A 461,373-nucleotide genomic window follows, 5' to 3' on the forward strand; every position below is an offset into this window, starting at 1 on the left:
CTTCATCTAGGCCTTCAATTAGGTGCTCGCGGTAGTGCATTTTTCCTTGAGACAGCCATTCGGTCATTTGAGTTGCAAACTCATTGTAACGGTGTGCGTAGTCATCAAAGATGATGAAGCCTTGCATCTTAATGCGCTTAACTAGAAGAGTACCCATTAGGCTAGACATGCGATCTGGGCCTTCAGGAAGTGATGTTGCGTTGTATTGCGAGATAAGACCGCAAACAGGGATACGAGCGCCTGTGTTTAGAAGCGGCATTACTGCATCGAATACTTTGCCGCCAACGTTTTCAAAGTAAACGTCGATTCCGTTGTCACACGCTTTCGCCAATTGTTCTGCGAAGTCGTCGGCCTTGTGGTCGATACATTCATCAAAACCAAGAACCTCTTTTGCATACTGGCATTTCTCTTGACCACCAGCCACGCCAATGACGCGGCAGCCTTTCAGTTTACCGATTTGTCCAACAGTTGCGCCTACAGGACCTGTCGCCGCCGCCACAACTAACGTGTCGCCTTCTTTCGGTTGACCGATATCCAATAAACCCATGTAAGCGGTAAAGCCTGGCATACCCATGATGCCAAGTGCGTAAGAAGGGTGGCTTGGCTCTTTACCTAATTTGATAAGACCTTCACCGTTAGAAACACCATAATCTTGCCAACCTGTGTACGCTAATACCCACTCGCCAACTTCGAAATCAGCGTTGTTTGACGCTTCAACCTGACACACGGTTGCACCAACCATTACTTCATCAATAGCAACTGGCTCTGCGTAAGATTTCGCATCGCTCATTCGGCCACGCATGTAAGGATCAAGAGATAGGTAAACCGAGCGAAGTAACATCTCGCCGTCATTAATTGTTGGTGTAGCCACTGTCTCTAAGCGGAAGTTATCTTGAGTCGGTGCGCCAACTGGGCGAGAAGCCAATACGATGCGGCGATTGTCTTGTTGAGTCATTGGATGTCCTTAATTTTATAGTGTGTTCATTTAGAATTAGACCAGTCGTCTAGTCTTGTTGTCTAAAAATCCCGCCGTCATCAAATTGATAAGAGGGCGGGTGATTTCTTTTAAGTTAAAGCAATTCAAAGCAAGGTGAAGCAAGCAAAAGCGAAGAAGGCGCGGTGCGAGTTAGTGGCTTTCACCTTTTAAAAGTTGTTCGGTAAGGCTTAATGCCGATTCCAAGCTCTGTGGGTTCTGGCTTAACTTACTCAATAAGCTGGCGCCTAACCACATTGAGTATAGATTCTGAGCGACTTCTTGGCTGTTTTCTACTTTGATAGAGCCATCATCGACACCACCAGCAACACAGTGCTGTATCGTTTGAGTGACTTTTTCGGCTCCTTTGAGCAGAGCTTGGCGCATAGGATCAGAAAGATCAGAGACTTCAGCGCTGAGCTTAACCACTAAACATTTATGTGCGTTACAGGTGCCATTTTCAGTCTTTGCCCACAGTGAAAAGTAACCCAGAATTCGTTGATAATGGTTGCCTTCGCCGTGTACCAAAATGGATTCAATCTTAGTGATGTAGTTTTCAAAATAGTGCTGAATTAACGCCTCACCAAATTGTTCTTTTGATTTAAAGTAGTGGTAAAACGAACCTTTCGGTACGTCCGCTTCTTTAAGCAACTGTGATAAGCCAACGCCATTGAAGCCGTTGTTCACTATTAATTGATAGCCGACATTTAAAATATGCAGGCGTGTGTCGTTCGTTTTTTCGTTCATGGTCGGTACTATAGTTTAAATTAGACCAGTCGTCTAGTGGCTCTTTTTTCGTTTGATTGGTCTTGGATGTTGACTGTGTTCTTGAGCGATGGCATAGAAAGATCTCAATTAAAACCAATTTAAAACATATAGCTACATAAAAAAGCCCCAACATGGTGTACATGTTGGGGCTTAAGCCAGAAGCTTGTTTATAGCAATTCGATTATTGGATAGAGATCAACTCAACATCAAAAATCAGTGTTGCTGATGGTGGGATAGGACCTGAACCGCCTTTACCGTAAGCCAATGGGCTTGGGATAAACAGGCGAACTTTTTGGCCTTCAACCATATAAGTCAAACCTTCTTGCCAGCCTTTGATTACTTGCTTAAGAGCAAATGAAATTGGCTCGCCGCGCTCAACAGAGCTATCGAAAACCGTGCCATCAATCAAAGTACCGTGGTAGTGAACTGTTACTTTGCTGTTCTTTGTTGGGTGCTCTGTACCAGTACCTTCTTCAAGAACTAGGTACTGTAGGCCGCTCTCAGTCGTGACAACACCTTCTTTAGCGCTGTTCTCGATAAGGAACTGTTGACCTTGTTCGAAGTTTTCTGCACCAGACTTATGATTCGTCCAAGTACGGTAAATCATGAAACCCGCCAAAAGAAAGACAATGACCGGGATGACAAATTTAGACATAGTAAAACCTATTTATATTGAGTGCTGAATTTCGTAGTTAATACAAAATGTGTTAATCAGTTGGCTAATGCCGCGATTATGGTTGAGTCAAAAGGTAGTTGATCGTTTTCGCGATACCAGCAACATCTTGGTGGCCGGCTGTCAGCACTTGGTATTTACCGTTGATGATAAATGTTGGTACTGAGTTGATCTGACCTTTTACTGAAACTTCTTCCGCTTTCTTAACGTAGTCAAAAAGCGCAACTTGTTGTTCTTTGTTCAGTTGGTATGGGCTAACCAAACCGCGAGAAGTGAATGCTGTTTCTAGTGCTTGCTGACGTTGCTCAGGAGTCGCGTCTGCACCCATTTGAACCGCACCGAATAGGTCGTCCATGAAGGCATGGTCAGGCGTCGCATCAAGCTGCATCACTGCTGTGTAGTAGATCATTGCGCTAATTTGAGCACTTTCATTGAATGTTACGTGCATCTTGCCAATAGTTTGGTCTGTAAGCGACTCAATCTCTGGAATTGCACTTTCCATTTGACGACAGTGACCACAGTTAAGAGAGAAGATTTCAGTGATCGGAGACAGGTTAAATTCTGTTAGAGCAGTAGGAAGCGCTTCGTATTGAACGCCTTTTTGTGGCTCGTCTGTTTCACTACAACCGGCGATAATCAGTACGGCAGCGATTGCTGTGATGAATTTAGTAAATGGTTTAAACATAATGTTTACTCTAGCGTTGAGAAGTCGTGAGATTCTAACTATTTAGTAGGAATTGGAAAACAATTATAAGGTAAATAAATGCAAACAGTTCGAACTAGCGGCTGAAGACAGGCTAGTAGACGGTTAACTGTGATCAACAGCACTTTTTTGGGTTCTGCTTTCTTTTCGTCTAAAGTTTTTCCCTCGGTGCCGATATAGACATTAGTGAATGGTTTATCTGCATGAGTGGTTGGTGAAGTAATGAGATATTTAGCGATAATGTTAAGCATAGCTTTGGCGGGGTGTGAAGCCACGTCACCAACTGATTTACTTGGCGGTGACATGCTAGAAACTGCACCACAAACCGATTACGACTTGATGCATCCTGAATGGGGTGTGGTTCAAACGACTCATGTAGCAAGCAATCGTGGGTACTCGATTCAGAGCAGTACTCATCAACAAAGAACCATCACGACCAACTACGGACGTGGCGTGTCGACTAACGATCCACTGGAAGTCTTTTTAAGACAAAACCGCATCGATTTTGAAGTGTTGCCGGGTAACCATGTGATGGTAAAGCTTGAGCAGCACGTGAACTTTAAAACAGGTTCAGCATTCCCTGAGCCAGCTTATAATCAATGGTTAGATACGCTAGGTAGCTACCTTGCTCAACGCCAAGATATTGATGTGGTGATTGAAGGGCACACAGATAACACGGGCACAGACCGAATCAATGATCCGCTTTCAGAGCAGCGTGCAAAAGAAGTGAAGGCTCGATTAGAGAGTAACTATGTTTCTAGTCGTTCTATTTATACTCGTGGCTTCGGTGAGTATGTTCCAGCTTGTACGAACGCTTCTGCGCAAGGCAAGGCGTGTAACCGCCGTGTTGAATTGATGCTGATTGTTGCGAAGTAGTGGTTTGAACTTTCGCGCCTAATTTGAAGCGATTAACGCCAAATAACAGACATAAAAAATCCCTCACATTCGAGGGATTTTTTGTATCTGACTTTTGTCGCTTTATTACTTATGCAAACTGCTTTTCTAAGTAAGTTACGATATCTGAAGATTCGTACATCCACTCAGTTTTGCCATCTTTTTCGATACGTAGACAAGGCACTTTCACACGACCGCCGCCAGCTTCAAGCTCAGCACGGTGTTGCTCGTTGTTTTTTGCATCACGAAGTTCAAATTGAACCGACTGACGTTTCATCGCGCGGCGCACTTTCACACAAAATGGGCACGCTTCGAATTGGTATAACGTGTGCGTTTTTGCTTGCTCATTTACTTTGCTTTGTTCTTCTTGAGAACGCTTCACACCACGTGGGCTGAAAACAAAATTCAATAACAAGATGACACGACCTAAGAACCAACGGATAAACTTCATAACTCTCTCTACATATTTAAAATTAGCGTTACAATTTGCAGCATTATATACACAAGTTTTGTCAGATGCTCGCAACAAACCGCTAATATCTATTTTGTCCGTTCGATCGTGTGAGACTTAGCCACATTTAGCCCTAAACGCTTCGACAGTCGAGTCAGGTTTGCTCGGTCTGTTTTCAGAACTCGTCCTGCCTGTGCCCAGTTAAAGTTGGCATCTTCCAACACCTCAGTAATGATACTGCGTTGAAAATCGTCCGTTGCACCACGTAGCCCTGCAGAAAGGTCTATCGTTGGTGTCGATAACGGTGTGTTTTTGACCTGTGTCGTCGCAATAGGCTGATCTTGGTCGAGTGGACCACAATCTTCCTTGGTGATTGTCACCAGGTTTTTATTGGTGCTGCGCGCTAACGCTTTTAATGCTGAGCGGCTGATCACGTGCTCAAGTTCACGTACGTTACCAGGCCAACCATAACGGTTTAGGAACGAAAGAACGTCAGAGCGGAACTTAACTTGGTTGATACCAAGCTTACGACGCGCTTGTTCTAAGAAGAAACCCGCTAATAGGCTGATGTCGTCACCACGATCTTTCAGTGCTGGCACCGCGATAGGGTATACACTCAATCGGTGATACAAATCGGCTCTGAATCGACCGTCTTCAACCTCTTGTTTTAGATCTCGGTTTGTCGCTGCCAATACACGAACATCAATGGTTTGAATGTTGTCTTGGCCAACAGGTTGGATTTCGTTGTTTTGTAGAGCACGTAGGAGCTTACTTTGAGCAGCCAAAGGCAACTCACCAATCTCATCAAGGAACAGTGTGCCACCATCGGCTAAAGCAAACTTACCTAAGCGGTTTTTGTCTGCGCCAGTGAACGCGCCACGAACGTGACCAAACAGTTCACTCTCTACTAAGTTTTCAGGAATTGCAGCACAGTTTACGTAGACGAGTGGGTTACGTTTACGTTGAGATTGGTGGTGCAGGGTGCGAGCCACAAGCTCTTTACCAACCCCGGTGTCACCATGAATCAAGATATTAAACTCAGACGGCGCGACAACCGCGATGTCGTTCTTAAGCGCGACCATGGTGTCACTGTTACCAATCAACTCGCCGCCGTCACGTTCCCACGCTTCGACGTTCAACTCTTCCAGTAATTGCTTTGACTGTTTTGCTTGATGTTCAAGTTGCGAAAAGGTCAGTGCCATCTGCATGGTTGAGGCTGCAATAGCCGCCAGCACTTCAAGGTTACGCGCCGGAATATTCGCGAAGACATCAGGTTTCAAGCTGTCTAGAGTCAGAATGCCTAAGAGCTTATCGCCAAATAGCAAAGGCAAGCCCATACAAGCATGCATTGGTAAATCGCCATCATGGTCAATAAGCAAACCATCGAAAGGATCGGGAAGGGAGCTGTCAGCATCGAAACGAACAGGAGAGCGAGACGCGCAGATCTCTTCAAACCGTGGGTGTTCTGAAATGATAAAGCGACGACCGAACGTATCTCGGCTGAGCCCTTGCATTGCGATAGGTACTAGCGTGTCGCCTTGAAGGCTTAAAAGCGCGACACAATCACACGTTATGGTTTTGCGAATGGCATCGATCAGGCGATTGAAACGATCTTGATCGTTGACACCACTTGCGAGGCCAATGGTCATTTCCATGAGGGTAGATGCGGAGATATCTTGCATAAAAAACTCTAACTGTGTGTGTTTATCTACATAATAGAGTCTTATTGACTTAAAAAAAAGGTCTTTTCGACATTTTTATAAGATGAGTTTTGAGAAGAAAACCAGTAATAACGGGGGATTGATAAAGTTGGCACTGATTGTGCAAAAGACACAGCGAAGCCCAATTATAGCGCTGATTAAACAGACTATTCTTGATCTCAATCAATCAGGTGGCATTAATCAGGCTTCGCGATTTTTTGAAATGAAAACGAGTCAAAATAACTCAGTTTCTAAAAATAACTAAGATTTCAGAAAATCGATAAGTCATTCTTATTTTTAAGTAGTCAAAATGACATATAGGTCATAAGGCTCAGTGTTCGGAGTAAATTCATGCTTAACAATGCACATATCGAAATCATCAAATCTACTATCCCTCTACTTGAGAGCGCAGGCCCAGCTTTAACTCAGCACTTTTATCAACGTATGTTCACGCATAACCCTGAGTTGAAAGATATCTTCAATATGACTCACCAAAGAACAGGTCGCCAAGGCGTAGCACTGTTTGAAGCTATCGCGGCATATGCAAAGAACATTGAAAATCTAGCAGCGTTAACAACAGCCGTTGAACGTATTGCTCAGAAACACACGAGCTTTAACATTCAACCAGAGCACTACCAAATTGTTGGTTTGCACCTGATCGAAACACTGCGTGAATTGGCAACAGAAGCGTTCACTCCAGAAGTAGAAGAGGCGTGGACAGCGGCTTACTTATTCTTAGCTCAAGTATTCATCGACCGTGAAGCAGAGCTTTACCTACAGCGTAAGCAAGCGGTAGGTGGCTGGGAAGCAGCACGTACATTCATAATTGCAGACAAGATTGAAGAATCAGCTCTAGTAACTAGCTTTATCCTTCAGCCAAAAGATGGCGGTGACGTTCTGGATTACACTCCAGGTCAATACATCGGTATCGAAGTGAAACCTGAAGGTGCGCAATACAGCGAAATTCGTCAATACTCGCTATCAGACAAGCCGAACGGTAAGCAATACCGCATCTCTGTTAAACGTGAAGGGCAAGGCCAAGATACACAAGGTGTTGTATCTAACCACCTACACGATACAGTTGCTGTTGGTGATGAGGTTAGCCTATACGCACCAGCGGGTGACTTCATGTACCAAGAGCGCAGCAAGCCAGTAACACTGATCTCTGCAGGTGTTGGTGTAACGCCAATGCAGTCTATGCTTGAGTTCCTAAACACTGAAGAGAAAAGCGAGCCAGTACTTTACCTTCACGCTTGCGAAAACGTAGGCCAACACTCTTTCACAACTCGTGTGAAAGACATTGTTGCTGACAAAGGTTGGGAAGCAAAAACGTGGTACATGGATAAAGGCGAATCGGCATGTGAAAACACGCACCAAGGTCAAATGAATCTAGCGTCTATCTCGGATACGAAAGGCTTTGAAGAGAGCGACTTCTACATTTGTGGCCCTGTTGGCTTCATGAAGAATATCGTAGAGCAGCTAGATGCATTGAAAGTTGACCGTTCACGCGTTCACTACGAAGTATTCGGCCCTCACGCTAACTTCTAAGATCTCCCGGCAGTTCTATTAACACTCGCCTGATCTACTAAAACCTTGCCCATTCAGAAGGTCTCACACTGTGAGGCCTTTTTTTATCTTTTAAATGATGCTCTTTATCACTGTACGAAATACGACTCAGATAGAGTCAATGCAGCCTCAAATGTTTCGTTTCGTGTCAACTTAGGTTGATTTTACCGATTTACCTCTCTTGCGAATAACTTTTTTCTTTTCAAACCAATCATTGAAAAATCCGCGTAATTCAATGAAACAAATTTGTTTCATGAAATAAAATGGCGGCATTTGTTTTGAATATGATCTTAACGTTCGACAAAAGTGTAGATATCGCCTGGTTTCATTAATAAAACTGTCACACCAGTCATCTAGTCTTGCCTTCATCAATTAACGGGATGGGTAGGGATAACGAGTGAATATCAAGGATGTGGCAGTTCTAGCGGGAGTTTCCCCGGCGACAGTCTCTCGATTCGTTAACACACCAGAATCTGTGGCTTCCGCTACAGCTCAAAAAATCGAGCGTGTCATCGATACGACAGGCTATCGAATTGATAGAAAGTCACAAGCCATTGAACTCAATAAAAATCCAACGATTGGCGTGCTGATTCCGAGCCTGCTTAACCCCGTATTCTCAGAAGTTGTTGCAGGTATTCAACAGCGAGCAAGGCATTTTGGTTACTCGACTTTAGTGGTGGATACCCAATATGACAGTGAACAAGAACAACAAGCTGCCATTGATCTTATTCGTCAAAGAGTAGAAGGCGTGATCCTAACGATAGCCGACGCGTCTGATAATGCTGCGCTCGAATTACTGCGAAGTTTTAAGTTCCCTTACTGTTTGCTTCATAACCAATCTGTTGAAAATGAACCTTGTGTGTTCGTTGATAATTACCAGGCAGGTAAGGATGTTGCGCAGAAAATTTTGGAGTATGGCCATACAAAAATAGGAATGGTTACAGGGCATTTTGCCTCATCTGACCGGGCTAAAAAACGTTATCAAGGATTTAAACAAGGTCTCAAAGATAGTGGGATGGAGTTAAGCCAGCTGCTTGAGGTCGACCAAAACAAGCTTATCCCGTTCACTACTTCTGAGATGAGGTTATTAAGTGCTGAGTGTAGCCCGACGGTTTGGTTTTGTAGCAATGACTTATTGGCACTGAAAACAATGAATGCGCTGAAAAGTATAGGTAGACGGATACCACAAGATGTTTCGGTCGTGGGGTTTGATGGCATGGGCCTTGGGCAATTAGTGAGCCCTAATTTGTCTACCGTTGCTGTTCCTCATTTTGACATGGGGAAAATGGCCGTCGATATCTTGTTTAACGCAAAAACAGGCTCAATCAAAAGGCGTGAATTTGCACTGAAGTATGAATTACAAATGAAGGGATCGCTTGGTGCGGTTCCCGTTATCACCCAATTTAATTAACGGAAGATTCTTTGGAGAACATAATGGCATCACATCAACTATTACGAGTTAAAAAGTCGTCAAAAACGAGAAAGTTAGCGGGCTTAATTCTTGGTTTTGCTGGCGTGGCGTTTCAAGCACAGGCATCTGATGCCATCTGTTACAACTGTCCACCGGAGTGGGCTAACTGGGGAGGGCAACTTCAGTTAATTAATAAAGAGTTGGGTATACGAGTTCCTATGGACAATAAGAATTCGGGTCAGTCTTTATCTCAGTTGGTTGCAGAGAAAAATAGCCCGGTAGCTGATGTCGTTTATTACGGTGTTTCTTTCGGTATAAACGCAACAGAACAAGGCGTTGTTGATGCGTATAAGCCTAAAAACTGGGACCAGATACCAGAAGGCATGAAAGATCCTGACGGGAATTGGTTTGCTATTCACTCTGGTACGATCGGTTTCTTTGTAAATGTTGATGCTCTTGATGGGGCAGAGGTACCGACGAGCTGGGAAGATCTGCTAAAGCCTGAATATCGAGGCATGGTTGGATATTTAGACCCAACGAGTGCTTTCGTTGGCTACGCTAGCGCTGTGGCGGTAAATGAAGCTATGGGGGGCGATATTGATAATTTCAAACCAGCCATTAAGTATTTTCAACAGTTAGCAAAGAATCGCCCAATTGTTCCTCGACAAACTTCTTATGCTCGCGTGATCTCTGGTGAAATCCCTATTTTAATTGATTACGACTTTAATGCTTATCGTGCGAAGTACAACGATTTCACTAATGCTGCATTTGTTATTCCAAAAGAGGGTTCCATCGCCGTGCCATATGTAATGAGCAAAGTGAAGAGTTCACCAAACCCTGAAAATGCAAAACAGATACTGGATTTCGTATTGTCGGAGCTGGGCCAGCAATTATGGGCAGATGCTTACTTGCGTCCGGTTATTGATGGTGTGATGAGTGAAGAAGCGGAAAGTAAGTTCTTGCCTGCTTCTGAATACCAACGCGTTGGTTCTGTCGATTTCGCAAAGATGTCTGAAAACCAGTCTGAGTTTGCTGATATGTACATTCGTGAAGTGAACTGATCGCTTTTTAACTCATTGGATGGCGAGGATCCCTCGCCAGTATTTCTATGAAAAATAACCGTATTTCTTTTTTGTTAATTTTGCCAGCCATCGTAATTAGTTGTGCATTTTTCCTGTTGCCAGTCGTACAGCTAATTACCGTATCCTTGGTTGATGGGGGAGCTGCTAGCTACTGGCAAATTTTAACTCGACCAATTTATCTCAAGAGTTTGATTTCAACCGTTGGGCTTTCTGTTTTAGTCACTTTGGTGAGCTTAGCTATCGCGACCATTAGTGGGCTGTTTTTAACCCGCTATGAGTTTCGCGGCAAGCAGCTGTTAGTAGCCATGTTGAGCTTTCCTCTAGCTTTCCCTGGTGTGGTGATTGGTTTTTTCGTCATCATGCTCGCAGGGCGACAAGGGTTGTTTGCCCAACTAAGTTTACAGTTGACTGGTGAACGTTGGATGTTTGCTTACACGATGGCCGGGTTATTCTTAGGTTACCTGTACTTCTCAATTCCGCGTGTTGTATTAACTGTTATGGGGACAGCGGAAAAGCTCGACCTTAACTTGATTGAGGCGGGACGCTCTCTAGGAGCCAACCGATGGCAAATATTCAAAGATGTCACTTTGCCCGCTTTAACTCCGGGGCTCATTTCTTCCGGGTCTATATGCTTTGCCACGTCTATGGGAGCTTTTGGTACTGCTTTCACGCTGGCGACCAACATCAATGTTCTACCTATGACGATATATACCGAATTTACCTTAAACGCCAACTTCGCGATGGCTGCTGCCTTGAGCTTAATCTTAGGCTTGGTCACATGGATCTGTTTAGCGCTTGCTAAGCGTCACAGTAATGCATCAGTTGCAATGGGAGGTTAGCATGAAGAAAGATAAATACTTCTATATCCAATTGATATTCACTTTGTTGGTTTGTGCATTCCTTATCGTGCCTGTGATCATGTCTGTAATGGCGGGATTGACCAATAACTATTTTGTTGGCGTTAAAAGTGGCTTTACCTTTCGATGGGTTGAACAAGTGTGGTCGCTATACTCTGATACGATTTGGCTAACACTTCAGATAGCGATTGCAACGACGCTAATCAATGTCGTGATTGGTGTACCTTGTGCTTATGTGCTTGCGAAGAGTAAAAGCCGTTGGGCATCAATTTTCGATGAAATTCTAACCTTACCAATTGCGATACCGGGTATGGCTATTTCTCTGGGCTTGATATTGGCCTATGGGGGTTTTAATGATTTTCGTTCTAGTTGGATGTTCATTTTTGTTGGGCATGTAATCTTTACGCTGCCGTTCATGGTCAAATCTGTTCTTTCTATTTTGCAGAGCATTAACTTCCGTGTCTTAGAGGAGGGCGCAGCGAGTTTAGGTGCTAGCTTTTGGCAGAGGTTTTTTGACGTGATAGTACCTAACTGTAAAGCGGGCATAGTTGCTGGCATGTTGATGACACTTACGCTTTCTATTGGCGAGTTTAATCTAACTTGGATGCTACATACGCCATTAACCAAGACCTTACCCGTCGGTTTAGCGGACTCTTACGCATCCATGAGACTTGAAATCAGTTCAGCTTACACCTTGATCTTCTTATGTTTAATACTTCCACTTTTGGTTTTGGCTCAAGCCTTAAATAAAAAACCAGTGACCAATAATTAAGGCAGCACCAACATGTTAAAGCTAGAAAATGGCGTTGAGATATCGCTAAACAATATTACAAAGACTTTCCCTGATGGCACTGTGGCTCTGAAGCCAACCAACCTGAAAATCGAGGCTGGAGAAATCTTAGTTCTATTAGGACCATCTGGATGTGGGAAGACGACAACGCTGAGAATGATTGCGGGTCTAGAGTTCGCAGATGAAAACGGTGGCAGCATAGTGTTTGGCGATCACGACGTAACAGGGTTACCTATTGAACAGCGTAAAGTGGGCATGGTTTTTCAATCTTATGCGTTATTTCCAAACATGAATGTAAGTGAAAACATCACTTATGGTTTAAAAGTTCGTAGTGTCAGTGAGTCTGAACGAGCGCAAAAGCTCAAAGAGATGCTTGAGATGTTCGATTTGGAGAAATACGCCAACCGTAACATTCATCAACTTTCTGGCGGTCAGCGTCAACGTGTGGCGTTAGCAAGGGCAATTATAACGGAGCCGGATGTTCTACTGCTTGATGAACCCTTGTCTGCATTAGATGCGCTATTGAAACAGCGACTTCGTGGCGATATTCGAAGTCTACTTAAAAAACTTGGTATTACAGCGGTATACGTGACGCACGATCAAGAGGAAGCTATGGCTATGGGCGATCGTATTGCCGTTCTTGATCATGGTGAAATTGCACAAATAGGGTCTGCGAAAGACATTTACCTAAAACCAGTAAACAACTTTGTTGCTGATTTTATTGGTCAGATGAACCGACTCGAAGGGCTGGTTAACGATGGAAAGCTGCTCCTTGATACTGAAAAGTACATTACGTTGTCCAAAGAGGCACAATCGCAAGTGACTTCGGGCAAAGAAATCAGTGTGATGCTGAGACCAGAAGATATTTCATTACAAGATATCAGTGGTGATGATGTCCTAACCGCAACAGTCAATAGCACCGTATTTCTCGGCGATCGCACAAGAGTACTCCTGTCGGGCGTGCAGAAAAGCAAAACATTGATAGTTGACTGTTTTGAACGCGTGGAATATCACGTTGGCCAAGTTGTTGCTGTTACGTTTGCCCCTGAACGACTAATACCTTTAAAGAAGTAAGAATCATGCTAATTGCACAACTGACAGACCTGCATATTAAGCAGGGGGGCAAGCACGCCTACAGAAAAGTGGATACGTTAAAATGTTTGCACGATGCCGTCGATCACATTAACCGTTTAAGTCCAAGGCCTGATTGCGTGGTGGTAACAGGTGATTTGGGTGACTTTGGAGTGTCGGAAGAGTACCTGTTGATTAACGAAGCTTTGTCTAAGTTCGAGATACCTCTGTATGTTATTCCGGGTAATCATGATGATAGGAATAACCTCCGTGATGGTTTGTCAGATCTCGTTTCGTTTGATCATCAGGAGTATTGTAACTTCGTTGCTGAAGAACATGGGGTCGTATTAGTTGGTTTGGATTCATCCGTCATTGGTAAGTCCTACGGCTATCTAAGCAATGAAACGCTAGACTGGCTAAGTTCAGTACTTATTGAGTATTCCGCTAAACCGAAAATGTTGTTTATACATCACCCTCCAATGAAGGTTGGGCTAAATCATATGGACGTTCAAAACCTTCAAAACAATGATGAATTTTATGATGTTCTTAAAGATCATGAGAACATCGTCGGCATATGCGCAGGGCATTTACATAGACCCATTACCGCTGTTTGGAATTCGATCCCAGTTTGGGTTGGCCCCTCACATAGTCACTCAGTGACCTTAGATTTAGACCCTAACGCGTGCTCGTCATTTTCATTAGAGCCTAAAGCGATACAATTACTCACAGTGGAGGGTAACTCAGTTGTCTCTCATATTAGCTATATTGAAGACAGTGATGGTCCTTATCCTTTCTTTGACGAATCTGGTGCGTTGATTGATTAATTACTAGCTATTATTTTGAGGGGTCGAGTAATTTGATATCGCCATTTTTTATAGAAAATGGCGATATTTTTGTATTAGATGAGTAGGAGATTACAGCACTTTTGAGTTAGCAAGATGTCATTAAGAGCGCTTTGTCTTTTTCGACATGTAGTGAGTATCAAAAAACTCAGGCCAGTACATTTTCACGTAACCGCCCGCGACCCAAATCACCAATATCGTAGCGATGGTCAGCTCAAAGAAGCCAAACTTGTGTAGCCAATACCATTGCGGGAATTCGGCCCCGAAAAAGGTGGTTAAGCGATGCATCGCAATGGCGCTGATCACCGATGGGAAGGTAACCGCAGCAATGGATGGTTGGAACTTCAAACGCATCAAGCGGATATAACATAAGTAAATCAGCAGTGTCATGGTGATGGCGATGCCCGCCAATGCGCCCGTAAGAATAGGGTCTGGATTATCAAAGTTGACCAAGTAAGCTGCTAGTGACAAGTTTACTGGTGCGGCCATGATTGCCAGTGTTGGTCTTGCTCTGCGTGGTAGGTTACCTTCAAACACTAAGCGGTACAGCACCACTGGCAGCATGAAGAAGTAGATGCCAATACATGTCGCGGCCAGCGTTTCTGAGAATACTGTGTGTCCGAACTGCGTGCCCGCTAACGAACTACTGATTAAGCCTACTGGGTACAGAAACCAACTCGGGACGATGTTCGACATTTTGAAATTGATGATCTGGAAACCGAAGAACAATACCATCATTGTAAAGTGCAGCAATAACGCACAGAACCAAATTGGGTAGGCGATTATTGGCGATATTTCGGCTAAGTAGTCACATAGAATCAACAGTGCCATGCTCATTGGTGCCATTAAGCTTCCGCTAAGTGGATGACGGATGTCATTGATGAAGGTATTAAAACTGGTGAGATAACGAAGTAAAACGGGCAGTAATAACAGCGCGCCGAATGCAGCAAGGTAAGGGCGTATGAGCTCTCCAACCCCTGGGAGGTACAATGCCCAAGCTTGTCCTAGTCCAATTACACCAAGTGCTAAAGACGCCTGAGAGGGCGGCACATTTTTTACTTGGGTTAATCTTCTCCAGTTCAACAGCTTGCTCCAACTTATTTATAGAATGTGGGTTTGTTTTCAGAATGTCAGTGAGTAATAGATTTTTTGCTCTAGTTAGAGCGTGCAGTTGTGCCATCAATAGATGTTGAGGGCATTCAACTAATTTTGAGTGGATGATACCAAGTTTAACGTTTGCTTTTTTGATTTTGATGCGGAATCGGGACATTAAGCACGTTGAATGTGTGCTTTTGTTTCATGAGTCTTTTGTAATTAACGCACTTCCTCTTGCTGAGGCAGGTCTTGTTGTCTTAACTTCTCATTTTTCAGCGTACGGTTCAGTAGTTGGCTGTAAATCGGCTGACCACCTAACATCTGAGCAATGATTACCGCGCCTAGACAGGTGATGATCAACGGCAGGATAAGGTAATAGTTATTAGTCATTTCGATAACCAACAATATGCCTGTAATTGGCGCACGCACGGTTGCAGCAAATAAAGCGCCCATACCTGCAATCGCAAACATGCCCGGTTCGATATTCAATTCAGGAAAGAATGTCGCGGCGATAAGCCCAAATGCGTAGCCAAAGAGTGTACCGAGTGCGAGCATCGGCGCAAAGATGCCGCCCGGAGCACCAGATCCAAAACAAAGTAGTGTGGTGATAACACGGCCTAGGAAGATCAGTAGCAATATGTTGGTGCTGTAACTACCGTTAGTGATGTTTGGGATGATACCAATACCACCGCCAGTCAATTCAGGGATATAAAGCAGCAACAAGCCAAAACAGCCACCAAGCAGGGTTCCGGTTATCAAGTAGCGTTTGCGGTCATTCTTGTGTATTGCCACGAACATATCTTGCGAAAGCGTTATTAGCTTATTGAAAATTACGCCAAATAAGCCGAACAACACGCCCAGTAATAGGAATAACCAAAGTGCACTCAGTTCAGGTTGTTGGTACTGAGGCATAGTGATAACAGCAGATTGACCATTGATCGAACGAAACACAATGTTGGCTGAGATCGCAGAGATAATAACGGCTTTGATTGAAATGAGTGAGTAACGAAATTGTGGTCTCATCTCTTCAACAACGAACATAATCCCAGCTAGTGGTGCATTGAACGCCGCAGCCAAGCCACCAGCCGCACCTGAAGCAAGTAATGAATGTCGAGTATCGTCATCTTTTACTCGGAATATGTCAGTGACCATACGACCGATGCTTCCGCCCATTTGCACGGTTGGCCCTTCACGACCTAATACCATGCCTGAACCTAACGCGCCCATACCACCAAAGAATTTTACTGGAAGTACTCGCCACCAACGAACAGGTCGCATACCGTCCATCGCGCCTTCTATTTCAGGGATGCCAGAACCAGCAGCTTCTGGAGCAAAGCGGTGAACGAGGAAATAGCCAATGAAGGCAAATGCAGCACTGATAAGGAAAGCAGCAAGCCAAAGTGGTAAATAGCTACCAATTTCATCTTTCAGCCAATCGGTACGAGTTTCTGTGATGAAATGAACGGCAACTTCGAAATAGGTGCCCACCACGCCAGCAAGGATACCGACAATGCAAGAAAGGAAAAGAACGGAAGCGGGTGTTTTGTCTCTAGAGAGAAATTGGTTGATAGCATCCCTTGGTATTTTTGCTAAAAGGGATTGCTTAATTCTCTCTCTATTGGTCATTTAAGTTTGGTTCCTGAGTTTATGCGGGGAGGGTCTTAGTAAATTATACGCCTCCTCTGCATATCCTATAGCAGCAAAGATGCAAAGTTGAATTTCATTTATGAAAGAAGTGTATTACATAAATGGAATGTATGGACAATATAGTGGAATCGCCGTCACAGTTTTGATCGATTCTCTGGCAGCAACTTGTATTACGCCGAAAATGAACCATAGTTAAATCGTAAAGCAACATAACGAACCGCAAGGAGAAGTGAGGTTTTACACACAATTTGGATGGATTCAGAAACAAAGTTTTTAGTTCCTCGTTAAATGTTCAGGTCGATATTTAAGGCTTCCTGATTCGCGAACTCACGATTGAGTAACGAGGGTGAGGCGTACTGACAAGTACGCCTTTAGTCCGTCTGGAGCATCCAAAATTCTGCTTTTCACTTCTATTCTCTATTTATCTGCTCAACTCTTCATACTTCGCTAAGCGCTATATCTGTGTAAATCAGCCTATCTCTCGATTTAGTTAACCCATTCTTCTGCTCGCCAATCTGAGTATAAACAAGCGATTGGGGTCAACTTTTTGGTAATTGAGTATATACTCCCTAAAAAAGGAGAACTGATATGACCAAAAAAGTTCCTACAAACATAATTACGGGTTTCTTAGGTGTTGGTAAGACGACAGCTATTTTGAACCTGCTAAAAAACAAACCTGAGAATGAAAACTGGGCTGTTCTGGTTAATGAGTTCGGGGAAATCGGCATCGATGGCGCATTGATGACAGACCAAGGTGCTTTGATTAAAGAAGTTCCGGGCGGTTGCATGTGTTGTACAGCGGGCGTGCCTATGTCTGTAGGTATTAATGCTTTACTTCGCCAAAAGCCAGGCCGCTTGTTGATTGAGCCAACAGGCCTTGGTCACCCTAAACAAGTAATCGCGACACTAACTTCTGACCAGTACACGCCGTATGTTGATCTAAAAGCGACATTAGGTTTGGTTGACCCACGCAATCTATCCAATGAAAAATACACGTCTAATCAGAACTTTAATGATCAATTAGACAGCGCAGACGTGATTCTAGGCACCAAGGTCGATCTTGTGCATTCTGAAGACATCGATGTGTTTAACGATTGGGTGACGGATCAAACGCCAGCAAAAGTCTTCCATAAGCTAATTCACGATGGTGAAGTGCCATTAGAAGTGTTGGACATTGAAAGAGTACATGGCAGTGCTTCAACTCATATTGAATCGCACCATCATGATCACGCAGAACAAGAACCTCAATTCGAACTTCCTCCGGGCGAAGCTTTTATCCGTAAAGAGAACAAAGGGCAGGGCTACTACAGTTGTGGTTGGCTGTTTGGCGCAGAGCATAAGTTTGATTTCGATGCGCTGTTTTCAATGCTGTCAGATCTTACGGCTGAGCGTGTAAAAGCGGTGGTTAATACTGACCAAGGCTGCTACGCGTTTAACGTGGCGAATCAAGTCGTGTCAGTGAATGAAATTTCCCTCGATGGCTTTGAGTCCCGACTGGAAGTGATCGACTCGCAGCTGATGCCGTGGGGCGATCTCGAACAGATTCTGCTCAAGCTGTGTGGCATCAAATAGGGTTTAATCTCTGTTTGAACTGAATAATTGGGTGTTTGCTTCGTCGATGGCGTGGTAAACACCGGATTAAATGAGAAAGTTTGCGTTATATCACGATAAATGTGAGATAAATCACTCTAATTACTTTATAGTGCTCGGCTGAAATAAGAATGTAGGCTGTCTGCTTAAGGAACCCGTAACAATGTCATTTTCCTCTCAAGGTTTTGCTCCTGAATTAGTCAAAGCGTTGACTGAGTGTGGTTATGAAAAACTCACTCCAATTCAACAAAAAGCGATTCCAATGGCTCGTAAAGGCCATGATATTTTTGCTACTGCTCAAACCGGTACGGGTAAAACAGCGGCATTCTCATTGCCTGTTATTCAACACCTACTGAACAGTGGTAAAAAAGCATCTCGAGGAACGGCTCGCGGCCTTATTCTTGCTCCAACTCGTGAGCTTGCTGCGCAGATCGCTCAGAACATCAAAGACTACGTTAAATACACTGAACTAAGCGTTTCAGCAGTTTACGGTGGTAACAAGATGTCTTCACAGGTTCGTCAATTAGAGCTGGGTGTGGATATTCTGGTTGCGACTCCGGGCCGTTTAGAAGAGCACTTAGAAGCGGGTAACGTGTCTATTGCTAACCTAGAATTCCTAGTATTTGATGAAGCTGACCGTATTCTAGATATGGGTTTCATCAATGCTGTTCGTAAGATCATGCTGGATGTAGAAACCTCTCCACAGATCATGATGTTCTCTGCGACAACATCGACTCAGTTGAACCAACTGTCCGTTGATATTCTACGTAAGCCAAAACGTATCAGTGTTGAGCGCGAAAACTCAACGGCTGCTACTGTCGGCCACGTGGTTTACCCAGTCGATCAAGAACGTAAAACAGAACTGCTTTCTGAACTGATTGGTCGTAAAAACTGGCGCCAAGTGCTTGTTTTTGTGAACTACAAAGAAACAGCGAACGATGTGGTTAAAGAGCTTAAGTTAGATGGCATTAAAGCAGTACTGTGTCACGGTGATAAAGCGCAAAGTGCTCGTCGTCGTGCTCTAGATGATTTTAAAGAGGGTAAAGCTCGTGTAATGGTAGCAACAGACGTTGCGGCTCGTGGTCTTGATATCGAAGACTTACCACACGTAATCAACTACGACATGCCTTTCCTAGCAGAAGACTATGTTCACCGTATTGGCCGAACAGGTCGTGCTGGTAAGCAAGGTCACGCTGTCTCTTTCGTTAACCGCGAAGAAGAGCTGACTGTGGTTCAAGTTGAAAAACTGATTCAACAGCGCATTCGTCGTGTTGAGCAGCCGGGTTATGAACCGAAGAAGCGTGACGCTTACATTGAAAAGCTGAACACTAAGTCGGCTTACAAAAACCGCCAAGGTCGTAAGAACAACGCGAACGAAGAGCCTCAAGATCAAGCAAGCGCAGAACGACGTTTGACTATGATGAAGCGAATTAAAAACCGTCGTAAGTAAAATTACGGTTGGTAATGAAAAAGAGCCACTGTATTGTGGCTCTTTTTCGTTGTGTCGCAAAATACAAGGTCGCTCCTTACAAAGACAACTCAACAAGCTGAACACTCAAATAAAAATAAGTCGATAAGGTAATAATATGGATAGCGCGCTACTTTGGGCTTTTATTCCCACGTTTTTCTTTGTATCAATCACGCCCGGCATGTGTATGACCTTGGCGTTAACATTGGGCATGAGCATCGGTTACAAGCGAACATTATGGATGATGGTCGGTGAACTGGCTGGCGTCGCGGTGGTTTCAGTTGCCGCAGTATTAGGTATTGCGTCTATTATGTTGAATTACCCTTGGCTATTTACAGGCTTCAAGTTTGTGGGTGCAGGGTACTTGTTTTATTTAGGCGTTCAGATGTGGCGTTCAAGAGGCAAGTTGGCGATCAGCACTGATAATCAAGAGACGCAAACAAACAATGATTGGGACTTGGTAGTTCAAGGCTTTGTTACTGCGATTGCTAACCCAAAAGGTTGGGCGTTTATGATTTCTCTTCTTCCTCCTTTTATTAACAGCAGTAAAGACTTAGCCCCACAGTTGTTGATTCTCGTGTCGATTATTCTTGTCTCTGAATTTGTTTGTATGACTCTTTACGCGACAGGCGGTAAGAGCCTTAAACACATGCTTGGTAAGGCTGACAACGTGAAGTTGATGAATCGTATTGCGGGCACGCTGATGATGGGCGTGGGTGTGTGGTTGTTCGTGAGTTAATACTAGTTAGCTGCTAACGAGTAGATTACGAAGCCGCAAGCTATTCGTTGAATCAAAGAGTTTACCGAATATAAAAAGAGCGATAGGGCAATTAGCCTTATCGCTCTTTTTGATTTTACTTTGCTAGCGAACAGAAACTAGATAGCAGCAAGATTGCTGACCTTAGCTAGATTTGCTTATTAAACCGCAATTTCACCACCGTCTTCACGGCGAATGACAACCGTTGATGCTCTTGGGCGAACATTACCTTGAGTTTGAGCTGTTGCATCTTCAGACGATGGCCAGTTTGCTGGGTGTTGAATGTTCACGAACAGTGATTTGAAGTCTGGGCTGATAGTAAACCCAGTTACTTCACATCCGTTTGGACCAACAAAGAAGCGTTTAAGCTGTGCTTGGTTGTTTGCATCAATCACCGCGCTGTTGCCTTTGTCATCCGTTAACTGAGATGGAACCACAGCCAGCATTTGATCGTTGGTGTAGCCAGTAACTTCGTCTGCGCCGTTATCCGTTTGAATCCACAAGATGCCACGAGCATCGAATGCTAAGCCATCTGGGCTCGCGAACTGGTTCATATCTGTAAGGCCAGAACGGTTGATAGACTTGTCTTCCACTGCAGGTGAACCGAATACAAAGATATCCCAATCGAATTCGTCCGCCGTTTTGCCTTCATCCCAACGGATAACATGACCAAACTTGTTGTTTACGCGAGGGTTCGCTGAGTTCGCTTCTTTGCGCTTGTTGTTATTAGTCAATGTTAGGTAAGCCGTACCTGTCATTGGGTCTACAGAGCACCATTCAGGGCGATCCATAGGCGTTGCGCCTACAAGGTCGGCTGCGCCTGCTGTATTAACGATAAGTGCGGCTTGAGAGTCAAACGTATCACCTAGCTTGCCACCGTTAGTGGTTTTGCTGCTTAGTGTTAGCGGTAACCATGTGCCCGAACCATCGTCGTTGAACTTAGCTACGTAAAGCGTGCCTTTGTCCATGTACTTGTCGCCCGCACTTAGTCGGTTGCTTGGCTCAGCGTCACGTGGGTCCCATTTCGCTTCAGAAACAAATTTGTAGAGGTATTCGAAACGAGAATCGTGGCCTGAGTAGAATACGATAGGCTCGCCTTCAGTTAACTTACCAAAGGTACAACCTTCATGACGGAAACAGCCCAGAGCAGAGCGTTTCTTCGCACGAGAGTTTGCTGTGTACGGGTCGATCTCAACAATGTAGCCGTGACCGTGTGCTTCGTTGCGGTAATCGTCCATTGGTGAATCTGCGGTTGGTGTTACATCAAAGCGTGCGAACTCATCTAAGCGTTCTTGTTTGTCACCAGAAAGCGTGTCCCAACCGTAGCGAGTTTTGTCCGTCGCGATTCCGATACGTTCTTGAGCTTGTGTCGTTGTACCTTTATTGACGAAGTAACCTGGCCAGTTCTCTTCACAAGTTAGGTAAGTGCCCCAAGGTGTGTAGCCGTTGCCACAGTTATTTAATGTGCCGCGAGCTTGGCTGCCGTCTTGTGAAAATTTCGTTTTGGTAAACTCACTGTGAGCGACAGGGCCAGACAGGTCCATCACAGTTGCGCCAGTGTAGCGGCGGTTAAGTGGATCGTTATCGACCATTACCCATTGATTACCTTCAAGCTTAACGCGAACCACACTCACGCCGTGTGCGTTGATCTCTTTGCGTACTTCATCAATGTTAGGGCGAACGCCTTCATTGTATGTAGGACCATTAGCGTGCAGGGCTTTTTGGTCAATGTATTCGTGGTTGATCACCAACAAACCATCATTGCTGTTCCCATCAAGCGGGAAGAAATGCATGCCATCGTGGTGCATTCCCAGTGCGTTGGCTTGGTCTTGTGCGTTGTTGGTTCCGTCTTTTAACCAAGCATTACCTTGCTTGTTAAGTGGCGTGCCCCAAGGAACGAGCACTTGTGCTGTGTAGCCTTTCGGTACGACAACACTGTCAGTCAATGAGCCTTTAACCGATTCAAATGCTAGAGTTGCGGTGCTTTTTTGCGCGCCTGTTGCTTGCATTGTTGCGGCGTTAGCTGTGCTATGACCTGCTAAACCAAACGCGCCAAATGCGGTCATTGCACTGATGCCTAATCCGCCTTTTAATACGTTTCTTCTTGAAAGGTTTGCATCTAGAACTTCTTCGAAGGGTTTGTTTTTACTCTTGTTAAAACGAGTGCTATCAAATGTTTCCTTGCTCATCGCGACTGCTTCCTATTGGCTGACTTTATTATTCGTTATTTATGACTTACCCGTGTACTAACGAATTGGTTAATAACTTGGGTAAATGTGTGACCAATCGTGAAGCAGTTAAGTGACAGATTTTTATAGTTTTTATTAAGCTTTTGTTTCTGTAGCACGATTTTTGCCATAACACTTCTCATGCAAGACAAAACACTTGGGGATTGGGTTATAACTGTGTATAAATGCTTAATCAAATGAAAAGAGAGACAGTTATGAAATTAGATAAAATCGAAAACAAAAATCGTCGCCTACGCAAAAAGCTATACCTAGGTGAATTCGCGATTCTGGGTTTTGAAGTAAGCTGCAAGACATCGATTGCTGATTTTGACCAATACGATGTGTTCATTGACGAGTTCATCGATTTCATCGACAGCATCGGCTTATGCTTTGGTGGCGGTGGCCTAGAGCTGTTTGAAGGTTTCTTATGTTCTATCGAGCGTTACCGCTCAGTAACTGAAGCAGAGCAGCTGCAAGTTGCACAATGGCTTGAAGCGCGTGCTGAAGTGACGAAAGTTGAAGTAAGCGAGCTTATTGACGCAAACTACGCGTTCTAAATTGATGTTGTACTGTTAGCGTTTCTTAGAGGCTTATACGGCTTTTAGAACGAGCAACAATACACAAAAACAGAGGCTGAATCGTTAAATCGATTCGGCCTTTTTGCGCTTTCTCCCTTCCTTATTTTCTTTTTTATGTTTCCCTCCCTCTTTGTGATTTAACTAATTTCAATTAAATATCAGTGATTTATGGCTACTTGTCTGGGTTGTAATAAGTTTGGATAAACTTGTGAGACTTTTATGATAATTCAATGAAGTTGCTGATAGATTTGATCGCCATTCTTAGAGTCAACAACACCACAGTTCGTGGCTGACTAGATAACACGTATTTCGATGTTATTGACTCGCTGGTCACGAAAGGACTCAATAAAGGATGGAATCAAAATGAATAAACGTACTCAAATCAGCTTAGTGATTGGCTCGGCGATGTTCGCTTTTGGGGCTGTTCAAGCTCAGGCAGCCCAGCTTGAGGTGACAGTGACTAATGCGACTAAAGGAATCTACTTTACGCCAATCTTGGCAGCGGCTCATGATTCAAGCTTGTTCATGTTTAGAACGGGGGAGGCAGCTTCTGCTGAGTTGGAATCCATGGCGGAAGGTGGTGACATCTCGGGCTTATCTGGTGTCATCGCCAATGCCGGTGGTGTCGTCGTTGAAAACCCTGCTAGCGGTATTCTTGACCCAGGTGTCGCGACCACATTCGATATTGATACTGGAGATCTGGCTTACTTGTCGCTCGGCGCAATGTTATTGCCAACCAATGATGGTTTTGTTGGATTAGACAGTTGGAAGATCCCAACTCAAGCAGGTACCTATAAAGCCACACTGAATGGCTACGATGCAGGTACTGAAGCCAATGATGAGTTGGCTAGTAGTATGCCAAATCCACCCTTTATTACCTTTGGTGCTGGTGGTACAGGTGTAGAGACTGCCGTGTCTAACGCTAAGGTTCATATTCATCCGGGCAACATTGGTGATAGTGATGCTGTGGGTGGAATTAGTGACCTTGACAGCAGTAGCCATCGCTGGTTAAACCCTGTGGCAACCATCACGATCGTTGTGAAGTAAGGGGGATGTATGAAAGCTAGAATTTTATTTATCGCTGCTTCTGTCGCCGTGTTAGCCGGTTGTCCTGATGATGACGATGATTACTACCGTTACGATGTGAGTGTTGCCAACCTCACGCCCAACCAACCTATGTCGCCACTTGCGATACTGACGCACAACACCAGTTTTGATCTGTTTGAAATCGGCCAAAGTGCTTCCGTTGACCTTGAATACTTAGCTGAAGGTGGCAGTAATGCAGAACTCATCGCACTCAGCAACAGCGACGCTAATGTTTATCAAGGCATCTCAGGCAATGGGCTGATTCTTTCCGGAGAACAAGACACGGTCTCTATTCGTGTCGACCCAAATCAAGAAGGGTATATCTCTGTTGCTTCAATGTTAGTGAACACCAATGATGCGTTTGTTGGTGAATCTGGTTTATCGCTGAAATCGTTAGCGGTGGGTGATACGTTCACGATGAATATGAACGTGTGGGATTCAGGAACGGAGCTCAATGACGAACTTGCTGCAACGATTCCTGGGCCTGCTGGTGGTGGCGAAGGTTTTAACAGTGATAGAAACGATACCGATGTCGTCAGCTTCCACTCTGGAGTCATCAGTCAAGATGATGGTCTTGCGACCTCCGCATTAAGTGGCAATCATCGATTCCTTAATCCCGGTGCGCGAATCACGATTACTCGCACAGAGTAACTGGTTGAACACACGATGAAAGAATTCCTGCTCTGTTCCGGTCAATTGAAAGGTAGGCAGACTCCGAATAGAGCAGGGATAATGAACAGTGCTGCGGTAAATTTGATGGCAAACATATTGTTGGTTGAAGACGATGATGACTTGGCTGAGCTGGTGCAGATGCATCTTAAGTTCCAAGGGCATGATGTTGTAAGAACTAACTCAATTGAAAAGGCTCAAGCGCTATATCAGGGAAGCCAGTTTGATTTGGTTGTGCTTGACCGAGGCTTACCTGACGGCGATGGTCTCGATTTCTGTCGATTGTTACGCCAGCAAGAAGACTGGACGCCTGTGCTAATGCTTACAGCAAGAGACACTGAGCTAGATAAGGTGTCTGGCTTAGAAGCTGGGGTTGATGACTACATCACCAAGCCTTTCAGTGTGCTCGAGTTTCAAGCTCGCGTGAGGAACGTGCTGCGTCGCTTAAGTCACTCTGAATCTGCAGTGAAAGATGCGCAATCAACCGAACCCGTAATGAGTTTTGGCGGGCTTACCATCCAACCTGAGCGTCATCAGGTTTCATTGAATAATCAAGATGTCCTACTGACAGCAACCGAGTTTACGTTACTTCACTTTTTAGCCACCCGACCGGGGCGCGTCTATAGCAAAGATGAGCTACTCAATCACGTTTGGAATACCGATCATTCTGGGTATCACCACACGGTGTGTAGCACGGTTAACCGATTGAGAACCAAACTGGCGATGCCGAATAGCGACGATGATTTCATCAAAACCGTTTGGGGTGTGGGCTATAAGTTCGAATCGAAAGTTTAGGCCTATGTGTCGCGTCCTAAGCTTAAGAGCCATCGAGGAGAGAACATGAGTTTCAAATCGCGTTTAGTGTTGTTTACCAGTTTGTGGTTTCTGCTCGTGAGTGTGGTGATTGCCTACACGTATCATTGGCAAAAAGAGACCATAGAACAAAGAACTAAACAGAGCTTACACAAAGAGCTCGCGGTTCACATGCGCGATGATAACCCGCTGATGATTGGGACTGACTACAACCCCAAAGCCCTTAAATCCATCTTTCATACCTTGATGTTGATTGGTCCCGATTTCGACATCTACTTTCTCGATAGTCAGGGCAATATCACGACACACGCTGCGCCAGAAGGGACTGTGTTGGCAAGCCAGATAGACTTAGCGCCCATTAAACAATTCTTAAATGACGAGCCTTATCCGATTCTGGGTGAAGACCCGATCAATCCTGATTCTCGTAAGGTATTTTCCGTTGCTGCGATAGAAGAGTTGGGTTCAACGGTGGGGTATCTGTATGTGTTGATTGGTAGTAACCGCCACACTGTGATTGCCAACTCACAAGTCGATACACCTTATATGGCGCTAGCCGGTCTTATGTTGATCTCTATCTTAGGTTTTGCGATTGGCGCTTACCTGTTGGTAAAACGTAGCCTGTTGAACCCTATTGAAGAGGTCACCAATAAGCTACAACAGCAAGCAGAGCAAGATTTCCGCCTTGACCCCAACTTTATTCACCAAGTGCCAGAGTTGGTGCCGATTGCTCGTTCTTATCAGTTGATGGCGAAACACATTCAACAACAATTCTTACAGCTTGAGTATCAGTCTTCGCATCGTAGACAAAGCTTATTGCAGTTAAGCCATGATTTGAAAACACCGTTATCAAGTGTGTTGGGTTACTTAGAAACGTGGAAGATCCAAAATCCACACTCGGATCCACTGATTGATGTGGCTTACCGCAATGGTAATAAACTGTCTGAACAATTGCATTCACTTCTCGATAGTGCAAAACATGACAATCCTGTTCCTACCTATCAATACGTTTCGATAGATTTGTATGGGTTACTGAGTGAGTGCTTAGAAACGATTCAAAGTCAGTACCGCCATAAAGATGTCGAACTTAAGGTGGACATGCCTGATGGAGTAAAAGCGGCTGGTGATAGTGACTTGCTTGAAAGGTTGATTTTGAACTTGTTAGATAATGCGTTGAGGCATAGCCCAAGTGGAACAGCAGTTTCACTGAGTGTTGATTTAGAGCCGGATTCGAAGCGGGTGAGAGTCGTGATTCACAATGAGGTGGAGCAGGAAGCGCCGAATGGTTCATTAGGAATAGGAACCAAGATCGCCCAATCGATACTGATGTTGCACCACAGTGTGTTAGAAACAACAAAGGCAGAGAACTCATTTCAGCAAAGCTTTTACTTGCCTTCGATATAGTTCTTTCTGCCCTTGATATTTACTAAGCTGTGTTTGAATTACAGCGTGTTACGAAGTGACGTTACGCGTCTTTCTTCTCTTCGTTGCCTTCATTTACTTTTGCGTAGAAGTGAAGCAACTCAGTTAACTCTTTAACCCAACCGAATGCATCTTTTGGTGCGTTCTTTAAGATCTTCCCTACTTTCTCGCAGTGTACTTCAATCGCAATAGCTTCTTCTAAGTTGAAGGAGATTGAGTAGAAGTGCCAAAGCAGTAGGCGAGTCATACGCTCGATGTTTTGTTGTGAGTTGTCTGACTCAGAAAACGCTAGGTTTACTTCGCCAAGTGCAATAGCCGTCATTCGCAGCATTGCATCGAATTTTGCCGACTGCATGCGTTCTTCGCTGGTCACTTCTTCTTGTTCGAACGTGAACAATTCTGTCATTGCATCTTCAGGAACAAGGCGATGGATCATCCTTAAACTAAATTCTTCTAGTTCATGGCGAGGCATTGTGATTAAACAATTTAAGGTGTAGTCGCGTTGCATGGTGTTCTCTTGAATCTGCAAAAAGGTCGGACAGTTTAATGGAGAAGCGAGCTTAGAAAAAGCAGATTTTGGATAAGCCTACCTTTGTAGGCTTATCTGGATGTCGCATACCTGAAAAGTCGCCATCGAACTGCTTGAAATGGTGAACATTAAAAGCATTACGCTTTGCTATGACTTGGTGGCTGATATTGCATGGATTGGTCGTTTCTCATGAAGATATTGCTCGCGACCAAACTACCAATGCAAATAGAACCAAGGGCAAGCCAAGTCATTGCATCTGGAACTTCGTTAAACAGTGGAATCGCCAATAGTGTTGCAACTGCAGGTGTCGCGCTTCCAAACGCAGCAGAACGCTCTGCCCCTAAGGTATTAACCGCATATAGGTAAGTGAATGCAGCAATTAAGCCCGCTCCAACACCTTGTACCATTGAATGAATGGCTAGCTCTGTAAAAGGCCAGTGAGCGATAGGGGTATCCATTAAATGGCTAGGGAGCTTTCCGGTGAGGATAAGCAGCACTAACAACAAAGTAGAGCAGAGAGAAATAAACCCTGCACTGACCAAAGCATCTAGGTTGGCGACACGGGCAGAGATAGTGAAGATTGCCCACATCAAGCTACCGCACAGAAACAGTAAGTGACCTTTGGTGTATTCAAAATTAAAGCTACTCAAACTGCTCCCCAAGAACAACACAATACCTAGTAACACCAAAGTTAGACCAACGATTCGGTGGCGGCTAAGTGGTTGCTTGAAAAAGAGCACCGCAATCCCGGTAACAAAGAGAGGTAGTGTTCCGGGCACTAAAGCACTGCCGTGTGAAACAGGAACAAACTGCATGGCTGTACCTGCAACAAGCAGATAAGGCAGACCACTACCGACAAACATACCTGCTAAGTAACGGTTAGGTACTGCTGTAATGGAACTACGCGCTTTCCACACCAAAGGTAATAGTACCAAGGCGGGAATAAGGAAGCGTGTGAGTGCGATGTCTGCAGGCGTTAAATTTGAATTCGCGCCGCCTTTAAGAGAAAGGAAAAAGCTCGCCCAGATCAGCAGAGTGACGGTAATTGATAGGTAGCCAAGATTCATAATAAACAATGAAAGTGAATGATGCTTCATTATGAGGGAGATTTCGTGCCTCAAGTTGGCAAGTTTCGTTCTAAATTGACCTGTCATTGATGATTTCTGCTAATATCCTTTCAATTGTTAACGAATTTAACTAATGAATGACTTTGACTATGGATAGAATTGATAGACACCTTCTCGAGTTGTTGCAAAAGGACGGTAGATTGACCACGGCAGAGTTAGCCGATGAAGTCGGCTTATCCCCGTCACCTTGCGCGAGACGTATCAAAAGGCTTGAAGAAAAAGGCATTATTGATGGTTACCGCGTGAGCTTATCTCGAGAAAAGGTGGGTGTGGCGATGAGTGTGTTTGTCGAAGTAAGCCTAAACAACCACCAAGAAGTGTCGATCGATAAGTTCGAGGGCGCGATTGTCGAGATGGAGGAGGTGATCAGCTGCCATGTAGTGTCTGGCGCTTATGATTATCTGTTAGAAGTCGTCAGTCCGAATCTAATGGCCTATGAAACGTTTACCAGAAAGCTTCAACGTCTCTCTAATGTTAAAGATATCCATACTCATCTCGCGATAAGACAAGTGAAAGGGAACGCGCCGCTTCCTGTTTATACCGAGTAAGCAGAAGGAAAGGATGAGTGTTATCGAGTAGAGTGAGCTGAAAACGAAATGGTTTGATCTTTGAATAACAATGCGAAGATGACCAAAGATCTTTCACAAGATGCCAAACTCACGGCAATAAAAAACGGAGCACCTCGTGAAAGGTACTCCGTATATGATAGGTGCAAAACTTAGTGATACTTAAAGTGAGAGATGACCCTGTAAATAATTCTGTGTAACTGTCGGGGTTACATATATTCAGTTAATCGGTCTTCGAACATAATCATAAAGCGGTTCAGGGCTTGTCGCCAGTTTCTAATTGGCATCGTCCATCTTTTGAGGCATCCTGGATCGCTAAGAAGATCACCTTCCTTGCCGATTCATCTGTCGGGAACAGCTTACGCTTTTAATCGCTTTTCTAATAACACTATTAAGTGATTCTATGGCATTAGTCGTATAAATTGCTCGCCTAATATCTTCTGGGTAGTTGAAGAGCGTGTTCAGGTTATTCCAATGTGCTGTCCAAGAGCGGCTGATCTGAGGGTATTTGCCATCCCATTTATCTGAGAACTGCTCTAGCGCTAGCAAGGCTTCATCTTCTGTCTTCGACTGATAGATCTTCTTAAGATCGGCAGCCACAGCTTTATAATCTTTCCAAGGTACATACCTAACTGAGTTTCTCACCATATGGACGATACAGAGCTGGATCTGAGTATTTGGGAATGCGGCATTAATGGCATCAGGAAAGCCCTTCAGACCATCGACACAAGCAATGAGAATGTCTTTTACTCCGCGGTTTTGTAGCTCTGTTAGCACAGCAAGCCAGAACTTAGCACCTTCCGTCTCTGACAACCACATGCCAAGCAGCTCTTTTGACCCTCCATGTTCACGCCTAGCGCAAGATAAACAGCTTTGTTGATGACTTGTTTATCTTGCCTGATTTTTAACGACAATGCAGTCGAGATAAACGATTGGGTAGACTTCATCTAATGGGCGAGATTGCCATTCAACAACCTGCTCTAGAACAGAGTCCGTCACCTTAGATATAAGGGTTGGTGAGACATCCGCATCGTACATTTCCTTGAATGTGGCTACGATTTCTCGGGTCGTCATGCCTTTAGCATAGAGGCTTAAGATTTTGTCATCCATCGACTGGAAACGAGTTTGGTGCTTGCGAACCAGCTTTGGTTCAAAGCTTGACTCACGGTCACGAGGAACGTCTATCGGCACTTCACCATCATCAGTGATAATAGACTTGCTGGTATACCCATTACGTGAGTTGGAGCTGGGTTTTGGGAGTGTTTTTCGTAGCCAAGGTGCTCATCAAGCTCAACATTCAATGCTGTCTCAACAGTCACCTTGGTTAACATTTTTCGGAAGTCATCAAGATCAGATTCTGTCTTAATTGATTTAGCTGCTTCACGAGCAAAAGCTTCAAGTGCTTTCTTATCCATACTATCCATCCTTAGCCTTTAAGGCTTAAGTCTAGACAGTTACACAGAATTTAGGACAGTCTCTGAGAGATTGAACAATCCCCAGTTTGTGCATTAATTCTGAATGAAAAAGCATGTGAATGGTAATCCACACCATCATTCCAAATTGTTTCTCCAAATATCTTACATAGCTCTAGCTCACTTACTGAACCGAACTCTTCCATGTGTTTAGCTACAGATAAAAGTTTACCTCTTATCTCTGCAGTCCATTCCGTGTTACTCAAGCAGTTGAAAGCCATAGTTTTTTGCATATTACCTAGCCAAAATGTTTCTTGTTATTAAGTTATATGAAGATTCATGATAACAATTTTCTGGCGTTTGTAAATCAATTTTGTGATGAATATCTCACATACTCGCTTGCATTGATTGGAAATTGAACTTTATTGTTGATAGTTAGCACATTAGTTTCACGACTTATTGATAAAGCTTTGATTAACGCATTATTAAAATATTATGAATGGGGTTGAGCATAATTATCTGAAAAGTCCAGTCGTTCAAGTGAGGAAACCCAAAGGTGATTTCAGTTTGGTGCGTCTTCTATTTGCAGGTTAGTTTGGCGTGCTTCATCAATCATCGTCGCTTCTTTGCGATATCTTAATGATAGCTGACGGAATTTTTCAGTGAGTGTATGGAGATCTCTCAATAGTGATTGTGAGCTTTTTACGTGCACTTGAGCGCTTTCAGCCTGACGCGGGAGTTTGTCTTTGGTGCAATGGTTGGCGATGTCTTTCCATGAATACTCTAGCGACTGAGCGCCTTCAAGTTCAGAAGACACTACGTACGCCTGTTGTAACAAAACCTCAGAGACATCATACGCGGTATTCATATGACTATTGAGCTGAATATTAAACTTTTGTTCGTACTTTGCCCAAAGCTCAATGACCTGCTTTTCATTAAAGTGTTTAGATAACAGTGTTTGTGATTCATAGGTAGAGAGAACTTGGTTGAACTCTTTGGTGTACTGATTATAACGACTTTCAAACGAGAGTTGACGATCTAACAGCGTTTGCCAGTTTTCACGGTCACAATGATTCGCTAGAGCGACATTGCAACTCAAAGGTACGCATAAAATGATCACTTTCTCCCAAAAACTCATGACTTTCCTCAACTTACTGTGCTCTCTATTGAGAGTATAGATGAGCAGGCGAATGAGTTGATGTACACTTGAGCCATACCTAAAACGGAAGAGCTGGTGGATTTGATGAAAAAAGCGCTGATCGCTTTACTTGTGTTGTTAGTACTGGGCGGAGGAGGAGCTGCGTATTACTTCTTCGTTATGAACAAAGACCCAATTCCACCAGAACAAACGGAAGAGCCTGAACAAGCAGTTACTAAGCAATCAGAATCTGATCTCGCACCCATCATGGATCTTCAACCTGAACCAGAACAGACGGAATTTTACGTTTTGGAGAGAAAGCTTGAAGTGGTTGAACAACCTGAAGTCGATGGTTTAATCACAGATTACCTCTACAAAGGAGAAAAGGTCGAGGTACTTGAGAAGCAAGGTGAATGGGCTCGCATCTCAGATTACATCGTCCTAAAGGAAGGTGGTCCACAAACTGCAGAGTGGGTTGCTATGTCAGGTTTATCGAATGATGAAGTGATTATTTCAGAGAAAGAAAGTAAAGAGATATTGGATTCTTATTTGGTAAAATCTGACGATCTTAAGATCCACCAAGAGAGATTCCGTAATGCTGTCGTAAAGCTGATTTCTGAGGGCGAATGTGCCCCAAGTGATTTCGAAGAATTAGGCGGTTGGGTGAAATCGGTGAAGTACAGTGAGCGAGATGTCTATTTTATTTATTGCGGTGGTCTGTCCCTTGAAAACAAAATTTATCTTGATGTAAATACAAATGAAATATTTACTAAGTAGAATCCAATTCGCTATTAATGTCTGATATGTTTATAGCGATTAGCCTTTCTATTTATTGATTTATATCGTAAGCCCACTCTCTTGAGAGTGGGCTTTTTTATGGTTCATCGCGGATTAGCGGGAACTAAAAACAAAAAAACGGTAGTAAGTGATATGGTTTAGTCGCCAAACAAAAATCATACACAAACTACCGTTTTCATGCCGAATCATACTTTCCTATCTTCATTCTGGGAAGGCTTTAAAATAGTAAAGTCTCACCAGACAGCATCACTTGTTACACTAACTCTTAAACCTAATTCTGAGGCTAAATGCCTTTGCGGTCTTGAAGCTGAGGCTATCCATGAGTATCAATGGCGTCATGTGAAAGAGGCCATGTTGTTCAATGTTCCTGTTGAGCTTTCCGTTCAAACTCGAAGGATCAAGTGTCGTGACTGCGGCATAAAAACAGAGTTTCTATCTTGGTTAGAGCCTTATGCTCGTATAACGACGCGTCTAAAAAGCTATATAGAACAACTACTGCCTCTTCTTCCCATTAAGCATATCTCCCAGTTAACGAGCGTTCATTGGCACACCATTAAAGAGATAGATAAACGTCGACTTCGCCAAGTGGTACCGTCAGTGAAATGGGAAGGGCTAAGGCAGCTCGTCATGGACGAGTTCGCCATCTTTAAAGGGCACTGATATGCCACAGTCATCGCTGATGCTAAGACTCACCAAGTCATTTGGATAGGGTTGGGTCGTAGCCGCAAGGACATACGACCGTTTTTCGAGCAGTTAGGCAAGCATGGTAACAATATCGAAGCGGTCGCAATGGACATGAATACGGCTTTTGACCTTGAAGTTCAAGCGCACTGCCCGAATGCAAAAATCGTTTACGACTTATTCCATGTTGTTGCTAAGTTCGGTCGTGAGGTGATGGATAGAGTCAGAGTCGACCAAGCTAACAAACTCAAGCAGGATAAAAAAGCGAGGCAATGTGTGAAGCGCTCACGCTGGGTACTGCTGAAAAACAGAGATAATTTAAATGCACGACAAGATAGCTATCTTACTGAAATATTGAATATCAATAAGGACTTGATGGCCACTTATATACTGGCTCACAACTCAAAGAGCTTTGGTACTGTAAATCAGAAGCACATGCTAAGGGGCTCTGGGAGGTATGGTGGGCACAAGTGCAAGAGAGTGGAATTAAGCCATTGAAAGAGTTTGCACGAAAACTGAGGCCTTATCTTCACGGTATTATTGCATCGGCAACTTATCCGCTCAACACCTGCACATTGGAAGGGATAAACAACAAAATAAAGTTAATCAAGCGAATGGGGTATGGATATCGAGATACAGACTACTTCTTCTTGAAGATAAAAGCGGCTTTCCCCGGAAAGCCGCGATGAACCTTTTTTATTGCCTATTCATTTTCACTCATCGAGTTAGATTGTTAGTTGGTGTGATTTTAATATTTATTTATATTGAATTTGATATAGAAATACCTCGATAGATTTATTAATAGTAAATAGCAAGCTCGATATTATTCCTACGATCAATTGTTTACTTTTTCAATATTGCATTCTTATTGAAACAAGTTGAGGGTGTGATTTTATTTATAGTAAACAAAGACTTATCGACTTGGCGATAAAAGTAAAATCAAATAAACCTTAATAATATCAAAGTCTTGCGCTGGTTTACATCTGCGTAACATTTCATCGGTTTTGGGATGCAAGTCTAGTTTTTAATCATAATACGAAAATATTTTATATCTGTAATAATACTTTTTGTTTTTGAACTGTAGGGTTTAATTAAAGCAAAACGTAAGTTTTAATTATCGACTAAGACATTATCTTATTAACATCATTGTTATTTAATTGCTTGTAAGGGATGGAACCATTAATGAAAAAGCTTGCTTTAATTACAGGGTCAAAAGGCGGTATCGGCTCAGCAATTTCCTCTAAATTAGTTGCAGACGGTTATCGTGTAATCGCGACTTATTTTACTGGAAATTACCAATGTGCATTGGATTGGTTTAACGAAAAGCAATTCACCGAAGATCAAGTGAGATTGTTTGAATTAGATGTGACCAATACTGAGGAGTGTGCGTTGAGCTTGAGCAAGTTGTTAGAAGAAGAAGGCACCGTGGATGTATTGGTTAATAACGCGGGAATTACACGTGATAGCGTCTTTAAAAAGATGGATGCGGAAGCGTGGAAAGACGTGATTGAGACGAATCTCAACAGCCTATTCAATGTGACTCAGCCTCTATTTGCACCAATGTGTGAAAAAGGTAACTGCCGAGTCATCAACATCTCTTCCGTCAATGGTCTTAAAGGTCAGTTTGGGCAAACGAACTACTCGGCAGCTAAAGCTGGAATGATTGGTTTTTCTAAAGCTCTGGCAGCGGAAGGTGCGCGCAGCGGCGTAACAGTGAACGTGATTGCCCCTGGCTATACAGCGACCCCTATGGTTGAGCAAATGAAGCCTGAAGTACTTGATTCAATCAAGAACCAAATCCCGATGAAACGCTTGGCATCGCCTGTTGAAATTGCAGACGCAGTAGGCTTTTTAGCGAGTGAATCTGGCGCGTACATTACAGGCGAGACATTGTCTGTGAATGGCGGCTTGTACATGCACTAATTGGCGAAACTGAAGGGATTGGAATGATGGAAAAAGTATTTATTGTTGCGGCTAAGCGCACTCCTATTGGTGCATTTACCGGGTCGCTAAAAAACGTATCTGCGGGCGAGCTGGCTGGCGTTGCGATCAAAGGTGCGCTTGAGTCTGTCGATATTTCGTTAGATGCGATTGATGAAGTGATCGTCGGCAACGTGATTTCGGCAGGTCAAGGCATGGGGGTTGCTCGTCAGGCTTCCATCTATGCGGGGCTTCCTGAGGAAACACCAGCATACGGCGTGAACATGATTTGCGGCAGTGGCATGAAATCAGTGATGGACGCAGCGGCGCACATTAAAGCACAAGATGCTGAAGTGGTTATTGCTGCCGGTGTTGAAGTGATGTCCCAAATTCCTTTTGTGGTACCAGCGAGCGTTCGTAATGGTCAGAAAATGGGTGACATCTCAATGAAAGACTTACTGGTTGGTGATGGCTTAACCGATGCGTTTAATCACTACCACATGGGCATGACCGCTGAGAATATCGCGAACACGTTGAATATTTCGCGCCTAGCTCAAGATAACTATGCCTTAGAAAGCCAACAGAAAGCCGTTGCTGCGATTGAAGCGGGTAAGTTTAACGAGCAAATCGTGCCTGTAGAAGTTAAGCAGCGCAGACAAACCATCACGTTTGATACAGATGAGTATCCGAAGTCAGACGCGACATTTGAAGGTCTACAAAAGCTTCGCCCAGCCTTTGACCGTGAAGGGTCTGTCACGGCGGGTAACGCTTCGGGTATCAATGATGGTGCGAGTGCGATTATCTTAGCGTCTGAGTCGGCGGTAGCGAAATATGGTCTAACACCTTTAGTGGAACTGACCAGCTACGCACAATCAGGTTTGGATCCAAAGATTATGGGTTTAGGACCAGTAGAAGCGGTTTCTAAAGCGCTTGATAAAGCGAATCTCACTCTCGAAGAAATAGATTTATTTGAATTGAATGAAGCGTTTGCAGCACAAGCTCTTGGCGTAATGTACCAATTATCAGAGCAGCATGACTTACCGCTTGATGCGTTCAAGCCAAAGGTGAATGTGAATGGTGGTGCAATCGCGCTTGGCCATCCTTTAGGTGCGTCAGGCAATCGAATTATTGTTTCACTCATCCATGAAATGCTTGAACAGAAAATGACTTATGGCGTTGCTTCACTCTGTGTGGGTGGAGGAATGGGAACCGCTGTTTTGCTAAAAGGTATTGAAGGTTAGAGCCTGATATATCGGTAGCAAGCTTAAAATATCGGATCAGCTTTTCAAAGCATCGTGAGTTAATCGATGAGCGTTGGCTGAAACGGTAGTGACACAAATTTATTAAACTATGTATTCATCAGGAGTTACTTATGTACACGGATATTTTCAAAACAATTACTGACCAAACTGAAAAGCAATTTGAACCGTACTTAAAGTTCAACAAGTTGGTTGCAAAGAACGTCCAAACGATGACTGAACTGCAAATGAATGCAATGCAGACTTACACGGACATGGGTCTTGCGCAAATGAAAGCAGTGACTGAAATCAAAGACGTGACTAGCCTAACGGCTTTCAACAGCCAGCAACTAGCAGCGCTAACTCAATTGTCTCAACAGATGATGACCGATAGCTCAAAAATGCAAGCTGCTGCAAAAGAGTTCAAAGAAGATGTTGAAACACTAACAACTGAAAACTTGAAAACAGTTACACCTGCATAAATTTAATCGCCATCGAGTTAGCGCAGTGTTTGCTGTGAGGCTCGGTGGCGATTTTCCGATTATTGGAGTCATGTTATGTTTCAACACTTCTTTTCGGACTACCTTGTTAAACTTCAACAAACGAACCAGCAATGGTGGGAAAGCTTTGAACAAAACAAGGAAGCCGCGCAATCTCCCCTAAACCAAGCGATGCAAGAATTGAACTTTGAGGATGCATCAAAAATCTTCGAGCAAGCCGCTAACCAACCTGCCGTTCTTCTTCAGTTACAATCCCAATGGTGGGAACAACAACTCAAGATCTGGCAAAATGCCGCGTTGATGGGCAACACCGAGAGTGTGATAGCCGAAGATCGTAGCGACAAGCGCTTTATTGACGAGGCGTGGAAAAACGACCCGTTCTACAGCTTTATCAAGCAATCCTATTTGTTATTCAGCAAAAGCTATATCGATACCATCAACTCTATCGAAGGCATCGACGAAAAAACCAAAGAGCGTGTGGCGTTCTTTTCACGTCAGGCTATTAATGCTCTTTCTCCAAGCAATTTCATTGCGACTAACCCAGAGCTGATGAAACTGACGCTTGAGCGAAATGGCGAAAACCTGCTTGATGGGTTAGAGCAACTACAAGCAGACGTTGAAGCGAGTGCTGATATTCTCAAGATTCGTATGACCAACAATAATGCCTTCCGATTAGGTGTTGATGTTGCGAACACGGAAGGTGATGTTGTTTTTCAAAACGACCTGTTCGAGCTTATTCAATACTATCCAAAGACACCTCAGGTGAATGCAACGCCTTTGTTGATCGTTCCGCCGTTCATCAATAAGTACTACATTCTTGACCTTCGTGAAAAGAACTCGATGGTACGTTGGTTGCTTGAGCAAGGGCACAGTGTGTTCATGATGTCTTGGCGTAATCCGGGTGAGGCGCAGAAAGACCAAGAATTCGGTGACTATGTCACGGAAGGTGTAGTGAAAGCGGTCGCGGCGATTGAAGACATTACCGGTAAAGAGCAGATCAATGCTGCGGGTTACTGTATCGGTGGCACGGTATTGGCTTCTACGGTTGCTTACTACGCAGCGAAGCGCATGAAGAAACGCATCAAAACCGCGACCTTCTTTACCACCTTGTTGGATTTTTCACAGCCGGGAGAGGTTGGCGCGTATATCAACGAAACGATCATTAACGCGATTGAGAAACAGAACGACGCCAAAGGTTATATGGATGGTCGCTCACTGAGCGTGACGTTCAGTTTGCTTCGCGAAAACAGTCTGTACTGGAACTACTACATTGATAACTACCTAAAAGGCAGCAGCCCAATGGAGTTTGACCTGTTGTACTGGAACAGTGACAGCACCAACGTGGCTGCGAAATGCCATAACTTCTTGTTGCGTGAGCTTTACCTTGAGAACAAACTCGTGCAAGACAAAGGCGTGAAAGTAGGTGGTGTTTGGATCGATTTGAATAAGATCAAAATACCGAGCTACTTCATCTCAGCCAAAGAAGACCATATTGCCTTATGGCAGGGGACTTACCGTGGTGCATTGAACACAGGTGGCAACAAAACTTTTGTGTTGGGTGAATCAGGACATATTGCAGGTATTGTTAATCATCCAGACAAGAAGAAATATGGGTTCTGGTTGAATGACAATCTTGATGATTCTGCTGATGAATGGCTATCAAATGCGAGCCACAACGAAGGTTCATGGTGGACACACTGGGATCAGTGGTTACAGGGCTTTGAGACTGACGAGAAGATCGAACCTTTCAATCAAGGTTCTGAGCTTAACCCTGTGATTGGCAAGGCACCAGGCAACTATGTAAAACAGGTGCTGCCGATTATTGATCAAGAAACGGTAGATAAAGAGCCTGCTGACACAGAAGCTCCGAAAAACGAATCTTAGGTTTTGTTATATAAGGCTTTCTTTCTATAAGCTGCGATGTCTCTTTACTAAGGTTTCATCATCCCCCTAGCTGTAAACAGAAACGCCGGATAATAAAAAAGGTTCATCGCGGATTAGCGGGAACTAAAAACAAAAAAACGGTAGTAAGTGATATGGTTTAGTCGCCAAACAAAAATCATACACAAACTACCGTTTTCATGCCGAATCATACTTTCCTATCTTCATTCTGGGAAGGCTTTAAAATAGTAAAGTCTCACCAGACAGCATCACTTGTTACACTAACTCTTAAACCTAATTCTGAGGCTAAATGCCTTTGCGGTCTTGAAGCTGAGGCTATCCATGAGTATCAATGGCGTCATGTGAAAGAGGCCATGTTGTTCAATGTTCCTGTTGAGCTTTCCGTTCAAACTCGAAGGATCAAGTGTCGTGACTGCGGCATAAAAACAGAGTTTCTATCTTGGTTAGAGCTTATGCTCGTATAACGACGCGTCTAAAAAAGCTATATAGAACAACTACTGCCTCTTCTTCCCATTAAGCATATCTCCCAGTTAACGAGCGTTCATTGGCACACCATTAAAGAGATAGATAAACGTCGACTTCGCCAAGTGGTACCGTCAGTGAAATGGGAAGGGCTAAGGCAACTCGTCATGGACGAGTTCGCCATCTTTAAAGGGCACCGATATGCCACAGTCATCGCTGATGCTAAGACTCACCAAGTCATTTGATAGGTTAGGTCGTAGCCGCAGGACATACGACCGTTTTTCGAGCAGTTAGGCAAGCATGGTAACAATATCGAAGCGGTCGCAATGGACATGAATACGGCTTTTGACCTTGAAGTTCAAGCGCACTGCCCGAATGCAAAAATCGTTTACGACTTATTCCATGTTGTTGCTAAGTTCGGTCGTGAGGTGATGGATAGAGTCAGAGTCGACCAAGCTAACAAACTCAAGCAGGATAAAAAAGCGAGGCAATGTGTGAAGCGCTCACGCTGGGTACTGCTGAAAAACAGAGGTAATTTAAATGCACGACAAGATAGCTATCTTACTGAAATATTGAATATCAATAAGGACTTGATGGCCACTTATATACTCGGCTCACAACTCAAAGAGCTTTGGTACTGTAAATCAGAAGCACATGCTAAGGGGCTCTGGGAGGTATGGTGGGCACAAGTGCAAGAGAGTGGAATTAAGCCATTGAAAGAGTTTGCACGAAAACTGAGGCCTTATCTTCACGGTATTATTGCATCGGCAACTTATCCGCTCAACACCTGCACATTGGAAGGGATAAACAACAAAATAAAGTTAATCAAGCGAATGGGGTATGGATATCGAGATACAGACTACTTCTTCTTGAAGATAAAAGCGGCTTTCCCCGGAAAGCCGCGATGAACCATAAAAAAGCCACTGAATTCAGTGGCTTTTTAGTGTCAACTTATCTCAAGCATAACTGGAAAAAGTTAACGCAATCTCGATTCTTAATCGATTTCTTTGTCTTTACCCATAGATAAAATCCAAAGAGATACGGCTGCAACACCTGCGAAGCCGCCCAGGATGATAACTGGCATAGCGCTGTAACCTAGGATGTGCCAAATTACGCTTTCTAAAGTACTCATTCAATCGCTCCTTATTGCCAGCCTTCAACGCCGTGCATGTCTGGTAGTTTGTGTGCAATACCTTTGTGACAGTCTACACACGTTTTCTCACCAGAAGCTAGCGCTGTCGAGTGCTGTTTCGCACTACGAGGGCTCTGCTCTGAGAAGTCCATGTAATCGAACTGGTGACAGTTACGACACTCAAGTGAATCGTTCTTTTTCAATCGAGCCCATTCACGCTCTGCTAAGTGATGACGACGCTCTTTGAATTTCTCAGGAGTATCAATCGTCTTAGAAATAAAGTGCGCATATAGCTCTTTTGATGCTTGAACTTTACGAACGATTTTATCAGTCCACTCATGCGGTACGTGACAGTCTGAACAGATTGCACGAACGCCTGAACGGTTAGAGTAGTGAATCGTTTCTTGGATCTCTTCAACAATAGGTGCGTGACAGCCAGAACAGAATTCTTCTGTGTTGGTTGCTTCCATACCCGTGTTAAATGCACCCCAGAACAAAAGACCGCCCGAGAAACCCAAGAATAAAACAACGCCTACCGCTGCTTTACTTGGTGTCGCGAGTCTTTTCCAAAACGCTTTAAGTAATTTTATCATGTATAGCCTCTCTTACAGTCCGGCTACGATTAACGCAGTGAATCTACAGGTTTGAACTCGTTCTCAACTAGTGGTTTTGCATTAGCTTGAGGAACGTGACACTGCAGACAGAAGTAACGACGAGGTGACACATCAGCAAGAACGGCGTCTTCACGGTTCATGTAGTGAGTTACACTCACCTTAGTTGCACCCATTTCTTTTGCATTTTTCCAGCTGTGGCAAGACAGACATTTGTTTGCGTTTAAAGAAACTTCGTAGCTACGAATTGTGTGAGGTACCAATGGTGGTTGGTATACGTAATCGCTCTCTAGCACTTGGTCGCGTGGGAACTTTTTAAAGTCGTCCGCTGCGCGAGTTGCTTCTAGTTCACTTGCACCACGTAGAGATTCTACGCCACCAATGCCGCCTGGGTTATCCAGCTCAGCTTCAGCTTGAACTGCACCAGCTAGTAAAAGACCAGCTGATAGTAGGGCAGTAATCAGTTTTTTCATGTTAATTTCTCCGCCTAAAGGCTAATTCTTTGAGAGGACTACTTTTTTCAAAACAGTGAAAAAAGTAGTCGCAATATTAGATACTTAAGATCGTCTCTCTAAGCCTAGGCTTAAGCGACTTTAGTGATCTTAACTGGACACTTCTTGTAGTCCGTCTGTTTAGACAGAGGATCCGTTGCATCCAAGATCAACTTGTTGATCAGAATTCTTGCATCAAAGAATGGTACGAATACCAAGCCTTGTGGTGGACGGTTACGGCCGCGAGTTTCAACACGCACACGAACTTCACCACGTTTATTTTCGATAAGAACTTCATCACCACGGCGAAGACCACGAGCTTTAGCGTCAGCAGGGTGGATGTAGCAAAGTGCATCCGGTACTGCTTTGTAAAGTTCTGGTACACGACGAGTCATAGTACCTGTGTGCCAGTGCTCAAGAACACGACCTGTACATAGCCACATATCGTATTCATCGTTTGGTACTTCAGGTGGCGCTTCGTATGGAGCATTGATGATCAGTGCTTTACCATCTGGCTTACCGTAGAAGTCCCAATCAGAACCTTTCTTAGCGTATGGATCTGAACCTTCTTTAAAGCGCCATAGTGTCTCTTTACCGTCAACAACAGGCCAACGTAGACCACGAACTTTGTGGTAGCGATCGTATGGTGCTAAATCGTGACCGTGGCCGCGACCAAAGGCTGCGTATTCTTCGAATAGACCTTTTTGAACGTAGAAACCTTGTGCTTGTGCATCGTCGTTAAGCTCTTGAGCTTCAGACAGAGGGAAAGCATCAACATTGCCGTTTTTGTAAAGCACGTCGTACATGGTTTTGCCACGGTACTCAGGCATTTTCGCAACCAGTTCTTCACCCCAAACTTCTTCAATAGTGAAGCGCTTAGAGAACTCCATGATTTGCCATAGATCAGACTTTGCTTCACCTACCGTTTTCACTTGTTGGTACCATGCTTGTGTACGACGCTCTGCGTTACCGTAAGCACCTTCTTTCTCAATCCACATTGCTGTAGGAAGGATAAGGTCAGCTGCTTGAGCTGTTGCTGTTGGGTACGGGTCTGAACAAACAATGAAGTTATCTGGGTTACGGTAACCAGGCAGACGCTCAGTGTTGATGTTTGGACCTGCTTGCATGTTGTTGTTACACATTACCCAGTAAGCGTTGATCGTACCGTCTTTTAATGCACGGTCTTGAGCAACAGCGTGTTTACCAGGTTTTGCTGGGATAGTGCCTTCTGGAAGTTTCCAGATGTCTTCTGCAATTTTACGGTGTTTAGGGTTAGCAACCACCATATCTGCAGGTAGACGGTGAGAGAACGTGCCTACTTCACGAGCTGTACCACACGCAGATGGTTGACCAGTTAGTGAGAATGGGCTGTTACCTGGAGTAGAAATCTTACCTGTTAGAAGGTGGATGTTGTACACAAGGCTGTTCATCCATACGCCACGAGTATGTTGGTTCATACCCATAGTCCAAAGTGACATTACTTTGATGTTTGGATCGGCGTATTGCTTAGCCAGCTTGATAAGGTCATCTTGAGATACACCTGACATTTCAGACGCTTTCTCAACTGTGTACTCAGCAACAGACGCTTTGTAGTCTTCGAAAGAGATAGCAGTCATTGCGCCTGAGTTAGGGTTTGCTGCTGCTTTCTGTAGAGGATCGTCGTCACGAAGGCCGTAACCGATGTCTGTTGTTGCTTGCTTGAAGTTCGTGTGTTTGTTCACGAAGTCCCAGTTAACTGCATCGTTTTGGATGATGTAGTTTGCGATGAAGTTTGCAATCGCAAGGTCAGACTGAGGGTTGAAGATGTAACCAGTGTCTGCAAGCTCAAAAGAACGGTGGTAGTAAGTAGACAGTACGTTTACTTGAACGTGTGGGTGGCTTAGACGACGATCTGTAATACGAGTCCATAGTACTGGGTGCATTTCTGCCATGTTTGAACCCCACAGTACAAATGCGTCTGCGTGTTCAAAGTCATCGTAACAACCCATTGGCTCATCGATACCGAAGGTACGCATGAATGCACCTACCGCAGAAGCCATACAGTGACGAGCGTTTGGATCGATGTTGTTTGAACGGAAACCCGCTTTCATCATCTTAACGGCTGCGTAGCCTTCCATTACTGTCCACTGACCAGAACCGAACATACCAACACCTGTTGGGCCGTTCTTCTTAAGAGATGCTTTCCATTTCTCAGCCATCACGTCGAACGCTTTGTCCCAAGATACTGGTGCAAAATCACCATCTTTATGGAACTCGCCATCTTTCATACGAAGAAGAGGCTGTTCTAGACGGTCTTTGCCGTACATGATTTTTGAAAGGAAGTAGCCTTTGATACAGTTAAGGCCTTTGTTTACCGGTGCTTCTGGGTCGCCTTGAGTTGCAACCACTTTGCCGTTTTGAGTACCTACTAGTACCGAACAGCCCGTACCACAAAAACGACAAGGCGCTTTATCCCACGTGATTTTTGTTTGATCAGAGCTAGCAATCAGGTTGGTTGCTGTTGCTGGTAGTGTTACACCTGCAACGGCTGCCGCTGATGCAGCTGCGTTTGCTTTCACAAACGCACGTCTTGTCATTTTCATACTTCACCCTCAAGTTGAGAATTGTTGCTTCCAGTTTCTAAATCCGTTTCTTCTAGTCCAGTTTCGATTTGGTGATAAACCAAAGCTGTCCCTAAAACGTTCTTAATGTTGTTTATTGCTTCGATGGTGTCCGTTACAAAACCTTGGTTTTCGGTTTCTAGGACCACGATGATTTTGCCTTCAGGGCTATCTCCGTAGATCTCAGCGTTATCGAATTGCTCGATCTCTGCTTTGATCTCATTGAGATGCTCTGGGCTCACATGCACGACTAAACTTGATATATGCACTTCATTTAGTGCCATAAATTGCTCTCGTTATTTTTATTTATGCATTACTCACAAGAATAGCTGAAGTAGGGCAAACTGCTACGCAGGCTCCACAACCGTTACACTCATTTAACTCGATTTTTGGTAGAGCAACACTGCCTGCTCTAAGTTGAAATTGAATGGCCATAGGTTCACACATGTCACCACAGCTTCGGCATTCAACATTTTGTTGCGCTAAACACTTATCAGAAATACGTGCTTTTGCTTGCCAAGGCTCTCCTTGCTTTGGCTTAAAAATGGGTTCAGGACAAACGTCTGCACACTGATAGCAGAACGTACATTCCTCAATTGAGAAATCGACAGTAGGAAACCCACCATCGCCTACAATGATTATCTCAGTCTCACAACTCTCGATGCATTTACCGCAGCGAGTGCAGTCATCTGCAAAGCTTTCTAGGTTTTTAATCCAAGGCAAACGAATCTGGCTTGAATCAACTTTTCGTCTAGAAAATAGACGGCGTTTTGATAGATCTACCACTAGATACCCATAGATGTTGCTAAGATGTTGTAATTGTAGGTCATTATTCCATTAATATCTTGTAATTTGTCCTCACAAGTAGTGTAGTTTTAGAAACAATTGTATAAATACCCCCTTAGGGCTAATTGGGGGCATATATTGTCTCAGATCAATAAATTACGAAGCGAGTGATCACATATTGAATGGAGCTATGATTTTTGATGTGTGACAATACGATCTTGCTGGCAAGTCATTTATCAATAGGAAGGCTCTTTTGCTTATAAAACCGGTTTCATCTGTAACGAGTACGATAGCTAAGTCACTGCTGTCTATACTGCTGTTGTCGGTTGCTACGACAGGCTTTGCTATCTTTACATTGGCTTCAAGTTTGAATGATGCAGAAGCGGTGAACATCGCAGGTTCAATGCGCATGCAGAGCTACCGTCTAGCCCATGATATTCAAATAGAATCAGTTGATTATGATTCTCATATCCGTGAATTCGAAAGCTCTCTTTACTCACCGTCGATGACCAACTTGGTAAGTTGGGAAGTTCCGGCAGACATCACAGAAGACTACTATCTCATCATTGGCCGTTGGCATGAACTGAAACGTGTATTGAACAGTGAAGATCGCAAACACTATCTTGTGTTGGTTGAAAACTTCGTGACTGAAATCGATGGCTTTGTTTTTAAGCTGCAAGAGTTCTCAGAAGATAAGCTGATAAAACTTGCGTGGGCTGGTGGTATTGGTTTGGGCGGAATTCTCGTCATATCTCTTTTTGTTGTTCACTTTGTACGTAAACAGGTTGTTAAACCGTTGCATGCCTTAGTTGGAGCCAGCCAGCGAATCAAGAACAGTGATTTTGAGGTAGAACTCAAAGTGACCAGTAGCAATGAAATGGGCATTTTGACGAAAACCTTTAACTCAATGGCGAAAGATCTGGGTGTGCTTTATCGCAATCTTGAAGATGCGGTGGATGCTAAGACGGTAGAGCTACAAAATGCCAACCAGTCACTGCAGGCACTTTATAACTCGTCACAAGAGCTCACGGTTACGCGTATCGCGCCTGAAAATTTCCGAGCTATCTTGCAGCACCTCGTGAGCTTGGAAGGAATAGAATCATTGAGACTTGAGATCGTAGATAACTCAGGCCGTTCATTGATTATGGATGAAGGTTACGATTCCAATTTAGATTACGAAAAGTTCGAGATGAAGCTGGATGATAACGAACTTATTCTCGGCTATTTATACTGCTCTTATCATCACGGACATTCTACCAAGGCGCTGATCGAGAGTTTTATTCAACTGTTATCTCGAGCTATTTATTATAATCGGGCCCAAAAGAAAGCCGAACAGCTTATTATTATGGAAGAACGTGCGACGATCGCACGTGAGTTGCACGATTCATTGGCTCAATCACTGTCCTATTTGAAAATCCAAGTTACATTATTAAAGCGTGTGATTGGTAAATTGCCAGAGCAGCAACACAGAGAACAGTCAGAGCAAATAGCGTCGGAAATCGGTAATGGATTAGCAGACGCCTATACTCAGCTAAGAGAGCTACTCACCACATTTAGGTTGACCATAAAAGAGGGCAACTTTGGAGATGCCTTGAGCACCATGCTTGAGGAACTCAGTGAAAGGACCGATGCGAAGATTAACCTCACCAATAATCTTTCATCGATTGAACTTGATGCACACAGTCAGGTTCACTTGCTTCAATTGATTCGTGAAGCAACAATAAACGCAATAAAACACGCCAATGCCGACTTGATAGATGTATGCTGTATCGATGAGGACGGTGAAGTGTTAGTCGTGATTAAAGATAATGGAGACGGCTTTGACTCAAGTAGTTCTAAAATGAACCACTATGGGATGAGCATTATGCAGGAGCGTGCGGCAAGACTGAATGGCGACTTAACGATTGAAGCGGCTCAAGGTGAAGGCTGTACAGTCATATTGAAATATAAAAGTTTGAAGGAAGTTAAAGTTGACGATTTGTAAAGTAATGCTGGTTGATGATCATCCATTGATGCGCAGAGGTATAAGCCAATTACTGAGCTTTGAAGACGAATTCGAAGTGATTGCAGAAGCAAGTAACGGCACGGAAGCAGTTGCTCTCGCTCATGAAGAAGAACCTGATTTGATCCTTTTGGATCTCAATATGAAAGGCATGTCTGGGTTAGATACCTTGAAAGCACTTCGTACTGACGGTTCAAGCGCAAACATTGTAATCCTAACTGTCTCTGACAGCCCGGCAGACATTGAAGCGATTGTAAAAGCGGGTGCTGATGGTTACTTGCTGAAAGACACTGAGCCTGATGAACTGATCGAACTGCTTAAGCAAGCACACAGTGGAGACAAAGCCTACAGCAGTGTGGTTGCTCGTTACCTAAACGATGCAGGTAGCCGCAACGACATCTTCGACCAACTGACTGAACGTGAAATGCAGATCCTTCAAGAAGTCGCAAAAGGTTACCGTAATAAGCAGATCGCTGACCACCTGTTCATTTCTGAATCGACAGTTAAGGTACATATGAAAAGCCTGCTGAAAAAGCTACAAGTACCTTCACGTACTGCAGCAACCGTTCTTTACCTAGAGCGTTACGGAGAAATGAAGTAGGGCTTGTTCCTTTGAAATTAAACTATTTCAAGCCGTGCTGCTTATTTGTATCTCCACAGCTTTAGCGATGTTGAGAAAGTGATATTAAAAAGGCGCTGAACTTATTAAGTTTAACGCCTTTTCTGTTTAAGCATTTTATATCTGTATTGGTGTTCTTGGTTAGCGGAACACAGGAACTTGAGGCTTAAGCCGTCATTGGAACCAATACTAGTGTGCCGAAGATAACCGTGATAAGACCACAGATTACTGGTACTGATGTACGTTTAACAACTTCGAATGGACTGATTTTACCCATACCTGATGTTGCTACTACTACGCCAGATACTGGAGAGATAGTACGACCTAGGTTTGATGCTTGAAGCATTGGAATTATTAGGAACGCAGGGTTTAGTCCCATTTTCGCTGCTAATGATGGCGCAAGCTCTACGAAAGCGTAGAAAGGTGCGTTACCAGAACCTGTCGCGATAGCTGCAGCAACCGTAAGACCTGTCAGGATAAGCATCAGTGCGATACCGCCAGCACCTGCTGCTTCAGCAAGGCCGATTAGGTTATCAATCGCGCCGATAGACATTAGGCCTTGAGCAAATACACCCGCCGCAACCAACAGCATTACCACGCCTTTGAATGCTTCTGCCATGCCTTGGTAACAAGAGTCCAGGTCTTCTAGCGTTTTCTCACCGTCGAACTTCTTCACGACGTAATCGATGATTGCGCCTACGAAGATAGAGCCAACAACGATAGTGTAGATATCAAGCTTAAGGCCTGGGATCGTACGCCCGTTGAATAGGAAAACACCGATGATTGGTAGGAATGGTAGAGCAGCGTAGAAAGCTGGCGCCGTTGTTTCAATTTCAGAAACGTCTACTTTTTCCATTGGTGTGTTTTCTTTCTTATCTAGGTACTTGTTCCAGAAGAAAGCCGCTGCAGCCATTACGATGATTGCACAGATAGACACTGGCAATACCGTTTGAACCGCAAACACATCTAGGTCTAAGCCTGATTTTTCTGCAGCAATAACAACATCACCTGATGTAGGAGAAAGAATGATTGCTGCTGGTGAAGCACATACCGCAACCGCAGCAGGGCGAGAGATACCCATTGCCGTCATCATTGGGAATAGTGTTGCCATCAATAGTACTCCAAGGCCTGTTGCAGAACTTACTGCAAGAGACATTAGACACGCTACGATGTACGCAGAAACAAGCAGTGCGTATGGAGATTTGATTACAGACAGTGGCTTAGAGAACTGTTTCACTACCACGTTGTTTGCGCCGATGTGAGTCATGTAAGAAGCGAAACCACAAAGAAGCATGATTTGCATACCTAGGCCGCCGCCACGGTACTGAAGCATGTACTTAACGAATTCTAGTGAATCGGTAACCATGTTACCTGTTGAAGCTACCTTAGCTGGTAAAACTGTGTGACCAATAAGGCCAGTAATAAGAAGTAGGGCAAGGCCAGCAGTTAATAATACACCCGCTGCTTTATAGCCTTTTACAATAAAGTAACCAACAGCGATGGTAATCACTAATCCGATCAAGAGCTCTAACATAGAAATCTCCACAAAGTTTAAAAAATATAAGAAAGTGTTTCAGAATATGACAATGAATGTACAGAAAACTGCACTGTGGCACGAGGCATAGTTGAGGTTGATATGATCTAAGACAAACATTTTTTGTGATGTTAATTGTGGTTGTAAATCATGCATAACTACTGTTGTTTAGATGTTAATAAACAAATTATATCGTTCATTAGAATATAGCTTGGATCACTTTTGTTGTGCGAGGTTGCATATTAAGGTTTTGATTTATAAAATTATGGTTTTTCTAGCTTAGTGGTAGAAATCAAAAGGAAAGAGTCATTTCTTACATTCAGGAAGGTATTTTTTGAATCTGAGGATTAGAAGATTAGAATCTGACGCCTACTTTATTTGGGAAATAGCAGACGCCAGAGTTAAGTCACACAAAAGTTACAGAGTTCGACCTGTTGGTGAGGAAGGGTTAGTTGATATTTACGTCCGGTTCCGAAATTGAATAAGCGGGTAAGTCAGCACATGCCACCTTTTTACAGAAGTGAATCATTCCGCGTTGGGTCACCAATAACAGTTCTTTGTCGTTCAGTGGAATGTAGGTCATTGCATCGGAAGAGAGCACTGCACCTTCACTGATCATGACTTTCTCATAAAACGAGAGCTCTCTATCTGGGATGATCTGTTCGTGTTGAGTCTCGTCTAATGAAATATCGTGTTGAGTGACAACGTAAGTTCCAGATGAAGTGAAACCAGCCTCTTTAGTTGAAACATATAACAGCTCGTAACTGTTATTCTTCTTAAACTCAATATTCACAGAAGCTTGATTATAAATTATTTTCTCAGGCGGATTGACCACCGATGCTGTGTTGGCTAAATAATGACCTTTAAGGTGTTCTTTCGGAATAAAGGTTGTTAACCAGCCGACTAAAATACCCAATAGAGCTACAACAACGAATATCTTCTTTTCTTTATTCACAAGTAACTCCTTCAAATTCGCTAGGGAAGCTCAAAGACTTTCCTGAATTATCTATGATGATTTTTCGACCCTTATATTCATAAAGAGTGACGTTGTAGAGTTCTTTAAAGGTGAACTCGTCGGTTTCGATTGTACAAGAGATAAAATGTTGGCCTGTAAGATCTTCACCTAAGCTATTTCTGTCTAAATAAGCAAACAAATAATGGGACAAACCCGCGGTTACCATAAATAAAGCAATTAGCGCTAACACATGATTTGTCTTTTTTGTTGGAGCTGTTTTTTCTGCTGTCGCGCTTTCTTCTATAGAGCTCTCTGTCGGTTGTTCGGTTTGTTGCGTAGGTTGGGCTTGAATTTTACGTAGTGCGCGTTCTTTATCTTGTGTTACTTGCCCTGCAAATCGGTAGCCTTTGCCGCGTTCAGTGACAATGATCATTCCACTCTTGTCTTCAAGCGCTTTTCGGCAGATAGAGATGGTTTGCATTAAGCTGCCATCTTCAACATAGATACCTTTCGACACCCACACTTGCTCAATCAGAACTTGGCGAGTAATCACCTCATTGGGTCTAGAGATAAAAAACTTAAGGAGCTCTGATTCGTTAGAACCTATTGGGTACGTACGGCCTGTCTTAAAGTGATGGATTTCACTCTCTTCTAAATTGACCTGTATATCATCATTGATAATAAATTCAGCAGACATCTGGGTTCTCATTGTAATAAGCGTTCTAACCTAAATATAACAAATGTCGCTACAAATATAAACTTACTGATTTCGTTGTCTTTGATATCTAAGCTTATGATTTAAATTGAATTATCAACCTGCTTAGATTTCCTTATATACCTTTTTGAGGTTGTTTAATGTGGTTTCAGGTGCTTGGTGTTAGTAGCTATTAGATCATTAACTGGTGACGCTGATTTAGTGGGTGTGGGTTAAGTGCTCAAATTTCTTACGTAGTTCTATCAACGTGTCATTCCAACTTCGTGTTGCCTTGCTCTCTGCGAATAAAAGTCGAACTTATCTCCGACTCAACCGGCAACTCAAATAACGATAAATCGCATGACCACACCAGTTAAATGCGAAAGCTACGAAGGAGCTGTTTTGAAAGAATTCAATAAGCCATATTTATGTGGACTAATCACGCTTGCCTTACTCGGCTGTCAGTCTGAAGACTCGACTCAAGAAGCCGTTTCAGTATTAGTTCCTTACAACATTAATGAATTACCAAAACCGAACGATGGATACGGGTATGACGACGACGGAACCATTACCGGAGTCGGTGAACACGCTGCCGCAATGTCATCGACCAATGATGCCTATTATCAGGACTACAACAACTCATACGCCGCTTTAGATGGCTGGGGACTTTGTGCAGAGCCTATTTTAATTCCGCTACAAAGCGTTAATTCTGATAAACGTTTTCCACTGAATAATGAAACCTTAGCAGAGAATGTAGTGCTAATTGATGAAGAATCAGGTGAGGAAGTTGGCACTCAAATATCCGCTGATGGTTCCAATATTATTATTCAGTGTGAATCAGGATTAAAAGAAGATACGACTTATTCGATCGTTGTGACTGATGGAGTTAAAACTGAATTTGACGAACCTTTAAAAGCAGACGCCAGTTTTGAGCAATTAATATACTCCGAGGCACAATTTAATAACGACAAAGAACAAGATCTCCATACTCAAGTTATCAGCGCTATAAACTCATATGAAGAATTATATCCGGGTAAAGGAATTCCGGTATATGCCGCGCAGTTTAAAACTCAGAGTTCTTATGCTCCATTGGATGCAATGAAAAGAAACCATCTGCAATATGGTAGTCCATTCACCCAAGCAGAGCCTGTAATTGTAGAGGAAAAGCGAGGATATAACCTATATACAAGAGTACTCAAAATTCCGTCGTACTTACCTTTTACAAAAGAGAGGGAGTCGGAATGTATCGTCGATGAGTTTGATCCGAAAGAAAATTGTCCGCCACTTTATGAATGGATTACCAACACTTCTGGCACTTTTCCAACGGCAGAAAATGCGATGCCTCAAATAACAGAAAATCTTGAGATTACGGCAGATATATACGTACCGAAAGAGTTCAAGTGGAATAGTTTTGTAGAGTTACCTGTTGCGATCTTTATTCATGGTGTCACAGCAGAGCGCGGTACTGCTTCTTTGATGGCTGCTGAATATACAAAAAGAGGCTATACCGTTGTTGCGATTGACATGCCATATCACGGGGAACGCATGCGTTATGACGCAAGTCCTGAACATGTGGAAATAAGCGCTAGAGCAAACAAAGCGTTTTTTATAAATATAGATTCACCTTTGGCGCTGCGTTCTAATCTTCAGCAGTCCGTGTCTGATTTCTTAGGGCTTCGTTATGCGCTGAGCCAAGAGGGTTGGGTTGATAACAATAAGGTTCACTTAATCGGGCAGTCGTTGGGGGGAATTATGTCGGTGATGGTCAGTGAATTCAGCCAACCTACTCGTGATTTAGGTGATAACTCAGACTTTGCATTTAACACGGTGAATTATGTTGTTCCGGGGCAGGGGCTGACTAACTTGGTTTTGTCTTCGCAAACGTTGGGTCCTGAGATGTCTGAAGGTGTAAAGAAGTCTCCAGACGTTCAGCGTGGCATTGCTGAGACTGTCATTCCTGATATCTGTACCACGGAGGAGACGAACCAAGAGTGTATTGAATCGTTACGAGAGTTTGTAGCACTTTCAACAGATAACGCGCTGCTTGTGAGTCAGTTGGAGAATGACATCTTTGATCTTGTGGTAACTGACCTTAAACAAGGGGTTCAAGCAACGATTGATAGTGCCGATCCTGCTAGCTTCATCTCTCGTCAAGTTGAGGCTGAGCAACCAACGCTTTTGTTAGCAGCGGTCGGAGATTGTGGTGAAACCTGTGATGTAGGTGTCGATTACGTGCCAGACAGCGTAATTCCAAACACTGCACCAGATAACATTCGCACTGGTACCGAGCCACTTATTACTGCACTTGGGTTAGATCCAATAACAGGCACATCAGACAATAAAAATGAAAAGCGTGGCGCTGTTAGAACTACCACGGGTGGGCACGGTACATATTTGTTCCCGTATGAAGGTCCTGTTGATGAAGACGGGCTACCGGGTATGCCGGGAGAAAACATGTCTGACGTACTTGAAGCTGTGGACACTCAACAAATTGCCGTTGCTTCAATGGTAATGAGTGACGGTGCAGTAGTTGTCATAAATAACGAAGATCACATCGAAACAGAGGTGCCTCAAGATGAAGAATAAACTTTTATTGGGCACCGCAGTTGCTCTTGTCCCTTGTCTAACCAACGCAGCTGGTTTTCAACTGAACGCACAATCTGCAACTGGCTTAGGTCGTGCATTCGCGGGTGATGCTGTAATGGCAGATAGCGCAGCGATTGTAGCGAAGAACAGTGCTGCAATGGCTTACATCGAGCAACCTATGTTGTCGGTAGGTGCTGTCTATATCGATAGCGGAATTGATGTATCGAACGTCAGTTACACACCTTTAATGGGTGATACCACATCATTAGATGATCAAGAACTTAGCGCGGGTACGTTAGTACCGAACATCCACTACGTCCATCCAATTCAAGACTCAAAGTTCACTTTGGGTGCTACCGTGCATTCCAATTTCGGCACTGATGTTGAGTTTGATGACTCATTTTCAGCAGATGAGTTTGGAGGAAAAACGGCACTCTCAAGCATCAACGTTGGCTTTGCTGTCGCTTATGAATTATCTGAAAAGATCAACTTGGGCGCAGGTATTGATGTTATCTACGGTGAAGGTGAAATTCACCGTAATAACCTACTTGATGTTGATGCCGACGGTTTTGGTTTAGGTGCCAATGTTGGTGCAACGTATCAGGTAAATGAGCGCAATAAATTTGGTATTACTTACCGCTATAGCCCGGATATTGAAGTGGAAGGTGACATCACAAAAGGCGGAGTTGCTGCCGACAAAATGAATGTTCCCTTACCAGACACACTCGAGTTTTCTGGGTGGCACCAACTCAACGAACAATGGGCTTTCCACTACAGCTTGCAGTGGGTGAATTGGTCTGAATTTGACTCGTTAACGTCTGATTCATATGACGATTCCATTAAAGAATACCAATGGAAAGATGCGGGACACGTTTCGGTTGGCGGCACTTACACCATGTCAAAAGACATCATTCTAAGAGCGGGTTATATGTATGACGTCTCTCCAACCGATGAACTTACGTCTTTATCTATTCCGGATGTCAATCGTCACTGGGTAACCGTGGGTGGTACCTACCACTTAACTCCCGCGAGTTCTGTCGATCTTGGTGTCGGGTTCATCATTGGTGAATCGCAACACGTTGATGAGAGCTTAACGACGATCCCAGGAAGCCAATCTAATATCTCTGCTGATGTGACCGCCGATGCTTTGCTCGTTGGTGTTCAGTACCAGCATCGCTTTTAGTGGGTTGTCATAAACCTTAATTATTCATTCTTATTCTTGGTTCAGCCAAGTAAACAACATCGTAAGGCTCTTTAGCGATATCGAGCCTTAATCCGAACTTATGGCTGTTGTTGGCATTGATATAAATAGCTGGATGCTTATTTAGCTCACAACGGCTGCACAGAAAAACGCTTCAAGTCAGACGATTGTAGCGACTTATGGTTATTGAACATGAAATTTAAAAAGCTTAGTAAAACCATTGCTTTGGCACTATTCGCCTTTAATACAACACCGACGCTAGCACAAGACTCACCATTGGTGCCCGTCACGGTCGAAAAAGCGCATACACAGGCTTTTACTTCATCTATTCGAGAAGTGGGCAAGATTAGAGCGACAGATTCTGCCGCGCTTACTTTCAGTGCTTCCGACAAAATTCTTACTATTCATTTCAAAGATGGCGACTCCGTCAAAAAAGGCGAATTGATCGCGCAACTCGACAATACTAAGGCCAAGGCCGATCTTGATAAGGCACGAAGCTCACTCGCGCTTGCAAAATCAAAGCTAAAACGAGTACGTGAGTTACTCAAGAAGCAACCGGATTCCATGTCTCAGCAAGATGTTGAAGAGCTTAAAGAGCAAGCGAATCTCGCGGCGGCTGATTTTCGTCAGAAAGAAGCACTGATGAACGACTATTTATTAGTAGCGCCTTTTGATGGACAACTCACTAACTTCAGTCATTCAGTAGGCAGTAAAATTGATAGTTCAACGGCATTGGTCAGCTTGATCAAGCTTGATCCTGTTGAGGTGCAATACGCGATTGGCCAGTCTGACTTGGGTAATGCAAAGCTAGGTCAAACAGTGTCTATCCAAGTGGATGCTTTTCCGGGCGAATCGTTCGAAGGTGTGGTTGATTATATTGCGCCCGCTGTTGATGAAAGCTCTGGCCGTGTTGAGGTTCACGCACACGTCACCAACCCTGAACACCGTTTAGTTCCAGGTATGTTTGCCAAATTAAGTCAAATGACCAGTGAAGATTCAATGCAAATAGTGGTTTCGCAAAACTCGGTTCAAGCCAAGGACGCTAAACGTTTTGTATGGGTGGTGAATGGCAACAACATCGAACAACGAATTGTAGAGTTGGGAGTTAACACCAATGACGGCTATGTGGTGGTTGAGAAGGGACTTGAGCTAGGCGAAAGCGTCGTAGCTACCGGACAACAGAATCTCAAAGTTGAATCTTTGGTTAAAGTGATGAACCCAAATGCTGAGGTGAAATCCACTGAGCCAACTCAAGAGCAACATCCAATTGAGCCTTCTGTCGATTGGACAAAACAATCACCAAAAGTAAAAGCTGAACTGCTTGAGGAAGCGAGTACAGAAGTTCCAAAAACGAACGACGTGATGGCAAAACCCGTCGAAATCGAACCATCGAAGGATTCAAAAAATACCGTAAATTCAGGCAAGGAAGCAACGACCGAGGAGAACGTGAATGAAGCTTCCTGAGATTTGTATTAAACACCCTGTATTTGCATCAGTGCTGAGTATCGCCATTGTGTTACTTGGCCTGTTGTCATTTCAGAAATTATCGATTCAGTATTTCCCTGACCACAAAACGCCTTCTGCGACGGTAACTGCTGCGATAAATGGTGCGAGTGCGGAGTTTATGTCGCGTAACGTGGCAGACAAAGTGATCACTGCAGCAACGGGTCTTGATAGCGTTAAGACCATGACTACGGATTGTCAGGAAGGAACCTGTAATCTCAAAATCATCTTTGAAGACGACATCGATGAAGTTGAATACACAAGCCTGATGAACAACCTGCGCAGCAGTGTCGAAGCGATTGGTGATTTTCCGCCGAGTATGACGGACAAGCCAACGGTAACGGATGACTCTTCTGACACCAGCATGCCGAGTAACATCATCACTTTTGTGAACACTGGCAAGATGTCTAAACAAGAGATGTACGACTACATCAGCCAACAAGTAGTGCCGCAATTTAAGCATATTCAAGGTGTCGGTGGTATTTGGGGGCCGTACGGCGGCAGTGAGAAAGCGGTGCGTGTTTGGTTACAGCCAGATCGCATGATGGCGCTTAATATGAGTGCTTCTGACGTAGTAGGTACATTGAGCTCATACAACGCGACGTTTACTGCGGGTACGATTAAAGGTCAGGTGCGAGATTTCTCAATCAACCCAGTCAATCAAGTGACCAGTGTTGATGATGTAAGAGACTTGGTGGTGCGTGTCGATAACGGCAAGATCATTCGAATCGGTGACATTGCTGAAGTCAAAATGGGTGAAGAGAGCTTAACGCCAAGTATTCTCCGTGTAGACGACAACCTAGCGATGTCGATTCAGGTACTGCCACTGAAAAGTGAAAACCCAGTCACCGTCGCCAATAAAGTGAAGAAGCAAATCGACCTGATTCAACCTCAGTTGCCAGAAGGTATTGAGATGAAAATGGTCTACAACCAAGCAGACTTCATTAAAACGGCGATTGATGAAGGCTTCATGACTTTGGTTGAAGCTATTGTCCTTGTTTCTGTTGTCGTCGTTCTGTTCTTAGGCTCTGTTCGTGTGGCTTCGATTCCGATCATCACCATTCCCGTGTGTGTGATTGGGGTGTTTGCAGTTATGCATGTACTTGGTTTTAGCATCAATGTACTGACGATTTTGGCGATCATCCTTGCGATTGGTTTAGTGGTCGACGATGCGATTGTTGTTGCTGAGAACTGCTACCGTCATATCGAAGAGGGTGAGACACCGTTTAATGCGGCAATTAAAGGGTGTCGAGAGATCGTCTTCCCTGTGATTGCGATGACGCTTACCTTAGCTGTTGTGTATTTGCCTATTGGTCTAATGGCGGGCTTAACCGCTGATCTGTTTAGACAATTTGCTTTCACGCTAGCAGCAGCGGTGATTATTTCTGGTTTTGTGGCATTAACGCTCTCGCCAATGATGAGTGCATATTTGATGAAGCCAGTTTCAACGCCAGCGAAGTGGTATCAAAAGGTTGATGCAAAGCTTAACGTTCTGTCTGACGTGTACACCAAGGAACTAGGTAAGTGGTTCGAGCGTAAAGCCCTGATGAGCGGCATTGCCTTGGTTCTAATTGCGTTATCTGCGTTAGCGGTTTGGAAGATGCCTCAAGTGCTGCTCCCAACGGAAGACACGGGTTTTGTTGAGGTGACGTCAACGCCTCCAACAGGAGTAGGTCGCCAGTATCACCTAGATAACAACGAACAATTAAACAGCGTGTTCAAAGGCGATGAATCGGTTGAAGCTAATCTGTCTTACATCGAAGGCACACCGACCAATCACGTGTTGCTAAAACCATGGGGAGAGCGTGACCAATCTGCAGATGAGTTGGTGAACGAGTTTATTGCCAAAGCGCAAAGTTCAGTCTCTGCGTATGGCATGTCTTTCAAGTTTCGCTCTGCGGATAACTTGAACATTGCGACTAACATGATTCTCGAACTCACGACCGTGAACCGTGATACGACAGTGTTGTCTGAAACGGCGAGCAAAGTGGTAGAGGCACTTGAGAATTACGAGGGCGTGACCAACATTAAAAACTCGATGTTGCGTGACCAGCTACGTTATGACTTGTCGATTGATCGCAATGCAATTGTGCTATCTGGCGTGGATTATGGCAATGTCACCAATGCGTTATCGACATTTCTGGGTTCAGTGAAAGCGGCGGATCTACAAGCGGATGATGGCTATACTTACCCAATCCAAGTTCAAGTAAACCTGAGTGATCTTGGTGATTTCAAGGTATTGGATAAGCTGTATGTGGATTCACAGTCGGGTCAAAGGCTTCCTTTGTCTCAGTTTGTATCGATTAAACAAGTCACATCGGAATCGAACTTCAAGACATTCATGGGTAAAGACAGTGCTGAAATTACGGCTGACTTAATGCCCGGATACACGGCAAGTGACGTGAAAGCGTATATTGATGACACAGTACCAAGCTTATTGAAACCTGCTCAAAGCTACGAATTCAACGGCATTGTAAAAGACCTCGTTGATTCAACCGCTGGTGCACAGGTGCTGTTCGTATTGGCGCTGATTTTTATCTTCCTGATTCTGGCAGCGCAATTTGAAAGCTTTGTCGATCCTATGATCATCTTGCTAACGGTTCCATTGTGTATCGTCGGTGCGATTTTAACGCTGTCGGTATTTGGTCAAAGCCTTAATATTTACTCTAAGATCGGCTTGCTGACTTTGGTTGGGCTTGTCACTAAACATGGTATCTTGCTGGTGGAGTTTGCAAACGAGAAACGTAAATCGGGTGCGAGTGCGCAAGAAGCGGCGATCAGCAGTGCACGTTCAAGATTGCGTCCTATCTTGATGACGTCACTCACAATGATCCTCGGTTCACTGCCGCTAGCGCTGGCTGATGGACCGGGTTCATTGGGTCGTATTAATATTGGTTTGGTACTGGTAGGTGGCTTGTCTGTTGGAACTTTCTTCTCATTGTTCTTAGTGCCAGTCGCGTATGTCGGTATGGCGAACCTAAAGCAAATGGATGTGTTGACTCGATTGAGAACTAAGCCAGCCTAATCTAGCTAATCGATTACGATTAACGTAATTGAAGATACAAAAAAGCGCCCACAAATACTATGGTGGGCGCTTTGTTATTTACTGTGTTAGCCATCTGAACAGGCTAATCCCATCCTAATCGAACCGATTAAAACGGAGCGTAGCTATTTAGAATGGTGAAACCTATCTAAAATGGTGCGAAGCTGTCAGGTACAACCGTTGGTACCGTCCAACGCTGATGAGCGTCTACTGGTTCCAATCCTGAGTTGTGCTGTGGGATCTGCCCACGGTCACCATATAACCACAATACGAAGTTAGAGCGCTCACCACTGGTAATTGGCAGTGCGGCGTGTGCTACGTTTCCTCGGTGGATCATTGCCATGCCGGGTGTAAACGTCGCCTCATTCATTTTGCCCGTAGCAGGATCATAAAAGTTGAGTGCAGAGCCTGAAAACGCTTCATCGGGTAAATTCAGATTGATATTGAGCGTGACAGAAGATGCATCAGTATGAAGGCGCAAAGATGTGTTTTTGTTCGCTTGATACTGAATAGAGAATCCAAATGTTTGCGTATCGTAACCCATGATTTCTGGGAACAACAAACGCGCAATTGGACGCATGTAACTGTCGAGCAAGTCACGATAAAACGCTTGGAAACTCGGCGCTGCTAAGTAGCCTTCAGATCGGCTGTCCAGCATCGCACCACCTCGGTTGAGGACTATGCCATAAGGCGGGCGCAACGGGATTTGAGCCTTAGATACTTCTTCTAAGTAATCGCGCAGTCCGGCTAAACGCTCCGGATCAAAAAACTGGAATTTAAACACACCTGGTGAGACTTCTTCGAGTAAGTCTTGGACTGCAATTTCTTTCGTTGGATCTTGCCAAGCTTGTCTAACGGCGTCACGTAGACGAGCGTCCAGTAATGAATCATCGAAATTTAGTTGGCTGCCTTCTGCACTCACTTCCCACTCTTTCCAAGCTTCACTGAACAGACTTTTATTGTTGTCCCAAAACTGTTGCACAGAAGGAGCTCGTTGAAGCATCGCTTCGCGTGTTGGTAAATCGATGGCGCGTGCGCGCTCTAGTTGATTAGATAACATAATGTATTCGCTCCTTTTGTTTGCTTGAGTCCAATCTATTACACCAAGGTTTGTAGATAAACGGGGCGTTACGCAAAACAGAATTAACGTTTTCTATATAATCAACAGTAAATCGAGAAGAAAGGGAAGGCGAACAAGAACAAGAAGGCTCTATATTGGTAGCTAAAAACAAAAACAGCGCATGACCGAAGGAATCAATGCGCTGCTTGAAATTGAGCGGGTTAGAGCCTGCTGTTCATTGTATCTAAGACTTAGTTAAGCGTGATTAGTTATGATCAATATTGATCTTCGAGAAACTGACCGAGAACACTTGCCCTGCAAACTCTCTTGAAGGTTTTATTTGAGCGTAAAGGCCGGCTTTAAAGTAATACTCTTCCTCTAACCATGCCTTTGAAAGGGTAACCTTGTTGCCATCGCGGTCTTCTGTTTCGACACCCCAAGGTAAAAACTGCTCTGTTAATTCATCATTAATGAGTGTTGAAAGGTAAATACCCTGGTCATCGAGACGAATTGTATAATCCCAATCAAGGTTCGCAGGTGCATAGCCTAGGTTGACACTAAAAGGCTTACAGTCGCTACAGACTTTGTTTCCTGAAAGAAAGGAATCATTTAGAACGACACGTACTGGTTTGTTTTCACCATCCCACTGCAATTTCACGAGCGCTTGTTTAATGTCTTTACCATGAATTTGGCCAAGAACCACTTTTGGGTCACTGCCAGTTACTTCTTTATCCGGAAATTGATCAACGCTTAGTGTTGCTTTGAGTTCATGTGTTCCTGTCACTGCCCAGTTTTGCTCTTTAGTGCTGCAACGATTTTCGGAATCATAGTTGTAGAGCTCACGAAGCTCAGAACGAACGTATTTTGTGTTTGGCGTAGTAGAAACTTGGCCGCCAAGATCTACTGTAAATTTGAGACGCTCTTCACCGTTAACTGATTCACGAGAGAACCAAGGTAGATTGGTGCCGTTGGTTAAGTACTCTTTACCATTACATTCCTGGGGGATGAGCTCGGCTGCGCTGCTACGACCATTGTTGTAGTAATCGTCGCCACTGACAGGAAGGGTGATTTTCCATTGCTCTATGTTCCAGTTACAGTCGGTACAGGTTGTAAGGGCTGATTGATGGCTTTTAGCGTTAGCTTCACAGCCCGCGAGTAATAAACCGCTAGAAATAAACACAGCAATTTTGAGGTATTTTAAAGGTTGTTGATAGTTGAACATAACAAAGTGATTTGTAATACAAAAAGGTAGGCGAACTTTACCGATAAACCATGAGGTTTTCATTGGCTGAAGAGCGGTTTTACACTTTGTTGACAGAGCTTTAAGCGATCGATTCCAAAAACACATCTCAATACAATTTTTTCAAGCAATGAAAGTAGCCGTTAGGTCAATGAAGCGATTTTTTGTATAGATCTTAGTAATAATTAACTGGACGATCACGCAAATCCTTTTGCATGTTCGATGGGGGGAAACCTTTCTTAGAAATCGTAGTTTAGATTCATTGAGCTATAGATTTCGGCGTTACTTTGGTCTGATGCGACAGTTGTGTTGTAGATGTATTCGGTATCAAAAGTTAGCGCCAAATTGCCCATCAAGATGTTCTTTAGATAGCCTTTGAGGTTGTAATTGGTGTTCTCTTCACCGTAAGCCATGTTAGCCGTTGCCCCCATAGAAAACGTTTCTGTAAGTGTTAGCGATCCATCAATACTGGCATTAACGATCAGCTCGTAGTTCTCTTTGTTTGGGAACTCTTCATCGGAGGATTGTCGTTTACTGATTCGGTAACCAGGACCCGCAGAGCCTTGAAGCTTGATTCTTTCTGTATCATAAAAGTGGCGACCCAATCCTGTAGCCGTTATGAATTGCTTACGATAAGTACCAAAGTGGTCGTGTTCAAAACGTATTGTCGCGACTAAATAGGTGACTTCGTTCAAGTCATAGCTGATGCCATAGTTGGTGGTATAGCGATTGGTGCCGTCTTCGTCGTTTTCAGCATCGGTATAGTAGGTATCAAACTGAACTCGTTGGCCCCAGTTCTCTTTTTTGTATCCAACAGAGATTCCGGAGTTGATCGACAAAGATGAGCTGGTGTTTTGTGAATAGATAAACCCGAGCTTGGTCAGGGTCGTAAAAGGGGATTCTTCAGCTTCTTCTTTTAACTCAGAACCTTCGCTTAATACGACGTCGTCCTCGAGTGCCACTTCTTCAACCTCTTCGGCAAAGACAGACATAGAGAAAGCGATGAGAACTAGAGGTAGCTTTGTTAGATAACGTGTGTATGAAGCTAGGCTGGTTAATGGGCGCGTTGTTTGTGAGGTAGCGTAGGTCGACATAATGGTTAGGTATATAAGTGATTGAACACGACGAACGCAAGGCTAGTCGTGAAGAGTCGTCAATGATTGAATCGAAAATGCGAGTGAGTTATGACGCCATAGGCAAAGGCGAAAAAATCGTTTTTATCGCAGAGAATCCGTTACCTCGATGAGGATTGAAATCTTCAATATGCACAAAGAATTCAAGGATCTCAGAAGGTTTGTCGTCTTCAATCAATAAGAACTCCAGCAAGCCTTTCTCGATATGGCAAGAAAGAATCGTCTCATTGGAATGATCAGCCGAAACCTGCTCAACATTGATCACCACGCTTGTCTCAGGTAATACATTGAAAGAATCCTGAGCACATTTAAGAACACAGCTACACACATACTCTCGATACAGCGCATTACTTTCAGATAGGGAGAGGGTCTCTAGCGTTACCTCCCCTTGGCACAATACCTTTTTCTCTTTAGGGATGACGTTGTGCTTATTCACCTGAATATTGATTTCTAACAGGTGGCCGTTCTTATAGGTATTAAAGTTATGATTGATCAGCTTAGTGTCGACCACTGCGGCGTTCATCGTGTTTTGTTGAGCTTCAGAAAGGGCAGACAGCTTTGCTTGGCTATCGTTATTCAAAACACCTTTCGACAATTGATTGCCTTTGGCCCAGTAGTTGTAATTCTGTACCCAATGTACAAATTCAGATTTGTATTGTTCGATGTCTTTCTCTGCCGCTCGCTCAATATTGGCAGTGAGGGAATACAATTTAGATTTGTTACCTAGCAGCATGTCGAGCCAGTTGGGTTTGTACTCGTCGAGCGCTTCCATGGCTTTGACTTTATGGTCGAAGCGAACCGTTGGCATTACAGGCGCCGGTTCCATGGCAATCGACTCCCAATTCACTTTTGGTGTAGGAATGGTATGGACGGATTGGATTAAGTGCAGGTGTTGATTGAACAAGGTCACTTCATTGACCGCGTCCTCAAGTTGTTTGGTATTCATCTACATTCCTGTCGACGGTTGCTCTTGTCATTGGGCGTTCATTTTATGGTCAAAGCACGCGAACAGTATTTAAATGAAGGTGAATGATCTTTCGTGAGGTTGTTTGATATCGGTTTAGGAATATTTGGGGTAGTTGAAAGCCGTATGATGAGTAGGGAATGTGCACCAATACAGAGAACAGGCGCCCTCTGTGTTGGTTTATGCGGTACTACATTCGTTTATCTTTGGCGTCTTGCGACCAAAGTGAATCGGTAATCGTTAGATGTGAAGTAGTTGCGACTGTATTCAAATACGGTGTTATTGGCGAGATAACCACGAGTGCGTTTTTCAATGATAGGCTGAGCTGGGTCAATACCTAACTGTTTCGCCACGTCTTCAGGTGGAAGGATCGGCACCAGTTCTTGCTCACTTCGATCAATCACCATGCCTTTGGTGTTTTCAATAAAGTCGTATTTTGATGTTTGCATCACTTGATAAGTGAGGTCTGGGAACAAAGCAACAGGCAACCAGGTTTCTTCAACCGTGATTGGGTTGTTGTCGATGAAACGAACACGCTTTACGTAGAACACCAATTCGCCTTCTTTGATATCTAGATGTTCAGACATTGCCAAAGAGCAAGGTTTCATTTCAAAGGCCAAAACTTCACTGTGCGTGACCACATCCAAATGCGCCCACTTTTCCTGAAAGCTAGACTGCTTATAAATGTCGTAATTGATTTTGTTCTCTTTGACGTAAGTGCCGCTGCCTTGCACGCTTTCCAGTTCATCATTTTCTATCAGTAGCTTCAGCGCTTGTCTAACCGTTACACGGCTGACAGAAAATACTTCGCGTAACTGCGCTTCTGTTGGAAGTGCTTCTCCAACCTTATATTCACCAGAACTGATCTTTTCTCGTATTGCATCTGCGATTTGGCGATACATCGGGAGTCTTGCCATTTTTGCCTCATTTGTGCGCTAGAACAACTAGACTTTGTTTAACAACCTGTACCTTAAATACGTAAATTTGCTCTATAAAAGCCTTGCTCTCAAGGTTAGTGTGAGCATCGTATCGGTGTTTTGTAGTACATATAATACAAATTAAACGATACATAACAAGCTTTCTTAAAGGATTTACCAATACGATTTAAATACAAATTAAATACAAGTGTGTATTGGTGAGATCGTGATCACGGATAAATGTCTTGAAGTTGTATTATTCTCATCGTCGACAGGGACGACTGTCGTACTAATCCGTGACTATGGGACAAAGGTTATGAAACTTACTACTCTAACGAATAAGTCGCTCGTAAATCTGCAAACTACGTTTAGCAGTCGAGAAGAAGCGATTTACGCACTTGCTGACCAACTGGATCAGCAAGGCAAACTGCATAACAAGCAAGAGTATCTTGATGCAGTATTTGCTCGTGAAGATCAAGGCCCGACAGCGCTTGGAGAAGGCCTAGCAGTACCGCATGGCAAGACTGACGCGGTTAAAGAAGCTGGCTTCGCTGTGGCAACATTAAAAGAAGACATGAAATGGAAAGGCCTAGATGAAGACGAAGATGTGAATCTTATCTTCTTAATTGCTATTCCAAATGCAGAAGCGGGCTCTACCCACATGCATCTGCTGACTGAACTGACAACTACATTGGTTGATGACGATGTTCGTGAAGCAGTATTAAAAGCGACAACCGCTGATGAAATCTTCGCACTTCTTGATGGCGATAATCAGCAAGAAGAAAAACAAGACAACTTAGATACAAATGCACCGACAATTGTATGTGTTACTGCTTGCCCAGCAGGCATTGCTCACACCTATATGGCGGCTGAGTACCTAGAAAAAGCGGGCAAAAAGCTTGGCTACAAGGTTCATGTTGAAAAGCAGGGCGCAAACGGTATTGAAGATCGTTTAACAGCTGAACAACTTAATAATGCTGTGGCGTGTGTTTTTGCTGCTGAAGTCGCGATTAAAGAATCTGAGCGTTTTAATGGCATTCCTCGGGTTGAAACCCCAGTTGCAGAACCGATTAAGCACGGTGAACGCATTCTTAATGAAGCGATTGAAGAGTCGAAAAAAGGTAACGGTGCAGAACGTAAAGTGGCTACCGATGACAAACCTAAGAAATTGCCACTGAAAACTGAGCTTAAACAAGCGCTGCTTTCTGGTATTTCTTATGCAGTTCCTCTTATCGTTGCTGGTGGTACTGTTCTTGCAGTTGCTGTTCTTATCGCGCAAATTTTTGACTTGCAAGAGCTTTACGCAACAAAAGATTCTTGGCTATGGATGTATCGTAAACTAGGTGGCGGCCTATTAGGTACATTAATGGTGCCAGTATTGGCAGCTTACACAGCTTACTCATTAGCCGACAAACCGGCACTTGGTCCTGGTTTTGCTGCGGGTATTGCTGCAAACATCATTGGTTCTGGTTTCCTAGGCGGTGTTGTTGGTGGTTTGATTGCTGGTTACGTAATGCGTTGGGTAAAAGAGCATGTTCGCTTGGGTCCTGCGTTTAACGGCTTCCTTACTTTCTACCTTTACCCAGTAATTGGTACATTGGTCGCAGGTAGCTTGATGCTGTTTGTTATCGGTAAACCTGTTGCCTTCCTAAACCAAGGTCTAACGGACTGGTTGAACGGTATGTCAGGCACCAATGCATTGTTATTGGGTGCGATTCTAGGTCTGTTTGTATCATTCGACTTAGGTGGCCCGGTAAACAAAGCTGCTTACGCATTCTGTTTAGGTGCAATGGCGAACGGTGTTTATGGTCCTTACGCAATCTTTGGCTCAGTAAAAATGGTATCAGCGTTCACTGTAACGGCTTCAACCATGATTGCTCCACGTCTATTCAAAGACTTTGAGATTGAAACTGGTAAATCTACATGGCTACTTGGCCTTGCGGGTATTACCGAAGGTGCAATCCCAATGGCGATTGAAGATCCAATCCGTGTAATCGGTTCTTTCTTACTAGGCTCTGTGGTTACAGGTGCAATGGTTGGTGCGGCAGGTATTGGTCTATCAACTCCGGGCGCAGGTATCTTCTCTATCTTCTTGTTACACGATTCTGGTTTGGGCGCATTCTCTGCTGCTGCAATCTGGTTCGGTGCTGCGATTGTCGGCACAGTGATTTCAACCATTACTCTTCTGATGTGGCGTGGTCACGCTGTAAAAAAGGGTAAGTTTGAAGCAAGTACTGCAACACAGAACTAACTGAATTTTGAGCTCACTTATAGCTCGTCATTAAAAACACCATATAAAAAATAACGAACAACTTGGCTGTCCTAAATTCCTGTGCTCCTAACGGTTTTATTCACACAGATTCTGGGCGTGGTTTTTTGCACCCTAAATTTAGTGGCAGCCAATTTTAACCCCTTGAAAAAAAATTAATTTAGTCGTATTTGAGTTCGAATTTAAGATTTACTCGAAGCGACACATTTAGGTAAATGATTATGACTACATCACGCGTACATATTACTCCACACATGCACTGGGATCGTGAATGGTATTTCACAACAGAAGAGTCTCGTATTCTTCTAGTGAACAACATGGAAGAAATCATGAACCGTCTGGAGAGCGATCCAGAATACAAATACTACGTTCTAGATGGTCAAACCGCCGTTTTAGAAGATTACTTCGCGATCAAACCAGAGAACACAGAACGCGTAAAAGCATTGGTTGAAGCGGACAAGCTAATTATTGGCCCTTGGTATTCTCAAACCGACACAATGCAAGTTTCTGGTGAGTCGATTGTACGTAACATGATGTATGGCATTCGTGACTGTATGAAATTTGGCGATGCAATGAAGATCGGTTACCTACCAGATTCATTCAGCATGAGCTCTCAGTTGCCGATGATCTACAACGGCTTCGATATCACGCGAGCAATGTTCTGGCGTGGTTGTTCAGAGCGTCACGGCACCAATAAAACAGAATTCTTATGGCAGTCAAACGACGGCAGTGAAGTTACGGCACAAGTGCTTCCGCTGGGTTACGCGATTGGTAAGTACCTTCCGCAAGACGAAGAAGGCCTGCGTGCTCGTCTAGATAAGTACTTCCCAGTGCTAGAGAAACCATCGGTAACCAAAGACATCCTGTTGCCGAACGGTCATGACCAAATGCCAATTCAAAAAGATATCTTCGAAGTAATGGACAAGCTTCGCGAAATCTACCCAGATCGTGAATTCTCAATGAGCCGTTACGAAGAAGTGTTTGAGAAAGTAGAAGCAGCACGCGACCAACTCGACACAATCAAAGGCGAATTTAACGACGGTAAATACATGCGTGTTCACCGCACGATTTCGTCAACACGTATGGACATCAAACTGATCCACGCGGAAATCGAAAACAAGATTGTAAACATCTTAGAACCTCTAGCGTCTATCGCTTGGACATTAGGCTTTGAATACCACCACGGTTTGATTGAGAAAATGTGGAAAGAGAGCATGAAGAACCACGCTCATGACTCTATTGGTTGCTGCTGTTCAGACAAGGTACACGCTGAAATCCTAAACCGTTACATCCTTGCGGACGATATGGCGACAAACCTAATCCACTTCTACAAACGTAAAATCGTTGACCATATGCCGGGTCGTGAAGGTTGCGACAAACTGGCGATGTTTAACCTTTCTCCGTACGAGCGTGAAGAAGTGGTGAACACGACCATCACTATCCGTGCTCAAGAATTTTCTATCTTTGATGAAAACGAAAACCCAGTAGAGTACTTCATCCAAGGCAAGCGCCAAATCGACCCAGGTAAAGTAGACCGTCAAATCGTTCACTACGGCAATTACGACCCGTTCATGGAGTTTGATATTCAAATCAAACGCACTGTGCCAGCGATGGGCTTCACCACGTTACACATCCAAGGTAACGAGAAGGGCGCAGTTAAAGTCGCTGAGCAGAAGGACTACCTATTAGAGAACGAATACTACCGAATCAATGTAAACGACAACGGTACTCTGACTATTTTCGATAAAGAGACAGAGCAAGTATTCGACCAAGTACTTCGTTTAGAAGACGGTTCTGATGACGGCGATGAGTACGATTACTCTCCATCTCGCCAAGAGTGGCTGTTGTACTCTGATGAATTCCCGGTAGAAACATCGATTGACCACCAAGGCTTCCAATCGGTAGCGAACATCGCTTTCCGTATGAACGTGCCTGGAAACCTAGCAGAGCGTGAAGAACGAACGGGTCAAAACGGTTTTGTAGAAGCGCAATGCCAAGTGGTATTGAAACAAGGCTCTCGCCGTATCGAAGTTCGTATGGAACTAGACAACCAAGCCGACGATCACCGTGTACGTGTGCTAGTACCAACGCCATTCGTTTCTGAAACTGTCGTTGCAGATAACCAGTTCGGTTGCATTACTCGCCCGACCAACGACCCTGCAATGGCGGTTTGGGAAGAAGAGAAGTGGAAAGAAGCGCCAGTTCCTGTGTATCAGTTAATGAACTTTGCAGCGCTAGAAAACGGCAAAGCGGGTATGGCGATCATGTCGAATGGCCTGCGTGAGTTTGAAGTGATTGCATCTCAAGGCGATGAGAATAGAGATACCTTCGCACTGACGCTATTCCGTGGTATCGGCGTGTTGGGTAAAGAAGAGCTATTGCTTCGTCCAGGTCGTCCTTCTGGTATTAAGATCCCGACCCCAGATTCACAGGTGCGCGGCAAGTTGGTTTGTGAATTCACACTGTGTGGCTTCTCTGGTAACCACATTGACGCGAACATCATGGCGCAAGCACGTGACAATGTCACTCAAATCGAATGTTACAACAAGATTCCTTACAACGCGATGAAGCTGAATGTAGGCGAACAAAACCTACCAATGAGCTTCAGCTTGCTATCGAAGCAACAAGCAGGTGCGGTATTAAGTGTGCTTAAGAAAGCTGAAGACGAAGATGCGTTGATCATGCGTGTCTACAACCCAGCAGAATCGGGTTCAATATCGGATTCAATCTCTTTCACTCAAGCGGTTTCAAGCTGGAAAGAGACGAGCATGGACGAACGCGTTCGTGAGGGTGATGTAGCAACTGAAACTTTCGGTGAACTAGCTTCATGCCAAGCAAAAACATTCCAAATCAAATTCTAATTTCGATAACCCGCTCACCTTGGTGGGCGGGAATGGTGAACGACAATGAAAATTGTAATTGCCCCCGATTCATTTAAAGAATCACTCGACGCGCATCAAGTTGCGTCTTGTATTGAGCGTGGATTTGCCGACGTTTTCCCTCATGCAGAGTTTGTGAAAATGCCACTCGCTGATGGTGGTGAAGGCACGGTAGGCGTGTTGCTAGAGGCGCTCAATGGTAAGAAACAAGGGTTGCAAACGATGGACCCAATCGGACGTGAATGCACAGCTTACTGGGCGTCGTTAGAGCAGACTTTTGATGGAATTAAGGTGAAAACTGCCTTGTTGGAATTTGCTCAAGCATCGGGCTTAGACCGATTAACGGTAGAAGAAAGATCACCTTTAATTGCATCTTCGTTTGGCACAGGGCTATTGATTAAAGATGCTTTAGATCAAGGCGTTGAACAAATCATTATCGGCTTGGGCGGTAGCGCAACCAATGACGCAGGTGCTGGCATCTTACAAGCGTTGGGAGGCAAGTTATTAGACAAGCAAGGCAACGAGCTATCTGGTGGCGGAGCCGAGTTAAGCCGGTTGGTAAGCATCGATCTTGATGGACTGCACCCGAGATGCAAAGAAGTGACGTTCGTGGTCGCGTGTGATGTGAGCAATCCGCTGTGTGGCGAAAGCGGAGCCAGTGCCGTGTTTGGCCCGCAGAAGGGAGCATCACAATCTCAAGTTAAACAACTTGATACTGCGATCGGTCACTTTGCCGATATCGCTCAAGCACATACGGGTACTAATCATCGCGACACAGCTGGTTTTGGTGCTGCTGGTGGCGCGCCGTTAGGACTAAGCCTAGCGTTCAATATCCAAATTAAAGCGGGTATCGAGATGGTACTCGACGCTTTAGATGCGGATAAGGTACTTGAAGGCGCTTCACTGGTCGTGACCGGAGAAGGACAGATGGATAACCAAACCCTGCAAGGTAAGACTCCTTTTGGTATCGCTCAGCGTGCTCAAAAACTGAATATTCCGACCATTGGTATTGCAGGTTCTTTGGGCAAAAACGTTGAAAGGCTTTATGGCTCAATGTCTAGCCTGTTTGGAACTGTACGTTCTCCTCAGTCCTTAGACCAAGTTTTATCAGAAGCGAGCCAAAATCTGACTCGCACTGCCCGTAATATCGCCGCCACGCTCAAGCTTGGTAGCCAGATTTTTAATGAGAAGTAATTATGTCTCTATTTAAACTCGACAACGTTATTCAAAACTACGCATGGGGAAGCAAAGACTCCATTAACCAATTGTTTGGTATTGTGAACCCAAACCAAGAACCTCAAGCAGAGATTTGGATGGGTGCTCATCCAAATGGTTGTTCAAAGGTTGGCGATACCGGTGAATCGCTTTCTTACATGATTGATGAAAACAAAATCGATGTCTTAGGCGGATACACGGCGGCACGTTTCGGTGAATTGCCTTTCCTGTTTAAGGTGTTGGCCGCTGAAACACCGTTATCGATTCAGGTTCACCCGAACAAGCGAAAATCAGAATTAGGTTTTGAGCGAGAGAATGCACTTGGTATCCCTTTGAATGCGTCTAATCGCAACTACAAAGATCCAAACCATAAACCTGAGTTAGTTTATGCTTTGACCTTCTACAAGGCGATGAATGGCTTTCGTCCAATCGACGATATCATTGCCTTGTTCGAAGAAGCGGATATTCCTTCGTTAGCGATTGAACTTAATGTACTAAAAGCCAATGCCGACAGTGATTCTCTGAAGTCGTTCTTTAGCGCCATTATGTCTCTTGAAGGTGACCGCAAAGCGTCTGCGCTTAATGAGCTTTATGCTGCACATGCGCGACCAGCAAAAACGGTCATGGGACGTGAAGCTCTGCAATACAGCATTGAATTCAAACAGCACTATCCGGGTGATATTGGTTTGTTTGCCCCATTGATGCTCAATACGGTTGAACTGGCGCCGGGTGAAGCGATGTTCCTATTCGCAGAAACCCCACATGCTTATGTTCAAGGCACAGGCTTGGAGATCATGGCAAACTCAGACAATGTGCTGCGTGCCGGTCTTACACCCAAATATATCGATGTCCCTGAGCTCATCGACAACACGATCTTTGAGCCGATTAAGCCAGAAGATATTCGCCTTAAGCCTGTATTGAAAGAGGGCAAGATGAGCTATCCGATTCCGGTGGATGACTTTGGCTTTGATATCTTGTCTGCGACTGATGAGAGCAAGTCACAGTATTTACGTAGCGCGGAGATATTGTTCTGTGTGGAAGGAGAGGCGACCGTCACCTCAGAAGGTCGTACAGTTTCTCTTAAGCCCGGAGAATCGGTCTTTGTAAGCAGTAATTCAAGTGTTTACCAATATCAAGGGAATGGCATTTTGGCTCGTGCTTTTAACTAGTGCCCCCGTGCTAGCGATCAGCAAAAGAAATGTCAGAGTGCCACTGTAAAGTGGTACTCAATATTGATGGTTGTTACCTATCTGTCTTTGACAGCATTAATTATTGACCATACCCGCTACTCTGGCGGGTTTTTTCATGATTAGAATGAGCAAATATAAGCCTGTAGAAAAGACAAACCCTGCGATCAGAGCAGGGTTTTTATTGAATCATTAATGAGTGACGGGTTAGGCAATGTGCGTCATTTTATTAAGCACAAAGGTTTCAATACAACCTTCAGTCGCAGCCATGTAGTCAGCGATATGTTGGCTCGCTAAGTGTTTCTCTAGATGAGCTTCAGACTCCCAGTTCTCATGAAAAACAAAGTGAGCAGGGTTACTGTTATCTTGGTGCAAATCGTAGTTAATACAGCCGTCTTCAACACGGGTTTTATCGATCAATTTAATCATCTCTGATTTAACTAGCTCAGTTTTGTCTTCTTTAGAGATGATCGTTGCAATAATAGTCAGTTTGCTCATTTTCAATTCCTCGGCTTTAAACTCGATAAGTTCAAGTAATATAAGTATAAATTCTGATTGAAGAAAGAGTTCTGAAATCCAATAACTATGGTTATTGGCATCCACAATTCAAAATTGAGAGCATAGATCTAGAGCCGAGTAGGTTATGCTAATAAAAAGCCCTCACAGCAATAGGAGGGCTTCTTAGATCTCAATTGAATGGGTTAGTTACTGAAGTCCGCTTTTACCCAGATCATGCGGTGGTCAGATGATACATCTTTGCCGTTACCATAATCCCCAATTCGTGAGTCATTGAATAGCTTGCGTCCTTCTTCGTACGAAGCTGACCAATAAACACCAGATTCAACAATGTTTAAGGTAGCTGACGGCAGTACGTAGTCGACAGCAAGTCCAAACGTCGAAGTGATACGGTTTGGCTGTGGGTGAGGCAATGAATTATCTACCGCATGTTCTTCGGCGCCAGAACTAGTAGGGTATAGATTACCGTTGGTGACTTTTTGATTAACTAATGAGTCGTTATGCAAGTCTTGCATCACAGAGCTAATGCCGTCTCCATCAACAGGGTCTAGGTTTTGATCGCCCATCATGACAAAGTGTTTGCCTGGTTCTAGGCCGCCCGTTTTTCCAGTGTCATCATAGATGAACGATTTGTTTTGGATGTATTGGTGCCAGAAGTCGACTTCTGCTGCATTCTGCTCAATGTTCTTACCCACATCAAAAGCAGGAGGTGTAGGGTGTGACATTAACAAGTGAACGGTTTCTGTCCCGTTTTTAGTTGGAATTAGGATCGGTGCATCAACGTGGTTTTTTGACGATAGACGAACTTCTTCCCATTCAGCAGCTGTGTACCACTCGTCGCCACAACTCATCCCTGCAGGGATCGGGTTTGAACCATCACACACAGTGATCGTTGGAATCGTCGCGCCTTCAAGATCTTTCCATTTAAATTCTTGGAATGTGCGAGTGTTGGCCGTGTCGATTTCGTATTTAGACATCAAAGCAAACGCGTACTGGCCATGGTAGAAACCGAAGCCCCAAGCGTCACCGGGAAGCTTGCCAAAATTACCGTCATTGTCTAAATCAAAACCAAACTCGTTCAGCAAACCTGTATTGGTCGAATAGCTTTCAAAATATGGGTATGAAATTGGTTCAAGGTTTGCGTCGCCACCTGCACCTTCAATACTTTGAGCGACAGAAAGGTAGTTCTTCTGGAAGCCTTCGAGCGCTGATTTATCGGTGCCAGTACCATCATTGTTAAATTCAGCCATCATAAGCACATCAGGACGATTCTTTTGAATCACGGCTGCAACGTTGCGGATCTGGATAACCTTTGCAGCTGTTACTTTGTCAGCGGCACTAATTGTGTTATCCAGATAATCGGACACCAATGTCGCTTGAACGCTTGGTTCAATCTGCATTTCCGTTACAAGGTCTTGGAAGGTGGCACGATCAAAAGATAAGTTATAAGTCGCGATCTTTACTTCTTCAGGCTGAACGTAATCTGTGTCACTGCTGCAACCAATCAAAAGTGCAGAAGAGATGGCGAAAGCGATAGATGTTTTTAACAATTTCATAAAGTGGGTCCGCTAATTGCTGAAAGAAATTTGGGACGCGCATGTTATGGGATGGATATCATTCTGTAAGTGATATTTGTCACAGGTAAGGCTCTGATATGACATCATGTTGCATTGAAAATGTGACATTTGGAACTAATGTCTGCAATCAGAATAAAGACTTAAAATTCATGGATTTAATTAGAACTGTGAATTAAAAAAGCCCTCATAGCAATATGAGGGCTTTCGAATAATAAGCAAACAGCTTTGTTATTGGTGTGTTAAACGTATTGTTTTGCCTTAAGCATATTGCTCAACCGTCATCGCCCAATTTTTCTTCTGCTGTTCGAAGTTCATTTTGATTTGCTGATAACGAACTTTAAGTACTGAGTGTTCGTATTTTTTCACCACGTCCTCACGCTTGCTTTCAAGTAGCTGCTTTTTGACTTCGTAGTACTCGTTCATGTTTGACACTAGAGCATCAAACTCTTGTTGAAGCTTGTCTGCAATTTGTTGCTTGTCGGCACGGTGCATGATCTTTTGTTGTGTGCGCTTAAGCAGCATGGTCGCTTCAGCTTTTTCAATGCGGGCTTGAGGCGTTTTCTTTAGTTTGCTTGCTAAGCCCATCAATGAAGCACTCTTAATCAACCATTTCGTTGGATCGTATTGCCACCAGTAAATGCCATTACGGTAGTCGTTCTCAAAGATGTGGTGGAAGTTGTGGTAGCCTTCGCCGAAAGTGAGTACTGCTAACACACCGTTATCACGCGCTGTGTTTTTGTCAGTAAAAGGTTGGCTACCCCAGATGTGAGCAAGAGAATTAATGAAGAATGTTGTGTGGTGGTTAAGCACCAAACGAACCGCACCTACGATTAACAACATGCCAATCACGTCACCGTAAATCACGCCTAATGCGATAGGAACACCGAAGTTCATGATCAACGCTAGAAGAACGTAGTGCTTGTGCTGCCACATTACGATCTTGTCTTTCTTCAGGTCACGACAGTTTTCATAGTTTTCATACATTGAAGTGCTGTAGTTACGAATCATCCAACCAATGTGCGAGTACCAAAAACCGCGTTTTGCAGAGTACGGGTCTTTGTCATTGTTATCGACATGCTTGTGATGAACACGGTGATCAGACGACCAGTGTAGAGCGCTGTTTTGCAGGGCAAATGCGCCACCTAATGCAAACAGGAATCTTAGGCTTGAATGTGCTTCAAACGCTTTGTGTGACCATAAACGGTGATAACCCGTCGTGATCGACAGATTACAAAACGTAAAACAGATCGCTAGCCATATCCAGTGCTCCATTCCATAGCCAAAAAAGTAGCCATAAACGGGAGCCGCAACAACAGCAAGCAGCATACTAAAAGAGAATACAAAAATATTAAGCCAGATTAACGGCGGCTTTTTTGTTGATGGTTTGTCAGCACTATTCATTAGCAAATTTCCATTGGGCTTACATCTGTGCGCTAGAATATCAGCGTACACGTGTAAGTCAATATTGAAAGTGTAAACGTGTATTAGTATGTTTTACTTAAATATTGTATAAAGGTAGTGTGAAATGTAGTAGCAAGTCATAAATGGAAGTACTAAGGGCTAATAAATGGAAATTAAGGTAGCTGAATATAAAGATTATGAGCGGATTGCCCAATTACACGCGGATAGCTGGAAGCTATATTACCGTGGCATTCTTGCTGATGATTACCTAGAACATGATGTTTTGGAGGACAGATCTGTTATTTGGCAGACTCGTTTGATAAATCCTCCTTTCAACCAACATGTTTTATTGCTTGAGGAAGGCGGTTTACTGGTTGGTTTTGTCTGCGCGTTTGGTAATCACAACTTTGAGCGTGGCACGTTCATTGATGCGTTACATGTAGATAATAATTATCGTGGACGAGGCGTAGGTAAGCGCTTATTGTCTGAACTGTCGAAGTGGTTGCAACAATATTACTCGGATTCTGGGCTCTACCTAGAGGTGATGTCTGAAAACCATCAAGCCATTGCATTCTATGAAGCGATTGGTGGTAAAGAAGAACTAGAACAAGTTTGGAACGCACCGTGTGGTAGCCAAGTGAACGAAAAAGTCATCTCTTGGGGCTCTCCGGTCGAACTTGAACAGAAGACAGCCAGCGCAGCGTATTCTTAATAGCTTCTTATTGGCTAGGAGTTGGCTGACTCAGAGCTTGCTGAATAAGAGTTTTTTGAATATAGGTTTGTTGCTTTAACGTAGGTTTTTTCTGAAGACACGGTAAAGCTGAAACAAAAAATCAAAGCCCCGAGCATTTAATTGCTCGGGGCTTTTTAATAGTTGTAATCATTATGAGAGGTAATAGTAGAGCTTGATAAAAACGGCTAATCACACCAAGTAACTTGGTTCCTACCGTTTTTCTTCGATATATAGAGCGCTTGGTCAGCATCGTCGATGAGCTGCTCGACTGAGCCAATAGCGAGCGGCGCATGCTTTACTCCTATCGAAATGGTGACTTCTAACCTCAGCCGAGAGGGGGACTCTAAAAGTGAGTCTACCAATGATTTTATTGATGCTTCCGTTTCGCCTTGCACCATCACGAGAAACTCTTCACCGCCATACCGAAAACAGTTACTACTGCTTGGCAATCTCTTTTGAATTTCTGCCGCCAATTCTTTGATTACCATATCGCCCATTTGATGGCCGTAGGTATCGTTAATCGATTTGAAATGGTCGATATCGATCATGATTGAAGTGATCGATAGCTGACGATTGATACTCGGTTCTATCACTTGATGAAGGTACAGGCGGTTGTAGCAACCCGTAAGTGCATCTTGATAGGAAAGGGCTTCGAACATATTAGATTGTTTACGAAGCTGTATAGCTTGTTTGCGTAGTTGTTCTGATTGCGCGAAACGCTTATGCACTTCTAAGTCACGTCTAATACAAGCAGCCGAGATTAGGATATAGGCAGAAAGGTAGACTGAAATAGTCTCTATCTCATGTTTAGGCTCTGCTTCATAGAGCAAGGGAGCAAGGCCAATAAGATAGGACGAAAAGATAAAAGAAAGCGTTGTGATGCTGTACTTGGCAGATAACCTCGAAAAGGTACCGATGTAGATCATGACGAGAATGATGCCGCCTTGGTAATCGAAATTGTTCAGCTCAACAGCGAGTCGACCAACATAGATCAAAAACAGTGAGCTAATAACAAGGAATATGCTCTCGACGAGTTCTAAAACGTTGGGTTTGTTTTTTATGCAATATCTGGCGACAACCATCATCAATATAAAGAGTATGAATCGTGAAATGATGGGGCCAAGGCACTCTGTACCAAAATGGATGTAGTCGGTGACAATAAAAGCACAGAATATTGAGATCGGGATGTAGATGAAATTTATGTACGGCAAATAGATTTCATTATCGAAATAGGTTTTAAATCTCTGATTTTTGAACCCAGAATAGGAGCGCATTGAAAAGCTAGCCGTAATTGATACACAATAATTTGCGTAGTATGTCACAGTGTTTGTGATTGTAAACGGCAGTTTCTATAGATTTGTCAGTATGTTAGCTAGATCAACAAACCGTGGGGACAATATTCACGTTCTAAAGTATATCGAACGCGAATATCTTAGTAGTAGGTGCGAGAGTGGTTAATAAGAACGCTTAGAAAGCTAATCGCGATTAACGCTTGTTCTTCAAGTAACGCTTACGACGCTCTTCTTTCTTCTTCGCTTGCTGCTCAGCTTTCAGTGCCGCAGCTTCTTCCACTTCAACCAATTCTTTAGTGATCATTTCCGGTAGCTCTAGAGTGACTTTACCTAGAGTACCGTTACGCAGTTCGTGAAGTAGAATCTCAGAACATTTGTGAAGGTCGATATGACCACCGGCACGAAGTGCACCACGCTTACGGCCAATCGCTTCCATCAACTCGATGTCTGATTCTGGTAGTTCTTCGATTTGGTAACGTTCTTGCAATAGGTGAGGGTATTGCTTTGCTAGGTACTCAACTGTGTAGAATGCCACTTCATCATATTCCATTGCAGTATCTTTAACAGCGCCCGTTGCTGCTAGGCGGAAGCCACTGTGTGGGTTTTCTACTTTAGGCCAAAGGATTCCAGGAGTATCTGAAAGGATCACGCCGTTTTGCAGGTTGATGCGTTGTTGGCGACGAGTTACCGCAGGTTGGTTACCTGTTACCGCGATTGTACGTCCAGCCAAGCAATTGATGATGGTTGATTTACCTACGTTAGGAATACCCATGATCATCGTACGAATGTTTTTACCCATCTGTTCACGGTGCGGTGCGAGTTTGCGAACCAACTCCATGACATGGTTAACTTCTTCTTTCACGCTGGTGGTGATTGCAATCGCTTTAACGCCTTGCTCTTTCTCGAAGTGCTCAATCCAACGTTGGGTCAGTTCAGGATCGGCAAGGTCACGTTTGTTCAACACTTTTACACAAGGCTTATCGCCGCGCAGTGAAGAGATCATTGGGTTTTCACTACTGAACGGAATACGAGCGTCCAGTACTTCGATGATCACATCAACCTGTGGGATAACTTCTTCGATTTCTTTGCGGGCTTTATGCATGTGACCCGGAAACCATTGAATACTACTGTTAACCATTTGAAACTATTACCTTTAAATTTTAGTTGTTTAATGTGGGGTACAAAGTGGGGTACATAAGATTTGATAAGGAAATCACAATACATGTACTGTTTCGTCGCCACAATAAACTTTGATAAAGAGATCTTAACACTTTATAAGGGTAGCGTGAATCGAATAACAGGTGTGAAGGCGTAGAGAGTATTTAAAATAAATTTCTAGGGATGATTGCGATGGATAAAGCAGATAGAAAGCGATGGAGCTCCTGTTCTTAGCTATATCTTAATTTGGTTCTAGTGATTGAGAGAGGTGCGTATATCAAGGAGGTAGTTTTTAAAATGAAGAGGTTCTGAAGTAACACAACGCTACTGTGTATGGGTGAGTCAAATTCTACGTAAAGAAATGCGCTTAACTCATCATGTTGCGGGATAACAGTGCTCTATAGAAATTAATTGTAAAGTGGAATTTTGCGTTTACATATCGAAGTGAAAATCCCACTTATCATGGTAAGCCTAAAGTAAGAGTTATGCGGCTAATGCTAAATAGCTATCATCAAGAAAGTACTGACGTTTTTCGACTAGCTCTGATACCACAACCTTGAGGTCTTTGCCCAAGACCATTGCAGCAATTATGCTATCAATCTCATGAGAAAGAAATCCAACCGAGTTCGCGCCAAGAGATATTGAAGGTGGGAAAGTTCCATCATTAATTTTGCGATGAAGTGTTGCCATCGAAAATGGGATGCGTGCTAAAACGTCTTTTTTACGTTCGATCTTGAATTTAATGCTCATAAAAAACCTATATGTCACTGTTCAAATCAGTGAAATGAGTGGATGGTTTTCAAATGTTTATGAGAACTAAGTGGCATAATGTGCCAAGGGAAAAATCGTTTGCATAATTTATCGCCAGCAAACAAGGCTCTATATTGTTAGTAACTCCTTCAAGTTGAATACAAAGTAAACTGTGAGGACAGTTTTACGAGGTGAATATGTTAACTGCTACTTATTTGCTTGGTAAAGGTGAAACATTTGCACATGCAATTATTTGTGATTAACCTCACGCTTAGTGGTGCTTTTTGTTTAATGTGTAAGCGATTCAAGTTGTTGGTTTATATAGTTAAATGATTAATACGATAAAGTTAAATCATATAACCTCCTAAATGCCGCGTGTGTAGTGGCATTTAGGGGGCTTCGATCTGAATCCTAGCTGATGGTGTTTCTAAAAGCTAAAGCTCTATCATCAAGTTTAATTCTCACTAAGTTTTTGTTGCCATTGTATCCATGCTTTGGCCATATATACCCCAATGAGGTTAATAGGGATTTTAAGAGTTTGGTTGCTCGGGCCTGTGTACATTCCTCATAAAACTTTACTCTTGGAAGTACCTCATGAAAATATTCATGGTTGTCATAAATTTTTCGCGAAATTTCAAGAACCTGTGGACGTGAAAGTCTAAGTTTTTCATCACGATTACTATATTCAGAACTCTCAAAGGTCATTGAATTCAGAATCTTGGCAGGTTCAATGAGGTGTTTTGTCGTTTTGTCCTTGTTTGGTTGACTAGTCCAGATATGTTTGAAAAGCTGTTTATTCGTAAAAGACATATCAAAAAGAACATCTTCTTCTTTTACTGAACTAATCTGATAATCACGCATGATCTCGAATTTCTTTATCATCGCTTGCTCTTGGAAACCTACTTGGTTTGTTGCCATGAGCCTGTCTACTTCTGTTTGCGTGGTTAGAGGCGCATCCAAAATTGCTTGTATTCGACTCTCTTTCTCCAATCCATTCAATACATTGAGCTGATTTTGTCCTTTCTTCAATAATTCATGGGTAGTGGTTAATATTTGAACATTGAATCCAAGTTGTTTAAGCGCCCATCTCATACTTAATGGTTGATTGCTATTGAACAGCTTGCGCTTGTTAACAAATTCTAGATTCAATAGGTCACAATCTGAATCAAGAAAATTGTTTTGTATTGGTTGATAGTCGTAAATAAAATTTGATGTTAGATAGAACGTTATTTTCGTGCTAGTTCTGAACCTTTTTGAAAAATTAATCAGTTCTTTCACACCCAGCGTTAGATCACTCATCACGTTCACATTGTCTGTATAGTCACTTTCTATCGAATACCCTGAAGCAAGACATGGAGATGCGAAAATCTTGTCGTATTTCAAACATTCCTCAGAAGGATTTTTTAGAAATTTAGCTTGTTCTGATGAGCCTTTGTTAGCTCCTGTAATAACAAGTATTTTCTTACGAAAAGCTGCTTTTTCGCATGGTTGTCCAGATCTATCTTTTAATCCCAAATCTATCATTACAAGTCTGAGTGATTTGAGTGTGTCAAATAAAATGACCTTTTCATTTTTAAACTGGTTTCTTGTATTTGTGAAAACATGAAGCTTGTCTGCAATAGTGACGTTCACATTTTTATATGGGTTATGTGTTGCTTTTATAACCTGGATGTTTTTGCCTAGTTTTTTCAACCAACATAATGTTGTGTCTGTAATATCGGCGTCAGCCACAACAATCTTTGGAGCCCTGATAATTGCTTTACTCAAGATTTCAAAAACTTCTTCTCGTGGCATTGTATTGTTGCTCTTTGAGCAAACAGTCGAAGTGACTTTTTCAAATTCATCGATAATAAGTACGTCGCAACTGAGTAAGAAAGAGGCTTTGTTGCGTAATTCAATGGAACTAAATCCAGAACCTACGATCTGATCAGCTACCTCCACTCTCTCTCGTAGTCCTATGCCTAAGCCTCGTTACAAAACAACCAACTGGAAGCAATACAACCAATCACTCATTAACCGTGTTCTCTGACCTTTTGATTGATGAAGAAGCAATAAGCGGGTGGGCACAAAGCAAACAGAATAAGCGCGGGAGGCCGCGTCGGTTCAGTGATTTAGCTATCACGACAGCACTCATGGTCAAACGAGTTTTTTCTATGCCATTGAGAGCGCTTCAAGGATTTATCGACTCGATATTTAGGCTAGCCCATGTACCGTTAAGTTGTCCGCATTACACCTGCATCAGTCGTAGAGCCAAGCAAGTTGAGGTTTCATTTAAGACTAAAACGAGAGGAGCGATACAGCATCTAGCCATTGATGCTACTGGCCTTAAGGTTTATGGCGAAGGTGAATGGAAAGTCAAAAAACACGGTACGGATGGCAAGCGTAGAGTCTGGCGAAAGCTTCATATTGCCGTCGATACCAACACTCATGAGATCGTTGCCGCCGAGCTAAGTTTATCGACGGTTACAGATGGAGAGGTACTCCCGAACTTACTGAAACAAACACGCCGAAGTATCCTTGAGGTGTCTGGTGATGGCGCTTACGACACGAGAGCGTGTCACGCTGCTATTAAGATTAAGGGAGCTATTGCGCTTATTCCTCCAAGAGAAGGGGCAGCCTTCTGGGAGCGTGGTCACCCTCGAAATCTCGCCGTGGGTTGCCAGAAATTATACGGCTCAAATAAGTATTGGAAAGAGCGGTATGGATACCACAAACGTTCACTCTCAGAAACAGCGATGTATCGAGTTAAACAGTTGCTAGGAGGGAAACTGAGCTTAAGAAATTACAATGCCCAGGTGGGTGAAACTTACGCGATGATAAAAGCGTTGAACAAGCTTACTAGGTTAGGTATGCCTAAAACTTGTCGTATTGACTAAGAAACACGCGAAACGGGTTGGCTCTATATCTAAATTTAATTACGCAACAAAGCCGTGTCGAGTACTAATTGATATTTCCCCGGCTTTAATCCAGAGATTGCGAATATGCCGTTACGATTGGTGAAGAAGTCAATCGGCAACTGTTTTGCTTCACCAAGGTAATGCGCTACACCAGCGACAAGTGAAATAGGGTTGTTACTTTGACGATTGAATAGCTTGCCAATAACAGTTAATACAGCATCAGATCCTATCTGTAGCTGGAATCCCCGTTTATAACCAGGCTTAATCCAAAAAGCACCATCACCTAAGTCATACCCTGGTGGCAAGTTATCGACCTCGTAACCGACTACTTGGCTGTTGTAAGCAACAAGGTCAGGAACCATGGCACTTGCATCTCCTTTAAGATAAACGCGTGCGTATTCAGCATCTTTTGTTGAGTCGACAGCCACGTCATTTTTTGCGAGGCTTTCGTGCTTGCTAACAATAGCAAAGGCTTCGCGCACCGGTCTGCCGATCGTCACAGATGAACCTGCAAAAGCAAGGGCACTACTTATAGTCACGTCAGTATTGTGATTTCGTGTTTCACCACTAATGTCTTCAAGCCGCGAAGCGTGGGTCGCGTTTAATTCATAACGGTTGGCCGTGTAGTTAATACCAGCATCTATATCGGCATCCGTTTCTTCGTTAGTAATGACACTCGCAAACGCTGATATCCCCCCTGTGTTACCAATATTATTCTGATAGCTGTAATCTAAGGCGGATTCATTAAGCTCTGTGGTGTAACGACCGACAACACGAGTTTGTCGACTAAGAGGCCAACTTATGGTGACAGTAGTGCTGATATCATCGTCTTCGGTTGCGTTATGCCGATAGTTAACGCGTGCACTCCAAGTTGCGGGAGTATCAAGCAGTCCATCCGATAAACTCGGGCTAATCAGCCAATAATCGTTCTCTTTGTCTACTCCTAAGCGATAATTGAGGGTCATGGCGGCACGTAAAGACTGACCAAGGTAAATGGAGCTGAATGCAGACACATAATGAGTGGTTAAGTTGATATCGATATCGGAAGCATCAAACCCTGAGACCCCAGTAAAATTGTTGGCCAGATATTCATAACTCACACTCAGTTGTGGGGACAGCGTGTTCGTATTGGAAAACTCCGCATCGAACGCAAATTTGTAAGCGTCGCCAGTTCCAAAGGTAGGGTGTTCGCTACGAGAGGCAGTGAGTTCAGTGACGCCCCATGGAGAAGCGAATAACGCGGTGGCACCATATTGATAAAGATCTTCACGGGTTTGAAGGTTCGTGCCCAACGTTAACCAAGGGCTAATACCCACATCGATATAACCATGGAGAATACGCTCGTCGGTTAGGTACTCTAGTTGTCCATTTTGTAATTCAGAAGGCGCTCCATACATGATGCTATATTCAAACTCACCGCTATTGAGCAAATCGTTACCGGTTGCAATAGAAAACTCGATGCGTTCTTCATTACCTGAGCGGTCGGTGATGACGAGTACAATATCATTGCTGCCTTGCGCCAGGGGTATATCACTAAGGTTATAGCTACCAGCGCCTAGGGTTAATCTTTGGACAGCAATCCCATCTATATAGACATCGACATTTGAGGCCCTTTGAAGTGTGAATGATTGATTGGCTCGTGGTCGCGCATTTCTGGTTGGAATTAGCGTGAAATCTCGAGTTAAGCCAATACCAAGTATGTCGGTGCTGTCCTGAAAAGATTGACCACTGTTGTACATATCGCCGAACACAAATCGTGTGCCTTGTTCTGCAAAATCAATATTAAGACGAGATCCTTCTCTTACGTATCGTGAATCTTGTGATGAGCTGTTTTCTAAATAAGATTCATACTCAAAGTTTAGAAAACCAATGTTAAGTGCTGAGTCAAACTGACTGCGATAGAGGTCCTGCCTTGACGAATTTTGATCGACATATTGGCTCTCATTGGCCGAAAGGGCAAAGTTAACGTATCCGCTAAACAAACTTGGCTCAGCATAGTTATAAAAATCATCTGCGCCGTTCATAGACAGTTGCTGGGTTAAGCTAAATTCAGGCGGTACCGTCACGATGCATTCTAATGAAGAGAAATCGAAACTCAGACCTAATCCTACGCTCTCAAAATGGTACTGAGACAGCATCTCATCGTCTGTCGTGTCATTGAGTTTCCCAATACCTTCTTGAGTTACGACGGACGAAAGGAGAGAAAGCGTACTTTCCTTCGGTAACAAGATTTCATTGTTTGCGGTAATGATAATGTCCGCTTCGCCAAGTATGGTGTCACTTATCCTTAACAAAGAGGTAAGTTGAATATCGCGTCCAGTGGGGTTCAAGACCATTTCTTGACCCCAAGCAGCAGGGCTTAAGGCAGCACAATAAAAAAGTACTAATACCAAGACATACAAAACTTGCCATATGTTGTGATAGGTTTCAGTCTTCATGCCCATTGTAAGTGCCCACTGGTAAATAATTTAAAGAAGAAGGCAAAGTAATAATGGAGCGTGGTGGAATAAACTGCTCACCTAAAGCCTCATGTACTTTTTGGCTCAGAGATTCGAGCCCCGAAAAATGAAGTAACGATGTATAGGTAAATCGTGACCCAGAATTAGTGAGTGTTAGTTTGCCTTGTTCATCTATGTGTAATTTCACGTCAGGCTCTAAAGAGGATGAGTGAATGTGCAGCAACGCATTGTAGTGAACTTGTAAATTGATACCGGTTGTTAAACCGATGGGTTTGTCTATTCTCGCGTTGTTTTGGCCAATATTCACGGTACTGAAGCGAACGAAGTAACTCTGGGAGGTTTCGAGCGATCGGTTTCCCAACCACTGTATACGGAATACCTGGCGTGCTCCGGGTTCCAACATTGCGGCTGGTGGAAACACAAACATCTCTTCACTCGATAGATCAGATGTCTCGAACGTACCATCAGATGAGAAGTTCAATCGACGAACGTTAGCTTCAAGCGGGAGAGCTTGTGTTGAGTTGTTAGTTACAACTAGTTGCGACGTCGCCCTGTGATCGGTGTTGAGCTCGATGACGGTTGGAAACAGTGTTATGCCAAACGTTTGTGCACACAGAAGCCAATAAATGAGCCCACCCAAGATATAGTGTCTCATTGCTATTGATCCTGCTCTATTTCAATCGCTAGCGTGTCTACATTGTAATTCTCAAGTGGCTGCATTTCGAAAAAACGAGTGGAGTAGGGAAGCACTAAAGTCCCCGGAATACGTTTAGCGATTTCTACGCCTTTTAAATAGGTTGAATTTTTACCATCAGATATCTTCCATGTTGTATTGGTTAATCGACCATAACTATTACCACTGTTAAGTACTTCAAGAACCCATTTGTTCTTTTTGTCATTTTGTTCGATGCTTTTAATTTCTAGCTGAGAAGCCGTGTTCTGAGGTCGCACGTTGATAAGCGTATTAAACTGAAGCAAAAGACTTACTTGCCCTTGGTTGCTGCTCGCTCTTTGAACTTTTACTTGTTTAACAGCAATGCGATACGCTTTAGATTCTCTGATGGAAGGATCGCCCAAATAGCGCACCATAATGGATTGCGATCGTCCAGGTTCTATTATTGCGGTCACCGGTATCACTAATAGCTCGTCATCTGCAGGCGTCGTGGTCTCTTTCCCATATTCGTTCATGGTCATAAATACTGGAGACAATTCAACCGTGAGTGGTTCGGTTGAAGAGTTTTCAACCCTCATGGTCATTTGAGCTCTTTTTCCAAGCGGTGTCATTTCCATAGACATCGGTTCGACTTTGAACGCATGAGCGGACAGACAAGTGAATGACAATAGGAAAAGAACGACCCATTTATGCATGATCCATTTATACATAGCGAAGAGCTCCAAATTAAACTTATGTCGTTGAGATTGAGATTGAGATTGAGATTAAGTCGGAGGCCAAATAATAGCCCCCGACTTATTAACCTCTAATTTGAGGTGATATTTACGGTTAATGTATCTGAGTAGCCACCTGCCCATGGGGAGGTTTCAGTAGTCACAATATCAATAGATGCGGCAACACCTGTCGCTAATGCTCCAGAACCGCCATAAGAATTACTGACTGAAACATCATTTAGACCTGGGCCCCCTGGCGCATTAAGCGTGAAAGGAGCTAAGCCTGAAGGATTAAATGTTGCATCGTATGTAAGAGCGTAGTCTTCGCTATCATCTGACTCTAGACCACCTTCAGCACTTGTCAGTGTCACAGTTGCACCATCGACGTCATTACACTTCATGTTAAGACCACTAACAGAAAGGTTTTGAATTTGAGATACGTTACCAAAGTCCATCAGTTGCGTTGAAAGACCAGTAACCTCACATACAGGTGAAACAAATCCAACTAACTGGACATCACCTGGAGCGGCTTGGACTTGAGCACCAAAAATAGCTGTGACTGTTGCTGCGTAGAGTGTTAGCTTTTTCATTAGAAATTCCTTTATCTTAAATGATTGGCTCGAATACTGCTGAGCGTATGTTGTTCTGCAGATACATTGCAGAGTTTTTACTTTGTCACGCTATGAATCGAAGGGTAAACTTCGATCTCAATAACGTCTTGATAATAACCTGCGAAACGCAAGCGATTTTCGAGTGCTACCTTTAGGCTCCCATGTTGAGAGAAAGGAATAACACCAGAACTGTTGATCATTACCGGTGAAGTAAGTTGGCTGCTGTGTCTACTTTCATAAAGACGAATTTCGTCTATTTGTAATGACAAATTGTAACTCTCAATAATATCAACCCCTTGATGTTGATATTTTAATCCGCCATGTTTTGAGTTGATCGTTATACCCAATGGACGGTTACAATAAAGATTAAAAGGCAACGATTGCACATCACGGTGTTCCGTAAAATTCATAACGTTGCCAGAAAAGAAATTTATTTCGCATCGATCTTTGATCTGACCACTAATTCCTAACGTTAAGTTGTTAGCGCTGACATGGAATGAAAGTGACAGGCTAAAAATAAACGTGGATACGATGAAGTTATGAAGAATCAAAAATACTCTAATCATAATTTCACCTCTCACTGATTGAATGTAACTTGTTGCTTAACTGTGAAAACTATAAGAGCTTCAAAAAAAAGTGAAGTAGTAAAAAAAGTTGATTATTAATGAGAAGTATGAAAATTAGTATGATTTTATCTCTAGAAGATAAGGCCTAAAATTTAGATAGTAATTTATATTCAATTAGATACATAGATTTCATCCAGGTGACAGGTCGGCGAAGAATTTTGATTGGATTGATAAACCGAGTGTTATGGTCTACGCGTAGGGTCTTATATAGATTGAGGGAGCGTTAGTCTCGTTACTAATGCCTTAAAAAATATAAGTGGGTCGAATCTGAGATGATAAAAATCGAATCTAGACAGTATGAAATGTGGTCAAAAAACACATGACAATTAGCAAAAAAATAATGTTTTTTTGCAATGAAATGAGTTAATTAAACTTGATCAAGCGTAACGTGCATTACTACTAATTATAATTTCTAGTGCGGGTAATATTAGCGAAAAACTGTTGTTAAACTTTGATTATTTTATTCTTTATTTATGAATTAATTTTTGCTAATTGATGTGGCCTGAATTTAAAGAAATTACTAAACTTAAATATTAAACTAATTCTACAAGCTCTCTTCATCGGGCCAAAACAAGAGAGTGTTACGTTACATCAATCGATGTGTTTTCTTGAATATTAATCTTAGTTACGACAGTTTTACCATGGTGTGTTGGTGAGTGATTTTCCAGATTTGTTGTGTAAACCAATTAAGCGACAAGAAGAAGCTTCGATATAGTCACCACAAGTCTTAAACTCATGCTTAAGCCTCATTACATAACAAAGTCGTTTGGATGTAAGAACCAATTGCTACCTATGTAGACAAGCGCCGTTTTATCGCTAAGCCTTCCATTACTGCGAAGTTACGAAAATAGTAGAAAGTAACGCGAACATAGTTGGGTTGATTGATGAGTTAGGCCAATAGGGTAGAGAGCTATTACTCTCGACGCTTAAGAATAACCCCCATTTTCTCTCCGAACGCGAGGGTCAAATACATGAAGGTTTCATCATCATCGATTGCCCATGACTTACCTGAGACTAGGCTACCTGTTTGTGGTAACTGGCGGTTCAAATAGGCTTCAAGTGCTTCTTTGTTAGTGTAATTTAATTCGGTTAACGAGAAGGTGATCTTTGAGTCGACCCGCCCTTGAACTTGTATGTTACTGGTGACGCTGGTTTGAAAAGGCGCAGCAGTGCTAGATTTTGGTTCGAACGTGGTAATTAACCGCGCACTCTCAGATTCGGGGCCATCTATGATGAGTTGAGTGCTGATGTTTAGTGAGCGCTCGCCATAGTTAACAGTTGTGTGACCGCTCCAAAAACCAGTAAATGGTTTAGTTGGTGTGTAGTTCAGCTGGAATAGCAGATAGCCCAGCACAACACATATCGCCCAGATGGAGAGCACTTTATAATGCTTGGATTCTAATTGCATAACGTAACTTGCTCTTGATAAGCACAATGAACGGTTTCTTCATCGTCTTTTAAATAGATCGCCACAACTTGTTGATTGTTGTCGATAACCACTGTTGGTGTTTGGGATAATGTGTCTATGTGTTGGGCTTCTGCTTCGACCACTGAAACATGTTCTAGATAACGTGCCGATGGAGCGAACCAAGAACCCACTCCATAACCAATGACTACCGCTAATAAACAGCCTATCACGGTCGCAGCGCCAAAACGTTGTAGGCGACTCTCATCTTGAGGTCGAATATTGATGTCACTTAATCGATTGAGTTCTTCAACGTTAACGTCAACAGGGTCAAAATCGCCGTGCTCAAATGCTAAGTATTTTGCTGGAATCTCTGGGGAAGAATGTGGGTTTTCCTCTACTAACTTTGGTGCTATCGCAAGTAAGTAACCCTGCTTTGGAATAGTGCGAATAAGTGAGCGTTGATCGTCACCCATAGCTTTTCTCAATCGTTTAGCCAATTGATTTATTGTCGCATCCGTCGCATAGGTGTTTTCATACAGCTCTTGCACGATGTTTTCACGAGATAGAACGTCAGGAACCCGTTTGATCAAGGCATTTAGCAAAGCCGATTCTTTTGCTCTTAATCGAGTGAGGGTATTGTCTTTAGACAATACCCCTGATGTTGATGAATATAAGTATTCGCCAATCAGGTAAACAGGCGGTTCTAAAGTGAGTTTGGTCATAGGTAAATAGCTGAATTGAAACTGATTTTATTATTACATTTTAGTCATAATATCGTCATCAAATTTGGGTGTTTTGAGGGTGAAACTGTGTCCGTGGCCGAGGTTCTGAAAACCTGATGAGATTGTAGGTGAAAATGAGATGAGAAGTAAGCCACGAACCTTATGGAACGTGGCCTAGAGTTACTCTATAGCAAGCCGACTACAGGCTTCAATACCGATCAATCCGACAGAAAAAAGAAGCAAAATGGAAGAATGAAAGTTAATCAAGCGTGACTCTGCATTGAGTTTCAATAGCTTGGTATGTTCAACTTTTGGAATCTTAGTGTCGAATAAATATTGACTAAGCTGACCGTCAGTAATGTAAGGAATTACCGGACTGTTTCCTACGGCTTGTTGTATCGCATAGGAGTATTGTGTTTGTGCTGATTTGGTCACGTATTTTGTGCTCCATGGTGGCTTGCCCAATTCCTGCAATCACCGATACCCCAATGGCGATTCCAATGTTTCTTAATGTAGCTTGAACGCCACCAACACGCTCTGCTTCTTTTTCTCCAACCGCTTTGGTTATGATCACGATGGATTGAGATGACAACATGCCAATCCCGGCACCGAAAATAACCATTGCTAGGTAAATCAGTCGGTTGACCTCATAAGCAGATGAACACAGCCAAGCTAGGCCAGCGGCTCCGCAGCACAGGACAAAGGCACACAAAGATATGTACTTTTCATTGAACTGTTTTAATGCGATAGGGGTGATGATCGAAAACAAGATTAAACTAATCGCAAAAACTAGAATGATGATGCCCGTTTGTAAAGCCGACAGGTCGATGGCAACTTGCAAAAATGCGACTAGCGTAAAATTGAGTCCACCGAAGATCACGTACATCGATACCAGAATAACAACCCCGAGACGGAACTGCCTGTTGTGAAACCACGAACTCGGAATTAGTGAACTGTCGTGCTTGGACTCAAATTTTTTTTCATGCCTAACAAACACAGCGAATAGAGCGAGACCAATAAAAAGTAGCCAAATCGCAGGGCTCATAAAAGAAAGGTAAGTCGGTAAGTCATAAGGTGAGTTGTTTTGTAGAACTCCCCATTCCGGTGATTTCAGCAATCCAAATATAATCAACTACATGCTCCCAGCATTTAGTGCACTGCCGAACACATCGAATTTTTTAGGCTTCTGATTATTGAGTGGAGTGATCCAACAAATAGCATAAGCCAATGCGACGCTGTAGAAAATCCCGGTAGCGATAAAACCACTAAACCACGCTAAGTTATCAAACATCCAACCACTGACAATGGGGACAATTGCGGCCGCTAAGCCTGTTGCTGCGGCAAGCAGTCCAAATATATTAGCGCGTTTATTAGCGGGAAAGTGGCCGACCACTAAGGCGATGGAGGAAGGCAGGATCGCAACTCCGGCTAGTCCGGACAACGTGCGTGAAACAAGGGTTATCCACTCTATTGATGGCGCATACAATTTCGAAGCAGAAGAGATTATCCCAAAAATAAGCCCGCATATTAGCAGGCGTCTCCAGCCTATATATAAACCAAGGATTCCACTTGTCAGCATCAATGAAGCACCAACCAACGGATAGATGGTGCCAGCGACTTTAAGCGCCTCGACATTCGAATTGAACTCAGCAATCAAGGCGCTGGTAGCTATCGCCATGGTTGCTATATCCGCAGAGATACAAAATTGCGCAAGGCAAAGCGAAATGATTAAACGAGTAATGTGGGATTTAGATGGATCAGATGTTGTGTCCATAATGCACTCCAAACAAAACTAAAATTGAGTTATTAAATAGATGAAATTCATAGTGCCTGGCACCTTTTAGTCGGCAGAGGCTCCCGTTGGAGCCTCATTTGAAGTGTTAGAACTGGTAATTAAACTCTACGCGGTGCGCGCCATTTGAAATGTCGACATTTTCGCTCCAATTCGCGAAGTAACGTACGTTGAATCGAGGGTTGAACTGGTAAGAAGCGGTAAACTCGTGGACCAAAACACTGTCACTGTTTTCGAAGAAGTAGTCTTTAAAGGTGTCGGTTCCCGACAAAGTCATCATGTACATTGGGTTGTAGTTAAGCCAAATCTTGTCGGTAAATGTGATTTTGCTGTAGGTACCAATAACAGCCAAGGTGCCAGGAACCGTGTATCCATTACTTGAGGTCAGCCCTGCTTTATCAAGGTTATTACCAAATGCAAAACCGGCTCCCGCTAATGGGAAAAGGGTGATGGGGCCGAATGATGGAAACGCTTGGATCATGGAGTAAGACATGGTGCCAATCTCTTGAGCACCGGCGTTAGTTGCGGTGGCGTAATTTACGTCAACTTGGCTGCCACGACCATTGGTTAGGTCAACTTCAAAGTTACGGTATCGTATTGAATCTATCGAATTATTGCGCTCACTTGAACCGCTCCATCCAACAGAATCGCCAGCGAACCCTTTTACTTCAAAGATGTTCATTCCTACCTCGGTACTTACTCCAGTATTGTAAGTTGCCCCTATTTTTAAGTTAATGCCGTGGTTAGAAAAGCCGATTCCTGCTTGTGTGTAGATGGAGAGTGGGTCCGACATGTCTTGTACTGACTCTTCTGCTACAACAAATGGTGAACTAAGAATCAAAGGTAATGTAATTAACTGCATTTTTTTCATGGGTGGACCTTTTGGTTTACGTCGTGCTTTTGTGGCGAACGTTTAAGTGAGCCGTGTAGCACTGTTGTTTGTAGGAAACGGAATCTGAAATCGTTATTTATGGAAACGAGATTATGTTAAGAGGGAGAATTGATGGGGGGAACCAACGTAAACCAACAAATTGTGTGTCATTTTTTATTTTAAATTAATTCAACTTAAACAATAGGTTAATAAGCTTATGTCATATTTTTAGTTAGCTTTATGTTGTAGTTGAGCGTGTCTGATTATGTAAGAAGGGTTGAATACAGGTGATGAAATCCGAATCACGGAAGCTAGGCTTTGGACGATGAGTACACAGTGTAAAAAGCCAGCGTGTTAGGCTGGCTTTGAAGGAGGAGAGAGCGCTAATGTTTAAAAGTTGCCGTAATAAAGTTTGAACAATTCAGAGGAGTAAATCGAGTGTTCAGGAAGTTCAGAACCGTTTTTGAGTAAGTCGTCTTTGGTTAGTTCTTTTAGGTTATCGACAATAAATATATGTGCTTTTGCATACTTCTCTAATAATTTGAAGCTGATCAATCCTAAGTCGTAATCGGCTGTTGAGTGGTAGGCATAGCTAGAGATAGCCCAACCGGTGGAAATCGCATTTAGGTCATCAAACTTGGCGAACGGTGGATGGAAGTGTGTTTCATCGGCCGCAGGATCTTGATAATAAAAATCAGCAGTGGGTAGGGCGAAAGTATCAACGGCTTTTTTGAAGATATTGAGAAGCAAGGGGCTTCGGTTAGTAATGAGCTGCATTGCGGGAATAGCTTGGTTGCTCTTGGCTTGAATCGGACCTTCTTTCGTTAGAGCGATTAAGCCGAGCTTCTCTGGGCGCAACACCATCAGCATATCGTCGCGAACGAATAGGTGGTTCTGTTCAATAAATAGATCAGTTGCACCAACACCAGGATGCTCGTGATCGCCTACAGAGAGGATAAGCAAGCCATGGCCTCGTTCTTCTATTGGGCGAGCTGCATAATGCTTGGCAGCGGCCATGACCATAGCAGCGGTTCCCGCGTTGTCGTGTAAGCCATAGAAGTAGGTGTCCGAGTGGAACGTCATCACAACGTATTTACCTGAGGTGCCCGGAATGAAACCATAAACATTGGATGAAGAACGTACAGTGCCATCTTCCATCTCACCTTGCACACACATTTTTATCTTCAATGGTTGCTCTTGTTCAGCGCGATCCAGCAACTTTCTCAGATATAAACCATCATCGTAGCCTAGAGAAATCCAAGGCAATGCCGTACCTACTGAATCGCCGCCACCCATAGCTCCGACTCTTGTTGCGATCTGTTTAGCACCCGGTAAAGTCCACCAAGCAATAACACCCGCAGGCATGCCATATTTACCTGTAGCAATACGAGAGTAGGCAGTTCGAGCACTTGAATACATTGGACCGCCACCCGAAAAGTCTGCTTGTAGAAGAACGATTTTTCCCGCTAGGTCTCTTCCTGAAAGTTCAGCCGATGACCCTTGTCCCACATAAATAACTTCAGCCTCAATGCCCTCTGATGGCGTTTGTCCGGAAGGAAAAGGGGTGATGGCGTCAGTAAAGGTGTGCGGTTCAGTTAGTTCATTAGAAGTCGTAATCGTCAGTTCATTGAGAGTAGGAAGCCACTGCGGAGTACGGATTGGAAACTCGTCTTGGCGCACATCTTCGATCCCAAAAGAGCGTAGTGTGTCAGCGACTAAATCTTGAGCTTGTTGCTCGTATTTCGTTCCTTGAATTCGGCCCCATAGGATGTTGCCATCCGCTCGAGATTGCTTAGAAATCTCCACGAGCTTCATCGCGAAATTTTCAATATCAGCGGCATTGATATCATTGAAAGTATCGTCTTCAGAATACGGTCGAGGAGTTTCTTCCATTTCAAGCGTATGGAAGTGGGTTTCATGAAGCGTTTGCATGGTTTGACTAAGCTCTTCTGGCTTTTGAAATGAGATATCTGCCAAGATTTTAATCATCTCTTCAGGAGAGCTTGCCATATTTTGAGTTGGTTTCGTTGTAGGGTTAGTCATCGATGACCTCTGTGTTTAGTTATTAATTTGATTTAATACTATCGAGCAGAGTGCACCTCGGAAACGAAACTAAAATAACAAAACCTATGTCATTTTTTGTTATCGGTAGCTTTATGATTTTTAGAGTTTATCTTAGCTTTTGAGTGTGAAAGAAATCATCGATTTCAAATATGTTTAGCTCTATTTTTAGGCTGCTTTCTTTGGAATTTTCAATGTGCGTGATTATTTTTTTGCCGACGTTATAAGAAAAATAAATGGTAACAAAAGCCAATAAGAATAAAGGAAATAATCGTTTTAACATGTGTCGATCCTTCTAATATTTACTCTCGGCAGAGTAATAAAAGTATGCGATTAGCGGTATTGACCCATGCTGAAAGTGTAGGGACATCAGGTTAGACGAATACCGATTAACTTAGCGTATAAGCAGAGTTCTTTATGGTTGGCGCTGTTATGTTGTCTTATTTGGTTCAGCGGTGACTCGAGTTGGTATAATTTATTGAGTTCCGCCACTAGTTACGTTAAGCCATAAAGAAAGCCCCTTTGGGGCTTTAAAATGAGTGAATACGACGAGGCTAGGCTTGGTAGGTCACGCTGCCAGCCATAATCGTGGTTCTGACTTGTACTTTGTCGAGTTGGCTCGGTGAGATGTTAAGCGGGTTTCTGTCGATGATCATCATATCTGCGACTTTTCCTGCCTCTAAAGTGCCATGCGTCTCTTCAATTTTGAACTGCTCAGCAGCCCATAAGGTGTAGCCTTTTATTGCTTGCTCCACCGTGATCGCTTCTTCGGCGTTTAACACATCACCTGTATATGTTTCGCGGGTCACCGCTGCTTTAATTGACTGCCATGGTGCCGTCGGGGTTACTGGCGCGTCATTGTGCAATGTTGGGTGTAAGCCATGATCTACTGCAGTCTTGACTTTGAAAGTGTGGTGTAGATCTTCATCTTTAAAATAGTCGTGAATAATCTGACCGCCAGTCCAGTGCAGGTGGCCCATAATGAAACTAGGGCGCGTATTGAGCGCTTTCATGCGTTCAAACTGTGGAGTTTCGGTTAGCGAAAGGTGGTGAGCCAAAGACATGAAGTTACTCACGTCATGACCATTTGCTTCCGCGGTATTACGTGCATGCTCAACTGCATCCAATGCAGCACCGAGTGCTTGTTCGCCGTTCGCATGAAAAACAAAGTCAACACCCAGTTGCGCCGCGGCGCTCGCGGTTTGGTTAAAGATATCTTGTGTCCCCCATAGTGGACGAGGTAGGTGTTTGAATTCTTCGTTTTGATATTCTAACTTGGTTGCTGCATTACCACCTTGTACAGAACCATCTGTAAAGGCTTTTAAAAATCCGATGTGAAACTTATCGGTTTTGTATTCATCACGTTGTGCGATCACTTGAGCGAAATTTGGGTAGTTATTAACTATGCCGCCAACGACACGTACATTAAATTTATCTTCGCGAGATGCCTCTACAAGTGTCCCCAGTGTTTTTGGAGACATGATCATTAAGTCGGACGTCACTGTTATACCTTGACGGGCGTATTCTTGAGATGCAGCTACGACATCTTGTACCTCAGGTGTCGGGAAGGTCCCTTTGTATGCATGCATAACCGCAGCTTGGCCCAAAATCATGCCTGTGAGTTCACCGTTTTCATCTTTGATGTACTCGGAATTTGGTGGTACTTCACTGTCTTTAGTGATATTCAGCTCTTCCATTGCTTTACTGTTCAACCAACCACCATGGCCTTGCATGGTAATAAACATGGGTAGGTCTGGATGAGCAGCATCAATTTCGGCCAAAGAAGGGATTTCTTGCTTTTTAACGTCCCAACCTATACCCATTAACCAGCCATCTTTATTAGGGGTCATTGTACGAAATGCAGCCATCATTTCGTCCTGTTTCTGATATTTAAAAAAGCTCAAGTCGTGCATGGCTTCCATGTTGCCACATAGCAATATATGGCTGTGGTTTTCAATGAAGCTTGGCATTAAAGTTTGGCCGGCGAAGTCATGTAGAGTGGCATTAGGGAATTGTGCTTTTAGGCTTTGCTCTCCACCTACGGCAATAATATGACCGTTTTCTGTGACGACAGATTCGACCGTTGGGTTGTTGTCATTCATTGTAAGGATAGAGCCGCCAAAATAGAGAGTTTGATTGTGATTCATAGTCGATACCTGTGCATTTGATGAAGAGTGTGAAGACGTATTGGTTTCGCTGCTAAACAGCTTTCTAAATAATTTTGAGAACATGATTTTTGTCTCGCTATGTGTTGCCGATGGAAGGCCACTTCTGACAAGCGTGACCTTCAATATAGGCTTAGTTTGTAATAGGTTTATGGGGTTATTTACTAATAGCTTTATGAGGTGCTCTTGTTTTGCATCAAAGAGCGACGTGGCAATCCTCGACAGATAACCAATCCCGAAGCGACAATCAGCATCAGAGCGAGCATGGTTTTTATCGCTGAGCTGTGACGTGCTTCTGCGTTGATTGCAAGAATGATATTTTGCTCTTCAACGTTTGAAGTGATGTCGGTGATCAGTAATTGGAAGTCTTCATTGCTCGTGAAAGGAAGCGCTGGGATATTGAGAACCGCTTCTTTGGTTTGAACTGATAACGCTTCATGAGAATTGACGTCACTCTTTAGGTTGCCAGTTAATGAGAACATTAATACCGAACCAAGAACTGCGACACCAAAGGCTTGGCCAACATTACGTGACGTTGCTTGGATACCACCGGATTGCTCTGCATCGCGTTGTTCCAGTGCAGACGTTACCGTGATTGATGCTTGAGTCATGAGTACACCCACACCGAAACCAAAGATCGCCAAACCGACATGTTGAAGTGCATTCACACCTTCTTCTGTAATGCCACATGTAGCGATGATCAACCCGATAAATGAGATAGAGAAACCAGTTAGACAAACGGTTCTGACTGTTAGATTAGCCATTTTAGCTGGAGCGATAGCCGTACCTAAGATCATACCGACGGCAAACATTGTCATGAGCAAACCAGCGGCCATTGCACTTGCGCCGCCAACAACTTGTACATAAGCGATGTTGATGAACAAAGATCCGAACATTAGGAACACGATGGCACATAGGTACAAGCCAATAAGTACTTGTTTGTTTTTGATAAATGCAGATGGAATCAAAGCGGTGCCATGTTTCGCTTCGAAACTCGCTTCCCATTTTAGAAGAATGAACAGTGTTGCTAAGCCGAAAAATACAAGCGGTAGTGCAGGGGAAACACCCATGAAAGAGACATCAGATATTGGCGCAACAAGCCCCCAATCTGAAATCTTCAGTAGGCCGACAATCGTTGCAAGCAAACCCACAGAAGATAGCAATACACCGACAATATCGAACTTTCCTTCGAACTTAGCTTTTGGCATCGCTTCAAGCTTAAATGTCGCAAGGAACACTAAAATGAAGTACGCCGTTACGCCGAAGAAAGAAATGGTAAAGCCAAACTTATCCTAAGCTGCGCCCATTGCTAGTGGAACGACAGCAGTCGCGACACCAACAGCGCCCGCGATACCCGCAAAGGCGATGGCTTGGTCTTTACCTTGATAAAGCCCTGCAACATGCGCCAATATAGCCGGAACAAGAAATACAGCACCTAGGCCAGCTGCCACTCGTCCACCAAATATGAGAACGTCCATATTTGGTGATAAGGCCGCAATAGTGCCTGAAGCCGCAAGTAATAGAGCGCCCAATCGAAGTTGGCGACCCCACCCTAAGAACAAGCCAGTCAAACCACCGACAATCATGCCTGCACCTGCAATTAAGGGGTACATAGCGTTGGCGAATTGGATTTCAGGCATGGTCGCGCTTAGTTGGGTAATTAATGCTTCGGTTGCAACAACAAAGCCGCTATTGTCGAGCATGGTGCCTAGCTGGGCGAGTATAAGGATGCCTAAGCTCAGCCATTTGGCTTTGCCAGCAGTTCCTTTGATTTCAGCGTCAAGAGTTGTACTCATCAGATACCTCGATAATTTATTATTTGAATAGTGTGTCGAACTGATGACTAGTATTGAGGTGGGCGCGGCGAGAACACTAACAACAAAAAATAAAGTGTAATGATTTTCTAAGTTACTGTTTGTATTGAACTATATTGAGTGTGTCATTTTTTGTATTATAGCGTTATTGAGATGATTTTCTGTTTATGAAGGCGTAGATCACAGTTATATCTTGTGTAAAAAACGCATTGTAGGTTGGAGCGATTAAGAAGTGATGAAGGACGAACTTGAGGTACTCAGTAGAATCGATAAATGAGTGAAATGTCATAGTCTCAGGAGCGCTTGTATCACGAGGTAGTGGTGTCGAAGTACAACTGCCATAAGTAAAACAAGCCGTTAACTTTGAAAGCTAACGGCTTGTTTAAAGTGAGTGTGATGTTGCTTAGGCTTGAAGTAGCTAAACTAGGTTAGAAAGCGTAGTTCAGTGACGCTGACAGTAACCATTCACGGTGTGTAAAGAAATCGATATTAGACTCGTTTTTTCGTGTGCCGATAAAGGTCGCGACGCTCCAGTCTTCCCAACTGCCCAGGTCTTTGTACTCGTAGGCGATAAACAACTTGTAGCTGTTATCTGCTCGGCTGCGGTCAAATACTGGATTGTCTGCACGGTAATCGCTGTGCGCATAATTGCCTGTCACTGCTAACGCATAAGTAGAAGAAACAAAAAAGTATGAGGTTTCAACGGCATATCGATTGTGTTGGTTTGCTTTACCTTCAGCATCATGAAAGGTGTAGCTTACTCCGTAGTTGATGCCAGATTGAGGGCTTAACATCGAGAGATATTGGGCTTTGATGAAATAAGCTTTGCTATCACGTTCTAGAAGCTCGTCAGGAACATGATCTTCTTCGACATCCGCGAAGGCATAGGCCATATCCAAAGAAATGTTGGTTTGTGCAAGATTACTCAATTTCATTCGTATCGCCCCTCCATCAACATCGGTCTTTTGCCTAGCTTCGTCCATGTCGTAAGGGTTTGACCAAACTTCACCTGGAATAACGGTTGGTAGGTAGGCCAGATCAAAGGTGGTACCGGAATCCAGTTGTTTTTGATAACCGAACTCGAATGCTAATGTACCGACGGATAAGTCATCACGAGAGGTACCCATATATAAGCGGTGAGCTCGATCTTCGCCAAAATCAAAGTTAACGATACCAAGGGGAAACAACAGGGTTTTATCGCCGTTATCACCGCGGTTAGAATCTTCGCCTAGATTTGGGTTGCCCTCTGTGTAGAGGTTGGAATCAGAATGAGTATAGAGGGTAGCAAAAAGAATCTCGCCACTGAATTGGTCCCACTCTACAGCGTACGCGTTGTTTACTGTCGCTACAGAAATCAGGGAAATTAAAGACAATTTTATCGCGTTCATAACAATCTCAATAGTAGGCTTACTTTAATCGTCCTTGTTGGTGCTTGAGAGCATGCAGTCCTTGAAATCAATGCTTTATACACGTCACCCGGTGTTCTCGAAATCTCACGTTGATATTCATGCGCGTGACGAAACTCAAGGGTATTGGTGTGAATTCATGTGTTGGATGTGCATTATTCATAGATGACGAAGGTAAAGCTAACAACAAAAAGTGACCTTATGATTCAACGTTAATTGTATGAATTTATGAGGTTATTATTTTTTGTCACTTTTGTTTATTGGTAGAGCAGGTGCATAATTTGAGGTGATTTAGCTATTTTTAGATGCTTGAGAAAGAGAAAAAGTGCTAGTAGAGAAGTGAATTATGACGACTAAACGAATCATCAAATTAATGCCAAAATTTAAAGTGGCGACGATCTCACTGACATTTTCTTCAATGTCATTTCTCTTGTTTGTCATCAGTTTTGGCACGGTAGCGATCAACAATGACATCAAAGAGTTTGATTTAAGCACGTTGCAGTTAGATAGACATAAAGACAACTTAGTTCTGCTGGGCTTGTTTACGGAATCTCAGATTAATCAAACGTCAGATGTGGGTAGCCACGACTTCAACAGTGTTGATGAGATTAACTTTGTTGATAGCATTTATCCTCTTGGTGATCCTGAACTGAACAAGGCCGAAATCGCTGTTAGGCATTTAATGCATCAAATTTCGTTATACAAAAATCTCGGTGGTATCGACGATAATTTTGTTTATTTTTATCGTTCTTATTCGGGTTCAAAATACATATTCCCAAACAAGTTTGAGAATTTTACGCCCTCGGAAGCGCATCTTTCACGAGACACTTGTCTTGGAAGTGAGGTGTGTTCGATTACCGCGAAAGAATACCAACTAACGGATAGGGTGATCATATCGCCGCCTCACATTGGGTTGATAAGCCAAAAGGAAATCATTTCGATTGTGACTCCAGTGTATGACGAGGGGAACATCATTGGTGATTACGTGTTGAACGTGAATATAGACCTTTATATAAGCAGTGGTTTAGATGTGGGTTACGAGACGAAGAATAACACCAACAACTTAATAGTAACGTATCCAGGTTACCCGTACTCATACCTCAATTACAGTAAGACGACGGTTGCAGATAACCAGACCACTTATACGTATCGCTATCCATACTCCAAGTTGGTCATTGATTACTTTTGGGTGTTTGTTGTTTTGCTGCTCGCTAGCCTTAACTATCTCTTTTATGTCAATAAGGCCAGGATCGCCAAAGACGAATTAGTGGATGCAAAACACTCGGCGTTAAAAGACGAGCTGACAGGGTTGTACAATCGACGAATTTATAACGAGACATCGTTCAATCAAGCTGTGCAAGGAAAAGCGTGTTCGGTTATCGCCATTGATGGTGACCGAATTAAAAAGATCAACGATAACTTTGGTCACAGTTGGGGGGATGAAGTGATTCAACACATCGCTCACTCAATGAAAGACGTTTTCCGCCGTGATGACTTCTTGATAAGAGTTGGTGGCGATGAATTTATCGTGATTATGCCGAATTGCAGTTTTGAAAATGCTAAGAAAGCTTCAGAGATCCTACAAAGGCAAGTGACAGAGTCTAAAGTCGCTTCATTGGGCTTTGATGTTTCCGTGAGTGTTGGGGTCGCATTCAAAGGTGCGAGTGAGTCACTGGAAAGTGTGCTTCACAAAGCCGATGAAAAGCTATATGAGCAAAAAGCACAGCGCTAATTGGGTGCTTACTTCATCTAACTTATCAATTTGATGCTTCGTTATGTTAGATGAACGTCAGATCTAGCGGCTGGTGGAAAGGATAGCGTCAGCAATGGCTCGCTCCCTTGTATTGACTAAACTTAGATACTAACGTGTACATGTTAGCTAAGTTTATGAATTTACGATGAAGGGTTATTGCTGTGAATAAAGATTTAGATCTCAATCTTCTACGTATCTTGGTGTTGTTGGATAAACACCAACAACTTAAGCCAGTGGCTAAGATTCTGGGCAAGAGCGAGGCATCTATCAGTAAGTACCTTGCTCGCTTAAGAGAACAGCTTGGTGACGAGTTGTTTATTCGACATGCACACCATTTTGAAAGTACCGATTTTCTTAAGAAACAGCTTCCCGTTATTCAGGCTGGATTAGACAGCCTTGAATCTTGTATGGGGACGAGTACTTTTGATCCGCTAACTTATGACAAGCCCATCACTATCTCGATGCCTCAAGTTGCGCAGTATTTTTTGGGCGAACTGATATTGAATGACCTGTTTGAACTGTTTCCTAACGCGCCCATTAGTATCGTTAGCCCAAGTGATCGCCCAATCGAAAGCATCTTAGATGGTAATGTGGACGTGTACATGCACAATTTTAATGAAGAATGTCCTAAGAGTATCTATCAACTACCTGTTGGTTCATTACCAGTCGGCATTGTACTTCCTGATGATATTGAAGCAGACTCGTTAGAAACGGCGTTGTCATTGCCCTTTATTTTCCTCGAGCTAAAAGGTTGGAAGGGCTCTAAGCAAGTGGTACGAATGATTTTAGAGAAGAAAGGATTTGAAATTGAATCTAAGGTCACCGTCGGGGATGTTGGTCTATTACTTGGACTGTTAAAGCGTCGAAGATGCGCCACCATAATGATGAATTTTGGTCGTTCGATTGAAGGCTTTAAATCGATTGAAATACCAGAATCTTACTATGCGACAGGTCGCCCCAAGATCGCAGCTTATATCAAGCAAACCCATCGTAACAACGCGCTACATCGATTGCTCATTGATGTGATGGGGAAGTACTTAAACTAGGCTCACCGACTAGCTAGTTAAGTAATTAAAGTGCATCGTTCAGTTGAACCAGCTCGACGGTTGAATTGGCTCTGTACTTGTTTAGGATACGTGTTTTATAGGTGCTGATAGTCTTAGCACTTAAAGACAGTTTTTCTGAAATAAGCTTGTTCGAGTGTCCTTGAATCAGGTACTGATACACGATCGCTTCTTTATTAGAGAGCTTTGTGTTCTTGCCACTGTTCTTTTGATCTGACTTGAACAACGAATAACCTTTCATAATACTGGATAGGGCGAAGTGAATGGATTCATGGCTTTCGCTCTTACTCAGGAATCCGTTGGCGCCTAATGACTGAGCCGCCTCTGACAAGCTTGAGCTATCTGACGAAGAAACAAACAGCAACTTGCCTTCATAACCGTGTGCTTTGATTATTTTAGCGAGGTTCATACCATCGTTGTTTGCCAAGGTCACATCGAGAACAATCAAATCAATGCTCTGGCTTTTCACTAGCTTTAGAATTCTATCGGTATCTGTGGTTTTATGCAGATCGTCAACCTCTAACGAGTCCATCACCAACTCTGCAAGGGCTTCACGATAAAGCGGTTGTTCATCTATGATTAGAACGTTCTGATTTTTCATAAGTCACCTAAAATATTGCTGTGTGACATCCTGTCTCTTTGAGTTCTAAGATTGTGATAAGCAATAATTCTATGTAAAAACAAAGTAGTTAGGGTGAAAATGACATTTTAATATTTTGAAAATCAGATGCTTTAAGAGGGTTCTAGCTTATTACTCTCCTAAAACTAGCGTCGCTAATAGGTGGCTCGACCTCGGGCTTTATACAAGATTTGATTGTAATTGATACTGTTTAGCTCTTCTTTTGTGTGTAAGTTAACCAATACGTCATTGCACTTGTTAATTTTGATACGAATATCGTGCTTGCCTTCATAGGGCGTGCTCAGCAAAGCTGAAAGCTTGATTATTGCCAAACAGGTCTTTTTTGAGTGTGGCAAAAGGTCGTGAATGTCTAAATAATAATCAAGGTGCTTGTCTTTCGTTAAACGATCTGACGATTTCATTAACACCATCTCTTTGCGGATATTACTCAAGTGCTGCTGTGAGGTCTGTAGACGCTCCTTAAAACCATTAAGCATATGAATTTGGCTACGAATAATACTTGGGTGTTGGTCTTGATTAATGCTGTCTTCCAACCTTTTCACGAACGTCGGCGTTTCGCTCAAGAAAGAGCACTGTTCCAATAAGAAGCACAGGTGGTAGAAGTCATAAAAATGAAAATCGGAAGTATAATTCAACGCTTGTTTTATACTGAGTGTTGCCGTCTTTAGGTCGCCTTTGATCAATGCAATGTGGGCAGAAATCAGTTTGTCCTGAAGAATAAGTTCTGGCGTTTTACCAATATCGCTGAGAGTTGAGTTGTACGAAGCAAGTTGCCTTTCAAAGAGGTTTATTGAGCCACCAAGCGGTTGCTTGTAAAGAAAAGTACGCATGTAGTTAATCTTGGTATAAAACCCACCACGGAACGTATTAATGTTTTTTTCGTAATACCTTTTCATATAGGTGAAGGCGTCTTGATACGCTTCTGCAGCGATAGATAAATTCGCGATCACCAATTCACGGTGCGCCCCTGCATCCAGTAACATCGCTGACTGTTTCAAGTGGTCGATCGCGTTGGGTAGGTCGTCTTCAATCGAATAGATGTTCGACATTTCGTCGTGAAAGTAGGGGTTGTTTTTCTTTGATTTAACTAGGCTGAGTATCTCTTTTGCTTCATCCACTTGGTCTGTTTCAATCAGTGTGCTTGCAAGACCTGTTTTGATCCAATCTAAGTCATCTTCTTCGAGAAGGCTTTCATACTCCTCCTGAGCCTTATTAAATTGTTTACTTTTCAATAAGGCAGAGGCTTTGTATTTTCGGATAAGCTTTGAGTATTCAGGATGAAATGGTTGAAGCTCATCGCACTCGCGTACAACGCCCGAAAAATCGAATTCAGTTAACTTTTCAAAGATTGGTGCAAGGACCAATTTTCGATTGAGGGCTGAAAATATTCGTTTGATAAAGAACTGCTTGTTAAACGGTTTAAGTAGGTAATCGTCAGGGTCAGAGTCCACGATTGAGCGCCCGACGTTGTAATCATTTTCGCCTGTGAGGAACATAAAAACCGTGGTCGACTTTAAGATTCGAGCGTGCTTGAGCTCTTCCAAAAGCTGATAACCAGTCAATTGGGTTTGGAAGTTATAGTCACAGATAATAATATCAAACGCGTTCTGACGGCATTGATGAATCACGTCGAAAGGTTTGTATGCATAAGATATGGACTCAAAGCCGATCTGGCGCAAGATGGTGGTTACACTGCTTGTAACCAGACGAGAGTCGTCTGCAACCAATACCGTATATTTTTTAATATCTTTATTCATTATTTTAACTGTTGACCAAATTTAGCTAATTGTAACAAAACGGAAATAGCGAAAATCGATACTGAGTTAAAATAAGAAAAGTCCTACATTGATTCGATTAATTTCCTACGTTATGAATCTCTAGCCATTCTTCAACTAAATTAACGCTATGTGAAATTAATTTAATAATGTTGAGGTTGGTTTCTTCAATACTATTATTTCTTAATTTCAATGCTGTCTCTTCCGCTTTAATTTGTTGCTCTAGCGAAAAGTGTCCGATTGATGAAAGGCCACCTTTCATTCGGTGTATGACTTGTAAGGTGGTTGTGCCCTCAGGCCTTGCGCTCTTTAGTTGCTCTAGGTCTTCGTTCATTACGCTCACGTAAACCTCCGCAAGGTAAGATCTTTGATCGTCAGGGTAGTTACTTAGCCAATTAATTTCATGACCAATGTTAAGTTTGTTTTCCATGAAAAGGGTTGTTGGTGGGTGATTTATTCATAGTAACGACAGGGTGGTATGAATAAAAATATCACTCACCTATTGGAGTTGGTTAATTCATATACCTAGCAAACGTAGAGAGCTAATTAATTAACATAAAGATGATGGGTTTTATTTGTTCGCTCTCGATATAGAATAGTCCGCTATTTGGACAATGAAGCGTAATAGGCCGCAATATCTTTTATATCTTGTTCAGAAAGTCGGCTTAATTGAGCTTTCATCATGTCAGCGTAGGAGCCTTCACGTTGGTCGTTCTTATACATTTTCATAGCATTGAACAAATAGAGCGGATCTTGCCCTTTAAGGTCTGGGTAGTTTTGATTCGTGTTGTCGCCAGTGACTGAATGGCAAAAAACGCAGCTCGGGGATTTCAGTTTACCAAGTTCTGGATCACCAAAGTCTTCTGCGTGAAGTGTGAAAGAGAGAGCAGCAATGAGTAAAGCTAGGGACTTGTTGTACACGTATATACTCCTGTGAAAACAAAAGTATAAAGCTTCCCCTAAGGGGAAGCTCAAGTATTAATAGCGAGAGATGGGCACTTTATTGAGAGTTACAGCGCTTTTTCCAATTCAGTTAGGAATCGAGAAATGTCTTCTGCGCTAATGTCACGGTGAGTAACAAAGCGCACTGGGTTGCCTGGCGACATAGTAATGCCTTTTTCACCTAATTCTCGTGCGATGCGGTTGATATCAACAGACTCATCTAACTTAGCGAACACGATGTTCGTTTGAATGAAATCAGGGTTAACCGAGAAGCCCTCAAGCTTGCTTAGGCCAATCGCTAGGTTTTTTGCGTTCTCGTGGTCAGCTTTAAGCTGAGTAACGTTCTCAGTCAGCGCCATTTTACCTGCAGCAGCAAGGATGCCAGCTTGACGCATACCGCCACCGACCATTTTGCGTAGTCGACGTGCTTTAGCGATGTACTCTTTACTACCAAGTAGCAAAGAGCCAACTGGAGCACCCAAACCTTTTGATAAACAAATCGTCATCGAGTCGAAGTGTCGTGCGATCTCTTTAACGTGAACGTCTAACGCTACTGCCGCATTGTATACGCGTGCGCCGTCTAAGTGCATTTGCAAACCGTGTTGGTTTACGAACTCACGAGCTTCCGCTAGGTAAGACATTGGCAGTACTTTGCCGTTAATCGTGTTTTCTAGGCTTAAAAGCTTAGTGCGGGCGAAGTGGCTGTCGTCTGGCTTAATAGCAGCAGCAAGCTTTTTGAAATCAAGAGTGCCGTCTGGGTTGTTTTCGATTGGTTGAGGTTGAATCGAACCCAGTACCGCAGCGCCGCCAGCTTCGTATTTGTAGTTGTGCGCTTGTTGGCCACAAAGGTATTCATCACCACGTTCACAGTGTGCCATTAAGCCGAGAAGGTTGGCTTGCGTACCTGAAGAGGTGAACATAGCGGCTTCAAAGCCTGTTTCGTTGGCGGCCCAATGCTCAAGTTCGTTTACTGTTGGGTCGTCACCATATACATCATCACCGACTTCTGCGTTTGCCATTACATCGCGCATAGCTTGTGAGGGTTTAGTTACGGTATCAGAACGAAAGTCCATGTTTCTCTCCTAGAGTGTTATAGGTAGCCGCAGAGTTGGGCTTTACTTAAACAAGCGATAGTTTTTGTATCGGTGATTTGATCGTGTCGTATTTTGTCGTGCAGTTCTTCTAAGCTCAGCTCGATCACTTCTATGACTTCATCTTCGTCACATTCAAAGCGGGTAGTGAGGCTAAGGTCTTTTGCGACGAATAGATGCTGTATCTCATCGCAAAAGCCAGCTAAAGGCGTAACCTGCCCTAAGCTTTGAAAAGAAGTTGCACTGTAACCTGTTTCTTCTTCCAGTTCGCGCTGTGCGCATTCAAGAGGTGTCTCATCAATTTCCATAGTGCCCGCAGGTAACTCTAGAAGCCACTTTTTGAGAGAAGGGCGAAATTGGTTAATGAGAATAATCTTTCCAGACGAAGTGATAGGAAGAATAACGGCCGCGCCAGGGTGGTTGATTGTTGTATGTTTTACCACGACGTTCGTAGGGAGCGTCACGTTCTCTTCTATAAGAGAAATACTTTTCCATTGATGGATAACTTTACTCATGCAGTCTGGCCACATTCCTTGCCAATTTGTCGATAACTGAAGACGTGCACCACCATAACGTCTATGGTGTCGAAAATAAAAGAAAAATTGGGTTTAGTTATCGATTTCGTTTTACGCCATTCGTGATGTTACTCTCATATTTGGAATCTATGATTACATGAAAATTACGACCCTAACCATCTGATATAAATGCAACTCAATAATAAAATACACTTGTAACAAAGTGCTAACAAATGTATAAAAACATATCTACACTCTCAACAGTTAAAAGATTTTCGGAGTAACGCATGAACCCTTCTATTTCCTCACATGCTGACAAAGCGCTACTCTCTGAAAGAATCAATAAATTAGCGCATGCTCTATCCGATGGTGTCTACGAAAGAGAAGACACGATTAAGCTCTGTTTACTGGCGGCTCTCGCCGGCGAAAGTGTATTCCTATTGGGCCCTCCGGGCATCGCAAAAAGTCTTATCGCTAAGCGCCTAATCCAAGCTTTTGACAACAGCAGCTATTTCGAATATTTGATGACACGTTTCTCTACACCAGAGGAAGTGTTTGGCCCGCTAAGTATCCAAGAATTAAAAGACAACGGTCGCTATGTAAGACTGACCGAAGGCTATCTACCAACAGCACAAGTTGTGTTCCTTGATGAGATCTGGAAAGCAGGCCCTGCAATCCTAAACACACTTCTAACTGTGGTTAACGAAAAAACATTCAAGAACGGCAGCGATATCGAACGTGTGCCAATGCGTTTGTTGGTTTCTGCATCTAATGAACTCCCAGACGAAGACAGCGGTCTAGAAGCCCTTTATGACCGTATGCTGGTTCGCGTGTTTGTAAACCGCATTCAAAACAAACAAAACTTCAAATCGATGCTGACCACTGGCACATCTCAAGAAGCTGTGATTCCAAAAGGTTTAGCGATCACGGACATTGAATACCATCAATGGCAGAAAGAGCTCGACAAGTTAGAACTGACCGATAACTCGTTTAACAAGCTGTATGAACTGAAAACCATGCTTGAGGAAACAGTTAAGAAGCAAGGTTCAGCATCAGAGTCTGACTTGTACGTATCGGATAGACGTTGGAAGAAAGCCGTTAAGCTATTGAAGGCGAGTGCTTTCTTTAGCGGTCGAGACAGCGTGAACCCGCTAGATATCATGCTTCTACAAGACTGTTTATGGCACAGCCCAGAATCACGTGATGTGGTTCGTAGCGTGGTTAAAGACTTTGCATTGAACCGTGCGTTCGATCAGCAAGAGTCAAAAGCGCAAATCGAAATGTCTCGTGAAGAGCTTGAAGAAATTCAGGACGACGTTGAATCGACCCTGTCTGTGTCTTTATCGATGGAGTCTACCAGTGGCTTGCTACGTAAAGACGTTTACCAGAACGATATCAAGAACGCGAAGATGTACAGCGTGGGTAGCGCGTACAACTTAGTGAAATTGGTTCTACTGCAAAGCAACATGTCAGTTTCTGAATCTGAGAAAGGCGATAGCCGCTGGGTATACGTAGCCAAAGACGATTTTGATCGTGTTCTGAAAGAAGGGCATGGTGATATTTACGGTTACGTGAACGAAAACAAAAACCTATGTCGTTTGAAGCTGGATCTTGATGCATCGAACCAGTTGGTTATCAAAGATATCGCGAATCGCTCGGTGTTAGTCAGTGTCGTGACAACTGACGGTTTGGACCAAGAGCTTTACAACAAGTGGCTAACTGGCGCAGAGAGAGCGTTAGAGCAACTCACAGAGGCCGAGTTCAAGTTGAAACGAGTGCGTACTGAATTCCATGATGCGTTGCCACATAACTACATTGACCCAGAGCTCCCTAAAGCGATGGAGTCAAGCTTACAAGCGGTTACACAAGACTTGGAAACCACAAAGGTGAAGAGCAGCAAGATCGCGCAGCGCATTAAGTTTATGAGTCAGTACTTCGAGTAAGGGGAGACAAGTATGTTAGGAGCAGACGGCTTAAACCTTGCTTTAATGGTTGCTGACTCAGGCATCATAGATACAGCGATGAATGATCTCATCGCTCGTTCTCAGGTCATGATGGCGGCTGAGAACAAAGGCGTGAAAACGTCGGTAAAAAACCACTTGGTGAAATGGCGCGGCAAAGTGAAAAAACGCGTCACTAAAGTGTGTGAAACTGACCGATTCCAAGAAGAAATCGCACTTTACCAAGAAGTCATTCACTGGGATGAACCCCAGTTTTTTGATGAGATTGACAGTGTCATCAAAAAATTGGAGTGGCACTCAGCGTTTTACCTTCAAGCCAGACGCCTGATGGAGCACAACAAGGGCGTTTATAATGCGATGTTCCCGCACTATTTCTGCGATCAGTGGTATCAATCACTGTCTGACGCAATCAAGCAAGCGCAAGTTACCGAACTTGAAACCAGCAAAGAGAAAGTCTTAGCCGATCTATACCAACGCATGGAAACCATGAAAAACATGGATAAAGTGACCGAATCTGGTGATGAAGGCAGCGTAGGGCGCTTGTGGGATATGGCATCGGCTAAGTTAAGTAAAACTGACTTAACCGTAATGAAACGTCATGCTGAATTCTTGAATAAGCATAAAGGCCTACAAGAGATCGCTGAAAAACTTGGCCGTATGGCTGGTGAGGAAGATGATCCTTCGCTACATAAAGCTCCTGTAGAAGAACTGCAGATGGTGGAAGAGAAAAGCGATGAAGCGGTTGATGACATTGTAGGGATTCACGAGAGTGATGACCTCAATAAGATGCTTCCAAACGAGACCATGTTTTTAGCTTATCCAGAGCTTGAGGTTATTTTCTATAAGCATTTGGCTGACAAGCGCTTACTCAGCTATCGTTCGCAAGGTAAATCCCGTACGTTACGCAAAGTGAAGGCGCAGAAGCCGGATAGCAAGAACGTTGATATTGAGAAAGGCCCGTTCATCGTTTGTGTGGACGCGTCAGGCTCGATGAGCGGCTTCCCTGAGCAATCTGCCAAAGCAATGGCTTATGCTTTGATGCAAATCGCTCTCGCGGAAGAACGAGACTGCTACGTAATTCTGTTCTCTTCTGAGCAGATCACCTATGAGCTAACACGACAAGATGGCCTACGTGAGGCGAGTGATTTCTTAAGTTACTCATTCCACGGCGGTACGGATTTAGAACCTGTGCTGATGAAGTCGATTGATTTAATGACGGGTGATAAGTACAAAAATGCAGACTTGATTGTGCTTTCTGATTTTATTGCGCCTAAGCAGTCAGACGAGATGATCGCTCAAGTCGAAAAACTGAAAGAACACAAAAACCGTTTCCATGCGGTTAGCTTATCTAAATACGGTAACCCTCAACTCATGACCATGTTTGACCATTGTTGGGCATATCACCCAAGCTTGGTTGGTCGTTTTATGAAAAAGTGGTAACGTCCAAAACCTAAATTGAATTCATTTTGCTGTGTGTTTTTTGATAGAAGAGATCGAACATGCAGCAATTTGATTTAAATGTCAGCAAACGGAATTTAAATTCACTTTTTTGTTTGACTATCTCCTCTCAATCCGTAAAGTAGGCACCCGAACACGGCGGAGCGGCTTACTTAAGTCCCTAAAGTGTTGAATTAAAAAGGCGCCTTGGCAGAGTGGCTATGCAGCGGATTGCAAATCCGTGGACCTCGGTTCGACTCCGGGAGGCGCCTCCATTATCTCTCTAGTTTCTAGAGTTGAATAATGAAAATGCGATACTAGCTCAGTTGGTAGAGCGCAACCTTGCCAAGGTTGAGGTCATCGGTTCGAACCCGATGTATCGCTCCAAATTTTGTAGTGTTGATTAACTTCGACATTAAGATGGTGTTTTACTTTTCAGTAATCGGCATCGCAATAAAGAATTGCGTGCCCTGGTGGTGGAATTGGTAGACACAAGGGATTTAAAATCCCTCGACGTTCGCGTTGTGCCGGTTCAAGTCCGGCCCGGGGCACCATCTATTTGGTTGTTACCTCTCTAGGTAGCATTCAAAAGAGTTGTTCTCTTAAAACGCTATTGAAGGCGCCTTGGCAGAGTGGCTATGCAGCGGATTGCAAATCCGTGGACCTCGGTTCGACTCCGGGAGGCGCCTCCATCATTCAGAAAAACCAGTCCTAGTGGCTGGTTTTTTCGTTTCTGGCTTCCCTGTCTTTGAGTCACTATTTCTTTTTTGAACAACTTGCTTCACCACTTCATTATCTTTTCTATCCTGAGTTATCTTCGATTAAATCTACAATTCATGTGTCGTTGATAAACCGGTAAATAAATAGAAGTCACAATTAAACATAATGCTCAATTTGTTTCATGGTTTTTGGGGATAACCCTAATTAAAACATGACTATGAGTGATAATGTTCCTCTTTATATTTCCTTAATTGTTCTATAAGAGGTTCTTAATATGCAATTTAGTCTAAAGAGAAAGATGGTTTTCTCTGTAGTTTTGGCGATTGCAGTGACATCTGCCATTCTTCTTTTCATGGGTTATAAAACCTTTCAAAACAACAGCTGGCAAGCAATAGAAAGTGAGAGTCGTAACACACTGCATGCACACGCGAAAGGGATCAGTGATTGGTTTCACGATAAGAAACAAGCAGTGCATGGCTTAAAGCAACAAGTGCAGCTAAACCCTTCCTTAGATATCGTACCTCATTTGCGTCAAACTCTTGTATCTGGTGGCTTTGGGTTAAGTTATTACGGTAATAAAGAGGGGGAAATGTTCCGTCATGACCCTTCGCTTAATAAAGCGGGCTATGACCCAAGAGTCCGAGGTTGGTACAAAGAGACTTTAGCTCAGAATAAAGCCGTCACTACAAAGCCGTATGTTAGCGTCACAATGCAAGCGTTAGTGGTAACACTTACTGATCCTGTCACGGAGAATGGCTCGATCATCGGTGTTGTTGCATCTAATTTAGCATTAGACAAACTGATCGAGGACGTATTGGCGATTCAGGTTCCGGGTAATGGACGTGCGATTCTCATTGATAAAGAAGGTACGGTCGTTGCTCACCAAAATAAAGAGTTCATTCTCAAACAAGTGACTGAGATTGCGCCTGAACTTAGTGTTTCTGGTTTGAACAGTGCCGCACAAAATCTAACGACGATCTTTACTCAAGTTGATGGTAGTGAACGAGTGCTAATGGCCGAACCTATTAAAGGCACGGACTGGCTACTTGTGATTGAAATGGACAAAGAGGTTTTAGAACAGCCGTTGTTCGACATGTTGATCAGCCAAATTACTACCGGTTTGATTGTCTTGATCGTGATGGCAGCTGCAACGTCTTGGTTTGTTGCTCGACAGCTGGTGGAGTTAGGACGAGTGAGCGAAGCGCTGGCGGATATTGCTGAAGGCGAAGGTGATTTAACGCAGCGCCTTCAAGTCTCAAGCAAAGACGAAGTAGGGCAACTCGCTGATAAGTTTAATGTGTTCGTAGACCGACTTCATGGAATGATGACGAACGTGACACAAGTTTCAACTGCAATGAACAATGGTGCAGAGCACGCTAATAGCAGCGCGTTGAAGCGAAGTGATAGCGTTAGCAGGCAGCAAGACGAAATAACCATGGTAGCAACCGCTGTGACAGAAATGGCGACAGCGACCTCTGAAATTGCCGCTAACGCTGATAACACAGCCAAAAGCGCGACTCACTCGGTTGAATTGAGCGAGCAAGGCTTCCAGCAGATGGCAAAAAGCCAATCATCAATTAATGAACTAGCAACCGAGCTTACAAGTGCTGTGTCTATCATTAGTGAGTTGGAAGAACACGGTCAGCAAATTGCCTCTATCTTAGCGACAATACGTGAAATAGCTGAGCAAACTAACTTGTTAGCGCTTAATGCAGCGATTGAAGCCGCTAGGGCTGGCGAACAAGGTCGTGGCTTTGCTGTGGTCGCTGATGAGGTTCGAGTGCTGTCTCAACGAACTCATGCTTCAACAGAAGAGATCGAAGACAAAATCAAGCGATTGCAACAAGCGACCAATGGTGCGGTGAAAGTAATGACACAAAGCCATGATATGGCTAAGACAAGCGTGCACGATGTAGACATGGCGGGAGAGAGTTTGGCTCAAATCCGTGAGGCAATTCAGATGATAAGCGATATGGCGACTCAGATCGCTTCTGCTGCTGAAGAGCAATCACTGGTTACTGCGGAAATTAATGCCAATACTGAGTCTGTACGTGAAGTGAGTGATGTTATGGCACTTGATGCCACTGACGCTGTTTCGCAAGCGGATCAGCTCAGCCACTTAGCCAGCGATTTGAAGCAAGAGTTGTCACGATTCAAGCTTTAATAGATAAACAAACACCAACATAAGTTAGAGACTAAAAAGAGCACAGGCCGTAATAAGTCTGTGCTCTTTCTTTATTAGATTGAAAATATGTTCAGTGTTTATCAAAGAAATCCTTGTTGCGGATATATTTGCTCATCAAGTGATAAGAAAAAGGTCTTATCAACCAACTAAAAATAGAACGTCCAAGGCGAATAACAGTTGGAGTGTTTTCATAGATTCTGCCGTTGTATAGCCAAAGCACCTTTCCTACATGCCAATACAATAAAGGTACGGGCGGCATGAAGGTTACGATGTCGATGTCACAACAAATACGGTAGGTTTTCTTACTCAAGCGATAGTGCTTTCGAAAACTCCAATCACCAATCGCAGGTTGCCCAAAGGTGACGATTCGCTTAATGCAGCCTGGATATTTTTGCTCAAAGTAGTCAGCAAACACACAACCAATAGCACCACCGGATGAGTGACCAGTAATAGAGATTCTTTTTCCTTGTTCTAAAAGCGGGATGAGAGTCGCTTCCAAGCGTTCAATTACCGTCAAGCCAAGCTTATCTTCATTACGGTTTGGTTGGCTTTCCTGAAACATCAGATGATAGAAGCCAGCATGCACGCGGTAATTGAGTCCAATCCTTTTGCAGCTTCTTGTCCATAGGGCGAAGTTAAGCAGCCAGTCTGACACGCTGTGTGACCCTTTAATAACCACAACCACTTCGTCTTTGTCGCTGCTCCACAACACGCGAATCATGGTTTTGCCGAACTGATTCTTGATGATGCGCTGTCCATTAGGATCAAAACCATAGCGAGTTTGCTTAAAAACTCTAGGGTAGGCGAGGTTACAAAGAACGGCGTAGCGTTCATATTGGTATCGTTTTAATGGTTTCACTGGTACCCATCGTTTTGACAGTATTTGAAATATTATAGTCTTAGATTGTGAAACAGAGATGAAAGGAGAAATAAACGATGGAATGACATTCAGTTTGTATTAAAACCGTTCTAAATAAACTATATAATATTAACTTGTAATATTGGTTAATATCTTTTAATAACAAGTCGAGTGTTGTATAATAAGTAAGCTTATTTATACAATACAGTTTGTAACTAAGATTAATACAATGCCTTACTTAACCTTACATTATTAAAAATTTAATATGGTAGCATCTTTAAAATTTCGAAGTTATAAAGATAATGTAAAAGGCTCTATTCATGCTATCAAAAAGTCAATCGTATAAGTTAACGTTTTACTGGGTATTAAAAAGCTTATATAGATTACTTCCTATACTACCTTCAAAAATCAAGATGTCTAAAAACCTTAGACTTGCTGAGTTATATGTACAAAAAAAAGACTACAAAAAAGCAACTAGTCATATAGAAGAGTTAGTCTACAAATTCAAAAAAAATGAATTTTGTTTCATGTTATTGAACTTATATTTAATGAATGATGACTCAGAAAAATCAAAAGAGCTTGAAGTTTCATTAGATTCCACAAGTGAAAGTACTAATCTTGTAAAGAGTTTGGATATCCTAAATTCAAGTGTAAACGATTCTGATAAAGTGGCCTTTATCAAATCGTACATTGAGACCAAAGGAGCATCTTCAGTTCTCATCGATGTTAAAAGTGGAGGAGAATATTTAACTAAGTTGTCTAAAGAGGAACTGGACCTTATTAACAACACAAAGCTCTATCTTAAGCAGCGAAGAGATTGGAGTCGCAGAAATAGTCCACCAACTTACATCAAATCACTCTATAGCAAAGATGAGCAGAACAAAATTGATGAGTTGTTTAGTGATGTGCTGCCTATTGTAAGAGCGACCAAAGTATCTTTATCTGATCATGACAGCTCAGTTATATCAGTAAAAAATGGGTTTAGAGCAACCACAGGTCAACCAGAAACATCAGATCGCCGAGTGCTTTTCTTAGGGGCATCAACAACTTTTTCGTATGGTATGAGTGACAAAAATACGATTGTCAGTCAGGTTCAGAAAAACATTAATAAAGTAACCGATAATGTTAGAGTTGAAAATCATGGCGTACTAGGGATGAATTTGCTTCTAGCAATGAATAATTTGGTACAAACTGAGATCAAGCAGGGTGATGTAATTGTTTTTTTCAACTTTGATGAATTCAAAAATGTTGAAGATTCGGATGTATTTTCGATTGATCTTAATGATGTTGACCGAGGTAGCGACTTTTTCATTGATCTAAACGCGCGTCATTGTCATTACTCTCCTAGGGGAAATAAGGTAATGGGAGAGCTCATAACAAATAAGTTAATACCTGTTTTGAAAAGTAAAAGTGAGCCTGTACCGCCTCAATTCGACTTAGATCATAGAATGTTGTGTGTCCTAGAAAAGTTCAAGTACTTTTTATTTAGGCATACTGCACAGGCGCTTGAATCATGTGAAATGCAGTCTTACTTAGAATTATTAGAGCAACATGCTATAGATAATGAAGGTGTCATCGGCAGTGTAGCTGTCAACTGTAACCCAATCACTAAAGGTCATTTACACTTAATAGAGCACGCAGCAAGAAGTGTCGATAAGTTGTTCATTTTTGTTATTGAAGAAGACAAATCGTTCTTTAAGTTCGAAGATCGTCTTCATTTAGTCGCAGAGAGCACGAAGCACCTAGAGAATGTCACGGTGCTCCGAGGAGGTAAGTTTATCTGTACAGAGCTAACTTACCCTGATTACTTCGATAAAGACACCACAGAAGCCAAAGCAGACGCTTCAATGGAAGCATGGTTCTTCTGTGAGTACATAGCCAAAACGCTTAACATTACTAAGATTTTCTTGGGTGATGAGCCTAAGTGTATGATCACCAAACAGTACAATGAAAAAATGCAAGAGTTACTTCCTGAGTACGGTATTGAGGTTGATATTATTGACCGAATTGCAACGAATGGTGATGTGATTAGTGCTTCTAAAGTTAGGGAGTTTTTAGCTAGTAGAGATTTCAGTAGTATAGAAGCAATTGTTCCCAAGCCTACATACCAATTCTTAAAAGAAAATTATTAAGTTTGGATTAGCTTTCAAACTACTTTTCTGTACAAAAGCCAGTCTGTTGACTGGCTTTTGTATTCGAATTCGCTAGCTATAGTTAAGTCCAATAGATAATCCGAGGTCGAATTAGGTAGTGTATATAGGGTCTTGTGTGTGCAGTTTGTGCGATCTGTAGTAATTTCAATCGTTAAAGTTCGATAATTAATCACTTGAATTAAAAGATAAAATTTATTGTTGACGAATTTTTTCCATCCGTTAAAGTACACCTCGTTATCACGGCTTAGGTCGCTGAGAGATGGTGTTTTTACTTTTCAGTAATCAGCATCGCAAGATTGCGTTGCCCTGGTGGTGGAATTGGTAGACACAAGGGATTTAAAATCCCTCGGCGTTCGCGCTGTGCCGGTTCAAGTCCGGCCCGGGGCACCATCTATCTTGCTTCTACTTTTGAGTAGAGTGATGAACAAAGAGTTGTTCTCTTAAATCACTATTAAAGGCGCCTTGGCAGAGTGGCTATGCAGCGGATTGCAAATCCGTGGACCTCGGTTCGACTCCGGGAGGCGCCTCCATTCTCTCTTTCATTTTAGAAAGCTGATGAATGAAAATGCGATACTAGCTCAGTTGGTAGAGCGCAACCTTGCCAAGGTTGAGGTCATCGGTTCGAACCCGATGTATCGCTCCAAATTTTGTCATGTTGATTTATTTCGACATTAAGATGGTGTTTTACTTTTCAGTAATCGGCATCGCAATAAAGAATTGCGTGCCCTGGTGGTGGAATTGGTAGACACAAGGGATTTAAAATCCCTCGACGTTCGCGTTGTGCCGGTTCAAGTCCGGCCCGGGGCACCATCTATTTGGTTGTTACCTCTCTGGGTAGCATTCAAAAGAGTTGTTCTCTTAAAACACTATTGAAGGCGCCTTGGCAGAGTGGCTATGCAGCGGATTGCAAATCCGTGGACCTCGGTTCGACTCCGGGAGGCGCCTCCACTATTCAAAGTTGAAAGGCCAGCAGAAATGCTGGCCTTTTTACTATCTGAAATTCCATTTCTTCCCGCTTTCCTAATTTCTAACGCCGTCCATTCATTTGATCGCACTTCTGGTTAGATGACTCAATCTGATTGCTCTGCTTTACGGAGTTTTACGTTATCAAGGCGCTTTATTACACAAGTTGTATAAGTTGGCCAAACGTATTTCTGAGAAAGTTGTTTGAAGAAAACTGCTAGTAGCTCAGCAAGACAGCCCAAGTTAATCGAGTGTGCGATTTGTAAATGGAATCGATAGGGAGGGGAGCAGCACGACTGTGTTTTTGGTTATCCAGTTCTTCACATTTATACACAGTTGCTCATGAACCTGTAACGCTTTCATGAGTTATTACACTTCTTATCACTACAAATGAAAATGATTGTCATTTACTTACGTTGTTGCTAGTCTATTGTGAAATATTACAACAATCATGCTTGTGTGTGAAATTGCCTATAAAACGCCTCTAAACCTTATCAATCCTATGGTTATTCGTTTGCTATGGCGTAAAATTAGCCACTTCTACCTCTTTTGTTCTACCCCTTTTGGGTAGTTCGATTTCGTAATTGATTTACATCATATTTTCATTTTCTTTCATAATTCATTATTCGCTCAGTTAAGAAATATATAACCTTCAGGAATTCTTATGAGCAAGATGAAGCTAGTCGTAATCGGTAACGGGATGGTCGGTCATCGCTATATCGAAGATTTAGTCGAGAAGACAGATGTTGCTAACATGGACATTACGGTGTTCTGTGAAGAGCCTCGCGTAGCCTATGATCGTGTACACCTTTCTTCTTATTTTTCACACCATACTGCGGACGAACTTTCTTTAGTTAAAGAAGGCTTCTACGAGAAACACGGCATCAACATGCTGATCGGCGAACGTGCTATTAACGTTAACCGTGAAAAGAAAACAGTTTACTCAAGCACTGGTCGTGAAATTCAATACGACAAACTTATTCTTGCTACAGGTTCATTCCCATTCGTTCCGCCAATCAAAGGCAACGAAGGTAAAGACTGTTTTGTTTACCGCACAATTGAAGATCTAAAAGCTATCGAAGCGACGGCTAAGAATTCTAAGTCTGGTGTGGTTGTTGGTGGTGGCCTACTTGGCCTTGAAGCGGCAGGTGCACTTAAAGCACTTGGCGTAACCACACACGTTGTTGAGTTTGCTCCTAAGCTAATGGCTGAGCAGCTTGACCAAGCGGGTGGTAACCAACTTCGTCAAAAAATCGAACGTATGGGCGTTAACGTACATACAAGCAAGAACACGCTTGAGATTGCTCCTGAAGGCACTGAAGCTCGTAACGTAATGCGCTTTGCAGACGGTACTGAGCTAGAAACTGATTTCATCGTATTCTCTGCTGGTATTCGCCCTCAAGACAAACTTGCTCGTCAAATGGGTCTAGGTATTGCGCCTCGTGGCGGTATCGAGATTAACGATCACTGTCAAACGACAGACAAAGATATCTACGCAATCGGTGAGTGTGCGTCTTGGAACCAAACGTTCTACGGCCTTGTTGCTCCTGGTTACAAAATGGCTACAGTTGCTGTTGACCATGTTGTTGGCAACGAAAGCACATTTGAAGGTGCTGACATGTCTGCGAAGCTTAAGCTTCTAGGCGTGAAAGTGGGCTCTATCGGTGATGCGAACGGTCGTACTCCCGGTTGTAAGAGCTACGTTTACCAAAACGAAGAACAAGAAGTTTACAAGCGCCTAATCGTTTCTGAAGACAACAAGAAGCTTCTTGGTGCGGTAATGGTTGGTGATACGTCTGACTACGGCGATCTTCTACAGCTTATGCTGAACGAAATTGACCTACCAGAACACCCAGATGCTCTAATTCTTCCTGCTCATGCGGGTGCTGAAAAGCCAACACTTGGCGCAGACTCACTTCCTGAATCTGCAGTTATCTGTTCTTGTTTTGATGTGACTAAAGGCAAGATCGCTCAAGCGGTTGCTGAAGGTCATCACACAATCGGTGATATCAAAGCAGTAACTGGCGCAGGTACTGGTTGTGGTGGTTGTATTCCACTAGTGACTTCAGTATTAAATGCTGAACTAGCTAAAGCTGGTGTTGAAGTGAAGAACGACGTTTGTGAGCACTTTGCTTACTCTCGCCAAGAGCTTTTCCACTTAATTCGCATCGAAGAAATCAAAACGTTCGATGAGCTACTAGAGAAATACGGTAAAGGCTACGGCTGTGAAGTATGTAAGCCTCTAGCGGGTTCTATCCTTGCTTCTTGCTGGGGTGAACACATCCTTAAGCCTGAGCTAGTGAAGCTGCACGATACCAACGATAACTTCCTAGGTAACATGCAAAAAGATGGTACTTACTCTGTTATCCCTCGTATGGCGGGGGGTGAAGTGACACCTCAAGCACTTAGCGTTCTTGCTGATGTTGCTGCAGAATACAACCTGTACACCAAGATTACGGGTGCACAACGTATCGGTCTATTCGGCGCTCAGAAAGATGACTTACCAGCTATCTGGAAGAAGTTAATCGCTGCGGGTTACGAAACGGGTCAAGCTTACGCAAAAGCACTTCGTATGGCTAAGACATGTGTTGGTTCTACTTGGTGCCGTTACGGCGTTCAAGATTCAGTTGGCCTAGGCGTGATGATCGAGAACCGTTACAAAGGCATCCGTACTCCTCATAAGATGAAGTTTGGTGTGTCTGGTTGTACTCGTGAGTGTGCTGAAGCTCAAGGTAAAGACTTAGGTATCATCGCAACTGACGCGGGTTGGAACATGTATGTGTGTGGTAACGGTGGTATGAAACCTCGTCACGCAGACTTACTGGCAAGCGACCTAGACCAAGAAACGCTGATCAAATACATCGACCGTTTCATGATGTTCTACATTCGCACGGCTGCTCCACTACAACGTACTTCGGTATGGATGGACAACCTAGAAGGTGGTGTTGATTACCTACGTGAAGTGATTGTAGACAACAAGCTTGGCATCAATGACCAACTTGAAACTGACATTGCTGGCCTAGTAGATAACTTTGCTTGTGAATGGACAGATACAATCAACGACGAAGCTCAACTTAAACGCTTTGCACACTTCATCAATGCTGATGACCGTGATGAAAACGTTGTGTTTGTTGATGATGGCCGTGAACAGCACCGTCCAGCGACATTCACAGAGAAACACCCTGAAGCGAAGGGCGATATCCTTCACGTTGAACTGGTTTAATTGGGAGACGACATCATGGCATTTACCAAAGTTTGTAAGATCGAAGACATTATCCCAGGTACAGGTGTTTGTGCATTGGTTGGTGGTGAGCAAGTAGCAGTCTTCCGCCCAACTAAGACTGAAGAAGTATTCGCGATTAGCAACACAGACCCTTACTTCCAGTCTAACGTGTTATCACGTGGTCTGATTGTAGAGCACAAAGAAGAGCTTTGGGTGGCAAGCCCGCTTAAGAAGCAACGCTTTAACCTGACAACAGGTGCGTGCATGGAAGACGAGAACTTCAACGTGAAAGCGTACAAAGCTCGTGTTACCAAAGGTGCTGTAGAAATCTCTGCTTAATCTTTGGATGAATAAGATTTGATAGTTCAAGGGTTCTAGTTCTCGATATTGCCTTAACTCGGCAACTAGAGCCTTTTCCTATCCAATTTTAACTTTTAATTTTACTTTTTTAAGGACAACATTATGTCTCCTGATTACAAACCAGCTGAATTCGTTCAAACGATGATTGATGTGGGTGAAGCGAAAACTAAAACAAGTACTCGCGATCTTCTGATTCGAAGCACTATGGCTGGTATCATCCTTTCTTTAGCGGTTGTTGTTGCTATTACAGCAATGGTACAAACAGGCATTGGTCTTGTTGGCGCATTAGTGTTCCCAGTTGGTTTCGTTATTCTAAGTGTTATGGGTTACGACCTAGTAACTGGCGTTTTCGGCCTTGCTCCTTTAGCTAAATTCGACAATCGCCCAGGCATTACTTGGGGGCGTATCCTACGTTGTTGGGGTATTGTTGGTCTTGGTAACCTTATCGGTTCTTTGATTGTTGCTTTCCTAGTGGCTGTTTCATTAACAGGTAACTTCTCTCTAGAGCCAAACGCTGTTGCTCAAAAATTCATTGCTGTTTCTACAGGTCGTAGCTTAGGTTTTGAAAACATGGGCATGGACGGATGGATCACGTGTTTCGTACGCGGTATCTTCTGTAATCTAATGGTATGTCTAGGTGTGATTGGTAACATGACAGCGCGTACTGTGTCTGGCCGTGTAGCAATGATGTGGTTCCCAATCTTCATCTTCTTCGCATTAGTATTTGAGCACACAGTAGTAAACATGTTCCTATTCCCACTGGGTATGATTCTTGGCGCTGATTTCGGTATCGCGACATGGTTGAACTTCAACCTTATCCCAACAATCCTAGGTAACATCGTTGGTGGTCTACTAATGACATGCGTTCCTCTATACCTAACTCACGCTAAGACAGCTCCTTCTCTAGGCGCTAAGTAATTCTGAATACGGTGAAACGTAATTTAGTATGAGATTGAAAGCCCCAACGAAGTGTTTGGGGCTTTTTTAGTTCAAACGCCTTAAGTATCACCAAGGTGTTGATTCTAATTGAGTAAAATACCTGCAATAGATCGTTTTGTTATAATTACTTCTATCTTCGTTAGTATTTAAACTGAATATTTATATCAACACCTGATAGTCTAAGGGTTAAGGATTTGGATAAGTCATCATGAATACAGTGACTTATCACATAGATTGAAGCTTGAGATAAAACAAGCAAACCTTCGGAGCACAGCATGTCAGAAGTATCGTCATCGAATGTTAAAGAAGTAAACAAAGGATTTGTTTCATTGGTGGGTGCAGGTCCGGGTGACCCAGACCTACTTACGCTAAAAGCAGCACGAGTGATTCAACAAGCAGACGTCTTGGTATATGACCGCTTGGTATCAAAAGATATTTTGGCGATGGCTAACCCAGACGCAGAAATGCTTTATGTGGGTAAAAAGCTTGATCATCACTGTGTACCGCAAGATCAGATCAACCAATTGTTGGTCACGAAAGCACAAGAGAATAAGCATGTAGTACGCCTGAAAGGTGGTGACTCGTTTATCTTTGGACGTGGCGGGGAAGAGTGTGAAACTCTGGCTGAGAATGACGTGAAATTTGAAGTCATTCCTGGTATCACTGCAGCGGCTGGTGCTACGGCTTATGCGGGTATCCCGTTGACTCACCGTGACCACGCGCAAAGCGTCCAGTTTATTACCGGCCACTTAAAGAAAGATGGCGAAGATATCGACTGGCAATCTCTTGCTCAGCACAATCACACGATCGTGTTCTACATGGGTTTAAAAGAGAGTCCGAATATTCAGAAAAACTTGCTTGATAATGGTATGCGAGCAGACATGCCTGTAGCGATTATCGAAAACGGAACTCGCCAAGAACAGAAGGTGTATCGAGGTGGATTGAGTGACTTAGCTAGCCTTGCGAGCGTCGCTAAAAGCCCGGCTTTGATCGTTGTTGGCAGCGTGGCTCAGCTTCATGAAAAACTCGATTGGTTTAACAAGTAACCGAGTCACACTTAATCGATTTGTTTTGAGTTAAATACTGCAGCGGCTACTTTGTCGCTGCATTTCTTGTTGGCGCATTGGCATTTCGTCGATGATATTGGTGATTTTCTGCCAGTCTGTTTTACCGTTCCATCTGTGCTTCTCTTTTCCGTCTTTACCAATCAATACCGCAGTGTGTGACCCTTTGGGGATCTCATAAACGCTGGTTACTGCCTCTAGGTTAAACTCTTCTTCTAACCAAGTGGGTACGGTGTAGCCACTCTCTGCAATCACCATGATAACCACATCACGTTCGTCCAATTGACAGTTGTTGATCAACACTTCGTTTAGAAACTCTTTGACGACAGAGTCTTCTGTTGGCGCGAAATAGATGACGCTTCGGTGTGGCAGCTGACTGGAATGAGAATAAGCTGGGTAGGCAAGCACTGAGTTGATGGTTAAGCTCATGATTAACACCGTACTGATAGTTAGAACCTTTAAAACATTAGACCAAATGTTCGAGTGATTGGCTGCTTGTGCCGCTTTGGTTGTTCCCATGCTTGTGCACGATTTGTGTGTTTGTCGGTGTAGCATAGCCAACCTCCTTTTAATACGCTAAGCCTGAGTACGATTCAGTTGTGACGTGAATAAAGCTCACGAAACAAGGCGCCATCTAACAGCAGAACAAATCGACTGACTTTAAGTATAGTTAGGTTTACGCCAAAGGTGCTTAGGTCACCACTAAATATAATCAGATTTACGTTAACGATAGCCGCCAGGTTCATTTTTATTGAGTAAAGCGACTCGCATTTTACAATTGAATAGAATAGGGTATACGGAAAATCTAAAGGTATGAATTTATGGAAAACATAGCAATTTTGGTCGACGTTCAGAACGTTTACTACACGACACGCGATAAATACCGTTCTAACTTCGACTATAACCAGTTTTGGTATGTTGCCACGGAAGGGCGTAATGTGGTTGCCGCTAATGCTTACGCAATCTCTAGCCAAGATCCTAAACAACGTCAATTTCACCATATCCTTCGCGGTGTGGGCTTTAACGTAAAGTTAAAACCATTTATCCAGCGCCGAGACGGTAGTGCCAAAGGTGACTGGGATGTGGGTATTGCTTTAGATGCTATAGAACTCGCAGAAACGGTTGATACGATCGTTCTGGTATCTGGAGACGGTGATTTTGAAATCCTCGTAGAGCGAATCAAGGAACGTTTTGGTAAGCCTGTAGAAGTGTACGGTGTTCCGGGATTAACTGCTCAAAATCTTATCGATTCTGCCTCAAAATTTGTACCGATAGAAAAAGATTTCCTTCTTTAGGGTTAATCTCTCATTTTATAATTGAAATCAATAATAACGATAATTAAAATGCAAACTATTATTATTTATCGGTTTGTATGATGTCGCGCGTTTTAGTTGTTGATGATGATATTCAGTTGTGTGAATTATTGGGCGAAGTATTAGAAAATGAGGGGTATCACGTTGATACTGTTCATTGCGGTGAGTCCGCGCTTGAGTTTATTCAATCGAACCCTGTCGATTTGGTTTTACTCGATGTAATGCTTCCAAACCTAAGCGGTATTCAAGTGGCAAGACGCATTTGTCAGCGTTTTGCTACTCCCATTCTTATGTTGACCGCGCTTAATGATGACGCTTCAATGCTTGATGGCTACCAAGCGGGCGCCGACCAGTACATCGCCAAACCTTTCAATGTTCCTGAACTCTTGACTCGTATTAAGGTGATCTTACGCCGAGTGGGCTTTGAGCGTCAGAGACAATCTTTAGCATCTTCTAATCATGGTTTGTGTGAACAACTCTCTCGTTTACCGCTAACGGGTACAGAAAAAGATCTGCTTGATTATCTAATCAAAAATGATGGTATCGTTGTTTCTAAATCCGATCTTCAGATTCATGTTTTGAAGAAAGAGCTTTGTCCCTTCGACCGTAATTTAGATATGCATATCAGCAACATACGTCGAAAGCTTGTGCAGGCAGGCTTGTCAAAACAACATATTAAAACTGTTCGTGGTAAAGGCTACAGTTACCTAGAGTCGGTAGGAGCATGAGTGCCAAGCTAATACGCTGCCCGGACTTCATCGCTAAGCGAAAAGATGGTTTAACCTTTCAATTGTTTAGTTACCTGACAGTGATTCTAGTGAGCATCTTGATCCTGCAAGGTGTGGCGGAAAGAGCCTTAATGAAGACCTTACTGAAGGTGCCTGAATCCGTCAAAGCTGAAATGCTCGACCTTGCTTATCAAGCTAACGTGTTGATCGAAGAAGGGGATATGGATGAGCTTGCCGATTGGGGTAATGCTCAGCGCTATTATCTCTTTGTAATTGATAAAGATAACCGTCCAATCACACATCGACACATGCACCCGCACTTCGAATTTAAACTCAAGTACCTGCGTACCTTAGATCATCAGCTCAGTGACCGTGTGAGTAAGCCTATTTTTGGTTTGCCACTGGATAACGGCAAAACACTGGTGATTCAACTACCTCATCAATTTCACCCAGCTAAATCCTTTGCACCGTATTCCTACATGTTAAAAGCCGTGATTGCTCTTATCGTGTTGTCGCTGTTCTCTATTATTATGGCGAAAAGCCTGCAACAGCCACTCGATCGTTTAAGAGAGGCCAGTCGAAGGCTCGCGCAAGGGGACTTCTCGGTGAGTGTGGTCTCTGAACTCGATTCAACTACGAGAGAATTTAATGAACTCGCTCATGACTTTGACCACATGACGTTTGAAATCAAATCATTGGCCGAAAAGCAGCGTCGTTTGATTCGTGATGTCTCTCATGAGCTCAGGACTCCCTTAGCAAGGCAAAACCTCGCTTTACACTTATTGCGAAGTAAGGTCGATGACAAGAGCATTGGTTTGCTCGATCGTATGGAAAGTGAAACAGAAGAGATGAACAAGCTGGTGGGTGAGATCCTGGAATTCAGCCGACTAGAAACGTCTCGTTATGATTCCAAATTAACTTTAATGCACCTTGAACACTATTGTTCGATGCTGATTGCTCAGATGCAAAACGATTTGAAGCCAAACCAAACACTGGTCGGTGATTTACTAACGTCAACATCGATGGTGAATGTTGATGAGAGGCTGCTTCTAAGAGTGATTGGTAATCTGGTCGGTAACGCCATTAAATACGCAGGCGAACATGCTCATGTAGTCGTTACTACTTACGAACAAATGACAGATAAACGTTACAGTGTCATATCTGTAGAAGATGACGGTGATGGCATTCCTGATAACAAGATTGCAGGTATATTCGACCCGTTTACGCGCATTGAGTCAGCTCGAGACAAACAGTCTGGTGGCTACGGCCTAGGGCTTGCGATTGTTAAAGAAGCGATGGGTGTGATGAATGGGCACGTTACTGCTGAGAATAGAGAAGGTGGGGGACTCAGGGTCAATCTTATGTTCCCAATCGACGATTAACTTAAGTACTTTTTCTAGAGATAGTTAATATCGAATACGAATTCAAAAAACGATACTCAATAAAAAACGCCACTGCATCTGCAGTGGCGTTTCTGTTTTAGTTAAGGTGTAGCCATTAATTACACCTTAGCTCGAAGGCAAAAGCGTCAGAGAAACTAGATTATGCCTGTTGGCGTGCTAGCTTAACTTCTTCTTCTTTCTCGCCGGCTGCTGGGTCATTGAAGCGAGACTCATCAAGAGCACCTTCAGACTTCGCCACGATGATAGATACGGCACTATCACCTGTGATGTTTACAGCGGTACGAATCATATCAAGAAGACGGTCAACACCCATGATTAGAGCGATACCTTCTAGCGGTAGGCCAACTTGGTTCAATACCATCGCTAGCATAACAAGACCCACACCAGGAACACCTGCAGTACCTACAGACGCCAGTGTCGCCGTTAGGATAACCATTAGGTAATCACCCATTGATAGGTCAATGTTGTACGCTTGCGCGATAAACGCTGTCGCAACACCTTGCATGATAGCAGTACCGTCCATGTTCACAGTCGCACCTAGTGGTACTGTGAAAGACGCCACTTTGTTGTCTACGCCCATGCGGTTTTTCGCCGTTTCCATTGTTACTGGAATCGTTGCGTTTGAAGATGCTGTTGAGAATGCAAACATGATTGCATCTTCCATCTTACGTAGGAACGTAATCGGGCTAAGGCCTGTGAATCCTTTAAGCATTGCGCTGTAAGTAACCAAACCGTGTAACAGTAGGGTACCTGCAAGTACTAAGAAGTATTCTGCTAGGTTCCAAATCGCACCCAAGCCAAGGCCAGAGAACAGTTTTGCCATTAAGAAGAACACGCCGTAAGGAGCAAGGTTCATTAGTAGCGCAACTAGCTTCATGATCACTTCGTTTAGATCAGAGAAAACTGCAGCGATACGTTCACCGGGTTTGCCCGCCGCACTGATTGCGATACCAAACAACACTGCAAATACGATAACTTGTAACGTTTTGCCCTCAGCCATCGCCTGAATAGGGTTGGTTGGGAACATGTCGATGATTACTTGGCCCAGAGAAGGGGCATCAGCTGATTTGAAAGAGCTCGCAGCAGTAAGATCCGCACCAGCTCCAGGTTGGAACAGGTTACCGATAGTAAGTGCTAGAGTGATAGCAACGGCTGTAGTACCGATATAAAGTGCAAGCGTTTTGCCACCCATACGGCCAAGAGTTGATAAGTCTTTAAGAGAACTTGTACCACACACTAGTGAAACGAAAACTAGTGGGACAACAAGCATTTTTAAACTGGCGACAAAAATTTGTCCGCCTACTTCAAAGAGTCCGTTAACGATGTAGTTGTTAACAAATCCACTTTCTGCAAAAAGGGATTGAATGGCAAATCCCGTGAATATACCTACGACCATACCGAGGATTACTCGACCAGTCAGAGACATAGGTTTCTTGGTATTCATTTAGAACACTCCTTATTATTTATAACTTTGATACCTTTTCAAAGTGAGCAGGAGATTAGCAGTCGGATAATCAATTCGAAAAACAAAAAATGAGTTTGGAATTATAGATGTGATCAAAATCACTGATAACTGTGTAAATTAAACAAATAAAAACAAAATGATTCACCATTAATTTACATCTATCGAGATTTTTATACATAAATTTGTCGTTTCAAAGGTAGTAAATAAGAAGAGATGATTTTCTTATCAATCTTCACGTCTTCAATTGACTGAACAAATACCGTTGTTTCAAAAAATTAGGTGAAGATAACCACTCGATTTACGTCCACGAGCCTTAACTATTTGTATTGAATTGGTTTTGTTGAACTCCTCAAATATGGCTCGCCGATAGGCCTTTACAAAACTTTACGAATGCAAAGAATGTAAATTTAATGCAAATGGTAATAGTTATCACTTATATTCACTCCCGGAATAATTCAGTGGTACCGGCAACGGTTCAGCGAACACATCGAATAAATAACAAAGTGTTCGTCTAAAAGAATAAAAGCGGAGTAAAGGACATGTTTTCAAAGAGCCCATTGGCTTTAGTGATCGGCGCAGTATTAGCTTCACCAGCAGTATTGGCAGAAACAGTAAAAACAGACGAGCACATGGTTGTTGAAGGTCGTGACTACGGTTACAAAGCCGACACGAACACAACAGCAATGCGCATGGAGGCGACTCAATTAGAGACTCCGGGACAAGTTTCAGTAATCGATGAGCAAATCATCGATGAACAGCGTGCTAGCACGTTAGGTGAAGTTCTAAAGAACGACGCGTCTATCTCTGCCGGTTCTAAATCTACAAACCGTGAGCGTTTTAACCTACGTGGTTTTGAACTAGACAGTGGCTCTAGTTACTTACGTGATGGCGTTCAACACTGGTCTCATTACCGCCAACCTGTTGAACTACTAGAGCGTGTTGAAGTGTTGAAGGGGCCTGCTGGTCTTCTTTACGGCGAATCAACACCTGGTGGTCTAGTTAACATGGTGTCGAAAAAACCAACATATGAAACGCAAGTATCTGTTAGCCAAGATATCGGTTCTGACAATTATATGCGTACTATTGCTGATGTGAGTGGCTCGCTAAATGAAGCTCAAACATTACGAGCACGAGCTATCATATCGCAAGAGAATCAAGAATCTTATCGCACACGTTTCGATGGTACGGATGTTCAAACAGAACGTTTCGTTGGTGGTCTGTTTGTTGATTACGACATTAACGATGATGTGATGCTTTCTTTACACTACGACAGAACACAAGAACTAGGCGATCTAGATAATGGTTCTGAAATAGATACCACGACAGGTAAAGTTGTCGATCCTAATACCGTGACTGATCAACGTTTTGCTCAAACAGATAATGATGTAGCAAACTATGGTGTTGCAGTAACTGCAAACCTAAATGACACATGGTCTGTTAAATCAGGTGTTAGTCGTCAGTTTTATGAGCGTCAACGTACAGAATCTGACAATGAAGTCGACTTCAACTCATCAAATAGTGAATACGGCTACAAAGTATCGGATCGTCATGATGAATGGACTTTCGATACTGCTTATGTTGATTTTACTGGTGACTTTGATGCTCTGGGCGTGAATCATAGAGTACTCGTTGGCGTTAACGGCCTCCACTACGACTATAAACAGCTTTACTCACAAGATTACGCATGTTCAAGCGCAACGGAAGCGGAAGCGGTAACGGCTTGTGGTAATGGCTTCGATATGCCTTCAGATATTAGCTACCATAACGATGACTCGCTATCTCATTCAGAAAGCAAGCACTATGGTTTCTACCTACAAGATCTAGTAACGCTTAATGAGCAATGGCAAGTACTTGCTGGCGCACGCTTTGCCTACGACAAAACAATCAGTAGTTCAGGTAAAGAAGAAAGCTTCAATAATGTTTTACCTAAACTTGGTGTGATTTATTCACCTGCTGAAAATGGTTCTATCTATACTGTTTATTCTGAAAGTTTTGAACCTGTTGGTGAAATCACTGACCAAGATGATGCTAACTTCGGCCAGTCTCAAGATGCTAAGAAAGGTACTTTGTATGAAGTAGGTACAAAATGGGAATTATTTGATGAACGTTTATTCGTATCTGGTGCAGTTTTCCAGATCACTCAATCAAATATCCAAGTAACAGAAGATATCGACCCTGCTAACAACAACGGTGCAGATACTCGTACAACGCAGGTTGGTGAACAGGTTCACACAGGTGTTGAATTAGCTGCGACCGGTTACCTGACTAACGCATTGTCTTTAAGTGCATCGACTATGTTCCTTGATGCGGAATACAAAAACGACCCTGAATTAGAAGGTAAAACACCGGCAGACGTACCTGAATTTACAGCAAGCATTTGGTCTACTTATGCGTTTAACAATGGCACTGATGTAAATCTAGGTGTTTACCATGTAGGTGAGCGTTACACAGAAAGCGCTAATACTTTTAAGAAAGATGCTTACACTCGCGTAGATATGGGTGTTTCACATACGATTAAGTACGATGACAAACTAGATTTCGTTGCTCGCTTCAACGTAGAAAACTTGTTTGATACAGATTACCTAGAAGGTGGCAGTACAAGCAGCGTAGTTGTTGGCGAAGGCCGTAACTACATGGCGACTTTACAGGTAAAATACTAATTTGTTAGTAGGGTACTATTGTTAGCCTAAATACTAAGGGGGAAGTTTCGACTTTCCCCTTTCGTGATTCCGCTATTCAGTAAAAATATCCCTAGTAATGCGAGTGACTTTTAATGATAATGAGAGTGCTTATCAATAAAATTCATTTGACCTTCTTCTATAGTAAATGACTACAATTATGAATCTTTTAAAATCTAGCCTAGCGCTTGCCATCAGTTTGGTTGCAACGTCTTCTATGGCAAACAGCTTGGATCAAGCTCAATCAATTCAAAACAAGACCAATAACGCGTCGGCTTCGAGCCAAAAGGTTATTGATAAAAGCTCACAAGCGACTTTAATGCTGCAAGCTGAGATTGAGCGTCTGCAAGAAGAAGTTAAAAACCTAGAAATCTATCACGATCACCTTGCTGCATTAGTTGAGAGCCAAAACCAAGAAGCTCAAAGCATTGAAGAGCAGATCGAAGAAATCAAATACACACGTCAAGGTGTTGTTCCTTTGATGTATCAAATGATTGATGGTCTTCAACAGTTGGTAGAGAAAGACGTGCCAATTAAGAAAGAACAGCGTCTAGAAAGAGTTGAAAAGCTACAAGCAATGATGACTCGTGCTGACGTGAGTGATGCAGAGAAATACCGTCGCATCCTAGAGGCATACCAAATCGAGATGGACTACGGCATCAAGCTAGGTGTGTACCAAGGTCGTGTCGCATTGGCGAGTGATAAAACGATCGAGGCAGATGTTCTGCACTTAGGTCGTATCTCTTTGGTTGCTCGTAATCTAAATGGCAGCCAATACTGGGCATGGAATCAAACAGAAGCTCAATGGCAAGAACTTGATTCTTCTATGAAGTCAGAGCTAGATAAAGCGTACGATATTGCTGGCCAACAAGCAGCCCCAAGCTTGATTACTTTACCTGTTTCTTTAACTGTTGCGGAGGTTAAGTAATGAACTTAAAACCATTAGCAGCATTGCTTTGTATTACATCACTTTCATTTTCTGCTTTCTCAGCTTCCGATTCAACGGCTCAGCTCGTTAACAAAGCAAAATCAGAGAACCGTACTCAAGCTTCTCATAACGTAGTTCGTGAAGCTGACTTTAAAAAGACTGAACAAGAGCTTAAAGCGATCAAAGCAGAGCTTGAAGCGAAACGTACATCGGTTCAAAACGCGACAGACGTTCTTACTCAAACCTTCAGCGACAACGAAAACAAGCTTGCTCGTTTAGAAGAAAAACTGCGTTTAGAAACGGGTAGCCTTGGTGAGTTGTTCGGTGTCGTTCGTCAAAACGCGAAAGAACTAGGCGCAGAGCTTAGTTCAACAGTAAATAGCGTTGATCGCGCTGAGCACACAGCGACCGTTTACCAAATTATCGATGCTAAATCCCTGCCATCAATGCCACAACTTTCTGGTTTGTGGATGAGCATGGTGGAACAGATCCAAGCAAGCTCAGAGCTTAGCAAATCTCAAATTGCATTCATCAATGGCGAAGGCAACACACAGTCTGTCGACGCTTATCGTTTAGGTTCAATTGGCCTAGTAACAGACCAAGGCTATGTTAGCTGGAACACTCAGCGTGAAGATGCAATTGCGTATCTGAAACAGCCATCAAATGGTCCAACGTTAGCGTCACTTTCTTCACTTGCGAATGGTGACGTATCTAATGTCGTTGTCGATCCTTCTCGCGGGTTCATGCTAGAGCAATTAGCACTGACGCCAAGCCTAACTGACCGTCTACAAGCGGGTGGTGTGGTTGGTAAAGTGATTCTTGGCTTATTGGCTATTGGTCTAATCATCGCATTGGTTCGTGGTGTTTCACTAGCTATCGCACGCCAGAAAATCCGTGCGCAACTTAAGAACCCTGAGCAAGCGGGTGATAACCCACTAGGCCGTGTTCTTGCGGTTTACAACAAAGAACAAAACCAAACGGTTGAAGCTCTAGAGCTGCGACTTTTAGAAGCGGTAGTTGATGAACAGACTCACTTAGAGAAAGGCTTATCGATGCTCAAGCTATTGGCGGCACTAGCACCAATGTTGGGTCTTTTAGGTACAGTAACTGGCATGATCGAAACATTCCAAGTGATCACACAGTTTGGTAATGGCGACCCTAAAGTAATGGCGGGTGGTATTTCGATGGCACTTGTAACTACGGTACTTGGTCTGGTTGCGGCAATGCCTCTTCTATTGGCGCACAACATTCTTAGCACTCAAGCAGAAAACATTCGCAACATTCTTGAGAAACAAGGTATTGGTCTTGTTGCTGAGCAGGCTGAAAAGACCGTTGAATCAAACGTTGTTGTTTCACCAGTTGGGACTGCTGCGTAATGGATATTTTGTCGGGTTCTCTATTACCAGCGAGTTGGTTAACGAGTGACTGGCTGCTGTCTTTATCAAGCTTTATGGAGCAGGGCGGTTTCGTCCTGTGGTGGCTAGCGGCTGTCGTCCTAGTGTATTGGGTGCTTGTGGTAGAACGTGTGCTTTATCTTGCGTTCTACTTTCCTAAGCAACGCCAAGCTTGGATAGCGAAATGGCATGAAAGAGAAGATCACTCTTCTTGGCATGCCAAAGCCATTCGTGAAGGTTGGTTAGGGCAAGCGAGTATCTTGCTTAACCAAAACTTGAATTTTATTAAGCTGTTAGTCGCTATTTGTCCGATGCTGGGTTTGTTAGGTACTGTAACCGGTATGATCTCTGTTTTTGATGTCATGGCTACTCAAGGCAGCAGTGACCCTAAATTGATGGCTTCAGGTATCTCGTTAGCAACACTGCCAACCATGGCAGGCATGGTTGCTGCTTTAGCGGGCATGTTCGTTCATGCTCGTTTAGCAAAAGTGTGTAACCGCTTAGAATTGAAATTAGAAAAATCTTTAAGGAGTCAACGATGAGACTCGGTCGACGTCATTCTAAAAACGAAGAGGCTCAAATAGACCTTACTTCGATGCTTGATATTGTCTTTATCATGCTTATTTTCTTTATTGTGACCAGTTCATTTGTTCGTGAATCAGGGGTAGAAGTCAATCGCCCACAAGCCTCTAACGTAGTAAGCCAAAAGGATGCAGGCATCTTTGTTGCGATTACTTCTGCAAACGACATTTTCATTGATAAACGTGTTGTTGATGTTGAACGTGTGCAAGCAACGTTAGAGCATTTGTTGTTAGAACAACCTGATGCTTCTTTAGTTATTCAAGCGGATGAACACGCTTACAACGGTACCGTTGTTAAAGTGATGGATGCTGCGAAAGGTGCAGGTGTTAAAAACATTGCGCTTGCTGCTGATAAGCGATGATCTTGGAGGATCTTCATAAATGATTCGCCTATTTCTTGCTTTACCGCTAGCGGGTGCATTGGGCTTAGCGCTGTTTTCTTTCATGGCTTGGATGGTCGATAATGGCCACCAACGTTCACCAGATGATAACGAGACGTTGAGTTTCAACATGGTGATGGTGGAACAAGAACAAGAAGTTCAAAGAAGACAACGTGCAGTTCCGGAAAAACCAGAAATGCCAGAGCCGCCACCGGAAGCGCAGACATCTCAGTCCCAAGCTGAAGTTACGCCTCTAAATTCGATGTCTTCTCTGCCTTCATTGGATTTGAATACATCCATTGATGGCCTAGCGATTAACGCACCGACATTCTCTGATTTTGGGTCAAACCAACAAGCAATGCCTTTGTATCGAGTAGAACCTCGTTACCCTGCGAAAGCGCTTAAGCGTGGAGCTGAAGGCCATGTGATTATGTCTTTTACTATCGATGAAACGGGACGCCCAATTGACATTCAAGTCACTGACGCAAACCCACGTCGTATGTTTGAACGTGAAGCGATGAGAGCACTTAAAAAATGGAAATATCAACCGAAAGTCGTCGATGGAAAAGCGATAGCTCAGGTTGGTCAAACCGTGAAACTAGAGTTTAAGTTGGCAAAATGATGAAACAGATATGGATATTAGTGGGCTTGCTGTTAATGCCCCTTACAACACAAGCGCAAGAGCTGACTCAATATACTGCTATTCGTGTTCAAAAGGCGCATAAGCTTGCTCAAGATGAACAGGTTAAACAGGCCATCGACGTACTTGCAGGTTTGGAGCTTTCTAAAGGCTACGACAAAGCGTATGTAGCTCGTATGTTGGGTGTGTTTTACTGGCAAGATGGCAAAACCGATAAGGCGATTAAGCAGCTTACATACGCCGTCGATACCAATTTGCTGGTGGATGAACAAGCTTGGATAACCAAGCGTATGCTTGCTGATCTGTTATTAAATGATCAGCAGTTCAAAAACGCGCTTCCACATTACTATGAGCTAGTAAAAACAGCACCAGAGACAGAAAAGAAAGACGTGCTTTGGATGCGAATTGCACAAGCGGAATACCAAATCGAGAACTGGTCAAAAGTACTAGTAGCGATTGGTAATCGTGACAAGTTCAATGCGAAATCAGAACTGTCGCCTCTGTCTCTAAAACTGGGTGCGCAACTACAGTTAAAGCAGTGGAAGCAATCTATTCCAACACTGGAAAGCCTGATTGAACTTCAGCCAGAAAAAGACAACTGGTGGCGTCAACTTGTGGGCATTCAGTTAAGACTAGAGCGCAACCGCGATGCATTGAACACACTAGCGCTGGCTGATCTACAAGGTGTAGAGCTGAAAAACTCAGACCGCCGACTATTGGCTCAGCTATATGCTAAACGTGGTATTCCAGAGCGTGCAGCACAAGAAATCGCTAAGTTAGATGATGCGAACAGCGATGTTCAACTTCTGGCTGAGCAAGCAACCTACTGGCAGTTAGCGAAAGAGTGGGACAGTGCTATTGAAGTGTGGACGTTAGCGTCTAAAAAAGACACGCAATATCATTGGAACGTGGCTCAATTACTGGTTCAGCAAGGTTACTACGATCGTGCTCTGGTTGTTTTGGATAAAGTGAAAGACAAAAATAAACAAGCCGACGTCGCATTGGCGAAAGTACGTTCTTGGTATAAGTTAAAGAACCTTGATAACGCACTGGCACAAGCGAAACGTGCGAACAACATTGAGCCTTCTTCTGAAGCAAAAGGTTGGATTAAATATCTAACTCAGCTAAGAACAGTGAGTGATAACGGCAACGTTTAACTGCTAAAAGCACAACAGAAGACAAGAGAAAGTAATATAGAGAAAAGGGTGTCGTTTGATGGTTCAAATGACACCCTTTTTAATTTTTGGCGGTTATAGCTTTTTAATCTTTGTCTTTCCAGTGTGTCGACTAAGGCTCGCACATCGTGCCGCTGGACGTAGCACTTTGAATCACGCCGCTGGTATCAGCAACCCAATTAATAGTGCAGTCACGATAAGGGTTTTTGAATGCGTGTACTGTATAACCATTGTCTAACGGCTTCTTGGTTTCAATCCAAGCATAGTTTCGAGACGCCCAAAAACTGATAGGGCGTGACCGTTCGGTGAGATAACGTTCTTGTACATCGGTTATGTCTGAACCGATGTATTCTTGAATATGTTCTTCCGTGCTGATTATTTGGCTGCTACACGCCGTCGCTAGCGCAGCAAAAACCAAAACAATAATACGCATTTCAAATCCTTTTAAGCTTAATTAGCTATCATCAAACCAGTGATCAAATAGTCCCAACTTTCTATCCTTAAAGCTACGACTGTTACCTTAAACCCATCTCAATCAAGCATGTTGAGATTGAGCTTTTTTGAGTTTTGACCCTGTTATCGATAACCTCTAATAGAACGAATCAAATCCCTTTAGTACACGTTAGCAAGAATATGCATACAGTTCGATTACTTCCCATGTAATGTTATGTAAATTTCCTTACGCCACTCGGCAAACGTAAACAATGTAAATTGAATGCCAATACGAATGATTATCAACTAAATTGTCGCCATAAAATTTATAGGTATTGGTTTGTATGTCGTTAAAAAGTAGGGCGGTTCAGTCATGGGCTCGTCGACTTCATGTTTATATTTCTATGGCGCTTCTGTTCGTGGTTCTTTTTTTCTCAGTGACAGGTATAACCCTGAACCGACCTGAGTTATTTGAATCAAGCCAACCCAATATCCAACGCTCTACGCTAACGCTTCCTGCAAGTTTATTTACGATCCAAGACGGTCGATTAAAAGCTAACGAGACAGCCTTTGAAACGTTTTTGTTCGAAGAAGCCAACCTATCTGGTGTTCCTTCTGGTTTGGACATCTATGCAGAGATCGAAAACGGTGAGTTGCTCATCGGTGAGGTATCTATGGACTTCAAAGGACCAGGCTACAACGCTTCTGTTTTTGTTGACGTTACGTCTGAGTTTGTAGAAGTCGAAACCACGAATTACGGCGTTATCGCATTGTTGAACGATCTACATAAAGGTCGTAACAGCGGTGAAGTATGGAAATGGTTTATCGATATCACTGCGCTATTGATGATCTTCTTTGTACTGACTGGCGTGTGCTTACTGTTACCTAAGAAAAAGACGCTTAATACATCCATCAAATGGACGGTGTTTGGGTCTGCAATCTCACTTGTTATCTATTTTGTCACCGTGCCTTAACGCTTGATTCGATTGATGAATCGGGTGAAGAACGAACTTAGGGTTAAACGGATTTAAAAGGTTGTTAAAAATGAAAAAAATGAACTGGAGCAAGGCGCTTCTTGCTTTATCTCTTTTGCCAAGCCTAGGTATGGCACAAGCGATTCCTGATACGGCAAAACTGGATGTCAGCTTTGAGCTTCCAAAGATTGATACCTCTATGTATGCACGTCCTTATGTGGCGGTGTGGGTAGAGAATAGCGAACGAAAGTCAGTGAAAACCATCGAGCTTTGGGTCGGTAAAGACGAATGGCTTAAGGATCTGCGTAGCTGGTGGAGAAAGGTTGGCCGTTACGATCGTGAACTGGTGGATGCTGTGACGTCTGCAACACGTCCTGCTGGTCAGTACCGTTTCGTTTGGGATGGCAAGAGCGACAGCGGTGAAACGTTAGAACAAGGCGAGTACACGGTTCATATCGAAGTGGTTCGCGAACACGGTGGCCGTAACTACCTTCGCCAAAAAGTATCACTCACAGATTCAAACGCATCTTACGAATTAAAAGCAACGGAAGAGACGGGTGACATCACCCTGAACTACATCGCTAAGTAAGTGCGAACAGTAACTAGTAAGTACGAACTAAAACCAAGCTGAACAGAATAGACAGTGGTCATCGTAGGCTCAGATAGAGCGACACGGCTAACAATTATAAATAATGGAATTGAACATGATGAAACAGACAAAAATCAAAGCACTTGCTCTAGCGGGTGTGATGGCATTCGGCCTAGCAGCAACGACAACGGCACAAGCTCACCCACGTTGGATTTTGCCATCTCACTTCACTGTATCTAAAGAAGGAGGTGATTGGCTAACGTTCGACGTTACTGCGTCTCACGGTACGTTTGTTTTTGATAAGCCTGCTGGCAGCGAAAATGCGAATGTCATCATGCCTGATGGTCGCAGCGAGCGTCCTAACTTTGTTATTCGTGGCAAGCGTCGTTCAATCTTCGACTTCTATTTTGAAGAAGAAGGTACACACAAAGTGGCGATCAACAACCAGCCGTCTTACTACACGCAATACAAAGCGGGTCGCCGTGACACTGTGAAATGGATTAAAGCAAACAAAGCCGAGCGTGATTCTGTTCTGCCTGAAAAGTCCCGTGACGTGGTAACGCAAATCAGTTTCACTCGCGCAGAAAGCTACATCACAGTAGGTAAGCCAACGGATTCAGTGTTCAAAATTGAAGGCAAGCTTCTTGAAATGAAGCCTGTGACACACCCTTCAGATATCGTTGAAGGCGAACCAGTGACATTCCAGTTCTTCTACAACGGTGAAATCCAGAAAGACGTGAAAGCGGAGATCACTCGTGAAGGTACGCTTTACCGCAACCACCAAGAGCAGATTGATGTGGTGAGTGATGAGAATGGTGAAATCACATTTACTCCTGACGTAGCGGGTCGTTACGTGATGAAAGCGAACTATAAAGGTGAGTTGATTAACAACCCACTGGCAGACAAAGCAAGCGCGAACGTTCACCTAACGTTCGAAGCACTGCTTCAATAGTCTGTGATATCGGGGCTAGATCCCTGATTAAGAACCAAAAAACTTTAAGGGCTCATTTGAGCCCTTTATCGCTCAGTTTACTTCTGAGAATTTGCACTGTGGCTAGGGTATGAACCATGACAATAAAAACAAAACTTAACGCTTTAATGACTCCTTGCTTAGCACTGGGACTTGGTTTCGCTGCATTACCTGCGCAAGCACACTTTCCACTGATGAGCTGCTGGTTTGAAGGCAAAACTGTTGCTTGTGAAGCAGGCTATTCGGATGGCAGCAAAGCGATTGATTACGCAGTTGAGATGTACGATTACGAAGACAACTTGATTGCAAAAGAGATGACGGATAAACGTTCTATCGTTGAATTCCCACACCCTGACACTGAGTTCTACCTTGTGTTCGATTCAGGCCATGAGTTTCCCGTTGAAGTTGATGTTGTTGAGATCAGCGACAAATGATGATTCAAAGCGTACGTGCTGATACGGGCGGTAGAGAGGGCAAATGGGTAGGGCTGATCATTGTATTCATCCTTTGCTTTGCAACCGTTGCGATCCCATTTCATCAGGCAGAATCTCACGTTAAAGCAGTGCTTGATCATCAAATTCTAGTGACTGATGTTGAACAAGAAAACTTGGCGATGCTATCAGAGCTGCGTTTAGCGCATGAAGAAATCCGTGATCTGCGTATGGACTCCGAAGGAGAATGGCCGAGTGTTGCGTCACTTAAAGATGAATGGGTTGCCCCATTTGTAGAAGATCAGAGTTGGAAGCGCAAAGGTTCTCATGCTTGGGTATTGGACGAGCGTGGCTACTATTTCTCTGCTCCAAGTGAATCTGCGACACCAAGTGTACAAACTAAACCAACCGATCATGGTTCTGCGGATTCCTTTATTTTAAACGCGAACAGCGTTTCTCCTGAAATCTGGATCTTCTTGGGTGGTGTAGCGAAACAGCCAGCTACTTTTGACCAACACACGCTTGAGTCTACTGGTTGGAAAATGGTTGTGAACGAATCAGAAATTGAACAACATCATGAAAGCGATGCTCACTAATAATAAGAGAATTACTATGCGAATTATGACTCTGTTCATGTCGTTATTAGCGGTGTTTATGGCACCCAATGCATTGGCAAAAGAATATAATATCGACAGCAACAAGCTGACGATTGGTATCACGCTTCAGCCTTACTACAGCTACGTGAAAGCCGTGGTAGGTGACAAAGTGAACATTCTTCCTTTGGTTGACGCAGGTTTCAACCCACATAACTACTTGCCACAGCCCAATGATTTAAAGCGATTGAGCCAAATGGATGCAATCGTAGTAAACGGTATTGGTCACGACGACTTCGCGCTTAAAGTGATTTCAGCCGCGCAACGTGATGACTTAGTCGTGATCGAAGCAAATAAAGAAGTGCCTCTACTTCCTGCTCTTGGTCAGTCTGTTGGTCAAGGTGCTGTTAATCCACATACCTTTGTGGGGCTTTCGACAACGATTCAAAAGGTTTACACCATCGCCAGTGAAGTGTCTAAGCTCGACCCAGACAACGCTGCGTTTTATCGTAAGAACGCACGTAAGTACGCTAAGCAATTCCGCTTTATGAAGCGTGATGCGATGTTGTCCTTAGGTGAGTTAGATACCTCAGGCATGAAGGTTGCGACTACACACAACGCTTATGGTTACATTCTTCAAGAGTTTGGTGTGGATGTCGCTGCAGTAATCGAGCCGGCACACGGTGTTGAACCAAGTGCTAGCCAGCTGCAAGAGACGATCGAGAAGATCCGCGCATCAGGCATTGATGTTCTGTTCTACGAGCTAAACATGCCAAACCGTTTTGTTGACACTATTGAAGCGGAAACAGGCGTTCAGCTTTACCGTTTCTCTCACATGACGCACGGCGAATACGAAGACGATAAAGTCGAAGTTGAGATGAAGAAGAACCTAGAAACATTAATTGAAGCCATGAAGTTTGCGGCGGCGAACCAAGCTAAAAGCGGGAACGCATAATGTTAGGTCCATCAATCTCAATTAATAAACTCGGCCTGCAATACGATAATAACGTGATTCTGGATGATATATCGCTCGAACTTAAAGCGGGCGAATGTCACGTGATCATGGGGCCAAACGGCGGTGGTAAAACTTCTTTGCTGCGCTCTGTACTTGGTCTTACGCCTTTCTCTGGTCAAATCAATATCCACTGGCCAGAAAAGCCGAGTATTGGTTACGTACCGCAAAAAGCGACCTTCGAGTCGAGCTTGCCTTTGACGGTAATGGACTTCGTACTGCTTAACCAAACACGAATCCCATTGTTTTGGCGTCGTAAATCTAGACAACTGGATCTTGCACTCGCACAGTTAGATCGTGTTGGTATGGCGACACGTAGCGACCGCCGTATGGGGCAGTTATCGGGTGGTGAGCAGCAACGCGTGCTATTTGCTCAAGCGCTATTAGATAACCCAAGTCTACTGGTGTTGGATGAACCAACCACGGGTATGGACGAGCAGGGTGTTCGTTACCTTGAATCTCTGATTCGTGAATGTGTTCATGAAGGCCGTACGATTCTTGCGGTACACCACGATGTCACGGCAGTGCGTCGACTTGAAGCGAACGTACATGTTGTGAATCGATTCTTGGTTGATAGTGGCCCACACGAAGAAGTCTTACACCCAAGTAAAATCGAGAGCCTATTCCAGCACTACAGCAGTGGCTCAGCCATGACCAAATCGAAGGAGGTTGCGTAATGGATTGGTTACGACAACTTGCCATTAGTGGTGTGGAAGCGGGCTGGTTATCAGACAGTTTCATGTATGCCTTCATGGTCAATGCTTTGGTTGCAGCGTTACTACTTGGCCCTCTGTTAGGTGGGCTTGGTACCTTGGTGATTGCCAAGCGTTTAGCTTTCTTCTCTGAGGCAGTTGGTCATGCAGCGTTAACCGGTATCGCTATTGGCGTTTTGCTTGGTGAGCCGCCAGAAAACCCAATCATTGGCCTGTTTAGTTTCTGTATGATCTTCGCTCTGCTTCTTCATTTTGTAAGAAATAGAACTAACGTACCATACGATACCTTAGTCGGTGTGTTTCTAGCATTAGCTCTAGCGGCCGGAGCGGCGTTGCTGATGTACGTTGCTCGTAAGATCAATATCCACATGCTTGAAAACGTACTGTTTGGCTCGATTCTTACGGTAACAGACCAAGACTTAGCGATTCTCGCAGGTAGCTGCGCGATCATCATCTTGCTATTGATACCGACGTTCAACCGCATTCTTCTGACTTGTATCAGCCCTGATATAGCGAAGGTACGTGGTTACAACACCAGCTTTTACGATTACTTGTTTGTCATGATGATCACCTTAGTGACAATTGCAGCCGTAAAGATCGTAGGTGCGGTTTTAGTTGGCGCGTTATTGCTGATTCCAGGTGCGACAGCTCGATTGCTGACTAAACGTATGGGAAGCTTTGTACTGCTTTCGGCATTACTCGCAACCATTGCGTGCTTGGTAGGCACAGTGCTCCCTATGGAGCTCAAACTGCCAGTGCCATCGGGCGCGTCAATCATCATCGTTTCTGCAACGTTTTTCCTAGCAGCAACGCTATACCGAATTGTAAGAAAGGCGTAATCATGACTTATTTAATGAATCGTATCGCTAGCTCAGTAAAAGCAACGGCTCAATTGAGTGTGCTTGGTAGTGTGTTAATGGCTGGTTCTGTGATGTCACTGAACGTGAATGCTGAAGACATTCTAACCAGTACACCAGTGACTTATGCATTGGCGACAGAGCTAACCAAAGGCACAGACATTACAACCGAATACTTGCCACCCAAGCGTTACGGTATTGACCGTTTGCCGAATTGGTTCGGTACCAAGGGCGCAAGTAAAGTGCTTCAATCGGGCGAAAAGGCGACCGTTGCGGTAACACTGTCATCGATCTGGCAAGCGGATCCTACCTTTGTATACGCAAGACAAGGCAATATCCGTTTGGTTGAGGTTGATGCCGCTCAAGCGATTACACCGCGAGCGCAGGGTGTTGCAGCACTTACATTGTCGAATGGTGATGTGTCTAAATACGCGTGGTTAAACCCTACCAACTTAACGCGTATGGCGGCGATTGTGGCTGACGACTTTAAGTTGTTGTGGCCTGCGCAAGCTGAAACGATTGATAGCAACTTACAACGTGTGATGTTGGATGTTCGTGAACTGATTAACAAGCAGCAGGCGGTATTGCTAGATAATGACGTAGATTCAGTATTGTTGCTTTCAGAAAGCTTGGAAGATTTCGCCTCTGGCAGCCAACTGTTTGTCGAAGAGCGTATGTTCAAAGCCGAACTGGAATGGACAGACGAAGACAAAGCCAAGCTAAAAGCGATGTTTTCGGAAGACGATGCTCTATGGTTAGTTACAGCGAAAAAGCCAAGCAACTTGATTAAATCATTGGTACCGAATGAGCGTATCTTGGTTGTGGATTCTGTTGATCGCTGGGGTAGAGCAGGAATCAACACCAAAGCGCCGTTTGCCCGTTGGGAAGTACAGCCCTTCAAAGGCTAATCAGCGCGATTAAAATGGTAGGATCAAAAAAGCAGCCAAATAGAGGCTGCTTTTTTTGTTCTTGTCCGTTGACTCAATTCGGAGAGTTGGACAAGAGGACTGCGAGATTAAGCTTATTCTACAGTTTTTGTCTTTTCAGCTTCGACAGCTGCTTCTACTGAACTTTCAGCTTGCTCTTGAGCTGCTTTCGCTTGTTCTTCAGCTTCCATTTTTGCGCGGTCAGCTTTAGAAATGTAGCGAGGCTTGTTGCTACTATGCAGTTTAGAATTCGCCTGTTTCTGCTTCTTTTTTAGAATTTGATTGATTTTTTTCTTACGGTTCATTGCTGCATAGCCTTGTATTTAGTTTAGGCGGTGGAGGATAATCATTTTAGCTCTAGAACTCAATATTTACATGGTATTCAGCAAGGAAAATATCACTATGCAGGCAGTCGAGACCGAACGTTTACGATTAAGAATGATCACACCTGAAGATGCGGCGTTTATTCAACGATTATACAGCTCAGAAGATTTCCTGCGTTACATTGGTGATAAGGAAATCAGCGACACTGAAAAGGCTGTCGAGTACATCGAAAACAACATTCTTAAGATGCACGAAGAGAAAGGTGTCTGCTTGTTGATGGTTGAAATCAAGGATGCTTCAACGCCAATTGGTATCTGCGGACTAATAAAAAGAGACACCTTGGAGTCGCATGATATTGGTTACGGGTTTATTCCTGAGTTTTATGGTCAAGGCTTTGCCCAAGAAGCAGCAGAGGCGATAATTGAACAAGCTAAACAGAATGCTGACATCGATCATTTAGTTGCCATCACAACCTCTGATAACATTCGAAGTATCGCACTACTGACTAAGTTAGGCTTTGTGTTCGAGCGAGTTGAAGATGTGATAAGCGAAAGCGTTAATCTCAACTTGTACGGTTTCTCATTAGGTAATTAAAATATGTTCCAACATAACAATATTCTACAAGGCGAGCTGGCAACGGAGTACAAAACCGTTATTGCGATGGTGCACATCTATTGCAAAGACCACCACGGTGAAGTTTGTCAGAATAACGCGTTATGTGAGGAGTGTGATCAACTGCTGCGTTATGCCGAAACACGGCTGGATCGATGCCCTTATGGCGCAGCAAAACCGACCTGTAATAAGTGTCCGACTCATTGCTATAAACCAGACCCGAAAGAGCAAATGCGTTTAGTAATGCGCTATGCCGGGCCAAGAATGCTACTTAAGCATCCGATATTAGCGATCAGGCATTTGATTCATGAGAAGCGAAAAGTGCCTGAAAAGCCGCTGCCGAACGTATCTAATCGTCATATCCGAATGAACAAGAAGTAAGTGGCGCTTTAAAGTTGTTGCTGAAGAAACGAAAAAGGTCTGATTTCTCAGACCTTTTTTGATGTAGATACGTTTTATCTAAGCTTGAATTATAGTCAGGTAAATGTAACTTACGCCGCTTGTGGTTCTTCGTAGGTCACCGTTAGGTTGTTGATCCAGCGTCGGCTCAAGTAACGGTGTGAACAGATGGCCAGTTTCACCACTTCTTCGACTAACATCAGACCATAGATGTATTTGAAGTCCCACCCAGCGACAAACGCGCCGTAAACACATACTGGAATGCCCACCATCCACATCGCGATGAAATCCATACGAAGGCAGAAAGCGTTATCACCACCAGCACGAATGATACCGTTAATGATCACCATGTTGAGCATACGAATCACAACCGCAAAGCACATGATCATCATCGCTGGAGAAGCAAGCGGGTATAAAGCGTCTGTGGTCAGGTTTAGCCATGATAGAACATGCTCTTTACCCATAAACAATAGCAAGCCTACAACCGCACCAAAACCAACCACGGCTTTAATGAACGTCAGACCCATACTCATAGCGTCATCAAACTCATCTCGACCTAATGAATGGCCAAGCAACACTGAACACGCAACCGAGATACCAAAGAATATCGAGTAACACAGCGACTCAAAAGGCGCGAGCATTGAGAATACCGCGAGCTCCGTTGTGCCCATATGACCAAAGATCATTTGGTATGCCATGGTACCCATTGCCCATAAAACGGCATTCATGGTTAATGGCAGCGCAATACGACGGTAAGATAACCAAAGCGACGGACGATGCGGTGAACTCGGTGTCGTTAACAGCCAGTGGTTACGCATACGCATGTAGCCATACATCAAACCCACTTGAATCAAGCGAGCTAAAGTTGTCGCCAATGCCGCACCCGCAACGCCCATCGCTGGAATACCGAAGGCACCTTTGATGAGCACGAAGTTAAGTGCGATGTTGAGGGCAATCGTCACCGCACCAAGCAATAGTGGTGTTACGGTGTCACCTGATGAGCGCATGCTTGCTTCTACCACGACCACGATGTGAGTCAGCAGCAGTACAGGGAATCCATACCAAAGGTAAGTCGCGCCAAGTTCAATCACGGTTTGATCGCTGGTTTGCAACATCATCAAAAACTGAGAACCAAGAGTGATGATTGCAGTCACAGGTAGCAGAACTTTTAAGCCAAATACCATCGCGATGGATGACACTGTACGTGCGCTTTTACGGTCGTTCTTTCCCCAATATTGAGCGACTAATGTTCCGTTTGCTGAGGCCAACCCTGCCATAATCATAATAGCAACGAAGTGCCATTTTGATGCAATTCCCACAGCGGCAGCTGCTTCCATGCCGAAGTCACTGACCATTAACACGTCAGCAAGGGCGAGAATAGCAACCAGCGCGCTTTGCAAAGCAACAGGCAAACCAAGTTTAACGATACGAGGTAAGATGCTCTCTGGCTTGTTATTCATAGATGAGTTAGGGTTGATGTTAGTTGTCATAAGCTCTCCGATTTATGGCAGAACTATAGTGATTTGAGCGAAGTAACAACATGTTTAAAAAACAACAAAACCTGTGCGAATCCGTCATTGATACCATGAAGCCTAAATCAACGTGGCAAGATGATGTTTTTCTCGCGGAACAATGTAAAGAACGTTTTTTGACCGTTGAAGATATCCCGGAAATGAAAAGCTGTGGTGTCTACATGGGGGGTATGGCAAAGCTGCATGACGCGTATTGGGTTGAGCGTGAATCAGTGGATGTTCATACGTTGATTTTTACACAAGAAGGGGGCGGAATCCTTACCACCGCAACTTCAGTGCAAGCGATTACACCATACACGCTGGTGGTTCTTCCTGCTGGAAGCCCATTTCGCTTTGAACTCGATTCTCAATACAACTATTGGAAAATGGCGTGGATGCTGACGCCAGATACCCCGCAGTGGCAACATATCGCGAGCTTAGGTCAGAGCATTGTCCCTTTCGGCGAGTGCGAACAAATCTGGTCACTAATGAACTTGGTTCACTTTGAAATTGGGGGCAGGGCCAGTTATCGAAAGCTACTGATGAGTGAAATCATTCGCACGTTAACAGGGTTTGAGCCTAAATCGACCAGCACCACGGCACGTGTTCAGGCGTTATACAACGAAATCGAGAGCAGTCTGCATTTAGCGTGGACAGTGGCAGGGATGGCCGAGCGTGTATTTATCAGTGAAGAGCAGTTAAATCGAGTCACGAAGTCGCTGTTTAATGTTTCTCCGCGCAGCAAATTGATTCAGCTGAGAATGGATAAAGCGACCAGTTTATTAAAGCAGCAAGATTGGTCGGTGTCGATGATAGCCAATCGTCTGGGCTATAAAGACCCATATAACTTCTCACATCGGTTTAAGAAGCATTTTGGTTTATCACCGAGTCAATATCGTAAAAGTCACCGCCTGACACGCTAACTTATTGATCTGAAAATCAAAGTAAAAGGTCGGTAGAAATGTGTCTGATATTCGGACGAAATCTAACTCAAAAGCTAATATAAAACAGTGTTCATTTACGATGTCCGATAACTGAAGAATGCAGTAGATTTACTGTATTGTTAACGATCGGGGTTATGTACTTTTCTCTTACTTTTATGGTCATGCCTAGGCAAATCGGTATGACTGATTCATAAAATAAGAGGTAAGTGATGCCACAAGACATAACGGACATGCCGGACTTTAGTTCTGAACGGATAATCGTTCTTAACAGCAGAGAAGTGAATACTAAAACGAAATTGGTCCGAAAGGAAGACAACGGGTCAATCGTCGGGACATTATCTGAACCACACCGTAAGGTACTTTTCTATCTTTACCAGAACAAAGGCGTGGTCATCAGCAAGAATATTCTCAAGCGTGTAGGGTGGCCTGGTAAGTCTGTAACATCCGCTTCCGTGCTTGTTGCCATCTATGAAATTCGCAGAATGATGGACTGTAAATGCATCTATACCATACCGAATGAAGGCTATTTATTAGAGCCCAGACCCTGCTGTTGATATTCTGTTCATATTCTTATAATAAAAATTTAATCTCTTTACCGTATACGCTGCTTTCATTATCTTCGATTTTAAGCGTCCATTTATAAGTGACGTTATTAAACACATCTCTTAATAAAGTTGTGTCGTTGGTTGCTCTATTAGGGAATATTATATGAATACGGACTCTTCCCCTGTAATTGAAGGTAAACGTGTAGAACAAAACGAGGTATTGGAGGTAAACGGAAAGGTTATTGAGCTGAACACAAAGCTCATACGCAATCTAGAAAATGGTTATATCGTTGGAACGATGCCATTAGCTTACAGAAAAATGATTCTCTCTATGAATCGTCATCGTGGACAACTATTCAGTGTCCGCCAGCTAAAAAATATCGGTTGGGAAGGTGAGAAGGTCACCAACTCTTCGGTGATTGTCGCTATTTCAGAGATACGCTCAATTCTTGGTGATGGATTGATCTTAACGATCACGGGCGAAGGCTATGTGTTTCAACCATAGTGTGAACCACTAAGTATCGCGTATAAAAAAGGGCGCTTCCTTCAGACTTATCGTCTTTGGTGAAGAGCCCCTCAGTGTATCGTTCAATCTTACGAGATTAGAATCGATTACTCGCCAGCGATTTGCAGTGGAGAGCGTTTTAGGCTTGCGATCAGCATGTAGATCGTTGTCGCTAGCAGAGACGCGAACAGGTAAGTGAATAATCCTGCTTGAGAATCCATGAAACTGTCTGCCACAATTGGCCCCGCAACTGAACCGATGCTGTAGCAAAGCAGCATGATTTGAGTCACTGACACCAAGTAGCTTGGATCTAAGTTACGGCAGCCCAAGTTAATTGCAATTGGGTAAAGTGCGAACGTCGCCATGCCTAGCACGAACAGGCTCATGCCTAGTACGTAGAAGTCATGATTGATCGTTAGTACGCCAATGCTTGCAACACCGAGTAGGCAGAACAAAGCCATCAACAACACTTGTCCTACATGGTGAGATAACCAAGTCACCATCGGCTGCACAGCCATGCCACCCATGATCACTAAAGCCATCAAACCACCAATGTCTTCATGCGCAATGTTACGTTGAGCAAGCTCTACAGGCATTAAACCGTAAATCGCACCCAGTGTAAGTCCAGACACGATGCAGCCAATTAAAGCGCTGTGGCTCAATTTGCTGACCTGTTTTAGAGACAAAGACTGAGCATCGTGAATCTGTGGTGGTGTCGCTTGTCCGTACATCAACACAATGATCGCACCAAATAGCAGAGTGAACATCGCAATAAAAGGTACGCCACCAGTGATACCTAGATAACCAATACCTAGCTGACCAACCGCAGAACCGCCGTACAAAGAACACATGTAAATCGCTAGGCGTTTAGCACGTTGTGATTCGTCACCGCTCATAAGCCATGACTCAACGATTACAAATATGCCTGCTACCGCAACACCAGCAACAAAACGAGCCAATAGCCATACTGCTTGATGTGGGATCAATGGCAACACAAGGATCGTTGCAATGAATACGCTCAGTGCCACTACGAATGCGTCTTTATGACCAATACGAGCAATAGCGCGCTCGATCAATAACGTACCCGCTAGAAGACCTGCATAAAAGGCACTCGCCAACCAACTCGATAGATTACTGTCTAGGCCATATTCAGACAGCATTAATGGCAAAGAGCTCATTAAGTAGCCTGAAGCGATCGCGTAGAAAGACAGTGCAATAACTGGAACGGTTATGCGAGTTGTTGGTTGGATGTTGTCCAATGCAGGAGCCTCCGATAGTGAAAGAAACGATGAATTTTCCGCGACTATGGGGGAGAAACTGAATTGGGTAAAACGAATAAAAATGGTCGTTAAGATAAAAGAAATTTATCGACTAACGAAACTAAAATACCGTTGCGATATTTGGTGATATAACGAGATTTTATCTGGTCAAAAAGCCGTTAAACCTTTGTTCATCGGCCATTTAATAGAGGAGGAGATCGCATATTAATTACTGTGACTAGAATTTAATTAAATGCGTTATTTTCTGTTAGACAGCTTCTTTACGGTATTGACGTGGCGAGCTTCCGCTCCATTTGCGAAAGGCATGACGAAAGTTCGCGCTATCAGAAAATCCCACACGTTCAGAGATCTCCTCAATGCTCATTTTGGTGGATGATAGATAGTGTCGGGAAAGATGAAAGCGAACGTGGTCGAGTATCTTCTGATAGCTGGTATCGGCAGCTTTAAGGTGTCTGCGCAGTGTGCGAGAAGACATCCCCAATTCTGAAGAGATAGATTCTATCGATGGGTAACTTCCTGGCCTCTCAAGCAGCATTTGAGAGACTTTCTCTTTAAGGCTGGTGGCCGCACTGACTTTTGCCAACATGTCATCACATGATTTAAGACACATCTGCAGCGTGATGGTATTGGCTGTAGGAAGAGGCGAGTACAAGCTGGTTGCATCAAACTGCCATTCGAGGCGATCACTATTAAATTCAACTGGGCAAAGGAAAATCTCTGTATAGAGGTCACCGTATTCTGGTTTCGGATAAGGGAAACGGATCACTTGGGATGGAAAGGGCTGTTGAAGGACTTCTTCACACAGGCTTTGAATCGCCGCGAACCAATACTCGCAACAAAATGGCAGCAGAGAGTCCAAGTCGATCAGCTGTTCCGCTCTAAAGTATCCAACGTTATCTTCTACCGACATGGTTTTTCTCAACACCGGGCCGGCAAGTTGGAGATATTTAAATCCAATCAGCAAAGCATCTAACAGCGTTTCGCTACTGAATACCGCATAACCCAAAACACCAAAGTCGCTAAACCGAGCTTGTTGGCCAACTCTTAACCCTAAACCGTCTTCATCAGTATTCGCCAGTGCATTACTAAACACCGCCAACTTTTGCGCCAAGGTAATGTGCGTGTCTGGCGTGTTGAGCTGAAGATCATCAATGTTACTGCCTTCCAACAACGCTTCGATATTAAGCGCGGGTGACATATAGCGATGCAGTAGTTGAAGATCAAGAATACCGAATGCTTGCATATCGGGTTCGTAGACTGCGGTGTATTCCATAGAGTGCCTCTTATTGAATATCGTCATCTTAACCGAATTTTTAACATTTACGCCTGTTGCTTGTTCTCACTTTCCTAAGCTTGTTCAAACTTTTGCTTGATGTGTGCAAGGTTTTACAAGGTCTGATTGAGCTGTGTCCGAATATCACCGGTTTTTGTCTTTTTGAAACCTGTTCGATATGTTATCAAAATGTTGTAATTTGATGGATTGCACATTGGAGCGTCGCAAACATTTTGCTCAATACCTACTGTTTTGCTTAATAAACACTTTTACCTACATGACACACCAATGTGCAGGCTCTGATAGCAACAAAGACAACACTTATTACAACGATTAAAACGTCTAAGGCTAATGTGACCGCTAGGTCTAGCCAAATAAGGAGATCATGGATGCACAATCTTGCTGTTAACTTGGAACGTAGCGCTTCACTGTTTCCAACTAAAGCCGCTCTGCGTATGGGCTCGGATGAAGTCAGTTTCGCTCAGTTGGAACAACTTGTTGGGAAGGTAGCCGCCAATCTAGAACGACTTGGGTTAAAGAAGGGCGATAAGGTCGCGCTGTCGTGTCCCAATGTGACTTATTTCCCCATTGCTTATTACGGCATTCTAAAAGCTGGCTGTGTCGTAGTGCCTTTAAACGTGTTGTTTAAGGCCAGAGAGATCGCGTATCACCTCAATGACTCTGACGCGAAAGCTTATTTATGCTTTGAGGGCAGTGAAGAGTTACCTATTGGGCGCTATGGATTGCAAGGTTTTGCACAGGCCGATAACTGCGAACATTTCGTGTCTATGCCAATACCAAACGGCGCAACATCCACACTCTCAGAAGCACATAAGCAGCTTGAATCGATTACCGACTGGATGGCACAACCTTTGGTTTCTTTTGAGTCCGTGGCTTGCCATGGTGATGATACGGCGGTGATCCTATATACCTCGGGTACCACAGGTCAGCCAAAAGGCGCTGAGCTTTCTCACACCAACATGCAGACCAATGCGATGTCGTCACAGTATTTAATGAGATTGGAGTACAGCGACACGACAATGGCCACGCTTCCTCTGTTCCACAGTTTCGGCCAAACCGTCATGATGAACGCGAGTGTCTTAACGGGTTCGACCATGGTGTTGATTCCGCGTTTTGAACCGTCGCTGGTGATCGAGCAGATCATTAGCCACAAAGTCAGCGTGTTTGCGGGTGTTCCCACTATGTATATCGCGTTACTAAAGGCGGGAGAAGAGTCTCCTGACACTTCAGAAAAAACAAGCAAACGGTCTGAACAGGTTAAACATAGCCTAAGGCTTGGGGTGTCTGGTGGTGCTTCCATGCCACTTGAGGTCATTCGTCAGTTTGAATCGCGCTTTGAATTACCGGTATTGGAAGGATACGGGCTATCTGAAACGGCGCCCGTTGCGACCTTTAATCATATTGATGGTGATCGACTGTCGGGCAGTGTTGGTCAGCCGCTGTGTGGTCACCTTATTAAGATTGCTGATGTACAAGGCAACTCCGTCGCAATGGGAGAATTGGGCGAAGTGTGCATTAAGAGCCCAAGTGTTATGAAAGGTTACTATCAACGACCTGAAGCCACGGCAGAAGCGATCAGAGATGGCTGGTTTTTAACAGGCGATATCGGACGCGTTGATGAACACGGTAACTTGTTCATTGTTGATCGTGTGAAAGACATGATCATCCGCGGTGGTTACAACGTTTATCCGCGAGAAATAGAAGAAGTATTGATGTGTCACCCTGATGTAGAAATGGTTGCGGTGGTAGGTGAGCATCATGATCACTTAGGCGAGGAGATTCACGCTCATGTGGTGCTTCACGAGCATACTCAATGTGATAGCAAAGCCTTGATGGCTTGGTGTCGTGAGCAACTCGCAGATTATAAATACCCTCGTAAGGTGTTCATTCGTAGTGCGTTACCCATGACGGCAACAGGTAAAATCTTGAAGCGAGAGTTGCACCCTCTAGAAGTCGCGGAGGCAATCAATGGATAACTATGACTTTATTATCGTTGGTGGTGGCTCCGCTGGTTGTGTGATGGCTTCTCGGCTGTCGGAAGATCCAAATACCACTGTATGTCTGTTGGAGGCTGGTGGCAAAGACACGAGCCCATTTATTCATACGCCAGTTGGTGTAGTGGCTATGATGCCGACCAAACTCAATAACTGGGCGTTCGAGACCGTTGAACAGCCAGGTTTAAATGGCCGTAAGGGCTATCAACCGAGAGGTAAGACACTCGGTGGCTCAAGCTCTATCAATGCCATGATGTACGCCCGTGGGCATCGTTATGACTACGACACATGGGAAAGCTTAGGCAATGCTGGCTGGAACTATGAGTCATGCCTACCTTACTTTAAGAAAGCTGAAAACAACGAGGTACACCAAGATGAGTACCATGGCCAAGGTGGTCCATTGAATGTGGCAAACCTTAGGTCGCCAAGCCCAATGTTGGAACGCTACTTAACTGCGTGTGAGTCGATAGGTGTTCCTCGCAATGAAGACATCAACGGTGCCGCTCAGTTTGGTGCCATGCCGACGCAGGTGACTCAGCTGAATGGTGAACGATGCAGTGCAGCCAAGGCATATTTAACACCGAATCTATCGCGTCCAAATCTCACCGTCGTGACCAAAGCAACCACACATAAGGTTTTGTTTGAAGGTCAAAAAGCGGTCGGGGTTGAATATGGCTCTAATGGCAAACGTTACCAGATTCGATGTAACAAGGAAGTCATTTTGTCTGCAGGGGCTTTTGGCTCTCCTCAGTTGCTGTTGCTATCAGGCGTCGGTTCTAAAGATGAATTGAAGGCTCATGGCATCGAACAAGTTCATGAGTTACCGGGAGTGGGTAAGAACCTACAAGATCATATCGACTTGGTTCACTCATACAAGTGCAGTGAAAAGCGCGAAACTTTTGGTATCTCGCTACAAATGGCCTCTGAAATGACCAAAGCCTTACCGCTGTGGCATAAAGAACGCCGTGGCAAGATGAGCAGTAACTTTGCAGAGGGGATCGGTTTTCTTTGCTCCGATGATCATATCGCTGTGCCGGATTTAGAGTTTGTATTTGTGGTCGCAGTAGTCGATGATCATGCAAGAAAAATTCATACCAGTCATGGATTTACCTCACATGTCACCTTATTGAGACCTAAAAGCCATGGCACCGTGACACTGAATAGCGCCGATCCCTACGATCCTCCCAAGATCGACCCTGCGTTTTTTAGCCACCCTGAAGACATGGAGATCATGATTAAAGGGTGGAAAAAGCAATATCAAATGCTAGAGAGTGAAGCGTTCGATGATATTCGTGGTAATGCTTTTTATCCTGTCGATGCTAGTGATGACAAAGCTATCGAGCAAGACATCCGTAACCGGGCGGATACTCAGTATCACCCGGTCGGGACCTGTAAAATGGGCCCTAGTAGTGATTTATTAGCCGTGGTGGATAACGATCTTAAAGTCCATGGGGTACACAACTTAAGAGTCATTGATGCGTCGGTTATGCCGACATTAGTCGGGGCCAATACCAATGCGCCAACCATAATGATTGCTGAGAAAATAGCTGATCAGATGAAAGAGCAATATAGTTTGGATAAGCAAGACAGTGTAAATAAGCAAGGCGCAAATGAGAACGCAGAACATGAAATGACGGGTTAGAAGCACAGATTAGAGATAACAGGCGGATTTACAATAGGTTAGGGAGCCTTATCCATTAAGGTTCCTTAACCTATTTTGTTTGTTGATTACTGAAAAATCGAAACAAACTTACTTAGTCAGAGCTTGATTAAGCCATTGATCAAATTGACCTTTTGGTAACGAACCGTTGATCGTGTCGACACGTTTGCCATCTTTAAACACCATCACCGTGGGGATACTTCTGATTTGGTACAATGCGGAAAGCTGTTGCTGAGCTTCAGTATCAATCTTAACGAATCGAACACCTCCCGAACGCTCTTTTGCGACGTCGCTAAACACAGGTGCAAAGCCCACACATGGGTTACACCATGTTGCCCAGAAGTCGACAACTACAGGTTGTGAACTGTTCAAGATAGATTGGAAATTCAATGACGTTCCCTCGATAGGAGCGCCATCGAGCAGTGCTGTTTTGCACTTACCACAAGTTGGGCTTTCTGAAACTTTTTCTGAAGGAACTCGGTTTACGCCATTACAAGAAGGGCATCGTGTGTTGAATGTAGACATAACTTTCTCTTTTTATTGTAACTCCGCTGCTAACGCGATTTACGAATCACGCATGGAGCGCTTATACTGTTTAAAACTAGAATACGATACTTAAATAAAAACAAACAATAAACAGGTAAATGATGACAAAATTTTACGCCGAAATTACTGGCTGGGGAAAGTGTCTGCCACCAGCCGTGCTGTCCAATGATGATCTAAGCACTTTCATTGATACGTCTGACGAGTGGATTCGAACTCGAACTGGTATCGAAAACCGTCGTATCAGTCATGTAAATACCTCTGAGCTAGCGACTGTTGCAGCAAAACATGCCATAGCGTGTGCTGGCCTAACAGCCGAAGATATCGACCTCGTGATCATCGCGACGTGCAGCCCAGACTCCCTTATTCCAAATACCGCATCTAAGGTTCAACAGAACTTAGGCATTAAGAGTGCAGCGGCTTTCGACCTTAACGCAGCGTGTACTGGCTTCATTTACGGTGTCGAAACCGCGACTCGACTGATTCAGGCGGGTAACTACCGTAATGCGATCGTTGTAGGTGCAGAACGCCTGTCATTTTTCATTGATTGGACCAAGCGTGATACCGCGGTTCTTTTCGGTGATGGCGCTGGCGCTGTGGTTCTATCTCGCACTGAAGAGCAAGTTGGCCTGCAAGAAGCCCAAATCGGTTGTGACGCGGAAGGCCGCGATATTTTAGCAGTACCAAAGTTCGGTACTTCTATGGATCGCTTTGCTGCTGACAACGGTTACTGGGACTTTGATTTCGTAGGCAAAGAGATCTTCAAACGTGCGGTTAAAGGCATGGGTGCAGCAGCACACACTGTATTGAGCCGTACTGGCATCTCAACAGATAACATCGATGTAGTGATTCCACACCAAGCAAATATCCGCATCATTCAAACTCTGTGTGATATGGCGGGCATTGAACGTGAGAAAGCGTTCGTGAACATTCAAAACTACGGCAACACGTCGGCTGCGACTGTGCCAATTGCTTTATGTGAATCGTTAGAGCAAGGCTTTGTTAAACCGAACTCAAACATCCTTGTGGCGGCATTCGGTGCCGGTTTAACTTGGGGTGCTGGTCATATTAAATGGGGTAGCCGTGTTGAACCGCTAGGTCAATCAGATGCTAAGCTTCCAGAAGCCGACAAATCTGCGTTAGAGCTTCTAGAAAGAGCCATTTTACACTGTAAAACACACCCGAATTCAGCGAGCGAATAACGCTGATGGGTACAGTAACCAAAGTACGTCTTATGACAAAAGCCGACCTTGATGGGGCTGCTTTAGTTCACCAAGCTACTTTTGTTCGACAGCAAAACTCAAAAGCTTGGTTACAATGTAACTTAAATGCCGCACCACGCTTTCTTAACTTCGTTGCTGAAAGCGAAGGTGAGGTTGTTGGCTACATTATCTGGGTTCAAAAGAGTGGGTTTAGACCTGAAGCTGTTTTGGAACTCGAGCAACTTGCCGTGTTACCGATCGCGCAGGGGCAAGGATTAGGTAAAAAGCTGATTCTAGACTCCTTTCCGCAAGTGAAGCTGAAGTTAGCAGAGCAAGGCTCGACGCTAAAACATGTATTAGTGACCACCAGAGCAGACAACTTCGCACAAAAGCTTTACCAGTCGACGTTGGGTGCAGAGGTCGAAACCACGATTTCAAATCTGTACTCTGCGGATGAAGTGCTTATGATAGCTCGCAATGTGGGTGAACGAATCTGATCGCTGAGTTCTTAGAACCCATTATAATCAGCGATGTAAATTGATTTACGTTTAATTAGGGACTTCTACAGTCCCTTTTGTTATTTCTTAGGAAGTGTTTTGAAGAAAGTTTTAGCAATTGGCTACGTTTGGCCAGAACCGAATTCATCGGCGGCTGGCAGCCATATGATGTCTCTATTACGTCTATTTAAGAGACAAGGTTGGTCTGTTGAGTTCGCAACTCCAGCTCAAGAAACCGAGCACATGATTGATCTCTCTGAAGAGGGCATCACAAGCCAATCTATTCAGCTAAATTGCGATAGCTTTGACCAGTACATCGAAGAGCTGCAACCTGATGTCGTGATGTTTGACCGTTTCATGATGGAAGAACAATTTGGCTGGCGCGTTGAGAAGGTATGCCCGAACGCGTTTAAGCTGTTGGATACTGAAGACTTGCAGTTTCTGCGTAATGCGCGCCATGAAGCCGTTAAGAAAGAGACAGAACTGACTAAAGCGCATTTGTACAGTGACCTAGCTAAACGTGAAATTGCAGCGATCCTACGCTGTGATCTTTCGTTGATCATTTCTAGCTACGAAATGGAATTGCTTCAATCTGAGTTTAATATCGATCCAAAACTGCTTCATCACTTGCCGTTCATGGTTGATCTTAATACTCTACCTGAAAGCACGAAAAGCTTTGAAGAACGTAAGCATTTCATGACGATAGGTAATTTTAGACACGCACCGAACTGGGATGCAGTGCTTCAGTTACAGAAGATTTGGCCGAAGGTTCGCAAGCAGTTACCTGACACTGAACTTCATATTTACGGATCTTACCCGCCGCCGAAAGCAACGGCTTTGCACAACCCTAAAACCGGTTTCCATATAAAAGGTTGGGCTAAAGACGCTCAAGAAGTGATGGAACAGGCGCGTGTGTGTGTCGCGCCACTGCGTTTTGGTGCGGGTATTAAAGGTAAGTTGCTCGATGCGATGAAGCTTCAAACTCCAAACGTGACCAGTGAAATTGGTAGTGAAGGCATGTTGCCGCAAGGTGATTTGCAATGGCCGGGCGCGGTTGCAGACGATATTGACGAGTTTGTTGAACAAGCTGTTGCTCTATACAAAGATGAAGAGAAGTGGCTTAAAGCACAAAGCCAATGTCATTCAATCCTAGAAGCGCACTATGAGCAGAATCAACTCGGCGACACATTGATTGAGCGATTAACTGCGTTAGAGTCAGATCTTGAATCTCATCGACTGGATAACTTCTTTGGTTCGATGCTTAAGCACCACAGCATGGCGAGCACCAAGTACATGTCGCAGTGGATAGCTGAAAAGAACAAGACTAAGTAACAGACACAATAAACTGAATCAAATCATAAGCCCTTAGGTTAACGCCTAGGGGCTTTTTCATGCAGGACGCTTATTAATTCCAGACTTACAAACCGAAACATACTAGCAGTACATTAGCATTGACTAATTTATATTTATTAGTAAAATCTAATATGAGTTTATTAATAAAGCCTAATTTAAAGTTGCGACGAGTTAAATTTAAGCAGTAACGAGTTAGATTCGAGTTGTTAGATGGGAGAGGTCGGTGATGAGTTTAATACCTTGGGATGCATTGTTCGGTGGCGTGTTGTTAGGCGCGTCGGCAATTATTCTTATGTTAGGTATAGGGCGAGTAGCAGGAATCAGCGGTATTGTTAGCCGACTCTTGCCATTAGGCTTGGACAATAATGCAAGTAAGGCTTCTCAAGCAGGTTCGGACAGCAACATTGAGAGGACCGAAAAGCACTGGCGCATTGCCTTTGTTGTGGGAATGGTCGCAAGTGGTTGGCTATTGATTCCGACGGGTTACCAACTTCCACAGTTGGAAGAGATGGATCTCGCTTTGGTGATTATTGCTGGCCTCTTGGTGGGCTTCGGTACCAAAACAGCGAACGGTTGTACTAGCGGCCACGGTATTGTCGGAATGGCTCGTTTATCTAAACGTTCTATTGTTGCGACCTGTGTATTTATGGGTGTGGCAATCGTAACCGCGTTTATCAAGAACCTGATTGGCTTGGGGGTATAATGAAAAACGCTTCATTTACTATCGTTATCGGTTTGGTCGCAGGTATTCTGTTTGGGTCAGGAATGATCATTTCAGGCATGGTTGATCCTGAGAAGGTACTCGGCTTCTTAGACATTACCGGTAACTGGGACATTAGTTTGGCATTCGTCATGGGCGGCGCGCTGTTAGTCTTCGCTCCGTTTTATCATCTGGTCATTAAAAAGCGTGCTAAAGCGATCAATGGCGAGCCGTTAGATAGCCGTAACAATCCACTAATCGATAGAAAGCTGATTCTTGGCTCTACAGCGTTTGGCTTAGGCTGGGGGATTGCTGGCTTTTGCCCGGGTCCTGCAGTAACCAGCCTTAGTGGAGGTAACCCAATGGTATGGGTGTTTATGGTCAGTATGCTGGTGGGAATGTGGCTAGCGGGTCGGACGAACAAAACCTGTTAGTAGCAATCTTATCGCTGACTATATTGGCTTTGACGTTATTCGTTCTGAACTGACCAAGCATAGAGGTTGACTCGCTTTAATTAGAAAGCCAGTCAGCCTCTTTTTACATCTCTATCTACTATTTAATAGTCGTTGAAACTGGGCAGTGGTCACTGAGTTTGTAGTCCAGCACATCTTGCATTTCAAATACCTTTTGTTTCGCAGGAGTAGCATCTAAGGACTTGCTCACGACAATATGGTCTATTACAGAACGGAACTGGTGCGTGCGGTGGTTATTACGATTTGAGCGAACCTTACAATCTGCTCGAGTTTTTCTTGTTGCCAATTGAGCATCGGTGTTTTGCGTCATATCTTTCCACATCCAATCTCTTGTATAGGAGAGGTTGTGGTTAAAGTCGCCCAGAATCGCGTAGTCTTCGCCTTTACGTTCTCTTTGCTGTATCCACTTATTCAGTTGTTGAGCTTGGTCTTTGAGCCTTGAACAGTCGCGGTTAGACTTATACGCGCCGCTGCAACCCGCCTTTAAATGCACTGACAACATGTGAATTGGCTTTGTATCTGTTTCTACAACCATATAGCTAGCAAACCTAAGCTTGCTGTTGGCACTCGTTTCCAGAGGAAAGTCAGCGTAGTCAGTGAGAGCGATTCCCTTACGCACCGTGAAGCCCGTATATTGGTTCACTTCTTTGAATTGTCGGTTACTGTTTTTTGGCAATGAACGATCAGACATCAATATTTCATATTGATCACCCGCGATGCGCTGAATGGCATTTACGTCATCGACTTCTTGAAAAGCAACCACATCCGCATCTAAGGATTGGAAATACTGTTCGAGTTTATCGAAATCCGCTTGATCACGTTGGGCAGAAAACTTATTCACAGCCACATTGGTTGATAACCATTCGATATTCCAACTGGATATGGTCAAAGGTTCAGCAAATGCGTGGCTACTGAGTAAGCAACCTAGCATTACCCACTTTTGAAGTCGTTTCATTCCAAATATCCCTAATTTTGTCGTCCAATATAGTTGAGCCGTTATCCTACAACACTTACCAAAAATTCAACTCTTTTTAGCAGTTTTTTTATTGTTACATTGTTTCTTTTCGACTTGAGAACTCACGTAATAATATTGGATTTATCTTGTTCAGCGTGCGCGTTTTATTGATCCAAATCAATACTCAAAGTTGGTGGTTCTCGTTAAATACGCCACAATATCTAGTGTTAGTTAAACGATAAATCGCTCTATATAGTGTGTTTGTGGATAAGTCTGTGAATACCTCAAGAGTAAGGAGAAGTGGTGAAATCAATCGTAATCAAGCGTGATGGCTCAAGAGCTCCATTCAGTAGAGATCGCATCCAAGCTGCAGTGGAAGCAGCATCAGACAAAGCCGATAAGGAAATTGCTATTTATGCTCTGAATGTGGCATTAGCAGTTGAGTTGAAGCTCGAAGACTACGATGAAGTTCATATCTCTGAAATTCAAACCATGGTCGAGAACGAGCTAATGCAGGGACCTTATAAGTCTTTGGCTCGTGCTTACATTGAATATCGTCATGACCGCGACATCGCACGTGAAAAGCAAAGCGCTTTAACGCGTGAAATTGAAGGTTTGATCGAAGAAAGCAATGTTGATCTGATCAATGAGAATGCCAACAAAGACGGTAAAGTTATCCCAACTCAGCGTGATTTGCTGGCGGGTATCGTGGCTAAACACTATGCGAAAACTCACATTTTGCCGCGTGACATCGTACAAGCTCACGAGTGTGGTGACATTCACTACCACGATCTAGACTACGCACCGTTCTTCCCAATGTTTAACTGTATGCTTATCGACTTGAAAGGCATGTTAACGCATGGCTTCAAGATGGGTAACGCCGAAATCGACACACCTAAGTCTATTTCTACGGCGACAGCGGTAACCGCGCAGATCATCGCACAAGTGGCAAGCCACATTTACGGCGGCACAACGATTAACCGTATCGATGAGGTTCTAGAACCTTACGTTATGGCGAGCTACGAGAAGCACTTATCGCTAGCAAAAGAGTGGGACATTCATAGCCCAGAAGCTTTCGCTATCTCTCGTACCGAGAAAGAGTGTTACGACGCGTTCCAATCTCTGGAATACGAAGTAAACACACTTCACACCGCTAATGGTCAAACACCATTCGTCACGTTTGGTTTTGGTCTTGGCGAAAGCTGGGGTTCGAAACTTATCCAGCAATCTATCTTGAAGAACCGTATTGCAGGTTTGGGTAAGAACCGCAAAACAGCGGTATTCCCTAAACTGGTATTTGCAATCAAAGATGGCTTGAACCACCAGAAGCAAGATCCAAACTACGACATCAAGCAATTAGCGCTTGAGTGTGCGTCTAAGCGTATGTACCCAGATATTCTTAACTACGACAAGGTCGTAGAAGTGACAGGGTCATTTAAAACGCCGATGGGTTGCCGTAGCTTCTTGAATACTTACGAAGAAAACGGTGAGTTGATTCATGAAGGCCGTAACAACTTAGGTGTAGTTAGCTTGAACTTGCCACGTATCGCGATTAACGCAAAACAAGATATGACTAAGTTCTACGAGCTGCTTGATGAAAAACTGAAGCTGGCTCGTCGTGCTCTAGAAACTCGTATTTCTCGTCTAGAAAACGTGAAAGCGCGTGTTGCGCCAATCCTATACATGGAAGGTGCGTGTGGCGTTCGCTTGAAAGCAGACGACTCTATCGCCGATATCTTCAAGAATGGCCGTGCGTCTGTTTCTCTTGGTTACATTGGTATCCATGAAGCGATGACAGCACTTTACGGCACTGACGTTCACCTGTACGACGATGGCGAAATGCGTGCTAAAGCGCTTGAGCTGGTGGAGTACATGAAACGTGAAGTGGAATTTTGGACAAAAGAAACGGGTTACGCGTTCAGCCTATACGGCACACCGAGTGAAAACCTATGTAGCCGTTTCTGCAGCATCGATACCAAAGAGTTTGGTGTGATTGATGGCGTAACAGACCGTGGTTACTACACCAACAGCTTCCACTTAGACGTACAGAAGAAAGTGAACCCATACGACAAGATCGATTTCGAGATGCCTTATCCAGAAATCTCTAGCGGTGGTTTCATCTGTTACGGCGAATTCCCGAACATGCAGAAGAACATCGAAGCGCTAGAAAACGTATGGGACTACAGCTACACACGTGTTCCTTACTACGGCACCAACACGCCAATTGATGAGTGCTACGAATGTGGCTACAACGGTGAGTTTGACTGTACTAGTAAAGGCTTTACGTGTCCTAAGTGTGGCAACCATGACTCAACTAAAGTTTCAGTAACGCGCCGCGTTTGTGGTTACCTTGGTAGTCCTGATGCACGACCGTTTAATTTCGGTAAACAAGAAGAAGTTAAACGCCGCGTGAAGCATCTTTAGTCAGGCCTAAGAGCATTAGAAATAAGATTGGTATCGGCTCAATGTCGATACCAATTCATTTGTTTCACTTCTCGCTACTTTCAAGTTAAACCATTAAGCAATCACGAGTTTTCAATACTGCCTTATGAATTATCATCAATATCACCCAATCGACGTTGTAAACGGCCCAGGAACACGATGCACTTTGTTTGTGTCGGGTTGTGTGCACCAGTGTCGCGGGTGTTATAACCAGTCGACGCAAAGGTTGGACTCTGGGCATCTGTTTACTCAAGAACTCCAAGACCAAATTATTGCTGATCTGAACGATCCGCGGATCAAACGTCGTGGCTTATCGCTTTCTGGTGGCGATCCAATGCATCCGGCGAACGTGTCTGAAGTGCTTAAGCTCGTTCAGCGTGTAAAAGCGGAGTGCGAAGGCAAAGACATTTGGATGTGGACTGGCTATGAACTCGACGAACTCGATGATAAACAGAAGCAAGTGCTTGAATACGTAGATACTTTGATTGATGGTCGCTTCGAGCAAGATAAAGCGGATCCAATGTTAGATTGGCGTGGTAGTTCAAACCAAATCATCCATCGATTTACTGACTTATAGCTTTACTGACTTATAAGATTTGTTCTGATTCAGGACTCTCGTAACAACAATACACTCGCAAATAGAAAAAAGGGCTTCATCATTAGCGTAATGCTACAAATCAGCCCTTGGGTGTGAGTTCTTTTTAATCTATCGTCTGCACGTCAGTGTCGGTTTGGCGCCTGTTTAAATAGGAATGTGCTCAGGCTCGTCGATTAGGTTGTTTATCCATTTCTTGGATTGAATCCTCTTACTGGTTAGAACGATTTTGGCTAGCTCTTCGAGTAACACAATCATCAACACCCATTCTAGCGGCCAACCCAACACCAACGCAGTAAAGTAGGCAAGGGGAATACCGATTGCCCATTGGCCAAACAGGTCGATGAAGATGCTGTAGTTGATGTCGCCACCGCTTTTTAAAACGCCTCCAATCCCAACCATGTTGAAAACTCTGAGTATCATGCCGAGTGCCATTACTAAGGTAACGTTAACGGCCGTATCTTTGAGCTCTAAGTGAGTAAGACCGATCATGTATACGATTGCGGGCTTAGCAAACCAGCACAACAAGGCTAACAGAGCCGCAAGCCCACAGCTGACTAATACATACCCCCAAGCGGTATTCTCAACACGCTGATAGTTCTTCGCGCCGATCTCGTTACCTAGAATGATTGAAGCCGCGACGGCAAACCCCATGAACGCCGAGATTAAGATGCTTTCAACAGGCGATAACAGTGAAATGATCGCAAGCTCGCCAACGCCCATCTGACCAACAATAACGTTATAAATCAGTATTCCACCAGCCCATGCTGTGTCATGAACCAACATAGGTATAGCTATCGTGAAGTACTTCTTTCTGTGCTTCGGTAATATCGCATCTCGCCAATTGCTTAATGTAGGAAATAGATGGGCGTAGTGTCTGTTTGCCATAGCAAGCAGGGCAACCGTTTGAAAGAATCTAGACACCGTGGTACCAATTGCCGCGCCAACCACCCCCAGTTCTGGAAATCCAAACAAGCCAAAGATCAATAAGGCATTGAGGATCGCATTGACGATGATCGCCCAGATGCTGATCTTGGTGGGCAGCCTAGCTTCGCCAACCGATCGCAGTGCGCTTTCTAGTGGCACTACTATCGCGGTACCAATAAGGCTGGCTCCTGTTATCCAAAGGTAATCCGTTGCCAATCGGACGTAATCAGGGTCTGAGGCCACCACAGACACTACTGATTCAGGAACCAATGTATAGATGAACACAAAGGGGATGATGGCAAAGATCGACAGTGCCCATGATTGCGCTAGTGTACGTCGAATTCCGTTGAAATCACCGGCGCCAAAATATTGCGAAGCTAGCACGCTCACAGCTCCGCTAATCCCCGATACCATGATCAAGTTGAAGAAGAAGATACGATTGCCAACACCGACAGCGGCGGTTGCAGAATCACCAAGCTGATTGACCATAAAAATATCGACCACGCCTAGCAATGAAAACAACATGGTTTGCAGTGAGACAGGTAAACCAATGTGTAATAGTTTTTGCCAAAACTCTTTGTCTAAATGACGATATGTCGAGAGCATCGCATTTCCCCCTCTAGTGAATATGCGAGAAGTTTATCGGCATTTGTTTTGCCTGTATTGTTCCTGTTCATCACAAACTTTTGCCAAACTATCTAGTTTAGTGGTTTAGCAATTTATACGAGCTAGCAATTGAATGAATGAGAAACAAGAACGGTATGAGATTTCAGACAAGACGCATCAAGAGTTTGTCGATCAAAGCCATGTATTGGCATTTGAAGAGCTCGGTATCGTTCAGTGTGGGACAGCATCGTGTCGTGATTTCTTTTCGGTGTATCGGAAAAACCAACAAAAACACATGTTGCTGTATACCGTGAGAGGCAAGGGTTGGTTAGAAAGTGGGGCGTGTCGTTACATTCTAGAAGCGGGTTCGTGCATTACTGTTCCTGCAGGCATAGAGAATGGCTTTGGTATTGAAGAAGAAACATGGCAGATAGCGTGGATCTTTCTATCGCCTGATAAGCAATGGGAAAATGTCGTCAATGATGAGGTGAGTTATACGCTGTCTCCTGCAGCCGAAGTCGTCTCGTCTTGTATTCATACCTTGCTGAGAAGTATTGCCTTGCCCATTGATTTAGGCGGAGCGATTGCCATTCACAGCTAGCGCAAATAGAGTTCATGATTAATGCGCCCGTCCCGCAGCAACAGTCTCGAAATTTGATTCGCTTGAGGCGAGTGTTCGACAGTGTTCAAAAGCAGCTTCATAAAGAGTGGAATGTGCATGAGCTAGCAAACCTATTTCCGTGTTCAGAGCCGCACTTGCACCGCTTGTGCCAACGTTATTACTCTCATAGCCCGATGACTCATATTATGCGTATGAGAATGGAATATGCTGCAAGGCTGCTCAGATCGAGTGATTGGTCGATTCAGCACATTGGCGAGATAGTTGGATATCCCAATGCCGCTAACTTTAGCACTCGGTTTAAGGCATGGTCAGGAATGACACCAAGACAATTCAAACAGAGTGCTCAATCTTAATAGGGCATATGGCAACATAAGACGTATCGACACATAGAAATAAAGCGCTTTGAATTGTGCAATGGGTCATTAGGTGATTGAAATTTGCACTATTTATCCGTTTGAAACGACCAATCTCTGATTACTTATGGTAACTAAGCGCTTCTATTAAAAAATGTTTCTGATTTTAGTACGAAAATGTTAACGTGAAATCCATTACTTGAATTTCAAAGGGTTGTGACTTTCATGTTTTCACATCTACCAAAACCAACTTTAGATCCAATTCTATCTCTTTCTGTTGCTTACCGCGGCGATACTCGTACTGACAAAGTCGATTTAGGCATTGGCGTTTACAAAAACGACCAAGGCGAAACTCCGATCATGAAAGCCGTGTCTAAGGCTCAAGATATCGTTGTTGAGACTCAGAAAACCAAAGCTTACGTTGGCCTAGCAGGCTGTGAAGAGTTTAACCAGAGCATGGTTGATCTGCTGCTTAAAGGGACTTCTGCAATGGATCGCGTAGCAGCGATTCAAACACCGGGTGCAAGTGGTGCACTTCGTATGTTGGGTGACTTAATGAAAGTTTCTCAGCCAGACACCACAGTTTGGATTTCAAACCCGAGCTACGTTAACCACAAACCGGTGATGGAAGCGGCAGGCTTAAAAGTTCGCTACTACAATTACTTCAGTCCTGAAACGAAGCAAGTTGATACTGCAAAAATGTTGGATGACCTTTCAAAAGCGGGTCCATCAGACGTGGTACTACTGCACGGTTGCTGTCATAACCCAACGGGTGCGGATATCGACTTTGAAGCGTGGCAGGAAATCACCAAACTATCACAAAAGAATGGCTTCTTACCGTTCGTTGATATTGCTTATCAAGGCTTTGGTGACGGCCTAGAAGAAGACGCGAAAGGTCTTCAACACATGGCGAACAACGTGGAAGAGATGTTAATTACAACGTCTTGTTCAAAGAACTTCGGTTTGTACCGTGAAAGAACGGGTGCAGCAATCGTGATTGGTAAGAACAGCGAACACGTTGGCAATGCTAAAGGTAAGCTGCTGACGCTTGCGCGTTCAACTTACACTATGCCGCCAGATCACGGTGCGGCTTTGGTGAAAACAATTCTTCAGAATCAAGAGTTAACAACGATTTGGAAGCAAGAATTGAGTGAAATGCAGCAACGTCTGTTAAATCTGCGCCAAAGTTTATGTGATGAATTGCGAAATACTTATAACACGTCACAATTTGATTTCATTGAAAGCCATAAAGGTATGTTTACTGTACTAGGCTTTAAAGAAACTCAAATGAATCAATTACGTGAAGAATATGGCATCTACGGTGTTGGTGATGGACGCATCAATATTGCAGGTCTTTCTGAATCCCATATTCCTTATGTAGCAAAAGCGATAGCCAACGTATCAAAATAGAAGGTGACTGAATGTATAATTGGAAAGCGATTATTACCCTAATGTTAAGTGGCGGCTTGTTTGCTTGTTCGACGACGACTCAAGTTCCTGTCGAGCCAGAGCAAAAGCCTCAAATCGAACAACCTGTTGTAGATGATTCTTCAAAAACTGATGCAACAGAAGGCGAGAAAGTAACGGAACCTACTGAGAAGCCTGAAGAAGTGAAACCTGCACCTGTTGAAAAACCAGTAGAGAAGGTTAGAAAAACAAGTGACGGCAAACTGATTCTTGGTGAAGAAGAGTGGGTGTTTGTTCCTGGTTTAAAAGAAGCGTTTAAAGCACGTGTCGATACTGGTGCAACAACCTCTTCAATCAGTGCGGTTGATATTGTTGATTTTGAACGTGACGGCAAAGACTGGGTTAAGTTCAAGATTGAACACGACGGCATCACAACTGAAGAGATCAGCTTACCAGTAGAGCGCTGGGTTAAGATCAAGCAATCAAGCGCAGAAGGTACACAACGACGCGCAGTGGTTGTGGCTTCAATTCAAATTGGTGACCTAAAAGACAAAACTGAATTTACGCTAGCCGACCGAACGCATCTTTCTTTCCCACTTCTGTTGGGTAGAAGCTTCTTTAGAGATGTTGCGGTTGTCGACGTAAGCAAAAAATACGTTCAGAAGAAAATCACTAAATAGATTTAAGTCTATGAGTCCTGACTCAATCTGACGTTTCTGTTTTGATAAATCGAATCCCTGCTAATGGAATTAGCGGGGATTTTTTCTATTTATGGCGTAATAACCGACGAAATGCATTTAATTGTGCATTGTTCGCTATCCGTTCACTGTTTAACCTCGACAATGTGATCCTGATCTCTATATAATCCGCGCTTCGTTTTATGTTTAATCCATACTTTCGTACTTCTTATTTAGGCTAGTTTTTCTGCCTAATAATTATCTGTCAGTACACGCTTAGGAATTAGTTCTTTGATATCTACCGCGAACATCACAATGCAATTTGGCGCAGAGCCGCTGTTTGAAAACATCTCTGCTAAATTTGGTAACGGCAACCGCTATGGTTTGATCGGCGCTAATGGTTGCGGCAAATCAACGTTCATGAAAATCCTAAGTGGTGCATTAACGCCAAGTTCGGGCAACGTTTCTATCACTCCTGGAGAAAAACTGGGTGTTTTGAGCCAAGATCAGTTCGCATTCGAGCAGTACAGCGTTATCGACGTTGTAATCATGGGCGACAGAAAGCTGTGGGAAGTAAAACAAGAACGTGACCGTATTTACTCTTTGCCAGAAATGAGCGAAGACGATGGTATGAAAGTCGCTGAACTTGAAAGCGAATTCGCAGAAATGGACGGTTACACAGCAGAAAGCCGTGCGGGTGACATCCTGATTCAAGCGGGTATCGAAGAAGAGTTTCACTTCGGTCTGATGCAGCAAGTTGCTCCAGGCTGGAAACTGCGTGTGTTATTGGCACAAGCGCTGTTTGCAAACCCAGATATCCTGCTACTTGATGAACCAACCAACAACTTGGACATTCACACGATCAACTGGCTGGCTGAAGAGCTAAACCAACGTAAATGTACAATGATCATCATCTCGCACGATAGACACTTTCTGAACTCTGTATGTACGCACATGGCGGACATCGACTACGGTGAGCTACGTATTTACCCAGGTAACTACGAGTACTTCCTAGAAGCATCTGGCTTGATTCGCGAACAACTTCTAGCAAGCAATGCTAAGAAAGCGGCTGAGATCAGCGAGCTTCAAGACTTCGTAAACCGTTTTGGTGCTAACGCATCTAAAGCGAAGCAAGCAAGTTCACGTGCTAAGAAAATGGACAAAATCACGCTTGATGAAGTGAAATCATCGAGCCGTATGAGTCCATCAATTGATTTCGGTGAAGGCAAGAAACTGCACCGTCAAGCGCTTGAACTTCAAGAACTTGGTCACGGCTTCGATGGCGAAACACTGTTTGCTGGTGGTAATTTGCTGCTTGAAGCAGGTACGCGTCTTGCGGTTATCGGTGAGAACGGTGTGGGTAAAACCACGCTGCTACGCTGTCTAGTTCAAGAGTTAGAGCAGAACGAAGGTATCGTTAAATGGTCTGAAAATGCTTCTGTAGGTTACTGCCCACAAGACAGCACTAAGGATTTTGATAATGACCTGAGCATCTTCGATTGGATCTCACAATGGCGTACAGCGAAGCACGACGATCTGATGGTACGCGGTATTCTTGGTCGTCTACTGTTTACGGCTGACGATGCGAACAAGAAAGCTCGTAACTGTTCTGGTGGTGAGAAAAACCGTCTGTTATTCGGCAAGCTAATGATGCAAGACATCAACGTACTTGTAATGGACGAACCTACCAACCACATGGACATGGAAGCAATCCAAGCCCTAAACGATGCACTTAAGGTTTACACTGGCACGCTTATTTTCGTGAGCCATGACCGTGAGTTTGTCTCTTCATTGGCAACACACATCATTGATGTGAAAGACCAACAGCTAGTGAGCTTCCAAGGTACTTACGAAGAGTACCTAGATCACCAGAAAAAGATGTTGATGGTTAACCTATAAAAGTTAACGCTTCATCGACATGAGAATATAAAAAGCCCCCGAACTGAACTGACCCCCAATAGTTGGACACCAATTATTGGGGGTCTTTTTATGTCCAAATATAGCCGAGAGCTAAAATGTATCATTGCTAAGCAATACTTAGATGGCACGTCATCTCTCTACTTAGCCAAACAATATTCAATTTCGTCAAGACAGGTTCGGTATTGGGCTCAAGTGTTTGCCATCCACGGCACTGCTTCATTTTTACCAACTAAGCATGCTGCTACTGCTCAGACAAAACGAAAAGCATTGAATTTAATGTGGACGAATGAATGGTCTCTCACGCACACTAGCGCAGTATTAAACCTCTCATCCCCTGGGATACTCTCTGTCTGGCTCAAACGATTTAATGAGCTCGGTATCAAGGGGCTCAAAATGCGCCAGAAAGGAAGACCCTCAATGAAACAGCAACCTCAACGTACCACTAAGCCTGATAATGAAATGACACTTGAGGAGCTAAAAGAGGAGTTGGTCTACTTACGAACCGAGAATGCCGTTCTAAAAAAGTTGGAAGAGTTGGAGCAGGAAAAAACCGTCGAACAAAGAAAAAGCGGTCATAGCTCTAACTCTTAAAGGCCAGTACCCGTTGAAGCACTTACTGCACACTCTACAGCTGGCAAAAGTGTCTTTTATTATCAGGCTCAAACAAGCAAGCGCCCAAATAGCTACGAACGTGAGCTGCAGTTGATAAAGTCAATTTATCATGAACATAAGGGCCGATACGGCTACCGCCGTATTCACTTGGAATTAAAAAATCAGGGTTTCGTGCTCAATCATAAAACGGTTCAAAGGCTTATGGCTCAGCTCAACCTTAAATCGACAGTCAGGATTAAAAGTATCGTTCATACCGAGGTGAGTCTGGAACAACTGCTCCTAACGTGCTTGAAAGAGATTTTAGTGCGACTCAACCCGATGAAAAATGGGTAACTGATGTCACGGAGTTCAAAGTCAAAGAGCAGAAAGTATACTTGTCTCCCGTTGTCGACTTGTTTACTCAGGAAGTGGTTGCTTATAGAGTGGCCAAAAATGCTTGTTTGCCGCTTGTCACGGATATGCTGACGGAGGCTATATCTACGCTTAAACCCAACTCAAAGCCAATTATACATAGCGATCAAGGTTGGCAATATCGTCATCGACACTATCAGAAAAAGGTAGCGGAGAGTGGGTTAACGCAAAGCATGTCGAGAAAAGGTAACTGCTTGGATAATGCTGTTGCTGAAAACTTTTTTGCTTTACTCAAAACAGAGATGTATCACAACCAAAGCTTTGAAGATGCAGATGCTCTGATAGAGCAAATTAAAGAATACATCGAGTACTACAATACCAAACGTATAAAAGTGAAACTAAAAGGCCTGACTCCGATGGAATATCGAACTCAGGCCTTGAAAGCCGCTTAACAGAAATGTCCAACTTTACGGGGTCACTTCAAACACGTAAGTGGTCGGGGGCTTTTTGTTTGGGCTAGATCTAAATACCTAACTAGTATTTGAACAACTGTACTTGGGTGTTCAACTGTTGGGCGATACCACGCAGTTCTTCAGAAAGTTGACGAGAGTTATCTGCCTCAGTCGACATATTGTCTGACACATCATTAACTAACTGAATGTTCTTGCTCACTTCGCCAGTTACGGTTCTTTGCTCAGACGCCGCGTTTGAGATATGTGAGGCCATATCCGAGATCTGTTGGATCGACGTCGCGATCTCTTCTAATGCTGTCGTCGCATTGTTTGCATCATCGACACTAGACTGTGCCAAATCTTGGCTGCGCTGCATTGATTCCACGGCACTTACGCTGTTTTTCTGCAGAGTCTCAATCATTTCACGAATCTCATCAGTAGAACTGTGAGTACGCTGAGAGAGAACACGAACTTCGTCTGCCACTACCGCAAAGCCACGACCTTGTTCACCGGCACGCGCTGCTTCAATAGCCGCGTTCAAAGCGAGCAGGTTGGTTTGTTCTGCAATGTCTGAAATTGTTGCCAATATCGCATTGATATCCAGTGCATTTTTCTCAACTTCTTGAATGATCCCGGATGCGTTTTCAACTTGTTGGGCTAGGTTGGTGATCGAATCTTAGTTACGAATGATCACTTGCTTGCCTTGTTCACAGTTTTCCGTAGAACCGATCGCGGAATCAGCCGTCATTTGAGCGTTGTTTGCCACTTCTTCTGCCGTTGCCGACATCTCGTGTACCGCTGTGGCAATTTGTGAAATCTCATGAAGCTGTACCGACAAGCCTTCACTGGTTTGGCGCGCAACATTGGTACTGACTTCAGATTGTTGATTAAGCTGATGAGAAGAGTCAGCAATATCACGCACGATCTCTTGAAGCTTAGCGATGAAAGCGTTGACGTGATGCGCTAACGTGCCGATTTCGTCTTTGCTGTTTACTGTAATACGCTGTGTTAAGTCACCATCACCTTTAGACAGTGCTTCCATCGCCGAGCTTAGCGTCGTTAATGGCGCAAGCGCCTTCTTGATGATAAACATTGCCACAAAGGCGATAACGGCAAGTTGAACAAGGCCAAAGATCGCCGATTGACGAAGTAGTGAACGGTAAGAGGCAAAAGATTTGGTTTTGTCGATAACAACCGTGAAATACCAATCGGTGTGTGGGACTTTCTGTGCCGAGAGTAGAGATTCCGCACCGTCGATTGTCAGTTCTTCAAATTCGGGGTCTCGAGCGAGTGATTGAATCTTTTGAGCTGATAGGTTGCTTGAAATGTTTGAAATCGATTTAAGCGTAAGATTGCGTTCCCTATGGGCAACGATATTACCTTTTCCATCGACAAGGAATGCGTAAACGCCAGGCTGCTCGATACTCACGACATCTTTGATCAATGTATTGAGATTAAGGTCTGCGCCAATAACACCAGAATAACCGTTAGTACTAAATGGGCTAGCGATGGTGACCACAAGGTCATTGGTTGCCACATCAATGTAGGGGTCGGTGACTACGGTTTGCCCCGTTGCCATTGGTTTTTTGTACCAATCACGGGTACGAGGGTCATAACCTTGAGGGACCGGCAAGTCTACACCTTGTAGAAAACGGCCATCAGAAAGGCCTGCGTAAGCGATTTGGAATTGACCTGCGTTGGTGCTCTGCGTGAAGTAACTGGTTGGGTCATCGGTGTATTTGAACGCATCTTTGGCTGCGTTAACCACGTTGATGCGTCCTGCAACCCATTTTTCGATACCCGATACATTGGCATTGGTTAGGGTTGTCGAATACTGCTGAATAGAGCGGTAGGTTTCGTTAAGAAGTTGCTTCCCTGTTATATACGTCTGAATCATTGTCATCGCGAAAATAACGATGACAAACATCAATGTTAATTTGTTCTTGATTGAAATGTTGCCAAAATCCATTTACGGTACTTCACTCTGTTTGAATTTCGGAAGAGAGTATCAGTACGTCGTACTACCGTAAAGTGGTTTTATCAATTACCTTTTATTAATAAATTTGTTATACAAAAATAACTTTAAAACAAAGATTTAGTGCGGAGAAGGATCGAAAGGATTTTAGGTTTTTGCACCAAAAAGATCGAAACAAAGCAGGAGATAATAAGAGGGCAATTAAGGCTAATCAGTATGAAAATCGATTAGCCTTGAAGCTTGGCACAGTAATTTAATCTTAGTAAATTACCACCTTCTAAAGAAGGTGGCTTTATGTGAGCCCCCTAAAAGGGGGCCTTTGTTTAGTCCAACGCCAATTGCTGCTGCTCACGCGCTCTTTTTTTCTCTTGATGTCTTACATAGCGTCGAATGATTTCTTCATTAACCCCTACGCTATCGACAAAATAGCCCCTTTGCCAAAAGTGGTTACCCCAGAGTTTGTTTCTCCTTAAATATGGAAATTTACTAAAGAGTTTTAAAGCTATTTTGCCTTTCAATACGCCCATCAACTTGGATATCGATAACTTAGGCGGAACTTTTACTACCAAGTGCACGTGGTCAACTTGAACGTTTAATTCAACGACTTCACATCCAAGTTGATTACAGTAAACGTTTATACATCGATAAACTTCTTTACCTACATTGTTTTTCAAAATCCTAAATCGATACTTTGGTGTCCACACTATGTGATATTGACATCTCCAAAATACGTGGGAAGCTTGATTATATCTGCTCATGTTATTTGTCCTCTTTGACTTCGCTAAAAATCAAGGGAGCATTTAACATGGGTAGAACTACAGGCAAAGCCAAACTGAATGATAACCACCTACTGAAGTAGGTGGTTTAGGGCTGAAAACAAAATTAGTTACTTACCATGTTTTAGCTGTGTATTGGTTCTAGAAACCGAATCGAGCTGACATTAGGATTTGGTGACCGTAAGTACCATTGTTTCGCATATCTAGGCCAACAGAAAGTTGATCAGTAGAGTGGAAACGCGCACCAACACCAACAATTGAACGCGTATCGTCGTTGTCGATCAGCTGACCTAGACGTGCGTTAACTTCTACGTTCGCCATTAACCAAGCTCTTAAACCGATGTTGATTTCAGTTTTAATGTGGTTGTCGTCATTACGCTCAATGTTGTGTAACAGCATTTGGCCTGTAACGTCAGCAAATTGACTAATTGGACCGTTAAATCCCATACCTACAGCCGCATCCCAATCGCTCTCAAACTCAGAATCGATACGTGCAACGAAGTGAGAGTTCTGGGTGAACATTGTCGTCATTTCACCACCGAAAGTACTCGGGCTTGTACCCATGCGTAGCTCGAATGTGTTGTAGTTAAAGTTGTTTGCAGACGCAGAGAATGAACACAGTGCAGCTAACCCCAGAAGGACAGTCTTGTTTGTGCGACCTAGCATGGTGACTCCATATAAATTGTATTTTCGGCAGTATATACAAAAAAGCCTGCAATATGCAGGCCAATTTATTGGAGCTCGTTATTTAAAGCGAGATCTTTGAGTTTTGAAGCTTACAACACTTGAATGTGGTCAACTTCGATCTCTGGTGTTTTACCACCTTCGTACTCACCGAAGATACGAACTTTAGTATCTGCCGTTAGCGGTTGTGCTAAGTGGATATCGTCATCCAGCTCAATTTGAATTTCGCTCTGGCCGTCAGAGAAGATAAACGTGTCATTCTTAAGCTGACGAACAATCTTGCCGTCTACAATCGCGTCCTGCTCTGAGAACATGCTTGTGTTTTCAAGTAGTGTAGCAACAGATACGGTTTCAATTGGTCCAGTGTAAGCAATAGGGCTCTCGTGTTTGTTATCTTTGTGGTCACCAGCCATTGCGAAAGTAGGAGCAAGAATAATAGTGGTTGCGATAGCTAATACAGTTTTTTTCATGATGAATCCCTTAGTGTTGTTTTTGTTAGAAATGTTGTTCTGAATTTGAAACATTTCATTTTGTTAGTAAGTTTTTTGTTGATGCGCTTATTTTCGTTTGTAAGCTGCGTTTCGATGGAGCTATTAAACAACACTAGGGTTGAATCCAGAGTGAGTAAGGTATTCATTTTCCATTCATTTTATTGAGCATCTACTCGGCAATGGCGTTAAGATGGTGGAAGTGAAAGATTGCTTATAGCTATAAATTGAATAAAACATTAAGGATTGAAGTACGAATGCGAGCACCATTAAGCGCCCTTATGGTTCAAGGGACAACGTCAGATGCCGGAAAAAGTGTTTTGGTGGCAGGTTTATGCCGTGTATTGGCCAGAAAAGGCATTAAAGTGGCACCGTTTAAGCCACAAAACATGGCTTTAAACAGCGCAGTGACAAAAGATGGTGGTGAAATTGGTCGCGCTCAAGCGGTTCAGGCGCAAGCTTGTAATATCGAACCGTCGGTTCACATGAATCCTGTATTGCTGAAACCAAACTCAGATACGGGCGCACAAGTAATTCTGCAAGGCCGCGCGCTGAGTAATATGGAAGCGACGGGTTATCACGATTACAAGAAAGTCGCGATGAATACGGTGATCGATTCATTTGACCGACTTTCTGCTGAATACGAAAGCGTGATGATTGAAGGTGCGGGCAGCCCAGCTGAAATCAATCTACGTGAAAATGATATCGCCAACATGGGATTTGCTGAGAAAGCGGATATCCCAGTCATCATCGTGGCTGATATCGATCGTGGCGGCGTGTTCGCGCATCTCTACGGCACATTAGCTTTGTTATCTGAATCTGAACAAGCTCGCGTAAAGGGCTTTGTGATTAACCGCTTTAGAGGCGATATCGCGCTGCTTCAATCGGGTCTAGATTGGTTAGAAGAGAAAACCGGTAAGCCAGTAATTGGCGTATTACCATACCTGCATGGTTTTAACCTTGAAGCGGAAGATGCCATTACGTCTGCTCAAGAGTCTGACGGAGAAGCTAAGCTTAAGGTCGTGGTTCCGGTGTTAACCCGAATCAGCAATCACACAGACTTTGATGCGCTAAGGCTCAATCCTTCGATTGATTTACGTTATGTGGGCAAAGGCGAGCGTGTTAATAACGCGGATTTGATCATCCTACCGGGTACAAAGTCAGTAAGAGCCGATTTGGATTACTTAAAAGAGCAAGGTTGGGACAAAGACATTCAACGTCACTTACGTTTAGGTGGCAAAGTGATGGGCATTTGTGGTGGTTACCAAATGCTAGGAAACATCATTCACGATCCCGATGGTGTCGAGGGTGAACCTGGCAGTAGTGAAGGGTTAGGGTATCTTGATACTGAAACGACCTTAACGCAGCAGAAAACCTTAACTAACGTGCGTGGCACCATGACGCTAGATGGAAAAACAGCGCAAGTAAAAGGTTACGAAATTCACGTAGGTAGGACTGATGTCAATGAAACGGTTTTACCGGTTCAGTTAGAATCAGGCAGCCTTGATGGCGCGGTAAATCAAGATAACTCGATTTTTGGTACTTACCTGCATGGCGTATTTGATAACAGCGATGCGTTATCGCTTATCTGCGAATGGGCAGGAGCCAGTGATGTAACAGCGATTGACCATGAACAACTTAAAGAGTTGGGTATTAATCGAATCGCTGATGCTATCGAAGAGCACTTAAATCTTGATTTGTTTTGGCCTGAGCTTAAAGCCTAGGTTTGAACTGGAAATATCGGTTAAGAAATCAAACGAACAATAGATAAGTGAGAACAATGAAAAAGCTAGTCACCCTTGTCACCTTAGCATTAACGACTTCGTTGAGTTCGACTCACCTTCTAGCGGCAGAAAAGCTACGAGTTTACGCTGCATCGTCTATGACCAACGCGGTGAACCTATTGGTTGAAGAGTTTGAAAAGAACCATACGGTTGATGTTATTCCTGTGTATGCCAGCACATCATCTTTGGTGAGACAGATTGAAAGAGGGGCACCAGCAGATATTTTTATCTCAGCCCATGAAAAATGGATGACGCATTTAGTCGACCGAAAATACGTTTCTAGTGACAATGTCACTAATTTGTGTGAGAACGAGCTTGTGCTGATTGCCCCTAAAGATTCTTCGGTATCGTTGGACCTCTCACAGGGTGAGCAATGGACTAAACTACTGACGAATGAAAGACTTGCAGTAGGCAACACAATGTCTGTTCCTGCGGGTATCTATGCGAAAGAAGCATTAGAAACGTTAGGTGTATGGGACGATGTGAGCACTCGATTGGCACCAAGTAACAATGTTCGTATGGCACTGGCTTTAGTCGAACGCAGTGAAGCCAAACTCGGTATTGTCTACAAAACCGATGCGTTGCTTTCTAAAGAAGTGAATCTAGTAGAGACGTTTCCGTCTGATTTGCACACCCCAATACGTTACCCTGTAGCGAAAATGAGCGAAAAAGTGATTGCAGAAGAGTTCTATACTTTCCTAGACACAGAAAAAGCGAAGGACATCTTGAACAGTTTTGGATTTGAAGTGCGTTAAATGAGTTACTTATCGGAATACGAATACCAAGCCTTAATACTGAGCTTGAAAGTCGCTGGGTTTGCCATCTTATGGTTGATTCCTATCGGCATTGGCTTAGCTTGGCTACTTGCTAAGAAACAATTTGTTGGCAAAAGCATTGTAGAGAGCATCGTGCATCTGCCTTTGGTTCTCCCGCCAGTGGTCATTGGCTATTTGTTGTTAGTGATGATGGGGAGACAAGGCGTTATTGGTTCTTGGTTAAATGAGGTGTTTGGTATTGTATTTAGTTTTAGCTGGAAGGGAGCGGCATTGGCGTGTGTTGTTGTCGCGTTGCCATTAATGGTTCGCTCTATCCGACTTAGCTTAGAAACAGTCGACAGCAAACTGGAAGAAGCGGCAGCCACATTGGGCGCGTCACCTATTCACGTGTTCTTCACCATTACATTGCCTCTTATGATTCCAGGGATCATTACTGGCACCATGCTTTCTTTCGCACGAAGCTTGGGTGAGTTTGGCGCGACGATCAGCTTCGTTTCAAATATCCCCGGCGAAACTCAGACCATTCCTCTCGCTATGTACACCTTCATTGAAACCCCTGGTGCAGAGATGGAAGCAGCACGTTTGTGTGTGATTTCTATTGTGATAGCGCTGGGCTCATTGATGCTCTCTGAATGGCTCAATAAGAAGTCGGCACAACGACTAGGAGGCAATGCATGAGTGCTTTGATCCTCCAATACCAACAACAGCTTGGCGAAACTTTCTTCGATATTGACCTAGAACTACCAAGTAGTGGCATCACGGCTATTTTTGGTCGTTCTGGTGCGGGTAAAACATCACTTATTAATGCGATTAGTGGCCTTAAACAGCCAGACAAAGGATTGATCAGCGTATCAGGGATCACCTTGTTTGATAGTGACAAGGGCATTAACTTGCCGACTCACAAACGTAATGTGGGTTATGTGTTCCAAGAGTCGCGATTGTTTCCACACATGAAGGTGTCAGCGAACCTCAAATATGGAATGAAAGGCGGTGATAAGGCGCATTTTGAGCAAATCGTGTCATTGTTGTCTTTGGGCTCATTACTTGATCGTTATCCTGCACGTTTGTCAGGTGGAGAGAAGCAACGTGTGGCGATTGGCCGTTCTTTGTTGTCTAAGCCGAGCATTCTATTGATGGATGAGCCTTTAGCCTCTCTTGACTTACCTCGTAAGCGTGAAGTGATGCCGTTTTTGGAGAACTTATCCGAAACGGTGCAAATCCCAATTATCTATGTCACGCACAGTCTCAACGAGATCTTACGCTTGGCGAATCACTTGGTCATTATCGATCAGGGCAAAGTGATATCTTCGGGTGTCACGGAAGAAGTATGGGCATCAAGAGCCATGCAGCCTTGGCAATCTTTCTCTGAACAAAGCTCGTTGTTTGAAGCGACTCTCGCGGAGCACAATGATGATTATGCGCTATCTCGTTTAACACTTGGAAAATCGACGTCGTTATGGGTTCAGAAGGTATCGAGTGAGATTGGTGCGACAGTTAGGCTGCAAGTTAGGGCAAATGATGTCTCAATCGCGCTAGAACAGCCGCAAGGCACATCTATACGTAACATCCTCCCTGTGACCATTAAAAGCGTAGAGACTCACCAGCAGGGCACAAACAAGCAGAGTGTTGCCGTTGAGTTAGAGTTGGAGCCTGGATGCTACTTATGGGCAACCATCACCTTGTGGGCATTGGACGAACTTAATCTAGAAATTGGCCAACGCGTTTATGCGCAGATCAAAGGTGTGAGTGTTGCTCAACGAGATATTGCGGTGACACATTAAATCTGACTAGATCAGCATTTCGATATTGTCGCGATATTGCCGGTTCTATGCACTGAAAATAGGACCTTGATTCCATGAATGGAGACATGCGTCATTTTTATACGGTATAACTGCCAGTTTTGAGCCACACTGTATGAGTGCAAAGGCATATTATTTATGCAATGGCTTAACGAGGTGACATATCGATGAGTAAACAGATAATTGACTAAGAGAAAAAGCAGCAGGTACAAAAAAGCCGCTTGCTGAAGCAACATGCGGCTTAGTCATCAGTATTACTGTTGGCGCTAGCCTAAAGTTAGGCGCTTGGCGACTTACTTAGTAAAAACTTCTTTAAAATCACGCTTCAAGATAGCATCACGACGAGCTTTCTTGATTTGCTTAGCCATGTCTTTTACGCAGTTATGTAAAATTTGGTCAAGCAGTTGAGCTCGGTACTCTTCTTTTTCTTCGTCAGTCATGCCTTCTGGAAGTTTAAGAGTAGGGAACTCTTCCATCATGTTTACGCCAGCAAAAGCTTGGCTAACAGAGATTAGAGCGTGGAATTGCTCGAAGTTGTCCAAAACATTTTGTGCGCTTGCTGGAAGGCTGCTCCAAGTTTCACGCACTGCTTCTTCAGACACCTCATGAATAGAAGTAACCATGTTGTGCATCTCTTTAGGCACTTCATCAAATTCGATAACTTGGCGAAGCTCTGGCGAGATAGTGGTTAAATCGATTTCTTGTACTTCGTTGTTTGTAGCGTCTGACATAGTATTTCTCTTTAAAAAGAAACAATGCTAAAAAGATCTGTAAAAAAGTCAATATAATATAGAGATTAGGGCATGATTTAAGCCCAAATTTGAGCTACTTTGAATATTCAACACTAGATAAAGGTGATGTGATGATAGAAAAGGGATCTTCGATGCGCATATTGCTGGTTGATGATGTTCAACTAGACAGGATGCAACTTGCTATTCGACTCAAGCAACTGGGTCATATCGTGGAAGCTGTCGGTAGCGGAAAAGAAGCCCTGAACGTCTATTCTGATTTTGATCCTGAACTTGTTTTACTTGATATCAGCATGCCAGACATGGATGGTTTTGAGGTCGCTAATGAGGTTCGTCGACAATTCCCAGAGTGGGTACCTATCATCTTCTTGAGTGGTCATGAAGAGCCAGAAATGATCGCCAAAGCGATTGATGCTGGTGGTGATGATTACCTTATCAAGCCGGTAAACAAAGTAGTCCTCAATTCTAAATTGATTGCGATGCAACGTATCGCGCACATGAGGCGTGAGTTAAAACAAAGTACCGCGAAACTCGAAGAACTCAATATACTCCTGCAACAACAAGCCAACGAAGACGGCTTAACCAAATTATACAACCGTCGATATATGGATACTAAGCTTGAAGAGAGCATTGCGTGGCACGGAAGACGTAATATATCCATGACTGTCATACTTCTAGATGTAGACTTCTTTAAACCTTACAACGATAATTACGGCCACATTCAAGGGGATAAGTGCTTACAAGGGCTTGCCAATACCTTGAAACAACTGTTCGTTCGTGCGGGAGAGTTTGTTGGCCGCTACGGTGGTGAAGAGTTTGTTTTGATCTTAAGCGACACGGACAGCGAAGCCGCTAAATTACACGCGACTCGAGTAAAAGAAGCATTGCATGAGATGAACTACGCCCATGATCACTCCACCGTATCGGATAGAGTGACAGCGTCACAAGGCGTGCTCTCATTCGTCCCTGAAGGTGACGAGTCCATCGCTTCTATATACGAAAAGGTCGACCAAGCGCTTTACCAAGCAAAGCAAAGTGGCAGAAACACCTTCATACAACGCAACATTTTGGAGCTTGCTCGTTAGTTAGCAAGCTCTTTTAGAAATTTGAATTTATACTTCTATTAGCGTTTGAGCTAGGAAGTACTTTAGTGATAAGAGAAATGCCACATTCAAAGCCATTTTCTTTGGCTCATTCATGTTGGACACTGGTTGTCCCTGTACTCTGTTTATCTGTTCCCAGTATTGCTTCTGCAGATGAGATATCTGATCTCATTCGCAAGGAGATTGAGCGAAATTTTGCAACCAGCGTGCTTCTTAACGACACCGATGTATTTACCTTTGGTATCAATAACTTTGACCCAAACGAAGTATTTCGCTTAGACAATGAAGACATTGGTTCGAGTGATTCGGTAAGCAGAAGACAAAATATGGCCTCTCTCAGCCTACCTTATACTTTCAAATTACCCGCCACTATTGAAGATAACCACCAAGAGGTGACACTGCGTCTGTCTGCATTGCGCACAGAGAATGAAGTCAACTATTCATCAGCGTCCGTGTCTGATTTTCAAAAAGAAACAGTGATTTCGGGGTATGTTGAGTTTTCGAATGTCGCCCAATTAGATGAATACTGGAGCTTTCATTCTGGTATTGGCAATCACATCTCATATTATCGCAATGAATACGATTATCGCGGTAATGTACCCCAGCCTTTGGTAGATGCGATTGATGGGGTTTATCTCAATACTGACGCTTGGGCCTACATAGTAGAACCTAAGATTAAATTGATCTATGAAGACAAGAATAACTGGGGCAAATACAAACTCAGTACTAGTTGGCATTATTTCAACGGTGTCGGTTGGGGAGACGCCAATAACGGTAATGTAGGCCACCCGGAAGGTTGGTACATCGCTAATGAAGCAAAGATATTCTATGACCTAGTGCGTTGGGACAAAAACATCACATCGATGTATTCGAGTATAAAAAGGATTGATATTGGTGGCGACACCGTAGCGTCGATGGGCACGACCTCCTATTATGAAGGTAGTGTAGGCTGGCTGCTTAACCCAAACCTATTTAACGAATGGGTCGATAATGTGGGCATTGGCTTTACGATCAATTACGGAAGTAGTTTGAAAGGCGGTAGCTTGGTGATCTTCTTTAACCAAGATTAAACGCTTACCAAGTGCCACCAACTTCCACCAAGCGTAAACTGCCTTACAATGAATAGTTTGGCGTTATAGTGACTCGATCTTTTAGCTATAACGTTAACTATTAACGCACAGTTTGTTTCGTCCGGTTTCTTTCGCTTTGTAGAGCGCGTTATCGGCAAGCTTCAACACTTCTTCAGGATGTCTGGTGGTTGTACTATCAGACAGTCCAATACTGATAGTCACATTCACCACTTCATTTGGCTTGCCATTCTTGCCACGTTTTTTCATTCCTACTTCATGGTCATCAGGGCGGTCGTTCGTATTGCGAATGATCATGTCGTAATTATGAATCTCAGAAATCAAAACTTGCAGGTGCTCTTTTACTTGCTCTGTGTGCTTACCCTTGAAAATAATCGTGAACTCTTCACCACCATAGCGATAAGCTTTCGCACCGCCAGTTGTTTCTCTCAATATACGAGCGACTAGTTTCAATACATCGTCGCCAATGTCATGCCCGTAGGTATCGTTAAATTTCTTGAAGTGATCGATATCGACCATCGCCATTGAGTACTTACGGCCTAAATGCTTCATATCCACTTCTAAAGCATGACGGCCGGGGATGTTAGTTAGTCGGTCATTAAAGGCCATGTCGTGGCTTGCAGACATCACGTAGATGATAATCAAGGTCCCTGATAGGGAAAACATAGTGCTTGAGATGTACTGGACGTCAAAAAAGATGAATGTGCATGACGCGAGTAAAATTGCGCTGTAGACCACCACATCAATTGCTCGGTTGTAAACCAGAACCAAAATCGAAGTTAAACCGAGTAAGCAAAGGCTATAGAGAACTAATACGAAGGGCATCTTAGAGAAATCTCTGACAATGAACAGAATCCCTTCGCTCCATGATTCAAAACCTCCGGCATGGAAGTGAGACACGATCAGTTGCGCCCAAACCATAATTAGAACAAGAACCAAGGCATATAGAAACATCGACTTTGAATTAACGCCGTTATCAGGGAAGGCGTACACCAGTAAACAAGTGACAGGTACTAGAGCAGCAAGTAGCGATAGTTCTAATAATGTCGTTCCTGTATTAAGAGGCGTTTGTAAGCGAACTTGGATGATCAGGTAAGCGAGAAGCATGGTGACAGACACCATAGCCATTCGACCTTGTTTAAATGTGTGGCACAGTAAAACCGCAACGCTCAATAAAATATATGGGAGGTTGCTAGCAAACCCTAAGTTTGAATCCGTCACGAGAATGACGTTGTTCATACCTGCAAGTAAAATTGCTAGAAGGAGTAAAGGGAAGCAAAATCGAAACATGCTCGACGTTACAAAAGATGATGCCATTTATGTGGTGAGCCTAACTATAATGATGATCTTATTAATTAATACTATACGTAGGATACGGTTAAACAAGCGGTTGCCAAGCATTTTGCTGAAATGAGAGCAAAAACATAGCCATAGGTCGCTATTGGTGCAACCATTTTTATATGTATTCGAGTTGCTATTAACCATAGAACGAACTACACAGTATATATGAGAAATTAATTAGTCGTTATAGATACTTAACAAAAGCTAGGTGGTTTGTACTTAATGGTTACATGATGACCAACAAGCGAGAAATGTAAATCTGTAATCAAATTTAAGTAAGGTTTATAACTAAGTTACAGTGAGTTTTGCGATTAGGTTGTTCAATGGCTGAAACTCGGTCATAAACAACCGCTACAAATGGAGGTGTAGTATGCAAATAAGTGTGGATGTACATAACTATATGGAAACTCTGGTAGGTCATGTCTTGGCTACCGAGGAATACGTGTCTAATTATACCAACGAACAATTGGCCGATCTCGCGTGTTTGGCTTTAGGTCAGCTAAAACCTATCTATATTCGTTTTGATATCGATTTCCTGTCAGCATTACCTGAAGATAAATTGGTGCTCTATAAACGCAATAGTGAGATCGCGGTCAAAAATGCTGAAAGTATGATTATTGACGATCGAAGACGCGAACGTGACGACAATGTGCCCGTTATATTTAGTCAACACAATTTTGATGATGACGTAGAATTGCAATGGTATGAAAAGCCGTTGTTGAACCATAAACAGTCATGATAGTTTAGAGTGAATACGGTCATTTAAGGAGTAAAAAACGTGGGATTCTTTTCTAGATTATTTGGTGGCAAAGAAAAAACCGAACAAAAAGTAGAGATTGAGCCGGTCGAATATAAGGGTTTCAATATCTATCAAGATGCCATTGCAGAATCTGGTCAATACCGTGTTGCTGGGCGAATCGAGAAAGAATTCGATGGTGAGATCAAAACTCACCGTTTTATTCGTTCAGATGTTGTTTCAAACAAAAAAGATGCCGATGAATTGATGCTTAAAAAATCACAGATGTTCATTGACCAAATGGGTGACAATATATTTAGCTAACCAATTAGGGTTAGAATTGATGTTGGTCATCATTTAGAGAGCTTTCAGTGTATATGCTGAAAGCTCTTTTTAGTTTTAGGGACAAAGAACAGCTAGTAGGTTGTTATTAAAAGGATTATTTGCAAGTGGTTTGACCTCTTAGTTCGAGACGGTCATCATTTCTTCAAATGAAGCGCTCAAATTCCATCCAAATCGTTATAAGTAATAACTTTTCCTGTTCTTTGAACAAAACGCTTGAAGTATTAGTTGTCGTTAGATACAAACGAATAAGTCATTCGTGCCAATAGTCAAGGAATAGCTATGCAAATTGGTGTACCAAGAGAAACACTCGCAGGTGAAACGCGAGTCGCTGCTTCGCCGAAATCGGTAGAACAGCTTCTAAAATTAGGATTTGAAGTTTGTGTTGAATCACAAGCAGGTGCGTTAGCAAGTTTTGAAGATTCAGCTTATGAACAAGCTGGAGCAAAAGTTGTCACCGCAGATGAAGCTTGGAAATCCGAAATTATCTTTAAAGTTAATGCTCCCATCGTTGACGAGTCTAAAAATGAAATCGATCTTCTTAAAGATGGCGCAACATTGGTCAGCTTTATTTGGCCTGCTCAAAATCCAGAATTAATGGAACAATTGTCCAATCGCAACATCAACGTGATGGCGATGGATTCTGTACCACGAATTTCAAGAGCTCAGGCGTTAGATGCATTGAGCTCTATGGCAAACATCGCGGGTTACCGTGCTGTTGTTGAAGCGGCGCATGAGTTTGGTCGATTCTTCACAGGTCAAATTACAGCGGCAGGTAAGGTTCCACCAGCGAAAGTACTGGTTGCAGGTGCGGGTGTTGCTGGTCTAGCGGCAATTGGTGCAGCAGGTAGCTTAGGTGCGATTGTTCGTTCATTCGATGTTCGTCCTGAAGTAAAAGAGCAAGTAGAGTCGATGGGCGCTGAATTCTTGGAAGTTGATTTCCAAGAAGACACTGGCGCTGGTGATGGCTATGCGAAAGAGATGTCTGAAGCATTCAATAAGAAAGCGGAAGAACTTTATGCGGCTCAAGCAAAAGACGTTGATATCATCATTACAACGGCACTGATTCCAGGTCGTCCTGCACCTAAGCTGATTACCAAAGAGATGGTAGATAGCATGAGTGCGGGTAACGTGATTGTAGATCTGGCGGCTGCGAACGGCGGTAACTGTGAATACACGGTTGCGGATCAAGTCATCACTACTGCGAATGGCGTAAAAGTTGTTGGTTACACCGATATGGTTGGTCGTTTGCCGACTCAATCTTCTCAGCTGTACGCGACTAACCTTGTTAACTTACTGAAACTGCTATGCAAAGAGAAAGACGGCAATATCAATATCGACTTTGAAGATGTTGTTCTGCGCGGTGTTACAGTGGTTAAAGAGGGCGAAGTCACTTGGCCAGCTCCACCAATTCAAGTCTCTGCTCAACCTCAACAACAAGCGAAACCAAAAGCAGCGAAACCCGAGCCTAAAGTTGAAGAGCCGGTTTCTCCATTTAAGAAAGCGGCGGGTATGGCGGTTGCTGTTGGTGCATTCGCTTGGATAGCGTCGGTTGCTCCTGCTGCGTTCTTATCTCACTTTACCGTTTTTGTTCTCGCTTGTGTGGTGGGTTATTACGTAGTTTGGAATGTTAGCCATTCTCTTCATACGCCTTTGATGTCTGTAACGAATGCGATTTCAGGGATCATTGTGGTAGGTGCGCTATTACAGATTGGACAAGGAAGCGGCGTCGTGACTTTCCTATCTTTTATCGCCGTTTTAATTGCAAGTATCAATATCTTTGGTGGCTTTACCGTGACCAAACGTATGCTTGAAATGTTCCGTAAAGACTAAGGAGTAACAGATGTCTGAAGGATTAGTACAAGCAGCTTATATTGTTGCTGCTGTATTCTTTATTATGAGCTTGGCTGGATTATCGAAACAGGAATCTGCACGTGCAGGTAACTATTACGGTATCACGGGTATGGCAATCGCGTTGATCGCGACGATCTTTGGCCCTCACTCAGCGGGTATTGTGTGGATCATCATCGCAATGGTGATCGGTGGTGGTATTGGTATCCACTACGCAAGAAAAGTAGAAATGACTGAAATGCCTGAGCTGGTGGCAATTCTGCACAGCTTCGTAGGTATGGCAGCGGTACTTGTGGGTTACAACAGCTACATCGATCCACCAGCGGCTGTGTCACTTAACCCTGCTGATATTCATGCAGAGCACGTGATTCACCTAGTAGAAGTGTTCCTTGGCGTATTTATCGGTGCTGTGACGTTCACAGGTTCGATTGTTGCGTTTGGTAAGCTTCGTGGCGTTATCTCTTCGTCTGCACTGAACATTCCTCACAAGCACAAATGGAACCTAGCGGCTATCGTTGTTTCTACACTGCTTATGATCATGTTTGTGAAAGCAGACGGCAGCATGTTTGCACTTATGGTAATGACACTTATCGCGTTCGCATTCGGTTACCACCTAGTGGCATCGATTGGTGGTGCAGATATGCCAGTGGTTGTTTCTATGCTGAACTCGTACTCAGGTTGGGCAGCAGCTGCGGCAGGTTTCATGCTTGCGAACGATTTGCTTATCGTAACCGGTGCATTGGTTGGTTCGTCTGGTGCGATTCTGTCTTACATCATGTGTAAAGCAATGAACCGTTCGTTCATTAGTGTTATTGCTGGTGGCTTTGGCCAAGAAGTCACAGTATCTGATGGCGATGAAGAGCAGGGTGAACACCGTGAAACTTCCGCTGAAGATGTGGCTGACATGCTTAAGAACTCTAAGTCAGTGATCATCACACCGGGATACGGCATGGCAGTAGCTCAAGCTCAGTACCCAGTGCACGAAATCACTGAGAAGCTAAGAGCGCAGGGCGTAAATGTTCGATTTGGCATCCACCCAGTTGCGGGTAGGTTACCGGGTCACATGAACGTACTGCTTGCTGAGGCAAAAGTACCTTATGATATCGTTCTTGAAATGGACGAAATCAACGATGACTTCGACGAGACAGATACTGTATTGGTTATTGGTGCCAACGACACCGTGAACCCTGCAGCACTGGAAGATCCAAACAGCCCAATTGCTGGCATGCCAGTTCTGGAAGTTTGGAACGCTCAAAACGTTATCGTATTCAAACGTTCTATGAACACAGGTTACGCCGGTGTCCAAAACCCACTGTTCTTCAAAGAGAACACACAGATGCTGTTTGGCGATGCGAAACAGAGCTGTCTAGGGATTTTAGAGCACCTTTAAGGTTTGTTCTAAAAACACCTGTAAACTAAGGAGCTAATTTGAGCTCCTTTTTTTGATCAGCGGAAAGGCATTCTTTGATAATCATTCACATATAATCGCAAAGATATCATCAAGAAACATCCGCCCTTGGATTGACGTGTCACTAAATCAGCGAACTAGTACGCAGGCACAGTACTGCCGCATTACCATGGAATTAACCGCTGATAGTCGTCATTCTCACTGTTTTTCATGCGGTTAAAAATTTATCTTTGATAGCGAATGGTATATATTTGATTGATCTATATGAATTTGCGCTGGTTTGTGATCATCAAAAGAAAATTTACGCTTCTTATCGCTACATTGTCAGTGTCAGTAAACGCGTTTGCTGACTCTTTGCCTGAGCGTATCGATAACTTCACCAAGCTCTTTGATCATGAAACGGCAGTTGAATCTTATGACATTCGACTGCTTCAGGCTGATTACCCAACTCGCTTGATCATGCCGTCTTCAATGCTGCCACAAACGGCAGAGTATCCGTTAAAAGACATCCAACGCTTATACCAGTTATCAAAAACGTGTAGCGGAAAGTTACCGTTAAGCCCTTTGATCACGGAGCCTTTGGTCTTCACTCGTGCGATGTGTAAAGGCACCAAGCTTTCAGACCGTTGGTTTAGTCGTAGTGGTTTGATTCACCCTGGTGGTGGTTCTTACGCTGCTCGTTACGTTGAGAAATACCCAGAAAAGTTCGATTCTTTGAAGCGTTACATGCACATTCAAGAGCGACCAAACGCTGAACATGACGAATTGCTGTCGCGTTTGCAGCAGATGGATAACGAAGCCATTACTGCACTATTAGCGGGTGCGAGCATGTTTGTTGAACTGGACGAAATGTGGGTAAAACGCGGCGATAGATACTACCTGTATAAAGAATCAGTCTGGAACGAAAACGCCACGCTCGCTGGGTTGTCGTTCAGTTTGTCTTCAGAAGGCAACAGTTGTTTTGTTCAACGTGGCAACGTCTGTTGGGAAATAGAAGATCATTCTGAACTGCTGCAAGTCGCTATGTTTATCTTGGTGATTGCCAACATCATGCTGGTGTTGGGTTGGGCCGTGTATCGTTGGAACAGTAAGAAACAAGAGATGAAGAGCCGTATGCTGGTTCTTCAAATCTTAACGCACGAATTAAGAACGCCGATTGCGAGTTTGTCATTGACGGTTGAAGGGTTCAGACGCGAATTCGAACACCTACCAGAATCGGTATATGATGAGTTCCGTAGATTGTGTGAAGATACTCGTCGTTTAAGACAATTAGCTGAGGCAAGTAAAGACTATTTACAGTCAGACAATCAACCACTCGCGACAGAGTGGGTGCCGAGTGTCGAAGAGTGGCTTCAGTACAAAGTTGAAGAAGATTTCGCGCCGGGAATTGAACTGCGTGTTAACAAAGATATTGCTGCAAAAGTAAACGTGTATTGGTTAGGAACGTGTATCGATAACCTGATCAGGAATGCTGTTAAATACGGTGTCGCACCAGTGATACTAGAACTGAATACTTCTGACAAGAAGCTGACATTCAAAGTTATAGATAATGGAGACTTGTCCCGCAAAGATTGGGGGCAACTAAGAAAACCATTCGTTAGTAAGAGTGGACTCGGTTTAGGTCTGACGATAGTGGAATCTATGGTCGGAAAAATGGGCGGTCACATGACGCTTATTGGCCCCCCAACAACATTTATTTTGGAGATACCTTGTGAAACAGACATTGCTTCTCGTTGAAGATGATAAAAATTTAGCTGACGGTTTATTAGTTAGCCTTGAGCAAGCTGGATATGAATGTTTGCATGCTGAGCTGATCTCTGAAGTTGAAGGCTATTGGGAACAAGCGGATCTGGTTATCCTAGACCGTCAACTTCCTGATGGTGACTCAGTAGATTCACTTCCTGGCTGGAAGAAAAAGAAAGACATCCCTGTAATTTTGCTCACAGCATTAGTTACAGTAAAAGACAAAGTAGCGGGCCTCGATTCAGGCGCTAACGACTACCTAACTAAGCCATTTGCAGAAGCAGAGCTGTTTGCTCGTATTCGTGCTCAACTTCGCTTACCAGATGCTGAAGAACAAGATGCATCAAAAGTCATCGCTCAAAATCTTGTTATCGATAAAGCAACTCGTGAAGTGTTTTTCAACGAACAAGAAGTAACACTAACACGTACTGAGTTTGACCTACTATTGTTCTTGGCAAGCAACCTTGGTCGCGTTTTCACTCGTGACGAGCTGCTTGATCACGTATGGGGTTACAATCACTTCCCAACAACACGTACAGTAGACACTCATGTTCTGCAACTTAGACAGAAATTGCCGGGTCTAGAAATCGAAACGCTACGTGGCGTTGGCTACAAGATGAAAGCGTAATGAAAAAAGCCTTACTTCCACTATTATTGCTGTCAGGTGTGCTCAATAGCGCACACGCAGCAGATTGGTTTAAGAACAGCGATGCTCTAACCCAAGTGCACAAACATTTATTGGATAATGACTTGTCCCAGATGTTTGATTCATTAGTGGAAGTTTGGCAGATCAATGCTTCTCAGTCTCGAGAAGATCACCTCAATGAACTGTTTGACCAAGCGTTGAATAAAGATTGTGGTAAAACCCTCACCAAAAAGACATTACCGGATTGGGTCAGTTCGGTGGTCGTGAAAAGACACGTCATTCAAAGCCCGGGACGAGATACATTCCGTGTTGCGATTGAGGTCGAATCTGATAACAACATCCAAGACATCACCTTCGAAAAATGGGTCGATAAAGTTGTTTCGTCTGATAGTGAATTCACCAAAGAGAACGAAGTTGTCAACAACGCCTCAGTTAATTTGTATCGTAAGCGCTATAACTTAGCGTCTCAGCTCGATTCTGGACTGTATCGTTTAAACGTGAAAGGCGATGGCGGTAACTCTTGGAGCACTTGGGTTATTCTTGGTGAAGTTGCCATGCGTCAGCAAGTTCGCTGGGCATCTAAAGACACGTGGCGTATCGATAAGAAAGAGCTGCTTAACCCTTATTGTCCACTTCCTAAACTTGAAGTTGGTTTGTACGATTATGTCGACGAACACTATGAAGAGGTCTGGGGAAAGAGTTATGAATCTGATTACCCGATGAATCTTACGGGTGAAGATCTACCCAATGATCGTTACGTACTTGCCGTTTCAATGGTGCATTCGCGTTGGCAAGGCGACATAGCGATAGAACAAGCACAAACTATCAGTAAAACTTATGATATTTCTAGCGAAGAAGAGTTAAAGTAATTTAAAATTGTGCCGTTAACTATGTAAGGGATCTAACAAAGATAAACGGCATGAAAAAAACTACTAAACTACTCGCAGCGTCAATTGCATTCGCCAGTCTTCCTCTTTCAGCAGCAAACTACGCCATTGAAGCGCGTGGTGATGCGATGGGTGGTGTTGGTGTTGTTTCTGCAAACTTCCTAACCGCTCCATTCTATAACCCAGCATTGGTGGCGATCTATCGTCGTAACGATGACATGGGCATGATTACACCAAGTTTTGGTGGTAGCTATAACGACCCTGATGACATGAAATCGAATATCGATAATGTTATCGACGCAACAAACACAGCAGATCTAAATGCCGCCCTTGATAAGCTCGATGGTAATCAAGCGAACGTTGAACTCGGTGGTGTTGTCGCATTTGCCTTACCTAATCAGTTTGTCGCAGCAAACCTTTTCGCGAAAGCCTACACAGAATCATTTGCAACACCTGACGTTTATACCACGGGTTCAGATACAGATAAGCTTGAATTATCTACGGTTGAAGCCGTTTCTATCGGTGTTACTGAAGTTGGTCTTTCTTTAGCAAAATACCAAACCTTTATGGGCCAACACATCTCATTTGGTGTCACACCTAAGATTCAACGTATTTACACGTATAACTACATCGCTTCGGTTAATGATTACGACTTGTCTGATGTAAGAGAAAATAGCAATGGCGAAACGGCATTTAACATGGATGCTGGTGCGCTTTGGTTCTTTGGCCCGTTCCGAGTGGGTGTTGCAGCAACGAACTTGATCTCTCGAGATATAGAGACGAAAGATACATCAAAAAGATTAGTGAGCACCACAGACTCAAGCAAGTATCATGATGTGGGTGGTAAATACACTTACCAACTTGAGCCAGTTTACACAGTTGGTGCTGGTATCGTGTCTGACTACTTTACGTTAAGTGTCGATTACGATTTGAATGAGACAGAAAAATTCACGTCCTTTGATGATAATGAGCAGATGATTCGTGTGGGTACTGAAGTCGACCTACTACGACAGCTTAAGCTAAGGGGAGGGTACTACAAGAACTTGGCTTATTCGGATTCGGAAGGAACAGTCACAGCCGGTATTGGTTTGTCTCCGCTTAATTTATTCCAGTTAGATATCAGTGCTAACTACACGAATGAAAATGCTATGGGCGCTTCTATCAATTTCCTTGCTAGTTACTAACAGTCCTTATATAGTTCTGCTCCTAAACAAAGGAGCAGAGCATGCTAAACGACTTACCAACCCTTTCTCACGAAGAACAACAGAAAGCTGTTGAACGAATTCAAGAAATGATGACTCAGGGCATCAGCACAGCACAAGCTATCAAAATCGTTGCTGAGCAAATTCGTGAAGAAATGAGTAATAAAGAAGAGTAGGGCATCAGCCCTTCTTTTTTAACACCTTAGTGCACTATAATTAAATATATTACCCTCTAGTATATTATCTCGTTCATACCAATACTTTATTCATCCTAAGTCTCGACCAGTCCAAGGCGATTAAGTTCAGCTTATTCAGTAAGTTACATCAGAGCAATCCACTTTATTGGCGTTTTTTGCTTTCTATTTGTAATTAAATTACAGCAAGATTTGAAAGTTGAACAATTGCCATTTTGGGTGTCAGTATTTGTGTCGCTATGCCTAAGTGGTTAAATATATGGCGCTTTTGAGTCTAGTGACACTGTAACTTCGATTTTGAAAGCATATGATCAGGAGAATGTGCGTAAATAGATGATTGGGCATTTGAACTAAGAACAGAGCTAAATAAGTAGTAACCGAACTGCTCAATATCGATAGCAGGATCGATTTAACTCGGCTTAACCCAATCTTAGTCGGTCAAATATGCGAATGTCAGAATAGAAATTTAGGAACATAGAGACGTAAAGAAGCTCTTTATAGCGCAGTAATCTGGGAGGATACGATCACCCTGAGAGTGTCCTACTGCCGCGTTATTTCGGGTAAGAAGAGGGAGCTTCAAGATGTGAGTCGATTGGAGTAGATATGCCGAGTCAGCAAAGCTTATTTACGACTTCGTTTAATCAGCTGTTGAGAATCTATCGGCTACTATACGATGCAGATAGCGACAGAGCATTAATTGAGTGTTGTATGGCTTTAGCTGTAGTCTCACGAACCTTAATAAGACGTAACGACTTGGTTTCGTCCGTTGTCCTTGGCTTGGTAGAGCGCTTGATCTGCGCGTTTAATGGCAGAACGAATTGATTCATTCTGCGTCAGTTGTGTAAATCCACCAGATGCAGTGATCACAAGTTTAAATGGCCAATAAGTTTGCTCAAGAGCATCATAGAGATTAGTGATACTTTCGTTACACTGTAGCGTAGTTTGATCGATGCAGACCAGTAAAAACTCCTCACCACCCCAACGATACAATAAGTAGTGCTCACCGAGGCTATCGCCTGCTGTAGAGACAAACTGAATCAGAACCTGATCACCCACTTCATGGCCGTATTGGTCGTTTACTTGCTTGAAATGGTCTAGGTCGAATAGAGCGATATGAATCGACTTACCTTGTTGCGCAAGACGTTCAAAATCATAGAAGGTATCCAACGCTTCTGTTCTGTTTCTGCAGCCAGTTAAAGGGTCGGTTGTTGCCTTTACCTTTAACTCTTCGATCTCTTGGGTTAACAAATGCCTTTGTTCTGCCGCAACGTTTTTCGCTCGCTTGGCGATGTATAAAGCACAAGATATGTAGTAGAGCGCGTACATCACCCATAATCCGATCAACATCTTTCCTAGCACAACACGGTCCATCGTCTTGCCATGGAATACAATACTTTTCACCGTGAGCTTATGGTGACCGTCTAGCGTACTAGCGCCAAGTCCAAGCTCAACAGACACGGCATTGGTAATGTCTACCGCACTATTAGTAATAGGGTGGTTGTAATAGTCAATCCACCAAAGCGGAACATTGAAGTAATCTAAGTCGATGTTGCCTATATCGGGTAATGAGAAATCTAAGCGATTGAACTTGTTAGACATCGCGTCGCCTTGAACGCTGTAGTTTTCATCGTAGTTACGAATGTAGAAACGAAATCTCGGGTTCTCTTGGCCTTGGTAATCCATGTTGATAGTGACTGAATCATAGGTAGAGAGATCGAGCCCTTTGCCTTCTGTCGATATTACGAATTCAATCTCACAGAATGGAGCGCTATAAGTTCGTTTTAAGTCACACTGTAACTCAATTCCATCTTTTGAGTTATGTAGTGAACCTATCGTGCCACCATCATGGTCTCTGTCAGTGTTAACAAGGGTCGGGTATCTGTCTGGTGTGATGATGTAGTTCTTATCCATGATAGTACGAAAAGAGATCAGCGACAGTAGGGTGACTGCCAGGCAAAAAATAGACAGGAATATGTTGAGTTGTCTGAAAGCTTTATCGCTCATAATATTAATTCGTACGCATGACCGTGTGATTATGCGCGATGCCTTATTTTGGCGCAACCAAAGATTACTTTTGAATAGTGGTGTTGTGGAATCGTAGCATCCAAAAACGAACAACCAGCCGACTTTATACAGGAAACAGATTTATTAAGTTCATAATGAGATCAAAGCGCCCTCGTATTTTGTTGTTTTTGCTTGATATTTAATCAATAAGTACGGTTTTTACGGGGTTAATAATGTGGCTGCATAAATATACAGTTATATCTAAAGGGCATGTTTTAGTTGCAGTGTCACTTTGATATGGTTGTGGCTAGTAGTTGAAGTCTAGAAGAATTTAAATTGTTATAGATATTGATTTAACCCGTTGTTATAAATGGTTAATCGCTGTTAACTGTACTCGAGTTGACGTTGTAGAAACCTTTATCAAGGCTTTTGGAGCCAATTTATGAAAAAGATCTTTGGGAAGGAAGATCATTGCATGGAATAGAGCATGTAACTGAATTATTCGAAAATTCCGTATTGGGGGCGTTTATGTCAGGACATCTGGTACTTGAATCAATTCTTGTCCAGATGCTTGAATCTAATTCTACAGACGCAGATAACGGAAGGTATTTTGAGTGGAGTTTTCGTCGGAAGGTTGATGCCTCAGAAAACAGAGGAATCATTAACCAAAACACAGCGGAATTTCTACGCGGTGTGAATAACATTAGAAATCGATTGTCGCATAAGCTTGGCACTCCAATAACTTTTGATGAGGCATTTAAACTGGCAGGATTAGCCGCGGCTGGAGGTATCGATTTTTCTGAAAGCACAATTTATTTGGATAAATCGAGGTCTTTTCATGAATATGGTATTGAAGGTGTAATCCAAGAAGTTTTCCAAAATGCAGCTCAAGATTTATTGTACTTGTTGGATGATGAGAGCTTTCTCGAAAACTTTGTAAGAGCACGAAATTCCTAACGAGTCTGAATTGGCAGGTAACTCACAACAGAGTTCAGCGTGTGGAGTTGATTAACAACACGCTCGTGTGTGTGAAATCTGAAGCGAAACGAACAGCGATACACACAAGGTTGACACACAGTACCTGGAATCATTGGTGTAAATAGAAATAGTGGTAAGTTGGATCAGAAGAACAAAAAGTTCTCGTTATTAAAGTTGTTGTTTAGAACGATGTAGACGTTCGCCACGTCAACGCGTTGAAATAAACAAACAAAACTCATAAAACTAATGACATGAAGGACTTAATCCGGCGTTGTGTGCAAAATCCTTAAGGACTAAGGTACTGAAACCGCTCAGATTTCAATGCTCATGACTGCGTATTATGTACGTTATGTTAAATTGAATTTGGTGTTTATAAGGCAGGTATCTTTATGTGATGCCCTGCCTTTATTTGTTGTCGATATTCTCTGATTTATACTGTGTATTTAACCATAATGGTTATTTACCATAAAATACCTAATATCCAGTGATAATAATCTTCGATTTTAACCCTGGTATTAGTTAGAGATTAACCGCCAGCGAATTTAACTTTGTAGCCTTTCTTTTCAAGATGCGCTTTGATCTTGTCTCGCGCGTCACCTTGAATTTCGATGTTGCCATCTTTTACTGAGCCACCACAGCCGCAAACTTTCTTAAGTTCTGCTGCCATGAGTTTTAATGGTGCGTCATCTAGGTCTAAGCCAGTTACGACAGAAACGCCTTTGCCTTTACGGCCTTTGGTTTCTTTTTGGATTCGAACAATCCCATCGCCTTTAGGACGTTGGACTTTCTCTTCTTCAGGCTTAATACGACCTGTTTCTGTTGAATATACTAGGCTCATAATTTACTTCTTTTGTTGCTCTGCTTTTTGTTTTGCGAGTAAGTAAGCTTCTATATGACGTTGGATAGCAATTTTGCCGCCTTTAATTAGGCGACCGTTAAACATGCAATAACACGCATTAGGCTCACCGGTGTCATTCTTGATTTGGTAGCCGTTGAAGTTTTCCGTCGAACCACCAGTTCCTCTCGACTTACTTAACGCAGTGAACTCTTTTGGATCAATAATAGATGCGGTTTCAATCCACCAATCAATACTCTTCTTAACGGCAGCTAGGTTGCCTTGAATAACATTATTTTTTAACTTCGCACGCCAAACCGTGTTAGTGGCATCCGTCGATTGAAGATGGATGCTTCGGTAAATTGAATTAGCCATATCTATTGATCATCTTTTTGTTTTCGCTGCATTAATCATAAGTATACTTTTAATGATATCAAGCATAATATGGCAAAAACACCTGCTAAGGTACGGTAATTTGAGAAAAAAAGTCCCTATTTTATCTGACTTTGTGATAATTAATTCATTTGTTGAAAAATTGAACAACAGTGCGTCAATTGAAATTATAGATGAGTTAACAGGACACCAGTATTCTCGCAATTCATTGTTAGGCATCTACAGTGATTGGAATCGCTACAACACGTTCTGTAGTAAAAACCGTATCAATACGCTCCCTGCATCTGTTACCGCTATTCGTCGCTTTTTAGAGACTGAATCTAATGACAGAAAATATGCATCACTAAAACGTTACACTGCAACGCTTAGCTTGTTACACACTGTGCTAGGCTTCGCTAATCCTATCAAACATCGACAAGTTCGCTTTACCCTGCTCTACTTGCAAGCTCGAATGGCGGGCGATTCAAAGCAAACTTACGCCATGACATCTGCACATCTCACTGAGTTAAACACATTGCTCTCGCATGAAAAGGCCAACTTAAAAGAGATTCGTGACATTGCTATTTACAATGTGATGTTCGAGTGCGCTCTGAAGCGTTCAGAACTTAAGTTGTTATCGACGAATGACATAGAAAGTACCGATAGCGATTACCAAATCACGATTAAGGATTCTGTGTACCAACTTTCGCAAGTCGCGAGTTTCGCTCTGGGTCGTTGGCTTTCGTTTATTGGAACGCAAGAGGATTTGCCCGTATTCCGTGCAATAGATAAGCATGAAAACATCGGGCTTCAACCTTTGGATGATTCGTCTATCTATCGAATTTTACGCAGAGCGAGTGATTTACTTCAGCTTGCAGAAAACCACCATTTCTCAGGTAACTCGATTCGGGTTGGTGCTGCACAAGAGCTGTCTAAACAAGGTCTTAAGGTAAAAGAAATTCAGGATTTTGGGCGTTGGCTCAGCCCTGCTATGCCAGCGCAATATGTGGGTTATTCTGGGACTGCTGAGAATGAGAAAATGAAATTCAAAGCGCTAATACCTTGGCAATAAGCTTTGGCCGTTAGATCACTAAACTCCTCAAGGAAATTACGAATAGCATCATCGGTGTTAAAAAATTGGCATCTAAAAACTAATAATGCCTTGGCGGAAAGCTCAAGGCATTATGTTGTTAGGTTCAGATGAACTAAGCAAGGCTCGTTCTAACGCAGTTCTCTAGGAACTGACTGAACTTATGACCATCATGTTCCACCATTTTAGGGAACATAGAAATTGGCGTCATACCTGGGAAGGTGTTTACTTCGTTTAGGTAGATCTCGTTATCTTGTGTTAAGAAGAAATCGATACGAGATAGATGACGAAGTTTCATTTGTGTAAACACTTTACGCGCACTGTCTGCGATCAAATCACGCTGTTCGTCAGTCAGGTTACTTGCTTCAACTTCAGTGATTGAGTGGCTGTCTGCACTGTACTTCTCTTCATAAGAGTAAAACGCGCCATTTGGTGCAATCACCTCGCCCGGCTTACTAATGTGTAATTTACCATCGATTTCATATGCTGCGACTTCTAGTTCTCTTGGTACCACTGATTTCTCAACAAGTACTTGATCTGAGAAGGTGAATGCTTTGTTGATCGCTTCGCTTAAATCTTCGATTTTGTTGACTTGATAACAACCAACCGAAGAACCTTGACGTGCAGCCTTCACGAACACTTTGTCCCAAGTTTCAAAAGCTTGAGTTGCTTGTGCGTGAGCTTGTTCCGTGTTGTCTGATAAGAACAGGTATGGTGTGTTTGGAATGCCCAGTGCGTCATACCACAGTTTTGATGTGATTTTATTGAAGCTATTGTTGCTCGCCTCAGAGCCACAGCCTAGGTATGGAATCTTAGCCATTTCGAACAGTGATTGGATATCACCCGTTTCACCTGGAAAACCGTGAATACAAGGTACGATGAAATCGACTTTCGATTCTAGATTGTCGCCACGTAGGGTTTGATCGTTAATATCAAGGTAAACCAATTCACCTGAATCAAGACACCAGCCTTCGTTCTTTATCTCAACTCTTACAACGTTGAAATCGGCAACGCTATTGAGTTGTTCAAAAAGGTAATTGGCTGAAACTAAAGACACTTCATGCTCTGAAGATCCACCGCCGCAAAGTAGAAGAATGTTTGTGGTGTTCATGGGTAAAATCGGTCCTTGAAACTAGGAATACTGACTTCAATGATAAACAAAAGTCGAGATAGGTACAGTGTTTTGATTGTCAAAATTGCGTTCGAAAGATTGAGCGATTAACTATTAAACAAAACAGCGAGTCTTAAAACAAAAGAAGGAGCAGTCGCTCCCTCTTTTATGAATCAAAACTTAGTTTAACTTGTTAAGCGTTGGGTATTCAGAGTTCTTGATGTCATCAATACTCTTAACGAACGGCTTTAAGTTTTGGAAAGTGGTTGGCAGTGTTGAAATCGCCTTTTTCGCTTCTAAGCGTGTTGCGTAGTCTCCGTAAAGTACTGTGAACCACTTCGTGCCGTTTACCATTTTGTAGTTTTCCCAAACTGGTTGAGAAGTTGTTGGTAGCATTTTCACGAAAGAGTCGACTTTACTTTGGCTGCCAACAGCAACAACTTGAACCGTGTAACCAAAGCGCTGGTTCATGTCTTGTTGTTTCTTCGTCGGACCTGTCACGGTTGCAACTGGTTTAGCCCTAGTTGTTTGAGTGACTTTCTGTTCTACAGGTTCAGTCTTGATAACGTTAACGACGTTCTCTTCAACAACGCCTGTTTGCTCAGATTGAGATACAACTGGAGCTTCAACTTTGGCAGTTTTGTACTCTTCTTGATAACTGTCTGAAGTCACATCCGTGATGTAGTTTTCAGATACACATGCAGCCAAGAGCAGAGGCAAAGTCGCAATTGCAATTTTTTTCATGGAAAGCTCTATGTCCTTAATAATAATTACTATAAATCATGCCGATACGTCGGTTTAGAATCAAGTTAACTTTGAGATTATACACCATTAGTGGGTGACCTATTTCACAAACTTTATGCAGTGTTTGCTTATTCATCTTAATTCGGTGAATTTGCCATCAACCTGTCGTCGAAAAGTAAGTTACGATGAACTTACGTGCATTGCTAGGATATGTCTATGAATCATCTTGATCCCCTACTCAAACCCCGCTCTATCGCAGTTGTTGGCGCTTCGCAACGAGAAACGCGCGCGGGTTATATCGTTATGAATAATTTATTGCACGGGGATTTTAAAGGTGCGGTGATGCCGGTTACACCGAAATACGATTCTGTGGCAGGCGTACTCTCTTATAAGAACATCTTGTCACTGCCTATCGTTCCCGATCTTGCCATCTTGTGTACCAACGCGACACGCAATGTTGTCATTTTTGAAGAGTTGGCCGAGAAAGGCATTGTGTCTGTTATTGTCCTTTCTTCAGACATGCAACAGCTAAGTGATAATGGTGAGACGTTTGACGAAAGATGCCTAGCGATTGCAAAAAAACACAATATTCGCGTGCTCGGTTCAAACAGCTTAGGGGTTATTGTCCCTTGGCTAAACCTAAATGCCTCTTTCTCTCCTGTTACTGCACTTCCCGGAAAAATTGCGTTTGTTTCTCAGTCTGCAGCGGTTTGCACCACCATACTCGATTGGGCCAACGACAAAGAGATTGGCTTCTCTGCGTTCATATCAATCGGTAATGGCAGTGACATCGAGTTTTCGGAACTGTTGGATTACTTGAGTACCGATTCTCACACCGAAGCAATCTTGCTCTATGTCGATAGTATTACTGATGCCAGGCGTTTTATCTCTGCAGCTCGAGCAGCATCACGTAACCGACGAATCCTCGTATTAAAAGGCGGCCGCACGGCGAAAGGACGAGCTGCTGCTATGGCACATACTGGCGGCGCTGACACACTAGATATTATCTATGACTCTGCAATCCGACGCAGTGGCATGTTGCGAGTTAAGAACTTACATGAGCTGTTTGCCGCGGTAGAAACCCTAACTCATTCTGTGCCACTGCGTGGTGAACGACTTGCTATTGTCACTAACGGCGGCGGCCCTGCGATTATGGCGGTGGATACACTGTTTGACCGTGGTGGTAAATTAGCAGAACTCTCTGATGACACACTTGATAAACTCAGCAAGGTCTTACCATCCAGCTGGTCTCACAGCAATCCTATCGACATTGTTGGTGATGCTGGCGATCAGCGTTACATCGATACCATTAACACTCTGCTTGATGGTGATGAATCGGATGCCATTCTGATTATGCACAGTCCTTCGGCAGTCGCGCATTCGGCTCAAACTGCAGAGAGAATTATCGAAGCGATCAAGAAGCACCCTCGTCATAAACGATTCAATATTTTGACCAATTGGTCTGGTGAGCTCACCGCAAGGCCTGCGAGAAAGCTGTTTACTGAAGCGGGAATTCCAACCTATCGAACGCCAGAGAGTTCGGTGGTTGCCTTCATGCACTTAGTCGAATACCGACGTAACCAGCGTCAGTTAATGGAAACGCCAACCACGGCTGAAAAAGTACATATTGAAGACTTGGCCGATGCGAAAAGTTGGATTGAACGCCAACTACTGGATAAAGATACAGTTAGCCTTGATACCCACCAAAACAGCCAATTTTTCAAACACTTCAACTTGGACGTTCTACCGACTTGGATTGCTTCTGACCCAAGTGAGGCGGTACATATTGCTGAAACGATTGGTTATCCCGTTGCGGTAAAACTCCGTTCACCTGACATCGCGCATAAGTCAGATGTACAAGGTGTGATGCTTAATCTAAGAAACAGCAGCGAGGTCGCTAATGCCGCTCAAGCGATTCTCGACCGATCTCAGTTGTCATTCCCTACCGCCCATATTCACGGTTTGTTGATTCAAGGCATGGCTAAGCTAGCCGGCGGCCAAGAGCTTAGAGTTAAAGTAACAACCGATGAAACCTTCGGGCCGATTATCCTACTCGGCCAAGGGGGCTCTGAATGGGACGAATCGATCGACGCGGCAGCCGCATTTCCACCGCTCAACATGACACTGGCTCGTTACCTGATTATTCGAGCGATAAAGAGTGGCAAGATCCGTTTGCAGAAATTACCTAACCCGATCGATATCGAGGGGCTTTCTGAATTGTTGGTTCGTATATCTCAAATGGTGGTTGATTGCCCTGAAATACATGATTTGGATATCCACCCAGTACTTGCCAATGGAGATAAATTCACAATATTGGATGCCGATATCATCTTGAAAGCCTATGAGGGGGACCCACAAGAACGACTTGCGATTCGCCCGTACCCCGTTGAACTGGAAGAGACGATACAGTTGAAAGACGGTACTGAGGTACTGCTGCGCCCTATTCTTCCTGAAGATGAACCGCTTCACGCTGACTTTATTAACCGAGTATCAAAAGAGGATCTCTATAAACGCTTCTTTAGTGATGTCGGTGAGTTCAATCATGAAGCATTAGCGAACTTTACTCAGATCGATTTTGATAGAGAGATCGCTTTTGTTGTGGTGCGTAAGGAACAAGGCGTTCCAGCGATCATTGGTGTATCTCGAGCGCTAATTAACCCAGAGAACACTGATGCTGAGTTTGCGATACTGATTCGTTCAGATCTTAAAGGTGTTGGCTTAGGTCGTATTCTGATGGCTAAAGTTATCGATTACTGCCGTGCGAAACAGACCAAGCAGATGTCTGGAATGACGATGCCAACCAATAGAGGAATGCTGACACTAGCTCAAAAACTCGGTTTTAAGCTAGATATCAGTTTTGAAGATGGCACGGCAGATATGGTGCTACATTTACTTGAGTGACCATGTCTTTTTAAGGTGTTGAATACACCAAGACTTGGCGTCGCCCATTTTATTGCGTCGCCAAGCCATTACTATATCAATCGGCTGCGGTTCGGTACCGGCAATCTGTTTTAAAACACCCGATTCGATCAAAGGCTTAGCAACACTACAAGGCAAGGTACCAATACCTAGCCCCGTAGTTAACGCTTCTACTTTTGCGGAGAAGCTTGTTACTGTTAACCGCGGCTGCTTCTCTAGAATATTACGACTTAAAGCTGGTTGATCGCGGGCTGTATCCGCAATTGCAATTACCCTGTAACTTTCCCTAGCCTTTTGGTCAAATTCGCCAGAGCGCTTGTGAACGTAATGATTGGATGCTGCTACCCAAACCATTTCCATTTTCCCAATTACGTCACTTTTCATGTCGTTTGGAATCGTGTCGACCTTCGGGCACACCAGTAAATCTGCACGGCCATCGGTCAGTGACTCCCAACAACCTGCTAGGATCTCTTCTTGCAATCGAACACGTGTCTTACTGATTTTTCCTAGTTCATCGACAAGTGGAAAGAAATTGGCAATTGGGATGATGCCATCAAAGGCGATGGTCAAATCCAGTTCCCAACCATTGGCTAGAATGCTCGCTTCGTTTACCAATCTCTCTGTCGCACCAAGAATTACTCTGCCTTGCTCCAGTATCAATTGCCCTGCTTCCGTGAAGTTTGCACGGTGGCCTGAACGGTCAAAAATCATGATATCTAGGTCTTGCTCGAGCTTCTGAATTTGATAACTGAGTGATGAGGGTGCTCGATCCATTTCATTGGCCGCAGCGGCGAAACTTCCACGTCGATCAATGGCATCTAGGATGTGTAACGCTTCAAGTGTTATTGGGCTATGCATCAGTTTCCTACTTTATAAATGAGAGGTTGATCGCAAAAATGGAAGCATTCACCAGATAAATGGAACCATTAAAGGTCTTTTAATACAATGAGTTATACGGTTTAAGCATGCTTTTAATGATAAAAGTATAAATAAATTGAAATGCAAATAATAGTAATTATCATTTAGATCCAATATTATCTTTCGCGAAATCAAGATAATACTATGGAATTAAGGTAACTATCAGATGTATAAGCAATCCCTACTCTCTGCTTCAATCGTTTTAGCGCTTTCATCAACATCAGCCTTTGCTGAAGATTATGCCCTATTTGACGAGGTTGTTGTATCTTCAACTCGTACGAATCAACAACTTGAAGATGTTGCTGCGTCGGTAACTGTGATTAACGATAAAGATATCGAAAAGAACATGGTAACGGATGTAGAAGACTTATTTAAGTACACGCCAGGAGTCACGGTAACTACGAATTCTCGTCAAGGGATTCAAGGTATTAATATCCGAGGCATGGAAGGTAATCGAGTTAAGGTTATCGTTGATGGCGTCTCACAAACTAGCCAGTTCACTCCAAGCGGTACTCAGTCATATAACTTCATCAACTCTTCACGTATTGATGTTGATACGGACATGTTGAAGTCTGTAGAAATTGTTAAGGGTGCGGCCTCTTCTTTATACGGTTCAGATGCAATTGGTGGTATCGCTGCGTTCGAAACAAAAGATCCAAGTGACTTCTTGAAAGGTAGAGATTTCGGTGGCCATGCTAAATTCAACTACTCTTCTTCTGATAATACATTTAGTGAGTCTGTTGCCTTAGCTAATCGTATTGGCGATCTTGAAACTCTTGTTGCTTATACTCGCAGAGATGGTGAAGAAATTGACAACTTCGGTACACCTGACGAGCAAGAAACTCAGAACAATAATTTGTTGGTCAAGCTTCAATATCAATTGAACGAACAACACCGTTTAGAGTTCTCCGGTAACTTCATTGAGAATTCTGGTGATACTGATTTAAATAGTGCAAGTTACACCGACTACACTGGCGAAGACTCAACTAGCCAACAGCAAATTGGTATCAAACATATTTGGGATGCCAACCTAGCGTTTGCTGATCGCGTTACTTGGCAGGCTGACTGGTTGAGTAAAGAAGAAAACGGTATAACGAATCGTACATCTAACGGTGGTATGTTCTTACCGCCAGCAGGTAACGTTCAGAAAAAAGACTATATCTACGAAGATGAAGGTTATCAGTTTGACGTGCAATTCGATAAGTTCTTTATGACGGGTAACGTAGAAAACTACTTTATTTACGGTGCTTCATACTCTGACAAAGATATTAAAAACGTTAATCATGAATATAACTCTATCAGTGCAGACCAAGTTATTTTCTATATCCCAGCCGCATCTGAAAGAAAGTACGGATTCTTTGCACAAAATGAAATGACGATCGGAAATTGGATGATTACTCCGGGCGTTCGCTTTGATGGTTTTGAAACGGATCCAGGTGACACAAGCCAAAACCCAAGTGGTAACCCAGCAGAAGACTATGCTAAATACTCTGATTCAGCGGTAACGGGACGTTTGGGCACAACTTATACTCTAAACGATGAGAACAAAATCTTCGGTCAAATTAGCCAAGGCTTCAGAGCACCAGATTTCCAAGAACTTTACTATTCATTTGGTAACCCAGCGCACGGCTATCTAAATGCCCCTAACCCAGACTTAGAAGCTGAAGAAAGTATTTCATACGAGCTAGGTTGGCGTCATAACACAAATTATTCATCAAGCGAAATCGCTATCTTCTACAGCGATTATGATAACTTTATTGATAACGTAGCAGTTAGTGGCTCAGCTACTCCTATGGATCCTACAATATATAAGAATGTTAATATTGATGAAGCTGTGATCAAAGGTATCGAGGCTTCAAATACGTTGTCTTGGAACAGCTTCATGCCTGTACAAGGTGTGAGTACTCGTGTTGCAGCAACGTACACAGAAGGCGAAGACGGTGAAGGCAATCCTCTTAACAGTGTGAACCCTTGGAACGCAGTAGTTGGATTTAACTATGATGCTCCTTCAGCAATTTGGGGTACATCCCTGAACATTAGTTACACTGCTGGTAAGAAGTCTAGTGATATCAATAGTGTTGGTTTGTCTGATGAAATTTTACCAACTGATTCAGCAACAGTGGTCGACCTAACTGCATACTACTTGCCGATGAAGGATCTTACGCTTAGAGCAGGTCTTTTCAATGTTACGGACGAAGAGTACTACTCGTGGAATGACGTTCGTGGATTCTCACAAGAAGATAAAGATTACACACAAGCTGGTCGTAACTGGTCTATTACAGCTAAGTACGAATTCTAATTCGTTACAAACCTAAATTGCAGAAACTAAAAAGCCAGCTATATGCTGGCTTTTTTCTATTTCACTAAAAATTGTATAAAAAAGGTATAAAGTGAAATTACTTCTCTGCCATTTCTTTCTTAACCATTACTGCAGCAGCAACGATGAAAGTGATGATTAGGCCTAGTTCCATGATTAACTCCAAAGAAAATTAACATTAAACATATAATTCGCGTGCATAGTAACACAACGAATACAGAATGATACTTTTTAACCACTAATTTACTTTTTATTCGATTTAGATCAAAAAAGATGCCCTAAAGCATCTTTTTATAAGTTAACCATTCATGAAACAACTAGATTAACTAGGAAAACCATCAGGGTTAGTTGACTGCCAGAGCCATGTATCTTCGGTCATTTCTGTCAGTGTACGTGTCGCGTTCCACCCAAGCTCCTTCTGAGCTTTAGCCGGATCTGCCCAGCACTCTGCGATATCGCCAGGACGACGCTCAACAAGTTTATATGGTATTTCCTTGCCACTCGCTTGTTCAAACGCCTTAACCATGTCTAAAACGCTTGAACCATTGCCCGTACCAAGGTTGTAGATATGAAGACCGTCTTTACGCCCTACTTTCTCAAGTGCCGCAATGTGTCCATCAGAAAGATCCATTACGTGGATGTAATCACGAACGCCAGTGCCATCTTTAGTTGGATAATCGCTACCAAATACCGATAAGAATTCACGGCGGCCTACGGCTACTTGAGAAACAAACGGCATTAGGTTGTTTGGAATGCCTTGTGGATCTTCACCTAGCTCACCACTTGGATGTGAACCAACAGGGTTAAAGTAGCGAAGTAGCGTGATGCTCCAGTCTGGATTCGCTGTTTGGAAGTCAGTAAGACACTCTTCAACCATTAACTTACTGCGCCCGTATGGGTTAGTCGCGCTTGTTGGGAAGTCTTCTGTAATAGGAACACTAGCAGGATCGCCATATACCGTTGCTGATGAACTGAATACCAGTGTTTTTACACCAGATTCGCGCATCGCACCAACAAGAACCAAAGTGCCGTTCACATTGTTGTCGTAGTATTCAAGAGGCTTCTCAACCGATTCTCCTACGGCCTTTAGGCCCGCAAAGTGGATAACCGCTTCAATATTGTGTTGCTTCATTGTTTCAGCTAAGAGTGCCTTATCGCGAATATCGCCTTCAATGAAATTAGGGCGAACACCAGATACTTTCTCGATACGATCAAGAACGCTTGGCTTACTGTTGTACAAGTTATCGAAAAGAACAGGTGTCATGCCTGCGTTAATCATCTGGATACTTGTATGGCTGCCAATGTAGCCCATGCCACCTGTAACTAAAACATTCATGTTTAGTAGACCTTTAATTAAAAATACTCAACCTATCACTTATGATACAACAACTTAGGTGCTGGTCACAAACCTCTGGAGCTATTCGCTCTCATCAGAGAACACAAACTGACCTTTCCCTTTATGTTTAGCTTGATACATCGCCTCATCGGCAAGTTTCAATATCCCATCAAGGTCTCGTTCTGCCCCGTCGACTAAATGAATGCCTAGGCTTGCTCCAACATGCAGTGAGCGCTGTTTATAAGTCACTTCTTGCTCGATAAGCCCCAACAAACGTTCAGCTAACTTAGCTAACAAGGTCTTGTTTGTCTGTTTAATAATAAGAACAAATTCATCGCCCGACAAACGAGCCACTAAATCACCGGCTCGCACTTGGGATAAGAGGCGGCTAGAGACTTCTTTGAGTATTTCATCACCTGCATCATGACCATAGGTGTCATTGACGTGCTTGAAACCGTCTAGATCTAAGTAGATCACAGCGAAGTGTTGATTTGAATAATGGCTAGACGTAACAACATCATCTAAAAACTTGTACAGTTGTGCCCTATTGGCTAAGCCAGTCAATGCATCGTGATGAGCCAAATGTTCGAGCCTTTCCATCTCTTTGACATTAGATAAGTCTGATAACGTTAGTACCATATCAAACTCGCCTTTTTTGCTGTCAGATAGAACTCGGTTCACTTTGACGAACATCGGAACCACGGTGCCGGATACATTCTTCTCCCACACCTCTCCTTGCCATTGACCATAATTTTCCAATGAGCTTCGAATTGTTGGCATTAATGATGAAAACTGCTGCCAAGAGAAGACTTCAAAAGGTGTTTTGCCCACCAGCAGATCTGCGTGATAGCCAAGTAGCTGTGTGATTGCTGGGTTAACCATGGTGATCACGTTTGACGAGTTCAGCACGATCAATCCATCTTTACTGTTCTCAAAAACACCGGCTGCAATACGTTGACGGCTCATGGCGGTTTCTATATCGGTTACGTCTTGTATAGCAAACAAGGTATTCCCGTTTTTGGATAGCGATCGGCTGCTCACCTGAAGCCACTGTTTATTTTGAAAGAGATCAGTAGCTTCGATTAACTCATCGTTTAGCTCAATATTAGAATCGATGATTCCTTGTAAGAAGCCGGCCTGCTTGGTTTGAACTAACTCTTGAATGGTTAGGTTTTCAAGAAACGCCTCCGTGCATTTGAATATGTCACGTGTGGTCATGTTGGCATGGACAATCACGCCCTTATTATCGACAACGAGGAGTGAGTGCTGAACAGTCTCGATTACTTCATTCGCAAAAGCTTTCTCTTCTTGTAGCTTATCAAGCGTTAAATTGATTTGGCTGTCGCGATGCTTTAAACGCTCTAGCATGGTGTTGAAAGCACGAACCAATTCGCCTATCTCGTCATTGTAAGACGTAATCAGTCTAGGTTGCTCAGCGCGACGTTCTACAAACGCCTGCATTGCTTCGTTAAGTTCGAACATTGGATCAATGATAAAACGTTGAATGAGCTTAACTAACACGCCTCCGAGCACAACCAAAAGCACAAGGTAAATCCCTGCGACTTTAAAGATATTGGTGAAGATCTTGGCAAAGGTCTGTTTAGAAATGGTCACACGTAGATTTGCAATGTTTTCATTATCGAGAATCACGGGCACCAACAGATAGATATAGTTCTCTGAAATCGCAAATTGTTGGGAGCCAATATCTTTGCGCTCCTCGGCAGTTGGCCTTGGAAGTTCGATATCGCTGACTTGATAGCTAGCGAATAGCTCGCCTTGCTTATCAAACAATTTGACTCGAACAATGTCTCCATCAGCTACGAATGCCGATAGAATCTCGTTAGCCGATGTTTTATCTTCAAATAAGATGGCTGCTTGCAAGTTATAAGCAACGCCCTGCGCCAAGACTTTCACTCGTTGTATTAGGTTATCTTTCTCTCGCTCAAAAGTGACAGTGTAATTTATTGATTGAATCGTAATAAACGCAACCGAAATAAACAAAATTATCGGTAGAATAAGCTTGTTCTTAATGGAGATGTTATTGAAGAAAGACAACATTACTTACCCTCCACAATTGAGATGCGTAGAAGGTTTGATCCGATAATGTAGTTGCCTCTTTTAGCGTTGGTTAAGTTGATCTTTGGCTTGATTTTATTGTTGATTCGAGTGAGCTCTATGACTCCCCCGAGCTCAGTGAAATTTAATGTGTCGCTAATGGTAACCATATTGGGCGATACGTCATTACTATTGAGTTCAGTCTCAATCGAACCGCGTTCGACATCAGATAGATAAGTAATATTACATTCAGGAGAAATAGTTTGCTGAACGTGAATCGGCAATGAGCGAATCGACTTACCATTCGTAATCGAGATTAAAGTATCGGTGACTTTCTGATTCCCCATCACGCAGAACTGAACAGAGTCCATCGAACTTTCATTGTGCCATTGAATAAAATTGGCAATTCTAAACAGGTAAACCGCTTTCACTTCATAAGGTTTAAAGCCCTCGGCGCTAACAATCGGTGAGAACGTTATTGCAAAAGCCATGGAATAGATAAGTCGGTTAACTAACCGTCTAAAATTCATGGGATACCCTCACATAGACAGACTCTTGATTGACGCTTTTATCGGAAGTCATTTCAGCCTGATAGCCATTATCTTTACCAATGTTCTCGACGACTAATTCAATTAATGGAGCTGCTTGTGATTTCTTCCAAGCCAATCGAGCATCAAAGCTCACCTCATGAGGGTAAGATTTCCATTCATATTGCGTTCCATCTTCAGCGACCCAGTAATCAGGGTAATTCACATTGATGTATTGTCCAATCACATCAAATTGCCAACTGTCAGTAATGTTCCACATAAACTGCGCCGTCGCTAAGTGCTCATTATCGATGTCATAGTACACGCTATTCTGTGGGGTGGACTTAGGGTCGTTTCCTTTGCTTTCGCCCTCTAACGTCGAGTAGGCGTAACTAAAATAGCTGGTAACGTCTTTCGTCAGTTTGTAAGTCGCACCGAGTTCTAAACCATAGGTTTGAGCTTGGTAATCATCAGACAATGCACCGGCATAAACGTGATTAGCCGGAATGTCAGTAGGATCGTAACTATGGAAACGAAGGTTATCGTGTTCACTTAAATAGACCGTTGCATCTAGCTCAAAATCTGAATCGTTGGTGTAGCGATAACCCATTTCAAAAGTAACAACATTTTCGTTATCAAGATTGGAATTCGATTGATAGACATCTAAGTAGCCCGTACCAGTCTCAGGATAGTAACTATTAAAGTAATACGCTGAGTTACTGTCCATATAAGAAGGTGCAACTACCGCCTTACTGATACCTGCCCAAATAGAGTGACGACGATTGAGCTTATATAATCCGCGAATTTGAGGCGAAATTTCAGAAGAATGGTTTTGAGTGAAATGCTCTAACTTTGCGCCAATCGTGATTGAAAGTGCTTCTGTCCATTGCATTTGTGACTGAACGAACGCATTGGCGATGTAATCGTTGGCCGTTTCTATATTGTAGGCACGTCCGTAATAGCTAGGGTTATACCAATCGACATCACTTAACTGATTGGATGAGAAATCGAGGTGCATGTATCGCAGTCCACCGCCTAATGTTACCTGATGGGTCGGTGATAACTGATTGATCAAGGTCGAGTCAAAATCAACGGTGGTATAACTTCCCGGCGCGTCGGGCGCGTTATCTTCATTGTATTCGCCCCATAACGAGTATGAGAGCGTCGAGTTGTCACTGATGTTTTGAGCGTTATTAAACTGTAGGTAAAAAGAGTGGCTTTCGTTATCAAAATCATTAGCTTGGTAATCAACGAGAGTACCAGAGGTATCGTATTGAACCGAATACAACTTAGATTCGTAAAAGCTCTTTTCTCCGCCAATCCTTAAAGACCAATGTTGTTCTTCATCACTTGGCTGAAATACCATTCCAGCAGATTGTGCTTTCCACTTTTCAGATTCATTAGAGCGGTAAGAAGGTTCTTCTCGGTATTTGTAGAACGCACGCGCATTCACGTTTGTATTTAAGCTTAAACCTTGCCTCACGCTGAATTCATAGTTATCGGTATTTGACGCTAAACCAGAAATATATGTGCCTTGAGTATCACTAGCGGATTTCGTGATGATGTTGACCACACCATTGACAGCATTACCGCCCCAAATTGTGCCGCCCGGCCCTTTAAGCACCTCGATTCGTTCAATATCAGCAAGAATATAGTCGACGTCGCTCCAATAAGTGCCACCATAAACTGGGCTGAACAAGCTACGTCCATCCATCATGACGAGCATTTTATTGTACAAACCGTCGTGAAAACCTCGAGTAGACACAAACCATGACGTTTCGTTGAACTTGGTGACTTTTAGCCCCGGCACCAGCATTAAAACTTCGGCAATGCTTTTCGCGCCGCTGCGTTGGATTCTTTCATTAGAAAGTACGTACACAGATGACGGAATATCTGTCAGCTTTTGTGTAACTTTAGATGCCGTTTCCATTTCAACATCGAGCATCGACAGCTCTTCAAGGCTCATAGACATGAGCTGATCTAAGGAGTTTTCCTGAGCCATTACACAAGCTGGTGTGGTTAATGCTAATCCTAAGCAAACTGGTCGGGAAATCATGCGCTCACCTAACCTACAGATAAATAGTATTCTTTTTTGATATGCGAACTATATATGAAGTGCCGTACTAATAAATTATCAATAACAAAACTTTGAATTGGGTCACTGTTTAATTCTGTCATTTATACGAACGTCTTTAGATACCACAACGTAAAGGGTTAGCACCAAGTGACAACGAAGATTTTGCTTAATTGCGACATGGGAGAAAGTTTCGGCAACTGGAAGATGGGAGATGATGAATCTGTCATGGAATGGGTCGATATGGCTAACATCGCTTGTGGTTTTCATGCGTCCGATCCTCATGTTATGTCCAAGACCATAAAGCTTGCGCAGCACTACAATACGCAAATTGGAGCTCACCCGGGTTATCAAGATCTTATTGGGTTTGGACGTCGCTCAATCCCCCACACCATGGATGAGATCAGCGAGTTAGTGTGTTATCAGATTGGTGCACTACAAGCCCTTTGTCGTTATCACCATACTACGGTTGGATATGTTAAGCCTCATGGTGCTCTCTACAACGATATGATGGCGAACACAGATGTGTTTAATGCCGTTGCTCAAGCCGTGGCTGAGTTCAATATTCCATTGATGATCCTGTCATCGTCTGACAATCAACAGTATCTGGATATTGCTGATGATCATGATTTACCGCTTTTGTTTGAAGCTTTTGCCGACAGAGCCTATTTAAATAATGGTCATCTCGCACCTCGAACACAAAAAGGCTCGGTGTACGTCAATCAAGACGATATCTATAACCAAGTCATGCAAATCATTAACTATGGCTCTGTCACAACCATTGAGGGCGAACGGTTACCTATTGAAGCTGATACCATCTGTGTTCACGGAGATAACCCCCAATCCATCGCATTAATTAGAAAAATTCGACAAGACCTCAACGCTTTTAATTAATATCAGCACTTTCAATTTATATCAGTGCGACTCTGTTCGTTGGCTAAGAACACTTTGCAAGCTGATACTGCGCTCAACATGGAAGTTGAAATAAATGTATGGAAAGGAAATGACGAAAAATCAGATTGAATTCAATATAGAGCCTGTCGCTGAATGCAGTGTTCTCGTTACGTTAATGCCTTCAAAGCCTCACTCTAGTGCTATCGATGCGCAGTATATGGCGCATTTTTCCCATGCTATTCGCCAAGACCTCGCGTCAGTCTTAATGAATGTGACACCGGCTTACCACACTATACTGGTTGACTACCTACCTTATAGAATTTCAGAGCAGCAGTTTATTACACAGCTAAACTCGTTGTTAACTCAGGCCTTGTCTTCATTTTTAAATACCACCGATACGACGAACATTATTGAACTTCCCGCCTATTATTCACCTGAAACGGCGCTTGATTTAGATAGATATCAAGAGAAAGGACTATCGCTGGACGATATTATCCAACATCACACCTCACAGACATACAGTGTCAGTGCGATAGGATTCATTCCCGGTTTTGCTTTTATGTCCGACGTGGTCAGTGAACTGGCTCTACCTCGTCACTCAACGCCACGTTTAAGTGTTCCTAAAGGCAGCATCGCGATTGCAGACTCGAAAACCGCGGTTTACCCATCTGATTCACCAGGTGGTTGGAACATTATTGGTAACTGCCCTATATCGCTGTTTGACCATAGCCAATTGAGTAAGGCAGATATCACACAAGGTCCATTATCCCTATTTAATGTCGGCGACAGTGTGCGTTTCAAATCGATATCAAAACACGAGTTTATGGCGCTTAGGTCTGTGGAGATTAGTGGAGTTGTCGCTCATGGGTAAGTTAAAGGCTAATCCGACCCTCACCGTAATCAAACCCGGGCCATTGAGTCTGATTCAAGACTTTGGCCGTTTTGGCGTAGCTCACCTTGGACTTACACAAGGTGGCCCTGTTGATGACTACTCTTATAGTTGGGCGAACCACTTACTTGGAAACCCAGTCAATCAAGCAGCATTAGAGATCACACTTGGGCAATGTGCATTAAAAATCGACTCAGATTGCGAGATGGCGTTGTGCGGCGGCGATTTACAAGCCTCGCTAGACGGAAAGCGATTAGATAATTGGAGTACCTTCCAAGCCTTTAAAGGACAAGTCCTCTCCTTTGGATTACCTAAGAATGGGTTGCGAGCGTATCTGGCGATTAAAGGTGGCTTCAACGTTCCCAATACTCTTAATAGCAGCTCGACTGTGACGCGAGAAAAAATTGGAGGTCTCACGCAAGATGGAGAGCCTTGCCAAAAAGGCCAAAAGATAAGTTTTACTCAACATGACCTCTCTACTCCTTTCAAGGCTCTGAGCGTCACCTTCCGATACAAACCCGATTACAACCTACCGGTTAACTTACGCGTGATTGAAGGCTATCAGAGCGAGCTATTCTCTGAGTCAGCAAAAGAGACCTTCTACAACGCTCAATACATCGTTGACCAAAACTCGAATCGAATGGGCTACCGGCTCAATGGCGATGTGGTTGAGTCTCCTGATATTTCTTTACTGTCGGAAGGCATTGCACTTGGGGCGATTCAAATCCCGCAAGACGGGCAACCTATAGTGTTGCTCAACGACAGACAAACCGTTGGTGGTTACCCAAAGATTGGCTGCGTAGCTAGAATCGATTTACCGCGCTTAGCACAAGCTAAACCTGGGCACGAAATATCGTTTAGTAAAGGCGACCGATTGGGCTTACAAGATGTGTGGTGTCAGTGGGCGCAATTTTTCGGTTATTGATGCACTGCCCTGTAGATAAATTTCACTCAGTTAAAATCACAAGCCAAGATGTATAAACTAAAAATCCAGCTTACTGTTTGCAGCAAGCTGGATTCTGTTTTTATGAAGTAATAATTATTTAAATGCTAAGTACGTTAGCGTAGTTTTAACCGTGCTCTTGGCCAGATACTTTAGCAAGCGCATCTGGGTAGCCGCGCTCTTGAGTCAAACCTATCGCTCTGTTTTCAATATCATTCAATTTAAGTGACATTGTCACTGAGTGAGTATCTTCAATAGAAACCGCTTCAGTAATATCAAACCATTGTTCAGCCACTTTTTGTGCTGCTTCTAGCGTTGAAGACGCTTTAACTACTTCAAGTCGAGCATAACGTTCACCACAGAAAGACACGTCAGAAGCCCTTAAACTAGGGTCAGTACCAGGGATTTGCTGCGCCCCAAACAGAGGCTTACCACCGACTTGTGCAGAGCGAAAACTTGGGATGAACTGAGACATGTGCGTAATTGCTGCGCGAGTTCTTAGCTCCAGTTGTTCTTCGCTCCAACCTGATACGATCTTCTTAAGAAGCTTTGATGGCAGTTGAGGTTGTGATGAATCCGTTGACGATGAAACAAGCCCGCCCTCAAATAGCGTTATCCCTTCTGTCATGCCATGAAGTTGGAATATACCATCTGCATACGGTGTTAGTTGAGCCATGCCTTGTGGTGTGCCTCTAGGGCCATGAAAGATAACCTCTGGCCACTCTTCCTTACAATCTTGCGAGAATGGCCACTCTGTCACGTACGCGGCTTTAAATTCGACTAATCGCTGCTGCTTAGAACCAACAAAGTCATCAACAATGCCGGTTTCGAAACCGCTCGCATTAATCAGATAATCAGTTGTTAGGTTGCAGCTTTGGTTTTCCTTATCGGTATAAGTCAAAGACCAGCCTTCACCTGTCGATTCAACAGACTGTAAACGGCTGTTGGTTAACACGGTGCAATTAGATTGCTGACCTAGAGACAGTTGAGCCGTGGCAGAGAGTCGGAATACGCTCCAACCATACTCTTGAACCATCGCAACTGGGTATTTCAGCGTGTCTAAATCTGTGTGCTTAGCAAAAGGAATACACCAATCATCGAGCGACATTGGTTTTAGTGGCTGAGTTCGTTTCGCTATCTCTAACAAGTCTTCTTTGCTGTAGAGCTTGTAGTACTCTTCTGGGTCACCAAGCACTTGGTTGCTTTTATCTTGTTTAACAAGTTCAGCATAAGCGCTTTTGATTATCTTAAGACGAGGAAGTAGATCCATCGGCTCACCGCCATCACTATGTGGAACAGCGATGATTGTCGGGCGAATATTAATGGTATGAGGGAACAAGCGGACGGTATCAATTGACTGTGTGAGCAATTGAAGACACTGCTCTACAGAAATATCTCGATACAAATTGCCGCCAGCGTGCAGGTGGCAAATTGGTGGACCATTAACCAAACTCGGCCCTTTTTCCAAGATTGTGACCTTAAAACCCAACTCACTAAAGTGAATCGCGCTTGTGGTTCCGGCAATACCACCACCAACAATGGCAATAGAAGGTTGATTTGTATCCGTTTTGTTGTGGTTCATCGTGTTCTGTAGAATAAGATTAACTAACGCTATTCTACTTTTGTTCGGCGACGAATTAAAACACATTTTTATCAAGGTCTTAGCTTGGTGCTAATTAATATCTATGTAAAAAACATAAATAATCTCTTGACTCAATAACTCGATATGAAGTTTTAAAGGTTATTCTAACAGTCAAATTTGTCCTAAGTGACGCCACATAAAGGCTGTCTCAATACTCTTAAAACACAGATGTTAACTTATCCCTAAAGTTATCCACCGTTTTTGTGGATAACTGTTGATAACGTTCTTGCTAAGTTGCGCAAACCCTTTGTTTACAGGGACTAACCGCTGTTCATTAAATCGGCATTATTGAACAATGAGTTTTAAATTATGCTGAAAACCGATGAAATTAGGGTGTGATATCTCTTACTTATGCTATCAGTTGGTCAAATAAAAAACGGCCTATCGCTTGGTTTTACAAATAGCTTGCTACTACCCATAAAATATTCGCGACTAGGCCGTTTTACTCAATGATTTGACGTTCTAGTGGCTAGTTAACCGAAGTCCTTGTTTACTGGCGCCAATAAGCGCTTGATCAAGCTATTTACGACGGCAGCTAATGTCATAAACGTGAGTACTGGTAAAGTAATCCAAAGCATCGGGTGAAGTGATGGTTCTAGCTCAAAACCAAAGTTCATCACTCCTGCAACACTGAGCTCAGAACCGAGCGCTGCAATCGAACCTGCTACCAGTGCCATCAACCCATATTCACACCAAATGGTATTGAGGATACGTTTCTTGCTCGCCCCTAAGGTTCGATATAAGCGAATCTCTTGTTGCCTTTGAGATAAGCTAAGACGTAACAGAGTAAAGATAAGCAATAACCCAGCAACAACACCAAGCGCTGCGAGCACTGTGATTGACCAAACAATTTGCTTAAGCAGTTCTTGGATCTTGCTGCCCATCACACGGATATCCATCAAACTCACGGTTGGGTGATTTCGAGAGAGCTCGTTGAGCATTTGATCGTGTTTGTCTTCGAGTCTGAAGCTCACCAACCAAGTTGATGGAATCGAACTCAATACATCTGGAGTAAAGATGAAGTAGAAGTTTGGCTTCATTTCGCGCCACTCTACCTTTCGGATGCTATTAACCTTGGCTGACACATTTTGGCTGTTAATAGTGAATGAAAGCTCATCACCAATTTTCAAACCAAGTTGTTCAGCGACATCCGATTCAACAGACACGCCCTGCTCTTGCGTCCAACTGCCTTCAAGCACTTCATTGTACTCAGGTAACTGATCACCCCACGTGAAGTTGATTTCTCGGCTCAATGCGTCAGTTTGTTCAGATGTATCACTGTATTCGGCTGCTTCTACACCGTTAATGGTCGTCAGTCTTCCGCGGATGATTGGGAAGGCTTGAGTGCGCTTCACTTCATTTGAGTCGATGGTCGCTAAGTAACTGTCTTTCTCGTAGCTCGCAATGTTAAGCGCAAACGCATTCGGTGCATTTTCAGGCAAGGTTTGTTGCCAATCGGATAGCAGATCACTTCTCACCAACCAGATAATCGACAACAACATCAACGAAAGCGCCAACGAGCCAAACTGAATACCTGTTGCTAGCGGAGTACGATTGATTCGGCTTAACGCCAAGCGCATTGATGTCGACGTCGGCAGCTTACCGAACAACCGCAGAACAATCGTGCTCACAACAGCTAACACCAAGAACAGACACGCAATACCGGCTAGAACAATCCATACCAATAGGTTATCACCGTACATCAGCATCATCGGGATAATAGGCACTAGTAACAACGCGAATTTTTTGTAGCTTTCGTGGGATTGATGGCTTGATTGAATCACGCTGATGGCTGATGTATTAACTAAGCCAATCAGTGGGATCCCTAGAGCAGGTACACCAATCAGAATGCTCGATAAAATCGCCAAGATAGCTGGCTCAATACCATAGCTTGGAAGTGGCGAAGGCAACAAGTCACCCAGTGGGATTCGCAGCAAAAATTCTAGGCCGATACCAATAGCGATACCTAGTACAGCGCCAATAACGACTAATAAAGACACCTGAACCGACAGCCACTTGATGATCCACTGTTTGCTTGCGCCCAAACTTTTCAGCATGGCGATGGTTTTACGACGGCTTGCCACATAGTGTTGGCACGTGAGTACCAGAGTCGTCGCCGCCATGATCACAACGATAGCAACAGTTAACGATAAGTATTGAGTCGTGCTTTCAAACATATCATTAGTACGACTTGCTGAATCTTGTGTGCGCCAGCGATCACTTGGTGTTAGTTCGATACTGTCCTGTGCCGCTTTGAGCTTTGTATCATCACCGTTCAAGAACAGTCTGAAGCTCACACGGCTTCCCGGCTGAATAGCACCCGTCGCGTCAATATCACTTTTGTGTATCAACACAGCAGGCATTTGCTGGAATGGATTAAAGCTCAAACCTGGCTCTTGAGTGATGCGCCCTGTTATCGTTAAATCGGCATCGCCAATAGTGACATTGTCACCTACTTCAACTTCAAGCTGCGCAAATATACGTTCATCGAGCCAAAGCTCTCCCGGTTCAACATGATTACTCGACGCATTATTAGCGCCTTCTAGAATCATTTCACCGCGCAGTGGATAGTTACTTTCGACCGCTTTCACCGTCACCAACTGCATGGAATTATCACTGAATGCCATGGTGGAGAAACGGGTCAACTCGGAACTTTCTAACTGCTCAACTTGAGTAAGGTCGAGCAAAGGTTGTGGAATTGGATTTGCAGAGATAAATACACTATCAGCAGTCAGCGCATCTTTACCCTGCTTAACAATCACCTGCTCCATACGTTCGGCGAGCGCCGACAATGCGAAAACACAAGCGATGATCAAGGTTAACGCAATGGATACAGGCCAAAGCTGACCATGTCGAATTTCTTCGATGCTCCATGAAAACAGGCGTTTGTTCAGTCCGTTTGATGAATTCAATTTAGACTTCCTCTATCTGACCGACATGCATCTTAAGCGTTCGTTGGCAGCGTTGTGCAAGCTTAGGATCGTGTGTGACCAAAACTAGAGTTGTGCCGTGCGAAGAGTTCAATTCAAACAACAACTCCACAATTTTAGCCGCAGTTTGTTGGTCTAGGTTGCCTGTAGGTTCGTCAGCAAATAGGATTTTTGGCTTGATCATAAAGGCACGTGCTAGAGCGACCCTTTGTTGTTCGCCACCTGAAAGCTGAGACGGCAAGTGATCAAGCCTGTCTTTTAAGCCAACCGATTCAAGCAGAGCTGTCGCTCGTTCAATGTCTTCGTCTTCCCCCTTCAATAAACAAGGAAGTGTGACGTTTTGTAGTGCGGACAGGCTTGGGATTAACAAGAAGCTTTGAAATACGAACCCAACGGATTCGCTGCGAATTTTAGCCCTTGCTTCATCATCAAGTTGCGAAAGTGGTTGTCCTAAGAGGTTAATCTCGCCTTTGGTTGGTACGTCTAGCCCAGCTAACAGGGTCATTAGGGTCGATTTACCTGCACCAGACGTGCCTACGATCGCGACTGTTTCGCCTTCACGAATATCGATATCAACGTGCTCTAGGATTGTTAAATGTTCTTGATTAGTAGACACTGTCTTGGAAACAGCTTCTGCTTTAATGATGGATGTATGCATGACTCGACTAATTTCCTTTTTATTCTTTATTTTATTTTTAACCGCTTCTTTAGCTCAAGGCTCTGCGTCAGCTCAAGATTCAAAGTTATTGGTACTTGGCGATAGTTTGAGTGCTGGTTACAACATGGATATCAAACAGAGTTGGCCAAGTTTGTTGCCAGACGCGCTAGCAAAACATGATAAAGCGGTTACCGTGGTTAACGGGAGTATCTCTGGGGACACAACGGGCAATGGTTTAGCTCGTTTGCCTCAATTACTTGAAGAACATGCTCCAGACACCGTTCTTATTGAACTAGGAGCAAATGATGGACTTCGTGGCTTTCCACATAAGCTGATGTCTGCGAACCTAGATCAAATCATTGAGCAGATAAAAGCCGCAGGCGCAAAACCAATTATGATGCAGATTAAAATTCCGCCAAATTACGGTAAGCGTTATAACCAACAATTTGAGTACGTTTTTGCGGCTTTAGCTGATCAACAAAATGTGCCGCTTCTGCCGTTCTTTCTAGAGCATATCATCCTTAAACCTGAGTGGATGATGAACGATGGCTTGCATCCTAAACCAGAAGCTCAACCTTGGATCGCTGAATTTGTCGCCGAAGAATTATATCAGTATCTTTAGGTTTTAATGGTCTAGCTCAATAAATTTTACACAGCTTTACGTTAGCCTGAGTGCATATCACCGTGAACTGTAAGGTTATTTATGCTGATCGAACCTGTTATCAAGGGTGTGGTAGCTAAAAGCGCTCACCCTATTGGCTGTCAAGCAGCCGTAAAGCAACAAATCAAGTTTGTTAAGAGTGCGCCGCAAATCAAAGATGGCCCTAAACGAGTACTGATCATCGGCGCTTCGTCTGGCTTCGGCCTTGCCGCTCGTATCGCCCTTACCTTTGGCGGTGCAAAAGCTGATACCATCGGCGTCTCATTCGAACGCGTTCCCAACGAAAAATCCCTCGGTAGTGCCGGTTGGTACAACAACATCTATTTCAAGAAAGAAGCCGAACGAGAGCAGCGCACTGCTATCAACATCGTTGGCGATGCATTTTCTAAAGAAACACGATCCCAAGTTGTCGAAGCCATCGAAACCTACTTCGAAGGTGAAGTCGATCTGATCATCTACAGCTTAGCCGCAGGTGTGAGACCAAAACCGGACTCCGATGAACTTTGGCGCTCAGCTATTAAACCGATTGGCGAAAGCGTTACTGGCGCGACGATTTCCCTTGAGTACGACAACTGGGTGACCAACACGCTCGACGCTGCAACAGAAGAAGAAGCTGAAAGCACACTCAAAGTGATGGGGGGTGAAGATTGGGAAAACTGGATAGACGAACTGATCAACGCGGAGTCAATTGCTCCGGGTTGTAAGACGATCGCGTTCTCCTACGTTGGCCCTGAAGTAACGCACCCTATCTACTTAGACGGTACTTTAGGTCGCGCTAAGATTGACCTTCATCAAACCAGTCATGCATTAAACCTTGAACTCGCTAACTTCGACGGCAATGCTTACGCGACCGTATGTAAGGCGTTGGTAACCAAAGCAAGTGTGTTCATCCCAGGGTTAAGCCCTTACCTGCTTGCTTTGTACAAAGTGATGAAAGAGAAAGAAACCCACGAAGGCTGTATTGAACAGATGCAGCGCTTGTTCAGCAGCAAACTGTATGGACAAACCAAAGTGCCGCTTGATGGTGAACGTCTGATTCGTATGGACGATTGGGAATTAGATCCTGAAACCCAAGCACATGTGACCGAACTGCTAGAGAAGATGGACGAAAACAACTTCCAAACTTTAGGTGATTACCAAGGGTTCAAAGATGAGTTCTTACAGCTAAACGGGTTCGCGCAGCCATCAGTAGATTACAGTAAGAAACTGAATAGCGAAGACTTTATAAAATTAAAGCCCTAATCGAAATTTATCTCATTACTGAGACCCGTATTCACATTTGAAAACCTCTGCAAAATTGCCGAGGTTTTTTTGTGCAACATTTCTTATACTTACTTAACGTAAGATTCACAGTTTTCATTGGTTCATCATAATTAACACAGGATGTGTTGATGCATTTAGCATAATTGACTCGGAGTCATATGAAGAAAATAAAAACTCTCGATTTAGATATCCCAGACGATATGGAGCACGGTTGGCAGAATATCGTCGACCTCTTGGCTCAAATTACTCAAGTACCCGCAGCATTGATCATGCGTGTTCATGCCAATTACATTGAAGTCTTCTCAACTAGCCGCAGTGAGAACAACCCATACAACAAAGGTGATTCTGAAATGCTGGGGAATGGGCTTTACTGCGAAACTGTGATGGAAACTCAGCGACAACTTCTTGTGCCTAACGCGCTTGCCGAACCTAAATGGGAAAACAACCCAGACGCCAAACTCGGCTTAGTCTCTTATTGTGGTATTCCATTACTTTGGCCTAACGGTGAACTTTTTGGCACCATTTGTATCTTGGACTCGAAAGAGAATCACTATACCCCTACTTATATCAAACTGTTAGAGAGCTTTCGGACTTCGATTGAATCTCAGCTGAAAACCCTATTCCAGCACGCCAAGCTTACTCAAATGAATCGCGACTTAAAAAATCGCGTTTACAATCGCACTAAAGATCTCGCGAGCCTTAATTACTCATTGAATCAAGAGATTGATAAGCGAAAAGCGGCTGAACAGAAGATTAACTTCCAAAAGAATCACGACCTCGGCACAGGCTTTTTAAACCGAACTGCCTTTGAATCTCGCTTAAATCACAAGCTGACCGCACAACGAAGGCTGACTGAAGGTTCGTTCGCCGTTATTCATATTGGATTTACCAATAGCAGGAGAATACAAGCACGTTACGGCTACAGCGCACTAGACCAAGTGCTTGTAGAGTATCGGCAACGTATCGACAGCATTACTGACATCGAGGTATTAACGGCACGCCCTACTTCTGTCGATCTTGTTCTGGCGTTCAGTGTGAAAGATCTCCACCATCGCCTCGAAGAGCTCAGTCAAACGTTAGTGCAAGTTGGACATTCCGAGTTTGATATCGAAAGCGATAAAGTTCATTTGCATGCCTATATTGGGATTGCGATTACGGACAGTCAAGATGATGCAGAAAGCATTCTTCAAAAATCATCAGAAGCGATGCTCGCCTGTAAAGATTCTGGACAAAAATACGCTTACTACTCTCAGTCTCATACAGAAGAACAAAGCCACATCAACAAGATTGAAGGCTATTTGCTACAAGCCGTTCGCAATGATGACTTGATGCTCTACTTCCAACCTAAAGTAAGCCCAGTGACTCATCGCTGGGTTGGCGCAGAAGCACTGCTCCGCTGGAGACATCCCGTGTTAGGCGATATCTCCAATGAAACCCTGATACATATGGCCGAACAAAATGGCTTGATTTTCGAAGTGGGTAGCTTTGTTCTACGCAATGCGATTGAAAAAGCCAAAGAGTGGTCTGAATACGTTGAAGACTTCAAAATGGCGGTGAACGTTTCTGCTGTGCAACTCAAAAACGCACATTTTGCAGAGCAAGTGATTCACCTATTAGAAACCTATCACCTCGATCCCCGCTTCTTAGAGCTTGAAGTCACCGAAAGCGGCTTAATCGCAGACGAAGTTGTCGCCAAGAACACGTTGGAATCTTTGCATGATATAGGCGTTACATTGTCACTCGATGACTTCGGTACAGGCTACGCCTCTTTCAGTTACCTGAAGAAATTCCCATTCGACACGATTAAGATTGATAAGAGTTTTATTGATCAAATGCTCAACTCAGACGGAGACTCGGAAATTGTTCGTTCGATTGTCCAAATCGCGAAAAAACTCGACCTCAACGTCACGATTGAAGGCATAGAATCAGAAGCTCAGGAGAAGTTTATTATCGATGAAGGCTGCGATGTTGGCCAAGGTTACCTCTATGGTAGACCAATGCCGAGCCAAGAATTCGAACACAGCTTAATCAATCAAAACTATTTGGGGACAACTCGTTACGCTTAAAGCGAAAAAGAGCAGTTAGTTTTGGATTTAGGCCTACTTTCTCTTTACTCTAAAGGTGGTGATTTTTATAATCGCCGCCTTTCTGTTTTTATCTTTCCCCTTATATAGGCATTCCTCGTTATGGATCAGTTGACTGCAAAGCTTAAAAAGCTCGAAAAACAAAACTACCGTGCATATCAACAAATTAAAGGTCAATACGACTTTGCTGATTTTGAATTACACATCGACCACATCCAAGGTGACCCGTACGCGTCAGCTTCTCGTTTTCGCGCAACACGCGCGTGGTCGTTAACTGGGTTAGATTGGCTGAAAGAAAAGTCTTACGAATACCAAGTTGCTGCACGTGACTTTATTGCGCGCAGCTTTTCTGAATTCGCTAAGCAAGAATCGACGGTTTCAATCGCTCTTACTGGCCAAACGGTTTTAGACAGCACATCGGTTGTGTTCACTGAACACGGTATCGAACTTCGCTTCCGTATCAACCTACCAGCTGATGGCCGTAGCATCCTTGCTAAGAAAGCAATTAACATCATCACTTTCTATTTACCGAAGTTTATTCGTCGTGCAACGCTTGAACGCGAACTGGACATTGACGCGATGATCAAACATTGTGAAACGATTGAAGACCAAGAAGCGCTTCGTGCTCAATTAGACGAGCACAACCTAGCTTCATTCGTTGCTAACGGTAGTGTGCTACCGCGTATCGCGGGTAACTGTGATCTTCCAATGAAAGATGCCGTTCCTTTTGCAGCGCCAGAATCATTGAGCGTAACACTAAACACACCAAACCAAGGTGATGTGACTGGCCTAGGTATTCCTAAAGGCATCACGCTGATCGTTGGTGGTGGTTTCCACGGTAAATCGACACTATTGAACGCTGTTGAACGCTCTATCTACAACCATATCCCTGGTGATGGTCGTGAAGGTATTGTGACTGCGATTGATACGATGAAAATTCGTGCGGAAGATGGTCGATGTGTGCACAGCTTGAACCTATCAAACTACATCAACCATTTACCAATGAAGAAAGATACGTCTGACTTCAGCACTCAAGATGCTTCGGGTTCTACGTCGCAAGCAGCTTGGTTACAAGAGTCGATTGAAGCCGGTGTACAAACGCTCCTTATCGATGAAGATACGTCAGCGACTAACTTCATGATTCGTGATGAGCGCATGCAGGCGCTTGTGTCTAAAGGCGACGAGCCAATCACACCACTTGTTGACCGTATTGGCCAACTACGTGAAGAGATGGACATCTCAACCATCGTGGTAATGGGCGGTTCAGGTGACTACTTAGACGTAGCAAACACTGTGATTCAAATGCACGACTACCAAGCGGTAGACGTGACTGAAAAAGCAAAAGAAGTGATTGTTCAGCACCCTACTCAACGTTCGAATGAATGTGAAACGGCGTTAGAGATGTTTGTGCCGCGTTCATTGAACCGCGCATCGCTGATGAACATTCTTATGGATGGCAAGTTCCGTGTTAGCGCGAAAGGCAAAGAATCACTGCGCTTTGGTAAAGAGTTCGCCGACCTTTCTGCGTTAGAGCAACTTGAGTCAACATCAGAGGTCAATGCGATCGGCTGGGCTTGGTTCCAGTTTGCGCAAACTCCAGGTTGGTCAAACAACCCAGCGAAAGAGTTCAATACTATTTTAGAAAACGAATGGCATGCTAACATGCCGAAATATGGTGACCTAGCGAAACCAAGAACGTTGGATATCATGGCTGCCTTGAACCGTATGCGTAAATCTCAGTTCAAACCTTCGAACTAAGATTTAGCTAAACATCAGTAATTCCTTTCAACGGCTCTCACTTTCGAGGGCCGTTTTTTCTTCACTTATCTAGTAGCCCCATTTACCTAGTATCCATCATTTACCTTCTATCCCTTCTGAAGTGCTTATCCCATCAACCAACCCAAAACTTGTTGTTTAAATCAGTGCAGTAGACTCGTGATTAACTAGCACTTCTAGGTAGGCTCCAGCGTTACTAATCTTGGAAATACCAAGAATCATGACACAGCTTTTACAAAGCCATGGTGATATTCGGATAAAGTCCCGACTCTACAAATGTAACTAAATGTAAAAGTCTGAGGTTTTGATGAACCACCAACGCGTCAAAATGCGTGATCATAAAAGCGAAGTGAATCTGTTTCGAAACCGAGTAATCGTCGCGTTTGCGGGGATTTTAGTCTTCACCCTCGTTCTGATTGGAAACCTCTACAGGCTCCAAGTACAAGACTTCAAAAGTTACCAAACGCGAGCTGACGGAAACCGAATTAAGGTACTTCCTATCGCCCCTACGCGCGGTTTGATCTACGATCGCAACGGTGTGTTATTAGCCGAGAACCAACTCGTGTTCGATTTAACCATGATCCCCGAAAAGACGGATGATGTTGATGTTATGCTGAGCAAGCTCAACAAATTCATCCCTCTCAATGATGAACAAATCGAGCGATTCAAACAGCGTTATCACAACACCCGTCGCTTCAAACCCGTGACGATATTAGAAGGTCTTAATGAAGAAGAGATCGCTAAGTTCTCTGTTCAACAATATCAATTCCCCGGCTTATCGATCGATACCAGCCTTAAACGTTTCTACCCAAATGGTGAAATACTCACCCATGTCTTGGGATATGTGGCACACATCAACGACAGCGATTTAAGAAAGCTTGATGAGCAAGGTAAAGAATCCAATTACCAAGCGACAACCGTGATCGGTAAACTAGGTGTAGAGCGATACTATGAAGACCTACTTCATGGCACCAAGGGGTATCAAGAAGTCGAAGTGAACAGCCGTGGTCGTATTGTTAGAACAATTCAGTATGTTCCTCCTGTCGCAGGTAAAGACATTGTTCTTAACATCGACATCGAGCTACAAAAATATGTGTTCGACCAACTCGATAATCGAACTGGCAGTGCTGTGATTCTAGATCCGAAAGACAACAGTGTATTAGCGATGGCATCGAGCCCTAGCTATGACCCAAACTTGTTTGTAGACGGCATTTCGAGCAAAAACTACCGAACATTGCTTAACGACCCTGCACACCCATTGGTGAACCGCACAACACTAGGGGTTTACCCACCCGCTTCGACCGTAAAACCTTTTATGGCCGTTGCTGGTTTGCAAGAGCATGTTATCTCGGAACATACCATTCGTGATGACCACGGTTCATGGCGTATCCCCGGTTCTAAACCTAACTCAAAAGCGTGGCGAGATTGGAAGCGTTGGGGTCATGGCCCAGTTGATGTGACACAAGCGATTGAGGAGTCAGTGGATTCATTCTTCTACCAAACGGCCTTTGATTTGGGCATCGATCGTATTTCAACGTGGATGAACCGCTTCGGATTTGGTAAACCGACAGGTATCGACATCTACGAAGAAAGTACTGCCAACATGCCGACTCGTGATTGGAAGATGATGCGCTATCGTACCCCTTGGTATCAAGGTGATACCGTGCCGATTGGTATCGGACAAGGTTATTGGACTTCTACTCCACTGCAGTTAGCTAAAGCGACGTCTGTGCTCGTGAATCACGGTAAGGTAATGCCTCCACACATTCTAAGAGCAACACTAGATCATGGTGAAGACTTTGATACGCAAACGCCTGTTGTCCCTAAACAGATGGCATCAATTGACGAAGTTCCCGATGAGATTTGGGATGTACCAATTAATGCAATGAGGCTGGTAAACAATGGTAGTCGAGGCAGCGGTCGAAGAGCCTTCAAGGGCGCTGATTACGTCAGTGGTGGTAAATCGGGTACGGCACAAGTTTTCGACTTGGCAAAAGATCAGGTCTATAACTCGAAGAAGCTAGCACGTCACCTACTCGACCACGCGCTTTATACCGCGTTTGCACCTTATGATAATCCTGAATACGTTGCGACAGTGGTTATCGAACATGGTAACGGTGGTTCAAAAGTTGGCGCGCCATACATTCGTAAGGTACTTGATTACGCATTTGAGCATAAAAGTGGAGTGAGTAAAGACCACTCATAGTTCGTTACTCATCACTTATTAGTAGCAATAAATACAAAGCCCCACCAATCGTATGTGGGGCTTTCTTTTGTCTTCTATCTTCTGGGATCTTATTAAATCGAGTAGACCAAGCTTGAGTATTGTTAGCCACGCAATACATTCCATGCTTCGCACAACGTTTGAAACTTAGCCGTGTTGCCTTCGTCTCTATCGGGATGCCAACGTAGCGCTAGGCGTCTCCATCGCTTTCGAATATCCTGTTGGGTCGCGTCTAGTGGTAACTCGAACAAATTGAGTGCATGGGTTCTGTCCATATCCGTTTCACTGCCACCGACAAACTTCTTGTAGCGCGTCCAAAACTCATTCAACAGCCGCTTTACTTCACCTTCATCAGCTTCATAGTTGAGCCAATTGATATAGTAATCACGCAATGGGTCTTCAAGATCGATTGTATGAGTGCTGCCATGATATCGCCCGCTCATCAATTCAATGTCCATGGCTTGAGCCTGAAGCCAGCTATCTGGATATAAGGTCTCTTGCAGCTGATAGAGCGCATTCATGATCAAGAAGTTTTTCTTAAACAGTTCTTTTTCAGGCACCGTATCTAATACAGGAACTAAACCAAGTTCGTTGAGGTGCGTAGCCAAAGTATGTACTTTCCATCCACTCGGCTTTTGTTTGAGCACTTCCATAATCGGCCAAAGCAACGGATTTTCCATATGAGCCTGAAACTGAGGGCTCATATCTTGGTGACTCGATGATTCGGTGTTGTCTAACATGATTAATTGAGTCCATTGGGATATGCATTTGTGTATCTTATTAATTGAAAGCGATCTGGTTCTGTTTGTCGAGTTTCAAACTAAATAAATTTCAATCAGTTATGCTCTTATCAAACAAAAAGGCCAGCATAATGCTGGCCTTTAGAGTATGAAATCTTACTAATTAGATTACGCCAAGCTCTCTTAGACGTTCCATTAGGTATTCATTTGCTGTGTACTTCTCAGACAGAACCACTTCTGGTTTCGGGTGCAGGAATAGAGGTAAAGAAATACGAGATTTCTCTTGGCGAGCACCAGATGGATTGATTACACGGTGAGTCGTTGATGGGAAGTAACCACCAGACGCTTCTTGTAGCATGTCACCAATGTTGATGATCATGTTACCAAAATCACACGGCACATCTAACCATTCATCGTTCTGCGCTTTTACCTGAAGGCCAGGTTCGTTTGCAGCAGGAAGAACAGTCAGAAGGTTGATGTCTTCGTGTGCAGCAGCACGGATTGCGCCCGGCTCTTCATCACCCTGCATTGGTGGGTAGTGAAGTACGCGAAGCAGAGTTTGCTCGCTGCCATTAATCATTTCAGAAAGTGCGATTGAGAACTTCTCTTGTACTTCTTGAGGCGCGTGCGCTTCAACCCAGCCTAATAGCTCTTGAGCAAAAGCATTAGCGCGTTGGTAGTAATCTAGAATTTGTTCTTTCAGCTGTTCAGGAATCTGACCCCAAGGGTATACGTGAAAGTACTCTTTAATATCTTTTACAGTGTGGCCCTTTGCAACTTCCGACACTGAAGGTGGAAAATATCCATCTTGTGTTTCAACATTAAAGTGGAAGTTCTCTTTCTCTTCAGAAATGAAGAATTGGTACCAGTTTTCGTAAATTGACTCAACAAGCTCTTTCGGGATTGGGTGATTTTTTAGTACGCCAAATCCAGTTTCACGTAGAGAGCGAACAAATTGTTCTGCTGCGTCGTCAGCAAGATAATCGACAGTTTCCAGTTTCATGACTTTCTTTCTTGTTATGTAGTGATAGAGGGATTTTATGGTTCGCTTTGTTGTAAATCAAACTTTTGTGAAACTCTCGCAACCGTTTGTCTAGATACTGGGCGATAACGCTACTTTTCAACAAATTTGGTGATAAAACCACAATTGAACAGTGTTCATTATTGTGTAGCTATGGATGAAACTTATATAGGATCTGATGATGACAATTACGCCACTTGCTCAAAATAGACCTCTACTTTCACTGACTACTGTCTATCTTGTTATCTTTCTTTTTTCAGCCTTTGCACCCTCTTCTCGAGCTGTTTGGATTGCTGAGATCATCCCTGCGCTCGGTATTCTTGTCGGCATATGGTGGCTATCTACCAAGCTCACTTTTTCAAAGACGGCTTACGTTTTAATGTTCATCTGGTTAGTTCTGCATACGATTGGCGCTAAGTACACCTTCGCTGAAGTACCCTTTGATTGGTTTAATAACCTGATTGGGTCTGAACGTAATAACTTTGACCGCGTGGCGCACTTTTCGATTGGTCTTTACGCTTACCCGCTCGCTGAGTATTTGATTCGTAAGAAATTGGCTCAACCTGTGTTGGCGTGTTTCTTTGCTCTGTTTGCCATCATGAGTGTTGCAGCAGGTTATGAGATTATTGAGTGGTGGTATGCGGAGATTGCAGGTGGCGACGAAGGTATCGCATTCTTGGGCTCACAAGGTGATATTTGGGATGCTCAGAAAGACATGCTTTGCGATACAACAGGAGCGATAGTCTCGTTGTTACTTCTCAAGCTCCAAGGGCGAGTTAGAGTTCATTGATACTCGCCTTTGATTCTTAACATCAAGAGCAGTTCTTAACTTCAATATCAGCTCTGAAGTGCCACACTCAACCTGTGCTGTGGCATTTTTATTTCATCGTTACTTTGCCGCCAACAAACTTGTAGGCAGGTGTGCCTCTAACTAAGGTATCACGTGCGAACTCTATACCGCATTCAGGGCAAATGCAGGGCTCTGTCGTGAAATCTTCAACGATGCGTTCTTTAAAACACTTAACGAGAGCACCTTTGCCACCTTTCCGATATTTGAAAAGTTGTGTCTTACATTTCGCACAGAAAATCTGAACCGTCTTAGTCGGTTGTTTCTTGTTTGGTTTAGCCATAGTAGTTAGGGCGTGTTGACCTTTCGTGGTTACATTTTGTTCGAGATAAAAGCGTTTTAATCGCGGCGAGGGGGAAGTAGCCTAGTCATTCTAAGCAAATCTCCCTCAACAAAGAGTAAAACGCTTTTAGCCGAACCCTTCGGGCAGCGTTTGCTGGTCATTTCTACTACGTTATCGACTTCTCATGTAGGCTAGCTACACATCGACGCCTCTGCCTTGTATAAATACCCAGCAACTCGCTGCAAAAATCAGCTCGAAAGATCAACCCGCCCTAGTGATTGAACTCTTTATTTCTTAAGTTTCGGAGCGACAAGAACCAAGCTTATCCCGATCAAAATGACGGTCGAAGAGATAACAAATTGCATAGTGACAGGCTCGGATAACAACAACACACCACCAAGTGTCGCGATAACCGGCACAGAGAGTTGCGCGATAGATGCAACTACGGTGTTTAGTTTCTTCACAACGTAATACCACAAGCTATAACCCACACCAGAAGCTACCGCTCCCGACAATACTGCGTAAATCAGACCTTGCTCGGTGATAGATATTTGTGCCGTGACGCTAGGAACGAAGGCAAGAAGACTCAACAATGCAATAATGACTAACGAACTAAAACCAAAATTGGCCGAAGTCGATTGAAGTGCGTTTGTCGATTTCTTGCCTGCCAGTGTATAAACGCCCCACCCAACTCCAGCTAATACCATTAATATGATGGAAATCAGATCTGGTGAGCTTGTTGCGCCCGTCGGCATGAGCAAACAAACAAGCCCCGCAACAGACAATAAACAACCACCCCATTCAAGTGACGACAGTCTGTTACCAGCGAATAAATGCGCAGCAATCATGGTGAATTGAACAGCGACAAACAGTACTAGAGCCCCAAGCCCTGCACCTAATGTGAGGTAAGCAAACGAGAAGCCGAACATGTAAACCAGTAGAGCCAATATCGCGGTTAAATCGAGCTCAGAGCGAATCTTGGTATACATAGAAGTGTTACCTTCTATTTTGTCTTGTTTACGTTTAGCGTTTGAAGATAAGGTCAATAAAATCAACAGTGTGATTGCACCCGATAAGATGCGCACGACCGAAAAACTCAAAGGATCAATCGTTTGATCCATTAAAGCCCAACGACACAATACTGAATTAGCAGCAAATGCCACCAGCGTAATGAATGTGATAATCACGGTTTGCATTGTGTTGTCCTAATCGAGTTATCTTTGGTTTCAATCAACTTCTGGTTTTACCCAAACTTGGCTAAAGTCGAACCATCCGAGTGCATTACACTTAGCGTTTTGCAACGTACCGCACTGGTCTTTGTTTACGCCTAACCAACAGTGGAACATTGGAATCAATTGGTTGCTTTGTACCAGTTGTTTACCGAGTTGTCTTGCTGGGAATTGCTCAAACTCGCCAGAGCGCCAACGATCTATCATGTGACACCATTGATCGAAGTCTTCTGGTGGGCTCGATTCATCCAGAAAGCTGTAATCCATCAACCAACCGGCCAATGCATCGTCTCTGTTGTTGGCAATCCCCATTGGGTTGATCCAAATATCGACATCATCAGCGTGCGGTGGATCGGTTTCGTAACCGAATAGCTCAACATCGACATTGTATTGCTTCAACACAGTAACAATCGCTTTTGCAAGGGTTGGAAACATTGGATGTTGGCATTGATACGCCAATTTGATACTTGGTTTAACGCTTGCTGGTGGACAAACTGGCACCTTTAACTTGATGTCATACCAACCGGGTTTGATTCCGTAGGCATGCAGCACACCCAAGTCGATAACGGTCTCTTTAGGAATATGTACAAACAAATCAGATGCATTTAACGCGTTCGATAAAAACTCAGCCCAAGCTGGATCTTGTGCGATACCCTTCTTTCTATTCAATAGTAAATATGTACAGCCCGGATCAAGTTCTACTTCATCATCACTATCACCACGGTCTGCCATTATCGGCTTAGAAAGGCTTGGGTAAACCATCGACGAATAGGCCTCATCAACCACCCAAACTTCCACACGATCGATCAGCGATCTAAAACCAAAGTATCCATTGAAAGCGGTTAACACGAGTTGTTTCTCGTCGTTTTTTTCAATGCGATAAGGGCCAGTACCAATTGGACAAATATCGTAATCTTCACCACGTAAAATCATCGGCAGAGTCACTTTTGCGACTGATTCGGTTAGCGCGAGTGGGAAGTATTTATCTGGACGCGTTAAAAAGACATCAACCACACAATTTGCCGGTGAAGACACGTCTTTAATATGCGAGAACATGTTAAGTGGCTCGAGTAAAAGCAGCGTATCCACAACGTGACTCGTTAACAACGGTTCACCATTATGGAAACGGACACCCGGCCTTAAGAAGAATCGCCATTGGTGGTCGCTAATCTTTTGCCATGAATGCGCGAGATCTGGTTGCAGCTGATCATTCTCATCTAAGCGAGTCAACCCACTGAATACCTGACAAGCGATGTGTTGCTCAGAACGTCGCATCGATTTGGTTGGATTAAGCATGGAGAGCGGACGGTAGTAAGGTAAACGAATAACTTGTTCACCTTCTTGATACTGCACGCCCAAGTAGTTTTGAATAACTTGAGTAAGTTTGGCGGCATTTTGGTCAAGTACTGACAGAGCTTGACCAATTTTACCTTCTTCTAAGTAGCGGCGTGCTAGGTTTTCACTAACATCGCAACGATTCTGTTTAAAGATAAGTTGGGATAACTTACCGCGACCGGCTGCAGGTAACCACTCTACCCATCCCTCTTCTTCAAGCTTATTCAGTACCATTCTGGCATTACGACGTGTACAACAGAGCGCATCTGTTATGTCATCAAGCTGAACATCAGAATCTTTGCCATCGAAGTATTCAAACAGGGTTTCAAATTGAACGCGTAGTCTTGGGCTACTCATAAAGAGGAAAACTTATTCAAAGGATATTGAATTCAGTTTCCCTATTTTATGAGTCAAAATCAATCGAACTTAATACTATTTTACGAAGGGATTGCAAATATGAGTAGATTTAGTGCCTCATAAAGAAAGGTAAAAGCAGAAATAAACGCAGTGATAACCGCTAATTACATCACATCACAGCCGATTTCATTGGCGATGTCACGAAGCTGTTGTTCGTTGTCTAATTTAATCGACCATTTGCACTCAGAGCCATTTGCAGAAATTACATTTGCCCCTTTTCCGATCAGCTGAATTGCATCAACTTGAGCTTGTAATGTGACTCTATGTTCACCATCCAAACGAACAACCAATTCGTGCGCGGTTGCTATGACTTTTCCACTTTTAAACGTTATGACCATGGATTTCTCTAACTAAAATAAACAATGTGTAAATGAGGTTTAATAAGGTGTGGCTAGTATGATTACTGCGCCTGACCTTGATTAATGAACTAACGTTTGTGCTTCTTCACTGCAATGGTTAAACGGCTTGTGCAAACCAAGCGTTGACGCTCATCAGTGATGTTTATCTGCCATACTTGAGTAGATACGCCAAGGTGGATAGGCTCAGCGGTGCCGATAACGTGCCCTTCACGCATTGAACGAACGTGGTTAGCGTTGATGTCTAGTCCTACGCAATAATAGCCATCGGGTACGCAGAAGTTTGCGGCGAGTGAGCCAAGAGTTTCAGCTAAAACCACGGATGCACCACCGTGAAGCATGCCCAATGGTTGGTGCGTGAAATGACAAACTGGCATGGTTGCCACCAAGGAATTATCGTTAACCTCGGTGTAAACAATGTTGAGGTGCTCAATTAAGGTATTTTTTGAGGTCGCGTTGAAGGTGTCTAGGTCAACGGGCTTTTTCCAAATACTCATGTGGGTTCCTTAATTATTGATCTTGTTATCGCGTGCATAGCTTTTTCTATATTACTGGCTGTTAGTTATCTTACAGCCCTTAGTTATTACGCAAGTTGATGTTAACATGCATAAAAACCGAATACACAGAGGATATTGTATGACGTCATGGACGAAGTTTGCCTCGCTTCTCACTCTTGCAGGCCTAACCGCGTGTAGCGCTTCCCCGACAGGAAGAAACCAACTGCTGCTTTTTTCAGATCAAGATATGTCTCAGCTTGGGGCACAGTCTTTCGAACAAATGAAGAAAGAGCAACCCATCAGTAAAGATGCAAAAACCAACGCGTATGTTCAGTGCGTAGCGAACAGTATTACTCAACACATTCCTAAGCAAGGATTTAGTGAATGGGAAGTGGTGGTTTTTGATAGCGACCAAGTAAACGCGTTCGCTCTGCCAGGCGGAAAAATTGGCGTATACACGGGTCTACTCAATGTTGCGGTAAACCAAGACCAACTGGCAACGGTTATCGGACATGAAGTGGCGCACGTTCTTGCTGACCACAGTAACGAACGCCTATCACAATCACAACTCGCTAATACAGGTTTGTCGATCACCAGTGTTGCTCTAGGTTCATCAGAATACAAACAGTATCAAGGCATGACCATGGCTACATTAGGCTTGGGTGTTCAATATGGTGTTATTTTACCTTATGGTCGAACTCAAGAATCTGAAGCTGATATTGTAGGCCTAGAGTACATGGCTAAAGCCGGGTTTGATCCAAACCAGAGTGTTGATTTGTGGAAGAACATGGCGAAAGCATCAGGCGGCAGTCAACCACCAGAATTACTTTCGACGCACCCTTCTCACAGTACCCGAATTAAAGATCTGCAAACCAAGATCACGACACTGCCTCAATCGAACGTTGCTAAACCAAATTGCAAAGTTTGATTTGACGAACGCACAAGTTAGAACCGCAGATATTAAAACGCCCTATCCAAATGGTTAGGGCGTTTTTCATTTTGTTTATATTTGGCGACCCTGCGCTTTTATGAACAAGTCACTCAGTTATAGATATGCGTTAAGTGCCTAGAATCTGTAACGGTAGGCTCAGTAATTGGTCACCAGTTGAAGCGAAGTACCAGATAACACCAATTAATCCCGTTACTAAGCCCACATACCAAAGGAACGATACGATTTGGCCGTATCTGTCTAATGGCAACAAATGGCTATGGTGACGGCCTCTCCATTCGAACAGTATCTCAACACTACCCATGATCAATAAGAAACCAAACAGGGTTAAGTTCAATTGGTAACTCAACACGACACCTGCTACGGCTGCAGCGACACACAGTACAATGCCCAACACGCTGTTCATCGAAAAGCTGATACTTTTCAACACGTGGCCACCATCGAGTGGCAAAATTGGCAGTAAATTGAATAGATTTAACAAGGCGTTAAACACGGCAAGACCAGCGAAGAACATCTCGCCAGTTGCCCAGTACAAGACCGTAAATATCAACGACAGTATCAGACCAAACAGTGGTCCCATGATCGAGATAACCACATCTTGTCATCGAGTATTAATCTTTTCGTCTGAAAGCGCTAATCCGCCAAGGAATGGGATTAAGTAGATCCCTTTTGTCTTCATCCCAAAGTACTTCATCGCTCTGATATGACCGTACTCATGGAACATTAGACAAGCAATCAAAGCCAGTGCGAACTGAATAGAAAACAGCCATGAATATGCCGCTAAACTGGCAGAAGCAAGCACCACTTTAATCAACTTAGCACTTTTCAGCGCTTTCATTCCGAGTGACACCAAACCAATCAAGCTAAAACGTTTTTCAGGCTTAGGTGCCACAACAGGAGTTTGCTGTTCGATATCTTTGGTGCTGCGATTTCCTTCGGTAATAGTTTGCCCATTAACCGATGCTTTATACGTCATCTCAAAGGGTTGCCATTGAACCGAAGATTCAACGTGACACTGCAACGTTTCTTCACCAGAACGAAGCGTAAATGTGTGTGTTCTTACATCGTCGTCTTCTGAAGTCGCATCCAGTTGAGACACTAACGTGTTGTCCCAAAACAACTGCTGCCACCCTGCCATTGATCCTTCTAAACGAAGCGGTTTACCAAGAAACTCTATCGCGAGTAATTCCAAACTAAAAATTCCAATTTAATGACTATCAAAATGAGTCGACATTATGCCGATTTAGCGAATGGCGGTAAACAGAAACAAAGTTGTTACATATTGAGCTATTGAACACTATTTATACCGCAACGATGCATAAATACTCTGGTCACACCTCCAACCACGAATAAATCATTGATTATGTTTATATTATTGATGTTAAAATGCCACCCCTTTAAAACATAACCTCACAAAATAACAACTCTTTCTTTGACTTTATATAAAACATGAATTTAACATGTCATTTACATTGGAGCTTCAACACCAAAAATGCTCAGTGTGTTTTCAAACCATAATAACGAAATTCGATGCCCTAGGAGGGTCAAGGATGAAAACAATACAACGCTCTCTCGTTTCACTTTCAGTACTATTCGCATGTAACTCACTTGCGGCTGGTTTCCAAGTTGCTGAGCATTCTGCTTCAGGTCTTGGTCGTGCCTTTTCAGGTGAAGGTGCAGTAGCTGATAACGCGAGTGTACTAGCGAGAAACCCCGCCGCAATGACCCTATTTGATACAGCACAGTTTTCAGGCGCGGTTTCTATCGTTGATCCCGAGGTAGATATCACTCAAAACAATGTCCCAGGTTCTGGTGGTCAAAGCCAAGTCTCGAAAGATGTTGCACCTTTGCAAGTGGTTCCGGCCGCTTACTACATCAGCCCAATCAATGACAAATGGGCATGGGGCATTGGTATGTTCTCTAACTATGGAGTTGCTACCGATTACCCAGACGATATTTATGCTGGTGATCTTGCCGGTGATACTTCACTTGTGTCAGTGAACCTGAACCCGAATGTGGCGTATCGAATTAATGACCAATTCAGTGTTGGTGCTGGTGCAAACCTTGTTTACGCAGAGGCAGAACTTAATCGTCACCAGGGTTCTATATCGAACATCACTGGCGATCCTGCTTCTACAAAACTGATTAGCATGACAGGCGAAACCTTTGCATTTGGTTGGAACGTAGGCGCGTTGTATGAACTGAATGAAAACAATCGATTCTCTATCGCATATCGTTCAGAAGTGGACCTAGATTTTGATGATGGCGACTTCAGCGATTACACGGGTAGCATCGTCCAAGGCAGTGCAACGACCACAACCGGTCGTCTAAAAATTACATTACCTTCGATCATTGAGATTTCAGCTTTCCACCAACTTACCGATCAATGGGCTATCCATTACGGCTGGCAACAAACGGGTTGGAGTAGCTTTAAAGAGCTCAAAGCGACGAGCTCAGATTGCGCAAATGGTGAGTGTTTTAAAAAGACCGAAGATTACGACGACAATAACCGTTACTCACTGGGTGCTACTTATCAGTTGAACCAAGCATGGACATTGAGAGCAGGTCTTGCTTATGACGAGCAAGCAGGCGAAGCGACGTTGAGTATTCCTGATAGCGACCGTTTCTGGTACAGCGCAGGTTTAACTTACCAATACAGCCCTAACCTATCTATTGATGCCGGTTTTGCCCTTGTACAGAGCAAAGATGGTGATTTCACAGAAACGAACGAACTTGGCCAAGAGCTTGAGTTCTCTGGTGACGCAGTTGCCTACCTTTCTGCAATTCAAATGAACTACACCTTCAACTAAACGGACTTAAAACATGAAAAAGTTATTTAATGTTTCGCTGCTTGCGTCAGCTATGTTTCTTGCTGGTTGTGGTGATGACACATCTAGCTCGGGTGCTTCAACAACGATTCAATATGAGCAATATATTCAAGATTCACTTGCACAAGCAACGAGCATCAAGTTTCAACTAACCGGTGCTGATATTGCAGTTCCTCTTCCTAGCTTCGCATTAATGGATGCTACCGATGGGACTCTTGGTTTACCGACTGGCGGTGACGACTCATTAACCAACCCTGTTGCCGCAATGAATACAATGGATGGCTGGTCAACTTCAATGCCAATCATCATGGACTTTGAAGGTACTGGCTTAGCTGACGGCGTAGCTACAGGTGGGGTTTACCTATTAAAGCTTAGTGGTTCGCTGACTTCAGACACAGCACCAAGTATTACAGGCGTATTGACACAAGGCACGCATTTTAATGTTGTGTCTAGTGCTTCAACCGACACCTTCACGATAGTTTTCAATGATTCACTCGATGCTTCGAGCGAATACGTGTTGGCGCTATCAAATGAACTCACGGATGTTAATGGTGATCCTGTTGGCATGTCGGCAAGTTATGCTGCACTGAAATCTAGTGCGGTAACGTACACCGAAGGTAGCCTAGCTCAAGCACAACAAGTCACTCAAGGTGTTGAAAAGATCTTTGCTGGAGCGACTGCTGCTGGTGTTATTAACCTTGATATTGAAAACATCATTTATTCGACGTGGTTTACAACTGAGTCTGTAGGTAGTTCAATCTATTCAACAAAAGCAGCGACTGCATCCGCTTTAGCTCAGGGTGGAATGGCACAAGTATGGAAAGGCAGCGCTAATCCAAACAATATAGATCTATCATCTGCCTACCAAATGACATTTGGTACTACACAAGAATTGTCGATTGCATTAGCTGCAGATACTACTGTTGATACATTTATGGAGGCTTCCACCAAAGCCGCTATGCTAGCAGGTTATACGGGAGGACCGTTAAATGGTACGGTTAACGTCACCAAAGGTAATGTAAAACTACCCTACTACTTGGAAACAGGAACAAACGAATGGAATACGCAACCATTCGAATCAGGCATGCCAAGCCTTGTCAAGGTGTCGTCAGCTATTGCCGACACCAATGAAAAAGCAAATATGGCTTCACAGCTTGTAAGCTTAAGTGTAGATCTTACAAAGCTTGCTACAGACCCCGCAGAACAACTTAAACTTGTTGGTGCAAATCTAACTTTAAGTAACGGCAATGCATTAGACACAGAACGTGTCATCACTCGATATGCTCCCGTACCGCAAGTTAAATCACTGCAAGATGTAGAGTTTATTCTGTTTACGCCTGTAACAATTCCTGGCACTCCAATGCCAATCGTTATTTATCAACATGGTATTACTAGTCTTAAAGAAAACGCTTATGCATTTGCTGCGAATCTTGCTGCTCAAGGTATTGCTGTGATAGGCATCGATATGCCACTGCATGGAACTCGTAGCTTAGATAAAATTCCAAATGAACGTTCAGCGAATGCTAACCTGTTGGCATACCTAAACCTTACTAACTTACCTGTCGCGCGTGACAATGTAAGACAAAGTGTTATGGATGTGCTTGGGTTACGAGTCGCATTATCCTCTAACCAAGGTCAGGGCGCGTTCACATCAACACCTTTGGCAACTATAGATAACACAACGACCAACCACCCTAGACTATTTGGACATTCACTAGGTGGAATTGTTGGTATTACTGCGTTAGCACAAGCTAACAAAACAATTAATGACCCTACGGGGGATGCAATTTATGCGTTTTCATCTAGCGTAATTGCTAATTCCGGTGGTCAAATTTCAAACTTATTATTGGGGTCAGACTCATTTGGCGGCACTGTTATACACAACGTCGCGCTAGGAGGATTAGCAAGTTATGTGACACACAACACAACAATATGTGAACCGAATAGCTACACGATGACACAGTGTGTGGATGAGTTTATTTCAGACTCTGCGAATAAGGCGAGCCTCCAAGCCCTACTTGCTCAGTTCGCTTATTCCAGCCAAACGGTGTTAGATGTAATCGATCCTTATACCAATGCGGGAGATTACAGTGACACATTGCCTACACTAATGCTTCAAGCTGACGGGGATAAAACTGTACCAAACGCTGTTATCAATGATCCTTTGATTGGGAACGCGCCATTTGCTGGTACTGAGCCGTTAGCTAACAAGCTTGTTTTGAACAGTATAAGTGCATCAGCTACAACTCCTTCTACGTCAGTTACTCTCGAGTTTATTCAGTTTAATGCAGTAGCTAAGCACTCAACCGCAATTGCACCTCAAGATAAAGGAACTCCTCCAGCGGATTACAATCACTACTTGGAAATTCAGAGAGAACTGGTTGATTTCTTCTCTGACAACAAGTTGGATTCAGTGTCCAACGCAGGTTCTGTATTGGAATAATAACAAGTTCTAAATGAAACCAAATGCCAGCCTAACCGCTGGCATTTTTGTCTCTGTCGTTCGAACAAATCCCCTAGTTAACCGTTTGCATAAACCTTTAAAACACAAATGGTTGATCTCAGCTAAAATTAATCAAGACAGAATACCGTACGACCTCTTTCTTTATTGTAAATAAAGTGGATAATAGCCCCGTAAACTTAATACCTAATAAATGTGAGTCCATTATGTCTTCTGAAGCTACTATGCTAGAACGCTGCCAATCTAAATGTGAACTATGTGGTTCTGATTCTTCTCTTACTGCATACGCAGTGCCGCCACACAGCCACGTAACAGTGGATCACGGCATCATGGTATGTGACAAATGTCTTGGTGAGATTGACGATCCTAAAGATATCAACCACTGGCGTTGTCTAACTGACAGCATGTGGAGTCAAGAAGCGCCAGTTCAAGTAACTGCATGGCGTCAACTTACTCGTCTGAACACAGAAAGCTGGGCTCAAGACGCGCTAGACATGATGTACCTTGAAGAAGAAACGTCAGTTTGGGCACAAATCGGTATGTCTGCTGATGACAAGCCTCTTGATGTGAACGGCGTTGAACTTAAGAAAGGTGACGACGTAACAGTAATCAAAGACCTGCCAATCAAAGGTACTAACCAAGTGATTAAGCAAGGTACTGTTATCCGTGGTATCAGCGTTGGTGACGATCCTAAGCTTGTTTCTGGTAAAACAAACGGTGGTCAATCAATGTACGTAATCGCTGAGTTCTGCCGTAAGAAGTAATCTTACTGTAGCAAGTGATAAGAAATTAAAAAGGCGCTGACTAGCGCCTTTTTTCTTGGGAAAAATTCAAGTTTTCGGTTGTTCTAAAAGCCACTGCCGATATTAAAGTAGATAGCGCGTTCTTCATGGCTTTGCGCGTAGTCCATTCCAAGATGTAAACCGTAACGTCTTGCGATTTGGTATCGGAAACCGACACCTCCTGCATTCACGGTATTATCATGACTTATACTGCTATCTTGTTTAGCAGTTCCTGAACCGTAGAATCCTGAAACCTTCCAACGGTGGTTGATGCTATACGTCAATTGACCTTGGATTGTTTCAATCTCATCACCCTGATAACGGTAAGATGAAACACCACGCAAAGACACATACGGTTTTGCAGTGGGCGATACAAACAGATCTTGCTGTTCGAAATTTTGATAGTTTGCGGCCAAGCCTAATGTCCATTTATTAGTAATTGGGATATACGCTTCCCCATCAATATTCAAATTACGGTAATTGTAGTCACTACCAATCGCATCGTCGTAAATCATGTAATCCGCGGACAACTTATAGCCCTTCGTTGGATAAAATAAGTTATCTCGCGTGTCATATTCAGCTTCTAGTCCTAAGCCTGATGTGACCGATTCATTGCCTAAGAGTCTATCTAAAAGTGCATTCTCAAATTCAATCTCAGACTTTGCTAGTAATTGTTTTATACCTAACATCCAAGGCGTAATGCCGACTCTAAACTGTACCTTTTGAGACAATACCGCAACGGAAGTCGATGTGCCTATTCTTATGTCGTGGTCAATTGGCGCCCAATTGATGGATGTATACAAATCCAAATTCGCAACACCAAAGCCACCACCACCTGTATAACGGATAGAGTCATTCATCCATGAACGTCTGTGACCACCAAAAACAAACCAAGTCTCGTTTTCTGTACCTACTGCGCCAACCACTGACATGGCAGAAGGAACAAGCTGCGCACCACCATCAATAGCAGATAGCGCTGCCTGCTTTCGTTGTCGCTTCTCTTCATCTGTCTCGTGTAAAAACAAGCCAGCTACACCACCACCGTAACCTACCGCTGGTTCTGTAATTAAAATGGGAATAGGCAAAAAACCATGGGCATTTTCTGCAAGGTGATGCCCCATATCAAATTGACCATCAACAGGATCATAAAACGATGCTAAAGAAGAAGTGGTAAACAGAGAGCAGGAAAGAAGAACAAAGCCGCCGCAGCGAGTCATAAGATTGGCCTCATAAAAAAGGCCGGGTAATGGAACCCGGCCGAAAGTCTGCGTCCTTGCAGTAAACATAGAAATTAAACACTTATTGCCAATAAAGGGGGTCCTTAATCGACAGGACTAGAATATGCCAAACGGTGGTATTGCCCTACTCTCATATAGAGGGTCTCGCCCTACAAAATCAAATCATTCTAAAGATGGTAAATACGAAAAAGGCTCATATAAATGAGCCTCTATAAAAAATAAACTGTGTTATTGGTTCATTAATCTCTCTTTAGCAACCGCTCTACGTTTTCTTTGATAACTGATAATACTGATGACTTAACTTCGCTAATTTGTTTAGAATGAGGGCACCACAGTGCAAAGCCAAATTTAAATCCTTGTTCCATTTCAGACGATTGTATAGGTTCGATGTCGTAATGCGAAAATTCAGAATGAGCGAACGTTTTTGGTAGAAGTGCCCATCCTAGACCGGCTTCAACCATTTTAATAACCAGCGCTAATTGGTCGACTTCTTCATTGTCAGAACTAACGGTTATTTTTTCGGACATTCCTTCTTCAATGAAGGATCTTAAGACAAACTGCTTCGCATTTCTTAGCGCTAAAAGTACATCTTCTTTTGCTAAAGTAGAAAACTCGCCATTTTTTTGGACGAAAGGAAAAAATTCTATATGGCCTAAAAAGGTGGCATCAAAACTGTGTATTCCACGACTGTCATGCACGTTGACTAGTCCAAAATGATACTCACCGCTCTGAAGGCCTTGTTTGATGTCTTTTTTATTTCGTACTAGAAAATTCACTCGCATCATAGGGAAATCACGACGCAACTTCTTTCGAATATCCACAAGGATTTGATGAGGTATCACACTTGAATAAGCAAAAGTAATGTTTTCCAAACCGCCATAAGACAAGCTCAAGGCTACCTTGTCGAAAGTGCGTGCTTGTTCAATCGTTTGCTTAGCATAATGATAAAGGTGATGGCCATCTTCTGTTGGCTTAACCGACCTTCCAACTCTTTCAAATAAACTTACCGCGAGTTGGTCTTCAAGGTTTGTAATAACTTGGCCGATTGTTGTTCTATGCTTGTTAAGCTTAACCGCAGCCTTACTAAAAGACAGTTGGTCATAGACGGTCACAAATGCGAGAAGTTGTTCAATACTGAAATTCATTTTGTTGTGCTTACTTTTAGTCGTTATGTATTTAAATTATCACAGATTGACGTAATATCTACTTTGTCAGAATAATAATAGTGAAATGAATTCGTCTGGTTTATACAAAAAAACCTACTCAAGTCAGTAGGTTCTATCATTGATGTGTAACGAATAACTTAAATGTATTCGATAACTCGTGCTAAGTAGTTAAAGTCGCCTGAATCACCGTGGTAATTACGGTAAACATCGACACTGAAATACCTAGGTTGGTCCGCTTGAATATGTTCAGCAATACGCTGTTCAATGGACTCTAGAGTTTCACCCGTTTGCGAGTAAATGTATTTCTTGGTGCTTTTTTGAAGTTGACGCTGCTTGGCTTCTCTATGTGTGACGTAATTGTTCACCTTAACCCACTTTCCAATGTAATCAATCGCCACGTAGTCAGAATTCTCTTCGACCATGATCAACGCCGCTTCTTGCTGAACGTCGGCCAGTTGTAGCATGTCGTTATCGACTTTTTGCTGGTCCATTGAGGTTGCGTTTTGTGCCATTGCAGTGCTAGACGTTGCTAAGATAAGTAGCGTTAATGCTGTTTTATTCATTTTACAATCTCCCTAATTACGGTAATTCGGTTACCCAAGGTTCACCCTGAGTTGCTTTGTGATAACCATATTCGTATATGGTTAATAAGTAATGTTCATCAAACATGTCTTTGGTACGTTTCGCATATCCAAAGTCGTGTTCCATATAAGTGAATTGCATACCGATGTTGTTGATTTCACTGATGTATTTCATTCGATATAAGTCACCACGAGTTTGTGCAAGAGTCAGGCTTGATACGCTCTTCGTTACCAAATCTAGGCCCTTATCTCGTAATGAGTGGTACGGCGCTTTCAGTACACCATTTCGAATCACATCGAGCTGTGGTGGTGTTTGTAATCCAAGTGCATCTGAGATCTGTTGATAGTCAAATTGCGATGGATTGAAGAACACTTGAGCCGCTAAGCCGCCATCAACGTGTAACTCTTCAAAAGTTTCACCTTCATGTTCCACATTGATAAACTGCGGTGGGAACACTCCAGGAATAGATGCACTTGCGGCCAAAACCTTATAGATAAGCTCGGATTTATTTGGCATGTCACTGTTTGCAATTGCGCCCACATTCCAAATCACAAGCTCGCCGGAATCAAAATGTGTGCTGCCAATGAACAGACGCTTGCCATTTCGATGTTGCTCTGCAATTTGCTCAATCATCGGTTCAGGGAACGCCGAAGCAATAAACTGGTACAAATGTTCTCCATCGGTAAACGCATCTTTAAAGACGGTGTTCAAAAAGTTCTTTTTTCCGAGCACTGATTTATCATTGATGTCCAACATTACTTCTTTCATCTTCGAAAACGCATCTCCCCCGATAAACACAAACGGTGCCATTAATGCTCCTGCGCTGATACCAGTCACTATGGAGTAGTCCTTCAGCTGGCCTGATTCTTCAAGCCCGATCAAAATACCGGCACCAAAGGCTCCGTTGGCGCCACCTCCTGATAACGCAAGAATGTTTAGTTGATCGCCTGATACGGTAATCGGCGTGGTTTTATCGGCTGGAGAGTATAAGAAGTCTGGCGACTCACTCGCCCAAATACGCAATGGCTCAGCGACGGTTGATGCCTCTTCTACAGTGACTTCTTTGTAATTGTCTTTGTTTACGCGTACGTCTAGCGTGTGGGGTGAACTACAAGCTACTACCAAGAATGACAAAGCAACGGTAAGACCCGAAGAGATTAGACGGTTCATATTTAGGCTCATTTAGTGTTCTCTAAAGTGATTCAGAGACTCTGTTTATAAATAAGAAAACTAAAAAACAGAGAGGTTAATAAATAGGGATAAAGTGAAGTCCATCTCTTTGTGGTCGCAATATAGCTAGTATCCGGCTTAACTCGTAATCTCGTTTGTAGGACGCTATCCATCGAATAGTCGCTCATCCTTAGATGACCTTAACCACTGTTGGAGTTCAACGCTCTAGCCTATTTTGACCACGTTGAAATCGTGGGTAGGCTCTACAAATTCATACTGAGCATTGATTGTTTGTAGTTCCCAAGTGCCATAGCTCTTAGTCAGCTCCAACACACCATAAACCGCGTTGTTTGCATGACGGAATGCAGCCACCGGTGACATTCTTTTCATTAATCCCGCTGTAAATAAGCCTGAGATAAGGTCGCCAACACCAACTGGCTGTTTATCAAATTCGATATTCGGTCGTTGAGCTAAATAGCATGCCTTTTTCGTTGCGAGGATCATGCTGAACGCATCATCGGGTAATGAGTGCAGATGTTTCACGAGCACCATCTTTGGCCCAAGTTCCAGTGCCTTCTTACAGGCTGTAACCGCATCATAAAGCGAGTGGATTTTGGTACCGGTCAATTCGCTCAACTCAAATTGGTTAGGCACGATGACATCAGCTATGGGCAGAAAGTGTTGGACAATAGCCGCTTTCACGCCGTCATCAACAATACAACCTTTATCTGGGTCACCCATTACAGGGTCACAAATATAGAGTGCACTGTGGTTCTTTTCTTTGATGAGGTTAACCGCCTCGGCGACCGCTTTGCATTGGTCTGCACTTCCTTGATAACCCGAAAGGATCGCACCACAGTCTTTCAATGCACTAATGTTGTCTAAGCCTCGAATTAAGCTTCGAATGTCATCTGAGCTAAATGTCTTTCCTGTCCAACCTTGCTCATATTGAGTGTGATTCGAGAACTGAACAGTATGGATTGGCCATACATCGAGTCCCATTCTTTGGATTGGAAAAACCACAGAGCTGTTGCCTGCATGCCCATAAACCACGTGAGATTGAATAGAAATAATACTTTTCATACGCCGCTCTTCTGATTTTGTCGGAATGAATTTCGTTTGGATTTGGCGACTAAATAAACACAACGATTGCATCCAATAGATAGCTACTTGAACACTGTGCTTATTTGGTCGGAATAGCCTCGACCGACATCGCCGAGGCTTATTCTTAGTGATTTGAACGTCGTTAGCTCAAAATCATGAATTCGATTCTAAGCCTAATTAGAACTTATGCGCCTTGGAACTCAGCGAAGTGCTCGTCCAACACCTTGCGAGTTGCGCGGCCAATCAGTTCGTACTCATGGTGAGTCAGGTTAGCTAGCGATACACGAACAGAAGCGTGTACTACATCGAAGCCTTTGCCTGGAAGCAAGATAACGCCAGTTTCATGTGCAAGTCGGAACAAAAAGTCTTTGCCCTTCTCGTTCGCTTTGAACCATTCAACGAAAGCTGGTCCGTACAATTTGCCGCCCAAAGTGTCGAGCTCAAGCAGTGTGTAGTAGTCCACACGATCTTTGTTTTCTTCAATTTCGACACCCATGTTTTTGTACAAAGTTTTGTAACGTTCGCGAATAATGCGTTTGCACGCTTCTTTGTAGTTTTGCTCTGAATCCATTAGGCAGTTCAATGAAAACAGTGCCATCTGAACTTGTTGCGGTAGTGAAAGACCTGCTGTGTGGTTTAGTGCAACACTGCGGCTGTCTGCAACAATACGGTCGATGAATTTAATACCGCGTGGTTCTGGGTCTAGCGTTTTGTATCGGTCCTCCAGTTCCAGTTGACGAGATTCTGGCAGGCTGCGCATTGCATCATCGAACACGTTGTTGTGCTGAATCGCAATTGAGCCAAGGCGCCAGCCTGTCGCACCGAAGTACTTAGAGAATGAGTAAACACAAAGCGTGTTGTATGGAAGTTTGGCAAACAGAGAAATGAAATCGTCTGCGAATGTGCCGTACACATCATCGGTGATAATGAACAGATCACTGCGTTGTGTGTTGACGAAGTCTGATAGGTTATTCAGAGTCTCATCAGAGAACTTCACTGATGCAGGGTTTGCTGGGTTTACCACACACAGCAGTTTAATGTCTTTGTCTTCAAGTTTTTCGATTTCAGACATAGGTAACTGCCATGTTGTCTCATCTAAACGAAGCTCTACAATCTCAAGTTCGTATTCTGAAAGCTCAGGGATTTCTAAGTAAGGTGTGAAGATTGGTGTGATCAACGCTACCTTGTCGCCTTTCTTTAGTAGACCGTTGTGAAACATGGTTTGGAACGTGTACGTCATTGATGCCGTACCACCTTCCGTTGCAAACAGATCGAAATCTGTCGTCATTGGCATTGGGCCGTACATCTCTTCTGCAATGTATTGTTTTACTACGCTTTCGATATTCGTCAGCATGCGTGGCGGTACTGGGTAGTTACACGCTAAGTACGCATTCACAAGCTCATTTAAGAACACTTGCTTCTCGATACCTAAGCGGTCTTTTGCGTAGCTCAGCGCTTTTTCAATGAACTGAACGTTGATTGCTGTTTGCGTAAGAATCAAAACGCTCAACAATACCAACACCATCTGGAATACCACCAAAGCTACCGTCTAGATATGAGTATGTACGCTCCGCTTCCATTATTGCGAATTCACCTAAACGAATAAATGCTTTACGTGGTAGTGTTGCTAGGAAGTTTGGGTTACCACGTCCTGCGTCTAATAAAGCACGGTCTGGTACTGTTTGTGCAACTTCAATTAATTTATCTTTCAATTCAAATGGGCTTAAATCAGCAAATTTTGAAAAATCGATAGTTGTATTTTGTGTAGTCATAATATTTACCTAATTATTTAATATTGAACACTTTCATTTAAACAAAGTGTTTTACTTAAGTGTGTTTATTCGAGCCTAGCCAATTTTTTATTTGGCAGGCCTTTTAATAAATTGATAGTTCTTTTTAAAAATCGTATTAGATGTGTAGTTTTAATTACATACCTGCGTTAACGGTAATAATGCCGACGATAATAGGTCCCCATAAAGTCAGTAACACGTTCGCTACAGCGTAAGTCACAGTGAAAGAGAACACTGGCGTTGCATTGCCTGCTTTTTCCATCAATGCTGCGAAGGCTGGGTTTGCACTTCGACCACCGGTCACGCAACCTAAAGCTTCAATTGGGTTCTTGATCTTCAAAACAAAATACGAGAACAAGAATGAAATAATCTGTGGAATAATAGTAACTGCCATACCTAAGAACAGGAGTGACATACCGTGTTCTTTTATGGTGTCAACCGCTTGAGGGCCCGCTTCTAGGCCAACGATGCCAACAAATGCTGCTAAACCAAAATCACGAATGAAGTTTGTAGCGCTTGCTGGAAACTGAGCCACATGTGGATTTCGGCTACGTAACCAACCAACAAGCAAGCCAGAGATCAAACAACCTGCACCAGAACCAATCGTTACGGGGATACCTGCAATTTTAAAGCTGATTAGGCCAATGAGAAGACCCAACACCATACCGAAGCCCATTACAATGAAATCTGTCGTGGTTGCAGAACCCATGCGCTTACCGATATGTTTTTCAACTCGGTTGATGTCTTGAGCGGTACCCGTTAATTGAATTACATCGTTTTTCTCGACAATCAGGTCATCAGTAATGGCAACTGAAGCGCCTTCACGGATGTAATCTGTCACATACACGCCTCGGAATGAGCGTTCGTTTGAGCTGTCTTTGATTTCTCTTAGCGAGCGACCAATCAGCTTACGATTATCAGCGATAAGTTGACGATTCGTAACCGTTCACCAAGGCAACTTGACTTCTCATGACTGAGAGGAACGATACTACAGATTAAAAACGTTCGGGTACGGTTTCTTCTCAACAACAGAAGTGATGATTTCACTCAGAACTGACATTGCTGATAGACCGCGCTTTTTGCAGGTTTCGATAAGTGTATGAATACGGCTACGGAATTTATCGCCTGCATCTGAGGTCGTTCCGAAGCTGATTTTCCTTTGAATGACAAAACCTCTAATACATCGTTCAGCTTCATTATTGGTTAAGGGATTGATGTTTTCTTGAGAAAAACCCACAAGCTCTCTCTATGTTTGAGCAGTAACTTGCATCGGCCCCGATACCGCTTGACCATGACATCTGTCCCTTTGCTCAACCAATGATCGAACGATTTTTTGTAGCCTGTGCATTCGCCGCAAGTACAGTGAATAATCCAATTCACCTTGCTCATAACGATGCCGAGTATGGAAAATGGCGTTCGTTAACAAACAAAGATGTTTACCAATATAAGCAGTGTGGCCACCGCCACTATAATCCGCCATTTGCTGAAGGTTGCGCTTCACATGTGCCCAACATAACTGATGACGGTCTGCGGCTATCCAGTTATAGCTTGGACACTGGTCGCTCACCACAATGCCTGCATAGTCTTCATCAATGACCTTTTTCGCTGAGGAGGTCGAGCGCGAATAGAGTATTTGTTCATAGACAAGGTCATCACTTGCCACTAACCAACACCAACGCAGGCTCGTTTCATCATTTCGGTGATGAGAGGTTTCGTCAGCATGAATCAAAGGCGCTTTCTTTAACGCCTTTTTATCGCTTGATGCAATGGCGTTAACATTGAAGCGACTTTCGTTTGCGCTTCACTAATCGCGCCGACCGAAAGGTTGTGCCAAGCTGGTTCTTTGAGCAGTGATTGGATTTTCCGAACACTGAGGTGATATTGCCCCGCAAGAACCCCAATGTAACTTAATAAGTTCGGCCCTATAATCCCTTGAGATGCATCGTCAGGCTTTTGAGCCTTTACGGTTTCTTTGCAGTGCCGACATTGACCTGAAAACAAACGGTATTCGGTGATATCGACAGTGGGTTTTGGAATATCGAAGACCTGATGGCGATAGTATGGCCCACCTTGTACCTCAATGTCAGATTGAGCGCAGCAAGGACAAGTTTCAGGGAAACAGTCAATAATGACATCCGTTTTCTTTAACGGTGAGAGCTTTCGTTGATGCCCTGTGTGGCCTTGTTTAGCTCCTCTCGAATTGCGACCACCAGAGCTTTCAACTTTTTCCGGTCATGGCGATCTTTAGGATTGTCTGATGAAGGAGATTTTGAAGAGTTTTTGGAGCTAGTGGTTAGCTTATCTTCATAATGTCGGAGCTGTTCCCACAGCTCATCAATAAGCACCTTAGCCTCATTCAAATCCGAGACTTCAGGTGGTGCTTCTTGGTATTTAGGTGCTTTTTTTCTAGTCATGAAACTATGATGGCTTCCTAGAAGGATCACTCAATACTAAAAGTGGGATCAAGTGCGTAATGTCACACTTTTTGTGTCAATAGGGTTTGGTGAACACTTACGACGATTCTCTTCAATAACTTCATAGCTTTCCGGTAGTGCAACTTCATTACTTTGTGCCTTACTCTCTAGCTCATGAACCGCATTTCGGCGACCCGTCACTACAATAAGGTCCCCCGATTTAAGCGCCGTGAACTTGTCTGCGTTCAGTTCTTTACCATCGCGCTCAATAAGCTCGATGCACGCTGCAAGTGATGATTGATTCAATTGAGCTAATGTCTTACCGACCAGTTGATCGCCGTTAGCCACTTTATAAGCACGCGTCACTAGAGCAGTAACCGCGTTAAATTCGCCATCCGCTAAATCACGTTTGCCGTTAGAATTTTTCTCTTCTAAAGCGATAGCTTCAGAACGGATGTCCCACTTCATGAGTGTTGGGAATACCCAAGTCACCATCAAGATCGGGCCGAGAGAACCAAAGATATATGTTACCGCGTAACCAACAGCAACATTAGTTTGCATTAGGTGTTTGGCTTCTTCAGTTACACCACCTAAACGTGCGATCGCATCACCTGCAGTACCAATGATCGCAGATTGAGTCAAGCCACCAGCGGCTAGACCTGCAGCTGTACCTCTATCTAAGTCAAATAACCATGCAGCGGCAAGTACACACAACAAGCCAGAAACCGTCATGACAACCGCAGAGAGCAGAATGTTGATGGTTCTGAAGTTAAGGGCTTTAAAGAATTGTGCACCGCCCTGATAACCTACGGCATAAATAAACAGCGCAAAGAAAATACTTTTAACGCCAGGATCTATCTGAACACCAAATTGCCCAATTATTACGCCCATTAATAAGGTTCCGGCTACACCGCCTAAAACAAATCGGCCGGTCGTAATTTTACCGACCATATAACCTAATGAGAGTGTAATAAATAGTGCGACAAATGGTGCCATGTCAAACAGATTAGAAATAATGTCCATGACAAATTTACTCTTGTTACTAAATATAAGGAGCAAATAATCTAACGAATAAATTAATACTGATATTTGTTGGATTATTCAATTTAATAAAGCAGCTCGTTGCTTCGAACCGAATATTAAGAACAAAAGGTTTTAATTTGTAATCTCATTTGATGGATCAGATCATCACTTTGACTATTTGGAGAGCGATTAATGCATAATTTAACTGTAAAGTCGTTGTTTTAACTGCATTTATCTGACACTAGAAGAAGCAGGTTATTTTCGAAATAAATTGCGATTAAATGTTTTTGAAACCAGAACGGTAATCTACCTGCCCTTGTTCTACTGGCTTACGGCACTAAAGAAAGATGCAGTGAACATAGTCACCGAATAAATTCGGACTTTTGATGGATCCGATCCTCTATACGCGATTATCACAATAAATCGAATTCCGTTATCTTTGTATTCATCAAACAAATAGAGAAAAGAACCATGAACACAATGCCACATGAACTTGTGTGGGGTGAAGTCTACTTCCCGCCGCTGTTATTGGTTATCGCACTGGCTTACATATTGACAATGCTAACAGGGTCAATCGCTACAAGGTTTGGCCTTCATAAGTACGTCGCCTTTCCTGCAATAGCAGAACTGAGCTTGATCGTAATTTTTACTGGCGCTATTGGCCATTTTATTACCATTTTTTGAGGCACTTACTGTGATCAAACGTTATCTCATCACACTTTTATTATTGGCTGCTGCGGGAACTGTCGTTTATAGCTATTACCAGTCGTATTCAAGTAACCCGTGGACCAGAGACGGGCAAGTTAGCGCTTATATCGTCTCGATTACACCTCGTGTAACGGGCCAAGTGATTGAAGTGCATGTCGAAGACAACTCGAAGGTAAAAAAAGGCGATCTTCTTTTTGAAATCGATCCGAGTATTTACAAAGCGACCTACAGAAAAGCACTTGCTACTCAAAAACAAGCGTTTGCCCTACTCGCCAAAGCCAAAAACGAAGAGCAACGCGCGTTGAACTTAGAGAAAAGAACGCCCGGTGCCGTGCCCGTGTTGACTCTAAACAACTTGAACAACGCGGTAGAAACCAGCGCCGCAAATGTCGAACTGGCAAAAGCGAACGTAGAAGAAGCACATCTCAACCTTGAGTACACCAAGGTATATGCGCCTACTAACGGCTATATCACCAATCTGAACCTGCGTGTGGGCTCTCAAGTTGTCGCGAATTCACCTGTGGTTGCGCTAATTGATGAAGATAGCTTCTGGATTGAAGGTTATTTCAAAGAGACTGATTTAGTCGGTGTCGATGCTCAGGACACTGCTTATGTGACCTTAATGATGCACAACAATGTTCAGCTAGAAGGCCATATCAAAAGTATTGGTTTTGGTATCGCGACGCAAGACGGCAGCACAGGTAATGATTTATTGCCAAACGTGAATCCAAACTTCCAATGGATACGCCTCGCTCAACGTATCCCTATCAAAGTGAAGTTAGACAAAATACCAGAAGACGTACAACTGCGTGTTGGTATGACTGCCTCGATCAAAATAATCAAAAATAGCTAGGTGATTCTTATGTTCACTGCATCGACTAAAGAAGCGATTAAAGCCGCACTCTCTATCGTTATCGCAATCTGCCTAGCGTTGTGGTTTGATTGGGAAAAACCGTATTGGGCTGCGATAGCCGTGGCAGTGATGGCATTGAACGAGAGTTTCGCCCATTCAATAAACAAAGGCCATAACCGGTTAATGGGAACCTTGTTAGGGACTGGTTATGCCTTTTTCCTTATCGCCATGTTTTCTCAAGATCGCTTCTTGTTTCTAACATTTTTCACCCTGTTCCTTGGGGTATGTATCTTCATGTCGAGCGACGAGAAATACGGCTATATCCTTTCAATAGGATTTGCCGTGTGTTCGATTGTTGCTTGCATGGGCGGGTTTGATAGCCAAACCACCTTTCACTTTGCTGTACTTAGACTTCAAGAAACACTATTAGGTGTTGTTGTGTTCTCTATTGTGTATCGCATCGTGTGGCCTGTGAATACTGAACTCAACTTTGTACAACGTTTCGAAACCAGTAAACAAACGTTGTTAGATGCGATGGAAAAAACAGACAACATCGACATTGCCGCACTTGAAAGCAACACCGCGAATATTGATAAGCTGTATCAACTTTTAGATCTACCACTGACCGGAAGCTACCACCTTAAAGAGAACATCCAAACATGGCGCTTGCGTATCGATGAAATGGCACATATCCAAGATACATTACTCAAACAAAGTAACAGCGAATCAGACTTGGGTATCCAATGGGCAGTTCTTACGCACAACTTGGAGACGTTCGACGTATTAACGCCAGAGCAATCTCTGGTTGAAGGTGAACTCAATGTCATGGGCGATCACAAAGAAGTGTCTTGGCATCATGCTCATCGCACGTTTGTTGAACATTTGAATGAAGATGGGAGAAAAGTGCTGCAAGGCGTGTCGATGTTTATCACATCGCTGTTGATTTGGATTTATCTTCCAGTACCAGGTGGTTTTATATTTCCTATGTTAGCCGGTGTATTCTCTTCTATGGTGCCGACCATGCCACCAAGCGTTATTAAGGATGCTTTTTATGGTGTGTTGGGGACAGGGTCGGTGATTCTGTTGCAATACATCTTTGTGATGCCATTAATGACTGAACTATGGGAGCTGGGGCTATTCTACTTCCTTAACATTATGGTGATATGGAAAGTGTTCGCGACACCTAAGCTCATGGTACATCGAATTTTGGGTATCAATTTGTTGGTTGTTCTTACATCTGGTGCACTTAACCTCACTCCTGTTTATAGAATAGAAACGCCACTGTTGATGTTGGTGAACATCTTGATCATTTTAATGATCGCGAAGCTGTTTACTGATCTATTCAGAGTAAAAGTAACCGCTTAGAACTAGATACACTAAATCCTCTCATAACAAAACGGCCTGCCAAGTATTTTTACTTCGCAGGCCGTTTTTATATCTATTGAAAATCATTATAAATCAGTTAATTAACGCTAATTATTACTAAGTGAGGATAGCGTCCATCAAACGCGATTAACGCGATCTGCCACCTCCTCTTAAAATCCTCTCATTGATTGACGCAATGCATTTTTAGTCGCGACATTCACACTGGCAATCCTAACGGATAAATACATAACAACTGAACACGACGTTCAGTATTACATCGACTGTTTGAGTCTCGAAGGTTTGAGGCCACTCAGCGTGGAAACCGTCATGAGTTTTTTTGAAATACGCACCAGCGCCTGTAAGACCCATACTCTTTCTGTGTTAGCGAGCGCCCTATTACTTACCACCCCCACCTTTGCGTCTGCAGCAGAAACCAACACTTACAGCGAAGTCATGGAAAAAGGTCGAGCACTGTTTGACAAATATGGCATCAGTCATGATTTACCAAAGCTAGCAATCAGTTCACTCGTACAGGGCGAACACCTAGTTGAACACGCACATCGTACTCTGCAAATTGGCGATGAAGTTCGTGACTCAAGCGTCTATCTCGTTAAGAACACCGACACTAAAGGCAACATCGATCTTCGTATCAAATATAACCTAAAAGAACTGGATGATAACGAAAACCTGCTCGATGAGATAGAAGCCTTCACACGTACCGAATATCGCTTACGTGATTATGCAGAAAGCTTTGATTCGTCTTCGGTTCGGGTAAAAGAAATCGACGATAACAAAGTAATCATCAGCTTCGATTATTCGAAGTATGGACTCCCTCAAGACATCGCATATTTCCGTTTTTTGAATGTCGACATTGAGTTAATCGACGGTCAACCAAAACGCATGCTGATCAGTAATGAAAAGCCGTTTAAACACCATACCTACAAGGTAGAAAGCTATAAGCAAGAGATTGAATTTCACACTTTACCGACGGACAAGTTAGTCATCGCGAGAAAAACAACTGAAGTGGTTGGTACAACCAAGAACAAGCCAATGAAGATGACGAGCATCGTCGAGCCAGTCGCGTTTTATGAAGAGGATAACGGCGTACAAGTGGTCAACGAAGCGAGACTTCAAGAAGTATCAGACCCAAGAATGTTAGAAGCGAGCGTCAAGCTAGACCGTGTCTTCCCGTTAATGGGCGATATGGTACGACGCCAAGGTATCGATTTACCCCTTCCATTTGGCGTATCAGTGGCTTATCGAAATCAAGACATGGATATTCCGATGACAGATTACGTGATTGGTGGTGTGCGCTTGAATGATTTATTTGACCCGGAAGATAGTGTTGCGACGGTCAAAGCGGAAAGTGTTTCGATACGCGGTGACGTAAATATCCTGCCATTCTGGAATGTATTCGGATACGTAGGAAAGGTAAACGTTGATGCGAACGTGGACGCCTCTTATACCGGCGCAGCAGGTGAATACTTAAAAGACAAGCTCAATGATCAATTTGATGGCGCAGGTGATCTGCTTTGTAGAGAAGTTTCTGCTCTGTGTAACCGTGGACGTTTAAATGTCCCATTGCACCTCGAATATGACTTGCGCGGTGTAGGTACAACTCTATCTGTTGGTTACAAAGAGTTCTTCGCTTCTGTTACTGGCACTTACTCACAAACGCGCCTTAAAGGGCTAGACGATTGGGGCGATGGTATTGTCACGGTTCAACCCATGTTGGGTTACCAGTTAGTCGATTATCGAGCTCAATTTTTCGTTGGCGCTGAATACCAAGGTTTAAATTCACGTATGCAAGGCACCGTAAAAACCGATGACATCGAATTTGACTATGACGTTGGTGTCGACATCGATCAGTGGGCATTCCTAACAGGAGTTAACAAGCAGATCGGCAAAAACTACAACATGACCATGTTGTACAACAAAGGCGAAACTCGTTCGGCTGTAACGCTGAACCTGGGTTACCGATTCTAGTCACCGAACTTTGAATATCAGCCTAGCCCTTAAACCAGGTTGTTCTTGATAAGAAATTTTGTAGCTCTGTTATCTAAGTAGATGACGATGAAACAGACTGCGCCGAATACTATTGTGGAAACTTTTTTATGACTATTACATACCGTTCAATGATCGCTCTTACTATTACTGCTGCCTTAGCAGGTTGCGATACTGATACTACCCCTACTGTTCCATTACCAAACGAGCCAGAACCGTTAATCCCGGCACCTGCTAAACCGTTTGATGCTCAAATCGGTGACGTAACGATTAAAGCGACCATAGAAGAACTGGTTATAACTTCGAATACCGAAGACGACAAACTGGCTTCCGTTGAATCTTTCAAAGGGATTCAATATGCGAGGCTCAGCGCTTCGAACACAGTGAAGTTGTAAGCCTTGTTGAGGGTACTTTGGATGCGACTCAGTTTGGTTATGCTTGTCCTCAACTAAAAACGACATCACAAACACAAGAAGAGAACTGCCTCAACCTCAATATCTGGCGTCCAGCAGGCGTAGATTCTGATGCAGATCTACCGGTTTATGTCTTCATCCACGGTGGTGACTTTGAATACGGCTCAGGTTCTGAAGCACTTGTGCGCGGTGATACCGTGGTTGCTCAAGGAAGCGACGATGGTAAGCCTTTCATCTATGTAAGCTTGAACTACCGTCTTGGTCAGTTAGGTACTCAATGGATTAAAGGCGAGAACGAAGATGGCAACTATGGCTTAGGCGACCAAAAGCGCGCCTTGGAATGGGTACACAACAATATTGCTGATTTCGGTGGTGATGATCAAAACGTGACAGTTATGGGTCAAGGTTCAGGTGCTATGTCTATTGGTTTCTTACAGCAAGATGAAGATATCGCAGGTCAATATTTCCAACGTGCCATCATGCAGAGTAACCCGTACGGCTTTGAATACCCTAGTTATGAAGTAGCAAAAGATCGCAGTAAGGAGTTTACAGCAGACACTTCGCTCAATGAGATCATGGCGTCGCAAGAAACAGCTTTGAATGGCATTGAACAGCTAAAGAATTGGTTGTTAGGTTCTTTGCAAATCCCAATTCTGAGCCCGACATCAGATGAGACTCCAATGTCAAACCTGATGCCTTTTGCTCCATACATATTGTGTGAAAAAACTTTTTTCAATAGCTGTAGCGAATCAGCACAATCACCAATTCAAGCAGGCTTCTCAGTACCCACTGTCCTAGGTGAAAATGCACATGAAGCGAACAGCTTTGGCATGCTCTTTACCGCTACGTTCTTAATTCCGACAGTTATCGAGTTAGTAACAAATGATGAACCTGAACTGCTTACTAATGAAGATCCAGCAAAGCTAGCTCTAGCGATGGTTAAATGGTTGGAAGATGAAAACAGCATCGTTCTTCTGCAACAAAAACTATCAGTTCAAGCAAGTGATGAAGTTTCATCAGAGCTTGTATTGCCAAGCAGTGCTTACAGTGCAGTAGCGGGTTTATTTTATGGTGCCAAACTAGAAGGTGATCTAGTTGAAATGACTCAGTGCATTGATACCAGTGACATTACGGGTACCGTTAGTTGCTTGGTCGACATTGTTGATATCACGAGCCACCAACAAACCCAAGATATTCTATCTCTAACTGATTTCTACCCTAACTCAGAATCTAGCTTAGGTGGTGCTCTTGACAACATGAAGCAATTTAAAACTTTGCTAAATGACACCTTGTTCAATGGACCAGCTCGTCACATGGCAGCAAACAGCGGAGTAGAAGCAACGCTATACCACTTTGAGCACAAACCAAGCTTTAACATGTGGAACTATAAAACAGGTCTAAATGAAGAAACGGGCGAATACGACCAACTGTCAATCATTGATCTATTCAAGACGATTGGTTGCATCGGCGGTGCATGTAACGGTTCAGAGTTGCCGTTTGTGTTTAACAAAGCCGTGCGTTTTGATGGAAGTGAAGTAAGACCATCAAGCAAGGATAAAGCCCTAATGAACGAAATGTCGCGTCTTTGGTTTAGCGATGAACTGTTCGAAGGCCAACAATACAGCGATGCTGCCGACAATGTGCTTGTAATTGATGGTGCAGAATTCAGCGAAAACAGTACTACTTTAGACTGGGACTATGTCACAAACCCAGGTGTTGATCCTAAGCTTCGTGAAGGTCGCTTAACCGGTCTAGCAGAGGAAGGCCTTATGCCTTGGCAGTGGTACCTAAACTAAACATTCTCAACACCCTTCCTACTTTACGGCCAGCTCGCTGGCCGTTTTTATATCCAAATTTTACATTCAAACGCAGGTAGTTATGACACTTAGCAAACTAAAAACCGTATGCACAATGATGTTGATTACTGTGGTCACAGGCTGCGCCCAACCTTACCCCGATGTTGAGCCTGACTTCGAAGCAAACTGGCAAAGCACTGAACATCACGCTGAGGTGTACCTGATCCCGACGGCACCAGAAGCCTTCGCACGTCGTATCGAGCTTGTTCGCCAAGCACAACACTCAATTGATATGACCTACTTCTCTTGGGAGCGTGACACGCTTGGGTTGATGCTTCTAAACGAGCTAAAGCAAGCGGCGGATCGTGAGGTTCATGTCCGACTGACCTTAGATGACTTAATGGTTTTTAATGATAAATGGTTAGCGGAATTGGACTCACACCCCAATATTGAGATTCGACTGTTCAATCCATTTGAATCACGTAAAGCTGGCTGGGTTGGTCGTGCATTAAACTTCTCCACTCATCAAAAACAACTGGATAATCGGCTTCACGAGAAGTACTTCAATGTTGATCATCACTCGATGATTTTAGGTGGAAGAAACATCGGCAATGATTACTTTGGCTATAGCGAGAATGCCAATTTCTTTGATATGGACGTTTTGTTTCGAGGTGACTTAATCGAGTCTTTCGACAACAATTACCAAGCACTTTGGGACAGCCAATATGTGGTGCCAATTCAAGAGCGAATCAAAGTCAAAGAACAAGGCCAATATAAAGCGTTTACCAAGGCAATAAATAAAGGTGAGAAGAATAAAAAGCCGATCACTTTCGATGTTGAGCAACAGATAGATCGCCTAAGCGAACCAAGGTTTATTAAAGCATCGGTAACCCCTTTATTTGATTCATTAGAGAAGCTCAATGACAACAAGCCCTACTTTCGTCAACGAACTGAGCACTTAATGAAGCAAAAAGTACCGACACCTTCTAAGGCTGTTATTTCTACGCCTTACATGGTGCCAAGCGATAACCAGTTTGTATTCATCGATGCACTCAGAAAGAACCAAGCCGAAGTGACCTTACTGACGAATTCATCGGCTTCTAATGATTCGGGCTTTGTACCTGCATATTACGAAAAACACCGTGAGACTTTACTCGACAAAGGCTTAAGTATCTATGAGTACAAAAGCCAAGCTATCAATGATGACCACTACTTTCATGTTGATACCTACTACCACAACAAGACCGTAATTTTAGATGAGCGTGTAACCTATATTGGTTCGTCTAACTTTGATCCAAGATCAGACTTTCTCAACGTTGAGTTTGGTGTGTTGATTGACAGTGAAGAGTTTGCGAAGCAAGTGACACACTACTTAGCTCGTCAGAAAGAGGATTTGTTCTGGGCTGTGACGCGAGAAAAATCAGGTGAGACTATCTGGGCTTCAGGGGAACAAACACACACTAAGAATCCAAACTACAGTTCATGGAACAAGGTACCAGATTGGTTATTTCGAAAAATGAATGACGAGTTCGAGCTTTAAGTGTCGAGCTTCGAATTTTAGTTTTCAATCTTTCACCTGTCCAAATGCAAAAAAGCCGCGTAATTCGCGGCTTTCTCATGTGTCAAATACACGTATCTGAGCTTACAGGCGGTAGGTCATTGCTCTTTTGGCTACGTAGTTCACCATATCAAGCGTTGTGAAGATCGAATTAACATCATTAATGTCGTAATCCACATGTCCACGCTCAACATCTTGCTCAGCGAGACGATAAATATCAACGACACGCTCAGCTACCGCTTCCATCGGATCAATAAAAGTGACTGTTGGAAATGCCGTTTCAAGTTGCTTTCTAACCAAAGGAAGTTCCGTACACCCTAGAATAACCGTATCAACACCCTTCTCTACGATGCTTTGAACCGCAACCGCAAGAAGTGCCGCATTACGATCAAACTCGCCCGCTTTAATGCCGTTGGTCTCTCGGATTGCTTGCCCACATGCGGTCATCTCGCCTGTCACTTCGCCATAGATAGCGCTATGAACGTTATGTTCTTGCTCAAAAGCATCTGGCTTAACGAATACGAGATTGGCGTCAGTTAGGTAACGATCATAGATTCCCGAGTTGTATGTACCGTTGGTGCACAAAATACCGACAATGGATTCAGGGTTCTGCTCTTTGATTTGATCAACCGTAGTTTGAAGCATATCGACGATGTAAACATTGGTATGTTTTTGAACTTCAGGTCTGAAGTAATGAGCGGTGTTGCAGGTCATTACGCCAAATTGAACATTGGCGTGTTCTAAAATGCACGCTGATTCAATCAGCTCTGGGACAGGGTCGATACCGCCTTCGTTAATGGCTTCAGAGCGGTCTGGGATGTCTGAATTTTTAACCACAATCATGGCCATGTGGTCTTGGTCTTTAAGCGCGCCGTGTTCAATCTCTTTCTTAGCGACGATATCTTGGAACAGAGCATCCGCTTCAGGGCCCATGTTACCAAATACACCAAATCGTACCTTTTTCATTGTGTTTACCTTTGTGTTTGCTAGAGCACAAAGGTTATTACGCTCTTTCGATTTGCTTGAATCCCATTGGATGGATCGTATCCTCGCGAGAGCTTAAACAACGTACAATTCTTAGAATTGAGTACCCAGGGAAAAGTGAATACGAAACTCATCTCCTGCAGGTGCATCTAACCCGTAAGCAAAATCGAGTTTCACAGGCACCAATTGTGAGTTCCAAATCAGGCTAAGACCTGTGCCTCGCTTCCAATCCGCTTCATCATCAAACGCATCACCAACATCGAGAAACGCGCCCATCCAAATTGAGCGGTAAACCTGATGTTGATATTCGAGCCCTGCCGTTAGCATGTAACGTGCACCTGTTAATTCACCGTTGTCATCTTTTGGAGAAATCGATTCATAACCATAGCCTCGTAAATTCCCGTCGCCACCAGCAAAATAACGCAGTGACGATGGTACATCCGACAACGATTTAGCTATGTTAATGCCGACATTTGAACGGAAATGGAGCTTCTGACTTTCACTAATATCCCACGAAAGCACACTGTTTCCTTCCAACCGCAACAACCTTGAATCAGAGAACAAACTAGGGTCAGAATACTCAACAGAGTAGATGTGTCGATGATTGAGTTCCAATTGATCATTTTTACGATCAACCTGATAAAAACTGATGCCCGGTAACAGTAATTGCGATTGGTCTTCTTCAGAGGCCTGACGGTACTGTTCATGCAAGTATTTGACGTAAATGGTACTTTGCCAATCCCTGTCTAATTGCCAATAACGTTCAAACTTAAGATCGTTTGAAAAGCTATTGGTGTCTCGATGATCAATTCGTTTCGATTCAAACTGGATACCAAAGTAGTCGGTCGTGACCTTCTCCGTGGGGATTTTGTACCCTAACTGCAGTGATTGCTCTTGTTCAGACAAATACGTCTGTGTTTCAAAGCTGTGTCCTCTTTGGTTATACCAAGGCTTCGACCAATTTAAAGACGCTCTTAAACCAAGATCGGTAGAATAACCGCCACCCACCTGCACAATGTTACGAGAGCTTGGCTCAGCAAGGATTTCGATTGGTACTTCAAGATTGTCATCAAGATGATTAAAGTCACCGTGCACCACGACACTGCGAAACCACTGCGTTTCAAACAAGTCTGACTGCAGCTCGCCCAGCTTTATCGTGTCAAAGTCGTCCCCTTGTTTGAATGTGGGAATTTTCTCGATACGCGCAGGTTCAACACCATCATCAGGAATGCTGATAGCGCCAAACTTGTAGCGTGGGCCACTTGAAAAATGCAGGTGAATATTGGCGATGTTTTCGCTAGGAATCACTTCGATCTTAGACTCGACAAACCTACCGTCGAAATAGCCTTTACGCTTTGCCAAGGAGAAAATTGCCCGTTTAGTTTGGTCGTATTCTTGGTGAGATAATGGTGAGCCTGAATCTAACTGACTATGCACGAGTATTTTGATGAACTCTTCGTCTTTACTCGCTTCACCTGTGACTTTTACGATCGATTCTGCAATGTACATGACAGGGCCAGAATCGACGTTCAAGGTGAGGTTATCGCTGTCATCAAGTTCGATATCTATCTGAGGGTGATAGTAGCCATAAGGGTTGAGCGCGTCTTGAACCCGTTTCAATAACTTAGTATGGGATAACTGGGAAGCTTGTACATCAACCAAAGGTTCTAAGTATAACTCTACATTTTCAGTGAGAGTTTTGTTCAGCCCTGTAATCTTGAAGCCTGCACCTATCGCTGCGGGATGAGTAACCATGAAGAGTGAAGCTACCAATATTACTTGTTTAATCGAGGTCTTCACGCTGTTACCCAGTTGCTTAGAACCCGAATAGGTTATGAGCAAAGCGTGAAATCACTGAATCTCATATGAAGGACGCAACCCTACGAACAAACTTGGCTGATTTTGAATACCAACACAACCGAACTCTAGCTACTTGTTCTACTCAAATTGCAGACACAAAAAAGGCGCAATTAAGCGCCTTTAAAATATCGATTGTTTACTGAATCACTATCAGTTGTTTTTAAGCCACACATCTTGGTTTTGTGCTGCTTTCTTCTTCTTTTTCTTCTTGCCTGTGCCAGCAGGTGGCGCAACAGGTTTAAGCGCTGCTATCAGCTCAGCAACCGCTTCTTCATCGACTTCAAAACCTTCGATTTGCTCACGCTCAAGACGAATCTTGTTCTTCTTCTCGATGATTTTGAAGTGATGGTAATCTTCGTGATCGATCAGAGATAACGCTAGACCAACCTCTCCTGCACGACCACTTCGGCCAATACGGTGCATGTAGTCTGATGGGCTACGCGGTAAATCAAAGTTGATAACCACTGGAAGCTTTTCGATATCCAGACCACGTGCCGCGATGTCTGTCGCGATCAGTACGTCAATCTCGCCAGATTTGAAATCTTCAAGGATACGAGTACGCGAACCCTGACCTTTATCACCGTGGAATACTTCTGCGATGATACCGCGTTTGTATAGCTTGTCTGCTAGGTGTTCACAGCTGTTCTTTGCATTAACGAAGATCAGCGCTTGGCGCCATTCGTGTTGCTGAATCAGGTGAGCTAACAATGCAGTCTTACGGCCTTTTTCTACTTCGAATACACGCTGAACCAGTGTGCTCGCATTAGCACTTTGAAGTTGAACTTCAATTGGGTCAGTCAGCAGTTCGTGAGTAAGCGTTTGAACTTGCTCTGGGAACGTTGCAGAGAACAACAGAGTTTGCTTCTTGCTTGGCAGTAGCTTCAAGATCGCGTCTAGTTCTTCTGTAAAACCAAGGCTTAACATGCGGTCAGCTTCATCAAGCACGAGCGTTTTTACTTTATCAAGCTTGATAGCGTTGCTTGAAATAAGGTCAAGTAAACGACCCGGTGTCGCCACCAAGATATCTGTGCCGCCACGTAATGCTTGCATCTGAGTGTTCACAGACACACCACCAAATACGCAAACAGTCTTAATCGCACCGTTAAAATGCACTGCGTAAGATTTAACGCTGTCAGCAACTTGCTTAGCCAGTTCACGAGTAGGCACTAAAATAAGGCCAGAAACGAAATTACCTTTGCCTGAACGACGGTCTAAAGGTGCATCTTCATGGATCTGTTGTAACAGAGGAAGTGCAAATGCAGCGGTTTTACCTGAACCCGTATTTGCGCCTGCAATTAGATCGCATCCTGCTAACACACTTGGAATAACTTGCGCTTGGATAGGCGTTGGCTGTTGGTATTCAAGCTCGGTAAGACGAGCCATCAAAGGAGAAATTAAGCCAAGATCAGAGAAGTTGGTTGGTGTCGTGGTGTTAGTCATTAATTGCAGGAACTCAAAGCTAAAATAATAGCGCGCTATATTAACGTATTTCAGCAGTATTACGTAACTAAATCGCCCCTTTGAAGCCTCTAACAGTAATTTAGACCAAGCAGAACGGGACAAAGGCGACACAGTAACGGTTTAGTGTCGCCCAAACTGCTTTCTTCATAACTCATTGCACTGCCGAAGTTGCACACATTGAGTTTAATTCAACCACCCTGCTACCGTCTGTTCAGGTGCATACGAGTTAGGTGCGGTTAACCAGACAGCTACGGCATCAGGCGCTGCAACTAGCGGATCAAAGTCCACATTGAATTGCCACTCAGATTCACCACGTTGGTAACCATCGTAAACTACGACGAAATCGTGTTCGAGTTTCTTACCTCTGTTTTCGCCCGCTTTGACGCTAGTAACTTCGTTCATCGCTAACAAGGCAATATGAGCCACATAATCACCTCTACCTTCATAGCTCACGCTGAACATGTCGCCTTTATGATTGACCGTCAGCTTGGGGTTATTTTGTTGTGGGATCGAAGGTAACGTTCTATCGAGCCAATTGAAATAACCGCGCCACTCTTTTCCATCAACCACAAAACCCGGAGTATAAACCCCGCTTGTCACCCCATAAGCTTTATACAAACGTTGCTTTTGACTGAAGGCTTTGCTCGCGAACTTATCCCCCCAACCGAGGTAATCCCAGTAATCGACGTGATACGCGAGTGGGATGACTTGTGTCCAAAGCGCTGGATCATCTTCAAAAGTACTGAGGTAGGCATCAGCAGGTGGACAACTCGAACAGCCTTCAGAGGTGAACAGTTCGATAACCTGCGCAGGTTGCCCTTCGTTACTCCAGGTTTGTGCATTCGACACTGAAGAGTAGAAGCCGATCGGCAAGGAAAATAAGCAGAGTTTGATCAATGATGTGTTGTGTTTGGCGTGTGACATACCGTGATCCTCATAGAAGCTACTTATCTAAAGACCGCGATACTTAACACTTTCTTTCAAATACAAATTGTTTCAGATACAAAAACGCCAGCTAAGAAGCTGGCGTTTTTTAAATTCTGTCTTTCTTTTATTCTATGCGTTTACGCTGAGATTAACGGTTGATACCGATATCGCGTTGCATGTGACCAGATAGGTCGCTCGCGTAGTAACTACGTGGAGAGTTGTCTACGAAAAGAATATCGAAAATGTGTGCAATCAATCCTTTGAAGTTAACCGAGTAGGTCTTCTTATCCATAGAGTTAGGAACAGCGATAGTATTCATTTGTACTGCTTGAGCCATGATTGCCTCTCTATAAATTTATTTGTGTGTTTCGTTCTGATGACAAGAATAATAGGTGATCTTTTGCAGGTTAAAAAATGACTAAAATTGGATGTTCAGATTAGTTTTTCTAATAAAACAAACCATTAACACCGCATCGAATACATATGCATTAGCAGTGATTTAAAATTCAATATAATGCTTAAATCATGCATTTAGTACAAATACCCCTCAAACAAAAGTGGTCGATGTCACAGAAATTTTACATAAATAAATTTACTGCTTCATCGACCACCTATCTCTTATCGAGTTTTCGATAAGTTATATTTGTTTTAATTTACTTGTTCAATGTCTGGCTTCTTTGCATAAATCGACGCTATAACCGCAATCGTCATCGTTGAAATCAGCACCGCTAAAGACCAGTAAGTTGGGATAGCCCATTCACTGTCGACCAATAGCATTTTCACACCGATGAAGACCATGATGAATGCCAGTGCCGGCTTCAAGTAGATGAATTTATCCATCATGCCTTGAAGTACAAAGTACAATGAACGCAGGCCAAGTAACGCAAACACGTTAGCAGCAAGTACCAAGAACGGTTCTTGTGTTACCGCGAAGATTGCAGGGATAGAGTCCAGTGCAAACATCACGTCCATGACTGCAATCGCACCAATCACCAACATCATTGGTGTTAGTACCCATTTGGTACCCTGCTTGATCATTAGTGCTGGGCCATGGAAGTCTTCTGTTACCGGCATGATTTTACGAAGTAGCTTTTCAGGCAGTGTATTCACGCTCTCTTCTTCGCCCTTGTCTAACGCCAGTTTAATACCAGTACCAATCAAGAACGCAGCAAACACGTAAAGCACCCAGTGGTATTCAGCCAACAGCTGCGCACCTAATGCGATCATAATTGCACGAAGTACCAATGCACCAATTACGCCCCAAAGAAGCGCACGAGGTCGTAGATGCTCAGGAACTTGGTATTGAGCGAAGATCATCGCGAATACAAACAGGTTGTCTACGCTCAGTGATTTCTCTAGCAAGTAACCGGTAATAAATGACACGGTTGCTTTTTGCGCTGTGTAATCACTATTCGGCGCATAAATGTCCCAAAATAGGTAAATAGAGCCAGCAAACAAAAACGCAAGTACAAACCAGAAAACACTCCAGATTGCCGCTTTTTTGATAGTAACGTTGCCGCCACGAGTCTGATAGATATCAATAGAGACAAGAATCACCGTCAGCAGGAAAAAGCCCGCATAAGTCGTCATGATCGGCGATGAAAAAAAGGATTCACTATTTGTAGATAATAGAGATTGAGTTGAGTTCATTATTCCTCCGGGCGGAAGAACTGTACAAAGACCTTCCGCAAACAAAGCATATCAAGCTCCATTACGGATCTTGACTGTGATTGCGTTGGTCTCGTTGAAGTGAAATATGGGATTTCACCTTTACATACCGGATAGACACTTGGTTGGCCTAACGAGATGACGATATGTAAACTTGCGCTAACTACTCCCCAAACGCGTGGATAATATTCCCCTAACTTTGTTTCGTCTAGATAAATTTGCAGAAATAAATAAAAAAGAAGCAAAAAGCTCCTTATTTATTTCTATCGGCTTGTCAAAACGACACTCGTATCGATTCCAAGAATACGATGAACAGGTTTTGCCCTATTCCCGTTATTCAATCAAACTGCTCGCGAGTACCTTTTGTGTGCAGCTTGTCAGAAAGTGCATCTCAAACCGCATGTGTTATAAACCTATAGTTATAAACCTGCTGTTGGTACTAAGTACACTAATGCAGACCAAACCGACACCCAACCAACAACGGCAGCCGCGTCTAACCAATCTTTCCTATCCATGCTTTGCCTCCACAGGAAGTTACCCGGGAAATAAAGCATAAACAGTGCCAATTTTATAAATCACTCAAAGTAATGATACTAAGCGAAAATATTAGATGCGATTACCTAAAACACTCCATGCAATTCAACGGTTCGTTGTGTTGAAGTGATTCAGGGTGATCTTGTAAAAACGCAATGAAACAGTCTGCCATTGAGTCGGTTGTGACGATCCCATCTCCGATCATATCCAAGACTGCGTTATAACCTTCTTTCCCTTTCATGGTGTACGCTGACGATGCACCACGATAAACACGTTCGCGTAAAACAGCCTGCCAACCGGCTTCTTCAGAGTGGATTTCAAGGTGATGAATTCTGTGCCCTAAAGGTGCTTCTTTGTGGTAACAGAACCTTAGGTTGTGTGTGTAAGGGAAACTACCCGACCCTGTACCAACCACACCATTATCCAATGCGTTATTGATTGCACCTTCCAACATGCCAGCGATCGTTTCACCTCTGACTTCATACACACCAATAGGTACGGCAAACGGTAGTAGTTTTCCGGCAATATCGGCAACCGAAACATCGCCGCTATTCAGTGAATTTCTTACACCGCCAGAGTTGTGGATAGCAAAATCTACCTGATGACCTTTCTTGTTCATCAAGTAATGGAATGATTGAGCGACTAATGGCGCAAGTTGGCTTGGCCCTTGTTCATCAGGGATACGTACATGGCGAAGTTTACTGTCAGCATGAGCGATGACTTGCTGCTGAAGCTTACGAACTCTAGGCTGATACTTGTCCGTCAGAATACTCTGTAATTCGGGAGCTTTCTTACACACTGCGATGTTCTGGTGATTGTTCAAAAACTCACACGCCATATCATGCGCATCGTCTTGTCCTACTTCACTCAGTTTCGCATCTATAAAGAGTCGGCGTCCTAATAACAGTTCGTTCTTGCCATTAAAGTGCGTCACTTTACCTTGAGCATCGAACTCGATTTCACAGTGGCCTAGGCTCATTGCGTGGAAACCGGCTTGCACAACATAGGTGTCGCCAATTTTTACGCCGTAGTCATCGTCTTTCACTAAGCCGATATCCGAGAAATCACCTTGCAAGCGGTGACTATGACCACCAACAATCACACCGATGCCTTGTACATTCGCAGCTAGCTCTAAATCAGCTTCATAACCAAGGTGACTGAGCAGCACTATCTTGTTAATACCAGCCTGGTGAATTTGTTCTATCGTTGCTTTTGCCGTTTCTAATGCATTTTCAAACGGTGTATCAATATCTGGGTTAGCGATACCTGACATCTTGTCGATGCTTAAGCCGAAAATGGCAACTTTCTCGCCATCAAACTCTTTCGTTATATAAGAAGCACTTCGTGTTTCCGTCAGGTAAGGCTTAACAATGTCGTTGTCCGCTAAGGTATGAGTTTTATTGATATCCTCATTCGATAGATTCCAGTTACCGGCCAACAGTGGGAATTTGATTCTTTTCGCGAAAATCGCCACGGGCTCATTACCCATGTCTAGCTCATGATTACCAAGTGTCATGGCGTCAATATTAAGCGCATTCAACAGATCGGCGTTGGCTTTCCCCTTGAACAGAGAAAAGTACAAGGTACCTTGAAAGCAGTCCCCAGCATGCAGGAACAGGGTTCCAACTTTTTGTCGCTGGGCATCTTGCTCTATTTGTTTAAAGCGCGTTGAAATTCGAGCAAAGCCACCAGCACTGACATAAGGTTCAATGATGTGGTTGTTCATTTTAAGTGATAGCTGTAATGAGGTTGGTTCAAAGTATGAGTGGGTGTCGTTGATGTGTGCCAACACTATTTTTGTCGGCTTATTCTTTTTAGTCATATTTTCTTCTCTCTTTGTCCCTTCATACTAGGTCGAGAATCATGACAGAATCGTGAATTTTATGAAACTGCACTGCAAAAAAATACTCGAGATAGATCAAAAATCTCATTTTGCGCCGTATAAATAATCAATGGGTTTTGTGACCGATGAGCATACCGAATTGGTGATTTTCGATTATGATTAAAGATATCTGTTAGCTTTCAAACAATTAGCAGAGCCTTCCGTTAGGAGTAAGCCTATGCAACTAGAAAGAATCGAGATTTCTGGCTTTCGAGGTATCAAGCGCATGTCACTGGCGTTTGACGAGCTAACCACGCTTATTGGTGAAAATACTTGGGGTAAGTCTTCATTATTGGATGCCCTTTCCGTCGTTCTTCCGTCAGACGGTGTGCCATATCACTTCGAAATGACCGATTTTCATGTCGATTACTCTGTTTCACACCCACAGTCTCAACATCTTCAAATTGTTCTCGCATTAAAGGCCAACGACAAGAGCGAACTCAACGCAGGTCGTTATCGTAAACTCAAACCGATTTGGGTTCAGGACGAGTTTGGTGTCTATCGTATTTATTACCGAATCAGCGCCACATTAGAGCAGTACGAAACCACCACACACTATGCATTTTTAGGTTTGGACGGTAATCCGCTCAAGCTTCACCATTCTGAAAAGCTCGCTCAAGAATTAATGACCTTGCACCCCGTGATTCGCTTGCGAGATGCAAGGCACTTCGATCGTCCATTCAATGGCAAGTCACTTAACCACAATGGCCACATCCATGGCAATGCGAACGGCAATGGAACTAACGGTAACGGTGGGAATGGCGCTAATAATAACAATAGCAATAACAGCAACGGTAATGGGCACGCTTCTAATGGAAATGGAAACGCTCGTCAGGCTCGAATCGAAAAACGCATAGATAACACCTGCCGTCGTTTAATGGCGATTCCTGGCCACGTAAACAAAGGCGAGATGCGCAGCAGCTTAGAATCAATGCAAAGCCTGATTGAACACTACTTTTCTTTCAAGAGTAACTCTCGTCGTAATCCTAGAAAGCAGAGAGATGGCTTACTCTATTCAGCAGGCGCTAATGATCAGAGCATTCATCAGCTTGTCGAAGAGACAAAGAACAAACAAACTCGCTTATTATTCATGGGGTTACTGAACGCGTATCTACAAGCTAAAGGGCCAAATGACTTAAGACGATGCGCGCGCCCTCTTTTGATCCTTGAAGATCCCGAAGGTCGATTGCATCCAACCCACTTGGCAAGGGCTTGGAGTTTGATGCAAAAACTGCCAATGCAGAAAATCCTCACCACCAACAGTGGCGATCTACTGGCAGCAGTACCTCTGCAATCGATTCGGCGCTTGGTACGTCAATCAGACAAAACCATCGCTAATCAACTCAACATGAACCACTTCAGTAAAGATGAGCTAAGACGTATTGGTTTCCATATTCGCTTCCACCGTTCAGGTGCACTGTTTGCCCGTTGCTGGCTATTAGTAGAAGGTGAAACAGAGGTTTGGTTGTTTAATGAGTTAGCCAACCAATGTGGCTACAACCTTGCTGCGGAAGGTGTGCAGATTATTGAGTTTGCTCAATCAGGCCTCAAAGCACTGATTAAGGTCGCGCAAGAGTTTGGCATCGACTGGCATGTGGTGACCGATGGCGATGCAGCAGGTAAAAAATACGCAGCAACAGTACTATCAAAACTTGGTAATGACCAAGAACGTCATCGCTTAACTGAGTTGCCGGACAAAGACATCGAACATTACTTATACATGAATGGATTCGAGAACTTTTTCCGTGACATGGTTAAGATCCCTTACGATCACCCTATCCCTCCTAAGAAAGTCGTCGCTAAGGTATTGAAGAAATACGCTAAGCCAGACCTTGCACTGGCTATCGTCTCGCACTGTGAAAACCAAGGACAAGAATGCATTCCATTGTTACTAAGGTGGACACTAAAACGTGTTATCACCATGGCAAACGGGAATACCTGAGCCTCTAGCTTTTCTGATAGACGGTATAAGTTCTTCTGCAGATAAGATCATCGTATTTTTAGAGTAACCAAAACCAAAAAAGGCACACAAAATGGTGTGCCTGTATAAATCGATATACAAATTAATTGGGGGTTATCTTGCAAGAGTTCACAGTGACTAAACTAGGACCAGCTTAACGAATTAAGCCTTTGCTTGTTTAGCGTGTTGTTCAACAACTTCCGAAGATTGGGTCGATTTCTCGTGAAGCCATAGCCCCGTTGCTTTCATTAAGTATCCAAATACACCACCAAGCAGTAAAGATGGTACTACAAGTTGCCAATCGCCACCTGCGGCAAACGTTGCACAACAACCAATGAAGGTTCCTGGGATATAACCTAGCCACGCTTGTTTTGCTTGAATACACATAAAGAAAGCGACAATAGCAGTAATCACATAGCCTAAAATCTCTAACCCTGCGAAGGTTGAGCTTTCGATAATCACCATTGCCCAGAATACGCCTGTCATGTTGGTTAGTAAGCTACCTGCCAATCCTTTTACGCCGCCTGTTGGCGAAGCAAAGTAACTGGTGCAACCTAAGAAACCTGCCCATGACAATAAGCCGAAAGAGATAGCTATCCATCCCCAAAGACCTGACAAAATACCTGTTGTTAATGAAATCGCGACTAATGTACTCATACTATTTCTAAAGCCTAATTACGTAATTGAACGCAACCGGATTTAGCCTCACTTAAAATCAAGTAAGCATACTATGGTAAGAACGCCTTCTTTTAGCCGATCGTGATCACATTAATAATGTACGCGAATGTGCATTTATCACCAGATAGAGACCGAAATCGCTTATTCAACACATTTAGTTATTAGTATTTTATCAAATTACCGTTATAGAACTGACGGTTTGCCTTTCATCATACGCTTGCCTTCACGCTTAATACATTCAGCAAGTGGGTTTTCCGCCATATCGGCACGCCAAATGAATGACAGCGTACGTTCCATCTCAAGCTCTGGAACATTCAATGTAACGAGCTGACCTGATTCAACAAACTGCTCGACATCTAGATAAGGTAAACACGTTAAATATGGGCCGTTTGCTACCAAACTTCTTAAAACAGGAACGTGTTCATACTCTCGCCAAACATCAAGATCACCAATTAAATGATGAATAGAGCTATCAAAAACTTTGCGAGTACCCGAACCATGTTCGCGTAATACCCACTTCGCTTGCTCTAGTTGCGCCAAACTCACTCTTTCACGCTTCGCAAACGGGTGATGAGCGGATGCAACCACCGTTAAATGGTCCGTACACCACACTTCTTGGTGAACTCGACTGTCGTCACAACGGCCTTCGATAACACCCAAGTCATATTTGTAATCTAATACGCCATCGATAACGGCATCGGTACTTTGTACACCGAGCGAGATTCGCATCTCTGGAAAGTCGTTATCAATAATACTGATGAGGTCTGGAACCAAGTGTTCTGCGGGTGTTTGGCTCGCACCTAATTTGAGCTCTCCGCTCAATAAATGCTGTTCGTAAAACCCCATTTCGATTTGCTGCGCGTCTTGCAGTAAACGCTTCGCTTTTGGCCTTAGCCACATGCCCCAATGAGTAAGGGCCATTTGCTTGCCCTGCCTTTCAAATAAAGGCCTGCCGAGCATTTTTTCCAACTGTGCAAGAGACATACTTGTCGCTGATTGAGTCAACGCCAACTTGTCTGCTGCAATACTAACACTCCCAGAATCTGCCACTGCATCAAATACCGCGAGTTGCTTTAATGAATAACGCAAAATTCATCCTTAATGCTTTTAATTATTTGTGTCCTGATGCTCGTTTTTTATCAAGCCGATGAGCAATCGATTTCATTCTACTCGTAACCCTAGCTATATCAATAAATTTGATGTGGTTTCTAAAAATTATCAATTTTACCTCTACCTCGCTACCCCCTAATCTGGAATGGCAGGACACAACGAGCCCTGCAAAACATTATTGATTAACCATTACGGATTAACCAAAGTCATTAACACTAGGAATTACACATGACGGATTGTTCAAGGGGGGGATATGGCAACCAGCACTTCTGAAAATCATCAACTGTTCTCACCAACAGAAATGATGGCGGAAGCAGAGAAGTTTGCATTAAGCAAAGCAAATAAAACCAGCAGCATGACATTGAGTTTGGCAATCATGGCTGGCGCATTCATCGGGCTTGCTTTTTTATTCTACATCACGGTAACCACGGGCAGCGCTGATGCTGGATGGGGATTGAGTCGCTTAGCCGGCGGTCTTGCGTTCAGTATGGGTTTAATCCTGATTGTGATTTGCGGTGGCGAGCTGTTTACCAGCTCAGTGTTATCAAGCATCTCATGGGCTAACAAGCAGATTACCTTCACTAAGATGCTGTCTATTTGGGGCAAGGTCTATGTCGGTAACTTTATCGGTGCCATGTTCCTTTTGGCTCTAGTAAGTGCAGCTGGCTTGTATCAATTGGATGGTGGGCAATGGGGCTTAAACGCTCTGAATATTGCTCAACACAAGCTACACCACAGCCCTGTTCAAGCTTTTGCTTTGGGTGTGCTTTGTAACTTATTGGTGTGTTTAGCCATTTGGTTAACTTTCAGCTCTGCTAATGCCATGACCAAAGCGATGATGACCGTATTACCCGTAGCAATGTTCGTTAGCTCAGGCTTTGAGCACTGTGTAGCGAATATGTTCATGGTTCCACTAGGCATCACAATTCAAGCATTCGCACCAGAAAGTTTTTGGATGCAAATTGGCGCAACACCAGCCCAGTACGCAGACCTAAACATCATGAAATTTGTCACCGCAAACTTGGTGCCAGTAACAATCGGCAACATCGTAGGTGGTTCGGTATTGGTCGGCTTAGCCAATTGGAGCATCTACCGTCGCCCACAACTTAAAGCAGCAAAAATTACTGCAATTACACAAACAACAGAAATTACGTCAGTTAAGGAAATCACTATGAACACAGCAACGACTATCAAGCAAATCATGAACACTCAACCAATTACACTAAGCGTAGAAATGCCTACATCAGTGGCAATTGATTCACTTTTAGACGCTCAACTTGTTAGCGCTCCGGTTTGCGATGTTGAAGGCCGTCTTGTTGGTATCTTCTCTGTTCACGACGTAATGGTTGACCTTTGGTGCCAAGATTACATCCCAACTAAAGGCCAAAAAGTTGTAGACCTAATGAGCCGTGACGTTGTGGCAATCGATGCAAACGACAAGTTAGTTGATGTTGCTGAGTTCCTATGTATCGACAAAGAGCAACTGTACCCTACTACTAGCATGGGCTTCGCAACTCGCCTGACTTCTCTTTCTCTAGAAGAGCGTGCAAAAGCGATGAAAGTGAGCCAGCCACATATGCTTCCAGTATTGGAAAACGGTGTGATGGTGGGTGTTCTTACTCGTACTGAGGTGATGCAAGCACTTCGCCCTATCTACGGTGACCGTCTAAACGTAGTACCAAAAGCGGAACTAGAAACGGCTTAACTGGCTAAGGGTTTAACTTACTGCGGCTTAATCTACAGTGGTTTAACTTGCAATGGTTTAACTAGGAAGCGTGTAGCTAACGACTGTTTTACTAGGAAGTGGTTAGCTAACTAGGACAAGGTTGAACAATTAGGGATTAGTTGTTCACCTCGAAAATCAGTCATGGCAACGTTGACTGGCTAAAAGTAAATGGTGGCTTAAAGCGCAACTAAAGGTTTGACACAAAACAGATCCAAACGCGTTACCATTTACCATAATAAAAAGGCGCAAAGTGAATACTTTGCGCCTTTCTCTTTTTCTAACTGTTGCTTTTGCTTTCTAGGTATCAGGTATCTATTCAACTTTTGATGTTACATAAAAGATTAATACCTGCAGCAATCATCAATAGCTAGATTACTTCTTTACACCTTCAACGTGTAGATCCATATCTACGTAGCTTGAAGCGCCCATTACTGGAATGTTGAAGTCAGCAAGTTCTAGACGAGTTGTACCAACGAAACCAGCACGCTCACCGCCCCATGGGTCTTGACCAGCACCGATGAATTCAGCTTCGATAATGATTGGCTTAGTTACGCCGTGAAGCTTAAGGTCACCCATTACTTCAAGTCTGCCGTCGCCTTTATCAACCACTTTTGTGCTGTTGAAAGTAGCGTCAGAGAATTTACCTGCATCAATGAAGTCAGAGCTACGGATGTGCTTATCACGTTCTGCGTGGTTTGAATCAAGGCTAGTTGTATCAATAGTTACGTTTACTTTTGATGCTTCAACGTTGCTTTCATCAAATGAGAAATCACCTGAGAATGTGTTAAAACGGCCTTGGATAAAGCTGTAACCTAGGTGGCTAACTTTAAAGTTAACTGAAGCATGCGCACCTTTTGTATCAATCACGTAATCAGCGGCGTTCGCAGCGAAAGGCATTGCCATAGCAAATGCTAATCCTGTAGCGATAATTGACTTTTTCATTTTGAAGCTCCTATCATTTTTCGTAGCGTATCGTCTTTGTCGATAACGTGGTGTTTTATCGCCGCTAAGGCGTGCACTGATGCCATAATGATCAGTACCCATGCAGCATAGTAGTGAACCGTACCTGCGAGATCAGATTGGTTTGCAAACAGTTCGCCCATACTTGGTACAGTGAACCAATTGAATACCTCGATCCCGCGGCCATCTGATGTTGAAATCAAATAACCTGAAATAAATAAAACCGCTAAGTTGATGTGCATGAAGCCGTGAGCGATCTTCGCTGCTGCAACTTCATAGCTTTTACCTTCCACTTTAGGTGACGCGGTAACTAGTTTCCAAACCAAGCGGAAAACGGTAACGGCAGCCAAAAGAATGCCTACCGAACGGTGATAGTCTGGCGCTGTTTTGTACCACTCGCTGTAGTATGAAAGATCAACCATCCAAAGACCTACACCAAATAAGCCAAATACCGCGAGAGCTGAAATCCAATGCATCGCTCTTGCTAAAGGGTTGTAATTTCTAACGTTGTTGTCCATGCATCTCTTCCGAATGTTAACGAGTAGTGTAGTTTCGAAAAGCGTACCCTACACCAAGTTTGTGTAACATATTATTTACCAAGCTTTACATTGGTAACATCATTTCAAATTAAACGAGTTATTCAAATTATTTGAACAAGTTTGGGCTAAACGTTAGATTTCAACGATTTGTTCGATCTCGTAAAGCTCGTCTGAGATATCTAACATTTTACGTTCCATCACTTTTTGGGCGTCTTCTATCCCTTTGTTGTAGTAGACCGCACCAAACTTTTTACTTATGAAGTCGACCAAGAATTCCGTGTCGAACTGGCCAAGCTCCACATCGAGTTCATCTTGCAGGTATTTTTGAAGAGTATGGGTGAGCTCAGACTTTTGCTTCGAATCTAGTTGAATGGTCATGAATGTTTCCAAGTAAAGAGTAAATAAATACATCGTGAACAGCTGACTAAACTATAATCTAGCTAACTCACTGGTAACTTTGCTGCTAAAGATAGTCTTTCTAACTGATTAGAATTCCTCATAATTTAGAATACAGACCAGCGAAGTGCCAGTGCTATCCATAAAATCGCTCCGCAATCGCTAATTTTGATAGAGGGATCAAGAACTCGCACTTTGGCGATAGGTAATGACACATCAATTACCGTACTATTGCCCATCAATAAGATAGTAACTGTGTATAAGGGACTTCATTGTTATTAGATCTCGTGATTAAAAGCGTCAATCAGTTTCAAGACGATTGTCTAAAACTCTGTGAGCGTCATTATCCTACGGTGCACAACCAAGGGATCAGTGAGCATCACATCGGTAAAGCCTTTGCCCGACGAATGGAACACACCTTCGTAAGCTTTAATCATGCGAGTAACATTAGCCCACTTGAAATGCTCTCCTCTCGAGAAACGCCCCGCCACTTCCGCATCTCTTCTGAAATCGGCACAGTTTGGATGATTAGCCACCATATGGTGAGCGCGGGAAAAACGTGTCGTAAAAAGTTGATGTTAGACATTCATAACTGGCAGCAAGAGTACGGATTCGCCATTCAACCCAATGACGTTTTGATCATTGTTTCTGACCATTGGATAAGCCGAAGTAAAAACAGTGGTGAGTTGTTGCACTGGTGGATGGGAGAACTCCCTGACGAGATAACCGAATACAGCCAACAAGGCATCACGTTAAGAGAGAGTGATTCTCAATTCGCGGCCGATTTAAATAATAACTTTAGAATCAGTCCGTGCTTTATTAAATTTGGTCACCCACTAAAACGGTCAGGGAATCAACAATTGGTTCGTAAATACCTGCAACTTTATGCCGTGCTTCAATGGTAGGGATAATACGGGTCAACTTTTTCATTCAATATTGAAAGCAAATTGTTAGACCTTCATCCCAATATTTTATAAAAGTCATATAGTCATTGTTCATTAATTATTCGAACGTTCTAATCGAATTATTAATAACGGTTCTTCTGATGCTATCGATTTTGAGAGATAGATATCACTTCTATGTAATCAGTTAAGTATCTTTATTTCCTATCTTTGACATTCACCCATAATCTAAGCCTTTAACCCTACTTTTCGCTGGTGTATCGCTGCTCTAGCTTTATATTGGTTGGGATTGATATGTAAGGCGTTACTCAGCCATTAAATTCACAGCAACTATCAAACCTAGTGAATGATAAGTTAAATTAATGGTTAATATCATTTATCATGCTGATTTTTCGTTAATTATATTTATTTAAATATTGACCCTGCAAATGAGTTTTTATTAATTGACAATTTACTAACACCTGTCAATATTGTGACAGCCATGACGTATATTTTCGTCATTGAATAAACACCTTTATTAGCGACTATGATTTTATCAGACAGAAGTGAATTTATTAGCTGTATATCTGTGGATGCCGATATGCAGTTTATTGCGAAATATCAAGACCTAACACTGCGAAGTGTCTACCAACCTATATTTGACGACTCAATGACTCAGATAGGCGTAGAGGCTTTGGTGCGTATTTCGAATAGCAAAGGGGATACTGTTCGTCCTGATCACTTCTTCCATTCCGATGACACCTCATGCACAGATAAGATCAATGTAGAGAGACTCAGTCGCGCTATCCACATTCGTAACTTCGCACAGTCAACTATCCGTCATTTGCATCTATTCTTGAACGTTCTTCCAAACGTTGGTGAGCTGTTTGCTGCAGAAAAGGTCAGTGACAGCCTTCTGGCAAAACGTCTTCATGAGTTGAACCTTTCATGTGAGCAGATCGTGATGGAGTTGGTAGAGCTGAATGCCGAAAGTGAAGAGCGCTTGAAAGATGCAGCCCTCTCTCTTGCGGAGAATGGTTTTCAGATCGCGGTCGATGATTTCGGAACGCAAGCATCAACAGAACAACGCGTACGCCACATCAACCCTCATATCATTAAGATCGATCGCTCAGTAATGTTAAATTTTGAGCAAGGTGACACACGAGAAATGGAATTAGTTCTAGAGCTCGCGAAGCAAATTGGCGCTAAGACTGTCATCGAAGGTATTGAAACAGAGCATCAACTTGCGGCAATGCAAAGCTTAGGCTTCGACATGTATCAAGGCTACCACCTTGCTATGCCTAAGCCGATTGAGTTGGATATCCGTTTAGCAATCTAAAACCGCCCCTACTCTTCCTAAAGCCGCTGGCCATTGGTTAGCGGCTTTTTAATACCTGCCATTTAACACACTCCTTTGTTAACGAAGATGTTTATCTGTGTAGCAATCTTCACATCGCTTTCATGCATACAGATATTTACTTAAACCAGTGTTGTCCTAAATTTCAAGCATAAAAAAGGTTCATCGCGGCTTTCCGGGGAAAGCCGCTTTTATCTTCAAGAAGAAGTAGTCTGTATCTCGATATCCATACCCCATTCGCTTGATTAACTTTATTTTGTTGTTTATCCCTTCCAATGTGCAGGTGTTGAGCGGATAAGTTGCCGATGCAATAATACCGTGAAGATAAGGCCTCAGTTTTCGTGCAAACTCTTTCAATGGCTTAATTCCACTCTCTTGCACTTGTGCCCACCATACCTCCCAGAGCCCCTTAGCATGGCTTCTGATTTACAGTACCAAAGCTCTTTGAGTTGTGAGCCGAGTATATAAGTGGCCATCAAGTCCTTATTGATATTCAATATTTCAGTAAGATAGCTATCTTGTCGTGCATTTAAATTACCTCTGTTTTTCAGCGGTACCCAGCGTGAGCGCTTCACCCATTGCCTCGCTTTTTATCCTGCTTGAGTTTGTTAGCTTGGTCGACTCTGACTCTATCCATCACCTCACGACCGAACTTAGCAACAACATGGAATAAGTCGTAAACGATTTTTGCATTCGGGCAGTGCGCTTGAACTTCAAGGTCAAAAGCCGTATTCATGTCCATTGCGACCGCTTCGATATTGTTACCATGCTTGCCTAACTGCTCGAAAAACGGTCGTATGTCCTTGCGGCTACGACCTAACCCTATCCAAATGACTTGGTGAGTCTTAGCATCAGCGATGACTGTGGCATATCGGTGCCCTTTAAAGATGGCGAGCTCGTCCATGACGAGTTGCCTTAGCCCTTCCCATTTCACTGACGGTACCACTTGGCGAAGTCGACGTTTATCTATCTCTTTAATGGTGTGCCAATGAACGCTCGTTAACTGGGAGATATGCTTAATGGGAAGAAGAGGCAGTAGTTGTTCTATATAGCTTTTAGACGCGTCGTTATACGAGCATAAGGCTCTAACCAAGATAGAAACTCTGTTTTATGCCGCAGTCACGACACTTGATCCTTCGAGTTTGAACGGAAAGCTCAACAGGAACATTGAACAACATGGCCTCTTTCACATGACGCCATTGATACTCATGGATAGCCTCAGCTTCAAGACCGCAAAGGCATTTAGCCTCAGAATTAGGTTTAAGAGTTAGTGTAACAAGTGATGCTGTCTGGTGAGACTTTACTATTTTAAAGCCTTCCCAGAATGAAGATAGGAAAGTATGATTCGGCATGAAAACGGTAGTTTGTGTATGATTTTTGTTTGGCGTACCGTTTTTTTGTTTTTAGTTCCCGCTAATCCGCGATGAACCATAAAAAAGCCCAGTCAAAAATGACTGGGCTGGCTTAAAAGAATCTGTTTTATATCAATCCCTAATAACCCGCAGTGGACGGTTTGATTCTATATAGAATAGCGAACATCACTGGTACTACTATTAGCGTTAGTACTGTAGCAAAGCCTAAGCCTGCCATGATGGTAATCGCCATCGAGCCGAAAAATGCATCGAATACCAAAGGAATCATACCCAAGATAGTCGTTAGTGCTGCCATAGATACCGGACGTACACGACTAATCGCACTGTCGACAACCGCCAAATATGGGTCTTTACCTGTTGATAGCTCACTGTTGATCTGGTCAAGCAGTACGATACCGTTCTTCAAAATCATGCCGCTTAGACTCAATAAGCCTAGGAACGCCGTGAAGCTGAATGGCATATTAGTACCTAACAGACCAATTGAAACACCAATGATAGAGAGTGGAACCGTAAACCAAATCACAAGCGGCTTACGAACCGAGTTAAACAGAAGCATAGTGATGATAAACATCAGCAAGTAACCCATTGGCAGTGAGCCAAACAGAGATTCCTGCGCATCTTTAGAGCTTTCGTACTCACCGCCCCAGCTAATGCTGTAGCCTTCTGGTAAATCTAATGCTTCTACCTTTGGTTTCACACGAGCAAACAAACTCGCTGGCGTTTCATCACCAAGAACATCGTGGTCAGCCAATACCGTTAGCGTACGTTTTCTGTCACGACGCTGAATCAGTGGCTCAGACCATTGAAGCTCTACGCCATCAATCACTTGCTCTACCGGGATGTAAGTTTGTAGCGATGGGCTCCAAATCTTCACATTGTTTAGCGATTCGAAATCAAAACGCTCTTCTTCCGGTAAACGCGCCACGATAGGTAACATATGAGTACCATCACGCAGTAGGCCGATGTTGTAACCACCAAACGCCATCTGTAGCGTCTCGGACAAATCAGTTTTTGAAATGCCTAGGCGACGAGCCTTAGATTCGTTGAACAGCGGTACAAGTTCTTTAGTGCGTTCACGCCAGTCGTGACGAACATTTCGAGAGCCTGGATCAGCAAGTAAGATGTCTTCGACTTCAACTGCAATGTTACGCAGTACCTGTGGATCGGCACCGATAATACGCGCTTCAATTTTTGAAGCTGGTGACGGGCCAAACTCAATCAACTTGAACTGGAACGTTGGTTGTTCAAATTCGTTCGCTAAGTCGTTGTCTAACGCCGCTAGAGCCTTAAACATAGTGTCACGGTCAGTCGTTCTTACTTGTAACTGGGCGTACGCTTCGTAACTTTTCTCTGGTTGATATGTCAGAGCGAAACGCTGCATGCCCTGCCCAACCGTTGTCGTTACAAACTCCACGTCGTCTTGTTGACGAATGTAGCTTTCAACCTTTTCAGTCTGCTTGATGGTTTCACGAACATCGGTACCTTCTGGCATCCACATGTCGACGTAAAACATTGGCGTGTTTGATGGCGGGAAGAACTGTTGCTTCACCATACCAAAACCAACAATCGAAGCAGCTAGCAAAGCAATCATGCTCACTACCGTTAACCATCTGAAGCGCAATGCGAATTTCAGAGACGCGCCGAATACAACAAACAGAATGCCTTTGTATGGGTCTTCGTTCGCATCAACCTTGTCTTCTTCTTTCAGCATCATTTCTGCAAGGAACGGAGTCAGTGTGAGTGCCGTAACCCAGCTTAAGAACAATGAGAAACACAGTACCCAGAACAGTGAACCCATGAACTCGCCTGTCGCGTCTTTCGACAAACCAATCGGCGCAAAGGCTGTGATAGCGATAATGGTTGCGCCCAATAGTGGCCATTGTGTTTGTGTCACAATGTCTTTTGCTGCTTGAAGTTTGGTCTTACCTTTCTTCAAGCCAACCAGAATACCTTCAACGACAACAATCGCATTATCCACCAGCATACCCAGCGCGATAATCAGCGCACCCAGTGAGATACGGTGCAGTTCGACATCGTTGTAGTCCATCAGGATGAAGGTACCGAACACCGTCAATAGAAGAACCAAACCGATGATCAAACCACTGCGTAAGCCCATTGCGAACAACAGTACAATGATAACGATGGCTACCGCTTCAACTAGGCTGATTAAGAAGTCAGCCACAGATTTGTCTACTTCTTGCGCTTGATTGTAGAAGTAGTTCAGCTCAACACCCGCTGGTTTAATACTTTCTAGGCGATCAAGTTCCGCATCCAGTGCTTGACCAATCTCAACCACGTTTACGCCAGAAGAGAACGCAATACCTAAGTTGATTGCTGGTTTACCGTTGTACGTTAATACATTGCCTGGCTTTTCTTGAATACCGCGAGTCACTTCAGCGACATCTTTCAAGCGAATCAGGTTACCCGTATCGCGACCGTGAATGATCAGGTTTTCTAGTTCTTCAACTGTGCTTAATGTGCCGTTTGGCTTGATCGTTAGGCTTTGACCATTCAGCATAACCTCGCCTGCCGATACCACACTGTTCTGTTGTGCTAACAGTGACGTAACCGTCGACATGTCTAGGTTCAATGCGGCTAAGCGTTCCAGTGACATCTCAACAAACAGTTGTTCTTGTTGGTCACCTGCAATGCTTACTTTGCCGACACCGTCGACCAGTTCGATTTCACGTGTTAGGTAATCTGCGTACTGTTTTAGCTCAACGTAGTCGTAGCCATCACCGGTCAGCATGATCATCACACCGAATACATCACCGAAATCATCAATGATCTGAACGGAATTCACACCACTTGGTAGTTTTGGCTGTAGATCGTTGATCTTACGGCGCATTTCATCCCAGATTTGTGGCAGCTCGTCCGGACCGTAGTCCATCTTCATGCTGACCATAATTTGAGACATACCATTCGATGAGGTCGATGTGATCTTATCGATATAAGGGAGCTGCCTTATCTCTTTTTCAAGCGGGTAAGTCAGTTCTTCTTCAACTTCCATAGACGTAGCGCCAGGGTAAGTTGAAATAATCATTGCATCTTTAATGGTAAAAGCTGGATCTTCTAAACGGGATAGATTACCAAAAGACGTCACACCGCCAATGGCTAAAATGACTAGAAACAGCCAGCTGATTACTTTGTTCTTTATTGAATATTCTGCGATGTTCATTCTGCTTTTCCTGACAATTGGATTCCGTCACGGAGTTTTCTTAGATTCGAATTTACGAGTAGCTCACCTTGCTCAACACCATGAGCGATAAGTGCGCCTTGGCCGCTGATCTTGTCGACTTCCACTTCGCTTTTAAATGCTTGGCCGTCTTCCATTTTCCACACGTAAAATTGGTTCGTTTCAGCGCCTGCTTGTAGTGTCGTCATCGGCAACTGGTAGCCTTGAACATCACTTAGGCCTGCTTTTGCCATGTCGACATTTACTGTAACGCTCGTACCCGGCAGAATTTCACTTTCAGGTTGTTGCATCTGCATCCAAAACTCGTATGTACGTGATTGTGGGTGCAGTTCACTGGTGTGCTCTAGGTACGTAAGCGGATATTCTCCAGAGTGACCACCAAAGGTCGCTTCAGGACGGTAGCTACTTGAACGCATGTCAGGGCTGATCGACGCTAAGATCGAATCGGACACTTGGATTCGTACGTAGACCTTATCGTTCTGATACAAGCTAAGAAGCGTTTCGCCCGGTGTCGTGTTTTCAAAGCGCTGCTTATCAACCGTTGAAACCGTGCCTGAAAATGGTACTAGCAACTCTGTGTAGCTCAGCTTGCGTTGTGCTGCAGCCAAATTAGCCGATGCCAATTTGTAGTTAGCGGTTAGTTGGTCGTGTTCCGATTGCGACAACATCTTGCTACCAAACATCTCAGTACCACGAGACAATTGCTTGCTCGCCAATTCAAACTGAGATTGAGCGTCTGTTAGATCTTGTTTGTATGTCGCGTTGTCTAGGGTCGCCAGTAGCTGACCTTTTTCGACCTTGTCACCCGCTTCAACCAATACTTGCTGAATTTCACCAGCAAGCTTAAATGCCAACGGTGTCAGTTCTGCAGGCATCACCTGTCCGTTAAAACTTCTGAATTGATCAGTAAGTGGTGCGCCAACTTCAAAGGTTGAAACCAAAAGTGAAGGCTGTTCACGGTGGTCTGTTTCGTTATTACAAGCTTGAAGTAATAACGCAGATGCAACCACAACTGATAATTTGGAAAGGTTCATTAAATACCGCCCTCACGTAACCAAGCTTTTACTTGCTGTCCATCTGATAACACATCTACACCTGCTTCTACGATTAGGTCGCCAGAAGAAAGGCCATCAATCACCTTGCCTTGTTCATCAAGGGTGACTTGTACTTTAGAAATCAATTGTGACTCTGGGTTGTAGCGCCACAGTTCACCGTGGTCTGCTTCTTTGCTTAACCAAGCTGAATCAACAATCCCGATACCGTAGTCGGATTTGTTTTTCTGAACTTCCACTTGCGCTGTCATGCCAGAAAGCAGATTGATGTCTTCAGGCTTTTCGATAGACACAACCGCTTGATAGCTGTTGGTATCTTCATCTGGCTGAGTTGAAATCTCTTTAAAGCGCGTTGGGATACGAATGCCGCGGTGGCTATCCATCACAACCCACATGTTTGAGCTTGTTAGATCTTGAATTGAACGGTCTTCAAGCTTTGATACCGGAATAGAGAAAGTCACATCCATTTCGCTGTGATTCAAAATGTTAAGTACCGGCTGCTTTTCTGCGATCAATTGATATTGCTTACCAAACACCATCGATACCACGCCATCGAATGGAGCAACTAATGTGGTGTAACCAAGGTTTGTTTTTGCTTGGTCCAACTCAACTTCAGCGGCAGTAAAGGTGTTTACGGCTTGGTCGTAGTAATCCGTGCTCACAAGCTTCTTTGAGTACAATTCAGACGCTTGCTTATATTGGCTGTTCGCCAGATCAAATTTTGCTTGTGCTGCATCAACTGCAATACGGTAATCCGTCGCATCTAACACGGCGAGTACTTGCCCTTTCTTCACTTCTTGTCCCATGCGAACAGAGAAAGTTTCAATATCTCCACCCACATTGAAAGAAAGCGCAGCACGGTCGGTCGCATCCACTTTTGCGATAAAACTATCAAGCTCAATATCTGTCTGTTGAGGGATCTCAAACAGCTTTACTGGCTTAACAACTCGAACGGTTTCTTCTGACTGAACCTTATTACATCCGGTCAAAGAGCCTGCGAGTAATAGTGCGGCAAACGCCACGCCTATCTGCTTACTCGTCTTGGCTTGAATAGACAACTTGGATTGCATGATGCTTCTCCATTTAATTATTATGATTTATTACACAGGTGGGCAGTATATTGAAAATTTTAGATTCCACAAGCTTTACTTTCCACCTGTGCAGTATTTTTTATTTCAGTAAAAACAGTGTAGAATGTGGTAATCAGGTAAATGTGTGAAATGAAGATGACTGAAAAGAAACAAGGTAGAAGAAGCGCGAAAGACGCTGAAGAAACTCGATTTCAAATTATGGCGGTTGCAGCGGATATGTTTTGTGACTGTGGCTATGACCGTGTATCACTGCGAAACATCAGTGAAAAAGCTGGGGTATCCCATAGCCTAATCCGCCACCACTTTGGTAGTAAAGAAAAGATATGGCATGCAATAAGTGATTGTTTACATGACTATTTTCAGTCTTACATCGGTAAGATTGTTGAAGAGTTGCCAAAAGGTATTGCACCGAACATCTCTATCTATTTATTTAGTATGCGTCTTTTCACCAACATGATTCATTCACGCAGACCAATGCAGCTAATTTCAGATTCTGTTCGACAAGAAGACAACTTGGTTGATTATTTTATCGACAACGTTGGTGATGTTGAGAAAGAAATTAATGAACTAGCAAAACAATATAACGACGTTAATCCAGACAATCTGATCAATATTTACGAAGTTAAATGGCAAATGATCATTTACGCTAACGCTGCGGTCTGTTTAACCCCGTTCATGGAAAGCACATGGAACGAAGGTGACATGAAAACTTCACCTGAAGAATCCCTACTCAAGCATTGGCAACTCTTCAACTCACAAATGGTTAGTAAGTTTCGAATCGAGGATGAGTGGGTACTTAATCCAACTGCACTAGAAGAGCTGATTTACGAAGTACCTTGTGTGTGGAAGTGCAATCAAGAACATCATTAATCCGATGCTTTTGTTTGCCCTGCCCATAAATTAATTTACTTGATATAAAAAAGCGCCGTTACAGAATCAACTGTAACGGCGCTTTTTAGTATCTTATATATTGTAGATCTTTAATCTGGCTGATTAACGACGAGCTTTGCCACGATTTTGGTGGATCTTAAGTTTCGCTTTCATCTTACGTTTTTCTGACGAACGACTCTTGCTGCGGCCACTGCGATCAGGTGCAAGATCTTTTTCAAGGCTTGGTTCAAAGCCGTCTAACCACTCTTGAGGCAGGCGCGTATCCAGTAGTCGCTCAATGTCACCCAATAGGTAAGCTTCGTCTTGGCTCATCAATGAAATTGCCAAACCGCTGTTACCGGCACGACCTGTACGACCAATACGGTGAACGTAGTCTTCCGCTTTAAATGGCATATCGTAGTTCACAACTTGTTCCAACTGCTGAATATCGATACCACGCGCTGCAACGTCCGTTGCGATCAACGCTCGCACTTTGCCTGACTTGAAATCATCCAGTGCTTTTTGGCGCGCACCTTGGCTCTTATCGCCATTGATTGATGCCGCTTTAATGCCATCTAGTTTAAGCTCTTTTACTAGCGCATCGGTACCCTGCTTAGTTTTAGTGAATACCAGCACTTGTTGCCAGTTCTTTGAACCGATCAAGTAAGCCAGAAGTTCACTCTTACGCGATTTATCAACCGGATAAACCATCTGAGTCACAGTGTCAGCCGTGCTGTTTTTCGGCGTCACTTGAATTTCACTTGGCGATTTCATCATGCGGTACGCAATCGCTTTAATTTTGGTATCGAACGTTGCTGAGAAGAACAAGGTTTGGCGAACTTCATTCATACGCGAAAGAATGCGCTTGATGTCTGGCATAAAGCCCATATCCAACATGCGGTCAGCTTCGTCCAGTACCAATACTTCCGTTTGGCTTAACATGATGTTCTTAGTGAACATGTGGTCAATCAAGCGGCCAGGTGTCGCGACTAAGATATCTGCACCACCACGTAATTTGTCGGTTTGAACCTTCATGCTAACACCGCCGTACGCTACAACCACTTTAATGTCAGTGCCCTTCGCGTAGCTCGTGAGGTTATCAAATACCTGCTGTGCCAGTTCACGTGTTGGTACTAATACCAATGCACGAACTAACTTAGGGTTTGGAATTACGTTGTCTTTAGTTTCGATTAATCTTTGGATAATCGGTAAACCAAACGCAGCCGTTTTACCGGTACCTGTTTGAGCACCCGCCAGTACATCTTTGCCTTCTAATACCAATGGAATCGCTTGTTCTTGAACACTGGTTGGAGCCGTAAAGTTAAGCTCTGATAGCGTAGCAAGAAGGTGCTCAGACAATCCTAGTTGGTTAAAAGATTTAGTAGTTTCAGACATAGTATGATGCTCAAAGATTAAATAGGCGCGGATTGTAGCAAACCTGCATTACGCTGTTTACCTTTCCTTTTGATTTTTCTTCAATTGAAGTGCATTAAATTGGTTTGCTTCTTCTAAAACACTCGGATACAACTCATTAAAGTGACACTGCAACGTATCATAGAGACGTTCGAGGTCTTCATAGCAAGATTTAAGCATCCCTAGCTTTGGCCGTCTCAAAGCCATTCGTTGCAATACCATTTCTATGGATGACATCTCTTGATAGCTCTCTAACCACCTCTGCTCAGCCATTTTCTGGTGAACAGTAATGAAGTGCTCAGGCCAATGTGGCTCTTGGTGCTCAAAGATCTGCTGATGGCTGTCACAGCAAAAATGCTCAAGTGATTGTGTCGAGAACTGAGCCCAATGATTAGCCAAGCAATGATCCCAAAATACATCGAGTGCAATAGGCGCAAAGCGTTTTGTTTGGTCTGAAAAGAGAGATTTTGCAGAACGAGACACATCATGTCGGTCAGTATAGCTATCGACAAATCGATGAAGTCTAATGCCATCAGAAAGTGAGTCTGAATAGAATTTATTTGGGTCGCCTTTAACGAAGTCACCTAACAGGTTACCTGCTAAGTTGCTGTTACAGTGCTGTGCGATGTGAAGGTGTGCGAGAAAGTTCATTGAACCTCATTAAAGTGTCGAGAACTAAGTAACATGGTAAACGTACTCGTTTATCTTCGCGAACTTTAATGAGGATAGTTTTGGTATGACGTGTGAGCGAATGAGATTTGCTCAGTCTAAGAATTGTCTATTTTGAGAACATTGAACTCTAAAATCTTAACTAAGGAAAACCCTAGTTAGAAGATTTGAACAGTTCTTCTGCTAATTGTTTAACTGTCTGTTCATAGTCAGACAAGTCAATGCCAATTTCCATAGCATCTAACAACTCAAGACTTTCGTCATTATAAGATTGGTCACTCATTGTGCCCCCTCTATTCCTTGGTGTGGACATGATGTCCTGTTAACTAGTGCACCATCTTGGACTTATATTATGTCACTTTGATGAACGCACTCTACTCTACCCATTCCATATTTATAGCTTGAAGCTACTCGCGATCATTAACGCTTGTTTACGTTAAAGGGGTATACGCGAACGACATATGTACTGCCACCTTACACCAAGTACAACAAATTACTCTACAAATTTTGAAGCCGATCATGGTCAAACGTTTGCTTTGGTTATTTTAATGCTATCCGCACCATTCGGTGTAAATATAAATTTACAGTGGATATTTTTAATTACATTAAGCGTTGCATTTGGAATTAAACTCAATCAGAATACTTCAAAATCGAGATATTCTTTGGGTTTATGCACTTAAGCTAGAGGAATAACAATGAAAACACACCTTAATGTAAAGAATTATATACAATGAATAAATCAAAGGTTTTTGGTAGTACTTTGATCATTGCAGGCACAACCATTGGTGCTGGCATGCTCGCTCTTCCACTTGCTTCTGCAGGTATTGGCTTTTCAACTTCACTTGTCTTGATGCTGGGTTTGTGGGCGTTAATGGCTTTTACGGCTCTATTAATGGTAGAGCTTCACCAGTTCGCAGAATCTGATGCTACCCTACACACGTTAGCTCACACCATTTTAGGGACAAAAGGAAAGTGGATTGCGAGCTTCGCGGTAATGTTTCTTTTCTACGCTCTGTGTGCGGCATACATAGCAGGTGGCGGTGCGCAATTTAACCAACGAATTTCGGATATCGCGGGTATCGAACTCAATGGTCAAATCACCACGCTTATATTTACGCTATTGGTAGCCGGCGTTGTTACAATTGGTACCCACAGTGTTGATAAAGTTAACCGCGTCTTGTTTGGCTTAAAGCTAATCGCAATGCTGCTGGTACTCAGCTTTCTAGCACCAAACATTTCATCTCAGTACCTAATGAGTATGCCTTTACAGCAAGGCCTGATTGTTGCAGCGATCCCAGTTGTGTTCACCTCTTTTGGTTTCCACGGCAGCATCCCATCGATCGTTCGATACCTAGATGGCGATGTTCGTTCTTTGCGCAAGGTAATGATTATTGGCTCGGCACTGCCTTTGGTTATCTACGTTTTCTGGCAAAGTGTTACTTTGGGTGTGATTAGCCAAGAGCAATTGTTGTCTGATACAAGCTTAGGTGCGCTATTAGTTTCATTGTCGCAAACCGTTCATCAGTCGAACTTAAGCGTTATCGTCGGTGTGTTCGCGGACCTTGCACTACTTACATCGTTCATTGGTGTGAGCTTGGGCTTATTTGAATTCATGGGCGACTCACTGAGCAAGAAACTCGGCAACGCAAAACGTGTAAAAACAGCCGCTATCACGTTCTTACCGCCACTTGGTTTTGCCCTGTTCTATCCACAAGGCTTTATTATGGCGTTAGGCTATGCTGCGATTGCACTTTCAGTACTCGCGATTCTTCTACCAACAGTGATGGTCTATAAGGTTCGTTACACCGGTTTCTCTGTAAAGCCGCAATCAGAAGAAGCCAATTACCAAGTGTTAGGCGGCAGCAAAGCGTTGTTTTTAGCGGGTAGCGTTGGCATTTTTATCATTGCTATTCAAATTCTTATTTCAGTAGGATTACTGCCTTCTTTGGGCTAATAAACCCATAGAGAATAAAAATACTTGATTGAGATCTCATAAACGATATGTTGCTATCATTAATTTTCACAATTAGTCGATTGAAGTCACATTTTTATTGAGGTCGGTTATTTAGAGTCCACGGTAAAGGATTTACCGTGGAGTTTTTATGAAAGAAGTACAATTTCGAACGATAGACAAACTGTTTATCAAAATGTCGATCAACGACAAGTTTTGTGTCATTTTCTTGATCTTTTTTGCCGCTGTGGCAAGCCTCGCTGGCCTCAACTACGTCAACAAAATGGAACACATTGACGCAAGCGCGAAACAACAGGTCGAATATCAACTGCAAGGCATTTTATCAGCATCAGATTCCCCTGTATCTGTTCGCTCTGTTAGCCAGCAAACACGTCCTCAACAAACCACAATTTCCAACAATGGTTCGGTAACAGCCACGGCAATGGCCCAGGATGGCAACTACTACTCACTTACCGTTACAACTAACGATATAAAGAATCAAAAACAGCAAGCACTGTACACTTTACTCCTTAGCTTTTTATGGTGTGTGCCTTTTGGGCTCTTCTGTTACTGGGTCGCAACTTTCTTAGGCGGCGCACTATGGGTTCTTTACTCCACGACTCAAAAGATTGGCGACGGTGATTTAACGTCACGCCTTGGCTTCCACCCTGGTCGCGATGAGTTTGGCACAATTGGTTGTGCTCTCGACCGTTCAATGGACACGCTCAGTGAGTTAGTCAACAACGTCAACTACAGCGCAGCGACGCTAAGTGAAACATCGGCTTCTTTCGAAACAGAGATGAAGCGCAGCGAAACACAAATCATGAGCCAGAACGCGTCTCTCGACTCTGTAGCGACAGCAATGGATCAGATGACAGCGTCAGCCAATGAAGTCTCTAACATCTCTGCACGTTCAACAGAACAGACAGAGCAAGATGCTCAACAAATTAACGATAGCCATGCGAAGGTTCAACAAGCAATTTCAGAGATCACTACCCTTTCTTCTTTGATTGAGCAAACCTCATCTTCAGTGACTAGCTTGAATGTAAACACGAGCCAAATTAACGAAGTCATCACGACGATCAACGCTATTTCAGAACAAACTAACCTACTTGCATTGAATGCAGCGATTGAAGCGGCTCGTGCAGGCGAACAAGGTCGTGGGTTTGCTGTCGTTGCGGATGAAGTACGTACGCTTGCAAGTCGCACTCAGTCGGCTACGGTTGAAATCCAAGCGATGATTGAGCGCTTACAGCAAGAGAGCCAAAATATTGCGAAGATCACCGAACAAACGGTTGATCAAGCGCAAACCAGTAGCCAGTTGATTTCAAACATTGGTCACGACGTAAACTCGATTGCAGATTCTGCTCAAGCGCTGATGGACATGAGTATCCAGATTGCTACATCGGCTGATGAGCAAAGCAACGTAGCCAATACCATTGCAGCAGAACTTAACGATATTCGCAGTCAATCTGATGTGATTAAAGAGGTAGCTCAAAACTCTTCAAATGGTGTATCTAAGCTAACGGAAGCGTCAGTGTCGCTATCACAAACTTTGTCTAGATACCGAACTTAAGGCTCAAGCGATAACGTTCAAAGCCTACGTTAATGTGGCTTACATTTAACGTGAATAGAAACCAAACTAATAAGGACTCTCATGAGTCCTTTTTTATTGGAATGGGTTGATAACATTACAAAAATCATGGTCACTAACGATGAGATTATCATTACCATGAAGCAAGTCGCAAAGGAGAGATTAAGAAGTGTCAAAACTGTCTAATAATCGAGCTTAGGAGTAATCTACTTAAACGGGTCTTATTTTCGCTTACCCTCTTGCTGCAGGTGGACACATAATGAATAAAACAAAAGCACCAAACACCGACGACATCACATGCCCTTTATGCCAACACGACGAATATCTGCTTTCAGAAAGCGGTGAGAAGTTTACTTGCGCATCATGTGGTTTCCACACCAAACAATTTAGTAAAGTAGTCAGCCTTCAATTAGGCACTAACCCACCAAAGCTGCAGAGTTCGGTATACCACCACTTGAGCAGTGCTTGCCATTAATCCAAACCGAAATTTCTTCCAAACTGTAGATATCCTGAGCCGTTAGCTCTGCTGAGTCGGCTTCTGGATCTACAAGTGATTCATCAATGCTTGGGCGCAATCTGAACGATTGAATGCCTGCTCGAACGCCCGCCTCTATTCCCTTCAAAGTATCATCCACATAGATGCACTCATTGGGTAAAAAGCCCATGTTCATTGCAGTGTACATGATTAAGTCTGGCTCTGGCTTCCAGCTGTTTGCATCAAATGCCGAAAACACTTTGCCTTTAAAATCGTCGAGCATGCCGGTCATCGCTAATGAGGATTCAACTCGAGATTTGGGTGCATTAGAAGCAATACAAAACTCGATGTCTTCACCCTTAAGGAATTCAATCAGCTCTATCGCGCCATCCATCGGTTTCAAGTGGCGTTGGAACAAGGCTTCAAGTTCAGTGCGATATAGTGGCTCGAGTGTATCAATCGAAATAGACAGGCCTAAACGTTCTTGAGTATCCATTAAGATGTCGGCCAACTTACCACCTTGAAAGTGTGCATAGCAGTCGTTCACGTTTAACTCAGCCCCAAAGCCAGTAAATACATTCACTAAGGCTTGGCAACACAGCTTCTCGCTATCGATAAGTGTCCCGTCACAATCGAAAATTACACATTTAGTCTGTTCTAACCGCATAGCTCTCTCACTCCCATTGAATCCAAGCTTTATCCTATAGGGTTATGAAAGTAGTCGGGATGATTAAGGTAACACTTTACCGAGACTTGCTTATTTCTCTTCGCGAAATATGCAGTAGATCACCTTATGGTTCAAGATAAGCAACAGTTTTTACCGAATTGGTGAGGAATGCGCAGCACCAAATACTGCTTGGTTTACAAAAACCGCAAATGAACAGTTAAAAATATAAATTTACACGGGATAATTTCAATAAGGTTGAGAGAGATAATGCGTTAAGTAGCTTCAAAATCTAATTAACAGCCAACTCTTCAATGGCTTTAGGTTCGCTCTTTGTGGTCGTGAGATTCTCTAAGTTTGAAGCCTCAAATGTGCCACTGTCAGGGTAAGTATCGCGGATCGCGACGAATTCAGGTAAGTGTTTTAACAGCAGCTTGGTGAGTTGAGGGTCAAACTGATAACCGCACTCTCGCTCAAACAAGTCGACAACCATCTCTAATGACCATGGCTCTTTGTAGCAACGTGCACTCAATAACGCATCAAACACATCCGCGACCGCAGTAATACGCGCAAACAGGTGAATCTCCTCACCTACTTTGCCATTCGGATAACCAGCGCCATCCCAACGTTCATGGTGTTCATTAGCGATGATTGCAGCAAGGTTAGTAATGTCGCCAGCGCCACTTTTCAATAAGTTGTAACCTGCGGTGGTGTGAAGTTTCATCACCTCCCACTCTTGTTCAGTTAACTTACCAGGCTTATCGAGAATAGATTCCGGCACCGAGATCTTACCCACATCATGCATTGGGCTGATGATCTCTATCATCTCGACTTCGCGGTGGCTCAAACCACTATGTTTGGCCAACAGTGCTGACAGTTTAGCAACGCGCTTAACATGATTCCCTGTCTCTCCTGAGCGTGTTTCAATCGCCTCACCCAGTACATGAATCATGTCTTTTTGAACATTCAGTGTTTGCTTCTGCAGAGCGAGGATGCGCTTGTTCTTCTTCGCCAACTCTTTCTTCTGGCGCAAAGTAACAAACTGCATCAGGATAATCAGGCTTAATCCGGCAATGACCATGGTCAAACCCATCAACAGTTGGAAGTTCTTACGGATGAAAGAAGAAGGCTCATTAACGACAACCGATTCTTCTGGAAGTGTACTCTCACTGATGCCAAATTTTGCCAAAGCTGAGTAGTTGAAGACAAAGCGAATATTGTCCCCCGGAACCAGCGGAGTATCGAAGTTCAGTGGTATGTACTTATCTAACGCATCAACCGCCTCTTCACCCATACTCTGTGAATGATTGACATAACCGCCAAGCACATCACCTAGGATATTAAACTGCCAAAGTGCAAACACAGGTGCTGCACTTGATGCTGATAAAGTTTCGGCGACTTCTTTATAAGAGTGATAAACACCTTGAGTCAACTCAGTGTTGTAGTGACTGAGTAACACGGCATCATCAGATGAGATGGTTTGTAAAAACTGACTCGCTTGCTCAAGCGTTTGATTACTGACTTCGACCAGATTGATCTCTGGAAAGTCCGCCATCACTTTGTACACTTCTTTTCGAATCAGTTGAGACGTGACACTGTAATCATTTACAAAGTATAGGTTCTTGATGTTTGGTCTTAGCTGAGAAATCAGTTCAATATTAATATCGATGTGATCATTTTCGTAAAGCACGGTTGCTCTATCGGTCACGGCATACATGTCGGTACTAATGTCATTGATGCCCGCAGCAACAACGGGTATAGAGCGGTCAATCAATGTGCTCAGCGATTCTAGGAAATTGGCGGCATTATCATCAGTCGCAATTACACCATCAAATTCATAACCAGCGTATTTGGCTTGTAAGTAGTTGGCGAGAGATTCGTAGTATTCAGGGCTATGGATACGCTTGGTATCTAGATACTCGATTGAGAGCTTTACTTCAGATTGAGAGTGTTCGAACGCGCTGTCGATGCCCTTTTGGAAATCCGCGGTCCATTGATAGGAAGGTTCGTAGGAGTGTAAAACTAGGATTTGTTTGATATCCCAGTCGTTAGCATAAATCGCAGGAGAAAAAGCGCTAACACACAATACAGCGATTGAGATCAATAGCTTGTACATACCGAACCCTTTTTAAAAGACGGTGTATTGTACTCAGATTAACGCTTTCTCAAAGAATCTTTAGTTCTCGAACCACACTTTATGGGTAGAAACTTGATCTTGTGCCCAAAAATCATGTAACTGTTTAGCAAAGCCGACAATGTTTTGATCGTCTTGGTTAACAACATCCGATATCAATAGCTCTTCACCCGTTGCTGTCACTACCGCGCTTGCGACGACATCACCGTTTTTTGTACCAACATAAAGCTCATGCTCATCCGATAACATAATCTGGCTTAAGAACTCCAAGATATTCGCCCTTTCAGCTTCATCTTGATAAGCACTTGCTTGGTTTAAAGAGAAAAGTACGGTCAGCTTATGGAAATCAACTTTATGCAGTTCGTCAATTTGAGTGGGAGTTTGGTCTTGCGGAAGAAGTTGGTAAGTCTTTTGGGAAAGTTGTTTTTTATAGATATCTAAACCGAGAAGGCTCTCTTTTGCGGGGTAAGCAATATCGAGCTGGCTAAATAGCCATTGGTTTTTATTATGTGCAATTTCAGGTATTTCGTTATTCATTCTTTTAGTACCTACGGTTAGTATCCCCAAATATCACAGTTATTTGGAAGACATATGGTCGGCTGAGGTGCCGAGCTACAAGCAGAGAGCATACAGAGCATAACCAAGGCCAACAAGTACTTTAAATGCTTCATATTTTTCATTATCCAACAACATCCTTTAAGAACTTAACGAAAAGCTCTACACTCGTATTCATGCTTTCAATATCCTTATAGTAAACAGAACTATATAAATAAAAAGGACTTCTTATGAAAAAAGCCTTAATAGCAGCAGGTATCATCACAATGTTAGCTGGTTGTTCGGACAACGAGGTTGGCGACGTCTCTCTGGGTTTCTTCACAATGAAGGACATCAAAATGTCTTCTCTTGATGACGATAAGATTGCAGGTGTGACTTGTCATATCGCATCCATCGAAGCGAACCTTAGCCTTTCTGATCCAAGCGATAGCTCTATCTCTTGTCGTCAAACTGGTGAAATCACACCAGAAATGATTGCTACGATCGATAAAAGCAAGTCAGGTGAAGTGGTATTCAAGAAATCGAAAAGTATCTTCTTCAAGACAATGAAGGTTCGCCGTATCTATGATGCAGAGAATCAATCACTGCTTTACTTGTCTTACACCACTAAAGAAACAGAAGGCAGCTTCAAACACAGCCTTTCAACTGTTCCACTATGGGGTACAGAGGCTTACGTTGATCCAGCGACGTTAGTTCAGCCAACCGAGTAGTTTCAAACGGATAGTTAGTCGAATCACCTGTACAGACATTGTGCAGGTGATTCAAAATGTAATAAAAATGAAAGAAACAGAAACAAAATGTGATATCATGCGGCAAAATTTTTTCACTGTATTTTTCATATGAAGTTTCCTGGACAGCGTAAATCTAAGCACTACTTTCCAACTCACGCACGTGATCCGTTGGTCAACCAAATTCAACAAACACCTAAGCTTCACCGCGCGACTATTGTCGGTGTGGGTCAAACTATTGTTGATATCGAAGCCCGTGTTGACAGCGCGTTCCTAGAAAAATACGAGCTGAGTAAAGGTCACTCGCTTGTATTGGAAGAAAGTAAAGCAGATGCGTTGTATGAAGAGCTAGTTGAGCGCGGTTTGATCACGCATCAATACCCTGGCGACACTATCGGTAACACACTGCACAACTATTCCGTACTTGCAGACAGCAAATCTGTACTGCTTGGCGTTATGTCTAAGAAAATTGAAGTTGGCTCGTTCGGTTACCGTTACCTTTGCCGCACTTCTTCTCGTATGAACTTAAACCACCTACAAACTGTTGATGGTCCAATTGGTCGTTGTTACACGCTGATCACCGAAGATGGCGAGCGTACGTTTGCGATCAACGAAGGACACATGAACCAACTTCTTCCAGAAAGCATTCCTGAAAAGATTTTCGAGAAAGCATCTGCGTTAGTTGTGTCTTCATACCTAATGCGTGGCAAGCCTGAAGATCCAATGCCCAAAGCAGTACAAAAAGCGATTGAATACGCGAAAGCGCACAATGTGCCTGTTGTACTGACGCTTGGTACTAAGTATGTGATCGAAGGTAACGCTGAATGGTGGCAAGAATACCTGAAAGAAAACGTAACCATCGTTGCGATGAACGAAGACGAAGGTGAAGCACTAACGGGTGAGAAAGATCCATTACTAGCAGCGAACAAAGCGCTTGAGTGGGTTGACCTAGTACTATGTACTGCAGGTCCAATTGGCCTTTACATGGCAGGTTACACAGACGAGTTAGCAAAGCGTGAAACAACGCTGCCACTATTGCCGGGTAACATCCCAGAATTCAACAAGTATGAGTTCAGCCGTGCAATGCGCAAGCAAGACTGTCAAAACCCAGTGAAAGTGTACTCTCACATTGGTCCTTACCTAGGTGGTCCACTTGAGATTAAAAACACCAACGGTGCTGGCGATGGCGCGCTATCTGCGCTATTACACGACATGGCAGCGAACAGCTACCACCACGTGAACGTACCGAACTCAGAGAAGCACGAACACGCTTGTCTAACGTACTCGTCACTGTCTCAAATTTGTAAGTACGCAAACCGCGTAAGCTACGAAGTACTGACTCAGCACTCTCCTCGCCTTTCTCGTGCATTGCCAGAACGCGAAGATAGCTTAGAAGAAACATACTGGGATCGTTAATCTTTTAGACGACGTCTAAGTCGAATTACGAATCCTTGAAGGGCTGCTATATGCAGCCCTTTTTGTATCAAACAACAATGTAATCATAATCGAAGGTAATCGAATCAAATATTTTGCCCGTTTAAGATTTGATCTCGCGCAATGACTCTTTAGATCTGTTATCTTCCAGCACATAATTCGTGTGGTTTGCCTTTACTTGGCAAATTTATGCAGTAGCATCGCCACGCAAACGTTTACGTACCACCTTTCGGTTCTGATATAAGGATCAAATATGCTGTCTGATATTGATATTTGCCGCTCTACTTCCCTTAAAAACATCAGTGAGGTTGCCAAACAAGCTGGCCTGCAACACGACGAACACCAGCCATTAGGCGAATTCAAATCTAAAGTGTCTCTGACGTCACTTGAACGCCTCGCTAACCAGCAAGATGGTAAATTGGTCGTAGTCACGGCGATTACACCCACACCACTCGGTGAAGGCAAAACAGTGACCACCATTGGGCTCGCACAAGGTCTTGCTAAAATTAACCAATCAGCGATGGCGTGTATTCGTCAGCCTTCAATGGGCCCTGTGTTTGGCGTTAAAGGTGGCGCAGCTGGCGGTGGCTACTCTCAAGTCGCTCCTATGGATCAATTGAACCTGCACCTGACTGGTGATATTCATGCAGTAACAGCCGCTCACAACCTTGCGTCTGCAGCGATTGATGCACGTTTGTATCATGAACAACGCGAAGGTTTAGAGGCGTTTGAAGCGCGTTCTGGCTTAAAAGCTTTGGATATTGACCCAAGCAGAATCGTTTGGCGACGTGTACTCGACCACAATGACCGCGCACTACGCATGATCACTGTAGGCAAGAATGAAGCAAACAAAACAATTAATGGTTTTGAGCGCGACGACGGATTTGATATCTCAGCCGCTTCAGAGCTCATGGCAATTCTTGCACTGGCTGACGACTTGCAAGACTTACGCAAACGCATTGGCCGTGTTGTACTCGCCTATAATCATCAAGGCTTGCCACTAACCGCGGATGACTTCGGCGTTGCCGGAGCGATGACCGTCACAATGAAAGACTCTATTGAGCCAACGTTAATGCAAACCCTTGAGGGTGTTCCGACACTTATTCACGCAGGGCCATTTGCGAACATTGCACACGGTAACTCTTCAATTATTGCCGACAAGATTGCCATAAAACTGAGTGATTTTGTGGTGACCGAAGGTGGTTTCGGCTCAGACATGGGTTTCGAGAAAGCGTGTAACATCAAGGTTAAGGCATCCAACAAGAAGCCTGACTGTGCCGTTGTTGTTGCGACGCTACGTGGATTAAAAGCGAACTCAGGTTTGTACGATTTAAGACCGGGTACCCCGCTGCCAGATTCTATCTTTAGTGATGACCAAGATGCACTTATTGCCGGTTTCGAGAACCTCAAATGGCACATCAACAACGTTAAGCAATACCAAGTACCAACCGTCGTTGCTATCAACCGATTCCCACAAGATTCTGACCAAGAACTTGACGCATTAAAACAGATGATCACCGATTTCGATTCAAGCGTGAGCGTTGAAGTCAGTGAAGCGTTTGGTCAAGGTGGCGAAGGCGCGATTAACTTAGCGAATGCAGTAGTAAAAGCTTGCCAAGTTGAAAGTGAATTTAAGCCGTTGTATCAGTCAGAGCAAAGCTTAGAAGAGAAGTTGATGGCGGTCGCTGAAGTCGGTTATGGCGCAGCAAGCATCTCGCTATCACCTCTAGCAAAAAAACAACTCGCTGAATTCAAGCTACATGGTTACTCCAATCTATCCGTGTGTTTAGCAAAAACGCCTTTATCTATCTCAACTGAAGCACATATAAAAGGTGCTCCAACACAGTTTGACGTTCCGGTTAGAGAACTAAAACTTTGTGCAGGTGCAGGTTTTATTTACGCTTTATGCGGCAATGTCATGACCATGCCAGGCTTACCTGATAAACCTGCGTTTATGTCATTAGACATCGATGACAAAGGGAATATCATCGGGTTAAGTTAATGATTACAAGTCTTTAAGTATAATTCATCACTCGCCTACTTATGTCATAACGAAAAATACTGGCATGAGTAGGCATTATTTTGGTAGTGACTCTTAGTTATCCAGATGCTCAATAAGCAAGCTCAATTGCAAAAAGTTGCAGTAAAACCTTAATAATATGCAAATCTTGTTTTAAGTTCTGGGTAAAGATCACATTAAAAACCCTATAAAATATATAGTATTGCGCTGATTCTTTGAGGACAGTGATGAATACGAGTATAAAGAAACTAGTCAGCCAATTTCTGTGCACCATATTTGCTCTAGGATTAGTCCCTGCCCTCTACATCAACTCTGAATTCGACAGAGTTGAAGCTCAGCACACGCTAAATATCAAACAGTCTAGCCAAAACCAAATCGAATATAGTTTTCACGAGCTCGCTGTGATTGTTGAGCAAATCTCAAACTCAGTGCCTTCTATTGCAGATTCGCAAACCTTACTCCGAGCAATCAACGAACCGTCAACCATCCATAAAGAAACACTGCAAGATCTCTGGGTGATGCTCGCTCGAGGCCAAAAGTACTATTCTCAATTACGCTACCTCGATATAAAGGGCAACGAAGTCTTCCGTGTGAACTACAAAGACGGAAAAGCAATCGTAGTCCCAGATAACGAACTACAGAACAAATCTTCTCGTGATTATTACCAAGCGCTACAAGAACTAAAGATTGGTGAGGTGAGCTCTCGCGGCATTGACCTAGAAGTTGAAAACGGAGAAATCGTTCGTCCTTTAATTCCAGCACTTCGCATTATGACGCCCGTCGCCGAAAACAACCGCATCATTGGTTACTTCATCGCAAACCTGAACATGCTTGAGATCTACAAGCGCCTTCACTATCAAATTGGCGCATCGTCTGCTGTCCCGATTATTCTCAACAAGACCGGACACATCATCATGGGGCCGGATCCTACGGAATCTTTCGGGCATGTGATTGAGTCACGTTCAGAGCAGACTTACGCAAAGTTATACCCTGAGCTTTGGACTGCGATTCAAGACAAGACATCTTCGAGCTATTTTGATGGCAAGAACTGGTATTTCCATTCTGATATCAGCCCCAAGATAAAACAGTTCGAAGGCCCTATCTACATGGTTCTTCATATTGAAAATCAACAGTTCAATAGCCAATACCAGCGTGAAAACCACGCGATCTTTGTCCAGATAGTGACCCTGACGATTTTGATTTCGATGATTTCTGCAGGCTTCGTGCTCTGGAATCAAAACCACAAGAAAAACAGTATTGAAAGCCAGTTAGCCAAAGCGGCAATGAACGGCATGTCTGCCCTTGTTATCACTGACAGAAACAACCGTATCATCAAGGTAAACCAAGAATTTACCCGAGTCAGTGGCTACGACCTAGAAGACGTTAAAGGCCGCCAACCTTCGATGTTTGCGTCTGGTCGCTACAATCAAGAGTTCTACATTAAGATGTGGAGCATCATCAAGAAACAAGGCATGTGGGAAGGCGAAGTCGTTAACCGACGTAAAGACGGGTCGTTGATAACGGAAATACTCCGAATCCAAACCATCAAAGACTCAAAAGACGTGATTCAATTTTATGTCGCATCATTTGTCGATATCAGTAAGCATAAGGAACTCGAAAACAAGCTGAGAAACCTCAGTGAGAAAGACGCATTAGCCGGCTGTTGGAACCGTCGGAAGTTCGATCTTGAACTGCGCGACGAATGTTCTCGTGTAAACCGTTACCCTACCCGCGAACAGTCTTGTTTGGCTATCTTAGATATCGACCACTTTAAGCGTATTAACGACAGATTTGGTCACGACTATGGTGATCGCGTTATTCAAACCGTCGCGCAGGTATTGCAACGTGAATGCCGAGAAACCGATTTTGTGGCTCGTATTGGTGGTGAAGAGTTTGGCGTCGTTTTGCCACACACCACAACAGAAGAAGCAGAATACGTACTTAACAGACTTCGAATTGCCGTTAGCCTTGAATTAGACAACATCGTTACCGTCAGTGCTGGTATCACTAACCTGACGAGCGATCCTGCCCTTAACTACAAATGTGCCGATCTCGCGCTGTACGAAGCGAAAGCCGCTGGCCGTGACAGCGTGTGCCTGTTCCTAGACAGTGAAATGAGCGAAATCGCCTAGCTCAAATGTGAAAACTAGGCGAATGTGACTACTAGACGAGACGATCACTAGGCGAACATTACTCAGATGTCCAATCAGTTAGGTGCCGGATGGAACTCTAACTTATTCCCCTCAACCACTAGAATACAATCCATATTTGCCCCATGAGCAGCCTGCTTACCTAAGTTGGTGTCTTCAAACACAACACACTGCTTGGGTTGTAAACCCATACCGAAACACGCGTCTAGGAAAGTATCAGGGTTTGGCTTGTGATTCTTCACATCGGTCGCTGTCACTAAGATATCAAGCTTGTTTAGAATGTCTGTTTTATCTAATAATTGCTCTGCGCTTTTACGTTGACTACCTGTCCCGACTGCGATCTTCTTATTTCCGAGGTGTTCTAACAACAAAAAATGCGTACAAGGGATAACGTCACCTTTGTCTTCAATGGCTGCAAACGATGCCATCTTGAATGTAGAAACCGCTTGTGGGTCGAGCGACAAACCGTATTTGCTGTTCACTTCACCCGCTATCTTATAACTTGGCATTCCACCTAAACTGTGTAACCAAGACGCTTCAAAGTGAAAGCCAAACTCTTCTGCTGTTTGCTGCCATGCTTTCACATGAGCAGGCATGGTATCGATCAACGTACCGTCCATATCAAAGATTAATCCTTCATACGCCGTTAAATCTATTTTCATCACTACTACCACTCTTTAAGAAAGTTACTGATACCATAACCAATATTCAGTATCATGACCCCATATTACCGTTCAAAATGGATGTTTATGTTACAAATATCTAACTCTGTTTCGATTCAGGACTGGGAACTTCAGTTAACTGCGATCAGAGCACAAGGAGCAGGCGGTCAAAACGTCAATAAAGTATCAAGCGCGATACATTTACGTTTTGATATCAAGCACTCCACCCTACCTGATTTCTATAAAGAGAAGCTCCTCGCACACAAAGATAGCCGCATCACTAAAGACGGTGTGATTATCATTAAGGCGCAACAATATAGAACTCAGGAACAAAACCGAGATGACGCTTTAGTGCGTTTGAAAGAATTGATCTTGGAAGCGACAAAGGTTCAAAAAGTAAGAAGAGCAACAAAACCAACACGTGGCTCTCAGAAAAGACGTTTAGAAAGTAAAAAACAAAGAAGTACTACCAAACAACTACGTGGAAGAGTGAACTGATTGTTTCATGTCCCCCAGTGAGCGCATCACCCATGAAACAACCGTTCTAACTCTGTTATCAGAAACAGACTACTTCTGTTTTTTGACCGATAAGATCAGTTTAATCAACAACATTCTCTCTTCGCTGGTCAGTAAGCGACTGACCGCTGCTACATCTTCTGCAGTCGCTTGCGATGCTCCCACAATATCAAGCACGACATCCAAATCAGTCACTTTTAGAGTTCTTGTGATCGAACGGTACTGAGACATTTTGATGTCCGCTTCTCCACGTTCAATACGCTGGTAAGTCTTTAAGCTCATTCCTGCACTTGAGGCTAGTTTTTCTTGCGACAAATTAGCTTGCTTTCTGCGCTCAATCAGCGCCATGACTATGGGCTCTTGTGACATTAGCTTTTCCTCATTAGACAGTTATGACCTAATTTTAGCAAGAAGCAGACCATATTGACTCGCAATGGTTTACATACGCCATCAAAGGCATATTATCCAATTATTAAAAAACGTTACGTATCATAAACTTTCACACTTTGATCGGTCGTGGACGTAAAGGCTAGCAAACTTGAAGACTCAAGTGTTGGGAAATAATAAAAATTGCATATTGCGAATAAGAAAGACGTCAAATTGGAAATTGCGAATCGCTATACATTGGCGTTTCCTTGCATTAGTCACGCATTAGAATCAGACAATCCCCGCCCAGAAATTATTGCAATACAACATAAGCTACTTACGTACAAAGAGGTGTTGCTACACGGGAACATGTTGGAAGGTAAGGAATTAAAACAGGCTTTTTCTGCATTGAACGAAAATGAAAAAGGTGTAGCGCAAGGTGGTATTGAAAGCGTCAATGCTGCGATAAAAGAGATGGATGAGATTCTAGAAAGATACAGCCGTAAAGCGGTTATCGAGCTGAGTAACTAGTTCGCCAAGCAACTAGCCAACTGTAAACCTAGACCCTGTAAATAATTCTGTGTAACTGTCGGGGTTACATATATTCAGTTAATCGGTCTTCGAACATAATCATAAAGCGGTTCAGGGCTTGTCGCCAGTTTCTAATTGGCATCGTCCATCTTTTGGAGGCATCCTGGATCGCTAAGAAGATCACCTTCCTTGCCGATTCATCTGTCGGGAACAGCTTACGCTTTTTAATCGCTTTTCTGATAACACTATTAAGTGATTCTATGGCATTAGTCGTATAAATTGCTCGCCTAATATCTTCTGGGTAGTTGAAGAGCGTGTTCAGGTTATTCCAATGTGCTGTCCAAGAGCGGCTGATCTGAGGGTATTTGCCATCCCATTTATCTGAGAACTGCTCTAGCGCTAGCAAGGCTTCATCTTCTGTCTTCGACTGATAGATCTTCTTAAGATCGGCAGCCACAGCTTTATAATCTTTCCAAGGTACATACCTAACTGAGTTTCTCACCATATGGACGATACAGAGCTGGATCTGAGTATTTGGGAATGCGGCATTAATGGCATCAGGAAAGCCCTTCAGACCATCGACACAAGCAATGAGAATGTCTTTTACTCCGCGGTTTTGTAGCTCTGTTAGCACAGCAAGCCAGAAACTTAGCACCTTCCGTCTCTGACAACCACATGCCAAGCAGCTCTTTTTGACCCTCCATGTTCACGCCTAGCGCAAGATAAACAGCTTTGTTGATGACTTGTTTATCTTGCCTGATTTTAACGACAATGCAGTCGAGATAAACGATTGGGTAGACTTCATCTAATGGGCGAGATTGCCATTCAACAACCTGCTCTAGAACAGAGTCCGTCACCTTAGATATAAGGGTTGGTGAGACATCCGCATCGTACATTTCCTTGAATGTGGCTACGATTTCTCGGGTCGTCATGCCTTTAGCATAGAGGCTTAAGATTTTGTCATCCATCGACTGGAAACGAGTTTGGTGCTTGCGAACCAGCTTTGGTTCAAAGCTTGACTCACGGTCACGAGGAACGTCTATCGGCACTTCACCATCATCAGTGATAATAGACTTGCTGGTATACCCATTACGTGAGTTGGAGCTGGGTTTTGGGGAGTGTTTTTCGTAGCCAAGGTGCTCATCAAGCTCAACATTCAATGCTGTCTCAACAGTCACCTTGGTTAACATTTTTCGGAAGTCATCAAGATCAGATTCTGTCTTAATTGATTTAGCTGCTTCACGAGCAAAAGCTTCAAGTGCTTTCTTATCCATACTATCCATCCTTAGCCTTTAAGGCTTAAGTCTAGACAGTTACACAGAATTTAGGACAGTCTCTAAACCTACAAACCTGCAAACCTGCAAACCTGCAAAAGTAAAAAGTCGACGCTATCGTTAGATAAAGCGTCGACTTGTTCAAAACATTGAAGATCTAACGTTTAACTGCTTTTCTAACGCCAGCAATCAACATCAGCATACCTAGCAAACCAAATGAAACACTACCGCCACTGCTACCAGAGCCAGTTGACGCACTTGTACCAGCAACAGCAACTCGTTTTGCCTCTGTCGCGGTAAACTGGACAGTTTCCGTGCTATCAATTGCCCCGTTAGTTACATCCGTAATCCAATCTTTATAATCATATATCTCTGTAAATACAGATGTTACGCCGATACCAGCACCGCAAGTAGTCGGCCCAAAACTCGTTATACCGACCTGTTCATATGTAGAACCATTTTTCCAAAACACCGGACCACCATATAGACCGTCATCCGGTCCATCACCATTAAAACAAATTTGTTTTTCTGTGACTAAGGGACCGAAGACAGCTTTACAGTTAAGAGTGTCAACGTATGTGAGATCAACTTGTTGGAGCAAAGTTGTACCATCTACATCCGTCTTTATGTCGCCATGACCAACTGCTACGAAATCATTCGCAGCATCAAGGTACGTATCAAACGGAGGAATAACAGTTTCAGCAGAAGATTGAAGGTTGAGAGACGCTTCTAACTTTAAAATCGCAATGTCATTTCTTAATAGCTGATTGATACTATTTGAATAATCAGTTCGATAATACACCTCAGATACTCGTACTTTCTGGATGCTACCGTTAGGGAATAGAGAAGTATCTTCCAATTGGGGAACAACTACCGTGAAAAGTTGAGCATCCTGATCATCATAGATGCAGTGTGCAGCGGTCAGTACATGATAGTTATCTAAAATTGTCGCACCACAATATGGGCCTGTTGAGTAGACGCCATCATATTCAATTCTATCGATGAACAAGCTCGCCATCGAAGGAAAATCAGTTACTGAGGCGTTGCTACCATTTACGATATAAGGTGTTACACCTACGTCAGGAGTACTTTCAACCGTATTTTCCGTCGCCATAACACTTGATGTTTAAATCAATGGCGCTAAAAGCCCTAAAACGGCTTTACGAACTGGGCTCGTTGTGTGGTTCACATTCATAGTTAACTCCTTGTAACTCCTACCACTTATACATAGAAATGATGAATGGCCACCATAGCACGCTAGTATCATTAGTATATTAAGTATTTACAACGAAACGGTCACATATCTCACTATTTAAGCTGTACTAAAAACCAAGTAGATTAATTTAGATACATCCCAAAAACAAAAAAGCCTACTGTTGATCCCCTCGATATAGAGAGGCCGACAATAGGCTTTCGTTATACTTGGTGTTTTCTCTTAAAAGAGATTAGCCACGGTAGTAACGTTGAGGTACGAATGGCATTTTTTCTACTGTCATTGGTAGCTTCTTACCACGAACTTCAGCGAATACTTCAGTGCCGATAGCCGCTAGGTCAGTACGAACGTAAGCCATTGATACTGGCTTACCAGCGTTAGGGCCAGCCGTGCCGCTTGTTACTACGCCAATCTTATTACCTTCAGCGTCAAACAACTCAGCGCCTTCGCGCACTGGAGCTTTAGTTTGGCCCACGAGACCAACACGCTTGCGTTGAACGTCTTTCGTTGCGATTTGCTCAAGGATGATATCAGCGCCAGGGAAGCCACCTGCACGTTCACCGTCAGTACGACGAACTTTTTGAATGCCCCATAGAAGGCTAGCTTCTACTGGAGTCGTTGTTGTATCTAAGTCGTGACCGTATAGACATAGGCCACACTCAAGACGAAGTGAATCACGTGCGCCAAGGCCAATCCACTCAACTTCCGCTTCTGCAGTTAGCTTACGCGCTAGTGCTTCAGCGTGATCGTTCGGTACAGAGATCTCGTAGCCGTCTTCACCCGTGTAACCACTGCGGCTCACGATGCATTCAACACCATCGATATCCACTTTTTGAACGTCCATGAACAGCATGTCTGCAACGCTTGGTTGGAAACGAGCTAGAACTTCAGATGCTTTAGGACCTTGAAGTGCTAATAGAGCGCGGTCATCAATCACTTCCATTTCTACGTCTGCAGGAAGGTGTGCCGTTAGGTGATCGATATCTTGTGTCTTACAAGCTGCATTCACAACAACAAACAGGTGATCACCTAGGTTAGCAACCATCAAGTCATCCATGATACCGCCCTGTTCGTTAGTAAAGAACGCATAGCGCTGCTTACCAGAAGGAAGGTCGATAATATCTACAGGAACCAAAGATTCTAGGACAGCTGCTGCATTTGCACCATGTAGACGAAGTTGCCCCATGTGAGAAACATCAAAAAGACCGGCAGCATCACGAGTGTGTAAGTGCTCTTTCTTTACACCTAGTGGGTACTGAACTGGCATGTCGTAGCCAGCGAAAGGAACCATCTTTGCGCCTTCTTCAACGTGAAGTGCGTGCAGTGGTGTTTTTAGTAGGTCTTGATTAGCGTGTTCTTGAGTCATTTTATTCTCCATGAAGCGTTGCAGGCTTTCCAAATCGAATCTGCCGCTTATATCTCTATTTAGAGTCGCTTCTAACGCTAGGTCTCAGCATTAGAAACAGTAGATAGTAAAAAGTGATGTCTTTTATATAGGCTTATATAGTTAGCGTTATAAAAATTGATAGCTGTACAAAAGCTCTACAACTCACTTTTTAAGAATTCACTTCAGTAAACTTCAATCAACATGAGTAAACCGTGTTCACTATAGTAAACAAGCCTGAGTCAGTTTTACACCCTTAACAAGATTAAAACAGCTCAAAATGTGACATTTAACAATTTAAAAACAATTATTCGATGCATACAAAAACGCGATATTGATGATTTTCACATCAATATCGCGTCATTTGGCAAACGTTAGAAACAAAAGCAAACGTTTGCATCCACTATAAGAAATTCTAACTTTGTTAACTTATTTTGCAGTCACCCACAAAATCAGCGCATCTTCTGAACTAGTAGAAATCAACATGTGGCCCATATTGGCGTCGTAATACATGCTGTCGCCTTCACTCATTGGTACTGGTTCGTAGAATTCTGAGTAGAACATCACATCACCGGAGATAATCATTAAGAACTCTTCACCATCGTGACGGACCCAATCATTATATTCTTCAAAAGTACGCGCTCTTACGCGACTTTTGAATGGCATCATCTTCTTATTAGAAAGCTCAGTCGCAAGCAGTTCATGCTCATAAGTAGGTGTCGGGTGAGGTTTACCCTGGCCTGCCTTAGTTAAGTCACGACGTCCTGTTGCGACTTTTTTCCTTGGCGGCTCAAAGAGTTGCGGCATATCAATTTGCAAGCCCATCGCTAATTTCTGCATAGCTTGAAAGGTTGGCGAGATTTGCTCATTCTCGATTTTGCTGAGCGTAGAACGCGCCAAGCCCGTTCTTTGGCTTGCTTCTTCTAGCGTGATCCCAAGCTTGCCGCGGATATCTTTAATACGCTGGCCAAGCTTAAGTGGTTCTATATTCTGATCTAACGTTTCTTTCGCCAACGTTAAAGATGGGTACTCATCATAAATGTCTTCTGACATAGGTCCCTCATTATTTTCTTACTTCCTGTCTATTCATTTCATTGTTGCATGAAGCGCTTTGTTGATTAAAGAGCACACACAGAAATAAAGCGTGCTCCCTGTAGCAAAACGAGAAAAGTTGTTTCCTATTGGAAATTTTTGTTGAAAATTGATTTTATCGGAGCTATGTTATCGACTTGTTAGATGAAGAGATGCTACTTCAGCTTGTACCAGATGATAGTTTTAACATTTGTAAGAGCTGTTTTTTACCCGAACTTTTGGGAACCAATTCGTGCTGCATTGACCCTACAACGATCGCTTAGACGCTGTAAGAGTACATTTAAAACGCAATTTACGTTTATCTGTACCTATATAGCGCAAACGATACCGATGCAGAAATCAACGTAAGACCTAATGGACTATAAAAACAATCACCATTAGCTTAATGAAAGGTCTCGACAATGAACGCTTACCAAAACCATAGCTTAGACAGTTTTTTCTCTACGAACTTATCTGCGACTGACGACGCAGTATTTGCTGGAATCCAAGCAGAGAACACTCGTCAAAACGAACAAATCGAACTTATTGCTTCTGAGAACATCGTTTCTAAAGCAGTAATGCAAGCTCAAGGCACTTGCCTAACCAACAAATACGCAGAAGGCTACCCAGGCCGTCGTTACTACGGTGGTTGTGAGCATGTAGATACAGTAGAAGCTATTGCAATCGAACGCGCTAAGCAGCTGTTCAAATGTGAATACGTAAACGTACAGCCTCACTCTGGCGCTCAAGCAAACGGAGCAGTTAAACTTGCCCTACTTCAACCTGGCGACACTATCCTAGGTATGTCTCTTGACGCTGGTGGTCACCTTACACACGGTGCACGTCCTGCAATGTCTGGTAAATGGTTCAACGCAGTTCAATACGGCGTAGACCGCGACACTCTTGAAATCGATTACGAAGCAGTTCGCGCTTTAGCGATCGAAAGCCAACCTAAAATGATTATTGCTGGTGGTAGTGCTATCCCACGCGTTATTGATTTCGCTAAGTTCCGTGAAATCGCTGACGAAGTTGGCGCTATCCTAATGGTTGATATGGCACACATCGCGGGTCTTATCGCGACAGGTGCTCACCCTAGCCCACTACCACACGCACACGTTGTTACTACAACAACGCACAAAACACTTCGTGGCCCACGCGGCGGTATGATTCTGACGAACCACGAAGACATCAACAAAAAGATCAACTCTGCAGTGTTCCCTGGCCTACAAGGCGGTCCATTAATGCACGTTATCGCGGCTAAAGCAGTGGCGTTTGGCGAAGCACTTGGCCCAGAATTTAATACTTATATTGATTCAGTGATCGACAACGCAAAAGTTCTTGCTGAAGTGTTGCAAACTCGCGGTTGTGACATTGTGACTGGCGGAACAGACACGCACCTAATGCTGGTTGACCTTCGTCCTAAGGGCTTGAAAGGTAACGTAACTGAAGAAGCATTAGAGCGTGCAGGGATCACATGTAACAAAAATGGTATACCATTCGATTCAGAGAAGCCTATGATTACTTCTGGCATTCGTTTAGGTACGCCAGCTGGAACCAGTCGTGGTTTTGGCACTGAAGAATTCAAACTTATCGGTGAATGGATCGGCGATGTACTTGATGGCTTAGTTGAAAGCCCTGAAGGCAACGCTGAAGTTGAGCAACGTGTTCGCAAGCAAGTTAAAGAGCTTTGCAAGCGCTTCCCTCTTTACCGTTAGACCGTTTTTAAGATTTAAATTAAAACCTCATAAATTTTTGGAGAATAAGCAATGGACAATACACTAAAGTTTGCAGACAGCCACGAGTGGGTAAAAGACAACGGTGACGGTACTGTAACTATCGGTATTTCTGAGCACGCTCAAGAGATGCTAGGTGACGTTGTGTTTGTTGACCTGCCTGACACTGACGACGAAATCGAAGCTGGCGAAAGCTTCTCTCTCGTTGAGTCAGTGAAAGCTGCTTCTGATATCTACGCACCAATCTCTGGCGAAATCGTAGAAATCAACGAAGAATTAGAAGATAGCCCAGAGCTAATCAACGAAGAACCTTATGAAGGTGGCTGGATTGTTAAAGTGAAGATGTCTGATGCGTCTGAACTAGACAACCTTAAAGATGCGGAAGAATACCTAAGCTCTATCGAAGAAGACTAATAGGTAACCTCATTACGATAAAGCTGCTCTTTTGAGCAGCTTAATTTTAGGGGCTAGCTCACGGCTCCAGAGAGAAAGTAGAACATATCATGACTGAATTACTTCAAAGCCAATTACTGAAAGACCTGGGTACTCAAAACGAGTTTGTTGCTCGTCATAACGGCCCTAATAAAGCAGACCAGCAAAAAATGCTTGAAGCGATCAACGCGACTAGCCTAGACGCACTGATCGACGAAACGGTTCCTGCACAAATCCGTCTTGAAAAACCAATGACACTTGCTGCGCCACTGAGCGAAATGGACATGCTGACCTCTCTTAAAGAGATCGCTAACCTAAACCAAGTGAAACGTACTTTCATTGGCCAAGGCTACTACAACACATTCACTCCAAACGTTATTCTACGTAACGTTTTAGAGAACCCAGGCTGGTACACAGCTTACACACCATACCAACCAGAGATTTCTCAAGGTCGTCTTGAAGCTCTACTAAATTACCAACAAATGGTAATGGACCTAACAGGTATGGAAATCGCAAACGCATCACTTCTTGATGAAGCGACAGCGGCTGGCGAAGCGATGACACTGTGTAAACGTGCTGGTAAAAGCAAGAGCAAAGTATTCTTCGTTGCTGACGATGTTCACCCTCAAACACTAGAAGTTGTTAAAACTCGTGCTGAGTACATCGGTTTTGAAGTAATGGTTGGCGCTCTTGAAACACTTCCAGAGCAAGACGTATTTGGTGCGTTAGTTCAATACCCTGGTACAACAGGTGAAGTTCGTGACCTAACAGACATCATTGCGAAAGCTCAAGCAAACAAAACTCTAGTAACGGTTGCCACTGACCTACTTGCTTCTGCTCTACTTAAGCCAGCTGGGGAAATGGGCGCAGACGTAGTAATCGGCTCAGCACAACGCTTTGGTGTTCCTATGGGTTACGGCGGTCCACACGCTGCATTCATGGGTACTCGTGAAAAGCATAAGCGTACAATGCCAGGTCGTGTCATCGGTGTTTCTATCGATACTCACGGTAACCAAGCGCTACGTATGGCAATGCAAACTCGTGAGCAACATATCCGCCGCGAGAAAGCGACATCGAACATCTGTACAGCTCAAGCACTTCTAGCAAACATGGCGTCTTTCTACGCGGTTTACCACGGTGCAGAAGGCCTACGTACTATTGCTCGTCGTACGCACCATATGACAGCTATCCTAGCAGCTGGCCTGACGAAAGCGGGTTACGAGCTAACGAACAACAGCTTCTTCGATACCATCACGATCAACTCTGAAGAGAAGACAGATGCACTGTACGCGAAAGCGCAAGCAGCAGACATCAACCTTCGCCTTCTTAAAGGTAAGATCGGTATCAGCTTAGATGAAACAACCACAATCGACGACGTGAACGCATTGTTCGCTATCTTCGACGTGAAAGAAGACGTTCAAGCACTTTCTTCTGACATTGCATCAAACGAGTTTGCAGCAATTCCAGAAAACTGCCGTCGTGAATCAGAGTTTCTAACTCACCCAGTATTCAACACGCACCACAGCGAAACGCAAATGATGCGTTACCTAAAACAGCTTGAGAACAAAGACTTCTCACTAACGCACGGCATGATCCCACTGGGCAGCTGTACAATGAAGCTGAACGCTGCTGCTGAGATGATTCCAGTAACATGGCCTGAGTTTGGTTCAATTCACCCATTCGCACCTCTTGATCAAGCGGCTGGTTACACAGCACTAGCGAAAGATCTTAAAGAGAAGCTATGTGAAATCACCGGTTACGACGATTTCTCACTGCAGCCTAACTCTGGTGCATCTGGCGAATACGCAGGTCTAATCGCGATTCAACGTTACCACGCAAGCCGCGGTGAAGCTCATCGTAACGTTTGCCTGATTCCAAGCTCTGCGCACGGTACTAACCCTGCAACAGCATCGATGGTTTCAATGAAGGTAGTGGTTGTTAAGTGTGATGAAGATGGCAACATCGACATGACAGACCTAGCAGCGAAAATCGAGAAGCACAAAGAAAACCTATCAAGCATCATGATCACTTACCCTTCTACGCACGGCGTATATGAAGAGCAAGTGAAAGAAGTGTGTGAACAAGTACACGCAGCGGGCGGTCAGGTTTACCTAGACGGCGCGAACATGAACGCTCAAGTAGGTCTAACTTCACCTGGCTTCATCGGTTCAGACGTATCTCACTTGAACCTACACAAAACATTCTGTATCCCACACGGTGGTGGCGGTCCGGGTATGGGTCCTATCGGTGTTAAATCGCACCTAGCACCTTTCCTACCAGGTCACATCGAAAACGGTGTACAAGGTTCTGACTACGCGGTATCAGCTGCAGATCTGGGTAGTGCTTCAATCCTACCTATCTCTTGGGCTTACATCGCAATGATGGGCGAACCTGGCCTAACAGACGCAACGAAAGTGGCGATTCTGAACGCGAACTACGTGATGGAGAAACTACGTCCTCACTACCCTGTTCTTTACCGTGGCACTAACGGCCGCGTAGCACACGAATGTATTATCGATATTCGTCCGCTTAAAGAAGACACAGGTATCAGCGAAGAAGATATTGCTAAGCGTTTAATGGACTTCGGTTTCCACGCGCCTACTATGTCTTTCCCAGTAGCTGGCACACTAATGGTTGAGCCAACTGAATCAGAAGATTTAGAAGAGCTAGACCGTTTCTGTGAAGCGATGATCGCAATCCGTCACGAAATGGCAGCTGTGAAAGCGGGTGAATGGCCACTAGATAACAACCCTCTAGTGAACGCTCCGCACACACAAGTTGACCTTTCAGGCGCAGAATGGGATCGCCCTTACTCTCGCGAACTGGCTTGCTTCCCATCGAAAGCAACCAAGAACTCGAAGTACTGGCCAACTGTTAACCGTGTAGACAACGTATACGGCGACCGTAACCTAATCTGTTCTTGCCCAAGCATCGATAACTACGAAGACTAATTCGTAGCGGTGCTAAACAGCAAAACATAACAAAAGCGAACCACTTGGTTCGCTTTTTTGTTGTCTGAAATTCGAGGTAAACAAAAGCATTGACCTTACCGTAAGGGAAAGGTTTATGGTGATATGACATTCACGACAAACTAGGAATTAATTATGGGATGTTGTAACAAAGCGCCAAAAGGTGGTGCCCCTCTTGGCCGGCTTCTAAAAGTAACGCTTGGGATTGGGCTTTTTGTGTTTCTGCTGGCTTTATGGCAGTAGAAGGCTTGTACAGCGTTAGGTTTGAAGTTGCGAATAGATGAATAGCGCCAAATTGATATTGGCGCCATAGTCGTTTGTTAGGAGGATTTGACTAGCTCTTTGGGCTCAACGCTTTCTTTTAAGACATTTACGACGTTTTTAGCGACTTCAATCAGCTCTTTCAAAACCTCTAAAGCTGGTTTGGAGAAATCAAGATCGTTAAGAATGATGTCTACGGGCACATTTAACTCTTTCTCTATTATGTTAGAAGCAGGTATTCTTGCTTTTCGTCGTTGAGTCCAAGTCATAGGCTTGATATGCCAAACTACATCACGATGACAGTTACCAATTCCAACACCCATCAAACCCGAGGGAAAATCAGGAACTTGCTGTTGCAACATGGCGCTAGTTATTTTTGTAAAATTACCGGTTGGTATTAGAAGTTTATGCTTATCCATTACATCCAGATCATGAATAGCACAAAGTAATTTATTCCCATTTTCTCGATATGGTTTTAAGGCTGCTAGATCCTTTGCAAAGGACTCAGAAACCCTTTTCGGCAATCCAGGAAGAATAGACTTCTGCAATGCATCTTCATTAGATGTTATTGGGAACTGGATACTCTTCTTTTCACCTTCAGACTTTGCAAAATCAGATGTACAGTTCCAATATGTATGATCAATTGCAGCTCTAAGATTATGAATTATGTCTCCAATAATTATTGCAGCATCGTTAACCACCACTATATCTCTTTTTGCAAATGTTGCTCGTTGACCCGTTTTACAATTGGTTTCTAAAAAATATCGAAAAGGTTTCTTCTTCACAAATAGAACAGAGAGTTCACTATAATGTTTCTCTGCTCTTTGAATTTTTAATAATGCACTATCCATATATCCTCCTAGCGCCTCATTAAGTGGAAATTAATGGTTGGCTATAATCGCGAAGCGATGGCCAACTGTTAATTTTCCATTTAAATGACTTGTTAACTGTACTTACCACCAGGTACTTGTTGAATGCTTGAATTCAAAAATTTTTATTTCTGGATCTTTCTCATATTGCAATACCCACTTATCTGTCATCTTCCAACCAGAACACTTTTTTCTCATAGGATGTAAACTTAATAAATGCTCCATCGAGGTAATAAATACTTTTATCGTATCTAGTTCATCAATTACGATTGCAAAATATGGAATACAACCAAAAGCGGTGCAAGCAGCCTCTACTTTAGGAAAATGATCATTCCCAATGCTTAGATACTGTTTTTCTTTCCCTGTATTTCTTGAACGAGATTTTACAGAGATCCCCATTAATTCATTATTATTTGGGTTTCTAGCAATAATATCGATACCAGTATGATCGACAATTGTACTTTCAAAACCATATTTAGATAACCAGTAAAGAACAAGATTCTCTGTAAAATCACCTGTTATCTTCGAATGCCTAGAGCTTTTAGTAACTTTCATATTTACCTGTACAGTTAACAGCTATTAGACCGAAAAGTTCTGCATTTAAATACAGAATCTTTCTATCTAGTTTTTTATGCCATAAATTGTACTAGCCTTTGTCTTTCCATAACAATCACTTATACCGTCATCTTAGTGATAAGCGTGGCAAATATTGAATTTACCTGTCTAGTATGATTCTCAATAAATCAATTACTTACGTACGTTAGAGTTGTATTTTAGCAATCAGAACCCTTCCCTATGTCAGAGCTAATTTAACTCTATAAATCCAAAGCTTGACCCTATACGGTTAGGTGTTTATATTGTCGCCCGCCCAACGGGGCACATCCTAAAATGCACACCGGCCATCCTGCCATCATTCGTGTATTTATATTGGTGTTGTGAACTTCCATGCTAACGAAATTTCGTCCTTTTACTCGTGAATCGGGTGCGCTTATGCATCTTTCGATTCCAATCATTTTGACTCAAATAGCTACCCAAGCGATGGGATTTGTCGATACGACAATGGCTGGCCAAGTAAGTCCTGCCGATCTCGCCGCTATTGCACTTGGCACCAGCCTTTGGATTCCAGTGTTGCTGCTACTTCGTGGCGTGATTATGGCGTTAACGCCTGTTGTCGCTTACCACCGCGGCGCACGCGACTTTCAAAGTATCTCTGTTGAATTCTTCCAGATGGTTTGGTTGGCATTAATTGCTAGCGTACTGCTTATCGCTTACTTGGTGAGTGCGAAACCGATCTTAGAATGGATTGGCGTAGCCGCTGAGATCATTCCAATTGGCAGTGACTATGCGTTTGCCCTAGCCTTTGGTGTACCGGGTATTGCCCTGTTCTACACCTTGAACGGCTTCTGTGAAGGTATGAACAACACCAAAGTGCCGATGATCATTTCGGTAATTGGTTTGCTGATTAATATTCCAGTCAACTACGTGCTTATTTACGGTAAGTTTGGATTCCCTGAAATGGGCGCTGTGGGTTGTGGCTGGGCGACAAGCTTAGTGTATTGGCTAATGTCGGGAATGCTGTATTCCTACATTAAAGGCCATCACCACTACAAGACCATTATTAGTTTTGCAGACGCTAAGCCAAAAGCAAAAGAGATGCTTCACCTTCTAAGATTAGGTTTACCTATCGGGATGAACATCGCGGTGTGTGGCAGTATCTTTGCGGTAATCGCGTTGATGATTGGCCGTATCGGTGCAGAGAACGTGGCAGCCGCACAAATTGCACTTAACATCTCGAGCCTGACTTACGTGATTCCTATGAGTATCTCATTTGGCATTACGATTCGTGTTGGACATGCACTAGGCGAGAAAGACGAACTAGGCGCAATTGAACGCAGCAAAGTCGGCATCTTGGTTGCGGCGTTGATTTCATTACTTTCAGTTGCGATGTTCCTTCTGTTCCCTGAGTGGATCATTAGGCTTTACACCACCGACCCTGCGATAAGCGCAACGGCAGCGGTATTGTTGACCTTTACAGCTATGTATCAATTCAGCGATGCATTGCAAACGTCCGCTAACGGCGCACTGCGTGGCTATAAAGACACTAAGATCCCGATGATCTTAGCTATCGCTTCATATTGGGGCTTAGCACTACCACTAGGCATGGTATTGGGCTTAACAGACCACATTGTGCCTGCAATGGGTGAAGAAGGCTTTTGGATTGGCATTCTGACGGGCTTGAGTGTGTCAGCGACGCTGATGTTAATTCGCTTGCGATACGTGATTAAGAAGCGTGACTTGCCGCCAGCAGATGCAGCAATAGCAAACTAAGATAGACCATTAAGCTAATACAAAAAAGCGCGTTATTGCTACTCGGCAATAACGCGCTTTTTTATTGAATTTCTATAAGTCAGTTAATGTATTTGGTTAACATTCGTCATTCACTACACGAACGGTGCATTCACAACCACCAGCAGGACATTCATTTCCGGTTACTCGCCCACCAAAAGAATCGTAAAGAACATAACAACCTTGGCGCGTCTCTAGATCCGCATCCGTTATGTTCGTGCTATCTAATTCAGCTTGGGTAAAATCGTAGTCATACCCGATCACAGTGTGTCGATTACCAAAATCAGAAGTTAAGCTGTCATCATCTGACAAAGTCATAAAGTCGATCATCGTCAATTTGTCGCCCGACTCTCCCCGGCTCTCTGGGCAAAGCGTTCCCCAATCAACCTCAACGCTACCGATACCAAAATCGATTACATAGTTACTCTGATCACCTGGATTTGATGCGTCAGGATCAAGCCCTGCGATAATAGCTTTAGAAGTCACCTGCGTGATCACGCCTTCCATCGCACCCGCAACACCTTCAAGTACTGCTTCTCTCGCTGACTCTTGAATATTGAGGAACCTCGGGGCTGCTGTAACGGCCAATACTCCAAGTATCACGATCACAATGATTAATTCCATTAAAGTAAATCCGTTTTTCTTCATAACACCCACATCAACTGACAACTACAGATACAATTACTGAATGAACTATCAATAACTATACATCTTGAACAGCACACTTAAAACTCAACCTGATTTTCTATAACCCAGTATATTTAAGTAATTTTATAACTTTAAATCTCTCATATTTACTGGAAGCATTGTCAAATAAGGCGTGAATGAGTTTTCTATCAGTAACACTGTAGGAAAAACTTGAGTTAGACACTGATTAAGTTTAACCCATTTCTTTGAGCCCACGCATGATTGAACAACCTACTTAAACGACGTCTTGATCCTGACTATTCAACTTCTAATAAGGAGGTGACCCACTTTTGTAGCGGATCATCGTTGTATCTTGGGTGCCACGCAGCTACCACATCGAAACTCTCTGGTGATTGCTCCATTGGAAGTGTGATTAGATTCAGCCCTTCTATCGCTCTGGATGGTAAGAACGCGATCGAGTCAGTGGTGTTTAAATACATGGGCACGATGGAGAAACACGGAGCGGACACAACAACATTGCGCTTCAAACCAAACTTCCCAAACCATTCGTCAATCGAACCTTTAAAGTTTGGGCGAGATGGTGAAGCGATGATCGTCGGATAACTCGCGACCTCTTCCAGCGACGGGGTGGTTTGAGCGATAGATGAATGAGGTGAAGTGACGCAAACATGGTACTCTTCAAACAGCTTAATGACCTTGTAGCTGTCTGGGATGTAATCAGGGAAAGCGATAGCCAAATTGACCTTGCCACTCTCCATTAGCTCGTGCAGGTTATCGATTTCGAAATCACGCACAATCAGCTTTAACTCCGGCGCTCGCTCCCTCAGTTTTGCTATCAAACTCGGTAAAATAATCTGCTGGGCATAATCTGTCGCCGCAATCACAAACGTCCCTTTTGCTTTCTCTGGCACAAAGTTAGTCTTTGATAACAGCAAATTGAAATCAATAAGCAGACGATCAACACCAACAGACAACTCTTGAGCAAATGTCGTTGGAACAAATCCATTGGTCTTTCTCACAAACAACCTGTCGTCGAACACTTCACGCAGTTTCTTTAAATGCTCACTGACGGCTTGCTGAGTCATCCCTAATTGGTTGGCAGCTTTAGACGCGTTTTCCTCACGTATTAGCGCTTGAAAAACCCTGAGTTGTTTTATGTCTAGTCGATCTAATTTGCTCACACTTACCTACTTCCGTGAAATTGGATTCTGTATGAGTGTAACACTGCACAAGCAAAACCAGTAACACTCACAATTAAGCTTTGTTTCTACTTGTTTAGTTATCTAGTTAAAGTTCTTCCATCGAAACGAAACACATACAGATCGGAGAACAACATGAAAACAATCATTCTAATTGGCGCACGTGGCAAGATGGGTCAAGCAGCCCTAATGGGCTTAGGCAATCACAACGTAATCACAGCGGGTCGCTCTGGCGATGTCGACCATATTGTTGATATCACCGACCCAAAGTCGATTGAAGCGCTTTACAAGAACGTGGGACACTTTGATGCGGTTGTGAACACAGTCGGCCTTTGTGAATACAACACCTTTGCAGATATGACAGAAGAACAGTGGATGACCACGGTAATGAGCAAAATGATGGGACAAATTAATCTTGTTCGTATCGGCCAAAAGTACATTGCTGATGGTGGTTCATTTACATTGATTAGCGGTATTTTGAATGTTAAACCAATCCCTTTCGCTATTGCAGATGCGACCACCAGCGGCGCGATTGACACCTTCGTAAAGTGTGTCGCTTATGAGATGCCAAGAAACACCCGCATCAATGTCATCAACCCTACCGTGCTCGCTGAAGCGTGGGATGTGTATGGTGAAATGATGCCAGGTTTTGAACCCGTACCAAGCAAATTAGTCGGCAAAGCATTCGAACGTTCAGTCGATGGCTTCCTTACTGGTGAGGTGATTTTTGTAGACGCTTAGATTTACAAACAAAACGCGCAGCTATAACGAAAAAGGCGAACCATTTGGTTCGCCTTCTTGTTTAAAGAGTCGCGCTTAAAGAATCGTATTTATCGATTTATCGATTTATCGATTTATCGATTTATCGCCAAATATGAGCCAGCAGCAATCATTATTCCACCAGCACTTTGGTTTAACCTTTTATGTGCGCGTGGCGTTTTTAGCAAACCTGCCATTCTGCCCGCACCTACGGCGATAAGCATTAAACCTGACATTAGAGCAACAGATGCTAAAGCGGAAACCAAAACGATATCTTGTGAACGTAAAACAGTCAGATCAATAAAAGTCGGCAAGAACGAAATATAAAACAAAATCACTTTCGGGTTTGATGCCGAAATCAAAAAGCCTTGCGCGAAACTAGCAAGTTCTGACTTCTGACTTTGTTTTGCCGCGAGTTCCGCTGAGCCCTGCACTTCAGGTAGGCTCTTAAACATCTTGTAGCCCAAGTAAATCAGATAAGCTGCACCAACATAACGAATCACCTCAAAAGCCAATGACCAGTTCTCAGCAATCGTCGCTAGACCAAAACAGGCAAGCGCCAAATAAATCAGATCACTGCAGATCATTCCTACAGAAAGAGAGATGCACTTTCGCCACCCATCGACCATACCACGAGCCAAAATCGCAAATACACCGGGACCCGGAGTAATGCCAAATATAAACATGGCAATAAAGAATGTAACTGCGCCTTCTAATGACATTGGCTTGTCCTTACTTGTAACCCAACATGATTGGTCACGAACGTATCATGGAGCTTCGATTCAGGTAAAGAGTGTTTTGACCCACCACGATTCAAACAGCTCATGTTTGAATAACTGTCACACGTAATTTCCCCACCAAGCACCCAGTGTTTATCTAAGGTAACAAAAAGGCGAACCTAGTGGCTCGCCTTTAGAAAATATTGACTACGAATCAGGGTGACAAGATTAGTTTGCCATTGGTGACAACAACTCAGGGTTAACCACCAAGTTTCTCACGCCGTGGGCGTGGTCTTCGTTAAAGTCATTGCCTTCACACCAGTTCCCCACTGTCGCGATGTTTACTTTCGCTACTTGTGGACGAACGCTCCATGTTACTTGGAAAGGTGAACCTTGCTCGTTATAACCTGGACCTGTTGTAGAACCGGCGTATTGAATCGCTGAGCCAGTGTTTTGTGGAATGTTGGTTGCTTGGTGCAAACCATTCACTTTTGAGTGCTTAGCCAATGCTTCGAAGTCGAGAGCCTTATCATCATTCACTAATACGTAGACTTGAGTCTCAACACGCAATTGCGGATTGGTAATCGCATCGTTGAAACAAGCACCAAGCGTTTCACCCGGTTCTACTTGTGCCGTTGAGTACACGTAATGCACTTCGATGGTGTCGCCCGAATGCAAAGAGCCATGATCGCTTGGACAAACCTCACCCTCAAATGGTTTAAGCTCTGCATCACTCAACTTACCCGTGTATTTAAAGCCACTTTGGAAGCCCTTACCATCGCCGTTACCAGCGTATTGGGTAAACTCTCCACCTTTGTGTTCTGCGTTCTTATGGAAGTGGATATTACATAGGTTCATGGCTGTTGAATCTGGCGCATCCGAAAACAATCGAGCGTTTGTTCCTTCGGCTGAGCCTAAATCGCGTGGCGCTTGTGGGCCAAAACCTTTTCCTTGCGTGTTTTCAGACAGGTTCGCTCTTTGTTCGGTGATGACACTGTCTGCTACCGACTCATGGCTCGCGTCAGAAGCGTTTGCATGAGCAGCCAACATAACCATCGCGACGCTTAAAAATGCACTCTTATTCTTCATATATCTTCCCTATAATATTGATAACTAAACCTAAATAACGGATTTCACGCCAGACATACTACTATGCTCTTAAGTGAATATCAGACACTGTCTTTGTAAGATTAGATTTCGTTGCTTACTTTGGGAGGAGTATTAAAACACTCGATGCATATAACAAGTCGAACAGCGTAAATACGGCGTGTCCATTCCAGAACAAACAAATACCTGCTTTATTGACTGTCCCTTGACGCAAACCAACGGGCTTGTTGGCTATCAATTAAAACATATCAATGGATAAGCATCTGAAATAAAAAGGCGAACCATATGGTTCGCCTTCTCTAATGATTCGATCTTCTCAGTTAGAGCTATTCGCTCAACCGTGGCCTGTGGCAAATATTCCAAAGGTCAGAACGTTCAAGGTGTCTGTGACTCCCTCGAGCGATTTGATGACTTTCTTAGTCGGCTCGTTATTGAGCAATAGGTAACTTCCCAGCCCTTTTTCATTGTCGGTCTCAACTTCATCTTGTTTCGCTGTTACTTGAGATGAGTGTACTTCAGACTCTTCGACCGCTTCTGAGACAAATTCTGCTTCTGCTTTAACCTTTGCACTAGTATCTTGAACTACAACCTCATTGGTCTCATCACTAGCGTCCGAAACGCCATTTAAGTTCGTATCCTTCTCGACACTTTTCGACAGAGCGTCTTCGTTGCTCAACGCCTTCTCATCGATCTGCTCGTTACTCGTTGTAGAGCAAGCCGTTAAGAAAAACAGGCTTACGATGAATGTGATTAAGTTTCGCACCATGGGAATAAGGCTCGAATTAATAAAACATTGTTCGATTGTAATTTATTTATCTCGCTACATCTAGTATCAAGTGACTTAAAAGCGCGGTTTATTGTTTCGAAAGATGAAGCAGAAATGATGTTTAAAGCTAGATCCTAATAGTTAGAAACCTCAATCAGATTACCATCAGGATCTCGAACATAAACAGAGACAATTTTACCCGTCGCACCGGTTCGCGGCACAGGCCCCTCTTCTATCTCTATTTCGTTCGCTTTGATATGTTCGATTACCTCAGCCATGGGTGTATTGGTAATAAAACAAAGGTCAGCACTTCCCGCTTGCACGCGCTTTGCTTTTGGTTCGAACTCATTACCTAACTGGTGAAGGTTTATCTTTTGATTACCAAATGACAACGCCACGCGATCTTCTCCGAATTGGATAGGCTTCATACCTAATACGCGCTGATAGAAATCTACCGTTATCTCTATATCTTTAACGGTTAGTACCAAGTGATCTAAATGACTGATTTCCAAATTAATCATCCTTGTGTCGTCGTTACTGAATATTGCGCGCTGAATGCCGAATAAGCCTTAGCCACATACTCTAATGTCCAACGTGCTAACACAAGATCAGCATACATCTTCACCTCTCACTTTGAACGAATAAAGGGAGCACAGACTGCGCTCCCTTCTCATCAGTTTTAACTAACTTAAATCACTTTAAGTCGTTTTAGCTAGTAACAAGCACCTTCAAATACCCAGTACCAATAATTGTTGAACGGGTCGGCTCCCCAGTTATCCGCAGATGCTCTGAATCTGTTGCCATAATATTGAATTACTGTACCTGCTGGATAATAGTAATTTGGATTCCACTCTTGAAGGTTATCGCACATGCCTTGTGGCTCAGGTTCTGGTTGAGGCTCTGGCTGAGGTAATTCAAACTCTGCGCTAACGGCCACGTAAGCATCCATTGAGCTTTGAACACCGTCCACCAGTACGTAGATATCTTCACCTTGCACACTACCAAAACCGCAGTATTCATTGTTATCTGAGTTGGTAGAAGAGCAATCGTAGTCGCTTAGTGACACAGGTCTGCCGATTGCGACATACAAGTCAACGTTACCGTAACCATGATAAGTCTGAATCCAAGCATCACTTCCAGGTACATTCTTTAGAACGAACTGTTGCTGTTCTTCGCCACCACTCACAATTGGTGTTGGCACGTTTATCTCTAGCTCCACGACACCTGGAGTTGGAGTTGGAGGATTAGGGTTCGGATTTGGCTGACCAGAGCCACAGTTTTGTACATCAATACCCACTTCGTTAAACGCAGATTTCACTGCAGAGGTCTCATAACCTAGATTTTCAGCGGCTTTACACACACCGTTGGCACCTTGTTGGAAATCCGAGTTTGGTGTCCAGTAAAGTTGGTTCGCGGTTGCGTAAGCCTTAAACGCTTTTTTGATACCCCAACTGTTGCTCGTGGCGAGATGGTAGAACGCTTTGTTAAAGATCCCTGAACTATGGTGAACATCAATGCCATTGTAATACTGGTTGATGTGACCGATAGACATACCATCTTGACTTGGGTTAATGAAGTAACGCATCGCATCACTATGCTTCATTACATGCTCGCCCATCTTCCAATTGAAAGTGCCATGTACATATTCACTAAGCGCCGCAGCAGCTACATCAGAGAAAGATTCGTTCATTCCGCCCGACATACCGCGATACTCAAGGTTTGAGTTTTGCTCAGTAAAGCCATGACTGACCTCATGAGCAATCACGTCCCACGTCGCCAATGGATACATGGATTGGTTACCATCGCCAAACGTCATTTGGCGGCCATCCCAAAACGCATTCCCATAGTTCGAACCGTAATGAACACGCATAGTAAGCCTTTGCTGAATAGGACGTGTGTTCAACCAATCTTGATACATGTCGAACACACGTTGGCCAAAGTAATGTGCATCGTTCATTGGTGCATATGCACCGTTAACTGCGCGATAATTATTGACGTTCTTACCGTAATTTCCGTTGCAGCTAAATTGATGGATTTGCCCTGATCCTTGTTGGTTGTTCATGTTCATAGTCACAACGTTTTGGCTGTCCATCTGGCAATACGAGTTAACTTGGAATCCGCCAAACTGTGTGTTCGAGCCAAAGTAATAACGGCCACTTTTCTGGTTTCCACCCGGTCCTTCTGCCTCAATGAAAGCAATCCCTTCCCATCGGTCCAGCAACTCACCTGATTTAGCATCAACAAGCGTAATCGGTCTTGAGGGGGCCATGCCCAGAGTCTGCAAGAAGTCGACCTTATAAATCAGGCGCGCTTGTTGCTGTTCATCCAGCCAAATAAGAAGCTCGGTGTTAGGATCACGAATAGTCGCTGCGGCAACCCCTTTATACTGTGATTCCGCAATATCAATAGCTTGCTTTGCGTTAATCATCGGCAGTGTCGAACCAATATCTGACTCAATCCCCATTAATACTTGGCCATCAACCGCTTTCGAAATGCCCTTCTGGGAAAGATCAACCACTACCGATTGACCGTAAACCGGGATCCCGTAATGAAGTTGTGTTTTTCGTAGGAGTGTTGTTGTTCCTGTGTTCACTCGACTTGCATCTTGGTAAGCAAGTGGTTGGCTTACAGCTGTAAAGCCCTGTGTTGTTTGATTGAGAACTGTAGATAAATCGACTTGCGAGTAGTCGACAACATTGGCAGCTTGAGAATTAAACGCTATCGGAAATAGCATTAGTAAATGTGCACCACGCATACATCACCTTTATAATTATGTCTTTATTAATCCACCAACTAGATGAGCTCGCATCTTAACGATAGATATTGCACATAAAGAAATTAACTTAGTTGCATATGTGAGATTAATTCAAAACATAATTAATGATGTCTTTCGAACTGAGATATCCCGAAAAAATTTATTTAAAATCTTATAGTTAACTAAATGTTGAAGTGTTATTTCTATAAATAGGAAGTGATAAATCGCACAGTAATAAGCATTAAAACCAATCCAAAGAAGTCATTTGAGCAATAACCTCTTTGGTGGTGTTAACACCGGTCAAGTAACCGATAACGAGATCAGTTCGCTATCGGGCACTCGTCTGATGGATAGTGAAGGATAAAATGTGAATAGATGAAGAATAATCGCTGATGAAACTTACAAGATGTTCAGGCCAAATACTTCTTTAACATCCAACAACACGGTTTCGGTTCTTTCTCTCGAGACTTGTGTACCTTTACGTAAGATATCGATGAGTTGCGCTTTGTCATCCAACAGTTCAGCTCTGCGTGCTCTTATCGGGCGGATCATCTCTTGTAGACACTCTTCCAATACCTTCTTAGTTTGGCCATCCCCTAACCCACCTCTGCGATAGTGATCTTTTAGTTCATTGACGTAGTAAGCGTCAGTATGGAAAGCATCAAGATAGGTAAATACGATGTTCCCTTCTACTTGGCCAGGATCTTCGATTCGTAGATGATTTGGGTCGGTATACATGGATTTCACTGCGGCTCGAATCTCTTTCTCGGTCGCACCAAGGTTAATCGCATTTCCCATCGATTTGGACATCTTGCTCTTACCGTCGGTGCTCGGAAGACGAGAGGCATTGCTCAGCAAGGGTTTACACTCATTTAAGATTGGCTTGCCCGCGAGTGAGTTAACCTTTCTCACTATCTCGTTAGTCTGTTCAAGCATTGGCAATTGGTCGTCACCGACAGGAATCAAGGTCGCGTTGAACGCCGTGATATCAGCCGCCTGTGAAATCGGATAAGTCAGAAAACCAGCTGGAATTGAGCGACCAAACTCCTTGTTTTGAATCTCACTTTTAACGGTTGGATTTCGTTCCAAACGAGCAATAGACACAAGGTTGCTATAGAACATGGTGAGTTCTGCCAGTGCTGGCAATTGTGATTGGAGGCAAATCGTGGTTTTTGTTGGGTCGATACCGACCGCTAGATAATCAGCCACCACATTAAGAATGTTAGACGAAACCTTGGCAGGATTATGAGCGTTGTCAGTAAGCCCTTGCATGTCGGCAACCAATATCGTTTGGTCGTGAATATGTTGCAATGAAGTGCGCTGCTGTAGTGAACCAACATAGTGACCCAGATGTAAAGGGCCGGTAGCTCGGTCGCCAGTCAGAATGATTTCTGGTTTGTTCGTGTTTTGAGGTGTTTTCATGGGGTATCTCCAAGTAATAAAAGCTACTGGAGATAAAAAGAGACGACATTCATGGTGACATTCTTAACTACCTTCCAGCAGCTAAAGAATGTGAGTATTCCGTGCTGCTCTAGATAGAGCACCACCAAAAGAAAATTGAAGTTGAAGCGGAAGTAAATTTCATTATTAAAACCTACCAATAATAAGGGTTAGCGACAACCCTTTTATTGGTAGACAATAAAACTAACGTACCGAAACCAGTTTTCGATGCGTTTTAAAACAGAAAATATTGAAGATTGATATCGTAAGTAAATGTATTAATTACATAAATCAATGATTCTAGAGCGCATAGCTTGGTTGACGTTAAAGTGAGCATTCAAAAACTCAAGCTGTGCCAGAGCCGATTCTGCCGTGCGTTCGTAGCCTTGAGTGAAGGTTGGTAATAACTGAGCGAACTTAGGGAAGCGCACCTCTAGCCTTCTGTCAGACATAAATTCATCGACAAATTCAGGTTGTGGGCTTTCAGTTTGATCCACAAGATCGATCAAACGATCAAGCGCGTAAGATTGAACAAAACGACTCCCAGATAGCTTTTCACCTCGGTTATAACGAGACATGCCCACGTAAAGGTTGGTTAGCGCCTCTCCTATGATCCATTCTTGAGAATTCGTTTCAGCGACACCTTTTGCTGGTGGTACACAACACTGAGTATCAAAGTCGGCCTCCTGCCAAACGATTCGCCCTTCAGAAAACGGAATATGCGCTAATTCATGTGGTTCAAATGCTGCAAACTCACAGAAGACTCCGTCGGCATAAAGTACTTTATAACCATCGATGGTGTTCCTTACGGCATAGTCGATTGGAAGAATGTCAGATAACCAATGCAAGCTGTCTAAGAAAAACTGCTTGTGTCCCGTTTGCACTATCGCGAAGAAATCGACGTCTGAATATTGATCCAGTCGCTCCGTTTCAATGCCAACAGAACCAAGCCCTAACAAGGCGTGCGCCTTACCAGAAGATCTTAAAGATTCCCCAATGGCATCTAACCGTTGTAAGAGTTTTTGTGGTGTATTTAGTTGTTGTGCTGGCATCGCTCTATCCCTATCAAGTTGAATGCCACTCAACCTAACTGACAGTGATAACAAGCATGAAGACTAATTTATAAAATCTGTGTTTTAGGTAACGATCTGCGCAAGTTATTGTCTCATTGAAGCGGATAAAACAGCCACTAGCACCCGCTTTATATTCAATTTATAACGAAGGCTTCGTTAAATACTCTGCCATTTCTTGCTCTGGAACCATACCGCCGCCTGTCGCCCAAACAAGATGCGTTGCATTGGCTAACGTAGAGTCATCGATGCCTAACCTTTCCAGATATTCTCGGTTGTGTTCGACATGTACTGCGCCCGGCATACCAGCCAATGCAGAAGGCTCTAATTGAATACCTTCGGATTGATTCAATTCACTTAGCAATTGATACATACGTTCATCGGTTAATGTGTAATAACCATCCAATAAACGTTCCATTGCTCGGCCAACAAAACCAGACGCACGGCCGACTGCGAGTCCGTCTGCTGCTGTTAGGTTATCAATACCCAGATCTTGCACTGCAATTTCGTCATGTAAACCGGTGTGGACACCGAGCAGCATACAAGGCGAATGGGTCGGCTCAGCAAAAATGCAGTGCACATCATCACCAAACGCCATCTTTAAGCCAAATGCCACACCACCAGGGCCACCACCTACGCCACAGGGCAAGTAAACGAACAATGGGTGCTCTTTGTCGACGATAATCTGTTGTTGTTCGAATTGTTGTTTGAGCCTTTCTCCCGCCACAGAATAACCAAGGAACAAGGTTTGAGAGTTTTCATCATCAATGAAGAAACAACGCGGGTCTTGCTCTGCTTCTTTACGACCTTGCTCTACCGCCACACCGTAATCTTGTTCGTACTCAACGACATTGACGCCATGTTCGCGCAGTTTATTTTTCTTCCAAGCTCTCGCATCAGCGGACATGTGAACCGATACCGTAAAACCAAGCTTGGCACTCATGATGCCGATAGACATACCAAGGTTACCTGTCGACCCTACGGCAATACTGTATTGTTTAAAGAAGTCACAAAATTCAGGCTCTAACAGCTTGCTGTAATCATCGCTCTCACTCAGTAATCCAGCTTCAATCGCAAGCTTTTCGGCATGCGTTAGTACTTCATAAATACCACCACGCGCTTTGATTGAACCAGAAATCGGCAAGTGGCTGTCTTTTTTCATCATCAAGCGGCCTTTAATCGGCAACTGATAATGCGCTTCCAGCGAAGACTTCATCGCTAGGATATCAATAAGCTCAGACTCAATAATGCCATTAGTGATTTGAGTTTCAGGGAAAGCCTTTGCCAGATAAGGGGCAAACCTTTGTAATCGCAGGCTTGCATCGTGAATGTCTTTATCGCCCAAACCCACATAAGGTAAACCCTGTTCTAGCGTTGTGATGTTTGGGTTAAACCAAGTCACTTCGTCGAGTACAACTAATTGTTGAAGCAATGGGAAGTCTGAGATGAGTTTGTCGACATTCAATACAGTCATGGGTGACCTTCTCTGGTAACACGCGCACAGCGCAGGTTTAATCATTAGTAACCCTATTTAAACGGTATTTGTGTAATCATTCAATGATCTGTAGGCTAGCCTGTCTTCTCATAAGCAAACAGTAGAACAACCTATGAGCGCCTCACTTCGTACCAGCATTTTCGTCATGTTAGGGATTCTATTCCTATCCCTTAACCTTCGTGGGCCTTTTACGAGCTTGGCTCCGGTACTTTCTCAGGTTATGGAAGGGCTCAGCCTTAACTCTTCTGCTGCTGGATTCTTAACGGCTTTACCACTGTTAACGTTCGCCCTGTTCTCGCCGCTAGTGACCAAAATATCTCAGCGAATTGGGCTTGAACCTAGCTTGCTGTTGGCTTTGGTCTTGATTACCACAGGTATAACGCTGCGTTCTTTTGGAGCTATTCCGACTTTATACATCGGCACCGTGATGATCGGGCTTGGTATCGCAATTGGTAACGTGTTGCTTCCTGTTGTGGTCAAAATTAGCTTCCCAACACGCATCGCAACGGTGACCTCTTTGTATATCTTTACGATGGGTATTGGTTCGACATTGGGTTCAAGTTTAATGGTTCCATTTTCAGAGCTGACCTTGTTCACATTGACAGGTTGGCAGTTAGCTCTGTTGATGAACCTTGTATTTCCGATATTGGCATTGATGATTTGGCTTCCTAAGATCACCAAACGTTCTTCTTCTAAAAACACTAAGCCGAACGAAGAAAAACCAGTACCGATGAAAAAAATGATTAAGAGTGGTGTTGCTTGGCAGGTGACACTCGCACTTGGACTTAACTCATTTACCTTCTACTCTTTGGCGGGTTGGTTACCACAGATCTTGAACGATCTTGGCTATAGCGAAATCGACGCGGGTTACATTTACGGATTCCTACAGTTTTCAACCATGGTTCCAGGGTTACTGTTATTGCCGTTCTTAGGTAAGAGCAATAATCAACGATGGCTGATTACCTTGTGTACTTCGAGTGTGTTTATTGGATTGATTGGCCTGTTGTACTTACCAGACTTTGCAATATTTTGGGTCGGACTCTTTGGTTTAGCCAACTGTTCTACGTTTATTATCGCGCTCTCTTTTGTTGGTTTACGTACGTCAAACAGCAGCCAAGCGGCTTCGTTGTCTGGTATGGCTCAAGGTATTGGTTATGCCCTAGCGGCGACGGGCCCGACTTTGGTAGGTAAACTCCATTCACAAACGGGCTCTTGGAGTGTTCCGATTCTATTGATCGCTGGCGTTGCCTTCGCATGTACGATTTTTGCCGCACTCGCAGCAAGAGATACAAAGGTCAGCGTTTAATCATTAGAAGAATTATAAAACAATAGAAGTATGGTTAAGGCGTTGCGACTCTATCACTCGCAATTGTCTTAATGTATTCACTCGGCGATAAACCAAACTTACCTTTAAAACGTTGACTAAAACGCCCTTCAGATTGATAACCACAAGACTGAGCCAGCATCGCTACATTCTGTTGGCCATTCTGCATCAGATACAGTGCGTGACTTAAGCGGACTTCCGCTAACACCTCACGATATTGCATGCCTTCAAGCTTAAGTTTGCGAATAAACGTAGTACGACTCATCGCAAAGCGTTCTGCTACCGACTCTAACGGGTGTTTCTCGTCTGGAGAATGCGAAAGATAGTGGCTGAGCTTTTGGCTAAACGAAACGTTTGAGCTAATAAACAATCGATGTAATACGCCCTTCTCCGCCAATTGCTGATACAAACCTTGCAGCCAAAACTGCTGGGTTGCTGCACTCATGCTTTGGCGATCAAACGTAAACAACGCGTTCAACGAATCTTGCAAACTCCGGTCAGCTTCTATGGTCGGTAATTCCAACTCATCGGCTCGCTGTTCACTTAAATCGAGCATCGCTTGAGTTGGCTGAAATTGAAAACTGAACACTCGCGAAAGGAAACGTCCTTTGTGAGGCATGTTCTCAAAACTCAATGATGCCGATGCTTCACACAACAACAGCTCTGAATGTGTGAGTTCGGCTGCCGACTCTTTCCAAAACAGGCGCTTACTGCCTGTGATTATCTGAATGATACTAGGGGATAGAATCCTCACATTGCGCAGTTTCTGTAATTGCTCGGCGCGAAAGACTGTCACTTGATATTGATGATTCATCTCATCCCCTTGTTTGGTTGAATTTCTTGTAACCGTGGTGCTTATGGTTTATAGCTTTATTAATCAACTAACGAGTATAAGTCGTGGTTAATCTCGCTTTGTCTAACGCCATGCTATTCAAGGTGAAACCCACGACAGCAGACGGCGTATTTTCATCTAGGTTAAGTTTGTCCGTTGGTAATGCCCAAACAGTGAATTGGTAACGGTGCATACCATCTTTTTCTGGAGGACAAGCGCCACCAAAACCAACTGTTCCGTAGTCGATGCGACCTTCTTTACCGCCTAGCTTTGCAATATCAGCTGCACGAGGGAGTTCATTTACGCTTGCTGGGATATCAAACGCCACCCAATGCCAGAAACCGCTTTCGGTTGGTGCGTCCGGGTCGTAGGCGGTAATCGCAAAGCTTTTAGTGCCTGCTGGCGCGTCTTTCCACATCAACTGAGGTGACAAATTATCGCCATCACAGCCCCAGCTAGAGTATTCAAACGTCTTCGCCATAGGGTGACCTTCTTGAATATCATTACTCGTGAGTTCAAATGCCTGAACTGAACCTGCAGCCAAGATACTTATTGCCAATACTGATTTGATGATTGTTTTCATGGTGGTTCCTCTTATTAGGTTTGAACCCAGTATATTCAGTTCCACCTCCCCAAAAGTAACAGTAAGTACACAATAATCAAATTTAAACCAAATAAATGATACTTTCTGTATTTTAGTCTTATTCTCTTAAAGCATGTTCAATTCAGGCTTATGATTTATTTCATGACTCAGCTTCACAATTTGGTATTGAAAGGACACTTGTTGACATTCAGGTTACAAATTTCAGCAAAAACTCTTTAGACTCGAGCTAATGACTTTTAACGAGAATGACTGGATGCGCAGGCTGACATTAGCCCTTTGTTTGACCCTTTGGCTCCCAACGCTAGCCAATGCCCAAAGTTTGCAAGACAAGTGGCAAACCCTGTATCAACTCAGTTGGCAGTCGTCTCCTATCTCTGTCTCTCAACAAGAATTAGCTCAGTACCCAAAAGTTCTTCTTAAGGAAAGCACCCGCTACCCGGACTTCAAAAAATTCAGTTGGGAAGAGATTGCTGCGCTAGCCACAATTCAAGATAGCTGCCGAGCGATTGAAAACACCAACCCTTCTTTGAACGATGCCATCGAATTCGAACTGGCTTTGTGTCAGCAACAAACGTTGGATTCAATCTGGTTTGCAGCACACTCAAAACGACACCCTGCTGGTGGCAGCTTTGCTGATCGTTATGTAGCGCATTACCCAGAGAACAGTGAACAAATTCATCCATTTTTGAGTATCAGCAATCCTCTGCATCCTTTGTTTAGCAAGCTGGAAACTTTAACGACAGAAGGAAAAGAGGCACTACTTAATGGATACCGCGCTTGGCAACAAGGTGATGTGCTTTGGTTAAGTGGCGAACAGGGCTGGAAAGCGATTCCCTCTGAAGTTTGGCAGCCTATCGCCGAGCAGCAAGAAGTGACCTTGTCGGGTGAAAGTTGTTCTTTTCGTTACAGTAACTTGTGTCTAAGCGAGTCGAGCAACGACAGGCTTGTCATGAAGCTTGTGACTCTCGCACTACTCTTCACGCTACTTTGCGTATTAACTCGTGCCATATATCTACGTAGGAAAGAGCGCAAAGAGAAACAGTTCGTTTTGCAACTTCTCACGCATGAACTTCGCACGCCAATCACTAGCCTTGGCTTAACCGTCGAAATGTTCAGAAACCGCTACGACGACTTCCCCGATGATACCCAAGGGGCTGTTTGGCGTTTAATATCTGACTATCAAAGGCTTTCTCAGCTCACTCAGAACAGTAAAGTTTACCTAAGTTCCGATCAGTCAGAGCCCCTGCTGAAGCAAAACGCATCATTGGAAGAATGGCTCGACCATGTCTGTGAAAAGCACAATATTGAGTATCAATGTGAAGCAAGCGAAGTCGAACTTAATCTACCGTATTACTGGCTAACTATTTGTTTAGATAACTTGATCAAGAATGCCAAGCAACACGGACAAGGTAGGGTTTTAGTTAAAGTCACCCTTGCCGATAAGCTGATGATAGAAGTGCAAGATGAAGGCCAGTTCCCTTCTTGGATTCAACGACTGATGTCCCGAGTAACACCAAGCACTGCACACAAACAAGATAACATGGGCATTGGCCTTACGATTGTCGAACACTTGATGAAACAAGCCAATGGCCGTCTCATTATTATCCGTAACCCAACCCGATGTATTTTGGAAATCGCTTATGAACACCCTATTGCTGATTGAAGACGACCAACTGCTTGGGCAAGGCCTCGTCAGCTTCTTTGAGTCCAATGGTTACCACTGCCTTTGGGCACAAGATGCAAAGAGCGCCAGTAAGCTGTGGTTACGTGCCGACCTTGTAGTGCTTGATAGACAACTCGAAGACGGTGACAGCTTACAACATCTTCCAAATTGGCTACTGCTCAAAGCTCTGCCTGTGATTGTGTTAACTGCGAAAGTAGAAGTTCAACAACGTGTTGAAGGCTTGATGGCTGGCGCTAAAGATTACGTGACTAAACCGTTTTCAAATGAAGAGTTGCTTGCTCGGGTGATCACACAGCTTCGCCCATTAGGTGTTAGCCACTTGAACTACGCCAATATCCAAATCAACTTGTCGGAACGAATCGCTTATCTGGATGACAACCCTATTGCACTCAAACCTAAAGAATTTCAACTATTGGTTTTGTTTGTTCAGAACCAAGGGCGTGTGTTTCACCGAGATGAGTTGCTCAATAAAATTTGGGGTTACCAAGCCTTCCCAAGCACTAGAACCGTAGACAATCACATACTGCGATTGCGTCAGAAGTTGCCGACGCTCCACCTAGAAACACATCGAGGCGTTGGTTATCGTTTGGCAGGAGAATCCCAATGAAACTAAGCTCGCTAATAGCACTGTTTTGCGCAGCGCCCTTTGCGTGTCATGCAGCTTGGTTTGCTGATACTCCATTACAACACACCTATCAATCGCTGCTTGATGACCAACCACAAGTTGCTTGGCAGGAACTACAAATCGCATTGAATCAGGAGACACTTGATAGCCAACTTTGGTTGCCCGTTAAACAGGAAATACTGACTCGGACTCAATGTGGAACGACTCTTGAACAAAGCTCTGCGCCCAACAATCACATCCAAGTCAGCTTTATCAAACGCCACGGTCTTTCGTCACAAGGCTATCAGATTAAAGTGTCTACCGAACAGTTGAATGAAGCAACAGAAGATCAAACACAGCGTATCTCTTTGGTTTCACCTCAGGGGAAAGTGGTTATCGACGGGCAGCTCAATTCTGATGTCGAATATCAAGAGATTGAAACCAGTGAAATGTTTATCAAGCCGGAATCTGGTGTTTATCAGTTAACTATAGGATCGAACAACTACCCTATTATTGTTGCGCTAGATGACAGTAAGCGATGGTTAACACTCGAAAACAAACTCAACGACCCTCACATTGTGGTAACGCCACCCATGGTTAACGACAACTGCCCTAGCACCAATGTAAGCTGGCAATGGTTTGATGAAAATTACGACATGTTAGGTTTCAAGGTGCCAATCAAATCACTTGAAGCAACCGTTCCGACAGAAAGCCCTTCGGGCTCTACAGCCAAACACTTAAGTGCTTCGGTGGAAATGTTCGAATATCAAGGCTCGATTGAAATCCAATATGTACAGCGTGTCGCATTACCTTTCTGAGTTAATGCCTTTCTGAGTTCAGCTCGCTACAAATGGTATTAAACACCGAAGGGAAACAATAGAGACATATAGGTGACAAAACACCAACAATACTTGGGTGTAATAACCGTATTTACTCTTTACGGAACCTAGATATGCTCAGTGTACGTCACCACCTTAACTTTACGTCTTTCGCCATTACGGCTCTCTTAAGCAGTTGTTCGTTCTCAACAAACGCACAAGACAGTCAGATAACGCTAACGAACACCAACAACAGCGACACAGTATCGATTACAACAAGAACACTAGAGATTGATTGGAATGGCTTAAGCGTGAATAGCGATCCTCTGACCGTTGATCGTAAGCCTCAGGAAGTCACTCAACTTGTCGCTCACTCACAAACCAAGGCTTCTTGGACGCTGATACCGAGCGGAATCCATGTAAAAGCGGAATTGAAGCAAGATGATCTTCTTGTCCAATTCACCTTACCTGAAGACACACAAGTAAAACGAAACCGCTCTATCGAACTCGCTTGGTTTGACCTTGCTGAACAAAAAACTCAAACCCTATTTCTGCCCTTTAGCGAAGGCATGCGTGTTCCTACCAACAATAAGCAATGGGCCAATTACCTAGTCGACAATCATTCAGGGAGTAACACTACTCAAGACTTAAAAATGCCGTTTTGGACCGTACAACAGAATAATCAATTCATCAGTTATCAGATGATTAACCCAACCAACAACCAATTGCTTTTTTCTGATACACCCTCGGGCATACCCTCTGATAAAAAGACCAAGATTGATATGCGCGCTTCACACCAATTTACCACTCTGAATCAATCACAGCCTTTTACGGTTCGTATAACTCTTGGAGACTCTTGGTTGGATGGTGCCAAACAATACCGTGATTGGCGAATTAAGAATGGCCTCTCCGAATCGCTTGTCGAAAAGCAAAAGCGTAATCCTGACGTGAGCAAGCTAATTGGCGCGAGCCACGTTTATCTGTTTGGTAAGGATCCTTTAAGTATTCAAGATGTGAACGACTGGTGGGGATTAAACACTTGGTACCTAGAGAGGTCAAAACTGATTGTTCCAAGTGAAGCCAAGCGAGAACTGTCTTCGCTATCTAAAGGCAAAGATTGGTTTAGCCAATATCATAAACAGTTGTTGTTGGACTCTATCAGCCAGTCACTGCAAGGCTTGTACCCTGTTGCCACACCAACACTCACTGACAACGCTATTAAAGCTCAATATACCGCTGCACAAGACAAGAAAAACTGGTTGATTAAGAACGCGTCTTCTTATCTCAATACAACTGAAACTTGGGGACAAGCCCTGTCGTCGGACATGGTCAGCAACCTAAATAAAGCAGGTCTGAATAAGCTTTGGCTAGGTTTTGATAATTGGATGCCAGCTTTTTATCAACCGAACGCAGTGGAACTGGCTAAACAGTCTGGTTATTTAGTTGGAACCTACGACTCCTACAACACTGCCATACCAGCTAAGTTAAATGACAACTGGCTAACGGCTCAATTGCCAGAGCCGATGCGTCAGAGTTGTGCGATTGAACTAGCGGATGGCAGCTTGAAAAAAGGATTCCGAGGTAACGGTTATTATCTAAATCCGAATTGCCATTTAGATTACGTAAAACAGCGTGCTCAAGACATCATGAGCTTTGGTCACTTCAATAGCTTGTTCTTAGATGTAGATGCGACAGCAATGGCGCATGAGGACTATCGAGACAATTCCAATGAGTCGGATATGCTTTCTGCTTTCAATAGCCGAATGCAGTGGTTAAGTGAGCAACCAAATTTGGTGTTGGGTTCTGAAGATGGCAATAGCCTGACAACCAAAGGCATCGCGTTTGCACACGGCTTAGAAACGGTCGGCTTCGGTTGGACAGACAAAGACATGAAAGAAAACCGCAAGTCGCCTTATTATTTAGGCCGCTGGTATCCTGATCATAAACCGGACTTTTTCTTCAAATCGGCAAAAGTGAAAGAACCTTATAAGTCGCTGTTGTTTTCTCCTCAATACAGAATTCCGCTCTACCAAGCCGTATTCCATGATGAAGTGATTAACACGCACCACTGGCACTCAGACAGTCTCAAGTTCAGCAATGTAAAAGCCAACCGCGATTTAACTGCCATGCTGTACAACACACCTGCGATGGTTCACTTAACAAGAGATGAAGCTTTATCGAGCTCAAGCCCAAGGCTTAAGGCATTGAAGCACTATCAAGACGGCTTTGAGCCAATACACAGCTTGCTATGGGACAAGGCGCTCGTAGATTTCGACTGGCTAGACAAAAACGGTGATGTTCAACAAACCGTGTTCAGTGACGGAAGTAAGATCATCGCGAATTTCTCTGACCAAACGTTTAGCCAAAACGGCGTCACAATACCAGCGACGTCTATCAAAGCTATGTTGAGCAATGGACAAGTCGTTGAATGGAATCCAACGCTGAATTGATTAGGTTCGTGCTCTCGTCCTAATGTCAGGTCTTAATATTCAGTTCTTTAGCTCTTTGTTTCCCATAATTTTCTGTTTAGATGCTAAAGAACTGAGGGCTCTGAATCACTTCGATAGACTAGACGAACGCTACTTGTTCTTCTCACTGAGGAATGCCGTTAGTAAGTAGTCAATAAACACCTTTTTTCGTTTGGGCATGAGCTGTCTATCGGCGTACACCAAGCTTACCGAGACTTGTGGCATGTCGTATTCTGGCAACAAGTGCACCAACCGGCCTGATTTAAAATGTTCTCGACAGATGAACTCAGGGAGCACTGCAAGCCCTAACCCATCGACACATGCTGTCAAACACGCGGTAATGGTATTCACCTTCAGTTGGCTTGGCAGCTCGATATACTCAGACTCCCCATCATCAAGCTGCAACTTCCATTTGGGTAAACGTGCCGCTTTATTCGAGACCTCAATCATACGAAATGGTGACTTGAGATCCTTGGGAGTCTTAATTTCACCAAATTGCTCTAAATATTTAGGGCTCGCGACCAATACACGCCCTGAAGTCGTCAAAAACCGAGACACCAAACTGGAGTCTGCCAACTCACCGATTTGCGCGTAAAGATCGATGCCTTCACCAATAATATCGACTTCTCGGTTAGTCAGTTCCAAGTTCATCGTCACATTCGGGTATTCAAGTAAAAAACTATGGATGTATTTGGCGAGAACTTGATGTCCCAACTCGACAGGCAACACCACATTTAAAGGGCCACGAATCAGATCTTGATTAGCAGAAACCTCTAGCTCAGCTTGGTTCATAATCTCGTGCATTTGCATGCTCGACTGATAGAAGCGCTCACCTTCCGGTGTTAATACCAAACTTCGTGTCGAACGAGTGATCAATCTCACACCTAGGTGCTGTTCTAGCTCAGCCAGTTTTCGACTGACGGTCGACTTCGTCATGTTCAACGCTTCAGCTGCGTGTGTAAAACTCCCACAATCAACCACTTGTGTAAAAACAGTGACCGCATTTAAATCCATCCGACCTCCACAAACTCGCCATTAGTAAGATTTTTGCAACAGTGTTTCCCTTTTTTCCTATCTTATCAATCAATGACTTTCATTTACAATTCGTTACATCTAAATAAAAACAAAATGAGAAAATAGAAATGACAGAGAACAACAACGCTTCGCAATCAGTAAGCACAAAAAAACGTAAAAAAGCACCGCTTATTGCTACTGCGATCATGCTGTCATTAGGTTTAGCTGGCGCTGGATATTGGTATGGCTACGGCCAGTATTTTGAATCGACCGATAACGCCTACTTACAAGGCGACATCACCAATATTAGCCCTAAAGTGTCTGGCTATATTGTTAAGTCTTACGTGAGTGATAACCAATCGGTGAAAGAAGGCGACTTATTGGTTCAAATTGATGACCGTGATTACCAAGCCGCCCTTGCTCAAGCTAATGCCCATTTATCCGTCGTACAATCCGACGTAAAGAACTTAATCGCTCAACAGACGTTACAACGTAGCAAAATTAACCAAGCAGAAAGTGGTGTCGATTCCGCAGAAGCGGAATATGAACGTGCTATCCAACAAGTACAGCGCTCTCGCAGCTTGTTGAAACGCAATTACGCTTCTCAAGATGAAGTCGATAGCATGGTTGCTCAACAAAAAGTGACACTTGCTGACTTAGAAGAAGCGAAAGCCAACCTGGTCGCTACCAATGACCAACTGATCGTTATTGCGAGCGAAATTGAGCAAGCCAAAGCCTCAGTAACAGAAGCGCAAGCACAACAAGATCAAGCACAACTCAACCTAGATTACACCAAAGTCTACGCTCCTACTGATGGCGTCATTGGTAAGCGCAGTGTGCGTGAAGGTTTATTGATTCAAGCTGGTGCTCCGCTTATGAGTTTAGTGCCTAACAACCAAGTATGGATTGAGGCAAACTTCAAAGAGACACAGCTAAGTGGCATTCACAAAGGTCAAACCGTTGAAGTTGAACTAGACGCTTTTCCAGGTCAGCCACTTGAAGGCGTGGTAGACAGTTTCTCCCCTGCTACTGGCGCTAAGTTCGCGCTGCTGCCACCTGAGAATGCGACAGGTAACTTCACCAAAATCGTTCAACGTGTGCCTGTGAAAATCACCATTCCAGATCAGCAAGAGTTGAAAGGTCGATTGCTTCCGGGTTTGTCTGTGGTTGCGACCATCGATAAACGAGGCTAGACCATGAGTAGCGCTGGTGTTGTCACCTCAACTCATGATGAGGACAAAGTATCAACTCGCCATTGGATCGCCCTATTCGGCGGTTTGATTGGTGCGTTTATGGCGATCTTGGATATCCAGATCACCAACTCCTCTCTTAAAGATATTCAAGGTGCCTTGTCTGCAACTTTGGATGAAAGTTCATGGATCTCCACGTCATATCTAGTCGCAGAAATGATCGCCATTCCACTCAGTGGTTGGCTTTCAAAAGCGCTCGGTAAGCGTCGTTATCTCACGTGGACCACGGCAATCTTTACCATTTCATCTCTGCTGTGTTCTTTCTCGTGGAACATGACGTCGATGATCGTGTTCCGTGCGATGCAAGGTTTTAGTGGTGGTGCATTAATCCCACTCGCTTTCTCCTTGGTCATTCAACTATTGCCTATCAACAAACGCGCAGTCGGCATGGCGCTGTTTGGTGTTACCGCGACGTTTGCTCCGTCTATTGGCCCAACGTTTGGTGGTTGGTTGACCGAGAACTTCTCGTGGCACTATATTTTTTACATCAATATTCCGCCCGCTCTGCTCGTGATCACCATGATCCGCTATGGCTTAGACGATGAAAAACTCGACCTTGGTACGCTAAAAAAAGCCGACTGGTTCGGTATTGCGACCATGGCACTAGGTTTAGGTTGTTTGGAAGTCGTGTTAGAAGAAGGCAACCGTGAAGAATGGTTTAGCTCAAGCTTTATCGTTGGTTTGAGTATTGTGTCTGCAGTGAGCTTGGTTTACTTCGTGATAAACGAGTTACAACACAAGAAGCCACTGGTGAATTTGCGGCTATTGCGAGAACCGCAGTTTGCGATGTCTTGTATCGCCTATCTGATTTTAGGGATGGCGTTGCTCGGATCTATCTATGTATTGCCGCTGTATTTAACGCAAATTCAGCAATACAACGCGATGGAGATTGGTGAAGTTCTGATGTGGATGGGTTTTCCTCAGCTACTGATATTTCCAATCGTGCCTAAACTGACCCAAATCATTAAGCCCAAATACTTGGTGACCTTTGGCTTCGCGATGTTTGGTTTCAGTTGTTACGTGAACACCCACATGACGATTGATTTTGGTGGTCAGCAGTTGATTTTATCTATGCTTCTGCGCGCTATTGGCAGCCCATTTATTATGGTTCCGTTGTCTTTGGTTGCCATGAAGAACATCAGCAAAATGGACACTCCGGACGCTTCGACTTTAACCAACGTAATGCGCAACCTAGGTGGTGCGTTCAGCATTGCAATTATCGCGACGCTACTGGATAACAAAACTCGTGAGCATCTTGCACATATTAAAGAGTCGCTACCTTCAGTGAGTCAATTAGGTTGGCAAACACTCAAAGATCAGCAAGCGTTCTTTATTCAATCAGGCAGTGATGCCGCGACAGCGATGCAACAAGCGCAAGCTAGCCTGTTAGGAACCATGCAACGTGACGCCGCTATCATGGCTTATAACGATGTGTTCTTGATGATGACGGTATTCTTGGCTCTAGCTGCAGTATTGATATTGACTATGAGGGATTAAACCTAAAATCAATGTCATCCTAGATTTAACCATGCAAAAATATGAAGCCCGATAACCAATCAGTTACCGAGCTTTTATTGTTTGAATTGCCGTTTCTTAAGAGAAAACAGTTAGTACTTAAACAGTACTTTTACATCACCGCTCAACGCAGATTCGTCAACATAACCAATAGCATTGGCGTTTGAAGAAACGTGATTAATAACGGCGCTGTAATCTGCAACTTGAACCGGGGCTTCTGCTTTACCAGTAAACACCAAGCGAGCCCACGCTGATTGCAGTTGAGATTCAGAGCGTCCCGTTGCTACTTCATGGAAAGCAATACGACCAGCAGCACCATCCACAAGCTCTACGATTTGCGCTTTGCTACCATTACCCAGTTGGTTTGATTTACCCATGAATAATTTTTTCACATCCGCGCTCGATAAAGCATCAACACCTGCGCTATTACCGATAACAACCATACCTGCAGAAGCATTAAACGAAATGAATGTTGCCGCCATAAGCGTTAGTAACTTTTTCATACTGATACCTTAGAATACGAAGTCTAATTTAGCTGAATACAAGATTGAATCATCTTCAAAGAAATTGCCCGTTGCGACGAATGGATTTGCGGTAGTTTCTATATTCTCTTGGAAGCCACCACTGGTACCTTTGTAATCAACATAAGTCACATCGACTTTAAGCGACATGTTCTTAGCAAAGTCCCAGCGAGAACCAACTGCATAAGACAATCTCTCGTAGTTCATTGCTTCTCTTAGAGATGAAGAAGGTAGATTCACACGCTCTTCGTTATCTGTTGTTTCGACCCAGTTAACAGTAAAGTACGGGGTAAACTCATTCACCCTATAACCAATCAATGTTGAGATAGATTGGTAATCATAAAACTCACCATCAAGCTGTACATCCGCACCTTCGATGTTTGCGATTAAATCACCGTTATCATATTGCGCACCAAGTGAAATAAACTGGCCGTCTTTGCTATCCAACATCTCAGCCATTTGGCAGTAAGGATCAGAAGATGTCTTAAAATCACAAGATGGATTTGATTCAGCAACAAAGTAAGAACCACGGAATGTGAAATCGTTGACGTTCCAGTTAGCACTTAAACCCATCAATTTATCGAGCTTAACTTCACCAACCATCGAATCATCTTCATCGATCGTGCCGACACCCACAACAGGTTGAATCAGTAAGCTTGAATTTTCTAACTCCACAGGGATCAATAAATCAACTCCGGTGTAGTTTTTTAGAACGATGTTTTCATATAGCTCTTGAGACGGGCGAATCATAGGGTATGCGTAACCTAGATCTGTATAGTCAGAATAGAAAAACAGAGGCAAACGCAACTTACCAGCGCGAGCTGTAAAACTGTCAAAGTCGTATGATGCATAGGCCATCTCGATCTTTGGTTCATAATCATAGCGGCTGTTCGCAACGATCTGAGTAACGAATTTCGCTCTCTCATTCACCTGGAAGTCAAACTGAAGGCCAGCAAGCGTTTCTTGCTCCCACTGAAGGTTTTCACTCGTGTACCCCGCATAATTAACATCATTATTCGCTTTGCCGATACCTACGGAACCAAAACCACTGATATTAATATCTTCCATACTTGCAGCATTAGCACCACAAGCAACACTTACTAGAGCAGCAATTACTGTCTTTTTCATAACGAACTCCACAGTTATGTTTTCATTTTTATAATTAGTAGCCCCAAATTCGAGGCAAACTCCCGCTGTCTTTCTTGGTTAAAATCAAGAAAAACGTGACTTAAAAAAACAGCGGGAAGAATTGAGGAAAGTTAACGAATCTTAAAATGACCCGTTAATTCAGTTAGGTTTCGCGTGATTTTTTGAATATCTTGAGCAACAGAATCAACTTGTTGAACGCTATCTGTCGTACCTTCAGCCATATCACGTATATCAGTGACAAAAGTTTCGATTCGAGAAGACGTTTGTTCTTGTTCTTCAGTCGCAGACGCAATGCTGTCATTACGTTGGCTAATATCCATAACATCATTAGTGATCTGAATGAGAGACTTCTCTGCAACTAACGATTGTTCAACACAATTTTCAGCTTTAATTGCGCTTTCGGAGATGATTTTCGACGCCATTTTCGCTTGCTCTTGTAGCTGAGAAAGCACTGACTGAATCTCTTGTGTAGAGCTTTGTGTCCTTGAAGCCAACGTGCGAACTTCGTCAGCGACCACTGCAAATCCTCTACCTTGCTCGCCAGCTCTAGCCGCCTCGATTGCCGCATTAAGAGCCAACAAGTTGGTTTGTTCGGCAATCGCACTAATTGAATCCAATATTGACCCTGCACTTTGAGTGTTTGTATCCAACTGACCTACAACTTGAGAAGCTTGTCGTACATCGCTAGTCAGCTCTTGTACCGCGAGAATAGTGCTTTTTACTTGAGACTCACCCATCGAAGCTTGTTCACTTGCACTGGTGGCAGATAAAGATGCGTCATTGGCATTCACGGCAATGTCTTTTGCCGCCATGAATAGCTGTTGTAATGATTGGGATACTTCTTCAATTGCCAAATGTTGATTCTTTGACAATGTGCGAGTGTTTTGGCTTGTACTAACTAAAAAACGCGATATAGAGTCTAGTTCGACAACGTTTTCTATGGTCTCTGACACATTACGCTGTAAATGAGAAACGAAAGAGTTGAACGAATCAACCAGAGGCTTTAGTTCGTCATTTTTTGCATGTACCAGGCGAACCGTTAAATCCCCCTCACCTTCGGCAATGTCTCTCATTTTGTCACTGATGTTCGCCAAATCTTTACGAATAGCATGCACAACGAACCATCCAAACAAACACAGTGCAATCAACGCCGTGATGCCAAGCACTGTCATTATTTTGTTTGAACTAAGGTTATTTTCCTCAAGTACCGTGACTGAGTTTTCAAAATCTGAGATTCGAGCTTCCGAGAAGTGGTTTATATCTTGGGTAAGCACTTCAAGCATGTCGCTATTTTGCTTGGCTAGTTTACCAACCTCTATCAATGACAGATCTCCATCGATCATGCCTTTAGCAATGCGATGTGCTAACTCAAAATATGTCGTGGTATTTTTCTGAAGTTCTATGATTGAATATTTGATTGATGGGTCTAATTCTACCTGCATCTGAAAGTTAGCTACTATTTCCTTGTAGGTAGCAGCATTCATTTGAAGTAGTTCTTCGTCACCTAACGTGACGGCTAAATTAAATCGTTCGGCCAATTGAGAGATTAACACTCTGTTCATTGACGACGAATCCATGATTGGATAAAGAACTTTATCGATTCGATTTACTTGTTCGTTGTTATTACTTAAGGCCCCCTCGCCCACAAACAAAATACTACTGAAACCAGCAAAAGAGAAAAGGCACAATGCCAGAACTTTATTTTTTATAGAAAGCGAAAACATGAAACATCCTTATAAACGGAATAATATACCGTCGTTTATCTATAAGAATACTTTTAAGGTCAGCCGCCCACAATTCAAATTTAATATGATTACAATAAATAATTTCGATTAAATACATAAATACGGTAAATCACAAATGTTTCAAATCTACTCCCTCAAATGCGATTAATCTTATTCCACGCTCTGTGGTACAACAAGCCAAGAACCTAGCCTAATGGTTTATCTTTAACTCCCAAAAATCTAATGAACAACAAAGAGTTAAACCTCAAGCAATTTATGGTACGCAACCTTGACAATGTACAACCTGACACCTAAATTAAAAATAACATTTGGTATTGAGGAAAATGGATTTGACCTTACCACCAGACCTACGGGTTTTGATTGTCGACGACTCTAAAAGTGCAACGATACTTATCAAGCAACAATTGGCGAGCCTTGGCATTTCGCGCGACTGCATCTTTATTGCAACCGATTATCGACAAGCCATAAAAGCGGTCGAGACGCACTCTTTTCACGTTCTCCTCATTGATTACCACTTAGAGCAATCATTCACAGGGTTTGAGTTGTTGGGCATTCTTTACCGAAATCGACTTATCGATCATACGGTTGCGACTATTCTACTTTCTGGCGATATGCGTCAGGAAACAGTTCTAACCGCCCTATCCGGCGAAGCGCATCATTTCATTTCTAAGCCGATTCACACTCAATCGTTGGGTAAGAAAGTCCAGAACGCAGTGTTTGAATCTCAGCAAATTGATCAACTAAACCGCCTCTACCCAATAAACACACCTGAAGTGCTTAATCAGGCGCTAGCGATTCCTAATAACCAAGTGAACGTACAATTCGAAGCGACACTGATCGAGCACTTAATCGCGGGTAAAAAGTGGGACTTGCTTTCAAATGTCCTCACGACTTCGAAAACAAAAATGCACCCGACAAAGTTGGTTGCAGAGGCATTGATTTTAGACAGCTTAGGTAAACCGAACCTAGCGATAGAAAAACTGCACAATTACTTGATTGTTCAGCCATTGTCACTAAACGTGATTGATTGCTTAAGCTGCATCTATGAAAAACATAAGATGTTGCTGCCAGCGCTTAAGCTGGCAATACGAGCATTTGAAATGACGCCGAGCATCAGCCATCGCGCAATCAGAGCGATCGACTTGGCCGAGAACGTCGATAATACGCACATGTTGATTAAGCTTGGGGAAATGTACGCGACCCACATTTCGTCTGCCGATATTGATGTGATTAATTCGATTGGCACGCACTACGACTCTTTAAAAGCGACCTACCAACGAGAAACTCAGACAAGTAACAAACGTATGTTGCTTGAGCACGCCAACCAATTCACTGAGTTAGTGAATTTAAAGCTCCCCGCAAAGCTACAACAACAAGTTTTAGCCAGCCTTGCCCTGTTCCAGAGCAGTATATTGCTGATAGAAAACAGCCCATTGGTTGCCCACAAAAAAGTGATACGAGCAACCAAGCTGTTATCGAATCATTTTTTCAACCAACCGACTTCGCTGCTAGCTCAACTGTTGCCGTTGCTTAGTCACTTTGGCGAATACTCGTTGTACCATCTTGTAGCGGAATGCCTCAAATCTCGTGGTGAGCCAGTACAAGAACAACTGGCGTCAAACACAGCCGACCCGTCCACTTGCATCAATATCGGAAATTCGGGGTCGATCCAAGAATTAAAAGATTACATTCACAATTACCCTTATTCAGTCGCCGCTAAGCTTGACTATCTATATGCCGTCAATAACGCTCACATAGAAGTAAACCTTAGCGACGAATACGTAGAAGAACTGACACAGCTAGAACTTCCACCAAGATGGAACCAATGGATCAGTGATTCATCAAGGTATGGTTTTTCCACTAAGCCACCTAGCCCATTCTCAACAAGCAGCCGACAGGAGTCTATATGCTAGATTTTGATGCTTTAAATGCCTACTTAGATAATGACAGAGAAGTGATTTACGCTGTGCTGTCAACTTACCAAGAAGACCATGGCAATTCACTCGAAGAGATAGAAGAATTAGTACAACAACAAGATTGGGGCAAGCTTCATTTCACTGTGCATACCTTGAAAGGCATATTAGCCAGCTTTGGCGAAGAGACTGCTACTGTGGCCTTAGAAAGAGTAGAACAAAACACACTAAATAAGCTCGCGCCGCAAGATGATGATCTTTCTGTTATCTACAGCGAAATGAAGATCATTAACCAACAAATCGATGAGGTTCTTAGCACTTATTAGTCGATAGAATTAAGACTTTCGTGGCGATACTGAATAGCAAAAACAGCTGAAAGAGTTGAGGTGCTTAGAAACATTGAACCTCAACTCTTGCCATTTTCTTCATCACTTTCCTTGTCAATTATATAGCCACTCCACACCTATAAATTCATGACATTTATCTAGATAAACCGATGCATAAGACAGGCTTTGTAAACCCGCTATGTTGATGTTTTAAATAAAAAACCAACCCAATTGATGAGATGCAAAAAGGTTAAATATTTGTAGATATTTTTGTGACATAAACATACAGGATTGCATTTTATTTGTTGGTAAAGAAGAAACTGTAATCTACACTCTAATGAACCAAGCGTTAATCACTTGGTGGCATAACAATAAAATAAAACGTTCAGTCGGCTAGATAAGGACAAGGATATGAACAACAATAGTTTTGCTGCGTTTCAGGGGCTCACGGAAGAAACACCCATTAATGAATCATTTTCTACCAGTGCAGAACCTTATGCTCATTATCTGAAGGATATTGTGGGCATTGATCTGCTGTCGCGTGAAGATGAGGTGTATTACGCAAAATTGAATCGCGCGGGTGATAAAAAAGCGCGAGATGTGATGATCGAATCAAACCTACGCCTTGTTGTAAAAATCGCAAAGAGTTACCTAAAACGTAAAGGCAATAATTTCACCCTGCTCGACCTGATCGAAGAAGGCAACATTGGGTTAATTAAGGCCATTGACAAATATGACCCAGAACCGGGCTATCACTTTTCAACCTATGCTGTGTGGTGGATCCGTGAAAGTATTGAAGCCGCACTGATGAACACGGGACGTACCGTCAGATTACCAGCTCATGTGTGCAAAGAAATAAACAGCCTCGCCTCAAAGAAGCTCGATGTAAGCAAAAAAATGTGTAAAGAAATTTCTATTTCTGAACTATCAGACTGTTCTGGCGTTAAAGCCGAACGCGTCGACCAACTGGTAGCATTGAGCGGATTTATTGACGTGACGACAACGGTCGGAACTAGCCATGCACCCATGGTGCTCGATCAATGTGAAAGTGAACACATTCCCGATCCTCAACAAGATTGTGAAGATAAGTCCTTTACCCTAGCTCTAGAACAAATCATCAATACCCTTCCTCCAAAGTTACAAAAGGTACTCATCCACCGTTTTGGTTTCTTTGATAACAAGGTGAAAACGTTGTCTGAGATTGGACAAATGTTGGATGTAAACGTTTCTAATGAACGAGTTAGACAAATGCAGAAAGAAGCGGTCGAAAGAATTCAAAAACGACTCAAATTTGATGGTTGGGTGTAAATAGCAACCCTGTTTATAATTAAGTGAAAAAAACGCGAAACCACAACAACAACGTTAAGTAAAACAAAGAACCTTAAGGGTGAGCCTGAAAACTTGCCCTTTTTGTTTGCCTAGTTTCCTGGAAAAAGCTCGTAAGCACAAAGACACTAAATCACCTAATCACTAGATCACTAAAGGGAAATTCGACATTATTAACTTAGAGAAGTAACTCGCTCGCTGCGTAAAATCAGATAATTGACATAAGTGGTTTCAAGACAATCTTGTTCCCACCCCGATAAAATCCGTTTGGCCGCAAAATAATAATCTTTGTTTCTCAACAACATCCCAACGGTGCGGCTGAGCTTTTCAAATCGAACGTGATCGCTCGCTGAGATGTAGTCATCTTCACTTTCAATAATCGGTGCTAAACCATCAGCAAACCAATTGTTCAATATTTCTCGCATCTCTAATTCAGACTCAGGCACATCCACACTCGACAACTCTCGATGCTGAGGTGGTGGCACGATGTACTTCGATGCTTGCGGTGAACTGACATAACGATACATGTCGTCCCTCATTTCTAACTGACTCTTCTAATAAGAAAGGACATTTTTGCCTGTTCTCAAGTTTATTTATCGAAACAAATAGCCAAAAAAACAAATAAAAAAGCCATGTATCAATAACTCTACATGGCTTTAATGAGGGCAACTTTTCGCTGCCCTATCTATTTGTCAGTTTAGACTAAAACTAAGCCCTCTCGATTAGATCGAGCCTTGGTCAAAGTCAGTGTTTTGATCGGTACTTGTTTGTGAATCTGAATCAAAACTTCCAGAGTCGTCTGTGAAGTCAACACCTTGGTCTTGACCACCAGCACTAGTCCAGTCACTGCCACCTGATTCCATACCTGCCATGTCTGTTTGCTGCTCTTGAGTAGAACCTTGCATGGTGTATTGATCATCAACTTCAACTTCAACAGAGCCACTTGCACCGTCTATCGAACTACCCAACTCGTCGTAACCTTGGAATTGGATCTCGCTAGTGCCCTCGTAACCTTCAGGAAGCTCAACCGATACCGACTGCTCAAGGTTACCACTGATAGTGAAGCTACCATCTCCGTTATCCAGCGCATTACTCACGCTAGAACCTTCAGGTAAACCGGACATTTCCGCGTAATCCACCGATTCGTTACCACTTACCTCATCAGGAATCGAGATAGAGATCGTATCACCCGGTGCGGCTGTCACATCTGCACTGCTTTCTTCTTCATCTACAGAATCACTTTGCGATTGCTCAGCTGTCTGTGTTGTATCAGTTTGTTGCTCATCGATTGACTGTACGGTTTGCTCCTCATCATTTTGCTCAAAATCGCCGGCAACTTGAATACTTAGATCATGACTAGACGTTACACCATTATCGTTAATTTCAACACTCATGGTTAAATTACCATCAAAGTCATCATTCGGCCAATATACCCACTCTGAATCACCTGACTCTGCAAAGAAGCCTGCATTGTTAGAATCCGTAATATCTAATATCTCTGATGAAGTATTAACACCTAGCTCATCTAATAGTTGCTCTGATGCAAATGTTAATGAACCATCATCCGAGATGGTATAATCTTCTACAATATCCGAGGTTTTAACCAGAATGTTCTGCTCAAGTGTGTTGGTACCATCGTTGACGATAACCGTAAGATTGGCCAAGTTACCTTCACCACTTCCAGTCATAGTAAAGGTGCCGTCACCATTATTGGTAATGATTAGTGAGCTGTCAGCTGTCGTAACATCAGTTATCTCAATCTCATCACCTTCTACATCAGTAAACATACTCAGTAGTTGCTCGGTCTCGAGCGTAACAGAACCATCACTAGCGATATCCATGGTAACGTCAGGTTCAGGCGTTACATCAATAGCAGGAACTGCGCGGGTTGCTACTTCAGATGCACCGTTACTACTCGATGACCAGGTACCAATTAGCTGATCTCCATCAAAATGAATAACTGGACTATTTATACTTGAAACTCCATCTAGCATTGTAATGGTCTGAAGCGTTTCGCCATCGTTGTATTGATTGACATAGAAACCATTCTCATTCGAGCCTTGCGACCAACCGATTGCAAATGAACCATCACCCGTGTCAGCTAAGGTGTGGCTATTGGCATAACCTGTCACGCCGTCAGGTGGAGCTATCGCATAACTGGTCTCTGTCCCATCAGGATCAACCTGAACAGCTGTATAGACTGTTTCACTTCCAATCCATTCACTAAATATAGTTACGCTAGAGCCATCCTCTAACATATCAGAGGTGGCAATATTCGCACTCGAACTCACACTGTTAATAACACTAGTGTCGGTAATAATGCCGGTTCCTGTATCAATACTTGTGATTTGCATTTGACCACTGTCAGATCCTATCATCGTAACATTGCCATCAGAACCAACAGAAACTTTAGTTGTCCAGTTCATCGCTCCCACAGGTATTTCTAATACAGAACCTTCTGGTTGGCCGTTGGCATCGAGAGTTTGCACATTGACGTGGTTACTCGCGCTTGATCCCCAACCTTCACTCGTTCCAAAGACCAAACTACTACCACCATCATTTTGTATCGTGATGTCTAATCCGTAAAAGCTATTAGATGTAGCAACGGTAACTTCTGGCGATGTCACAGCCATGTTTTCGTCGAACGACATGTATTTAAGCGCCTGACCACCTGTATCACTATCCCAAGCAGAATAAGCTACAGAGACCCCACCTGATTCAGTTGCGGCAACGGTTAGGTTTGAAGGCGAACTATCAAACTCATTCATAGAGACAGGTGTCCCTTCTGGTGTACCATCAGCAGCAAAATTCTGAGCCGCCAATACCTGGTTATAGGTGATAGGATCAGATTGCAAGGTTAAAACCATCGATGAACCGTCGTCGAACGTGACCGTTTGAGGACTACTCAAGGAAAAGTCTGTTAACACCTCTGTACCAGTCTCTGTGACATTTAATGTAGTATTAGGCGAAACAAATACAGGGGCGTCATTCACCGCTTGTACTGTCATAGTAATATCGACAGTCACACCATCAGCGATGCTGTCTGTTACCGTAAAGTTGATCGGTAAATCACCATTAAAGTTCTCGGCTGTAGTAACAGTCCAAGTACCGTCGCCATTGTCTTCGATAGTGGCTTTAGCCGCATCAGCAGACTCAACATTGAGTACTGTCATCGCATCATTTTCACCATCAACAACCGTTGCCAAGAGGTCTTCAGCGCTAATGATTGTTGCAACATCTTCTATACCGGTCAAGGTTACGCTATCGGTATCTTCAGGGGTTGTATTGACACGAATATTCAGATTTGCATCACCTTGAATAACCTCTTCCCCATCACTTATATCAAAACTCAACGATACATCACCAACAAAGTCAGCATCAGGTGTATATGTCCAAGTACCGTCACCGTTATCAGACAAAAGGCCGTTACCACTCGCAGATACATTGCTTACCGATAACGCATCACCATCAATGTCTGTCGTACTCGCTAGCAGTTGAGATTCACTTATAGTAAAGGCAGCATCTTCATAACCTTGTAGGTTCAGTGTATTAGTAATCGGCGTATCGTTAACAGGGTCGACCGTTAAACTCATCGATACAGGGATAGAAACAGTGCCATCATTGACGTCAAAATTAAAGATGGTTAAACCGTTAAAGTCTGGCTCAGGGGTATAGTTAAATGTGCCATCCTCATTATCTTCAATCGTCCCATTACTACTAGAAATATTTTCAATGGTAAATGTATCACCATCAACGTCTGTTACCGATGATGTCAGATCCTCAAGTGTTAGTACAATTACAGAGTCTTCTGCACCACTAGCATCCATTTGCGCATACTCAGGTTGCGGTTCAGCCAACGACACTGACTTGGTATAAGTTTGATTACTAGCAGTCGAGTTGTCGTAAAGTGACCAAGTGGCTGTAAGTTGGTCGCTATCGGAACTAAATGTAATACCATTCGGATAGCTACTGAGCTGAGCGACGGTCGACTCTTGTAAAACATTACCATCAGCATCATAGCCTGTCGCATAAACGGTTGTACTTTCGTTCCAACCAACTGCGAAGTTACCGTCACCAGTATCAACAAGGTTAAGGTTAGACATATAGCCACTAGAACCATTATGCCCCTCAACGACAAGAGTGGTTACATTTAAATCTGGATCAATTTTAATTATGCCATTTTGTGCACCTACTCCTGATACCCATTCACTAGTTAATAACAGCGTTGATCCATCTTCTAACGTAAGTGTATCGTTGATACTAGTACTGTCGCTAATAGCATCTAACACAGTAGTATTTTCAATGGTTCCACTATTTGTATCAATGACACTAAGTTGGGTTTCTTGCCCTGATTTACTTAATACTTGTACCGAGCCTTCACTGCTTATAAATAGCTTAGTATTCCAGTTAACATCCAAGCCGCCAACTTCAGTAACAGAGCCTATAACCTCACCTGTATTACTCAATGAAACCACATTAATTTCAGCTACTCCATCACTATCAGATCCACCGTAAGCCATTAAGAACGTACCATCCTCTTGGAGACTTACAGCAGGAGAACCGTAAATGCTTGATTCACTATCAATAACAATAGGATCGCTAGATGTTTGTGTGTTCACATCAATCATTTGAACCTTAACAGAATTACCTCCAGAGCTATCCCATTCTGTAAAACTTACTAACAGATCACCATTTGATGAAGCGGTTACATCTATGTTTGAAGGAGAACCGCTAAAACTGGTAAGTGTCATGGTTTCTCCTTGCGGAGTACCATCTTCACCAATTAGCTGTGCTTTAAGTAATTGTGAGAACGACACTGAGTCGTAACTCTGACTCACTATTAAAGTTTCACCACTCGGTAGTTCAACCCCTTGGGCATTATAGGTATCTAAACGGCTTGTTAGCTGCTCAGTATCTGTATAAGACTCGCTGAACGTCACCTCTGGTACATTAAATACCGGTACATCATTAACATTCTGAACCAACATAGTGATATCAATCGATTCACTAGCACCAATATTGTCCGTCGCTGTAAAGCTGATTGGCACATCGCCATTAAAATCATCAACTGGCGTGAAGCTCCAAGTTCCATCACCATTATCAACCAAAGAACCGACTGAATTATCGACCAAGTTGAAATTACTAATACTAATCGTATCGCCCTCGGCATCTGTTAACATAGACAAGATTTGCGCCTGCTCGATGATAATTGCTTGGTCTTCCGTTCCGGATAGCTGATCCGCTGAATCATGAACTGTTGGCGCGGTATTGATACGTATATTAAAGTCCGCGTCTGCAGGTGTTGTCGTCACGCCATCCGATACATCGAACGATACATTTAGGTCACCGTAAAATCCTGGTTCAGGTGTGTATGTCCAAGTACCATCACCGTTATCTACTAGATCACCAGCACCTTCAACATCTAAATTGACCACACTTAGGTTGTCATCATCAACATCACTCGCTTCCGCCAGTAAATCGGCTTCGGTGATCGTGAGTGACGCATTTTCATAGCCTTGTAGGATTGCATTGCCGTCAACATCTGGCGCATCGTTGACTGGATTAATGGTCATCGATAGAGCAGTTGACGAGCTATCATTGCCATCACTTAGCGTATAAGTGATATCAAAGTTGCCGTTATAATCAGCGTCAGGTATCAACTGATAACTACCGTCTTGATTGTCAATTAACGTAGCATTATCTAATGTCAGTTGTGGCTTCCCGTCATCGTTCGCAACTGCGTCACTCATATCTATAATGGCACTGAACGCATCGCTTTCAACATCTGTTGCACTGCCAATCAAGTCTGCTTGAGTAATTGTGATTACGCCATCTTCATCAACGTTCAGGCTGACACCATCACTGGTTGGTGCATCATTGATTGGCGTAATCGATAGATTAATCGACGAGGCAACCGTGTCAACGCCATCAGTAACATCAAAGCTAAGTGTAACATCACCGTTAAAGTCTTGGTTAGGCGTTAATGTCACTGTACCAACACCGTCGGTTGTAACCGTGCCGGCAGCGAACTCTACATTAGTTGCTTGTAGATTATCGCCATCAACATCACGGGCCTGACTTAACAGCTGCGATTGTGTCAGAGTCAGACTGTTGTCTTCATTGATTGTGTACGAAAGGTTCCCCGCAACAACCGGAACATCGTTCACCTCCGATACACTCACATTAATATTAGCATCCGTTGTTTCGGTACCGTCAGTCACCGTAAAATCAAGTGCAACATCACCATTGAAGTTGTCATTCGGAGCAAAGCTGTAAGTGCCATTACCATTATTAGTAAACACACCATCGGTACCGTTGTAACTGACCGACTCAATCGACAGCGTTTCACCATCGGCATCTGACGCCCCCGCTAGAAGCTGCGCATCAGTGAACGTTAACGTACCATCTTCTTCAATGGTGTAACTAACATCACTCACCACCGTTGGGTCACTCATCGGATTGACCGTTAGGTCTGCCGTTGCGATCACCGTATCGGTGCCATCCGTTAGGTCGAAGGTGATATCAATATCACCATTAAAGTTCGCATTCGGTGTAATAGTGAAACTGCCATCATCGTTTTCCGTCACTGTCGCGTTACCACTAACAGACAAGTTTGCGGCCGTTAGGTCATCACTTTCCACATCGGTCGCTTGCGCTAATAGTTGCTCTTGACTTAACGTAATAGAGTTATCTTCATTAACGGTGTACGCCAAATCACCACTCACTGGCGCATCATTAACCGCCTCGAAATTAATATTGATGATATTGCCATCAGTGGCAACACCATCGGTTACTTGATAACCCAGCTCAACCTCACCGTTGAAGTTATTATCCGGTGTAATTATCCACGTACCGTCACCGTTATCGGTTAACGTGACGTACTCCGCGTTATCACCCACCAGTTCTATATTTTGAATCTCAAGAATGTCTCCATCGATATCACTCGCTTGTGCGAAGAGCTGTTCTTCTGTAATAACCACAGAGGCAAACTGCGTAGCCCCTCCGGTATCAATGGTCACATTTGGCAGGTCAGCGGTCAGTTCGATTTCATTGTCACCTTCACGGATATTAAGTTCTACCGTTTCGGTCATTTCAGTGCCGTCCACACCAATAGATGTAAACACCGCTTCATCGTGAATAGTTTGAGAAAGCGTGATGTTTTGAAGTACGTAGTCACCATTACCTATATTCGAACCTAACTCAAAGTAAGACACTGGTTCGTTTACAGTTAAAGTAACACTTGCCTCAAATCCTTGATCACTTTGATCTTTTTCTACAATCATTGAGTCGACCAAGTCACCATCTGAGTTAAATGCTCTAACTTCTACCTCTGTATAATAAGGAGATCCTTTATTATCAAAATATCCCCCCATACCGCCTAGCTGGAGGCTGATTTCGTTAATCTCCTGACCTTCAACGGTCATAGTAAGTTTTTCGTTTCCACTCAAACCAGCTTTGTCGTTATCACCGATACCATGACCAGTAGCGCCATCAGCATTCCACGCACTGAGTGGACCATCATTACTTTGGATAGTGACTTTCAAATCACCATCAACGAGTTCACGCGTATTAGGATCAACGGCAATGCCCCAATCATCAAGGCTAGCATTGTCATCAAAGGTACCGATTTGGCTAGTATGTGTAATATCATCATTATCATTTGGAATGAAGCGTACTTCCGTGTCCACAGGGACTTCTTGCCCTACCTCTAGCTCTACCCATTCGTCGTTCAAGTTCGCTTCAATGACACCGTTTTCAGGAGCTATGTCGAAACGTAACACAGGCTCTTCACGCAGAGAAACGCCCACTGTTTGATCTTCTTCCGCTTGGATAGAGATTTCATCGCCTGCTTCTGGCGTGTCATTCACTGCGACAACCGTTAAGTCAAGACCCGTAGCCACCGTTGCCGTGCCATCACTGACATCAAAGGTTAACGTCAAGTCGCCATTAAAGTGCGCTTCCGGCGTAACGGTAAAGCTACCATCCCCATTATCGGTAACCGTACCTCCACTCGCTAATTGTAAGTTCGATGCGGTCAATGCATCACCATCGATGTCACTGGCATTGCCCAACAACTGCTCTTGGCTAAGCGTGATGGTGCCATCCTCGTCCACATTGTACGCCACATTACCCGACACTATCGGCGTGTCATTCACCGCTATGACATCAACATCCGCAGTGGTTGTCGCAGTCGCCCCATCATCATCGACGACGGTGACATTAATCGACACATCGCCGTTGAAGTTGTCATTCGGTGCAAAACTGTAAGTACCATTACCGTTATTAGTGAAGATACCGTCTCCACCTGTGTAACTCACACTCTCAACAGTAACTGTACCGTCAATATCTGAACTGTTTGCCAATAGTTGTTCATCATTGAAGGTGAGCAAACCATCTTCATTTGCTTGATAACTGGTCGAGCCCGCAACAGGTGCATCGTTTACATCTGTCACGCTGACATTGATGTTCGCGTCCGTCGTGTTAGTACCATCACTCACCGTAAAATCAAGCGCAACGTCACCATTGAAGTTGTCGTTCGGTACGAAACTGTAAGTGCCGTTGCCATTGTCGGTAAACACACCATCGGTACCGTTGTAACTGACCGACTCAATCGACAAGTCGTCGCCATCAATGTCTGTCGCGTTAGTAAGCAGTTGCTCGTCCGTGAAGGTCAACGTGCCATCTTCACTGACGGTATAGGTAGCATCACTCACCACGGTTAAGTCATTCACCGCGGAAACATCAAGCGTCACAGAACCTTCGGTCTCTGAAACACCATCAGTCACAACAGTATTAAGACTTAGTGTACCGTTAAAGTTAGGGTTCGGTGTGACAGTAAAAGTGCCGTTGCCATTGTCTACTACTGAACCATTTTCATTGATGTCAATTCGTACTATTGAAAGAGCATCACCTTCATGATCGCTAGCAGAGAGTGCAGTTAGAAGTTCATCGGAGCTAATAGTCACGCTACCATCTTCACTTACTTGTGATGTAGCGGCAACGATATCAGCAGAAACTTCAGGTGCTTGATTGCTGAAATCGAGATTAATGTGGCTAGAAATTGTTTCTGTACCATCAGAAGCAACAAACTGGATTTGTGCTAATGATTCAAATCCATCTTGTGGAATAAAGTTATATTCGCCTTCCCCTGTTATTTGCAATGTACCTTCACCCGATACGAGTTGAACAGACTCTATAGTCAATGTGTCACCATCAGCATCAGTAATCTGTGATAGCAGGTCTTGATCGGTAAAGACTAAGCTTTCTCCAGGTGTAAGCGTGGTGGTTGCAATACCCGAACTTTCAGGAGTTGAATTACCAGTAGCGTTAGGCTCCTCTGTAGCATGTACGGCAATTGAACTTTGTACATCATGCATCTCACCGTTTTGTATTACTACAAATGCAAAATCAACTTGGCCGTTAAAACCATCTGCCGGACTAAAAGTAAAAGTACCGTCACTATTTTCAGTTAATGACCCCTGACTTGGATCGACCAAATGGGCAAGGTCGATACTAACTTCGTCACTTGATGCAATTTCTAAGTCATCTGCCTGAGCGAGAAGGTCTTCCATGGTTAAGGTAATATCCTGACCGCTAGACGTATCGAAGTCACCTACCAAGTTATCGAGATCAGGTGCGACTAGGGAGCCTTCATCGCCATAATCTACTGTAGTGGCAGTTACCGTTACACTGAAATCACCGCTCCAGTTTTCGGGTGGCGTCATTTCAATTTGGTCAATATTCCATTGCGTAATATTGATTACTTGATCTGGAGATGTAATCGTAATTGTGTAATTACCATCGCTAACCGTAAATCCTACGGGGTAGCCTGTCATAATTAGATTACTTAGCATCTCAGAATCGTCTAACAGGTCTACATTTAAGCTTAATAACCCAGACGAATCTTCATTAAAGACTAGTGGACCTGAATGAGAAGAGGTTATCACTGCACCGTCGGCGTGTGGCCTAACAAAGACAGGCATATCTAAGACTGTCTCTGTTTCACCGTCGGTTACAACTAATTGAAGCCCAGATGTACCCGAGAAATCACCATTTGGTGTATAAGTCCATGTGCCATCACTGTTATCAACAATATTACCTTCATCAGGTTCACTTGCAATAACCCTAGATAAGGTAAGAGTGTCACCGTCAACGTCACTAAAGAGATTTAACATGTCCACTTGGTTAAACGTAATCGAGCCATCTTCGACTGTCGTTAAATGGGCGTTACCTGAACTAAATACAGCGTCATTAACGGGTGTGACATCGACCTCTAATGTACCCTCAACAGATTCGACCCCATCATTAATGATATATGCTAGCTCAACAAGCCCGTTAAAGTCGGCTGCTGCTAACATTTGATAGGTGCCGTCAGACTGCTGCGTAATCGTCGCGTTTTGAGGTTGACGTACTACGATTGACTCAAGTGTTAAATTATCACCGTCAACATCGGTAGCATTTGCAAGAATGTATTCTGGTTCAATGACTAACGCCTGATCTTCTTCACTAGTAAAGGTAACCGTAGGTGCTAATGGTAGATCGTTAATGGCATCGACAGTAATAGTGCTAGTAGCATCGGTAACACTGACACCATCTGAGACTGAGAAATCAAGATCAACTGTACCGTTAAAGTTTTCATTAGGCACGAAACTATAAGTGCCGTTGCCGTTGTCAGTAAAATCACCATCACTACCTGTGTAACTGACCGAAGAAATAGATAAGTCGTCACCGTCTACGTCAGCAGCACCGGCAAGTAACTGCTCGTCTGTAATGGTAATCGTATCATCTTCATTAATATCAAATGAAGGTGGTGAAACAATGACCAAGTCATTAATCGGATTCACCGTTAAATCAAGACCCGTAGCCACCGTTGCCGTGCCATCACTAACATCAAACGTTAACGCCAAATCACCGTTAAAATCGGCCGTTGGAGTGACGGTAAAGCTACCATCCCCGTTATCGATAACCGAACCACCACTAGCAAGCTCTAAATTCGAAGCGGTTAAATCATCACCATCAATGTCACTGGCATTGCCCAACAACTGCTCTTGGCTAAGCGTGATGGTGCCATCCTCGTCCACATTGTACGCCACATTACCCGACACTATCGGCGTGTCATTCACCGCTATGACACCAACATCCGCAGTGGTTGTCGCAGTCGCCCCATCATCATCGACGACGGTGACATTAATCGACACATCGCCGTTGAAGTTGTCATTCGGTGCAAAACTGTAAGTACCATTACCGTTATTAGTGAAGATACCGTCTCCACCTGTGTAACTCACACTCTCAACAGTAACTGTACCGTCAATATCTGAACTGTTTGCTAATAGCTGTACATCGCTAAACGTTAACAAACCATCTTCATTAACTTGGTAACTGGTTGAGCCCCACTACCGGTGCATCGTTAATATCAGACACTGTAATGTTTATAGAGTTCTCTGCCGTTGTAGAGCCATCACTGGCTACATAACGCAGCTCGATATTACCGTTAAAGTTATCGTTCGGTACAAAGCTATAAACTCCTCCAGCAATCTCTGTCAAGACACCATCAGAACCTGTATAACTCACCGACTCAATCGAAACAGAGTCGCCATCAATATCGCTAACGTTAGCAAGAATGTCGTTATCACTGAGTATTAAAGTACCATCCTCACCCACATCGACATTAAAGCTATCTGCAACGACAGAGTCATTAACCGGATTCACCGTTAAATCAAGACCCGTAGCCACCGTTGCCGTGCCATCACTAACATCAAACGTTAACGCCAAATCACCGTTAAAATCGGCCGTTGGAGTGACGGTAAAGCTACCATCCCCGTTATCGATAACCGAACCACCACTAGCAAGCTCTAAATTCGAAGCGGTTAAATCATCACCATCAATGTCACTGGCATTGCCCAACAACTGCTCTTGGCTAAGCGTGATGGTGCCATCCTCGTCCACATTGTACGCCACATTACCCGACACTATCGGCGTGTCATTCACCGCTATGACACCAACATCCGCAGTGGTTGTCGCAGTCGCCCCATCATCATCGACGACGGTGACATTAATCGACACATCGCCGTTGAAGTTGTCATTCGGTGCAAAACTGTAAGTACCATTACCGTTATTAGTGAAGATACCGTCTCCACCTGTGTAACTCACACTCTCAACAGTAACTGTACCGTCAATATCTGAACTGTTTGCCAATAGTTGTTCATCATTGAAGGTGAGCAAACCATCTTCATTTGCTTGATAACTGGTCGAGCCCGCAACAGGTGCATCGTTTACATCTGTCACGCTGACATTGATGTTCGCGTCCGTCGTGCTAGTACCATCACTCACCTTAAAGTCAAGCGCAACGTCACCATTGAAGTTGTCGTTCGGTACGAAGCTGTAAGTGCCATTGCCATTGTCGGTAAACACACCATCGGTACCGTTGTAACTGACCGACTCAATCGACAAGTCGTCGCCATCAATGTCTGTCGCGTTAGTAAGCAGTTGCTCGTCCGTGAAGGTCAACGTGCCATCTTCACTGACGGTATAGGTAGCATCACTCACCACGGTTAAGTCATTAGTAGGATTCACCGTTAAATCAAGACCCGTAGCCACCGTTGCCGTGCCATCACTAACATCAAACGTTAACGCCAAATCACCGTTAAAATCGGCCGTTGGAGTGACGGTAAAGCTACCATCCCCGTTATCGATAACCGAACCACCACTAGCAAGCTCTAAATTCGAAGCGGTTAAATCATCACCATCAATGTCACTGGCATTGCCCAACAACTGCTCTTGGCTAAGCGTGATGGTGCCATCCTCGTCCACATTGTACGCCACATTACCCGACACTATCGGCGTGTCATTCACCGCTATGACATCAACATCCGCAGTGGTTGTCGCAGTCGCCCCATCATCATCGACGACGGTGACATTAATCGACACATCGCCGTTGAAGTTGTCATTCGGTGCAAAACTGTAAGTACCATTACCGTTATTAGTGAAGATACCGTCTCCACCTGTGTAACTCACACTCTCAACAGTAACTGTACCGTCAATATCTGAACTGTTTGCCAATAGTTGTTCATCATTGAAGGTGAGCAAACCATCTTCATTTGCTTGATAACTGGTCGAGCCCGCAACAGGTGCATCGTTTACATCTGTCACGCTGACATTGATGTTCGCGTCCGTCGTGTTAGTACCATCACTCACCGTAAATCAAGCGCAACGTCACCATTGAAGTTGTCGTTCGGTACGAAACTGTAAGTGCCGTTGCCATTGTCGGTAAACACACCATCGGTACCGTTGTAACTGACCGACTCAATCGACAAGTCGTCGCCATCAATGTCTGTCGCGTTAGTAAGCAGTTGCTCGTCCGTGAAGGTCAACGTGCCCTCTTCATTAACGGCGTAGGTAGCATCACTCACCACGGTTAAGTCATTAGTAGGATTCACCGTTAAATCAAGACCCGTAGCCACCGTTGCCGTGCCATCACTAACATCAAACGTTAACGCCAAATCACCGTTAAAATCGGCCGTTGGAGTGACGGTAAAGCTACCATCCCCGTTATCGATAACCGAACCACCACTAGCAAGCTCTAAATTCGAAGCGGTTAAATCATCACCATCAATGTCACTGGCATTGCCCAACAACTGCTCTTGGCTAAGCGTGATGGTGCCATCCTCGTCCACATTGTACGCCACATTACCCGACACTATCGGCGTGTCATTCACCGCTATGACACCAACATCCGCAGTGGTTGTCGCAGTCGCCCCATCATCATCGACGACGGTGACATTAATCGACACATCGCCGTTGAAGTTGTCATTCGGTGCAAAACTGTAAGTACCATTACCGTTATTAGTGAAGATACCGTCTCCACCTGTGTAACTCACACTCTCAACAGTAACTGTACCGTCAATATCTGAACTGTTTGCTAATAGCTGTACATCGCTAAACGTTAACAAACCATCTTCATTAACTTGGTAACTGGTTGCTCCCACTACCGGTGCATCGTTAATATCAGACACTGTAATGTTTATAGAGTTCTCTGCCGTTGTAGAGCCATCACTGGCTACATAACTTAGCTCGATATTACCGTTAAAGTTATCGTTCGGAGCAAAGCTATAAACTCCTCCAGCAATCTCTGTCAAGACACCATCAGAACCTGTATAACTCACCGACTCAATCGAAACAGAGTCGCCATCAATATCGCTAACGTTAGCAAGAATGTCGTTATCACTGAGTATTAAGTACCATCCTCACCCACATCGACATTAAAGCTATCTGCAACGACAGAGTCATTAACCGGATTCACCGTTAAATCAAGACCCGTAGCCACCGTTGCCGTGCCATCACTAACATCAAACGTTAACGCCAAATCACCGTTAAAATCGGCCGTTGGAGTGACGGTAAAGCTACCATCCCCGTTATCGATAACCGAACCACCACTAGCAAGCTCTAAATTCGAAGCGGTTAAATCATCACCATCAATGTCACTGGCATTGCCCAACAACTGCTCTTGGCTAAGCGTGATGGTGCCATCCTCGTCCACATTGTACGCCACATTACCCGACACTATCGGCGTGTCATTCACCGCTATGACATCAACATCCGCAGTGGTTGTCGCAGTCGCCCCATCATCATCGACGACGGTGACATTAATCGACACATCGCCGTTGAAGTTGTCATTCGGTGCAAAACTGTAAGTACCATTACCGTTATTAGTGAAGATACCGTCTCCACCTGTGTAACTCACACTCTCAACAGTAACTGTACCGTCAATATCTGAACTGTTTGCCAATAGTTGTTCATCATTGAAGGTGAGCAAACCATCTTCATTTGCTTGATAACTGGTCGAGCCCGCAACAGGTGCATCGTTTACATCTGTCACGCTGACATTGATGTTCGCGTCCGTCGTGTTAGTACCATCACTCACCGTAAAATCAAGCGCAACGTCACCATTGAAGTTGTCGTTCGGTACGAAACTGTAAGTGCCGTTGCCATTGTCGGTAAACACACCATCGGTACCGTTGTAACTGACCGACTCAATCGACAAGTCGTCGCCATCAATGTCTGTCGCGTTAGTAAGCAGTTGCTCGTCCGTGAAGGTCAACGTGCCATCTTCACTGACGGTATAGGTAGCATCACTCACCACGGTTAAGTCATTAGTAGGATTCACCGTTAAATCAAGACCCGTAGCCACCGTTGCCGTGCCATCACTAACATCAAACGTTAACGCCAAATCACCGTTAAAATCGGCCGTTGGAGTGACGGTAAAGCTACCATCCCCGTTATCGATAACCGAACCACCACTAGCAAGCTCTAAATTCGAAGCGGTTAAATCATCACCATCAATGTCACTGGCATTGCCCAACAACTGCTCTTGGCTAAGCGTGATGGTGCCATCCTCGTCCACATTGTACGCCACATTACCCGACACTATCGGCGTGTCATTCACCGCTATGACATCAACATCCGCAGTGGTTGTCGCAGTCGCCCCATCATCATCGACGACGGTGACATTAATCGACACATCGCCGTTGAAGTTGTCATTCGGTGCAAAACTGTAAGTACCATTACCGTTATTAGTGAAGATACCGTCTCCACCTGTGTAACTCACACTCTCAACAGTAACTGTACCGTCAATATCTGAACTGTTTGCCAATAGTTGTTCATCATTGAAGGTGAGCAAACCATCTTCATTTGCTTGATAACTGGTCGAGCCCGCAACAGGTGCATCGTTTACATCTGTCACGCTGACATTGATGTTCGCGTCCGTCGTGTTAGTACCATCACTCACCGTAAAATCAAGCGCAACGTCACCATTGAAGTTGTCGTTCGGTACGAAACTGTAAGTGCCGTTGCCATTGTCGGTAAACACACCATCGGTACCGTTGTAACTGACCGACTCAATCGACAAGTCGTCGCCATCAATGTCTGTCGCGTTAGTAAGCAGTTGCTCGTCCGTGAAGGTCAACGTGCCCTCTTCATTAACGGCGTAGGTAGCATCACTCACCACGGTTAAGTCATTAGTAGGATTCACCGTTAAATCAAGACCCGTAGCCACCGTTGCCGTGCCATCACTAACATCAAACGTTAACGCCAAATCACCGTTAAAATCGGCCGTTGGAGTGACGGTAAAGCTACCATCCCCGTTATCGATAACCGAACCACCACTAGCAAGCTCTAAATTCGAAGCGGTTAAATCATCACCATCAATGTCACTGGCATTGCCCAACAACTGCTCTTGGCTAAGCGTGATGGTGCCATCCTCGTCCACATTGTACGCCACATTACCCGACACTATCGGCGTGTCATTCACCGCTATGACACCAACATCCGCAGTGGTTGTCGCAGTCGCCCCATCATCATCGACGACGGTGACATTAATCGACACATCGCCGTTGAAGTTGTCATTCGGTGCAAAACTGTAAGTACCATTACCGTTATTAGTGAAGATACCGTCTCCACCTGTGTAACTCACACTCTCAACAGTAACTGTACCGTCAATATCTGAACTGTTTGCTAATAGCTGTACATCGCTAAACGTTAACAAACCATCTTCATTAACTTGGTAACTGGTTGCTCCCACTACCGGTGCATCGTTAATATCAGACACTGTAATGTTTATAGAGTTCTCTGCCGTTGTAGAGCCATCACTGGCTACATAACTTAGCTCGATATTACCGTTAAAGTTATCGTTCGGAGCAAAGCTATAAACTCCTCCAGCAATCTCTGTCAAGACACCATCAGAACCTGTATAACTCACCGACTCAATCGAAACAGAGTCGCCATCAATATCGCTAACGTTAGCAAGAATGTCGTTATCACTGAGTATTAAAGTACCATCCTCACCCACATCGACATTAAAGCTATCTGCAACGACAGAGTCATTAACCGGATTCACCGTTAAATCAAGACCCGTAGCCACCGTTGCCGTGCCATCACTAACATCAAACGTTAACGCCAAATCACCGTTAAAATCGGCCGTTGGAGTGACGGTAAAGCTACCATCCCCGTTATCGATAACCGAACCACCACTAGCAAGCTCTAAATTCGAAGCGGTTAAATCATCACCATCAATGTCACTGGCATTGCCCAACAACTGCTCTTGGCTAAGCGTGATGGTGCCATCCTCGTCCACATTGTACGCCACATTACCCGACACTATCGGCGTGTCATTCACCGCTATGACATCAACATCCGCAGTGGTTGTCGCAGTCGCCCCATCATCATCGACGACGGTGACATTAATCGACACATCGCCGTTGAAGTTGTCATTCGGTGCAAAACTGTAAGTACCATTACCGTTATTAGTGAAGATACCGTCTCCACCTGTGTAACTCACACTCTCAACAGTAACTGTACCGTCAATATCTGAACTGTTTGCCAATAGTTGTTCATCATTGAAGGTGAGCAAACCATCTTCATTTGCTTGATAACTGGTCGAGCCCGCAACAGGTGCATCGTTTACATCTGTCACGCTGACATTGATGTTCGCGTCCGTCGTGTTAGTACCATCACTCACCGTAAAATCAAGCGCAACGTCACCATTGAAGTTGTCGTTCGGTACGAAACTGTAAGTGCCGTTGCCATTGTCGGTAAACACACCATCGGTACCGTTGTAACTGACCGACTCAATCGACAAGTCGTCGCCATCAATGTCTGTCGCGTTAGTAAGCAGTTGCTCGTCCGTGAAGGTCAACGTGCCCTCTTCACTGACGGTATAGGTAGCATCACTCACCACGGTTAAGTCATTAGTAGGATTCACCGTTAAATCAAGACCCGTAGCCACCGTTGCCGTGCCATCACTAACATCAAACGTTAACGCCAAATCACCGTTAAAATCGGCCGTTGGAGTGACGGTAAAGCTACCATCCCCGTTATCGATAACCGAACCACCACTAGCAAGCTCTAAATTCGAAGCGGTTAAATCATCACCATCAATGTCACTGGCATTGCCCAACAACTGCTCTTGGCTAAGCGTGATGGTGCCATCCTCGTCCACATTGTACGCCACATTACCCGACACTATCGGCGTGTCATTCACCGCTATGACACCAACATCCGCAGTGGTTGTCGCAGTCGCCCCATCATCATCGACGACGGTGACATTAATCGACACATCGCCGTTGAAGTTGTCATTCGGTGCAAAACTGTAAGTACCATTACCGTTATTAGTGAAGATACCGTCTCCACCTGTGTAACTCACACTCTCAACAGTAACTGTACCGTCAATATCTGAACTGTTTGCCAATAGTTGTTCATCATTGAAGGTGAGCAAACCATCTTCATTTGCTTGATAACTGGTCGAGCCCGCAACAGGTGCATCGTTTACATCTGTCACGCTGACATTGATGTTCGCGTCCGTCGTGCTAGTACCATCACTCACCTTAAAGTCAAGCGCAACGTCACCATTGAAGTTGTCGTTCGGTACGAAGCTGTAAGTGCCATTGCCATTGTCGGTAAACACACCATCGGTACCGTTGTAACTGACCGACTCAATCGACAAGTCGTCGCCATCAATGTCTGTCGCGTTAGTAAGCAGTTGCTCGTCCGTGAAGGTCAACGTGCCCTCTTCATTAACGGCGTAGGTAGCATCACTAACCACTGTGGCATCATTCTGAGCATCAACTTGAATATCAAACGTTTCGCTTGTTGTCTCAGAATCGAAGCTTTCTTCTTGTAAAGTAGCTTCGTCCCTATCTTGTACGTGAACATCAAAAGTTTCTTCTATTGTCTCTGAATCAATATTATCTGAATCATCATCACCTACAGGTTGCTCAGATGATTCTGAAGAGTCGGCGATAGCCGACGTTGACGTACTTGAGGCTTGCTCTTGTTCTTCGTTACTTTTTGCACTTACACCGCCATCTGAACCTTCCGTGTTTTCGCCACCTACCGCTTGAGCACCTGCTCCCGAATCTCCGCCATTGCCCACCGCTTCACCAGCTTCTGCATCAGACGCTACGCCGCCAACTATATTCGATTGAGCATCACCAGAGTCGCTACCAACTTCCGATGTCTCTTCTTGAACTGCACCACTCGAAGTCTCAACTTCTTCTTCGTTACCAGCTCCACTTGGATCATCTGCTAGGGCTTGGTTAACTTCGTCTGCTGCATCCGTATTTTCAGCACCCGTCGCTATTGTCGACGCTATCGTATTCTGTTGATTTTGTTGATTCTGCTGCTGGGAGGGCGTACCCGCGTCGCTCGTGTCCGTTTGTTCTACCGCATCATTTAGGTCTTCATTTTGGTTATTTTGGTTATTTTCGCCTGCCATTACAGCCTCCGTTGCTACTAGCTAACTGATCGTATTTAGAATCATTAAAGGACACCATTTTGAAAAACCAAATTTTTATACACCATTTTTTATATTTTTCTTTTTATGCATAAAGAATTAAAAAAAATTTGAAAACCACCTTTAAAGATCCTTAGTTATTGTGATTAAAGCAATTAAGGCAGTGGAGCGATGATAGACATGACGAATTTGTTGCGCTCGGTTGACAACAACCACAAGGGGCTGCAATTGTTATTGGGCGACTTTTACAATGACTTTTCTGACGCAGCCCTAAATATAGAAGAATTTCATAAAGGTAATCGTTTTGATGAACTCAACCGTTACTCAAAAAAACTGAAGACCATCTTAACGCTGCTTTGCGATCAAGACCTTCCGCCCAAAATGGCTAAATTGGAACATTTGAGCAGACACGAGTTCCCTGCGCCGGAAGAGCTTATAGAGGATGTAAAAACTGAATTGCACAAAGTCAATCGACAAATCAATCACTTGTTGGATATTAAGGCTGTGGTTGATGAAAAGTCATCGAGGTAGGTCATGAGCAATAACCAAATAGAACATCACCTCAGAAAAGCGCTTGTTTCAAATAACGAGGCTTCTAAGGTCACTGCAGATGACACTATTGTGCTTGCTAGTGCCATGACCAGCGTTCACAAAACGCTACTCATTATATTTTTACTCGCTTTGGTCGCCATAGCCGTGGCATCGCAAGCACGTATCGACATTGTTGTGTCTGTGCGTGGTGAACTGCTATTGGAGTCCGATGTCGAGAAGGTTCAACATCTAGAAGGCGGGATATTAGAAGAATTGCTCGTCAGAAAAGGTGAAGTCGTCTACGAAGGCCAACCTATCGCTCGAATTCGCTCACTCGACCGTAACACCCAGCTTGATACCGTAAATACTGAAATTATCCAGATAGAACTCGATAAGATTCGTTATGAAAGCTTACGTGACATGGTAGAGCCTAACTTTGATGCTTTCATTGAGAAATATCCAGAGCAAGTTCAGGTCAACATGAACACGTGGAAGCAAGAGTTCTCTAAGAACCGTTCAAATGAGGAGCTCATCACGCACGATATTAAGCACAAGAATTCGCTCATCAGTTCTATGTTGAAACGCCGCAAGAGTTCAGAGAATCAGCTATCTCTGATACGTAAACAGCTCAACATCAAAAACACCCTCTACAAAGAAGAGATGGCATCTTATGTCGACGTCCTCAACATGAAAGTACAAGAGTCTAATATGGTGCGAGAAATAGAGAACCTTGACGAGTCTGTGATGAACGAGCGTTTTCAACTCGACAAACTAGAGAAACAACATCGTGACTTGGTTGAGAACCGAAACTCAGAGTATCAAGCGCAAATTATTCAAGCGAATAAAGACCTTAAGTTGAAGCGTATCTTACAACCTCAGCATTCCGACAAAGTTGATCGTCTGATCGTCTACTCTCCAGTGGATGGTGTGGTCGACAAAGTACACTTCAACTTCCGTTCCGCTGTGATCCCACCAGGTGAAAGTATCGCTGATATTGCACCGATCAATAACTCCCTGCACGGTGAAGCGAAGATCCCACGTAAAGACATGGGCTTTGTTGAGATAGGCCAAGCGGTAAAAGTAAAAATGGACACCTATAACTTTGCAAAGTATGGGTTTGTTGAAGGAACTATCGCCTCAATCAGCCGCTCATCATACGAAGAAGAAGATGCCGAATTCTATTTGGCAGAGATTGAAATTGACCGAAACTTTCTTGAACGAGGAGGCACTCAATACAAATTATCGCCTTATATGGAATTTACCGCCGATGTAAAAACAGGTTCGCGTCGCGTGATCGAATACGCAGCGAAGCCTGTGATGTCTGCCATTGAAGATGCATTCGATGAGAGGTAATTAATGAGCGGAAAACCTTCCTACAGTATTTCCTTACCAGCCTTGCGCTTAAGCATATTCTTTAGCGTGATATTGGCTGCGTTCGCTTTCTATTTATACTTTTCTTGGGCGAAAGTAGATTCGGTTGCGCAAGTCCAAAGCGCCCCCTTGATCATACAAGCCCAGAAACTTAATCAGACAATAGAACTTGATATACAAACTTTGCAGCACTGCTTAAAAGAGCATAATTGCAATACCAATGAGTTTGATCCATCGACTTTGAAAAGTGAGATAGATGAGTTTCGTTCTTTGGCTTCGTTAAACAAAACCGAATTCAGCTTAGTTGGCGCGACTGAATATACTCAGCTTGAATTAGCGATTAACCGTTTTTCTGATAGCGCCAAAACACGTAACGATATACTCGATTTATATCTCTCACTGACTAACAACTACCTGCAAATGGATGACAACTACCGCACCATGTTTAACAACCATGCCAGCGACCTGATGTCTGAGAAAAACGAGTTCTTTGTCTGGTTATTTATGGTGGTCGTGATATTGGCTGTGATTGCAGTTCTGTCGAACTTAGTGGCCATATTGAAGCTTAAGAAATCTAGCTCCAATGAGCGCGAAATCGACTATGAGTTTGATGCGCTCTATCAAGAGCTAAAGGAACTCGATTTACAAAGACTCGAAGAGCTTCTTAATGAAGTGAGCATCAACCCCAAACAACGCCAAATCTACTCTCACCTCAAGTTGATCTTCAGTAAATTAGAAGACCAAAAGCGTAATAACGATCTCTATAAACAGCTGTATGCACTAATCGGCTATGAGATTCGCGGTATCACCAACACCATCAACGGCGGTGTTCAATATCTGGTTCAAGAAACCGATGAAAACGGCGTATTGATGGCGAAGGATATAACCTCTGCATGCAGCACCTTATCTGAGCTAGCAGAAAACTATAATCGATTGATTTCACAGGGTACGGAAAGTAAATCGAAAGAGTTTTCGCTACTCAACGTACTGTCGGAATTGATGATTCATATCAGTGCCAAAGTTCAACGGAATGAAGGCGAACTTGATTGTTTTATTTCAGACAATTTACCGAATCGTGTTGCAGGCCAATCCACCAGCTTATTCTGGATACTGTTTCTACAACTTTCTAACGCTATTCAACTCAAATCGAATAAAAAATTATTTGTGACGATTGAATCGGGTGCGGCGTCAAACATGGAAAATACCCGTGTCACCATCAACCTCAACTTCTTATCAACGCTGGATGTCTCTGTTGCCAAGCTCAATAAACTCCAATGGAGCGCTCATAAAGACCACACAACCAACACAGATGACTTGGCTAAGAGCGTGCTAAAAGATTATGGCTATTACGAAAGCCATTGGTTTCAATCTGGAGCACAAGAGCGCTTTCAGATTGAACTCGACCTCAAGGCGAAAAACTTCCATACCGAGAAAACCCGCTTCGATGGCAAGCGTTTACTGTTATGTACCAATACTCAGATCCGTATTGATGTGATGAAGAAAATGCTCAGTAACTTAGGGCTGGACATCACCGAGATTCGCACTGCTAACGAACTTTTCTTAGCTGCGAAAACGTTCGGGGATTACGATGCGATTATGCTGACGGATACCTTTGAGCCCAATAAGTTACCTTCACTGAGCAAAACAGTAAAGTCTCAACTTAAGAACCACCCAAACACCAAGTTGCTGTTATCAGTGGCCAACACTCAACAAGCACAAGAGTGTCATAGCTTCGTCGATAAGATCATCAACTCCCCTGCTATCCCTTATGAATTCATTCCAAATCTACTCACCATTATGGAAGCAGAAGCCTCGGAAGAGCAGATGGAAAACAGCTCATTCCTTATCGTAGAAGATGACCGTGTTCAGCAGATCTTGCTCAAACGAATTCTTACTAAACAAGAGTATGAACCAGATACCGTTGGCGATGGTGCCGATGCCGTGAAACATTTCATGAATAAACGTTCCGACATCATCTTCATGGACTGCATCATGCCAGGAATGGGTGGCATCGAAGCTACAAAACGCATTCGTCAGTTCGAACAAGAAAACGAGAAAAAACCTTGTACCATCATTGGTGCAACCGCATTGACCAGTAGTAACGAACACCAGGCTTGTATTGAGGCCGGAATGGATTACGTGATCAGTAAACCTTATAAAAGCGACCAAATCATCAAGGTGATCAACAAGTATGTTGCGGTACAGAAACTTAACTAGCAGCATAATAGCTGCACTCGCATTCAGCACGACACCTTCAGCATCGGCAACGACCCTGCTAGAGGCGGTAGAGCTTGGCCTGCAAAACAGCCTGTCTCTCCGCGCCAGTGATAAAGGTGTGGAAGAAAACGAGTACAATATTGGTATCAGCCGCTCTAAATTTCTGCCATCCCTCAATGGTGCTGCAGATACCACATGGAATGAGAATGAAACCTTGCTATCAAGCGTGCCGGATGAAACCTCTAGCTATAACTCAAACAGCTACAGCCTTTCTCTTTCCCAGTCCATATTCAACCTTGGCGACATTTTCAAATATGGGACTGCCAAGCTTGACTTCAATATTGAAGAGATTAAGCACGAGAACAAAATCCAAAGCACTATTTCGGAAATCGGTTCTCAATACTTTGAGTATTTGAAAAACAACGCTCAAATCAAAGCGACTAAGGTTGAACTGAAATCGTCTGAAACGCGTGAACATCAAATGCGACGCAATGTGGAACTCGGCAATACGGCCGCCAGTGAGCTTTACGAAGTTATCGCTCAAAAAGAAGGTGTATCGAATCGATTGAGAACCTTACAGAAAGACCGTCGTGTCATTCTCAACGGGCTATCGATTCAGATTCAATACCCTATCACTCCGTCGCAAGATATATACGAAAGTGTGCCTTTGAAAGAGATAAACGAAACCGAACAACGCTCAATCATGGATCAAGCGTTAAAGCTCAACAACGACTTGTTAGTAGCCAAGAAAAACGTCGAGAGAAGCCGACGAAGCTTAAAAGAGAGCGGTTCGAACTTCTTGCCTACCGTGTCGCTTTCAGCCAGTTATCGTCACGATGACGCCAATAACTACGACAAAACCGACATCACAGCGACAGGTGAAAGTAACTCAACCAGCGTTGGCTTAAATCTAGCCGTGCCTATCTTGTCTGGTGGCTCTGATTACTACGGATATCAAAAATCATCGACCGCCATCGAGCGTACTGAACTGCTTTACCAAGACTCCCTTTATACAGCACGTAACAGCGTGAATACCGCCGTGCTCAACATTAATGATTTCTCGCAATCTATCAGCAGTTACGAAAACATCATTCGTGCCAACTATGCCTCTTACAAAGGGATCCAAAGGGCTTACCAGTTAGGCACGCGTACCATCACCGACCTGCTTGCCGCAGAAAGTAAACTGTTTAGCGCGTTAAGAGATTACGAAAGCGCACGATACGACTACATCATAGAGACCATTAAGCTTGAACAAACAAAAGGCGTACTCTCGATTCAATCTATCGAAAGCATCATGCAATTAATGAGTGATATCGAAGGTCGCGATAATCAAGAACTCGTGCCTAAACACCTTCTTTCAACGGATTCATTGAAGAAAAGAGGCCGTAATGCAAACTGAGCAGTTTTCTCAAAAGATCAATATGGCAGATAAGTGTTATCTGACTTTCTCTACGATAATTTCCACCCTGTTTGGCTTGGTATTGCCCTTCTCTATTCTGATCATTTTTGACCGAGTATTACCCAACCAAGCACAAGACACCTTGTTCTTATTGTTTGCGATTATCTTGATTTCTATCTTCCTCGATTACCATCTTAAAAGTCAGGAAGAGAAGATATCTTCCGTCATCATGAGGCAGTTTGAGACCAACTTAACCAACAAGGTATTCCAATCCATCTGTTTGGCTGAAATATCTAAATTCCGTCGTTTAGAACCGGGCGAATACCTAGAACGAATCTCAACCATTCCAGAACTTAAAACCTTCTTTGGTGGCGAATCAGTTCGAGCGCTGATTAACCTAGCCGTCAGTGTGATTACCATCCTCATTATTGGCCTAATTAACATATGGGCTGGCGTGACACTTCTGATTGCCTCGCTCATTTTAGCTATTTTCGCGTGGAGCCTTTCTAAACAAAAGATTGGCAGTTTGCAGAATAAGTCAGACATCGAAGGCTTAACCACATCCAAAATCATTGAGATCATCTCGAGCCCGCTGGATATCAAAGCTCGAAACATGGAATACCGCGTAGAAAGCTTAATGACTCAAATGGTTGAAGAGCGTGAAGTAGAGAACATCAAATATGAGCAGATTGAATCCAACTTCGGCCTAATATTAGCGTTGATTCAACAGCTTTCTATTGCTTGTGTGGTTGTCGTTTTGGCGACGGCCGTAATCAATATGGAATCTAGCCAAGGCATCATGGCTGCGATCATCATGCTGACCAACCGTTACTTTGCTCCCTACCAACAAGTGATGCGCACCGCGAGCCGCTGGGAATTAAACAAGCTCCATATCCAACGTATCGCTGGCCTCCTTGAATTAACAGCCTCTGTTGAGCATCAACATGAAACAACAGAAGTCGAACGTATTTCAATCAAGTACTCTGACAAACAACGTATCGAGTTTGAACTGGGACAAGCCTACCTGCTCACAGGTAAGAGTGGTTCAGGTAAGACACACTTAGCCAACTGTATTACGCGACAAAACAATGATAACAAACTCGATATCATGATTAACGACACGCCTCTCGATGACGTCAATTACAACGTTTGGCGTAACAGCGTGCTCATGGTTGATAAGACCAGTTCGTTCGTGGAAGGAACCATAATAGATAACCTCACTTGCTTCCGACCAAGCTTGAACAACACGGCATTTGCACTGTGTCAAATCATGAATATCAAGGCGCAAATTGACGGGCTTCCGGCTGGGTTTTATACCGAACTCAAAGGCCATATGCGAACCCCATTCTCACGTCAAGTAAGTTACGCCTTATTATTGGTTCGCGCTCTACTCGCCAATAAACGTGTATTGATATTCGACGATATTGATTGTGTATTTGATGAGGAGTTTGCACAAGTGGTGCTTACCAGTGCCGCTTATCGTGCCAATGATAAAATCCTAATCATTGCCAGCAATAAAATGGATAAACTTAACCATCGCCTCAAACGCGTAAACTTAACGGAGGTGACCAATGAGTATCTTAATAGACTTCAATAATGTTCCACAGCGAATTTTGGACTTTGAAGCAAGCGGTTATGATGAGCGTTACAACCACTCACCTCTGATTCGCGGCTTAGCTTACACTTTAATAGCATTGGAATGGGAAGGTACACCTTCTATCCTCAGCGACGCCTTTATTCCAAAGCCGAAAGATGGCGACAGTTTTACTGCGACGATAGAGCGTCTTGGATACCGTTGTGATGTGACCAAACTAAAGACACTCGAGAATATCGATAAGCACCCTTACCCATGCTTTATTGAAGTAGAAAATCTAAGTGCGATCTTCTTAGGTGTTAAAGATGGAAAGTTGCTCTTGTTTGATTACACGAACAACAACACCATTGAATATCCAATGTGCAAAAAGCCCTGCTTGTTGATTTCTCTTAACGAATATTCTCGTCTGTTCCGCGAACCACCACCGGAATCGCAAGATAGAAGTAACTGGATTAAATACGCGTTCTATCGTTACAATAACGAATTCAAGAGCTTAATCATTCTAAGTTTTGTGATCAGCATTCTCGGTGCGCTACAGCCCTTATTTATTATGAGTGTTTATAACTTCGCGCTCACTTCGAGCTCTGAGGCGACACTGTATTGGTTAACATTATTTGCCATCATTGTCGGTTTCTCTGAATACTTCTTTAAGAAAATGCGGGTCAACATCATTGCCACTTCCGGTAAAGATCTCGCCGTACATATATCTCAAGCCGTTATATCTAAGCTACTGTGGCTACCCTACGCGATGACCTCAACAGCCGGAGTCTCTTCACAGTTAGCACGTTTGAAAGATATCGATACGTTCCGACGTTTAGTGACCGCAGAATCAACCCTCAGCTATTTTGATATGCCGTTTGTTATCGTATTCATCATCGCCATTGCTCTGATGTCTGGTACTGCAGCGTTAGTAGTGATGGGTGGCTTAATACTGATGCTCGTCTTCTGTATTTACTCACGTTATATCTACTCGCAAGCCACATCCAAAAGCTCGCGCGCCAATGCGATGGTCTCGTATCAATGGAATGAGATTCTTCGTGGTATCAAGACGATCCAAGGTCTGCCTTTACTGCGCGTGGTTCAATTTCGCTTTAGTGCCTCACATTTGCAAAGCACCAGTGACGCAGAAAACGTTGCCGTTACTAACAGTAAGATTCAGGCCGCTGGTGGTAGTTTGATTCAAGTGATTGGTACTGCAAGTATCGTGACCGCCGTAATTGGCGTAATGGAAGGCACATCTGATGCTGGTGCAATGCTCGCGACCGTTATATTGGTTTGGAAAGCGTTAGGCCCAATCATGGGTATCTACAACTCAATTTCTAAGTTTCAATCGATCAAAGCTTCATCAGCACAGATAAACAACTTGATGTCGATGAACGATGACAAATCAACCTTAGAGAAAAGCCCGCCTATTCGCCTATTCCAAGGCAGCATTGTGGGAAGTGGTGTCAGCCATCGTTACACAGGCGCAGCGACTGGATTAACCAACCTTGGTTTCAAGATACCTCCTAGCGCAAAAGTCGTTATTTGTGGCCCTACGGGTTGCGGCAAAACCACGCTCATATCGATCATTGCTGGGCTAGAAGACCGCTATCAAGGCGCTGTATCTGTCGATGGCTACAACATCAAACAATTCAATAGCTACCGTTATCGCACGTCGATTAACTACATCCCTTTTAATCTGCATATTTTTGAAGGCTCATTAGAGACTAACTTCATACTGCACAATGGCTTGATACCTACCGAGAAGATGCAAGAGATGGTCAGCTTCTTCGAGTTAGATGAATGGCTACCAGAAGGCTTAGCGACTCAATTAAGTGTCGACAAATGCAAAAGCCTTCCCAATGGCATTCAACAAAAATTACGTCTCGCGCTTGGCCTGGGTAACTGTGAGCAATCTCTGATAATCATTGACGAACCGTTCAATGGTGCAGAAAACGAAAATGCACAATATTTTAACCGTTTGTTCAGCGATAAGTTGCTGAATAAAACTGTCATTTTTTCAACCAATGACCCCGGTTTGATCGCGACATCAAACATGAGTTTGGTATTAGAGCCGGATGGAAATTTGAAATATTTTGGCTTAACAGACAAGTACTTAAACAGTTTAAGTTAAACACAGCGATGCTTAATCACAGATTACTCGTTTAACATATGGATGTAATTGACAAAATCATAAGTGAGAGGGATGATTCGCTTTAACATTACACGTAACAAGGAAGCAAATGTACACGTTCGTTGCAGACAAGCTTGATGTAGCTTACTTATCCGCAATTCCTGAGAATCATATATTTCAGGGCTGTGATGTGCCTGAAGAAGAAATCGAACTCCGAGAAATCATTGAGATTTGGTACGAGAGTTCATTCCTGCCCGCTTTCAACCTACAGAAGATTGAGATCGCAAACAAACCAGAGCTCACCATCATACAAACACACGTTTTGAACAATGATACGAGCACGCTCGCCTTCCTACTCAAAAACAGAGTGTATCGCGCTGCACTTAACAGAATACTCGGCGTTTGGACATTAGAACCCTCAGCAAAAAAGATTTTAGAACGGCTTCTGTTCGAGTTAAACCTCGATAACAATCACCCTCATTAGTAAACCTTTTAAGTAATTCATCAATAAGTATGAAATTAAACAAACTGTCAGACGCTATAATTTACTAACAATATATCGTATTTCAAAATAAGCTGTGGAATCACAAGAACTTATACCCCTCCCACACTTCTATTAAATTTACCGTTTCAAAGTTTCCATATCGGCATTTTTATTCTACTGTTTTTATATAAAAACAGTTGGATGGATCCTTATATGGCGATTACGGTCTGGAATAACCTTTCAGTCAAACATAAACTCTTTGGCTTAGTTCTACTTCCCATTTCATTATTACTCTTTTTAGCCGGTAGACAGGCTTACATATTAACGACTCAGTTAACCGATTTTGAACGAACCAATCAGTTGTCTGTGTATCTTCAAGATATTTCCGTCTTATATAGAAGCACTTTGGCTTCTAGCCCCGAGGAGTTTGCTACTCAAAGCAATCAAGTAAAGGCAGAACTTAAAAACTTGTCTCCCCTCGTTTTTTTAGATGCCTCAGACGAAATGAATCAACTTGTTGCCGATTTCAGTGAAGCGACCTTATCGACAATGCAAGCCACAGACAGCTACGATAAATTAGATGCCCTTGAATGGCAGAGCGATTTATACAAGCAACTGTTACTTGAGGTCGAAAAAGTTCCTTTTGAAAACACCAAACGCGAAATTCAACAACACCTTACAGCCCTACAACAACTTGAATGGTTGATGTTTTGGTCGAACGAAGAGTTTAAGCTTGGTAGTTCACTGATTGAGATATTCCAAAGCAGCCAAGAGTACGACCCAGAACTCGCTGAACAGATCGAAACATTAAGTGAAAGACAGCAATTGTTCTTAGAACGCTTTGTTTCATTGAATGCCAATGAGCATCAAGTGTCCTTAATGGTTGAAGTATTTCGAAATGATGTGTTTGCACAAAGCCAAGAGATCAGAAGCGCCCTACTCGATCTAAATGCAATTAGCCAACTGACCCCACAAGAAGTATCTGTCGGCTTAGAGGCAATGAGCGCTCGACTTAACTTGTTACAAAGCCTTGGTAGTGTAATCAAGCAAGAGTTCCAACAAGAAGTTGAGCAAGCCATCTATGACGCACAAATACAGCGAACCCTATTTATTACTATCGTTGCCCTTCTCGCAATGACGGTTATGGGTTTAACTCTAAGTTTGGCAAGACAAGTCACCAACAATCTGAACCTGGTGTTAGCTTTCTTAAAAAGCGAAAATGATGAAACGCGCCCTTCTTTAGAGAAATTAATCCAAGGTAAAGATGAACTCAGTCTGTTTGCTCAGCAGGTTGAACGCTTGACCATCGAGCGTGAACTCGCTAAAGAAAGACTAACAGTCGCTAAAGAGGACGCGGAGAAAGCCAAAGAAGACGCAGAGCAAGCGAAAGATCACGCCATACAAGCCAGTAAGGCCAAAAGTAGCTTCTTGGCAAACATGTCACACGAGATTCGTACTCCATTGAATGGGGTTATTGGTATTTCTGAGATCTTATCTGATACACCGCTGACACCAACACAACGCGATTATGTCGATACCATTGAGACCTCATCTCAGCTGCTACTAAGCCTTATCAACGACATTTTGGACTTCTCTAAGATTGAGTCTGGCATGTTATTGATCAGCCCGCATTCAGCGTCGATTCGAGAATCCATTTACGACATCGCTTCGATTGTTGCGCCTAAAGCCAAAGAGCAGAAAATATCAGTCAACGTCGATATCAGCCCTGACACACCTGCACGTGTCATGATCGATGACCACCGCTTAAGACAGATCTTGATGAACTTTATGTCGAATGCAGTGAAGTTCACAGCCGAAGGTGGTGTAACACTATCAATCAAGACTCTCGAACAGTCTGACGACAATGTGACCATTCGATTTGCAGTGCGCGACACCGGTATTGGTATCGACAAACAGCAACAGAAACAGATATTCGAACCGTTCGCTCAAGAAGATGATTCAACGACCAGACAATTCGGAGGTACCGGCCTTGGTCTTGCTATCAGTACACAGCTTGTTGAGCTTATGGGTGGCCAGATTCAACTCGATTCAGTCAAAGGTGAAGGCAGTTGCTTCTACTTCGATCTAGCGCTCCCTGTTGATTTACCACTTCCAAAACCGAGCACCGCAACGGCAAACATCTACATTCTGGGTAACGAGAACATGCTTTCTCAACGTATAGAAAGCGACCTTAACCTATATGGTTTGAAAGTTACTCAACAAACAAACAGTGCAGACTCCATCAATGATCAAATCTCAGCCAAAAAACACGACAAGCCAATCACGGTCATTTTTGCTGAAGACGATTCATTCCAAGCGAGTGACTATTCAGACAATCTAGACAAGCTCCACAAGAGCGGCGCGACGATTTGTTTAATTCGCTCGTTCCTAAGTGACCCTGCCGATATCGGCCACTGCATTACAGCTCAAGTATCACAACCCCTGCTCGGCTTACGCTTGATAAAAGCGATTGAACTGTGTGATACACAAGGCTTAGCTGAACTGTCAGAAGCCAACCAACAAACTACGACCATTCAACACAAAATCCTTATCGTTGAAGACAACAAGATCAACCAGAAGATTGCTGGGCTTCACGTAGGAAAAAGTGGCTTCGAGTTTGAGTTTGCGAATAACGGCCAAGAAGCCGTGGACATGTTTACCGCAAACCCACATTACGCCGCGATTCTTATGGACTGTATGATGCCCGTTATGGATGGCTTCGAAGCAACAGGCAACATTCGCCGAGTTGAAAAAGAGACCAATGCCACGCGCCGCATCCCTATCATCGCCCTCACCGCAAGTGTGATTGATGACGATATTCAAAAGTGTTTCGATGTGGGTATGGACGACTACGTGCCAAAACCATTCAAGTTCGAGATGTTGAAGGAGAAAGTGCTCGCCGCGGTTGAAGCGATGCCACTGCCAGCCACGCATATCGCGCCAGCAGCATCAACAAGTTCAACCGTTACTCCTATTCATAGCGCACAAACAACCAAGAAAACACTGCCAGAGCAAGCTGAGCTTAACGTTGTGCCAAGCAAGTCTGAGAAGATTCTTTTGGTTGAAGACAATCGCGTAAACCAGAAAGTTGCTTCAGTCATGCTCAAAAAGGCCGGCTACGCCTTCGAGATTGCGGACAACGGCCAAATAGCCGTTGATATGTATCAGAATGACAGCAGCTTCGACATTATTTTAATGGACTGCATGATGCCGGTGATGGATGGCTTCACCGCCACTAAGGAGATTCGCGAACACGAGAAAAACCTAGGCTTAAGCAAGACTCCTATTATCGCGTTAACCGCCAGTGTTATCGATGATGATATTCAAAAGTGCTTTGATTCCGGAATGGATGGGTACGTAGCGAAGCCCGTAAGAAAAGAAAAACTATTCCACCAAATAGAAAGTGCGACTTGTTAGGAGAAACCAATGGATTGGATCAAAACAATTAAAACACTCTCGAGCAGAGCACTGTTACCCGCAGTGATAGGGTTGTTTGGAAGCTTAGTTCTTCTCAGCCCCGCTCATGCTGCAGAAGATTACGCCATATTCTCTTTAGACTCAGGGTTTGAAGAGATATCAATCAACAAAGCGAGAAAGCTATATCGAGGTAAAACCAAACGTCTCAACGGCAAGCGTGTAGAACTCTCCGACTGGCCTGAAAACAGCGCCGAAAGAGAGGCATTTTATCAGCTTCTACTTGGGAAGAACGCCGCTCAAATGAACGCACACTGGGCTGGCTTATCTTTTTCAGGAAAAGCTCGTTATCCAAGAGAAATCAAAACGGCATCAACAGACAGTTTAGTCGACTGGCTAGACGACAAACCAAACCGTATTGGTTACTCCCCACTCTCTTCGGTTCCTCAAAATGCCAACGTTCTCTACGTTATAAGTTCGGAGAAATAATATGAAAAAAATAATTACGTCAGTGCTATGTGCTTCGATTGCTTCTCCAGCCTTTGCCATTATCGAACTTACCGACAACCTATCCTTGAGTGGATTTGGTTCAACGTCGTGGGCAACGTCAGATAACGACAACCCTTTAATCATCAATCGCGGCTTTACTGATGAGAACTGTTACGACTGTGATACCACGTTTGGTGTTCAACTCGACTACTTCTACAACTCATTTAAAGCGTCGGTACAAGTTGTTAAAGCACCTCAGTTTGATTGGAGTGATCCACAGCTAGAATGGGCTTATCTCGGCTATGAGTTTAATGACTTCGATGTCAGTGTTGGACGCTTAAGGCTGCCACTGTTCCTTGCCTCTGAATACTACTATGTCGGCCAAGCCTATATGACGGCGAGACCCCCAACAGAGGTATATAACGCCGTATTAGGTATTACTGCCTTCAATGGTATCAAAGTGAGTTGGACTCACGATGTAAGTGATGAGGCGACTCTATTACTCTCCCCGTTCTTCGGTATAAAAGACAACAATGAGGTCGACTTCAATTCGACAACTGAGCTGGAGTTTGAAACAAATCGAATGTTTGGTGCCAATCTACAATTGAGTGGAGAAGATTATCGTTGGAATTTGTCATTCCTCGATTCCAATTTTGACCAAACCGTAAAGATTAAAAACATCGGTTCACTTCCAACAGCAGACAACCAACACATCCAACTTTGGTCGTTAGGTGCTGAATATGAATTTGGTCAAGCTGTACTTGCCAGTGAAGGGCAAATTAGCGACTTCTCTTCATCCATGTACGCAAGTCTTGGCTACCACTTAGGGTCATTCACGCCTTACGTCGTTTATGGCGCACAATTTGACTCCAATGAACACTTAGAGGGGAACAGCTACTTAATTGGCGTTGACTATGATGTGTTACCTAACGTGTCTATTAATGGTGAAGTGCAATATTTTGAGGCTCGTAAAGCAAACGGTGCCTTTGTTGAGGATTTCAACGCACTTACTGGTTTTGATGACAAAGATGCCGTCCTTTACACCATCATGTTGAGTTTCGTTTTCTAACCCAGAATTAAACAATCACCATTAAATAAAAGCCCAAGGTAATCAAATAACCTTGGGCTTTTTAATGGTTCATCGCGGATTAGCGGGAACTAAAAGTAAATTACCACCTTCTAAAGAAGGTGGCTTTATGTGAGCCCCCTAAAAGGGGGCCTTTGTTTAGTCCAACGCCAATTGCTGCTGCTCCACGCGCTCTTTTTTCTCTTGATGTCTTACATAGCGTCGAATGATTTCTTCATTAACCCCTACGCTATCGACAAAATAGCCCTTTGCCAAAAGTGGTTACCCCAGAGTTTGTTTCTCCTTAAATATGGAAATTTACTAAAGAGTTTTAAAGCTATTTTGCCTTTCAATACGCCCATCAACTTGGATATCGATAACTTAGGCGGAACTTTTACTACCAAGTGCACGTGGTCAACTTGAACGTTTAATTCAACGACTTCACATCCAAGTTGATTACAGTAAACGTTTATACATCGATAAACTTCTTTACCTACATTGTTTTTCAAAATCCTAAATCGATACTTTGGTGTCCACACTATGTGATATTGACATCTCCAAAATACGTGGGAAGCTTGATTATATCTGCTCATGTTATTTGTCCTCTTTGACTTCGCTAAAAATCAAGGGAGCATTTAACATGGGTAGAACTACAGGCAAAGCCAAACTGAATGATAACCACCTACTGAAGTAGGTGGTTTAGGGCTGAAAACAAAAACGGTAGTAAGTGATATGGTTTAGTCGCCAAACAAAAATCATACACAAACTACCGTTTTCATGCCGAATCATACTTTCCTATCTTCATTCTGGGAAGGCTTTAAAATAGTAAAGTCTCACCAGACAGCATCACTTGTTACACTAACTCTTAAACCTAATTCTGAGGCTAAATGCCTTTGCGGTCTTGAAGCTGAGGCTATCCATGAGTATCAATGGCGTCATGTGAAAGAGGCCATGTTGTTCAATGTTCCTGTTGAGCTTTCCGTTCAAACTCGAAGGATCAAGTGTCGTGACTGCGGCATAAAAACAGAGTTTCTATCTTGTTAGAGCCTTATGCTCGTATAACGACGCGTCTAAAAAGCTATATAGAACAACTACTGCCTCTTCTTCCCATTAAGCATATCTCCCAGTTAACGAGCGTTCATTGGCACACCATTAAAGAGATAGATAAACGTCGACTTCGCCAAGTGGTACCGTCAGTGAAATGGGAAGGGCTAAGGCAACTCGTCATGGACGAGTTCGCCATCTTTAAAGGGCACCGATATGCCACAGTCATCGCTGATGCTAAGACTCACCAAGTCATTTGGATAGGGTTAGGTCGTAGCCGCAAGGACATACGACCGTTTTTCGAGCAGTTAGGCAAGCATGGTAACAATATCGAAGCGGTCGCAATGGACATGAATACGGCTTTTGACCTTGAAGTTCAAGCGCACTGCCCGAATGCAAAAATCGTTTACGACTTATTCCATGTTGTTGCTAAGTTCGGTCGTGAGGTGATGGATAGAGTCAGAGTCGACCAAGCTAACAAACTCAAGCAGGATAAAAAAGCGAGGCAATGGGTGAAGCGCTCACGCTGGGTACTGCTGAAAAACAGAGGTAATTTAAATGCACGACAAGATAGCTATCTTACTGAAATATTGAATATCAATAAGGACTTGATGGCCACTTATATACTCGGCTCACAACTCAAAGAGCTTTGGTACTGTAAATCAGAAGCACATGCTAAGGGGCTCTGGAGGTATGGTGGGCACAAGTGCAAGAGAGTGGAATTAAGCCATTGAAAGAGTTTGCACGAAAACTGAGGCCTTATCTTCACGGTATTATTGCATCGGCAACTTATCCGCTCAACACCTGCACATTGGAAGGGATAAACAACAAAATAAAGTTAATCAAGCGAATGGGGTATGGATATCGAGATACAGACTACTTCTTCTTGAAGATAAAAGCGGCTTTCCCCGGAAAGCCGCGATGAACCTTTTTAATGTTGGTAAGCAAACAACGCTTAGTATTTAAATAATACTTTCACGTCACCTGTTACAGCGGCTTCGTCGACATAACCAATTGCGTTGGTTTTTGAAGCAACCGTTGTGATTGCTTCGTTGTAGTCTGCAACCTGGATTGGCGCTTCAGCTTTACCGGTAAATACAAGTCGCGACCACGCTGATTGAAGTTGTGATTCGCTGCGCCCCGTCGCCACCTCATGGAAGGCTAGTCGACCTTCAGAACCATCAGCCAGCTCGATGATCTGTGCTTTGGTACCATTCGATAGCTTGCTTTTCTTACCCATGAATAACTTTTTAACGTCAGATTTAGATAGAGAATCAACGCCAGCATTGTTACCAATCACTACCATTCCAGCAGAAGCGTTAAATGAAAGAACCGCTACGGTTATTGCTGCCAGTAAACTTTTCATGTTGCCTCCTTAGAATACGAAATCAAGACGTGCTGAATAGACAATAGAGCTGTCTTCAAGGTAGTTACCCGTTGCAATATATGGGTTTGCTGTTGTTTCAACATTGCTTTGGAACCCACCACTAGTATCTCGGTAATCCACATACGTCACATCCGCTTTTAAAGACATGTTCTTAGCGAAATCCCAACGACTACCAACAGAGTAAGAAAGACGCTCGTAATTCATCGACTCTTTAATTGCCGTCGTAGTCATGTTTTCACGTTCTTCGTTGTCTGTTGTTTCAACCCAGCTAACAGAAACGTAAGGCGTAAATTCATTAATTCGGTAACCGACCAAGCCAGAAACCGATTGATAGTCATAAAACTGCCCTTCCAACTGTACATCCGCAGCTTCAACATTAACTAACAGATCACCATTGTCATATTGAGCACCCAAGGAGATGAACTGGCCATCTTGGCTATCTAGCATTGCACCCAATTGACAATACGGGTCTTGTGAGTTTTGGAAATCACAAGAAGGGTTTGACTCAGCAACAAAGTACGAACCACGGAAAGTAAAATCATCAACGTTCCAGTTGGCACTGATACCGAATAGTTTATCCAGTTTAACTTCACCAACAATTGAGTCGTCTTCATCAATAGTACCAATACCGACCACAGGCTGAAGAAGAATGCTTGAATCTTCAAGCTCAATCGGAATCAATAAATCAGCGCCCGTATAGCCCTTTAAAACAATGTTTTCATACAATTCTTGAGAAGGTCTGATCATAGGGTATGCATAACCAAGATCAGTGTAGTCAGAGTAGAAAAACAGAGGTAGACGCAGCTTACCCGCACGGGCAGTAAATGAATCAAAATCATAAGAGGCGTAAGCCATTTCGATTTTTGGCTCATAGTCATAACGGCTGTTTGCAACAACTTGTGTCACGAACTTCGCTCGTTCGTTAACTTGAAAATCAAACTGCAAGCCCGCTAGTGTCTCTTGCTCCCAATCCAATTTTTCATCTGTATAGCCAGCATAACCGATAGCGTTATCTGACTTACCGATACCTACAGAACCAAATCCACTAATACGAAGGTTATCCATATTTGCAGCATTTGCTCCAAACGCCATACTTACTAGGGCAGCAACCACTGTCTTCTTCATAACTAACTCCAATTTGTTATGTTGTTTCTTGTTTTTATGTAATTAACCCAAATTTTGGGCATACTCCCGCCCTCCTTGAGGCATAGCCAGAAAGAGAGAAGGAATGATTCTAGGGGGGCTTAACTCACCTTAAAATGGCCAGTTAATGCTGATATGTTACGAGTAACTTCTTGAATATCATGGGCTACTGCGTCGACTTGTTTAACGCTGCTACTCGTCCCTTCTGCCATTTTTCTGATTTCTTCGACAAAAGTTTCTATACGAGTTGAGGTTTGTTCCTGCTCTTCAGTTGCAGCGGCAATACTTTCATTTCGCTGACTGATTTCAGTGATCTCGGAAGTGATTTTTTGTAGCGAGTTTTCAGCAACCAGTGACTTTTCAACGCAAGTTTCAGCTTTCGTCACGCTATCCGAAATGATCGTAGAGGCTGTTTTAGCTTGTTCTTGTAACTGTAAAAGTACAGATTGGATTTCTTGTGTCGACGTTTGTGTTCTTGATGCTAACGTTCGAACTTCATCAGCAACGACAGCAAAGCCACGACCTTGTTCTCCTGCGCGCGCCGCTTCTATTGCAGCATTAAGTGCCAGTAGGTTTGTTTGCTCAGCAATAGCGCTTATCGCCTCTAAGATAGAGCCGGCACTTTGAGTATTGTCATTCAATTGCTTAACCACTTGTGAAGCATTACCGACATCTTGTGTCAGTTCTTGTACGGCTAAAATGGTACTTTTAACCTGCTGCTCTCCTAGTGTCGCCTGCTCACTGGCACTTGAAGCGGAAGTCGAAGCATCATTCGCGTTCGTTGCGATCTCTCTGGCAGCAACAAACAACTGATTTAATGAGCTAGATACTTCTTCAATAGAAAGATGTTGTTTGGTCGAAAGTTCGTTCGTGACCTGACTAGAGCTCACCAAAGCGTTAGAAATAGTGTCCAATTGAGTGACGTTCTCGATCGTATGCGTCACGTTTTGTTGCAGATGAGAGACAAAACTATTGAATGATTCGACGAGTGGTTTTAGTTCGTCGTTTTTCTCATGTTGTAAGCGAACAGTTAAGTCACCATCGCCTTCCGCAATATCGCGCATCTTGTCACTGATATTGGCTAAGTCTTTGCGTATTCCTTTAACCACAAACCATCCAAAGATGCACATTGCAAGCATGGCTAATGCACCTGAAATACTCATGATTTGGTTAGCTGTTTTATTATTTGATTCTAACTCTTGCACTGCGTTCTCAAACTCTGACTGACGAGCCGACGAAAACTCACTCATCCCTGTAGTAAGCTCTTCTAAGATTGCTGTGCTTTGCTTCGCGAGACGACCTGCTTCACTAAGACTAATTTCTTCGTCGATCATGCCTTGCGCGATGCGATAAGCCAAATCGAAGTATTGATTGGTTTGATTTTGCAGAAGTGCTGATGAACCTTGTAAAGACGGGTCCAATGAAATTTGAATATTGAAGTTACTTTGAATCGCAGCAAGAGTTTGCTTATTCATCTCCAAGATCTCTTCATCACCAAGAGTCACAGCTAAATTAAAGCGTTCTGCTAATTGAGAGATTAAAACACTATTTAACGACGCAGAATTCATGACAGGATAAGTTACTTGGTCAATCCTATTAACCTGCTTGGTATTGTTGGTTAAGGTATCTCCTCCAACAAATAGAATACTAATAAATCCGATTAACGAAACTAAACATAACGCTAGAATTCTATTCTTGATCGATAGTGTAAACATAAGCTTCCTTTGCTAAACAGTACGATGAACCGCACTAATTATTCGAACAATAACAGATCTGACTAGTAGATCAATCTGCCACAGCAAAAATAGTAACAAAAATGTTAATATTATTTATAAAACGTTAAGGCAAGCAAAATTGCCATATAAATCAATGCGTATAAATAACCATTTTATTAAAAGGTCTTTTGTCATCAAAATAACGGCCAATTATTTAAATGGGATTCGGCATATATCGCCCCCACTTTTATTATTAAACAGTGGCTCTCTTTTCATTATTAAATCGATATCAACAAGCCAAATTTCTTCTTACATTCAACTGAGTAATAAATCCATATCGCAGCGTGTTCTACAATTTAATGACTATGTCAGTATTGTGTGAGAAGCCGACAAACCCGAGAACTTCACCGTCTCAATTCGGTCAATCTTAGAGCGAATAAACAGATACCTTAAACGGAGAACGCATGCGAATAGCTACTTTATCTTTAAGTTTGGTTTCAGCGGTCGGTTTCGCGGCTGAGCCAAATCCTTTTCCAATTACGCCAGACGAAACTGGCGAAGAGTTTATGGTAAGTGCAACGAATCCATACGTAAGCAGCACTGGGTATTCGATACTCAAAAAAGGCGGTAATGCAGTCGATGCAATGGTGGCGATGCAGATGACAATGTCGGTGGTTGAACCGGATATGACTGGGATCGGCGGTGGTACTTTTGCGCTGTTTTACCAAAAAGACAAAGATCAATTCCTCGCACTTGATGGACGAGATGAAGCCCCTTCAACTGCTACTCCAGACATGTTCATGGAAAATGGAGAAGCGCTAAGTCGAAACGAGATTTTAGGGGCTCGTTCTGTAGCGGTTCCCGGCACACTTCGTTTGCTCTATAGCACTCATCAACAATACGGAAAACTGCCATGGTCTGAACTTGTTCAACCCGCAATTGAACTGGCAAGCAAGGGCTACGCGATGAACAGCTACACCTACGACATCGTGGTTCGTGAACAAGAACGATTGATTGAAGATCCAGAAATCGAATCCCTGTATTGGAATGGCGACCAAATCAAACCAACTGGCACATTGATGAAAAACCCTAAGCTTGCTGGCACTCTTAGCAACATTGCCCAACAAGGCGATAAGTACCTTTATGGTGGCGAGTTTGGTAAGCACATCGTTGAAACGGTCAACAGCCGTATCGATTCAGACCACGCAAAACTCTCCATTGAAGATTTTGAACAGTACCAAGTCAAACAACGTGAGGTTATTGAAAGCGACTACCGAGGCAACAAGATTGTCTCGTTCGGTTATCCAGCCTCTGGTGGGGTAATGGTTGCTCAAAGCCTTGAGATGTTGGAAGCCTATGACTTAGCCGACATGTCTAAAACCGATGTTGAACCTTGGCGCTTGATGACCGAAGCAATGAGAATCGCAAAGGCCGATCGCATCGCTTTTGCGGGCGATCCAGATTACATTGAAGCGCCCGTAGCTGCCCTACTCGACAAAGCCTACATCGATGAGCGACGTAAGCTCATTCCAGAGAGTGGCATTGCGAAAACAAACCCGAAAGCAGGCAAGCTATCCGATACTGATTACGCTCAGTATCAAGGTTTTGAGAGTCAAGATACTGGGCACATATCCATTATCGACAAAGACGGTAATGCCATTGCCATGACTAGCACCGTCGGCACAGGCATGGGCTCTGGAGTGATGGTCGATGGCGTGATTCTTAACGCACAAATGGCGAACTTCTCCACCAAACCCACCATAAACGGTAAACCGACTCAAAACGCCATCGAAGCGGGTAAGCGACCACGCTCTGCAATCACACCATTAATGGTTATGGATAAAAAGGGCGACCTGCGTTTAGTTATCGGATCTCCAGGTAGCTCGCAAATTCCGGGTTACGTGTTGAAAGCCGTAATAGGTGTTCTAGATTGGGATCTGTCCGCGCAGGAAGCAATTGACCTTCCAAACATCCAATACGGCACCAAGATTGATCGCACCAAACCTTATGAGCCAACAGGTTTACTCGTCGAGAAGAAAACCTACGCCGAAATGTTAGTACCAGAGTTCATGCAACTCGGTTATCCGGTGCATGTCATTCCAGTCGTCAGTGGCTTGAATGCCATTGAAGTCAAAGATGGCAAGATCTATGGCGCGACCGACAGACGCCGTGCATCAAGCTCTATGGGTGAATGATAAAACGAAACGGGCAAGTAATAGGCTTGCCCTTATTTTGTCTTTAGTCGCTTGAGCCTTATCTAAGCAGTTCATGGATGCGAAAAAGCCAGTCGAACGTGTCGACTGGCATTTCATTATCGGCTTCGCTATTTACTCATTAGAATATTATGAACTTGGCGCTACTCGCTTTTCTTTCAACTGCTCAATAACGTAGTCAGGAGCCACTTTACCTAGCTCACCTAAGCAATCATCGGTCTTTTCATTGCCGTAGCGTACGTAGATATCGCATACCGCGTATAACTGCTCTGGAGAACCAGAGATCAAATACGCTTTTTCGAACGATTTAGTCGACTTATCGATATCGAGCTCTTCTTGTAATACCCCATTTAGGTACCAGTAGTAGCTGTTATCTTTCGCTAGCTTCGCAGCCACTTCAATCTCTTTGGCTGCCGCAGTTTTGTCTTCAAGGCGAACCAGAGTCAGCGATTTCGAATAATGCAGAGCGGCGTTATTTGGCACGCTCTCCAAACCACGATCTAATACTTCGACTGCTTGCTTATCTTTGTTCTGAGCTCGAAAATTATCTGCGTAGCTCAACCAAACTTGCGCATCTTTTGGATGCGTATTGATCAGTTCTAGATAAACCGTTTCCGCCTTATCCCAGTCGTTGTGCCAGCGAAGCACATCAGCAAACAGTAATTGGTACTTTTCAGATTCTTGCGTTTCCAAGAAGCTAATTAGCTCTGTGACTAGTGGTTCAATTTGTGCTTTTTGCTCATCATCTAACGCATTGAAGTCACGGACTAGGTTTGACGTTGCCGTGTGGCGAACCATGGTATCGCTGTCTTTTAGCAGGGGTGAAACTAGCGCCCAACGATGCTCAAGTTGGTAAGGTTCAGAACCGATAACCGCCGCTTCACGAACTTCAGGGTTTTGATCTTTTAAGCCTCTTGCCACCGCCACCAGCGCATTTTGGCTTGGGTATGAAGCAAGCGCTTGCAGTGCTCCAGTTCGATTTTCAACAGATTGATTCTGATCTTGCGCCATGTAAGACAACTGCTGAATACGGGTTTGAGTGTCCGTCATTTCAAGCACTTGATTGATATTTTGTGCCGGTGCGTCAACCGTTTGTTGAACGCTATTCGCAGCCATCGCAGACGTTGAAATCAATGCGGACGTTGAAACCAATAAAGCAACAGCCGTCGCTAAACTCTTCTTCATCATAGTATTACCTTAAATTGGAGAACTTAGCCTGTCCTTAGACTCGTATCTGATTAAATTTTTCGTGGGCCTGTTAACTCAAAGAACGAGTTAAAACTTGGTCTCGAACGTAGCTTGTTGAGCCTGTTTTGCTCGATGCGCCATCAACACTGAGTCGCTGAATTTGCCATGAGCCACTGGATGCCCCATCGCACGAGCGATGTACGCCATCGACTTATCGACATGAGAAAAGAACTTATGCCAACCTGCACATAAGTAGTTCAAGCCCGGTTCGCCTGCACGAGTTTTGATAAAGCGGTTCTTTGGACACTCACCATGACAAGCGAACTTGTAATCACACTGCTGACATTGACTGGTCAGTGTGCGGGATTTAGCAAAACCAAACTTTTGCTGTGGTGCGCTGTACGCCAAATCATCAAGTTTCTCGTGATGAATATTACCAATCTTGTATTCAGGGTAAACATAATGGTCGCATGAGAAAACATCGCCATTTGGCTCCATTGCTAAGCCCTTTCCGCATATCTCGTTCAAGGTACACAATGGGTTCGGACGCCCAATCCATGTTTCTACGCTCGCTTCAAAATACTGAACAAACACCTTACCGATGTCGTTCTTAGCCCACTCATCAAATACAGAAATAAGGAAATTACCCCAAGCCAAGTCCGACACACACCAAGATTCCATGATCGAATCTTTATGGCCGGGGATCAGGCGTTTGTCGCCTTGTTTGAGCTGCTCGCTCACTTGGGATGTTTGTGGTGCAACCGTTCGGAACGTTTTCTGTTCAACGATAGGAATAAACTGCATTTGCGGTGACTTCACCACATCACGTAGGAAGCGATAGACCTCAAGTGCATTTTGACTGGTGAGGTTATTCACACAGGTAAGCGTTGCGAACTTCACTTGGTGTTTGTGCAGCAGATCCACAGCCGCCATCACTTGTTTGAATGTGCCACGGCCAGCTCTGTTAACACGATAGGCATTGTGCAGCATTTCAGGACCATCAATACTCAAACCGATCAGGAAGTTATTCTTCGCAAGAAACTCAGCCCAATCATCATTCAGCAAAGTACCATTGGTTTGTAAATCGTTTGAAATCAATACACCTTCAGGTTGGTACTTTTTCTGTAGCTCAACCACGCGTTCAAAATACGCCAAACCTAGCATTGTCGGTTCGCCGCCCTGCCATGAGAAGATAATTTCTGGCGTGTTTTGACCTTCGATGTATTGTCGGATGTAGGTTTCTAACGTCTCATCATCCATTCTTGGAGAACTGCCTTTCTTGTACTCCAACAAATCTTGCTTACTTAGGTAGTAACAATATTTACAGTCAATGTTGCACGCTGCGCCAATCGGCTTAGCCATGACATGCAAACGCTTAGACGCTTTACCGTTATATTGTGGACCTTGAGTAATATGCATGATTTACCTACCTATTTTAGTATTCTGGACCCATCATAATTCCTATTCGATCAGGTGGCATGTTATACCCTTTATAACCAATAGGAATGACCTTAAACGTTAGAATTAGACTCTATTTCGAACATCTGAGGCACGTGATGAAATTTCTTAATTACAAACAGTTAGCAACAATGAGCAGCGTCACCATGACTATTCTTCTGAGTGGCTGTGCAAGCGTGCCTACACACCCCATCGCCCAACAAATTGACCAAGAGATGGTGTTGGTTGAAGGCGGCACATTCACCATGGGGTCGAACGATCCAGAAGCGACCAAAGCAGAGCGTCCTGCACGTAATGTAACTGTAGATAGTTTCTATATTGCGAAGTTTGAGGTGACTCAAGAATTGTTCGAATCGGTGATGGGTTCATCTCTCAGTTATTTCCAAAACCCACAAGTTCCGGTCAATAACCTTAGCTGGCAACAAGCAAACTATTTTGTCGAGCAGTTGAATGAACTAACGGGTGAAGAATACCGTCTGCCGACTGAAGCTGAATGGGAATTTGCAGCCAAAGGTGGCAATAAAAGTAAAGGCTATACTTACAGTGGTTCCAATAACTTAGATGATGTTGCGTGGTACTCAGCAAATTCTAAAAATAGCGCACATCCAGTCGGGCTAAAGAAACCAAATGAACTAGGCTTATATGACATGACAGGAAACGTGGGCGAGTTTGTTATCGATGCCTTCGATGACACCTTCTACCGATTCGGTCCAACAGACAACCCTAACAACGCAAAACACAGCGACGTCGGTTTATCACACAAATCGGTTCGCGGTGGCAGCTTTGCTTATGACGAAAATGAATCTGAAAGTTACCGTCGTGACTTCGCAAGCCAATCGATCACTATGTCAGATATGGGTTTGCGTTTAGTTAAAGATACGAACTAACTAAAGATACCGAAGGTATCAGTTCAATAACCTTCACCAGCAATACTAAAAGTACGATTAGTACCATTCAAACGTTAGAAATCTGGCCAAACATTAGAACTCAGCGGCAACAGTAAATAAGGAAACTCTATGCAATACACCAAGCTTTCAGGACTAACCCTCGCGTTACTCTGCGCTCTTCCAACTTCAGCTGCGGAAAAGCCAAATCTAGTCCTTCAAATCACGGTAGATGGCCTGCGCGCAGATCTAATCGAACGATATAAGCACAACTTCGGTGAAGGCGGTTTCCGGTACTTAATGGATGATGGTACCTACTACACCAACGCAAACTACCAACATGGCAACACGGAAACGATCGTGGGCCATGTGTCGCTTGCAACAGGTGCTCCACCGAGCGTACACGGCATGGTAGGTAATGTTTGGTATGACCGTAGCGAAGAACGTTTGGTGTATAACGTAGAAGACGGTAACTACCAAATGCTGACCTCTGGTGCAGGTGTCGATAAAGCAACAGAAATAGACCCAACGCAGAAGACAGCACAAGGCGACGGTCGCTCTCCAGAGCCAATACTTTCCACCACGTTTGGTGATGAGCTAACGATTTCCAATAGTGGCAAATCAAAAGTGTTCGGTGTCTCTGTGAAAGACCGCGGCGCAATCTCATTGGCAGGACACAGTGGCAAAGCCTTCTGGTTCTCCAAAGCACAATCTGAGTTTGTCACCAGTAACTATTACTACGACGAGTATCCAGATTGGGTATCACGGTGGAACGAGAAAGCGATTGCTGCTCAGTATTCCAAACAGAAATGGGAGCTCTCATTACCGCGTGAGAAATACACGTTGCAAGAACACGATACCGAGCACAAAGTGAAACTCGGTGATTTCCAACGTACCTTCCCTCACCCATACGGCCCGGCAAGTTACAAGTACTACAGCACCACCCTAACCGTCAGCCCTGCTGGTGACGAGATCACGGAAAACTTCGCTAGCACCTTGTTGATGCAAGAGAAGCTTGGCCAAAGTGACGTGACTGATTATCTGTCTGTAAGTTTCTCTTCAAACGACTACGTGGTGCACCTTTACGGCCCTGAAAGCCTAGAAACAGAAGACAACCTTATCCGACTTGATAAGACTCTCGCTAAGCTTTTCAAAACCGTGGATAACCAAGTCGGGCTAGAAAACACATTGATTGTGCTGTCTGCCGACCACGGCGTTCCTGAATCTTCACCTGCGGCAAATGCGCTTGGTTTCAATCAAGCTCAATACTTCAATAAAGACACACTACTCTCGAGTGGTGTTGAGAAACGATTGAAGGATGAATTTGGTTTAACCAAAGACGCGATTCGCTTGTACGCACAACCTTACATCTATCTGAATCATGGTCTGATCGCTGAGAAGAAGCTTGATCTGGCTAAGGTACAAGAAGTCATTGCTGATGAGATTGCAAAAGTGGAAGGTGTTGCGTTTACTGTATCAAGTAGTGACATTGTGGCTAACCGAGTGCCGGATACGCATGTGATGCAGCTAATTAAAAACAACTACCACCCTGCTCGTTCAGGCGATGTGTATGTGGTATTCGATCCGCGTAGCTACATTAACGACATGGAAGGCCTGCAAATTGCCTCGACTCATGGTTCTCCTTGGAAATACGACACACATGTACCGGTTATCTTCGCAGGCTACGATGTTGAAGCTCAGAAGGTCTCGCGTGCAATCACGCCATACGATATTGCCCCGACGCTTTCAAACAAACTGGGGATCACACAACCAAGTGGGTCAATTGGAGAGGTACTACAAGAGATCACTGACTAGACTCAATCTCTAAGGTTTCCTGATCTAGGTTTCGTCATCTAGATTTCGAATCCAGCACCCACTCAAGAAAAGAGCCGTTTATCATATTCAGACTGATTCAGTCGAAACAGATAAGCGGCTCTTTTAATCAATAGCGGATAGATTGAATCAATATAAGTTAAGTGCCTTCACTGGTTCTTCACCAAACAAGGACAGCTATCGGGCAGCACCAAACAAATGCTGGATGGCATGACCTCAAAACGTATTTGGTTGGATCGATAAGGTTCACCGTCAAGGTTAATGGGCAATGGCTGAGGGAAATCTATCTCCAACCAACGCGCTTGAGTGTGAACAACGTATTGACCGTCGTCAGCGGGGTGTTTGAGCTCTTCGATGACTTTCGGTAAATCAGACGCAACGAATGCCTTGACCAAAGTAAGATCCATCAAGCCATCATCAATTAGCGCATTGGGCGCAAGCTCTTGACCACCTCCCGCGAGGCGACCATTACAAAACGCCCCCACCAGAATTTCGCCCGTAAAAGTGCCTTTATCTATGGTCAAGGTACCGCTGTAAGGTTTAAACCCTAGCGCTTTGACCACACCGGTTAGCGTGTATGCGCCACCACCAAGAAAGTCTTTAAGTTCAACGGGCGTTTCGGCCGTCACTTCGGCGCCAAAACCCGCTGCAGCAACATTCATGAAATAACGATCATTGGCACGAACACTGTCGACCGCAAACGCATTCCCTTCTAAAGCAAGCGTAAACGCCTGAGCAATATCGCAAGGAATTCCGATTGCGGTCGCAAAATCATTCGCGGTTCCCATGGGAATAATAGCAAGCTGCGGCCTCTCGCTAGCACGAAACTGGTTAAGTGCGTTAACGGCCTCATTGACCGTTCCATCGCCACCCGCCACAATCAGACGCTTAACACCATCGCATATTGCCTCGCTTACCAAACGGAACATATCCGACGATTCCCAAGTCACTCTAACTTGCAGGTCAATATCATTGTCCCTCGCCGCAAAGATGGCTTGCCTTAACTCCGGGAAATTGGCTTTCTTTCCGTTTAAAATCGCGCGAATGCTTTCCATGGCTATGTCCTTGTATAGGCTAACTTGATAACTCTTTTGCTGCCGCTTTGATCTTAGCTCGTAACCACTTATGGCTTGGTTCATTAGTCCGGCTTGGATGCCAAATCATACACATATCGAGGTCTTCTAATTCGAAGGGTAATGGCAGTGTTTTTACCGCGTACTTTTCAGAAAAACAACGCACGGATGAAATAGGTAACACCCCGATGTAATCAGACCCTTCAATAACAGGTAGCATCTCGACAACACCCGCAGCACGATAGACTATTCTACGTTTTTCTAGGTCACTGTAGTGTTCAGAGCTCAATAAGCTTTTACGTGCATGCCAACGAGATACGACCACATGTTCAAGTAAAAGGAACTGTTCCATGTCGATAGTATCGCCCACAATAGGATGGTCTTTGCGGCACACCACTACTAGCTCCTCTGTAGAAATCACCTCATGCTTAAGCATGGTTCTTCCTTTTGGCGTCATATCGACAATAACATCGTGTCTTTGGAGCCTTAAATCAGACTCGTAGTCTTCCGTAAACAGAGGGTGAACTTCGAGTGCGATGCCAGGTGCAACTTGGCTGATTAACTGCATAACTCTTGGCATCATTTCATAACTCGCCGCCGAGACGCAGGCAATTGAAAACACTCGGCCTGAAGTTTTAGGGTCGAAGTCTCTTGATGCGGATAAGGTAGAAGTAAAGTTTTTAAGCGCAGCGGCCATTGCAGGATAGATATCAATAGCAAATGTGGTCGGCTCTACGCCAGAAGTGGTTCGGTGAAACAGTGGCTCATCATAGATATCTCTCAACCTTGCAAGCGCCTTGCTCACAGCCGGTTGGCTTATATCCATACGATTTGCAGCTCTTGATAAGTTCTGCTCTTCATAGATAGCGACAAATATAGGAATTAAATTTAGCTCGGTACTTTTCATACAGTTCCATATTAAAGAAGCAGATTCCCTATAGTAGAGAACCTGCCGATTATGTTCGATGCGAATAACTAAAGTTTGCTACTTAGTTCTATCTTTTAAGTCTGGCAAGGCTTTAGGGATTTTCAAGCGGGCGAAAATTGAACGAGCATGGCTTGAGTTTGATTGGTCACTGGGTAGGTTGCGTAACCCTCTCCACAAACGAACGAATACGTTTTTATCTTCATGCCCTTGTTGAAGTGCTTCGCTGTCTTCCACCCAACGTTTTTGTCCATTCAATTTACCCAGTTGGGCTTTACCTAGTTCTAGCTGACTAGTTTGAGTTCGTAACTCACGATAGACAAAGGTTCTCAATGCAGACCAATTACCTTGCTTGAGTAAACGACGTAATACCAACCAACTTGGTGTTGGACGATTTGCGTAGTAACGCTTAACGGAAACAATCAACGCAATGCAGACTAACAGAGCCAAACCCACACTAATAAACACCGACATGTAGGCCTTGATGAAAGATTGGACTGTGTGTTTGGCTTCAAACACTTCGCCTTTTATCACCACGTTTTCAAGGCGTTGATTTTTGCTGTCCCACCACTGAAATGAAAACTCTGGCAGCGTAAACTCACCACCTTGTTGAATCACATATACCGTCTCTTCAACTCGGCTAGAACGATAATCACCGCGCTCTTGTGTATCGTCTAAACGATTTGGCTGTGGGTAAGCTTGATATTGCTGAGTCGATTCATTGTTTAACACATCTGGCAGTAACACAGACAAGCTGTCTTTCGCTTTGATCGTCACAGTACGAGTAACCGCATCGCCAACTTTCAAGTTTTCATTCGAACGCTGCCATTGCTGCTCTACATCCACATCTGTCGCAGAAAACCAAGGCGATTCATCACTTAATAAACCTGAAGGTAGTGAGGCTTCAAACTTGATCGGCTGCGTATAAAGCGTACCACCCACGTTTGAACCATCAGGAGCAGAAACTTGGATACGAACCGGCACGGTTGGAATAACAAACTCACCGGAAGTCATCGGATAAAGCGTCACTTCCCAACGCTGACGTGACCATGTAGTACCACCGACTCTTTCTGTGTAGTTCGTCGCAAGTTGGTTACGCTGCTTAGCGATCACGTTAGGGATTTCGATACTGCCAATTCGAGTGCCGCCTGTTAACCAGCGCGGTGTCGCCACCTCAATGTTCAGAATGACCTGCTCATTTACGCTGACTTTGGTCGGCGTTATCTTGTCGCCTGACTTGGGTTTCTCACCTACCCAAGCGATAAGCTCAACGTCACCACTTTTTTGCAAATCGAAGATATCGGCAGCAGAAGCAACAGCAGGAAAAAACCAACTCAACATAAGAGTCATCGACAACAACCATGTACGAGCTGTGAATCGCGTTCGCTTTGATTGAATCGCTTCAAGAGCTAAATCGTATCGACTCATTGTGTTTGCTCCTGTTTTGATGTCTGTTCCTGTTTTGGCGCCTGTTCAATAGATGGTGCAGGATCTCTTAACTGAATTTGGAACTTAGACTTCAAGAAGAACTTAGGATCCGCTTCGACGCGTTTTAACCACTTGTCGGCAAGCTCTTGGCTGCCCAAGATTTCATTGGCGTTCAGCGTTTCCTTGAGCATCAATTCCGCTACCGTTTCTTCTTCGGCGCCATCACCCGTTCGCGGCTGATCGTCTTCGAGTTCTAAAGATTCTTCAGGGCCATCTGTGGTTCCAGACTGGCTTTCGCTGGTTCGGTTTACCTCTTCGACAATCCCGCTAAGCACTGCAAGATTGTTCTCCACATCCGTTCTTAGTTCAGGTGAAAGATCCTCTTTCTCGCTTAGTGACTTCAAAAGGTCTCGCGCCGCAAGGTATTCACGCTGCCTAGCTAACGCACTGGCTGCATTGTACAAACCAAGGTCAGTTTTGGTTTGCAGGAATGCACTGTGAGCGAGCTTAAAATCACGAGCATAGTAATAAGCCGCGCCCTTTCGCATTGGGTCCTTAAAATGCTTGGCGGCTTCAAGGTATTCCTTTTGATTCAATAAACGTTGTCCTTGCTGATCAGGCGTTAGCCATAAATCCCACCACCATTGTGCTGTTTTACCCCAAACCGTCAGGGACTCTTCAACTACGGGTTTATCCGCGGTTAAGCTGACCGTTTTCGCCAAGGTATCCGGTGAATAGAAGGAACCCGTAATCAGCACACCAACCACACACCACTGAACCAACCACCCTTTTCTAAACCACAACAACATGATGATCGCCATTGGAATAAGCAGACCGTATCCCATGTCTTTCCAAGGCATTGAAGACTCGCCGTTAAGCTGCATGTTTCTTTCAACGGCTTGATTCAGTTGTCGAATATCCGAATCGTCAACGGTCACCTCTATCACTCGACCACTTGTCTTATTCGCCAAATTGCGCAATGAATCGAGGTCAACAGGGTTATCGCTCACCACATCGCTATTTCCGGCAGCCAAAATAAGCAACTGATATGGGTTTTCGTTGAAAAAAGTTTCAAAAGCTCGCGTCGTACTTGGATTCACACCATCTGATACCAACAACACTGACGAACCTAACTCACCAGACAATTGCTGATTTATGAGTGGCAACGCTTCTTCTGCTGACTTACCTGAAACAGGCATGATATCGGGTGTGATAGCCGCAAGAAACGGTTCAAATACCTTACTGTCCTGCGTCACGGGCATCGCGACGTGTGCGCTGCCTGCGTAAACCACTAAGCCAGTGTTACCGCCTTTGCGAGCTGCCAATAAGTCTCTAATTTTCTGCTTGGATCGTTCCAAGCGACTTGGAGGCAAATCTTTAGCAAGCATAGATTCACTGTTATCAAGCACAACCAACATCGACGCTTTGTCTTCACCAAAAGGCGATGCTTCACGTTGCCATGTTGGGCCAGAACAGATAATGATGGCGATAGTCACAATTACCACCAATAGCTTCAACGGCAGTTGCTTGCGCCAGCCTGTTTCGCCAATCGTCAATGCATCACGTAAATGTGCAGGTAGAATGTCTTTCCACGTTAGTTTTGTCTCTTCTCTCCAACGAACCCATAACAGAAAAAACATTGGAATAAAGGCCAACAACCACAATGGTCGGATAAAATGAAACTGGGTAAAGAACTGTTGTATCGTGAGAGAATCAGGCATCACTCTCTCCTTTCAAATTCTTAGCCGAAGAAGCGAGAAGCGATCTTCGGCGTATCGTTGCTAAGCTGAATGCGGTCAAATACATCACTACAACAATCGCCATCAAATAATGGTGCAGCCCCTGTTTAGGGCGATAAGTGGTACTCTCATACAGTTGAGGTTCTAGCTCACCAATTTGAGCATAGGCTTTGGTCAGTTCGTCGCGGTTAAGCGCTTCAAAGGCTTCGCCACCAGATTCTTGAGCCACACGTTTGATGGTTTCCATATCCAGAGCAACCTCTCCAACGGTTTGCGGATCGCCCATCGCAATAACGTGAATTCGAACGCCCTTAGCCTTAGCGACTTTTGCGGCATCGATAGGCTCAACAAAGCTTCCTGTATCATTGCCGTCTGTTAATACGATCACGACTTTCTCTTTTTCGTTGGTATCGACGTTTGAATCTTGAACGACAGCACTTTGCTTTTCACTCTGTTCAAACACCTTGATCGCCAAGCCAATTGCATCGCCTAAGTGCGTACTTTGCCCTGCCATCGCCACGTCGGTTTGATTAAGCAGTTCAAGCCATACCTCTTGGTCTGCGGTAAATGGCGTTTGTACAAACGCTGCATCACCAAACAAGATCAAACCGAGTCGGTCCCCTTTTCTGGTTTTCGCGAAATCGGCTAACACCTCTTTGGTCGCATCTAAACGAGAGATTTTATCGCCTTGCTGAGAGGTAAAATCTTGTTCTGCCATTGAGCCTGACAAATCGACAACCACCATCACATCACGACCTAATTGTTCGCGAACCTGTGGCTCACCAAGAATGGTTGGTTTCGCTAACGCGCACACGACCAATATCCAAGTAATAATCAGTGTGGTTCGTTGCCACCAGCTTGGTGTTAACTGGCTGGCACCTTCTGACGGCGCTTCCCCAATCGCTTCAACCAGCTCTCGGAAAAATGGCACCTTAATCGCCATTTGCTTAGTCCGATAAGCTGGCACTGCAAAGTAAACCAACAATGGCAGAGGCAGCGCGATAAACCACAGCGGGTGCGCAAATTCAAAGCTGGCAGATAAAACATCAAACATTGTCTTGCCCCTCAGCCGTTACCTGTACATTCGGTTTGTGAACTTTTAACCACATCATCGCGGTTTGAATTACCTCTAAACGCTGTTCAAAGCTCAAACGGACATTAGGGTCAATTAAGCTCTGCATCCATAATTCCGAGACTTCATCGGCAAAGAACGCATTGCTGTTTTCACTGGTGTTGGCGCTAACAGGCAGGTAAGCATTCAAACGGTTGACATAGGCTTGGTCAAACAGCTTGGCATTGCTGCTGTCTAGGTAGCGAAGCACCACTTTGAGTACTTTAAAGGTTCGTTCGGTGGAGTTCTTGTCTCGTGCATCCAATACCATGAGCTCTTGAAGCGCTTCTTTACGATAACGGTTACTCCACCATCTCAGCGCCAAACGATAAGCCAGATAGATAGCGACCAATAACAGAATAATGCCGAGGATCTTCCAACCAATGGTTTGCGGCATCCAGCTCACACTCGTGGGAATGGCGACATCGTGCAGATCGCGAAGGATATAAGTACTTGGAGGCGTGTGTTCAACGGCCATCTAGCGCCCTCCCACCAGCTTTTGCAGCTGTGATATGTGATTGCCCGAGGTGTCTAATTCGATATAAGGAAGGTTTTTCATCGCCATCAATTTAGCAAGCGACTGTTTCTGAAGTGCCGCTTTTTGGGCAAGGCTTTCACTTGCAAGGTTAACCTTAGATTGGCTATCCAGATTAAGTTGAAAGCGACCATCACCCACCACCCAGTTTGCGCTAGCCAGATCTTGAGGCAATGATTGTTCTAATGGATCGGTCACCATAATGGCTAAGATGTCGTTGTGTTGCTGCAGTTGTTTTAGTCGGTCAAGATGTTGCTCTTGGCAATCTCGCCAATCACTAATAAAGATTAAGGTCGATTGCTTTAATCTCATTCGTTTTATCAGTTCAATCCACTGGCTAAACCCAACACCTTCGCTGTCGCTTACACTGACACCTAAGCTTTGATTGGCTTTGGTGAGGTGTTTTAGTTGAGCCAATAAGTCCGATTGAGAACGCTGCGCTTTGGTATGAAAGAGCTTTTGGTGTGAGGCTAAAACGAAGCCGACTCGGTCACCATCTTTCAGCACTCGCCATCCACACAATGCAGCGACTTCAGCGGCCACAACGGATTTCATGGTGTTTTGAGATGCAAAAAACATCGAGCTGCGCTGATCGACGCAGATCATCACATTTCGGTCTTTCTCTTCGGTATAGCTGCGAACATGAGGCTTACCTGTTCGCATGGTGACTTTCCAATCAAGATTGCGAATATCATCACCCAGTTGGTAATGACGCAACTCCTCGAAGTTCAACCCACGGCCACGGAATAGAGAATTATGTCGACCCGACAATACACTGCCAGCCTTTAGATGTGGCAGCAGAGAAAACGACTCAACTTGAGCTTGTATTCGCACTAACCTTGAATAGTCGCAGTATAAGCGTGGATCAAGGCCTTGCGATTTGGGAGCTTGTGTTGGCTTCGCCATGACGCCCCCTAGTTATCCGATCTCAACATTATCAAGCAGTTCTTCAACCACTCTTTGATGGTCAACACCATCGGCCAATGCGTCATAAGAGAGTGAGAATCGATGACCTAACACGGTTGGTAGCATCGCTCGCACATCGTCTAACGTGACGTGGTCACGCCCTTGTAGCCAAGCATAAGCGCGAGCACATTTATCCAATGAGATTGACGCTCGTGGGCTTGAACCAATCTCAATCCATTTAGACAAGTTTGATTCAGGGTAACGCTCTGGCTTACGAGTCGCCATCACCAAGGCCACAATGTAGTTCTCGACTAAATCAGAGACCGCAATATCAGGAAGTTGGCGACGAGCTTCAAGTACCAATTCAGGCTCAATATGCTGTGGTGTGACTAATTCTGAACTTGTCTCACTGCCTAGCTCTTCACTGCGCACCAATCGAATGATGTCACGCTCCGCTTCGTCTTCTGGGTAGTAGACCGTTACTTTCATGATGAAACGGTCCATTTGTGCCTCAGGTAGCGGATACGTGCCTTCTTGTTCAACCGGGTTTTGAGTCGCTAACACCATGAACAAGTCTGGAAGGATATGAGTTTGGCCACCCACGGTTATCGTGCCTTCCGCCATCGCTTCAAGCAGTGCCGCTTGTACCTTTGCAGGCGCACGGTTCACTTCATCGGCTAGAACAATGCTATTGAAAATAGGACCCGGTTGGAAATGCAGTTGCGGCTTGCCATCTAGCTCTTGATACACCTCGGTACCCGTCACATCTGATGGCAATAAGTCAGGCGTGAACTGAATTCGCCCAAAGCTTGTGTTCAATAAATTCGCTAGCGACTTGACCGAGCGTGTTTTCGCTGTGCCGGGAAGCCCTTCTAGAAGCACATGGCCATTGGTCAATAATCCGATTACCAGAGCCCGAACGACGTGACTCTGACCGATAACACTTTTCTCTGTCTGTTCAATCAGTTGGTTTATTGCTTGTTGCGCATGGTTCATAGGTCTTCCCTTAATTCAATCTGGCTGCGTACATCCTACTCACAAGCCCCATAACTATTAGTTATAAACACCATAGCCACGTCAATTCTGGCGCTTTATTTCAGCTCAGCTTTCTACTGACTAATCGCTTTCAATTGGTTAATCGCCTCCGGTGGCGCCACCTTACTCAATGACGAAATACATTGTTCAAACGCTTTTGCTGCGCCCGGTTTCTGGTAATTCCGCGCTAAGATTTCACACTGTGCATACAGGTGTTGTGGATTGCGGCTAAATTGGTACGCCTTGTGTAATGACTTATTTGCCGCAAGTACATCCGACTTCTCTAAAGCCAAACCATACACATACCAATATTGCGGGTCGGTTTGTGCGGTTTCTGCCGCTTGTTTTAGGTAGTTGGTTGCCTGTTTGTAGTCTTTCACTCGCAACATTGATAACCCTGCACTGTATGGCAGCACACTTGATTTTGGTTGCGCTTGAATGCCTTGTTTCAATGTCGCTAACGCTTTTGGTTCGTCGCCCAGTGCACGATACAAATCAGCCAAGTTGGCGTAGCTGTTTTCGAAGTAAGGCTCGATTTCGATAGCACCTTGATAAAACTCAATCGCTTTGTCGTGCTGACCTAAATCTCGGTAAACGTTACCTAAGTTCGTGCGGCCAAACCCTCTGTCAGCATTGAATTGTTGTATCTCAATGTACTCTTCCAATGCAGGCTTGATTTGGTCTTTCTGCAGCGGATTCATTTCTCCCCAGTAACGCACTAGCGCGCCTGCGGTTTCGGAACGAATCGACAATACAGAGTCCTTCAATAGTGGCTCTAGGATCTGCCAACGATCAGTGAATGGAAAACCGGACGAGCCTTGCACAACACCCAAGCGGATCATTTCATCATCGTGTTTCACCGCTCTTGCCAATGAGATGAGCGTATTCTTGCCCGTGTTGCCACCCAAGCGCTCTAAACTTGAAGCACGGATGATATTACTTAAGCTTGAGTCTTGAGCAGAATACGCCAATGCATCTTCTGCGCCTCTGTGCCCTATCGAATCAGCATAAAAAGCAACGGCAAAGTGTTGTTGGTTACGATACTTAGAATCTGGGAACCACTTACCAATTTGTTGATCGGCCCATTGATCTGTTTGGTCTTCATGACAGCTAGTACACACGTTCGGTGTTTTAGTGTGTTGGCTAATATCCGGCCGTGGGATATGCCAGCTGTGGTCACGCCTTGGATCGACTTCCATGTACGTCGTTTCTGGCATGTGACAAGTGGTACATTGTGAAGCTTCAGTATTGGCTTCATGGAATGTGTGCTTTTCAGGCGTGTATTCAGAGGCAATGTGACACTGGCTACACACGGCTTCTTCAGCAATCTTCAGTTCTGCAGTATGAGGATCGTGACAGTTAGTGCACGTAACGCCTTTCTCTGCCATCACTGATTGTAAGAAAGATCCGTAAACGTAATCTTCATCGTAGATTTGGCCATCGTTGTGGTAAAGCTCAGGGGTAATCAGGCTCAAGCGGTATTTATCAAAGAATGACCCATTGACGTGATCACCGGTTTCATTCAACTGAGTGCGTCGGCTGTGGCACTGGGCACAGGTTTGAACTTGGTTGGTATGAATGATGTCTTTTGGTTGCAGGGTTGAATTACCCTCTTGATAGATCCACTCTTTCACCGACTTCGACAAGTCACGGTCAAAACCGTAATACGCCGAGACATAGGCATCTTTTCCACCTTTAGCTTCGACTAGCTGAGCTTGCTCAACGTGCTCACTGGCAGGGCCATGACACGCCTCACAACCGACATTAATCTCCGACCAAGTAGTGTGGTAGGTATTACTTGCGCTGTCGTAGTTCTTTTCTAGGTTCGTTGAGTGGCAGTCTGCACACATGAAGTTCCAGTTCTGACCACTGTTGGTCCAGTAGAATTCATCCGTGTTGGTGGTATCTGGATAGAGGTGAAACCAACGCTGGCCGCCTTCTCCCTCACCACGAGAATCCCAAGCAAAAGGAATCAACTGAACACGCCCGTCTTCAAACTCAACCATGTATTGTTGAAGAGGTTCAAAGGCAAAGGTATAGCTGATTTTGTAATCTTTGAATTGGCCGTCTGGCCCTTCGATATTGAACCAAAATTCATCACCCTTTCGAAAAAAACGGTTGGGCTTTCCTTTATGAGTCACGGTTTGATCGTCGAAGTTGCCCAACACAGATTCATCGTCGGCGTGCTTCATCGCCATATCATGATGAGAACCTTGCCACGCTTCCACTTCTGCTGTGTGACAGTCGATACAAGCTTCAGATCCAACATACGTTGCTTTAGAGTTGGCATGCGAAGCTTCTGATCCAACGGATAAAGCCTGTTCATTGGCATGCGCATCGAAACTGAGCAGCGACAACATAGGTAAAGACAACATTGCGGATAATACTGCAACTCGCTGGTGTTTCAATCCGTTCACTAGCAAGCACAACCGTGCAGACATAACATTCCTTGTTTTTATACATCCTTATGCTTAATAAGGTAGACGCAAAAACAATGAATTTACAATTATTTAGTGGCAGTGAGCTTGATTGTTGTGACTCATATTCACGACTGGTATTTACTCATCGATATGCGCATAAAAAAAGAGCTCCTAGGAGCTCTTTGTGTTTTCAGTTTCATCAAGCTTTCAGTTTCAATAAACCAAAGCTTACTTGTTATGGTTCTCTTGGAGTTTTTCCATAACCTGATCCAAGCTAAAGCTTGCTGCTTTTTGACGTGGTGGGTATTCAGCAAATGTTTCTAAGAATTTGCCAACATACGCTTGAGCAGGAACAAACATATAAGCATGGTCTAACAACCAGTCGTAGTATGTGTTCGATGTGATATCTGCATTTTCGTATGGGTCCATACGCAGGTTAAACAGCTTAGGAAGACGCAACGTCACGAACGGCTCTGACCAAATCTGCATGGTACCCGTTGCACGCTGCTCCATGAACACCGCTTTCCATTGGTTGTAACGAAGCGCCGCTAAATCACCATCATCGGTAAAGTAGAAGACCTCATGACGACGACCTTTCTCTTCTTCACCGGTTAGGTAAGGAAGGAAGTTATAACCATCTAGGTGAACCTTAAACGTTTTATCACCCGCAGTATGACCTTTCAGCAGTTTCTCTTTGATTTGATCATCACCAGCGGCTGCAACGAAGGTTGGCATCCAGTCCATGTGGTGCATAATTTCGTTTGAAACGCTGCCCGGTTCAATCTTACCAGGCCAACGAACCATTGCTGGTACACGGTATGCGCCTTCCCAGTTGGTGTTTTTCTCACCACGGAACGGCGTTGTACCCGCATCAGGCCAAGAGTTCATGTGTGGACCATTATCCGTTGAGTAGAAAACAATCGTGTTGTCTTTGATTCCCAACTCGTCGACTTGTTTCAGTAACTGTCCAACGTGTCGATCGTGCTCTACCATCAGCGTAGTTACCAACGCCTGTCACACCTTTACTGTCCGCTTTCACGTGCGTTCTAAAGTGCATACGTGTAGCATTCCACCAAACGAAGAATGGCTTGTCGGCTTTCACTGCGCGATCCATAAAATGAAGCGCGGCATCGAGCGTTTCTTCATCGACCGTTTCCATACGCTTACGTGTTAATGGACCCGTATCTTCAATCTTGCCGTCAGCAAATGATTTGATAACACCACGTGGGCCAAATTTCTTACGAAACTCTGGGTCGGTTGGGTAATCTTCATTTTCAGGCTCTTCTTCAGCATTTAGGTGATAAAGGTTGCCAAAAAATTCGTCAAACCCGTGCGCTGTTGGAAGAAACTCATCTTTATCGCCAAGGTGGTTTTTACCAAATTGACCTGTCATGTAACCCATAGGTTTAAGCAGTTCAGCAATGGTTGCATCTTCTGCTTGAAGGCCAATATCTGCACCCGGCAAGCCTACTTTACTTAAGCCTGTTCTGAGTACACTTTGACCTGTAATGAACGTAGAGCGACCTGCGGTACAAGATTGCTCTGCGTAGTAATCCGTAAACATCATGCCTTCTTTGGCGATGCTATCAATGTTCGGAGTTTGATACCCCATTAAGCCAAAGGTGTACGCACTGACATTAGATTGTCCAATGTCGTCACCCCAAATGACGAGAATATTCGGTTTTTCTGCCGCGAATGTGGTGGTGGAAGCCGCCATCATCGCAGTACCCAAAATCGCTAATCGACGTTTGACGCCATATTTCGCTGTCATAGAAACCTCTTCGTTAGTTATTTGCATCCTGCCCTACAACGTATAGTCCATTTTTTGAACGATCGCGAGATTCGCTAAACTATTAATCTATTTGTCATTTTTCTTCACAGAGACGCGCACAACTGGGCGATAGAAATTACGTATATAAACATGATAAGGATCACACATGACGTTAGAGGGTAAATTGAGCAAAACAGACCAAAGCCCTAAGAATCAGAAGGTTATAATAACCCCATAACAATTAGTTATAACCACTATAAAAAGACACGATCGATTTTAGAGATTAATGTTTGCCCAACGATGTGTTGCTCTAACGCATTAATCTTTAAAGTGAATCGGAGTCCTTATGGGTACTAAAATTAATAAACTAGCATTAGGTGTTGGCTTATTAGCAGCTTCTTCAGCGGCAACAGCAGCAGAAAAACCAAACATTCTTGCTATCTGGGGTGATGACATTGGTGTATTCAACATCAGTGCATACAACAACGGTATGATGGGTTACGAAACACCTAACATCGACCGTATTGCTAACGAAGGCGCACTATTTACTGACCATTACGGTCAGCAATCGTGTACTGCTGGTCGTGCTGCATTCCTAACGGGTCAAGAACCTTTCCGTACAGGTCTATTAACTATCGGTATGCCAGGTTCTGATCACGGTATCCCAGATTGGGCTCCAACTATCGCTGACCTTCTTAAAGAACAGGGCTACATGACAGCTCAGTTCGGTAAGAACCACATGGGTGACCAAGACAAACACCTTCCTACAAACCACGGTTTTGATGAGTTCTTCGGTAACCTTTACCACCTGAATGCAGAAGAAGAGCCAGAGACATACTACTACCCTAAAGATCCTGAGTTCCGTAAGAACTTCGGCCCTCGTGGTGTAATCAAGTCTACTGCTGACGGAAAGATCGAAGATACAGGTCCTATGACGCGTAAGCGTATGGAGCACGCGGATGAAGAGTTCCTAGAAGAATCTCTAGCGTTTATGGAAAAAGCAGTGAAAGCTGACAAACCATTCTTTATCTGGCACAACACAACACGTATGCACGTGTGGACTCGTCTACAAGAAAAATACCAAGGTAAATCTGGTATCAGCATCTACGCTGACGGTATGTTAGAGCACGATGACCAAGTAGGTATCCTGCTAGACAAGCTTGATGAGCTTAAAATCGCAGACAACACAATCGTAATCTACTCTACCGATAACGGTGCAGAGACAGTATCTTGGCCTGATGGTGGTGCGACTTACTTCCACGGTGAGAAAGGTACAACTTACGAAGGTGGTATGCGTGTTCCTCAGCTAGTTCGCTGGCCTGGCACAGTCAAGCCGGGAACTAAGATCAACGACATCATGAGTCACCAAGATTGGATCCCTACTCTACTAGCAGCGGCTGGTGATGACAAAGTAGTTGAAAAACTAGCGTCTGACAAAGGTGCAACTTACAACGGTAAAAACTGGCGTGTACACCTAGATGGTTACAACTTCCTACCTTTCTTCGAAGGTAAAGAAAAGAAAGGCCCTCGTGATAGCATGCTTTACTTCTCTGCTAACGCTGAACTAAATGCTGTACGTTGGAACGACTTCAAGATTTCATTCGCTGTTATGGATGGTAACATCGTTGATGCCGTGCGTTTCCAACCAAACTGGCCTCAAGTAGTTCACCTACGTGCTGACCCATTCGAAAAAGCACCACACGAATCTGGCATGTACCTACGTTGGATGGCAGACAACATGTGGCTATTCGTACCTGTAGGCGGCAAAGTACAAGAGTTCATGAACACGCTACCTGACTACCCTATGCAGCAAAGCCAAGTGTTGAACCCTGGTAACTTCAACCAGAATGCTTACATGCTTCAAGGTAAACTTAAGCAACTAGAAGCGGCAGCAGCGCAAGCTAAGTAAGCCCTTCTAAACTAGACATGTAATACCGAAGCCGTGGTGACTGAATGTAGTAACCGCGGCTTTTCTGTATCTTCTACCTATCTATTCCAACTAAATTCTTCAATACCTAACCTACTCCCTATCAAACCTAAACGTCTGTCTATTCATCCAAAACTCTTAAACACAAAGACCACCAGCCTGTGGCTATGCCGACACCTCATCTTGCAACATCGAGTTTATGAAACTAGATTTATAGTGATACACCTATCATTCTCAAGGCAAATGAAGGTGAATTCAGACGGATTCTGAGTTGCCATTACTATCAAATTTAGATGGAACTAACGCTATGAAAACTTCTCATTTGGCTGGAATAAGCATAACTGTCATTTGCGTTTCAATCGCCATACTGGTTTATGACGCATCCTCGTCAAACATGCACACTTCATTCGAGCACAAAGAAAGTCACTCTCATCAAAGCGATCACCACAACTCTCACGCTTCAGCGGACACCTCTCATTCTGATATACAAGACCCTAAACAGGCGGCATTTTCAGACCAACAAATTTTCCCCATTCCGAATTCGACCGATATCGACCGATATCGACCATGAACTTGCCAAAATAGGCTGGGCGTTATTTAAAGATCCTAATTTGTCATCCAATCGAAGTGTCAGCTGCGAGAGTTGCCACAGCTTGCAAACCAACGGCGCAGAAGTGATTCCAGTATCTATTGGGGTAAATGGAGCGGGAATGCGTAATTCACTCACCGTATTTAACGCTGTATTTAACTATCGATTTTTTTGGGATGGCCGAGTAAATAACCTTTCCGATCAAATTGATGGCCCAGTGCACAACGTCGACGAGATGGATTCCAACTGGCAACACATTACTGACTATGTCTCGCGTTCAGAGGCTTATATCAACATGTTTGAAGACCAATCAACGCCCATTAATACAGCCACGATTAAGGCAGCACTCATCGAATTCATGCGCGGTTTAACAACGCCTCATTCCCTTTTTGACCAATATTTACGAGGCGACCACTCCGCACTTTCAGATGCAGCGAAACGAGGCTGGGAAACCTTTCAAGAGGTAGGCTGTATTCGTTGTCACCAAGGCACCAACATTGGAGGCGGCATGGTCATGCGATTTGGTTATTTTGGGTTATCGAAAACAGGTTCAGAACGAAGTGAAGACCAAGGTCGCTTTATGTTTACCGCTCAACCACAAGATAAGCATCTATTTCGTGTTGCTAGCTTAAGAAACGTGGCAATCACTGCACCTTATTTTCATGATGGTCAAACAGCAACACTCGAAGAGGCGATCAAAATCATGGGTGAAAGCCAACTCGGTAAAACGTTTGAAAAACAGACTATTAACGATATTAAAGTCTTCCTCGAATCCCTCACCGGTAACCGCCCTCAAATGTTAATGGAGTTTGAAAATGAATAAGATCAGACTCATATTTTTACTGTTTATATCGCTTTTCATCGGCTTAATTAGCTTTATTATGCTGACCTACTCCGAGCATGAAAAGGTCACCGAATATGGAGAGCCTATTCGTGAGTTAGGCCATGAAGTGTTAGAAATGCGTGATCACATCACTAATGCAGCGCTTGCGGGTGTTTCTAATCCTTATCAAATGTCTGCTGATTTGGTTGCCTTAGAAAGACAATTACAACAGCTCAGAGAAAGTTATCAAAGCGAAAACATCCACTCTACGTTCTTTAAACACTTACCAACAGCTCAATTATTGGAGCGCTTTTACGATGCTTCAATGGCGAATATAGATACGTTAGACAACCTAATAGGGTTAAGTGTGGCTCGTCAGTTTATTTTGCAATCTTTAACTCTACAACTTACAGGGGCTAGCCCTACTAATGCTGAGGTAAACAACGCAAATATCGATATTCAAAGCGAGCTGCTTGCGAGCGTGTTGATTGGGGGAACTGAAATTCAACATTCTGGTGTCAACTCCGAGCTCGCGAATCTTTATAAGACGTTTACCGAGCTCAACCAGCAGCAAAGCCAACTGCTATCTCAAGTACTTTCAGCACACAGCATGGAGTACATTGAACATATTGAGCATCAGTTTACTGATCTTCAAGACCAGCTTAAAAGCTTAATCGTTAAGCTTATTATTGTTCTGGCGTTACTGACTTTAGCATTCTCATTCACCATGTTTATCTTCAGAGTCTTCGAACTCAAGAGAAACAATCTCTTCTATCAAGAGGCTGCTGACAAAGCGGAAAAAGCCAGTGAAGCTAAGTCTCTATTCCTCGCAACCATGAGCCACGAATTACGAACCCCGATGAATGGTGTGTTAGGTATCGCACAAATCATTAAGGAAGATTCTCAAAGCGCCGACACTCGTAAACAAGCACAGATCATCATCGACTCAGGTCAACACCTCGTCACCATATTGAATGACATCCTCGATTTCTCTAAGGTTGAACAAGGAAAAATGGAACTCGAATACAGTCCATTCTCGGTAACAGACGTCGTGACGCATCTCGACAAAACCTTAACACCACTCGCGACGGATAAAGGCCTCGCTTTTACCATTAAAGATAACATCCCTGACAATATTCAGTTGATTGGTGATCCTGCACGTACACGTCAGATTTTATTTAATTTGGCAGGCAATGCCGTCAAGTTTACTGAGTCAGGAAAGATTGAAGTGGAATTTTTAATTGCACCCACTACCCCACCAAGTGTGAATATCTTAGTGACTGACACCGGTATTGGCATTGCAGAAGACAAAATCGACCATATATTTACGGCCTTTGAACAAGCCGAGCTATCAACAACCCGTAAGTTTGGTGGCACAGGATTAGGGCTTTCCATTGTTCAGCAGTTAGTCGAACTGATGGGCGGAACAATTAAGGTTTCCAGCCAACTTGGTTTGGGCACTCAATTTGGGATCTCTTTGCCGTTGGAAATGCACGAACTTGAAGAAAAAGTCGTCGACCAAACACCAACCAAAGTAAATGAAACGCTGGATGACTTCTCAGTATTGTTAGTTGAAGACAACAAGATCAACGCGATGGTGATTAGGAAGTTCTGTGAATCTCTAAACTTTACGGTTGAAAATGCCTACGACGGTTTGCAGGCCTTAGATAAGTTGGCCTCAAACCAATATGATCTGATCATAATGGACAATCACATGCCCAACATGAGCGGTATAGAAGCGATTCAAAAGATCCGTGACGAACTCAAACTCACCACGGTTATTTTTGCGTGTACCGCCGATGTATTCAAAGAGGCTCACGATGAATTCATCGTGTCAGGGGCAGACTTTGTACTCACCAAGCCGTTACAGAAAAACAGCTTACAAAACGCCATCAATGAGTTTCATCAGCAGTTTGAAGTCAACCGTTATCACTCGGCTAACGCACACAATCTTCCTGAAAAAACAAAAAGTAACATCACTATATTAACCCGACATCCCAAGAACAAACTACCACTCACAGAGGAAGAACTCTCCCGTAGCCAAGTGTTAGCAAACGATGAGCTCAAAACCGACGAGAAACTCAAATGCCTAATATCTCTCGTTACTGAACTAGAAAACGAAATCGATGAGTTGATAGAGCTATTCTCAGATGACCAGCCTAATGCTTTGTCCAGAACGCTGAAGGCCGTTAAAGCGATTGCAGCAAGATATGAAATGGGCGAAGTGCTTGAACTCGCAAGTTCAGCCGAACAGATAACCGATCAACACATCATGCCCGAGGCAGAATTGCTTCAACAACTGATCAATCGATTGATGGTCAATAGTCACCAAGCCACTCGGTTGATACACAAACTCCACCAGCAACGAAAAATGGGGTAAAGGAAGGTGTTACATGATTTGGAATTTAAGCTTACCTAGCACTGGCCCACACTTGTTCTTGGCACTTGGTGCAACCATCATTTTTGTGGTCGACTATCATGTACCTTTGGGCATAGCGATGGCCGTTCCTTACATTACGATAGTACTGCTGGCAGCAACAACGAAAGATCCAACTTCCACTGTCATGTGGGTGGTCGCCTGCACATTGCTTACCCTCATTGGCTACTACCTGTCTAGTACGGGCAGTGAAACCTGGTTCGTCGCCTTCAATCGCGTAATTACCATCTATGCTATTTGGATTTCGGCAATCGTTCCTATTTATGTATCTTTAAAGCCGCCTCAAGCGTCAACGGACGTCGATGAAGATGCTTTAACAGAAGATAAGCCATGTCCACACTCTCACCTGACTAGAAACCGCACAATAAACACGTTCAAAAACTAGGCTTAGGTTAAGTTTCGGTGAATTTTACCAAATCGAGACAAGGCAACTTGAAATACTTCTTTATGCATGCGAGTGTAGAACTACTCACCTAAATAACTGTATGACTATGAAAACATTACAATCCATTGCGCTGCTTTCGACAATTATCGCAGCACCACAAGTGTTAGCTGACGTAACAATTGAAGTTCCTTCTAGCGCTGATGCTCTCGTCGAAGTCTTAGCTGTAAATGAAGCTAAACCTGATCTTGAGGGTGGTTTTTTCTCTTCAAGCAAAACGATCACCGTTCCAGATGGCGTGAACCAAATCGTTTTCCAATATCAGCTTGCATTTAGCCAAGGCAACGACCGTGAGTTCGTCGATAGTGACGCAATTATCGCTACTTTTGACGCAACAGACACAACATTAACGTTCGATATGCCTAAGTTCCGTAACGCCAACGAAGCAAAAAAAGGCTTCCAAAACCTAGATTGGAAACTGGTTGATGAAAACCAAAATGCAATCAGTGTTAAGCAAGATAAGCTAATCAAAGATGGCATGCAGATCGGTCGTAAGTACCCGCAAGAAGCGAAAGAATACAACCAAAAAGGCGGTATCGCAGCACTTACAGTAGGTGCTAGCGCGGGCGTAGCGCAGCCAGTAACACTTCCAGCAAAGATTGACGCAAATGCGGCGAATACAGCTGAAGAAATGTTGTATTTCTGGTACGAAAAAGCGGATGCCGAAACAAAACAGAAATTTAAAGATTACGTGAACAAGTAACTCAATTTCTTAATTTTAAACGAAAGAAGCTGGCACACTGCCAGCTTCTTTTTTGTCTTTATCTAGATAATTTAGGGTCGTATAGTCTAAGCAGACTCAGCATATAGCACTTTGCCATCTACTCTAGTTGGCCATCCCAACGCTTTATACTCTTCAGCCAGTAAGTATGCACAGCGGCTAGAAATTCTTGTTTTAATCCAGTCACCAAGCCCCAATACTTTATATTCCAATACAGCCATTTTCATAACAATTTAATTCCGCTCTAATTCAATTTATAAATCTAGAGTGAACATTATAGGTCTTCTATTGTAATGTATGTTCCTAAAAGAACACTGTGCATAATTTTTTGTGAGATATTTATTAATCACTGCAAACTTAATAATCATAAGGCAAGATAATGCTGTGAGGGGTTCACACCTTAATCCCAGCAACTGGATCACGCATCATCAAATTCATTGGTGAAATACGCTCATACAAACCCTCAATATCGGTGATAAACACCTTCCCCCTTTGGATCTTCACTAAGCCCTGTTGCTCTATACCTTTGAGCACCTCATTCAATCTGGGTCTCGAGATTCCTGTAATGGTACTCAATTGAGTTTGTGAGATATTAATACTCACGGTCTCACCTGCAATATTGTTCTGGCGCGCAGCAAGTTCCAACAAGACGTAAATGGTTTTCTGCTCTTTTTCATGAATCGAGAATAAGTAAGCTTGCATCCAAATGGATTGTGCTCTGGTCCCACTATGCAGCAGCCATTTGAATACCATGCACTGCTCTTCTGCCAGTTCTAACACCTTCTCGGCAGGGAAAAGTACCATGGTAATAGGCTCTACCTCCTCTGCGACGGCAAATAAGTTGTATTCGGCATGAATTGTCAAAGCGCCCATCCAATCACCCTTACCTATCACGCCTCCAGAAAGGCTCTTCATGTTCTCAGTAGAAAAGCAGACCCCTGCAGAGCCGCTGAGAATATAAAAAACACCTGGCAGGTTTTGAAATTTTTTTGTGATCTCTAGGCTATGAATTCCTGTCTTGTAAACAGCAATCTCAACCAGTCTATCGATCAAGTCTTGTGGTAAATCACAAGGCCACTCAATTTGTTCACTGATTGTTGGGTCTAACAACGGTGCATTCCTCCTACGACAATCGCTATGTTTACGTCATACAGCCTTAGTGCTGCATTTTACACTCCTTATAAAGATAGTTCATTACAGATAGAACGAGTGTTTTTAGCAAAATAAAATCATATCTCTTAGTAAGTTAGGTTATTTCTTAGACTAAGAATTGCGTAAACCCAATATAAAAAAACGACCAACATATGTCAGTCGTTATAAGGCACTGTGCTTCAGAGTTTGGGCCGCCGAAATCTAAACGACAGGCGACTCAAAATCAGCTTTAGAAAGGTAGTCTTGAACGAGCTCACGATATTGCTGCTTTAATGGCGCTTCAATAAAGCTCGTATCTATCGCATTCAAACTAAACTGCGCCAACTCTTGGTGCGTCATCTCATGAGCTTGGCTAACAGCATTAAAGTTATCTGACATGTAACCACCGAAATAAGCAGGGTCGTCTGAATTGATCGTTACAGCCACGCCCTTTCTCAACAATTCGACAATGTTGTGGTCTTCCATCACATCGAATACACGCAATTTAATGTTAGCAATGGACACACGGTCAGCGGCATTTTCGTCTGAATCAATTCGGCAATCAAAGTGTCATTTGCCATGCACTGCACACCATGATCGACACGACTCACATTGAGCATCTCAATCGCATCGACGATGTTTTGAGCTGGTCCTTGTTCCCCAGCATGAGCTACCGTCAAAAAGCCCGCCTGTTTGGCTTGTTGGAATACGCGTTTAAACTTCTCTGGTGGGTGTCCTAGCTCTGAAGAATCGAGTCCAACACCAATGATTTTATTTTGATGCTCGAGCACATCGGCAAACGTTTGAATCGCGCTCTCTTCAGGCAGGTGGCGCAAGAAACAAGCGATAACTTGAGAGGTAATACCAAGCTCTTTTTGCCCCTGTTCAAGCGCACGATGAATGCCGTTAATGACTGTGTCGAAGGCAATACCCCGATCAGTATGCGTTTTTTGAGGATCAAAGAAGATTTCGGTGTGAATGACATTATCGGCTTTACAGCGATCTAAGTACGCCCAAGTTAAATCATAGAAATCTTGTTCAGTGCGCAGTGCATCCGCACCTTGATAATAGATATCCAGAAATGATTGCAAATCATCAAATTCATATGCGCGTCTTAGCTGTTCTGGGGATGAATAAGGCAGATCAATGCCATTGCGTTGAGCAAGTTGGAAAAGTAACTCAGGTTCGAGCGAACCTTCAATGTGTAAATGCAACTCTACTTTTGGAAGCCCTTGAATAAATGCGTTCATATTTCACCTACTATGGATTTTAGGTGTGCACTTACTCTGGATAATAGACAGGGATTTTATTGAACGCCATTACAAAGAGTAAGAACACAATTGTGATCTAAACCCTTCGTAATCAGCACTTTGCGGGAGCTGGTAGAGACCCCCAAACCATATCATTGGGGTTATACGAAGCAAACGGTTGCTACTATACATTGTTCAACAGAGATTTACAGGGTTCAACGGAGAATTACATAGCTCAACAGGGATTTCACTAACCAATGACTCAATAAAATCTTGAGGCTACTACCCTATTTATTCAGAACAACATTCGACGCTTGGGTTGACAGACTTTAGCTATTACCGCTATTTTTGTCTTAAACCCTCAATGACGGTCAATATGAAAGATAACCAATTCGATAGCTTTGAAGAACTCCTCTCCCACCAAACCAACATTTTGACCGCTTGCCAACCCAAAGATTTCGACAGCACTTTTGCCTTGCTGGCACGAGAAGCGCTTACTTGGTTTAAGCTCGACAGGCTCACCCTATTCCCAAACTCTATGATTCTTTTGGACACAGGTAAGAGCATTTCAGTGTCTAAAACAGATACCCCACCGCTTGAAATGGAACGCTTTCTAAAAGGTAACTATCTTGATTACCTTAAGCTTTTACGTTCAAAAGAGTGTTGGCAATTGTTTCCAGAAGAGACACTTAAGAACCACAAACTCGACCCGTTACGTGTACTATATGAAGAAGGTGCACATTGGCACGGCATTGTGAGCCTTTCGTTATTTGGACAACAATGGGGCGCTATCGGCTTCTCACGTTTCAACCGCTACGATACACCCATTGAAGCAGCGGATATGAAGCGCATCAAATTGCTCAGTGATATTTGGCTCTGCTTTTGGCAGCATTCTAAAATGACACGCAGTGTCACCAGCGATGAAGAAAACAACATCAATGAAAGTGAAAAGCTGCTGTTGCTGACCAAAAAGCAATGCACGGTTCTCACTCAACTGGCCCAAGGTTATACGGCAAAACAATGTGCGGAGATTCTGTTTCTGAGCCCAAGAACCATTGAATCCCACAAATACCGCATGTTAGATATTCTCGAGCTCGATAATCACACTGAACTGATTCAATTTGCACTGCGCAATGGCTTTGGGATCGACACTAAGTAACCCTGTCATCCAACGTACCTTCCCGAGCAATAGATGCCCCAGATAGCATAAAGCCCTAAACCATGAACAGTTTAGGGCTTTGAGCTATTGCTATCACTATTGTACTCGCCATTTCAAACCAGACGAATCGCCAACAATCAAAGGTAGTCAGATCTGATTCTCGACATCAACAACATATCAATGTATTTACCGTTTTTGAAGGTACTCAATCGCTTAGTACCCTCTAACTGAAAGCCTACGCGTTCGTACAAAGCTATTGCACCTTGATTATCGGCATGCACTTCTAATTCAAGTCGAACGAGGTTAAACCAGTTATCGGCCTGATTGATCGCTTCTTGCATTAACGCCTTACCGACCCCTTTACCATGGATGTCTGGGTGAATCGCAATCCCGAGGCCAGCATAGTGTCTATCTCGAACCTTGGTCGTCATAAATAAGGTAATGTGCCCAACAACTCTACCTGACACTTCAGCGACTAAAGTGAAATGGCCTGAGTGACCAAACAGTCGCTCCACTTGATCAGAGCTGAGGAAAGGCTTTTGTGAAGTGTTTTCTGACACTGATGGATGACGATAAATATCAAAAATATCTTGGTTGTCTGTGAGTTCTAGGTGTCTAATTTGTATTTCCAAAGCGCTTCCTTACTATCTGATCTTTTTAACTGAACGACTTTCATACTACGGATAGCAACGAGCACCTACAACCTTAAAGATTATAAGTGCTCGAAATAATTACATAGATAATAAACTCAACGAAATCTTAGCGTTATACAAGACTTCGGAAACTCTAATTTTTAGAACTTATAGTCGACACCAACGCTCGCGAGTACCTGCTCAGAATTATAGAAGTCGATATTGGAATCAATCGTTCTTAGGCCCAGTAAGGTGATAAACGACCAATCTTCATAACCCATCAATCCACCAAATTCATACGCTAAGAAGGCACCGTATTCGTTCTCTTCACGCGTTTTTCCATAAATCGGATTGGCTTCATCATACTGACGATCACTGGCATCCAATGTAACAACAAAGCCATGACGGCCAATTCTCTTCGCATAATTCAATTCGATACCATAGCTGTCAAAGCTCAGTGCGCCTCCTTCTGCATCTGAATTGAAATACACCATAGAAGGTACTAGCAACCCGGATTGGTTTGGCAATATAAAGCGATAACCTGCTTTAGCGTACAGATAGCTTCTTTCCCTATCTAACAGCGCTGCGTCTTGTGGCGCTATGGGTTGAGTACCTAGAGTGCCCGATAATTCATCATCAACATCAGATTCACCAATCGCGAAATCCGTTTGGAAGGCCGTTCCGCCAATGTTGGTCAGCTGTAGACGCCCTACATTACCTTTCATATCAGTTTCGTTTCGATTGACACCAACGGCGTAAGGATCCGACCAAGCCTTACCAGAGATAAGCGTTGGCAACACAGAGACATCTAAGATGGTGCCGCCAGAGAGTTGATGTCTGTAACCAATCTCAAACGCTATGGTACCGGTGGCGATATCCTCTCGGGTAGTACCGGCATAAACTTGGTGAGTTAAAGATTCACCAAAGGTGTATTGAACGGTTCCAAGAAAGCCAAGTAAGCCTTGGTTTTCACTGTCTCCTTCCATGGTATTGGTTGCTTGATTCGAGTTTTGCTCGGTACTCAGATTACTGCTGTCTGAATAGAAACCGGCCAAAACACTGAAGTTACCGCTGAAACCTTCACTTGGAGCAAGGCCACTATAAGCGGGCATTGAAGCAAATGCCGAAAACACAACTGGTAAAACAAACCTCATATTCACATCCGCCATTTGAATAATCACCCACTAACTATAAGTATCAAAATGGAATTATAACAAGTATTTAACGTGTATTTTTTATCCATCTGATGACTTTGGCTACTGAAGTAAGTGTCACCAAGGTGCAATAAGTTGATCTATCGCTTTTAGGCTTTCGTAATACCTCTCGGAAATAACAGACAAACTCAAAGGACTACAATATGTTTAATCATTTAAGCAAGACTCTGTCAGTATTGGTTGCAACGATTCTTTTCACAGCTTTTGCGCATGCGAATCATCACGGTATGAAGAAAGACATCGTTGATGTAGCAGTAGAAAATGGCTCGTTCACCACCCTAGTTGCGGCGGTAAAAGCAGCAGGCTTAGTAGATACATTGAAAGGCGACGGCCCATTTACCGTTTTTGCTCCAACCGATGAGGCTTTTGCAGCATTGCCAGAAGGAACGGTCGACATGCTGTTGAAACCAGAGAATAAAGACAAGTTAGTCGCAGTACTGACTTATCATGTCGTACCCGGGAAAATTATGGCGGCTGAAGTAATGAAACTGAACAGTGCAGTCACAGCCCAAGGTGAAGCTGTAATGGTGGGGATTGATCATGGCAGTGTGATGATCAACAAAGCCAAAGTCGTGATGCCAGACGTTGAAGCAAGCAATGGTGTCATCCACGTGATTGACGCGGTACTACTACCAAAATAACCAATAGTTAAAGTTGGTAATAAGCCTTCAGAAATTCTTTAAAGGGTGTGACTTATTCACACCCTTTTCGTATTTAGAGCCAACTGAGTTTCGTCATCAAAGAGTGCGAGCTTACTTTTACGAGTACAGTTAGACAAAAAAGCGCCCGAATATCAAAAAAGCCGCCATCGACACGACCTTGGTAAACACCACTACCCAAATACAGTCACCAATACTCGCGTGCGTTGCCTTCCCGAGAAGGAATACGAAAAGGATCAACCCGAGAGCCCACCCTACAGTTGGAATCAACGACACTAGAGCAACGATAACAGCGATGGTCAGAAGGGATTTAAAATCGGCAACAACAAAAGACATTTTCGAGGCAACGAACATGCAACATGCCGTGATTAAAGCGTCCATTGCAAACGCCAAAGCTTCTATTCCCACTTGGATTCCTTAATTAAGCTAAATCAGCCTGCATACTATATGCAACTCGGAAAAAGTTCTTAAGAACATGGTAAAAAAGCCACCAACAAATGTCGCAAATTTGAGAATTGCGAGAAATAAAAACCGGTCATTCATGTCGGTTATTTCTTATGTTTTTCAAACCCTTTGGTTAATGCTTCAGGACGAGCTGTATTCGTTTATTGATAGGAATCGGAGACATCTTTCTCTTCTCGACTGATACACAGCAGATACAGATTGATAACGACAGAAAAGAAAGAAATAACGACGACAAAGATCGGAAATAACCCTTCGAAGCCGAACTTCAAAGCCAATATCCCTGCCGCCAATGAAAGAGAGGAAATTAAGACGAGGATCTTATTACTAAGTACAATAATCATGAGCCACACTCCATGTAGTCTTATTAGTTTAGATTAGACCAATAAAGATGCACATAACTCGAAGTCACCGACACTATTGATGATTATCTCAGGCTACTAGATCACTTTCTCCATCACGTAATTCGTCAGTTTTACGCCTCGCATCTCGACTTCTTGCTCGTTCACAACCTTGAAGCCAAGATGTTCATAGAAAGGTCTGGCGGTAATACTTACCTCTGAGAAGTATCGAGAAACACCACGCACTCTTCCAACTGAAAATACGTGCTCCATCAAAGCTCTTCCTACGCCTTTGCCTTGATATTCATGATGACAGAAAAAATGGTCAATTAATCCACTCGGTTGAAGGTCTGTATACCCAACCACGCGCCCGTCTAATTCGGCCACAAAGGGTTGTATACGACGAAGACATTTCTCCCACAGTTCCGAATCGAAGTCACTTGGTGCCCAAGCCTCAACTTGTTCTTGAGAGTAATCGCGAACGTTAATGTTACGAACGGTATGAAAATAGATCTCCCATAGCGCTTTGCTATCACTAGGTTGGTAATTTCTGATTCTAACCACGACATACTCCTCTCATGTCTTTAGTGTTTTAAATGCATTTACGTATCGAACTAAACTGGTTATTGATAAGCGAATATCGAGGCTATACCACTCGTGTCACTGATGGATATTTTTCAGAGGCAAACTCATGGTAAATGTCTGCCAAATAACGGGCGAGCTCTTCCTCAGCTAAGTCTGATGGGATCACCACATCATAAACTCGAGAGCGTATCGACGTATCTGATTCACGATAAAGTAACCACTCTTCGCCTTTGCGTTGTATCGACATACTTTGATGGAAGACCTGAAATTTTAAAAACATGCGTGTTCCTTTGGCCAAAAAGATACATAGCTAGACAGCTAAATAGATTACTGCCTACGTTCACTAACTAACGATAAAATACAGCCAGCCAGATGGTAACAGCGTCTTTATCGGTTCCTTGAACCTTGTGCTTGTCTCTTGCAGCGATGTTGATGTAATCCCCTTTAGACAAGGTAACAACACGTCCATCTTCAAACTCAATCACGCCTTTCCCTTCGATCACCATCACCCACTCGTGTTCGTCTTGGTCATACCAACCTTCCTCAGGGGAGCTGTGTCCATGTGACAGAATGCGCTCAATTCGAACATTGTCATTACTAATGAGATCTGTGAACACCTCATTGGGTAACGATGAAGGGATATCAGCGTGGATATTGGGCATCGAGCTCTCCTAGTTCTTTAATCATTGTCATACGGTGAGTTTATTGCGTTACAACAGGCTCAAACTCTAAGCTATCGCATTCTTTTTGAAGTAAAAGCGGTAATAGCCGACCAAGTTACTGCAAATAAACAGCGCTTCCATCACCACCGCCGTTGGAGAGCCAACCAGATAGTTATGGACCAACCAAAAGCTGGTTCCGATGATCATTAGCTCTCTTAATCGACGGTCATCCTTATTAAACGCAGCAAAGGTTTGAAACACAGAAGCAAAACAACTCAATATGCTGGTCAGCCCAGAGTACGTGACTGCTGTCGCCACCATAGACATGGAACAGAACAAATACTTAAACTTGGACGAGGTAGAGAACACACTCGTCAAATAACGAATCGTGGCAATCGTCATTAAGCTTGCCGCCGTCCACTGCTCTAATAAAATAAAGTGACTTGAAATTAACACGCCCGCAAAGAACAAACACGTGACGATTTTCTTCCTTTCCTTGAACTGGAATGACAAAAGATCAAAGCAAATCGCAATAGCGACTAAGACTTGAGATAGATAAAACGCTGACACAATGATTCCTTCAATAATAACTCACGCCCTAGCGGCCTCGTTTAATCATCAATAATCGAACGGACTTGCTTGATGCGCTCAAACAGATACAGCCAATAACGCCTTAAACCTTTAACACACCACTGATCACCGTCGTAGCAGAGCCAATAAGCTTTATGCGCCCATTATCCAATAATTCGGTCGACATGTACCCACCACGGCGTGATGCCTGATAAGCACTGAAACTGCATCTGTTTAACTTCTCAGCCCAATGCTGCGTAAGTGCGCAATGCGCTGAGCCAGTAACCGGGTCCTCATTAACACCCACCCAAGGAGCAAAGTAACGAGAAACAAAGTCGAGATCAGGATTCGACGACAGTGCCGTTACAACAACACCTCGCCCCTTCATACCTTTCAAGGCATCAAAGTTGGGTGCCAGCGCCAACAACGCGTGTTCGTCAGTCACTTCGATTAACTGCTTAGAATCAAACTCTCTAAACGAAACCACTTGATCCAGTGATAGGCCAAGATGCTCTAACAATGCGAGGTTGGGTTCAGAGTTCGAAGATAACTGATTCAAAAATAGTTGGTTCGAAGATAATTGGGTGCTAGGGAAATCAAGCTCAATAGACGATTCACCAACTGTGGCAGATAACTCTCCAGACAAGGTATTAAACGCTACACTGTCACCTGATTTTACCAAGCCTTGTTCTTTCATTACATGGACAGTCGCTAAGGTGCCGTGCCCGCACAACTTCACCTCCGCTTCAGGCGTAAACCACTTAAGTGTCATGCTGTTAAGCGCAAGAAAAGCCGTTTCTGAAACCGCCATCTCTTCTGCAATCGAAAACATTAATGACTCATCCAGTAGTTCAGGGGAAATACAAACCCCGGCTGGGTTTCCTTTGAACGCTTGAGTTGTAAATGAATCTACTTGGTATATCTCTAAATCCACAATGATTCCTTCCTTGTGCCGACATGATTTATGTATTGTTCACCACAATAAGCACAAACACTCTGTGCTACAAGTCATTAGCAGTGACTTTATTGATACTTTTCAACAAAGAACAGAATACTAAACAAAGAGTTATAGAACACCTTATGGTTAAAAAGAAAGACAATGGACCAAAGATAAGCTTGAGAAGCATACCAAATGACAAACGCTATCTACTCTTTGTACTAAATGAGTAAATCTTGGGTTATGTCTCTTTTATCTCTTAGTCTCAAAGATGAACACTAGGGATTCGCATGCAATGCATTAGGTTGTACTAAAATAAGAAGCGTAAATTTGAATCATGTTGCAGATTTTGGGCTACGATTTAGTTATCACGTACGAAAGGGAATCCGTCAGTGAAAGCGTTTTGTGTTTCAATTCTCGCGTCTACATTCTTTTTAACTGCTCCTGTATTCGGCCAACAGCAAGATATTTATCTCTACAATTGGGATAAATTTTTATCTGACAGTGTCGTTACCCAGTTAAGGGACACCTATGGCATCTCGCTTAAGCAACAATTCTTCTCTGATGAGTCAATTAGAGATGAAGTTTTATTAAGTGAACGTCGCGGCGCTTTTGAGTTGGTCATCGTCGAAAGCGTGAAACTCAAGGCATTAGCTAAACAAAACCTGTTCCATAACCTAAGTGACTTACAACTATCCATTGAAAGCAATTTTGATCCCAGATGGGCGGACGGGTGTGGTGAATATGGTATTCCTTACGCTTGGGGAACATCCGGTATCCTATATCGCAGTGATAAAGTCGCCGCCCCAGAATCTTGGATAGCCATTCTTGAGCCTGACTCAAAAGTCAGTGGCCGTATAAGTATGTACTACGACCCCACAGACTTGGTAAGCACTGCACTATTGTTCAATCGATTTAACCCCTTTACCAATAACGAACAAGAACTTCGGATCGCGTACAAAACACTGCAACTGCAAAAACCACATCTTGAAAGTAATGAGTATGTCATTGACCATATCCACCAGCTAGAGCGCCTAGCCAATATCGACCTCGCGTACGGATATTCCGGTGACAGCTATGTGCTAAACGATGCCGAGCCTGAGGCATCTTGGGCCTACACGGTTCCTCAAGAAGGAACAACCTTATGGTTAGAGTGTATGGCCGCAATTAACAACGGAGAGCTCTCTACACAGGCAACCACGATCCTCTCCTTCTTATCGCAACCCGAAATAGCCGCTCAAAACGCAATGGATTCATGGTTTGCGACGCCAAGTTCAAAAGCAAAAGCACTCACTTCTCAGGAGTATCAAAACGATCCCGAACTTTTCCCGAGTAAAGCAGTATTAGATCGCAGCTACCTTTATCAGCCGTTAGAACCGAGTAGCATTCAAATTCGCAATCGTATTGTCGACAGTTTGAGATAACTCATGCCAGTATTGAAGAAGCTCTATTTTGTACTTTTACCAACTCTAATATTTGTGTTCCTAATAGCAGGAATAGTGACGTACAACTTCGCATCAGATCACGCTAAGCACATGTATTTGGACAAGGTGCAATCTGATGTGAACACCGCTTTAGTCGCGGCGGAATACGAGCAGCTCGGCTTGTCCTTACTGGTTAAAGATCTCGGTTCTTCATTGCAATTTCTCCGCTATATTCAAAACCCAGGCGACTACACGAATCTATCGCTATTGGAAAAACGAGTACTTCGTGTATTAAGCCAGAATCACGTAAATCAATTCGGACAACGCAATGTCTATATTGTGGATCCTAAGTTCAAATTGACACTCTCCACTCTCAGAGCCGATCCTTTCGAGGGGCTAAAAATCCCTGATAAGGTTTACGAAAGAGTCTTCGACATATACACCTCGTTAATCAGCAAGAATGAACTATCCTACGATGGCTTCTCTTATATCTCGGTCAGTGGCGAGCTCAGATATGCGTATGTTGCTGCAATTGACCCTTACCTCCTCCCTCAAGACAAACGTGCAACCAACAGTTTAAATCGCTACATCTTGATTGCAGACGGACCTCTGATACAACTCTCTAGCCTGCTTATCAAATACAATGACGATGACAATATTCAGTTTCTAATCGAGCCATCCTCAGACGCTGCCAACATTGAAAATACCCAGTTTGTTATTAAATCAATAGAACAAACCCCAGAGAGTATCAATGTACAGTTGACTAGCCGACACCTCATTGCTCAAGTGAACATTCGAGAGCAAAAATTCAATTACGAGAAAGCCATCATCGCTAAACAAACCTTTCTCGTTTGCTTTGGTACTCTGTTTACTATCATGTTGATTGTGCACTTAGTGGTTCGCTACCAACTTGTGCGCCCACTCAAAGATCTGTTACATGAGATATCAATCGGTGGGCTCAAGCTTAGATACTTCAAACGTTCATCAGGACAGAGTGAAATTGATGGATTGAAAAACGCCTACATCGACTCCTTAACAGAGCTGAAATTCGAAGCCGAATTCGACCAACTAACCAAGCTTGCTAACCGACGCTCTTTCATCAGACACCTCGATGTACGCCTAAAAAGCTCAATGAACCCACAATGCTATGTCGTTTGTTGGGACATCATCGACTTTCGTAAAATCAACGATCTCTATGGAGCAAAAGTTGGTGATAATGTACTGATAAGCTTAGCTAAAGCACTGAAAGAAACGCTACAAAACCAGCAAGTATCTTTGGGCTTTAGTTGCAGTGATTACTCTTTAGCTAGACTAGGAGGAAACCAGTTTATCGCGATTTTAGAGACGGATAAGCATCAACTGATAAACGAGGAAATTGAGAACATCAACAATACGCTGACGGGTACTACCTTCCTTGACTACTATGGGTTCCGACTATCGCTCGCAACAGGCGTTTTGCCGCTCGACACACCTAAGTTCGAAAATATTTGGCACCGATGCATAGATGAAATGTTGGCTAACGCGAAGTCTCATAGCGATGGGGAAAGTCGCATTGTTTACGGTGAAGAGTTGTTACATACCTTGAAGCGCCATGACGTTGTAGAGAAAAGACTCTTAGAGTGCTGCGAAAGTGACAACTTTGAACTTCGCTTTATGCCTATTTTTAACGCCAAGACACTTCAGATAGATGGCGCAGAGTGCCTGATTCGTTGCCCAGCTTTATTTGATATCGATGCTGGACCTGAAGAATTTATCCCAGTTGCTGAAAAGAGTAACCTTATTGCTAGGCTCGACATGTGGGTCATTAGCACCGCTATCAAAAGCTATAAAGAGCTTTCAGAACTTCATAACTACAAGGGCACTCTGTCGATTAATATTTCGGCGATGGAGCTCTACAACCGTAATTTTTCCGACAACATCCGTAAAGTACTCGAACGTTATCAAGTACCACCTGGCAATATTATTATAGAGATTACCGAGACCAGTTACGTGAAAAGCACCAAGCTTACGGTGCAAACTATCGAGAGCCTCAGAAGCTTAGGTTTAAAGGTCTCCCTTGACGATTTTGGTACCGGCTACACAGCGTTTAACCAACTTCTCCACTACCCTGTGGATGAGCTCAAAATTGATAAGAGCTTTATCGATAATATGGTAGACGACAAGGCCGACCGCAAGATGGTCGAATCTATGGTTAACTTAGGCCACTCTTGTGACACGTTAGTCGTCGGAGAAGGTGTTGAGTCTATAGAACAGTATCATTACCTCAGAAAAGCCAACTGTGACCTAATACAAGGCTACTTCTTCAGTCAGCCACTCACTTATCTGGAATTCATCGACTTTGTTCTAAACCATAACCCTCAAGCGATTTTGAATCCGAAATCCGTTACCAGATCGAGTGCTTAAAACGAGTCGTTGCACGGAATCATGATTATTAGTCATAAGTAAGCAACCTTTCATGATAGACAATAGCCTCTCCCAGCCTTTAACCCTGCTAAAACGCTCAAAGCCACCTCCACAGCCTTAATCAGTATCTGAGCTCTACGTGGGTTCAGCATTGAATAGGAGGCAAACAAAGGATGGGAAAAACCATGTTAATGAATAGGAAGAATGGTGAGCAGAAAGCAATTAAACGTAACGTTCTGACTTTGGGCTAATGCGGGAGATTAGCTCTGCATTGTCGTTAATAGCTCCATCATATCTTTAGAGCTGATATTCTTCTTATGCCTGACTACAGCGTCAATCATCAATTCTAAATTGCCCGCAGAGATATAATCCTTAAGCACGTCATTGAATTTTTTCTGTATCTCATCACTTGTGTACAATTGCTCAGGAATGAAGAATAGAAACTGGCTGCCACTACTACGAAACGAGATCGTACTTTCCGGTACCTTTGCCGTCAGGGACTTAGCCGCTGAACTCACCACCAAGTCTCCATATTCAAGTCCATACTTTTGGTTTATCTCATTGAGGTTTCTAATTCGTACAAAGTAGAGGTCGAAATTACCGTTTGTTGGATAGCTGTTCTTAACAAACTGCATGAGCGAGACTCGATTGCGAAAGCCAGTAATGAAGTCTGTAGAATGAAGTTTTCGTTTGATGGCAAAGTCGAGATAGAAAATGATGCCTGTCATCAACAAAACCAACACAAGAAAGACACTGCTGATTTGATGAACAACAACAAATTTGCCTACCATGGACGTATTTTCTTCGATAACTGGGCTTTGTAATCGAAACTTTTCGTTAATAAATTCGACCAGCGTGGTATAGCAAATATCGACTTTCTTCTGCAGCGATTCTTTTGGTAATTGCCCTGTACTGACCAACTTGATTGATGATTCTAACGACTTAAACTTTTCAAACTCTGCGGTAAAGTACGGTTTAAAGTTTGCTGAGCGAATAAAATTGGACGATTCAGTGCTGTTGATCAGGATATCAAAACGACTCCATGTAATGTCATAAGCCAACCAAAGTTCATCATAATCGATCGTCTTTGCGTGGCTAACCATCAAGAAGTTTGCATACTCTTTGACGAGTTGAAAAACAAACCAAGTGGCCTCATTTTGGCGGTTAGAAAAGCTCTTGTTGATGTCATTAATTCGAGTGACACTGTAGATATTGACGGATAGAACAACCACGGCCAAAGACAAAACAACGACTTTGATTGCGGCCATAGACAACAGCTTCTTCATAATTAGCCTCTACAGATGAATATCACGAATCTGCCAAATCATCTTGGCATGGAAATCAGGGGTGTTGGTCTCAGGGTTCGCAGAGATTGGATATATCAACCAATAAGGGCCTTTCTCTCTCACAGACATAAACTCACCATTCTTTTTGATCGCAATGATTGGTTGATAGGTATCGAAATCTTCTTTAGGCACGGCAATTTTATAGTCATTCAATGCCACGAAAGTAACTTGCGGTGATATGGGTAAATCCATATCTTCAAGCACCGCTTGTAACGTCACACCACTATATACGGTCAGACCCTCAACCCATGGCAAGGTGGTGGTAATTTCTGTCTGAGGAAGTGTTAGGAGTTGTTCTCTACTTAATGCATGCTTTTTACCGGAGTGGTCGAACACAGTTAACTCTGACGCTGCAAAAATCGAAAACGAGCAAAACCAGAGTACAAACAGGGATACAGTTCTCATTCTAAACTCCATTTAAAAAGGTCACTAATTTGAGTCTAGTCTAAAATGACCATTTAACTTGTATCGATACCACTCGGATTGAAAGGTATCGCTTTGTGCCAAGCCCCAAGCATCCAATCAGTCTCATCAGGTTATCTTTCCTTTCGTTCTTCGACCGCCACAATTGTTCAATAGTCCTGCCCGCCTGAACATTACCTCTCGACCGTCTCGCGATAAAAACATGTATTTTGAACGTTAGAAGTAATCCAATAACCCCCATGAATACGTATCAAACAACAAAATTAACAATAAATATGAGTAAGTAAGTAGCGAGAATGCTGGTTGCTGCATAACCTTTAATCGAACGTAGGCAGCTTTAAGAGACTTAATAACGGGTTCCAGTCGTTTCTACTTCACCAGTTGATCTCGTGCGTTGATCTTAAAAAGCTTACTCATTTCATAATCAAGGGAATCGAGAATGAGTTTGAATATAAAAAAATTTAACCCCATGGCGACACTTTCTACCGTAGTAATGACGTTGGTCATGTTTCCTGTTTCTGCTGAAGTTAACAAAGAGCAATTCGAATTGGGTAAGCAGAAAGCAAAGGTATGTATGACTTGTCATGGCGTTGATGGTATCTCAACACAAGACCCCTACCCGAACCTTCGCGGCCAAAAAGTGGGATACCTGATCTCTTCACTGAAAGATTATCAGACACGCGAAAGAACCAGTGGCTTAGCGATTCTCATGCAGCAACAAGCCGACACGCTTTCAGACCAAGATATCCGTGATATTTCCTATTTCTATTCAATGCTGGGTAATGATTCAAGCTCGCTCGGCGATTCAAACGAAGTCAACGAATAAAATTAAGTCAGCAGTTCAAAACCTCTAGGCAAGGAGCCTTGTTATGGAACAAGTGACAACGCAATACAGCATTAAGGTCGTGAAGTACTTTATCGTCGCATCCTTAGTGTGGGCGATTGTAGGTATGATCATCGGCGTGATTCTCGCCGCGCAATTATATTGGCCAGTATTAAACTTCGATTCCCAATATTTCCAATTTGGTCGACTGCGCCCGCTACATACCTCTGGTGTGATATACGGCTTCGTCGTGAATATTTTAATGGGTACTTCTTTGTACATTGCCCAACGAACGGGCCATTGTGACCTGTTCAACAAAAGCCTTTCATGGATGGTATTTTGGGGCTGGCAACTCATCTTGTTACTTGCAGTCATTTCTCTACCCGCAGGCCACACCACCTCAAAAGAGTATGCAGAGCTTGAATGGCCAATCGACTTAATGATTGTACTGGTTTGGGTGCTTTATGCAGTGTTGTTCTTTGGCACGCTTGCTAAGCGGAAGGTCAGCCATATCTTCGTGGCAAACTGGTTCTTTGCTGCTTTCATCATCGTCGTTGCCATGATTTTCATCGTCAATAACCTCGCGATACCAGTGTTAGCGATGAAGTCTTACTCTGTGTTTGCAGGGGCTCAAGATGCGATTGTTCAATGGTGGTGGGGACACAATGCTGTAGGCTTCTTGCTGACCGCTGGCGTGATTGGTATGAACTACTATTTCATACCCAAAGCGGCAGATCGACCTATCTATTCGTACCGCTTGTCTGTGATCCACTTTTGGGGCTTAGTCGGCTTCTACACTTGGGCCGGAACGCACCATTTGGTTTATTCTTCGGTTCCTATCTGGATTCAAAATATCGGCATCGTAATGTCATTGATCCTTTGGCTCCCTTCTTGGGCCGGTGCGTTCAATAGTGCAATGACCCTCTTACAAAACAAAGAAAAGCTGAAGTCCGACTACATTCTTTTATTCTTTTTCTCAGCAATTCTTTACTACTGCTTGGCGACGTTCGAAGGTCCACTACTCGCTATTCGCTGGTTCAACATGGTGGCACATAACACCGAATGGATCATAGGGCACGTACATTCCGCGGCTCTCGGATGGGTCGGAATGTCAGGGATAGCGGTTTTTTACTATTTCATTCCACGCTTATCGGGCCAAACCGATCTGTGGTCACGAAGACTGATTAAATGGCACTTTTGGCTCGCTCATGCAGGTGTCGCCATTTATGCGATAGCACTTTGGATAGCAGGGATCGGTGAAGGTTATATGTGGCTCGCTCAAAATGAAAATGGCGAACTGATTTACAGTTTTGTAGAAGCTATGGACTTTAAAGCACCTTGGCTATTCATGCGTTTCTTTGGTGGTGCGCTGTTTGTACTTGGATTGTTCTTAATGGCATTCAACTTGTACAAAACGGTTCGTATGCCAGTAGTACACGACGCTAAACACACCGTTAATGAGGGAGCTTAAATGATGAGTAAAGACTTTACACATTCAATCGTCATTTTAATTTTGACCACCGTTGTCGTCGCCTCCTTCTCTTTGTTAGTTTGGGTAGTGCCAAGCATTGTCCGTGGGGATGATATTGCCGAAGGCAGCTTAGCGATGCCGCTCACACCGATTGAGCTAGCAGGGCGAGACATCTACATCAGTGAAGGTTGCCATGTTTGCCACACACAAATGGTTCGCCCTCTAGAGCCAGAAGTGAAACGTAATGGTCGTCCGAATAAAGAAGCGGATGATATCTATGAGTTTCCTAACTTGTGGGGTTCAAAACGTACCGGGCCAGACTTAACCAATTTAGGTAGAAAGTACTCTGACCAATGGCATGTTATCCACCTAATCAACCCTCGACAAGTTGTACCGACATCTATCATGCCCTCTTACCCTTGGCTATTTGAGCAGACTCTGACTGGCGATGATATTAGCGCCAAAATGGAAGTATTACGTACCTTAGGTGTGCCTTATACCGATCAAGAAATTGGTGACGCCCGATTGCAAGTAAGAGGCAAAACCAAAGGTGAAGCGCTGATTCGCTATTTACAAAGCCTGGGTAAAGATACGTCACAGGAGGTATCACAATGAGCACATTCTGGAATCTATGGGCGGTACTCTTAACCTTAATATTCTTTGTTTTGATGGTGTCTGTTGTCGTTAAATACTGGCGTAGCAATCACAAGGCCGATCACGACCACACCATTGGCACCTTTGATGGGATTGAAGAGAAAGATGCGCCTCCACCTAAGCTGTTATTTGTAAGCTATGCGGTCGCATTTCTTTTATCTGCAGGCTATTTGGTGCTCTACCCCGGGCTTGGTGAATGGGAAGGCTTGGTCGATTGGGAGCAGAGCGATGATAAGCTCAGTTCACCATCCACCACTCTCAATGAGCAATTTGCTCAAACCAGTGAAACCACGTTAGAGGGGTTGGCTGCTATTCCTGAGATCGTTAACAGCGGTCAAATCCTTTTCCAAACTCACTGTGCAGCGTGTCACCGAGACAATGCACAAGGCCAGAAGCACTTCCCTAATCTTATCGACCAAGACTGGTTATACGGCGGCAGTGATGAAGCTGTGATCCATTCCATTGCCAAAGGGCGAAACGGTGCGATGCCGGGTTGGAGCGAAATCATGCGTCCGGATGAAGTCGCGAAAGTTTCTTACTATTTAGCGTCTCTTAACCAGCGTCATACCGATGTGCCTGAAGTCAAGGTTGAACTCGGTAAGACCTTATTCGTTAAATATTGTTCGTCTTGTCACGCCGATGGTACGGTCGCCAACACAGCGATCGGAGTACCCGACCTTTCCGATGATACTTGGCTCCATGGAGGGAGTATTGAAGAGATTCAACACACCATCAACTATGGGTTGAACAATCTTATGCCCGCATTTGATAGTCAACTGACCGAAAACGAAATACTCGCACTCGGCGCCTACATTCGATATGCAGGAGAAGTTGAACAGCAAAAACTGGCCAGCCTGAAAGCGGAGTCTGTTGAACGCGGAGAATACTTAGCGCATGCCGGTGACTGTGTGGCTTGTCACAGTGCAGAAGGTGGTGAACCCTTTGCTGGCGGCTTACCGTTCGTGACCCCTTTCGGCACCGTGTATTCAACCAATATTACGCCTCATACTACCGAAGGTATCGGGACCTATGACTTTGATGATTTCAGAGCTGCGCTAGTCGATGGTAAAGGTAAGAACGGTTACTTGTACCCTGCAATGCCCTACACCTCTTATCAATATCTGACTGACCAAGACATGGTCGACTTGTGGGAATACATGCAGTCGATTACTGCAGTCCCTCGTCGTAACGACGACAACAGCATGATGTTCCCATCGAACATTCGTCTAGGGCTGCTTGGTTGGAATGTTGTGTTCATGGACACCGACCCAGTCGATTATCAAGTACCTGAGGAACTCACCGACAAGGTCGATAACGTTGAGAAGTGGCAACAGGGTAAATACTGGGTTGCAGGTCTTGGTCACTGTTCTGAGTGCCACACACCGCGAAATATCGCCCAAGCTCTGATACCAGAACGTATATTCCAAGGTAACTTAATTGATGGTTGGAATGCGCCTGATATCACAGCCAATGAGCTGTATATCGATGGTTGGGATGAGGCAACACTCACCGACTTCTTACACACAGGTCACTCAGACAAAGGCACCGCTTTTGCAGGGATGGCAGACGTAGTGAAAAACAGTCTGAGTTTGATGACCCGCGAAGATATCGAGTCGATGTCCTACTACTTGTTAAGCGGTGATATCAACAACACCATCAGCAGTGACGCTGTGCCGTTGCAGCCTAAAGGGTTTGATGAAGAGTCTTACGCAGCTGAAATCTACACCACTTATCGCCAAACGTGTGGAGCCTGTCATGGAGACGACGGTAAAGGTCGCGACCCTATCGCTCCTACTTTGTTGAATAATGGCATCATCATGCACAGTGACCCATTCAACACCATAGCAGTAACGGTGCGCGGCCTACAACCCACCTATCTAGACAAAGACAGAAACTTCATGCCAATGGCAAGCTTTGAAGATGTCCTATCGGATCAGAGACTGGCTCAGCTGATTACCTTCGTGCGATTGCACCTTGGAGACAGGCAAGAACCAGTAACCGCAGAGCATGTTCGTGAAGTAAGAGAAACACTTGAAGCAGCAGGTTACGCAGGTGGCTTACACACCACACCGGATATGTATGACCGCAGAGATAACACCATCAACATCCGATAATAGACATATCATTTAAACAGTGAATTGCAATAAACCAAAGGAGGCCAATGCGCCTCCTTTCCTTTTTCTACCCTCTTGTACGCAGTGGCGTCATACAACACAATTATAACTAACTGATTACACAATTAAGCAGATCTGCACATAATGCGATCAATCTCGCAGAACAAAGATGACACCAAGTGCATAATGTGCAAAATTTTTTCAAAGATGTACGAAGGACAGATATGGATACAACTACACTCATCTACGATACGTTGGAAGGCCTGTCGAGCGCAAAGCCACAGCAACACGCTCAAATCCGCCAAAATCTATATAACCAATTAGATTTATCATTTGAGAAGCAGTTGGCTTTGTATTCATCAGTTCTTGGCCCAGCAAGTGCTGGTAGATTGACCGATTTAGATAGTGCAGTAATGTCTGCACGCAAGATTGTTGGCCTAGAAAACAGCTAATCAATCTTCAACCTATCTCTACTTTAACGCTGCCATTGTGCAGCGTTTTTTGTTTTCCCACCGCAAGTACTTCCATACATAGACCTAACTCCCAGCTTCTAATTTCTACCTGCTAGCAGCCAAACCGTATTGATAACGGTTCTAGATAAGTCCAATTCGCTCTATTTTTCAAGTTACACGCATTCTCATTTAGTTAATCTTATGTTTCACTTTTAACAGGTGTGCAACCTCAACAATAGCGCTAATGTTAGTAGCACGTTAACCACACATTGGATGGAAGAATCATGAGAGTACTAATTGAATATACACAAACAGGCAAATATCGTGATCATGCGTGGGAAGCACTAACTATTCGTTCGAAAGGCGAAATTCAAGCTGTGACTCCCTCTTATGCGGCTCAACTTATCAAACAGAACCGCGCCAGCTTATCGACCACTGAAAATCAAGATATCGTCATCCAACCATAATGAGTTTAGGAACTATCCCTCCCGGTTCTTAAGCTCTCTGTTTTACTTGCTTTAGTAATCAATACGATACTGAGTAAAAACAGAGTTTGATGACATAAAAAAAACGCTGCACGGATGCAGCGTTTTCTTGTTTCTAACGAGTAACAACCGTTTATTTTGGTAGGTTTTCTATTGCTTCAACCATCTTCATCAATTTATCGACAATTCTTTCGCCGTCTACTCGCAAACCATTGTGTTCATATTCATTGGTAATCCACGCTTTCGAGTTTGGAATATTCGCCAGTGTTTCACGGCTGTAATTCAGCTCAACGTACATATCATCCGCGTATACTGCACACGCCATTGGCACTGTATTCTTACTCAGCTGCTCTGCGTTGTACAAAGTGCCCCAGTCCGATTTTTCTGCCAGCATGTTCGCTGCTTCACGTAGTGGCTTCAGCGTTTCTAGTTGGTCGAACATCCACGGATAAACCATCTCTCCAGTAAACCAGAACTCACTGCCCGATTGGTAGTTGAAGTGCGGGTACTGCTCACGTACTCGATGTGCAGACCAGCTAGACGCTGTGCCTTGGCAGTAAATCGATTCATGCAGAATCGCGTAGATAGGATTCGTTAGGTATCCCTGCTCTTGTTGCATTTGATTTAGGAAGCTGTAGCTCAACTGCTTGTTACCGTTTACTTCAACAAACGCACTCTCTAGTGTGAAGTACATAGGAAGGTTTGCTTCACCGCCACCAAGGTTAATACCAATCAACTGGAACTGTTCAACTGTAAATACTTGACCATTTGGCAGTCTCACATCGTTGTTAAGCAGGTAATCAGAGATCTCACGACACATAGCTTGCGCTTGTGGGAACTGAGCAAAGAAGGCTCTGTTTTTGTCTTCTACACGCTTATAGGTTGCTCGATACACATCATCAGCTTCGCGTTCGATAGAAGGTATACCGCCTGTTACATAGCAGCGCTGTAGGCTTTGTGGGAACAGCGACAAGTAGCTCAAGGTGCAAAAGCCACCAAAGCTCTGGCCAATCGTCGACCATTGCTTAACACCGAACTGCTCACGAATCGCTTCCGCGTCACGAACGATGTTATCAGCTCTGAAATGCGTTAGGTATTCAGCTTGTTGTTCAGGAGATAAATGAGCCAAAGTTTCGTGGCTGATCACCGTGCTGTTGCCGGTACCACGTTGATCAAGAAGCAGAACACGGTAGTTTTGCAATGCACGCTTTAGCCACCCGGATTGACCGCTGACACGTGGAGAAGGAAAACCTGGGCCACCTTGAAAGTAGATCAACCACGGCAGCTCTTGCGCATCTTTAGCGAGATCAACCAGCTCACGTGCGAAGACTTGGATCTGTTGTCCATCTTTTGCTTGGTAATCCAGTGGCAACTCAAAAGAGTGCTGACGATATAGGGTGGTTCCATCAATAAAGTTAGCTTGCACGCTTCATTCCTTTTTTATCTGATTCTAATGTCATCGGTACGAATAAAAATGGCGCCCGTTGACACCTTAGTTAGCAAGATACGCATAGTGGCTTGTAAAAGAAACCGTTTGTTTAACATGATAGTGAAGGTGCTTCATCTAATTGCTTAATTTACCTTCAACGCGTAACAACTTGTGTCAAAACAGAGAGTTTAAGGTGTGACCTATAGAGGGGAAAAATATAAATGGGACACAAATAATAAGAGCTTAACGAGGTGAGGATACGTTAAGCTCTTTGGTTTTATCTGTTATAGAGAGTGCTATCGATGGACTAAGCAATAAGTACTAAGCTAAGAAGTCGTTAGCTCACCAGCACCTTGAATCGAACGTTGGCTGCTTTCGACAAGAATGGCCGTCGCGGTTTCTTTCAATGCGCCCCACTCTGCTTCATCAACTTCAATGCCCTCGTTCCACGCCTTCTCTTGAGTTTTAAAAAGCGCTTCCGATTCAATGTGTGTTTGGTAGCCATCTGACAAACGTTCGATATCGAAATCCTGGACGGAAAGCTCGAGGGTCATATTGTGGATATGATCGTCCGATGCCAGAGGCAAATCTGATAAAAAGAGTTCTGGTGCAACGCAACCGCGGTTAAGCACATACAGGGTGCTCTTAGGGTTGGAGCCGTTGTCCCAACGTGCAGTACACGCGATGCCCTTCGCCGCAAGTTTCACAAGCTCGCTGTACGCTAGCCAGCGGTTATGACAGTTGGTGAGCTCAATTTTCAGTGTCTTCTTGCCAACCATTTTTTCAATCGCGTAATCCATCACCACTGGAAGGTGGCACGCCAAACTTGCCTTATGCAGGTCAACTTCAACCGTGTTATCACTAAGCACTTTAATATCGACTGGGCAATCGTCTTCTAGCCCAATGAAGTTGCTTGCATTGTTAAAATGACGAACACCATCCAAACCCACCATTTGCAAATCTGCCACCATGTTCGCTATCACATCGGCTTCACCACATGTGCGACGCATACCCAGAAAGGCTTTATTGACGGCCGCTACCAGTTCATTGTGAGAAACGATCATAACGATTTACCTCCATGTTGAGCGTTGATATGTGTAGTAGCTTTTTGTGAGTCAGCGATCTCCGCTTCACTTGGTAAGACTGGGAACACCCATTCGTCCTGATGAATTTCATCAAGCAGCGGCGCACCTTGGAAAAACGTCACTCGTACCCAACGGTCTGAGCGAGGATCAAACTTAGTCGCACCAAACATCGCAAGCTTACAGCGCAGTAAATGCATTGGTGGTGAGTCTTGGTGCAGCACATTCATTTGAATATCGCCCATCGCTTTGTTGCCTAGCGTCCATACACGACGAGCTATCGCACGGTATTGAGGTTGTTTAACAAGGAACTCAGCCAATGAAAGCTCTGGCGCAAACTGCAGTAAAGCATGGTACAAACGGTAAGCTTGACGGCCTATATCCAACGGCAGTTCACGTTCTTCACCTAGCTCCTCGCCTCGCACTCCAAGCCTTGGCTCTTCTTTGTCTTGAGAGCGATACCAGAACCAGTAGTTGTTCTCTGCTTTGGTAAAGTCGGTCGTGATCGCCCAACGGTACTTTTCTTCTAATACAACAAGAAGGTCTTGAATCTTTTTACCACTAGGAAGCGACAGTGTTTCGCTGCAATTCATTTGCTCTTGATGGACGTCCACTAATTCTGGGTACAATTCCATCAAGCATGAAATAAGGATTTCTTGGGCTTCCATACTCATGTGCTTAGATTGTTCAACTAACTGCGCCCACGTATCACATTGGCTGACAGACTCTTCTAACGATTGCTCTGCGTGTTTCAACTCATCCACAGCGGCTTTATTCAGCTCTTGCTGGTTTTCATTGATGGTAACGACTTGTTCTAAATGACAAATCGCTTTTTTAACTAATGTACGTAATGGTTCAATCAATGCGGTATCCGTGTGATTAGCTAATACGTCACCTAGTGCATGTTCACGGGTTGTCATCCATTGATCGACAATACTTGGGTGGTTAATCAGATATGGTGCCATACCTAAACCAGTAGCATTACCCACACCTAGGTAGCGTTGTAAGCCTCTGTGTAAGGTAATCGCTTGTTCACCGCCTTGTTGCTCCGCTAGATAGTGAACCCAATCTAGGCTGAACTCACGCAGCATATACACGGCACACATTTGAGCACTGAACGACTGATTAAAATCTGGGTTCTTTTCCAAGATTTTGAAATCAGCAATACCAAACTTACCATTACCATAAACCGCTGTGGTTCGTAGGATGTAGCCAACTTCCGCTAGCTCTTTTGGCGTTGGTTGAACACCTTTAGCCAAGTGACTAACAATATGTTCAAACACACGTACACTTTTGTTGGCACGTGCTAAAACAAGCACATTGTTAGGGTTACGGCCTGCTTCTTGTAGCGGTACATTCGCACGAAGTCTCTCAAGTAGGGTGACATCAACATCACCAAGAACAAGAGCAAACGTTACGTCCCACTTTTCAGCAATTACACGGTCATTTCGTTCATCGTCTGCAATTTCATCGCAGAAAACAACCAAATGATAAACATGATTTGGCGTCTCTAGCTTATAGATAACATGACCAAAACCTTGAGCGTCTAGTTGCCACTCATGCTTAGTCACTTTCCATTGCTGTTGCGCCATTTTACGAATCAGAGTTCTTACGAAGCTGATGCGTGTTTGGTGCATAGCGCCCAGTCTTTCCGGTGCCATGACGACCGTTGCGTCACGTAGTGCTGATTCAGTGTAGGTAGAACGATGTGCATCCATTTTGCTCACCACCTTTGTAGTTATAAGGGTTTTGCTAGCCATTCAGAACCGATCGTTGCCGTCATTTGAAGCATGTATTGCGACAGTAAGTTGGTTAGCTTTCACGTTATTTGGAGTAAGCGAACTCACCCATTATTGTTTGTCCTGACTAGATCGATTGACCTAAATAGTTGCCGTCCGATGTATCTTCATCAGTACGATTTTTGCTCTTCCTTTCGGAGTTTTTGCTTCAGCCTTCTTCCGAAGGCTGGTTTGTTGCTGTTTAAATCAATATCTTTATGGTGCTTTCTCTTTATAAACCTTGCTCTTTCGCCATCTTGATTGCGATTTGAGGCGCATTCCAGAGCGATGGCAGCAAGATTAAGGACACCGGTACCGCCGTGATAACAATGAAGGATTGCAGCGCAGAAATACCGCCAGAACCCAGGGAAATCAGAATTAACGCTGTTACCCCCATCATCACACCCCAGAAGGTACGAATAATTGCATTTGGTTCTGTCTCACCACTGATCACCACACTGATGGTGTAAGTCATTGAGTCACCGGTCGTTACGATGAAGATCGTGGTTAAGATCAAGAACAAAATAGAGATAAGCATCGGCAACGGTAGCTGCTGCGTTACCGCCAGTAGCGCGCCTGGTAAGTTAAAGCCTTCAAACGCTTTACTCACACTGCCTGGATCAGCGATTTCGAACGCAAGGCCAGAGCCACCAACAATCGTAAACCAGAAGCAAGTAACAAACGGTGCAATCAGGCTAATGGTTGATACCAATTGGCGAATACTACGGCCACGTGAGATACGAGCGATGAAGATTGCCATCATAGGGCCGTAACCTAGGAACCAACCCCAGAAGAATACGGTCCACCAGCTCAACCAACCTTCGTCACCACGATAAGTCGCCATTGGGATGAAGTTATCAATCATGCTACCTACACCTTGAATGTAGCCATTGAAGATAAAGTTTGTTGGGCCGAAGATAAGGATGTAGACCATCAATGCCATCGCCAAAATTACGTTGTAACGGCTCAGCATCTGCATTCCGCGGTTAAGACCACTTAATGCCGATAATGTGTATAGAACGATAGCGAACAGGATGATGATCAGCTGCGTCGTGAACCCATCTGGAATATCAAACAGTGCGTTCAGTGCGTAGCTCACTTGCAAGCCTAAAAACCCGATAGGACCAATGGTGCCCGCCGCTACTGCGACAATACAACATGCATCAATCAGTGCGCCTGTGTGACCTTTCAGTGCACGCTCGCCTAACACTGGATAAAGCAGAATACGAGGTTTAAGCGGTAAGCCTTTGTCGTAGTGAAGGTGCATAACCACGATAGACGTTAAGCTACCTACAATGGCCCATGCTAAGAAACCCCAGTGCATGAAGGATTGCGATAACGCATTCACCGCGCCTTGCTGTGCGTTTTCTTGTGCGCCGTACAATGGTGGTGGGCTAACGTAGTGAGCGATAGGCTCTGCTGCTGCCCAAAATACACCGCCACCCGCCAGTAGCGTACAGAAGATGATCGCCATCCAACGGAAGCCGTCCATTTCAGGTTTAGCGATGCCGCCCAGAATAACCTTGCCTGTTCGCCCTGCCGCCAAGCCAAGACCAATAAGAAAAGTCAGAAGAAGAAGCATTTGCCAGTAAGGACCGAATACTTTTACAGACCATGCAAAGCCCGAATTTACTAGGCTTGATAACAGCTCGCCATCAAATAGAGCAAGTGCCACGAACAGAGCGATAAAACCGCCGCTGTACCAAAGTGCTGGGTTGGATAGTCCTAATTTGTCTGACGTAGACTCAGACTCGTTTGTGTTGCTTTTTGCATTAATTGTTGTGTGTGCTTGACCCGCATTTAAGCTAGAAGATTTCACGCTATTGGTTAAATCAGACATACTCTGACTCCAGAGGTTTCTTTGCAGCTGTCATTTGAATGATGACTACAAGGGTGTATTTAACACCTGCCCTATTGTTTTTTGTGTTGGGCAGGCTAATCCATGTTTGGGTTACCGCGTTGCGAAATAGACCGTTGTTCCTTTTGAATAGTGAAATTGGTTTAAGCAGCACTTGCTCATTGAACGTTTGTTACAAGGCTGCTAATTCGATGATGGCTCGCGAGAAACCGTTAACCCTTGCCTTGAGGCTCTAGGCCATCTTTCAAGAAGTTAAACCAGTTTTCTCCCAAGACTTGCCCGGCTTCAGACTCGCTGAAACCATGACGCATCAATCCGTTATATATGTTTTCCATACCCGCACTACCGCAGAACCAAGGCAACGCATCTGGCCAACCTGAGTTGTTCGCAGAGCCTTCGCCGTAGTCCATTGCTTTAGACCAACGACCATTTCTCATCCATTCAAGAACGGCTTGAGGTTGGTTTAAGCATAGGTCACTACCAATACCGAGGTGCTCTACGCCGACCATGTCAGCAGTAGTCGCAACCATCTGGCAGAAGTCTTCCAACGTACATTGGCTGCCGTTTGGTAGGTGGAATGGGTATAAGCTGAATCCGATTAAGCCACCGCGTGCGGTTAGGGCTTTAATGACATCGTTTGATTTATTTCGTAGTGCATCATGAGCAAACGTTGGGTTCGCATGGCTGATACAAATAGGACGAGAAGACAAGTCAATTGCTTCAAGTGTTGAGCGCTCGGCACTGTGAGACATATCGATGATCATACCCACTCGGTTCATCTCTTCGATGGCTTGTTTACCAAAGCGAGTAATACCGGTGTCGTTCTTCTCGTAGCAACCTGTCGCCAATAAGCTCTGGTTGTTGTACGTCAGTTGCATGATCAAAAGACCTTGCTTACGCATCACTTCGATAAGACCAATCTCATCGTCGATTGGAGAACAGTTTTGAGCACCAAGGAAAATACCGACTTTACCGGTCGCTTTTGCAGTCTCAACATCAGCCATTGAGTGAATCGGCATGATAAGGTCTGCGTTCTGCTCGAATCTTAAGTTCCACTCTGCAAAGCGAGATAAGGTTTCACGAGCTGTCTCGTGGTAAACCGCGGTAGCGTGAACTGCTGTAATGCCGCTCGCCTTTAGTGTTTGGAAATATTCTCTGTTCCAATTGCAGTATTGCAATCCATCTATAACAATCCGTTGCTGGTACATAACCACTCCTATTGAAAGCTCAGTGTTCTAGCTCGGTTTTGAAAACACGCTCAAATAACATGTTTTCAAAAATGGGTTAAATCACTTATCTAAGTTCATTTACTGCTTTGGTTTGAATGTTGGCCTGACTCTGTGAATCAGGCCAATTCGATAGCTGGATAGCTAGGGATTAAATTCTCCAACTATCCAATTCTTATACAGAAAGTGGATTAGTAAGGACGCTGGTAAGCCGTCTTAACCACTGTGTAGAACTCTTTCGCGTATTGACCTTGCTCACGAGGACCGAAGCTAGACTCTTTACGACCACCAAACGGTACGTGGTAATCCGTGCCTGCTGTTGGTAGGTTCACCATCACACAACCTGTTTGCGCTTGTTGCTTGAACATCACGCTAGTACGCAGGCTCTGAGTAATGATGCCGCCCGTTAGACCGAAGCGAGTATCGTTAGTTGTCGCAATTGCTTCTTCTAGGTCAGCGACACGAATCACGCTTGCCATTGGTGCAAACACTTCTTCTTGGTTCACTTCCCAATCGTTCTTAGTGTTCAAGAACAATGTTGGAGACATGTAGAAACCTTCGTGCTTCATGCTCAAGCGTTCGCCACCAAATGCCAGCTCACCGCCGCTTTGACGTGCTTTCTCAACCCAACCTAGGTTTGCTTCAAGTTGGTTGCCATCCACAACAGGGCCCATGAACACGCCTTCTTCTAGTGCGTGTCCCACTTTCAGCTCACTCATACGTTTGATTAGTGCTTCAACGTATTGGTCGTGAATGCTATCCATAACCACAAGGCGAGAAGACGCTGTACATTTTTGACCAGCACCCGAGAACGAACCTGCAATCGTTGCGTCAACCGCAGTTTGGATGTCTGCATCGTCAGCAATAACAAGCGCGTTCTTACTGCCCATTTCCAGTTGGCAACGAACGAAGTTTGGCGCTGTAGCAGCCGCAACCTTACGACCCGTATCAACAGAACCGGTAAAGCTCACACCGTTCACTTCTTTAGAGTTGATCAGTGCATCACCTACCGTTGAACCGCTACCTAGTACAAGGTTAAACGTACCTGCAGGGATACCTTGACGGTGGATGATCTCTGTAAGCGCAACCGCACTTGCTGGTGTTAGGTTTGCAGGTTTCCAGATAACGCTGTTACCGAAAGCCAGTGCTGGAGCAATTTTCCAAGCAGCCGTTGCTGTCGGGAAGTTCCAAGGAGAGATGATGCCGATAACGCCTACCGCTTCACGAGTCACTTCAACAGAAACGCCTGGGCGTACTGAATCAGCGTTGTCGCCAATCTGACGAAGCACTTCAGCCGCAAAGTATTGGAAGAACTGACCTGCACGGTAAATCTCACCACGACCTTCAGCAAAAGGCTTACCTTCTTCACGAGAAAGAAGCGTGCCTAGCTCATCGCAACGTGCAATCAGCTCATCACCAATCGCTTGAAGAACCGCTTGCTTGCGTTCAATCGGCGTTTTTTCCCACTCTGGTTGAGCGTGCTTCGCCGCTGAAATCGCTTGTTGAACTTGTTCAGCACTTGCTTGTGCAAAGTTACCGATGTTTTCAGAAATATCTGATGGGTTAATGTTCGCAACGGTGCTTACACCCGCTTGCCATTCGCCGCCAATGTAAAGTGCGTTTTCTGCTTGAACATTCTGTAATTGAGTCATCATTCTGTCCTTGTAACGGTTAGGTTGCGGTTGAGTCTGGCAACCATCTGGTTAATTAATAAACTGTTAATATTCAGGTAATTAATTGCTAAAATAAGTCGTACTTTTTGTATCTAAAGTGAACCCGATCGCTTGTATCAATAAACCGCTTTAATTCAAAAGAGTTTTGATCCGCAAATAGCCTTAGTTCACAGTCGAATTATTCAGGTTGAGACGCCGATGCATAAACCACGAACTCGACCAGCATCTCTTCTCTTGCTAACCCTGCAACAACGACCGCTGCACGGTTTGGATAAGGTGCATTGAAGTATTCTCCGTATACGCTGTTGACCGTTTTTAGGTATTCACGGTCTGTCACGTAAATCAGAACTTGCAGCACAGAATCCATCGATTCGCCTGCACACTCCAACGTATGAACAAGGTTGTTAAAAGTCTGACGCGTTTGCGCTTCGATACCGCCTTCTACTACTGCGCCCGTTTCATCAATTGGAATCTGCGCGGTGTATAGAGTGCCGTTATTTACGATTGCCCACTCTAGTGGTGCTTTTGAAGCAAAAAGAGCGGTTTTTACTGGGTGTTTTTTAGTTTGTGCGTTCACGATTCCATCCAACTTTGTAACAACTATGTTTCAAGATGGTTAAATACTGCACCTTGACGACTGATAAATCTAACGGTAAATTTTGTGCATTTGATAAATAAAACCTATCACCTTTCAAAAAGTAAGGTATAGCAAGGGCTAGAGAAGGATCAGTGCCATGAGTATTAAGCTACAACAGTTAAAACATTTTGTTTTAGTGGTCGAAGAAGGCGGATTTCGAGCAGCATCTCACCGAGCAAATCGCTCGCAAGCGGCACTTTCTACATCGATAAAAGAGTTGGAAAAAATACTCGGCCAACCACTGTTTGAAACAGGCAACAAATCAACACTGACTCCCTTCGGAGAAATATGTCTTCCAAAAATCATTCAGTTCCTTAATGTTTACAAAGCGTTAGACAATGACCTGCGCGCAGCCGCGGCAGGACAACAAGGAAGAGTTCGAATAGCGAGCGTGCCATCGGTCGCGGCAAAATTAATCCCTAGTGTTTTAGGGGCTTTTTGTGAGCAGTACCCGAATGTCGAAGTGAGTTTGATTGATGATAATGCGGCTGGTGTAGAGGCAAGATTACTCTCAGGAGAAGTGGATGTTGCCCTCGGGAATAGCTCCCATTTAGAAGAAGAGAGCATCGATTTCACGCCATTACTCTCCGATCCTATTGGTGTGGTCTGCCTCAGAGACAACCCTATCGCCTCTCAGTTAGAAGGAATCGAATGGCAAACTTTGTTAAAACAACCCTTCATTCGCAACGGAACTTGTACCTTACTTGACCCAACACCTGCACGCATGCTCAGCGAACAAGCGCTCTATTCAGTAGAGAACATCACTTCGTTATTTTCTGTATTAGAACTTGGGATAGGCGTAACCACGCTGCCAAAGCTGGCCTTCCCAACCAATGAGACTCGTTTAGTGTGGATTCCGTTGATTGACCCGCCGTTACAGCGTCAGATCGGTATTTTTAGACTGTCTGATCGTACGATTTCGCCCCAAGCTCAAGCCTTCCACGATTTGTGTATTCAATATCTGAGCTATGAAGAAGAGTAATAGAGTGTGTTCTCTCTCTTATAAAGCTGCTGATAGAGTCGCTAACAGAACCGTTAACAGAAGAGCACATCAAGAAATTCCGCCTCTAATCCCAATAATTTGACCTTATATTCAGAGCTTTTTGCCCTAACCTTCAGATTTTTCCAAGCCCTTCAGCTCTTTACATCCATGTTTAGGGCTGAATTACTCCCATAATATTCATCTTAAGTGCTGATTTATTCGTTCCGTAATGCCTGAAAGACGTCAAAAGTGACATCGTGGCAAACTATTTTTAAAAATAATCACTTTAAGATAGAGAACGCCGTATAGATAAATCACTCAACAAACGAGTGCCTTTATCGACAACTAAAAGTGCCTTTCTCCCCTTGTCGGATAGCGTTAAACAATTAACTTAGAAATGAAGCTAAGTGTTTGAATAGTCTTAATTGATAAGATCGTAACTTGCCAAATTAACCTCTTTATTTTTTATAAAAAACATCTATTTTTACTGAAAATAAAGCATCTAAAATTTTCATGAATAAAGTTATTGAATTATTACTTTCATAAATGAAAAACACATCTTTCAAAAATGGAATTATTGATGTCGATATTTGTCGTTTTGATCACATAATTTTAGGCGTAATTTATATTTTGTCGAAGCGATAACGAATTAGTTTATGTCCGTTTCATTTCGTCAGGGAGATATAAAACCAGCAAGGGTTTTTCTTAAAAGCAAATCAAGTGTTATTAACAAGTGAAATGTAGTAACAAGTTAAATTTAAACTGTGTTTTATATTAACTTACACTGTTTAACATAAGGTTTTATTATGAGGCTTAATGGGATAAGTAGCGACATCCTTGTTGCCGCTAAAAGAGTTGTTCTCTGCCAAATAGTATTAGCCATCGGTGTAGTTTTATATGAAGTGTTTTTTGGTAATAAAGTAGATATGGAATCTTCAGCTTTGGGCATCGGAATTGCGATGTTACCTCCGCTGTTTGGATTTATATATGCAAGCCTAAAGGTGCGTAAGAATCCTAATTATAGTTTACGTGACTTAATGCAAATGAGTCGTGTCGTGAAAATAACTTATACGTTCTTAATGTTTATATTGGCATTCCAGTTTTTCAAATTGGATAACCCAGTAATATTATACGCGTACATTTTCACAATGATTGGGTACTTCTTAACACCATTTATTACTGCCTCTAATAGATCGGAGTACGCGTAGTATGGATCAAGTAACTACCGCTCACGAATACATAGAGCATCACTTAACCTTCTTAACTACTGGTGATGGTTTCTGGGCGTTCAACATTGACTCGATGTTGGTATCTTGGATTACAGGTTTACTGTTCATTGGGGCGTTTCGATATGTCGTGACCAAAGGTACCAGCGGTGTTCCAGGTCGTTTTCAATGTTTTATCGAACTCATCTTTGATTTTGTTAACAACCTAGTCAAAGAGATTTTTCAAGCGGAAGATAAATTAATAGGGCCACTGGCATTAACCACTTTTGTTTGGGTGTTGTTAATGAACGCGGTTGATTTATTACCTATTGATTTAATACCAGGGTTAACTCGAGTAATCGGCCTTGAACACTTTAGAGACTTACCGACAGCGGATGTAAATATCCCAATGTCGATGGCACTCGGTGTGTTTATTTTACTGTTAACCTATACGTTAAAAAATAAAGGTTTGAAAGGCTTTATCAAAGAGCTTACTACTCAGCCATTTGATAACCCTCTTTTATATCCTGTTAACTTTGTTCTTGAATTAATCACATTAATTTCAAAACCAATATCACTAGGCTTACGATTATTCGGAAACATGTATGCAGGCGAGATGATATTCATCCTAATTGCATTAATGCCATGGTGGATGCAATGGGCACTAAGTGTTCCATGGGCATTATTCCACATATTAATCGTATTCTTACAAGCATTTATATTTATGGTACTGACCGTTGTTTATTTAGCAATGGCAACAGAAGAACACCATTAATTAATAACTAAAAAATTAACTAACAAATTATTTATCGGAGATACAAATGGATATCGTAAGCGCAGTTTTATATGTAGCAGGTGCATTACTGATCGGTTTAGGTGCAGCGGGTGCGGCATCTGGTATTGGTAACTTAGCAGGTAAATACCTTGAAGGTGTTGCACGTCAACCGGATCTTACTCCAATGCTTCGTACTCAATTCTTCATCATGATGGGCCTTGTGGATGCTGTACCGATGATCGGTGTTGGTATCGGTCTATACATCATCTTTGCCGTGGCTTAATTAAATAGCTTTGAAAAGATCGATTTGTAAATAATCAAGATTTAGCGAGGAAGGTATGAACTTAAATGCAAGCATGTTTGGACAAGCAATATCATTCGTGATTTTTGTTTGGCTGTGCATGAAATATGTATGGCCCCCTCTCACCGCGATGTTAGACGAGCGCCAAAAAGAAATCGCTGACGGTTTACGCCACTCAGAGAATGCTGCGAAAGAGCTAGAACTAGCGAAATCGAATGGCGCACAACTCGTCGAAGATGCAAAAAGAAACGTGACTGAACTGATTGAACAAGGCAAAAAGCGCCGCAACGAAATCATCAGCTTAGCTCACGAAGAAGCCGAGCAAGAGAAGGCACGCATCTTAGAACAAGGTAGAGCTGAACTCGAAGGCGAACGTCAAAAGTTACGCCGTGAGCTTCAGGCGGACATGGCAGACGCTGTTATTCAAAGTGCACAAAAACTGATTAGCAAAAACCTAGATTCTGAAACGAACCGAGCGTTAGTTGATCAATTGATTAGCGAACTCTAAACGGAGGCAATATGTCAGATTACACCAATATTGCTCATCCCTACGCCAAGGCATCGTTCGACTTTGCTTTAGGTGAAAACAAGTTGCAAGAGTGGCACTCAATGCTGTCGATTCTTGTGACGGTAGCGGAAGAAGAAACGATCGCTAAGCAGATCTCTTCAGCAGAAGGCTCTCGCACTGACTCTGAAGAACTGGCCAATCTCTTCATTCATATTTGCCAAGGACTCGTTGATGACCATGTCATTAATCTTGTTCGAGTCTTGGCTGAGAATGGCCGTCTTGCAGTGATAAGAGACCTGTTTAACTTGTTCAGCGATCTAAAGGACGAACATGAACGTGTAATTCCTGTCACTGTCACCAGTTCAGAATTGCTTACACAAGATCAGGTTATCTCCCTAACGGCTGCACTTGAGAAGAAATTAGAGCGTCAAGTTGAAATGGAACAGGTTATTGATGACACGCTGGTTGGCGGGATTGTTATCAAAGCGGGTGAAACCGTTATCGATGGTTCTTTAAATACATCAATTAACCGATTAGCTAATCAGCTTCACGCGAGATAGGTAACAATTATGCAATTAAATTCTAATGAAATCAGCGATCTAATAAAAAATCGCATCGCGAAGTTTAATGTGAGCACCGAAGCTCGCAATGAAGGCACCATCGTATCGGTTCGTGACGGTATCATCACCATTAATGGCCTAGCAGATGTAATGCAAGGTGAGATGATTGAGCTACCGGGTGCCAAGTATGCACTCGCACTTAACCTAGATACTCACTCAGTCGGCGCCGTTGTTATGGGCCCCTACACTGACCTATCTGAAGGTATGAAAGTAAAAGGTACGGGGCGTATCTTGGAAGTACCAGTAGGTAATGGGCTCCTTGGTCGTGTCGTGAACACACTAGGCGAACCCATCGATGGTAAAGGCCCAGTAAGCTGTGACCGTCTTGACCCAGTAGAAGTGATTGCCCCAGGCGTAATTGAACGTAAGTCTGTAGACCAGCCTATTCAGACTGGCTACAAAGCGGTAGATACCATGGTGCCTATCGGTCGTGGTCAACGTGAACTGATCATTGGTGACCGTCAGACAGGTAAAACGGCATTAGCAATCGACGCCATCATCAACCAAAAAGATTCTGGCATTAAATGTGTTTATGTTGCGATTGGCCAAAAAGCGTCAACGATCGCTAACGTGGTTCGTAAACTCGAAGACCACGATGCACTTAAAAACACCATTGTTGTTGTGGCGTCAGCTTCAGAGTCTGCCGCGCTTCAATATCTAGCCCCTTATGCGGGTTGCACAATGGGTGAATACTTCCGTGACCGCGGTGAAGATGCACTGATCATCTACGATGACCTATCAAAACAAGCGGTTGCTTACCGTCAAATCTCATTGCTACTGAAACGCCCACCGGGTCGTGAAGCCTTCCCTGGCGACGTATTTTACCTTCACTCACGCCTTTTAGAACGTGCAGCACGAGTGAACGCAGAGTATGTAGAGAAGTTCACTAACGGTGAAGTGAAAGGCCAAACAGGCTCACTAACCGCGCTGCCTATCATTGAAACACAAGCGGGTGACGTGTCTGCGTTTGTACCAACCAATGTAATCTCAATCACCGACGGTCAGGTTTTCCTTCAAACCCAACTATTCAACTCAGGCTTACGTCCTGCTGTTGACCCAGGTATCTCGGTATCTCGTGTGGGTGGTGCAGCACAGTGCAAAATCATCAAGAAATTGTCGGGCGGTATCCGTACGTCATTGGCTCAATACCGTGAGCTAGCTGCGTTCGCTCAGTTCTCTTCTGACCTAGATGAGATGACACGTAAACAGCTTGACCATGGTGAACGTGTAACCGAGCTGATGAAGCAAAAACAATACTCTCCAATGTCTGTCGCTGAGCAAGCAACGGTTATCTACGCAGCAGAAAAAGGCTATTTGGCTGACGTAGAGTTGCACAAAGTGGCGCGCTTCGAAGAAGAGTTAATTGCTTACGCACAAGCTCAGAACCCAGAGTTGTTCGACACCATCAATGCGAACGGTGACTACAACGATGAGATCGACCGTGCACTTGCAAAACTGCTTGGTGACTTTGTAGCGTTGAAAGCTTGGTAAACGCTCCGGTTTGTTGGCTGGAAATCAAAACAAATTAGGAGCAGATAATGGCAAATACTAAAGAAATTCGCACCAAGATAGGCAGTGTTAGTAACACTCAGAAAATCACCAGTGCAATGGAGATGGTTGCGGCAAGTAAGATGCGTAAGGTTCAGGACAACATGACGTTAACGCGTCCCTATGCCGAGAACATGCGCAAAGTTATCTCTCACGTCGCATCGGGGTCATTGGAATACCAGCACCCCTATCTTCAACAGCGTGAACCAAAACGCGTTGCTTACATCATTATTTCGTCTGACAGAGGCTTATGTGGTGGCTTGAACTCAAACCTGTTCAAGAAAGTGTTGGAAGAGATGGAGCAATGGCAGGCCAAGGGTGTAGAGGTAGAAACCACTCTAATCGGTTCGAAAGCCATCTCGTTTTTCCAACGCAGCGGCAATGTTATCGCGCAAACGTCAGGCCTTGGTGACGCGCCTAAATTGGAAGACATCTTAGGCACAGTGAATGCGATGCTGGAGCATTACGACGAAGAAAAGATCGACAGTTTATTTCTCGTTTACAACCAGTTCGTGAACACCATGGTTCAAGCACCCACGGCTTTGCAGTTGCTCCCCCACCCTTCTGACACAGAGGCTGATGGTGAGGCAAGGAAAGCGCGTCGTTGGGATTACATCTATGAACAAGCGCCAAGAGACATCCTCTCTGAGCTGTTACATCGATACATTGAATCGCAAGTGTACCAAGGCATCGTAGAGAGCATTGCCTGTGAGCAAGCAGCCCGAATGGTAGCCATGAAAGCGGCGACCGACAACGCAGGCCAACTCATTGATGATTTGCAATTGGTGTACAACAAAGCGAGACAGGCTGCCATTACCCAAGAACTGAGTGAAATAGTCTCAGGCGCTCAAGCTGTCTAAGGGCAGCAAAGAGTGGGTCAGAACAGAATTTGAGGATTTAGAGATGAGTGTTGGAAAAATAGTAAAAGTAATCGGCGCGGTAGTTGACGTCGAATTCAGCGGCGGCAACAGCCCTCGCGTTTATGATGCATTGAAAGTCACCAGCGACGAAGCAAGCTCGCTAGTATTGGAAGTTCAGCAACAACTTGGCGGCAACATCGTGCGCTGTATTGCAATGGGTACATCTGATGGCTTGCGCCGTGGTCTAACCGTTGAAAATACAGGCTCTCCAATCACAGTCCCTGTGGGCGAAGAAACACTAGGCCGTATCATGAACGTGCTTGGTCAACCTATCGATGAGTGCGGTGAGATCGGCCAGAAAGAGAGTTACGAAATTCACCGTGAAGCGCCCTCTTATGAAGAGCAAGCCAACAGCACAGAGCTTCTAGAGACAGGTGTTAAGGTTATCGACCTTATTTGTCCATTCGCTAAGGGTGGTAAAATCGGTCTATTCGGTGGTGCGGGTGTAGGTAAAACCGTCAACATGATGGAGCTTATCAACAACATCGCTAAAGTTCACTCAGGTCTTTCTGTATTTACCGGTGTTGGTGAACGTACTCGTGAAGGTAACGATTTTTACTACGAGATGAAAGAAGCTGGCGTACTAGACAAAGTTGCCATGGTTTACGGCCAAATGAACGAGCCACCAGGAAACCGTCTACGTGTTGCACTGACTGGCCTTACTATGGCTGAACGCTTCCGTGATGAAGGTCGTGACGTATTGTTGTTCATTGATAACATCTACCGTTACACACTTGCGGGAACAGAGGTATCTGCACTGTTAGGTCGTATGCCTTCAGCAGTAGGTTACCAACCAACACTTGCCGAAGAGATGGGTGTTCTGCAAGAACGTATCACATCAACCCGACAAGGTTCTATCACGTCTATCCAAGCGGTATATGTACCTGCGGATGACTTGACGGATCCATCGCCAGCAACAACCTTTGCTCACTTAGATGCAACCGTTGTACTGTCTCGTAACATCGCTGCATTGGGTCTATACCCTGCGATTGACCCATTGGATTCGACCTCTCGTCAACTGGATCCTCTCGTGGTTGGTCAAGAACACTACGACATTGCACAAACGGTTCAAACCACGCTGCAACGTTATAAAGAGCTTAAAGACATCATCGCGATTCTTGGTATGGATGAACTTTCAACGGAAGATAAGCAGATCGTATCTCGCGCTCGTAAGATTGAACGTTTCTTAACTCAGCCTTACCACGTAGCAGAAGTATTTACTGGTCAGAAAGGTGTATTTGTACCGCTAAGTGAAACACTGAGAGGCTTTAAAGGCCTGCTAGGCGGCGAATACGACGATATTCCAGAACAAGCATTCTTGTACTGTGGTTCTATCGACGAAGTGCTTAACAAAGCAAAATCACTCTAAAAAGGTAGGTGCATCATGGCTATTGGAGTTACAGGCAATACATTTCAACTTAATATCGTAAGTGCGGAAGGTACACTGTTTTCAGGGCCGGCACATGCCCTAGCTATTTCTGGAGCAGACGGTGAACTGGGGATTCGCCCAGGCCACTCCCCTCTTCTGAGTAAGATAAAACCGGGCGTGTCTGTGTTCGTTACCGACCTTAAAGCCGAGGAGCAAGTACTGTACATCTCTGGTGGTATGGTCGAAGTGCAACCAGATGTGGTAACCGTGTTAGCCGATACGGCCTTGCATGGTAAAGACATTGACCGTGCTCGCGCGGAAGAAGCGAAATACGCAGCCCTAGAGAACATCAACAAAGGCAATGTCGACATCAACTTTGCACAAGCTCAACTGGAGCTGGCGAAAGCTGTCGCTCAGCTTCGTGCATCAGAACTGACGTCTTCTCGCACTCGTCACTGAGAGTAGAGCTTAGATGCTGGTGCTAGATGCTTAGTGCTTAGTGCTTAGTGCTTAGTGTGTAAATAGTCTACCCACTTAAAAACAGTTTAAGTGGGTAGACTACATCAATAACCCTCACTTCTCTTTCAACTTCCCCATCCTTTTGACCGTTTCCAATACATCCTTTTTCAGCAGCGCTTACAACATTATTTCTCTGCAAAACGCGCTTGGTGTGGGTCCAGTTCATGACCTAACGGCTGCGTCAGCGAATGATATAACTCCGGCTTACGACCGCGAATCCAACGCCTTCCGGTACACATCTCCAACTCTTCGGCTTTTAGCTCTGCAATTACAATGTCGTTATCAACGCTGTCCGTCTCTGTGATGATTTCACCATAAGGGCTTAAGATCATCGCATTGCCAGTTCTGACTTCGTCCATATCAACGCCGACGCCGTTGCTGAACATCACAAACATACCGTTGTCGTGCGCTCTTGCGGGCAACCAACGCATTAGCCACTCGCGGCCGTTCTTGCCCTGCATTTCAGCGCGAATCGCTTCCGGGTTTTCATCTCGGTTAAACCATAACTCTGGGTCGATTCGTTTCATGGCATTTGGGCTACGTGAATGGCAACCGCCCGTTTGATGTGGCGCAATCAGTATATCGGCACCTTTCAACGCAGTGATTCGTACGTTCTCAACCAAGTTGTTATCCCAGCAAATCAAGATACCGATTTTACAGCCATGAGGTGTATCGAATACCGTGAATTGGTCGCCACTGCTCATGTATGGGCTAACGAAGGTGTGCAGTTTACGGTGCTTCTGTAACTCACCATTGGGCATGGCAAATACATAGGTGTTGTATAGCTCGCCATCCGTCCCCTGCTCTATCAAACCAGCACCAACACTCATTCCAAATTGTGTTGCTAGCGAAACAAGCTTTTGAGTCGACTCGCCATTCGGGACTGGTTCTGCGAGAGCTTCTATCTCGCCTCGTGATAATTCAGACACATGCCAATACCCTGTGATGCACATCTCTGGGAAGCTAATGATCTCCACACAGCTCTCCGCAGCTTGTTGAACATATTGTTCTATCACCGACAAGTTATACACCTTATCGCCTGCACGGTGGTTAAACTGAACCGACGCTACTTTGATGTCTCTTTTCATTATTCGTCCTCAAATTCCGCTGTACTGATTTTGTATGAACTCAGTATAAAAAATCGAATCAATTCCATATAATGAAAGGTATTCACAGTTCAATGAGCATTTGGAATGGAATTTGATTTACTGAAGGCATTTTGTCAGTTGGCTAAATCGGGCAACTACCGTTTGGCATCAGGGCAGCTCTGCATTACTCAGTCGGCCCTCACCAAAAAGATTCAACGACTCGAATCGAATATAGGAGCGAATCTGTTTTCTCGCGGCAGGAACGGCGCAGAGCTGACACATGCAGGCAAGACCTTGTTAGTAGAAGCCCAGCGTTTAGTTCATTCAATGCAAGCGTTTGAACAGCTTTCAGGCTCCGTAGTGAATGGAACTCAAGGGCACTTGAACATCGGCTTTGGTGTGTCTACATACCATGAAGCGCCCAAGTTGATTGCGGCTTATAAACAACAGCACCCAGATGTTCACATCACCTTAAATGACACCCCCTCCAAGCAGCAAAAAGATGATCTGTTGAGCCACGAACTCGATATCAGCTTCAATCGAATCCCCGACTCTTCCGATTTAGAAAGTCTAACCCTATTCAATGATTCGCTTGTGATTGCTGTACACAAAGACCTTCTCAAGCAAACGCCAAATAAAGGCCAGCTTCTGTCGGAATTACCCAAATGGCCTTATCTAAAGTTGGCTCAGCACCGTGGACCCGGACTAGACAAGCAGATCCAACAATATTGCCTCGCCAATAATATCGACCTATCCAAGACACAAGAAGCCGACGACATTCTTACCCTGCTGGCGTTAGTGTCAGCCAATATCGGCTTCACCATAGTACCAAGCAGCGCACAGTACATTAGCAACACCAAGGTTGAGTTCATTGCGTTACAAGGTAAACACGCCACTTGGCCTGTCGGATTAATATGGAATGGAGAGAGTGAAAACCCACTCAGGGATAGATTTGTAGAGTTTGTGGCGAAGCAGATAGGAAGCAGCTTGTAAGTCAGCGATAGCTTTTAGTGCTTAGGTAAGTGGCAGTGTAATGGCAAACATGGTGACAAGTGCAATATAAAGCGCACTGCACTTTATATTGCATACACGGCATGAAAAGTGGCTTCTTCAGCTCACGATAAAGAATCACAGCTGACTGGCTTCAAACCAACTACGAATATGCTGCGCAACGATCTTTGGGTGCTCCATTGTCGATAAGTGTCCGCAATCAGGAATGACGTGAAGCGATACCTGCTTGATATGTTTTGCCATTAACAGGTGATTATCGATTGGACATAACAGGTCATCTTTACCTGTAATGATCAACGTAGGAACCTGAATATCGGCCAGTAGTGGTCTCGCATCAGGACGGATCGCCAACGCTTGAGCGTGAGCCTCAAACCTTTCAACGCCAATATTGTTCGCCATTTGCGTGATTCTTTGAGTCAGCTCTTGATTCGCCAACTGGCTCGGATGAATAAGCACTGGCATTAGAATATCAGGCGTTATTGACTCAAACTCCCCTGCTTTTGCTTTATCAACCAAGGCGTTTCTTTTATCAGACACTTCTGGCTTTTCATCTGCAGAATTGGTGTTCATTAAGATCAAGCCTTTCACGCGTTGTGGCGCCTGTCGAAAGACTTCAAACGCAAGAATGCCGCCCATAGATAAACCGCCAAGCACGAAACTTTCCGGGGCGTTCTCTAGCACTTTACTCGCTAAGGCTTGCATGGATGTGTCGGTTCCCAAGTCACAAGTAAAAGGAGCCACCCAATCGGGCAGCTCTTTATTGACGTCTTGAAACAACGCTTCATCACATAACAAACCAGGTAACCATAACAGTGGTACTTCTGGTTTCATCATTAATTATCCTGCAGTGTTTGTGGTTGGTCAGAACCCAATACTACGTAGGTGAAGCTAGTACCTCTTAGGTTTTCAAGGCTGTACGATGCGCCTGCTGGTACACTGAATACATCGCCAGTCGTCAACACCAATTGAGCTTGTTCGCCATCTTTCACCAGGTTAAGCAAAGTATCGCCTTCAAAGTTAATCAACACCTGCTTTTCGTCACGTTGGTGAACGGGAATACTCGCCCCTTCCGTTAACTCGTACGCCATGATACTCACGTCATCCACGCTTTTAACTTGGAAGTCATAGCTCGCAGACGGGTGACCCGTTAATGCAAACTGTTTAACGCCGGGCTTGTCAAAATCACCTGAGATTTCTCGGTAATCCTTTTTCAATGCAACGAAAGGCATCATCTGCTCGGCTGTGTAGGTATCGAACTTGCTCAGCTCTGCTTCCGATAACAGTGGCATCAGATCCGATTGATTTGGCACAGCATCACCGTCAATCGTATCAACTAGCGTGCCGTCAGCTTTTAGGTATAAACCGTAGCCTTGGCTGTCTGTAATCACGCTTGGGTGCCAAACCACGCCACCGCCAGAGTTGTCACCACCTAACACAGAGTACATAAAGCCGTAATCACGCCCTACCACCTCAAAGCCTCGGAACAGGTTAGTCGGAATCGAGATAACATCACCGTGCGACAATACGGCTTCGTGTTCACCTTCGTTACCCCAGTAGAATCTAAACTGACCTTTGAAAACCACGAATAGCTCAGCAGTATGATGAGAGTGCAGAGAGTTCTTGATGCCTGGAGGCTGACCGGCTGCGCCAATGTTAAAGCCTGCTGTTTCACGAATATGAACATGCTGACGGCTGCTTTCAGCCACACCAGCACCAATGATACAGAAGTTGTCTTTTAGGTCGCTTCCCGGAGTACGTGCATCAATGAAAGCACTGGTGCCTGGGATAAGCTCCATGTAACGAACGAGATTGTTATTTATTGTAGTTTGTAGAGTCATTCTAAATTCCTTCTTACCTAACCTAGCGGTCTTCCACCATCGACTGCGATGGTGTTACCGGTTGAAAATGTCAGTAGCTCTGCAGCTGCATAAACGGCGTTGGCAACTTCTTCGTCACTCGCTAGTCGTTTAAGCGGTGTCGACTGCTCTTGTGCATTGCGCCATTCATCGTCTAAGCCTTTGACAAATTCGGTATCCACTAAGCCAGGAGCAACAGCGAGTACTCGGATATCTGGAGATAAAGCACGGCCTAATGAACGTGTCATGTTTTCAACCGCTGATTTACTCGCACAATACGCCACATTGCTGCCCATTGCGGTTTGTGCTGCAATCGAGGTGATGTTCACTACGCACCCCTTAGCGCTGCGAAGTAACGGCTCAAACGCGCGAACCATCGCAAATGGAGCTCGAACATTGACGCGGAAAATCTTGTCTATCAGCTCATCATTCAACGACTCTAAATCATTGTGCGCGACAAACTTTGTCATACCTGCACAGTTCACTAGCAAGTCTAATGAATCCGACGACTCTTTAACTTGTTCTGCTAATGCGCGAATCGCAGAGCTGTCTTCGACATTCAGTTGATACATGGCATGACCAGAACCTTGTAAGCTGTCCAAGATCTGTTGAGCTGCAACCTCATTGCTGTTGTAGGTAAAGACAACGCGATAGCCAGATTGCGCTAATTTGTGACATATGGCGGCACCGATGCCGCCACTGCCGCCTGTAACTAAGGCGAGTTTGGTCATGTTATGCCTCTACCGATTTTTCTTTGTAGCGACGAACGCGGATGTCTGCTTGCTCTTTGTGGCCAGCGAAGCCTTCTAGTGCACATAGACGTGAACAGTACTCACCGACTTTTAGCGAAGCCGCTTCTGTCACACGCTGGTAAGTACATGTCTTGATGAATTTACCAACCCACAGACCGCCGGTGTAGCGCGCTGCTTTGTTTGTTGGCAGTGTATGGTTAGTACCGATACATTTGTCGCCGTAAGAAACGTTTGTCTCACGACCTAAGAACAACGCGCCGTAGTTAGTCATGTTATCTAGGAAGTACTTAGGATCTTTTGTCATTACTTGTACGTGTTCAGACGCAATATCATCAGCTACTTCAACCATCTCTTCGTAGC

General features: G+C 43.7%; 369 protein-coding genes, 9 tRNA genes, 20 pseudogenes and 1 riboswitch (2 of these 399 only partly in view). Of the genes and pseudogenes, 200 read left to right on the top strand and 198 right to left on the bottom strand.

Annotation, left to right across the window (positions count from 1 at the left end; translation table 11 throughout):
* From ITG10_RS21830 to ITG10_RS21845, 4 genes are all read right to left on the bottom strand, one after another.
* On the bottom strand, positions 1-955 hold the 5' portion of the coding sequence (locus tag ITG10_RS21830; protein ID WP_017631823.1) for an NADP-dependent oxidoreductase. 77 nt of this gene lie to the left of the window's left edge; the window shows 955 of its 1,032 coding nt (coding positions 1-955); the start codon lies at positions 953-955; the stop codon falls past the left edge of the window.
* Between the two features lie 171 nt (positions 956-1,126).
* Positions 1,127-1,720 (bottom strand): TetR/AcrR family transcriptional regulator, encoded by a 594-nt coding sequence (locus ITG10_RS21835; RefSeq protein ID WP_017631824.1) that lies wholly within the window; start codon positions 1,718-1,720, stop codon positions 1,127-1,129.
* A gap of 202 nt (positions 1,721-1,922) precedes the next feature.
* Positions 1,923-2,396: an FKBP-type peptidyl-prolyl cis-trans isomerase gene (locus ITG10_RS21840; protein ID WP_017631825.1), complete on the bottom strand. Its 474-nt coding sequence runs from the start codon at positions 2,394-2,396 to the stop codon at positions 1,923-1,925.
* 76 nt (positions 2,397-2,472) lie between these two features.
* On the bottom strand, positions 2,473-3,099 hold the full coding sequence (locus tag ITG10_RS21845; RefSeq protein WP_017631826.1) for a thioredoxin domain-containing protein: 627 nt from the start codon (positions 3,097-3,099) through the stop codon (positions 2,473-2,475).
* Positions 3,100-3,357: 258 nt separating this feature from the next.
* Here ITG10_RS21845 and ITG10_RS21850 point away from each other — a divergent pair, with 258 nt between their 5' ends.
* Positions 3,358-3,993 (top strand): OmpA family protein, encoded by a 636-nt coding sequence (locus tag ITG10_RS21850; RefSeq protein ID WP_017631828.1) that lies wholly within the window; start codon positions 3,358-3,360, stop codon positions 3,991-3,993.
* Positions 3,994-4,102: 109 nt separating this feature from the next.
* Here ITG10_RS21850 and ITG10_RS21855 read toward each other — a convergent pair whose 3' ends face one another.
* Positions 4,103-4,462: a glutaredoxin gene (locus ITG10_RS21855; RefSeq protein ID WP_017062638.1), complete on the bottom strand. Its 360-nt coding sequence runs from the start codon at positions 4,460-4,462 to the stop codon at positions 4,103-4,105.
* A gap of 89 nt (positions 4,463-4,551) precedes the next feature.
* The gene (gene norR, locus ITG10_RS21860; protein ID WP_017072223.1) at positions 4,552-6,144 is read right to left on the bottom strand and encodes a nitric oxide reductase transcriptional regulator NorR; all 1,593 of its coding nucleotides are present in this window, start codon (positions 6,142-6,144) and stop codon (positions 4,552-4,554) included.
* A gap of 369 nt (positions 6,145-6,513) precedes the next feature.
* Here norR and hmpA point away from each other — a divergent pair, with 369 nt between their 5' ends.
* The 7 genes from hmpA to ITG10_RS21895 all read left to right on the top strand — a co-directional run bounded on the left by hmpA (position 6,514) and on the right by ITG10_RS21895 (position 13,763).
* Positions 6,514-7,710, top strand: coding sequence for an NO-inducible flavohemoprotein (hmpA, locus tag ITG10_RS21865; protein WP_017631830.1), 1,197 nt, complete (start codon positions 6,514-6,516; stop codon positions 7,708-7,710).
* Between the two features lie 415 nt (positions 7,711-8,125).
* Positions 8,126-9,139, top strand: a complete 1,014-nt coding sequence (locus ITG10_RS21870; RefSeq protein ID WP_017631831.1) for a substrate-binding domain-containing protein — start codon at positions 8,126-8,128, stop codon at positions 9,137-9,139.
* 23 nt (positions 9,140-9,162) lie between these two features.
* Positions 9,163-10,200 carry an ABC transporter substrate-binding protein gene (locus ITG10_RS21875; protein WP_017631832.1) on the top strand — a complete coding sequence of 346 codons (1,038 nt, stop codon included), beginning with the start codon at positions 9,163-9,165 and terminating at the stop codon, positions 10,198-10,200.
* A 47-nt stretch (positions 10,201-10,247) separates the two neighbouring features.
* The gene (locus tag ITG10_RS21880) at positions 10,248-11,060 is read left to right on the top strand and encodes an ABC transporter permease (protein WP_248386863.1); all 813 of its coding nucleotides are present in this window, start codon (positions 10,248-10,250) and stop codon (positions 11,058-11,060) included.
* Between the two features lies 1 nt (position 11,061).
* Complete coding sequence (locus ITG10_RS21885; protein ID WP_248386864.1) at positions 11,062-11,850, top strand: ABC transporter permease subunit; 789 nt, start codon at positions 11,062-11,064, stop codon at positions 11,848-11,850.
* A 12-nt stretch (positions 11,851-11,862) separates the two neighbouring features.
* Positions 11,863-12,942 (top strand): ABC transporter ATP-binding protein, encoded by a 1,080-nt coding sequence (locus tag ITG10_RS21890; RefSeq protein WP_017631835.1) that lies wholly within the window; start codon positions 11,863-11,865, stop codon positions 12,940-12,942.
* Positions 12,943-12,947: 5 nt separating this feature from the next.
* Positions 12,948-13,763: a phosphodiesterase gene (locus ITG10_RS21895; RefSeq protein WP_017631836.1), complete on the top strand. Its 816-nt coding sequence runs from the start codon at positions 12,948-12,950 to the stop codon at positions 13,761-13,763.
* A 120-nt stretch (positions 13,764-13,883) separates the two neighbouring features.
* Here ITG10_RS21895 and ITG10_RS21900 read toward each other — a convergent pair whose 3' ends face one another.
* Together ITG10_RS21900 and clcA are read right to left on the bottom strand one after the other, a co-directional pair.
* Positions 13,884-14,831, bottom strand: coding sequence for a TDT family transporter (locus tag ITG10_RS21900; RefSeq protein WP_026084351.1), 948 nt, complete (start codon positions 14,829-14,831; stop codon positions 13,884-13,886).
* A gap of 264 nt (positions 14,832-15,095) precedes the next feature.
* Positions 15,096-16,502: a H(+)/Cl(-) exchange transporter ClcA gene (clcA, locus tag ITG10_RS21905; protein ID WP_026084352.1), complete on the bottom strand. Its 1,407-nt coding sequence runs from the start codon at positions 16,500-16,502 to the stop codon at positions 15,096-15,098.
* Between the two features lie 609 nt (positions 16,503-17,111).
* Between clcA and ITG10_RS21910 the strand changes: the two genes are divergently transcribed.
* The 3 genes from ITG10_RS21910 to ITG10_RS21920 all read left to right on the top strand — a co-directional run bounded on the left by ITG10_RS21910 (position 17,112) and on the right by ITG10_RS21920 (position 20,320).
* Positions 17,112-18,095, top strand: a complete 984-nt coding sequence (locus ITG10_RS21910) for a GTP-binding protein (RefSeq protein ID WP_017631839.1) — start codon at positions 17,112-17,114, stop codon at positions 18,093-18,095.
* Between the two features lie 181 nt (positions 18,096-18,276).
* Positions 18,277-19,563 (top strand): DEAD/DEAH box helicase, encoded by a 1,287-nt coding sequence (locus tag ITG10_RS21915; protein ID WP_017631840.1) that lies wholly within the window; start codon positions 18,277-18,279, stop codon positions 19,561-19,563.
* A gap of 136 nt (positions 19,564-19,699) precedes the next feature.
* Positions 19,700-20,320, top strand: coding sequence for a LysE family translocator (locus ITG10_RS21920; protein ID WP_017631841.1), 621 nt, complete (start codon positions 19,700-19,702; stop codon positions 20,318-20,320).
* A 179-nt stretch (positions 20,321-20,499) separates the two neighbouring features.
* Here ITG10_RS21920 and ITG10_RS21925 read toward each other — a convergent pair whose 3' ends face one another.
* Positions 20,500-22,527 (bottom strand): PhoX family phosphatase, encoded by a 2,028-nt coding sequence (locus ITG10_RS21925; protein ID WP_017631842.1) that lies wholly within the window; start codon positions 22,525-22,527, stop codon positions 20,500-20,502.
* Between the two features lie 254 nt (positions 22,528-22,781).
* Between ITG10_RS21925 and ITG10_RS21930 the strand changes: the two genes are divergently transcribed.
* The 5 genes from ITG10_RS21930 to ITG10_RS21950 all read left to right on the top strand — a co-directional run bounded on the left by ITG10_RS21930 (position 22,782) and on the right by ITG10_RS21950 (position 27,113).
* Positions 22,782-23,123 (top strand): YggL family protein, encoded by a 342-nt coding sequence (locus ITG10_RS21930; protein WP_008219317.1) that lies wholly within the window; start codon positions 22,782-22,784, stop codon positions 23,121-23,123.
* A 384-nt stretch (positions 23,124-23,507) separates the two neighbouring features.
* Positions 23,508-24,191, top strand: a complete 684-nt coding sequence (locus tag ITG10_RS21935; protein ID WP_017631843.1) for a spondin domain-containing protein — start codon at positions 23,508-23,510, stop codon at positions 24,189-24,191.
* Between the two features lie 9 nt (positions 24,192-24,200).
* The gene (locus tag ITG10_RS21940; RefSeq protein ID WP_017631844.1) at positions 24,201-24,881 is read left to right on the top strand and encodes a spondin domain-containing protein; all 681 of its coding nucleotides are present in this window, start codon (positions 24,201-24,203) and stop codon (positions 24,879-24,881) included.
* An 81-nt stretch (positions 24,882-24,962) separates the two neighbouring features.
* Positions 24,963-25,694, top strand: a complete 732-nt coding sequence (locus ITG10_RS21945) for a response regulator transcription factor (RefSeq protein WP_017631845.1) — start codon at positions 24,963-24,965, stop codon at positions 25,692-25,694.
* Between the two features lie 45 nt (positions 25,695-25,739).
* A complete protein-coding gene (locus ITG10_RS21950; RefSeq protein WP_017631846.1) occupies positions 25,740-27,113 on the top strand; it encodes a HAMP domain-containing sensor histidine kinase in 1,374 nt (457 codons plus the stop codon).
* Between the two features lie 61 nt (positions 27,114-27,174).
* On the opposite strand, the gene ITG10_RS21955 is transcribed toward ITG10_RS21950, so the two are convergent.
* Positions 27,175-27,639: a hypothetical protein gene (locus tag ITG10_RS21955; protein WP_017631847.1), complete on the bottom strand. Its 465-nt coding sequence runs from the start codon at positions 27,637-27,639 to the stop codon at positions 27,175-27,177.
* A 158-nt stretch (positions 27,640-27,797) separates the two neighbouring features.
* Positions 27,798-28,727 carry a DMT family transporter gene (locus ITG10_RS21960; RefSeq protein WP_248387158.1) on the bottom strand — a complete coding sequence of 310 codons (930 nt, stop codon included), beginning with the start codon at positions 28,725-28,727 and terminating at the stop codon, positions 27,798-27,800.
* A gap of 149 nt (positions 28,728-28,876) precedes the next feature.
* Here ITG10_RS21960 and ITG10_RS21965 point away from each other — a divergent pair, with 149 nt between their 5' ends.
* Positions 28,877-29,335 carry an Lrp/AsnC family transcriptional regulator gene (locus ITG10_RS21965; RefSeq protein WP_017631849.1) on the top strand — a complete coding sequence of 153 codons (459 nt, stop codon included), beginning with the start codon at positions 28,877-28,879 and terminating at the stop codon, positions 29,333-29,335.
* A 227-nt stretch (positions 29,336-29,562) separates the two neighbouring features.
* On the opposite strand, the pseudogene ITG10_RS21970 reads toward ITG10_RS21965, so the two are convergent.
* The 3 genes and pseudogenes from ITG10_RS21970 to ITG10_RS21985 form a co-directional block, all read right to left on the bottom strand.
* A pseudogene (locus ITG10_RS21970) lies at positions 29,563-30,768 on the bottom strand (IS256 family transposase).
* Between the two features lie 50 nt (positions 30,769-30,818).
* On the bottom strand, positions 30,819-31,058 hold the full coding sequence (locus ITG10_RS21980) for a hypothetical protein (protein ID WP_248386866.1): 240 nt from the start codon (positions 31,056-31,058) through the stop codon (positions 30,819-30,821).
* 269 nt (positions 31,059-31,327) lie between these two features.
* Positions 31,328-31,903, bottom strand: coding sequence for a hypothetical protein (locus tag ITG10_RS21985; protein ID WP_248386867.1), 576 nt, complete (start codon positions 31,901-31,903; stop codon positions 31,328-31,330).
* A 96-nt stretch (positions 31,904-31,999) separates the two neighbouring features.
* Between ITG10_RS21985 and ITG10_RS21990 the strand changes: the two genes are divergently transcribed.
* The 7 genes and pseudogenes from ITG10_RS21990 to ITG10_RS22020 all read left to right on the top strand — a co-directional run bounded on the left by ITG10_RS21990 (position 32,000) and on the right by ITG10_RS22020 (position 40,312).
* Positions 32,000-32,680, top strand: a complete 681-nt coding sequence (locus tag ITG10_RS21990; RefSeq protein ID WP_248386868.1) for an SH3 domain-containing protein — start codon at positions 32,000-32,002, stop codon at positions 32,678-32,680.
* A 198-nt stretch (positions 32,681-32,878) separates the two neighbouring features.
* Positions 32,879-34,071 (top strand): annotated as a pseudogene (locus ITG10_RS21995) (ISL3 family transposase).
* A gap of 493 nt (positions 34,072-34,564) precedes the next feature.
* Positions 34,565-35,305: an SDR family oxidoreductase gene (locus ITG10_RS22000; RefSeq protein ID WP_248386869.1), complete on the top strand. Its 741-nt coding sequence runs from the start codon at positions 34,565-34,567 to the stop codon at positions 35,303-35,305.
* Positions 35,306-35,331: 26 nt separating this feature from the next.
* Positions 35,332-36,543, top strand: coding sequence for an acetyl-CoA C-acetyltransferase (locus ITG10_RS22005; RefSeq protein WP_017632948.1), 1,212 nt, complete (start codon positions 35,332-35,334; stop codon positions 36,541-36,543).
* 131 nt (positions 36,544-36,674) lie between these two features.
* Entirely contained in the window at positions 36,675-37,022 is a 348-nt protein-coding gene (locus ITG10_RS22010; protein WP_017632947.1) for a phasin family protein, read from the top strand.
* Between the two features lie 75 nt (positions 37,023-37,097).
* Positions 37,098-38,924, top strand: coding sequence for a class I poly(R)-hydroxyalkanoic acid synthase (phaC, locus tag ITG10_RS22015; RefSeq protein ID WP_248386870.1), 1,827 nt, complete (start codon positions 37,098-37,100; stop codon positions 38,922-38,924).
* 197 nt (positions 38,925-39,121) lie between these two features.
* Positions 39,122-40,312, top strand: a pseudogene (locus tag ITG10_RS22020) (ISL3 family transposase).
* Positions 40,313-40,398: 86 nt separating this feature from the next.
* Here the strand turns inward: ITG10_RS22020 and ITG10_RS22025 are convergent.
* The 6 genes from ITG10_RS22025 to napF form a co-directional block, all read right to left on the bottom strand.
* Positions 40,399-40,536 (bottom strand): TIGR02808 family protein, encoded by a 138-nt coding sequence (locus tag ITG10_RS22025; protein ID WP_010430103.1) that lies wholly within the window; start codon positions 40,534-40,536, stop codon positions 40,399-40,401.
* Positions 40,537-40,547: 11 nt separating this feature from the next.
* Positions 40,548-41,129, bottom strand: a complete 582-nt coding sequence (locus ITG10_RS22030; protein ID WP_170964248.1) for a NapC/NirT family cytochrome c — start codon at positions 41,127-41,129, stop codon at positions 40,548-40,550.
* A gap of 29 nt (positions 41,130-41,158) precedes the next feature.
* Complete coding sequence (locus ITG10_RS22035) at positions 41,159-41,620, bottom strand: nitrate reductase cytochrome c-type subunit (protein WP_017062614.1); 462 nt, start codon at positions 41,618-41,620, stop codon at positions 41,159-41,161.
* Between the two features lie 110 nt (positions 41,621-41,730).
* A complete protein-coding gene (gene napA, locus ITG10_RS22040; RefSeq protein ID WP_017633043.1) occupies positions 41,731-44,220 on the bottom strand; it encodes a periplasmic nitrate reductase subunit alpha in 2,490 nt (829 codons plus the stop codon).
* Positions 44,217-44,522, bottom strand: a complete 306-nt coding sequence (locus tag ITG10_RS22045; protein WP_017058194.1) for a chaperone NapD — start codon at positions 44,520-44,522, stop codon at positions 44,217-44,219. The genes napA and ITG10_RS22045 overlap by 4 nt, the downstream gene beginning before the upstream one ends.
* A 22-nt stretch (positions 44,523-44,544) precedes the next feature.
* Positions 44,545-45,024: a ferredoxin-type protein NapF gene (napF, locus tag ITG10_RS22050; protein ID WP_017633044.1), complete on the bottom strand. Its 480-nt coding sequence runs from the start codon at positions 45,022-45,024 to the stop codon at positions 44,545-44,547.
* A 253-nt stretch (positions 45,025-45,277) separates the two neighbouring features.
* Here napF and narQ point away from each other — a divergent pair, with 253 nt between their 5' ends.
* Both narQ and ITG10_RS22060 read left to right on the top strand, forming a co-directional pair.
* Positions 45,278-47,008, top strand: a complete 1,731-nt coding sequence (gene narQ, locus ITG10_RS22055; protein WP_017633045.1) for a nitrate/nitrite two-component system sensor histidine kinase NarQ — start codon at positions 45,278-45,280, stop codon at positions 47,006-47,008.
* Positions 46,995-47,627 (top strand): response regulator, encoded by a 633-nt coding sequence (locus tag ITG10_RS22060; protein WP_008219279.1) that lies wholly within the window; start codon positions 46,995-46,997, stop codon positions 47,625-47,627. Before narQ ends, ITG10_RS22060 begins: the two co-directional genes overlap by 14 nt.
* A 184-nt stretch (positions 47,628-47,811) precedes the next feature.
* Here ITG10_RS22060 and dcuC read toward each other — a convergent pair whose 3' ends face one another.
* From dcuC to ITG10_RS22075, 3 genes are all read right to left on the bottom strand, one after another.
* Positions 47,812-49,179, bottom strand: coding sequence for an anaerobic C4-dicarboxylate transporter DcuC (gene dcuC, locus ITG10_RS22065; protein WP_017633046.1), 1,368 nt, complete (start codon positions 49,177-49,179; stop codon positions 47,812-47,814).
* Between the two features lie 448 nt (positions 49,180-49,627).
* Positions 49,628-50,134 (bottom strand): hypothetical protein, encoded by a 507-nt coding sequence (locus ITG10_RS22070; protein ID WP_017633047.1) that lies wholly within the window; start codon positions 50,132-50,134, stop codon positions 49,628-49,630.
* Complete coding sequence (locus ITG10_RS22075; RefSeq protein ID WP_248386872.1) at positions 50,127-50,831, bottom strand: winged helix-turn-helix domain-containing protein; 705 nt, start codon at positions 50,829-50,831, stop codon at positions 50,127-50,129. The genes ITG10_RS22070 and ITG10_RS22075 overlap by 8 nt, the downstream gene beginning before the upstream one ends.
* Positions 50,832-51,188: 357 nt before the next feature.
* Between ITG10_RS22075 and ITG10_RS22080 the strand changes: the two genes are divergently transcribed.
* From ITG10_RS22080 to ITG10_RS22095, 4 genes are all read left to right on the top strand, one after another.
* The gene (locus ITG10_RS22080) at positions 51,189-53,414 is read left to right on the top strand and encodes a lipase (protein ID WP_017633050.1); all 2,226 of its coding nucleotides are present in this window, start codon (positions 51,189-51,191) and stop codon (positions 53,412-53,414) included.
* Positions 53,404-54,597: an outer membrane protein transport protein gene (locus ITG10_RS22085; RefSeq protein ID WP_017633051.1), complete on the top strand. Its 1,194-nt coding sequence runs from the start codon at positions 53,404-53,406 to the stop codon at positions 54,595-54,597. Before ITG10_RS22080 ends, ITG10_RS22085 begins: the two co-directional genes overlap by 11 nt.
* 210 nt (positions 54,598-54,807) lie before the next feature.
* On the top strand, positions 54,808-56,079 hold the full coding sequence (locus ITG10_RS22090) for an efflux RND transporter periplasmic adaptor subunit (protein WP_017633052.1): 1,272 nt from the start codon (positions 54,808-54,810) through the stop codon (positions 56,077-56,079).
* On the top strand, positions 56,066-59,143 hold the full coding sequence (locus ITG10_RS22095; protein ID WP_017633053.1) for an efflux RND transporter permease subunit: 3,078 nt from the start codon (positions 56,066-56,068) through the stop codon (positions 59,141-59,143). Before ITG10_RS22090 ends, ITG10_RS22095 begins: the two co-directional genes overlap by 14 nt.
* 166 nt (positions 59,144-59,309) lie before the next feature.
* On the opposite strand, the gene ITG10_RS22100 is transcribed toward ITG10_RS22095, so the two are convergent.
* The 5 genes from ITG10_RS22100 to ITG10_RS22120 all read right to left on the bottom strand — a co-directional run bounded on the left by ITG10_RS22100 (position 59,310) and on the right by ITG10_RS22120 (position 64,475).
* On the bottom strand, positions 59,310-60,221 hold the full coding sequence (locus ITG10_RS22100; RefSeq protein WP_017633054.1) for a hypothetical protein: 912 nt from the start codon (positions 60,219-60,221) through the stop codon (positions 59,310-59,312).
* A 265-nt stretch (positions 60,222-60,486) separates the two neighbouring features.
* A complete protein-coding gene (locus tag ITG10_RS22105; RefSeq protein ID WP_026084470.1) occupies positions 60,487-61,506 on the bottom strand; it encodes a polysaccharide lyase family 7 protein in 1,020 nt (339 codons plus the stop codon).
* Between the two features lie 194 nt (positions 61,507-61,700).
* The gene (locus ITG10_RS22110; RefSeq protein WP_026084471.1) at positions 61,701-62,453 is read right to left on the bottom strand and encodes a DUF481 domain-containing protein; all 753 of its coding nucleotides are present in this window, start codon (positions 62,451-62,453) and stop codon (positions 61,701-61,703) included.
* A 190-nt stretch (positions 62,454-62,643) separates the two neighbouring features.
* Positions 62,644-63,540 (bottom strand): hypothetical protein, encoded by an 897-nt coding sequence (locus ITG10_RS22115; RefSeq protein ID WP_017633057.1) that lies wholly within the window; start codon positions 63,538-63,540, stop codon positions 62,644-62,646.
* A 218-nt stretch (positions 63,541-63,758) separates the two neighbouring features.
* The gene (locus ITG10_RS22120) at positions 63,759-64,475 is read right to left on the bottom strand and encodes a GntR family transcriptional regulator (protein ID WP_009845448.1); all 717 of its coding nucleotides are present in this window, start codon (positions 64,473-64,475) and stop codon (positions 63,759-63,761) included.
* Between the two features lie 316 nt (positions 64,476-64,791).
* Between ITG10_RS22120 and mngA the strand changes: the two genes are divergently transcribed.
* The 4 genes from mngA (at position 64,792) to manA (ending at position 72,007) form a co-directional block, all read left to right on the top strand.
* On the top strand, positions 64,792-66,726 hold the full coding sequence (gene mngA / locus ITG10_RS22125; protein WP_017633058.1) for a PTS 2-O-a-mannosyl-D-glycerate transporter subunit IIABC: 1,935 nt from the start codon (positions 64,792-64,794) through the stop codon (positions 66,724-66,726).
* 239 nt (positions 66,727-66,965) lie between these two features.
* Positions 66,966-69,605 carry a mannosylglycerate hydrolase gene (mngB, locus tag ITG10_RS22130; RefSeq protein ID WP_017633059.1) on the top strand — a complete coding sequence of 880 codons (2,640 nt, stop codon included), beginning with the start codon at positions 66,966-66,968 and terminating at the stop codon, positions 69,603-69,605.
* Positions 69,606-69,650: 45 nt separating this feature from the next.
* Positions 69,651-70,817 carry a glycerate kinase gene (locus ITG10_RS22135; RefSeq protein WP_248386874.1) on the top strand — a complete coding sequence of 389 codons (1,167 nt, stop codon included), beginning with the start codon at positions 69,651-69,653 and terminating at the stop codon, positions 70,815-70,817.
* Positions 70,818-70,819: 2 nt separating this feature from the next.
* Complete coding sequence (manA, locus tag ITG10_RS22140; protein WP_017633061.1) at positions 70,820-72,007, top strand: mannose-6-phosphate isomerase, class I; 1,188 nt, start codon at positions 70,820-70,822, stop codon at positions 72,005-72,007.
* Between the two features lie 225 nt (positions 72,008-72,232).
* Here manA and ITG10_RS22145 read toward each other — a convergent pair whose 3' ends face one another.
* The 3 genes from ITG10_RS22145 to ITG10_RS22155 form a co-directional block, all read right to left on the bottom strand.
* The gene (locus tag ITG10_RS22145; protein WP_017633062.1) at positions 72,233-72,523 is read right to left on the bottom strand and encodes a putative quinol monooxygenase; all 291 of its coding nucleotides are present in this window, start codon (positions 72,521-72,523) and stop codon (positions 72,233-72,235) included.
* A 203-nt stretch (positions 72,524-72,726) separates the two neighbouring features.
* Entirely contained in the window at positions 72,727-74,097 is a 1,371-nt protein-coding gene (locus ITG10_RS22150; protein ID WP_017633063.1) for an endonuclease/exonuclease/phosphatase family protein, read from the bottom strand.
* A 279-nt stretch (positions 74,098-74,376) separates the two neighbouring features.
* Positions 74,377-75,519, bottom strand: a complete 1,143-nt coding sequence (locus ITG10_RS22155; protein ID WP_017633064.1) for a fatty acid desaturase — start codon at positions 75,517-75,519, stop codon at positions 74,377-74,379.
* 166 nt (positions 75,520-75,685) lie between these two features.
* Between ITG10_RS22155 and ITG10_RS22160 the strand changes: the two genes are divergently transcribed.
* Positions 75,686-76,231 (top strand): GNAT family N-acetyltransferase, encoded by a 546-nt coding sequence (locus ITG10_RS22160; protein WP_017633065.1) that lies wholly within the window; start codon positions 75,686-75,688, stop codon positions 76,229-76,231.
* A 206-nt stretch (positions 76,232-76,437) separates the two neighbouring features.
* Here ITG10_RS22160 and ITG10_RS22165 read toward each other — a convergent pair whose 3' ends face one another.
* The 4 genes from ITG10_RS22165 to ITG10_RS22180 form a co-directional block, all read right to left on the bottom strand.
* Positions 76,438-77,463 carry a GGDEF domain-containing protein gene (locus tag ITG10_RS22165; protein WP_248386875.1) on the bottom strand — a complete coding sequence of 342 codons (1,026 nt, stop codon included), beginning with the start codon at positions 77,461-77,463 and terminating at the stop codon, positions 76,438-76,440.
* 274 nt (positions 77,464-77,737) lie between these two features.
* A complete protein-coding gene (gene ylqF / locus ITG10_RS22170) occupies positions 77,738-78,682 on the bottom strand; it encodes a ribosome biogenesis GTPase YlqF (RefSeq protein ID WP_017631626.1) in 945 nt (314 codons plus the stop codon).
* A gap of 503 nt (positions 78,683-79,185) precedes the next feature.
* On the bottom strand, positions 79,186-79,452 hold the full coding sequence (locus ITG10_RS22175; protein ID WP_016788587.1) for an AlpA family phage regulatory protein: 267 nt from the start codon (positions 79,450-79,452) through the stop codon (positions 79,186-79,188).
* Between the two features lie 411 nt (positions 79,453-79,863).
* A complete protein-coding gene (locus ITG10_RS22180) occupies positions 79,864-81,393 on the bottom strand; it encodes a hypothetical protein (RefSeq protein ID WP_248386876.1) in 1,530 nt (509 codons plus the stop codon).
* Between the two features lie 16 nt (positions 81,394-81,409).
* Here ITG10_RS22180 and ITG10_RS22185 point away from each other — a divergent pair.
* A pseudogene (locus tag ITG10_RS22185) lies at positions 81,410-82,328 on the top strand (IS5 family transposase).
* Between the two features lie 35 nt (positions 82,329-82,363).
* On the opposite strand, the gene ITG10_RS22190 reads toward ITG10_RS22185, so the two are convergent.
* From ITG10_RS22190 to ITG10_RS22260, 15 genes are all read right to left on the bottom strand, one after another.
* Complete coding sequence (locus tag ITG10_RS22190; protein WP_348983572.1) at positions 82,364-84,793, bottom strand: fimbria/pilus outer membrane usher protein; 2,430 nt, start codon at positions 84,791-84,793, stop codon at positions 82,364-82,366.
* Complete coding sequence (locus ITG10_RS22195) at positions 84,777-85,463, bottom strand: fimbria/pilus periplasmic chaperone (protein ID WP_017632432.1); 687 nt, start codon at positions 85,461-85,463, stop codon at positions 84,777-84,779. The genes ITG10_RS22190 and ITG10_RS22195 overlap by 17 nt, the downstream gene beginning before the upstream one ends.
* Positions 85,464-85,465: 2 nt before the next feature.
* Positions 85,466-86,191 carry a molecular chaperone gene (locus ITG10_RS22200; protein WP_017632431.1) on the bottom strand — a complete coding sequence of 242 codons (726 nt, stop codon included), beginning with the start codon at positions 86,189-86,191 and terminating at the stop codon, positions 85,466-85,468.
* Positions 86,192-86,286: 95 nt separating this feature from the next.
* Positions 86,287-86,784, bottom strand: coding sequence for a hypothetical protein (locus tag ITG10_RS22205; RefSeq protein ID WP_017080976.1), 498 nt, complete (start codon positions 86,782-86,784; stop codon positions 86,287-86,289).
* 77 nt (positions 86,785-86,861) lie between these two features.
* Positions 86,862-87,386, bottom strand: a complete 525-nt coding sequence (locus ITG10_RS22210) for a hypothetical protein (RefSeq protein WP_248386878.1) — start codon at positions 87,384-87,386, stop codon at positions 86,862-86,864.
* Positions 87,387-88,344: 958 nt separating this feature from the next.
* On the bottom strand, positions 88,345-88,839 hold the full coding sequence (locus ITG10_RS22215) for a hypothetical protein (protein ID WP_017632349.1): 495 nt from the start codon (positions 88,837-88,839) through the stop codon (positions 88,345-88,347).
* Positions 88,830-89,561 (bottom strand): winged helix-turn-helix domain-containing protein, encoded by a 732-nt coding sequence (locus tag ITG10_RS22220; protein WP_017632348.1) that lies wholly within the window; start codon positions 89,559-89,561, stop codon positions 88,830-88,832. Before ITG10_RS22220 ends, ITG10_RS22215 begins: the two co-directional genes overlap by 10 nt.
* A gap of 352 nt (positions 89,562-89,913) precedes the next feature.
* A complete protein-coding gene (locus tag ITG10_RS22225; protein ID WP_248386879.1) occupies positions 89,914-90,693 on the bottom strand; it encodes an MFS transporter in 780 nt (259 codons plus the stop codon).
* The gene (locus tag ITG10_RS22230) at positions 90,694-91,335 is read right to left on the bottom strand and encodes an MFS transporter (protein WP_248386881.1); all 642 of its coding nucleotides are present in this window, start codon (positions 91,333-91,335) and stop codon (positions 90,694-90,696) included.
* Positions 91,336-91,441: 106 nt separating this feature from the next.
* A complete protein-coding gene (locus ITG10_RS22235; protein ID WP_346962610.1) occupies positions 91,442-92,215 on the bottom strand; it encodes a hypothetical protein in 774 nt (257 codons plus the stop codon).
* Between the two features lie 399 nt (positions 92,216-92,614).
* Positions 92,615-94,267, bottom strand: a complete 1,653-nt coding sequence (locus ITG10_RS22240) for a hypothetical protein (protein ID WP_017632346.1) — start codon at positions 94,265-94,267, stop codon at positions 92,615-92,617.
* A 572-nt stretch (positions 94,268-94,839) separates the two neighbouring features.
* Positions 94,840-96,432, bottom strand: a complete 1,593-nt coding sequence (locus tag ITG10_RS22245) for an amidohydrolase (protein WP_017632344.1) — start codon at positions 96,430-96,432, stop codon at positions 94,840-94,842.
* A 191-nt stretch (positions 96,433-96,623) separates the two neighbouring features.
* Complete coding sequence (locus tag ITG10_RS22250; RefSeq protein WP_241430368.1) at positions 96,624-97,658, bottom strand: hypothetical protein; 1,035 nt, start codon at positions 97,656-97,658, stop codon at positions 96,624-96,626.
* 84 nt (positions 97,659-97,742) lie between these two features.
* Positions 97,743-98,246 (bottom strand): MFS transporter, encoded by a 504-nt coding sequence (locus ITG10_RS22255; RefSeq protein WP_017632342.1) that lies wholly within the window; start codon positions 98,244-98,246, stop codon positions 97,743-97,745.
* Positions 98,247-98,692: 446 nt separating this feature from the next.
* Positions 98,693-99,652: a DUF2860 family protein gene (locus tag ITG10_RS22260; RefSeq protein WP_017632341.1), complete on the bottom strand. Its 960-nt coding sequence runs from the start codon at positions 99,650-99,652 to the stop codon at positions 98,693-98,695.
* A 364-nt stretch (positions 99,653-100,016) separates the two neighbouring features.
* Here ITG10_RS22260 and ITG10_RS22265 point away from each other — a divergent pair, with 364 nt between their 5' ends.
* Together ITG10_RS22265 and ITG10_RS22270 are read left to right on the top strand one after the other, a co-directional pair.
* Complete coding sequence (locus ITG10_RS22265) at positions 100,017-101,402, top strand: diguanylate cyclase (protein WP_248386883.1); 1,386 nt, start codon at positions 100,017-100,019, stop codon at positions 101,400-101,402.
* Between the two features lie 182 nt (positions 101,403-101,584).
* Complete coding sequence (locus tag ITG10_RS22270; RefSeq protein ID WP_248386885.1) at positions 101,585-102,469, top strand: LysR family transcriptional regulator; 885 nt, start codon at positions 101,585-101,587, stop codon at positions 102,467-102,469.
* A gap of 25 nt (positions 102,470-102,494) precedes the next feature.
* Here ITG10_RS22270 and ITG10_RS22275 read toward each other — a convergent pair whose 3' ends face one another.
* From ITG10_RS22275 to ITG10_RS22300, 6 genes are all read right to left on the bottom strand, one after another.
* Positions 102,495-103,088 carry a response regulator transcription factor gene (locus ITG10_RS22275; RefSeq protein WP_017632339.1) on the bottom strand — a complete coding sequence of 198 codons (594 nt, stop codon included), beginning with the start codon at positions 103,086-103,088 and terminating at the stop codon, positions 102,495-102,497.
* A gap of 173 nt (positions 103,089-103,261) precedes the next feature.
* Positions 103,262-104,884: a response regulator gene (locus ITG10_RS22280; protein ID WP_248386887.1), complete on the bottom strand. Its 1,623-nt coding sequence runs from the start codon at positions 104,882-104,884 to the stop codon at positions 103,262-103,264.
* Positions 104,885-104,981: 97 nt separating this feature from the next.
* On the bottom strand, positions 104,982-105,332 hold the full coding sequence (locus ITG10_RS22285; RefSeq protein WP_017632338.1) for an Hpt domain-containing protein: 351 nt from the start codon (positions 105,330-105,332) through the stop codon (positions 104,982-104,984).
* A 173-nt stretch (positions 105,333-105,505) separates the two neighbouring features.
* On the bottom strand, positions 105,506-105,823 hold the full coding sequence (locus ITG10_RS22290) for a cytochrome c (protein ID WP_017632337.1): 318 nt from the start codon (positions 105,821-105,823) through the stop codon (positions 105,506-105,508).
* Between the two features lie 89 nt (positions 105,824-105,912).
* A complete protein-coding gene (ltaE, locus tag ITG10_RS22295) occupies positions 105,913-106,917 on the bottom strand; it encodes a low-specificity L-threonine aldolase (RefSeq protein WP_017632336.1) in 1,005 nt (334 codons plus the stop codon).
* A gap of 17 nt (positions 106,918-106,934) precedes the next feature.
* Complete coding sequence (locus ITG10_RS22300) at positions 106,935-107,450, bottom strand: NUDIX hydrolase (RefSeq protein ID WP_017632335.1); 516 nt, start codon at positions 107,448-107,450, stop codon at positions 106,935-106,937.
* 287 nt (positions 107,451-107,737) lie between these two features.
* On the opposite strand from ITG10_RS22300, the gene ITG10_RS22305 reads away from it, so the two are divergent.
* From ITG10_RS22305 to ITG10_RS22335, 7 genes are all read left to right on the top strand, one after another.
* Positions 107,738-109,393, top strand: coding sequence for an ATPase RavA domain-containing protein (locus ITG10_RS22305; protein WP_017632334.1), 1,656 nt, complete (start codon positions 107,738-107,740; stop codon positions 109,391-109,393).
* A 12-nt stretch (positions 109,394-109,405) separates the two neighbouring features.
* The gene (gene viaA / locus ITG10_RS22310; RefSeq protein WP_132788140.1) at positions 109,406-110,851 is read left to right on the top strand and encodes an ATPase RavA stimulator ViaA; all 1,446 of its coding nucleotides are present in this window, start codon (positions 109,406-109,408) and stop codon (positions 110,849-110,851) included.
* Positions 110,852-111,049: 198 nt separating this feature from the next.
* Positions 111,050-111,123: transfer RNA gene (locus ITG10_RS22315), tRNA-Cys, on the top strand.
* Between the two features lie 36 nt (positions 111,124-111,159).
* A tRNA-Gly gene (locus ITG10_RS22320) sits at positions 111,160-111,235 on the top strand.
* A gap of 80 nt (positions 111,236-111,315) precedes the next feature.
* A tRNA-Leu gene (locus tag ITG10_RS22325) sits at positions 111,316-111,402 on the top strand.
* Between the two features lie 64 nt (positions 111,403-111,466).
* Positions 111,467-111,540: transfer RNA gene (locus ITG10_RS22330), tRNA-Cys, on the top strand.
* A gap of 326 nt (positions 111,541-111,866) precedes the next feature.
* On the top strand, positions 111,867-113,732 hold the full coding sequence (locus ITG10_RS22335) for a methyl-accepting chemotaxis protein (protein WP_017629458.1): 1,866 nt from the start codon (positions 111,867-111,869) through the stop codon (positions 113,730-113,732).
* Between the two features lie 91 nt (positions 113,733-113,823).
* On the opposite strand, the gene ITG10_RS22340 is transcribed toward ITG10_RS22335, so the two are convergent.
* Positions 113,824-114,612 carry a lipase gene (locus tag ITG10_RS22340; RefSeq protein WP_248386890.1) on the bottom strand — a complete coding sequence of 263 codons (789 nt, stop codon included), beginning with the start codon at positions 114,610-114,612 and terminating at the stop codon, positions 113,824-113,826.
* A 413-nt stretch (positions 114,613-115,025) separates the two neighbouring features.
* On the opposite strand from ITG10_RS22340, the gene ITG10_RS22345 reads away from it, so the two are divergent.
* From ITG10_RS22345 to cobA, 10 genes are all read left to right on the top strand, one after another.
* Complete coding sequence (locus ITG10_RS22345) at positions 115,026-116,744, top strand: citrate lyase ligase (protein WP_248386893.1); 1,719 nt, start codon at positions 115,026-115,028, stop codon at positions 116,742-116,744.
* A 324-nt stretch (positions 116,745-117,068) separates the two neighbouring features.
* A tRNA-Leu gene (locus tag ITG10_RS22350) sits at positions 117,069-117,155 on the top strand.
* A 66-nt stretch (positions 117,156-117,221) separates the two neighbouring features.
* Positions 117,222-117,295, top strand: a tRNA-Cys gene (locus ITG10_RS22355).
* A gap of 37 nt (positions 117,296-117,332) precedes the next feature.
* Positions 117,333-117,408 (top strand) — tRNA-Gly (locus ITG10_RS22360).
* An 80-nt stretch (positions 117,409-117,488) separates the two neighbouring features.
* A tRNA-Leu gene (locus ITG10_RS22365) sits at positions 117,489-117,575 on the top strand.
* 64 nt (positions 117,576-117,639) lie between these two features.
* A tRNA-Cys gene (locus tag ITG10_RS22370) sits at positions 117,640-117,713 on the top strand.
* Between the two features lie 679 nt (positions 117,714-118,392).
* On the top strand, positions 118,393-120,951 hold the full coding sequence (gene nirB, locus ITG10_RS22375) for a nitrite reductase large subunit NirB (RefSeq protein WP_086714084.1): 2,559 nt from the start codon (positions 118,393-118,395) through the stop codon (positions 120,949-120,951).
* A 15-nt stretch (positions 120,952-120,966) separates the two neighbouring features.
* Positions 120,967-121,290 carry a nitrite reductase small subunit NirD gene (gene nirD / locus ITG10_RS22380; protein WP_017630131.1) on the top strand — a complete coding sequence of 108 codons (324 nt, stop codon included), beginning with the start codon at positions 120,967-120,969 and terminating at the stop codon, positions 121,288-121,290.
* 123 nt (positions 121,291-121,413) lie between these two features.
* On the top strand, positions 121,414-122,229 hold the full coding sequence (locus ITG10_RS22385) for a formate/nitrite transporter family protein (protein ID WP_017062558.1): 816 nt from the start codon (positions 121,414-121,416) through the stop codon (positions 122,227-122,229).
* 296 nt (positions 122,230-122,525) lie between these two features.
* Positions 122,526-123,296, top strand: coding sequence for a uroporphyrinogen-III C-methyltransferase (gene cobA / locus ITG10_RS22390; protein WP_017630132.1), 771 nt, complete (start codon positions 122,526-122,528; stop codon positions 123,294-123,296).
* Positions 123,297-123,326: 30 nt separating this feature from the next.
* On the opposite strand, the gene ITG10_RS22395 is transcribed toward cobA, so the two are convergent.
* Positions 123,327-123,869 (bottom strand): DUF4174 domain-containing protein, encoded by a 543-nt coding sequence (locus ITG10_RS22395; protein WP_017630133.1) that lies wholly within the window; start codon positions 123,867-123,869, stop codon positions 123,327-123,329.
* 266 nt (positions 123,870-124,135) lie between these two features.
* Here ITG10_RS22395 and ITG10_RS22400 point away from each other — a divergent pair, with 266 nt between their 5' ends.
* The 3 genes from ITG10_RS22400 to ITG10_RS22410 all read left to right on the top strand — a co-directional run bounded on the left by ITG10_RS22400 (position 124,136) and on the right by ITG10_RS22410 (position 126,737).
* A complete protein-coding gene (locus tag ITG10_RS22400) occupies positions 124,136-124,609 on the top strand; it encodes an NYN domain-containing protein (protein ID WP_004731130.1) in 474 nt (157 codons plus the stop codon).
* 80 nt (positions 124,610-124,689) lie between these two features.
* A complete protein-coding gene (locus ITG10_RS22405) occupies positions 124,690-125,355 on the top strand; it encodes a response regulator transcription factor (protein ID WP_017630134.1) in 666 nt (221 codons plus the stop codon).
* Entirely contained in the window at positions 125,352-126,737 is a 1,386-nt protein-coding gene (locus ITG10_RS22410) for a sensor histidine kinase (RefSeq protein WP_017630135.1), read from the top strand. Before ITG10_RS22405 ends, ITG10_RS22410 begins: the two co-directional genes overlap by 4 nt.
* A 160-nt stretch (positions 126,738-126,897) precedes the next feature.
* Here the strand turns inward: ITG10_RS22410 and ITG10_RS22415 are convergent, their stop codons facing one another.
* Positions 126,898-128,202 carry a dicarboxylate/amino acid:cation symporter gene (locus tag ITG10_RS22415; RefSeq protein ID WP_076651207.1) on the bottom strand — a complete coding sequence of 435 codons (1,305 nt, stop codon included), beginning with the start codon at positions 128,200-128,202 and terminating at the stop codon, positions 126,898-126,900.
* Between the two features lie 560 nt (positions 128,203-128,762).
* Here ITG10_RS22415 and ITG10_RS22420 point away from each other — a divergent pair.
* The 7 genes from ITG10_RS22420 (at position 128,763) to ITG10_RS22450 (ending at position 135,981) form a co-directional block, all read left to right on the top strand.
* Positions 128,763-130,883, top strand: coding sequence for a TonB-dependent receptor (locus ITG10_RS22420; RefSeq protein WP_248386895.1), 2,121 nt, complete (start codon positions 128,763-128,765; stop codon positions 130,881-130,883).
* A gap of 178 nt (positions 130,884-131,061) precedes the next feature.
* Positions 131,062-131,829 carry a DUF3450 domain-containing protein gene (locus ITG10_RS22425; protein WP_008219730.1) on the top strand — a complete coding sequence of 256 codons (768 nt, stop codon included), beginning with the start codon at positions 131,062-131,064 and terminating at the stop codon, positions 131,827-131,829.
* Complete coding sequence (locus tag ITG10_RS22430; RefSeq protein WP_017632429.1) at positions 131,829-133,205, top strand: MotA/TolQ/ExbB proton channel family protein; 1,377 nt, start codon at positions 131,829-131,831, stop codon at positions 133,203-133,205. The genes ITG10_RS22425 and ITG10_RS22430 overlap by 1 nt, the downstream gene beginning before the upstream one ends.
* Complete coding sequence (locus ITG10_RS22435; protein WP_010429842.1) at positions 133,205-133,765, top strand: MotA/TolQ/ExbB proton channel family protein; 561 nt, start codon at positions 133,205-133,207, stop codon at positions 133,763-133,765. Before ITG10_RS22430 ends, ITG10_RS22435 begins: the two co-directional genes overlap by 1 nt.
* Complete coding sequence (locus ITG10_RS22440) at positions 133,762-134,166, top strand: biopolymer transporter ExbD (RefSeq protein ID WP_004739212.1); 405 nt, start codon at positions 133,762-133,764, stop codon at positions 134,164-134,166. The genes ITG10_RS22435 and ITG10_RS22440 overlap by 4 nt, the downstream gene beginning before the upstream one ends.
* Before the next feature lie 19 nt (positions 134,167-134,185).
* Positions 134,186-134,806 carry an energy transducer TonB gene (locus ITG10_RS22445; RefSeq protein ID WP_017632428.1) on the top strand — a complete coding sequence of 207 codons (621 nt, stop codon included), beginning with the start codon at positions 134,186-134,188 and terminating at the stop codon, positions 134,804-134,806.
* Positions 134,803-135,981 (top strand): BTAD domain-containing putative transcriptional regulator, encoded by a 1,179-nt coding sequence (locus tag ITG10_RS22450; RefSeq protein WP_128644423.1) that lies wholly within the window; start codon positions 134,803-134,805, stop codon positions 135,979-135,981. The genes ITG10_RS22445 and ITG10_RS22450 overlap by 4 nt, the downstream gene beginning before the upstream one ends.
* Positions 135,982-136,111: 130 nt before the next feature.
* On the opposite strand, the gene ITG10_RS22455 is transcribed toward ITG10_RS22450, so the two are convergent.
* Positions 136,112-136,432, bottom strand: coding sequence for a hypothetical protein (locus tag ITG10_RS22455; protein ID WP_017632426.1), 321 nt, complete (start codon positions 136,430-136,432; stop codon positions 136,112-136,114).
* A gap of 343 nt (positions 136,433-136,775) precedes the next feature.
* Here ITG10_RS22455 and ITG10_RS22460 point away from each other — a divergent pair, with 343 nt between their 5' ends.
* The 9 genes from ITG10_RS22460 (at position 136,776) to ITG10_RS22500 (ending at position 143,478) form a co-directional block, all read left to right on the top strand.
* A complete protein-coding gene (locus ITG10_RS22460) occupies positions 136,776-137,405 on the top strand; it encodes a PepSY-associated TM helix domain-containing protein (protein ID WP_248386898.1) in 630 nt (209 codons plus the stop codon).
* Between the two features lie 70 nt (positions 137,406-137,475).
* Positions 137,476-137,994, top strand: coding sequence for a DUF2271 domain-containing protein (locus tag ITG10_RS22465; protein ID WP_017632425.1), 519 nt, complete (start codon positions 137,476-137,478; stop codon positions 137,992-137,994).
* Positions 137,995-138,109: 115 nt separating this feature from the next.
* Entirely contained in the window at positions 138,110-138,946 is an 837-nt protein-coding gene (locus ITG10_RS22470; RefSeq protein WP_017632424.1) for a DUF4198 domain-containing protein, read from the top strand.
* A gap of 116 nt (positions 138,947-139,062) precedes the next feature.
* A complete protein-coding gene (locus ITG10_RS22475) occupies positions 139,063-139,398 on the top strand; it encodes a hypothetical protein (RefSeq protein WP_017632423.1) in 336 nt (111 codons plus the stop codon).
* Positions 139,395-139,991, top strand: a complete 597-nt coding sequence (locus tag ITG10_RS22480) for a hypothetical protein (RefSeq protein ID WP_017632422.1) — start codon at positions 139,395-139,397, stop codon at positions 139,989-139,991. The genes ITG10_RS22475 and ITG10_RS22480 overlap by 4 nt, the downstream gene beginning before the upstream one ends.
* 16 nt (positions 139,992-140,007) lie before the next feature.
* Positions 140,008-140,943 (top strand): zinc ABC transporter substrate-binding protein, encoded by a 936-nt coding sequence (locus tag ITG10_RS22485; RefSeq protein WP_017632421.1) that lies wholly within the window; start codon positions 140,008-140,010, stop codon positions 140,941-140,943.
* A complete protein-coding gene (locus ITG10_RS22490) occupies positions 140,943-141,677 on the top strand; it encodes a metal ABC transporter ATP-binding protein (RefSeq protein WP_017632420.1) in 735 nt (244 codons plus the stop codon). Before ITG10_RS22485 ends, ITG10_RS22490 begins: the two co-directional genes overlap by 1 nt.
* Positions 141,677-142,552, top strand: a complete 876-nt coding sequence (locus ITG10_RS22495; RefSeq protein WP_017632419.1) for a metal ABC transporter permease — start codon at positions 141,677-141,679, stop codon at positions 142,550-142,552. Before ITG10_RS22490 ends, ITG10_RS22495 begins: the two co-directional genes overlap by 1 nt.
* A 2-nt stretch (positions 142,553-142,554) precedes the next feature.
* The gene (locus ITG10_RS22500; protein ID WP_017632418.1) at positions 142,555-143,478 is read left to right on the top strand and encodes an ABC transporter substrate-binding protein; all 924 of its coding nucleotides are present in this window, start codon (positions 142,555-142,557) and stop codon (positions 143,476-143,478) included.
* 113 nt (positions 143,479-143,591) lie between these two features.
* On the opposite strand, the gene ITG10_RS22505 is transcribed toward ITG10_RS22500, so the two are convergent.
* A complete protein-coding gene (locus tag ITG10_RS22505; RefSeq protein ID WP_248386901.1) occupies positions 143,592-143,801 on the bottom strand; it encodes a DUF2986 domain-containing protein in 210 nt (69 codons plus the stop codon).
* A gap of 97 nt (positions 143,802-143,898) precedes the next feature.
* Between ITG10_RS22505 and ITG10_RS22510 the strand changes: the two genes are divergently transcribed.
* Both ITG10_RS22510 and ITG10_RS22515 read left to right on the top strand, forming a co-directional pair.
* On the top strand, positions 143,899-144,414 hold the full coding sequence (locus ITG10_RS22510) for a GNAT family N-acetyltransferase (protein WP_017632416.1): 516 nt from the start codon (positions 143,899-143,901) through the stop codon (positions 144,412-144,414).
* Between the two features lie 3 nt (positions 144,415-144,417).
* Positions 144,418-144,813: a nitrous oxide-stimulated promoter family protein gene (locus ITG10_RS22515; protein WP_017632415.1), complete on the top strand. Its 396-nt coding sequence runs from the start codon at positions 144,418-144,420 to the stop codon at positions 144,811-144,813.
* A gap of 110 nt (positions 144,814-144,923) precedes the next feature.
* Here ITG10_RS22515 and ITG10_RS22520 read toward each other — a convergent pair whose 3' ends face one another.
* Positions 144,924-146,321: an MATE family efflux transporter gene (locus tag ITG10_RS22520; RefSeq protein ID WP_017632414.1), complete on the bottom strand. Its 1,398-nt coding sequence runs from the start codon at positions 146,319-146,321 to the stop codon at positions 144,924-144,926.
* Between the two features lie 50 nt (positions 146,322-146,371).
* Between ITG10_RS22520 and ITG10_RS22525 the strand changes: the two genes are divergently transcribed.
* The 3 genes from ITG10_RS22525 (at position 146,372) to ITG10_RS22535 (ending at position 148,336) form a co-directional block, all read left to right on the top strand.
* Entirely contained in the window at positions 146,372-147,265 is an 894-nt protein-coding gene (locus ITG10_RS22525) for an AraC family transcriptional regulator (RefSeq protein ID WP_017632413.1), read from the top strand.
* Between the two features lie 230 nt (positions 147,266-147,495).
* On the top strand, positions 147,496-147,840 hold the full coding sequence (locus tag ITG10_RS22530) for a winged helix-turn-helix domain-containing protein (protein WP_017632412.1): 345 nt from the start codon (positions 147,496-147,498) through the stop codon (positions 147,838-147,840).
* A gap of 154 nt (positions 147,841-147,994) precedes the next feature.
* A complete protein-coding gene (locus ITG10_RS22535; RefSeq protein WP_017632411.1) occupies positions 147,995-148,336 on the top strand; it encodes a helix-turn-helix domain-containing protein in 342 nt (113 codons plus the stop codon).
* Between the two features lie 107 nt (positions 148,337-148,443).
* On the opposite strand, the gene ITG10_RS22540 is transcribed toward ITG10_RS22535, so the two are convergent.
* On the bottom strand, positions 148,444-149,595 hold the full coding sequence (locus ITG10_RS22540) for an MFS transporter (RefSeq protein ID WP_017632410.1): 1,152 nt from the start codon (positions 149,593-149,595) through the stop codon (positions 148,444-148,446).
* A 268-nt stretch (positions 149,596-149,863) separates the two neighbouring features.
* Positions 149,864-150,889 (bottom strand): AraC family transcriptional regulator, encoded by a 1,026-nt coding sequence (locus ITG10_RS22545; protein ID WP_017632409.1) that lies wholly within the window; start codon positions 150,887-150,889, stop codon positions 149,864-149,866.
* A gap of 389 nt (positions 150,890-151,278) precedes the next feature.
* On the opposite strand from ITG10_RS22545, the gene ITG10_RS22550 reads away from it, so the two are divergent.
* Together ITG10_RS22550 and ITG10_RS22555 are read left to right on the top strand one after the other, a co-directional pair.
* Positions 151,279-152,886, top strand: a complete 1,608-nt coding sequence (locus ITG10_RS22550; protein ID WP_017632408.1) for a long-chain fatty acid--CoA ligase — start codon at positions 151,279-151,281, stop codon at positions 152,884-152,886.
* Positions 152,879-154,546 carry a choline dehydrogenase gene (locus ITG10_RS22555; RefSeq protein ID WP_017632407.1) on the top strand — a complete coding sequence of 556 codons (1,668 nt, stop codon included), beginning with the start codon at positions 152,879-152,881 and terminating at the stop codon, positions 154,544-154,546. Before ITG10_RS22550 ends, ITG10_RS22555 begins: the two co-directional genes overlap by 8 nt.
* 108 nt (positions 154,547-154,654) lie before the next feature.
* On the opposite strand, the gene trxC is transcribed toward ITG10_RS22555, so the two are convergent.
* Positions 154,655-155,089: a thioredoxin TrxC gene (trxC, locus tag ITG10_RS22560; RefSeq protein ID WP_017632406.1), complete on the bottom strand. Its 435-nt coding sequence runs from the start codon at positions 155,087-155,089 to the stop codon at positions 154,655-154,657.
* A 122-nt stretch (positions 155,090-155,211) separates the two neighbouring features.
* Between trxC and ITG10_RS22565 the strand changes: the two genes are divergently transcribed.
* The 5 genes from ITG10_RS22565 (at position 155,212) to ITG10_RS22585 (ending at position 159,293) form a co-directional block, all read left to right on the top strand.
* Complete coding sequence (locus ITG10_RS22565) at positions 155,212-156,309, top strand: ketoacyl-ACP synthase III (protein ID WP_017632405.1); 1,098 nt, start codon at positions 155,212-155,214, stop codon at positions 156,307-156,309.
* Between the two features lie 32 nt (positions 156,310-156,341).
* Entirely contained in the window at positions 156,342-156,806 is a 465-nt protein-coding gene (locus ITG10_RS22570; protein WP_017632404.1) for a GNAT family N-acetyltransferase, read from the top strand.
* A 99-nt stretch (positions 156,807-156,905) separates the two neighbouring features.
* A complete protein-coding gene (locus ITG10_RS22575) occupies positions 156,906-158,138 on the top strand; it encodes a glycosyltransferase (protein WP_017632403.1) in 1,233 nt (410 codons plus the stop codon).
* 247 nt (positions 158,139-158,385) lie between these two features.
* Complete coding sequence (locus ITG10_RS22580) at positions 158,386-158,862, top strand: YeeE/YedE family protein (RefSeq protein ID WP_017632402.1); 477 nt, start codon at positions 158,386-158,388, stop codon at positions 158,860-158,862.
* Positions 158,862-159,293, top strand: coding sequence for a YeeE/YedE family protein (locus ITG10_RS22585; protein WP_017632401.1), 432 nt, complete (start codon positions 158,862-158,864; stop codon positions 159,291-159,293). Before ITG10_RS22580 ends, ITG10_RS22585 begins: the two co-directional genes overlap by 1 nt.
* A 118-nt stretch (positions 159,294-159,411) precedes the next feature.
* On the opposite strand, the gene ITG10_RS22590 is transcribed toward ITG10_RS22585, so the two are convergent.
* Positions 159,412-160,287, bottom strand: coding sequence for an endonuclease/exonuclease/phosphatase family protein (locus tag ITG10_RS22590; protein ID WP_017632400.1), 876 nt, complete (start codon positions 160,285-160,287; stop codon positions 159,412-159,414).
* A gap of 303 nt (positions 160,288-160,590) precedes the next feature.
* Here ITG10_RS22590 and nrdD point away from each other — a divergent pair, with 303 nt between their 5' ends.
* The gene (nrdD, locus tag ITG10_RS22595; RefSeq protein WP_248386904.1) at positions 160,591-162,711 is read left to right on the top strand and encodes an anaerobic ribonucleoside-triphosphate reductase; all 2,121 of its coding nucleotides are present in this window, start codon (positions 160,591-160,593) and stop codon (positions 162,709-162,711) included.
* 124 nt (positions 162,712-162,835) lie between these two features.
* The gene (gene nrdG, locus ITG10_RS22600) at positions 162,836-163,306 is read left to right on the top strand and encodes an anaerobic ribonucleoside-triphosphate reductase-activating protein (protein WP_017632438.1); all 471 of its coding nucleotides are present in this window, start codon (positions 162,836-162,838) and stop codon (positions 163,304-163,306) included.
* A gap of 165 nt (positions 163,307-163,471) precedes the next feature.
* Here the strand turns inward: nrdG and ITG10_RS22605 are convergent, their stop codons facing one another.
* Positions 163,472-164,857, bottom strand: a complete 1,386-nt coding sequence (locus ITG10_RS22605; RefSeq protein WP_017632437.1) for an MATE family efflux transporter — start codon at positions 164,855-164,857, stop codon at positions 163,472-163,474.
* A gap of 133 nt (positions 164,858-164,990) precedes the next feature.
* Here ITG10_RS22605 and ITG10_RS22610 point away from each other — a divergent pair.
* The 6 genes and pseudogenes from ITG10_RS22610 to ITG10_RS22635 all read left to right on the top strand — a co-directional run bounded on the left by ITG10_RS22610 (position 164,991) and on the right by ITG10_RS22635 (position 171,251).
* Positions 164,991-165,832: pseudogene (locus tag ITG10_RS22610) on the top strand (AraC family transcriptional regulator).
* A 225-nt stretch (positions 165,833-166,057) separates the two neighbouring features.
* Entirely contained in the window at positions 166,058-167,242 is a 1,185-nt protein-coding gene (locus ITG10_RS22615) for an amino acid aminotransferase (protein WP_017632435.1), read from the top strand.
* 11 nt (positions 167,243-167,253) lie between these two features.
* Entirely contained in the window at positions 167,254-167,919 is a 666-nt protein-coding gene (locus tag ITG10_RS22620) for an ATP-dependent zinc protease (RefSeq protein WP_017632434.1), read from the top strand.
* Between the two features lie 312 nt (positions 167,920-168,231).
* Positions 168,232-169,815: an ABC-F family ATPase gene (locus ITG10_RS22625; protein ID WP_017632433.1), complete on the top strand. Its 1,584-nt coding sequence runs from the start codon at positions 168,232-168,234 to the stop codon at positions 169,813-169,815.
* Between the two features lie 90 nt (positions 169,816-169,905).
* Positions 169,906-170,427: a helix-turn-helix domain-containing protein gene (locus ITG10_RS22630; protein WP_248386715.1), complete on the top strand. Its 522-nt coding sequence runs from the start codon at positions 169,906-169,908 to the stop codon at positions 170,425-170,427.
* A 305-nt stretch (positions 170,428-170,732) separates the two neighbouring features.
* Positions 170,733-171,251: an IS3 family transposase gene (locus ITG10_RS22635; RefSeq protein WP_248386906.1), complete on the top strand. Its 519-nt coding sequence runs from the start codon at positions 170,733-170,735 to the stop codon at positions 171,249-171,251.
* Between the two features lie 82 nt (positions 171,252-171,333).
* On the opposite strand, the gene ITG10_RS22640 is transcribed toward ITG10_RS22635, so the two are convergent.
* From ITG10_RS22640 to ITG10_RS22660, 5 genes are all read right to left on the bottom strand, one after another.
* Positions 171,334-171,921: a methyl-accepting chemotaxis protein gene (locus ITG10_RS22640; RefSeq protein WP_277619154.1), complete on the bottom strand. Its 588-nt coding sequence runs from the start codon at positions 171,919-171,921 to the stop codon at positions 171,334-171,336.
* Positions 171,922-171,927: 6 nt separating this feature from the next.
* A complete protein-coding gene (locus tag ITG10_RS22645; protein ID WP_017632371.1) occupies positions 171,928-173,220 on the bottom strand; it encodes a methyl-accepting chemotaxis protein in 1,293 nt (430 codons plus the stop codon).
* A 329-nt stretch (positions 173,221-173,549) separates the two neighbouring features.
* Positions 173,550-173,984, bottom strand: coding sequence for an IS200/IS605 family transposase (tnpA, locus tag ITG10_RS22650; protein WP_248386908.1), 435 nt, complete (start codon positions 173,982-173,984; stop codon positions 173,550-173,552).
* 159 nt (positions 173,985-174,143) lie between these two features.
* Entirely contained in the window at positions 174,144-174,668 is a 525-nt protein-coding gene (locus tag ITG10_RS22655) for a hypothetical protein (protein ID WP_017632812.1), read from the bottom strand.
* A gap of 110 nt (positions 174,669-174,778) precedes the next feature.
* Entirely contained in the window at positions 174,779-175,156 is a 378-nt protein-coding gene (locus tag ITG10_RS22660; protein ID WP_026084444.1) for a NirD/YgiW/YdeI family stress tolerance protein, read from the bottom strand.
* 275 nt (positions 175,157-175,431) lie between these two features.
* Between ITG10_RS22660 and ITG10_RS22665 the strand changes: the two genes are divergently transcribed.
* Genes ITG10_RS22665 through modC form a run of 4 tightly spaced genes read left to right on the top strand, consistent with a single transcriptional unit; the run spans position 175,432 to position 179,515 of the window.
* Entirely contained in the window at positions 175,432-176,898 is a 1,467-nt protein-coding gene (locus ITG10_RS22665; RefSeq protein ID WP_017632814.1) for a cobyric acid synthase, read from the top strand.
* Between the two features lie 56 nt (positions 176,899-176,954).
* Complete coding sequence (modA, locus tag ITG10_RS22670; RefSeq protein WP_017632815.1) at positions 176,955-177,713, top strand: molybdate ABC transporter substrate-binding protein; 759 nt, start codon at positions 176,955-176,957, stop codon at positions 177,711-177,713.
* A complete protein-coding gene (gene modB, locus ITG10_RS22675; protein WP_017632816.1) occupies positions 177,714-178,412 on the top strand; it encodes a molybdate ABC transporter permease subunit in 699 nt (232 codons plus the stop codon).
* On the top strand, positions 178,409-179,515 hold the full coding sequence (gene modC, locus ITG10_RS22680; RefSeq protein ID WP_017632817.1) for a molybdenum ABC transporter ATP-binding protein ModC: 1,107 nt from the start codon (positions 178,409-178,411) through the stop codon (positions 179,513-179,515). The genes modB and modC overlap by 4 nt, the downstream gene beginning before the upstream one ends.
* Positions 179,516-179,826: 311 nt before the next feature.
* On the opposite strand, the gene ITG10_RS22685 is transcribed toward modC, so the two are convergent.
* Positions 179,827-180,264, bottom strand: coding sequence for a DUF3069 domain-containing protein (locus ITG10_RS22685; RefSeq protein WP_017632818.1), 438 nt, complete (start codon positions 180,262-180,264; stop codon positions 179,827-179,829).
* Between the two features lie 131 nt (positions 180,265-180,395).
* On the opposite strand from ITG10_RS22685, the gene ITG10_RS22690 reads away from it, so the two are divergent.
* Together ITG10_RS22690 and ITG10_RS22695 are read left to right on the top strand one after the other, a co-directional pair.
* Entirely contained in the window at positions 180,396-181,367 is a 972-nt protein-coding gene (locus tag ITG10_RS22690; RefSeq protein WP_176679666.1) for a diguanylate cyclase, read from the top strand.
* Between the two features lie 77 nt (positions 181,368-181,444).
* The gene (locus ITG10_RS22695; protein WP_017632820.1) at positions 181,445-182,455 is read left to right on the top strand and encodes a Solitary outer membrane autotransporter beta-barrel domain; all 1,011 of its coding nucleotides are present in this window, start codon (positions 181,445-181,447) and stop codon (positions 182,453-182,455) included.
* 93 nt (positions 182,456-182,548) lie between these two features.
* Here ITG10_RS22695 and ITG10_RS22700 read toward each other — a convergent pair whose 3' ends face one another.
* On the bottom strand, positions 182,549-183,790 hold the full coding sequence (locus ITG10_RS22700; protein WP_128644439.1) for a GGDEF domain-containing protein: 1,242 nt from the start codon (positions 183,788-183,790) through the stop codon (positions 182,549-182,551).
* 394 nt (positions 183,791-184,184) lie between these two features.
* On the opposite strand from ITG10_RS22700, the gene ITG10_RS22705 reads away from it, so the two are divergent.
* From ITG10_RS22705 to ITG10_RS22745, 9 genes are all read left to right on the top strand, one after another.
* Positions 184,185-184,553, top strand: a complete 369-nt coding sequence (locus ITG10_RS22705; protein WP_017632823.1) for a competence protein ComFB — start codon at positions 184,185-184,187, stop codon at positions 184,551-184,553.
* Between the two features lie 39 nt (positions 184,554-184,592).
* Positions 184,593-184,874: an HlyU family transcriptional regulator gene (locus ITG10_RS22710; protein ID WP_248386910.1), complete on the top strand. Its 282-nt coding sequence runs from the start codon at positions 184,593-184,595 to the stop codon at positions 184,872-184,874.
* A gap of 300 nt (positions 184,875-185,174) precedes the next feature.
* Positions 185,175-186,725 carry a Re/Si-specific NAD(P)(+) transhydrogenase subunit alpha gene (gene pntA / locus ITG10_RS22715; RefSeq protein ID WP_017632824.1) on the top strand — a complete coding sequence of 517 codons (1,551 nt, stop codon included), beginning with the start codon at positions 185,175-185,177 and terminating at the stop codon, positions 186,723-186,725.
* 10 nt (positions 186,726-186,735) lie between these two features.
* Complete coding sequence (pntB, locus tag ITG10_RS22720) at positions 186,736-188,133, top strand: Re/Si-specific NAD(P)(+) transhydrogenase subunit beta (RefSeq protein ID WP_017632825.1); 1,398 nt, start codon at positions 186,736-186,738, stop codon at positions 188,131-188,133.
* Between the two features lie 282 nt (positions 188,134-188,415).
* A complete protein-coding gene (gene vxrA, locus ITG10_RS22725) occupies positions 188,416-189,888 on the top strand; it encodes a sensor histidine kinase VxrA (protein ID WP_017632826.1) in 1,473 nt (490 codons plus the stop codon).
* Positions 189,863-190,522 (top strand): response regulator transcription factor VxrB, encoded by a 660-nt coding sequence (gene vxrB, locus ITG10_RS22730; RefSeq protein WP_017632827.1) that lies wholly within the window; start codon positions 189,863-189,865, stop codon positions 190,520-190,522. The genes vxrA and vxrB overlap by 26 nt, the downstream gene beginning before the upstream one ends.
* Positions 190,522-191,409: a DUF2861 family protein gene (locus tag ITG10_RS22735; protein WP_017632828.1), complete on the top strand. Its 888-nt coding sequence runs from the start codon at positions 190,522-190,524 to the stop codon at positions 191,407-191,409. Before vxrB ends, ITG10_RS22735 begins: the two co-directional genes overlap by 1 nt.
* A 50-nt stretch (positions 191,410-191,459) precedes the next feature.
* Positions 191,460-192,611: a conjugal transfer protein TraF gene (locus ITG10_RS22740; protein ID WP_017632829.1), complete on the top strand. Its 1,152-nt coding sequence runs from the start codon at positions 191,460-191,462 to the stop codon at positions 192,609-192,611.
* A gap of 41 nt (positions 192,612-192,652) precedes the next feature.
* Positions 192,653-192,805, top strand: coding sequence for a YoaH family protein (locus tag ITG10_RS22745; protein WP_004731009.1), 153 nt, complete (start codon positions 192,653-192,655; stop codon positions 192,803-192,805).
* Between the two features lie 753 nt (positions 192,806-193,558).
* Here ITG10_RS22745 and ITG10_RS22750 read toward each other — a convergent pair.
* A complete protein-coding gene (locus tag ITG10_RS22750; protein WP_017632830.1) occupies positions 193,559-194,827 on the bottom strand; it encodes a GGDEF domain-containing protein in 1,269 nt (422 codons plus the stop codon).
* A gap of 471 nt (positions 194,828-195,298) precedes the next feature.
* Here ITG10_RS22750 and ITG10_RS22755 point away from each other — a divergent pair, with 471 nt between their 5' ends.
* The gene (locus ITG10_RS22755; RefSeq protein WP_017632831.1) at positions 195,299-195,784 is read left to right on the top strand and encodes a DUF4145 domain-containing protein; all 486 of its coding nucleotides are present in this window, start codon (positions 195,299-195,301) and stop codon (positions 195,782-195,784) included.
* 547 nt (positions 195,785-196,331) lie between these two features.
* Here the strand turns inward: ITG10_RS22755 and yciH are convergent.
* Both yciH and ITG10_RS22765 read right to left on the bottom strand, forming a co-directional pair.
* On the bottom strand, positions 196,332-196,643 hold the full coding sequence (yciH, locus tag ITG10_RS22760; protein ID WP_008221404.1) for a stress response translation initiation inhibitor YciH: 312 nt from the start codon (positions 196,641-196,643) through the stop codon (positions 196,332-196,334).
* A gap of 3 nt (positions 196,644-196,646) precedes the next feature.
* Positions 196,647-197,015, bottom strand: coding sequence for a DUF3319 domain-containing protein (locus ITG10_RS22765; protein ID WP_248386912.1), 369 nt, complete (start codon positions 197,013-197,015; stop codon positions 196,647-196,649).
* A 100-nt stretch (positions 197,016-197,115) separates the two neighbouring features.
* Between ITG10_RS22765 and ITG10_RS22770 the strand changes: the two genes are divergently transcribed.
* Positions 197,116-198,084 carry a tyrosine-type recombinase/integrase gene (locus ITG10_RS22770; protein ID WP_017632849.1) on the top strand — a complete coding sequence of 323 codons (969 nt, stop codon included), beginning with the start codon at positions 197,116-197,118 and terminating at the stop codon, positions 198,082-198,084.
* 133 nt (positions 198,085-198,217) lie between these two features.
* Here the strand turns inward: ITG10_RS22770 and ITG10_RS22775 are convergent, their stop codons facing one another.
* Both ITG10_RS22775 and ITG10_RS22780 read right to left on the bottom strand, forming a co-directional pair.
* The gene (locus ITG10_RS22775; protein ID WP_248386916.1) at positions 198,218-199,213 is read right to left on the bottom strand and encodes a D-alanine--D-alanine ligase; all 996 of its coding nucleotides are present in this window, start codon (positions 199,211-199,213) and stop codon (positions 198,218-198,220) included.
* A gap of 180 nt (positions 199,214-199,393) precedes the next feature.
* Positions 199,394-199,957, bottom strand: coding sequence for an SPOR domain-containing protein (locus ITG10_RS22780; RefSeq protein ID WP_017632853.1), 564 nt, complete (start codon positions 199,955-199,957; stop codon positions 199,394-199,396).
* A 216-nt stretch (positions 199,958-200,173) separates the two neighbouring features.
* Between ITG10_RS22780 and ITG10_RS22785 the strand changes: the two genes are divergently transcribed.
* The gene (locus ITG10_RS22785) at positions 200,174-202,858 is read left to right on the top strand and encodes a bifunctional acetate--CoA ligase family protein/GNAT family N-acetyltransferase (RefSeq protein ID WP_017632854.1); all 2,685 of its coding nucleotides are present in this window, start codon (positions 200,174-200,176) and stop codon (positions 202,856-202,858) included.
* Here ITG10_RS22785 and ITG10_RS22790 read toward each other — a convergent pair.
* Entirely contained in the window at positions 202,847-203,734 is an 888-nt protein-coding gene (locus ITG10_RS22790) for a LysR family transcriptional regulator (protein ID WP_017632855.1), read from the bottom strand. The genes ITG10_RS22785 and ITG10_RS22790 overlap by 12 nt on opposite strands.
* A gap of 226 nt (positions 203,735-203,960) precedes the next feature.
* Here ITG10_RS22790 and ITG10_RS22795 point away from each other — a divergent pair, with 226 nt between their 5' ends.
* Positions 203,961-206,093, top strand: a complete 2,133-nt coding sequence (locus tag ITG10_RS22795) for a TonB-dependent hemoglobin/transferrin/lactoferrin family receptor (protein WP_248386919.1) — start codon at positions 203,961-203,963, stop codon at positions 206,091-206,093.
* A 340-nt stretch (positions 206,094-206,433) separates the two neighbouring features.
* On the opposite strand, the gene galE is transcribed toward ITG10_RS22795, so the two are convergent.
* The 4 genes from galE to ITG10_RS22815 all read right to left on the bottom strand — a co-directional run bounded on the left by galE (position 206,434) and on the right by ITG10_RS22815 (position 212,085).
* Positions 206,434-207,447: a UDP-glucose 4-epimerase GalE gene (gene galE, locus ITG10_RS22800; RefSeq protein WP_017632627.1), complete on the bottom strand. Its 1,014-nt coding sequence runs from the start codon at positions 207,445-207,447 to the stop codon at positions 206,434-206,436.
* Positions 207,448-207,528: 81 nt separating this feature from the next.
* Positions 207,529-209,505, bottom strand: coding sequence for a diguanylate cyclase (locus ITG10_RS22805; RefSeq protein ID WP_017632626.1), 1,977 nt, complete (start codon positions 209,503-209,505; stop codon positions 207,529-207,531).
* A complete protein-coding gene (locus ITG10_RS22810; RefSeq protein ID WP_348983574.1) occupies positions 209,505-209,993 on the bottom strand; it encodes a YfiR family protein in 489 nt (162 codons plus the stop codon). Before ITG10_RS22810 ends, ITG10_RS22805 begins: the two co-directional genes overlap by 1 nt.
* 28 nt (positions 209,994-210,021) lie before the next feature.
* Entirely contained in the window at positions 210,022-212,085 is a 2,064-nt protein-coding gene (locus ITG10_RS22815; RefSeq protein WP_026084424.1) for a TonB-dependent receptor, read from the bottom strand.
* Between the two features lie 168 nt (positions 212,086-212,253).
* Between ITG10_RS22815 and ITG10_RS22820 the strand changes: the two genes are divergently transcribed.
* The 3 genes from ITG10_RS22820 (at position 212,254) to ITG10_RS22830 (ending at position 214,811) form a co-directional block, all read left to right on the top strand.
* A complete protein-coding gene (locus tag ITG10_RS22820) occupies positions 212,254-212,997 on the top strand; it encodes a 5-oxoprolinase subunit PxpA (RefSeq protein ID WP_026084423.1) in 744 nt (247 codons plus the stop codon).
* A 109-nt stretch (positions 212,998-213,106) separates the two neighbouring features.
* Entirely contained in the window at positions 213,107-213,868 is a 762-nt protein-coding gene (locus ITG10_RS22825; RefSeq protein WP_026084422.1) for an allophanate hydrolase subunit 1, read from the top strand.
* Entirely contained in the window at positions 213,861-214,811 is a 951-nt protein-coding gene (locus ITG10_RS22830) for a biotin-dependent carboxyltransferase family protein (protein ID WP_017632622.1), read from the top strand. The genes ITG10_RS22825 and ITG10_RS22830 overlap by 8 nt, the downstream gene beginning before the upstream one ends.
* A 145-nt stretch (positions 214,812-214,956) precedes the next feature.
* On the opposite strand, the gene ITG10_RS22835 is transcribed toward ITG10_RS22830, so the two are convergent.
* The 3 genes from ITG10_RS22835 to ITG10_RS22845 all read right to left on the bottom strand — a co-directional run bounded on the left by ITG10_RS22835 (position 214,957) and on the right by ITG10_RS22845 (position 220,059).
* Positions 214,957-216,411, bottom strand: coding sequence for an FAD-dependent oxidoreductase (locus ITG10_RS22835; RefSeq protein WP_017632621.1), 1,455 nt, complete (start codon positions 216,409-216,411; stop codon positions 214,957-214,959).
* A 533-nt stretch (positions 216,412-216,944) separates the two neighbouring features.
* Positions 216,945-219,383 (bottom strand): ABC transporter permease, encoded by a 2,439-nt coding sequence (locus tag ITG10_RS22840; protein ID WP_017632620.1) that lies wholly within the window; start codon positions 219,381-219,383, stop codon positions 216,945-216,947.
* A gap of 1 nt (position 219,384) precedes the next feature.
* Entirely contained in the window at positions 219,385-220,059 is a 675-nt protein-coding gene (locus tag ITG10_RS22845) for an ABC transporter ATP-binding protein (protein ID WP_017632619.1), read from the bottom strand.
* Here ITG10_RS22845 and ITG10_RS22850 point away from each other — a divergent pair.
* From ITG10_RS22850 to mrdA, 5 genes are all read left to right on the top strand, one after another.
* A complete protein-coding gene (locus ITG10_RS22850; RefSeq protein ID WP_017632618.1) occupies positions 220,058-220,681 on the top strand; it encodes an arylesterase in 624 nt (207 codons plus the stop codon). The two genes, ITG10_RS22845 and ITG10_RS22850, sit on opposite strands and share 2 nt — an antisense overlap.
* Before the next feature lie 81 nt (positions 220,682-220,762).
* A complete protein-coding gene (gene fabV, locus ITG10_RS22855; protein WP_017632617.1) occupies positions 220,763-221,962 on the top strand; it encodes an enoyl-ACP reductase FabV in 1,200 nt (399 codons plus the stop codon).
* A 179-nt stretch (positions 221,963-222,141) separates the two neighbouring features.
* A complete protein-coding gene (locus ITG10_RS22860; RefSeq protein ID WP_248386924.1) occupies positions 222,142-224,049 on the top strand; it encodes a GGDEF and EAL domain-containing protein in 1,908 nt (635 codons plus the stop codon).
* Positions 224,050-224,169: 120 nt separating this feature from the next.
* Complete coding sequence (locus tag ITG10_RS22865; RefSeq protein WP_017632615.1) at positions 224,170-225,825, top strand: ABC-ATPase domain-containing protein; 1,656 nt, start codon at positions 224,170-224,172, stop codon at positions 225,823-225,825.
* 325 nt (positions 225,826-226,150) lie between these two features.
* Positions 226,151-228,049, top strand: coding sequence for a penicillin-binding protein 2 (gene mrdA / locus ITG10_RS22870; RefSeq protein WP_017632614.1), 1,899 nt, complete (start codon positions 226,151-226,153; stop codon positions 228,047-228,049).
* Positions 228,050-228,171: 122 nt separating this feature from the next.
* On the opposite strand, the gene ITG10_RS22875 is transcribed toward mrdA, so the two are convergent.
* Positions 228,172-228,807, bottom strand: a complete 636-nt coding sequence (locus tag ITG10_RS22875) for a DNA-J related domain-containing protein (RefSeq protein ID WP_017632613.1) — start codon at positions 228,805-228,807, stop codon at positions 228,172-228,174.
* A 163-nt stretch (positions 228,808-228,970) separates the two neighbouring features.
* Positions 228,971-229,810: a 2OG-Fe(II) oxygenase family protein gene (locus tag ITG10_RS22880; RefSeq protein WP_017632612.1), complete on the bottom strand. Its 840-nt coding sequence runs from the start codon at positions 229,808-229,810 to the stop codon at positions 228,971-228,973.
* Between the two features lie 199 nt (positions 229,811-230,009).
* Here ITG10_RS22880 and ITG10_RS22885 point away from each other — a divergent pair, with 199 nt between their 5' ends.
* Positions 230,010-230,618, top strand: coding sequence for a DUF2238 domain-containing protein (locus ITG10_RS22885; protein ID WP_017632611.1), 609 nt, complete (start codon positions 230,010-230,012; stop codon positions 230,616-230,618).
* A gap of 88 nt (positions 230,619-230,706) precedes the next feature.
* Here ITG10_RS22885 and ITG10_RS22890 read toward each other — a convergent pair whose 3' ends face one another.
* From ITG10_RS22890 to ITG10_RS22910, 5 genes are all read right to left on the bottom strand, one after another.
* A complete protein-coding gene (locus ITG10_RS22890; protein WP_017632610.1) occupies positions 230,707-230,958 on the bottom strand; it encodes a hypothetical protein in 252 nt (83 codons plus the stop codon).
* A gap of 287 nt (positions 230,959-231,245) precedes the next feature.
* Positions 231,246-232,154: a DMT family transporter gene (locus tag ITG10_RS22895; protein WP_017632609.1), complete on the bottom strand. Its 909-nt coding sequence runs from the start codon at positions 232,152-232,154 to the stop codon at positions 231,246-231,248.
* 30 nt (positions 232,155-232,184) lie between these two features.
* Positions 232,185-233,879 (bottom strand): SgrR family transcriptional regulator, encoded by a 1,695-nt coding sequence (locus ITG10_RS22900; protein WP_017632608.1) that lies wholly within the window; start codon positions 233,877-233,879, stop codon positions 232,185-232,187.
* A gap of 164 nt (positions 233,880-234,043) precedes the next feature.
* The gene (locus ITG10_RS22905) at positions 234,044-234,277 is read right to left on the bottom strand and encodes a DUF3389 domain-containing protein (RefSeq protein ID WP_004730938.1); all 234 of its coding nucleotides are present in this window, start codon (positions 234,275-234,277) and stop codon (positions 234,044-234,046) included.
* An 89-nt stretch (positions 234,278-234,366) separates the two neighbouring features.
* Positions 234,367-234,792 (bottom strand): hotdog fold thioesterase, encoded by a 426-nt coding sequence (locus ITG10_RS22910; RefSeq protein WP_017074330.1) that lies wholly within the window; start codon positions 234,790-234,792, stop codon positions 234,367-234,369.
* Between the two features lie 139 nt (positions 234,793-234,931).
* Here ITG10_RS22910 and ITG10_RS22915 point away from each other — a divergent pair, with 139 nt between their 5' ends.
* On the top strand, positions 234,932-235,720 hold the full coding sequence (locus ITG10_RS22915; protein WP_017632607.1) for a M48 family metallopeptidase: 789 nt from the start codon (positions 234,932-234,934) through the stop codon (positions 235,718-235,720).
* Between the two features lie 130 nt (positions 235,721-235,850).
* On the opposite strand, the pseudogene ITG10_RS22920 reads toward ITG10_RS22915, so the two are convergent.
* Positions 235,851-236,933, bottom strand: a pseudogene (locus ITG10_RS22920) (site-2 protease family protein).
* A gap of 358 nt (positions 236,934-237,291) precedes the next feature.
* Here ITG10_RS22920 and ITG10_RS22925 point away from each other — a divergent pair.
* The 3 genes from ITG10_RS22925 (at position 237,292) to ITG10_RS22935 (ending at position 241,794) form a co-directional block, all read left to right on the top strand.
* Positions 237,292-238,551, top strand: coding sequence for an outer membrane protein transport protein (locus tag ITG10_RS22925; protein ID WP_102352236.1), 1,260 nt, complete (start codon positions 237,292-237,294; stop codon positions 238,549-238,551).
* 13 nt (positions 238,552-238,564) lie between these two features.
* Positions 238,565-241,012: a VolA/Pla-1 family phospholipase gene (locus ITG10_RS22930; RefSeq protein ID WP_248386926.1), complete on the top strand. Its 2,448-nt coding sequence runs from the start codon at positions 238,565-238,567 to the stop codon at positions 241,010-241,012.
* 224 nt (positions 241,013-241,236) lie between these two features.
* Positions 241,237-241,794, top strand: coding sequence for a PhnA domain-containing protein (locus ITG10_RS22935; protein ID WP_017060062.1), 558 nt, complete (start codon positions 241,237-241,239; stop codon positions 241,792-241,794).
* A gap of 83 nt (positions 241,795-241,877) precedes the next feature.
* Here the strand turns inward: ITG10_RS22935 and ITG10_RS22940 are convergent, their stop codons facing one another.
* From ITG10_RS22940 to ITG10_RS22990, 10 genes and pseudogenes are all read right to left on the bottom strand, one after another.
* A complete protein-coding gene (locus ITG10_RS22940; RefSeq protein WP_017630430.1) occupies positions 241,878-243,029 on the bottom strand; it encodes a BamA/TamA family outer membrane protein in 1,152 nt (383 codons plus the stop codon).
* A gap of 260 nt (positions 243,030-243,289) precedes the next feature.
* The gene (locus ITG10_RS22945) at positions 243,290-244,195 is read right to left on the bottom strand and encodes a LysR family transcriptional regulator (protein ID WP_017630429.1); all 906 of its coding nucleotides are present in this window, start codon (positions 244,193-244,195) and stop codon (positions 243,290-243,292) included.
* Positions 244,196-244,353: 158 nt separating this feature from the next.
* Positions 244,354-244,779, bottom strand: coding sequence for a hypothetical protein (locus ITG10_RS22950; protein WP_017630428.1), 426 nt, complete (start codon positions 244,777-244,779; stop codon positions 244,354-244,356).
* A gap of 16 nt (positions 244,780-244,795) precedes the next feature.
* Positions 244,796-245,968, bottom strand: a complete 1,173-nt coding sequence (locus tag ITG10_RS22955) for a patatin-like phospholipase family protein (protein ID WP_248387160.1) — start codon at positions 245,966-245,968, stop codon at positions 244,796-244,798.
* A gap of 225 nt (positions 245,969-246,193) precedes the next feature.
* A complete protein-coding gene (gene pdxY / locus ITG10_RS22960; protein ID WP_017630425.1) occupies positions 246,194-247,051 on the bottom strand; it encodes a pyridoxal kinase PdxY in 858 nt (285 codons plus the stop codon).
* Positions 247,052-247,256: 205 nt separating this feature from the next.
* A pseudogene (locus ITG10_RS22965) lies at positions 247,257-248,844 on the bottom strand (bifunctional aspartate transaminase/aspartate 4-decarboxylase).
* A 154-nt stretch (positions 248,845-248,998) separates the two neighbouring features.
* Positions 248,999-249,841 (bottom strand): annotated as a pseudogene (locus tag ITG10_RS22970) (TrkA C-terminal domain-containing protein); the annotation flags it as partial.
* Positions 249,842-249,850: 9 nt separating this feature from the next.
* Positions 249,851-250,591, bottom strand: a pseudogene (locus ITG10_RS22975) (transposase).
* A gap of 415 nt (positions 250,592-251,006) precedes the next feature.
* The gene (locus ITG10_RS22985) at positions 251,007-251,276 is read right to left on the bottom strand and encodes a DUF6444 domain-containing protein (protein ID WP_017631628.1); all 270 of its coding nucleotides are present in this window, start codon (positions 251,274-251,276) and stop codon (positions 251,007-251,009) included.
* Positions 251,277-251,375: 99 nt separating this feature from the next.
* Positions 251,376-252,299, bottom strand: a pseudogene (locus tag ITG10_RS22990) (TrkA C-terminal domain-containing protein); the annotation flags it as partial.
* A 471-nt stretch (positions 252,300-252,770) separates the two neighbouring features.
* On the opposite strand from ITG10_RS22990, the gene ITG10_RS22995 reads away from it, so the two are divergent.
* From ITG10_RS22995 to ITG10_RS23020, 6 genes and pseudogenes are all read left to right on the top strand, one after another.
* Positions 252,771-252,983: a DUF1656 domain-containing protein gene (locus ITG10_RS22995; protein ID WP_010429574.1), complete on the top strand. Its 213-nt coding sequence runs from the start codon at positions 252,771-252,773 to the stop codon at positions 252,981-252,983.
* Positions 252,984-252,993: 10 nt separating this feature from the next.
* The gene (locus tag ITG10_RS23000) at positions 252,994-253,860 is read left to right on the top strand and encodes an HlyD family secretion protein (protein ID WP_017631205.1); all 867 of its coding nucleotides are present in this window, start codon (positions 252,994-252,996) and stop codon (positions 253,858-253,860) included.
* A gap of 9 nt (positions 253,861-253,869) precedes the next feature.
* Complete coding sequence (locus ITG10_RS23005; protein ID WP_017631206.1) at positions 253,870-255,225, top strand: FUSC family protein; 1,356 nt, start codon at positions 253,870-253,872, stop codon at positions 255,223-255,225.
* A gap of 327 nt (positions 255,226-255,552) precedes the next feature.
* A complete protein-coding gene (locus ITG10_RS23010) occupies positions 255,553-257,211 on the top strand; it encodes a hypothetical protein (RefSeq protein WP_026084281.1) in 1,659 nt (552 codons plus the stop codon).
* A 128-nt stretch (positions 257,212-257,339) separates the two neighbouring features.
* Positions 257,340-259,438 (top strand): annotated as a pseudogene (locus ITG10_RS23015) (carboxylesterase family protein).
* A gap of 82 nt (positions 259,439-259,520) precedes the next feature.
* Entirely contained in the window at positions 259,521-260,978 is a 1,458-nt protein-coding gene (locus ITG10_RS23020; RefSeq protein WP_026084282.1) for a phospholipase D family protein, read from the top strand.
* Positions 260,979-261,080: 102 nt separating this feature from the next.
* Here the strand turns inward: ITG10_RS23020 and ITG10_RS23025 are convergent, their stop codons facing one another.
* The 7 genes from ITG10_RS23025 to ITG10_RS23055 form a co-directional block, all read right to left on the bottom strand.
* Complete coding sequence (locus ITG10_RS23025) at positions 261,081-261,962, bottom strand: amino acid racemase (protein ID WP_017631212.1); 882 nt, start codon at positions 261,960-261,962, stop codon at positions 261,081-261,083.
* Positions 261,963-262,073: 111 nt separating this feature from the next.
* Positions 262,074-263,792 carry an autotransporter assembly complex family protein gene (locus ITG10_RS23030; protein WP_248387164.1) on the bottom strand — a complete coding sequence of 573 codons (1,719 nt, stop codon included), beginning with the start codon at positions 263,790-263,792 and terminating at the stop codon, positions 262,074-262,076.
* 198 nt (positions 263,793-263,990) lie between these two features.
* A complete protein-coding gene (locus ITG10_RS23035) occupies positions 263,991-265,280 on the bottom strand; it encodes a DEAD/DEAH box helicase (RefSeq protein ID WP_017631214.1) in 1,290 nt (429 codons plus the stop codon).
* Positions 265,281-265,484: 204 nt separating this feature from the next.
* Entirely contained in the window at positions 265,485-266,225 is a 741-nt protein-coding gene (locus ITG10_RS23040) for a DUF1223 domain-containing protein (protein ID WP_248386928.1), read from the bottom strand.
* Between the two features lie 151 nt (positions 266,226-266,376).
* Complete coding sequence (locus ITG10_RS23045; RefSeq protein WP_017059812.1) at positions 266,377-266,565, bottom strand: hypothetical protein; 189 nt, start codon at positions 266,563-266,565, stop codon at positions 266,377-266,379.
* 311 nt (positions 266,566-266,876) lie between these two features.
* Positions 266,877-267,878 carry a TerC/Alx family metal homeostasis membrane protein gene (locus tag ITG10_RS23050; RefSeq protein WP_048662004.1) on the bottom strand — a complete coding sequence of 334 codons (1,002 nt, stop codon included), beginning with the start codon at positions 267,876-267,878 and terminating at the stop codon, positions 266,877-266,879.
* A 634-nt stretch (positions 267,879-268,512) separates the two neighbouring features.
* Positions 268,513-270,252 (bottom strand): bifunctional UDP-sugar hydrolase/5'-nucleotidase, encoded by a 1,740-nt coding sequence (locus ITG10_RS23055; protein ID WP_248386929.1) that lies wholly within the window; start codon positions 270,250-270,252, stop codon positions 268,513-268,515.
* 238 nt (positions 270,253-270,490) lie between these two features.
* Here ITG10_RS23055 and ITG10_RS23060 point away from each other — a divergent pair, with 238 nt between their 5' ends.
* On the top strand, positions 270,491-272,254 hold the full coding sequence (locus tag ITG10_RS23060; protein WP_248386930.1) for an ATP-dependent endonuclease: 1,764 nt from the start codon (positions 270,491-270,493) through the stop codon (positions 272,252-272,254).
* 180 nt (positions 272,255-272,434) lie between these two features.
* Here the strand turns inward: ITG10_RS23060 and ITG10_RS23065 are convergent, their stop codons facing one another.
* Both ITG10_RS23065 and ITG10_RS23070 read right to left on the bottom strand, forming a co-directional pair.
* Entirely contained in the window at positions 272,435-272,929 is a 495-nt protein-coding gene (locus ITG10_RS23065; RefSeq protein WP_017631155.1) for a DUF1097 domain-containing protein, read from the bottom strand.
* Between the two features lie 204 nt (positions 272,930-273,133).
* Positions 273,134-274,039, bottom strand: coding sequence for a LysR substrate-binding domain-containing protein (locus ITG10_RS23070; protein ID WP_017631156.1), 906 nt, complete (start codon positions 274,037-274,039; stop codon positions 273,134-273,136).
* A gap of 274 nt (positions 274,040-274,313) precedes the next feature.
* Between ITG10_RS23070 and focA the strand changes: the two genes are divergently transcribed.
* Positions 274,314-275,765, top strand: coding sequence for a formate transporter FocA (gene focA, locus ITG10_RS23075; protein WP_017631157.1), 1,452 nt, complete (start codon positions 274,314-274,316; stop codon positions 275,763-275,765).
* 393 nt (positions 275,766-276,158) lie between these two features.
* On the opposite strand, the gene ITG10_RS23080 is transcribed toward focA, so the two are convergent.
* The 3 genes from ITG10_RS23080 to ITG10_RS23090 form a co-directional block, all read right to left on the bottom strand.
* Complete coding sequence (locus tag ITG10_RS23080) at positions 276,159-276,728, bottom strand: YceI family protein (RefSeq protein WP_017631158.1); 570 nt, start codon at positions 276,726-276,728, stop codon at positions 276,159-276,161.
* Complete coding sequence (locus ITG10_RS23085) at positions 276,725-277,264, bottom strand: cytochrome b (RefSeq protein ID WP_017631159.1); 540 nt, start codon at positions 277,262-277,264, stop codon at positions 276,725-276,727. Before ITG10_RS23085 ends, ITG10_RS23080 begins: the two co-directional genes overlap by 4 nt.
* Before the next feature lie 153 nt (positions 277,265-277,417).
* Complete coding sequence (locus ITG10_RS23090) at positions 277,418-277,663, bottom strand: DUF2164 domain-containing protein (RefSeq protein WP_017059821.1); 246 nt, start codon at positions 277,661-277,663, stop codon at positions 277,418-277,420.
* Positions 277,664-277,953: 290 nt separating this feature from the next.
* Between ITG10_RS23090 and ITG10_RS23095 the strand changes: the two genes are divergently transcribed.
* Together ITG10_RS23095 and ITG10_RS23100 are read left to right on the top strand one after the other, a co-directional pair.
* The gene (locus tag ITG10_RS23095) at positions 277,954-278,586 is read left to right on the top strand and encodes a hypothetical protein (RefSeq protein ID WP_017631160.1); all 633 of its coding nucleotides are present in this window, start codon (positions 277,954-277,956) and stop codon (positions 278,584-278,586) included.
* Positions 278,587-279,163: 577 nt separating this feature from the next.
* Positions 279,164-279,901 carry an EAL domain-containing protein gene (locus tag ITG10_RS23100; RefSeq protein WP_017631161.1) on the top strand — a complete coding sequence of 246 codons (738 nt, stop codon included), beginning with the start codon at positions 279,164-279,166 and terminating at the stop codon, positions 279,899-279,901.
* 180 nt (positions 279,902-280,081) lie between these two features.
* On the opposite strand, the pseudogene ITG10_RS23105 reads toward ITG10_RS23100, so the two are convergent.
* From ITG10_RS23105 to ITG10_RS23120, 4 genes and pseudogenes are all read right to left on the bottom strand, one after another.
* A pseudogene (locus ITG10_RS23105) lies at positions 280,082-281,271 on the bottom strand (ISL3 family transposase).
* Positions 281,272-281,410: 139 nt separating this feature from the next.
* Positions 281,411-284,470 (bottom strand): efflux RND transporter permease subunit, encoded by a 3,060-nt coding sequence (locus ITG10_RS23110; RefSeq protein WP_017631437.1) that lies wholly within the window; start codon positions 284,468-284,470, stop codon positions 281,411-281,413.
* Positions 284,467-285,522, bottom strand: coding sequence for an efflux RND transporter periplasmic adaptor subunit (locus tag ITG10_RS23115; protein ID WP_017631436.1), 1,056 nt, complete (start codon positions 285,520-285,522; stop codon positions 284,467-284,469). The genes ITG10_RS23110 and ITG10_RS23115 overlap by 4 nt, the downstream gene beginning before the upstream one ends.
* Positions 285,522-286,610: an efflux RND transporter periplasmic adaptor subunit gene (locus ITG10_RS23120; protein WP_017631435.1), complete on the bottom strand. Its 1,089-nt coding sequence runs from the start codon at positions 286,608-286,610 to the stop codon at positions 285,522-285,524. The genes ITG10_RS23115 and ITG10_RS23120 overlap by 1 nt, the downstream gene beginning before the upstream one ends.
* A 150-nt stretch (positions 286,611-286,760) precedes the next feature.
* Between ITG10_RS23120 and ITG10_RS23125 the strand changes: the two genes are divergently transcribed.
* Complete coding sequence (locus ITG10_RS23125) at positions 286,761-287,501, top strand: TetR/AcrR family transcriptional regulator (RefSeq protein ID WP_017631434.1); 741 nt, start codon at positions 286,761-286,763, stop codon at positions 287,499-287,501.
* 123 nt (positions 287,502-287,624) lie between these two features.
* Here the strand turns inward: ITG10_RS23125 and ITG10_RS23130 are convergent, their stop codons facing one another.
* From ITG10_RS23130 to ITG10_RS26390, 3 genes are all read right to left on the bottom strand, one after another.
* Positions 287,625-288,896 carry a DEAD/DEAH box helicase gene (locus tag ITG10_RS23130; protein ID WP_017630385.1) on the bottom strand — a complete coding sequence of 424 codons (1,272 nt, stop codon included), beginning with the start codon at positions 288,894-288,896 and terminating at the stop codon, positions 287,625-287,627.
* 57 nt (positions 288,897-288,953) lie between these two features.
* Entirely contained in the window at positions 288,954-289,565 is a 612-nt protein-coding gene (locus ITG10_RS23135; protein ID WP_017630386.1) for an ACP phosphodiesterase, read from the bottom strand.
* A 172-nt stretch (positions 289,566-289,737) separates the two neighbouring features.
* Positions 289,738-289,866, bottom strand: coding sequence for a hypothetical protein (locus tag ITG10_RS26390; RefSeq protein WP_017059831.1), 129 nt, complete (start codon positions 289,864-289,866; stop codon positions 289,738-289,740).
* A gap of 447 nt (positions 289,867-290,313) precedes the next feature.
* Between ITG10_RS26390 and ITG10_RS23140 the strand changes: the two genes are divergently transcribed.
* Both ITG10_RS23140 and ITG10_RS23145 read left to right on the top strand, forming a co-directional pair.
* A complete protein-coding gene (locus ITG10_RS23140; RefSeq protein ID WP_017630387.1) occupies positions 290,314-291,537 on the top strand; it encodes an aromatic amino acid transport family protein in 1,224 nt (407 codons plus the stop codon).
* A 148-nt stretch (positions 291,538-291,685) separates the two neighbouring features.
* On the top strand, positions 291,686-293,110 hold the full coding sequence (locus tag ITG10_RS23145) for a methyl-accepting chemotaxis protein (RefSeq protein WP_017630388.1): 1,425 nt from the start codon (positions 291,686-291,688) through the stop codon (positions 293,108-293,110).
* A gap of 434 nt (positions 293,111-293,544) precedes the next feature.
* On the opposite strand, the gene ITG10_RS23150 is transcribed toward ITG10_RS23145, so the two are convergent.
* The 3 genes from ITG10_RS23150 to ITG10_RS23160 all read right to left on the bottom strand — a co-directional run bounded on the left by ITG10_RS23150 (position 293,545) and on the right by ITG10_RS23160 (position 296,938).
* On the bottom strand, positions 293,545-294,270 hold the full coding sequence (locus tag ITG10_RS23150; RefSeq protein WP_017630390.1) for an HAD-IA family hydrolase: 726 nt from the start codon (positions 294,268-294,270) through the stop codon (positions 293,545-293,547).
* A 289-nt stretch (positions 294,271-294,559) separates the two neighbouring features.
* Positions 294,560-296,383, bottom strand: coding sequence for an HD domain-containing phosphohydrolase (locus ITG10_RS23155; RefSeq protein WP_017630391.1), 1,824 nt, complete (start codon positions 296,381-296,383; stop codon positions 294,560-294,562).
* Positions 296,384-296,443: 60 nt separating this feature from the next.
* Entirely contained in the window at positions 296,444-296,938 is a 495-nt protein-coding gene (locus ITG10_RS23160; RefSeq protein ID WP_017630392.1) for a hypothetical protein, read from the bottom strand.
* Between the two features lie 248 nt (positions 296,939-297,186).
* Here ITG10_RS23160 and ITG10_RS23165 point away from each other — a divergent pair, with 248 nt between their 5' ends.
* The 4 genes from ITG10_RS23165 to ITG10_RS23180 all read left to right on the top strand — a co-directional run bounded on the left by ITG10_RS23165 (position 297,187) and on the right by ITG10_RS23180 (position 303,270).
* Positions 297,187-297,666 carry a CreA family protein gene (locus ITG10_RS23165; RefSeq protein ID WP_176679732.1) on the top strand — a complete coding sequence of 160 codons (480 nt, stop codon included), beginning with the start codon at positions 297,187-297,189 and terminating at the stop codon, positions 297,664-297,666.
* A 129-nt stretch (positions 297,667-297,795) separates the two neighbouring features.
* Positions 297,796-299,100: an inosine/guanosine kinase gene (locus ITG10_RS23170; protein WP_017630393.1), complete on the top strand. Its 1,305-nt coding sequence runs from the start codon at positions 297,796-297,798 to the stop codon at positions 299,098-299,100.
* Positions 299,101-299,371: 271 nt separating this feature from the next.
* Entirely contained in the window at positions 299,372-301,120 is a 1,749-nt protein-coding gene (locus tag ITG10_RS23175) for a formate--tetrahydrofolate ligase (RefSeq protein WP_017630394.1), read from the top strand.
* 245 nt (positions 301,121-301,365) lie between these two features.
* Positions 301,366-303,270: a diguanylate cyclase gene (locus tag ITG10_RS23180; protein WP_017630395.1), complete on the top strand. Its 1,905-nt coding sequence runs from the start codon at positions 301,366-301,368 to the stop codon at positions 303,268-303,270.
* A 74-nt stretch (positions 303,271-303,344) separates the two neighbouring features.
* On the opposite strand, the gene ITG10_RS23185 is transcribed toward ITG10_RS23180, so the two are convergent.
* The gene (locus ITG10_RS23185; protein WP_017630396.1) at positions 303,345-303,950 is read right to left on the bottom strand and encodes a beta-phosphoglucomutase family hydrolase; all 606 of its coding nucleotides are present in this window, start codon (positions 303,948-303,950) and stop codon (positions 303,345-303,347) included.
* Positions 303,951-304,037: 87 nt separating this feature from the next.
* Here ITG10_RS23185 and arfB point away from each other — a divergent pair, with 87 nt between their 5' ends.
* A complete protein-coding gene (gene arfB, locus ITG10_RS23190; protein WP_017630397.1) occupies positions 304,038-304,448 on the top strand; it encodes an alternative ribosome rescue aminoacyl-tRNA hydrolase ArfB in 411 nt (136 codons plus the stop codon).
* A gap of 69 nt (positions 304,449-304,517) precedes the next feature.
* Here the strand turns inward: arfB and ITG10_RS23195 are convergent, their stop codons facing one another.
* Positions 304,518-304,835: a helix-turn-helix transcriptional regulator gene (locus ITG10_RS23195; protein WP_017630398.1), complete on the bottom strand. Its 318-nt coding sequence runs from the start codon at positions 304,833-304,835 to the stop codon at positions 304,518-304,520.
* Between the two features lie 201 nt (positions 304,836-305,036).
* Between ITG10_RS23195 and ITG10_RS23200 the strand changes: the two genes are divergently transcribed.
* Positions 305,037-305,363, top strand: coding sequence for a hypothetical protein (locus ITG10_RS23200; RefSeq protein ID WP_026084194.1), 327 nt, complete (start codon positions 305,037-305,039; stop codon positions 305,361-305,363).
* A 64-nt stretch (positions 305,364-305,427) separates the two neighbouring features.
* On the opposite strand, the pseudogene ITG10_RS23205 reads toward ITG10_RS23200, so the two are convergent.
* The 4 genes and pseudogenes from ITG10_RS23205 to ITG10_RS23220 all read right to left on the bottom strand — a co-directional run bounded on the left by ITG10_RS23205 (position 305,428) and on the right by ITG10_RS23220 (position 310,287).
* A pseudogene (locus ITG10_RS23205) lies at positions 305,428-306,637 on the bottom strand (IS256 family transposase).
* 157 nt (positions 306,638-306,794) lie between these two features.
* A pseudogene (locus ITG10_RS23210) lies at positions 306,795-307,832 on the bottom strand (trypsin-like serine protease).
* Between the two features lie 250 nt (positions 307,833-308,082).
* Complete coding sequence (gene gcvT / locus ITG10_RS23215; RefSeq protein ID WP_017629410.1) at positions 308,083-309,216, bottom strand: glycine cleavage system aminomethyltransferase GcvT; 1,134 nt, start codon at positions 309,214-309,216, stop codon at positions 308,083-308,085.
* Positions 309,217-309,663: 447 nt separating this feature from the next.
* Positions 309,664-310,287, bottom strand: a complete 624-nt coding sequence (locus ITG10_RS23220) for an XRE family transcriptional regulator (protein WP_248386931.1) — start codon at positions 310,285-310,287, stop codon at positions 309,664-309,666.
* A gap of 440 nt (positions 310,288-310,727) precedes the next feature.
* Between ITG10_RS23220 and ITG10_RS23225 the strand changes: the two genes are divergently transcribed.
* The 3 genes from ITG10_RS23225 to gcvP all read left to right on the top strand — a co-directional run bounded on the left by ITG10_RS23225 (position 310,728) and on the right by gcvP (position 315,421).
* Positions 310,728-312,020 carry a serine hydroxymethyltransferase gene (locus tag ITG10_RS23225; RefSeq protein WP_017064653.1) on the top strand — a complete coding sequence of 431 codons (1,293 nt, stop codon included), beginning with the start codon at positions 310,728-310,730 and terminating at the stop codon, positions 312,018-312,020.
* Between the two features lie 51 nt (positions 312,021-312,071).
* Positions 312,072-312,452 carry a glycine cleavage system protein GcvH gene (gene gcvH, locus ITG10_RS23230; RefSeq protein WP_017072176.1) on the top strand — a complete coding sequence of 127 codons (381 nt, stop codon included), beginning with the start codon at positions 312,072-312,074 and terminating at the stop codon, positions 312,450-312,452.
* A gap of 89 nt (positions 312,453-312,541) precedes the next feature.
* Positions 312,542-315,421: an aminomethyl-transferring glycine dehydrogenase gene (gcvP, locus tag ITG10_RS23235; RefSeq protein WP_017629409.1), complete on the top strand. Its 2,880-nt coding sequence runs from the start codon at positions 312,542-312,544 to the stop codon at positions 315,419-315,421.
* Between the two features lie 338 nt (positions 315,422-315,759).
* On the opposite strand, the gene ITG10_RS23240 is transcribed toward gcvP, so the two are convergent.
* Positions 315,760-316,551, bottom strand: coding sequence for a hypothetical protein (locus ITG10_RS23240; protein ID WP_248386932.1), 792 nt, complete (start codon positions 316,549-316,551; stop codon positions 315,760-315,762).
* 102 nt (positions 316,552-316,653) lie between these two features.
* Complete coding sequence (locus tag ITG10_RS23245) at positions 316,654-317,124, bottom strand: hypothetical protein (RefSeq protein WP_248386933.1); 471 nt, start codon at positions 317,122-317,124, stop codon at positions 316,654-316,656.
* 390 nt (positions 317,125-317,514) lie between these two features.
* On the opposite strand from ITG10_RS23245, the gene ITG10_RS23250 reads away from it, so the two are divergent.
* Entirely contained in the window at positions 317,515-318,897 is a 1,383-nt protein-coding gene (locus tag ITG10_RS23250; RefSeq protein ID WP_016789848.1) for an MATE family efflux transporter, read from the top strand.
* Positions 318,898-318,993: 96 nt separating this feature from the next.
* Here ITG10_RS23250 and ITG10_RS23255 read toward each other — a convergent pair whose 3' ends face one another.
* Positions 318,994-319,539 (bottom strand): type II secretion system protein, encoded by a 546-nt coding sequence (locus ITG10_RS23255; RefSeq protein WP_017632121.1) that lies wholly within the window; start codon positions 319,537-319,539, stop codon positions 318,994-318,996.
* Between the two features lie 320 nt (positions 319,540-319,859).
* A complete protein-coding gene (locus ITG10_RS23260; protein ID WP_248386934.1) occupies positions 319,860-320,744 on the bottom strand; it encodes a LysR family transcriptional regulator in 885 nt (294 codons plus the stop codon).
* A gap of 153 nt (positions 320,745-320,897) precedes the next feature.
* Between ITG10_RS23260 and ITG10_RS23265 the strand changes: the two genes are divergently transcribed.
* Complete coding sequence (locus ITG10_RS23265; RefSeq protein ID WP_017632122.1) at positions 320,898-321,503, top strand: short chain dehydrogenase; 606 nt, start codon at positions 320,898-320,900, stop codon at positions 321,501-321,503.
* A gap of 113 nt (positions 321,504-321,616) precedes the next feature.
* On the opposite strand, the gene ITG10_RS23270 is transcribed toward ITG10_RS23265, so the two are convergent.
* From ITG10_RS23270 to ITG10_RS23305, 8 genes are all read right to left on the bottom strand, one after another.
* Positions 321,617-322,243 (bottom strand): LysE family translocator, encoded by a 627-nt coding sequence (locus ITG10_RS23270; protein ID WP_017632123.1) that lies wholly within the window; start codon positions 322,241-322,243, stop codon positions 321,617-321,619.
* Between the two features lie 225 nt (positions 322,244-322,468).
* Positions 322,469-323,329, bottom strand: coding sequence for a delta-class carbonic anhydrase (locus tag ITG10_RS23275; protein WP_017632124.1), 861 nt, complete (start codon positions 323,327-323,329; stop codon positions 322,469-322,471).
* Between the two features lie 352 nt (positions 323,330-323,681).
* The gene (locus ITG10_RS23280; RefSeq protein WP_017632125.1) at positions 323,682-324,113 is read right to left on the bottom strand and encodes a hypothetical protein; all 432 of its coding nucleotides are present in this window, start codon (positions 324,111-324,113) and stop codon (positions 323,682-323,684) included.
* 134 nt (positions 324,114-324,247) lie between these two features.
* Positions 324,248-324,625 carry a VOC family protein gene (locus tag ITG10_RS23285; RefSeq protein WP_017632126.1) on the bottom strand — a complete coding sequence of 126 codons (378 nt, stop codon included), beginning with the start codon at positions 324,623-324,625 and terminating at the stop codon, positions 324,248-324,250.
* A 200-nt stretch (positions 324,626-324,825) separates the two neighbouring features.
* The gene (locus tag ITG10_RS23290) at positions 324,826-326,868 is read right to left on the bottom strand and encodes a M4 family metallopeptidase (RefSeq protein ID WP_017632127.1); all 2,043 of its coding nucleotides are present in this window, start codon (positions 326,866-326,868) and stop codon (positions 324,826-324,828) included.
* 399 nt (positions 326,869-327,267) lie between these two features.
* Positions 327,268-328,290 carry a tryptophan--tRNA ligase gene (gene trpS, locus ITG10_RS23295; RefSeq protein WP_248386935.1) on the bottom strand — a complete coding sequence of 341 codons (1,023 nt, stop codon included), beginning with the start codon at positions 328,288-328,290 and terminating at the stop codon, positions 327,268-327,270.
* Between the two features lie 296 nt (positions 328,291-328,586).
* Positions 328,587-329,360: a hypothetical protein gene (locus ITG10_RS23300; RefSeq protein WP_017632130.1), complete on the bottom strand. Its 774-nt coding sequence runs from the start codon at positions 329,358-329,360 to the stop codon at positions 328,587-328,589.
* A gap of 160 nt (positions 329,361-329,520) precedes the next feature.
* Entirely contained in the window at positions 329,521-330,852 is a 1,332-nt protein-coding gene (locus tag ITG10_RS23305) for a D-serine ammonia-lyase (protein ID WP_248386936.1), read from the bottom strand.
* Positions 330,853-330,985: 133 nt separating this feature from the next.
* Between ITG10_RS23305 and ITG10_RS23310 the strand changes: the two genes are divergently transcribed.
* The gene (locus ITG10_RS23310) at positions 330,986-332,179 is read left to right on the top strand and encodes an MFS transporter (protein ID WP_017632131.1); all 1,194 of its coding nucleotides are present in this window, start codon (positions 330,986-330,988) and stop codon (positions 332,177-332,179) included.
* A gap of 34 nt (positions 332,180-332,213) precedes the next feature.
* On the opposite strand, the gene ITG10_RS23315 is transcribed toward ITG10_RS23310, so the two are convergent.
* On the bottom strand, positions 332,214-333,011 hold the full coding sequence (locus tag ITG10_RS23315) for a helix-turn-helix transcriptional regulator (protein WP_017632132.1): 798 nt from the start codon (positions 333,009-333,011) through the stop codon (positions 332,214-332,216).
* 67 nt (positions 333,012-333,078) lie between these two features.
* Complete coding sequence (locus tag ITG10_RS23320; protein ID WP_017632133.1) at positions 333,079-333,612, bottom strand: YbhB/YbcL family Raf kinase inhibitor-like protein; 534 nt, start codon at positions 333,610-333,612, stop codon at positions 333,079-333,081.
* A gap of 274 nt (positions 333,613-333,886) precedes the next feature.
* On the opposite strand from ITG10_RS23320, the gene ITG10_RS23325 reads away from it, so the two are divergent.
* From ITG10_RS23325 to ITG10_RS23340, 4 genes are all read left to right on the top strand, one after another.
* Entirely contained in the window at positions 333,887-335,296 is a 1,410-nt protein-coding gene (locus ITG10_RS23325; RefSeq protein WP_017632134.1) for a DUF3404 domain-containing protein, read from the top strand.
* On the top strand, positions 335,274-335,924 hold the full coding sequence (locus ITG10_RS23330; RefSeq protein WP_017632135.1) for a response regulator transcription factor: 651 nt from the start codon (positions 335,274-335,276) through the stop codon (positions 335,922-335,924). The genes ITG10_RS23325 and ITG10_RS23330 overlap by 23 nt, the downstream gene beginning before the upstream one ends.
* Positions 335,921-336,739, top strand: a complete 819-nt coding sequence (locus ITG10_RS23335; protein WP_017632136.1) for a DUF2861 family protein — start codon at positions 335,921-335,923, stop codon at positions 336,737-336,739. The genes ITG10_RS23330 and ITG10_RS23335 overlap by 4 nt, the downstream gene beginning before the upstream one ends.
* 134 nt (positions 336,740-336,873) lie before the next feature.
* Positions 336,874-339,189, top strand: a complete 2,316-nt coding sequence (locus ITG10_RS23340; protein ID WP_017632137.1) for a glycoside hydrolase — start codon at positions 336,874-336,876, stop codon at positions 339,187-339,189.
* A 129-nt stretch (positions 339,190-339,318) separates the two neighbouring features.
* Here the strand turns inward: ITG10_RS23340 and ITG10_RS23345 are convergent, their stop codons facing one another.
* Positions 339,319-340,221 (bottom strand): LysR family transcriptional regulator, encoded by a 903-nt coding sequence (locus ITG10_RS23345; protein WP_017632138.1) that lies wholly within the window; start codon positions 340,219-340,221, stop codon positions 339,319-339,321.
* 128 nt (positions 340,222-340,349) lie between these two features.
* Here ITG10_RS23345 and ITG10_RS23350 point away from each other — a divergent pair, with 128 nt between their 5' ends.
* Entirely contained in the window at positions 340,350-341,414 is a 1,065-nt protein-coding gene (locus ITG10_RS23350) for an HlyD family secretion protein (protein WP_017632139.1), read from the top strand.
* A 3-nt stretch (positions 341,415-341,417) separates the two neighbouring features.
* Entirely contained in the window at positions 341,418-342,968 is a 1,551-nt protein-coding gene (locus tag ITG10_RS23355) for an MDR family MFS transporter (RefSeq protein WP_017632140.1), read from the top strand.
* A gap of 110 nt (positions 342,969-343,078) precedes the next feature.
* Here ITG10_RS23355 and ITG10_RS23360 read toward each other — a convergent pair whose 3' ends face one another.
* The 3 genes from ITG10_RS23360 to ITG10_RS23370 all read right to left on the bottom strand — a co-directional run bounded on the left by ITG10_RS23360 (position 343,079) and on the right by ITG10_RS23370 (position 346,380).
* Positions 343,079-343,489, bottom strand: a complete 411-nt coding sequence (locus tag ITG10_RS23360) for a hypothetical protein (RefSeq protein WP_017632141.1) — start codon at positions 343,487-343,489, stop codon at positions 343,079-343,081.
* 9 nt (positions 343,490-343,498) lie between these two features.
* Positions 343,499-344,635, bottom strand: a complete 1,137-nt coding sequence (locus tag ITG10_RS23365) for a hypothetical protein (protein WP_017632142.1) — start codon at positions 344,633-344,635, stop codon at positions 343,499-343,501.
* A gap of 131 nt (positions 344,636-344,766) precedes the next feature.
* A complete protein-coding gene (locus tag ITG10_RS23370) occupies positions 344,767-346,380 on the bottom strand; it encodes a methyl-accepting chemotaxis protein (protein WP_017632143.1) in 1,614 nt (537 codons plus the stop codon).
* Between the two features lie 344 nt (positions 346,381-346,724).
* Here ITG10_RS23370 and ITG10_RS23375 point away from each other — a divergent pair, with 344 nt between their 5' ends.
* The 3 genes from ITG10_RS23375 to ITG10_RS23385 all read left to right on the top strand — a co-directional run bounded on the left by ITG10_RS23375 (position 346,725) and on the right by ITG10_RS23385 (position 349,948).
* Positions 346,725-348,314, top strand: a complete 1,590-nt coding sequence (locus ITG10_RS23375; protein WP_017632144.1) for a response regulator — start codon at positions 346,725-346,727, stop codon at positions 348,312-348,314.
* Positions 348,308-348,640, top strand: a complete 333-nt coding sequence (locus tag ITG10_RS23380; protein ID WP_017632145.1) for an Hpt domain-containing protein — start codon at positions 348,308-348,310, stop codon at positions 348,638-348,640. Before ITG10_RS23375 ends, ITG10_RS23380 begins: the two co-directional genes overlap by 7 nt.
* 411 nt (positions 348,641-349,051) lie before the next feature.
* Positions 349,052-349,948: a sigma-70 family RNA polymerase sigma factor gene (locus ITG10_RS23385; protein ID WP_248386937.1), complete on the top strand. Its 897-nt coding sequence runs from the start codon at positions 349,052-349,054 to the stop codon at positions 349,946-349,948.
* Positions 349,949-350,139: 191 nt separating this feature from the next.
* Here the strand turns inward: ITG10_RS23385 and ITG10_RS23390 are convergent, their stop codons facing one another.
* From ITG10_RS23390 to ITG10_RS23410, 5 genes are all read right to left on the bottom strand, one after another.
* The gene (locus tag ITG10_RS23390; RefSeq protein ID WP_017632146.1) at positions 350,140-350,493 is read right to left on the bottom strand and encodes a hypothetical protein; all 354 of its coding nucleotides are present in this window, start codon (positions 350,491-350,493) and stop codon (positions 350,140-350,142) included.
* A 195-nt stretch (positions 350,494-350,688) separates the two neighbouring features.
* The gene (locus ITG10_RS23395) at positions 350,689-361,323 is read right to left on the bottom strand and encodes a tandem-95 repeat protein (protein ID WP_248386939.1); all 10,635 of its coding nucleotides are present in this window, start codon (positions 361,321-361,323) and stop codon (positions 350,689-350,691) included.
* A 10-nt stretch (positions 361,324-361,333) separates the two neighbouring features.
* Positions 361,334-363,160 carry a cadherin-like domain-containing protein gene (locus ITG10_RS23400; protein WP_248386940.1) on the bottom strand — a complete coding sequence of 609 codons (1,827 nt, stop codon included), beginning with the start codon at positions 363,158-363,160 and terminating at the stop codon, positions 361,334-361,336.
* Positions 363,157-364,197 (bottom strand): tandem-95 repeat protein, encoded by a 1,041-nt coding sequence (locus ITG10_RS23405; RefSeq protein ID WP_348983575.1) that lies wholly within the window; start codon positions 364,195-364,197, stop codon positions 363,157-363,159. The genes ITG10_RS23400 and ITG10_RS23405 overlap by 4 nt, the downstream gene beginning before the upstream one ends.
* A complete protein-coding gene (locus ITG10_RS23410) occupies positions 364,197-369,233 on the bottom strand; it encodes a tandem-95 repeat protein (protein WP_248386941.1) in 5,037 nt (1,678 codons plus the stop codon). The genes ITG10_RS23405 and ITG10_RS23410 overlap by 1 nt, the downstream gene beginning before the upstream one ends.
* A gap of 189 nt (positions 369,234-369,422) precedes the next feature.
* On the opposite strand from ITG10_RS23410, the gene ITG10_RS23415 reads away from it, so the two are divergent.
* From ITG10_RS23415 to ITG10_RS23460, 10 genes are all read left to right on the top strand, one after another.
* Positions 369,423-369,782: a hypothetical protein gene (locus ITG10_RS23415; RefSeq protein ID WP_017632884.1), complete on the top strand. Its 360-nt coding sequence runs from the start codon at positions 369,423-369,425 to the stop codon at positions 369,780-369,782.
* A gap of 3 nt (positions 369,783-369,785) precedes the next feature.
* Positions 369,786-371,135 carry an HlyD family type I secretion periplasmic adaptor subunit gene (locus ITG10_RS23420; RefSeq protein ID WP_248386942.1) on the top strand — a complete coding sequence of 450 codons (1,350 nt, stop codon included), beginning with the start codon at positions 369,786-369,788 and terminating at the stop codon, positions 371,133-371,135.
* Between the two features lie 3 nt (positions 371,136-371,138).
* On the top strand, positions 371,139-373,370 hold the full coding sequence (locus ITG10_RS23425) for a response regulator (protein WP_248386943.1): 2,232 nt from the start codon (positions 371,139-371,141) through the stop codon (positions 373,368-373,370).
* Positions 373,345-374,769, top strand: a complete 1,425-nt coding sequence (locus ITG10_RS23430; protein WP_017629998.1) for a TolC family protein — start codon at positions 373,345-373,347, stop codon at positions 374,767-374,769. Before ITG10_RS23425 ends, ITG10_RS23430 begins: the two co-directional genes overlap by 26 nt.
* Complete coding sequence (locus tag ITG10_RS23435; RefSeq protein WP_017629997.1) at positions 374,759-376,366, top strand: ABC transporter transmembrane domain-containing protein; 1,608 nt, start codon at positions 374,759-374,761, stop codon at positions 376,364-376,366. Before ITG10_RS23430 ends, ITG10_RS23435 begins: the two co-directional genes overlap by 11 nt.
* On the top strand, positions 376,341-378,479 hold the full coding sequence (locus tag ITG10_RS23440) for an ATP-binding cassette domain-containing protein (RefSeq protein ID WP_017629996.1): 2,139 nt from the start codon (positions 376,341-376,343) through the stop codon (positions 378,477-378,479). The genes ITG10_RS23435 and ITG10_RS23440 overlap by 26 nt, the downstream gene beginning before the upstream one ends.
* Before the next feature lie 109 nt (positions 378,480-378,588).
* Entirely contained in the window at positions 378,589-378,963 is a 375-nt protein-coding gene (locus tag ITG10_RS23445) for a hypothetical protein (protein WP_017629995.1), read from the top strand.
* 213 nt (positions 378,964-379,176) lie between these two features.
* The gene (locus ITG10_RS23450; RefSeq protein ID WP_017629994.1) at positions 379,177-382,380 is read left to right on the top strand and encodes a response regulator; all 3,204 of its coding nucleotides are present in this window, start codon (positions 379,177-379,179) and stop codon (positions 382,378-382,380) included.
* Between the two features lie 9 nt (positions 382,381-382,389).
* Positions 382,390-382,866 carry a hypothetical protein gene (locus tag ITG10_RS23455; protein ID WP_017629993.1) on the top strand — a complete coding sequence of 159 codons (477 nt, stop codon included), beginning with the start codon at positions 382,390-382,392 and terminating at the stop codon, positions 382,864-382,866.
* Position 382,867: 1 nt separating this feature from the next.
* Positions 382,868-383,935: a porin gene (locus tag ITG10_RS23460; RefSeq protein WP_017629992.1), complete on the top strand. Its 1,068-nt coding sequence runs from the start codon at positions 382,868-382,870 to the stop codon at positions 383,933-383,935.
* 156 nt (positions 383,936-384,091) lie between these two features.
* On the opposite strand, the pseudogene tnpA (ITG10_RS23465) reads toward ITG10_RS23460, so the two are convergent.
* A pseudogene (gene tnpA, locus ITG10_RS23465) lies at positions 384,092-384,525 on the bottom strand (IS200/IS605 family transposase).
* Positions 384,526-384,709: 184 nt separating this feature from the next.
* Here tnpA (ITG10_RS23465) and ITG10_RS23470 point away from each other — a divergent pair.
* Positions 384,710-385,901: pseudogene (locus tag ITG10_RS23470) on the top strand (ISL3 family transposase).
* A 30-nt stretch (positions 385,902-385,931) separates the two neighbouring features.
* Here the strand turns inward: ITG10_RS23470 and ITG10_RS23475 are convergent.
* From ITG10_RS23475 to ITG10_RS23485, 3 genes are all read right to left on the bottom strand, one after another.
* On the bottom strand, positions 385,932-386,342 hold the full coding sequence (locus ITG10_RS23475) for a phosphate ABC transporter substrate-binding protein (protein ID WP_017081159.1): 411 nt from the start codon (positions 386,340-386,342) through the stop codon (positions 385,932-385,934).
* Between the two features lie 9 nt (positions 386,343-386,351).
* A complete protein-coding gene (locus ITG10_RS23480) occupies positions 386,352-387,488 on the bottom strand; it encodes an outer membrane beta-barrel protein (RefSeq protein WP_017632592.1) in 1,137 nt (378 codons plus the stop codon).
* Between the two features lie 119 nt (positions 387,489-387,607).
* Entirely contained in the window at positions 387,608-389,074 is a 1,467-nt protein-coding gene (locus ITG10_RS23485) for a methyl-accepting chemotaxis protein (protein WP_017632591.1), read from the bottom strand.
* A gap of 611 nt (positions 389,075-389,685) precedes the next feature.
* Between ITG10_RS23485 and ggt the strand changes: the two genes are divergently transcribed.
* Positions 389,686-391,416: a gamma-glutamyltransferase gene (gene ggt / locus ITG10_RS23490; RefSeq protein ID WP_017632590.1), complete on the top strand. Its 1,731-nt coding sequence runs from the start codon at positions 389,686-389,688 to the stop codon at positions 391,414-391,416.
* Between the two features lie 147 nt (positions 391,417-391,563).
* Here ggt and ITG10_RS23495 read toward each other — a convergent pair whose 3' ends face one another.
* Both ITG10_RS23495 and ITG10_RS23500 read right to left on the bottom strand, forming a co-directional pair.
* Positions 391,564-392,622, bottom strand: coding sequence for a HEAT repeat domain-containing protein (locus ITG10_RS23495; protein ID WP_017632589.1), 1,059 nt, complete (start codon positions 392,620-392,622; stop codon positions 391,564-391,566).
* Between the two features lie 87 nt (positions 392,623-392,709).
* Positions 392,710-394,041, bottom strand: coding sequence for an anaerobic sulfatase maturase (locus ITG10_RS23500; RefSeq protein WP_248386944.1), 1,332 nt, complete (start codon positions 394,039-394,041; stop codon positions 392,710-392,712).
* A gap of 137 nt (positions 394,042-394,178) precedes the next feature.
* Between ITG10_RS23500 and ITG10_RS23505 the strand changes: the two genes are divergently transcribed.
* Complete coding sequence (locus ITG10_RS23505) at positions 394,179-394,967, top strand: SUMF1/EgtB/PvdO family nonheme iron enzyme (RefSeq protein ID WP_017632587.1); 789 nt, start codon at positions 394,179-394,181, stop codon at positions 394,965-394,967.
* 129 nt (positions 394,968-395,096) lie between these two features.
* The gene (locus ITG10_RS23510; RefSeq protein WP_017632586.1) at positions 395,097-396,779 is read left to right on the top strand and encodes an alkaline phosphatase family protein; all 1,683 of its coding nucleotides are present in this window, start codon (positions 395,097-395,099) and stop codon (positions 396,777-396,779) included.
* Positions 396,780-396,946: 167 nt separating this feature from the next.
* Here ITG10_RS23510 and yegS read toward each other — a convergent pair whose 3' ends face one another.
* From yegS to ITG10_RS23560, 10 genes and pseudogenes are all read right to left on the bottom strand, one after another.
* On the bottom strand, positions 396,947-397,852 hold the full coding sequence (gene yegS, locus ITG10_RS23515; RefSeq protein ID WP_017632585.1) for a lipid kinase YegS: 906 nt from the start codon (positions 397,850-397,852) through the stop codon (positions 396,947-396,949).
* Positions 397,853-397,871: 19 nt separating this feature from the next.
* A complete protein-coding gene (locus tag ITG10_RS23520; protein ID WP_248386945.1) occupies positions 397,872-398,777 on the bottom strand; it encodes a LysR family transcriptional regulator in 906 nt (301 codons plus the stop codon).
* 78 nt (positions 398,778-398,855) lie between these two features.
* Entirely contained in the window at positions 398,856-400,223 is a 1,368-nt protein-coding gene (locus tag ITG10_RS23525; RefSeq protein ID WP_017632584.1) for a BatD family protein, read from the bottom strand.
* Entirely contained in the window at positions 400,220-401,944 is a 1,725-nt protein-coding gene (locus tag ITG10_RS23530; protein ID WP_017632583.1) for a VWA domain-containing protein, read from the bottom strand. The genes ITG10_RS23525 and ITG10_RS23530 overlap by 4 nt, the downstream gene beginning before the upstream one ends.
* Entirely contained in the window at positions 401,937-403,016 is a 1,080-nt protein-coding gene (locus tag ITG10_RS23535; protein WP_017632582.1) for a VWA domain-containing protein, read from the bottom strand. The genes ITG10_RS23530 and ITG10_RS23535 overlap by 8 nt, the downstream gene beginning before the upstream one ends.
* Complete coding sequence (locus ITG10_RS23540; protein WP_017632581.1) at positions 403,009-403,551, bottom strand: DUF4381 domain-containing protein; 543 nt, start codon at positions 403,549-403,551, stop codon at positions 403,009-403,011. Before ITG10_RS23540 ends, ITG10_RS23535 begins: the two co-directional genes overlap by 8 nt.
* A complete protein-coding gene (locus ITG10_RS23545; protein ID WP_017632580.1) occupies positions 403,552-404,514 on the bottom strand; it encodes a DUF58 domain-containing protein in 963 nt (320 codons plus the stop codon).
* A gap of 12 nt (positions 404,515-404,526) precedes the next feature.
* Positions 404,527-405,510, bottom strand: a complete 984-nt coding sequence (locus ITG10_RS23550) for a MoxR family ATPase (RefSeq protein WP_017632579.1) — start codon at positions 405,508-405,510, stop codon at positions 404,527-404,529.
* Positions 405,511-405,623: 113 nt separating this feature from the next.
* On the bottom strand, positions 405,624-407,990 hold the full coding sequence (locus ITG10_RS23555; RefSeq protein WP_017632578.1) for a tetratricopeptide repeat protein: 2,367 nt from the start codon (positions 407,988-407,990) through the stop codon (positions 405,624-405,626).
* 207 nt (positions 407,991-408,197) lie between these two features.
* Positions 408,198-409,740: pseudogene (locus tag ITG10_RS23560) on the bottom strand (arylsulfatase).
* A gap of 346 nt (positions 409,741-410,086) precedes the next feature.
* On the opposite strand from ITG10_RS23560, the gene ITG10_RS23565 reads away from it, so the two are divergent.
* The 5 genes and pseudogenes from ITG10_RS23565 (at position 410,087) to ITG10_RS23590 (ending at position 416,661) form a co-directional block, all read left to right on the top strand.
* A complete protein-coding gene (locus tag ITG10_RS23565; RefSeq protein WP_017632577.1) occupies positions 410,087-411,649 on the top strand; it encodes an arylsulfatase in 1,563 nt (520 codons plus the stop codon).
* A gap of 325 nt (positions 411,650-411,974) precedes the next feature.
* Positions 411,975-413,079, top strand: a pseudogene (locus tag ITG10_RS23575) (cytochrome c peroxidase).
* Positions 413,072-415,459, top strand: coding sequence for an ATP-binding protein (locus ITG10_RS23580; RefSeq protein ID WP_248386948.1), 2,388 nt, complete (start codon positions 413,072-413,074; stop codon positions 415,457-415,459). The pseudogene ITG10_RS23575 and the gene ITG10_RS23580 overlap by 8 nt, the downstream one beginning before the upstream one ends.
* A gap of 13 nt (positions 415,460-415,472) precedes the next feature.
* Complete coding sequence (locus ITG10_RS23585) at positions 415,473-415,901, top strand: hypothetical protein (RefSeq protein WP_017632598.1); 429 nt, start codon at positions 415,473-415,475, stop codon at positions 415,899-415,901.
* A gap of 106 nt (positions 415,902-416,007) precedes the next feature.
* Positions 416,008-416,661 (top strand): DUF2057 family protein, encoded by a 654-nt coding sequence (locus ITG10_RS23590; RefSeq protein WP_017632597.1) that lies wholly within the window; start codon positions 416,008-416,010, stop codon positions 416,659-416,661.
* Positions 416,662-416,747: 86 nt separating this feature from the next.
* On the opposite strand, the gene ITG10_RS23595 is transcribed toward ITG10_RS23590, so the two are convergent.
* The 3 genes and pseudogenes from ITG10_RS23595 to ITG10_RS23605 all read right to left on the bottom strand — a co-directional run bounded on the left by ITG10_RS23595 (position 416,748) and on the right by ITG10_RS23605 (position 419,060).
* Positions 416,748-416,906 carry a hypothetical protein gene (locus ITG10_RS23595; RefSeq protein WP_017632596.1) on the bottom strand — a complete coding sequence of 53 codons (159 nt, stop codon included), beginning with the start codon at positions 416,904-416,906 and terminating at the stop codon, positions 416,748-416,750.
* A gap of 166 nt (positions 416,907-417,072) precedes the next feature.
* Positions 417,073-417,789, bottom strand: a complete 717-nt coding sequence (locus tag ITG10_RS23600; RefSeq protein ID WP_017632595.1) for a Crp/Fnr family transcriptional regulator — start codon at positions 417,787-417,789, stop codon at positions 417,073-417,075.
* Positions 417,790-418,032: 243 nt separating this feature from the next.
* Positions 418,033-419,060, bottom strand: a pseudogene (locus ITG10_RS23605) (adenosine deaminase).
* A gap of 89 nt (positions 419,061-419,149) precedes the next feature.
* Positions 419,150-419,249, bottom strand: a riboswitch (purine riboswitch).
* 187 nt (positions 419,250-419,436) lie between these two features.
* On the opposite strand from ITG10_RS23605, the gene ITG10_RS23610 reads away from it, so the two are divergent.
* Positions 419,437-420,219: a LuxR C-terminal-related transcriptional regulator gene (locus ITG10_RS23610; protein WP_017632594.1), complete on the top strand. Its 783-nt coding sequence runs from the start codon at positions 419,437-419,439 to the stop codon at positions 420,217-420,219.
* Positions 420,220-420,356: 137 nt separating this feature from the next.
* Here the strand turns inward: ITG10_RS23610 and ITG10_RS23615 are convergent, their stop codons facing one another.
* Together ITG10_RS23615 and ITG10_RS23620 are read right to left on the bottom strand one after the other, a co-directional pair.
* Complete coding sequence (locus tag ITG10_RS23615) at positions 420,357-420,851, bottom strand: GNAT family N-acetyltransferase (RefSeq protein ID WP_017632593.1); 495 nt, start codon at positions 420,849-420,851, stop codon at positions 420,357-420,359.
* A gap of 161 nt (positions 420,852-421,012) precedes the next feature.
* A complete protein-coding gene (locus tag ITG10_RS23620; RefSeq protein WP_248386950.1) occupies positions 421,013-422,005 on the bottom strand; it encodes a DUF2860 family protein in 993 nt (330 codons plus the stop codon).
* 203 nt (positions 422,006-422,208) lie between these two features.
* Here ITG10_RS23620 and ITG10_RS23625 point away from each other — a divergent pair, with 203 nt between their 5' ends.
* A complete protein-coding gene (locus tag ITG10_RS23625; RefSeq protein WP_017632725.1) occupies positions 422,209-422,706 on the top strand; it encodes a fasciclin domain-containing protein in 498 nt (165 codons plus the stop codon).
* 129 nt (positions 422,707-422,835) lie between these two features.
* Here ITG10_RS23625 and ITG10_RS23630 read toward each other — a convergent pair whose 3' ends face one another.
* The 7 genes from ITG10_RS23630 to ITG10_RS23660 all read right to left on the bottom strand — a co-directional run bounded on the left by ITG10_RS23630 (position 422,836) and on the right by ITG10_RS23660 (position 426,278).
* Positions 422,836-423,132, bottom strand: coding sequence for a hypothetical protein (locus ITG10_RS23630; protein ID WP_017632724.1), 297 nt, complete (start codon positions 423,130-423,132; stop codon positions 422,836-422,838).
* A 197-nt stretch (positions 423,133-423,329) separates the two neighbouring features.
* Positions 423,330-423,530, bottom strand: a complete 201-nt coding sequence (locus tag ITG10_RS23635) for a hypothetical protein (protein ID WP_017632723.1) — start codon at positions 423,528-423,530, stop codon at positions 423,330-423,332.
* A gap of 96 nt (positions 423,531-423,626) precedes the next feature.
* On the bottom strand, positions 423,627-424,091 hold the full coding sequence (locus ITG10_RS23640) for a GNAT family N-acetyltransferase (RefSeq protein WP_017632722.1): 465 nt from the start codon (positions 424,089-424,091) through the stop codon (positions 423,627-423,629).
* Positions 424,092-424,173: 82 nt separating this feature from the next.
* Positions 424,174-424,392 (bottom strand): hypothetical protein, encoded by a 219-nt coding sequence (locus ITG10_RS23645; RefSeq protein ID WP_017632721.1) that lies wholly within the window; start codon positions 424,390-424,392, stop codon positions 424,174-424,176.
* Between the two features lie 67 nt (positions 424,393-424,459).
* Positions 424,460-424,774, bottom strand: a complete 315-nt coding sequence (locus ITG10_RS23650; protein WP_017632720.1) for a cupin domain-containing protein — start codon at positions 424,772-424,774, stop codon at positions 424,460-424,462.
* Positions 424,775-424,840: 66 nt separating this feature from the next.
* Positions 424,841-425,344, bottom strand: a complete 504-nt coding sequence (locus ITG10_RS23655; RefSeq protein WP_017632719.1) for a YgjV family protein — start codon at positions 425,342-425,344, stop codon at positions 424,841-424,843.
* A 103-nt stretch (positions 425,345-425,447) separates the two neighbouring features.
* Complete coding sequence (locus ITG10_RS23660) at positions 425,448-426,278, bottom strand: PhzF family phenazine biosynthesis protein (protein WP_017632718.1); 831 nt, start codon at positions 426,276-426,278, stop codon at positions 425,448-425,450.
* A gap of 395 nt (positions 426,279-426,673) precedes the next feature.
* Between ITG10_RS23660 and ITG10_RS23665 the strand changes: the two genes are divergently transcribed.
* The gene (locus tag ITG10_RS23665) at positions 426,674-427,705 is read left to right on the top strand and encodes an extracellular solute-binding protein (RefSeq protein ID WP_017632717.1); all 1,032 of its coding nucleotides are present in this window, start codon (positions 426,674-426,676) and stop codon (positions 427,703-427,705) included.
* Positions 427,706-427,708: 3 nt separating this feature from the next.
* The gene (locus ITG10_RS23670) at positions 427,709-430,108 is read left to right on the top strand and encodes a bifunctional diguanylate cyclase/phosphodiesterase (protein ID WP_248386952.1); all 2,400 of its coding nucleotides are present in this window, start codon (positions 427,709-427,711) and stop codon (positions 430,106-430,108) included.
* Between the two features lie 260 nt (positions 430,109-430,368).
* On the opposite strand, the gene ITG10_RS23675 is transcribed toward ITG10_RS23670, so the two are convergent.
* Together ITG10_RS23675 and ITG10_RS23680 are read right to left on the bottom strand one after the other, a co-directional pair.
* A complete protein-coding gene (locus ITG10_RS23675) occupies positions 430,369-431,394 on the bottom strand; it encodes a GGDEF domain-containing protein (RefSeq protein WP_248386954.1) in 1,026 nt (341 codons plus the stop codon).
* A 9-nt stretch (positions 431,395-431,403) separates the two neighbouring features.
* Positions 431,404-431,859 carry a hypothetical protein gene (locus ITG10_RS23680; RefSeq protein WP_017632715.1) on the bottom strand — a complete coding sequence of 152 codons (456 nt, stop codon included), beginning with the start codon at positions 431,857-431,859 and terminating at the stop codon, positions 431,404-431,406.
* Between the two features lie 457 nt (positions 431,860-432,316).
* On the opposite strand from ITG10_RS23680, the gene ITG10_RS23685 reads away from it, so the two are divergent.
* From ITG10_RS23685 to ITG10_RS23710, 6 genes are all read left to right on the top strand, one after another.
* On the top strand, positions 432,317-432,703 hold the full coding sequence (locus ITG10_RS23685; protein ID WP_248386956.1) for a cytochrome c: 387 nt from the start codon (positions 432,317-432,319) through the stop codon (positions 432,701-432,703).
* 43 nt (positions 432,704-432,746) lie between these two features.
* Positions 432,747-434,171 carry a cytochrome-c oxidase, cbb3-type subunit I gene (gene ccoN, locus ITG10_RS23690; protein ID WP_017632713.1) on the top strand — a complete coding sequence of 475 codons (1,425 nt, stop codon included), beginning with the start codon at positions 432,747-432,749 and terminating at the stop codon, positions 434,169-434,171.
* Entirely contained in the window at positions 434,172-434,786 is a 615-nt protein-coding gene (locus ITG10_RS23695; RefSeq protein ID WP_017632712.1) for a cbb3-type cytochrome c oxidase subunit II, read from the top strand. It abuts the gene before it with no gap.
* The gene (locus ITG10_RS23700) at positions 434,783-436,939 is read left to right on the top strand and encodes a c-type cytochrome (RefSeq protein ID WP_017632711.1); all 2,157 of its coding nucleotides are present in this window, start codon (positions 434,783-434,785) and stop codon (positions 436,937-436,939) included. Before ITG10_RS23695 ends, ITG10_RS23700 begins: the two co-directional genes overlap by 4 nt.
* Before the next feature lie 224 nt (positions 436,940-437,163).
* Positions 437,164-437,391 carry a PAS factor family protein gene (locus ITG10_RS23705; RefSeq protein ID WP_004730426.1) on the top strand — a complete coding sequence of 76 codons (228 nt, stop codon included), beginning with the start codon at positions 437,164-437,166 and terminating at the stop codon, positions 437,389-437,391.
* 284 nt (positions 437,392-437,675) lie between these two features.
* Positions 437,676-437,858 carry a hypothetical protein gene (locus ITG10_RS23710; RefSeq protein ID WP_017632710.1) on the top strand — a complete coding sequence of 61 codons (183 nt, stop codon included), beginning with the start codon at positions 437,676-437,678 and terminating at the stop codon, positions 437,856-437,858.
* 151 nt (positions 437,859-438,009) lie between these two features.
* Here ITG10_RS23710 and ITG10_RS23715 read toward each other — a convergent pair whose 3' ends face one another.
* The 7 genes and pseudogenes from ITG10_RS23715 to ITG10_RS23745 all read right to left on the bottom strand — a co-directional run bounded on the left by ITG10_RS23715 (position 438,010) and on the right by ITG10_RS23745 (position 447,499).
* On the bottom strand, positions 438,010-439,302 hold the full coding sequence (locus ITG10_RS23715; RefSeq protein WP_248386957.1) for an alpha/beta fold hydrolase: 1,293 nt from the start codon (positions 439,300-439,302) through the stop codon (positions 438,010-438,012).
* A 329-nt stretch (positions 439,303-439,631) separates the two neighbouring features.
* Entirely contained in the window at positions 439,632-440,369 is a 738-nt protein-coding gene (locus ITG10_RS23720; RefSeq protein ID WP_017632744.1) for a DUF3726 domain-containing protein, read from the bottom strand.
* A pseudogene (locus ITG10_RS23725) lies at positions 440,366-442,170 on the bottom strand (hypothetical protein). Before ITG10_RS23725 ends, ITG10_RS23720 begins: the two are co-directional and overlap by 4 nt.
* Positions 442,171-442,397: 227 nt before the next feature.
* Positions 442,398-444,005: a BCCT family transporter gene (locus tag ITG10_RS23730; RefSeq protein WP_017632746.1), complete on the bottom strand. Its 1,608-nt coding sequence runs from the start codon at positions 444,003-444,005 to the stop codon at positions 442,398-442,400.
* 230 nt (positions 444,006-444,235) lie between these two features.
* Positions 444,236-445,231 (bottom strand): membrane dipeptidase, encoded by a 996-nt coding sequence (locus tag ITG10_RS23735; RefSeq protein ID WP_017632748.1) that lies wholly within the window; start codon positions 445,229-445,231, stop codon positions 444,236-444,238.
* A 209-nt stretch (positions 445,232-445,440) separates the two neighbouring features.
* Complete coding sequence (locus ITG10_RS23740; protein ID WP_017632749.1) at positions 445,441-446,901, bottom strand: aldehyde dehydrogenase family protein; 1,461 nt, start codon at positions 446,899-446,901, stop codon at positions 445,441-445,443.
* Positions 446,902-447,100: 199 nt separating this feature from the next.
* Positions 447,101-447,499, bottom strand: coding sequence for a RidA family protein (locus ITG10_RS23745; protein WP_004741170.1), 399 nt, complete (start codon positions 447,497-447,499; stop codon positions 447,101-447,103).
* A gap of 157 nt (positions 447,500-447,656) precedes the next feature.
* On the opposite strand from ITG10_RS23745, the gene ITG10_RS23750 reads away from it, so the two are divergent.
* The 10 genes from ITG10_RS23750 (at position 447,657) to ITG10_RS23795 (ending at position 456,246) form a co-directional block, all read left to right on the top strand.
* The gene (locus tag ITG10_RS23750; RefSeq protein WP_017632750.1) at positions 447,657-448,541 is read left to right on the top strand and encodes a LysR family transcriptional regulator; all 885 of its coding nucleotides are present in this window, start codon (positions 447,657-447,659) and stop codon (positions 448,539-448,541) included.
* Between the two features lie 806 nt (positions 448,542-449,347).
* Positions 449,348-449,749, top strand: a complete 402-nt coding sequence (locus ITG10_RS23755) for a hypothetical protein (RefSeq protein WP_017632743.1) — start codon at positions 449,348-449,350, stop codon at positions 449,747-449,749.
* Position 449,750: 1 nt separating this feature from the next.
* Positions 449,751-450,521, top strand: a complete 771-nt coding sequence (gene atpB / locus ITG10_RS23760) for a F0F1 ATP synthase subunit A (RefSeq protein WP_017632742.1) — start codon at positions 449,751-449,753, stop codon at positions 450,519-450,521.
* A 46-nt stretch (positions 450,522-450,567) separates the two neighbouring features.
* The gene (gene atpE, locus ITG10_RS23765; RefSeq protein ID WP_004730405.1) at positions 450,568-450,804 is read left to right on the top strand and encodes a F0F1 ATP synthase subunit C; all 237 of its coding nucleotides are present in this window, start codon (positions 450,568-450,570) and stop codon (positions 450,802-450,804) included.
* A 55-nt stretch (positions 450,805-450,859) separates the two neighbouring features.
* Positions 450,860-451,330, top strand: coding sequence for a F0F1 ATP synthase subunit B (locus ITG10_RS23770; RefSeq protein WP_017632741.1), 471 nt, complete (start codon positions 450,860-450,862; stop codon positions 451,328-451,330).
* A gap of 11 nt (positions 451,331-451,341) precedes the next feature.
* A complete protein-coding gene (locus ITG10_RS23775; RefSeq protein WP_017632740.1) occupies positions 451,342-451,890 on the top strand; it encodes a F0F1 ATP synthase subunit delta in 549 nt (182 codons plus the stop codon).
* 9 nt (positions 451,891-451,899) lie between these two features.
* Positions 451,900-453,441, top strand: a complete 1,542-nt coding sequence (gene atpA / locus ITG10_RS23780) for a F0F1 ATP synthase subunit alpha (RefSeq protein WP_017632739.1) — start codon at positions 451,900-451,902, stop codon at positions 453,439-453,441.
* 47 nt (positions 453,442-453,488) lie between these two features.
* Positions 453,489-454,358: a F0F1 ATP synthase subunit gamma gene (gene atpG / locus ITG10_RS23785; RefSeq protein WP_017632738.1), complete on the top strand. Its 870-nt coding sequence runs from the start codon at positions 453,489-453,491 to the stop codon at positions 454,356-454,358.
* 43 nt (positions 454,359-454,401) lie between these two features.
* Positions 454,402-455,787, top strand: a complete 1,386-nt coding sequence (gene atpD / locus ITG10_RS23790; RefSeq protein ID WP_248386958.1) for a F0F1 ATP synthase subunit beta — start codon at positions 454,402-454,404, stop codon at positions 455,785-455,787.
* Positions 455,788-455,802: 15 nt separating this feature from the next.
* On the top strand, positions 455,803-456,246 hold the full coding sequence (locus ITG10_RS23795) for a F0F1 ATP synthase subunit epsilon (RefSeq protein ID WP_010429133.1): 444 nt from the start codon (positions 455,803-455,805) through the stop codon (positions 456,244-456,246).
* 185 nt (positions 456,247-456,431) lie between these two features.
* On the opposite strand, the gene ITG10_RS23800 is transcribed toward ITG10_RS23795, so the two are convergent.
* Positions 456,432-457,394: a nitrilase family protein gene (locus tag ITG10_RS23800; protein ID WP_017631596.1), complete on the bottom strand. Its 963-nt coding sequence runs from the start codon at positions 457,392-457,394 to the stop codon at positions 456,432-456,434.
* Positions 457,395-457,499: 105 nt separating this feature from the next.
* Here ITG10_RS23800 and ITG10_RS23805 point away from each other — a divergent pair, with 105 nt between their 5' ends.
* Complete coding sequence (locus ITG10_RS23805) at positions 457,500-458,387, top strand: LysR family transcriptional regulator (RefSeq protein WP_017631597.1); 888 nt, start codon at positions 457,500-457,502, stop codon at positions 458,385-458,387.
* Between the two features lie 135 nt (positions 458,388-458,522).
* Here ITG10_RS23805 and ITG10_RS23810 read toward each other — a convergent pair whose 3' ends face one another.
* The 4 genes in view from ITG10_RS23810 to hisD are tightly spaced (at most 17 nt apart) and all read right to left on the bottom strand, a layout consistent with a single transcriptional unit that may run on beyond the window.
* Positions 458,523-459,239 (bottom strand): alpha/beta hydrolase, encoded by a 717-nt coding sequence (locus ITG10_RS23810; protein ID WP_017631598.1) that lies wholly within the window; start codon positions 459,237-459,239, stop codon positions 458,523-458,525.
* Positions 459,239-460,243: a cupin gene (locus ITG10_RS23815; RefSeq protein WP_017631599.1), complete on the bottom strand. Its 1,005-nt coding sequence runs from the start codon at positions 460,241-460,243 to the stop codon at positions 459,239-459,241. Before ITG10_RS23815 ends, ITG10_RS23810 begins: the two co-directional genes overlap by 1 nt.
* A gap of 17 nt (positions 460,244-460,260) precedes the next feature.
* Positions 460,261-460,992: an SDR family oxidoreductase gene (locus ITG10_RS23820; protein ID WP_017631600.1), complete on the bottom strand. Its 732-nt coding sequence runs from the start codon at positions 460,990-460,992 to the stop codon at positions 460,261-460,263.
* A gap of 1 nt (position 460,993) precedes the next feature.
* A protein-coding gene (gene hisD / locus ITG10_RS23825; protein WP_017631601.1) for a histidinol dehydrogenase crosses the window boundary here: on the bottom strand, positions 460,994-461,373 show its end. 913 nt of this gene lie beyond the right edge of the window; 380 of the gene's 1,293 nt are visible here — the last part of the coding sequence; the start codon falls outside the window, past its right edge; its stop codon occupies positions 460,994-460,996.

It is taken from the genome of Vibrio sp. ED004 (assembly GCF_023206395.1).
In the GTDB taxonomy this organism is placed as follows: Bacteria; Pseudomonadota; Gammaproteobacteria; order Enterobacterales; family Vibrionaceae; genus Vibrio.

Coding starts and splice junctions, on each gene's coding strand:
- ITG10_RS21835 (WP_017631824.1), bottom strand. CDS start 1,720: ATGAACGAAAAAACGAACGACACACGCCTGCATATTTTAAATGTCGGC.
- ITG10_RS21840 (WP_017631825.1), bottom strand. CDS start 2,396: ATGTCTAAATTTGTCATCCCGGTCATTGTCTTTCTTTTGGCGGGTTTC.
- ITG10_RS21845 (WP_017631826.1), bottom strand. CDS start 3,099: ATGTTTAAACCATTTACTAAATTCATCACAGCAATCGCTGCCGTACTG.
- ITG10_RS21850 (WP_017631828.1), top strand. CDS start 3,358: ATGTTAAGCATAGCTTTGGCGGGGTGTGAAGCCACGTCACCAACTGAT.
- ITG10_RS21855 (WP_017062638.1), bottom strand. CDS start 4,462: ATGAAGTTTATCCGTTGGTTCTTAGGTCGTGTCATCTTGTTATTGAAT.
- norR (WP_017072223.1), bottom strand. CDS start 6,144: ATGCAAGATATCTCCGCATCTACCCTCATGGAAATGACCATTGGCCTC.
- hmpA (WP_017631830.1), top strand. CDS start 6,514: ATGCTTAACAATGCACATATCGAAATCATCAAATCTACTATCCCTCTA.
- ITG10_RS21875 (WP_017631832.1), top strand. CDS start 9,163: ATGGCATCACATCAACTATTACGAGTTAAAAAGTCGTCAAAAACGAGA.
- ITG10_RS21880 (WP_248386863.1), top strand. CDS start 10,248: ATGAAAAATAACCGTATTTCTTTTTTGTTAATTTTGCCAGCCATCGTA.
- ITG10_RS21885 (WP_248386864.1), top strand. CDS start 11,062: ATGAAGAAAGATAAATACTTCTATATCCAATTGATATTCACTTTGTTG.
- ITG10_RS21890 (WP_017631835.1), top strand. CDS start 11,863: ATGTTAAAGCTAGAAAATGGCGTTGAGATATCGCTAAACAATATTACA.
- ITG10_RS21895 (WP_017631836.1), top strand. CDS start 12,948: ATGCTAATTGCACAACTGACAGACCTGCATATTAAGCAGGGGGGCAAG.
- clcA (WP_026084352.1), bottom strand. CDS start 16,502: ATGACCAATAGAGAGAGAATTAAGCAATCCCTTTTAGCAAAAATACCA.
- ITG10_RS21910 (WP_017631839.1), top strand. CDS start 17,112: ATGACCAAAAAAGTTCCTACAAACATAATTACGGGTTTCTTAGGTGTT.
- ITG10_RS21915 (WP_017631840.1), top strand. CDS start 18,277: ATGTCATTTTCCTCTCAAGGTTTTGCTCCTGAATTAGTCAAAGCGTTG.
- ITG10_RS21920 (WP_017631841.1), top strand. CDS start 19,700: ATGGATAGCGCGCTACTTTGGGCTTTTATTCCCACGTTTTTCTTTGTA.
- ITG10_RS21925 (WP_017631842.1), bottom strand. CDS start 22,527: ATGAGCAAGGAAACATTTGATAGCACTCGTTTTAACAAGAGTAAAAAC.
- ITG10_RS21930 (WP_008219317.1), top strand. CDS start 22,782: ATGAAATTAGATAAAATCGAAAACAAAAATCGTCGCCTACGCAAAAAG.
- ITG10_RS21935 (WP_017631843.1), top strand. CDS start 23,508: ATGAATAAACGTACTCAAATCAGCTTAGTGATTGGCTCGGCGATGTTC.
- ITG10_RS21940 (WP_017631844.1), top strand. CDS start 24,201: ATGAAAGCTAGAATTTTATTTATCGCTGCTTCTGTCGCCGTGTTAGCC.
- ITG10_RS21945 (WP_017631845.1), top strand. CDS start 24,963: ATGAACAGTGCTGCGGTAAATTTGATGGCAAACATATTGTTGGTTGAA.
- ITG10_RS21950 (WP_017631846.1), top strand. CDS start 25,740: ATGAGTTTCAAATCGCGTTTAGTGTTGTTTACCAGTTTGTGGTTTCTG.
- ITG10_RS21955 (WP_017631847.1), bottom strand. CDS start 27,639: ATGCAACGCGACTACACCTTAAATTGTTTAATCACAATGCCTCGCCAT.
- ITG10_RS21960 (WP_248387158.1), bottom strand. CDS start 28,727: ATGAATCTTGGCTACCTATCAATTACCGTCACTCTGCTGATCTGGGCG.
- ITG10_RS21965 (WP_017631849.1), top strand. CDS start 28,877: ATGGATAGAATTGATAGACACCTTCTCGAGTTGTTGCAAAAGGACGGT.
- ITG10_RS21980 (WP_248386866.1), bottom strand. CDS start 31,058: ATGCAAAAAACTATGGCTTTCAACTGCTTGAGTAACACGGAATGGACT.
- ITG10_RS21985 (WP_248386867.1), bottom strand. CDS start 31,903: ATGAGTTTTTGGGAGAAAGTGATCATTTTATGCGTACCTTTGAGTTGC.
- ITG10_RS22000 (WP_248386869.1), top strand. CDS start 34,565: ATGAAAAAGCTTGCTTTAATTACAGGGTCAAAAGGCGGTATCGGCTCA.
- ITG10_RS22005 (WP_017632948.1), top strand. CDS start 35,332: ATGGAAAAAGTATTTATTGTTGCGGCTAAGCGCACTCCTATTGGTGCA.
- ITG10_RS22010 (WP_017632947.1), top strand. CDS start 36,675: ATGTACACGGATATTTTCAAAACAATTACTGACCAAACTGAAAAGCAA.
- phaC (WP_248386870.1), top strand. CDS start 37,098: ATGTTTCAACACTTCTTTTCGGACTACCTTGTTAAACTTCAACAAACG.
- ITG10_RS22025 (WP_010430103.1), bottom strand. CDS start 40,536: ATGAGTACTTTAGAAAGCGTAATTTGGCACATCCTAGGTTACAGCGCT.
- ITG10_RS22030 (WP_170964248.1), bottom strand. CDS start 41,129: ATGATAAAATTACTTAAAGCGTTTTGGAAAAGACTCGCGACACCAAGT.
- ITG10_RS22035 (WP_017062614.1), bottom strand. CDS start 41,620: ATGAAAAAACTGATTACTGCCCTACTATCAGCTGGTCTTTTACTAGCT.
- napA (WP_017633043.1), bottom strand. CDS start 44,220: ATGAAAATGACAAGACGTGCGTTTGTGAAAGCAAACGCAGCTGCATCA.
- ITG10_RS22045 (WP_017058194.1), bottom strand. CDS start 44,522: ATGGCACTAAATGAAGTGCATATATCAAGTTTAGTCGTGCATGTGAGC.
- dcuC (WP_017633046.1), bottom strand. CDS start 49,179: ATGTTAGAGCTCTTGATCGGATTAGTGATTACCATCGCTGTTGGTTAC.
- ITG10_RS22075 (WP_248386872.1), bottom strand. CDS start 50,831: ATGTCTGCTGAATTTATTATCAATGATGATATACAGGTCAATTTAGAA.
- ITG10_RS22080 (WP_017633050.1), top strand. CDS start 51,189: ATGACCACACCAGTTAAATGCGAAAGCTACGAAGGAGCTGTTTTGAAA.
- ITG10_RS22085 (WP_017633051.1), top strand. CDS start 53,404: ATGAAGAATAAACTTTTATTGGGCACCGCAGTTGCTCTTGTCCCTTGT.
- ITG10_RS22090 (WP_017633052.1), top strand. CDS start 54,808: ATGAAATTTAAAAAGCTTAGTAAAACCATTGCTTTGGCACTATTCGCC.
- ITG10_RS22095 (WP_017633053.1), top strand. CDS start 56,066: ATGAAGCTTCCTGAGATTTGTATTAAACACCCTGTATTTGCATCAGTG.
- ITG10_RS22100 (WP_017633054.1), bottom strand. CDS start 60,221: ATGTTATCTAATCAACTAGAGCGCGCACGCGCCATCGATTTACCAACA.
- ITG10_RS22105 (WP_026084470.1), bottom strand. CDS start 61,506: ATGAAAACCTCATGGTTTATCGGTAAAGTTCGCCTACCTTTTTGTATT.
- ITG10_RS22110 (WP_026084471.1), bottom strand. CDS start 62,453: ATGTCTGTCTTTGCCGAAGAGGTTGAAGAAGTGGCACTCGAGGACGAC.
- ITG10_RS22115 (WP_017633057.1), bottom strand. CDS start 63,540: ATGAATACCAAACAACTTGAGGACGCGGTCAATGAAGTGACCTTGTTC.
- ITG10_RS22120 (WP_009845448.1), bottom strand. CDS start 64,475: ATGGCAAGACTCCCGATGTATCGCCAAATCGCAGATGCAATACGAGAA.
- mngA (WP_017633058.1), top strand. CDS start 64,792: ATGAAACTTACTACTCTAACGAATAAGTCGCTCGTAAATCTGCAAACT.
- mngB (WP_017633059.1), top strand. CDS start 66,966: ATGACTACATCACGCGTACATATTACTCCACACATGCACTGGGATCGT.
- ITG10_RS22135 (WP_248386874.1), top strand. CDS start 69,651: ATGAAAATTGTAATTGCCCCCGATTCATTTAAAGAATCACTCGACGCG.
- manA (WP_017633061.1), top strand. CDS start 70,820: ATGTCTCTATTTAAACTCGACAACGTTATTCAAAACTACGCATGGGGA.
- ITG10_RS22145 (WP_017633062.1), bottom strand. CDS start 72,523: ATGAGCAAACTGACTATTATTGCAACGATCATCTCTAAAGAAGACAAA.
- ITG10_RS22150 (WP_017633063.1), bottom strand. CDS start 74,097: ATGAAATTGTTAAAAACATCTATCGCTTTCGCCATCTCTTCTGCACTT.
- ITG10_RS22155 (WP_017633064.1), bottom strand. CDS start 75,519: ATGAATAGTGCTGACAAACCATCAACAAAAAAGCCGCCGTTAATCTGG.
- ITG10_RS22160 (WP_017633065.1), top strand. CDS start 75,686: ATGGAAATTAAGGTAGCTGAATATAAAGATTATGAGCGGATTGCCCAA.
- ylqF (WP_017631626.1), bottom strand. CDS start 78,682: ATGGTTAACAGTAGTATTCAATGGTTTCCGGGTCACATGCATAAAGCC.
- ITG10_RS22175 (WP_016788587.1), bottom strand. CDS start 79,452: ATGAGCATTAAATTCAAGATCGAACGTAAAAAAGACGTTTTAGCACGC.
- ITG10_RS22190 (WP_348983572.1), bottom strand. CDS start 84,793: ATGGGCATGAAGACTGAAACCTATCACAACATATGGCAAGTTTTGTAT.
- ITG10_RS22195 (WP_017632432.1), bottom strand. CDS start 85,463: ATGAGACACTATATCTTGGGTGGGCTCATTTATTGGCTTCTGTGTGCA.
- ITG10_RS22200 (WP_017632431.1), bottom strand. CDS start 86,191: ATGTATAAATGGATCATGCATAAATGGGTCGTTCTTTTCCTATTGTCA.
- ITG10_RS22205 (WP_017080976.1), bottom strand. CDS start 86,784: ATGAAAAAGCTAACACTCTACGCAGCAACAGTCACAGCTATTTTTGGT.
- ITG10_RS22215 (WP_017632349.1), bottom strand. CDS start 88,839: ATGCAATTAGAATCCAAGCATTATAAAGTGCTCTCCATCTGGGCGATA.
- ITG10_RS22220 (WP_017632348.1), bottom strand. CDS start 89,561: ATGACCAAACTCACTTTAGAACCGCCTGTTTACCTGATTGGCGAATAC.
- ITG10_RS22230 (WP_248386881.1), bottom strand. CDS start 91,335: ATGGACACAACATCTGATCCATCTAAATCCCACATTACTCGTTTAATC.
- ITG10_RS22235 (WP_346962610.1), bottom strand. CDS start 92,215: ATGCAGTTAATTACATTACCTTTGATTCTTAGTTCACCATTTGTTGTA.
- ITG10_RS22240 (WP_017632346.1), bottom strand. CDS start 94,267: ATGACTAACCCTACAACGAAACCAACTCAAAATATGGCAAGCTCTCCT.
- ITG10_RS22245 (WP_017632344.1), bottom strand. CDS start 96,432: ATGAATCACAATCAAACTCTCTATTTTGGCGGCTCTATCCTTACAATG.
- ITG10_RS22250 (WP_241430368.1), bottom strand. CDS start 97,658: ATGCCAAAAGCTAAGTTCGAAGGAAAGTTCGATATTGTCGGTGTATTG.
- ITG10_RS22255 (WP_017632342.1), bottom strand. CDS start 98,246: ATGAGTACAACTCTTGACGCTGAAATCAAAGGAACTGCTGGCAAAGCC.
- ITG10_RS22260 (WP_017632341.1), bottom strand. CDS start 99,652: ATGAACGCGATAAAATTGTCTTTAATTTCCCTGATTTCTGTAGCGACA.
- ITG10_RS22265 (WP_248386883.1), top strand. CDS start 100,017: ATGACGACTAAACGAATCATCAAATTAATGCCAAAATTTAAAGTGGCG.
- ITG10_RS22275 (WP_017632339.1), bottom strand. CDS start 103,088: ATGAAAAATCAGAACGTTCTAATCATAGATGAACAACCGCTTTATCGT.
- ITG10_RS22280 (WP_248386887.1), bottom strand. CDS start 104,884: ATGAATAAAGATATTAAAAAATATACGGTATTGGTTGCAGACGACTCT.
- ITG10_RS22285 (WP_017632338.1), bottom strand. CDS start 105,332: ATGGAAAACAAACTTAACATTGGTCATGAAATTAATTGGCTAAGTAAC.
- ltaE (WP_017632336.1), bottom strand. CDS start 106,917: ATGGACTTTCGTTCTGATACCGTAACTAAACCCTCACAAGCTATGCGC.
- ITG10_RS22300 (WP_017632335.1), bottom strand. CDS start 107,450: ATGAGTAAAGTTATCCATCAATGGAAAAGTATTTCTCTTATAGAAGAG.
- ITG10_RS22305 (WP_017632334.1), top strand. CDS start 107,738: ATGAACCCTTCTATTTCCTCACATGCTGACAAAGCGCTACTCTCTGAA.
- viaA (WP_132788140.1), top strand. CDS start 109,406: ATGTTAGGAGCAGACGGCTTAAACCTTGCTTTAATGGTTGCTGACTCA.
- ITG10_RS22335 (WP_017629458.1), top strand. CDS start 111,867: ATGGTTTTCTCTGTAGTTTTGGCGATTGCAGTGACATCTGCCATTCTT.
- ITG10_RS22345 (WP_248386893.1), top strand. CDS start 115,026: ATGTCTAAAAACCTTAGACTTGCTGAGTTATATGTACAAAAAAAAGAC.
- nirB (WP_086714084.1), top strand. CDS start 118,393: ATGAGCAAGATGAAGCTAGTCGTAATCGGTAACGGGATGGTCGGTCAT.
- nirD (WP_017630131.1), top strand. CDS start 120,967: ATGGCATTTACCAAAGTTTGTAAGATCGAAGACATTATCCCAGGTACA.
- ITG10_RS22385 (WP_017062558.1), top strand. CDS start 121,414: ATGTCTCCTGATTACAAACCAGCTGAATTCGTTCAAACGATGATTGAT.
- cobA (WP_017630132.1), top strand. CDS start 122,526: ATGTCAGAAGTATCGTCATCGAATGTTAAAGAAGTAAACAAAGGATTT.
- ITG10_RS22395 (WP_017630133.1), bottom strand. CDS start 123,869: ATGCTACACCGACAAACACACAAATCGTGCACAAGCATGGGAACAACC.
- ITG10_RS22400 (WP_004731130.1), top strand. CDS start 124,136: ATGGAAAACATAGCAATTTTGGTCGACGTTCAGAACGTTTACTACACG.
- ITG10_RS22405 (WP_017630134.1), top strand. CDS start 124,690: ATGTCGCGCGTTTTAGTTGTTGATGATGATATTCAGTTGTGTGAATTA.
- ITG10_RS22410 (WP_017630135.1), top strand. CDS start 125,352: ATGAGTGCCAAGCTAATACGCTGCCCGGACTTCATCGCTAAGCGAAAA.
- ITG10_RS22415 (WP_076651207.1), bottom strand. CDS start 128,202: ATGAATACCAAGAAACCTATGTCTCTGACTGGTCGAGTAATCCTCGGT.
- ITG10_RS22420 (WP_248386895.1), top strand. CDS start 128,763: ATGTTTTCAAAGAGCCCATTGGCTTTAGTGATCGGCGCAGTATTAGCT.
- ITG10_RS22425 (WP_008219730.1), top strand. CDS start 131,062: ATGAATCTTTTAAAATCTAGCCTAGCGCTTGCCATCAGTTTGGTTGCA.
- ITG10_RS22430 (WP_017632429.1), top strand. CDS start 131,829: ATGAACTTAAAACCATTAGCAGCATTGCTTTGTATTACATCACTTTCA.
- ITG10_RS22435 (WP_010429842.1), top strand. CDS start 133,205: ATGGATATTTTGTCGGGTTCTCTATTACCAGCGAGTTGGTTAACGAGT.
- ITG10_RS22440 (WP_004739212.1), top strand. CDS start 133,762: ATGAGACTCGGTCGACGTCATTCTAAAAACGAAGAGGCTCAAATAGAC.
- ITG10_RS22445 (WP_017632428.1), top strand. CDS start 134,186: ATGATTCGCCTATTTCTTGCTTTACCGCTAGCGGGTGCATTGGGCTTA.
- ITG10_RS22450 (WP_128644423.1), top strand. CDS start 134,803: ATGATGAAACAGATATGGATATTAGTGGGCTTGCTGTTAATGCCCCTT.
- ITG10_RS22455 (WP_017632426.1), bottom strand. CDS start 136,432: ATGCGTATTATTGTTTTGGTTTTTGCTGCGCTAGCGACGGCGTGTAGC.
- ITG10_RS22460 (WP_248386898.1), top strand. CDS start 136,776: ATGTCGTTAAAAAGTAGGGCGGTTCAGTCATGGGCTCGTCGACTTCAT.
- ITG10_RS22465 (WP_017632425.1), top strand. CDS start 137,476: ATGAAAAAAATGAACTGGAGCAAGGCGCTTCTTGCTTTATCTCTTTTG.
- ITG10_RS22470 (WP_017632424.1), top strand. CDS start 138,110: ATGATGAAACAGACAAAAATCAAAGCACTTGCTCTAGCGGGTGTGATG.
- ITG10_RS22475 (WP_017632423.1), top strand. CDS start 139,063: ATGACAATAAAAACAAAACTTAACGCTTTAATGACTCCTTGCTTAGCA.
- ITG10_RS22480 (WP_017632422.1), top strand. CDS start 139,395: ATGATGATTCAAAGCGTACGTGCTGATACGGGCGGTAGAGAGGGCAAA.
- ITG10_RS22485 (WP_017632421.1), top strand. CDS start 140,008: ATGCGAATTATGACTCTGTTCATGTCGTTATTAGCGGTGTTTATGGCA.
- ITG10_RS22490 (WP_017632420.1), top strand. CDS start 140,943: ATGTTAGGTCCATCAATCTCAATTAATAAACTCGGCCTGCAATACGAT.
- ITG10_RS22495 (WP_017632419.1), top strand. CDS start 141,677: ATGGATTGGTTACGACAACTTGCCATTAGTGGTGTGGAAGCGGGCTGG.
- ITG10_RS22500 (WP_017632418.1), top strand. CDS start 142,555: ATGACTTATTTAATGAATCGTATCGCTAGCTCAGTAAAAGCAACGGCT.
- ITG10_RS22505 (WP_248386901.1), bottom strand. CDS start 143,801: ATGAACCGTAAGAAAAAAATCAATCAAATTCTAAAAAAGAAGCAGAAA.
- ITG10_RS22510 (WP_017632416.1), top strand. CDS start 143,899: ATGCAGGCAGTCGAGACCGAACGTTTACGATTAAGAATGATCACACCT.
- ITG10_RS22515 (WP_017632415.1), top strand. CDS start 144,418: ATGTTCCAACATAACAATATTCTACAAGGCGAGCTGGCAACGGAGTAC.
- ITG10_RS22520 (WP_017632414.1), bottom strand. CDS start 146,321: ATGACAACTAACATCAACCCTAACTCATCTATGAATAACAAGCCAGAG.
- ITG10_RS22525 (WP_017632413.1), top strand. CDS start 146,372: ATGTTTAAAAAACAACAAAACCTGTGCGAATCCGTCATTGATACCATG.
- ITG10_RS22530 (WP_017632412.1), top strand. CDS start 147,496: ATGCCACAAGACATAACGGACATGCCGGACTTTAGTTCTGAACGGATA.
- ITG10_RS22535 (WP_017632411.1), top strand. CDS start 147,995: ATGAATACGGACTCTTCCCCTGTAATTGAAGGTAAACGTGTAGAACAA.
- ITG10_RS22545 (WP_017632409.1), bottom strand. CDS start 150,889: ATGGAATACACCGCAGTCTACGAACCCGATATGCAAGCATTCGGTATT.
- ITG10_RS22550 (WP_017632408.1), top strand. CDS start 151,279: ATGCACAATCTTGCTGTTAACTTGGAACGTAGCGCTTCACTGTTTCCA.
- ITG10_RS22555 (WP_017632407.1), top strand. CDS start 152,879: ATGGATAACTATGACTTTATTATCGTTGGTGGTGGCTCCGCTGGTTGT.
- trxC (WP_017632406.1), bottom strand. CDS start 155,089: ATGTCTACATTCAACACACGATGCCCTTCTTGTAATGGCGTAAACCGA.
- ITG10_RS22565 (WP_017632405.1), top strand. CDS start 155,212: ATGACAAAATTTTACGCCGAAATTACTGGCTGGGGAAAGTGTCTGCCA.
- ITG10_RS22570 (WP_017632404.1), top strand. CDS start 156,342: ATGACAAAAGCCGACCTTGATGGGGCTGCTTTAGTTCACCAAGCTACT.
- ITG10_RS22580 (WP_017632402.1), top strand. CDS start 158,386: ATGAGTTTAATACCTTGGGATGCATTGTTCGGTGGCGTGTTGTTAGGC.
- ITG10_RS22585 (WP_017632401.1), top strand. CDS start 158,862: ATGAAAAACGCTTCATTTACTATCGTTATCGGTTTGGTCGCAGGTATT.
- ITG10_RS22590 (WP_017632400.1), bottom strand. CDS start 160,287: ATGAAACGACTTCAAAAGTGGGTAATGCTAGGTTGCTTACTCAGTAGC.
- nrdG (WP_017632438.1), top strand. CDS start 162,836: ATGAATTATCATCAATATCACCCAATCGACGTTGTAAACGGCCCAGGA.
- ITG10_RS22605 (WP_017632437.1), bottom strand. CDS start 164,857: ATGCTCTCGACATATCGTCATTTAGACAAAGAGTTTTGGCAAAAACTA.
- ITG10_RS22615 (WP_017632435.1), top strand. CDS start 166,058: ATGTTTTCACATCTACCAAAACCAACTTTAGATCCAATTCTATCTCTT.
- ITG10_RS22620 (WP_017632434.1), top strand. CDS start 167,254: ATGTATAATTGGAAAGCGATTATTACCCTAATGTTAAGTGGCGGCTTG.
- ITG10_RS22625 (WP_017632433.1), top strand. CDS start 168,232: ATGCAATTTGGCGCAGAGCCGCTGTTTGAAAACATCTCTGCTAAATTT.
- ITG10_RS22630 (WP_248386715.1), top strand. CDS start 169,906: ATGTCCAAATATAGCCGAGAGCTAAAATGTATCATTGCTAAGCAATAC.
- ITG10_RS22645 (WP_017632371.1), bottom strand. CDS start 173,220: ATGGATTTTGGCAACATTTCAATCAAGAACAAATTAACATTGATGTTT.
- tnpA (WP_248386908.1), bottom strand. CDS start 173,984: ATGAGCAGATATAATCAAGCTTCCCACGTATTTTGGAGATGTCAATAT.
- ITG10_RS22655 (WP_017632812.1), bottom strand. CDS start 174,668: ATGCTAGGTCGCACAAACAAGACTGTCCTTCTGGGGTTAGCTGCACTG.
- ITG10_RS22660 (WP_026084444.1), bottom strand. CDS start 175,156: ATGAAAAAAACTGTATTAGCTATCGCAACCACTATTATTCTTGCTCCT.
- ITG10_RS22665 (WP_017632814.1), top strand. CDS start 175,432: ATGCGAGCACCATTAAGCGCCCTTATGGTTCAAGGGACAACGTCAGAT.
- modA (WP_017632815.1), top strand. CDS start 176,955: ATGAAAAAGCTAGTCACCCTTGTCACCTTAGCATTAACGACTTCGTTG.
- modB (WP_017632816.1), top strand. CDS start 177,714: ATGAGTTACTTATCGGAATACGAATACCAAGCCTTAATACTGAGCTTG.
- modC (WP_017632817.1), top strand. CDS start 178,409: ATGAGTGCTTTGATCCTCCAATACCAACAACAGCTTGGCGAAACTTTC.
- ITG10_RS22685 (WP_017632818.1), bottom strand. CDS start 180,264: ATGTCAGACGCTACAAACAACGAAGTACAAGAAATCGATTTAACCACT.
- ITG10_RS22690 (WP_176679666.1), top strand. CDS start 180,396: ATGATAGAAAAGGGATCTTCGATGCGCATATTGCTGGTTGATGATGTT.
- ITG10_RS22695 (WP_017632820.1), top strand. CDS start 181,445: ATGCCACATTCAAAGCCATTTTCTTTGGCTCATTCATGTTGGACACTG.
- ITG10_RS22700 (WP_128644439.1), bottom strand. CDS start 183,790: ATGGCATCATCTTTTGTAACGTCGAGCATGTTTCGATTTTGCTTCCCT.
- ITG10_RS22705 (WP_017632823.1), top strand. CDS start 184,185: ATGCAAATAAGTGTGGATGTACATAACTATATGGAAACTCTGGTAGGT.
- pntA (WP_017632824.1), top strand. CDS start 185,175: ATGCAAATTGGTGTACCAAGAGAAACACTCGCAGGTGAAACGCGAGTC.
- pntB (WP_017632825.1), top strand. CDS start 186,736: ATGTCTGAAGGATTAGTACAAGCAGCTTATATTGTTGCTGCTGTATTC.
- vxrA (WP_017632826.1), top strand. CDS start 188,416: ATGAATTTGCGCTGGTTTGTGATCATCAAAAGAAAATTTACGCTTCTT.
- ITG10_RS22735 (WP_017632828.1), top strand. CDS start 190,522: ATGAAAAAAGCCTTACTTCCACTATTATTGCTGTCAGGTGTGCTCAAT.
- ITG10_RS22740 (WP_017632829.1), top strand. CDS start 191,460: ATGAAAAAAACTACTAAACTACTCGCAGCGTCAATTGCATTCGCCAGT.
- ITG10_RS22745 (WP_004731009.1), top strand. CDS start 192,653: ATGCTAAACGACTTACCAACCCTTTCTCACGAAGAACAACAGAAAGCT.
- ITG10_RS22750 (WP_017632830.1), bottom strand. CDS start 194,827: ATGAGCGATAAAGCTTTCAGACAACTCAACATATTCCTGTCTATTTTT.
- yciH (WP_008221404.1), bottom strand. CDS start 196,643: ATGAGCCTAGTATATTCAACAGAAACAGGTCGTATTAAGCCTGAAGAA.
- ITG10_RS22765 (WP_248386912.1), bottom strand. CDS start 197,015: ATGGCTAATTCAATTTACCGAAGCATCCATCTTCAATCGACGGATGCC.
- ITG10_RS22775 (WP_248386916.1), bottom strand. CDS start 199,213: ATGAACACCACAAACATTCTTCTACTTTGCGGCGGTGGATCTTCAGAG.
- ITG10_RS22780 (WP_017632853.1), bottom strand. CDS start 199,957: ATGAAAAAAATTGCAATTGCGACTTTGCCTCTGCTCTTGGCTGCATGT.
- ITG10_RS22785 (WP_017632854.1), top strand. CDS start 200,174: ATGAATCATCTTGATCCCCTACTCAAACCCCGCTCTATCGCAGTTGTT.
- ITG10_RS22790 (WP_017632855.1), bottom strand. CDS start 203,734: ATGCATAGCCCAATAACACTTGAAGCGTTACACATCCTAGATGCCATT.
- ITG10_RS22795 (WP_248386919.1), top strand. CDS start 203,961: ATGTATAAGCAATCCCTACTCTCTGCTTCAATCGTTTTAGCGCTTTCA.
- galE (WP_017632627.1), bottom strand. CDS start 207,447: ATGAATGTTTTAGTTACAGGTGGCATGGGCTACATTGGCAGCCATACA.
- ITG10_RS22805 (WP_017632626.1), bottom strand. CDS start 209,505: ATGTTGTCTTTCTTCAATAACATCTCCATTAAGAACAAGCTTATTCTA.
- ITG10_RS22810 (WP_348983574.1), bottom strand. CDS start 209,993: ATGGCTTTTGCAATAACGTTCTCACCGATTGTTAGCGCCGAGGGCTTT.
- ITG10_RS22815 (WP_026084424.1), bottom strand. CDS start 212,085: ATGATTTCCCGACCAGTTTGCTTAGGATTAGCATTAACCACACCAGCT.
- ITG10_RS22825 (WP_026084422.1), top strand. CDS start 213,107: ATGACGAAAAATCAGATTGAATTCAATATAGAGCCTGTCGCTGAATGC.
- ITG10_RS22830 (WP_017632622.1), top strand. CDS start 213,861: ATGGGTAAGTTAAAGGCTAATCCGACCCTCACCGTAATCAAACCCGGG.
- ITG10_RS22835 (WP_017632621.1), bottom strand. CDS start 216,411: ATGAACCACAACAAAACGGATACAAATCAACCTTCTATTGCCATTGTT.
- ITG10_RS22850 (WP_017632618.1), top strand. CDS start 220,058: ATGACTCGACTAATTTCCTTTTTATTCTTTATTTTATTTTTAACCGCT.
- ITG10_RS22845 (WP_017632619.1), bottom strand. CDS start 220,059: ATGCATACATCCATCATTAAAGCAGAAGCTGTTTCCAAGACAGTGTCT.
- fabV (WP_017632617.1), top strand. CDS start 220,763: ATGCTGATCGAACCTGTTATCAAGGGTGTGGTAGCTAAAAGCGCTCAC.
- ITG10_RS22860 (WP_248386924.1), top strand. CDS start 222,142: ATGAAGAAAATAAAAACTCTCGATTTAGATATCCCAGACGATATGGAG.
- ITG10_RS22865 (WP_017632615.1), top strand. CDS start 224,170: ATGGATCAGTTGACTGCAAAGCTTAAAAAGCTCGAAAAACAAAACTAC.
- mrdA (WP_017632614.1), top strand. CDS start 226,151: ATGAACCACCAACGCGTCAAAATGCGTGATCATAAAAGCGAAGTGAAT.
- ITG10_RS22875 (WP_017632613.1), bottom strand. CDS start 228,807: ATGTTAGACAACACCGAATCATCGAGTCACCAAGATATGAGCCCTCAG.
- ITG10_RS22880 (WP_017632612.1), bottom strand. CDS start 229,810: ATGAAACTGGAAACTGTCGATTATCTTGCTGACGACGCAGCAGAACAA.
- ITG10_RS22885 (WP_017632611.1), top strand. CDS start 230,010: ATGACAATTACGCCACTTGCTCAAAATAGACCTCTACTTTCACTGACT.
- ITG10_RS22890 (WP_017632610.1), bottom strand. CDS start 230,958: ATGGCTAAACCAAACAAGAAACAACCGACTAAGACGGTTCAGATTTTC.
- ITG10_RS22895 (WP_017632609.1), bottom strand. CDS start 232,154: ATGCAAACCGTGATTATCACATTCATTACGCTGGTGGCATTTGCTGCT.
- ITG10_RS22900 (WP_017632608.1), bottom strand. CDS start 233,879: ATGAGTAGCCCAAGACTACGCGTTCAATTTGAAACCCTGTTTGAATAC.
- ITG10_RS22905 (WP_004730938.1), bottom strand. CDS start 234,277: ATGGTCATAACGTTTAAAAGTGGAAAAGTCATAGCAACCGCGCACGAA.
- ITG10_RS22910 (WP_017074330.1), bottom strand. CDS start 234,792: ATGAGTATTTGGAAAAAGCCCGTTGACCTAGACACCTTCAACGCGACC.
- ITG10_RS22915 (WP_017632607.1), top strand. CDS start 234,932: ATGACGTCATGGACGAAGTTTGCCTCGCTTCTCACTCTTGCAGGCCTA.
- ITG10_RS22925 (WP_102352236.1), top strand. CDS start 237,292: ATGAAAACAATACAACGCTCTCTCGTTTCACTTTCAGTACTATTCGCA.
- ITG10_RS22930 (WP_248386926.1), top strand. CDS start 238,565: ATGAAAAAGTTATTTAATGTTTCGCTGCTTGCGTCAGCTATGTTTCTT.
- ITG10_RS22935 (WP_017060062.1), top strand. CDS start 241,237: ATGTCTTCTGAAGCTACTATGCTAGAACGCTGCCAATCTAAATGTGAA.
- ITG10_RS22940 (WP_017630430.1), bottom strand. CDS start 243,029: ATGACTCGCTGCGGCGGCTTTGTTCTTCTTTCCTGCTCTCTGTTTACC.
- ITG10_RS22945 (WP_017630429.1), bottom strand. CDS start 244,195: ATGAATTTCAGTATTGAACAACTTCTCGCATTTGTGACCGTCTATGAC.
- ITG10_RS22950 (WP_017630428.1), bottom strand. CDS start 244,779: ATGAATAAAACAGCATTAACGCTACTTATCTTAGCAACGTCTAGCACT.
- ITG10_RS22955 (WP_248387160.1), bottom strand. CDS start 245,968: ATGAACCGTCTAATCTCTTCGGGTCTTACCGTTGCTTTGTCATTCTTG.
- pdxY (WP_017630425.1), bottom strand. CDS start 247,051: ATGAAAAGTATTATTTCTATTCAATCTCACGTGGTTTATGGGCATGCA.
- ITG10_RS22985 (WP_017631628.1), bottom strand. CDS start 251,276: ATGACTAGAAAAAAAGCACCTAAATACCAAGAAGCACCACCTGAAGTC.
- ITG10_RS22995 (WP_010429574.1), top strand. CDS start 252,771: ATGAACACAATGCCACATGAACTTGTGTGGGGTGAAGTCTACTTCCCG.
- ITG10_RS23005 (WP_017631206.1), top strand. CDS start 253,870: ATGTTCACTGCATCGACTAAAGAAGCGATTAAAGCCGCACTCTCTATC.
- ITG10_RS23010 (WP_026084281.1), top strand. CDS start 255,553: ATGAGTTTTTTTGAAATACGCACCAGCGCCTGTAAGACCCATACTCTT.
- ITG10_RS23020 (WP_026084282.1), top strand. CDS start 259,521: ATGACACTTAGCAAACTAAAAACCGTATGCACAATGATGTTGATTACT.
- ITG10_RS23025 (WP_017631212.1), bottom strand. CDS start 261,962: ATGAAAAAGGTACGATTTGGTGTATTTGGTAACATGGGCCCTGAAGCG.
- ITG10_RS23035 (WP_017631214.1), bottom strand. CDS start 265,280: ATGACTAACACCACGACACCAACCAACTTCTCTGATCTTGGCTTAATT.
- ITG10_RS23040 (WP_248386928.1), bottom strand. CDS start 266,225: ATGTCACACGCCAAACACAACACATCATTGATCAAACTCTGCTTATTT.
- ITG10_RS23045 (WP_017059812.1), bottom strand. CDS start 266,565: ATGGCTCAAGCAGTACAAATGAATACTATCGCTGTTCCTAACTCTATG.
- ITG10_RS23050 (WP_048662004.1), bottom strand. CDS start 267,878: ATGAACTCAACTCAATCTCTATTATCTACAAATAGTGAATCCTTTTTT.
- ITG10_RS23055 (WP_248386929.1), bottom strand. CDS start 270,252: ATGACTAAAAAGAATAAGCCGACAAAAATAGTGTTGGCACACATCAAC.
- ITG10_RS23060 (WP_248386930.1), top strand. CDS start 270,491: ATGCAACTAGAAAGAATCGAGATTTCTGGCTTTCGAGGTATCAAGCGC.
- ITG10_RS23065 (WP_017631155.1), bottom strand. CDS start 272,929: ATGAGTACATTAGTCGCGATTTCATTAACAACAGGTATTTTGTCAGGT.
- focA (WP_017631157.1), top strand. CDS start 274,314: ATGGCAACCAGCACTTCTGAAAATCATCAACTGTTCTCACCAACAGAA.
- ITG10_RS23080 (WP_017631158.1), bottom strand. CDS start 276,728: ATGAAAAAGTCAATTATCGCTACAGGATTAGCATTTGCTATGGCAATG.
- ITG10_RS23085 (WP_017631159.1), bottom strand. CDS start 277,264: ATGGACAACAACGTTAGAAATTACAACCCTTTAGCAAGAGCGATGCAT.
- ITG10_RS23090 (WP_017059821.1), bottom strand. CDS start 277,663: ATGACCATTCAACTAGATTCGAAGCAAAAGTCTGAGCTCACCCATACT.
- ITG10_RS23100 (WP_017631161.1), top strand. CDS start 279,164: ATGCAGTTTATTGCGAAATATCAAGACCTAACACTGCGAAGTGTCTAC.
- ITG10_RS23110 (WP_017631437.1), bottom strand. CDS start 284,470: ATGAACATCGCAGAATATTCAATAAAGAACAAAGTAATCAGCTGGCTG.
- ITG10_RS23115 (WP_017631436.1), bottom strand. CDS start 285,522: ATGAACCTTTCCAAATTATCAGTTGTGGTTGCATCTGCGTTATTACTT.
- ITG10_RS23120 (WP_017631435.1), bottom strand. CDS start 286,610: ATGCAATCCAAGTTGTCTATTCAAGCCAAGACGAGTAAGCAGATAGGC.
- ITG10_RS23125 (WP_017631434.1), top strand. CDS start 286,761: ATGAAGATGACTGAAAAGAAACAAGGTAGAAGAAGCGCGAAAGACGCT.
- ITG10_RS23130 (WP_017630385.1), bottom strand. CDS start 288,896: ATGTCTGAAACTACTAAATCTTTTAACCAACTAGGATTGTCTGAGCAC.
- ITG10_RS23135 (WP_017630386.1), bottom strand. CDS start 289,565: ATGAACTTTCTCGCACACCTTCACATCGCACAGCACTGTAACAGCAAC.
- ITG10_RS26390 (WP_017059831.1), bottom strand. CDS start 289,866: ATGAGTGACCAATCTTATAATGACGAAAGTCTTGAGTTGTTAGATGCT.
- ITG10_RS23140 (WP_017630387.1), top strand. CDS start 290,314: ATGAATAAATCAAAGGTTTTTGGTAGTACTTTGATCATTGCAGGCACA.
- ITG10_RS23145 (WP_017630388.1), top strand. CDS start 291,686: ATGAAAGAAGTACAATTTCGAACGATAGACAAACTGTTTATCAAAATG.
- ITG10_RS23150 (WP_017630390.1), bottom strand. CDS start 294,270: ATGCGGTTAGAACAGACTAAATGTGTAATTTTCGATTGTGACGGGACA.
- ITG10_RS23155 (WP_017630391.1), bottom strand. CDS start 296,383: ATGTACAAGCTATTGATCTCAATCGCTGTATTGTGTGTTAGCGCTTTT.
- ITG10_RS23160 (WP_017630392.1), bottom strand. CDS start 296,938: ATGAATAACGAAATACCTGAAATTGCACATAATAAAAACCAATGGCTA.
- ITG10_RS23165 (WP_176679732.1), top strand. CDS start 297,187: ATGAAAAAAGCCTTAATAGCAGCAGGTATCATCACAATGTTAGCTGGT.
- ITG10_RS23170 (WP_017630393.1), top strand. CDS start 297,796: ATGAAGTTTCCTGGACAGCGTAAATCTAAGCACTACTTTCCAACTCAC.
- ITG10_RS23175 (WP_017630394.1), top strand. CDS start 299,372: ATGCTGTCTGATATTGATATTTGCCGCTCTACTTCCCTTAAAAACATC.
- ITG10_RS23180 (WP_017630395.1), top strand. CDS start 301,366: ATGAATACGAGTATAAAGAAACTAGTCAGCCAATTTCTGTGCACCATA.
- ITG10_RS23185 (WP_017630396.1), bottom strand. CDS start 303,950: ATGAAAATAGATTTAACGGCGTATGAAGGATTAATCTTTGATATGGAC.
- arfB (WP_017630397.1), top strand. CDS start 304,038: ATGTTACAAATATCTAACTCTGTTTCGATTCAGGACTGGGAACTTCAG.
- ITG10_RS23195 (WP_017630398.1), bottom strand. CDS start 304,835: ATGTCACAAGAGCCCATAGTCATGGCGCTGATTGAGCGCAGAAAGCAA.
- gcvT (WP_017629410.1), bottom strand. CDS start 309,216: ATGACTCAAGAACACGCTAATCAAGACCTACTAAAAACACCACTGCAC.
- ITG10_RS23220 (WP_248386931.1), bottom strand. CDS start 310,287: ATGTCAGAAGACATTTATGATGAGTACCCATCTTTAACGTTGGCGAAA.
- ITG10_RS23225 (WP_017064653.1), top strand. CDS start 310,728: ATGAACGCTTACCAAAACCATAGCTTAGACAGTTTTTTCTCTACGAAC.
- gcvH (WP_017072176.1), top strand. CDS start 312,072: ATGGACAATACACTAAAGTTTGCAGACAGCCACGAGTGGGTAAAAGAC.
- gcvP (WP_017629409.1), top strand. CDS start 312,542: ATGACTGAATTACTTCAAAGCCAATTACTGAAAGACCTGGGTACTCAA.
- ITG10_RS23240 (WP_248386932.1), bottom strand. CDS start 316,551: ATGGATAGTGCATTATTAAAAATTCAAAGAGCAGAGAAACATTATAGT.
- ITG10_RS23245 (WP_248386933.1), bottom strand. CDS start 317,124: ATGAAAGTTACTAAAAGCTCTAGGCATTCGAAGATAACAGGTGATTTT.
- ITG10_RS23250 (WP_016789848.1), top strand. CDS start 317,515: ATGCTAACGAAATTTCGTCCTTTTACTCGTGAATCGGGTGCGCTTATG.
- ITG10_RS23255 (WP_017632121.1), bottom strand. CDS start 319,539: ATGGAATTAATCATTGTGATCGTGATACTTGGAGTATTGGCCGTTACA.
- ITG10_RS23265 (WP_017632122.1), top strand. CDS start 320,898: ATGAAAACAATCATTCTAATTGGCGCACGTGGCAAGATGGGTCAAGCA.
- ITG10_RS23270 (WP_017632123.1), bottom strand. CDS start 322,243: ATGTCATTAGAAGGCGCAGTTACATTCTTTATTGCCATGTTTATATTT.
- ITG10_RS23275 (WP_017632124.1), bottom strand. CDS start 323,329: ATGAAGAATAAGAGTGCATTTTTAAGCGTCGCGATGGTTATGTTGGCT.
- ITG10_RS23280 (WP_017632125.1), bottom strand. CDS start 324,113: ATGGTGCGAAACTTAATCACATTCATCGTAAGCCTGTTTTTCTTAACG.
- ITG10_RS23290 (WP_017632127.1), bottom strand. CDS start 326,868: ATGCGTGGTGCACATTTACTAATGCTATTTCCGATAGCGTTTAATTCT.
- trpS (WP_248386935.1), bottom strand. CDS start 328,290: ATGAAAACACCTCAAAACACGAACAAACCAGAAATCATTCTGACTGGC.
- ITG10_RS23300 (WP_017632130.1), bottom strand. CDS start 329,360: ATGCCAGCACAACAACTAAATACACCACAAAAACTCTTACAACGGTTA.
- ITG10_RS23305 (WP_248386936.1), bottom strand. CDS start 330,852: ATGACTGTATTGAATGTCGACAAACTCATCTCAGACTTCCCATTGCTT.
- ITG10_RS23310 (WP_017632131.1), top strand. CDS start 330,986: ATGAGCGCCTCACTTCGTACCAGCATTTTCGTCATGTTAGGGATTCTA.
- ITG10_RS23315 (WP_017632132.1), bottom strand. CDS start 333,011: ATGAATCATCAATATCAAGTGACAGTCTTTCGCGCCGAGCAATTACAG.
- ITG10_RS23320 (WP_017632133.1), bottom strand. CDS start 333,612: ATGAAAACAATCATCAAATCAGTATTGGCAATAAGTATCTTGGCTGCA.
- ITG10_RS23325 (WP_017632134.1), top strand. CDS start 333,887: ATGCGCAGGCTGACATTAGCCCTTTGTTTGACCCTTTGGCTCCCAACG.
- ITG10_RS23330 (WP_017632135.1), top strand. CDS start 335,274: ATGAACACCCTATTGCTGATTGAAGACGACCAACTGCTTGGGCAAGGC.
- ITG10_RS23335 (WP_017632136.1), top strand. CDS start 335,921: ATGAAACTAAGCTCGCTAATAGCACTGTTTTGCGCAGCGCCCTTTGCG.
- ITG10_RS23340 (WP_017632137.1), top strand. CDS start 336,874: ATGCTCAGTGTACGTCACCACCTTAACTTTACGTCTTTCGCCATTACG.
- ITG10_RS23345 (WP_017632138.1), bottom strand. CDS start 340,221: ATGGATTTAAATGCGGTCACTGTTTTTACACAAGTGGTTGATTGTGGG.
- ITG10_RS23350 (WP_017632139.1), top strand. CDS start 340,350: ATGACAGAGAACAACAACGCTTCGCAATCAGTAAGCACAAAAAAACGT.
- ITG10_RS23355 (WP_017632140.1), top strand. CDS start 341,418: ATGAGTAGCGCTGGTGTTGTCACCTCAACTCATGATGAGGACAAAGTA.
- ITG10_RS23360 (WP_017632141.1), bottom strand. CDS start 343,489: ATGAAAAAGTTACTAACGCTTATGGCGGCAACATTCATTTCGTTTAAT.
- ITG10_RS23365 (WP_017632142.1), bottom strand. CDS start 344,635: ATGAAAAAGACAGTAATTGCTGCTCTAGTAAGTGTTGCTTGTGGTGCT.
- ITG10_RS23370 (WP_017632143.1), bottom strand. CDS start 346,380: ATGTTTTCGCTTTCTATAAAAAATAAAGTTCTGGCATTGTGCCTTTTC.
- ITG10_RS23375 (WP_017632144.1), top strand. CDS start 346,725: ATGGATTTGACCTTACCACCAGACCTACGGGTTTTGATTGTCGACGAC.
- ITG10_RS23380 (WP_017632145.1), top strand. CDS start 348,308: ATGCTAGATTTTGATGCTTTAAATGCCTACTTAGATAATGACAGAGAA.
- ITG10_RS23385 (WP_248386937.1), top strand. CDS start 349,052: ATGAACAACAATAGTTTTGCTGCGTTTCAGGGGCTCACGGAAGAAACA.
- ITG10_RS23390 (WP_017632146.1), bottom strand. CDS start 350,493: ATGTATCGTTATGTCAGTTCACCGCAAGCATCGAAGTACATCGTGCCA.
- ITG10_RS23410 (WP_248386941.1), bottom strand. CDS start 369,233: ATGGCAGGCGAAAATAACCAAAATAACCAAAATGAAGACCTAAATGAT.
- ITG10_RS23415 (WP_017632884.1), top strand. CDS start 369,423: ATGATAGACATGACGAATTTGTTGCGCTCGGTTGACAACAACCACAAG.
- ITG10_RS23420 (WP_248386942.1), top strand. CDS start 369,786: ATGAGCAATAACCAAATAGAACATCACCTCAGAAAAGCGCTTGTTTCA.
- ITG10_RS23425 (WP_248386943.1), top strand. CDS start 371,139: ATGAGCGGAAAACCTTCCTACAGTATTTCCTTACCAGCCTTGCGCTTA.
- ITG10_RS23430 (WP_017629998.1), top strand. CDS start 373,345: ATGTTGCGGTACAGAAACTTAACTAGCAGCATAATAGCTGCACTCGCA.
- ITG10_RS23435 (WP_017629997.1), top strand. CDS start 374,759: ATGCAAACTGAGCAGTTTTCTCAAAAGATCAATATGGCAGATAAGTGT.
- ITG10_RS23440 (WP_017629996.1), top strand. CDS start 376,341: ATGAGTATCTTAATAGACTTCAATAATGTTCCACAGCGAATTTTGGAC.
- ITG10_RS23445 (WP_017629995.1), top strand. CDS start 378,589: ATGTACACGTTCGTTGCAGACAAGCTTGATGTAGCTTACTTATCCGCA.
- ITG10_RS23450 (WP_017629994.1), top strand. CDS start 379,177: ATGGCGATTACGGTCTGGAATAACCTTTCAGTCAAACATAAACTCTTT.
- ITG10_RS23455 (WP_017629993.1), top strand. CDS start 382,390: ATGGATTGGATCAAAACAATTAAAACACTCTCGAGCAGAGCACTGTTA.
- ITG10_RS23460 (WP_017629992.1), top strand. CDS start 382,868: ATGAAAAAAATAATTACGTCAGTGCTATGTGCTTCGATTGCTTCTCCA.
- ITG10_RS23475 (WP_017081159.1), bottom strand. CDS start 386,342: ATGAAAAGTTTACTGGCAGCAATAACCGTAGCGGTTCTTTCATTTAAC.
- ITG10_RS23480 (WP_017632592.1), bottom strand. CDS start 387,488: ATGAAGAAGACAGTGGTTGCTGCCCTAGTAAGTATGGCGTTTGGAGCA.
- ITG10_RS23485 (WP_017632591.1), bottom strand. CDS start 389,074: ATGAATTCTGCGTCGTTAAATAGTGTTTTAATCTCTCAATTAGCAGAA.
- ggt (WP_017632590.1), top strand. CDS start 389,686: ATGCGAATAGCTACTTTATCTTTAAGTTTGGTTTCAGCGGTCGGTTTC.
- ITG10_RS23495 (WP_017632589.1), bottom strand. CDS start 392,622: ATGATGAAGAAGAGTTTAGCGACGGCTGTTGCTTTATTGGTTTCAACG.
- ITG10_RS23500 (WP_248386944.1), bottom strand. CDS start 394,041: ATGCATATTACTCAAGGTCCACAATATAACGGTAAAGCGTCTAAGCGT.
- ITG10_RS23505 (WP_017632587.1), top strand. CDS start 394,179: ATGAAATTTCTTAATTACAAACAGTTAGCAACAATGAGCAGCGTCACC.
- ITG10_RS23510 (WP_017632586.1), top strand. CDS start 395,097: ATGCAATACACCAAGCTTTCAGGACTAACCCTCGCGTTACTCTGCGCT.
- yegS (WP_017632585.1), bottom strand. CDS start 397,852: ATGGAAAGCATTCGCGCGATTTTAAACGGAAAGAAAGCCAATTTCCCG.
- ITG10_RS23520 (WP_248386945.1), bottom strand. CDS start 398,777: ATGAAAAGTACCGAGCTAAATTTAATTCCTATATTTGTCGCTATCTAT.
- ITG10_RS23525 (WP_017632584.1), bottom strand. CDS start 400,223: ATGAGTCGATACGATTTAGCTCTTGAAGCGATTCAATCAAAGCGAACG.
- ITG10_RS23530 (WP_017632583.1), bottom strand. CDS start 401,944: ATGCCTGATTCTCTCACGATACAACAGTTCTTTACCCAGTTTCATTTT.
- ITG10_RS23535 (WP_017632582.1), bottom strand. CDS start 403,016: ATGTTTGATGTTTTATCTGCCAGCTTTGAATTTGCGCACCCGCTGTGG.
- ITG10_RS23540 (WP_017632581.1), bottom strand. CDS start 403,551: ATGGCCGTTGAACACACGCCTCCAAGTACTTATATCCTTCGCGATCTG.
- ITG10_RS23545 (WP_017632580.1), bottom strand. CDS start 404,514: ATGGCGAAGCCAACACAAGCTCCCAAATCGCAAGGCCTTGATCCACGC.
- ITG10_RS23550 (WP_017632579.1), bottom strand. CDS start 405,510: ATGAACCATGCGCAACAAGCAATAAACCAACTGATTGAACAGACAGAG.
- ITG10_RS23555 (WP_017632578.1), bottom strand. CDS start 407,990: ATGTCTGCACGGTTGTGCTTGCTAGTGAACGGATTGAAACACCAGCGA.
- ITG10_RS23565 (WP_017632577.1), top strand. CDS start 410,087: ATGGGTACTAAAATTAATAAACTAGCATTAGGTGTTGGCTTATTAGCA.
- ITG10_RS23580 (WP_248386948.1), top strand. CDS start 413,072: ATGAATAAGATCAGACTCATATTTTTACTGTTTATATCGCTTTTCATC.
- ITG10_RS23585 (WP_017632598.1), top strand. CDS start 415,473: ATGATTTGGAATTTAAGCTTACCTAGCACTGGCCCACACTTGTTCTTG.
- ITG10_RS23590 (WP_017632597.1), top strand. CDS start 416,008: ATGAAAACATTACAATCCATTGCGCTGCTTTCGACAATTATCGCAGCA.
- ITG10_RS23595 (WP_017632596.1), bottom strand. CDS start 416,906: ATGAAAATGGCTGTATTGGAATATAAAGTATTGGGGCTTGGTGACTGG.
- ITG10_RS23610 (WP_017632594.1), top strand. CDS start 419,437: ATGAAAGATAACCAATTCGATAGCTTTGAAGAACTCCTCTCCCACCAA.
- ITG10_RS23620 (WP_248386950.1), bottom strand. CDS start 422,005: ATGAGGTTTGTTTTACCAGTTGTGTTTTCGGCATTTGCTTCAATGCCC.
- ITG10_RS23625 (WP_017632725.1), top strand. CDS start 422,209: ATGTTTAATCATTTAAGCAAGACTCTGTCAGTATTGGTTGCAACGATT.
- ITG10_RS23635 (WP_017632723.1), bottom strand. CDS start 423,530: ATGATTATTGTACTTAGTAATAAGATCCTCGTCTTAATTTCCTCTCTT.
- ITG10_RS23645 (WP_017632721.1), bottom strand. CDS start 424,392: ATGTTTTTAAAATTTCAGGTCTTCCATCAAAGTATGTCGATACAACGC.
- ITG10_RS23650 (WP_017632720.1), bottom strand. CDS start 424,774: ATGCCCAATATCCACGCTGATATCCCTTCATCGTTACCCAATGAGGTG.
- ITG10_RS23670 (WP_248386952.1), top strand. CDS start 427,709: ATGCCAGTATTGAAGAAGCTCTATTTTGTACTTTTACCAACTCTAATA.
- ITG10_RS23675 (WP_248386954.1), bottom strand. CDS start 431,394: ATGAAGAAGCTGTTGTCTATGGCCGCAATCAAAGTCGTTGTTTTGTCT.
- ITG10_RS23680 (WP_017632715.1), bottom strand. CDS start 431,859: ATGAGAACTGTATCCCTGTTTGTACTCTGGTTTTGCTCGTTTTCGATT.
- ITG10_RS23685 (WP_248386956.1), top strand. CDS start 432,317: ATGAGTTTGAATATAAAAAAATTTAACCCCATGGCGACACTTTCTACC.
- ccoN (WP_017632713.1), top strand. CDS start 432,747: ATGGAACAAGTGACAACGCAATACAGCATTAAGGTCGTGAAGTACTTT.
- ITG10_RS23695 (WP_017632712.1), top strand. CDS start 434,172: ATGATGAGTAAAGACTTTACACATTCAATCGTCATTTTAATTTTGACC.
- ITG10_RS23700 (WP_017632711.1), top strand. CDS start 434,783: ATGAGCACATTCTGGAATCTATGGGCGGTACTCTTAACCTTAATATTC.
- ITG10_RS23705 (WP_004730426.1), top strand. CDS start 437,164: ATGGATACAACTACACTCATCTACGATACGTTGGAAGGCCTGTCGAGC.
- ITG10_RS23710 (WP_017632710.1), top strand. CDS start 437,676: ATGAGAGTACTAATTGAATATACACAAACAGGCAAATATCGTGATCAT.
- ITG10_RS23720 (WP_017632744.1), bottom strand. CDS start 440,369: ATGATCGTTTCTCACAATGAACTGGTAGCGGCCGTCAATAAAGCCTTT.
- ITG10_RS23730 (WP_017632746.1), bottom strand. CDS start 444,005: ATGTCTGATTTAACCAATAGCGTGAAATCTTCTAGCTTAAATGCGGGT.
- ITG10_RS23735 (WP_017632748.1), bottom strand. CDS start 445,231: ATGTACCAGCAACGGATTGTTATAGATGGATTGCAATACTGCAATTGG.
- ITG10_RS23740 (WP_017632749.1), bottom strand. CDS start 446,901: ATGACTCAATTACAGAATGTTCAAGCAGAAAACGCACTTTACATTGGC.
- ITG10_RS23750 (WP_017632750.1), top strand. CDS start 447,657: ATGAGTATTAAGCTACAACAGTTAAAACATTTTGTTTTAGTGGTCGAA.
- ITG10_RS23755 (WP_017632743.1), top strand. CDS start 449,348: ATGAGGCTTAATGGGATAAGTAGCGACATCCTTGTTGCCGCTAAAAGA.
- atpB (WP_017632742.1), top strand. CDS start 449,751: ATGGATCAAGTAACTACCGCTCACGAATACATAGAGCATCACTTAACC.
- atpE (WP_004730405.1), top strand. CDS start 450,568: ATGGATATCGTAAGCGCAGTTTTATATGTAGCAGGTGCATTACTGATC.
- ITG10_RS23770 (WP_017632741.1), top strand. CDS start 450,860: ATGAACTTAAATGCAAGCATGTTTGGACAAGCAATATCATTCGTGATT.
- ITG10_RS23775 (WP_017632740.1), top strand. CDS start 451,342: ATGTCAGATTACACCAATATTGCTCATCCCTACGCCAAGGCATCGTTC.
- atpA (WP_017632739.1), top strand. CDS start 451,900: ATGCAATTAAATTCTAATGAAATCAGCGATCTAATAAAAAATCGCATC.
- atpG (WP_017632738.1), top strand. CDS start 453,489: ATGGCAAATACTAAAGAAATTCGCACCAAGATAGGCAGTGTTAGTAAC.
- atpD (WP_248386958.1), top strand. CDS start 454,402: ATGAGTGTTGGAAAAATAGTAAAAGTAATCGGCGCGGTAGTTGACGTC.
- ITG10_RS23795 (WP_010429133.1), top strand. CDS start 455,803: ATGGCTATTGGAGTTACAGGCAATACATTTCAACTTAATATCGTAAGT.
- ITG10_RS23800 (WP_017631596.1), bottom strand. CDS start 457,394: ATGAAAAGAGACATCAAAGTAGCGTCGGTTCAGTTTAACCACCGTGCA.
- ITG10_RS23805 (WP_017631597.1), top strand. CDS start 457,500: ATGGAATTTGATTTACTGAAGGCATTTTGTCAGTTGGCTAAATCGGGC.
- ITG10_RS23810 (WP_017631598.1), bottom strand. CDS start 459,239: ATGATGAAACCAGAAGTACCACTGTTATGGTTACCTGGTTTGTTATGT.
- ITG10_RS23815 (WP_017631599.1), bottom strand. CDS start 460,243: ATGACTCTACAAACTACAATAAATAACAATCTCGTTCGTTACATGGAG.
- ITG10_RS23820 (WP_017631600.1), bottom strand. CDS start 460,992: ATGACCAAACTCGCCTTAGTTACAGGCGGCAGTGGCGGCATCGGTGCC.